Annotated in this window: 474 protein-coding genes, 2 tRNA genes and 3 pseudogenes (1 of these 479 only partly in view); 173 read left to right on the top strand and 306 right to left on the bottom strand. The window is 49.2% G+C overall.

Annotated elements, in window-relative coordinates; translation table 11 throughout:
* From tca_RS02395 to tca_RS02385, 3 genes are all read right to left on the bottom strand, one after another.
* Positions 1-3130: the 5' portion of a cobaltochelatase subunit CobN gene (locus tca_RS02395; RefSeq protein WP_286709093.1), read on the bottom strand. It extends 1301 nt beyond the left edge of the window; the window shows 3130 of its 4431 coding nt (coding positions 1-3130); it begins with the start codon at positions 3128-3130; its stop codon lies off the left edge, out of view.
* A 174-nt stretch (positions 3131-3304) separates the two neighbouring features.
* Complete coding sequence (locus tca_RS02390) at positions 3305-3718, bottom strand: ARPP-1 family domain-containing protein (RefSeq protein ID WP_353681341.1); 414 nt, start codon at positions 3716-3718, stop codon at positions 3305-3307.
* Positions 3675-3989 carry a cobaltochelatase subunit CobN gene (locus tag tca_RS02385; protein WP_286709091.1) on the bottom strand — a complete coding sequence of 105 codons (315 nt, stop codon included), beginning with the start codon at positions 3987-3989 and terminating at the stop codon, positions 3675-3677. The genes tca_RS02390 and tca_RS02385 overlap by 44 nt, the downstream gene beginning before the upstream one ends.
* A gap of 319 nt (positions 3990-4308) precedes the next feature.
* Here tca_RS02385 and tca_RS02380 point away from each other — a divergent pair, with 319 nt between their 5' ends.
* The 3 genes from tca_RS02380 (at position 4309) to tca_RS02370 (ending at position 8636) form a co-directional block, all read left to right on the top strand.
* Positions 4309-4986 (top strand): NosD domain-containing protein, encoded by a 678-nt coding sequence (locus tca_RS02380; RefSeq protein WP_286709090.1) that lies wholly within the window; start codon positions 4309-4311, stop codon positions 4984-4986.
* An 11-nt stretch (positions 4987-4997) separates the two neighbouring features.
* On the top strand, positions 4998-7658 hold the full coding sequence (locus tca_RS02375; protein WP_286709089.1) for a NosD domain-containing protein: 2661 nt from the start codon (positions 4998-5000) through the stop codon (positions 7656-7658).
* 219 nt (positions 7659-7877) lie between these two features.
* The gene (locus tca_RS02370; protein WP_286709088.1) at positions 7878-8636 is read left to right on the top strand and encodes a hypothetical protein; all 759 of its coding nucleotides are present in this window, start codon (positions 7878-7880) and stop codon (positions 8634-8636) included.
* Between the two features lie 465 nt (positions 8637-9101).
* On the opposite strand, the gene tca_RS02365 is transcribed toward tca_RS02370, so the two are convergent.
* On the bottom strand, positions 9102-10094 hold the full coding sequence (locus tca_RS02365; protein ID WP_286709087.1) for an ARPP-1 family domain-containing protein: 993 nt from the start codon (positions 10092-10094) through the stop codon (positions 9102-9104).
* Between the two features lie 247 nt (positions 10095-10341).
* Between tca_RS02365 and tca_RS02360 the strand changes: the two genes are divergently transcribed.
* Positions 10342-13824, top strand: coding sequence for a UvrD-helicase domain-containing protein (locus tca_RS02360; RefSeq protein ID WP_173402626.1), 3483 nt, complete (start codon positions 10342-10344; stop codon positions 13822-13824).
* A gap of 26 nt (positions 13825-13850) precedes the next feature.
* Here the strand turns inward: tca_RS02360 and tca_RS02355 are convergent, their stop codons facing one another.
* Both tca_RS02355 and tca_RS02350 read right to left on the bottom strand, forming a co-directional pair.
* A complete protein-coding gene (locus tca_RS02355) occupies positions 13851-14318 on the bottom strand; it encodes a hypothetical protein (protein ID WP_286709086.1) in 468 nt (155 codons plus the stop codon).
* Positions 14319-14395: 77 nt separating this feature from the next.
* Positions 14396-14950, bottom strand: a complete 555-nt coding sequence (locus tca_RS02350) for a PsbP-related protein (protein WP_286709085.1) — start codon at positions 14948-14950, stop codon at positions 14396-14398.
* A gap of 189 nt (positions 14951-15139) precedes the next feature.
* Here tca_RS02350 and tca_RS02345 point away from each other — a divergent pair, with 189 nt between their 5' ends.
* Complete coding sequence (locus tca_RS02345) at positions 15140-15415, top strand: YbjQ family protein (RefSeq protein ID WP_286709261.1); 276 nt, start codon at positions 15140-15142, stop codon at positions 15413-15415.
* Between the two features lie 12 nt (positions 15416-15427).
* Positions 15428-16063 (top strand): heavy metal-binding domain-containing protein, encoded by a 636-nt coding sequence (locus tca_RS02340; protein WP_286709084.1) that lies wholly within the window; start codon positions 15428-15430, stop codon positions 16061-16063.
* 2 nt (positions 16064-16065) lie between these two features.
* Here tca_RS02340 and tca_RS02335 read toward each other — a convergent pair whose 3' ends face one another.
* Positions 16066-16836 carry an ion channel gene (locus tag tca_RS02335; RefSeq protein WP_286709083.1) on the bottom strand — a complete coding sequence of 257 codons (771 nt, stop codon included), beginning with the start codon at positions 16834-16836 and terminating at the stop codon, positions 16066-16068.
* Positions 16837-17066: 230 nt separating this feature from the next.
* Here tca_RS02335 and tca_RS02330 point away from each other — a divergent pair, with 230 nt between their 5' ends.
* Positions 17067-18092: a H(2)-dependent methylenetetrahydromethanopterin dehydrogenase-related protein gene (locus tca_RS02330; RefSeq protein ID WP_286709082.1), complete on the top strand. Its 1026-nt coding sequence runs from the start codon at positions 17067-17069 to the stop codon at positions 18090-18092.
* Positions 18093-18104: 12 nt separating this feature from the next.
* Positions 18105-18452: a roadblock/LC7 domain-containing protein gene (locus tca_RS02325; protein WP_286709081.1), complete on the top strand. Its 348-nt coding sequence runs from the start codon at positions 18105-18107 to the stop codon at positions 18450-18452.
* 49 nt (positions 18453-18501) lie between these two features.
* On the opposite strand, the gene tca_RS02320 is transcribed toward tca_RS02325, so the two are convergent.
* From tca_RS02320 to tca_RS02235, 18 genes are all read right to left on the bottom strand, one after another.
* Positions 18502-20208, bottom strand: coding sequence for a DUF2357 domain-containing protein (locus tca_RS02320; protein WP_286709080.1), 1707 nt, complete (start codon positions 20206-20208; stop codon positions 18502-18504).
* 9 nt (positions 20209-20217) lie between these two features.
* Complete coding sequence (locus tag tca_RS02315; protein ID WP_286709079.1) at positions 20218-21705, bottom strand: McrB family protein; 1488 nt, start codon at positions 21703-21705, stop codon at positions 20218-20220.
* Positions 21706-21848: 143 nt separating this feature from the next.
* Positions 21849-23429, bottom strand: a complete 1581-nt coding sequence (locus tag tca_RS02310) for an ATP-binding protein (RefSeq protein WP_286709078.1) — start codon at positions 23427-23429, stop codon at positions 21849-21851.
* Positions 23430-23438: 9 nt separating this feature from the next.
* Entirely contained in the window at positions 23439-24551 is a 1113-nt protein-coding gene (locus tca_RS02305) for a DNA double-strand break repair nuclease NurA (RefSeq protein ID WP_286709077.1), read from the bottom strand.
* A gap of 19 nt (positions 24552-24570) precedes the next feature.
* A complete protein-coding gene (locus tag tca_RS02300; protein WP_286709076.1) occupies positions 24571-25107 on the bottom strand; it encodes a hypothetical protein in 537 nt (178 codons plus the stop codon).
* The gene (locus tca_RS02295; RefSeq protein ID WP_286709075.1) at positions 25104-28454 is read right to left on the bottom strand and encodes an ATP-binding protein; all 3351 of its coding nucleotides are present in this window, start codon (positions 28452-28454) and stop codon (positions 25104-25106) included. Before tca_RS02295 ends, tca_RS02300 begins: the two co-directional genes overlap by 4 nt.
* A gap of 3 nt (positions 28455-28457) precedes the next feature.
* Positions 28458-29246, bottom strand: coding sequence for a hypothetical protein (locus tca_RS02290; protein WP_286709074.1), 789 nt, complete (start codon positions 29244-29246; stop codon positions 28458-28460).
* An 11-nt stretch (positions 29247-29257) separates the two neighbouring features.
* The gene (locus tag tca_RS02285) at positions 29258-30304 is read right to left on the bottom strand and encodes a hypothetical protein (protein WP_286709073.1); all 1047 of its coding nucleotides are present in this window, start codon (positions 30302-30304) and stop codon (positions 29258-29260) included.
* On the bottom strand, positions 30301-30840 hold the full coding sequence (locus tag tca_RS02280) for a DUF5591 domain-containing protein (RefSeq protein ID WP_286709072.1): 540 nt from the start codon (positions 30838-30840) through the stop codon (positions 30301-30303). The genes tca_RS02285 and tca_RS02280 overlap by 4 nt, the downstream gene beginning before the upstream one ends.
* A gap of 50 nt (positions 30841-30890) precedes the next feature.
* The gene (locus tag tca_RS02275) at positions 30891-31616 is read right to left on the bottom strand and encodes a hypothetical protein (protein ID WP_286709071.1); all 726 of its coding nucleotides are present in this window, start codon (positions 31614-31616) and stop codon (positions 30891-30893) included.
* A 565-nt stretch (positions 31617-32181) separates the two neighbouring features.
* Positions 32182-35097, bottom strand: a complete 2916-nt coding sequence (locus tag tca_RS02270; protein WP_286709070.1) for a hypothetical protein — start codon at positions 35095-35097, stop codon at positions 32182-32184.
* A 33-nt stretch (positions 35098-35130) separates the two neighbouring features.
* Complete coding sequence (gene drmB / locus tca_RS02265; protein WP_238374275.1) at positions 35131-36864, bottom strand: DUF1998 domain-containing protein; 1734 nt, start codon at positions 36862-36864, stop codon at positions 35131-35133.
* A 5-nt stretch (positions 36865-36869) separates the two neighbouring features.
* Entirely contained in the window at positions 36870-40577 is a 3708-nt protein-coding gene (gene drmA / locus tca_RS02260; protein ID WP_010876136.1) for a DISARM system helicase DrmA, read from the bottom strand.
* A gap of 1 nt (position 40578) precedes the next feature.
* Positions 40579-41106, bottom strand: coding sequence for an endonuclease III-like protein (locus tca_RS02255; protein ID WP_010876135.1), 528 nt, complete (start codon positions 41104-41106; stop codon positions 40579-40581).
* Positions 41107-41228: 122 nt separating this feature from the next.
* Positions 41229-42470: a DNA cytosine methyltransferase gene (locus tca_RS02250; RefSeq protein ID WP_010876134.1), complete on the bottom strand. Its 1242-nt coding sequence runs from the start codon at positions 42468-42470 to the stop codon at positions 41229-41231.
* 65 nt (positions 42471-42535) lie between these two features.
* A complete protein-coding gene (locus tag tca_RS02245; RefSeq protein WP_143485739.1) occupies positions 42536-43042 on the bottom strand; it encodes a thermonuclease family protein in 507 nt (168 codons plus the stop codon).
* A gap of 145 nt (positions 43043-43187) precedes the next feature.
* Entirely contained in the window at positions 43188-43502 is a 315-nt protein-coding gene (locus tca_RS02240; protein ID WP_143485738.1) for a hypothetical protein, read from the bottom strand.
* A 7-nt stretch (positions 43503-43509) separates the two neighbouring features.
* Positions 43510-43635, bottom strand: coding sequence for a hypothetical protein (locus tca_RS02235; RefSeq protein ID WP_269889770.1), 126 nt, complete (start codon positions 43633-43635; stop codon positions 43510-43512).
* A gap of 147 nt (positions 43636-43782) precedes the next feature.
* Between tca_RS02235 and tca_RS02230 the strand changes: the two genes are divergently transcribed.
* From tca_RS02230 to tca_RS02200, 7 genes are all read left to right on the top strand, one after another.
* Positions 43783-46251 (top strand): DEAD/DEAH box helicase, encoded by a 2469-nt coding sequence (locus tca_RS02230; RefSeq protein ID WP_286709069.1) that lies wholly within the window; start codon positions 43783-43785, stop codon positions 46249-46251.
* A 41-nt stretch (positions 46252-46292) separates the two neighbouring features.
* Positions 46293-47204, top strand: a complete 912-nt coding sequence (locus tca_RS02225) for a ribonuclease H-like domain-containing protein (protein ID WP_286709068.1) — start codon at positions 46293-46295, stop codon at positions 47202-47204.
* 196 nt (positions 47205-47400) lie between these two features.
* Positions 47401-47712 (top strand): hypothetical protein, encoded by a 312-nt coding sequence (locus tca_RS02220; protein ID WP_143485737.1) that lies wholly within the window; start codon positions 47401-47403, stop codon positions 47710-47712.
* Positions 47712-48038, top strand: a complete 327-nt coding sequence (locus tag tca_RS02215) for a hypothetical protein (RefSeq protein ID WP_286709067.1) — start codon at positions 47712-47714, stop codon at positions 48036-48038. Before tca_RS02220 ends, tca_RS02215 begins: the two co-directional genes overlap by 1 nt.
* Positions 48039-48101: 63 nt before the next feature.
* Entirely contained in the window at positions 48102-52880 is a 4779-nt protein-coding gene (locus tag tca_RS02210; RefSeq protein WP_286709066.1) for a DUF3320 domain-containing protein, read from the top strand.
* 318 nt (positions 52881-53198) lie between these two features.
* Positions 53199-53351: a hypothetical protein gene (locus tca_RS02205; RefSeq protein ID WP_286709065.1), complete on the top strand. Its 153-nt coding sequence runs from the start codon at positions 53199-53201 to the stop codon at positions 53349-53351.
* Positions 53352-53511: 160 nt separating this feature from the next.
* A complete protein-coding gene (locus tca_RS02200; protein ID WP_010876123.1) occupies positions 53512-53793 on the top strand; it encodes a hypothetical protein in 282 nt (93 codons plus the stop codon).
* A 122-nt stretch (positions 53794-53915) separates the two neighbouring features.
* On the opposite strand, the gene tca_RS02195 is transcribed toward tca_RS02200, so the two are convergent.
* The 3 genes from tca_RS02195 to tca_RS02185 are packed head-to-tail and all read right to left on the bottom strand — an operon-like array spanning position 53916 to position 56087.
* A complete protein-coding gene (locus tca_RS02195; RefSeq protein ID WP_286709064.1) occupies positions 53916-54620 on the bottom strand; it encodes a hypothetical protein in 705 nt (234 codons plus the stop codon).
* Positions 54613-54858 carry a hypothetical protein gene (locus tca_RS02190; RefSeq protein ID WP_286709063.1) on the bottom strand — a complete coding sequence of 82 codons (246 nt, stop codon included), beginning with the start codon at positions 54856-54858 and terminating at the stop codon, positions 54613-54615. Before tca_RS02190 ends, tca_RS02195 begins: the two co-directional genes overlap by 8 nt.
* Positions 54859-54881: 23 nt before the next feature.
* Complete coding sequence (locus tag tca_RS02185) at positions 54882-56087, bottom strand: HAD-IC family P-type ATPase (RefSeq protein ID WP_286709062.1); 1206 nt, start codon at positions 56085-56087, stop codon at positions 54882-54884.
* 101 nt (positions 56088-56188) lie between these two features.
* Between tca_RS02185 and tca_RS02180 the strand changes: the two genes are divergently transcribed.
* The 4 genes from tca_RS02180 (at position 56189) to tca_RS02165 (ending at position 59300) form a co-directional block, all read left to right on the top strand.
* On the top strand, positions 56189-56461 hold the full coding sequence (locus tag tca_RS02180) for an ATP cone domain-containing protein (RefSeq protein WP_286709061.1): 273 nt from the start codon (positions 56189-56191) through the stop codon (positions 56459-56461).
* A 135-nt stretch (positions 56462-56596) separates the two neighbouring features.
* Positions 56597-57478: a substrate-binding domain-containing protein gene (locus tca_RS02175; protein WP_286709060.1), complete on the top strand. Its 882-nt coding sequence runs from the start codon at positions 56597-56599 to the stop codon at positions 57476-57478.
* A gap of 70 nt (positions 57479-57548) precedes the next feature.
* The gene (locus tca_RS02170; protein WP_286709059.1) at positions 57549-58235 is read left to right on the top strand and encodes an ABC transporter permease; all 687 of its coding nucleotides are present in this window, start codon (positions 57549-57551) and stop codon (positions 58233-58235) included.
* 21 nt (positions 58236-58256) lie between these two features.
* A complete protein-coding gene (locus tca_RS02165; protein ID WP_286709058.1) occupies positions 58257-59300 on the top strand; it encodes an ABC transporter ATP-binding protein in 1044 nt (347 codons plus the stop codon).
* Positions 59301-59322: 22 nt separating this feature from the next.
* Here the strand turns inward: tca_RS02165 and tca_RS02160 are convergent, their stop codons facing one another.
* From tca_RS02160 to tca_RS02135, 6 genes and pseudogenes are all read right to left on the bottom strand, one after another.
* Complete coding sequence (locus tag tca_RS02160; RefSeq protein ID WP_286709057.1) at positions 59323-59748, bottom strand: thiamine pyrophosphate-dependent enzyme; 426 nt, start codon at positions 59746-59748, stop codon at positions 59323-59325.
* 144 nt (positions 59749-59892) lie between these two features.
* Positions 59893-60333, bottom strand: a pseudogene (locus tca_RS02155) (hypothetical protein).
* A gap of 1 nt (position 60334) precedes the next feature.
* Positions 60335-61069, bottom strand: coding sequence for a thiamine pyrophosphate-binding protein (locus tag tca_RS02150; protein WP_286709056.1), 735 nt, complete (start codon positions 61067-61069; stop codon positions 60335-60337).
* A complete protein-coding gene (locus tca_RS02145) occupies positions 61062-61310 on the bottom strand; it encodes a cytochrome b5 domain-containing protein (protein WP_010876114.1) in 249 nt (82 codons plus the stop codon). The genes tca_RS02150 and tca_RS02145 overlap by 8 nt, the downstream gene beginning before the upstream one ends.
* 87 nt (positions 61311-61397) lie before the next feature.
* Positions 61398-61817: a ferritin-like domain-containing protein gene (locus tag tca_RS02140; RefSeq protein ID WP_286709055.1), complete on the bottom strand. Its 420-nt coding sequence runs from the start codon at positions 61815-61817 to the stop codon at positions 61398-61400.
* Between the two features lie 195 nt (positions 61818-62012).
* Entirely contained in the window at positions 62013-62792 is a 780-nt protein-coding gene (locus tag tca_RS02135; protein ID WP_286709054.1) for a ZIP family metal transporter, read from the bottom strand.
* Positions 62793-62932: 140 nt separating this feature from the next.
* Between tca_RS02135 and tca_RS02130 the strand changes: the two genes are divergently transcribed.
* On the top strand, positions 62933-65683 hold the full coding sequence (locus tca_RS02130) for an ATP-dependent DNA helicase (RefSeq protein WP_286709053.1): 2751 nt from the start codon (positions 62933-62935) through the stop codon (positions 65681-65683).
* Between the two features lie 4 nt (positions 65684-65687).
* On the top strand, positions 65688-66110 hold the full coding sequence (locus tca_RS02125) for a YkvA family protein (protein ID WP_238374229.1): 423 nt from the start codon (positions 65688-65690) through the stop codon (positions 66108-66110).
* Positions 66111-66402: 292 nt separating this feature from the next.
* Here tca_RS02125 and tca_RS02120 read toward each other — a convergent pair whose 3' ends face one another.
* Positions 66403-66717, bottom strand: a complete 315-nt coding sequence (locus tag tca_RS02120; protein ID WP_286709052.1) for a zinc-ribbon domain-containing protein — start codon at positions 66715-66717, stop codon at positions 66403-66405.
* A 63-nt stretch (positions 66718-66780) separates the two neighbouring features.
* Between tca_RS02120 and tca_RS02115 the strand changes: the two genes are divergently transcribed.
* Positions 66781-67467, top strand: a complete 687-nt coding sequence (locus tag tca_RS02115; RefSeq protein WP_010876108.1) for a DUF169 domain-containing protein — start codon at positions 66781-66783, stop codon at positions 67465-67467.
* 98 nt (positions 67468-67565) lie between these two features.
* Entirely contained in the window at positions 67566-69230 is a 1665-nt protein-coding gene (locus tca_RS02110) for a sensor histidine kinase (protein WP_286709051.1), read from the top strand.
* A gap of 754 nt (positions 69231-69984) precedes the next feature.
* Here tca_RS02110 and tca_RS02105 read toward each other — a convergent pair.
* Complete coding sequence (locus tca_RS02105) at positions 69985-70146, bottom strand: hypothetical protein (protein WP_010876106.1); 162 nt, start codon at positions 70144-70146, stop codon at positions 69985-69987.
* A gap of 494 nt (positions 70147-70640) precedes the next feature.
* Between tca_RS02105 and tca_RS02100 the strand changes: the two genes are divergently transcribed.
* The 4 genes from tca_RS02100 (at position 70641) to tca_RS02085 (ending at position 73512) form a co-directional block, all read left to right on the top strand.
* Positions 70641-71510 carry a nuclease-related domain-containing protein gene (locus tca_RS02100; protein WP_286709050.1) on the top strand — a complete coding sequence of 290 codons (870 nt, stop codon included), beginning with the start codon at positions 70641-70643 and terminating at the stop codon, positions 71508-71510.
* A 141-nt stretch (positions 71511-71651) separates the two neighbouring features.
* On the top strand, positions 71652-72464 hold the full coding sequence (locus tag tca_RS02095) for a DUF368 domain-containing protein (protein ID WP_286709260.1): 813 nt from the start codon (positions 71652-71654) through the stop codon (positions 72462-72464).
* Between the two features lie 204 nt (positions 72465-72668).
* Complete coding sequence (locus tca_RS02090) at positions 72669-73082, top strand: nucleotidyltransferase domain-containing protein (protein WP_048060824.1); 414 nt, start codon at positions 72669-72671, stop codon at positions 73080-73082.
* Positions 73075-73512 (top strand): DUF86 domain-containing protein, encoded by a 438-nt coding sequence (locus tca_RS02085; protein ID WP_010876102.1) that lies wholly within the window; start codon positions 73075-73077, stop codon positions 73510-73512. Before tca_RS02090 ends, tca_RS02085 begins: the two co-directional genes overlap by 8 nt.
* 112 nt (positions 73513-73624) lie before the next feature.
* On the opposite strand, the gene tca_RS02080 is transcribed toward tca_RS02085, so the two are convergent.
* Both tca_RS02080 and csx16 read right to left on the bottom strand, forming a co-directional pair.
* Positions 73625-74422, bottom strand: coding sequence for a hypothetical protein (locus tag tca_RS02080; protein WP_010876101.1), 798 nt, complete (start codon positions 74420-74422; stop codon positions 73625-73627).
* Between the two features lie 162 nt (positions 74423-74584).
* Positions 74585-74932 carry a CRISPR-associated protein Csx16 gene (gene csx16 / locus tca_RS02075; protein WP_048060823.1) on the bottom strand — a complete coding sequence of 116 codons (348 nt, stop codon included), beginning with the start codon at positions 74930-74932 and terminating at the stop codon, positions 74585-74587.
* Between the two features lie 449 nt (positions 74933-75381).
* Between csx16 and tca_RS02070 the strand changes: the two genes are divergently transcribed.
* Entirely contained in the window at positions 75382-76623 is a 1242-nt protein-coding gene (locus tca_RS02070) for a putative PEP-binding protein (RefSeq protein ID WP_286709049.1), read from the top strand.
* 1 nt (position 76624) lies between these two features.
* Here the strand turns inward: tca_RS02070 and tca_RS02065 are convergent, their stop codons facing one another.
* The 14 genes from tca_RS02065 to uvrB all read right to left on the bottom strand — a co-directional run bounded on the left by tca_RS02065 (position 76625) and on the right by uvrB (position 100663).
* Positions 76625-80221, bottom strand: coding sequence for a PAS domain S-box protein (locus tca_RS02065; RefSeq protein WP_286709048.1), 3597 nt, complete (start codon positions 80219-80221; stop codon positions 76625-76627).
* Positions 80222-80416: 195 nt separating this feature from the next.
* Positions 80417-83971 (bottom strand): cobaltochelatase subunit CobN, encoded by a 3555-nt coding sequence (locus tag tca_RS02060; RefSeq protein WP_052457307.1) that lies wholly within the window; start codon positions 83969-83971, stop codon positions 80417-80419.
* A gap of 50 nt (positions 83972-84021) precedes the next feature.
* Positions 84022-85464 carry an ABC transporter ATP-binding protein gene (locus tca_RS02055; protein WP_010876093.1) on the bottom strand — a complete coding sequence of 481 codons (1443 nt, stop codon included), beginning with the start codon at positions 85462-85464 and terminating at the stop codon, positions 84022-84024.
* Positions 85465-86202: a CbiQ family ECF transporter T component gene (locus tca_RS02050; protein WP_048060821.1), complete on the bottom strand. Its 738-nt coding sequence runs from the start codon at positions 86200-86202 to the stop codon at positions 85465-85467.
* A gap of 20 nt (positions 86203-86222) precedes the next feature.
* Positions 86223-86774, bottom strand: coding sequence for an MptD family putative ECF transporter S component (locus tag tca_RS02045; RefSeq protein WP_052261154.1), 552 nt, complete (start codon positions 86772-86774; stop codon positions 86223-86225).
* Between the two features lie 48 nt (positions 86775-86822).
* Positions 86823-88598: a magnesium chelatase subunit D family protein gene (locus tca_RS02040; protein ID WP_010876090.1), complete on the bottom strand. Its 1776-nt coding sequence runs from the start codon at positions 88596-88598 to the stop codon at positions 86823-86825.
* A 283-nt stretch (positions 88599-88881) separates the two neighbouring features.
* Positions 88882-89973 (bottom strand): glycosyltransferase family 4 protein, encoded by a 1092-nt coding sequence (locus tca_RS02035; protein WP_048175297.1) that lies wholly within the window; start codon positions 89971-89973, stop codon positions 88882-88884.
* Positions 89974-90140: 167 nt separating this feature from the next.
* Positions 90141-91232, bottom strand: coding sequence for a DUF763 domain-containing protein (locus tca_RS02030; protein ID WP_286709047.1), 1092 nt, complete (start codon positions 91230-91232; stop codon positions 90141-90143).
* Positions 91233-91320: 88 nt separating this feature from the next.
* Positions 91321-92154, bottom strand: coding sequence for a methanogen output domain 1-containing protein (locus tca_RS02025; RefSeq protein ID WP_286709046.1), 834 nt, complete (start codon positions 92152-92154; stop codon positions 91321-91323).
* A gap of 109 nt (positions 92155-92263) precedes the next feature.
* Positions 92264-94015, bottom strand: a complete 1752-nt coding sequence (locus tca_RS02020; protein WP_286709045.1) for a response regulator — start codon at positions 94013-94015, stop codon at positions 92264-92266.
* 97 nt (positions 94016-94112) lie between these two features.
* Complete coding sequence (locus tag tca_RS02015; protein ID WP_010876084.1) at positions 94113-94550, bottom strand: response regulator; 438 nt, start codon at positions 94548-94550, stop codon at positions 94113-94115.
* Positions 94547-95575 (bottom strand): ATP-binding protein, encoded by a 1029-nt coding sequence (locus tag tca_RS02010; RefSeq protein ID WP_286709259.1) that lies wholly within the window; start codon positions 95573-95575, stop codon positions 94547-94549. The genes tca_RS02015 and tca_RS02010 overlap by 4 nt, the downstream gene beginning before the upstream one ends.
* 225 nt (positions 95576-95800) lie before the next feature.
* Positions 95801-98665: an excinuclease ABC subunit UvrA gene (gene uvrA / locus tca_RS02005; protein ID WP_048176512.1), complete on the bottom strand. Its 2865-nt coding sequence runs from the start codon at positions 98663-98665 to the stop codon at positions 95801-95803.
* A 60-nt stretch (positions 98666-98725) separates the two neighbouring features.
* Entirely contained in the window at positions 98726-100663 is a 1938-nt protein-coding gene (uvrB, locus tag tca_RS02000) for an excinuclease ABC subunit UvrB (protein WP_048175296.1), read from the bottom strand.
* Positions 100664-100858: 195 nt separating this feature from the next.
* On the opposite strand from uvrB, the gene uvrC reads away from it, so the two are divergent.
* The 5 genes from uvrC to tca_RS01975 all read left to right on the top strand — a co-directional run bounded on the left by uvrC (position 100859) and on the right by tca_RS01975 (position 105103).
* On the top strand, positions 100859-102445 hold the full coding sequence (gene uvrC / locus tca_RS01995; RefSeq protein ID WP_286709044.1) for an excinuclease ABC subunit UvrC: 1587 nt from the start codon (positions 100859-100861) through the stop codon (positions 102443-102445).
* A 156-nt stretch (positions 102446-102601) separates the two neighbouring features.
* On the top strand, positions 102602-102913 hold the full coding sequence (locus tca_RS01990) for a response regulator (protein WP_286709043.1): 312 nt from the start codon (positions 102602-102604) through the stop codon (positions 102911-102913).
* Between the two features lie 59 nt (positions 102914-102972).
* A complete protein-coding gene (locus tca_RS01985) occupies positions 102973-103848 on the top strand; it encodes a methanogen output domain 1-containing protein (RefSeq protein ID WP_286709042.1) in 876 nt (291 codons plus the stop codon).
* Positions 103849-103913: 65 nt separating this feature from the next.
* Positions 103914-104630 (top strand): ATPase domain-containing protein, encoded by a 717-nt coding sequence (locus tag tca_RS01980; protein WP_286709041.1) that lies wholly within the window; start codon positions 103914-103916, stop codon positions 104628-104630.
* Positions 104631-104911: 281 nt separating this feature from the next.
* Positions 104912-105103 (top strand): hypothetical protein, encoded by a 192-nt coding sequence (locus tag tca_RS01975; protein ID WP_231855327.1) that lies wholly within the window; start codon positions 104912-104914, stop codon positions 105101-105103.
* A gap of 18 nt (positions 105104-105121) precedes the next feature.
* On the opposite strand, the gene tca_RS01970 is transcribed toward tca_RS01975, so the two are convergent.
* The gene (locus tca_RS01970) at positions 105122-106144 is read right to left on the bottom strand and encodes a M42 family metallopeptidase (protein ID WP_048175294.1); all 1023 of its coding nucleotides are present in this window, start codon (positions 106142-106144) and stop codon (positions 105122-105124) included.
* Between the two features lie 13 nt (positions 106145-106157).
* Positions 106158-106370, bottom strand: a complete 213-nt coding sequence (locus tca_RS01965; protein ID WP_048175293.1) for a hypothetical protein — start codon at positions 106368-106370, stop codon at positions 106158-106160.
* A 129-nt stretch (positions 106371-106499) separates the two neighbouring features.
* Between tca_RS01965 and tca_RS01960 the strand changes: the two genes are divergently transcribed.
* The 3 genes from tca_RS01960 to tca_RS01950 all read left to right on the top strand — a co-directional run bounded on the left by tca_RS01960 (position 106500) and on the right by tca_RS01950 (position 108348).
* A complete protein-coding gene (locus tca_RS01960; RefSeq protein ID WP_048175292.1) occupies positions 106500-107246 on the top strand; it encodes a 4-phosphopantoate--beta-alanine ligase in 747 nt (248 codons plus the stop codon).
* A 144-nt stretch (positions 107247-107390) separates the two neighbouring features.
* Entirely contained in the window at positions 107391-107957 is a 567-nt protein-coding gene (locus tca_RS01955; RefSeq protein ID WP_048060819.1) for an AAA family ATPase, read from the top strand.
* A complete protein-coding gene (locus tag tca_RS01950; protein WP_048175291.1) occupies positions 107950-108348 on the top strand; it encodes an RNA-binding domain-containing protein in 399 nt (132 codons plus the stop codon). Before tca_RS01955 ends, tca_RS01950 begins: the two co-directional genes overlap by 8 nt.
* Positions 108349-108368: 20 nt before the next feature.
* Here tca_RS01950 and tca_RS01945 read toward each other — a convergent pair whose 3' ends face one another.
* From tca_RS01945 to tca_RS01915, 7 genes are all read right to left on the bottom strand, one after another.
* Positions 108369-109049, bottom strand: a complete 681-nt coding sequence (locus tca_RS01945; RefSeq protein ID WP_010876071.1) for a TIGR00289 family protein — start codon at positions 109047-109049, stop codon at positions 108369-108371.
* Positions 109049-109846, bottom strand: coding sequence for a hypothetical protein (locus tca_RS01940; RefSeq protein WP_048060818.1), 798 nt, complete (start codon positions 109844-109846; stop codon positions 109049-109051). The genes tca_RS01945 and tca_RS01940 overlap by 1 nt, the downstream gene beginning before the upstream one ends.
* An 88-nt stretch (positions 109847-109934) precedes the next feature.
* Positions 109935-110339 (bottom strand): hypothetical protein, encoded by a 405-nt coding sequence (locus tca_RS01935; RefSeq protein ID WP_010876069.1) that lies wholly within the window; start codon positions 110337-110339, stop codon positions 109935-109937.
* A gap of 94 nt (positions 110340-110433) precedes the next feature.
* On the bottom strand, positions 110434-110826 hold the full coding sequence (locus tca_RS01930; protein ID WP_010876068.1) for a hypothetical protein: 393 nt from the start codon (positions 110824-110826) through the stop codon (positions 110434-110436).
* 30 nt (positions 110827-110856) lie between these two features.
* Positions 110857-111906, bottom strand: coding sequence for a hypothetical protein (locus tag tca_RS01925; protein WP_269899566.1), 1050 nt, complete (start codon positions 111904-111906; stop codon positions 110857-110859).
* A gap of 2 nt (positions 111907-111908) precedes the next feature.
* Positions 111909-113981: a hypothetical protein gene (locus tca_RS01920; protein ID WP_048175289.1), complete on the bottom strand. Its 2073-nt coding sequence runs from the start codon at positions 113979-113981 to the stop codon at positions 111909-111911.
* A gap of 15 nt (positions 113982-113996) precedes the next feature.
* The gene (locus tca_RS01915) at positions 113997-114881 is read right to left on the bottom strand and encodes a hypothetical protein (protein WP_269889756.1); all 885 of its coding nucleotides are present in this window, start codon (positions 114879-114881) and stop codon (positions 113997-113999) included.
* A gap of 90 nt (positions 114882-114971) precedes the next feature.
* On the opposite strand from tca_RS01915, the gene tca_RS01910 reads away from it, so the two are divergent.
* Positions 114972-115355, top strand: a complete 384-nt coding sequence (locus tag tca_RS01910; RefSeq protein ID WP_010876063.1) for a hypothetical protein — start codon at positions 114972-114974, stop codon at positions 115353-115355.
* Positions 115356-115431: 76 nt separating this feature from the next.
* Here tca_RS01910 and tca_RS01905 read toward each other — a convergent pair whose 3' ends face one another.
* The 3 genes from tca_RS01905 to tca_RS01895 all read right to left on the bottom strand — a co-directional run bounded on the left by tca_RS01905 (position 115432) and on the right by tca_RS01895 (position 118060).
* The gene (locus tca_RS01905; RefSeq protein WP_048175287.1) at positions 115432-116331 is read right to left on the bottom strand and encodes a DUF2101 family protein; all 900 of its coding nucleotides are present in this window, start codon (positions 116329-116331) and stop codon (positions 115432-115434) included.
* An 8-nt stretch (positions 116332-116339) separates the two neighbouring features.
* On the bottom strand, positions 116340-116771 hold the full coding sequence (locus tca_RS01900; protein ID WP_048175286.1) for a class III signal peptide-containing protein: 432 nt from the start codon (positions 116769-116771) through the stop codon (positions 116340-116342).
* Between the two features lie 140 nt (positions 116772-116911).
* The gene (locus tca_RS01895; protein ID WP_048175285.1) at positions 116912-118060 is read right to left on the bottom strand and encodes an A24 family peptidase C-terminal domain-containing protein; all 1149 of its coding nucleotides are present in this window, start codon (positions 118058-118060) and stop codon (positions 116912-116914) included.
* Positions 118061-118432: 372 nt separating this feature from the next.
* Between tca_RS01895 and tca_RS01890 the strand changes: the two genes are divergently transcribed.
* The gene (locus tca_RS01890) at positions 118433-120466 is read left to right on the top strand and encodes an STT3 domain-containing protein (protein WP_286709040.1); all 2034 of its coding nucleotides are present in this window, start codon (positions 118433-118435) and stop codon (positions 120464-120466) included.
* A gap of 65 nt (positions 120467-120531) precedes the next feature.
* On the opposite strand, the gene pyrG is transcribed toward tca_RS01890, so the two are convergent.
* From pyrG to tca_RS01855, 7 genes are all read right to left on the bottom strand, one after another.
* Positions 120532-122133, bottom strand: a complete 1602-nt coding sequence (gene pyrG, locus tca_RS01885; RefSeq protein ID WP_048175283.1) for a glutamine hydrolyzing CTP synthase — start codon at positions 122131-122133, stop codon at positions 120532-120534.
* Between the two features lie 51 nt (positions 122134-122184).
* Positions 122185-123384 carry a cofactor-independent phosphoglycerate mutase gene (locus tag tca_RS01880; protein WP_048175282.1) on the bottom strand — a complete coding sequence of 400 codons (1200 nt, stop codon included), beginning with the start codon at positions 123382-123384 and terminating at the stop codon, positions 122185-122187.
* A 30-nt stretch (positions 123385-123414) separates the two neighbouring features.
* Complete coding sequence (locus tca_RS01875) at positions 123415-124437, bottom strand: homoserine dehydrogenase (protein WP_048175281.1); 1023 nt, start codon at positions 124435-124437, stop codon at positions 123415-123417.
* On the bottom strand, positions 124438-124917 hold the full coding sequence (locus tag tca_RS01870) for an ACT domain-containing protein (protein ID WP_048175280.1): 480 nt from the start codon (positions 124915-124917) through the stop codon (positions 124438-124440).
* Positions 124918-124926: 9 nt separating this feature from the next.
* Positions 124927-125142 (bottom strand): Asp-tRNA(Asn) amidotransferase subunit GatC, encoded by a 216-nt coding sequence (gatC, locus tag tca_RS01865; RefSeq protein ID WP_010876054.1) that lies wholly within the window; start codon positions 125140-125142, stop codon positions 124927-124929.
* Positions 125143-125373: 231 nt separating this feature from the next.
* On the bottom strand, positions 125374-126816 hold the full coding sequence (gene asnB, locus tca_RS01860) for an asparagine synthase (glutamine-hydrolyzing) (protein WP_269899563.1): 1443 nt from the start codon (positions 126814-126816) through the stop codon (positions 125374-125376).
* Entirely contained in the window at positions 126800-127192 is a 393-nt protein-coding gene (locus tag tca_RS01855; protein WP_010876052.1) for a pyridoxamine 5'-phosphate oxidase family protein, read from the bottom strand. Before tca_RS01855 ends, asnB begins: the two co-directional genes overlap by 17 nt.
* Positions 127193-127839: 647 nt before the next feature.
* Between tca_RS01855 and tca_RS01850 the strand changes: the two genes are divergently transcribed.
* On the top strand, positions 127840-129591 hold the full coding sequence (locus tca_RS01850; protein ID WP_286709039.1) for a pseudomurein-binding repeat-containing protein: 1752 nt from the start codon (positions 127840-127842) through the stop codon (positions 129589-129591).
* A 112-nt stretch (positions 129592-129703) separates the two neighbouring features.
* On the opposite strand, the gene tca_RS01845 is transcribed toward tca_RS01850, so the two are convergent.
* The 26 genes from tca_RS01845 to ehaA form a co-directional block, all read right to left on the bottom strand.
* Positions 129704-131521 carry a cation-translocating P-type ATPase gene (locus tag tca_RS01845; protein WP_286709038.1) on the bottom strand — a complete coding sequence of 606 codons (1818 nt, stop codon included), beginning with the start codon at positions 131519-131521 and terminating at the stop codon, positions 129704-129706.
* Between the two features lie 303 nt (positions 131522-131824).
* On the bottom strand, positions 131825-132004 hold the full coding sequence (locus tca_RS01840; protein ID WP_245942867.1) for a DUF86 domain-containing protein: 180 nt from the start codon (positions 132002-132004) through the stop codon (positions 131825-131827).
* A complete protein-coding gene (locus tca_RS01835; protein ID WP_245942839.1) occupies positions 131973-132242 on the bottom strand; it encodes a DUF86 domain-containing protein in 270 nt (89 codons plus the stop codon). Before tca_RS01835 ends, tca_RS01840 begins: the two co-directional genes overlap by 32 nt.
* On the bottom strand, positions 132239-132658 hold the full coding sequence (locus tag tca_RS01830) for a nucleotidyltransferase domain-containing protein (RefSeq protein ID WP_010876047.1): 420 nt from the start codon (positions 132656-132658) through the stop codon (positions 132239-132241). Before tca_RS01830 ends, tca_RS01835 begins: the two co-directional genes overlap by 4 nt.
* 364 nt (positions 132659-133022) lie before the next feature.
* Positions 133023-133658 carry an HPP family protein gene (locus tca_RS01825; RefSeq protein WP_115892378.1) on the bottom strand — a complete coding sequence of 212 codons (636 nt, stop codon included), beginning with the start codon at positions 133656-133658 and terminating at the stop codon, positions 133023-133025.
* Positions 133648-134409, bottom strand: coding sequence for a 4Fe-4S binding protein (locus tca_RS01820; protein ID WP_048060810.1), 762 nt, complete (start codon positions 134407-134409; stop codon positions 133648-133650). Before tca_RS01820 ends, tca_RS01825 begins: the two co-directional genes overlap by 11 nt.
* A gap of 147 nt (positions 134410-134556) precedes the next feature.
* Complete coding sequence (locus tca_RS01815; RefSeq protein WP_286709037.1) at positions 134557-135462, bottom strand: carbohydrate kinase family protein; 906 nt, start codon at positions 135460-135462, stop codon at positions 134557-134559.
* Positions 135459-136352 (bottom strand): formylmethanofuran--tetrahydromethanopterin N-formyltransferase, encoded by an 894-nt coding sequence (locus tca_RS01810; protein ID WP_269899560.1) that lies wholly within the window; start codon positions 136350-136352, stop codon positions 135459-135461. The genes tca_RS01815 and tca_RS01810 overlap by 4 nt, the downstream gene beginning before the upstream one ends.
* Before the next feature lie 41 nt (positions 136353-136393).
* A complete protein-coding gene (locus tag tca_RS01805) occupies positions 136394-137419 on the bottom strand; it encodes an energy-converting hydrogenase A, subunit R (protein ID WP_286709036.1) in 1026 nt (341 codons plus the stop codon).
* Positions 137403-138728 carry a 4Fe-4S binding protein gene (locus tca_RS01800; RefSeq protein ID WP_286709035.1) on the bottom strand — a complete coding sequence of 442 codons (1326 nt, stop codon included), beginning with the start codon at positions 138726-138728 and terminating at the stop codon, positions 137403-137405. Before tca_RS01800 ends, tca_RS01805 begins: the two co-directional genes overlap by 17 nt.
* A gap of 33 nt (positions 138729-138761) precedes the next feature.
* Positions 138762-139787: a 4Fe-4S binding protein gene (locus tag tca_RS01795; RefSeq protein ID WP_286709034.1), complete on the bottom strand. Its 1026-nt coding sequence runs from the start codon at positions 139785-139787 to the stop codon at positions 138762-138764.
* A 23-nt stretch (positions 139788-139810) separates the two neighbouring features.
* The gene (locus tag tca_RS01790; RefSeq protein ID WP_286709033.1) at positions 139811-140923 is read right to left on the bottom strand and encodes a nickel-dependent hydrogenase large subunit; all 1113 of its coding nucleotides are present in this window, start codon (positions 140921-140923) and stop codon (positions 139811-139813) included.
* Positions 140920-141366, bottom strand: coding sequence for an NADH-quinone oxidoreductase subunit B family protein (locus tca_RS01785; protein WP_269899556.1), 447 nt, complete (start codon positions 141364-141366; stop codon positions 140920-140922). Before tca_RS01785 ends, tca_RS01790 begins: the two co-directional genes overlap by 4 nt.
* Positions 141367-141406: 40 nt before the next feature.
* A complete protein-coding gene (locus tag tca_RS01780) occupies positions 141407-141787 on the bottom strand; it encodes a DUF1959 domain-containing protein (protein WP_010876035.1) in 381 nt (126 codons plus the stop codon).
* Positions 141788-141790: 3 nt separating this feature from the next.
* On the bottom strand, positions 141791-142117 hold the full coding sequence (locus tca_RS01775; RefSeq protein ID WP_010876034.1) for an energy-converting hydrogenase subunit EhaL family protein: 327 nt from the start codon (positions 142115-142117) through the stop codon (positions 141791-141793).
* 13 nt (positions 142118-142130) lie between these two features.
* Positions 142131-142382: a hypothetical protein gene (locus tca_RS01770; RefSeq protein WP_010876033.1), complete on the bottom strand. Its 252-nt coding sequence runs from the start codon at positions 142380-142382 to the stop codon at positions 142131-142133.
* Positions 142383-142437: 55 nt separating this feature from the next.
* Positions 142438-143301, bottom strand: coding sequence for a respiratory chain complex I subunit 1 family protein (locus tca_RS01765; protein ID WP_269899555.1), 864 nt, complete (start codon positions 143299-143301; stop codon positions 142438-142440).
* Positions 143302-143341: 40 nt separating this feature from the next.
* Positions 143342-143557, bottom strand: coding sequence for a hypothetical protein (locus tca_RS01760; RefSeq protein ID WP_048060808.1), 216 nt, complete (start codon positions 143555-143557; stop codon positions 143342-143344).
* Between the two features lie 9 nt (positions 143558-143566).
* Positions 143567-144238, bottom strand: coding sequence for a proton-conducting transporter membrane subunit (locus tag tca_RS01755; RefSeq protein ID WP_048060807.1), 672 nt, complete (start codon positions 144236-144238; stop codon positions 143567-143569).
* Positions 144238-144900 carry an EhaG family protein gene (locus tag tca_RS01750; RefSeq protein ID WP_286709032.1) on the bottom strand — a complete coding sequence of 221 codons (663 nt, stop codon included), beginning with the start codon at positions 144898-144900 and terminating at the stop codon, positions 144238-144240. Before tca_RS01750 ends, tca_RS01755 begins: the two co-directional genes overlap by 1 nt.
* A gap of 73 nt (positions 144901-144973) precedes the next feature.
* Positions 144974-145453, bottom strand: coding sequence for a DUF2106 family protein (locus tca_RS01745; RefSeq protein WP_286709031.1), 480 nt, complete (start codon positions 145451-145453; stop codon positions 144974-144976).
* On the bottom strand, positions 145450-145710 hold the full coding sequence (locus tca_RS01740; protein ID WP_286709030.1) for an EhaE family protein: 261 nt from the start codon (positions 145708-145710) through the stop codon (positions 145450-145452). Before tca_RS01740 ends, tca_RS01745 begins: the two co-directional genes overlap by 4 nt.
* A gap of 44 nt (positions 145711-145754) precedes the next feature.
* Positions 145755-146027 (bottom strand): DUF2108 domain-containing protein, encoded by a 273-nt coding sequence (locus tca_RS01735; RefSeq protein ID WP_170130291.1) that lies wholly within the window; start codon positions 146025-146027, stop codon positions 145755-145757.
* Between the two features lie 30 nt (positions 146028-146057).
* The gene (locus tca_RS01730; protein ID WP_286709029.1) at positions 146058-146309 is read right to left on the bottom strand and encodes a DUF2109 family protein; all 252 of its coding nucleotides are present in this window, start codon (positions 146307-146309) and stop codon (positions 146058-146060) included.
* Between the two features lie 12 nt (positions 146310-146321).
* Positions 146322-146825: a hypothetical protein gene (locus tca_RS01725; RefSeq protein WP_115892533.1), complete on the bottom strand. Its 504-nt coding sequence runs from the start codon at positions 146823-146825 to the stop codon at positions 146322-146324.
* Positions 146825-147118 (bottom strand): energy-converting NiFe hydrogenase A subunit EhaA, encoded by a 294-nt coding sequence (ehaA, locus tag tca_RS01720; RefSeq protein WP_245942842.1) that lies wholly within the window; start codon positions 147116-147118, stop codon positions 146825-146827. Before ehaA ends, tca_RS01725 begins: the two co-directional genes overlap by 1 nt.
* A gap of 271 nt (positions 147119-147389) precedes the next feature.
* Between ehaA and tca_RS01715 the strand changes: the two genes are divergently transcribed.
* The 5 genes from tca_RS01715 (at position 147390) to tca_RS01695 (ending at position 153083) form a co-directional block, all read left to right on the top strand.
* Complete coding sequence (locus tca_RS01715) at positions 147390-147899, top strand: hypothetical protein (RefSeq protein ID WP_010876022.1); 510 nt, start codon at positions 147390-147392, stop codon at positions 147897-147899.
* 155 nt (positions 147900-148054) lie between these two features.
* Positions 148055-148567 carry a hypothetical protein gene (locus tag tca_RS01710; protein WP_286709028.1) on the top strand — a complete coding sequence of 171 codons (513 nt, stop codon included), beginning with the start codon at positions 148055-148057 and terminating at the stop codon, positions 148565-148567.
* Positions 148568-148726: 159 nt separating this feature from the next.
* Complete coding sequence (locus tag tca_RS01705; RefSeq protein ID WP_286709027.1) at positions 148727-150526, top strand: DUF1616 domain-containing protein; 1800 nt, start codon at positions 148727-148729, stop codon at positions 150524-150526.
* A 133-nt stretch (positions 150527-150659) separates the two neighbouring features.
* Positions 150660-151616 (top strand): SDR family oxidoreductase, encoded by a 957-nt coding sequence (locus tca_RS01700; protein ID WP_286709026.1) that lies wholly within the window; start codon positions 150660-150662, stop codon positions 151614-151616.
* Entirely contained in the window at positions 151617-153083 is a 1467-nt protein-coding gene (locus tag tca_RS01695) for a flippase (RefSeq protein WP_286709025.1), read from the top strand. It abuts the gene before it with no gap.
* Positions 153084-153153: 70 nt separating this feature from the next.
* Here tca_RS01695 and tca_RS01690 read toward each other — a convergent pair whose 3' ends face one another.
* From tca_RS01690 to tca_RS01650, 9 genes are all read right to left on the bottom strand, one after another.
* Positions 153154-154197, bottom strand: coding sequence for a UPF0104 family protein (locus tca_RS01690; protein WP_286709024.1), 1044 nt, complete (start codon positions 154195-154197; stop codon positions 153154-153156).
* A gap of 1 nt (position 154198) precedes the next feature.
* Positions 154199-154945, bottom strand: a complete 747-nt coding sequence (locus tag tca_RS01685) for a glycosyltransferase family 2 protein (RefSeq protein ID WP_286709023.1) — start codon at positions 154943-154945, stop codon at positions 154199-154201.
* Positions 154938-156125, bottom strand: coding sequence for a glycosyltransferase (locus tca_RS01680; protein ID WP_286709022.1), 1188 nt, complete (start codon positions 156123-156125; stop codon positions 154938-154940). Before tca_RS01680 ends, tca_RS01685 begins: the two co-directional genes overlap by 8 nt.
* A 27-nt stretch (positions 156126-156152) precedes the next feature.
* A complete protein-coding gene (locus tca_RS01675) occupies positions 156153-157145 on the bottom strand; it encodes an NAD-dependent epimerase/dehydratase family protein (protein ID WP_269899544.1) in 993 nt (330 codons plus the stop codon).
* A 32-nt stretch (positions 157146-157177) separates the two neighbouring features.
* Complete coding sequence (locus tca_RS01670; protein ID WP_286709021.1) at positions 157178-158053, bottom strand: glycosyltransferase family 2 protein; 876 nt, start codon at positions 158051-158053, stop codon at positions 157178-157180.
* A 2-nt stretch (positions 158054-158055) separates the two neighbouring features.
* Positions 158056-158997 carry an NAD(P)-dependent oxidoreductase gene (locus tca_RS01665; RefSeq protein WP_286709020.1) on the bottom strand — a complete coding sequence of 314 codons (942 nt, stop codon included), beginning with the start codon at positions 158995-158997 and terminating at the stop codon, positions 158056-158058.
* Positions 158998-159250: 253 nt separating this feature from the next.
* Positions 159251-160306 (bottom strand): hypothetical protein, encoded by a 1056-nt coding sequence (locus tca_RS01660; protein WP_286709019.1) that lies wholly within the window; start codon positions 160304-160306, stop codon positions 159251-159253.
* Complete coding sequence (locus tca_RS01655) at positions 160303-160845, bottom strand: glycosyltransferase family 39 protein (RefSeq protein WP_286709018.1); 543 nt, start codon at positions 160843-160845, stop codon at positions 160303-160305. Before tca_RS01655 ends, tca_RS01660 begins: the two co-directional genes overlap by 4 nt.
* A gap of 102 nt (positions 160846-160947) precedes the next feature.
* Positions 160948-162099, bottom strand: coding sequence for a glycosyltransferase (locus tca_RS01650; RefSeq protein WP_286709017.1), 1152 nt, complete (start codon positions 162097-162099; stop codon positions 160948-160950).
* A gap of 97 nt (positions 162100-162196) precedes the next feature.
* Between tca_RS01650 and tca_RS01645 the strand changes: the two genes are divergently transcribed.
* Genes tca_RS01645 through tca_RS01635 form a run of 3 tightly spaced genes read left to right on the top strand, consistent with a single transcriptional unit; the run spans position 162197 to position 165128 of the window.
* Positions 162197-162892, top strand: coding sequence for an NTP transferase domain-containing protein (locus tca_RS01645; RefSeq protein ID WP_269899540.1), 696 nt, complete (start codon positions 162197-162199; stop codon positions 162890-162892).
* On the top strand, positions 162889-163854 hold the full coding sequence (locus tca_RS01640; protein WP_286709016.1) for an NAD(P)H-dependent glycerol-3-phosphate dehydrogenase: 966 nt from the start codon (positions 162889-162891) through the stop codon (positions 163852-163854). Before tca_RS01645 ends, tca_RS01640 begins: the two co-directional genes overlap by 4 nt.
* Before the next feature lie 20 nt (positions 163855-163874).
* Entirely contained in the window at positions 163875-165128 is a 1254-nt protein-coding gene (locus tag tca_RS01635; RefSeq protein WP_286709015.1) for an oligosaccharide flippase family protein, read from the top strand.
* An 86-nt stretch (positions 165129-165214) separates the two neighbouring features.
* On the opposite strand, the gene tca_RS01630 is transcribed toward tca_RS01635, so the two are convergent.
* Positions 165215-166366: a CDP-glycerol glycerophosphotransferase family protein gene (locus tag tca_RS01630; RefSeq protein ID WP_286709014.1), complete on the bottom strand. Its 1152-nt coding sequence runs from the start codon at positions 166364-166366 to the stop codon at positions 165215-165217.
* Positions 166367-166601: 235 nt separating this feature from the next.
* On the opposite strand from tca_RS01630, the gene tca_RS01625 reads away from it, so the two are divergent.
* Positions 166602-167621 carry a glycosyltransferase family 4 protein gene (locus tag tca_RS01625; RefSeq protein WP_286709013.1) on the top strand — a complete coding sequence of 340 codons (1020 nt, stop codon included), beginning with the start codon at positions 166602-166604 and terminating at the stop codon, positions 167619-167621.
* A gap of 20 nt (positions 167622-167641) precedes the next feature.
* On the opposite strand, the gene tca_RS01620 is transcribed toward tca_RS01625, so the two are convergent.
* Together tca_RS01620 and tca_RS01615 are read right to left on the bottom strand one after the other, a co-directional pair.
* On the bottom strand, positions 167642-168871 hold the full coding sequence (locus tca_RS01620) for a glycosyltransferase (RefSeq protein WP_286709012.1): 1230 nt from the start codon (positions 168869-168871) through the stop codon (positions 167642-167644).
* The gene (locus tag tca_RS01615) at positions 168872-169981 is read right to left on the bottom strand and encodes a CDP-glycerol glycerophosphotransferase family protein (protein ID WP_286709011.1); all 1110 of its coding nucleotides are present in this window, start codon (positions 169979-169981) and stop codon (positions 168872-168874) included.
* A 136-nt stretch (positions 169982-170117) separates the two neighbouring features.
* On the opposite strand from tca_RS01615, the gene tca_RS01610 reads away from it, so the two are divergent.
* The 4 genes from tca_RS01610 (at position 170118) to tca_RS01595 (ending at position 178391) form a co-directional block, all read left to right on the top strand.
* The gene (locus tca_RS01610) at positions 170118-172220 is read left to right on the top strand and encodes a histidine kinase dimerization/phosphoacceptor domain -containing protein (protein WP_286709010.1); all 2103 of its coding nucleotides are present in this window, start codon (positions 170118-170120) and stop codon (positions 172218-172220) included.
* Positions 172221-172511: 291 nt separating this feature from the next.
* The gene (locus tca_RS01605; protein ID WP_286709009.1) at positions 172512-174086 is read left to right on the top strand and encodes a pseudomurein-binding repeat-containing protein; all 1575 of its coding nucleotides are present in this window, start codon (positions 172512-172514) and stop codon (positions 174084-174086) included.
* Positions 174087-174277: 191 nt separating this feature from the next.
* The gene (locus tag tca_RS01600; RefSeq protein ID WP_115892406.1) at positions 174278-175921 is read left to right on the top strand and encodes a cation:proton antiporter; all 1644 of its coding nucleotides are present in this window, start codon (positions 174278-174280) and stop codon (positions 175919-175921) included.
* A gap of 361 nt (positions 175922-176282) precedes the next feature.
* A complete protein-coding gene (locus tag tca_RS01595) occupies positions 176283-178391 on the top strand; it encodes a pseudomurein-binding repeat-containing protein (protein WP_170130295.1) in 2109 nt (702 codons plus the stop codon).
* Positions 178392-178547: 156 nt separating this feature from the next.
* Here the strand turns inward: tca_RS01595 and tca_RS01590 are convergent, their stop codons facing one another.
* Positions 178548-180242, bottom strand: coding sequence for a sensor histidine kinase (locus tag tca_RS01590; RefSeq protein WP_286709008.1), 1695 nt, complete (start codon positions 180240-180242; stop codon positions 178548-178550).
* Between the two features lie 200 nt (positions 180243-180442).
* Here tca_RS01590 and tca_RS01585 point away from each other — a divergent pair, with 200 nt between their 5' ends.
* The 4 genes from tca_RS01585 to tca_RS01570 all read left to right on the top strand — a co-directional run bounded on the left by tca_RS01585 (position 180443) and on the right by tca_RS01570 (position 182964).
* Complete coding sequence (locus tca_RS01585; protein WP_286709007.1) at positions 180443-180595, top strand: hypothetical protein; 153 nt, start codon at positions 180443-180445, stop codon at positions 180593-180595.
* A 352-nt stretch (positions 180596-180947) separates the two neighbouring features.
* On the top strand, positions 180948-181841 hold the full coding sequence (locus tag tca_RS01580; protein WP_286709006.1) for an alpha/beta fold hydrolase: 894 nt from the start codon (positions 180948-180950) through the stop codon (positions 181839-181841).
* A gap of 67 nt (positions 181842-181908) precedes the next feature.
* Positions 181909-182526, top strand: a complete 618-nt coding sequence (locus tca_RS01575) for a hypothetical protein (protein ID WP_286709005.1) — start codon at positions 181909-181911, stop codon at positions 182524-182526.
* Positions 182527-182595: 69 nt separating this feature from the next.
* The gene (locus tca_RS01570) at positions 182596-182964 is read left to right on the top strand and encodes a cupin domain-containing protein (protein WP_115892411.1); all 369 of its coding nucleotides are present in this window, start codon (positions 182596-182598) and stop codon (positions 182962-182964) included.
* A gap of 142 nt (positions 182965-183106) precedes the next feature.
* On the opposite strand, the gene tca_RS01565 is transcribed toward tca_RS01570, so the two are convergent.
* The 3 genes from tca_RS01565 to tca_RS01555 form a co-directional block, all read right to left on the bottom strand.
* Entirely contained in the window at positions 183107-184279 is a 1173-nt protein-coding gene (locus tca_RS01565; protein ID WP_115892412.1) for a CDP-glycerol glycerophosphotransferase family protein, read from the bottom strand.
* A 647-nt stretch (positions 184280-184926) separates the two neighbouring features.
* On the bottom strand, positions 184927-185517 hold the full coding sequence (locus tca_RS01560) for a metal-dependent hydrolase (protein ID WP_115892413.1): 591 nt from the start codon (positions 185515-185517) through the stop codon (positions 184927-184929).
* Between the two features lie 5 nt (positions 185518-185522).
* Positions 185523-186113 (bottom strand): hypothetical protein, encoded by a 591-nt coding sequence (locus tag tca_RS01555; RefSeq protein ID WP_286709004.1) that lies wholly within the window; start codon positions 186111-186113, stop codon positions 185523-185525.
* 165 nt (positions 186114-186278) lie between these two features.
* Between tca_RS01555 and tca_RS01550 the strand changes: the two genes are divergently transcribed.
* From tca_RS01550 to tca_RS01515, 8 genes are all read left to right on the top strand, one after another.
* On the top strand, positions 186279-186755 hold the full coding sequence (locus tca_RS01550; protein ID WP_245942846.1) for a glycosyltransferase: 477 nt from the start codon (positions 186279-186281) through the stop codon (positions 186753-186755).
* A gap of 516 nt (positions 186756-187271) precedes the next feature.
* Entirely contained in the window at positions 187272-188534 is a 1263-nt protein-coding gene (locus tag tca_RS01545) for an oligosaccharide flippase family protein (protein WP_286709003.1), read from the top strand.
* Positions 188531-190459, top strand: a complete 1929-nt coding sequence (locus tag tca_RS01540; protein ID WP_286709002.1) for a glycyl radical enzyme domain-containing protein — start codon at positions 188531-188533, stop codon at positions 190457-190459. The genes tca_RS01545 and tca_RS01540 overlap by 4 nt, the downstream gene beginning before the upstream one ends.
* Complete coding sequence (locus tca_RS01535; RefSeq protein WP_143485728.1) at positions 190425-191318, top strand: glycyl-radical enzyme activating protein; 894 nt, start codon at positions 190425-190427, stop codon at positions 191316-191318. Before tca_RS01540 ends, tca_RS01535 begins: the two co-directional genes overlap by 35 nt.
* 10 nt (positions 191319-191328) lie before the next feature.
* Positions 191329-192471 carry a UDP-galactopyranose mutase gene (gene glf / locus tca_RS01530; protein ID WP_286709001.1) on the top strand — a complete coding sequence of 381 codons (1143 nt, stop codon included), beginning with the start codon at positions 191329-191331 and terminating at the stop codon, positions 192469-192471.
* A 48-nt stretch (positions 192472-192519) separates the two neighbouring features.
* Positions 192520-193506, top strand: a complete 987-nt coding sequence (locus tag tca_RS01525) for a glycosyltransferase family 2 protein (protein WP_010875982.1) — start codon at positions 192520-192522, stop codon at positions 193504-193506.
* A gap of 226 nt (positions 193507-193732) precedes the next feature.
* Positions 193733-195166, top strand: a complete 1434-nt coding sequence (locus tca_RS01520) for a flippase (protein ID WP_010875981.1) — start codon at positions 193733-193735, stop codon at positions 195164-195166.
* On the top strand, positions 195163-196383 hold the full coding sequence (locus tca_RS01515) for a Coenzyme F420 hydrogenase/dehydrogenase, beta subunit C-terminal domain (RefSeq protein WP_010875980.1): 1221 nt from the start codon (positions 195163-195165) through the stop codon (positions 196381-196383). Before tca_RS01520 ends, tca_RS01515 begins: the two co-directional genes overlap by 4 nt.
* On the opposite strand, the gene tca_RS01510 is transcribed toward tca_RS01515, so the two are convergent.
* The 7 genes from tca_RS01510 to tca_RS01480 form a co-directional block, all read right to left on the bottom strand.
* Positions 196366-197565, bottom strand: a complete 1200-nt coding sequence (locus tca_RS01510; protein WP_158296319.1) for a polysaccharide pyruvyl transferase family protein — start codon at positions 197563-197565, stop codon at positions 196366-196368. The two genes, tca_RS01515 and tca_RS01510, sit on opposite strands and share 18 nt — an antisense overlap.
* Before the next feature lie 239 nt (positions 197566-197804).
* A complete protein-coding gene (locus tca_RS01505; RefSeq protein ID WP_286709000.1) occupies positions 197805-199889 on the bottom strand; it encodes a DUF2206 domain-containing protein in 2085 nt (694 codons plus the stop codon).
* Entirely contained in the window at positions 199886-201019 is a 1134-nt protein-coding gene (locus tca_RS01500) for a glycosyltransferase family 4 protein (RefSeq protein ID WP_286708999.1), read from the bottom strand. The genes tca_RS01505 and tca_RS01500 overlap by 4 nt, the downstream gene beginning before the upstream one ends.
* Before the next feature lie 72 nt (positions 201020-201091).
* Complete coding sequence (locus tca_RS01495; RefSeq protein WP_286708998.1) at positions 201092-202264, bottom strand: glycosyltransferase family 4 protein; 1173 nt, start codon at positions 202262-202264, stop codon at positions 201092-201094.
* A 202-nt stretch (positions 202265-202466) separates the two neighbouring features.
* Complete coding sequence (locus tca_RS01490; protein WP_286708997.1) at positions 202467-203912, bottom strand: B12-binding domain-containing radical SAM protein; 1446 nt, start codon at positions 203910-203912, stop codon at positions 202467-202469.
* Complete coding sequence (locus tag tca_RS01485; protein ID WP_286708996.1) at positions 203909-204874, bottom strand: glycosyltransferase; 966 nt, start codon at positions 204872-204874, stop codon at positions 203909-203911. Before tca_RS01485 ends, tca_RS01490 begins: the two co-directional genes overlap by 4 nt.
* Positions 204875-204896: 22 nt before the next feature.
* Complete coding sequence (locus tca_RS01480) at positions 204897-205586, bottom strand: glycosyltransferase family 2 protein (RefSeq protein ID WP_286708995.1); 690 nt, start codon at positions 205584-205586, stop codon at positions 204897-204899.
* A gap of 198 nt (positions 205587-205784) precedes the next feature.
* Here tca_RS01480 and tca_RS01475 point away from each other — a divergent pair, with 198 nt between their 5' ends.
* Positions 205785-206981, top strand: coding sequence for a D-glucuronyl C5-epimerase family protein (locus tca_RS01475; protein WP_286708994.1), 1197 nt, complete (start codon positions 205785-205787; stop codon positions 206979-206981).
* Between the two features lie 10 nt (positions 206982-206991).
* On the opposite strand, the gene tca_RS01470 is transcribed toward tca_RS01475, so the two are convergent.
* Entirely contained in the window at positions 206992-207609 is a 618-nt protein-coding gene (locus tca_RS01470; RefSeq protein ID WP_286709258.1) for a glycosyltransferase, read from the bottom strand.
* A 228-nt stretch (positions 207610-207837) separates the two neighbouring features.
* Between tca_RS01470 and cmr1 the strand changes: the two genes are divergently transcribed.
* Genes cmr1 through tca_RS01440 form a run of 6 tightly spaced genes read left to right on the top strand, consistent with a single transcriptional unit; the run spans position 207838 to position 214305 of the window.
* Entirely contained in the window at positions 207838-208578 is a 741-nt protein-coding gene (gene cmr1, locus tca_RS01465) for a type III-B CRISPR module RAMP protein Cmr1 (RefSeq protein WP_048060794.1), read from the top strand.
* Positions 208575-209360, top strand: coding sequence for an RAMP superfamily CRISPR-associated protein (locus tag tca_RS01460; RefSeq protein WP_286708993.1), 786 nt, complete (start codon positions 208575-208577; stop codon positions 209358-209360). The genes cmr1 and tca_RS01460 overlap by 4 nt, the downstream gene beginning before the upstream one ends.
* Positions 209314-212193 carry a CRISPR-associated protein Csx11 gene (locus tca_RS01455; RefSeq protein ID WP_286708992.1) on the top strand — a complete coding sequence of 960 codons (2880 nt, stop codon included), beginning with the start codon at positions 209314-209316 and terminating at the stop codon, positions 212191-212193. Before tca_RS01460 ends, tca_RS01455 begins: the two co-directional genes overlap by 47 nt.
* Positions 212186-213037: a type III-B CRISPR module RAMP protein Cmr4 gene (gene cmr4 / locus tca_RS01450; protein WP_286708991.1), complete on the top strand. Its 852-nt coding sequence runs from the start codon at positions 212186-212188 to the stop codon at positions 213035-213037. Before tca_RS01455 ends, cmr4 begins: the two co-directional genes overlap by 8 nt.
* On the top strand, positions 213037-213402 hold the full coding sequence (locus tag tca_RS01445; protein WP_286708990.1) for a hypothetical protein: 366 nt from the start codon (positions 213037-213039) through the stop codon (positions 213400-213402). The genes cmr4 and tca_RS01445 overlap by 1 nt, the downstream gene beginning before the upstream one ends.
* A gap of 3 nt (positions 213403-213405) precedes the next feature.
* Positions 213406-214305, top strand: a complete 900-nt coding sequence (locus tag tca_RS01440) for a hypothetical protein (RefSeq protein ID WP_286708989.1) — start codon at positions 213406-213408, stop codon at positions 214303-214305.
* A gap of 465 nt (positions 214306-214770) precedes the next feature.
* Here the strand turns inward: tca_RS01440 and tca_RS01435 are convergent, their stop codons facing one another.
* Positions 214771-214971: a type II toxin-antitoxin system HicA family toxin gene (locus tca_RS01435; protein ID WP_211305655.1), complete on the bottom strand. Its 201-nt coding sequence runs from the start codon at positions 214969-214971 to the stop codon at positions 214771-214773.
* Complete coding sequence (locus tca_RS01430; RefSeq protein ID WP_245942868.1) at positions 214958-215233, bottom strand: type II toxin-antitoxin system HicB family antitoxin; 276 nt, start codon at positions 215231-215233, stop codon at positions 214958-214960. Before tca_RS01430 ends, tca_RS01435 begins: the two co-directional genes overlap by 14 nt.
* Positions 215234-215697: 464 nt before the next feature.
* Between tca_RS01430 and tca_RS01425 the strand changes: the two genes are divergently transcribed.
* Positions 215698-219783 (top strand): cobaltochelatase subunit CobN, encoded by a 4086-nt coding sequence (locus tca_RS01425; RefSeq protein ID WP_286708988.1) that lies wholly within the window; start codon positions 215698-215700, stop codon positions 219781-219783.
* A 212-nt stretch (positions 219784-219995) separates the two neighbouring features.
* Here the strand turns inward: tca_RS01425 and tca_RS01420 are convergent, their stop codons facing one another.
* The 5 genes from tca_RS01420 to tca_RS01400 all read right to left on the bottom strand — a co-directional run bounded on the left by tca_RS01420 (position 219996) and on the right by tca_RS01400 (position 223740).
* Complete coding sequence (locus tca_RS01420; protein WP_010875955.1) at positions 219996-220340, bottom strand: STAS-like domain-containing protein; 345 nt, start codon at positions 220338-220340, stop codon at positions 219996-219998.
* A gap of 93 nt (positions 220341-220433) precedes the next feature.
* A complete protein-coding gene (locus tca_RS01415) occupies positions 220434-221198 on the bottom strand; it encodes an ATP-binding protein (protein ID WP_286708987.1) in 765 nt (254 codons plus the stop codon).
* A gap of 148 nt (positions 221199-221346) precedes the next feature.
* Entirely contained in the window at positions 221347-222699 is a 1353-nt protein-coding gene (locus tca_RS01410) for an MATE family efflux transporter (protein WP_286708986.1), read from the bottom strand.
* Entirely contained in the window at positions 222696-223136 is a 441-nt protein-coding gene (locus tca_RS01405; RefSeq protein ID WP_286708985.1) for a MarR family transcriptional regulator, read from the bottom strand. Before tca_RS01405 ends, tca_RS01410 begins: the two co-directional genes overlap by 4 nt.
* 79 nt (positions 223137-223215) lie before the next feature.
* Complete coding sequence (locus tag tca_RS01400) at positions 223216-223740, bottom strand: hypothetical protein (protein ID WP_286708984.1); 525 nt, start codon at positions 223738-223740, stop codon at positions 223216-223218.
* Positions 223741-223891: 151 nt separating this feature from the next.
* On the opposite strand from tca_RS01400, the gene tca_RS01395 reads away from it, so the two are divergent.
* From tca_RS01395 to tca_RS01380, 4 genes are all read left to right on the top strand, one after another.
* Positions 223892-224281 carry a nucleotidyltransferase domain-containing protein gene (locus tca_RS01395; RefSeq protein WP_010875944.1) on the top strand — a complete coding sequence of 130 codons (390 nt, stop codon included), beginning with the start codon at positions 223892-223894 and terminating at the stop codon, positions 224279-224281.
* A gap of 11 nt (positions 224282-224292) precedes the next feature.
* Entirely contained in the window at positions 224293-224754 is a 462-nt protein-coding gene (locus tca_RS01390) for a DUF86 domain-containing protein (protein WP_286708983.1), read from the top strand.
* A 274-nt stretch (positions 224755-225028) separates the two neighbouring features.
* Positions 225029-225988: a M28 family metallopeptidase gene (locus tca_RS01385; RefSeq protein WP_286708982.1), complete on the top strand. Its 960-nt coding sequence runs from the start codon at positions 225029-225031 to the stop codon at positions 225986-225988.
* Between the two features lie 68 nt (positions 225989-226056).
* A complete protein-coding gene (locus tag tca_RS01380) occupies positions 226057-226602 on the top strand; it encodes a hypothetical protein (protein WP_286708981.1) in 546 nt (181 codons plus the stop codon).
* An 89-nt stretch (positions 226603-226691) separates the two neighbouring features.
* On the opposite strand, the gene tca_RS01375 is transcribed toward tca_RS01380, so the two are convergent.
* The 4 genes and pseudogenes from tca_RS01375 to tca_RS01360 form a co-directional block, all read right to left on the bottom strand.
* Positions 226692-227105: a pseudomurein-binding repeat-containing protein gene (locus tca_RS01375; protein WP_286708980.1), complete on the bottom strand. Its 414-nt coding sequence runs from the start codon at positions 227103-227105 to the stop codon at positions 226692-226694.
* 379 nt (positions 227106-227484) lie between these two features.
* Positions 227485-230091: pseudogene (locus tca_RS01370) on the bottom strand (DNA-directed RNA polymerase subunit A').
* Between the two features lie 29 nt (positions 230092-230120).
* Complete coding sequence (locus tag tca_RS01365; protein WP_286708979.1) at positions 230121-231440, bottom strand: zinc ribbon domain-containing protein; 1320 nt, start codon at positions 231438-231440, stop codon at positions 230121-230123.
* A gap of 305 nt (positions 231441-231745) precedes the next feature.
* Positions 231746-232114 carry a hypothetical protein gene (locus tca_RS01360; protein WP_269889733.1) on the bottom strand — a complete coding sequence of 123 codons (369 nt, stop codon included), beginning with the start codon at positions 232112-232114 and terminating at the stop codon, positions 231746-231748.
* 255 nt (positions 232115-232369) lie between these two features.
* On the opposite strand from tca_RS01360, the gene tca_RS01355 reads away from it, so the two are divergent.
* Positions 232370-232801: a hypothetical protein gene (locus tca_RS01355; protein ID WP_048060788.1), complete on the top strand. Its 432-nt coding sequence runs from the start codon at positions 232370-232372 to the stop codon at positions 232799-232801.
* A gap of 143 nt (positions 232802-232944) precedes the next feature.
* Here tca_RS01355 and tca_RS01350 read toward each other — a convergent pair whose 3' ends face one another.
* On the bottom strand, positions 232945-233469 hold the full coding sequence (locus tag tca_RS01350; protein WP_333473078.1) for a DUF6653 family protein: 525 nt from the start codon (positions 233467-233469) through the stop codon (positions 232945-232947).
* An 88-nt stretch (positions 233470-233557) separates the two neighbouring features.
* Positions 233558-235243, bottom strand: a complete 1686-nt coding sequence (locus tca_RS01345; protein WP_052261146.1) for a sensor histidine kinase — start codon at positions 235241-235243, stop codon at positions 233558-233560.
* A gap of 539 nt (positions 235244-235782) precedes the next feature.
* On the opposite strand from tca_RS01345, the gene tca_RS01340 reads away from it, so the two are divergent.
* Both tca_RS01340 and tca_RS01335 read left to right on the top strand, forming a co-directional pair.
* Positions 235783-236229: a hypothetical protein gene (locus tca_RS01340; RefSeq protein WP_010875930.1), complete on the top strand. Its 447-nt coding sequence runs from the start codon at positions 235783-235785 to the stop codon at positions 236227-236229.
* A gap of 37 nt (positions 236230-236266) precedes the next feature.
* Positions 236267-236776, top strand: coding sequence for a hypothetical protein (locus tag tca_RS01335; RefSeq protein ID WP_010875929.1), 510 nt, complete (start codon positions 236267-236269; stop codon positions 236774-236776).
* 66 nt (positions 236777-236842) lie between these two features.
* Here the strand turns inward: tca_RS01335 and tca_RS01330 are convergent, their stop codons facing one another.
* The 8 genes from tca_RS01330 to tca_RS01295 form a co-directional block, all read right to left on the bottom strand.
* On the bottom strand, positions 236843-238336 hold the full coding sequence (locus tca_RS01330; RefSeq protein ID WP_143485721.1) for a hypothetical protein: 1494 nt from the start codon (positions 238334-238336) through the stop codon (positions 236843-236845).
* 6 nt (positions 238337-238342) lie between these two features.
* Positions 238343-239356 carry a hypothetical protein gene (locus tca_RS01325; RefSeq protein WP_010875927.1) on the bottom strand — a complete coding sequence of 338 codons (1014 nt, stop codon included), beginning with the start codon at positions 239354-239356 and terminating at the stop codon, positions 238343-238345.
* Entirely contained in the window at positions 239346-239954 is a 609-nt protein-coding gene (locus tca_RS01320) for a 4Fe-4S single cluster domain-containing protein (protein ID WP_048060787.1), read from the bottom strand. The genes tca_RS01325 and tca_RS01320 overlap by 11 nt, the downstream gene beginning before the upstream one ends.
* A 120-nt stretch (positions 239955-240074) precedes the next feature.
* On the bottom strand, positions 240075-240515 hold the full coding sequence (locus tca_RS01315; protein ID WP_010875925.1) for a hypothetical protein: 441 nt from the start codon (positions 240513-240515) through the stop codon (positions 240075-240077).
* Positions 240473-240622, bottom strand: a complete 150-nt coding sequence (locus tca_RS01310) for a hypothetical protein (RefSeq protein ID WP_158296316.1) — start codon at positions 240620-240622, stop codon at positions 240473-240475. The genes tca_RS01315 and tca_RS01310 overlap by 43 nt, the downstream gene beginning before the upstream one ends.
* A gap of 16 nt (positions 240623-240638) precedes the next feature.
* Entirely contained in the window at positions 240639-241694 is a 1056-nt protein-coding gene (locus tca_RS01305; RefSeq protein ID WP_010875924.1) for a hypothetical protein, read from the bottom strand.
* The gene (locus tca_RS01300; RefSeq protein WP_010875923.1) at positions 241691-243541 is read right to left on the bottom strand and encodes an AAA family ATPase; all 1851 of its coding nucleotides are present in this window, start codon (positions 243539-243541) and stop codon (positions 241691-241693) included. The genes tca_RS01305 and tca_RS01300 overlap by 4 nt, the downstream gene beginning before the upstream one ends.
* 15 nt (positions 243542-243556) lie before the next feature.
* On the bottom strand, positions 243557-244483 hold the full coding sequence (locus tca_RS01295) for a hypothetical protein (RefSeq protein ID WP_048060785.1): 927 nt from the start codon (positions 244481-244483) through the stop codon (positions 243557-243559).
* A gap of 368 nt (positions 244484-244851) precedes the next feature.
* Here tca_RS01295 and tca_RS01290 point away from each other — a divergent pair, with 368 nt between their 5' ends.
* The 3 genes from tca_RS01290 to tca_RS01280 all read left to right on the top strand — a co-directional run bounded on the left by tca_RS01290 (position 244852) and on the right by tca_RS01280 (position 248244).
* A complete protein-coding gene (locus tag tca_RS01290) occupies positions 244852-245544 on the top strand; it encodes a HEAT repeat domain-containing protein (RefSeq protein ID WP_158296315.1) in 693 nt (230 codons plus the stop codon).
* Between the two features lie 301 nt (positions 245545-245845).
* Positions 245846-246178, top strand: a complete 333-nt coding sequence (locus tag tca_RS01285) for a PadR family transcriptional regulator (RefSeq protein WP_115892538.1) — start codon at positions 245846-245848, stop codon at positions 246176-246178.
* Positions 246175-248244 carry a Coenzyme F420 hydrogenase/dehydrogenase, beta subunit C-terminal domain gene (locus tag tca_RS01280; protein ID WP_269889732.1) on the top strand — a complete coding sequence of 690 codons (2070 nt, stop codon included), beginning with the start codon at positions 246175-246177 and terminating at the stop codon, positions 248242-248244. The genes tca_RS01285 and tca_RS01280 overlap by 4 nt, the downstream gene beginning before the upstream one ends.
* Before the next feature lie 10 nt (positions 248245-248254).
* Here tca_RS01280 and tca_RS01275 read toward each other — a convergent pair whose 3' ends face one another.
* Positions 248255-248698 carry a hypothetical protein gene (locus tag tca_RS01275; protein ID WP_010875918.1) on the bottom strand — a complete coding sequence of 148 codons (444 nt, stop codon included), beginning with the start codon at positions 248696-248698 and terminating at the stop codon, positions 248255-248257.
* Between the two features lie 388 nt (positions 248699-249086).
* Here tca_RS01275 and tca_RS01270 point away from each other — a divergent pair, with 388 nt between their 5' ends.
* The 3 genes from tca_RS01270 (at position 249087) to tca_RS01260 (ending at position 250915) form a co-directional block, all read left to right on the top strand.
* On the top strand, positions 249087-249248 hold the full coding sequence (locus tca_RS01270) for a 4Fe-4S binding protein (RefSeq protein WP_048061197.1): 162 nt from the start codon (positions 249087-249089) through the stop codon (positions 249246-249248).
* 8 nt (positions 249249-249256) lie between these two features.
* The gene (locus tag tca_RS01265) at positions 249257-250438 is read left to right on the top strand and encodes an NAD(P)/FAD-dependent oxidoreductase (protein WP_115892539.1); all 1182 of its coding nucleotides are present in this window, start codon (positions 249257-249259) and stop codon (positions 250436-250438) included.
* Between the two features lie 270 nt (positions 250439-250708).
* On the top strand, positions 250709-250915 hold the full coding sequence (locus tca_RS01260) for a hypothetical protein (protein WP_286708978.1): 207 nt from the start codon (positions 250709-250711) through the stop codon (positions 250913-250915).
* A gap of 283 nt (positions 250916-251198) precedes the next feature.
* Here tca_RS01260 and tca_RS01255 read toward each other — a convergent pair whose 3' ends face one another.
* Positions 251199-251984, bottom strand: coding sequence for a UbiA family prenyltransferase (locus tca_RS01255; RefSeq protein ID WP_010875914.1), 786 nt, complete (start codon positions 251982-251984; stop codon positions 251199-251201).
* Positions 251978-252718: a hypothetical protein gene (locus tca_RS01250; protein ID WP_048060782.1), complete on the bottom strand. Its 741-nt coding sequence runs from the start codon at positions 252716-252718 to the stop codon at positions 251978-251980. The genes tca_RS01255 and tca_RS01250 overlap by 7 nt, the downstream gene beginning before the upstream one ends.
* 44 nt (positions 252719-252762) lie before the next feature.
* On the opposite strand from tca_RS01250, the gene tca_RS01245 reads away from it, so the two are divergent.
* Positions 252763-253218: a YbhB/YbcL family Raf kinase inhibitor-like protein gene (locus tag tca_RS01245; RefSeq protein WP_010875912.1), complete on the top strand. Its 456-nt coding sequence runs from the start codon at positions 252763-252765 to the stop codon at positions 253216-253218.
* A gap of 180 nt (positions 253219-253398) precedes the next feature.
* Here the strand turns inward: tca_RS01245 and tca_RS01240 are convergent, their stop codons facing one another.
* Complete coding sequence (locus tag tca_RS01240) at positions 253399-254019, bottom strand: acyltransferase (protein WP_115892472.1); 621 nt, start codon at positions 254017-254019, stop codon at positions 253399-253401.
* Between the two features lie 131 nt (positions 254020-254150).
* On the opposite strand from tca_RS01240, the gene tca_RS01235 reads away from it, so the two are divergent.
* Positions 254151-255203 carry an ATPase gene (locus tag tca_RS01235; RefSeq protein WP_269889731.1) on the top strand — a complete coding sequence of 351 codons (1053 nt, stop codon included), beginning with the start codon at positions 254151-254153 and terminating at the stop codon, positions 255201-255203.
* A 12-nt stretch (positions 255204-255215) separates the two neighbouring features.
* On the opposite strand, the gene tca_RS01230 is transcribed toward tca_RS01235, so the two are convergent.
* The 28 genes from tca_RS01230 to tca_RS01095 all read right to left on the bottom strand — a co-directional run bounded on the left by tca_RS01230 (position 255216) and on the right by tca_RS01095 (position 275125).
* Positions 255216-255356 carry a DUF3096 domain-containing protein gene (locus tca_RS01230; RefSeq protein WP_162828722.1) on the bottom strand — a complete coding sequence of 47 codons (141 nt, stop codon included), beginning with the start codon at positions 255354-255356 and terminating at the stop codon, positions 255216-255218.
* A gap of 163 nt (positions 255357-255519) precedes the next feature.
* Positions 255520-256926, bottom strand: a complete 1407-nt coding sequence (argH, locus tag tca_RS01225) for an argininosuccinate lyase (RefSeq protein WP_115892474.1) — start codon at positions 256924-256926, stop codon at positions 255520-255522.
* Between the two features lie 8 nt (positions 256927-256934).
* Entirely contained in the window at positions 256935-257090 is a 156-nt protein-coding gene (locus tag tca_RS01220) for a 30S ribosomal protein S27ae (protein ID WP_010875907.1), read from the bottom strand.
* Positions 257091-257393 (bottom strand): 30S ribosomal protein S24e, encoded by a 303-nt coding sequence (locus tag tca_RS01215; protein WP_010875906.1) that lies wholly within the window; start codon positions 257391-257393, stop codon positions 257091-257093.
* Between the two features lies 1 nt (position 257394).
* Positions 257395-257886 (bottom strand): GTP-dependent dephospho-CoA kinase family protein, encoded by a 492-nt coding sequence (locus tca_RS01210; protein ID WP_010875905.1) that lies wholly within the window; start codon positions 257884-257886, stop codon positions 257395-257397.
* Entirely contained in the window at positions 257886-258068 is a 183-nt protein-coding gene (gene spt4, locus tca_RS01205) for a transcription elongation factor subunit Spt4 (protein WP_010875904.1), read from the bottom strand. The genes tca_RS01210 and spt4 overlap by 1 nt, the downstream gene beginning before the upstream one ends.
* Positions 258065-258619, bottom strand: a complete 555-nt coding sequence (gene rpoE / locus tca_RS01200) for a DNA-directed RNA polymerase (protein ID WP_010875903.1) — start codon at positions 258617-258619, stop codon at positions 258065-258067. Before rpoE ends, spt4 begins: the two co-directional genes overlap by 4 nt.
* A gap of 20 nt (positions 258620-258639) precedes the next feature.
* Positions 258640-259170: an inorganic diphosphatase gene (locus tag tca_RS01195; protein ID WP_010875902.1), complete on the bottom strand. Its 531-nt coding sequence runs from the start codon at positions 259168-259170 to the stop codon at positions 258640-258642.
* An 11-nt stretch (positions 259171-259181) separates the two neighbouring features.
* Positions 259182-259541, bottom strand: coding sequence for a PIN domain-containing protein (locus tca_RS01190; RefSeq protein ID WP_010875901.1), 360 nt, complete (start codon positions 259539-259541; stop codon positions 259182-259184).
* Positions 259542-259565: 24 nt separating this feature from the next.
* Positions 259566-260792, bottom strand: coding sequence for a translation initiation factor IF-2 subunit gamma (gene eif2g, locus tca_RS01185; RefSeq protein WP_010875900.1), 1227 nt, complete (start codon positions 260790-260792; stop codon positions 259566-259568).
* Between the two features lie 24 nt (positions 260793-260816).
* The gene (locus tca_RS01180; protein WP_010875899.1) at positions 260817-261197 is read right to left on the bottom strand and encodes a 30S ribosomal protein S6e; all 381 of its coding nucleotides are present in this window, start codon (positions 261195-261197) and stop codon (positions 260817-260819) included.
* A gap of 19 nt (positions 261198-261216) precedes the next feature.
* Positions 261217-263001, bottom strand: coding sequence for a translation initiation factor IF-2 (gene infB / locus tca_RS01175; protein WP_115892476.1), 1785 nt, complete (start codon positions 262999-263001; stop codon positions 261217-261219).
* Positions 263002-263015: 14 nt separating this feature from the next.
* Complete coding sequence (gene ndk, locus tca_RS01170) at positions 263016-263471, bottom strand: nucleoside-diphosphate kinase (RefSeq protein WP_010875897.1); 456 nt, start codon at positions 263469-263471, stop codon at positions 263016-263018.
* Positions 263468-263629, bottom strand: coding sequence for a 50S ribosomal protein L24e (locus tag tca_RS01165; RefSeq protein WP_010875896.1), 162 nt, complete (start codon positions 263627-263629; stop codon positions 263468-263470). Before tca_RS01165 ends, ndk begins: the two co-directional genes overlap by 4 nt.
* Positions 263630-263647: 18 nt before the next feature.
* Entirely contained in the window at positions 263648-263854 is a 207-nt protein-coding gene (locus tca_RS01160; protein ID WP_010875895.1) for a 30S ribosomal protein S28e, read from the bottom strand.
* 49 nt (positions 263855-263903) lie between these two features.
* Positions 263904-264275 carry a 50S ribosomal protein L7Ae gene (gene rpl7ae / locus tca_RS01155; RefSeq protein WP_048061194.1) on the bottom strand — a complete coding sequence of 124 codons (372 nt, stop codon included), beginning with the start codon at positions 264273-264275 and terminating at the stop codon, positions 263904-263906.
* 290 nt (positions 264276-264565) lie between these two features.
* The gene (gene hmtB / locus tca_RS01150; protein ID WP_115892477.1) at positions 264566-264769 is read right to left on the bottom strand and encodes a histone HmtB; all 204 of its coding nucleotides are present in this window, start codon (positions 264767-264769) and stop codon (positions 264566-264568) included.
* A 221-nt stretch (positions 264770-264990) separates the two neighbouring features.
* The gene (thrC, locus tag tca_RS01145) at positions 264991-266196 is read right to left on the bottom strand and encodes a threonine synthase (protein ID WP_048061193.1); all 1206 of its coding nucleotides are present in this window, start codon (positions 266194-266196) and stop codon (positions 264991-264993) included.
* 88 nt (positions 266197-266284) lie between these two features.
* Positions 266285-266920: a stage II sporulation protein M gene (locus tca_RS01140; protein WP_286708977.1), complete on the bottom strand. Its 636-nt coding sequence runs from the start codon at positions 266918-266920 to the stop codon at positions 266285-266287.
* A 46-nt stretch (positions 266921-266966) separates the two neighbouring features.
* The gene (locus tca_RS01135; protein WP_286708976.1) at positions 266967-268061 is read right to left on the bottom strand and encodes a tryptophan--tRNA ligase; all 1095 of its coding nucleotides are present in this window, start codon (positions 268059-268061) and stop codon (positions 266967-266969) included.
* A gap of 54 nt (positions 268062-268115) precedes the next feature.
* Positions 268116-268622 (bottom strand): tRNA-intron lyase, encoded by a 507-nt coding sequence (gene endA, locus tca_RS01130; RefSeq protein WP_048060780.1) that lies wholly within the window; start codon positions 268620-268622, stop codon positions 268116-268118.
* Between the two features lie 29 nt (positions 268623-268651).
* Positions 268652-269236: a 6-phospho-3-hexuloisomerase gene (hxlB, locus tag tca_RS01125; RefSeq protein WP_048061192.1), complete on the bottom strand. Its 585-nt coding sequence runs from the start codon at positions 269234-269236 to the stop codon at positions 268652-268654.
* Positions 269237-269309: 73 nt separating this feature from the next.
* Positions 269310-269990: an NADPH-dependent F420 reductase gene (npdG, locus tag tca_RS01120; protein ID WP_048060779.1), complete on the bottom strand. Its 681-nt coding sequence runs from the start codon at positions 269988-269990 to the stop codon at positions 269310-269312.
* Between the two features lie 167 nt (positions 269991-270157).
* Positions 270158-270901 (bottom strand): sugar phosphate isomerase/epimerase, encoded by a 744-nt coding sequence (locus tca_RS01115; RefSeq protein WP_170130300.1) that lies wholly within the window; start codon positions 270899-270901, stop codon positions 270158-270160.
* Positions 270902-270911: 10 nt separating this feature from the next.
* Complete coding sequence (locus tag tca_RS01110; protein WP_115892480.1) at positions 270912-272744, bottom strand: PINc/VapC family ATPase; 1833 nt, start codon at positions 272742-272744, stop codon at positions 270912-270914.
* Positions 272745-273134 (bottom strand): phosphoribosyl-AMP cyclohydrolase, encoded by a 390-nt coding sequence (gene hisI, locus tca_RS01105; protein WP_286709257.1) that lies wholly within the window; start codon positions 273132-273134, stop codon positions 272745-272747.
* Between the two features lies 1 nt (position 273135).
* On the bottom strand, positions 273136-274413 hold the full coding sequence (gene hisS, locus tca_RS01100; protein ID WP_048061190.1) for a histidine--tRNA ligase: 1278 nt from the start codon (positions 274411-274413) through the stop codon (positions 273136-273138).
* Between the two features lie 49 nt (positions 274414-274462).
* The gene (locus tag tca_RS01095) at positions 274463-275125 is read right to left on the bottom strand and encodes an RNA ligase partner protein (RefSeq protein WP_010875882.1); all 663 of its coding nucleotides are present in this window, start codon (positions 275123-275125) and stop codon (positions 274463-274465) included.
* A gap of 163 nt (positions 275126-275288) precedes the next feature.
* Here tca_RS01095 and tca_RS01090 point away from each other — a divergent pair, with 163 nt between their 5' ends.
* The 3 genes from tca_RS01090 to tca_RS01080 all read left to right on the top strand — a co-directional run bounded on the left by tca_RS01090 (position 275289) and on the right by tca_RS01080 (position 278671).
* On the top strand, positions 275289-276140 hold the full coding sequence (locus tca_RS01090) for a shikimate dehydrogenase (RefSeq protein WP_115892481.1): 852 nt from the start codon (positions 275289-275291) through the stop codon (positions 276138-276140).
* Positions 276141-276273: 133 nt separating this feature from the next.
* On the top strand, positions 276274-277230 hold the full coding sequence (locus tca_RS01085; protein WP_048060778.1) for a replication factor C small subunit: 957 nt from the start codon (positions 276274-276276) through the stop codon (positions 277228-277230).
* Positions 277231-277243: 13 nt separating this feature from the next.
* On the top strand, positions 277244-278671 hold the full coding sequence (locus tca_RS01080; protein ID WP_286708975.1) for a replication factor C large subunit: 1428 nt from the start codon (positions 277244-277246) through the stop codon (positions 278669-278671).
* A 119-nt stretch (positions 278672-278790) separates the two neighbouring features.
* Here the strand turns inward: tca_RS01080 and tca_RS01075 are convergent, their stop codons facing one another.
* Complete coding sequence (locus tca_RS01075; protein ID WP_286708974.1) at positions 278791-279441, bottom strand: hypothetical protein; 651 nt, start codon at positions 279439-279441, stop codon at positions 278791-278793.
* A gap of 136 nt (positions 279442-279577) precedes the next feature.
* On the opposite strand from tca_RS01075, the gene tca_RS01070 reads away from it, so the two are divergent.
* Positions 279578-280498, top strand: a complete 921-nt coding sequence (locus tca_RS01070) for a hypothetical protein (protein ID WP_286708973.1) — start codon at positions 279578-279580, stop codon at positions 280496-280498.
* Between the two features lie 133 nt (positions 280499-280631).
* Here tca_RS01070 and tca_RS01065 read toward each other — a convergent pair whose 3' ends face one another.
* The 3 genes from tca_RS01065 to tca_RS01055 all read right to left on the bottom strand — a co-directional run bounded on the left by tca_RS01065 (position 280632) and on the right by tca_RS01055 (position 285954).
* Positions 280632-284564: a cobaltochelatase subunit CobN gene (locus tca_RS01065; RefSeq protein ID WP_115892483.1), complete on the bottom strand. Its 3933-nt coding sequence runs from the start codon at positions 284562-284564 to the stop codon at positions 280632-280634.
* Between the two features lie 191 nt (positions 284565-284755).
* Entirely contained in the window at positions 284756-285292 is a 537-nt protein-coding gene (locus tag tca_RS01060) for a DUF483 domain-containing protein (RefSeq protein WP_269889729.1), read from the bottom strand.
* Between the two features lie 11 nt (positions 285293-285303).
* Entirely contained in the window at positions 285304-285954 is a 651-nt protein-coding gene (locus tag tca_RS01055) for a 2,5-diamino-6-(ribosylamino)-4(3H)-pyrimidinone 5'-phosphate reductase (protein ID WP_010875874.1), read from the bottom strand.
* 93 nt (positions 285955-286047) lie between these two features.
* Between tca_RS01055 and tca_RS01050 the strand changes: the two genes are divergently transcribed.
* Positions 286048-286425: a carboxymuconolactone decarboxylase family protein gene (locus tag tca_RS01050; RefSeq protein WP_010875873.1), complete on the top strand. Its 378-nt coding sequence runs from the start codon at positions 286048-286050 to the stop codon at positions 286423-286425.
* A gap of 65 nt (positions 286426-286490) precedes the next feature.
* Here the strand turns inward: tca_RS01050 and tca_RS01045 are convergent, their stop codons facing one another.
* From tca_RS01045 to mtxX, 3 genes are all read right to left on the bottom strand, one after another.
* Complete coding sequence (locus tag tca_RS01045; RefSeq protein ID WP_115892485.1) at positions 286491-287261, bottom strand: TatD family hydrolase; 771 nt, start codon at positions 287259-287261, stop codon at positions 286491-286493.
* 56 nt (positions 287262-287317) lie between these two features.
* Positions 287318-288085 carry a polyprenyl diphosphate synthase gene (gene uppS / locus tca_RS01040; RefSeq protein WP_010875871.1) on the bottom strand — a complete coding sequence of 256 codons (768 nt, stop codon included), beginning with the start codon at positions 288083-288085 and terminating at the stop codon, positions 287318-287320.
* Positions 288086-288161: 76 nt separating this feature from the next.
* Positions 288162-288866: a methanogenesis marker protein Mmp4/MtxX gene (gene mtxX / locus tca_RS01035; RefSeq protein ID WP_048061187.1), complete on the bottom strand. Its 705-nt coding sequence runs from the start codon at positions 288864-288866 to the stop codon at positions 288162-288164.
* Positions 288867-289146: 280 nt separating this feature from the next.
* On the opposite strand from mtxX, the gene tca_RS01030 reads away from it, so the two are divergent.
* Entirely contained in the window at positions 289147-289857 is a 711-nt protein-coding gene (locus tag tca_RS01030) for a DUF4012 domain-containing protein (protein WP_010875869.1), read from the top strand.
* A gap of 110 nt (positions 289858-289967) precedes the next feature.
* The gene (locus tca_RS01025) at positions 289968-290537 is read left to right on the top strand and encodes a hypothetical protein (RefSeq protein WP_010875868.1); all 570 of its coding nucleotides are present in this window, start codon (positions 289968-289970) and stop codon (positions 290535-290537) included.
* A 28-nt stretch (positions 290538-290565) separates the two neighbouring features.
* Here the strand turns inward: tca_RS01025 and hemL are convergent, their stop codons facing one another.
* The 4 genes from hemL to hisD form a co-directional block, all read right to left on the bottom strand.
* Complete coding sequence (gene hemL / locus tca_RS01020) at positions 290566-291828, bottom strand: glutamate-1-semialdehyde 2,1-aminomutase (protein ID WP_010875867.1); 1263 nt, start codon at positions 291826-291828, stop codon at positions 290566-290568.
* Positions 291829-291839: 11 nt separating this feature from the next.
* Positions 291840-292457, bottom strand: a complete 618-nt coding sequence (locus tca_RS01015; protein ID WP_048060776.1) for a cobalt-precorrin-8 methylmutase — start codon at positions 292455-292457, stop codon at positions 291840-291842.
* An 11-nt stretch (positions 292458-292468) separates the two neighbouring features.
* Entirely contained in the window at positions 292469-293782 is a 1314-nt protein-coding gene (gene aspS, locus tca_RS01010) for an aspartate--tRNA(Asn) ligase (RefSeq protein WP_010875865.1), read from the bottom strand.
* Between the two features lie 93 nt (positions 293783-293875).
* Positions 293876-295150 (bottom strand): histidinol dehydrogenase, encoded by a 1275-nt coding sequence (gene hisD, locus tca_RS01005; protein WP_048060775.1) that lies wholly within the window; start codon positions 295148-295150, stop codon positions 293876-293878.
* A 306-nt stretch (positions 295151-295456) separates the two neighbouring features.
* On the opposite strand from hisD, the gene tca_RS01000 reads away from it, so the two are divergent.
* The 12 genes from tca_RS01000 (at position 295457) to xth (ending at position 308851) form a co-directional block, all read left to right on the top strand.
* Positions 295457-295765: a UPF0058 family protein gene (locus tca_RS01000; RefSeq protein WP_010875863.1), complete on the top strand. Its 309-nt coding sequence runs from the start codon at positions 295457-295459 to the stop codon at positions 295763-295765.
* Positions 295766-295934: 169 nt separating this feature from the next.
* Positions 295935-297323, top strand: a complete 1389-nt coding sequence (locus tag tca_RS00995) for a cyclic 2,3-diphosphoglycerate synthase (protein ID WP_048060774.1) — start codon at positions 295935-295937, stop codon at positions 297321-297323.
* 51 nt (positions 297324-297374) lie between these two features.
* Positions 297375-297902 (top strand): RimK/LysX family protein, encoded by a 528-nt coding sequence (locus tag tca_RS00990; RefSeq protein WP_010875861.1) that lies wholly within the window; start codon positions 297375-297377, stop codon positions 297900-297902.
* 97 nt (positions 297903-297999) lie between these two features.
* The gene (locus tca_RS00985) at positions 298000-298812 is read left to right on the top strand and encodes a 4Fe-4S binding protein (protein WP_010875860.1); all 813 of its coding nucleotides are present in this window, start codon (positions 298000-298002) and stop codon (positions 298810-298812) included.
* Positions 298813-299051: 239 nt separating this feature from the next.
* The gene (locus tag tca_RS00980) at positions 299052-300272 is read left to right on the top strand and encodes an FprA family A-type flavoprotein (RefSeq protein WP_048060773.1); all 1221 of its coding nucleotides are present in this window, start codon (positions 299052-299054) and stop codon (positions 300270-300272) included.
* A gap of 51 nt (positions 300273-300323) precedes the next feature.
* A complete protein-coding gene (locus tag tca_RS00975) occupies positions 300324-300737 on the top strand; it encodes a hypothetical protein (protein WP_010875858.1) in 414 nt (137 codons plus the stop codon).
* Between the two features lie 170 nt (positions 300738-300907).
* Positions 300908-302536, top strand: a complete 1629-nt coding sequence (gene thsA / locus tca_RS00970) for a thermosome subunit alpha (RefSeq protein ID WP_048060772.1) — start codon at positions 300908-300910, stop codon at positions 302534-302536.
* A 134-nt stretch (positions 302537-302670) separates the two neighbouring features.
* Positions 302671-304575 (top strand): acetate--CoA ligase, encoded by a 1905-nt coding sequence (acs, locus tag tca_RS00965; RefSeq protein WP_115892487.1) that lies wholly within the window; start codon positions 302671-302673, stop codon positions 304573-304575.
* A gap of 45 nt (positions 304576-304620) precedes the next feature.
* The gene (locus tca_RS00960) at positions 304621-305214 is read left to right on the top strand and encodes an acetate uptake transporter (RefSeq protein WP_269899456.1); all 594 of its coding nucleotides are present in this window, start codon (positions 304621-304623) and stop codon (positions 305212-305214) included.
* Positions 305215-305337: 123 nt separating this feature from the next.
* Complete coding sequence (locus tca_RS00955; RefSeq protein ID WP_010875853.1) at positions 305338-306063, top strand: DtxR family transcriptional regulator; 726 nt, start codon at positions 305338-305340, stop codon at positions 306061-306063.
* Between the two features lie 34 nt (positions 306064-306097).
* Positions 306098-308008, top strand: coding sequence for a ferrous iron transport protein B (feoB, locus tag tca_RS00950; RefSeq protein ID WP_269899455.1), 1911 nt, complete (start codon positions 306098-306100; stop codon positions 308006-308008).
* A 69-nt stretch (positions 308009-308077) separates the two neighbouring features.
* The gene (gene xth, locus tca_RS00945) at positions 308078-308851 is read left to right on the top strand and encodes an exodeoxyribonuclease III (RefSeq protein ID WP_269899454.1); all 774 of its coding nucleotides are present in this window, start codon (positions 308078-308080) and stop codon (positions 308849-308851) included.
* A gap of 51 nt (positions 308852-308902) precedes the next feature.
* Here xth and tca_RS00940 read toward each other — a convergent pair whose 3' ends face one another.
* The 5 genes from tca_RS00940 to tca_RS00920 all read right to left on the bottom strand — a co-directional run bounded on the left by tca_RS00940 (position 308903) and on the right by tca_RS00920 (position 313389).
* Positions 308903-309790, bottom strand: a complete 888-nt coding sequence (locus tca_RS00940) for a hypothetical protein (protein ID WP_269899453.1) — start codon at positions 309788-309790, stop codon at positions 308903-308905.
* An 18-nt stretch (positions 309791-309808) separates the two neighbouring features.
* Positions 309809-311371, bottom strand: coding sequence for a YifB family Mg chelatase-like AAA ATPase (locus tca_RS00935; protein WP_286708972.1), 1563 nt, complete (start codon positions 311369-311371; stop codon positions 309809-309811).
* A 100-nt stretch (positions 311372-311471) separates the two neighbouring features.
* Entirely contained in the window at positions 311472-312152 is a 681-nt protein-coding gene (locus tca_RS00930; RefSeq protein WP_269899451.1) for a TIGR02253 family HAD-type hydrolase, read from the bottom strand.
* A gap of 163 nt (positions 312153-312315) precedes the next feature.
* Positions 312316-312987: a DNA polymerase PolB subunit 2 gene (gene polB2, locus tca_RS00925; RefSeq protein ID WP_010875847.1), complete on the bottom strand. Its 672-nt coding sequence runs from the start codon at positions 312985-312987 to the stop codon at positions 312316-312318.
* Positions 312988-313005: 18 nt separating this feature from the next.
* Entirely contained in the window at positions 313006-313389 is a 384-nt protein-coding gene (locus tag tca_RS00920; protein WP_269899450.1) for a 30S ribosomal protein S8e, read from the bottom strand.
* A gap of 363 nt (positions 313390-313752) precedes the next feature.
* Between tca_RS00920 and hypE the strand changes: the two genes are divergently transcribed.
* The 7 genes from hypE to tca_RS00885 all read left to right on the top strand — a co-directional run bounded on the left by hypE (position 313753) and on the right by tca_RS00885 (position 319274).
* Positions 313753-314763, top strand: coding sequence for a hydrogenase expression/formation protein HypE (gene hypE / locus tca_RS00915; RefSeq protein WP_048060768.1), 1011 nt, complete (start codon positions 313753-313755; stop codon positions 314761-314763).
* Between the two features lie 21 nt (positions 314764-314784).
* The gene (locus tca_RS00910; RefSeq protein ID WP_269899448.1) at positions 314785-315201 is read left to right on the top strand and encodes an RDD family protein; all 417 of its coding nucleotides are present in this window, start codon (positions 314785-314787) and stop codon (positions 315199-315201) included.
* Positions 315182-315802: a 5-formyltetrahydrofolate cyclo-ligase gene (locus tca_RS00905; RefSeq protein WP_286708971.1), complete on the top strand. Its 621-nt coding sequence runs from the start codon at positions 315182-315184 to the stop codon at positions 315800-315802. Before tca_RS00910 ends, tca_RS00905 begins: the two co-directional genes overlap by 20 nt.
* 266 nt (positions 315803-316068) lie before the next feature.
* Positions 316069-317346: a DEAD/DEAH box helicase gene (locus tag tca_RS00900; RefSeq protein ID WP_115892491.1), complete on the top strand. Its 1278-nt coding sequence runs from the start codon at positions 316069-316071 to the stop codon at positions 317344-317346.
* A gap of 360 nt (positions 317347-317706) precedes the next feature.
* Positions 317707-318141, top strand: coding sequence for a hypothetical protein (locus tca_RS00895; protein ID WP_286708970.1), 435 nt, complete (start codon positions 317707-317709; stop codon positions 318139-318141).
* A 32-nt stretch (positions 318142-318173) separates the two neighbouring features.
* Positions 318174-318797, top strand: a complete 624-nt coding sequence (locus tca_RS00890; protein ID WP_286708969.1) for an energy-coupling factor ABC transporter permease — start codon at positions 318174-318176, stop codon at positions 318795-318797.
* On the top strand, positions 318798-319274 hold the full coding sequence (locus tca_RS00885) for a hypothetical protein (RefSeq protein WP_010875838.1): 477 nt from the start codon (positions 318798-318800) through the stop codon (positions 319272-319274). It abuts the gene before it with no gap.
* A 3-nt stretch (positions 319275-319277) separates the two neighbouring features.
* Here tca_RS00885 and tca_RS00880 read toward each other — a convergent pair whose 3' ends face one another.
* Complete coding sequence (locus tag tca_RS00880; protein WP_269899443.1) at positions 319278-319976, bottom strand: CDGSH iron-sulfur domain-containing protein; 699 nt, start codon at positions 319974-319976, stop codon at positions 319278-319280.
* Positions 319977-320362: 386 nt separating this feature from the next.
* Here tca_RS00880 and tca_RS00875 point away from each other — a divergent pair, with 386 nt between their 5' ends.
* Positions 320363-321694: an ATP-binding protein gene (locus tca_RS00875; RefSeq protein ID WP_353681349.1), complete on the top strand. Its 1332-nt coding sequence runs from the start codon at positions 320363-320365 to the stop codon at positions 321692-321694.
* 83 nt (positions 321695-321777) lie between these two features.
* On the opposite strand, the gene tca_RS00870 is transcribed toward tca_RS00875, so the two are convergent.
* The 9 genes from tca_RS00870 to tca_RS00830 form a co-directional block, all read right to left on the bottom strand.
* Entirely contained in the window at positions 321778-323154 is a 1377-nt protein-coding gene (locus tca_RS00870; RefSeq protein WP_286708968.1) for an MFS transporter, read from the bottom strand.
* Positions 323155-323314: 160 nt separating this feature from the next.
* The gene (locus tag tca_RS00865) at positions 323315-324814 is read right to left on the bottom strand and encodes a glutamate synthase-related protein (RefSeq protein WP_286708967.1); all 1500 of its coding nucleotides are present in this window, start codon (positions 324812-324814) and stop codon (positions 323315-323317) included.
* Positions 324815-324826: 12 nt separating this feature from the next.
* Positions 324827-325885, bottom strand: a complete 1059-nt coding sequence (locus tca_RS00860; RefSeq protein WP_286708966.1) for a Coenzyme F420 hydrogenase/dehydrogenase, beta subunit C-terminal domain — start codon at positions 325883-325885, stop codon at positions 324827-324829.
* Positions 325885-326574 carry a GXGXG domain-containing protein gene (locus tca_RS00855; RefSeq protein ID WP_286708965.1) on the bottom strand — a complete coding sequence of 230 codons (690 nt, stop codon included), beginning with the start codon at positions 326572-326574 and terminating at the stop codon, positions 325885-325887. Before tca_RS00855 ends, tca_RS00860 begins: the two co-directional genes overlap by 1 nt.
* Before the next feature lie 10 nt (positions 326575-326584).
* Complete coding sequence (locus tca_RS00850; RefSeq protein ID WP_010875830.1) at positions 326585-327502, bottom strand: glutamine amidotransferase family protein; 918 nt, start codon at positions 327500-327502, stop codon at positions 326585-326587.
* A complete protein-coding gene (gene pdxT / locus tca_RS00845) occupies positions 327490-328068 on the bottom strand; it encodes a pyridoxal 5'-phosphate synthase glutaminase subunit PdxT (protein WP_010875829.1) in 579 nt (192 codons plus the stop codon). The genes tca_RS00850 and pdxT overlap by 13 nt, the downstream gene beginning before the upstream one ends.
* 279 nt (positions 328069-328347) lie before the next feature.
* Positions 328348-329325 (bottom strand): malate dehydrogenase, encoded by a 978-nt coding sequence (locus tag tca_RS00840; protein ID WP_286708964.1) that lies wholly within the window; start codon positions 329323-329325, stop codon positions 328348-328350.
* Positions 329326-329336: 11 nt separating this feature from the next.
* Complete coding sequence (locus tca_RS00835) at positions 329337-329894, bottom strand: HEAT repeat domain-containing protein (RefSeq protein WP_286708963.1); 558 nt, start codon at positions 329892-329894, stop codon at positions 329337-329339.
* 131 nt (positions 329895-330025) lie between these two features.
* Entirely contained in the window at positions 330026-330952 is a 927-nt protein-coding gene (locus tag tca_RS00830) for a lipopolysaccharide assembly protein LapB (RefSeq protein WP_286708962.1), read from the bottom strand.
* Positions 330953-331098: 146 nt separating this feature from the next.
* Between tca_RS00830 and aksF the strand changes: the two genes are divergently transcribed.
* Entirely contained in the window at positions 331099-332094 is a 996-nt protein-coding gene (aksF, locus tag tca_RS00825; RefSeq protein WP_269899435.1) for a homoisocitrate dehydrogenase, read from the top strand.
* A 92-nt stretch (positions 332095-332186) separates the two neighbouring features.
* Here the strand turns inward: aksF and argB are convergent, their stop codons facing one another.
* The 10 genes from argB to tca_RS00775 all read right to left on the bottom strand — a co-directional run bounded on the left by argB (position 332187) and on the right by tca_RS00775 (position 343853).
* A complete protein-coding gene (argB, locus tag tca_RS00820; protein WP_010875822.1) occupies positions 332187-333068 on the bottom strand; it encodes an acetylglutamate kinase in 882 nt (293 codons plus the stop codon).
* 18 nt (positions 333069-333086) lie between these two features.
* Complete coding sequence (gene argJ / locus tca_RS00815) at positions 333087-334286, bottom strand: bifunctional ornithine acetyltransferase/N-acetylglutamate synthase (protein WP_269899434.1); 1200 nt, start codon at positions 334284-334286, stop codon at positions 333087-333089.
* A gap of 43 nt (positions 334287-334329) precedes the next feature.
* Complete coding sequence (locus tag tca_RS00810) at positions 334330-334617, bottom strand: hypothetical protein (protein WP_010875820.1); 288 nt, start codon at positions 334615-334617, stop codon at positions 334330-334332.
* Between the two features lie 49 nt (positions 334618-334666).
* Positions 334667-335872 carry a hypothetical protein gene (locus tca_RS00805; RefSeq protein WP_269899840.1) on the bottom strand — a complete coding sequence of 402 codons (1206 nt, stop codon included), beginning with the start codon at positions 335870-335872 and terminating at the stop codon, positions 334667-334669.
* Positions 335872-336897, bottom strand: a complete 1026-nt coding sequence (locus tca_RS00800; protein ID WP_269899433.1) for a Zc3h12a-like ribonuclease — start codon at positions 336895-336897, stop codon at positions 335872-335874. Before tca_RS00800 ends, tca_RS00805 begins: the two co-directional genes overlap by 1 nt.
* Before the next feature lie 22 nt (positions 336898-336919).
* On the bottom strand, positions 336920-337651 hold the full coding sequence (locus tca_RS00795) for a metallophosphoesterase (RefSeq protein ID WP_286708961.1): 732 nt from the start codon (positions 337649-337651) through the stop codon (positions 336920-336922).
* Positions 337651-338004: a nascent polypeptide-associated complex protein gene (locus tca_RS00790; protein WP_010875816.1), complete on the bottom strand. Its 354-nt coding sequence runs from the start codon at positions 338002-338004 to the stop codon at positions 337651-337653. The genes tca_RS00795 and tca_RS00790 overlap by 1 nt, the downstream gene beginning before the upstream one ends.
* The gene (gene tgtA / locus tca_RS00785) at positions 338005-339945 is read right to left on the bottom strand and encodes a tRNA guanosine(15) transglycosylase TgtA (RefSeq protein ID WP_269899431.1); all 1941 of its coding nucleotides are present in this window, start codon (positions 339943-339945) and stop codon (positions 338005-338007) included.
* Positions 339946-340170: 225 nt separating this feature from the next.
* Positions 340171-341367, bottom strand: a complete 1197-nt coding sequence (locus tca_RS00780; RefSeq protein ID WP_286708960.1) for an MnmC family methyltransferase — start codon at positions 341365-341367, stop codon at positions 340171-340173.
* A gap of 128 nt (positions 341368-341495) precedes the next feature.
* Positions 341496-343853 (bottom strand): PAS domain S-box protein, encoded by a 2358-nt coding sequence (locus tca_RS00775; RefSeq protein ID WP_286708959.1) that lies wholly within the window; start codon positions 343851-343853, stop codon positions 341496-341498.
* A 179-nt stretch (positions 343854-344032) separates the two neighbouring features.
* Here tca_RS00775 and tca_RS00770 point away from each other — a divergent pair, with 179 nt between their 5' ends.
* Both tca_RS00770 and tca_RS00765 read left to right on the top strand, forming a co-directional pair.
* On the top strand, positions 344033-345172 hold the full coding sequence (locus tca_RS00770; RefSeq protein ID WP_286708958.1) for a glycosyltransferase family 4 protein: 1140 nt from the start codon (positions 344033-344035) through the stop codon (positions 345170-345172).
* Between the two features lie 19 nt (positions 345173-345191).
* Positions 345192-346190 (top strand): glycosyltransferase family 2 protein, encoded by a 999-nt coding sequence (locus tca_RS00765; protein ID WP_286708957.1) that lies wholly within the window; start codon positions 345192-345194, stop codon positions 346188-346190.
* 100 nt (positions 346191-346290) lie between these two features.
* Here tca_RS00765 and glmS read toward each other — a convergent pair whose 3' ends face one another.
* Positions 346291-348063: a glutamine--fructose-6-phosphate transaminase (isomerizing) gene (gene glmS / locus tca_RS00760; RefSeq protein WP_286708956.1), complete on the bottom strand. Its 1773-nt coding sequence runs from the start codon at positions 348061-348063 to the stop codon at positions 346291-346293.
* 141 nt (positions 348064-348204) lie between these two features.
* On the opposite strand from glmS, the gene purC reads away from it, so the two are divergent.
* From purC to tca_RS00720, 8 genes are read left to right on the top strand one after another with little or no spacing between them, the layout of a single operon-like run.
* Positions 348205-348951: a phosphoribosylaminoimidazolesuccinocarboxamide synthase gene (gene purC, locus tca_RS00755; protein WP_115892801.1), complete on the top strand. Its 747-nt coding sequence runs from the start codon at positions 348205-348207 to the stop codon at positions 348949-348951.
* A 9-nt stretch (positions 348952-348960) separates the two neighbouring features.
* On the top strand, positions 348961-349215 hold the full coding sequence (gene purS, locus tca_RS00750; protein WP_010875808.1) for a phosphoribosylformylglycinamidine synthase subunit PurS: 255 nt from the start codon (positions 348961-348963) through the stop codon (positions 349213-349215).
* Positions 349216-349218: 3 nt separating this feature from the next.
* Positions 349219-349875 (top strand): phosphoribosylformylglycinamidine synthase subunit PurQ, encoded by a 657-nt coding sequence (gene purQ, locus tca_RS00745; protein WP_010875807.1) that lies wholly within the window; start codon positions 349219-349221, stop codon positions 349873-349875.
* Between the two features lie 5 nt (positions 349876-349880).
* Positions 349881-350597, top strand: coding sequence for a uroporphyrinogen-III C-methyltransferase (gene cobA / locus tca_RS00740; RefSeq protein ID WP_048060761.1), 717 nt, complete (start codon positions 349881-349883; stop codon positions 350595-350597).
* On the top strand, positions 350563-351363 hold the full coding sequence (locus tag tca_RS00735; protein WP_048060760.1) for a uroporphyrinogen-III synthase: 801 nt from the start codon (positions 350563-350565) through the stop codon (positions 351361-351363). The genes cobA and tca_RS00735 overlap by 35 nt, the downstream gene beginning before the upstream one ends.
* Before the next feature lie 23 nt (positions 351364-351386).
* Positions 351387-351662 (top strand): signal recognition particle subunit SRP19/SEC65 family protein, encoded by a 276-nt coding sequence (locus tag tca_RS00730; RefSeq protein ID WP_115892800.1) that lies wholly within the window; start codon positions 351387-351389, stop codon positions 351660-351662.
* Between the two features lie 10 nt (positions 351663-351672).
* A complete protein-coding gene (gene recJ, locus tca_RS00725; protein ID WP_115892812.1) occupies positions 351673-353070 on the top strand; it encodes a single-stranded-DNA-specific exonuclease RecJ in 1398 nt (465 codons plus the stop codon).
* Positions 353067-353864 (top strand): MarR family transcriptional regulator, encoded by a 798-nt coding sequence (locus tca_RS00720; RefSeq protein WP_286708955.1) that lies wholly within the window; start codon positions 353067-353069, stop codon positions 353862-353864. The genes recJ and tca_RS00720 overlap by 4 nt, the downstream gene beginning before the upstream one ends.
* Before the next feature lie 7 nt (positions 353865-353871).
* On the opposite strand, the gene tca_RS00715 is transcribed toward tca_RS00720, so the two are convergent.
* The 12 genes from tca_RS00715 to tca_RS00660 form a co-directional block, all read right to left on the bottom strand.
* Positions 353872-354303: an ACT domain-containing protein gene (locus tca_RS00715; protein WP_286708954.1), complete on the bottom strand. Its 432-nt coding sequence runs from the start codon at positions 354301-354303 to the stop codon at positions 353872-353874.
* Positions 354304-354327: 24 nt separating this feature from the next.
* Complete coding sequence (locus tca_RS00710; RefSeq protein WP_286708953.1) at positions 354328-355623, bottom strand: phenylacetate--CoA ligase family protein; 1296 nt, start codon at positions 355621-355623, stop codon at positions 354328-354330.
* Positions 355624-355856: 233 nt separating this feature from the next.
* A complete protein-coding gene (locus tca_RS00705) occupies positions 355857-356465 on the bottom strand; it encodes a superoxide dismutase (protein ID WP_286708952.1) in 609 nt (202 codons plus the stop codon).
* Position 356466: 1 nt separating this feature from the next.
* Positions 356467-357153, bottom strand: coding sequence for a peroxiredoxin (locus tca_RS00700; RefSeq protein ID WP_115892798.1), 687 nt, complete (start codon positions 357151-357153; stop codon positions 356467-356469).
* 3 nt (positions 357154-357156) lie between these two features.
* The gene (locus tca_RS00695) at positions 357157-357672 is read right to left on the bottom strand and encodes a ferritin (RefSeq protein WP_269899418.1); all 516 of its coding nucleotides are present in this window, start codon (positions 357670-357672) and stop codon (positions 357157-357159) included.
* Positions 357666-358823: an FprA family A-type flavoprotein gene (locus tag tca_RS00690; RefSeq protein WP_286708951.1), complete on the bottom strand. Its 1158-nt coding sequence runs from the start codon at positions 358821-358823 to the stop codon at positions 357666-357668. The genes tca_RS00695 and tca_RS00690 overlap by 7 nt, the downstream gene beginning before the upstream one ends.
* Positions 358824-358985 carry a rubredoxin gene (gene rd / locus tca_RS00685; RefSeq protein WP_010875795.1) on the bottom strand — a complete coding sequence of 54 codons (162 nt, stop codon included), beginning with the start codon at positions 358983-358985 and terminating at the stop codon, positions 358824-358826. It lies immediately after the preceding gene.
* An 11-nt stretch (positions 358986-358996) separates the two neighbouring features.
* Entirely contained in the window at positions 358997-359158 is a 162-nt protein-coding gene (locus tca_RS00680; protein ID WP_013295425.1) for a rubredoxin, read from the bottom strand.
* A gap of 255 nt (positions 359159-359413) precedes the next feature.
* Positions 359414-359593 carry a hypothetical protein gene (locus tag tca_RS00675; protein WP_269899838.1) on the bottom strand — a complete coding sequence of 60 codons (180 nt, stop codon included), beginning with the start codon at positions 359591-359593 and terminating at the stop codon, positions 359414-359416.
* Between the two features lie 99 nt (positions 359594-359692).
* Entirely contained in the window at positions 359693-360088 is a 396-nt protein-coding gene (locus tca_RS00670; protein ID WP_115892796.1) for a universal stress protein, read from the bottom strand.
* A gap of 8 nt (positions 360089-360096) precedes the next feature.
* A complete protein-coding gene (locus tag tca_RS00665; protein ID WP_286708950.1) occupies positions 360097-360648 on the bottom strand; it encodes a flavin reductase family protein in 552 nt (183 codons plus the stop codon).
* A 5-nt stretch (positions 360649-360653) separates the two neighbouring features.
* On the bottom strand, positions 360654-362360 hold the full coding sequence (locus tca_RS00660; RefSeq protein ID WP_286708949.1) for an ABC transporter ATP-binding protein: 1707 nt from the start codon (positions 362358-362360) through the stop codon (positions 360654-360656).
* A gap of 151 nt (positions 362361-362511) precedes the next feature.
* On the opposite strand from tca_RS00660, the gene tca_RS00655 reads away from it, so the two are divergent.
* The 7 genes from tca_RS00655 (at position 362512) to tca_RS00625 (ending at position 367145) form a co-directional block, all read left to right on the top strand.
* The gene (locus tca_RS00655) at positions 362512-363048 is read left to right on the top strand and encodes a nicotinamide-nucleotide adenylyltransferase (RefSeq protein ID WP_048060754.1); all 537 of its coding nucleotides are present in this window, start codon (positions 362512-362514) and stop codon (positions 363046-363048) included.
* Complete coding sequence (locus tca_RS00650) at positions 363045-363476, top strand: molybdenum cofactor biosynthesis protein MoaE (RefSeq protein ID WP_286708948.1); 432 nt, start codon at positions 363045-363047, stop codon at positions 363474-363476. Before tca_RS00655 ends, tca_RS00650 begins: the two co-directional genes overlap by 4 nt.
* Before the next feature lie 48 nt (positions 363477-363524).
* Positions 363525-364745: an HD domain-containing protein gene (locus tca_RS00645; protein WP_010875787.1), complete on the top strand. Its 1221-nt coding sequence runs from the start codon at positions 363525-363527 to the stop codon at positions 364743-364745.
* 41 nt (positions 364746-364786) lie between these two features.
* Complete coding sequence (locus tag tca_RS00640; protein ID WP_048060752.1) at positions 364787-365347, top strand: UbiX family flavin prenyltransferase; 561 nt, start codon at positions 364787-364789, stop codon at positions 365345-365347.
* Positions 365348-365425: 78 nt separating this feature from the next.
* Positions 365426-366004, top strand: a complete 579-nt coding sequence (cbiT, locus tag tca_RS00635; RefSeq protein ID WP_115892792.1) for a precorrin-6Y C5,15-methyltransferase (decarboxylating) subunit CbiT — start codon at positions 365426-365428, stop codon at positions 366002-366004.
* 32 nt (positions 366005-366036) lie between these two features.
* Positions 366037-366795, top strand: coding sequence for a hypothetical protein (locus tag tca_RS00630; RefSeq protein WP_286708947.1), 759 nt, complete (start codon positions 366037-366039; stop codon positions 366793-366795).
* 146 nt (positions 366796-366941) lie between these two features.
* Complete coding sequence (locus tca_RS00625) at positions 366942-367145, top strand: pseudomurein-binding repeat-containing protein (protein ID WP_048060751.1); 204 nt, start codon at positions 366942-366944, stop codon at positions 367143-367145.
* On the opposite strand, the gene tca_RS00620 is transcribed toward tca_RS00625, so the two are convergent.
* From tca_RS00620 to cbiM, 14 genes are all read right to left on the bottom strand, one after another.
* Positions 367135-367734 carry a molybdenum cofactor guanylyltransferase gene (locus tca_RS00620; protein WP_115892791.1) on the bottom strand — a complete coding sequence of 200 codons (600 nt, stop codon included), beginning with the start codon at positions 367732-367734 and terminating at the stop codon, positions 367135-367137. The genes tca_RS00625 and tca_RS00620 overlap by 11 nt on opposite strands.
* 10 nt (positions 367735-367744) lie before the next feature.
* Positions 367745-369226: an IMP dehydrogenase gene (guaB, locus tag tca_RS00615; protein ID WP_115892790.1), complete on the bottom strand. Its 1482-nt coding sequence runs from the start codon at positions 369224-369226 to the stop codon at positions 367745-367747.
* Positions 369227-369244: 18 nt separating this feature from the next.
* Positions 369245-369955 (bottom strand): (5-formylfuran-3-yl)methyl phosphate synthase, encoded by a 711-nt coding sequence (locus tca_RS00610; RefSeq protein WP_010875780.1) that lies wholly within the window; start codon positions 369953-369955, stop codon positions 369245-369247.
* Positions 369956-370057: 102 nt separating this feature from the next.
* On the bottom strand, positions 370058-371248 hold the full coding sequence (locus tca_RS00605; protein ID WP_115892789.1) for an LUD domain-containing protein: 1191 nt from the start codon (positions 371246-371248) through the stop codon (positions 370058-370060).
* Positions 371241-371927, bottom strand: a complete 687-nt coding sequence (locus tag tca_RS00600; RefSeq protein ID WP_115892788.1) for a (Fe-S)-binding protein — start codon at positions 371925-371927, stop codon at positions 371241-371243. The genes tca_RS00605 and tca_RS00600 overlap by 8 nt, the downstream gene beginning before the upstream one ends.
* Positions 371928-372007: 80 nt before the next feature.
* The gene (locus tca_RS00595) at positions 372008-373141 is read right to left on the bottom strand and encodes a glycosyltransferase family 4 protein (protein ID WP_245942901.1); all 1134 of its coding nucleotides are present in this window, start codon (positions 373139-373141) and stop codon (positions 372008-372010) included.
* Positions 373142-373158: 17 nt separating this feature from the next.
* A complete protein-coding gene (locus tca_RS00590) occupies positions 373159-373485 on the bottom strand; it encodes a DUF2304 domain-containing protein (RefSeq protein WP_048061182.1) in 327 nt (108 codons plus the stop codon).
* A 38-nt stretch (positions 373486-373523) separates the two neighbouring features.
* Positions 373524-374222, bottom strand: a complete 699-nt coding sequence (locus tag tca_RS00585; protein ID WP_269889725.1) for a glycosyltransferase family 2 protein — start codon at positions 374220-374222, stop codon at positions 373524-373526.
* A gap of 25 nt (positions 374223-374247) precedes the next feature.
* Positions 374248-374832 (bottom strand): flavodoxin family protein, encoded by a 585-nt coding sequence (locus tag tca_RS00580; protein WP_170130332.1) that lies wholly within the window; start codon positions 374830-374832, stop codon positions 374248-374250.
* A 23-nt stretch (positions 374833-374855) separates the two neighbouring features.
* Positions 374856-375314, bottom strand: a complete 459-nt coding sequence (gene ribC, locus tca_RS00575) for a riboflavin synthase (protein WP_048061180.1) — start codon at positions 375312-375314, stop codon at positions 374856-374858.
* Between the two features lie 11 nt (positions 375315-375325).
* On the bottom strand, positions 375326-376162 hold the full coding sequence (locus tca_RS00570; RefSeq protein WP_115892784.1) for an ATP-binding cassette domain-containing protein: 837 nt from the start codon (positions 376160-376162) through the stop codon (positions 375326-375328).
* Positions 376163-376335: 173 nt separating this feature from the next.
* Complete coding sequence (gene cbiQ, locus tca_RS00565; RefSeq protein WP_048060748.1) at positions 376336-377097, bottom strand: cobalt ECF transporter T component CbiQ; 762 nt, start codon at positions 377095-377097, stop codon at positions 376336-376338.
* Between the two features lie 33 nt (positions 377098-377130).
* Positions 377131-377418 (bottom strand): energy-coupling factor ABC transporter substrate-binding protein, encoded by a 288-nt coding sequence (locus tca_RS00560; protein WP_115892783.1) that lies wholly within the window; start codon positions 377416-377418, stop codon positions 377131-377133.
* 3 nt (positions 377419-377421) lie between these two features.
* A complete protein-coding gene (gene cbiM / locus tca_RS00555) occupies positions 377422-378090 on the bottom strand; it encodes a cobalt ECF transporter S component CbiM (protein ID WP_010875769.1) in 669 nt (222 codons plus the stop codon).
* Positions 378091-378276: 186 nt separating this feature from the next.
* On the opposite strand from cbiM, the gene pyrF reads away from it, so the two are divergent.
* Positions 378277-378939 (top strand): orotidine-5'-phosphate decarboxylase, encoded by a 663-nt coding sequence (gene pyrF, locus tca_RS00550; RefSeq protein ID WP_286709255.1) that lies wholly within the window; start codon positions 378277-378279, stop codon positions 378937-378939.
* A 37-nt stretch (positions 378940-378976) separates the two neighbouring features.
* Here the strand turns inward: pyrF and tca_RS00545 are convergent, their stop codons facing one another.
* The 4 genes from tca_RS00545 to tca_RS00530 all read right to left on the bottom strand — a co-directional run bounded on the left by tca_RS00545 (position 378977) and on the right by tca_RS00530 (position 381852).
* Complete coding sequence (locus tca_RS00545; RefSeq protein WP_286708946.1) at positions 378977-379465, bottom strand: hypothetical protein; 489 nt, start codon at positions 379463-379465, stop codon at positions 378977-378979.
* Between the two features lie 63 nt (positions 379466-379528).
* Positions 379529-380461, bottom strand: coding sequence for a deoxyhypusine synthase (locus tca_RS00540; protein WP_286708945.1), 933 nt, complete (start codon positions 380459-380461; stop codon positions 379529-379531).
* A 208-nt stretch (positions 380462-380669) separates the two neighbouring features.
* On the bottom strand, positions 380670-381551 hold the full coding sequence (locus tca_RS00535) for a CBS domain-containing protein (protein ID WP_048060745.1): 882 nt from the start codon (positions 381549-381551) through the stop codon (positions 380670-380672).
* A gap of 115 nt (positions 381552-381666) precedes the next feature.
* Positions 381667-381852: a hypothetical protein gene (locus tca_RS00530; RefSeq protein ID WP_286708944.1), complete on the bottom strand. Its 186-nt coding sequence runs from the start codon at positions 381850-381852 to the stop codon at positions 381667-381669.
* Positions 381853-381921: 69 nt separating this feature from the next.
* Here tca_RS00530 and tca_RS00525 point away from each other — a divergent pair, with 69 nt between their 5' ends.
* The 3 genes from tca_RS00525 (at position 381922) to tca_RS00515 (ending at position 384680) form a co-directional block, all read left to right on the top strand.
* Positions 381922-382926, top strand: a complete 1005-nt coding sequence (locus tag tca_RS00525) for a B12-binding domain-containing protein (protein ID WP_286708943.1) — start codon at positions 381922-381924, stop codon at positions 382924-382926.
* Positions 382927-383014: 88 nt separating this feature from the next.
* The gene (locus tca_RS00520) at positions 383015-384085 is read left to right on the top strand and encodes a sensor histidine kinase (protein WP_286708942.1); all 1071 of its coding nucleotides are present in this window, start codon (positions 383015-383017) and stop codon (positions 384083-384085) included.
* 133 nt (positions 384086-384218) lie between these two features.
* Complete coding sequence (locus tca_RS00515; protein WP_286708941.1) at positions 384219-384680, top strand: NUDIX domain-containing protein; 462 nt, start codon at positions 384219-384221, stop codon at positions 384678-384680.
* A gap of 3 nt (positions 384681-384683) precedes the next feature.
* Here the strand turns inward: tca_RS00515 and tca_RS00510 are convergent, their stop codons facing one another.
* Positions 384684-384908 carry a TIGR04165 family Cys-rich peptide gene (locus tag tca_RS00510; RefSeq protein ID WP_286708940.1) on the bottom strand — a complete coding sequence of 75 codons (225 nt, stop codon included), beginning with the start codon at positions 384906-384908 and terminating at the stop codon, positions 384684-384686.
* Between the two features lie 87 nt (positions 384909-384995).
* Between tca_RS00510 and tca_RS00505 the strand changes: the two genes are divergently transcribed.
* Complete coding sequence (locus tca_RS00505) at positions 384996-385505, top strand: nitroreductase family protein (protein WP_048060742.1); 510 nt, start codon at positions 384996-384998, stop codon at positions 385503-385505.
* A gap of 52 nt (positions 385506-385557) precedes the next feature.
* Entirely contained in the window at positions 385558-386544 is a 987-nt protein-coding gene (locus tca_RS00500; protein WP_286708939.1) for an ATP phosphoribosyltransferase, read from the top strand.
* Positions 386545-386601: 57 nt separating this feature from the next.
* On the opposite strand, the gene tca_RS00495 is transcribed toward tca_RS00500, so the two are convergent.
* Entirely contained in the window at positions 386602-386778 is a 177-nt protein-coding gene (locus tca_RS00495; protein WP_010875757.1) for a hypothetical protein, read from the bottom strand.
* Between the two features lie 121 nt (positions 386779-386899).
* Between tca_RS00495 and tca_RS00490 the strand changes: the two genes are divergently transcribed.
* Positions 386900-387916 carry a pseudomurein-binding repeat-containing protein gene (locus tca_RS00490; RefSeq protein ID WP_286708938.1) on the top strand — a complete coding sequence of 339 codons (1017 nt, stop codon included), beginning with the start codon at positions 386900-386902 and terminating at the stop codon, positions 387914-387916.
* 28 nt (positions 387917-387944) lie between these two features.
* Here tca_RS00490 and tca_RS00485 read toward each other — a convergent pair whose 3' ends face one another.
* A complete protein-coding gene (locus tag tca_RS00485; protein WP_286708937.1) occupies positions 387945-388688 on the bottom strand; it encodes a SagB/ThcOx family dehydrogenase in 744 nt (247 codons plus the stop codon).
* Between the two features lie 65 nt (positions 388689-388753).
* Entirely contained in the window at positions 388754-389323 is a 570-nt protein-coding gene (locus tca_RS00480) for a heme-binding protein (protein WP_286708936.1), read from the bottom strand.
* 51 nt (positions 389324-389374) lie between these two features.
* On the opposite strand from tca_RS00480, the gene tca_RS00475 reads away from it, so the two are divergent.
* From tca_RS00475 to tca_RS00460, 4 genes are read left to right on the top strand one after another with little or no spacing between them, the layout of a single operon-like run.
* Positions 389375-389527, top strand: a complete 153-nt coding sequence (locus tag tca_RS00475; RefSeq protein ID WP_286708935.1) for a hypothetical protein — start codon at positions 389375-389377, stop codon at positions 389525-389527.
* A gap of 2 nt (positions 389528-389529) precedes the next feature.
* A complete protein-coding gene (locus tag tca_RS00470) occupies positions 389530-389682 on the top strand; it encodes a TIGR04165 family Cys-rich peptide (RefSeq protein WP_083750434.1) in 153 nt (50 codons plus the stop codon).
* Between the two features lie 8 nt (positions 389683-389690).
* The gene (locus tca_RS00465; protein WP_286708934.1) at positions 389691-390818 is read left to right on the top strand and encodes a TIGR04083 family peptide-modifying radical SAM enzyme; all 1128 of its coding nucleotides are present in this window, start codon (positions 389691-389693) and stop codon (positions 390816-390818) included.
* 17 nt (positions 390819-390835) lie between these two features.
* On the top strand, positions 390836-391312 hold the full coding sequence (locus tag tca_RS00460) for a membrane protein (RefSeq protein ID WP_048060740.1): 477 nt from the start codon (positions 390836-390838) through the stop codon (positions 391310-391312).
* A gap of 47 nt (positions 391313-391359) precedes the next feature.
* On the opposite strand, the gene tca_RS00455 is transcribed toward tca_RS00460, so the two are convergent.
* Together tca_RS00455 and tca_RS00450 are read right to left on the bottom strand one after the other, a co-directional pair.
* Positions 391360-391884 carry a zinc dependent phospholipase C family protein gene (locus tca_RS00455; protein WP_286708933.1) on the bottom strand — a complete coding sequence of 175 codons (525 nt, stop codon included), beginning with the start codon at positions 391882-391884 and terminating at the stop codon, positions 391360-391362.
* A 506-nt stretch (positions 391885-392390) separates the two neighbouring features.
* The gene (locus tag tca_RS00450; RefSeq protein ID WP_286708932.1) at positions 392391-392828 is read right to left on the bottom strand and encodes a hypothetical protein; all 438 of its coding nucleotides are present in this window, start codon (positions 392826-392828) and stop codon (positions 392391-392393) included.
* Between the two features lie 104 nt (positions 392829-392932).
* On the opposite strand from tca_RS00450, the gene tca_RS00445 reads away from it, so the two are divergent.
* Positions 392933-393154 carry a hypothetical protein gene (locus tca_RS00445; RefSeq protein ID WP_048060739.1) on the top strand — a complete coding sequence of 74 codons (222 nt, stop codon included), beginning with the start codon at positions 392933-392935 and terminating at the stop codon, positions 393152-393154.
* Positions 393155-393193: 39 nt separating this feature from the next.
* On the opposite strand, the gene tca_RS00440 is transcribed toward tca_RS00445, so the two are convergent.
* Positions 393194-393742 (bottom strand): ArsR family transcriptional regulator, encoded by a 549-nt coding sequence (locus tag tca_RS00440; RefSeq protein ID WP_048061179.1) that lies wholly within the window; start codon positions 393740-393742, stop codon positions 393194-393196.
* 149 nt (positions 393743-393891) lie between these two features.
* Between tca_RS00440 and tca_RS00435 the strand changes: the two genes are divergently transcribed.
* The 3 genes and pseudogenes from tca_RS00435 to tca_RS00425 all read left to right on the top strand — a co-directional run.
* Positions 393892-394560, top strand: coding sequence for a tributyrin esterase (locus tca_RS00435; RefSeq protein WP_286708931.1), 669 nt, complete (start codon positions 393892-393894; stop codon positions 394558-394560).
* 9 nt (positions 394561-394569) lie between these two features.
* Complete coding sequence (locus tca_RS00430) at positions 394570-396429, top strand: glutamate synthase-related protein (protein ID WP_286708930.1); 1860 nt, start codon at positions 394570-394572, stop codon at positions 396427-396429.
* A 162-nt stretch (positions 396430-396591) separates the two neighbouring features.
* Positions 396592-397977 (top strand): annotated as a pseudogene (locus tca_RS00425) (MFS transporter); the annotation flags it as partial.
* A 106-nt stretch (positions 397978-398083) separates the two neighbouring features.
* Here tca_RS00425 and aqpM read toward each other — a convergent pair.
* From aqpM to tca_RS00410, 3 genes are read right to left on the bottom strand one after another with little or no spacing between them, the layout of a single operon-like run.
* Positions 398084-398824 carry an aquaporin AqpM gene (gene aqpM / locus tca_RS00420; RefSeq protein ID WP_286708928.1) on the bottom strand — a complete coding sequence of 247 codons (741 nt, stop codon included), beginning with the start codon at positions 398822-398824 and terminating at the stop codon, positions 398084-398086.
* A 1-nt stretch (position 398825) separates the two neighbouring features.
* Positions 398826-399035 (bottom strand): DUF2180 family protein, encoded by a 210-nt coding sequence (locus tag tca_RS00415; protein WP_286708927.1) that lies wholly within the window; start codon positions 399033-399035, stop codon positions 398826-398828.
* A 32-nt stretch (positions 399036-399067) separates the two neighbouring features.
* Complete coding sequence (locus tca_RS00410) at positions 399068-400567, bottom strand: DUF2193 domain-containing protein (RefSeq protein WP_286708926.1); 1500 nt, start codon at positions 400565-400567, stop codon at positions 399068-399070.
* Between the two features lie 231 nt (positions 400568-400798).
* Between tca_RS00410 and tca_RS00405 the strand changes: the two genes are divergently transcribed.
* The 23 genes from tca_RS00405 to tca_RS00295 all read left to right on the top strand — a co-directional run bounded on the left by tca_RS00405 (position 400799) and on the right by tca_RS00295 (position 421953).
* The gene (locus tca_RS00405) at positions 400799-401110 is read left to right on the top strand and encodes a DUF2769 domain-containing protein (RefSeq protein WP_010875739.1); all 312 of its coding nucleotides are present in this window, start codon (positions 400799-400801) and stop codon (positions 401108-401110) included.
* Between the two features lie 918 nt (positions 401111-402028).
* A complete protein-coding gene (locus tca_RS00400; RefSeq protein ID WP_010875736.1) occupies positions 402029-402307 on the top strand; it encodes a C39 family peptidase in 279 nt (92 codons plus the stop codon).
* A complete protein-coding gene (locus tca_RS00395) occupies positions 402262-402933 on the top strand; it encodes a cysteine peptidase family C39 domain-containing protein (protein WP_143485717.1) in 672 nt (223 codons plus the stop codon). Before tca_RS00400 ends, tca_RS00395 begins: the two co-directional genes overlap by 46 nt.
* Positions 402934-402969: 36 nt before the next feature.
* A complete protein-coding gene (locus tca_RS00390; protein ID WP_010875734.1) occupies positions 402970-403425 on the top strand; it encodes a hypothetical protein in 456 nt (151 codons plus the stop codon).
* Positions 403426-403485: 60 nt separating this feature from the next.
* Positions 403486-403758, top strand: coding sequence for a hypothetical protein (locus tca_RS00385; RefSeq protein ID WP_010875733.1), 273 nt, complete (start codon positions 403486-403488; stop codon positions 403756-403758).
* A gap of 36 nt (positions 403759-403794) precedes the next feature.
* Positions 403795-404163 (top strand): hypothetical protein, encoded by a 369-nt coding sequence (locus tca_RS00380; RefSeq protein WP_010875732.1) that lies wholly within the window; start codon positions 403795-403797, stop codon positions 404161-404163.
* Positions 404164-405894: 1731 nt separating this feature from the next.
* Complete coding sequence (locus tag tca_RS00375) at positions 405895-408402, top strand: pseudomurein-binding repeat-containing protein (protein ID WP_286708925.1); 2508 nt, start codon at positions 405895-405897, stop codon at positions 408400-408402.
* Positions 408403-408545: 143 nt separating this feature from the next.
* On the top strand, positions 408546-408923 hold the full coding sequence (locus tca_RS00370; protein ID WP_238374214.1) for a hypothetical protein: 378 nt from the start codon (positions 408546-408548) through the stop codon (positions 408921-408923).
* Between the two features lie 94 nt (positions 408924-409017).
* Positions 409018-409254, top strand: a complete 237-nt coding sequence (locus tca_RS00365; protein ID WP_048060734.1) for a hypothetical protein — start codon at positions 409018-409020, stop codon at positions 409252-409254.
* 133 nt (positions 409255-409387) lie between these two features.
* On the top strand, positions 409388-409990 hold the full coding sequence (locus tca_RS00360; protein ID WP_010875723.1) for a hypothetical protein: 603 nt from the start codon (positions 409388-409390) through the stop codon (positions 409988-409990).
* The gene (locus tca_RS00355; protein ID WP_261599729.1) at positions 409987-411207 is read left to right on the top strand and encodes a tetratricopeptide repeat protein; all 1221 of its coding nucleotides are present in this window, start codon (positions 409987-409989) and stop codon (positions 411205-411207) included. Before tca_RS00360 ends, tca_RS00355 begins: the two co-directional genes overlap by 4 nt.
* A gap of 160 nt (positions 411208-411367) precedes the next feature.
* On the top strand, positions 411368-412012 hold the full coding sequence (locus tca_RS00350; RefSeq protein WP_010875721.1) for a hypothetical protein: 645 nt from the start codon (positions 411368-411370) through the stop codon (positions 412010-412012).
* Between the two features lie 373 nt (positions 412013-412385).
* Positions 412386-412889 carry a hypothetical protein gene (locus tag tca_RS00345; RefSeq protein ID WP_010875719.1) on the top strand — a complete coding sequence of 168 codons (504 nt, stop codon included), beginning with the start codon at positions 412386-412388 and terminating at the stop codon, positions 412887-412889.
* Positions 412890-413299: 410 nt separating this feature from the next.
* Positions 413300-413683 carry a hypothetical protein gene (locus tca_RS00340; protein ID WP_013295924.1) on the top strand — a complete coding sequence of 128 codons (384 nt, stop codon included), beginning with the start codon at positions 413300-413302 and terminating at the stop codon, positions 413681-413683.
* 632 nt (positions 413684-414315) lie between these two features.
* Complete coding sequence (locus tag tca_RS00335) at positions 414316-414999, top strand: radical SAM protein (RefSeq protein ID WP_286708924.1); 684 nt, start codon at positions 414316-414318, stop codon at positions 414997-414999.
* Between the two features lie 292 nt (positions 415000-415291).
* Positions 415292-415792, top strand: a complete 501-nt coding sequence (locus tca_RS00330; RefSeq protein ID WP_286708923.1) for a hypothetical protein — start codon at positions 415292-415294, stop codon at positions 415790-415792.
* Positions 415793-415930: 138 nt separating this feature from the next.
* Positions 415931-416452, top strand: a complete 522-nt coding sequence (locus tag tca_RS00325) for a hypothetical protein (RefSeq protein ID WP_286708922.1) — start codon at positions 415931-415933, stop codon at positions 416450-416452.
* 102 nt (positions 416453-416554) lie between these two features.
* Positions 416555-417448 carry a hypothetical protein gene (locus tag tca_RS00320; RefSeq protein ID WP_286708921.1) on the top strand — a complete coding sequence of 298 codons (894 nt, stop codon included), beginning with the start codon at positions 416555-416557 and terminating at the stop codon, positions 417446-417448.
* 100 nt (positions 417449-417548) lie between these two features.
* Positions 417549-418187, top strand: coding sequence for an ATPase domain-containing protein (locus tca_RS00315; protein WP_286708920.1), 639 nt, complete (start codon positions 417549-417551; stop codon positions 418185-418187).
* An 85-nt stretch (positions 418188-418272) separates the two neighbouring features.
* Positions 418273-418764 (top strand): hypothetical protein, encoded by a 492-nt coding sequence (locus tca_RS00310; RefSeq protein ID WP_286708919.1) that lies wholly within the window; start codon positions 418273-418275, stop codon positions 418762-418764.
* Positions 418765-418822: 58 nt separating this feature from the next.
* Positions 418823-419431, top strand: coding sequence for an archaeosortase/exosortase family protein (locus tca_RS00305; protein WP_286708918.1), 609 nt, complete (start codon positions 418823-418825; stop codon positions 419429-419431).
* Between the two features lie 10 nt (positions 419432-419441).
* Entirely contained in the window at positions 419442-420947 is a 1506-nt protein-coding gene (locus tca_RS00300) for a glycosyltransferase (RefSeq protein WP_286708917.1), read from the top strand.
* A gap of 19 nt (positions 420948-420966) precedes the next feature.
* Positions 420967-421953: a glycosyltransferase gene (locus tca_RS00295; protein WP_286708916.1), complete on the top strand. Its 987-nt coding sequence runs from the start codon at positions 420967-420969 to the stop codon at positions 421951-421953.
* Here the strand turns inward: tca_RS00295 and tca_RS00290 are convergent.
* On the bottom strand, positions 421891-422757 hold the full coding sequence (locus tca_RS00290; protein WP_286708915.1) for a lysylphosphatidylglycerol synthase transmembrane domain-containing protein: 867 nt from the start codon (positions 422755-422757) through the stop codon (positions 421891-421893). The two genes, tca_RS00295 and tca_RS00290, sit on opposite strands and share 63 nt — an antisense overlap.
* A 23-nt stretch (positions 422758-422780) precedes the next feature.
* Entirely contained in the window at positions 422781-425018 is a 2238-nt protein-coding gene (locus tca_RS00285; protein WP_286708914.1) for a glycosyltransferase family 39 protein, read from the bottom strand.
* A 254-nt stretch (positions 425019-425272) separates the two neighbouring features.
* On the opposite strand from tca_RS00285, the gene tca_RS00280 reads away from it, so the two are divergent.
* The 3 genes from tca_RS00280 to tca_RS00270 all read left to right on the top strand — a co-directional run bounded on the left by tca_RS00280 (position 425273) and on the right by tca_RS00270 (position 428620).
* Positions 425273-427024, top strand: coding sequence for an FmdE family protein (locus tag tca_RS00280; RefSeq protein WP_286708913.1), 1752 nt, complete (start codon positions 425273-425275; stop codon positions 427022-427024).
* Complete coding sequence (locus tca_RS00275) at positions 426964-427941, top strand: FmdE family protein (RefSeq protein WP_286708912.1); 978 nt, start codon at positions 426964-426966, stop codon at positions 427939-427941. Before tca_RS00280 ends, tca_RS00275 begins: the two co-directional genes overlap by 61 nt.
* 94 nt (positions 427942-428035) lie before the next feature.
* Positions 428036-428620 carry a zinc dependent phospholipase C family protein gene (locus tag tca_RS00270; protein WP_010875693.1) on the top strand — a complete coding sequence of 195 codons (585 nt, stop codon included), beginning with the start codon at positions 428036-428038 and terminating at the stop codon, positions 428618-428620.
* 60 nt (positions 428621-428680) lie between these two features.
* On the opposite strand, the gene tca_RS00265 is transcribed toward tca_RS00270, so the two are convergent.
* The 53 genes from tca_RS00265 to tca_RS00005 all read right to left on the bottom strand — a co-directional run bounded on the left by tca_RS00265 (position 428681) and on the right by tca_RS00005 (position 461203).
* Positions 428681-429916, bottom strand: coding sequence for an LL-diaminopimelate aminotransferase (locus tca_RS00265; RefSeq protein WP_202943321.1), 1236 nt, complete (start codon positions 429914-429916; stop codon positions 428681-428683).
* 186 nt (positions 429917-430102) lie between these two features.
* A complete protein-coding gene (gltX, locus tag tca_RS00260) occupies positions 430103-431764 on the bottom strand; it encodes a glutamate--tRNA ligase (RefSeq protein WP_115892770.1) in 1662 nt (553 codons plus the stop codon).
* Positions 431765-432742, bottom strand: a complete 978-nt coding sequence (gene idsA / locus tca_RS00255) for a short chain isoprenyl diphosphate synthase IdsA (protein ID WP_286708911.1) — start codon at positions 432740-432742, stop codon at positions 431765-431767.
* On the bottom strand, positions 432739-434091 hold the full coding sequence (locus tca_RS00250) for an RNase J family beta-CASP ribonuclease (RefSeq protein ID WP_010875689.1): 1353 nt from the start codon (positions 434089-434091) through the stop codon (positions 432739-432741). The genes idsA and tca_RS00250 overlap by 4 nt, the downstream gene beginning before the upstream one ends.
* A 1-nt stretch (position 434092) precedes the next feature.
* The gene (fni, locus tag tca_RS00245; RefSeq protein WP_010875688.1) at positions 434093-435142 is read right to left on the bottom strand and encodes a type 2 isopentenyl-diphosphate Delta-isomerase; all 1050 of its coding nucleotides are present in this window, start codon (positions 435140-435142) and stop codon (positions 434093-434095) included.
* A gap of 73 nt (positions 435143-435215) precedes the next feature.
* A complete protein-coding gene (locus tag tca_RS00240) occupies positions 435216-436016 on the bottom strand; it encodes an isopentenyl phosphate kinase (RefSeq protein ID WP_010875687.1) in 801 nt (266 codons plus the stop codon).
* A 21-nt stretch (positions 436017-436037) separates the two neighbouring features.
* Positions 436038-436949 carry a mevalonate kinase gene (gene mvk, locus tca_RS00235; RefSeq protein WP_115892769.1) on the bottom strand — a complete coding sequence of 304 codons (912 nt, stop codon included), beginning with the start codon at positions 436947-436949 and terminating at the stop codon, positions 436038-436040.
* 10 nt (positions 436950-436959) lie between these two features.
* Complete coding sequence (amrB, locus tag tca_RS00230) at positions 436960-437799, bottom strand: AmmeMemoRadiSam system protein B (RefSeq protein ID WP_115892768.1); 840 nt, start codon at positions 437797-437799, stop codon at positions 436960-436962.
* 10 nt (positions 437800-437809) lie between these two features.
* Positions 437810-438406, bottom strand: a complete 597-nt coding sequence (rpsB, locus tag tca_RS00225; RefSeq protein ID WP_010875684.1) for a 30S ribosomal protein S2 — start codon at positions 438404-438406, stop codon at positions 437810-437812.
* A 27-nt stretch (positions 438407-438433) separates the two neighbouring features.
* On the bottom strand, positions 438434-439684 hold the full coding sequence (eno, locus tag tca_RS00220; RefSeq protein ID WP_010875683.1) for a phosphopyruvate hydratase: 1251 nt from the start codon (positions 439682-439684) through the stop codon (positions 438434-438436).
* 51 nt (positions 439685-439735) lie between these two features.
* Positions 439736-439915: a DNA-directed RNA polymerase subunit K gene (locus tca_RS00215; RefSeq protein WP_162828720.1), complete on the bottom strand. Its 180-nt coding sequence runs from the start codon at positions 439913-439915 to the stop codon at positions 439736-439738.
* 54 nt (positions 439916-439969) lie between these two features.
* Positions 439970-440092: transfer RNA gene (locus tca_RS00210), tRNA-Pro, on the bottom strand.
* Positions 440093-440260: a DNA-directed RNA polymerase subunit N gene (locus tca_RS00205; RefSeq protein WP_010875681.1), complete on the bottom strand. Its 168-nt coding sequence runs from the start codon at positions 440258-440260 to the stop codon at positions 440093-440095.
* Positions 440261-440318: 58 nt separating this feature from the next.
* Positions 440319-440720 (bottom strand): 30S ribosomal protein S9, encoded by a 402-nt coding sequence (locus tca_RS00200; RefSeq protein ID WP_048061175.1) that lies wholly within the window; start codon positions 440718-440720, stop codon positions 440319-440321.
* Positions 440721-440735: 15 nt separating this feature from the next.
* Positions 440736-441158 (bottom strand): 50S ribosomal protein L13, encoded by a 423-nt coding sequence (locus tag tca_RS00195; protein WP_115892767.1) that lies wholly within the window; start codon positions 441156-441158, stop codon positions 440736-440738.
* A 10-nt stretch (positions 441159-441168) separates the two neighbouring features.
* Positions 441169-441534 (bottom strand): 50S ribosomal protein L18e, encoded by a 366-nt coding sequence (locus tca_RS00190; RefSeq protein WP_010875679.1) that lies wholly within the window; start codon positions 441532-441534, stop codon positions 441169-441171.
* A gap of 3 nt (positions 441535-441537) precedes the next feature.
* Entirely contained in the window at positions 441538-442332 is a 795-nt protein-coding gene (locus tca_RS00185) for a DNA-directed RNA polymerase subunit D (protein ID WP_010875678.1), read from the bottom strand.
* Between the two features lies 1 nt (position 442333).
* Positions 442334-442726: a 30S ribosomal protein S11 gene (locus tca_RS00180; RefSeq protein WP_010875677.1), complete on the bottom strand. Its 393-nt coding sequence runs from the start codon at positions 442724-442726 to the stop codon at positions 442334-442336.
* Positions 442727-442743: 17 nt separating this feature from the next.
* Positions 442744-443259, bottom strand: coding sequence for a 30S ribosomal protein S4 (gene rpsD / locus tca_RS00175; RefSeq protein ID WP_010875676.1), 516 nt, complete (start codon positions 443257-443259; stop codon positions 442744-442746).
* A 16-nt stretch (positions 443260-443275) separates the two neighbouring features.
* Positions 443276-443725: a 30S ribosomal protein S13 gene (locus tag tca_RS00170; protein ID WP_010875675.1), complete on the bottom strand. Its 450-nt coding sequence runs from the start codon at positions 443723-443725 to the stop codon at positions 443276-443278.
* 90 nt (positions 443726-443815) lie between these two features.
* Positions 443816-443900, bottom strand: a tRNA-Ser gene (locus tca_RS00165).
* A gap of 61 nt (positions 443901-443961) precedes the next feature.
* Positions 443962-444921: an RNA-guided pseudouridylation complex pseudouridine synthase subunit Cbf5 gene (locus tca_RS00160; protein ID WP_048060731.1), complete on the bottom strand. Its 960-nt coding sequence runs from the start codon at positions 444919-444921 to the stop codon at positions 443962-443964.
* Between the two features lie 29 nt (positions 444922-444950).
* The gene (locus tca_RS00155; RefSeq protein ID WP_115892765.1) at positions 444951-445178 is read right to left on the bottom strand and encodes a 50S ribosomal protein L14e; all 228 of its coding nucleotides are present in this window, start codon (positions 445176-445178) and stop codon (positions 444951-444953) included.
* On the bottom strand, positions 445178-445696 hold the full coding sequence (gene cmk / locus tca_RS00150; protein ID WP_115892764.1) for a (d)CMP kinase: 519 nt from the start codon (positions 445694-445696) through the stop codon (positions 445178-445180). The genes tca_RS00155 and cmk overlap by 1 nt, the downstream gene beginning before the upstream one ends.
* Positions 445696-445962: a 50S ribosomal protein L34e gene (locus tag tca_RS00145; RefSeq protein ID WP_010875671.1), complete on the bottom strand. Its 267-nt coding sequence runs from the start codon at positions 445960-445962 to the stop codon at positions 445696-445698. The genes cmk and tca_RS00145 overlap by 1 nt, the downstream gene beginning before the upstream one ends.
* A gap of 18 nt (positions 445963-445980) precedes the next feature.
* A complete protein-coding gene (locus tca_RS00140) occupies positions 445981-446547 on the bottom strand; it encodes an EMC3/TMCO1 family protein (RefSeq protein WP_010875670.1) in 567 nt (188 codons plus the stop codon).
* 18 nt (positions 446548-446565) lie between these two features.
* Positions 446566-447123, bottom strand: a complete 558-nt coding sequence (locus tca_RS00135; RefSeq protein ID WP_048060730.1) for an adenylate kinase — start codon at positions 447121-447123, stop codon at positions 446566-446568.
* A 21-nt stretch (positions 447124-447144) separates the two neighbouring features.
* A complete protein-coding gene (secY, locus tag tca_RS00130) occupies positions 447145-448515 on the bottom strand; it encodes a preprotein translocase subunit SecY (RefSeq protein ID WP_269899391.1) in 1371 nt (456 codons plus the stop codon).
* Between the two features lie 16 nt (positions 448516-448531).
* Positions 448532-448972 (bottom strand): uL15m family ribosomal protein, encoded by a 441-nt coding sequence (locus tag tca_RS00125; RefSeq protein ID WP_010875667.1) that lies wholly within the window; start codon positions 448970-448972, stop codon positions 448532-448534.
* 12 nt (positions 448973-448984) lie between these two features.
* On the bottom strand, positions 448985-449443 hold the full coding sequence (gene rpmD, locus tca_RS00120) for a 50S ribosomal protein L30 (protein ID WP_010875666.1): 459 nt from the start codon (positions 449441-449443) through the stop codon (positions 448985-448987).
* A gap of 12 nt (positions 449444-449455) precedes the next feature.
* Positions 449456-450100, bottom strand: coding sequence for a 30S ribosomal protein S5 (rpsE, locus tag tca_RS00115; RefSeq protein ID WP_192961070.1), 645 nt, complete (start codon positions 450098-450100; stop codon positions 449456-449458).
* A 2-nt stretch (positions 450101-450102) separates the two neighbouring features.
* Positions 450103-450681, bottom strand: coding sequence for a 50S ribosomal protein L18 (locus tca_RS00110; protein ID WP_010875664.1), 579 nt, complete (start codon positions 450679-450681; stop codon positions 450103-450105).
* An 11-nt stretch (positions 450682-450692) separates the two neighbouring features.
* Positions 450693-451139: a 50S ribosomal protein L19e gene (locus tag tca_RS00105; protein WP_010875663.1), complete on the bottom strand. Its 447-nt coding sequence runs from the start codon at positions 451137-451139 to the stop codon at positions 450693-450695.
* A 109-nt stretch (positions 451140-451248) separates the two neighbouring features.
* On the bottom strand, positions 451249-451575 hold the full coding sequence (locus tca_RS00100; RefSeq protein ID WP_010875662.1) for a 50S ribosomal protein L32e: 327 nt from the start codon (positions 451573-451575) through the stop codon (positions 451249-451251).
* Between the two features lie 13 nt (positions 451576-451588).
* The gene (locus tca_RS00095; protein WP_269899390.1) at positions 451589-452122 is read right to left on the bottom strand and encodes a 50S ribosomal protein L6; all 534 of its coding nucleotides are present in this window, start codon (positions 452120-452122) and stop codon (positions 451589-451591) included.
* An 8-nt stretch (positions 452123-452130) separates the two neighbouring features.
* Positions 452131-452523 (bottom strand): 30S ribosomal protein S8, encoded by a 393-nt coding sequence (locus tca_RS00090; protein ID WP_048060728.1) that lies wholly within the window; start codon positions 452521-452523, stop codon positions 452131-452133.
* A 14-nt stretch (positions 452524-452537) separates the two neighbouring features.
* Entirely contained in the window at positions 452538-452690 is a 153-nt protein-coding gene (locus tag tca_RS00085; RefSeq protein ID WP_010875659.1) for a 30S ribosomal protein S14, read from the bottom strand.
* A gap of 2 nt (positions 452691-452692) precedes the next feature.
* Entirely contained in the window at positions 452693-453199 is a 507-nt protein-coding gene (locus tag tca_RS00080) for a 50S ribosomal protein L5 (protein ID WP_010875658.1), read from the bottom strand.
* Positions 453200-453928: a 30S ribosomal protein S4e gene (locus tag tca_RS00075; RefSeq protein ID WP_010875657.1), complete on the bottom strand. Its 729-nt coding sequence runs from the start codon at positions 453926-453928 to the stop codon at positions 453200-453202. It abuts the gene before it with no gap.
* Between the two features lie 2 nt (positions 453929-453930).
* Entirely contained in the window at positions 453931-454284 is a 354-nt protein-coding gene (gene rplX, locus tca_RS00070) for a 50S ribosomal protein L24 (protein WP_010875656.1), read from the bottom strand.
* Between the two features lie 10 nt (positions 454285-454294).
* Positions 454295-454693 (bottom strand): 50S ribosomal protein L14, encoded by a 399-nt coding sequence (locus tag tca_RS00065; protein WP_010875655.1) that lies wholly within the window; start codon positions 454691-454693, stop codon positions 454295-454297.
* Between the two features lies 1 nt (position 454694).
* Positions 454695-455015: a 30S ribosomal protein S17 gene (locus tca_RS00060; RefSeq protein ID WP_010875654.1), complete on the bottom strand. Its 321-nt coding sequence runs from the start codon at positions 455013-455015 to the stop codon at positions 454695-454697.
* A 10-nt stretch (positions 455016-455025) separates the two neighbouring features.
* On the bottom strand, positions 455026-455307 hold the full coding sequence (rnp1, locus tag tca_RS00055) for a ribonuclease P protein component 1 (protein WP_010875653.1): 282 nt from the start codon (positions 455305-455307) through the stop codon (positions 455026-455028).
* Between the two features lie 8 nt (positions 455308-455315).
* Positions 455316-455621: a stress response translation initiation inhibitor YciH gene (gene yciH / locus tca_RS00050; protein ID WP_010875652.1), complete on the bottom strand. Its 306-nt coding sequence runs from the start codon at positions 455619-455621 to the stop codon at positions 455316-455318.
* A gap of 12 nt (positions 455622-455633) precedes the next feature.
* Complete coding sequence (gene rpmC, locus tca_RS00045; RefSeq protein WP_010875651.1) at positions 455634-455828, bottom strand: 50S ribosomal protein L29; 195 nt, start codon at positions 455826-455828, stop codon at positions 455634-455636.
* 46 nt (positions 455829-455874) lie between these two features.
* Positions 455875-456651 carry a 30S ribosomal protein S3 gene (locus tca_RS00040; protein ID WP_286708910.1) on the bottom strand — a complete coding sequence of 259 codons (777 nt, stop codon included), beginning with the start codon at positions 456649-456651 and terminating at the stop codon, positions 455875-455877.
* 3 nt (positions 456652-456654) lie between these two features.
* On the bottom strand, positions 456655-457116 hold the full coding sequence (rplV, locus tag tca_RS00035; RefSeq protein WP_286708909.1) for a 50S ribosomal protein L22: 462 nt from the start codon (positions 457114-457116) through the stop codon (positions 456655-456657).
* 12 nt (positions 457117-457128) lie between these two features.
* Positions 457129-457539 carry a 30S ribosomal protein S19 gene (gene rpsS, locus tca_RS00030; RefSeq protein WP_115892756.1) on the bottom strand — a complete coding sequence of 137 codons (411 nt, stop codon included), beginning with the start codon at positions 457537-457539 and terminating at the stop codon, positions 457129-457131.
* A 16-nt stretch (positions 457540-457555) separates the two neighbouring features.
* On the bottom strand, positions 457556-458281 hold the full coding sequence (locus tag tca_RS00025) for a 50S ribosomal protein L2 (protein WP_010875647.1): 726 nt from the start codon (positions 458279-458281) through the stop codon (positions 457556-457558).
* 22 nt (positions 458282-458303) lie between these two features.
* Positions 458304-458564 (bottom strand): 50S ribosomal protein L23, encoded by a 261-nt coding sequence (locus tca_RS00020; protein WP_048060727.1) that lies wholly within the window; start codon positions 458562-458564, stop codon positions 458304-458306.
* 22 nt (positions 458565-458586) lie between these two features.
* Positions 458587-459351 carry a 50S ribosomal protein L4 gene (gene rpl4p, locus tca_RS00015; RefSeq protein WP_115892755.1) on the bottom strand — a complete coding sequence of 255 codons (765 nt, stop codon included), beginning with the start codon at positions 459349-459351 and terminating at the stop codon, positions 458587-458589.
* A 12-nt stretch (positions 459352-459363) separates the two neighbouring features.
* A complete protein-coding gene (gene rpl3p / locus tca_RS00010) occupies positions 459364-460377 on the bottom strand; it encodes a 50S ribosomal protein L3 (RefSeq protein ID WP_010875644.1) in 1014 nt (337 codons plus the stop codon).
* A 19-nt stretch (positions 460378-460396) separates the two neighbouring features.
* Positions 460397-461203, bottom strand: a complete 807-nt coding sequence (locus tca_RS00005) for a putative RNA uridine N3 methyltransferase (protein ID WP_286708908.1) — start codon at positions 461201-461203, stop codon at positions 460397-460399.
* Positions 461204-461373: the final 170 nt, after the last annotated feature.

The raw sequence follows: 461373 nt of genomic DNA, 5'->3' as shown, positions 1-461373 counted from the left end.
TCATGAGTTCTGATGCGTTCATTAGGACCGGTGTCGGGTTGACATCACCGTTGCTGTTCCACTGGGGTTTAACTCCAAGGAGGTATAGGAACTCTGCGATGGCTATTCCGTCGGTCCTCAGGAGTTCAGTGCCCCACATAACCATACCTATGAGTTCAGGGAAGCTGCCGTGCTTCTGGTAGTACTCTGCAAGCAGTGAATCAACTATCTTCACTGCGGTATCCCATGCAGCCTTTGTCGGCATCTTCCGGGGGTTTGTTGAGTAGAAGTTGGCACCTGTGGGGAGGACGTCACACCATGCAGGGTCCCCTGCAAGTCCCGGTCTTATGAATCCACCTGAGAGAGCTGCAAGGATGCTCTGCCATTCGGTGTTTCCACGTATCTTCATGATGGTGTCACTGATGAACTCAAGGTCCGTGGCATTTATCCCGTAGGGCACCGTTCCGTTTATGATGCTGCCTATCCATAGACGTGCAAGGTTCTTCACTGAGGTTATCTCGTCACTGTAGCGCAGCGGATCCTTCAACATTTCACTGTAGGCTGGCAGATCCGGATAAAGGTGTTTTCTGATATTTTCAAGGAGATCTGACCGGGATGAGGCTATCGTGAGAACCTCCTCCAGGAGCTCATCACCGTCAAGGACCCTGCCGAGGCTGTGGAGCCCGATGGGTATTATGTCTGACTCTATCTCATGTAGACTGAGGTGGAGCCTCTCAAGGGCCTCTGTGAAGTTACCGGTCATGTTGAAGCCCATCTTTGAGGCCTCCGTCTTTATCCGGGATTCCAGGGCAGGGAGTATCTGGCTGTTACCTACCTTAAGGGCGTTCTCGTACTGGTGTATGAGGTCGTGGATCTCAATGAGTTCACCGTAGAGGCCGCTCTGGACCATTGCCGGTGTCATGTGGTCGATGATAAGTGCACCGCTACGGTCCTTTGCAACCATACCCTCACCAGGGTTTGAGACTATGTATGGGTATATGTTGGGCAGACTGGTGAGCTGGAAGGGCCAGTCATCCTCCATGAGCCCTATCATTCTTCCAGGGAGGAATTCGAGGGTTCCATGGGTTCCGAGGTGGACCATGGCATCCGCGCCGAGGACCTCATCGATCCAGCGGTAGAAGGCTATGTACTGGTGGTGGGGTGGCAGATATGGGTTATGGTAGTCTGTCACCTCATCCCAGCCACGGGCCGGCTGGACAGTTATGAAGATGTTCCCCAGCATCAGGCCTGGTATGACGATGGACCCGTTCACTGTCATTATGCTGCCCGGTGCCTGGCCCCAACTTGATATGACCTCTGAGCGCAGTTTCTCCGGGAGGGCGTTGAACCATTCAAGGTACCTCTGGATGTCAAGCAGCTGACCGCTGGCTTCCAGCTCCCTTCTGTGCTCTGAAACATACCTTTCAAGGAGTGGCTGGGCCCATGTTCCCTTATTACCGAACTCTGAGACGATGGTGTAGAGCTCCTCAGTTGATGGTATCCTGTCAACCATGTAGCCGCTTTCATTGAGCTTCACAAGGAGTTCGTGGAGGCTCCTGAAGACGTCAAGGTATGATGCTGTGAATCCATCCTTACCAGGGGGATAGCTGTAGAGTATCACCGCAATTTTCTTCTCTGAGTTTTCAAGTTCCCTGAGCCTGGCCCATGCATTCGCCAGTTTGACTATCTTCTTGATCCCTGACTGAACCACGACCTCATTCTGTGATGAATCGGTGTATGATACAACTATGGGTGAGAATACGCCCTCAAATCCGGGTATTGTGACCTGCCAGGTCCACTCGTACTGTGCACCCATGGGGTTTGTGAGGCTTGAGTTGCTGTAGAGCTGCACAGCCTTCAGGACAGGCAGGTTGATCCTCTCAAGTTCGCTTAGGGCCCCGCCGGATGGCATGTTTGCGTAGTTCAGGGACCATGAGTAGAGGGATATGATGGCGCTTATGTTACGGTTCAGGGGGCCCTTACCGTTAACACCCAGTGTGAGCTCCTCCAGGAGTGAACTCACCGCAGGGCTGGTGGCGCCCTGGTAGAGGTTGAAGGCTGCCCTTCCCTGACTCTCGGCCTCCCTGATTAGGGCATCCACTGTGCTTGATGGGCTGTAGCTTACAATAACGATGAAGGGTCCTGTGATGTTTTTGTTTGCAGTGTACCAGTTCTCGAAGTCTCTGTAGACATCGGCCCTCTGGTTTTCTGCCCATGATGAGAAGTTCTGATCTATCCACCTTAGGCTGTCATAGGGTGGGATGAGTCCAGGGTTGCCCTCTATCCAGGCCCTTATCTGCTCCCTGGTTGCCGCGACGCTCATAACACCACGGTCAGGGTGGTAGAGTCCCCAGTCCGGGGCTGCCATAACAGGGCCCTGGCCGTTCTCCACGGGGTTGAATGTGGTCTCACCCATGAGGTACTGGATGTACTTCACCATGTTCTCAAGGTTCTCCCTGGCAGCTGTCCCTGATGCGAGGGCATAGTAGCTTGCAATGTAGGTGTTCTCGATGGTATCGGGGGTGTCATTGCCGGGTGTCCCTCCAAGGAGGTTCAGCCCCCTGCCTCCCCAGGGGTCGCTGTCTGTATCTGTGGGGTAACCGAAGGCCGCTGCTATCATGTTCCTCTGGTTTGCAGGGCTCCTCAGAAGGTAGGGGTACCATGAGTCGCCCCATCCTGTGCCGGGCATGGCCATGTCCAGGTAGGCGAAGTTCACGTACTCCATTATCCAGTCGTTTGCTGCTGAGGATGGGTCCCACATGTCATGGTAGATTATCCTGCGGTTCTCCATTGACCTGAGGACGCGGCCCTTCTCTGGAACTGAACTTATTATGGCTATATCTGGCATGAAGGTGTGGTTGATGGTGCATGAGCCGTTGATGGTGTAGCTGGCCGTCCTGTAGCTGGAATACTTTATCTGGACAACCGCAGGGAATGTGTCGTTGAAGTTGATTCTGTATGAGCCATCCGGCGCTGTCCGTGTTTCATTGAGGACCGATCCGTTATGTATTATGGTTACAGTGGCGTTTCTGACTGGTAGCGCACCTTCCAGGGTTGTGTAGGTCCCTGATGTTTCATTGTAGATCTCCGTGACATGTCCTGTCACCTCAGCTGCACTGACAGCTCCTGTGAGTGAGACTGTTAATATCACTGCAACCAGTGCAATTAATCTCCTGATAATTTCACCTCCCTTTAATTTTATTCAAATTTACTTTAAGGAAGGCAGTATTTAAAATTAACTTTAATTCTTATAAGGTAAAATTTATATGATGGGTTTGAAGGGTAATGGGTGGACCTGCTTGTGGTTGTTTCTTATCACAGCACGCTAACCGGTCTTGCTACAATCATTCCCCAGGCTGAAGAAAACAGAGTGCACCACCTCACTCCTGTATGTGAGGGCTGAACCGGTAATGTGATCTGAGGTGTACCTGTGGTCTGTACCGTAACCTGGGGATGGATAGCTCTTCTCATCTGCACCCATTATCTCCTCAATGAAGCTACCCGGCTCTATGGCCCCATATCCGACCCTCTCATGCAGCATGGCCTCAATGGCATAACTTCCTATGATCCTGTCATGGAGCCTCCTGTAGGCCTCAGTTCTTGAGACAAATTCGAGTCCAGCTATCGTCCCGTTTATAGCTACAAGAACACCGTTCTGGTCTTTCAAGGGTTTGAATGGGTTATAATGTTTTACATTAAAAAAGGAACTTGTGTTTATTTTTTCTGAAGTGAAGGACAAGTGTCACAACCCCGAGAAGTGCATAGATCGGGACCTGACTCTCTGCTGAACCGCTGCTTTTTGAGGCTGAAACCTCATAGGCCTTCCCGGTTTCGCCCTCCTCACCTGCACTGGATGATGACCCTGCAGCTGCATCAAATGCTATGTACTGGTGGTGGGGTGGCAGATATGGGTTATGGTAGTCTGTGACCTCATCCCAGCCACGGGTCGGCTGGACAGTTATGAAGATGTTCCCCAACATCAGGCTGGGTATGGTGATGGAGCCGTTCACCCATTATGCTGCCAGCCGTCGAGGGCCCCCGCTGGTGGGAAGGTTTGTGTAGTCCAGGGACCAGGAGTGGTGGTGCAACATTTTAAATATGACGGTTAATGAAGTATGAGGTTAAACTCATCACATAAGATGGAGAGTTCATGCAACATTTCCTATACCTGGGATAAAGCTTGGTTTTTTGTTATTACATTTTTTGAATTTTTTTGAATTAATTAATAATATTAAATAAATAGAAAGTATTATATATGCTTTATAATAATAAATTTAATAATAAATTTTGAGATGTTATTATGAATAAAATTCAAGGACTCTTATATTTATGGGATTGTTTGTGACCATCTTTGCAGTAGCAGGGATAGCTGTAGCAGCTGACGCAACAAGTCAGGATCGAACGGTTTCCATGCAGCAATCAAAAAATGACTCTGTTTACACAGCTTCCCAAGGTACACGGGAGCAATATGATGTAAATGGTACTGACAATCCAGAGGTGATGGAGCAGGATAATACCTCAAGAATTTCGGATCCAAAAAATATTAACACAGGAATAAGTTATACGACCATCCAGGCAGCTATAGATGATCCTCTAACTTTGGATGGTCATACCATAGAGGTTGAAGCTGGGACCTACACAGAAAATGTTGTCGTTAATAAAAAGCTTACAATAAGGCCCTTTTCAGGTGAAGTAGTAACTGTTCAGGCTTTGGATCCATCAAAACCTGTTTTTACCATAACAGCAGCTGGAAGTGGTTCAACCATTGAGGGTTTCACAATTAACGGGGCAACAGGTTCATATGGGATTTATTTGGACTGTGCAAACAACTGTACAATCAATAATAACATCATAACTGGAAATTGTTATGGGATCTACCTGTATAACTCTTCGAACAACAAGATCGCCGGAAATATGATAAAGAACAATGAACGGGTATCTACATTCCAGCAGACTGTACGGACTGGGAAGAGTATGCAGATTATTATAATCTCTACCAATATCTAGGTGATCCTGAATTGGAACCAATATGGTGGGATGAATACTGGTTCTACCAAACTCATTACTCAGGAATATCCTCCACATCCTTAAACAACAGGATATCAGGAAACAACATAAATGACAATAACTATGGAATTTATTTGCAGAGTGATGGTTATTCAGGGCATGATGGCGATGATAATCATATAATTGAAAATAACATCGTGTCCAATGATTACGGGATTTACGTCTATAACTCTGCAGGAAATGTTCATTTTAACAGAATAACTGAAAACTATTTTGGACTTTACATTGATAAGGGTAGGATTAATGCGACTAATAACTGGTGGAGCTCAAATAACCCAGCATTTGTAGTAGAACCGTGGTGGAGTCGAAACGATCCAAATTATGTAGCCGAACCATCTGATATTTACATAACAAGAGAATATTATGATGGGTCATGGCGTGATAGCTGGCCATCAGGGGAAGTTGAATATGATCCATGGCTGATACTTCAGATGAACGCTTCACCAGATCAGATATACAACTTAGGTAATTCCACCATCACAGCAGATTTGACCCATAACAACATAGGAGAAGATACCTTATCTAAAGGCCATGTCCCGGATGGTATTCCAGTCAAATTCTCCACCAACATGGGAACTATCACAACCCCAGTGTATACAATGAATGGTAAGGCAACAGGCACTCTTTTGCTGGAAAACATCTTATCAGGCACAGCTAATATCACGGCCACGGTTGACAAACAAAGCGTCTCTGCCACTGTTACAAGGATACCGGCTAAAGGCATCCTGACTATTAGGAGCACAGCGCTGGATCATAATTCAGGGCATTGGGAATTTAATTGGGATGCGTTTTGTGAACTTGAGGAGAAAGCGTGGGCGGAGCTTGGAATGGGTATAGATGAGTATTGCTATATGATGTATGGGGATCCACTTGCCTATGATGAACCCGGGTTGATGCCAGAATTGTGGGACTACTGTTATGATCCGTTGACTTTGAGTTATGAGATTCCCTTGAATGATCCTACCATTTGGGTTAGTGTGCTCTGGAAGGAAACTGGAATGTTTAGGGAAGAAGTAGATCTTATTGTTAATGGAAATGTAGTGGCCAGTAAGACCGTATTTAATGTGGCTTACCTATATTACCGGCATTCCTATTCTGAGAATGTCTTTAAACAGATTCGCTACATTAATCAATTGTTTTTAAAGCCTATAGAATCTAATCTTCCATTACAGTTGATTATCGCAAGCAACCCCCAACTTTGGAATTTTACGGATAATCAGCTGGAAGATGGCATTCTTGCTTTGGTTAAAGAGCAAAATAATTTCACAGATAGTGAGATTGCTTTTATTAAGAACTATCGTAGATACTTTATAGATCCTTTGATAATATCCATATTCTATCCTGGAAAAAGTGCCCAGACGATAACCATCACTGATCCTGACGATGGTGAGACTTTAAACCTTAACTTTCCAGGTAATCCTATTTTAAGGGTAAGTCCAATGGTATACATGAATGGAGATGGATATGAGGGTGTTAGAAGCTTCGCAATTGCCACCACCAAAGTAACTGATAGTGTGGTGCAGTACTGGTTGGATAAAAAATCACTTTACCAACCAGGGGCAATGAAAGCAGCCTATGGAACATTCCTGACTTCCCTCTTAATGATTAAATGCCACGATATGGTAGCAGATCAAGCTGCGGCTAAATTCAATGTTACCTGGACTAGAACCAGTATGGCGGTGTTTTCAGTGTGTGATGATGCTCGGGACACTTACCTTACGGGGGAGAGTGATCATGGTATGGGTATGACCGTAATTGGTGCACCAGAGAATGTTTGGGCCTTCCGTTTTGCTTGTTCATTGGCTTATTCTCCACTTGAGCATTGGGTTATGTCATCTATTATGCCTGTTAACATGACAAGTCCTTTCACTTTACAGGTTAGTTCAGTGACCATTGGTTTATGCTATAGGATTCTTAATGGTGAGATACCAGAGATGTTCATGAGCAACGGTTACATTGTCTTTAAAATGAAGGGTAAAGATGATCTTATCCTTTTGCTTGACCCTGAGACTGGAATTGTTCGGGATATTATGACTAGCTTGTGTGGTGTTTACTGTTTCCATGATCAGATTACCGACCGGAGCATTCAGTTGGCGGAGAGTTTGAAGAGTAATCTGAATGTGAGGCCGGATGATTATGATTCAATTAGTGACGTGTCTATTTCTCTGGGTAGTATCGTTGCCATGTTTGGAACAGCTGTTTCTGAAGGAAAAACTATTGTAACAGCGGAACTATTATCACCACTGCTATTCCTATTAATACCCCTAAAAATACTCGACACTCTTAAACCAGGATCTATAGCAGAATCCGAGAGAAATGGGCTGTTTAACAGCACCAATTACATCCTACCACTTATGTCGCAGTATTGGGGAGAATCAGGACCATCACAATGGTTTTGGGATACATTAAAAGAATCATTAGAAAAATATTATCACGATATAACTCCATCACAATCGGATCTAGAAAAAGAGCAGCCAGCAAATTTTATGGGAAGTTCAATGACACCCGATGGTAATTTCATGATTTTTGTATATGGTGGTGATGAGGAGATGATAGTTGGTTCCATTATAAAGTCGTTAGAACTCCTCCTAATAATGAGTGCTGGGTTATAGAATGTTCTGTAGTTTATTACATTGGGGATAAATCATATAGAGAAACTCAATATGCTGTTCTGCTACCTGGAAGATCTATTTCAGTATTATATGAGGGTGATCAGCATACATTTAAATTTAAAATACCTAAAAATCAAGGAGTAATAATTGAATCTTCTACAATAACTTATTACTGTTTTCAAAAAATGACAAATAGTAATATTTAATGGAGGTAACTTAATGGACATTACAGTAACAACTCGTGCTTATTATCTTTCACCAGCTTATTTGCTGATCATTGTGGTATCAGTGGGCTTTATTTATCAATTGATTCGCAACCAAGAATATAAAAACACACTTCTATCAAGCACCATTATCGGAATCATTATTACATTGTTATTAGTTCCTTTAGATAATCTGATGTATTTTTTCTTTCACATGGGTAAGTTTGTAGCTCTGGTAATTCTAGGAGGATTTCTTGCTGTTGGATTTAAAAAGTTAAGAATTATGAAGGAAACGGAAAATTTCTATGCATTTCTTGAAAATGAATCAGAGGGTCATAGGAAATGGTGGTCTAGTGAAAGCCCCAGAAGTCAAGCCATCGCCATTTGTAGCGCTTCCTTATTGGGTATTGTTCTGATAATTAGTACAGTTTGCCTTTTAAATCCCGCTGAGAGTTCGGTTCTACTTGGTCTTAATTTTGATCCTTCAAATGGATTTGTAAATGCGGGTTATACTGATAATGGAGAAATGATTGTTTTTGTAGCTAATAACACTACACAGTGCATTTTAAATGGTTCTTCAGAAGTAAATGCAACTGTTAGAATCAGTTCAAGTGATCTAGGGATATATAACCAGGAGATACCTCTAGATACAAGAAATAGATTTATATATAAACTGGAAATCCCAAAAAATGTTTCCATTATCAAAATCACATTAAACGCCACTAAATCCGGGAAAAAAAATAGATCGATAAAATTCTTCATTAAAAAGCAATAATAACAGAAGTTCCATATAATTTCAAATGGTTACAGCGCAGACTATGGGGCCATGTATGCCATTGTTTATGAAGGTGTGAGAGGCTTCGCCATAGCCACAACCAGAGTAACAGATGGAACTTTAAGGTACTGGCCGGATAAGAAACCTTTATACAAACCAGGTCCCCATGAAAGATGCTCCTTCATGGCAGCCCCTGCAACGTTGTGGTCGCATGATAAGTTGGCGGATGAGATGGTCCCTCAACTAGATTTATCTTCTTTGATGCTTTCCTGAAGTAGAGCATGTAGCTATTGGATCAACAGGATTATCGGTTAATTCAACGCTTGCAGCTATCATATCTGGGATTTCTGAGGGTAAATTTTTTGAGATGATTAGAGATGGTAGCATGGTGACTATAATGCTAGAAGACAATCCCCATTCTAAAATTGTCATTGATACATCTACTGGTTGGTTTCTTTAACGGAATCAATGATTTCTGGTATTGCTGCAATCATTCCTCAGTCTGAAGAAAACAGAGTGCACCACCTCACCCCTGTATGTGAGGGCTGAACCGGTAATGTGATCTGAGGTGTACCTGTGGTCTCTACCGTAACCGGGGGATGGGTAGCTCTTCTCATCTGCACCCATTATCTCCTCAATGAAGCTACCCGGCTCTATGGCCCCATATCCGACCCTCTCATGCAGCATGGCCTCAATGGCATAACTTCCTATGATCCTGTCATGGAGCCTCCTGTAGGCCTCAGTTCTTGAAACAAATTCGAGTCCAGCTATCGTCCCGTTTATAGCTACGAGAACACCTTTCTGGTCTTTCACAGGTTTGAATGGTCTTTTGAATTTGTTGAGTTTATCTGCCTCCTTCATGTAGGCGTCCCCCAGTGCCCAGGTCCCTGATTCAGTACCTGTCCTCCTGTGGAGCCTGTTCACCTCATCCCATACTATCCCCTGGTTTGAACGGTAAAATTCCACGGCTCTGTCCTCAGGTGCCTGCTCTGATCCCGAATCCAGGATGGGTCCGGCCATCCCTTCCAGGTTCTCTGTAACTGTCCGCGTCTTTGTAAGGCGGACATTCAGGGCAGCAACCCTCCCCGGGTCCCTGAACTCCTTTGAGGTGTAGGACCACCTTGCCTGTTCAACACAGCTCACAGGTATGATGGTCCCGGATTCCTCAGGTAATAGAACTGTTGCATTGACCACACGGTTCTGCTTGCCACCCTCGAGTTCCTCACCATCGATTATGAGCACGGGTTCTGAGGAGCGGTTCACTGCACGCACCTGCGGTACCGAGCCCGACTCATCAACCTCCCCTATCCAGAGCACCTCCCTTTCCATGGCCTCTGATAATGTAAGATAGCTCAGACTTCCCCCGGGAGCCCGGACAGGTATGACCTCCATGGGCCCTGAAACCTGGGGCTTCAGGAACTCAAGTCCATTCAGGTACTCCCCGACGGTCTCATTCATAACATCACCTCTAAAATTATCGATACCCACCCCTCATAGTCTGAGTATGACATGATAATGTACATTAAAATTATTGAATATAAAGTTTTTTGTTGGAGCCATCAGCCATTCACTTATTCACAATAATTTTGAGCTTAATGTTAAGTTATTCTCAATAATTTCAGTGGAGGACACCTCATGGAGAATTCAATGGAAAAACTATAAAAGTGGATGGAAACGATAGAATAACATTTATGGGGTGCCATTCATGACAGGGGAGATTCAGCTCACAGATGAACAGCGCAGAGCAGTTGAACACTTCACAGGACCCCTCCTGGTGGTCGCAGGACCCGGGGCAGGGAAGACCAGGATCATAGTGGAGAGGGTCGCCCACCTCATGGATGAGAGGGGTGCTGAACCATCATCCATCGTCGTGATAACCTTCACCAGGAAGGCCGCGGATGAACTCAAGGAGAGAATAATCAGACGTGTGGGTGGAAGGGCAGAGGAGATGCAGATATCCACAATACACTCCTTCTGCAACCGCATACTCCGGATGTACCCTGACCATCACCCCCTCGGTTCAAACTTTCATGTCCTGGATGAGGAAAACCAGCTCATGTTCATATACGAGCACAGGGAACAGCTGGGACTCGGCAATGTACAGAGGGAGAGGTTCCCCCGCATCCAGGCCTTCTTCAGCGAGTGCCAGGAGAACATGGTCGACCTCGAGACCCTGATAGAACACCACAGGAGGACAGGGGCCAGGAAGTTCGAGATGACCGTTGCAGAGGCCTACCAGAGGTACCTCAACCTCATGGACGAGGCCGGGCTGCTTGACTTCGCAGGGATGCAGTGGAGGGTCGTCAGACTCCTTGAAAACGACAGGAAGGTCCTGGATGACCTCAGGTCAAGGTACAGGTTCCTCATGGTGGACGAGTACCAGGACACCAACCCCATACAGGAGAGGTTCCTTGAACTCCTTGCGGGAGAGGAATGTAACCTGTTCGCTGTTGGAGACGAGGACCAGAGCATCTACGGTTTCAGGGGATCCACCCCTGAGAACTTCCTGGGCTTCGAGAAGAAGTACGGTGCCGAGGTCGTCATGCTTGAGAAGAACTTCAGATCGGTCCCCAGCATAGTTGACGTCACCCAGCGGTTCATGGATGGTTACAGGAAGTACCCCAAGGACATAAGGCCCGTGAGGGACTCAGAGAACAGGGTATTCATCCTGGACAACCCCACACACCAGGATGAACCCTCCAACGTGGTCGAGATAATAAGGGCCCTCGTTGACCATGGTGTCATCCCCCACCAGGGTTACGTGACCCTCCTCTTCAGGAGCGTGAAGCACGATGCAGTGGAGATAATGAATGAACTACGCAGGGAGGGCATACCCTTCAATGTATACGGTGAGGGAGGCTTCTTTGACCGGGAGGAAATACTCTACATCATGCACCTCCTCCACCACACCCGGAGGGAGAGGAGGAAGATAATCAGAAAACTGAAATACGAACACCTTGAGGGCGAGTTCATGGACCTGACCCCCGGCAGCGTCAACCTCATCCTGGACATGGATGAGGAGGAATTAAGGGGTCTCAGGGAGTACAGAGAATTCAGGGAGGCGGGATTCACAGACCCCGATGACATCAGGAAACTCGTGGCCCTCAACAGCCTCATAGACAGCGACCTCGGAGTTCTTGAGAGGTACTACGAGATCCTTGAACTGACAGAGTACCCCCACAGGCTCCTTGAGAGGGGTGATGATGAGTCAAGGGAGAAACTCTACAACCTGGCAAGGTTCAGCTCACTCATAAAGGACTACGAGCGCGTCTCCTCAGAGCCCTGCGTGGAGGGCCTAATGGAGTTCATAAGGATGGCCATGTCCCGCGGGGTCAAGAAGTACGACCAGATACTCCTGGAGAACCCCTACTCTGTCAACATGATGACAATGCACAGGGCCAAGGGCCTTGAGTTCCCGGTGGTCATAATCTGCTCGGTGTTCAATGGGAAATTACCCAGGAAGGTCCAGGGGAGGAGTGAACTCGAATTACCTGAAGAACTCCGGAGGAGCACAATAAGGAGTGATGTGATGGAGGAAGAGGAGGAAGAGGAGGAAGAGACGGAAAAGGAGGAGAGGCGCCTCTTCTATGTGGGGATGACCCGGGCCCAGGACATGCTCATAATCTCAGCAACCGGGAACCACAGGGGCCGGCTGGGTTACTCAGAGTTCATAGAGGATCTCATTGAAAGTTCAAGGATAACCAGTGACAGGCTCGGGAGGATAGACCCCGAGGATGCCAGGATAGAGATCATAAAGAACAGCTGCCAGGTGGAGGACATTGAGACCAGGGAGATCTTCAGGATCAGCTTCACAGAGCTGAACACCTACCTCACATGCCCCTTCAGGTACATGCTGCTCTATGAGTACGGCTTCGACGTTCCATCAACCAGGGACCAGCTCTACGGTATGGCGGTCCACGAGTGCCTCCGGAGGATAAACAGGCGCCTGATGCGTGGAGAGACGGTGACAGATGATTACCTTCAGGAACTGGCATCACATGCCCTCAGAGACATCGAAATGTCCCCTGATGGATTCAGAGCCTTCATATCAAAACTAAAACGCTACCTTGATGAGATAAGGTCCCGTGCATCAGAGATAGTCTCTGCAGAGAAGCCCTTCAGCATACTGAGGGACTGCTTCATGATAACCGGTCAGACAGACCTCATCATAAGGAACCTTGAAGGCGGCCTGGAGCTGGTGGACTTCAAGTCAATGTCAGGGTCGGGTATACATGCAAGGGACATCGAACTCCAGCTGGGAGTCTACAGGCACGCACTGAACCTGGACTTCGACGGCTTCCTCGCCTACACCTTTGAGGATTCAGAATGGCATGAAATAGAACCGACAGAGGACATGGAGGGGCTCCTTGAGGATGTGGCTGAGAGGATAAGACGTGAGGAATTCCCTCCAAGGGAGAACGAGCTCTGCAGTCTCTGCATATTCCACTCCATCTGCACCTCCCTCCATGGAAAACTGGAGGCAGGATCCGGTGAGGAAGATGACCTCAGAAGGGCATTCAGGGCTCTTGACCCTGAGGACATGGATGGCTATGTGGAGGCCATTGAGGGGATCACAGGATACCTCAGGGACTCATCTGATCCGGAGGTGAGGGCCAGGGCCGCAGATTACATTGGAGAGGCAGGGGATGCTGTGGCCCTTGATGCGCTGAGGGAGGCCCTCAGTGACCCTGAGGAAGGGGTCAGGATAGCTGCCAGGAGGGCCATTGAGAGGATAAAAAAGGCCCAGAGGGCCCTGAAGGAGAATTACAGGACACTCATATGTGGGAGGGACTTCTTCAGGCCAAAGAAGATCCACACCCGGGAGGGCCAGTTCGTGGTCTGCCGCGTCTGCGGCCACTCAAAGTTCCTTGAGGATGGAGTGGAGGAGGTTGTGGGTATAATAGGTGATGAGGAATACTCATGGAGACAGGAAGACAGGTTATTCATCAGTATGTGGGATGAGGAATCGAAAAGGGCGAGAAACGCAGACATCGACACCCTGTGGGTCACAGATTCCGATAACATGGACTATGGGTGGGCCATAAACGCTGTATATCAGAGACTCAAAAATGATGTGACAAGGGCAAAACCCCTCAGCGAGATACCGGTAACAATCAGGGGAGACCCTCAGATATCTGAAGAAGAAATAGATATCCTCAGAAGGTTTGGGGAAATAAGAATTGGATAGAGGGGATCAACATCCGGTAAACCTGATCAGGACTTCACCCTGAAGGAGTACTTTATGAGGTCAAAGCTCTTCAGATCACCCTCAAAGTCATCCCTCCCTGCACGGCACACTATGGCGTAGCGTCCGCGTGGCGTGCTTATAATGGTAACCCTCACCATGCTCTCATTTTCAGGGTAACTGAACTCAACTCCAGGGTAACCCCTCAGGCTGATGTTCCTTTTATCAAGCACACCCTCAGGAGCGGGATAACTGCAGTTCAGTTTCAGCTTCTCGACTGTGGCCACCGTCTCAAGGCCTCTTTCGGGGTCTGTAACCGTCACAGCATATTCGTAGTAGGTATCCACATCTACTGGCGGGTGTATGAAGGAGACCTGACGCCAGGATGCAGGGTAGTGGAAGATGATTTCATGGTTCTCAAAGACCCTGTAGCCGTCGCCGAGGCATCCTGAAACGGCGACTGAAAAAATTAAGATGAGGAGTACCCTGTGTTTCATTTCTCCTGTGACTCATCTGGGTTGCAGTTCTGTGCTGAGTTTTCAGGGATCATTTTATGAATCCTTCAATCTGTGTCTCATTTCACCTGGAATGAGTATGTTATGAGGTCGAAGTTCCTGTTTTCTGCATCAAACTTCTCAGGTGATGTTCCACAGAGGATGACGTAGATCTTGCCGTTCTTCTCGAGCCATGTTGCACGTTCCTGTTTCGTAACACCATCAACGTTTATCCTGTGTACGTTTTCATAGGCTGTCACACCATTGATGGTGAGTGTCCTCTCAGATATCAGCTGATATCCTGATTGCTGTTCAAAGGACCTGTAGGTCTCATCATAGACGTCCTTCAGGGTCTTACCTGATGGCAGCGGAATGCTCTGTACAATCACAAGGGTTACGATGTTCCCTGATGATTCCACAGATGCTGGATCCGCGACAGCGGCAATTGCATTTGGACTCTGAATGGTCAGGTTCTCAGAGGTCCAGGATTCAGGATACCTGAAGGAAATTTCACTGTCAGAATAGGTCCTGTATGGTATATCCGGCACGGTCGTGTTACCTGTCTCGGTGGTTGTTGTGCAGCCTGAAACCAGAACGGCCAGAAGCAGAACCCCCACAACTATAAATTCTCTCACATATATTCCCCCTTAGGTTATTCTCTGTAACCTTTAACATTTATTTTTTTCTTCATCCAGAAAAGCGGGGTCATGACCTCCACCAGCATTATATGAATCCGGTGAAACATAGTAAAATGGGAGGACTTCAGGATGCTGATGCTGACTTCACAGATGATTGAGGGTAAGAGGATATAGAGGTACCATGGTATAGTCACAGGCGATGCCCTAATAGGCGCCAACATATACAAGGACATCTTCTCGGGTGTCAGGGATGTTGTGGGTGGCAGGACATCAGCCTATGAGAGGGAGCTTGCAAGGGCAAGGGAACTTGCACTGTCCTCAATGGCAGATGCTGCAGAGAGACTTGGTGCTGACGCCATCATAGGGGTGCGCCTGGACTACCACAACCTGGGAGGGACCATGGGGAACACCATACTCGTATCAGCCACAGGTACAGCGGTATCCCTTGAAGATGATGACTGAGGGGGGTCTGAGTTGAGAAGGTACAGGTGGGCTGTCCTGGCTGTGGCAGCCGGCCTCGCAGCGGGCCTGGCCTCTGCGGTGGTCTCTGTTAAGTTCCAGCTTGTCGTATTCGGCTTCAACATTATGTACATAATATCACCCCTCCTGGCGGGCTTCGTGGAGTCCTACATCGCAGGAAGAAAATATGGGGCCAGCACCGGTGCTGTGAGCGCCATACTGGTATTCCTCTCTGTGAACATATATGGCTGGTTATTCCCTGCAGAACCCATCCAGTGGAATGTCTTCACGGTCGGGGGCCTCCTCCTGGCATTCCAGGCAGCATTCCCCACCACAGTGAACTTCATCCTTGCAGCTGCCATCATGTACGCCCTGGGACTCCTGGGTAAGGGTATGGGAGACAGATTAACAGGAGGAGATGGTACCGTACCCCTGGGATATGAGACCAGCGGTGCCGGTATAGGTATAGCTGTGGGGGAGGCTGTTGGGGATCCAGAGGACCTTGATGAACTCAGGAAACTTGCAGTTGAGAGGATGCTCTCCGATGCAGAGGCTATGGGTGGCAGGGGTGCTGTGGATATCCAGCTGAAGGTAACGGCCATCGGCAGCGACATCATCGCTGTGACCGCAACCGGCACAGCCACAGAATAGTATCAGGGCCCTCTCCTGAGCTCCCCCAGCATCTCCTCAATCCGGTCAAGCCTCTCCTCCAGTCCACTGATTCTGGCTTTAATCTCCCTGAACTCATCCCTCCTCCTTGACTCTATCCTCTCCTGCTCTCCACGGAGGGTCTCAAGGAGCGTGGACGTGGCTGAGGCCGTTATGAGGCTCGTGGATGCGATGGCACTGAACATTATGACCATACCCGTGAACCTGCCCAGGGAGGTTACAGGTACTATGTCCCCGTAGCCCACGGTGGTTATGGTCTGCAGCACATACCAGAGTGAGTCCTCATAGGTCACCACCAGGGGGTTGACAGGGCTTTCGACGATGTAGAAGAGTATGGTGAACACGAATATCACGGATACGAAGAGCCCAACTCCATAACCCAGCCGGCTCCTCCTCATGAACTCTCCGACGGAACCTGCAAGGTCCCTGACGGCCATCAGGAGACCGGCAACCTTTATGAGGTTGAGGACTGCAAGAAGAGGAGAGTGCTGGGGCGCTCCAAGGATTTTAACGCCGATGAAGTAGAAGGGTATGGCAACCAAGGGGATCCTCCAGCTCTCACGTAAACCCGGCTGTATCAGGTATGCAGCGGAGACCATGAGACTCACCGCAAGGTCAAGGAGGACCACGGCCTGGAAGGTCCCGGGCTGCAGTGGCAGGAATACGCTGATGAAGAGTGCAAAACCATCAAGGCCCATCAGAACAAGTAACAGGACCTCAAGTAATATTCTGATCCGTGACTGAAGATCTTTCACAGCAAACCCCCACCTCTGGAACATCAACCAGTTTTCTATCTGTTCAAATGATTATTTATAACTACATCATCTGTGGGCTGAAATCCTTTCAGGTAATAAAAGCATTCACAGGGTCCTGAAATTAATAACAGGGTCCTCAGGGTCCCGGATCAGGAAAAAACTTTAATAGGGTGAGCTTCCAGAACTAAACTTTTCTTCTGTAGATTTCCAATCCAAAAAGAGTGATAACAATGAAGGTGACAGTCTACGGTGCTGGTAATCAGAAGTTATATACCGATGAACTGAACCTCCCCGGGAAGTACGGAGGGGAGGCACCCTACGGTGGAAGCAGGATGGCCATGGAGTTTGCTATGGCCGGACATGACGTTGTACTGGCGGAGCCTTCAAGGGAGGTCCTCGACGATGAACACTGGAGCATGGTCGAGGAAGCCGGTGTAACGGTAACAGATAATGATAAGGAGGCCGCCAGTGAAGCTGAAATAGCGGTACTCTTCACACCCTTCGGTAAGGGGACCTTCAGTATAGCCAGGGATATACTGCCTGAACTCCCTGAGGGCTCAGTCATAGCCAACACATGCACAGTATCCCCTGTGGTCCTCTACTACGTCCTCGAGAAGGAACTCAAACTGGAGAGGACTGACATAGGGATATCATCCATGCACCCGGCAGCCGTGCCAGGGACACCCCAGCATGGACACTACGTCATCGGAGGGAGACCCACAGCAGAACTGGACATTGCAACCGATGAACAGATAGCGAGGTGCGCTGAACTCGCAGAGAGCACAGGAAAGAAGGCCTACATCGTACCCGCAGACGTTACCTCAGCGGTGGCCGATATGGGCTCACTCGTCACAGCCGTGGCACTCTCAGGTGTCCTGGATTACTACTACGTGGGTACACAGATCATAAAGGCCCCTGAGGAGATGGTTGAGAAGCAGATACTCATGACACTCCAGACAATGGCATCCCTCGTTGAGACATCAGGCGTTGACGGGATGGCAGCAGCCATCAACCCTGAGCTCCTCGTAAAGAGTGCAGGGTCAATGCACCTCCTGGATGAACAGGAGGAACTCGACGCAGCCCTTCAGAAGCTCTCAGACCTCAACGATGACGTCATGAAGTGGATTGAGGGTGCGGAGGTTAAACACACAGACCTTGTGGCTGCACAGGCCCTCACAGGTGAACTGAAGACCGTCATGGGGGACCGTGCAGCTGAGGGTACCATAAGGAGATGCATGAGGAAGATGTTTGAATAGGGGGTTTTCAGGTTGATAGGGAGGATACTGAAGGACCTTGGAAGGATCAACGGTGTTAACGGATCCCTGGTTGTGGGTAAGGATGGTCTAATAATAGAGAGTGAAGTCCCCGGTGACATCGACGCCGAACTCGTGGCTGCAATGGCATCAGCAGTCTTCGGTACAGCCGAGAGGTCAGCCGAGGAGATAAAACATGAACCCCTGGAACAGGTCATGATTGAGGGTAAACGTGGTAAGACCCTCATGATCGACGCCGGTGAGGGGATCCTCGTTGTCATAACGGATGTTGATGTGAACCTGGGTATGATAAGGATAGAGATGAAGAGAAGTTCTGAGAGGGTCAGTGACCTTCTCGCGTAAATTCTTTTTTGAGATGTAAAAAAGGTTTTAGGGGTAATCTCAGTACCAGCTATTTTTCTTCGATTATATTCAGGATAGCCCTTTTAATGAAATCACGCAGCTTCCTCTCGTCCCCGGCGGACTCACCGGGCCTCAGTGGAAAGGCGCCCACAGATGGCACGTCACCGGCTCCCTCTGCAAATACAATATCTCTATCGCCGGGGTAGAGTATGTAGGCACCCACACTGTGGAGTATCGCATCCTTGTAGGTGTGCATCTTGTAAACGTCACCATCCCTGAACTTCCTGTCAAGTTCCTCCTCAGCGTCCCTCACCTCGATGTTCTCATGGAAGTCATCGGGCCTTACCATGGACCGGTACTTTGCATCCAGGTGTATGAAGTAGGTGCACTCACCCACATCCACCAGTATGGAGTAGTCGGGCCTGAATGGGAGTGAATAGGACCTGCAGCGGGTGTTCCTTCTGAACCTTCCATTGTAGGAGAGGGCTATCCCGGTGTCATCCATCCTGAACCTGAATATGGAGTTGCCGGTCCTCAGCCTCACCTTCCAGCCCTCCCTGACGAATATGTCCCCGGGGTCAACCCTCTGCCCGGTTATGTCCTCAAGGATCCTGAGTATCCTGAAGTAGCACCAGTACTCGTAGAGTTCACTGAGTCTCCTCTCAAAGCCCCTTATACTGTCCTGCAGCTCATCCCAGGTGAACCTGAGTGCAAGGTCAAGCATGAAGAAGTACCTGAGAACGTCCCTGTAGCCCTCCCTCTTCTGGAGGACCTGTGAGTTCATGGGGAGGGCCTGGATGTCACCCACATCCTTCAGCCACCCTGCAGACAGGAGGAGGTTCACCTCATCAAGGAAACCCTCCAGGGAGTCCCTGATGTAACCCTCAGGGGCTGATTCATGGAGCGAGAGTATCTTTTCCTCCACTGATTCCAGGAAGTACCTGTAGAAGCGGTTCTCGGGAGTGTCAGGCGTCTCCCGCAGGTTCAGCTGTGGGAGGACCCTGAGGGTTCCATCACCATCAAAGCTGGCCGGTTCAGAGAGGACCCCCACCATCCCATCGGGGTCCACCACTGAGGCCAGGCCTGCGGGTATCACCGTGATTTCACGTTCGAGGCCAGAATAGAAACTGTGGTTTATGTGTTCAGCTGCAGCAGGGAGGTTCTCGGGTCTGAAGAGGTACTCGAGTAAAAGGAAATCCTCGTAGAGTGTCTTATCATCCTCACCTGATGGGGTGAATGTCTGGAATATGGATGAGCTGGCCTCGAGTATGAGGGAGGATATCTCATCTGATAGATCTGCCAGCATTGCAGGGTACTGTTCATGGTAGTTTATCTTCTTTGACCTCACCTCGACGGGTATCTCTTCACGTCCATAGGGTGTTTCAATACCGATGAAGGATTTACCTGCGTAGCTTCTGAAGTTGAGTATCCCGGCCAGGCTATCCCCGAGTTTGAACCGGATCCTCGTGAAGAGTTCATCTGTATGGGGGATGACCTCCACATCCTTCAGGGATTCCCTGGCTTCAAAGAGTACCTGGTATTCGGTTTCCTCGAGGAGCATTATCTCACTGAGGTTATCATAGTATGGGCAGTGTTCAATGGGATTCAGGCCGGGCCTGTCAACGAGGGGGACATTTATGAGCCTCACAGGGTATCCGCTGACCTCAACTTTCCTCGGGGGCACCTCCCTGCTGGCTGGACCACCATTTATCCTGAGGGTGCCGGCCTGGAACTCTATGATTATCTCCTGGTCCATCGGTGATCACTACCTGATGAATGAAGCGTAGCGCTGGGTTTTCAGTGTGTTCTGCATCTCCTCGAGCTTCTTCTCTGATTCAGGGAACCTGTCCCTGCAGTGTTTCCTGAGTTCCTCCAGGGTATCCCTGAGGAGCCTTTCAGGGCCATGGATCTTGGGGAGGATCTTCTGTTTGATCTGGGCGTCCATGTAACGCTCCCAGTTTTCCCACCTTGCGGGTTTCTTCTCGTAGATCCAGGCTGCATGCATGAATCTGAGGATCTCCAGTGTCACCCTGAATCCGAAGTCGAATCCCGGACCCCTGAGGGTTTCATGGAAGAAGTCAAGTTCCTCCACAAGTTCATCCCATATCATGTGGAGGTCATCCCTAAGCACCTTCAGCTGTTCCGGGTTATATTCCATGATGTTTTCAAGGAATTCCGTGTTCCCTGCGGGTCCCTGGTCATGGGGGTCTCCTTCAAGATATTTCCTGGGCTTCAGTGTCTCGAATTCTATGGTGTTTGCCCGGTCAAGTACCTTTGGTGAGAACATGTAGGTGGTCTCATCCACATTGACTGTGCCAACAACCATGAGGTTCTCAGGTATCTTTATTTTGGATGGAAAATCGCATTCAGGGTCATCATGGAGTGGGACGGGTTCACCGCTCTCGATGGCTGAGAGGAAATCCGAGAAGTAGCGTTCTACGTGTGACAGGTTCATTTCATCGAGTATAAGGATGTGGGGGTTATCAGGATCTTTATCGGCGCTCATGATGAAGTCGAGGGCTGGGGTGCTCTGGTATTTCCCTGTCATGATGTTGAGGTAGCCGAAGATGTGTCTCGTCTCGGTCCAGTTGGCACCCACGGGGACAACGAGGTATCGGGTTTTATCTGTGGAGATGTACTGGCCGTAGAGCTGTGCGAGTTTTGTTTTACCGGTACCTGAGTTACCGGTCAGTATCACAAAGGGTTTGACCTTGAGTGATAGGAGGAAGTTCTCAACGATTTCAGGGCTGAAGTAATAACCACGGAGCTGCAGATACTGGTAAAAGCCTGTCCCCTTTCCTCTGCCAGGATGCTGGTAGAGACCTGTTTCTTTCTTAAAATTTTCTTCAAGATTAAAATCGGCTTTCATGGCCTTTATCCTCGAGATCTCATATACAAAGTCCCTTATTTTCTCCGGGAGGGTTTCATCAATTTTTCCTATGACCACAACCTTTTCTTCCCGATCACCGTCAATGACTGTTGTCCATTCACCTTGGTAGTTCTCCTCAAATGTTCTTTTACTGTAGTTTCCCCCCAGTTTACCTCTGTGTATGAGGTAACCGTTTCCATGGGGATCACGAGCAAAGGCACCTGCAATCCTCCGGTCAATACCATCTGGTGGTGAATTTATTTCACATATGATCGTATTACTTTTCTCAGTTGATGGCTTGTCTGTTCCAAAAGCATTCCAGTGGCGACTTTCTTTAACAAATCTATACATGTACCATATCCCAAGATCTGAGATCCAGTACATGGTGCCTTCAACGGGACGACCAGCAAAAACCTTTCCAGATATTTCTTCAGTGGCCCTCCCAACCAGTATATCAAATAGATTTTTCTGACATGAAAGGATTTCATCCTTGTTTTCTATTATTTGGAGGTTATGGAATTTCATCGTTAGAAGTTCTCAAGTTCGTCCACTATATCTGGAGTGTAGCCGCCATGTTCAGTTAATCTTTTAGTTTTTATTCTCATTGGAAGGGAGAGTGGAACGGCACTTCCAAATATAAATGCTTCACCAGGCGCCATGCTCCTTATTTCATCCACATCTGCTTCAGAAATCCACTCAGAAACCTTTTTGACGTAGTTCTGATCGTTTGGATTTGTTAATCTCATTATTATCTGGTTATTGCATTGTGAAAGCACATCATCATCCAGTCTGCTTGGTCTTTGGCTTACAATTCCCATACCCATTAAAAACTTACGGCCCTCCTGCGCAACCCTCTTAATTGTAGGCTTTGAAGCGGTGTTGACTGCTCCGGAGGGTATATACCTGTGTGCCTCCTCTAGTATGAGAAGAAGTGGAGGAATCTTCCCTTTCATTCTTTCTTTGAGTATCCTTGAGGATAGTATTGCAACAAGAGCTTGCTGCTGTATTTCTTCTATTCCCGAAATATCTATAACTGAAATTTGACCCTTTTTCACAATTTCATCTTCTTCTATGATTTTCTGGTCAGTGGATTTCTTAATGTAGGGTAATGAGTCATATAGCATTTTCAGTTTGGTGCTAAGTATCTTCATGGCAGAAGGACCTTGGGTTGTTGACTCACCAACAACCTTTAATTTGTCAATTATGGCATCAATATCAGTTGTGTCCTTTAGTTCAGGCTCATTGGTTATTTCAGCCCAACCAGCCTGTAAAATCCTGCTCTGTGCTTCAGATAATTCATAAAGACTCCTTAAAAGGTGAATGATCTGGTATGTCTCAAAATCGGTCATGTTGAAATAGAGGGATTCACTGTTTCTGTTAACATTGAATTTATTTTCAAAAAGTTCATCCGAACGTTTCTTTGTGTATTCATCTGCGGCAACAAAAATTCTGGTCTTTCTGGCTATTTTTTCACCCTCTCCACTCTTTGCAACCTTGAGGGAACTATATTCGCCATGGGGATCAAATATCAGTATGGGTATGTCATATTTTTTTGCGATGGACTCTATTATAACACTTATAGTCCATGATTTGCCGCTTCCAGTCATTGCAAGTACAGAGAAATGCTTTGAGATGAGTTCGTTCAAATCAATGTGGATTGGTACGTCTTCATTGTCCCTGAAATAGCCTATTTCTATGGAATTTGTTTTTGGTTCTAACTGTTTATTCAGGAATTCAGGACTTGCCTTGTATACCTTTGTCCCAATTTTAAAGGGTTCTTTTGGTCTTATAAAAAAGTTGCTGTGTTCTCTGTTACCTATTATTTCAACTTCACATATTATGAAGTCATCAAATTCGCCACGTATACCTATGTCATCAGGGTCTAAATTTTCGTTTTCAGAAAAAAGAGATGAAAGCTGAACTGCACCATCCTGGTCAATCAGATAATTTTTTCTCTGAATACCTATAACTCTTCCCAGATATTTTTTTCCATCAGAGTCCTTTATCTCAACTAGAGACCCAGTACTGACAGTTTCACCGGGTTTAGTTGAAAATTTAATCCTTATTGAAGATACCGTTTCAAATACTGTTCCTTTAAATTCATTCATTCTGGACACCTATAGTCTGTCATGGAACTTTTCCTCAAAGATTAAGGTATAATCTCCTTTAAATTCCTTTGATGCAATGTTCCTGAGTATGGTGGCTATGTTACGACAGTACTTCTTTTTAAGCTCGACTTTCTTATGGGCAGCATAGAGCGGGAATGGGTACCCTTGTCTAAGGGAATAGTAACTAAATGCAGATAAAATTCTTGTTATTTCGTCAATTCTACCAATAAATTTAGAGGGGATTTCGACAAAGAAGGGCCTTTGTTCCCTGACCGTTTTCATATAAAACCCGCAGATTTCTCCCCTTAACATTTCTGCCGGGATTTCGTTCCTTAAGGCCCTTGTAATCTCAAGGTATTTTGTCCTTTTGAAGGAATCATCACGCATCAATTTTTTTATGAAGGAATTTTCAGATATAAAATTGTACATTCCCTCCTTCCCAATGTTTTTCATGAGATTTGAACCAATGGATCTTGAAGAATCTATTTCGTCATTGGGGGATGGTGACCTTGTTGATTTATAAAGAGAACCAAAGTATTTGTTAGCGGTGGGGTCTTTACTGATGGCAACTGTTGGTATATCCTTCCTTAATATGAACTCATAAAATTCATTTACAGTGGATTTATGTTCTTCATAACTCTTTCTCATGAAAGGAACATTTTCGATGTGATATGAAAGTGCTTCATCAGGAAAACAGATGGAGCCATCGAGGAGGATTAGGTCGGGTCTTTCAATTATCCCATCCTTTAGAAGGTCCAGGACAATCTTGTATTCAAGGGTTTTCATATCAACAGAGTTAATTAAACTAGCATAGTATGGAGGCACAATTTTAATATTGGGCAAATATTTTTCCTTCCCCTCATTATTGGAATAGATATAAGCTGTGGCGATATTTATTGAAATGGAGTCATGTTGTTCCTGGTAGCTGCTCCCATCCACGGCCACGACATTACTTTTTAGGGACTCTTTATCTGGTCTATCTATGTCACAGGTTAAATCCTCTTTATTAGTTTCAATGTCCTTTTTCATTTCTTTAAAGATTTTTCTAAGGTTTTCTATTTCAACAAACCTTTCTCTTTGGATGGCCGTTATAAAACCCTCTATTTCTGTTTCAAAGACCATTTAATTCACTTATAATATTTTAATCCGTATTTAGAAGGTTGATGATAAATCTCAGAGGCGGATACTCTTTTGTGAGTTTATCTCTGTTTTTCTTTGATTGTTTAAGGAGATCATCTATATTATTTTCAAAGCCGGTACCCTTTAACCTGCTTTTATCTTTTTCAAAAATGTATCTCACTACATTATTGCTGAAGTCACCATCATCTTTGAGTTTATTCACGAATTGCTCTAAACCGGCTTCCACTTCTTCTGTTAAACACTTTTTTATTGATTTATAGGGTTCTTTATTTATGTTTGATTCATGCAGGAGTACCTGTGTTACCGTGTTGTTGTTCTGATCCTTGAAACCAACTGGCAAATCTTTTAAGTAGATTATTGATGAATTTGCAACTTTATCTGAGATTTCACCAATTGTCGGGATGTCAGTGTACTTGCCATCATCAAGGGTGATAGAGATTTTGCTCCACTCGTAGTTTATAAGGGGGTGCTTGAGGGGACATATCAGGATTTCATTGTTTACATCTTCTTTATAAATGGGAAAAAGGTTGAGTGTCATGTTGATGCACCTCCTATATTTCTTTTATATTTAACCATTTCTTCTATGCGTTGATCCCCTTTGTCATAATATTCTGTTTTGATTGTAATTTTCTTGAGAAGTTCTGCTCTAAGAAATTTTTGAGTTATCTCATCAGTGGAGAGGTGCTTAAATTCATCGAAATCCTCTTTTTTTTCTTCAATTTTAACCTTTAATTCATCTTCAGTAACATTTTCATGGAGACCCAGACCTTCGAAGAATTCGTGAAGTTTTGTATATTTAATCCTCAGATCTATTCTCTCTTTCAGATCTTCATATTCTTTTAAAATGTGACGAAGATATGGTTCACACAGATTAAACTCATTTTTAGCAAGCCTTTTTATCCTGACTTCCTCTTCGTCAGGATCAATTTTGAGGTCTTCCATATAATCCGAATGACCTTCTATATAATCAAATACATCTCTCAGTTCTGGATAAAGTTCATTTAAGCTTTCAAGGGATTTGAAATAAGGTTCAAGGAATTGATTGAAACTTTCTAATATCTCTTCAGCCTTTTTAATCTGGCTTGAAGAGTAGCTAGGGCCATATTCATAATCCATCAATTTCTCTATTCGCGGAGCTTCAAGATCCATTTTCAGATTTTCCAACCTTTTAAAGAGTGGAGTGACGATTGATTCGTATGAGCTGTCTATTTCGTGTATTGAAGTCAGAATAGACTTTATATCATTCATGACCCTTTGGTTAAAACTTATTGGTTCCTTTATTTCTTCATTTATAAAACTAACCAAACTATCAAAGTCAATTTTAGATTTTCCTGTTTCAGCAAAGTATTTCTCAATAACAGGATTTTTGGGGGGCTCTGAAAATTCTATATCACTTATGTCTAAGTCTAAAAATCTTTTGTCGAGGCATTTTTTCAATAGATTCAGCTTTTCTTTAATATGCTGAATATCAAGTTGTTCTGTTTTCTCCTCTAAAAATCTTGCTATTGAATCTAATTTTGTATTATAGGTTGCGATGTCTGTCCAGGTGATGTCAGTGGAGGGTTTTTCTTTCAATTCCTCAACTATAATTTTTAAACTGGAAATTTTTTCCTGTGTTAGAATATCATTTCTTGAAACGAGGGTTATAAGAGACCAGTCCAGTATATCAACAATTCTCTGTAAGTAATCATCAGGTTTTTTTATTTTGTATAAATCACCATGGATTTCTAGTATATTTTTCTTTTCAAGTATTCTTCCTATGAAATCTGGAATTGAAAATCTTGAATAACTTGAAAAATACTTTTTCATTGAGGATTCAATTTCATTTTTACTAATTGCATCTTTTTCAATATCGAAGAGCTCTAAAAATCTTTTTTCATACCGTGAAAATTCACAGCCCCTGATAATGTCATCTTCATCAAGCTTTATGAATTCCTTGAGGGAGTTTCTGGCGAGATCTAGTAATTTACCATCACCATCAATGGCCTTAGTCTTGGAATCTAGAATTTCTGATTTAGTTGGATCTGACGCCTGAAGCTCTATACTCCAGGCTCTACCCACCTCATCTACAAATTTATTTCTTAATAAACTGGGTTTGTTCTGTATTTTTTCTTTAAAACCTGTTAAGGGTAGGGTGAATCCCTTTTCAAAGGCTTCCTTAACGTATATTTTCATAGACTCCCTAATTATGTTTTTCAAGCCCTCTATGTCATCCTCCAGAATTTCTCTCAAGGAGTCTGAGCTTAACTCTTCAATGAAAATACGGTTTTCCATTTTTCTTATTTTTAGATTCTCTTTTATTGGAGGAATTTTAGAATATGGACATACAAGAACAACGACAAAATCATGCTCTGAATCTTCGACGTTTTTTATCACGTTCTCCACATATTCTTTGAAATCGTCTCTATTGTAACCTTCAGCATAATAGAAAATCCCCAGATTATAATTTATCCTTCCAAGGACATTATAGGTGCCTTCAGCAAATTTGTAGGAGGGGCCTTGCTTGCACTTACTAATATTAAACTCTAAGTTTTCCGTTATTTTTTCAAGGATTTTATCCACTTTATGGGAAGGTTCTAACTTAAAATATTCCCTTAACGCTCTCGATGACCCGTCTGATCCATCATATTCATATTTAAATCCATAAATCTCTTCAAGATACTCTTCTGACAATCTGTAAACCTTCTCTGGTTCGTGATTTTCTAGCAGCGACTCTTTTTGTTCAGCTGTTAAGAAATCTGTAAATACGAGCCACTTTTCACCATCTAGATAAATCCTTTCTTTTTCAATTTTCTCATATTTTGCTATTTCATCGGGATCAACGACTATGGATTCTCTTTCTGTAATTATGCCCCTTTGTGAGATCATTCGGAGCCAGTGCTTTTTTTCTTCTTTTTCGAAATACCATCTGGGATTAAAGAGCATTTGATCCACTATTTTCTTCAGCTCTTCACTTTCTGCAAAGTTGAGAATATCATGATAAGCTTCACGATTAATCTGCAGAGGATAATCCTTAAATTTTAATGATTTATCGCCCAGGAGTATTGATTTAAGGTCTTCAAACTCTAGTTTAGAGCCTTTTCTGTTGTATTCTTCAAAGAGCACAAAGAAAATCTGTGCGAATGTGCGACCATTCAGTCTTCTAATTCCATTAACCCTAGACTCAACGTCCTGGCTTAATATGTAAAATGCGTTGATAAATGCTTCATCAAAATAGTCTTTGAAGGATGGTTCTACAGACTCATCTATCTTATGCATCTGTTTGAAATATTCATTGACCATCTCATGAGCAGTGAAATAATCAATGTCACGAAGAACTAATTTGAAGGTCCCTCTGCGCTGTTCAACGTCATAATAACCATAGTCCTTAAAGAATTTCTCTGTTTCGGGATGCATAGCCAATACGAGCGTAAATAAACTGTTTCTAACCCCATTAATATTGTCATCAGCAAATTTTCTTAAAGAATTAAGAAAGTCTTTCTGATTCTGGGTTAAAGCTCCCTCAGTGGATATGTGCTGCATTTCATCTAAAATAATTATAATGCCCTCTTTGCCTTTTTCTTCAGCTTCCCTTTGTTTTTCTAACAGGAATTCTTCAAGAGGAGGGAATTTACTGATGTCAAGCCTATCAACAAGAAAATCTGCCCATGAGTCAGGAAGGCTTCCATTAAACTTCTCCTCAAGAAACTTAAGGAAAGTAGTTTTTCCCTGGCCATATTCACCATAAATATTTATCATGAGGGGTTGTTTTCCTATATTTGGCAATAAGAGCTCTTTTATCTCTTTAATTTCCCTGTCATATCCAACAGGCTTTATCCTGATCTTTTCTCCAGGTGTTCCTAACTGTGGAAAGGGATTCGGGAGTGCTTCGCGGGTTTTCTGCATAATTCATCCCCTCCTCAATTCTACAAGAGTATGTTTGGATGGTATGGGTGGTCTTGGAAGTCCGGGTATAAATTTTAGGATATCTCTGCTTTCATTAACTCTTAGTAGATGCTTGTAAATCATTCGAACGGTCGGTTCATCATCTGAATTAATAAACTCACTTTCACGAGAGAGGAGGTAGGAACATAACTCCTTTGTGAACATTTGTGTATCTGAACTTAATTTATCAATTATTAATTCCTCAAAGACCTTATGATTGAACTCGGTTTGATATTCTTTATTTACAGAGTAGCTATTATTCTCCTCGTCGAGGGAGAGGACCCCGATGTCAACCATAATCTTCAGTACGTTTTCTGCAGATTTCCAGTCGAAAATACGTACTCCGAAGTCATATGATGAATTTAAGACCATCTTTTCTATTATTTGAAGCTTTGAGAACTGATAAAATTCATTTTCAAGGATATAGTTGTAAAAATAGGAATAATGTAATACATGTTTGTACAGTAGTCTGTGTAAACATTTAGGTCTGTTTTCTGATTGGAGATAAAGTCTTCCCTCTTCTGTTATACCATAACGTGAGGTTCTTCTGGACGGTGTTATATCTACAAGATTGAGTTCTTTCATCAGCTGAAGAATAGACTCTCGATTTTCTTTTTTTGGCAGTATAGTCTGAAAATCGCTCTTAATGGCCAAACCTTTTTCTGAATTATATTTCATCAGAAAACTAAGCGTCTTCTCAAGATCTTCAATGAAGGAGCTGTAGTACAACCATGTCCATGTGACCGCTGTCATGATTACCCCCCTCAGTATAATAAATCTATTTTGTAATGTGTGAGCCTTCTTTTAGTGTATTCCCATAGATGTCCTAAACCAGATTTTCCAATGGTTTCATCAAGGAATTTCAAGTATGATTCTTTATCATCATTATAAATTCTTGAAAGATCCTCTTCATGTTCCATCACCCATTTATTGTGGTAGGCTCTTTTAACCCAGTCATCCCTAAGGTTTTCCCACCTCAAGGATCCGTCCGCTGGCTGTTCTCTGCAGACTGGACATTTGCACTGGCTCAGTTTTTGAAGTTCATCTTCTGTCAGGTAACTTGAAGCAACACCCCCTTTTTTCCTTAAGTTCCCGAACTTTGCTTCTCCATTTCCACAGTAGCGTTCACCTGTCTGCGGGAGGATGATTTTCCCATAGGCGGCCTTTCTTTTGTATCCTATGGAGTCTGTACTTTTAATTCCGATAAATGCACCTATATGATACATTATTGGAGAAGAACCAAAGCCGAATATGTGTATGTCAAGGTCGTACTGGTCACATATCTGTTTTGTCGTTATGATGGAGTCGATGAGGTTCTTTGATGGCTGTCTGTCCCCAAAGAAACCATTAAATTCGTCTGCGGTGGTCAGAATACTCCCCATCGAGATATAATCCTGGTCCTTCCGGTAGAGTAATCGTATATTATCCTGTAGGCTGGTGCGGTCCCATGCATGGAGTGCGGGTACAAGATTAAGGTCTGTAACATCAATCCAGTACTCAATGTTCTCAGCGGTTTTATTCCATCTTTTCTGCATCACAACCTTGTCCATCCCCGGAGTGAATGGATAATCCAGTGGAACGGTGTATTCTGGTTTTAACTTCTCTTGGACGTTGAGGACCCGCTCTTCCTCTAGAATGCTCTTTTGAGAATTTTTAAGGGCGCTGAAGGCTCCGTTATCAAGGAAAAGTTTATTATACTCATATTCTATTTCGGGGTCTTCTAGATGATAGTAGTTGATAACACTGTCCATCACATAGTTATGTTTCAGTTTAAGTGAGTTATTTGGAGTCTCGCCTGCCCAGTATTTCATAGAAGACCCTCCAGTATCTCTGATAATCTTTCCAGGTTTTCATCGTATGTCAACACCAGATCCGTGTCTTTTCCGTGGGGTATTTCTTCGTTTAGTTCGCTGTAGTAGAGCTGTATTTTTAGATCTTTGCAGGCATCCCTTAGGGCCCTGAATGATAGGGATCTGTTCCGGAGGTATGATACGTGGGCCTTGTAGGAGTGTCTTGAGAGATAGTCCTCAATTCTCTGCCTTGTAACATTGTAGTACTCCTCTTGTATGTGTTCATCTTCTGCCAGTGGGTTCCAGTCATAAGAGTCGAATGGATATTTGTCACAGTGTTCGTAGGGGATGACCCCTGCATTGGAGATCACGACCCTATGAATATCCTCCATGTATTCCTCAAGAACGCTGTTGATCACTTTGTGGATGGGTGAGTTGTAGTAGGGTTTTATGGCTGCACATGGCAGGAATACACATACTCTATCCGTTGGGGCTTCATATTTGTCCAGGAACCATTCTTGCCATTCTTGGAAGTGGGGATGAATTAACTGTTCCATGGAGACCCCATTGAGACCTATATAATCCTTCTCTGCGAATCTCGGATAGTTCACTGTAGATTCCCCTTTGGAGTAAATAGATACTTAATCGTGTTTTCGGAGTTTTTAGAGTGAAATGTGACGACAAGGACATTATCGTTAATCTTATCATTCCATGACAGGTTTAAATCAACTTTCTTTGAAATTTTAGATGGATTGAGGAGATGTTTAATTATCTCATAGTCATATATGGATCCCTTGACTGGCTTATCCTTTAATTCCATATCTGAGGGTATTTTAACCTCCATGTTTCCATTTGGGTTTTGGGTTGTTATTATCAGTTCATCGTTTTTTGTCTGTAGTCTCAGATCACTCTTGAATTTAGCAAGGAGGTTGAGTCCATGGTATAGTCTGCTTCCTGAAATTTTGAATGTGTTATCTTTAGTGTATGGTGGGAAATCCAGAGATTCGCCTTTTTGAGAATTTAGAGCACTTTTGAATTCTATATTTTCATACAGAATATTGCATATCACTTTATCTTTATTGAAATCAAGATAGGCCTCACTTCCCTTTTCAATTCTGGAGAAGATGTCATAAAATAGGGGTCCAAGCTTAAATGAGAATTCCTCCTCATTTTTCACTTCATTAATGGAAAAATCAGCTATAATTGTCCTTTCTTTATTTGTATTTAAAAAGTGGACATTCCCCTCCTTAACCTTAACGTAAAGCTGCTCTCGAGAGAGCTGACTTAAAAAGTATAAATTTTTTTTAATGACTTCCAAGTTTTTTATTTTCAAGGCAATACCTCTTTTAGCCGGTCATGGTTTTTGCAATCTACATTGAACTAAATTATTTTATATACAATATAAAGTTTTATATTTCGATCTTTACGTAAAGTTATAACTCAGCGAGCTGATAAACAGCAGGCTGTCAAGGGGGATCTTTTCCTCTGGCCCTGAGAACCTGCCTGAGATACGTGGAAACAGGAACCCTTGGAACCCGGGGAAAGATTACCTGAAGGTTTTTGAAATATTCTTCTTCTCTGAGAATCTTGAAGAGTTCAAAAGGAAAACAGGGAGTGGATTATACCGTTTCATCGCCTACATCCTGAGGGATCCCAGGGGTGACTGGATAGTTGATGAGAACCTTAACCTGCTTCCAGAGGTTTACCACCCCCTTAAGACCATTGTCGATGTAACAGTTGAAAAAATTTTCAAAGGGTGACTTTGACCCCCCTGGCTGAGATGAAGTTCCTCTCCAGACCCCCTATGGTCTTAAGGGAGATATGATAGGTCATGCTGTGGTAACATTCATTCTGAGGACCCTCAGGGGGGCACATGGTAAAGACTCCGGGTCCCAATATCATATGATGTACCTCTCATAATCTTGAAGTATTTTCATCGACGGTGAATCTATTTTGACCTTAACAATTCTGGCCTGTTTTATTTTAAATTTATCGGAACGTTTGAGGACATAATTTATTTCTTTCCAGAGCTCTTCATGGAATCTGCGGTACCGGGGAGCCAGAGATTGTTTTTTATCGGTTAAAAATTTTCTTCTCAGCTTCTGAAGAGTCCGTGACGCAATGTATGATCTTCTTGCTTTTTCATCATCAAGACGCATTTCAGGAGATAGTTCATCCAGAGCCCTGTATATTTTTTCAACATCTGAAATTGCCCTGGGGTGCTCGACCTCAAAAACCGGAACATGACCCTGTGATGTCACTATGATCTCGGGATCCGACAGCCAGTGATCCCTTATATAATCGGGGTTTCTGGCGTTGAGATCATATTCAACAAGATACTCTGATAGATAATCCTTTGCCCTGTTTTCATTCCAGCCACGGGTATCCCTAATTTTATTCATGGCATTTCGGATGTTCCTGAGCCATTCATATGAGTCATCCACAAGTTCCCCGAAGCCATTCCATGTGTAGTAGGAACTTTTTATTTTAAGGGTCGGCGCAATTTCTATCATGAATCTTGTGAACAGGACTTTGAATGATGTATAGAACCCGTGTTCATCCAGTAAAAGAGTCCTTTCCTGAAGATTTTCAGGTTTATCACCGGCTCTGATGTGTTCGATCCTGTCGGCAGTCTCATCCTTAAAGAAAAGAATCCTGTGGGAAGGTATGAACATTCCACTATTCATTTCATTGATCACAAGTACACATTCAGTGCCTGCTCTTATTGTTCTCGCACGCTTTTTAGAGGTTCTCCCATACGAATTCAATATTTGCGAATGTGATCCCGATTCAATGGATCTTTCAAATTCCAGGATATCCTCTTTAACGGTTTCAGGGACATGAATTTTTTCTGTAATCTCAAAGAGAAGTTCGGGCGCTCTTTCGTTTCTTGATGGAATGTGAAGAGGTTTTGTAATCTGTTCTGTGATTCTGTTATTAACTATTGATTTTATTTTTTCAATGGCCGTTGATCCTCCTATGAAGTAAAATTTCTCTATAGCCGTATCATTCATAGAGTATCCGATGGGTGGATATGAGGTTGCTATTACCACTGAAGGACCTTCATCATGGTGGGTGGGGAGATCATTCCATGTGCATATATCAACAGCATCAAGCACATCGGGATTCTCTTCATTCATTTCAAAAGTTTTTTTCAGACTTTTTGTTTCCCGCGATGATTTTAAAGCTATGAATATGGATTTTCTGTCATCCCCTGAAAGTTCCGCTTCAATGATTTCTTTCATGGATTTCAGTAGGGGGTTTCTCTGTGGGTCCGATGAAATGGAATAAACCTCTTCGAATGTGCTTTTCACCTCGTCAAAGATTGGTGTGTCCAGAATTTGATTCAGAATGTTATCAATTACCCAGCCACCATTTGAATAATGGTGTGGTCCGCGGAGGTTGAGAGGTGTCTGAGGAAGGTATTTTAGATAAAGGCGCACATTTTTACTGTTATCTATTTTCAGGATCTTTTCGGAGATTTCTTCTATTCTATCAATCTCCTTGAGATGGATGTACTCTACCTCAGCATTAATCTCAGGGACAGATATTTCACTGAATGATGATGAAAATGGGGATGGTCTTGAATGATCTTCATCTCCAGTCAGTATGTCAAGAATGGGTATGCAATCCCAGGTGTGCCATGTGAAGCTGTCCTTAAGGTCTCTGTACAGATGTCTGCTGTCAGGTCTGAGTGAAAACATCAGAACAGCATGTTCTGTTGAACGAATAAATTCTCTGAATTTCTGCCACCGCCTCCCGTTGAAAAGACTTTCATTGACGAAATAATCCGAATCTGTGAAAAATACGACATCAGGGTTGAATTCTTCAACGATGCTAAAGAGGTTTTCTGGTTCCATGGTCTGTGAGATAAAAACCACGGAACTGTCTGAAGTATATGTATCCCTGACATCTGTTATGCAATCATACTTAAAGTGATCTTTGAATCGTGTTAAGTCATCATAATTCAGCATTACCTGAAACAGGTCAGATACTGGAAAACTGAGTTTTTTTCCTGTCCATTCTTCCCTTTCTTCAATGATTATAGCGATTATTCCTTCATCGTTCACGGTTTTAATTTTTTTGCCACCCTTCCCATCCTTCTGGGTTATACTCCTTACAGCATTCATTCCATATAAATTCTTATAGTACTTTAAAATGCGGTTTATGCATTTTCTAATGGTCATTTCTGGTCTGTATACTGATATTTCTGTCGTATGTCTGTTCTTTGAATCCTTTATTCTGTAATGGATCTTTTTTTTCTTTTTGAATACATTTTTTCTGTCTATTTTTAATAATCTTCTAAGATTTCTGAGATCACCTGAATCCATCTTAGACATATCTTCAATGTATTGGAGGCTTCCGAGCGCTGAAAAGGGGTCAGGAAAACCCAGCTCATTTTTACTTTCACCGGTATTGATCTCACCGATCACAACGATCTTGGCATCTCCTTTAACCCTGAGGCACTCGCAGATTAGAACTGGGAGGAACCTGATATTCCTCCATGGCCATGTTATCAGGTACTTTCCTTCACTGATATTGGGAAGCCAGCTGAGATATGATTTTTCAATCACGTTATTTTTTATGGGCCAGATAAGGGGCAGTTCCTCACTGGGAGGTTCTTTCAGATTTTTCGTCAGGAATTCATGTACCCCTTCATTTTCCGGAAGATGCACCGCAGGACTGAAAAAGGCGTCGCAGGAGGAACACCTAAATGTTCCATCATCCTCAATCAGCAGGGGAGCTCCTGTGATCACAGGTTCTTTGCAGTTTGGACACACGGGATAATCATGATAGTAATATGCAGGCTCCATCTATTCACCACCATTTCTGATCAGTTCAGATCCTCAATCTCCAAGAACAGCATGCCTATCCAGCCACCTGTTCCTGTGTTCACATGATGTCTCTGATAGCATCAGGCAGCGGTGGCATGCGGATCCGTTGTAATTTCCATCTGAAATCCGATTCTGATGACATATCGGATCGTTGGAGCAGAATTCAATATTATTCATTGCTATTTTCCATATCTCCTTAAATTTTGATTCTGAAGCACATCCAGAGAGACCTCCCATACTGCAATCATCTCCAATCGATGATGAATAAAGGAGAATGCCACCGGCGCCTCCGGAGTCTGTGTAAATTCTTTCTCTTATTGAGGGTGATGAATAGCCTGCATATAACGAGAGGGCCTGTATAATGGAATGTGAAAGTGTATGCCACCACACAAATTCTGGACTCACAGGTGTGTTCTGTCTCAGAATTTCGTCATGAATCAATTTTCTTTCATCCCACTCCTGCAGCGCATTTAAGGATGAAGATTCCGGGGCTATTCTATCCGCTGTTATGAACAGACCCTCTCCCATACTCTCAAACGCAGGATACCACCATGACTCGGAAATTGCTTCCCTTTCACCTGTACTCACAATATTTGACGGAATTATCTCTGAATTTTCGTCCTTTTTAAGATAAGGGCTCCTGTAGTATCCAATCTGAGCAGTTGTAAGCTTCAATTTTTCAACAGGAACAATTTTGAGGGTAATCTGAGAATCAACAGAAAATTTCACAGGCTCTCCCACTGATAGTGTTTCAGATGTTCGCATTTCTCTGAGGGCCCGGAATTCATCTCCAAGGGGATCTGCTATCATCCTGCTATTGAATCCCATTACATGTTCACAGAATCTTCTGTAACCCATGTCCTCAATACTCCCTTTAACGGTGTCATAATATTTTCTTTTGTTCTGCTTAACGTCTGAAAGCAGATTTTCTTTATTTGCATGGTTTATAATACCGCGCAGGTTACCCCTGAATTCTGGATCGTTCTCCAGTATTTCATCCAGTTTGGTTTTATAGGGAATTTTCAGAAGGGTCAGTGTTACGGGTATTCTGAGGGAGGTTGACTGTCTCTGAAGAATCTTCATTTCAAGTTCACATGATTCCTTTGAACGGAGCCCTGATCTTTCAGGAAGTCTGCCTGTGCAGCGGAATTTTTTTCTGTAAATATATCTCATGGAAGATGATTGTCCACATTCCGGACATTTAATTATTATATCCGCAATTGATGGTCCCTCAATTTTCCAGTGAAAGTATTCTGGATTGCACCCGGTTTCTTTACTGTGAACGAGATATTTCCATGGCAGATCATCAAGATGTCCGTCAGGACACGCAGCCACAAATCGGGTGGCTGAGGCATTCCTTGACCCGCATATGGGGCAGCCTTTCCCTTCACGTTCATAATAAAGGACGGGATTCTGGTGTCCCCCTTCTGTTCTTCCATAGCATATTTTCCAGCGGGGAAACCGCCATGTATTGTAGATGTGACGGTTTTCATCAAGGGAGAGGGCGGCATTGGTGGGCAGTGAAAATAGCCGTATGGTTCCATCAATCTCTTTATTTTTCCGGAGAAACTCTGAAAGCCTGCTATCCTTAATCTCAAACTTCTCAAGATATTCTATTCCAAAATAGTTTCCCAGGCCGTCGTTGAGTGAAGGGATCATCACGGGCCCGTTCTTTCCCTCCAGTATGGCTCCAGGTCCATAGGTGAATATGAACTGGGATCTTCTAAGATGCTGCACGTTATTCATCATATTTACACCCTGAAACCTGTTGTTTCCTCAATATCCCTCAGTGAATTTGGAGCATTTCTGAAAACTGTCTTGAGGTTTTTATATTCATGCGATGGAGTGCCAAGGACCACGTTGTGTTGTCTGGTTATGTACTCTGAAAATCGGAGTTCATTGACTTCTTCCGCAACAGATCTCCATTTTTTGATGCACTCTTCAAGGAAATTTTCAATTATTTCCACATCCTCTTTTCTGTTAAATATTTTATCAAGCCGGTTTGTGAGGGATTCCTGCAGATAATGAATATCTTCAGAGGATTCTCCGGATAATATGACCTTACCATCTTCTTCTGTCCAGTTAACACGGGCCAGTGGCATGTTTCTGAGAAATGCGACGGTCGCTGGTCCAAGGGCTCTATTTAATGCCCCATCGGAATAGGGTGAAACTGAAACAGATTCAACGCTTTCATGAATTCTCGCATGATACCTCATGAACATTTCATAGTGGTTCATGTCCCGGGGTCTTGAAGCATTCAGAAATGTCAGGACAAGACCTCCCCGTCTTCGCCCGATCCTCCCTGTGGCCTGAATGTAGGATCCTGTTGTCTTTGGCTGACCGCTGACAATCATGAGTGAAAGGTGAGGCACATCCACACCGGTACCGAACATTGATGTTGTGAAAATGGCATCATATGCCGGGACTCCCGGCTGTTCTCCGTCGCGTTCTATTCTGTCAAGTACAAGGGGCAGGGCAGTTGAATCAATCCTGCTTGAAAGTTCCAGCGGGTCGGGATCTATATCACGAGGATCATCCACGGAAATCTCCTTTAACCTCTCAACAACGTCCTCCCTGTAAAATGCAATCCCACCTCCAAGTTCCCTCAGGGAATTATAGTATCCGACAACGGTCCAGTAATATCTGATGGCTTCGTTGCCTGTGTTTTCCGCAGATGTTTTGAGAACACGGGACCATAGCCTTATCTGGGGAGTTATCGGACCTCTTCCGGGTGCGGCGATTCCCATGTAAATTCTTCCGCTAATCCGTTCATCCCATGCATCACCGGGATCCTCTTCCTTAACAAAAAATGAGTCTGCTATTTCAAGGCCGTGTGGCGGGAACTGGAACAGATCCCTTCCAAAGAGAAGTCTGACCTGATCATGTGCGTTGTTTATCGTTGCCGTGGATGCAAGATATTTTGGTCTCAGCCCTCCACGCCATATGAGAGATTCCACGGATGCCTCATAGATTCCAAAGATGCTTCCGAGGGGACCGTCAAGGAGGTGGAGTTCGTCCTGTATTATCAGTTCAGGGGGCAGAAACCCTTCCACGTCAGTGTCATGGGCTTCACTACTCTTTGTCGTGTTTATGGGATATAGCCCATCCCTGTGATAACCATAAAATATGTTGAATTTATCAACATTTCCGAAGATGGCTGCTGCCTTTGGCTCAAAGGAGAGTCTCGCAATCTTATCAGCAGTGCTTATTATAACTGTGGGGCACCTTGAGTATACCTGTTCATCAACAGTGTAGGCAGGAACAGGAATTCTTCTGTTTTCTATAAAAGGACTCTCAAACTTTCTTCTGGCATTTCCATCGGGAAACTCCGATTCCTCATCTGAGGGAACACCCTCCGCCCAGTCAACATCCTTATTCAGAGGACAGTCCGGATTGGGACACCATATTTCAAAGTCTGAATATTTCTTTTTCCTCCTCCCTTTATCAAAGGAGCTTCCAAAGTAGCCGGGTCTTCTCCAGCTCAGTGATGAGAACTCAAAGTGATTCTCAAGTTCTTTCATGATCTCTGATATCCGGGGGATGTCCATATCTCTTTCATCAAATTTTATGATGAGTGTTTCATGGTTCTCCCTGAGGTTGTCCCTGCAAGTTCTGATTTCTCTGATTTCAGGAAACATTTTTTTGAGTTCTGAAGGCTCAAAGCTGAGGTCTGTCTTCTTTTTCTGGACCACGGTGATTATTGTGTTATCATGGGCAGGCAGGGAGCTCTCTGAAGAATCCGGCAGACTCAACCATGAATTGCATGCGGGGCACCTGATGACCTGGGCCGGCTCACTTTCATTCCCACCATCCCCGGAGGAGGTCATGATGTCAATGGCCCCTTTATTTATTCTCAGATGAAGTGGAGACACGGCGCCACCTACCCATAGGCCAGCGGAGAACCTCACAGAACCATATAACCAGTCCTCTTTTATATCACAGTTGGAGGGTCTCCATCCCCTGAGACCGCTGTCGCATATGAAAACTCTCAGATACTCCGCCGCTGTTATCATTCTCAGGGTCCTTCTGAACTGCTGCACGGTGAGGAGGCGCAGGGTGTATCTTGATATAACTGCTGTTCCATAGCATCTCTGGATATTTTCTGAGCCGATGGAACCTTTAAGACGGCGAAGAGACATCGTAAATGCTATTATGGCAAGATAGGCCTCTGTTTTCCCACCCCCGGTTGGTATCCAGAGGAGATCCAGAACATCACGATATTCTGATTCAGGATTGAATATGGGTTCGATGTTCATGAGAAAAAATGCGAGCTGGAATGGTCTCCAGAGGAAATCATCACCCTGCCGGCTCCACTGATGCTGAAGTGATATGACCCTGTTTGCAAAACAGAATGCGAGCCTTGCTTTCTCATTATCCATGAGGATTTCCAATCCATTTTTAAGTCTTTTCAGCGCTTCTTCCTGTTTTTTGATTATACCGGATGCAAATTTTTTATTTTTGCCATCCATTGACTTCTGGATTCCTTTATTGCATTCTATCCACCTTTCATATGCATCTATGAGGGGGTTCACTATCTCTGAAATTGAACTGGAATTCCATGCCTCTGAAAGTTTCTCTGCAGAAAGTTCATCAACCCCTTCCACATCAAAGGATGGCATCGGACTGGGATAGAGAGGTACAAATTCTGTTCTGAAGTCAGGAGTTCTGAAATTTTCAATTTCAGGGAATTTTTCAGCCAGATTAAGACCATCAGGCCATAAAATAGACTCATTGAGGTTATGTGAGTATTCACATGATTTTGATACTGCAGAGCATTGAATTCCCATCACATCAATCTTTCTGTTTCTGTAAATGAAATTCATCTCATCTCTGTAGTCATCAGGGGCATCTGAAGTTTCCGGACGGTCTTCAACGTTAATGCGAATGGATGGCTGAAAAATGCAGGAGGCTGTTTCAGGTCTGTAAGCACTTCGAGCGACCTTAAGTTCATTTACAAGAATCACCCTAACGTTTTTACGGTTTCCGTCCTCCCTGATCATAACATTGATCGTTATGCTGCCATCATCTTCCCGGTAGATGCATTCACGGGTGTTATCCTCCTCAAGTGAAAATTTTTTGATGCAGAAATGGCCTTTTCTCTTCCACATTTTCTCATCATCGGATCTGGTGTATCGACCCCACGTGACACAGATATCCATTTCCTTTGCACCGGCGGGTGCCATGAATGAAATACCAAATGATCTGGGCCGTGTGAATGGTCCTGATAATACAGAGCTTTCATAATCAGAATCATCATCCTCTCCTGATGAAACAATGTCTGTATTCACATTTTCAGAATCGGGGTCAGCAGCACCCATTTCTATGGCGGGACTCCATCCGGCGGGGATGATAACACCGGTTATATACTCATCGTAGGGGTCCCCTTTAATGGATTCCTCAGGGCCACTTCGTGGTCCCAGCACCTCCTTTATTACCTCTTCAATCATTGTTTTTCTCATTCTAACATCTCCTGTAAAAGTTGCATGATAGTTTCAGGGGACATTCATGGCAGAGGGGATCGCTAGCTCTGCACACAGCCTCTCCGAAATCGATCATCGATAGTGAAAGGTGTCTGCAGTCACCAAATTCAAGAATTTTCCTCATTACTGTTTCAAAATCCTTTTTTCTGCGGGATGAATCACTGATCTCAAGATCAAACAATCTACCAATGATTCTGACGGTGTTCGTGTCCAGAAGGGGTTCTGGAATATTTTTGGAAAAACATAAAAACGCCGAGGAAATGTAGTTCCCAATGCCTGGAAGTTCAAGGAGATCATTTTTGTTTTTTGGAACAGCCCCCCCGTGTCTGCTTTCAATCTCACATGCGAGTTTATGGAGATTTCTGGCTCTCCATCTGAGACCAAGGGACTCCATTTCTTTTTCTATTGTTTCCTGTCCCGCTTCACACACCGATTTAAAATCAGGAAATTTTTCAACAAAGTTTTCATAAATTTCAAGCACCTGTTCTGCGCGTGTTCTGTGAAGCATTATTTCAGCCAGCAGAATTCCATAGTCATCTCTTCTTTCGCGCCAGGGAAATTTCCTTAAATTCTTTTTTCCCCATTCGCAGATTCTGGTATGAATATCAAGCAGCAGATCCTTTTCAGAAATCAGAGGTCCCCCCTGTAGATTTCATAAAGTTTGCGGGCAATCTTCTCAGACATTAGTGGAGGCACGGCGTTTCCTATCTGCCGGTACTTTGAGGTCATGGATCCTTCAAATATGTAGTTATCCGGGAAGGACTGGATCCTTGCAGCTTCCCTTACGGTCAGAGAACGGGCCTGTTCTCTGTCGGGGTGGATGTAGTAGTGTCCATCCTTTGATATATGCGCGACAATGGTATGGGAATAGGGGAGGTCCCCTGCAACCACCTTGTAACGGTCAAGGAAGCTCCTGGTGTTCCTGTGTGTCCTGAGTTCCGGTGGAAGTTCTGTATATTTTAATCTTCTCCTCTCTGAGTTCCATGCGTCAATTGTTCTCCTGTAAATTTCGCGGTCCCGCGGGTTGTGTCTTCGCGCCTGGTGATGTCGGAGAATATCATTCTCTGTCCTTATACCCATCTCATTCAGGAGGCGTGATGGTCTGGATCTATATTCCTGGGGCCCGTCTGTGCCCTGGCCGGGTTCAAGGGCGGGCAGATCACATAGGATGTCATTCACTGTACCGGCATACCTCTCCTCATCAAACTGTATCCTTTTATCTTCCATGCGGTGGCCGATGACTATGATCCTCCTTCTCCTCTGAGGGACCCCGAAGTTATATGCATCACGCACTTCAAAGTCAAGTTTATATTCCAGGTCTGTTACCTTCCTCTGGAAATCAGATAGTATGTGGCCCCTTTGCGCTGACTTCATCCCGGGGACGTTCTCGAATACAAAGAATTCCGGCTGGAATTCTTTCAGGAATTTAATGTACAGGAGGTAGAGGTAGTTTCTCCTGTCCTTTTCCATGTTCTTCCGGGATCTGCCAGCATATGAGTACGCCTGACATGGAGGCCCACCTATTATGCCATCAACAGAAACTGTCCCCATATCATTCATCTTTGACCTGATGGTCTCTATGACCCTGTCCACGTTTTCCTCTGTGAGTTCAAGGTTCATGTACAGTTCACTGTCAAAGTCAGGATATCTTCTGAATAGTTCTTCACGTCCTATCTCACCATTAACGTATTCGGTGTAATCCTCGGGGTCACCATCGCTCTGCAGGTGATGATAGAGTCCCCTTGTCTCCAGTGTCTGAATCGCATCCCTGTCCATCTCAATATGTGAAACGAATGTATAATCACTCCGAAGGAAACCTTCAGTAAGCCCCCCCGCACCTGCAAATATGTCAATCAACACAACATCTGACATCGCCGAACCTGCCTCTGGTTACCTGTCATTGATGATTTATCTTAACCACATTAAATTATTTTTTGTTATGTCCACCCATATGGGTTAAACTCAGAGGGTGGTATGTACATTACCTCGGCATAGCCGCGCCTGAGAAGCTCCCTGTTGAGGTTGACACCGTCGACGTAGACAACTGCAAGGACCCTCCCATACCTGTCGTGTCTTTTAGCATCATCGATGTCCAGCTGGACTGTTCTTCCAAGGCACATGGACTTCACGAAGTCCTTCGCCTCCCTGTAGCCTGGCTGTCCACGTTCAGGGGTGTTAACCCCTACCAGGCGTATCCTCCCGACGCCCTCAACGTCTATGGTGTCACCGTCAACCACATGGTAACAGCTGCCTGATGCCTCATAACTGGATTTTTTCTCAGCAGTATCGTTAACCTTATCCTGGGAGTCGCTGGTCCATGAATCATTAACAGGATTGTCCACATTGCTGTCCTGGACACCCTCATTGTATGTGTAGTTACCATCCTCAGAGACGCAGCCCGCAACCATCAGGGCAAGCATCACAATTAAAATATACTTCTTCATGAATGCACACCTCATCTCTTCCTGATCATCTCCCTGAGGGTATCCCTCAGTTTAGGCGGATTCAGGGGCGGGTACCGTTACAATCCTCCCTGAAACCACGACGTCACCCTTCACGTATCTGGCGCCGTTCTCTGAGAGGACACCCTCAAGGCCGGGGTATATGGTAGCATTCTGACCCCCTCATGATTCCGGCCATGGCTGGTATGGCCGGGGCAGCGCATATGGCGCCTATGATCCTATCACTCCTGCTGGCTGATTCTGCTGTATCGGCCGCCATCTCCAGGTCCCGGTCCACCCGGCCGGACTTCGCCCTCCTGTAGAGGCCGCTTCCACCTGTGAAGATAACTGCATCGTGGCCCCTGATATAGGATGGCTTCACATCCTCAATGCGGATATCGTAGCCAGATGGGAGGTCTCCCGCCCCTATCACGGTGACCTCAGCGCTGAGTTTCAAATTCATGCGGGTCCTAGTCCGCGAAGACCACCAGGGCCACACGACCCTCCACAGGGGCTCCACCCCCTGAGAGATAGGCCGCTGCCAGGACCAGGCCGGCCATGATGATGGCCACAGCCACATATCTCCTTAAAGTCACACACCCTAATACACACTGTATCATATTATGTTCATCAGAAGGAAAAGTGTAACGCCCGGAATCTGTTTCGCCAGTCTGGAGATTAAATAAACGGATATTCTGCACCCTGGACAACAATTAAATAAGATTAAACCATAATTCATTTTCATGGTTAAAAGGGTTCTTGAGAGGTTCAGGAGGGACTGGCGGTTCAGGGATGCCATAGAACACGTGGAGACAATCCCTGGCCGTGAAGCAAGGTACTCTGACTCCACAGACATCCCTGATAACATCCGGGACTACCTGGATGCAGGGGGTATAAGGCTTTACCGCCACCAGAGGGAGGCCCTCGACGCCATAAGGGAGGGGATGAACATCCTCATAACAACCCCCACGGCCTCCGGGAAGACACTGGCCTTCAATCTCCCCATCATGGAGACCCTCACCCTCAACCCTGATGCAACGGCCCTCTACATATACCCTGTCAAGGCCCTCTCAAGGGACCAGCTCGGGGTCCTGGAGGAGCTGGAGTCAGAGCTCGGACTCAAACTCAACCCGTCAACCTATGATGGTGACACACCCAGGGAGCGGAGGCCCTGGATAAGAGAGAACTCCAGGGTGATACTCACCAACCCCCACCAGCTCCACCGCATACTCCCCTGGCATCACCAGTGGAGGCGGTTCTACAGTAACCTGCGCTACGTGGTGATCGATGAGGCCCACCAGTACAGGGGGGTCTTCGGCTCCAACGTGGCCCTCCTCCTGAGGAGGCTGCGGAGGATCTGCAGGTACTACGGCTCAGAGCCCCAGTTCGTCCTTGCAAGCGCAACCCTGGCAAACCCTGCCGAGTTTTCACGTAAACTCACAGGCCTTGACTTCAGGGTGATCTCGGATGACACTTCACCCTCAGGTCCGAAGCACTTCATACTCTACAACCCCTACAGGAAGAGGGGTGACCCCTCAGCGCACCTTGAAACCTCAGCCATACTCTCATACCTTGTTCTGAGGGGCGTGCAGACCCTCTGCTTCACCATCTCAAGGAAGATGGCTGAACTTGTAACCCGCTGGACGAGGGAGCAGCTTGATAGGGAGAACCGCAAACTCGTTGACAGGGTGACGTCCTACAGGGCAGGTTACCTTGCAGAGCAGAGGCGGAGGATAGAGGCCGACCTCAAGGAGGGGAGGCTCCTGGGTGTCACTGCAACCAATGCCCTGGAGCTTGGCATAGACATAGGTTCACTGGACGCCGTCATAATATCTGGTTACCCCGGGACCATGATATCGACCTGGCAGCAGGCCGGGAGGGCCGGGAGGAACCTGAAGGACTCCATGGTGATCCTGGTGGCCTTCGAGAACCCCCTGGACCAGTACATCATGAAGAACCCCTCATTCATCTTTGAGAGGCCCCATGAGAATGCAATAATAGACCTCCAGAACAGGCTGATACTGAGGAACCAGACTGCATGCGCGGCCTCCGAGCTGCCCTTAACCCTGGATGACTTCCTGGAATACGACTTCAGCGTGGGTGTTGCAGGGGAGATGCTTGCTGATGGGGAGCTTGAACTGGCACCAGATGGTCTCACCTGCAGCGGCGACCCCCAGTTCAGGTACGGCCTCGATGACGTCTCCCAGGACACCTTCACGGTCATCTGTGAGGGCCGCGTCCTTGAGACCATGAGTCGCTCCCAGGCCTACAGGGAGGCCCATGAGGGTGCGGTGCTCATGAACCACGGCAACACCTACACCGTACGGGACTTTGACCTTGAAGGCAGGAGGATAATCGTTGACAGGAGGGACGTTGAGTACCATACCAGTGTCCTCAGGGACACCGAGCTCAGGATTATAAGGAAGCTCCGGCGGCGGAGACTGGGGGACCTTGAGGTTAACTTCGGCGAGGTTGAGGTGACCGAGCACTACACAGGCTACAGGGTAATGAGCTACAGCAGGGTCCTGGGTAAAAGGGAACTTGACCTCCCACCACTCAGGTTCAGGACCAGGGCCCTCTGGTTCACCATCTCAGACTCCCTCAGGGATGAGGTTGAGGAGATGTACGGTGGGGATGCCTTCCACGGGGGAATACATGGGGCTGAACACGCCCTCATATCCCTCTTCCCCCTCCACGTCCTCTGCGACAGGAGTGATATCGGGGGCATATCCACACCCATGCACCCGGACACACAGGAGGCCACCATATTCATATATGACGGCTTCGAGGGCGGAATAGGACTTGCAGAGAAGGGTGTTGAGGTCTTCGGGGACCTCCTGGCATCGACCCTTGAACTTGTATCATCCTGCAGCTGCACCGAGGGCTGCCCATCATGCATCTACTCACCAAAGTGCGGCAACGAGAACTCGCCGCTCCACAGGGATGCGACGGTGAAGATACTGGAGTACCTCATGGAGCAGACCTCGGGTGAGGTCAGGGAGGCCAGTGAGGTTGATGGGGATGTCCTCGCAGGGGTGGAGGAGCTCTGCAGTGAGGATAACCTCCTGGATGCCAAGTTAATGCTACATGAGGTCCTTGAGAGGGACCCTGGAAATCCAGGGGCATGCTACCTGATGGGGGAAATACTCAGAAGGCAGGGGGAGGTTGAGATGGCGGCCTACTTCCATGAGAGGGCCATGAACGGCTCATAGTCCGGGGCTGAAAAATTGAAGGATGATGCTGGAGGTATAGTGTGCTTGAAAAACTCAAATGGGATCTCGTAACAGAATATGATGGCGCATCACTCGAGGAGACCTTTGATGCGTCCAGGGTGACCGCTGCAGGCTCTGAGGCCCTGGAGATATCCCATGAGAGGAGGGTGAAGCTGAGGAGGTCTGATGTCAGACCCCACATCCTCTCTGATCTGAAACTGCTGAGGGGTGTTGGTTCCATAACCGAAAGGATGCTGAAATCTGAGGGCTACCATACCATCGAGGACCTCCTGGAACATGAGATCTACCGGGAGGAGGCAGCACGCATCCTTGGTCTCATTGATTCAGGGGACTTCCCTGGGATCAGGGGCTACCTGAACTGTTCATCCTCTGATTACAGGGTTCTGGGTGTGCTTGGTCTTGTGGATGAGGAGAGATTCACCTTCCTGGACATCGAGACCCTGGGCCTTGGAGGGGCGCCGGTCATACTCACAGGCATGGCATGGATTGAGGATGGGGTGATGAATGTGAGGCAGCGCCTGGCACCGGCACCTGAAATGGAGGGGGCTGTCCTTGAGATCTACCACCACATACCACCAGACTCCATCATCGTAACCTTCAACGGTGCAAGCTTCGACATCCCCTACATAAGGAGGAGGTCAGCCGTCCATGGCCTTGAAAACAGTCTTGAAAACTGTCACGTGGACCTATACCATATTTCAAGGCGACTCTGGGGGCACACACTCCCTGACTGTAAACTGTCAACGGTGGAGAGGCATATCCTGGGTGCTGAGAGGGACCTTGACATACCCGGCTCACACGTCCCGGACTACTACAGGACCTACATCTCAACCGGCAGCCCAGGGCCCCTGGTCCCCCTGGTTGAGCACAACCGTGAGGACATCATCAACATGGCGCTCCTCATCCCCCATGTGACCTCTGCTATCTGCTGAGGAGGATGGCATGTTGGAGTGTGGCCAGGGGTAATGTCATGGCTGAGGAGGATGGCATGTTGGAGTGTGGCCAGGGGTAATGTCATGGCTGAGGAGGATGGCATGTTGGAGTGTGGCCCATGTATCCAGATGGATGGCATGGTGGGGGACTGGAATAGATAAATATCCCCCTGAACATAATACCTATGGTGTTTATATGGATCAGCTGGTTCTGATAAACAGGGTGATAGGCCTTTTCATGGGTCTTTTCATAATAGGGTTCTGTGTCAGGATACTCAGGCAGATAGGAGCCAGGGAACTTGCAGTCTCGATGCTTTTCCTCCACAGACGCACCGCAAGGCTCATATGTGTATCAGTGTTCCTTGCATCAATCTTCACGGTACTGGTCGGCTTCACCTTTGTCACGGGGCAGGATGAGGCTGTCGTTGAGTGTTTCCTGAACCTCAACGCATTCTTCCTCCTGGTTTCAGTGTTCCTCTTATCCTCAGTGATGGGTGGTGATGTTTGATGTATGTGAAATGGATTGTAATGATACCTCCAATTCTGACGCTCTACTTCTCAGCGAGGATACTCCTGAACAATCTGCGATATGATGAGGCGGCCCTGGGGATGCTGTTCTCTAACATGGATGAAACAGCCATCCTGATAAGCGTATTCGCAGTTTCAATGATAATATTCTCAGCGACGAGGGTGATGGACCTCATAGACCTCTTCTGGCCAATCCCGGGAAATGATGAGATCATCGCCGCCATGATATGGCTGATTGACATTGTGCTCGTCTACATATTCTACAGGGTGGCCACAGTAACGGTGCCGGCGGAGAGGAATATCTAGGATAGAATCCTTAATGTGAACATCCTGAAGACTTCTATGGAACAGAAATGAGGGAGAATCTGAATGGATCAATCTGCAAGGGAAATCATTGAAAGGGAATTTGAGAATCTGAGGGAGAAACTCCTTGACCTCACAATGAGGAACCAGCTCCTCAACTTCAGACCAAGGTCCAGGACGGTTGAGGTGGTGAACCATGACCCTGAGTACATATACAGCTACCTTGTCCTCAACCGGAAAAAGATGAAGCTCGCACCCCGCATTGAGGAGGAAGAAACCCTGGATCCAGATGGTCCCATCCTCTGTGAGAACAGCCCCAGCGATGAACCGGAAGTCCCCCCCGAGGGTATCTCTCCTGAAGAGAACCTGATGGAGGTGGAGGATGAGAACATACTCCAGACAGCCCTGACAGAGGCCGAACTCCAGAGGAGGCTATTCTACATCAACCAGAGGGCCAGGACCATGATACAGGAGCAGGGCTACAACATACTCTACCTCGCCCTTGGCTTCCTGGAGTGGAGGACAGAGGGGGAACCGGACATCAGAAGAGCACCCCTGGTCCTGGTACCCGTGTCACTTGAGAGGAGGAGGGCGGGTTCATCCTTCTCGCTCCGCTGGGATGGCAGTGAGATCATAACCAACATGTCCCTCCAGGCAAGGCTCAGGGAGGAGGGTGTTGAGCTGCCAGAGTTCACCATGCCCTCCTCTCCGGGGGGTGTCTCAGCTTACCTTAAACGCGTCGAGGGGGCTGTCTCATCAATGGAGGGGTGGGGTGTCACCGATGAGGTCCAGCTCGGATTCTTCTCCTTCACCAAGTTCCTCATGTACATGGACCTGGACCCCTCCTCCTATCCCAACTGGGATGAGATAGTGGACAGACCCCTCCTCAGGGCCCTCTTCTCCATTGAGATAGACGATGACAGCGAGGAGGTGGATATAGACAGCATACCCTACAGGGACCTCTACCATGTCGTGGATGCCGACTCATCCCAGATCGCGGTCATAGAGGATGTGAAGGCAGGTAAGAACCTTGTGGTTGAGGGCCCACCAGGCACCGGGAAGTCCCAGACCATAGTGAACCTCATAGCGGAGCTGATGGCCTCAGGCAAGACGGTCCTCTTTGTGAGTGAGAAGATGGCGGCCCTTGAGGTTGTCAAGAGCAGGCTGGACTCCATAGGACTGGGGAGGTTCTGCCTTGAACTCCACTCCCACAAGGCCCGTAAGAAGGACGTCCTCAATGAACTGGAAGCCACCCTCATGGAGGCAGAGGCAGATAGGCCCGAGGCAGAGAGGGAGTTCAGGAGGATGGAGAGGCTCCGTGATGAACTCAACGAGTATCGTCGCGCCCTTCACGAACCACTGTACAGCATACAGCTTTCACCCTTCCAGCTATTCGGGATGAAGGAGCGTGCAGAGAAGTACTTCAACGGTGAGCTCCCCTTTGTCAGGATACCATCCCCCGAGACCATAACACCCGATGAATGGGATGAGGCCCTGGTTGAACTCAGAAACCTGGCGAAACTGGCTGAACTCCTCCCGCCACTCCAGGAAAACCCCTGGTCCGGCACCGATCCAGGTATGATGCTACCCTCAGATGTCAGGGAACTTGAAATACTCCTTGAATCAATAATGAAGACCGCTGACAGGTTAACAGCATCCCTGAGGGAGTTCCAGGAAAGATACGGGTTCATGAGGGTTAAGACCCCGGGCGAACTCCGGGGACTCGCGGAGGTTGTCTCTGTGGTTGCGGAGTCAAGGCCCTTCGACCTGGGGGTTCTGGAATCCAGTATATGGGACCGCTACAGGGCTGATGCATTCACCCTGCTTGATAAACTGGAGTCCTACACCAGGAAGCGTGAGATACTGGACAGGTTCCATGAATCTGTACATGGAGTGGACCTGGAGGCCCTCCTGAGGGACTACCTGAAGGAGTCATCCAGCCGCATAAAGTTCCTGAGCGGAAGGTACAGGAAGATAAGGAATGAGATAGACGCCCTGTATGTTGGCAGGGCCCCTGAGAACGACTACGAGGTTGTTGAGGATCTTGAGAACCTCATGGACGTCATGAGCCTGAGAGAGGAACTTGAGAGGTACAGCGGGGTTGCTGAGAGGTTCTTCGGTTCAATGTGGAACCCTGAGAACCCACCCCTCGAGGACCTCAGGGCCACCGCAGAGTGGATAGTGAGGTTCAGGGACCTCCACAGTGATGGAATGATATCAGAGAGGACCCTTGAGTGCATCTCCCGGGGCCTTGATGGTGAGAAACTGCTCTCTGAGTTTGAGGAGATTATGGAAATCTACAATGAACTTGAGGACAAACTCTCAAGGCTCCAGAAGGGTATAAACACCCATGCCCATGTCCTCTTCAACTCCATGCCAGAGGACGTCCCCTTCAGGGCCTGGAGGTCAAGGGTGAAGGCCTGGAGTGAGGCCCTCAACCTCCTTCCCCTCTGGTCACAGTACCTCGAGAAGAAGAGGCTCTGCATGAAGACCCGGGGGGCTGCATTCATACCCATAATAGAGTCGGGTATAATCCGCATGGATGATATAAGGCCTGCCATGGAGGGCAACCTTGCAGATGCACTCCTTGAGAGGGCTTTCAGGGAGATACCCACACTTTACACCTTCATAGGTGACCTCCACGAGGCCAAGATAAGGGAGTTCAGGGAGCTGGACTCCAGGATAATCGAGCTCAACAGGAAGAGGCTCATACACCAGCTCAACAGTAACATGCCCACGGTATTTGGGGGTGCGGCCCCCAACTCAGAGGAGAGCATCCTCAGCGGGGAGTTCACACGTAAAAGGGGTCATATGCCTCTAAGGAAGCTCCTGAAACTTGCAGGCGGCACTGTAAAGAGGATAAAGCCCTGCTTCATGATGAGCCCCCTCTCGATAGCCCAGTACCTTGACCCCAGAAGCAGCCAGCTTCAGTTCGATGTAGTGATCTTTGACGAGGCATCACAGGTTAAACCCGAGGACGCCCTGGGGGCATTCCTCAGGGCCAGGACGGCCGTGGTGATGGGTGACACCAACCAGCTCCCACCTACAAGCTTCTTTGACCAGATGATATCAGCGGAGGAAGACTCAGAGGATGTGGCTACCGCTGCGGACATTGAGAGCATACTGCACCTCTGCAAGAGGAGCTTCCCTGTGAGGATGCTCAGGTGGCACTACAGGAGCCGGCATGAATCCCTCATAGCGGTCTCCAACCAGGAGTTCTATGATAACAGGCTCCTGGTCTACCCGTCCCCTGCAAGGGAGGACGAAGAACTTGGACTGCACCTGGTCTACCTCCCGGACACGGTCTATGAGCGTGGGAGGACGTCATCCAATCCCCTGGAGGCCGCGGCGGTGGTTGACGCCATAGAGGAACACTTCATGAGGTACGGTTCCTCAAGGAGTCTCGGGGTCGGTACATTCTCTGTGGCCCAGATGAACGCCATACTGGAGGCCCTGGAGGCCCGCCTCAGGGAGAACCCTGAACTTGAACGGATAATAAACCAGGAGACCGATGAGCCCTTCTTCATAAAGAACCTGGAGACCATACAGGGGGATGAGAGGGATGTGATATTCATAAGTGTGGGCTACGGCTTCGACGAGAGGGGCCGCATGTCCCTCAACTTCGGGCCCCTCAACCAGGAGGGTGGTGAGAGGAGGCTGAACGTCCTCATCACCAGGGCCCGTGAGAAGTGTGTGGTCTTCACGAACTTCAGGTCCTCGGACCTCAGAACCGGGCCTGGGACACCCTTCGGTGTCAGGGCCCTCAAGAGGTTCCTCAGGTACGCTGAGACAGGGGTCCTGGAATCAGACTCCACTGACACCTCACAGGGACTGTTTGAGGACTCTGTATATGACTTCCTGGTTGATGCGGGATTCGAGGTTGACAGGGGAGTTGGATGTGCCGGGTTCCGTGTTGACTTCGCGGTGAAGGATCCTGATGAGCCGGGCAGGTACATTGCAGGGATACTCACCGATGGTGAGATGTACAGCCGGGCCGAGGTTGCAAGGGACCGGGACCGGCTGAGGGAGGAGATCCTCCGGAACCTCGGATGGAAGATCATACACCTCTGGTCCTCTGACTGGTACAGGAACCGTGAGGAGACACAGAGGAAGGTCTCCGATAGACTCGAGGAGATTGTTGAGGAGGCCCGTATGGCCAGGGAGTCACCTGAGACTCCTGAAACTGAACAGGAGGCTGCTGAACCGGATGATATGGAAGAGGCTGTTGATGAGGTGGATGAACCTGTGGTTGATGATTCCGGGGGTCTTGAGGTAACGGGAGAGTCAGGGGGTCCTGACCAGGAACCCCCCATGGATGGAGCGGCAGAGTATGTTGAGTATGAAACCGACAAGCTCAGGGAACCGGATGACCTCTACCGGAGCCCCACACCCGTAATATCCTCTGTTGTCAGTGAGATAGTATCCATGGAGGGTCCTATCCACGTGGAGGAGGTTATAAGGCGTATAAGGGAGTCATGCGGGTTGAGGAGGGCCGGGAGGAGGGTCAGGAGCATAATCAACTCTGCCATTGAGATGGCAGAGAACAATGGCAACATCAAGAGAAACGGTGAATTCCTCCTCCTCTCAGACTCAATGCCTGTTACGGTTCGAAGGAGAAGTGGAAGGATCGACATCTCCCTCATATCCCCCATGGAGATCGAGGAGGCGGTGAGGATTGCCCTCAGGTCAACCTCTGATATGGATGAGGTTATAACACGTGTATCGAGGATCTTCGGCTTTAAGAATACCAGCAGGAAGACGGCCTCTGGGATAAGGAGGGTCATGGAGGACATGGCAAGGCGGGGCGAAATTGTGGTTGATGATGAAGGTGTCAGGCTCGTCTGATCTAGGGGAATAGACAGCTGGGGGCTGAAATGAATCCCCCATTCAATCATATCATCTTGGGGGTTACTGGACCACAGTTCTCATCTACCAGAGACATGAAGGCGTCAACCGCATAAACAGTCCCTCACAGACCTTATCCTGGATAGGATGCATGGATTGAATTCCGGTCAGGAGATGCGGTGTAACTCATGCAGTAGATGGAAACAGGCCCTTAACATGTATTCGGCTCCGGAACACATAGCTCACTGGACCTGAGCATGAGGACCATTAGGCGTCAGCTGGTGTGGGCCTAAAAACCTCCAGTGATGTGGTTCTGTATTGGGCAAAAAAATTAGCTTGATTGCAGATATAATCCATGGTGGTAGTGTGATACCCTTTGGACGTGAATTTCAGGTTGCCCAGTTCATATCAGCGGTTATAACAGGCCTCGAGTTTCATCTACATGCTGAGGGTCTCCATGCAGGAGAGTAGATGGATCTACATGACCCTTGCTGTTCATAGCGAGCATCTGTGGTTTTCTGAGGGAGATATCAGAGTTTGATGTCTTCAGGATGGTTGAATGGTTTTCATAATGTTAGCATAATTTTTTCTATGCCGCCCTCGTTTCAAACAGAAAACTGGGGGCTGAGAAATGATAATCTTAATCATGAAGACCGTGGCCTTCATCTTCATGTTGCTTGCAGCTGTACTCTCGGTGAAGAATTATTTCATGACAAGGTTCGCCTCCGGTCTCTGGGCTCTTGTATCAATGGCCCTCCTGACTGGCAGCATACTCCTCTTTGTGAGGCTCATAAAGGAATTTCTGCCATTCCCAGAACTTGAGGTTGTTAAGATATGCCTCCTCCCTGTTATGATGGCATTCATCTTCGCAGCTTCCTTTGAACTTAAAAGGGACATTCTAAAGCCCCTCTAATTCTTCTTCTGATGAGATCTGTGAAGAGAAGGCAATGATTCATGTATCTGGCGATGTTGGATGGTCCCATTACACCTCAACGTCCATGTAGCAGCCATACTAGAGGTATTCACAGGACAACCTTAATTCTGATTATTCTCGTCGTCGATGCCCTCAAACCTTGCCACCCCATCAACCCATTCAAGGCAGTAGTTTTTCCTTTCAGCTCTTCTGACAAGTATCACACCGGTAAAGGCCCCGAATACCCCGCCCAGGAGGTCTGTGAGGAGGTCGAACATGGTATCAGCGAGGGGATCCATTACAGGGGACCCCTGTGTGGGACCGGTCGGCAGGACATGCTCTATGTGCTGATAGAGGTAGTGGTCGTAGCCGTACTCAACAAGCTCCAGGAGGGCGCCGAGTCCCAGGGTCACGAAGATTATGAGGAAGGCCATTATCAGGAGGCTGGTCCTTATCTTTCCATAGACGTAGGCCGTGTAGATGAGCATCATGCCTATCAGTGCGACTATGAATGGGACGGTGAAGTGCATGAACTTGTCATAGTAGGCTATCCTCCCGTAGAGGCCTAATGTGTTGCCGAGGATGTACTCCAGTGCAACCACCGTGAGGAAGAGTATCTCAATCTCCACCGGGATGACCCGTAAACCATGGGGGTGCCTGAGGGGAGGGAGGTAGACAACTGCAACCGCGATGAGGGTTATGAGTCCGAAGACCCTGGTACCCCCCGCTCCAAAGACCACGATGATAACACCCATCACCACCAGAAGGATCCTGATCGATGTTAGAAGTTTCAGCTTCCATGAACTGTTCTCCGGGCATTCATTCATGTTTCCACCTTCTCATAAGGTACTTCTCAATTTCTATTGCCATGAGCCTTTCTCTGTCAATCTCCACGTTTTTCTCATCACCAGCCTCATGGCTGCACATCTCAGTTATCCTTTCAGGAGCCCCCTTGGTGTAGATGGTCCCATCCTCTGTGAGGACAGCCATGTACTTCCTTGATGAGTCAAAGGGTATTTCATCGGCTCTCTCCTTCAGTGTCCTTATTCCCCTTATGGGCTGCAACCACCAGGGCTCCCTCGGTGGGGTTACCGTGAAGCACCCCCCTCAACTGATGCATTGTTAAAGTTCAGTGCACAGGTGAGAATATCTTCAAGGGGTCCTGGATTCTCTGTGATCTCCACTCCTTTCCGTTTTATTTTGCCCTCCTGGTCATATCCTGTCCCTTCAACTTCATAGAAGACACCCCCGGCGTATATGCATTTTACAGTCATCTCATTCCTGGTGAGTGTCCCTGTTTTATCTGAGCATATCACTGTAACGCTCCCACGGGTTTCAACGGATGGTAGATTGCGAACTATGGCATTTCTTTCAGCCATGGCCCTCACTGCAAGGGCAAGGGTCACTGTTAGCACGGCAGGCAGACCTTCAGGTATGGCTGCTACGGCCAGGGATGTTGAGGTGAGGAATGAGAAAACGGTCTCATAACCAAATATCAGTGCTGCAGTGAAGTTAAGGGTCGCAAGGATAATTACTGTAATGGTTATGGTGCGTGAAAATTCGTCAATTTTTTTAAGAAGAGGGGTTTTGACTTCAACCTTCTGTACAGTTTCTGCTATCCTTCCAGGCTCTGTTTCCGGGCCTGTTGAGATTACAGCGCCCATGCCCCTCTCCTTCATTATGAGGGTACCGCTGAAGAGGATGTTCCTGAACTCACCCCTCTCAATATCCTCATCGGTGAGGGGATCAGAGTCCTTTTCAACAGGCACTGATTCTTCTGTGAGGGCTGACTCGTCCACAAGGAGGTTCTTTGATTCCAGTATCCTTATATCGGCGGGGGATCGCTCTCCACCACCAGTTATTATTATGTCACCGGGTACGAGGAGCCTTGAGGGGATTCTGATCTTCTCACCATCCCTGATTACAGCGGATTCTGACCCGGTGAACTTCTGGAGGGCCTCTATGGCTTCAGAGGCCTTTCTCTCCTGTATGAATCCTACTGTGGAATTCAGGATCACGACTCTGGCTATTACCACGGTGTCAATCCATTCACCTATAACCGCTGTGAATATCGCCACCATAAGAAGGACGTAGACTAGGAGGCTCTGAAACTGCTTAAGAAATCTTAATAGAGCCATCGGCCTTTTAAAGAGGATCTCATTGGGACCGTGAATATTCAGCCTCTTTCTGATCTCAGCCTCTTTCAGGCCGTTAACGGATGTTTCGAGTTCATCAGGAACCTCCTCCGTTCTTATCTCTGATATATTCTTCCATCGGGTCATCAACATTATCATATGTTGCATCTTCCGGATATCTTTATCAGTTTGTCCATGAATCTGATGTTCAGTGGAAAAAATACATTATTGGGGAGAGAGATATATGGAATGGTGATAACATGAATGTTATAAAGAGGAGGGGTTTCAGGGAGCCCTATGAACCATCCAAGATAAGGGCATCACTGGAGAAGGCAGCCATTGATGCCGGTTACAGTCCTGAGGAGAAGAGGGAGATCATCGAGAGGGTCTACGAGACCGTTAAAAAGAAGATAGAGGTTGAAGAGGAGATAAAGAGCGATACAATACGGGCGTGTCTCCTGACCGAGCTTGACAGGTGTGAACCATACATTGCAAGGTCCTGGAGAAGGTTTGAGAAGAAGTACAAGAAGTAGGTTCTGGGAATAACTCCCTCAGAGTAGTCCTTCTTTATCTTTCAGGATGATCCCATGTTCTCATTCCTTCACAGAACCGATATGTATATATGTCCATGTCGATATAGGTGTTCTGAGTTAATGGAGGTTAAGACCATGGACAGGAAATACGTTGCACTGGCAGCCATTGCAGCTGTCATCATCATAGCAATAGCATTTTACGCAATCTCAGGTAATGGAGATAGAGAAATACTCAGAATATCCACCACAACAAGCCTGGAGGACACCGGCCTCCTTGAGGATGTTGAGGCAGCCTTCGAGCGGAAATACCCCAACATAGATGTGCAGATAGTTTCAGGTGGAACCGGGATAGCCCTTGAACGCGGAAAGAGGGGTGATGCAGACCTCCTGATAGTCCACGATAAGAAGAGGGAAGAGGAATTCATAAAGGATGGATACGGTGTGAAGAGATACCCCTTCGCCTACAACTACTTCTACATCGTGGGACCTGCTGATGACCCCGCAGGTATTAAAGATGCGAAAACAGGGAAGGATGCCTTCAGAAAGATACTTGAAGGAGCAGAGAAGAACCCTGAGAAGGTCAAGTTCGTATCAAGGGGCGATAACTCAGGCACAAACTCAAGGGAGATAAAGATATGGAAGAACGTAACAGACTACAACAGCACCGTCAACGGATCAGCATGGTACATTGAGACCGGAAGCGGAATGGCGGACACCCTGAGGGTTGCAAACGAGAAGAAGGCCTACGCACTCACAGATTCAGGGACATACCTCGCCTACAGGAACAGAACAACCCTCGTGGCCTACCTGACAGAGGATAAATCACTGCTCAATGTATACTCAGCAGTAACCATCAACCCTGCAAGGGTGAAGGGCGTGAACACCGACGCCGCAGAGAAGTTCGTTGAGTTCCTCATGAGCGAAGAATGCCAGAACCTCATAGCCGGGTACGGGAAGGCTGAATACGGGCAGCCACTCTTCACAGCCCTCTTCGGAGGGGAGGAACCAAAAAGCTAAAAACAGTTAACATACTACTTTATTTTTAAGACCCCGACTTTTTCTGAAGATGCTGCATGGAGACTGGAACTTGAACGAGATACTCACCGGATTCATAAGGGCCCTTGAACTCATGGCATCACTTGACCCTGAACTCATGGATATAACCGCACGCACGCTGATGATCTCACTATCATCCACCGGCATCGCAGCAGTGGTAGCAGTGCCTCTAGCCTCAGTAATTGACTCCCGGGAATTCAGGGGCAGGAGGTTCATCATAAACATCATACAGACACTCTACAGCATGCCAACGGTACTTGTGGGGCTCTTCGTCTTCCTTCTCATATCGCGCTCAGGACCCCTTGGGTCATTCAACCTCCTGTTCACACCCGCCGGCATGATACTGGGCCAGAGCATACTGATACTGCCCCTGGTAACAGGATTCAGCCTCACGGCCCTGAGGAGCGTTAAACCTGAACTCCGGGATCTTGCAAGGTCCCTGGGGGCCACGGAGTACCAGGTTATGATGAAGGTCATCACCGAGGCGAGGTACGCGGTCATGGCTGCCATCATCCTGGGCTTCGGCAGGGCCATATCAGAGGTGGGTGTGGCCATAATGCTCGGTGGGAACATAAGGGGATTCACAAGGGTCATAACAACAGCCATATCCCTTGAGACATCTAAGGGTAACATTGAACTCTCAATAGCCCTTGGAATAGTACTCCTCCTGATCTCCCTGATGGTTAACACGGCCCTCAACCACTTCCAGGAGAAATGAATACCTCTGACAGGTGATATGATGCATGTAATTGAACTTTCAGGGATAACAAAAAGCTACGGGGACATTAAGGTCCTGGAGGACGTTAACCTTAAGGTGCGGGAGGGGGAGACCCTGGGCATCATAGGACCAACAGGGGCCGGGAAATCCACCCTCCTGCGGATAATGGACCTCCTTGAAAGACCGGATGATGGTGAGATACTGTTCATGGGGGAAAACGTTGATGACCTGAAACCACTGGAGGTCAGGAGGAGGATGGGTATGGTGTTCCAGAACACCCCGGTATTCAGGGGCACCGTGGCTGAGAGCATCCTCTACGGTCCCCGCATCAGGGGTGAGAGGCCTCATGAGTCAGAGGTGAAGGATGTCCTTGAAACCATGGGACTTGGGGGCTATGGGTCCAGAAGAACCACTGAACTCTCCGGTGGGGAACGGCAGTGCCTGGCTCTGGCCCAGGTCCTCATAAACCGGCCCGAAGTTGTGCTCCTTGATGAGGCGACATCCAGCCTTGACCCGATCTCAAGGTCAAGGATGGAGGATGTGATAGCTGAACTGGATGTTACAGTGATATTCACGACCCATGACCTCCTCCAGGGACAGAAGCTTGCAGACAGGATTGCAATCCTCAACCGGTCAATCCTCCAGACTGGTGAGCCCCGGGAGATATTCAAAAAACCGGCAAGCAGGTTCGTGGCAGAATTTGTTGGTGTCAGGAACATGCTGAGGGGGAGGGCCCATATCACCGCTGAAGGGATATCCCTCATCGAATGTGATGGTATAAGCATCTACTCATCAGAGAGGGCCACAGGAGATGTTTCAGCCACCATAAGGCCTGAGGACATAACTGTATCCTGGCAGAGGACGGATTCAAGTGCCCTGAACCAGCTGGAGGGCAGGGTGCTGGCTGTACGTGACGCCGGTTCGGTGCAGCAGCTTGAGGTGCGCTGTGGTGGTGAAACCCTCACCGTCCACATGACAGGGAAGTCCCTCAATGATATGGGGATCACCACCGGGTCCAGGGTCTGGATAGAATTCAAGGCCTCTGCGGTTCATGTAATCAGATGAGACCTTCCTGCTCCTGTGAAGGTCAGATGAAGCGCCGTGGATCTGTTTCAATGTCCACGAGGACCGGACCATCAGTTCCCAGGGCCTCCCTCACGGAGTCCTCCAGTTCACCGGGATCATCCACCCTCATGCCCCGGCCCCCGCAGTTCTCTGCAAAACCTGCGAAGTCACAGTCCTGGAGCTCGGTCTGCCATACAGGGAATCCTTCAACACGCTGCTCCTGCATTATCATTGCAAGGTTCCTGTTGTTCATTATGAAGACCCTCACAGGGAGCCCGTACTTCACGGCTGTGAGGAACTCGGCCATCACCATCGAAAAGCCCCCATCACCACTGATGCAAACGACCTGTCTATCCGGGAATTCAAGCTGTGCTGCGATGGCCGCCGGAAGACCGAAGCCCATGGATCCCAGGTAACCTGAGAAGAGAAGCCTCTGGGTGCTCTTCATCTGGAAGTTCCGGCCGAACCACCATCCGTTCTCACCAACATCAAGGGTTATGATGGCATCATCATCCAGTTCCCTGTTCAGGACTGATATGATGTACTGGGGCCTGATGGGCCTCAGTGAAGGATCAGCCTCTGATTCAAGGAGTCACAGCCATTCATCCCTGAGTTCCCCCAGTTCTGCCAGGTAGGGCCCCCTTTCCTTCTCCTCCACCATGGATATAAGTTCCGGAACTATGAGGGAGGACCTTCCTGTGAGGCCCTGCTCAACCGGGTGGCGCCTCGCTACCATCATGGGGTCGATGTCGACCTGGAGGGTCCTCCGAGGCGGGATCCGGGTGAGGTCAGAGAAGGATGACCCGATAACCAGGAGGAGATCTGATTTCCTAACAGCCTCGGCCGCAGCAGCCGAGCCCAGGCTACCATGACAGCCCAGGTAGAGGGGGTGGTCATTATCAAGATGCCCTTACCCCCTGAAGGTGGATACGATGGCTGCCCCTATCCTCTCCGCAAGTTCAACAACACTGTCAGCTGCTTCCAGGGCACCGAAGCCTGCTATTATCACGGGCCGCTCTGCCCTGTTTATCATATCAGCTGCAGCCTTCAGACGGTTCCTGGGGGGGTGTGACTGCAGCCTCCGCCATCATGCCCCTGAGGGGCTTCACAGGGGCTGTGCACTCCATGGTCTGGACATCCCGGGGGACGTCAACATGTGAAACACCCCGCTCAAGGATGGCGTGCTTCACAGCCTCCCTGGCAATCTCAGCTGCCTCCTCAGGACTCACAAGGGTCATGTTGTAGACCGAGGAAGACTCAAAGAGGCTGTGCTGATCTATCTCCTGGCTTGCACCTGTACCTATCCTGTAGGTTTCGACCTGTCCTGTGACTGCAAGAACCGGGGCCCGGTCAAGGGCCGCGTCAAGGAGCCCTGTTATGAGGTTCGATTCCCCGGGGCCGGCCACAGCCATGCAGACCGCGGGCTGACCAGTAAGTTTACCGTAGCTGGAGGCCATGAAGGCCGCTGCAGCCTCATGACGCACCTGTATGTACCTTATCTCATCGTTCCTTCTGAGGGCATCAACGAGTCCCAGGGTGGATGTGCCCGGGATGCCGAAAACGTATTTAACACCCCAAGCTGCAAGCTGGGAGATGAAGACCTCAGAAACCGTCCTGCCGCCCTCCTCAAGAGTGGATGGAACCATCACAAAGGCTGTGCGTGGCGCATTGCAGACAGGGCACCGCCAGTCATCAGGGAGTGAATCGAATTCCCCATCAGCCTCCTCATGGAATATGTAGTTGCATACAGTGCACCTGAAGTCAGCCATCAGCACTTCCCCCCTCAGCGAGTACACCAACAACCGGGAACCTTTCAAGGAGTTCAGCCCCGTGTGGGGCTTTCTTTATATCCTCTGTGAGGTCTGATCCTGCACTGTGGCCTGCCTGGTGTCTCCCGTCCCTCCAGAGGAAGCTCCCTGAAACATCATAGACCCTTCCCTCAAATGCAATGTATGCCGGCCCTGACCTCCCATCAAATGCCAGGAGTTCTTCCAGGGTGAATATTCTCATGGAACCACTGAATTCATGGATTATTCCAGGAACTTCCTCACGAAGGATGATGTCTCACCGCGCCTCATGAAGTGACCGGATGGTCCCTCACCCAGGAACTCTGAGAACCATGATTCGTGCTGCTATCTCCTCATGGAGTATTGAGAGTGCAAGGTCATAGGTCCTGTGGTCCTTCCCGGCGGTGATGTTACATATATGGGTGCACTGTCTGACAGCACACCTCTCTGCTGCCACCAGGACCTCAAGGATCTCCATCGTGTCATTGGTCTTAGCCGGGAGGTATGCCGGTGGGCATCCTGAGATGTCATGGAATTCCTTCATGTCCCCTGGAAGTTCACCGCCGAGTTCATATATCCTGGGTACAAGGGCCTCGAAGTGGTTCCTGTCCTCTATCCTTGCAGCCTCGGCGATCTCCTTGAGCCCCTCACCCTCGAGTCCAATCAGATTGGCCCCGAGTAGGGTGTAATTAATAGAAGGTTGTGAGTTCAGCAGCCGCGTTCTTAACAAGCAGTTCCACAAGTTCATCCAGATCTATACCTGAATTTTCAACCATCTCACGGGTAACCCTGGCCATGATATCACCTGTAGAATATTATGTGAATCATGTCAATAAAATGGGACATTCAAACAAGCTCTGCGGGTATTCATGAAAAAATTTTCAGTGGCAAGGGCCACCGGTTGAACTATGATGTGTCATGAGGATCAGGCAAGTGCGAGGTCAAGTACCATCATGAGAACAAAGCCCATGAGCGCTGAGACCGTGGCAAGATCCGTGTTACCTCCGCTCTGGCACTCCGGTATCAGGTCCTCTATCACAACGAATATCATGGCCCCCGCTGCAAAGCCAAGGGCATAGGGAATTGTCCCTGAAAAGGAGTAGACCATGAGGGCACCTCCAATCCCTCCAAGTACCTCAATAACACCTGATAACTGTCCATAGATGAAGCTCCTCCACCTGGAGAGTCCCTCACCAAGGAGGGGCAGTGATACCGCTGCACCCTCCGGGAGGTTCTGTATACCTATACCCAGTGCCAGTGCAAGGGGAGCTGCAAGTCCACCGGTACTGGCAGCTGCACCGAAGGCAACACCGATAGCCAGCCCCTCAGGAAGGTTGTGTATCACAACTGCAAGGAGAAGGAGTCTGTTCCTCCGCCAGGTCGTTGGCAGACCTTCAGGGTCACAGCCAGGGTGAAGGTGTGGTATGATCCTGTCCATGGCTGAGAGGAAGAGACCACCGGCAAGGAACCCGGCAGCCGGAGGAACCCAGGCATACACCCCGGTGGGTGAAAGTTCAATGGCAGGGACCAGGAGTGACCAGAAGCTCGCAGCGATCATTATACCTGCTGCAAATCCAAGGGATGAGTCAAGGAGTTTTCTATCACCCTGCAGCGGTAGAAAAACCAGGGCCGCCCCTGCAAGGGCCATGAGCCAGGTGAAGATGGTTGCAAGGAATGCATTGAAGACAGGGTTTCCAGGATCCATTGAAGATTCTATGTACAGATTCTTTAATAATTCCTTGTGTTCAGGCCCTTTAATCCGGTACAGATTTAATAACCAGACAAAACATTAATATTCCCATCAATCAAATCTATTCGCACTGATATATCATTCAGGGGTTCATCATGACGGGTTCACTCTGCAGGAAGGGCGAGGCATGTACAGAGAAGCAGAAGATGGCTGTTAAGAAGACGGAGGGGCCGCTGGTAGTTGTGGCGGGACCAGGTGCCGGGAAGACCCGCGTACTCGTTGAAAGGGTCGCATACCTCGTCAAGAGAAAGGGTGTCAGCCCGGAGAACATACTCGTCATAACCTTCACAGAGAAGGCAGCCGGTGAACTGAAGGCGAGGCTCATAAACTGTGTGGGACTGGACGCCGAGCTCATGCAGATATCCACCATACACTCATTCTGCAGCAAGGTGCTGAGTGACCACCCCGAGGAACACGAATTCGGGGCTGGATTCGAGATCCTGGACGAGGAATCCCAGCTCATTTTCCTCAGGACGGTCTTCTACAAAATAGGATTGGACCGCTACATGAAGATGGGGGAGGTGCACAGGGCCATCGAATTCTTCAACAGATGCACCGAAAACTGCATTGAACCTGAAGAGCTCATAGACGCCCTCGGAAGGAAATATCCTGACAGGGAAGAATACCAGGGCATCGCCGGGTGCTATACCCGCTACCTTGAACTCCTCAGGGAGCAGAAGAAGATAGACTTCCCTGGCCTTGAAAAGGAGGTCTACCTCCTCCTGAACTCCAGCGAGAGGGTACTCGAATCCGTAAGGAAGAGGTACAGGCGCATAATGATAGACGAGTACCAGGATACAAGCCCCATACAGGAGTTGATATTAAGGGAGATAGCAGGGAAGAACTCCAGCATCTGCGTGGTGGGGGATGAGGACCAGAGCATCTACGGCTTCAGGGGAGCCACACCAGAGAACTTCATAAGGTTCCGTGAAGAGTACGACGCAGAGGTGGTCACCCTTGAGGACAACTTCAGGTCAAGGGCAGGGATAGTTCTGACTGCAGACAGCTTCATGAGGGGCGAGAGACACTACGAGAAGACCATCAAACCGGTAAGGGATGGCGGGACCGACGTTGTTATACTGAAGAACAGGGACGTTAACTCAGAGGCCAGGAACATAGTATCACTAATAAAGAAACTGAAGTCCTCCGGCAAGATACCTGAATACGGATACGTCGCACTCCTATTCAGGAGCGTCCGCAACCACGCAGATAAGGTCCTTGCAGAGCTCAGGAGGGAGGGCATACCCTACATAGTGCGAGGAGACGGCTCCTTCCTCAAAAGGTATGAGGTGAGGAGCATGCTCTACTTCCTCGCCTACGTGGATCCACCGGACTATGGGGGAAGATTCAGGAAGTGGGATGGCTGGTGGAACATATCCAGATTCAGGGGCGAATTCCTGGACCTCACCGGTGAAACCCTCCGGGCCCTCGAATCCCTTGACAGGAACTGCAGGCTCTCGGACTTCACATCAAGGAGGGAACTTGAGAAAATCGGTGTACACGGGGAGGATGCAGAGAAGATCCTTGGTCTCAACAGGATACGCCATGAAGTTGGGAAGGGATCACTGACAGTTCTCAGGACATTCTACAGTATACTTGAGGTTACAGGGTACCTCAGGAGGCTCATAGAGGACGGGAGCGACAGTAGCAGGGCTAAAATATTCAACCTCGCAAAGTTAAGTTCACTGATAGACAGATACGAGGCCATAAAGCCCGGAGCAAGGATACAGGACCTTTTATGGTACCTCTACCTCCTACCCACCCACCTCCACCACGACGAGGCAGCCCTGGAGGACCCGGCGTCGGTGAAGATCATGACGGTTCACCAGGCAAAGGGCCTCGAGTTCCCTGTTGTCTTCATCTGTTCGGTCATAAACGGCAGGTTCCCTGTTAAAAGGCGTAAGGAGAGGGACACCATACCCATACCCGGGGAACTCCTGCTATCACCCGGGGAGGTACCTGATGAGGACCGGCGCCTCTTCTACGTTGCAATGACCAGGGCCCAGGACGCCCTCATCATATCAACAGCCCCCCGTATCAACACCAGGAAGGTGGGTGTGTCACCGTTCATCACAGACCTCAGGGATAAGTGCGGCATCTATGAGTGTGACTGCACATCCGTCAGCAGATGCCTTGAAAGGGAGTGGAGTGAGGAGCCCCTCAGGATCAACTTCTCGGCCCTCTTCACCTACGAGGAGTGTCCCTTCAGGTACATGCTCATATACCACTACGGCTTCGTCTACCCTGAGACCTTCATGCAGCGCTATGGGATCATACTGCACAGGTGCCTTGAGGAGCTCCACCTGGCCATGAAGAACTCAGAGGAGATAAACGGGGCCCTCATAAGGAGAATCGTTGAAAGGTGCTGGATACCCATGGGGAGAGACGATAAGGTTAAAAAGAGGCGCCTTGAGAGGGAACTCCTCAACTACTACCATGATACAAGGGACCATACAGGGGAGGTGGTATCTGTTGAGGAGCCCTTCTCCATACCCGACACTGATATAATAATAGAGGGGAGGACAGACCTGATAATCAGAACCAGGGACGGTGAACTTGAACTTGTCGACTTCAAGGCCCGTGAGCATGGCGGTGTTGAGAGGATGGCCCTTGAGTACCAGCTCCGGACCTATGAATACGCACTAAGGGAGAGGTACAGGTTCGACAGTCTATCCGCCTACGCTATAAAGGACTCCATGAGGATATCCTTTGACTCCGACCCTGAATTCAGGGTTAAGGAGAGGATCGCTGAAACCGTCGCGAGGATAAGGGAGGAATGCTTCGAACCCAGGAAGAACCCCTTCTGCAGCAGGTGCGTGTTCAGGACCTTCTGTGGCGCAGGGTGATAATATGAATATGGAATTCACAGACTTCTATGATATACTCCGCGAGAACCTCAACAGTTACCGGGGAGACTATGATAGGATTGTTGACTACGCCCCTGACCTCTTCAGGCTACTAGCAGACCTCCTGCAGAGCAGGGATATAGAGAGAGAGGACCGGCTGATGATCTGCGCAGCCATGGGCTACCTTGTGGCCCCCAATGATATAATACCCGAGGAGATATTCGGCCCCCATGGCTACATAGATGACGTCTACCTCTGCTCCGTGGTGGTTGATAGGCTTGCAGGGAGGATGGGTTACCGGTTCCTTGAGGAGTACTGGAGCGGCGACGAGGACCTTGAATCGGTTGTGGGGGAATGCATCTCCAGGGCCTCTGAGATACTGGGTGATAAGAGGACCAGTGTCCTTGAGTACACGGGTCTCAGATGAGCTTCAGCGGCTATTAATGTTCTGTAGAAATCATGGGAGGTCACCGCGGTGTTAATCAAAGATCCATACTGAGTTGACGCTGCTGTCTCACTGCGGTATTAATTATGCATGTGGCTCTCAGTGATCTGCAAACAGATGTACCTCAAAGGTAACACCTAAAGTTCGTAACAGATCACACTTAACTGCTGGAGCTGTTCCATCAGGCGGCACTGACTGGAACGCTGCCAGAAGACTGCTGTTAGTTTTATTGCAGATTTATGCTCTGCAATCAGAAAGATGAATAAATGATGGTTCATCGGCACCATAACTTCGATCCGCACATTCCACAGAAGTTCTCATCGCCACTGAGGGTTGTTCCACATTCAGGACATTTAAAAGCTGTTTCCAGCTTTTCGCTGGTGCGTCTCTCTATGACCTCACTGTATGTTCCTGATTCAACCCATTCAAGAATCTCGGATGCCCTCCTAAAAGTCATTGGATGGTTGCTCCCCATACAAAGGAGTGCCTTTCCTATTCTATCAAGGCTGTCATGGTCATAATCACTGAATTCCCTAGCCTTTTCAAGGAATTCATCCCTTTCAATCCTATCAAAAAATTTTTTGAGCACCCGCTATTTTCATAAAATATATCAAAAAACCAGATAATTATTATATCATTCGGAGGTGCTAAAATGGATTACAGAGCGATGGGTGAAAGGTTCAGGGAACTTCTGAAGCTCGAGAATGAACCTGTGGCCATAAAGTGGTCAGTGAGGGAGCCACAGGACATCAGAAGGGAGGAGGGTAAATCAAGGTTCTGCAAGAAGCTTGAGAAGGCCATGAAGGGGGAGGTTTTCTATGCAACTGCAGATGAGGAGGAATGTATGGGGGGTGCAAGGTACACAGGGTTAAGGGACGCGAAAGAGTTTCCAGCCAGTATGAGAAGCGGGGCATTCCTCACAGCCATGGGAGTCTACCGGGACATACCTGCAGTCCAGCGCTCCTGGAGAAACAATCTTAACATTGAACCGGGTATATTCAGGGCCCTGATATTCGCACCACTCGGAAGGGCTGAATTTGAACCGGACGTCATATTCATAATCTGCAATGCCCGGCAGGCCATGGAGATACTCCACGCCAATGCCTACGATTCCGGTTCACACGGACTGGGGGCTGATTCAGGACCCATATGCAGTTCAATGGCTGCACTCCCCTACCTCACAGGCAAGGTGACCTATGGCTTCGGTGACACCGGGTCAAGGAGGCACATGGAGATCAGGGACGAGGACGTCATGGTGAGCATACCCGCAGGCGACCTTCCAAGGATAGTCTCAAACCTCGAGGAGATGAGAACCAGGAGGTCCTTCAGGGAGGATTGATGGAAACAGGGAACCTACCGGTCATTCCTGAACACAGAATCACAATTAACTTAATAGGTATGTGAATCCCATTGAAGACCATGGAGGGCGTGTGAGAAATGCTCAGGATCCTTCTCGTAAGGGACACTGAAGCCGATGTGTCTGATCTCCTGGAGAAGCTCAGCTCCGCCGGAGTTGAGGTGACCGTCGCCGACAAAATTGAAAGAGCCGCCGAGGCCGACACGGTACTGATATACACAACCCCTGCTAGGGTCAGCCGATGGGCTTCATGCGACATCAGGGTACCATTCATGTACCTCCTGGACTTTGATGAGAACGTTGTTGTAACCTGCCCCCATGGATGCCTTGAAAAGCCACCTGGAACAGAGGAAATTAAGGCGTGTATGGATTTTATCATCAGGAGACTTGTTCTGGAGGAGGAACGCTACAGAGAACTCTTTGAGAATATCAATACCTGTGTCGCAGTCTATGAGGCCGTGGATGATGGTGAGGATTTCCTATTCACTGACTTCAACAGGGCCGCTGAGGAGACTGAGAGGATTAAGAGGGAGGATGTCCTTGGAAAAAGGGTGACTGAGGTGTTTCTCGGTGTGGAGGAGTTCGGACTCCTTGATGTCCTCAGGAGAGTATACATGACGGGAAATCCTGAGCACTACCCCCTCACAGAGTACCGGGACGAGAGAATAAGTGGCTGGAGGGAAAACTTCGTGTACAGATTACCCTCAGGTGAGGTGGTGGCGGTTTATGAGGACCGCTCAAAGGAAAAACAGCTTCAAGAGGAACTCAAGGAGAAGGAAAAACTCTACAGGACCATATTCGAGAACACCGGAGCTGCGACCACCATAGTGGATGAGGACACCACCATAATCCTTGCCAACAGAGAATTTGAGAGACTGAGCGGCTACTCAGGGGATGAGATAGAGGGGAAAAAGAGCTGGACCGAGTTCGTGGTGGACGAGGACCTTGAAAGAATGACGGAGTATCATAAAATCCGAAGGAGGGATCCGCGCCTCGCACCTAGAAGGTACACCTTCAGATTTCAAAACCGGCACGGTGAAGTCAGGCACATGCAGATGATAGTGGGCATGATCCCGGGCACCACGAAAAGCGTGACCTCCATGGTGGATATCACGGAAATCAAGGAGGCTGAGGAGAATCTCCGGAGATCCCTCAGTGAGAAGGAACTCCTCTTAAGGGAGGTGCACCACCGGGTCAAGAACAACCTCCAGATAATATCAAGTCTCCTGAACCTCCAGAGCCTCGGAACAGAGGGTAAAGAGGTCCGCGATGTGCTGATGGAAAGCCAGGGACGCATAAAGGTGATGGCAATGATACATGAGCACCTTTATCGTTCAGAATCCCTTGCCAGCATCAACTTCAGGGACTATGTAGAGAGGCTGGTGGAGGATATAATCATCTCCCATGGGAGCAGCATAAGGAAGGTTATTGAAGTTGATGACATAAAACCAGATATTGACACTGCGATACCCCTTGGCCTCATAATAAATGAGCTTGTGACAAACAGTGTCAAGTACGCCTTCCCTGATGGGACCGGCAGTGTGACGGTGAGGATCAGATCCCATGATGATGATGTTTCGCTGGTGGTTGCTGATGATGGTGTTGGTTTACCTGAGGATATTGAGCCTGAGAACACTGATACCTTGGGTCTCAGCCTGGTGGGTATACTCACCGAGCAGCTGGATGGAACCCTCACCATCAGACGGGATCATGGCACTGAGTTCAGGATAAGCTTCCCTGTGTAACATTCTGGTACAGCGATAAAGTAGAAATGGAATACTGCTGGAACTGATACGCCATGGCGGATAACCAGATAAAGCAAGAACTGAAAGAAATTTCATGCCTTCATGTTAAAGTCTCATGATTTTTCGCTAACCGATGAATGAGTTTTGCAGGATCCTGAGAGTCCTTATGTAACTGTGACATAGATTCCGGTTACATAAGAATCAGAAAAACTCCCTGCCACCTGAACCCTAAAGGAAACAGAAAAACATCATTCCGATTCTCTGATAAATACATACTCCTCTCTCGAGGGGGTGAACATGGTATGTCAGCCTCCGGATTTAATGAGTTCTGATAAACATATACTCTCTACCCCATGACACGAAAATTGGAGGAACAGGAAATATTCAAACAGGAAATATTCAACTTCGCTATATTATCGTTTAACGAAGGTTATTCTGAGTTTAGCATGAAAAATGAAAATGGTCTCAAATGGGTGTAAATCACCAGCACCATATATACTGAACGGTTTAATTACCCAATTCCCGCACAACTTTACCCTGCAAAAATTAAAAGGTCGAACTGAAGGTGTGACACAAATCCATGAAGGACTTTCACTTTAAGTTCACACCTATCAGGAATGGTGTGATGGAGTCCCGGTCAGGACCATCAGAGGATATACATCACCACCTTACAGCACCTTCACCGATTGCAATGCCTCCAGATAAAAATTAAATGATGGATAAAATTATGATATTACTAATTAAAAAATAGTTGTTAATCATCTTCCAGGTGATTGAGAATTATCCTGCGGATGTAGGCACTCATGCTTGTATTTGCCGGGACTCTGCTTTTAAGGGCCTCTATTTCATCAGGGTAGAGTCTGACAACAACGGGTTTCGTGTCTTTAAGTCCTCCTCCGGGTCTCCTTCCAACCATAAGATTACACCCCTTACATAAACTTGGTCTCCGGCACTTATAAAACTTTAGAATCTGGGGCCGTTTTCCCTTCTGCTCTTCAGTTCTGATGCAAAACCAGGTTTAAAGGATGACTGCAGGATTGCTAAAGAGAAACAAAATCATGGGATGGCAATAGTCGCAGGAAAAAATAAAGGCCAGATTCTACATGGAGCCAATATACGGTTGGGTACCCTCATAGGATTACATAAAGATCAGTATATCGGAATGTTCTAAGTAATGTTCTCACTCTGAAGATTACATAAAGATCTATCCAGGTACACTACCACTGCATGAACCAGAGGATTAAACAGAAACCCTCTTCACCCAGATTTCATGACCAGTATCACCCTTAGAACCTGCGCCTTTATCATGCATCAAGCATATTGTTATGTAATCACAAAACCGCCCTCAAGGAAAAAGATATAATGAACTCCTCCGATAACTAAGAATGGAAATCGTCTTTAAGTGATATCATGGCCTACCTCATATGTGAGAACTGTAACCACTACTGGCAGATCAACTCTGAAGAGGAATTCTGGGTATTCTACATGTGCGACGAGTGCGGGTCACTTCTACTCTACGTTAACAGCCTCAACGAGTACCGTAACCTGACAAAGAGTGTTCCAGAATCCTTTAAGAGGACCCACACCCAGAAGAAGGCTGAGAGGTACTGGAGGCTCTCGGGTATGGGGCACTGGGCCCTCCCTCTGGCTGCCATCACCTTCGCCTCAGGCATACTATTTCTAATCACGGGCCTTAAATGGGCCGTAATTCTGGTCCTGGCCGGACCTACCATCATGTTACTGTCCCTTGCAATCATGAGGATGGGTGAAATGAGGGGTATGGGCTGGACAAAAGGTTATGTGGGTGAACTCATAGTGGCCAGCTGTCTCAGAAGGCTCCCCCAGGGATATCACATCTTCAACGACGTTCACCTTCCAGGTGCCCAGGGAAACATCGATCACGTTGTTGTGGGGCCCACAGGGGTCTATGTGATCGAGACAAAATCCTACTCAGGAAACTATATAGTGAGGGGTGACCGCTGGTTCCTGGATGATGACCTCAGGAAGGAGGAGATAAGATCACCATCCATCCAGGCAAAGAGAAATGCCGCCACACTCAAGGAGTTCCTTGAATCAGAGGACATCTACGTCTCATGGGTAAATGCAATTGTGGCATTCATCAACAGCTCCTGCACCATCATCGAGGATGACGAATACTGCCGGATAATGAAGCCCTGCCAGATCCCCGACCACGTATCAAGAAGCCGTCTCATGCTGGGTGATGGTAAGGTGAACCGTATAGTCGAGGTTCTGAGGAAGCACTCCTCAGAGGTCTGGTGACTAGGTCTGACTACTGAAATACCACATCTTTATATGCTTTAAGGTCATAAATATCTTCTTCAATTCCAGGGATGGAGGATTCTGATGGATTACTATGAAAAATTCAGGAGTTTTCTGGCAATATTCCTTCGCGGACTTTTCATGGGAAGCGCGGATGTGATGCCCGGGGTCTCAGGAGGGACCATAGCACTCATAACAGGTATATATGAGAGGCTGGTGCATGCGATAAGCAGCATAAAATTTGGATTCATAAAGCCACTCCTCAGGGGTGACCTTGCAGGTGCCCGGGAATCCATGAGGGATGAGGTTGACTTTGAACTCTTCATACCACTCCTTATAGGTATAGCATTCGCCATGCTGACGCTGTCCAAGGTCATACTCTTCTTCATAACAAACTACGTCGCATACACCTACGCCTTCTTCTCAGGTCTCATACTTGCATCGGCATACATAGTCTACCAGAAGATCAATGGCCTTTCAGTTAAGAATCTTGCAGCCGGTGGAGCAGGCTTGATATTTGCTTACCTCTTTGTGGGCCTTAACCCTATACAGGCAAACCATACCCTGCCAGTGATCTTCATATCAGGTTTTGTGGCGATATGCGCCATGATACTGCCAGGTATATCAGGAGCCTTCCTTCTCCTTCTCCTGAACCAGTACGAGTACATGCTCGGGGTTCTTAACAGGCTGGCCATAGTTGAAATTGTGACCTTCATTGCAGGTGCGGCCATAGGTATAATGAGCTTCTCGAGGGTCCTCGACTACCTCCTCAGGAACCATGAGGCCATCACCATGTCATTCCTTGTGGGGCTCATGATAGGTACCCTCAGGCTGCCCTACAACAAGATATCAATGGTTGATACCTCCTCAATCATAATATCGGCTGTAATAGCCATCACTGGCTTTGCAATCGTTATGATACTTGAGAGCCGCTTTGACTACATTGACTACTGAATCCTCCAGTTCTACTTTTTCAGTAAATGAATGCAGATACAGAGATTTGCATTTCTCCACGAACAACCTTTTAAATAGAGAATAAAGAGCTATATCATTTATTCTAATTAACAGCCATATCAACATCCGATTACTGCAGGTGCAGAGTCTATCTAGGTGCTCACGACGAAAATTGTATATGGCATCGACCTTATATGGAATCACATGAAAGATGTCATGGAGATGCTGAGGCGCTACTTTAAAGATAAGGCTCAGGTTAAGATGGCTTACCTCTTCGGTTCGATGGCATCTGAAAGGGGAGGACCTCTAAGTGACATTGACATCGGAGTACTCCTTGATGATGATCTGGATAGGGTTGAAAGGTCCAAGGTGAAACTTGAATTAATATCAGAACTTACATCTCTGCTCAAATCTGACAGGATTGACCTTGTAATAATGAATGATGCTCCTGTAAATCTTAATTATGAAATAATAAAGTCTAGAAAGCCTTTAATTGAAAATAAGTCCGTGAAGGTTGACTTTGAACACTACATACTCTCAAGGTACCTGGATAGAAGATACTATGACAGGAGATGGGTATCCAGGTACATTGAAAGGAGAGATGACAGCCATGAATGATATTGAGAGGGTCGCTAATAGAATAAAGATCATGAACTCCTATGTTGAGTTCCTTAAAGAACACAGGGCATCAGAAAGAGAACTTTCAGAGGACTACCTCCTGAGATCTGCAATTGAGAGAAACCTCCAGCTTGCCATTGAATCTGCTCTGGATACTGGGGAGATTATTATCTCAATGGAGGATCTTGAAAAGCCCGAGACCTACAGAGACATCATTGAGATCCTTGAAAAGCACAGAATACTTCCACATGAATTTGCAGAGCGATTCTCTGAAGCTGCTGGTCTGAGAAACATTCTTGTCCACATGTATACGGATGTTGACCCTGCCATAATTGCAGAGGTCCTTGCAAACCGCCTTGAAGACTTCGACCTCTATTCAGAGTATATTTTAAGTTTCATTGAAGCCAGATCCTCCAGAAAATCTGAATGAGAGGCTTTTCACCGGGATCATGATGATCTAATTTAGAGATCCTGAATATGCTGGCAACCACTTCTTATTCTGTAATAAATCCATCTATCTGCGTTTTTTCCGCGTCAGAGAATCATTCTATCTGGTAAATCTCAAACATGTGATCTCTTGCCTTTGATATGTAATATGAGGCTGTCTCATCGGGTGCCAGCCGGCAGAGGAAATCAAAGGTGTACTTCAGGATATCCACTTTGACCTCACAATCAACACAATCAAAGAAATAAGACATTCTGAGTGCCTCTTCCCGCCCCACATCTGTGCTGCAGATCTTTCTCATTCTCCTGTTCATGTCGAAGGGGTTCTTTATTTCATCCAGTTTCTCCAAGAGGCTGTGCTCTGATAGGTCCATCATACCTTCACCATCAATAAACCGTTCATTGAACTCCACATCAACAATCTCACCGTCCTCAACCGTAAAGGTGTAGACGCTACAATACGACTCCAGATCATAAGAAAAATCAACCATGACCTCAGTGATATACAGTGCAACAGGTAGCAACATATCAATAAACCATGACCTGACCATTAGAGGATCAAAATCCCCTAAATCCACGTTACTCAGATCAAGATCCATATAATCTGCATCAAAATATGCAATAAAGTCTTCATCATACCTGAAGGATGAAATAATGTACTCCCTGTTATCCAGGTAGGTCCTACTAAAAACCTCTCTAATCCCATCATCGGGCATACCATCTATAACATAATTAAATGCCGTATCACACAGCATCTCCTTATTATCATCATAGAATGCCTCAGTGAAACGTTTCCATCCATCATTAACTGATTCCTTATCAAGCAGGTGTTCATATTCATACTCATTAACTAGCTCCACCAGTACATCAGCCGTTTCATCATCAATATCTGACATGACATAAACCCGTCCGGTAACTTATTCTGTCTTTCTAAATCTACCATCTTTAACAGCTCCACCTACTCAAAAAACATCAACAAAAGCTTCATCAACCATAAATAATCCCATAACACCGATGACTCCAAAAAGAGGTAATCCATTAATTCGAACCATTATTCATCAAACCTTAAAACATTTAATATCATCAATCTTCCAGATCTGACCACCAAACTCCTTAACCTGTTTCAGAGTCAGCTCCTTACCACGAAGCTCATACGGGACATGAGGGAGAACCACATGGAAGTACTCAACACCCTTACGGAGTAACCTCCGGATCAGGTGGATAGGGAGAATACCGTAAACAATATCACCTTTTCTCATCCTCAGCATCATCTCATTACTAAGATGACCAGTCACGAAGACGTCCCGGTCAAGGCCCTTACCATTCAGTTTAGCCAGTATCCAGTGCACAGTACTCTGGTGCCTCGTAATAATATATATTCTACCATTATCCATTTCATTACACATAAAATCACCTCGGATAGAATTGTTTCTCCTCACTATATACGACAAGTTCAAGCACCACCAACAAACCCAGAAACACAAACAAAATCACCACAAAGACACACAGACTCAGAAAAGACTCGAGGTACTCAAACAAACACAAAAAAGAACAAAAAAACAAAACACAGACCCAAAAAGACCAGAAAAACAACACAAACACACCAAAAAACCGAAACACTTAAATACTGAAAGGGATTTCTGCAGCAGAAGGGAGACAACATACATGTCAACAGAGCACACGTGGTCATACCTCATTCCTCATCAGGCAGTAATCAATCCAGGAATCCACTCTGAAAAAATCAGAGGAAACCCTTTGCCATGCAAAGATGTCAGCGCTCACGTGAACAAAAAAGTAGAAGAAACCTCACCATACTGAAAAGATTATTTTACTGTGATAAAACAGATATATATTCATGCAGATTCTGAGGGGTATTGGTGCGGGTGCAGGCAGGAGCAGTGGAAGGGTCCGCATAATAAGGAACCTCGAGGACGCGAGGAACCTTGAATGGGGAGAGGTGGCTGTTTTCAGGAAGATATCCCGGGACATGCTACCGGAGATCCGGAGGGCAGGCGCTGTCATAGCAAACTACGGCGGCCTCACAAGTCACGCCGCGATAACCCTCCGGGAGCTTGGCATACCCTGTGTCCTTGGAACAGAGGTTGCCACTGAGGTCCTCCGTGAAGGTATGATAGTAACTGTTGATGGAAAAACAGGGGGGATCTACCGCGGGGTGATGGACTGGGTGAAGGCTGAGGATACCCCCGGTTTCCATGAGACAGCCACCGATGTCATGGTAAACCTCAACTTTCCCTGGCTGGCACCAAAGGTGGCTGAATTTGCAGACGGTGTCGGCTCAGTAAGGATAGAAAATATGGTGATAGAGACAGGGAAACACCCCCACTTCCTCCTGAGAGAGGGAAAACTGGCAGGGGTTCTTGAGAAGGGGCTCAGGGAGATACTTGAGGCCTTTCACCCGAAACCCGTCATATTCAGGACCTTTGATATCCCCGCTGATGAGCTCACAAATCTAAGGGGCTCATTCGAAGCCTGTGAGAGGAACCCGTTCCTTGGAATGAGGGCTATAACAAGGGACCTGATGGAACCTGAAATCCTGATGGCTGAATTCGAGGCCCTGGGGAACCTCCTGGATTCTGGTTACAGGAACCTCCAGCTTAAGTTCCCATTTCTCAGGGACGTGAAGGAGTACGTGACTGCAGTTGAACTCCTGGAGGAGTCAGGAATCACGCCCCACAGGGATATAATGGTCGGGGCATCAGTGGAGACACCATCGGTGGCCCTCCAGATTGATGAACTCCTTGATGCTGGCGCAGATTTCATATCCATTGGCATGAGTGACCTCACAATGTGCAGCCTTGCAGTTGACCGCAGAAGCACCCGCGTGGCCGGCCTCTTTAACCTCTCACACCCTGCAGTGCTTGGACTGGTGGAAGATGTTATAGGCGCCTGTCATGAGGGTGGTGTGAATGTCTACGCCGCTGGATACGCTGCAACCAGTTACATGCTAGTCAGGAGACTTGTTGAGATGGGTGTTGACGGTATATCCACAAGCCCGGATAAGATCATCAGGATGAAGTACTTCATAGCCAGGATAGAAAGGTCCCTCATGCTCAGGGGCGCTGGAAGGGTGGAATAGTTCATTCAAGTGGGAACGTGATCCTGAAGAATGCGCCATCCCTGTTTCCATATTCCAGTTCACCCCCAATCTGCATCACAAGGTTTGATACAAGCTGCATTCCGAGTGATTCCAGTTCATCAATGTTGAAGTCCTCAGGAAGCCCCCTGCCGTTATCTGATATTTCAAGGATACCAAGATCATCCTCCCTCTTGAGCGAGATCACTATCCTGCCTCTGTCCCCTGTGAAGGCGTGTTTGATTGAATTGGAGATTATCTCATTGGTTATCAGGCCCAGGGGGATGCACCTGTCCATCCCGGACATTATATCATCGTAGTGGACATCGAGATCCACAAGGAGCCCACCGGTGGACTGCAGGGTGGTCATCTCCTCTGCAATTGCCCTGAGGTATTCTCCAACGTTTATCATGGAGAGGCTGCTTGATCTGTATATCTTCTCATGGGCAACTGCCATGGCCCTGCCCCTCATCTGACTATCCCTGAGGACATTGAGGGTCTCCTGGTTGTCTGTGTATGCTGTCTGGAGGGACAGCAGGCTTGCCACTATCTGGAGGTTGTTCTTGACCCGGTGGTGTATCTCCCTCAGGAGAACCTCCTTCTCACGGAGGGATTCCCTGAGCTGATTTCGCATGGTTATCCTCTGCAGACCATCGGATATTTCCCCTCCAAGTACCTCCAGGAACTCAGTTTTTTCTTTAACGTCACTGTATGCTGCTTGGAGCCTTAAGACACCCCTTACAGCCCCATCCACACTCAGAGGTATCTCAATGATTTCTCCATCCACCCTGACACCTTCTGTATCTGGAATGCTGTCTGGAGGCTTCAATCCCCTCTCAACCTTTAAATCTGGGTCAAGGTATGCTGATCCCCCATTGAATTCAGGGCATCTGATTATGAAATCAAGGACTCCCTTGAGGAATAATTCAGGGTCTTCTGTATCGGCCAGTTTGAGTATGATATTTATGAGCCTGAGGTGGTTCCAGTGCTCATTCATCCTCCTCCTGTAGCTGATCTGCTTTACAGCCAGCATATAGTACTGTGAGATGTGCCTGACAGCCCTGAGATCCGCTTTGCTGAAGCTGGTGCCCCTGAGTATGAACTCTGAGCTCATATCTGCAGAGGAGGAGGTTATGCGGATCATTTTACCATCCTCTGAGAGTCCCTCAAGGTCTGGAACCTCTTCAGTGGGTTCCAGCTTTTCTGTGATGGTGATTGTCTCCCCATTTCTCAGTCTTATGATTCCTCCATCTGCGCCTGTAAGTTTGCATGTAGCATCGAGTATGTACTCTGTGAATTCCCCCAGATTATCAGTTGAGACCGCTTGTGGGTAGATTTCACTGAGGACCCTTCTAACACGGACTTCATCCCTCAGTTTCCTCTGGGACTCCCTGAGTTTTGTTATGTCATTGAAGCTCAGAATCATCTGACCTGAATCTGGAAGATCACCCCTGTGGACCATGACATGGAGGTTCCCCCTGACCCCCTTCATCCTTATCAGCGCCCTCTGGGAGTCCCGGAGTTCCTCAAGTTTCTGAAGTTCATCCTGGTCCACCAGGTCCCTTAAATTGAAGCCCTCATCAACACCGAAGAGTTCCCTGAAGACCCTGTTTGTCCCTGTGATGTTCCACTCCCTGTCTGTGATGGCTGTGGGGGTGGCCCTGTTCTCAAATATTGCCCTGTAACGGTTCTTTGATCTTCTGAGTTTCTTCTTGGTTTCAATGTAATCTGTGACGTCCCTCAGTATCTCTATGGCCCCCACGGTTCTATCCTCCGCATCACAGATCGGGGATGCCTTGAGCTGGAAGTGCCTGCCCATGTGCTCAACATGGACCTCTGCATAGATTGCATTACCCTCCCTGCTGATGTTGCGGTACCTTGAAGGGGCCTTTCCAGGGTTCAGCAGGAATTCAAGGAGCCCCGGGGTCCTCCTGCCATAGAATGGAACTGCGTAGACCCTGTTACCCCTCCCAAGGATCTCCTTCTTTTTCACGCCTGTGAGTCTCTCAATCTCACGGTTCCAGGCTATCACCCTTCCACGGGTATCCAGGGCGAAGGTAGGGTCGGGTATGGACTCCAGGAGGTCCTTGAACTTTCTGTGCTCCTCCTTTAACTTCCTGTGGGCCCTGTAGAGTTCAGTCATGTCCCTGACAATGCCCATCACAATGTCACCTGATCTGCTGAGGACCACCCTTGTCGGGAATGTCTCACCGCTGATCTTTCTGTGGATCCATGTGAACTCGCATTTTTCGCCATTCATTGCCCTCTCAATAAGTTTCCGGGCAATTTCTGAGGACTTACCATGTTGCTGGTACTCAGGTGATAGCTCCCATGGTTTTCTGCCCAGTATGTCTTCCTCATCTCCCCCGAAGAGTTCAAGGGCCCTGCTGTTGCATTCTATTATCCTGAAGTCCCTAATCAGGAATATTGCATCCCCTGCATTCTCAAAGAGTTCCCGGTACCTTGAGGAAATATCATTCATCCTCCGCTCTGATTCCATCCTCCTGAGGGCACCGGCTGTGCTGGATGCTATCTCCCTGAGGAAGCCCAGCTCCTCATCGTCAATCATCCTAGGGGCTGAGACCACAAGGTAAAGGGGTTTGCTGCAATCTTCAAGTTCAATGACGGCAGTTGAGGTATCCTTCCCTGCGATGATGCCTGGTTGGAGTGGTGATACTCTTTTTTCACCCTCCCCTGCAATCACGGTTCCATCAGATTCCCTGAAGGATGCACCGGAGTATCCGGCCTCCATCAGGATCCTGGAAACCCCTTCCATCAATTCCTGAGGGGTGGCTGAGATGGCTGCCTGGCGGTTGATTCTGCTTAGAAGTCTGAGGCAGCTGTTGTTCCTCCTCAGCATCCTCTCAAGCATCTTCTGGGGCGTTATATCCCTGAACATGCAGAATCCTCCCCTGAAGCCGGAGGATTCAATGAGGGGGTGACCTGAGAGTATGACCCACCTTGTCCCGTCATCCGTCCTGAAGCGGAGTTCATGTTCACCCGATGATCCCCTTCTGCATGAATCAAGGATTCGCTCCATGGTCTCCCTGTCAGTGGGATGTATAAAATCAAATATCTTCCTCCCGATAACATCCTCCCTTCTCATGGAGAGGAGGTCAGCCATCCTCTCATTGCAGTACTGGATGCTTCCATCGGCATTGAATACACAGACACCCTCACCTGTGGTTTCCAGTATCTGCTGGTACCTCCTGCTGGTATGTGAGAGCAGGTTCTGGATCCGGTTCTTGTAGATTGCAAGTTCCATTGCGTATCCAAGTTCCCGGGAGTTGAAGGGCTTGAGGAGGTATGCCTCAGGTTCGACCCCGGCTGCCCTCTCAAATACCTCCCTGCTGGAGTAGGCTGTTATGAAAATCAGGGGGATGTCCATCTCCTTCTTTATGGCCCTTGCTGCTGTGACTCCATCCACATCTGAGGGGAGTACTATGTCCATGAGGATGACGTCGGGTTTCATCCTCAGCGCGGTTTCAATGGCATCCTCCCCGGTCCTTACAGTGACAGTCTCATACCCCCAGGATTCCAGGAGCCTTGAAAGTTCAAGGGAGGTTACAGCCTCGTCCTCAACGACAAGGGCAGATGGCATGGATATTATATTATTTTTTCTATTATATTAATTTTTTTATTGAAAGAAAAAAGTTGAATGTATATCTGTAAACCATTGTGGTTGATTATGTGTGCAGTGGGGCCGGTTTCTGTGCAGGATATCCTTTCCGGGTCCATATTCTGCTACAACCGTATAATTTCAATCCAGGCTAACAATGCGGAGCTACCAAACTTCCTATTCAAGCTCATATTCAAGGCCAAGAAGAACCTCCCTGATCCTGTTAAGGGTCTCATCGGGGGCATCCCAGTAACCCCTCTCAGCTGTTTCAAGGAGTATCTCACCCATCCTCACAGCCGCATAGGGGTTGTTCTCTGAGATCCTCCTCCTCATCTCATCATCAAGGATCAGGGTTTCTGCAACATCATCATAGACCCAGTTATCCACTGCACCGGTCGTTGCAGAGAATCCCAGGAGGTGTTCCACCCGGTCCTTGATGTTCTTGGCACCATGGTGGTCATGGGCGAGCATCCCATCCAGCCAGACCGGATTGAGGATTCTGCACCTTGCAGCCCTCCCTATAACCTCATCAAGGCCCTCAACGTAGATTTCATCCTCAGTTGAATCCACGACCCTGACGCTGCAGGAACCCCCCAGGCTCCGCACCGAGGAGGTGAGGCCGCCCATGAATTCATAGTAATGGTCAAGGTCTGTCACCTCATACTCCACGTTATCCCTCTCCTGGGCCACGAGCTCAACCCTCTGGAGGTTCCTCCTGAATTCATCCGGTGCCTCTCTCACAGAATCCGGGAGATAGGCGTAACACATCTCCCCCAGGTAGGCTGCTGCCAGTTCATCCTCCTGATCCCAGGCACCACCTCCTATGATATCAGGGATGCTGCTGGCATACTCCGCTGGTCCAGGTCCGAATATCCTCGGGGGGACCTTCACCTCTCCATCCTCAAGGTTGTGTTTCAGGATGTAATTATCCTCAGGGTCCTCGTCAAGACCTGCAACAGTTTTGAAGGCCCTGTTAAGTATCTCAATCTGGGATCCGAGTGTGTCCCTGAATATGCCGCAGATGTTCACCAGGACATCAACCCTGGGTCTTCCAAGCTCATTGAGGGGTATGACATCTATGTTCTTTGCCCATGGACCATACTTCCTGTTTATGCGCACCCCCAGGAGTTCCAGGATCATTGAAATGGTATCTCCACCTGTTTTAAGGGTTTCGAATCCCCATAGAACCACTGCAACGGTCTCGGGGTACCTCCCATTTTCCTCCAGGTAGTCCTCAAGGAGTTTTCTGGCTGCAAGCCTGCCCCTTGATTCGGCCAGGGGTGCCGGTATCTTCATGGGGTCAAAGGCGTGCATGGAGTAGCCTGTCGGGTATACCTCAGGGTCCCTGATTGGGTCTCCGCCCCTGGAGGGGTTCACATACCTTCCCTCAAGTGCCTCAAGGAGGCCCCTGCTTTCACCCCTGAAGTCACAACGCTCAGATAAGCTACGCACCCATTCAACGTATTCAGGGGGAAGATCCACTGACTTCCCTGTTAGTATCCTCTTCAAAGCCTCAGCCGCGTGCCTCTCAATCTCCCATCCTGTGGCTGTATCCATTGAACCCCTGTAATCCAGTCCAAGCTTCTCTGCCACCATTGAATGGATGGAGGGGTATTCCCTGTCAAATCTGAGTACACCGAGGAGGTAGCTGACCATGTCATTGGGGTCCCACTCTGAGTCCATTATGTGAAGGCCCCTTGGTATCAGTCGCCTTTTCATCCTGAAGAGTTCAGACTCAATCTCAGGGATATCCCCCCTCAGGTTAAGCTGTGAGGCCCTCTCAATTATTTCATCCCTCAACCCATCATCAGGGTCCCCATGCCACTGGTCGATGAGTTCTTCCAGTACCAGGTAGTCACCGTAGAGGTCAGACTGCCTCACAGGTGGTGACGCATGTGCCACCGGGAGGGCGTAGGTTCTTCTTCTTGCTATGGTCGACTCTGAGGTGTTACCTGCCCAGTAAAGGTATATGTTGGGGAGCTCCCCCAGGAGCAGGTCAGGGTAGCATTCAGCCCCCAGGGCGGTCTCCCTTCCGGGCAGAAACTCAAGGGTCCCGTGCATCCCGAAGTGGATGATGGCGTCAAGTCCCAGTGAATTGAGGTAGGCGTAGAAGGCCAGGTACTGGTGGTGGGGTGGATTATCCCTGCTATGGTAGCTGTCGGTCTCCATGATCCCGCGGGAGGGCTGTATGCACAGGTAGACCGAGCCCAGTTCAGTCACCGGGATGATGATGTCATCACCATCAACCATCAGCTCCCCCGGTGGTTCGCCCCACCTTGCCCTCACATCATCCTGGATCCTCTCTGGCAGACGACTGAAAAATTCCAGGTAATCACTGAGGGGGATCCTCTGGCCGCCATATTCATGGTAGGATGGACTGTTGATGAGTCCCTCCCTCATGAGAATATCCTTGATGGGTTCATCAGGTATCCTCACACTGTATCCCCTCTCCCTCAGCCTCCTGAGGAAAACCTCCAGGCTTTCAAATACGTCAAGGTAGCCCGCGTTTCCAAGGTTGGCCTCCCCCGGAGGGTAGTCATAGAGGATTATCCCTATCCTCTTCTCATGGTTCTCCATTGTCCTCAGCTTCAGCCAGTTGAGTATCCTTGCAGCGAATCTGTCCATGCGCTCTGGCACCACGTCAACAACCCTCACCTCCCCCAGGTCGGGGTCATTGAGAGTCCTCATACCCGCCGTGAATACCGGTTCAAAGCCTCCGTCAAGTTCAGGGAGTGTTATGCCAAGAACTATCTCCATCGGGTTGAGGCCATCACCACCTGCCTCCCATTCGTCGAGGTCTGTCTCATAGCCCCTCAGGCAGATGAGGTATGGGGCGCCTATCCTCCTCAGGAGCCTCCTTGTGGCCTCAGGGTCGCCGCCCAGGGGGCCCCGGTTCAGCTGGAAGTACTGCATGTTGACAAAGAGGTCCACGTCCCCCATGTACTCCTCGATGGCCCTCAGGTTGTTCTCGACGTCCGAGAAGACCACGGTGCAGTTCACATTTCCATGGAGGCGACTGTAGAGTTCCTCAACCAGGGGTCTCGTGTCATCGAAGTGCATCCCTGAATAGAAGAGCATGCCAACTGTTGGGAGCTCCGGGTTGAAGTTTGAAGCCCGCCTGTAGGACTCCAGGTCCCTGTAGAATCCCCTGAAGGGGAGGTAGAGCCCGTAGGGCGGCATCTCCACCGGGTCCTCGAAGGGAACCTCCAGGTCTGTGTAGCTGTCCAGGAGGAAGAGTATCAGGTTCATGAGGTTGTCGGGGTCGCCGGCCCCATAGTAGTCCATGGCCTGGAACCATCTCTTGAGGTCATCCCTGATCTCATCTGACCCATGCAGTTCGAGTATGGCTTCAAGGTCCCTCTCCCTTACAAGTGAATCTATCCTTCCAGGTGCCGCTGCAACGAGTTCACCAAGATCAAGTTTGCCCATGGATGTCAGGGAAAGTATGTGGTTGCTCCCCCACACCAGGGATATGACTGTCTTATCCCTGTCCCTGAGGATGCCCGGGAGTTCCCTCCCTATCCTCTCGTTACCCCTTATATCCACGAGTATTATGTCGGATTCATCGATGTATTCAGCCACGTCGTCCATGGGGACGCGGGGGTCCTCATATTTCTCAAGGTAGACCTTAGTTATGCTTACAATGTCCCCATGTTCCTCCCTTATCCTGGTCAGCGCCTCCTTCAGTGAGGCCGTGTTGTTCATGGTGGTAACAGCAAGTATCCTCTTCATAAGTAACCACCACCCATCACCACAGTGAATACCACTTTCTTCATTATCAGTCACCTCAAACATGTTGATACTGAATCAGCGCCCGCTACTTCATGATCCGGGAGGACCAGGGCACCGTTATCCATCATGATCGTCCGGTCTGCAACCATCTGAAGGAACTCCAGGTCATGGGAGATCAGAATCATGGCCACCCCCATTCCCTTCAGTTTACCTATCCACCCTGCAAGTCTTTTCATGTTATCAAGGTCCATGCCCGTCGTTGGCTCATCCATTATTATGAGATCTGGTTTTCTGAAGAGATAAACGGATATGAGTGTTCTCTGCTTTTCACCGCCGCTGAGTGAATGGGGGTGTCTCTCCATCAGCTGATGGAGCTTCATGGTCTCAAGGAGGTCCTCAACATCCCCATCAGAATAATCATCCAGACCGAAGGTTATCTCCCTCTTCACAGTATCCATGAACAGCTGATGGTCCGGGTCCTGCATCACAAGACCGGCGGTGCCCTCAACCCTGATCTCACCCATCTCCGGCTCTATGAGTCCCACAATCAGCCTTGCAAGGGTCGTCTTTCCAGAGCCATTCGGGCCAGTCAATCCCAGGACCTCGCCCCTCCAGAGATCCAGGTTAACACCATCGAGCCTGAAGTCTCCCTGGGTGTGGGAGATGTTCATTACCCTCAGTACAGGGTCCTGTTTCGTTTCAGGATGGGTGGAAACCTGAAAGAAAGGCCTCAGACCGCGCCCTCCACAGGACCTCTGATTGAAACCTGGAGATGGAGACCTCAGACCGTACCTTTCCCTGAATTCAGGGTCCAGGAGGTTATCAGTGTCTGTCTCCTCAACGATCATGCCCTCATCCATCACCACGACCCTGTCAAAGACCTCAGGGACCCTGTAAGTTCTGTGGTCAATCAGGATCAGTGTTTTATCCCTAAGGTTTTTGAGGATGCTGAAAAGGTCATCGGTGGATCCCTGATCCAGGTTGGATGTTGGCTCATCCATGAGGAGGATTTCAGGGGACATGGAGAGCTGTGATGCTATTGCAACCCTCTGCTTCTCACCCTCTGAGAGGTTGAAAACGCTTTCATGCCTCTTATGCTCCATACCAACCCTCCGGAGCGCATCCTCCACGCGTTCCTCACGTTTATCCAGCTGGAGGGTATCTGGCCCCAGGGATACCTCCGAATTAACATTCAATGTGAAGAACTGGGACTCAGGATTCTGGAAGACGTATCCAACATCCGCTGCAAGGTCCCCGGGGGTGAGGGAGTCTGTGTCCCTGCCCATCACCCTGACTGTTCCATCCATCTCCCCTCCCATCATGGAGGGTATCACCGCAGTTACTGCCCTTGCAAGGGTTGATTTTCCACTCCCACTTCTTCCTGTGATGAAGACCGATTCACCCCTTTTAACCCTTAAGCTGACGTCCCTGAGGGCCAGCCGCTCCTGATTGGGGTACCGGTAGCTCACACCATCAAGGAGGATTGCGTCCAATCAGACCACCGCCCCATCCATTATCACGAGGGATGCGAAGATAACAGTGAAGAATGCTAAAAAGGTGATATCCCTCCCGCTTAACATGAGACTCCCTACGGGACCTTCACGAGGGTTAAAGCCCCTGGTCTCTGCAGCGATGGCCACCTCATCTGAAATCTTCACAGTCCTTATTATCATGGGTATTATGAGTCCCCTGTAGAGGAGGGAAGGCCTCCTGATGATGGAAGATCCTGAAAGACTGGTCCTGAGTTTGAGGGAGTCCCATATGGAGGAGGCCTCCACTGCAAGGGCCGGTATGTATCTGAGGGCGACTGTGAGTGTGAAAACTATCTCCCCGGGGATTCTGACGGATCTGAGGGACTCTGCAAGCTTCTGAGGCTCGGTAGTGAATGCAAAGGATAGTCCTGCCGCTGATATTATGAAGAAACGGGCGAAGAAGAGGCTCAGAAATCCCATGGTGTGTGGGTTACCTGAGAGCACCATGATAATGGCAAGGGAAACCAGCCAGAAAAGGATGATGAATGAGAGGAAGGGTGCTGCAAACCTCAGGGACCCTGAATGGGCTATCAGTGCCGTGAAAATGACTCCCATGATTATCAGGAGAGTCAGGTCTGATATGAATGTAGACAGTAGCGTGGCGGATACCACCACAGTGAGCTTTGAGAGGGGGTTTACCTCCACAAGGAACCCCTCAGGGGTTGATGTGAATGGTGAGAACACGGCCTTAAGGTCCAATGAAAGACCTCCATGAGACATTAATCCAGGGCGCCGGCCCTTCTGAGCTCATTTATGATACCGTAACCCACAAGGGCACCCAGCATTCCAAGGACAGATACTGTTATGGCAGATATGATTATCAGTGCCGGTGCCAGCATGAAGCTGGAGAACCCGAAGAGGAAGGGAACCGTGAGGATGACGAGGGTCTCGATGAACTTATCAACACCACAGCCCACTAGAAGGGAATTCCTTGAAGAGTAGACGCCGTATTTCAACCCGACGGCGGCATCCGCTGCAAGGCCTCCCAGGAAGGTCGCGGGTAGTAGGGGAAGGAATGCGGGCATTATGAGTCCACAGATTATCCCGTTAACAAGGCCTATCAGGGTGAAGGTGCCTATCTTTCCCACCTTTGCAAGTCCAACGCTTATGACGATGCAGACAAAGAAGGCGGATGCAATCGACTTGAATGCATCCACAGGTGTTATGGCTGCAACACCAAGGATGGTCACCGTCTGAACGATGTACATCAGGGCTATTATGAGGCCCGTGAAGGCCAGATCAGCTGTTGTGAAATCTCTGAATCTAAACAACAATCACACCTCCATGCGTGTCATGTTTTTTCATAAACTCCCAAAGTCCTAGATCAGTATATCATCAAGGTAGAAGATTTCAGAGCCAAAGCGTGACGCCATGTCCTCAAGTATACCCAGGCTCCTCTTCTCGGGTTCTGCATTAACGAATAAAAGGTTCAGGTTCCTCAGTTCAGTTTCAAGCATATTCATGTCCTCCTCGAGGTTGGAGTTGATGAATACGTTGCAGCGGCCGTCTGATATTACAACGGCTGTGCATGCCTCATCGCTGGATGATGATGCAACCTCAGCTGCCAGTCTGAGTGCCGGTGTGAGGGGTGTCCTCCCGCCTGACCTGAGACCCTCAAGGGCCTCCTCAACGGTCTCAAGATTCGATGTGGGCTCAACCACCAGGTTTGCCTCATATCCCCTGAAGGCTATGAGGGCTATCCTGTTCCTCTTTTCATAGGAGTCCCTCAGGAGCAGCCATGAGACCGTCTTTGCAAATTTTATCTTCCTCTCAAGTCTCATTGATGACGAGGTGTCAAGGACGATTATGTAGAGTGCCCTGGATTTCCCGATCCGAACCTTCTCCATGAGGTGTTCGGGTTCTATGGTTCCGGTTCCAGCTGAAGCAGCCTTCCTCAGGGTTGCATCAACGGCCACGCTGGATGGTTCAGGGTTCTCCCGGGCGCGGACATACTTACCCCTCCTCCCGGTTACCGTTGAACTGCTCTGACCCTGGAGGGATCCCTTCAGGTCAGGGATCTTCAGGTCACGCCTCAGCCTCCGTTCCCTGTCAATCTCTGAGTCATCCTCGAATTCGCCATTCATGATGTCCTCTATAATCTCCTGGCTGAGTTCCTGTTGCCTCTGGAATGGTAGCTGTCTAAGTCTGTGCTTCATGGCAAGGAGCGCAGCCTCCATCACATCATCCCCTGTGACCCTCCTCCTGCCGTTGAATGCCGCCAGTGCCCTCGCGGTCCTTGCAGTTATGATATCGGCCCTGTGGGTCCTGATGCCAAGGGCTGCTGCTATCTCAACTATGAGGCCCAGGGTCTCATCATCCAACTCGACCATCTCAAGTAAACTCCGTGCCCTGATGATTTTCTCCCTGAGCTCCTCCTGTTTCCTCCGGAACCTTGAGTGGAAGGACTCTGGATCCTCCTGGAACTTCATTGCACGCTTTATGACTTCAATTCTTTCATCAGGGTCCTTTATTGCCTCCACATCAACACTGAGGCCGAATCTGTCAAGTATCTGGGGTCTGAGATCACCCTCCTCAGGGTTCATTGTACCTGCAAGTATGAACCTTGATGGATGCTGGATGGATATGCCCTCCCTTTCAATGATATTCACGCCCATGGCTGCTGCATCGAGGAGGACGTTCACTATGTAGTCATCAAGGAGGTTGACCTCATCGATGTAGAGGATGTTGCCGTTGGCACGTGCAAGTATGCCTGGCTCAAGGGCCTTTATTCCATCCCTGAGGGCCCTCTTTATGTCCAGTGAACCCACAACCATATCCTCGGTTGCGGATACAGGGAGGTCGACCACCTCCATCCTGACCTGTCTTGATGGCAGGCTACCCTGTTCCTCAAGTTTTCTGCGGCACTCCATGCATATTTCTGCTCCATCAGGGTCGCATCCGAACCTGCAGCCCTCCACCATTTTCCTATCAGGGAGTACATCCCTCAGTGATCTCACTGCAGTTGATTTACCTGTCCCCTTATCGCCCCTGATCAGGACGCCGCCTATTGATGGGTTTATGGCGTTGAGGATGAGGGCCTTCTTGAGGAGTTCCTGTCCAACGATGGCTGTGAATGGGAAGTAATGATTATCCAAGCTATCACCGGTTCAGTGGTTGTCGCCTAGATTATTTAATAATTTCTAAAAAAAGATTAGTATTACTTATTTAAGTAATAAGGGCAAAATGTAATACTATATCGGGGTTGCGGATACTGTTAAGGGTAACCGCCACTGTGGCTCCCATTCTAAAAGGTGATGAAATGAAGCCACCGCTAAAAAGAAATGATTGAACCCTGACCAGATCTCCAAAGTTTAAGAAAATAAAGGATGAGCCATTATAGAGTCCGGATCCAGCTGGATATGAAAACAGATGGACGGCTCATGCAACATCCCGGTAAACCCTGAGTATTCTCTTCACCTGTTTTACGGTACTGAATGAATCAGCCACCTGAAGCCCCTTCTCCCTTATAGATTCGACTTCAGCCCTGTTTTCAGGATCCAGCACATGGTTTATCTTATCGGCAATGGCAAGTGCATCTCCTATCGGTACACTGTAACCTGTCTCAGAGTCCCTTATAAATTCTTTCAGACCACCAACAGCAGTTGCAATGGTTGGAGTCCCGCATGCAAGGGCTTCCAGTGCAACAAGCCCAAAGGCCTCCTCATTGGAGGGTAATACAAAGACATCTGCAGCGTTCATCCATACTGCCACTTCACTGTAGGGCACCGCATCAAAGAATCTCACATCAGCATCGATTTCATTAAGTCTGTTCTTTACGGTGTCAAAGTATTCCCTATCGACGGGGGCTCCGAGTATTATGCACTGGACATCATCGAATTTAACATGTTCAAGGGATTCGATGAGGTAGAGGACCCCCTTACGAGGTATTATGTTACCCACGAAGAGGACTATCCTCTTATCTAGGGGTAGGCCAAGCCTCCTGCGACATTCTTCCTTATCCATCGGTCTGAATATGCTGGTATCAACCCCCATGTTAATGATATGTATCTTCTCTTCATCAACACCGAATTCGTCTACAAGTTCGTCCCTTATATCCCTGCTGACAGCAATAACTGCAGAGGCCCTCCTGAGGACAAACCTTGAAACTCGAAAGACCCGCTTATTTTTGCTTGCAAGGTTATACACGTCACTGCCATGGGCCGTTATCACAAGTGGTCTGCCCGTTAACCAGTGACATATGAGACCTATGAAGCCCGTTGGAAAGACGTAGTGGGCGTGGATGACATCAAATTTTCTCCGAAGTGAACACCAGATTGATCTTAGCAGAAGGGATCCATACTTGTATATGAGCCGTGGCAATCCCTTCCTCTGGTCCGTGTTTACAACAACAAACTGCTCAAGATCGGTATAACGCCTGAAAGTATCTACGTGAACCTTAATGAAACTGCCGAATGATCTGTTCTCCTCACCGGGATACATATTTGAAATCATTAGAACTCTCTTAACCAAGATAACACCTCTCCGATGGTGTGCTTCATCCATGTGTGAATAACAGTAAGTCAAAAAATGCAATAATCCTATAATCCCTGGAACTTATAAACCTTCGTATTAATAGAAATTACACTTACTCCTTTACTTAAATATACACATCCCCATGCCCTAATTAAAGATTAGAGTTAATCTATGCTTAAAAACCTCTCAAGGGATTCTAGAGCCTTTAGACGTTCCTTTTTCTCGATTTTAGCATCCTCAACGGCGGACCTGAGGTATTCAACTGTACAGTCATAGGTCTCCCTGTCCACAGGGTATGGATAGCCATCCTTCCCGCCATGGGCGTAGCTGTACTTGACAGGGTCCCTCCAGCTTGCCCTCTCCCCATGGACGAGGTCAGCGACAAGGGCAAGGGCCCTCACCTTTTTGGCCCCGAACCCTGAGAGCATTACGAGTTCCTCATAGTCCCCTGGCTGGATCTCATAGGCCATCTCCAGTACAGCCATGTCCCTCTCTGTGAGGTCCACCGGGAGAACCTCATGGTGGGCTGGCATGTCCAGGACATTGAAGTCAAAGAGCGTCCTCTGGCCAGTTAAATAGCTGCGGATGTGAGACGGGCCATCACAGACCAGGTCAACGCTGGCCTCACGGGCCCCCCTGCTGATGGGTGAAGTCATGTCAAGGACCTCACTGAGGGTCCTGTCAGAGGATATGCCGCTGTGGGGTGACTCGACGTACTCCCCGACCCCTGAGCCGAGCCAGTGGTACCGCCGGGCGTAGCCACCATGTGGGTCAAGGCCCTGCTGGACGACGGCCCATTCACCATCGGAGTCAACCAGGAATGTGTGCTGGTAGAGGTTGAAGCCGTCCTGGATGCAGTTACCATCAACCCTGGCGGATATCCTGCTTGCGTATACCAGCCCTTCACCGTCCAGGTCGAAGATTTCAGCTGCAGCCTGGAGCTCGGAGGGTGTCCTGCGGGATTTCCTTCCCTTTCCACCTGCAACCATTATCCCGTGAACCTCAGGGTCAAGGGCGGACTTCAGCGCCCCGCAGGTCGTGGTGGTTGTCCCTGATGAGTGCCAGTCAAAGCCTATTACACATGAAAAGGCCTGGAACCAGAAGGGATCAGATATCCTTGATATGAACTCTGAGGTCCCGTACTCCTCAATTATAACCTCTGCAATGGCCCCTGAGAGTTCAATCATCCTCCTCATGAGCCAGGCAGGGGGATGGCCACCGTGAAGCGGCAGGTTTGCAATACCTGTTCTCCTCATTGTATCATCCCTGCATGTACCATCATAACTTCAACCCTGACGTCCCTTTATACTTGCTCTGATACGCTCAACACTGAATCACGGTAAATTACTTAACACCAAACCGGAAGAGGCACCTGTCATCTCCCCTTGCAATCTGCCCCATGGCCCTGAAGTCACCGGGGAGTTCGCTCCATTCAAAACTTAACTTCAGGATGGCCTCACAGTTCAGACAGAAGCCGGGGTTCTTCCTGGCATCTTCAAGCCAGGGACAGTTCTCAAATTCAACATAAACGTTCTCTTCGTCCTCAAGGAAACCCACCCTCACAGTGAAGCCCTCAAATACGTCTGCGACCCAGGCGAGGTAGGCCTCGAGGAGGTCATCGTCCGGGTACTCCTCCATGTGGGCCTTGAATCTGGGGGCGAGTTCCTGTGTGATCCTGTCCCTGAATATACCTGATAGCAGTTCCCTGATGGCATCCTCATCGGCCTCGGTTGAGGGCATCGCGTTGAGGATGAAGTTATAGAAGTCTGAGATTATCTGCTTCTTCATGAGCTCCCTCTCCCTCATTGCGGATCTGTGCCGGTAGATGGCCATCTCAATGTTGGCGTTGAGTTCAGATGACTTGAAGGGCTTCACTATGTACCCGTAGGGCTCTGTGACCTTTGCACGTGTCAGCATCTCCTCATCGGCATAGGCTGTCAGGTATATTATCGGGATGTTGAACTGGTCCCGGATCCTTCTTGCAGCCTCTATACCATCCATTTCGCCCTTCAGGACGATGTCCATGAGGACGAGGTCCGGTTCATGGACCCTGCACGCCATTATGGCGTCCTTACCTGTTGAAACTGTCTCCACAACACTGTGACCCATTGATTCAAGTTTGTGGGTTATACCCATGGCCACTATGGCCTCGTCCTCAACAACAAGAATTCTTGCCATGATAAACCTCCTTTATGGAACCGCTATCACTGAGGACTAATGTCTGGACATTGCCCTAGATACTTTGATGTCACTGCAGAATAAGGTTTAATGTGACGCCGTGACCAGACTAGAACCTCCTCCTGTACTCAACCTCAGTGAATTTTATTGTGAACCTTGCGGGCCTTTCTATTTCAAGTTCCCCGTCTATCTGCTCCACGAGGTTCCTGACGATCCTGAGGCCCAGTGTGCCTGATCCCTCAAGGTCAAGGTCCTCTGGGAGACCAACCCCATTATCTGAAACCGTCATTTCGTATCCCTCGCCGGTACTGTGGACCTCAACGGTGATTTCACCCTTACCATCAGGGAATGCATACTTGAGGGAATTTGATACCAGTTCATTGATTATGAGGCCACAGGGGATGGCTGTTTCAATGTTAAGCCTCACATCATCCACCTTCACCCTCACATCGATGCCGTTACTGTCTGCTCCATAGGAATCCAGGAGGTCGCTGAGGAGTGTCTTGATGTAGTCCCTGAGGTTAACCCTTGAGAGGTCCTTCGACTCGTAGAGCTTCTCGTGTATGAGGGATATGGCATCTATCCTGTGCTGGCTGTCCCTGTAGAGGTCCCTCAGTCTCTTGTCGCCGGTGGTGGATGCCTGGAGCATGAGGAGTGTTGATATTATCTGGAGGTTGTTCTTGACCCGGTGGTGCACCTCCCTTAAGAGGAGTTCCTTCTCCCTGAGGGACCGCCTGAGGCGTTTCTCAACGGATTTCCTGTGGGTTATGTCCATGAGGGATATGAGGCACCTCTCACTCCCAGGGATCACAACGGAGGTTGCGAAGAAGTTTCTCTCCTCACCCTGCCGGTTCCTGAGGACCACCTCGAAGTTGTGGGGGATGGCATCCGGGTTGATAGCTTTAAGGCGGTAGTATGCCTCGATGCGAGCCGCGTCAGAGGCGTCAACAAAGTCTGTGAACTTCATGTAGCCCTGGATCTCGCCCTTGCTGTAACCTGAGAACTCCTCAAAGGCTGAGTTCGCAAGTTCAATCACCATGTCGCTGCCGCAGATTACGGTGAGTGTGCCTGTGTTTTCAAAGATTACCCTGTACTCCTCCTTGCTGGATTTGAGTTCCTTCTCAATACGTTTCTGGGCGGTCACATCCTTACCCATGATGTATATGAGCTTCTCATGGTCCAGTTCAACTGCTGTTACCGATGTGTCCAGGGTGCGTCCCCTGAGGCCCACCCTGAACTTCAGATGGCCACCCTCTCCATCCCTGAATATCCTGTCAGCGTCCTCCTCATGGATCCACTCCCTGATGTTTCTCCCGATTATATCCTCCCTGAAGGACTTGAGGAAGCCTGCTGCTGCAGGGTTAACGTCCAGTATGATGCCATCGGTTGAACAGATGAATATCGGGTTTCCTGATTTCTCAAAGAGTGCCCTGTATTTCCTTTCACTCTCTTCAAGGGCTTTCCTGGCCTTTTTAATCTTTCTCTCTTCTTCAGCCTCCTGCAGCGCCCTCCTGAAGGCGAGTGGAAGTTTTGACAGGTTATTCTTAAGTACGTAATCGGTAGCCCCTGCCTTGAGCATGTCAACAGCGAATTCCTCCCCGATCTTTCCACTGACAAATATGAAGGGGATATCATAGTTCTCCCTCACAATCCTCAGGGCAGATACTCCGTCGAAGCTGGGAAGGGCGTGGTCTGCAAGTATTATATCCGGGCTGAATTCCTCAAGGGCCCTCCTGAATGAGTCCTCGCTGTCAACTGTGAGGTGCTCGAATTCTATACCATCCCTCTGCAGTTCCCTTATGACAAGTTCAGCGTCAAGTGGGACGTCCTCAAGTATCAGTACCTTCAATTTCTCTGACATTCCGGTTCCTCTTCATTACGGTTAATGAGCTCAAGACACCTTAAGCCTGGAAATTTTATTTTGGGCTCTTCACTGGTCTTTGGTCTTCAAGACATGCCTATTCCGGGGGCTGGTTTATGATCATCCAGTAGAAGCCAAGGGTTGAAACTGCGCTTATGAATTCATCGAACTCCACCGGTTTGCTCACGTAGCTGTTCACCCCAAGTTTATAGCTTTCCACTATGTCACGGTCCTCCTTGGAGGATGTTAGAACCACGACCGGGATCTTGCTGGTTGAATCATTCCTCTTGATCTCCTGGAGTACCTCGAGGCCGTCAACCTTGGGCATCCTCAGGTCCAGGAGGATCAATTTTGGGAGGTTCTCCGGATCCCTATCAGAGTAGGAACCCGATGCAAATATGTAGTCAAGGGCCTCTGCCCCGTCCTTCACCCAGTGGAGCTTGTTGGCAAGGTTGTTCTTCTTCAGGGCCCTTATGGTCAGTTCTGCGTCTGTGGGGTTATCCTCAACCAGGAGTATATCTGCATCTGTCATCATTTCACCACCTTTGGAAGTGTGAAGTATATTGTTGCACCACCATCAACCTCTCCTTCACCCCAGACCCTTCCACCATGCCTCTTTATGATTCTCTGAACTATTGAGAGTCCGACTCCTGTCCCCTCGAATTCTTCCTGGCTGTGCAGTCTCTGGAAGAGTCCGAAGAGTTTACTGGCATACTTCATGTCAAAGCCGGCGCCGTTATCCTTAACATAGTATGTGTGTTCATCACCACCATCCATGTAGCCGACCTCTATCACCGCGGGGTCCCGGTCCCTTGTAAATTTTATGGCGTTTGACAGGAGGTTGCCCATGACCTGCCCCATGAGGGCGCGGTCAGCCATTGCAGGTGGGAGATCAGCCACCGAAAACTCTATTGAACGCCCCTCCTCCTGGGATGCGAGTTCCCTGTAGGTTGACTCTGCCAGTTCCCTCATGTCAAGCATTGCAAGGTTCATCTCCTGCCTGCCTGCCCTTGAGAGGAGGAGTATGTCGTCTATGAGCTGACCCATCTTCCTTGTGTTATCCCTTATTATCCCGAGGATCCTTACCCCCTCATCATCGAGTTTATCCTCATAGTCCTCCACTAGTATCCTTGAAAAGCCGTCTATAGCCCTCAGAGGGACCCTGAGGTCATGGGAGACAGAGTATGCGAATGCCTCAAGTTCCTTGTTTGCATCCTCAAGTTTTTCAGCCTGTTTCTTCAGTTCAAGGTTCAGTTCCCTCAGAGAGCGGACCTTTTCAATCCTCTCGATGAGGAGGGCCACCATGAACGTGAAAAGTAACAGGAGAACCAGCCTGAAGAGCTCATCTGATATGTTAAGGCCAACTGCCCTGGTCATCGGCTGGAGTATCAGTAGGGCCACGAAAACTGCCAGAACGAGGACCCCCCATTTAAGGGTCCTTGAGGACAGCTGAGGGATTGCAAGCAGTGGTAGAACCAGTAACATGCCATGCACCCAGCTAAAGGAGAACATCAGAGCGGCTGCTGCAAGAATCATTAGAACATCGTCATGCTTCATCATAACCACATAAAATTTCTGGTTATGATTATATAAAAAAATTTCCTTGATATGGCCAAAAACATGAGAGTCCAGAGAAACAGCAAAAAATTCCATGACCAGAAGAGGAGAGTCAGAAAAATCAGCCGGACCTCTGGAAGAGCAGAGATCCGTGAAGAGCCATGCGTTTCATGGACCTCTTATCCATGAAATGATAAGAGTGGATCAGATACCTCATTGATGCAGGGATCATCCTGTATCCTGACCCACAGGGACCTTCTGGCTGCGTTCATCCGCCAGGACCTCCCTGAGGAAGCGGCCGGTGTGTGTACCTGATGCAGCAACCTCCTCCGGTGTTCCCTCTGCAACGACGAGGCCACCCCTCTCACCACCCTCGGGTCCGAGGTCTATGATGTGATCCGCAGACTTTATAACATCAAGGTTGTGTTCTATGACAACGGCGGTGTTCCCGGCATCCACAAGCCGTCCCAGGACATTGAGGAGCTTCTTGATGTCATCGAAGTGGAGACCCGTGGTCGGCTCATCAAGGATGTACAGTGTACTGCCGGTACTCCTCCTGCTGAGCTCCTTCGCAAGTTTCACCCTCTGGGCCTCACCACCCGAGAGGGTCGTTGCGGGCTGCCCGAGTTTTATGTAGCCGAGGCCCACGTCATAGAGTGTCTGGAGCTTCCTCCTCACCTGGGGTATGTTCTCAAAGAATTCGAGGGCCTCCTCCACGGTCATGTCAAGGACCTCCGCGATGTTCCTGCCCCTGTAGCGTATCTCAAGGGTCTCCTCATTGTATCTCCTGCCCCTGCACACCTCACAGGGGACATAGACGTCTGCCAGGAAGTGCATCTCTATCTTGATTATACCGTCCCCGCCACAGGCCTCGCAGCGCCCGCCCTTGACGTTGAAGCTGAACCTGCCCGGCCTGTATCCACGCTTCCTGGCCTCAGGTGTCTGGGCAAAGAGCTCCCTGATGTGGGTGAACACCCCTGTGTAGGTTGCCGGGTTTGAGCGTGGTGTTCTACCTATGGGTGACTGGTCTATCATCACGACCTTATCGATGTGCTGGAGGCCCTCAATGTCGGTGTGCCTCCCGGCGTTCATGTGCTTGTTGTTGAGCCTCTCATAGACACCCCTGTAGAGTATGTCATTGACGAGTGTGCTCTTCCCTGACCCTGAGACCCCTGTGACACAGGTGAACAGTCCCAGGGGTATCCTGACGTCGATTTCTCTGAGGTTGTTCTCGGCAGCGCCCCTCACAGTCAGGTACCTTCCTGATGGCCTCCTCCTGACCTCGGGTAGGGGTATTGTTTCCCTACCTGAGAGGTAGGCCCCTGTGAGTGAATCCGGGTCCTCCATTATCTCCTCAGGTGTGCCCTCTGCAACCACACATCCCCCGTGTTCACCCGCGCCCGGTCCGATGTCTACAACGTGGTCTGCCGAGAGTATTGTTTCCTCATCGTGTTCCACCACTATGAGGGTGTTCCCAAGGTCCCTGAGTCTCTTTAGTGTCTCTATGAGCCTCCTGTTGTCCCGCTGGTGGAGTCCTATGCTGGGCTCATCCAGGATGTAGAGGACCCCCACAAGGCCGGAGCCTATCTGGGTGGCGAGCCTTATCCTCTGGGCCTCCCCCCCTGAGAGGGTTCCTGATGACCTTGAAAGTGTGAGGTAATCCAGGCCCACGTCGATCAGAAAGCGCAGCCTCTCCCTTATCTCCTTGAGGACCTCCCTGGCTATGTACTCCTCGCGTTCGGTGAGCTTGAGGGAGTCGAAGAATTCATGGGCCTCCCTGATTGACATCTCAACAACGTCATGTATTGATCTTCCGTTGATGGTGACTGAGAGGCTCTCCGGCCGGAGCCTGCTTCCCCCGCATACCGGACAGGCGTGGTTGCTCATGAACCTGCCTATGTAGGTCCTCATGTAGTTGGACTTGGTCTCCATGTATATCCTCTCCATGCGGGGTATGACACCCTCGAAGCGCCTGTTCACCCGGTAGGTCCTGTTTTTTCTCTGAAATACGAACTGTATCTTCTCATCGGTCCCGTAGAGGATGGCCCTCCGGTGTTCCTCGTCCAGGTCCCTGAAGGGTGTGTCGAGGCTGAAGCCGTAGTGTTCGGCCACCGCCCTCAGCATCTGGTGGTAGTAGTTGTCCTTCTTCCCTGATTTGCTCCAGGGCACAATGGCGCCCTCGTTTATCGAGCGTTCAGGGTAGGGCACCACCAGTTCAGGGTCGATCTCAAGTTTGCTTCCGAGGCCGTTACACTCAGGGCAGGCCCCATGGGGACTGTTAAATGAGAACATCCTGGGGCTGATCTCCTCGAAGTTTATGCCGCAGTCAGGGCAGGCAAAGTGTTCACTGTAGATCCTCTCCTCGCCTGTGTCATGGTTGAGGACCCTGACGGTCCCCTCCCCCAGCTGGAGGGCTGTTTCAACGGAGTCCGCAAGCCTCTTTCTGAACTCCGTGTCCATCCTCACAACCAGCCTGTCCACAACAACCTCTATTGAGTGCTTCCTGTTCCTGTCAAGGTCGAATTCGTCTTCAAGGTCGTGTATCTCACCGTCGACCCTGACCCTCACGAAGCCCTGCTCCCTGAGCCTCTCGAATACACGCTGGTGTTCCCCCTTGCGGTCCCTGACCACAGGGGCGAGTATTATTATCCGTTCACCCTCACCGTCATCCATTATCCTGTCGACTATCTGGGTCGAGGTCTGCTGCTCTATCTCCCTGCCGCAGAGGTAGCAGTGGGGTTTACCTATCCTTGCAAATAGCAGCCTCAGGTAGTCATAGATCTCTGTTATTGTCCCCACCGTTGATCTGGGGTTGACCCGGGTCGTCTTCTGGTCGATGGATATGGCCGGTGACAGCCCCTCTATGTAGTCCATCTCTGGCTTCTTCATCTGTCCCAGGAACTGCCTTGCATAGGCTGAGAGGGACTCCACGTACCTGCGCTGCCCCTCAGCGTATATCGTGTCGAAGGCCAGTGAAGACTTTCCTGACCCGCTTATGCCGGTTATGACAATGAATTTATCCCGTGGAAGTTCAAGGTCCACGTTCTGGAGGTTGTGCTCCCTGGCACCCTTAATGACTATTTTACCACTCATGATCCTCAGTGTCTCCAAAACTCTTTAATCCTGCATTAATTCTCATTACCCGGAAAATGTTTAATTGCTCTTAAGGGACATTATCCTGTCCCTGATCCTGGCGGCCCTCTCGAATTCAAGGTTCCTTGCAGCGTCCCTCATCTCTGCCTCCAGGTCCTTTATTATGAGTTCAAGTTCATGGTCCGGTATCTCATCCACCTTCAGCTCCTCAACGTCCTTCTTCTCCCTGAGGGTCCTCCTTGTACTCCTTGGTTTTATGCCATGCCTGCGGTTGTACTCCATCTGCAGCTTCCTTCTCCTGTTGGTTGTCTCAACCGCCGCCATCACTGAGTCTGTGAGCCTGTCGGCGTATATGAGCACCTCACCGTTAACGTTCCTGGCGGCCCTCCCGATTGTCTGTATAAGTGACGTCTCTGACCTCAGGAAACCCTCCTTGTCTGCATCGAGTATTGCGACCAGTGACACCTCCGGAAGGTCGAGGCCCTCCCTGAGGAGGTTAACACCCACCAGGCAGTCGAATTCTCCCCTCCTGAGGTCGTCTATGATCTCAACACGCTCGAGGGTGTCTATCTCTGAGTGGAGGTACCTGACCTTCACGCCGACCCTCGAGTAGTAGTCTGTGAGGTCCTCGGCCATCCTCTTTGTGAGGGTGGTTACAAGGACCCTCTCACCCCGCTCAACCCGCTTCCTTATCTCGGAGAGGAGGTCATCCACCTGGCCCTTCACCGGCCTTATCCTGACCTCAGGGTCCACCAGACCTGTGGGCCTTATGATCTGTTCAACGATGTTCTGGCTCCTTGAGAGTTCATACCTTCCAGGAGTTGCAGAGACATAGATCACCTGGTTCACGCTCTCCTGGAACTCGTCGAAACGGAGGGGCCTGTTCTCCCGGGCACTGGGTAATCTGAAGCCGTACTCCACCAGGGTGTCCTTCCTTGCCCTGTCACCGTTGTACATGCCCCTTATCTGGGGTACCGTCACATGGGATTCGTCGATGACTGTGAGGAAGTCCTCAGGGAAGTAGTCCAGGAGTGTGTTTGGTTTCTCACCCCACTTCCTCCCGCTGAGGTGCATTGAGTAGTTCTCTATGCCCTGGCAGTAGCCCATCTCCCTAAGCATCTCCATGTCGAACCTTGTCCTCTGTTCGAGCCTCTGGGCCTCCAGAAGTTTGTTCTGGGATCTAAGTTCAGTTAATCTCTCCTCAAGTTCAGCCTCTATTGACTCTATCGCCCTCTGGAGCCGGTCCTCGGGTATCACGAAGTGCTTGGCCGGGAATATGGTTACACGGTCCAGTTTCTGTATCCTCCTGCCGGTGACCCTGTGAACCGTTGATATGGAGTCTATCTCGTCGCCGAAGAATTCTATCCTTATGGGGGGTGTTCCATGGATGGGGTTGATCTCCACCGTGTCGCCCCGGACCCTGAACTGTCCCCTGTCGAATTCGACATCGTTTCGCTCATACTGCATGTTTATGAGGCCCTCCAGCACCTCCTCCCTGCCGGGGCCGGATCCGACCTCGAGGTGGAGGGTGAATTCACCGTAGTCTGCCGGTGCACCTATACCGTAGATGCAGGAGACACTGGATACCACGATGACGTCGTCCCTGGAGAGGAGGGACTGGGTTGCCGAGTGCCTCATCCTGTCTATCTCGTCGTTTATGGATGCCTCCTTGTCTATGTAGGTGTCTGTCTGGGGTATGTATGCCTCTGGCTGGTAGAAGTCATAGTAACTCACGAAGTACTCCACGGCGTTCTCAGGGAAGAACTCCCTGAACTCCTCGTAGAGCTGTGCAGCCAGGGTCTTGTTGTGTGATATTACCAGCGTCGGCTTCTGGACCTCTGCGATCACATTGGCCACTGTGAAGGTCTTACCTGAACCCGTGACCCCCAGGAGTGTCTGCTCCCTCATCCCGGCCTTTATACCGTTAACAAGGGACCTTATCGCCTTTGGCTGATCCCCGAGGGGTCTGTAATCTGATACCAGTTTAAACTTCATCACAAATCACTTAAAATAAGAACCTCATTCTATTGTGGGACTATATTTCAGGGTCAACTTATATATACCTTTGCCAGGATACATAAAGTTGAGTCTGGAGTCTCATATCTGACAGGGTATCCCACGTGTTCCATAATCCTGTGATGATACCCCCACTGAACTTGTTTTAAACATAAATCAGAGGATGGTAATGATAAATTGACGAGGGTTAAGGATCCAGAGAAGCTTCCTGATGCTACCGGTGTCTACATATTCCGCGACAGGGACGACAGGGTCCTCTATGTTGGCAAGTCCATCTCCATAAGGAAGAGGGTCTCGTCCTACTTCAGGGAACAGGAGAACCCGCGTCTGAGGATCATGATGAGGCACCTTGAGAGCATAGAGTACATTCTGACCCAGAACGAGAAGGAGGCCCTCATCCTTGAGTCCAACCTCATAAAGAGGTACAGACCCCCATACAATGTCCGTCTGAAGGACGATAAGAGGTACCCCTTCATCAAGATAACGGATGAGGAGTACCCCCGGGTCCTCATAGTGAGGACCATAGGGAGGGACAGTGCAAGGTATTACGGACCCTTCACAGACACCGGGGCTGTGCGCAGGACACTGAAACTCATAAAGTCACTCTTCAGGATAAGGAGCTGCAGGCGGATGGACGGGCCATGCCTCAACAGCCAGATAGACCTCTGTTACGCCCCATGTGATGGGAGAATCAGCAGGGAGGATTACCGGGAGATCATAGAGAAGGTTGACCTCTTCTTCCAGGGACGCTACCAGGAAGTCATTGAGGTGCTTGAGGAGGAGATGAAGGAGGCTTCGGAAAGACTTGAATTTGAGAGGGCTGCCAGGATAAGGGATCAGATTGAATCCATACGGGAGGTTATGGAGAGACAGCACGCATCCTTCACGGACTCCATTGACCAGGATATAGTGGCCCTCGAGAGGGGAGGGGATACATCTGCGGTTGTGGTCCTCCAGATACGTGACGGCAAGATCACCGGGAAGGACGACTTCATTCTCAGGGGCTCAGCCCCCCGGACAGAGATCCTTGAGGCCTTCCTCAAGCAGTACTACGCCATACCCCGGAGGGTGCCATCGGAGATACTGACCCAGTACCCTGTGGAGGACGGGGTCATAGCAGAGTGGCTCTCTGAGCTCAGGGGCGAAGAGGTGAAGATACACTCACCTGAGGGGGGCGCCGGACGCAGGCTCCTCAACATCGCCTGGAAGAATGCTTCTGTGATACTGAAACAGAAGGGAAGGGTCAGGGACGCCCTCCTTCAGCTCAAGGATGACCTCAAGCTCCCCGAAATACCCCGAAGAATGGAGGGCCTTGACATCTCAAACATTGCAGGTGAATCTGCAACCGGCTCGGTTGCCGTTTTCATCGATGGTAAACCATCCTCTGGATCCTACCGGAGGTACCGGATTTCAGCCCAGGGGCCCGACGACTATGCAATGATGAGGGAACTGGTTGAGAGGAGGTACTCCAGCCCTGAACTCAGGAAGCCCGACCTCGTGCTCATCGACGGAGGGAAGGGTCAGCTGGGAGTGGCCCTCGAGGCCCTCAAAAACTGCGGGGTTCATGTGCCGGTTGTTGGCATAGCCAAGAAGAGGGAGGAGGTTTACCTTCCAGGCCTATCCGAGCCCGTGGATGTGGATGATGGTGCACTGCAGATCCTCAGGCACCTCCGCGACGAGGCCCACAGGTTTGCTGTTAAGTATCACAGGACGATCAGGGACAGGGATTCCCTTGAATCGGAACTTGACGGTAAATTTTCCTAAAGACTGAATGGGGGTTTTAGAAAATTATTTATAACAACTGGCCACATATTAATATCTGGATAATGTGTGGGTCTTAATATCCCGATGTGGAGGATTAACGTCCTAACGCCTCTTTGATCCCATGGGATCTGTGAAAATGATGGTTTGGAGGATTAAATGTCGCCTACAAGTTTGCTTGTTGTTGAGGATGAGAGCATAGTGGCCATGGACATCAAGCACAGGGCTGAGGGCCTTGGCTACCGGGTTGTGGGGATCGCTGCTTCAGGTGAAGACGCTATAAAGCTTGCGCGTGAGGAGAAACCGGACCTTGTCCTCATGGACATCGTCCTGAAGGGCGAAATGGATGGTATAGAGGCTGCAGAGGTTATAAGGGAGGAGATGGACATCCCTGTGGTCTACCTCACAGCCTACTCAGATGAAAAACCCTCAGCCGTGCCAAGCTCACCGGGCCCTTCGGTTACATCATAAAGCCCTTCGAGGACCGTGAACTCCACAGCGCCATTGAGGTCGCCCTTTACAAACACAAGATGGACAGCAAACTCCGTGAAAGTGAGGAAAGATACAGGGCCCTCCTTGAATCATCCCCGGATCCCATAATCCTCATGGACTCCAGTTCAAGAATAGTTTTTGTGAACAGGGCCGTCGAGGAACTCACAGGACTCAAAAGGGAGCGTTTGAAGGGTAAAAAACTTTCAGTCCTCGAGAAGAGGGGTTTAATATCTGAGAGTGCGCTTAAAAGCATCCTCGACCTTTTCAATTCAGAGCATGAGGTCTTTGAAATTGAATTCACCGACCACAGGGGAGACAGGCACTTCCTTGAGATACATTCGACCAGGATTGAAACAACCTCAGAGAAGAACCTCCTCCAGATAATAGGCCACGACATCACAGGCCGTGTGGAGGCTGAGAGGCGCAGGGAGGAACTGATCAGGGAAAGGTCAAAGGCCGAACTCTACGGCTTTGTTGTCTCGGCTGTGCCTGTATTCGCATCATCAATTCCACCTCAGCTCAGAAATGCCATAATAAAGAACTTCGCTGACAGATTCGAGAAGAACCTCAAACCAAACTTCCAGAGGACCATGAAAAAACTGGGTGTTCTGGATGATATCATGGCCAGGAGGGAATCCCTGAGGGTCTTTGATGCCTATATAAAGTGGCTTTCAGGCTTCCTCAGGAACCTTGGTATTGAAACCGAGCTCAGGGGAGAAAAGCCGAGGTACATTCTCGAATTCAAGACATTTCCATGGATCAATGAGGCAAGGCAGAATCCAATCTTCTCCCTCATATTCAGGGCCATGCTGATGAGGAGCTTCACCTGGACAGGTATAAAGGGTAGCGTCATACAGACCTCAAGCCTCAGAAGCAGGGACGAAAACCTCACCTTCGAATTTCACCTGGTATAAAACCCGGAAGCAGGGGGACGAAGAACTCACCGGTAAGATCATTTCCCATAAATGGGGGGTTAACCATGGAAAGGAGAATATCGCGTACAGGTACGGGGATTAAGGGGCTTGATGATATAATAGGGGGCTACCCGCAGGGTAGGAGCATTCTTGTGACCGGTGACCCTGGATCCGGTAAGACCATAATGGGACTCCAGTTCGCCATTCAGAGCGCCAGAAGCGGCCTTAAGACAATATACATAACGACAGAGGAGGATGAAACTGACCTCAGGATCCAGTGCGCATCCCTTGGGTGGGACATCACTGATCTCCTTGAATCTGGTAAGCTGAGTATTATCGGCTTATCCGCAATGAGGGCCCGGCTTACAGAGGCGGAAATATCTATTGGGATAGAATCCGTCAAGGGAAACCTGAGGAAGATACTCGCCGAGATTCCAGATGACACCGAGGTCCTCATAATCAACAGTATAGGCAGCCACACAGAGAAGCTCACAACGGATGAGTTCAGGGATCAGTTCGACCTCCTGATCTATGAACTCAAAAAGAGGGACATCACTGCGATGATAATCCTTGACAGTGCAACCTCAGAGGAGTTCAATGATATAGCCCTCTACTCGGTTTACGGGGCCATAAGGCTGATAAAGAGGGAGAACCCCTACACGGGAAGGAGAGAGAGGGTCATGGACATCATCAAGATGAGGAGTACAAGAACACCGATTGAGTTCATACCCTACATTATATCAGACAGCGGCCTTGAAGTTATTGAAAACCCTGAGGAATAATCTTCTACAGGTTTCAGCCGGTGCCCTCATGGAGAGAGGGGTCCACGGGAATAAATAACTGATCTAAGTTCCACCGAATGCATAGAAATAACAGAATTGATTCCTTTTACTAATTCACCCCCAGATACATAAAAATAACAGAATTAATTACCTTATCTTAAAGGAGATTCATAATAATCAGATAAATTTATATATTATATTATTACATTAATTTTTATGGTTATTATTAGATGGAGGTTTTAACCTTGAATAAAAGGAAAGTCGTAATAAGGGTGTTCGAAATGAAAAGAGAGTGCGAATTTCCTTGGAAAACACGGGTCTCCGATGAGAACATCAATGAACTGCTCAGGGATATTATATACCCTGAAAACTTCGGGAATGGGGCTAAATATGTTGTTGAGGTCTATGACCGCTGGAGTGACAGCCCCTACATATTCTACTTCGACGGAAAAACGAAGCTGATGTCCAGCTAAAAAAATTATTGAGGGGAGTTACAATCTTTCAATTGCCTTAACAAGGAGATCAACGGTCATCTCGATGTCCTTCATGCTTGCCATGCTCACCGTTGTATGGATGTACCTTGTAGGCACAGAGACCACGCCTGCGGGTATCCCCTCCCTTGTGAGATGAATGGCGGTTGCATCGGTTGTACCCCCCTCACTCACCTCTATCTGGACAGGTATGTCCTCCTCACTTGCAGTCTCAAGTAGCCAGTCCTTCACACGTGGATGGGTTATTATACCCCTGCCACTGGCATCGGTGAGGATTATGGCGGGTCCGCCGTCGAGCTTCGCAGGGGCCTCCTCCTCCTTCATCCCTGGATGATCCCCGGCTATTGTAACATCCAGGGCCAGGGCCATGTCCGGGTTGAGCCTGAATGCTGAGGTCTTGGCACCCTTGAGACCAACCTCCTCCTGGACCGTTCCAACACCATAAACGGTTACACCGGTTTCAACCCTCTTTAGGACCTCAACCATTACAAGGCAGCCTATACGGTTGTCAAGGGCCTTCCCTGTGAAGCGGGAGTTGGCGAGTTCACTGTAGGGCGCATGGAAGGTTATGGGGTCCCCCACAGCCACCAGTTCCTCTGCATCCTCCCTTGAAGAGGCGCCTATGTCTATGAACATGTTATCATGGGTGGTGACCTTCTTCCTCTCAGAGGCCTTCATCCTGTGGGGTGGCTTTGAGCCGATGACACCCATCACGGGTCCGTTTTCCCCGTGGATCCAGACCGCCTGGTTGAGTATCATCTGGTCACTGATTCCGCCTATCTTTGAAAACCTTATGAAGCCCTTCTTATCGATGTGCCTCACCATGAGGCCTATCTCATCCATGTGGGCTGCCAGCATGATTGAGGGACCGGACCCCCTCTTCACGGCGATGATGTTACCGAGGCTGTCCTCCTCAATCTCATCGACATGTCCCTCGAGTTCAGATCTTATGATATCCCTTACCTCACCTTCAAATCCAGAGATTCCACTTGCAACTGAAAGACGCTTCATGAGTTCCTTCATGATTACCACCGGATCATCTAGCTGACTTTATGATTATCAGAATTCCGAGAATAACCAGGAGGGCCTGGGGCCAGAACCTTGAATACTGTGGGGGTATGATCCCTGCAGCGAAGGCAAACCACAGCATCCCTATTATCACCATTATAGCTCCAAGATAGACCCCCCAGAGCCTCCCTCCATCTGAAGGCCTTCTGGGTTTTCGCTTGATTTCCACTTCATCTTCCATGATTTATTCCTCCGGCTCTATTTATCTTCAAGGTGGATATAAAACCTTACTTGAAGAGATCACATCAGTAGGAGGCCCACATCCTGGACTTAAATAAACTTATTAAAGTATCCGGTACAATACATTAACATGATTTCAAGGGACCATCCACGTTACCATTCACTGATACAGAGAGAGATGATAACAGAGGCCTGGCGTAAGGGTATACTCGCAGATTCAGGCATGATCGCCCATGGCAGGGGTGAGGCCTTCGACTACCTGCTGGGTGAAAGGACCACAGAACCCGCTGCGAGGGCCATAAGAGCTGCTGCTGCAGCACTCCTCCTTGCAAAAAACCCTGTTATATCGGTTAACGGCAACACCGCCGCCCTTGTCCCGGGAGCTGTGGTTGAACTTGCAGATGCAATCGGGGGAAAGATCGAGATAAACCTCTTCCACCGGACAGAGAAGAGGGTCAGACTAATAGAGGAGGTCCTCCTGGAAAATGGTGCCAGGGAGGTCCTCGGAACAGACGAACTGCTCTACATCGATGATATAAAGAGTCCGAGGGCAACAGCAAGCCCTGATGGGATCTACAGTGCCGACGTGGTCCTGGTTCCCCTCGAGGACGGGGACAGGACAGAGATACTACGTAAGTCAGGTAAGACTGTTATAACCATTGACCTGAACCCGCTGTCAAGGACATCCCGGAAGGCAAGTATAAGCATAACAGATAACATTGTAAGGGCCATACCAGCCCTCATAGAAGCGGTAAGGGAACTTGAGGACCTATCCCGGGATGAACTTGAGCTTATCGTCGAGGAATTCGATAACCCTGAGAACATCAGGGAGACCCTAAAACTTATAGACCTCCGGAGATACAATCCAGAACTGTGAACCTGTGCAGTTGTAGAGTATTCGCAGTATCCATATATGGTATGGCACAATAGAATAACTGCAGAGAAAAAAAGAATCTGATTTCTGGAAGGATTTCACCAGAGGGGAATCCTCAAGCAGATCAAGAATCCTGAGCGTGTGAATATGGTGGTTATTGGAGTTACAGGGATGCCCGGCGCAGGGAAGGGCGTTGTATCAAGGATAGCTGAGTCGATGGGTTTCAGGGTTATAAGGATGGGTGACGTAATAAGGGATGAAGCCCGGAAGCGAGGTGAGGACCCCGGTGTGACGGCCGTTCGCCTCAGGGAGGAATACGGTAAGTACGTGGTTGCCGAAAAGTGCGTTGAAAGGATTCAGGAGTCAGAATCAGAAATGTTCCTGATAGAGGGAATAAGGAGCCCCCATGAGGTCGAGATATTCAGAAAAAGGTTCCCTGGCTTCAGGGTCATATCAGTATTCTCAACAAGAAAGACCCGCTTCAGGAGGCTCCGGAAGAGGCAGAGGGAGGACGACTCTCAGAGGTATGCAGAATTCGTTGAAAGAGACGAAAGAGAACTTGGATTCGGCATAGGCGACGTCATAGCGACCTCAGATTATATGATAGTCAATGAGGGCCCGATATGGAAGATAAAAAAACAGGCAAAGCAGATACTCAGGAAACTTGCAGAGAAGGGTGAGGAGAGCAGCAGAGGAGGACAAGAGGATGGATAAAGTTAAAGTTGAAGCCCCGGTCAGGGCGACAGAGGATCCAGAGAAGGTTGGGGAGGCTGTTCTCAACGTCTTCCCTGAACTTGAAATTGAGGTTGAAGATGACGCCGTGAGGGGCACCGGTGATAGCGGGAGCCTCAGGAACCTCCAGGAGGCCCTTGAAAAGAGGAGGATAAGGCTCACGGCAAGGAATATACTCAAAAAACACCTCAGGGGCAATTCAACATGGTTTTACATTAACAAACAGGCCGCCCTTATGAACCGGGTGAACGTCCTTGAGGAGTCCATCTCCGCACTGGGTGACATACTTGTGGAGATTGAATCAGACGATATAATGGGTTTAATAGACTGGCTGGCACCCGATGTCTCAGTCCCTGAAGACGTTGCTGATTGAGCTCACAGTCAGACCTTAACCTAATCCTTATCAACCAGCACAGCCCTCTTTATGTCCAGGAAGCCATTATCAAAGAACCACTTCTTTTCGTATTCAAGTATCTCGAGTCGCTTCTTAAATATTGGACCGTCAAGGACCAGTGATTCGGCTTCACCACCCTCAAATGCAGGGTTTATACCGTACCTCTCACTCAGATCCGCCAGTTCATCTATCATCTTTCTGTCAACTATCCTCCCAAGCCATGACTCATCAAGACCCTCAGCTGCAACAGCCGTCACCATGACCCTGAATCCAAGGTCAACTATCTCCTCCATGTAATCCAGGGGGTCCCTGTGCCAGAGGGGTGCCACTGACCTTAAACCCAGCCTCCTGCAGATGGAGTCTATCCTTGACTTCTGATACTCGGAGTAGAGAGCCCCGGAGTAGACAGCCTCCACACCCCTCTCCCTCAGGGTCTTAAGTGTGCCGGCGAGGTCCTCAACCTCCTCCTCCTCAACCCCTGCGGTCCTGGATTCTATGAGGGGTATTCCAACGGCCTCTGCAAGGAGGGCTGTCAGGTGTATGTTGGGCACATGGTACATATGGGATTCAGGGTTATCTGAGATCACAGATACCAGAAATTCGACCTCAGATTCCTGCAGTGCATGGTAAAGGGCCATCGTGCTGTCCTTACCACCTGAATATAGAACTGCAGACCTCATCAGACACCCCTGTATCTCTGGTATATACCCCTCACAAAGCCGAAGATGGAGTCAATGAAAACACCTGCAAGTCCTGTTAGCATTCCGAGGACACCGCAGAAGAGTACTATGTTGGATTTATCCGGGAGTGATCTCTTCAATGCAGCCACCTTCTCCTCGGCTGGACCCTTCACCCCGGTAACAACTATCTCCCTTGCCTGGAGGTAGGATACCACCTGGTCAACATTCTGGGGCTTCACCTCCACCACCAGGTGGACGGTGCTGTACCTTGTTTTTATGCCTCCAGTGTACATTAACCACTCTGCAAGGTTTTCAAGGGCTTTTACAGGATTGTAGCCCTTTTTAACCTGTAAAATTATTGTGCCGTTTGTGTAAACCTTCCCTGATGTTATGTTGGAGTCTATTATCGATACCTTCTCCTCTATTATCCTTTTACGGTTCTCTGAAAATCTGTCAGTCCTTATCACTATCCCCTCTGAATGGACATCCACAACCCCCTCCTGGGCTGCGAGTTCCTCTGTGAGCTTCATTATATCCGTGGCTGTTGAAACATCAGCCGTTACATTCTCTGTGCCACCTTCAGTGGAGATGTATACCCCCCTCGCGATCTCGGGGATCTCATCATAGACAGGGGATATTAAGAAGGCCCCGCCGACCGTCCCTGCAATGAAGCCTATGAAAACCACAAATAGCAGGTTCTTCTTCCCGATTATTGGTGTCATGAGACCTGTAGAGAATATGAATGCAAGCAGTAGAATAAAGAGGGCCAGCATTACAGTTACACCTAGAACGTCCATTGTATTCACCGCAGATCCTTATAGAAGGCTTTTTAACAGTTTATCAATAGTATTTCATGGGAACTTAAATATCTTGTGATCAGATGGCTCACTGGAATTCCCTCTTGCCAACTATCTGGCCGCCCTCAATACTGACATAGACCTCCCTGACGGTCCTGCCACCCCTCTGAAGCGGAACAACCCAGACAGGAACATCGGTACCGTTTATAGTGATTGAACCCCTCGATGGCTGGCCCGCAGTGTAACCCGATTCACCGGCTATCTGCCTTGCCTCCTCGGCTGTTACATTCTCTGTGCTGCTGCTGGTGTTCTCTGATGTCATGTTGGGGATGTTGATGGGCACCGGCTGGGGCTGAGGCTCAACAGGGCTGGAATCTGAAATCCGCTCCCTTTCACCTGAATTGAAGGAGCTGTATGAGTAGATTACTATTGAAATTGTGACTATGCCGATAAGTATGAGGGCCTTATATTCCCATCTAAGATCATCAAGCAAGGTATTTCCTCCTTAAATCTCATAATGTCAGCTCATTGGCGTATCAGGATCTCAGTATCTTCATTACCGTTATTGTACCGGTTCCTCACAGTGCTCAGGTTATCTTCGTTACGGTTATTGTACCGTTCTGGTTCCTCACAGTGTATTTTCCAGGGGTCATGTTGGTTGTGGTCACATTCACCTTCGGTATGATACTCAGTTTGATCCTCTGGGATTTGTAGAACACGGTGACCTGCCCGTTCCTCACCTCAACTGTGTAGGGAAAATCAGAGGGTAGTGTAAGGTTAACGGCAAACCCTGGACCATTGGTGTATGCTGCATTGACGGCACCTGCAACACGTTCACCCATCATCCTTGCCTGGCCCAGTTCACCGGCCTGTGTCCTTGAGAGTTCACTGTCCACCATGCTGACCATACCCGCAATTATTATGAGGGCTATCAGTGTTGCAAAGAGGAAATCTATACTTAAAACTCCACCTTCATCCATTGGATCACCTTTAACTGCTGACTCAAAACATTAATTGTAGTTGTTTGCAGCAAGACCTAGGAGGTTCTTGTAGGTTGCTGAGAGACAGAAGGGTGCCCCCAGCGGGTCGTACATGTCATTTTTCCTGACCTTTATGGTTGTACCTGCGATTCCAAGGAAGTACTCCCTGTCGACCTTTGATATGTACTGGTTGCCGTTGTGGTCCTCCAGGAGCGGATCCCCTATTATGAAGGTGCTCATCCTTGCGTAGGCAGGATCAGCGGAGCTTGAACGGTTCTCAAGCCGGTCAAAGAAGGAGAGTCCATTGGGATCCACAAAGTAGTAGGGCCTCGGGGTGATGTTACTGGGGTTATCTGTCCCGTTAAGACAGTACCACAGGTTCTGAAGGTGGCCCTCATTATCAACACTCTCATTCAGGCGGTAATCGGCGTAGGTACCGTTAGTTGCATAGTATGGGTACTTGTATATGACGTTACTTGTACGGAACTTCGTGTTTATCCATATGTAGGGGTCCTCTATACCCTCAAGGCTCACATATGATGAGACCGGCGGGAGTGTGAACTCATAGACCTGGTCCTGCTGGACAATCTTCAGGGGTATGCCCCTCCTTATCTCAACCCTGAACCCGAAGGGGTCGTCCTGTGTAAGGGTCACGTCGGAGGTTGTGAATGTGGCGCTGGTGTAATTGTTTATGGGTACATTGTTGATGTAGATCTGGCGACCGGTCTGCCTTTCAAGTTCCAGGGACGTGTTTATGATGTTGTCATTCAGGGCATTCACAACGTTCTCTGTTATATTCGCCTTGCTTGTCCCCTGCGGGAAGAACTCTGCATTGTCTATGACATTCCTTGATGCATTGTAGGCCGCGTTACGTCCGGCGTCAGCCGCAGCCTTCTCCACAGTTGAATATATTGAACCCACAACGGTTATGGTGACATCACCACCCGTTGAGAGTGCTGCCAGCATGTTGGCCTCGTTGACGATGTCCCCGTATGATATGGCTATTATGATGACCGGTATGAAGAGGAGCACTGCGAGGGGTGTGAATGCGTATCCATCCTCATCGCCAATTATCCCCATAATCAATCCCTCCATAGTGTTAATCTAACCGGCAGGGAGTTCGGTATATCCCCGGTGTAGAGTGCCTCTGTCCTTATCAGTGAGGGGTCAATGCTGTAACCTGATGCCTGGAGCATGGCTATGAGCTCCTGCCTGGCAAGGGCCTGGGCCGTGTATGCATCATTGGCGTATTCTGTGGCCCACATGTTGGCCAGGAATTTCGGGTAGATCACGGCCACCCGTGTACCGGAGTATATCTCGGCGTTGGAGTCCCCTGACTCCCATCCAGCACCTGAGTTTATGGTTACACGGATATTGTATGTGCCGGGCCTTGTGCTGTAGTTGCCGGGGTTTCCGCCTGTCGTGAATATCCTGCTCCCGGCCACATCGATGGCCCCGATATCCAGGGAGAATGGCACCGGCCCGCTGTAGAGCTGGGTCCAGGCACTGGTTGAGTTTTTAACCTCAACCTTAATCGACTTAGTATCCAGGCCTGCCCCAACAAAGAGGAGGACCTTCTTGGCGTCTGATCCTATGGTGAACTGTCTAACAGGTGCTGATACATTTGTTGAGTTCTGGTAACTGTTGAAGGGATAGTTGTGCCACTGGATCGGGAGTGATGTGTATGATACCGTGGAGTAGGAGTCAACAAGACCCACGAGGTCGTAGTCCTGTCCCGGAACGTTGTCCCATATTGTGACGCGGACCCTGTTTGTCTGGCCAGCCCGGAGGTAGTCCCTGATGTAGACTATCCCCGGCACGTTACCGTATCCGTCACTGACTGTACTGTAATCCACGCCTCCGTAATCAAATGAACAGAAGGCCACATTCCATGCTGTGCCGTTCCAGACCTCCACCAGGGCATCGTCAACACCACCGTATGGGTTCACGACGGTGTAGGCGTCAAGTATCCTTGAACCGGGAGGTATCGGTATGTCCTGGGTGACGCTCACCGCGGAACCATCAGCAGTCCAACCATTAACGCTATCAATTACAAAGGGGAGACCGTCTGAGTAGGCATGATTCTGTCTGACCATGCTGTTCCAGGTTATTACCCTCCTGGTGTTGAGGCTGGTGACTGTGCCCGTGTTCAGGTCATATATACGTCCGTAACCTAGGGTCCCATTCGTATCTAACCTTGTGAGGCTTGGCACCGCCAGTCCCGCAGCATCATTGAACTGGAAGGTCCGGGTGATGATACCCTTCGGGACCTTTATGGTGGTTGTGTAGTTGGCTATTATTGAGAACCAGGGAAGGTCATAGTCGCTGCTCCCTGTTGTGGTCATGTTTGTGAACTGGACATAGAAGTTGTTGCTTCCGCCGGTGAGGGATGTGATGTTACCCTGATAGTTGTACATGAGCTCCCTCGTGGTCCCGGGACGGAGGTTGAGGAAGGTGAAACTGTCGTTTCTCACGATATGCGGCACATTGTTTATAACAACATTCGCCCCGTAGGATGACCGGTTCCGCCGGTTGCAGGACCCCAGGAGAAACCTTCCCCAGTTGATACTGGTTGATGGGACAGAGAAGCTGATGTTTCTGGGGGCTGTCTGGTAACCCCAGTATGGTCTATAATAGAGACTGCTCCAGTAGTTACTAAGCCAGTTATGGAAGTTCCAGACCGTTGTTGTTGAGTTTATCTCCTGGTCCTCGAGGGTGACCTCCTCCATCTTGTACCATGCGCGTCCGAGCCAGCCCTCCTCAGGTCCTGAAATAACGATGGCCCTTGATGCAGTGTCCCTTGAGACGAGTATGCCGCTATCGTTCCTCAGGGTCGGATATGGCCCCATCTTGAACTCATAACCAACCCCTGGAGGTAGCAGGGACTGTAACTCGGACTCTATGAGGTTCTCTGCCCCCGCGGTGTTGTTGCGTGAGTACATGGCGGCTGCAGAGTAGAGGGTCCCGTCCTGCCTCATAATATCCAGTGCATCCGCTGCGAGGGCCTCAAGGTGCTGGTGGTCAGCCCCCATGTAACTGGGCAGGGCGAAGTAGGTTACGATTGACGCTGTGAATATGAATACAACTATGAGTGCCAGTACTGCGTCCGTTGTGAATATGAATCCACCCTCATCATCATTGAAACCACGGATCATTTCATCACCTTTCAATCACTTTAACCAGAGATACAGGACGAACCTTGCGGGTCTTACCCTCACATTGTCCAGTGTTATCTGCCCTGGGGGTGTCCCCTTCGGCGCTGCAAGGATGTATACATCCATGGAAGCCCCGGGGTTACTCTGGGTCCTGACACTCAGTATGTTGTCCCTGAACTCTGTGTAATTGTAGAGGTAGGTCTCATTTATCTGCTTCTTTATCTCGGTTATATGCCTGTTTATCTCATTTGGTGGCACGACACGGTTGTTGTTAACATCCACGAAGGCAGAATCGTACCCCCTGTTTATAACAAGGACCCAGTAGTCATATATCCTCAGATAGGCATCATTGGTGGGGAAGTTGGTTGTGTATGTCCTTGGCTGCCCGGCGTCCCTTATGAGGCCCTCCAGTGAACCAACACGCTCCACCTTTGTTGTGAGGACGTAGCGTTCAACCCTTGCAATGTCAGGGGCGCTGGTGTTGAGTGTCCCCAGGGTCCTCACTGTGAGACCCTCGGTGGTGCTTATGTTGATGTAGTATCCATACTCGGGACCCACCAGTTCCCCCATATTCGTTGTGTTAATCCCCGCGATCTTGGCAGGGGAGAGATAGTTCTTCTGGGGAATTTTTCTGACCGGGTCGTACCTTGCAAGTCCTATGCTATCCGGGTTTCCCTTCTGTTCCCAGTCAGGTGGAATACCGGATGACTCCACCAGGGCGTCGGCTACATCAGATGCCTGACGGTCAAGGGAGCTCTGATAGACGGTGCTCTGGGTGAGATACATGATGTTGTCCATGTCAGCTGCCAGCATACCGAGCAGTATTGTTAATGGTATGATGGCCAGGAGTACGTCCAGTGAAAATGCAAATCCCCTTCTATCAGACAGTAAATCCCTCAAGCTTATCCCCTTTCCATTTTATAACATAATCTATGACAGTGACTATTATTATATATTTCCTCATCCATATATCAACGTGAGGGATGTATTATGGACTTCAGGGGACAGATATCAGCCGAGTTTCTTTTGATCGTTTCATTCATAGTGGTAATTGTACTTGTTTTCTCATCAATCGCAGGCCCCCAGTCACAGGAAAACAGCATCGCAACCGCTGCCAGGGAGGGCGCGACCGGCGCCATATCTGAGATGTCCTATACGAATGTATCGATGAAACCCATGAGGGTCACCGGCATAAAGATCACCGGCGGGAGCAACAGGGTGATAAGCATCTCCTTTGAAAGGCCGGTTCCCCCTGAGTACCGTGCCCTGGTCATCAACAGGACTGTGGAGTCACTCCTCACCGTCAGCGGTGTGAAACCGGTTAACAGCACCACCGTCAGACTTGGGGACAGGACATACACGGTCCAGATATAGGCGATATCCCTGATATTTGATTTTTCAGTGCAACATTAAGGTTCCGCATAGAATCTGAAAAATTAAGGGTTATTAATCAGCGGAGGCCTTCCACTCCTATTATCCTCACCGGCCTGTTACCCCTCATGCTCATGACCGAGCCCTCAACTGCAAGCTTCACAGTATCATGGACATCAACATGGAAGCCATTATTCTCAACTATGTAAACATCGGGTTTGACGTTGCTCCTTATATCATAGTCAACACGTACATAGGAGGTGTTCTCACCCACCTCTATAACCTCACCGAAGGTGTAGTCACGCACATACCTCACCCTGAATATCAGGAAGACCGCTGCAACCGCGATCACCGCGAAGAGGAGCGTTGTGAGGGCAGGGAAGAATACGAATGGAAACGCCATTGTCAGGGCCGAGTTGCCTGAGACAAGGATTATAACCACACCCACAGCCACGTACATGAGGAAGAAGTCCCTGTAGGCCTCAAAGTCCCCGGGGTACATTACCCTTATCTGTCTGTAGAGTATGTAAAGGAGGAGAGCTAGGAGCAGAAGGGCAGCCGGAAGGAACACAAGGATGGATATGAAGTTGAAGACATAGACTATGGATATTATGATGAAGAGTGAGGCTGCAATCTGGAGTTTGAGGACAGCATTCTCCTTCTCTGCCGGGTCAAATTGCGGGGTCCTGATTATTATGGGTGCATCGTCCTCAGGTATCCTGATGTCATGGTTCCGTGCCTCCTCAAGGATCTCCCTGACCTCCTCATCACGCTGCACCGGTATTCGCTCCCCTATCGTCCTTGTTTTGTCATGAATTTTATCCCGTATTTCATCCACCTCGACCCTGGAGAGTCCCTCCCGCAGACCTGAGGCAGCCCTCCTCATCCTCCCGGGGAGCCTTACCAGTTCAAATATGACGGTTCCCATGATGTTAAATAGAGCTATCACTGCACTGCCGAGTCTTGAGAAGAAATCCATTCAATCACCTACTTCCTTGTCACATTCGTTACAACAACGTTGTTTGAATCCAGTGGCCAGTATATCACAGCTGTGTACCATCCCCTCTGCACCTCCACGGACTGTGATGTCACGTTGTACTGTGTCGGTGCAGTTATATTTGATACCGTGCCGTTGGTGTAGGTGACTGTGAATATGACGCTGTTATTGCCGGTGATGAGGACTCCATCAACCGGTATGTAGAAGCTCACCGTCCTCTTTGCACCCGGCCCGTTGGCGTATACTATGTCAGCCGCATTTGCAATGGTCTGAACAGCCACCTTGGCATCTGATGCCCTTGAAACATCAGTGCTTGCCTCAATTGAACTTCCTATGAGGGGTATCGTTACTCCTCCAAGGATGAGGAGGACCACGAGTATCAGCAGAAGGTACTCCAGGGAGACCTGTCCCCTGCTATCCATATAGATCACCTTTAAACATCTCTGTATTAGATTCTGTAGGGCTACACTTATATATTTGGTGAAGATCCGGGGAGATCATGGCAGTGCCCACCCCGTTACCATTATCTGGCTCACCAGACCGGTAACCCTCACCAACTGAACTAGAATATGATGTCAAATAACCTGAAGAGTATCATTGCAAGGTCCCCTATGAGGAGTGAAACCAGAAGCCCTATGAAGATTGCAGGGGCAAAGGGCATGCCGCGTCTTATCCGGAACTCATCCTTTATCCTGCCCCTGGATACAAGGTCCCTGAGGGTCTCAATCTCCTCCTCCCGGAGACCGGCCGCCATGGCAGATACCACAGGTTCACCCCTGTAGGTCAGTGCGGATACATCACCGGTCCTCGCAGCTGTCCGGAACCTGTCCAGGAGTGAACTGTCATCGAAGTAGTATTCATCACCCTTCCTGTAGAGGGTGCTTGCAAGTATCATGCCCTCCTTCAGTTCATCCACCCCCATGGTGTCCTGGAGGGCCTCCCTCGTGATGGATGTGAGGAGCTTCCTTATGAGCTGTATAACCGTTATGGAGACCCAGAGAATTACAACTCCACTCACGGTCAGCTCAAAGTTCGTGTAGAGCGAGTAGACTATGATCACCGATACTATAACCGCCTTAACCCTTGGCGGTAGGCGTGATATGACCATGGTGAGGAGGTAGACAAGGATCAGGGAAAGTACTATGATCTGGAAGGGGAGGAAGTCTGTTATGATGAATGTCAGGGTAACGGCGGATGTTATAACCAGGGCCAAGACCATGCTGGTCCTGTACTGACGCAGGGGCTCCATGAACTCATCCATGAGGTGCCTCCGGGATGTGTAGATGATGAAGAACACATAGACCAGGAGGAAGGGGAGGAGCGCCAGTATACTGTTTATTATGACCGTGAGTGGAAAGGGGTAGGATGCTGTGACAGGGAAGGCTGTTCCTAGGAAGCTGTAGCTTACCAGTGACGGCTGGAATGGTAGCAGGGAGGTTACCGCTGTGAAGAGCTTCACATCACCACCTGCCCAGGCCCCCATCCTCCAGAGGATGTATCCCAGGGCGAATATCCCGGCTGTGAAGATGGCTGTGTAAATGAATATCCAGGGATCCGATTCCATGAGGGCCCTCGCACCATTCAGGAGAAGACCGAGCCCGATAACAGGAAATGTCAGACGGTTGGGTATTATACCCCTTTTTATATCACTGTATGAAGCATAGAAACAGGCCAGAAGTGCTATGAATACCGAGAGTAACTCTATGACCATTAATATCACTCCTTGAAGCTTAGAGATGGATATTACAGAAAATCATGATTTATTAATTAATTCTCAGTGATCTCTATTTAAGTTTTTGTGGTTGATTTCTCCGGGTGCAGCACCGGCAATCCCCGTATCAGAGGGGACACACTCCGGGCTGCAGACTGACAGATAAATCCATGATACAGGGACACCGAAATATGCAGCATTTAACCAAAAATCTATGCTCACAGAACACTGCAGCACTGATATGAGTAAAGGCAATAAAGCATATTAACCCGGGACCAGAGATCTATGGTAAAGGGAAGGTAAGGATGTGATTATCTGTCCTTCAGTATCAGGGAATGGATTGCTGGCGCAGACAGGAGGGCTGTTTTACTGATGCTCATAATATTCGCTTCAGGTTTCGCCCTGAGAGCAGGCACGGTGACTGTGGCTGGAATATACAGCGAGGCCCACTCCCAGCCCCTCATGTATGATATGGACTCCTACTACAACCTCAGGCTCGCCAGCAACCTCTTAAATGAGGGTGAACTCTCAGAGGGCGGGTGGGACAGGTACTCCTATTACCCTCCCGGGGTCCCCCTCGATTACCCCCCTCTGCTCCCCCACCTCACCGTCACCCTTTACCTGCTATTCACCTGGTTACTTCCAGGTCTCACCGACACCGCATTCTGGCTTCCAGCCATCATTGCACCCCTCGCAGGGGTCGCTGTCTTTGCAGTTGCAAGGTCCCTTGACTGTGATGACGTATCAGCCACCACAGCAGGCCTCCTTGCCACTGCAGCCCCCTTCTACTTCATGAGGACCGTCCCTGGTTTCTATGACACCGACATGTTCAACCTCGTCCTCCCCCTTGCCATCCTCTTAACACTCCACCTTTCTCTCAGGGATGGTGACTGGAGGATGGCCGTACTCTCGGGGGCCCTCATGGCTGTCTTCGCCGCAGCCTGGAATGGGTGGCAGCTCATCTACTCGATTATGACCCTGTCGGTGATAGTCCACTCGCTCCTGTATCGTAGAAGAGAACCCCTCATATTCCTCATCACCTCCACGCTTCTCATTGTGCTGATGGATCCGCGGGCCATTCCATCCATCCCGGTGGGGCTGATGAAGATACCCCTTGCCAGAGCAGATCCATTCCCTGACCCCTATGCAAACATAACAGAGCTCCAGCGGCCAGGTTTTGATGACGTGCTGATGGCCCTTGGACCCGGCCTCCTCCTGGCGGGTCTGGCTGGTTTCAGGCCTCTCTTCCGTGACTGGAGGGATAGCATGGTGCTCCCGGTAATCATCCTCTGGACCCTCACAGGTGCCGCCTCACTACTCTGGGGTATAAGGTTCTCTGAGCTCCTCACTGCACCCCTTCTCATAACCTCCGCGCTATTCCTTGCAGATCTGGGGACCGCCTCCAGGGTATCCCCCGGTTTCAGGAGGAAGCTTCAGGTTGCAGTCGCCATCATGGTGGTCCTTCCATCCATCATCATCTGTACGGGTCAGTACAGCGCCCTCCACCCCCGGGTGGATGACAGCCTTCTGGATGCTGCAGACTACATAAGAGCCAAAACCCCGCCTGATACTGTGGTGATCTCTAACTGGGTCCACGGACACTTCTTTGCATTCATGGCCAACAGGCCGGTGAACTTCGATGGCAGACTGGCCTACATTGAAACTGCGGCGAAGAGGGGGCCTGGATACCCCCTTGACCCCCGTATCCCTGGAGTTTACAGGGAGTACTGGCAGGACCGGGCCCTTGCAACGACGGACCCCCACCTGGCAGATGAGATACTATCCATGCTGGCATCCTCAGGTGATGAAGCCTACCTTGAGGTACTGAACGCCACCGGGGACCCGGCTGGCTCTGCAGTCATTCTGGGGGATGTGCTGGCTGTTGATGGGTCCTCAAGGGCAGAGTACCTGCAGGATAGGGGACTTGACCCTGTTGCTTCAGGGAGAGTTGCCTCAACCCTCAGCAGGAGATCCGGCTACGTCCTTGTGACCTGTGACCGGCTCATTGATAAGGGGTACTGGATACTCTATTATGGTAACTGGAACTTCACAGGAAAAACCAGGAAGCCGGTGTACTCCACAGGGAGTATAGTTCAGGGCTGGCCCCTGAGAACCAGTGACGGTCTGCTCTGGGATGGTGAGAGGATCTCATTCAATGGTTTGAGGGTCTCAGAACTGTACCTCGTGGATGCTGGTGTCAGGAAGGTGGAGGGCGACCCCCAGGGGGGTCTCGTTGCATTTGTACTCTATGACAGGAACCGGACCGTGGTCCTGGAGCGTGGATATGAGGATTCCATGTTCGCCAGGCTGGTGCTCCTTGGTGATGGTGGAGGCGTCTTCAGGGTAGCCATGAGGAGCAGGGATGTCACGGTATGGGAGCCCATCAGGGATTGGAATACTGGATAAAAAGGAGTTGGGCTGTTTTTCCTGCTAAAGATGTAGCGGTAGATAAAAAAGATTTTGCCGCTTTATTAACGGCTTTTTTCAAGGGCGGCCCTGAGGAAGGATACAAAGAGTGGATGGGCCCTGTTTGGTCTTGACCTGAACTCTGGGTGGAACTGGCATCCGAGGAACCATGGGTGATCCTCTATCTCAACCATCTCCACGAGGAAGTCGTCCGGAGATGTTCCTGAGATTATAAGACCCTTACTCTCCAGTTCCTCCCTGAACTCGTTGTTGAGTTCAAACCTGTGCCTGTGCCTCTCACCCACGAGTTCGGTGCCGTAGGCCTCATGTGCCAGTGTACCCTCCCTTATCCTGCACTGGTAGGAGCCAAGGCGCATGGTACCCCCCATGTTCTTTATCCTCTTCTGCTCCTCCATCATGTCTATGACAGGGTAGGGGGTTTCCGGGTCGAACTCTGTACTGTTGGCACCCTCCATGCCGTTGAGCCTTGCGAATTCTATGACCATGCACTGCATGCCCAGGCATATGCCGAAGATGGGAACCCTGTTTTCAAGGGCGAACCTGACCGCCTCAAGTTTTCCTGCGATTCCCCTCTCACCAAATCCACCAGGGATGAGTATGGAGTCGAGACGTGAAAGGTCCTCCTCATTTACTGCATCATCGGCACTTATCCACTCAATATCAACCCTTATCCGTAGGTGTGCCGCTGCATGTTTGAGGGCTTCCCTTATACTTATGTATGAGTCCTCAAGCTCCACGTACTTGCCGACTATTCCAACGGTAACCACGGGCTCATCTATCATGAGTGACTCAACTATCCCTGCCCATTCACTGAGGTCTGCTTCGCCATCAACATCCAGTTCTATCCGGCGGACTATGTAGTCCCCCACCCTCTCACTGTCAAGTACCAGGGGGACCTCATAGATTGATGATGCGTCGGGGGCATTCACAACAGCCTCCTCCTCAACGTCACAGAAGTGGGCTATCTTCCTCTTGAGTGAGGAGTCTATGGGCATCTCACTCCGGCAGATGATCATATCAGGGTTTATACCAGTACTCCTGAGCTCCTTTGTACTATGCTGTGTCGGTTTGGTCTTAAATTCCCCTGCAGCCCTCAGATATGGGACGTAGGTCACATGGACGAACATGACGTTCTCATGACCCTCCTCGTTCCTCAGCTGCCTGAGGGCCTCCAAGAAGGGCTGACCCTCTATGTCACCCACCGTACCCCCGACCTCCACCAGTACCACCTCAGCACCGCTTTTATCAGCGATTTTCCTTATCATTGACTTGATCTCGTCGGTTATGTGTGGTATTATCTGTACACAGGAGCCCAGGTAATCCCCTGACCGCTCCTTATTTATGACGGACATGTAGACCTTCCCGGTTGTTATGTTGGCCTCACCAGGGAGATCAGAGTCCAGGAACCTCTCATAGTGGCCCAGGTCAAGGTCTGTCTCCATTCCATCATCGGTTACAAAGACCTCACCGTGCTGGTAGGGGTTGAGGGTCCCTGAGTCCCAGTTCAGGTAGGGGTCTATCTTTATGGCTGTCACAGATAATCCATATGATCTGAGTATCCTGCCTATTGATGCTGCTGTTATTCCCTTTCCAATAGAGCTTACAACTCCTCCCGTTACAACGATGTACTTGGCCAGATGAACCAACTCCTCAGATTAGTTTGATGGGTCAATATATGTGATTAGGATGTTAAAAACTCATTGCCTTAACCGGGCAGCCGGGTCCATCATGATTTCCATGAGCCTGTGGGCCTCCCATGTGCCCAGGGACCCCTCCCTGACTGTGAACTCGTCATAGGATTTCACCTGATCAGCATCCACTCCGTCACCTGCAAGGATGCATGGTACGGGGTCGGGTACATGGGTCCTGATCTCAATGGGTGTGGGGTGATCCGGGAGGACCGCTATCCTGTGCTCATGGTCTGAGAGCGCATCAAGTAACCTTCCGAGGACGAAGCGGTCTATATTCTCTATGGCCCTTATCTTCTCTTCAGCGTCACCGGCATGCCCTGCCTCATCGGGTGCCTCAACATGGACGTAGAGGAAGTCGTATTCCTCGAGGGCCCCGGCAGCGTATCTGCCCTTGGCCCTGTAGTCTGTGTCCAGGTAACCTGTGGCGCCCGGGACATGGATGTTTTCAAGACCCGCATATACGCCCAGGCCCTTTATCAGGTCCACCGCAGTTATTGTGGCACCTCTAATACCGTACCTTTCACTGAAGGGCTCCATCGATGGTCTTAAACCCTGTCCCCAGAGCCAGATCATGGTGGCCGGTCTCTTACCCATGGATTCCCTTTTGAGGTTCACCTCATGGGATCTGAGGACGCCTGCTGATTCCAGCATTAGCTCCCTTATATGGTCTGCCTCCTCTGAGCCTGAGGGGAGGTGTGCGGCCACAGACTCTCCCACTATGTCGTGGGGTGGCTCAACCCTCACCGAGGTGTAGCCCCTCCCCTCTATAACAAAGAGGTTTCTGTAGCTCACACCGGCATAGAACCTCCCGCTGGTTTCAAGTTCATGATTGAGGGCATCTATGAGCCTTGACGCCTCGGCTGTTTCTATGTGCCCGGCGTTGAAGTCCACGATCATCTCATCAGCGTTTATGAGGTTGCATCTGAATGCCACATCATCATCGCCCAGCTCAACACCTATGCTTGCAGCCTCAAGGGGGCCCCTCCCGGTGTAGTACCTGCGGGGGTCGTAGCCCATTATACTGAGGTTTGCAACATCTGAACCCGCCTCCATCCCCTCCGGGACTGTCCTTAGAAGACCGCACGCACCCATCCCTGCAAGCTGGTCCATGTTGGGCTTATCTGCCACCTGCAGTGGTGTTTTACCGTCGAGTTCATCAAGGGGGTAATCCGCCATTCCATCTCCAACAAGAATAACATGTTTCATGGTTATCACTGAAAAGAACCGTAAAGGCGTTTAACGCCCTCCAGACTTCCTCCATATGGTGATGGTGTCTGTGAGCATGGCCGAGGCCGTCTCAAGGGATCCTGCGCCACGTCCAACAGCTGTCACCTCACCTGCAAGGTCTGTCCTGAGGGTGGCCATGTTCAGTGTCCCGTCCACGGCGTAGGGTGACCCCATTCTCACCAGCCTGGGTCCGACCTCCAGCCTGTCCCCTGAGATCTCTGCAATGAGTTTTATGAGGTACCCCTCCTGGGCTGCCAGTTCAATGGCCCCCTGGGTTATACCGGTGATCCCCTCGACCCTGACATCCCTGAGGGTGCATGGCCTTCCGAGGATTGAATTGGCGATTATCACAGCCTTGCAGGCCGCATCAGTACCTTCAACGTCCTGGGCAGGATTTGTCTCTGCAATGCCCAGCTCCTGGGCCTCAATGAGGGCCTGCCTGTAGGATGATCCCTCAGAGGCCATCCTGGAGAGTATGAAGTTGGTGGTACCGTTCAGGATACCTATCACAGATTCTATGGTGCATGATGCGAGGGTCTCCCTTGCAAGGTTTATTATGGGCATGGCACCCCCCACAGATGCCTCGAACATGAACTCAACACCTGCCTCAGAGGCCGCCTCCATGAGTTCAGAGTAGAAAAGGGCCAGGTGCCCCTTGTTTGATGTTACAACGTGCTTCCCGTCACCCATGGCCTTCAGGACCAGTGACCTGCCGGGTTCGCCGTCCTCTATATTTGTTGGTGTTGCCTCCACCATGCAGTCATATTCGGCCTCATCAAGGAGTTCATCTCCGGTCATCCCCTCGTATCCTGAGGGATGTGACCCCAGGCCGGCCCGCTTCTTGTGCTCGAGTATCCCCCTGATGTCAAGGCCATCCGGGTCGTGGAGGGCTCCTGATGAATCCGCGACTCCTGTGAACCTTATGTCGAGGCCATACCTTTCCCTCAGATACTCGCCCTTCATCTGAACGGCCCTGAGGAATCCCTGACCAACAGCTCCCAGTCCAACAAGACATATCCTCATAACCCTCACCTAGACCTCGCTTACAAGCAGGAGGTTCCTCTCCATGGCGGCTTCATTGATCCTCCTCAGGACCTCATCCCTGCTGCCGTGTTCTGCTTCAACGGTTATCCTGGCTGCTGATCTACCCTCTGACATTCTGAGGGAGAGGTCCAGTACACTGGCTCCCTGGACGCTGTTCACGGCCTCCACCGTCTCCTGAAGGTCGCCCTCTGCAATGTCACCTATGAGTATGGTGGTGAATTTCTCCCTCAGGGGGGCGCCGTCCATCTCAATGATGTTAACACCCTGCTCCTGGAGCCTGCCTATGGCTGCGTCAAGTGTTTCCCTGTCACCCTCCACCGTGAGCTGCACGGGCACCACCGGGCCGTATTCACGGTCTCTCTCATGTATAACCGTCACTATATTCACGCCGGTACTTCCCAGGGGTTCAAGCACTGACACCAGCTGCCCCGGGGCGTCTCTGAGTTCAATAACCAGGTTTAACCGCATCTGAAACACCTACTGGGTCCATTCACCCCTCTCAACGACTATGTTACCGTCATCATCGACCGGGGCGTTTCTGAGGATCTTCCCGGGTTCTGTTTTTTCTTCCTCATCCTCCCTGGTCCTGTTAAGATTATCCACTATGTAGTATGTTTCCTCGAGTTCAGGGACCTCCTCAAGGGCCCTTGAGAATTCCTCAAGGATCTTCTCAGCCTCTTTCTCTATCTTCATATCAGACTCCTCTCAACTTGATGGATAAAATGTGAAACACATAAAGTCTATGGTGCTGCAGGGATATAAGGCTTAGTCTATCGTGCTACAATGATATAAACCTTGCCACAGAGACCGGTCACAGAGAGAAAAAACATGGCCTCAGATTCAGCAGAGGGAACATGGATCCTGTGTGACAGGATGACCACTGCAGACCTGGGTTAAAACACCTTCAGCTCATGATGGGATCATTCAGGGGGGTTCCATCAGCCTCCTCAGGAAGGCCTCATGGTCAAAGCCCGGGAGAACCTTTCTCCGCAGGACCTTATCTATTCCTGAACCGTACTGCGCCGCCTTCTTGGGCCTCATCGCAATGTACTCGGGGACCCCCATCTCAATGGCCGCCTCCCTGAGTATGCGTTTCCTCAGCTCATCCTCAGGGCCCCGTATCTTGAGGTCTGCTGGTATTGTCAGTGCCACCCCTATCAGTTGAAGGTCGAGGAAGGGGACCCTCAGCTCCACCGAGTTTGCCATTGTGACCACGTCATCCCTTTCAAGGTTAACATGGTGGATGTTTTCAAGGTCATGCCGGAGGGCGTCCTCGAGTCTTCCCTCAGCCAGGAGGCGCCTGTACCTGTGGTATCCTGCGAAAAGTTCGTCTGCACCCTGACCAGAGAACATGACCCTGTATCCGTCTGCAGAGGCAGCCTCAGATGCCAGGTAGAGGGGCATTGCAACGCCGATCTTCATGAGATTGTACTCCTCTATCGCCCCCAGGACATGGGGAAGGGCCTCCCTGATGGTATCCTCTGTAACCTCCAGGACCTCAAGTTCCATTCCAAGGTCTGCCGCAGCCCTGGATGCGAACTGAGGGTCGCTGGAACCAGGGAGCCCCACGGTGTAGAGCCTCACATCGATGTGTTCATCAAGGAGGACCGCCAGCAGTGTGCTGTCAACGCCGCCCGAGAATACCAGGGCAGCCTCATCCAAACCTCTAACTCTCCTCTCCACCGATTCCCTCAGAGCTGATTTGAGATTCTCCCTCAGCTCTTCTGGTTCTGCATCTGAGGGTTCCGCCCTGGGGAGTCCCCTCAGCTTCACCTTCACACCGTTTATCATGGCATGGCCAGGTGGCAGGGTCTCCACATCCCTCAGACCTATCCTCCAGAGGGCCTTCCTTTCGGATGCGAAGGCCTCCCCTGAATGGTAGAGGGGTTTGACACCAACAGGGTCCCTGACGACTGCAAGGTTCTCGCCGTCTGTGTAGGCGAAGGCGTAGTCACCGTCTATCTTGTTAACCGTGAAACGCAGCGCATCCTCCAGGTCCCCGCCGTGGCCCTCTATGAGGTCCAGGATGAGTTCAGAGTCGCTGCCGGTCCAGTTAAGTTCCTCCTGATTGTATATCTCGCCGTTAAATACCAGTACGCCGTCCCCTGATACTGGCTGAGGACCTCCCACGATTGAGAGGAGGTTATGGCCCACTGCAATCTCAGCTGATTGCGGGGCCTCCTTTACATCCTCCCCCGTCGCTGTCCTTATCACTATCCTGCTGTCATGGTAGATCCCTGTGGCATCAGGGCCCCGGTGTCTGAGGACATCTAACATCTCCTGTACCTTTACCGGGGCGTCATCACCCCTGAACCCTGCAATGGCGCACATCGCGGTCACTTCTGTGAGCTCAGGCCACCTTTTCACCGGCCTCTGGCCCCGGTTTTACTGAGTATATCTCCTCCACGGTCATGAGTATGGCTGATTTTGGTTCAAGTTCTGTCATTACGTTCTGTGCCCACTCAACGACCATGTCAAAGTATTTTCCGGATTTAAATATTTCAACTGTTCCCTTGAACTGGTAGGGGCATTCCCTTGCGTTCTGTGGTATCAGTGCTATTCTGGGGTTTTCGTGGAGGTTCCTTATGGTTTTTTTCATGTAGTTGTCTGCGATGAGGATGGTCCTCTCATCCAGGGGTCTGGCGAAGCCTATTGGAACAACATTGGGGGTTCCTTCCTCATCTGCAGTTGCAACAAAAACCAGCTCCTTTTCAATTGCATCCATCATCTCGGGTGTCATCATATTATATCACCGTTTATCTATTACCGGGGAGGGGTAATAAATTTAACCCGGAATCCAGGGGGGTGATCCCTGCATGAACCTGAGGAGAAAGACAGCGAATTCAAACCCTCTGCATACAGATATGCGCCTGTAAAAACCTGGGCCGGGATCCTGTCGAAAACTGGCCTTCAATCCATGATTCTGTGATGAGGCCCCTGTGGGTTCTGGAGGTCTTTATATCCCCTGAGAACCCTTAAATTTGTGTTCAGAGGGCTGTGGTTCCTTGATGGATACTCTGAATTATTCATGTAACTCCACCATGGTCTGGCCCCACCCCGGCCCATCCTTAAATCCCCTTAAAGAGACCTTTATATTTAAAATGGGATTCGATGGAAATCCTATCGCCATTTAAAATTTTTTGTGTGTCCAGAAAGTGGATCTGGGATCTTAGATTGTCTATCAGTCCAGTAGGGGCATTGATCAAGCATATCCATTTATCTCAAAAATAAAAAGCTCTCTGACGGTCTATTTTAATTTAAAAAGCTCATATATGTCTTTTTTTGGGCTGAAAAATCGCAATATTTATATATGATTTGAGATTCAAGTTTTTAATGTCACAGTGACCCTACCGGGCACTGTGGATTGGAGGCGGTAAAATTTCGGTTGGCATGAGATATGTGTGCATGCTACTTGCATGCATACTACTCATTAATACAGCAGGTTATGCAGTGGCAGCTGATAACACAGCATCCGTGGCTGGATGCATGGTGGAGGAACAGTGTTCAGAGTACAATCAATGTGAACTCATGAATGAAAGTGAAACAGGATCTGTAGATACAGGGAAACAGAGCAGCCCCGGTGATCCCGGGAAGAATGAATCCCCCTCTACCCCAGAGGCAGATGAAACGGTCACAGAATCGGGAGGTCTGCTGGAGGTTAATGGCACCAGCGGTTCACCCGGTTCAGTGGCTGTGAACCCGGAGAACTCCACCGGCACAGTGAGGGCTGCAGGTGACAGTGCAGGCATAACGTCTGTGACCATCAGGGAATCTGCAGCAGAACTTGTAAAATACATTGAAACCTACGGTAAACTGCCGGCGACGGTTTCAGTGGGTGGTCAGAAGCTGGGTACCGCCCAGTTCCTTGACCTCATGCTGAAGGACCTTCTGAAACTTGCAGGGTCCACAGTCTCACTGACGCTGCGCACAGTTGGCAACGCACCGAACCCTTCAGGTTCAGCCACAGGACAGCTCTCAAAGTCAGCTTATCTCAAACTGGCATCCAGTGTACTTAAATTCATAAACAGCAACAGAAGAGCACCCAATTACGTGAGTTCGACCATAGGGAAGATATCCAGTGACAACCTTGTCTACGCGGTTGCAAGGATCCTCAAATTCCAGAAGGACAACAGCAGACTACCAAACTACGTCACCATCAAAAAGATCAGTGCATCAACAGCACCCACAGCATCACTCAGGAACACGTCTGTGACCATCAGGGAATCTGCAGCAGAACTTGTAAAATACATTGAAACCTACGGTAAACTGCCGGCGACGGTTTCAGTGGGTGGTCAGAAGCTGGGTACCGCCCAGTTCCTTGACCTCATGCTGAAGGACCTTCTGAAACTTGCAGGGTCCACAGTCTCACTGACGCTGCGCACAGTTGGCAACGCACCGAACCCTTCAGGTTCAGCCACAGGACAGCTCTCAAAGTCAGCTTATCTCAAACTGGCATCCAGTGTACTTAAATTCATAAACAGCAACAGAAGAGCACCCAATTACGTGAGTTCGACCATAGGGAAGATATCCAGTGACAACCTTGTCTACGCGGTTGCAAGGATCCTCAAATTCCAGAAGGACAACAGCAGACTACCAAACTACGTCACCATCAAAAAGATCAGTGCATCAACAGCACCCACAGCATCACTCAGGAACAGAGCCGAGAACGATCCCTTCACCGGTGAGAGCACCTCCCAGTACCTTGCTGCAACAGCAAACTGTCAGGTTAATGATCCGGCAATTAAATCACTGGCAGCAAACCTGACTGCAGGATTAACCGGTGCATGGGATAAGGCGACAGCGATATTCAACTGGGTGCGTGACAGGATAAGCTACAGTTTCTACTACAACACAAGGTACGGTGCCACGGGTACACTCAAATACAGGACAGGTAACTGTGTGGATCACTCGCACCTCCTGGTGGCCCTCTTCAGGACCGCTGGTCTTGCCGCCAGGTACGTGCATGGAACCTGCACCTTCACATCAGGTAACACCTACGGCCATGTGTGGGCACAGGTGCTTGTGGGTGACACATGGTACGCTGCAGATGCCACGAGCTCAAAAAATAGCCTCGGTGCTGTGAACAGCTGGAACACTGCAACAGCAAAGATCAAGGGAATATACGCCAGCCTTCCCTTTTAATGGTGGTCCAGCACCACCATTTTATTTTTTTTTAGGATTTAAAATTAATTTAAGGGGTTCTTACTGACACCGGAACCTCGCAAGGAGCAGACTGTTTGTTATAACACCGTTACTAGAACCTCGCAAGGAGCAGACTGTTTGTTATAACAAAAAGGGAAAGGCCCATATCACCCACTGCAACAGCAACCCATAGTGGTACGAGGCCAGCGACAGAGAGAACAGCCAGGGAAAGCTTCACTGCAACGGTTAACCCTGTGTTAACCCTGATGATATCCATGGTTCTCCTGCTGATGTCAATGAGCTCATCTATCCTTTCAAGGTCATCCTCCACCAGGGTTATATCTGCGGTTTCAATGGCCACGTCCGATCCCCTGACACCCATGGCTATACCCACATCCGCCGCTGCAAGTGCCGGTGCATCGTTAACACCATCCCCCACCATCACCGTGATCTTCCTGGAGCTCAGTTCACGTATTATCCTCATCTTATCCTCTGGCAGCAGGCCCCCACGGTATCTTTCAGCACCGATCTCAGCAGCCACCGCCGCTGCAGAGTCCTCAGTGTCACCGGTGAGCATCAGAGTACCGATACCCCGCTCCCTGAGCCTCCCTGTGATCCTCCCTGCGGATTTCCTGATGCTGTCCCTGAGTCTTATGACGCCTATAACACCCTCCGGTCCTGTTAGCTGAACCTCCGTACCTCTATCTGGATTCCCACCTCCAGTTTCCGGGCTTCCAAGGGTGTACCTCACACCCTCTATGTAACCTGAGACACCCCTCCCCGGGATGGACCTGAAGTCTGTCACGTCCACTGTTCTGCCACTGTATGAGTTCACTATGGCCTCTGCGATGGGGTGTCCGGATTTCCTCTCAAGGGATGCTGCTATTCTGAGTATCTCATCCCTCCTCTCCTCCGGTTCAACAGCAATCACCTCTGGTCTTCCCTCGGTGAGGGTCCCTGTCTTATCGAATATGATGCATCCGGTGGAGGCCATCTTCTCCAGGAACTCTGAACCTTTGATGAGGATTCCCCTCCCGGCCGCAGCTGTCATTCCCGAGACCATGGCGACCGGTGTTGATATGAGGAGTGCGCATGGGCATGAGATGACCAGCAGCACCAGGGCCCTGTATATCCATGTGAGGGGGTCGCCTCCGGTGAGTACCGGTATGAGTGCTGTGAGGGCTGCAAGACCAGTTACCGTGGGTGTGTAGATTGATGCGAAGCGTTCAATGAATCTCTCCCTCCTGGACCTCCTGAGAGCAGATCTCCTGACCGTTTCAATGACACCTGCGAGTACGGTCGCCTCGGAGGTCCTTGTGACCTTAACCTCCAGGTACCCGTCAAGGTTCTGTGTACCTGCAAATACCTGGTCACCCTCCCCCACGGTAACAGGGAGGGACTCACCTGTTATGCTGGACTGGTCAACCTGTGAGGTCCCCGATTTAACGGTTCCATCGAGGGGTACCGTCTCCCCTGGTTTTATCCCTATTGTGCTTCCTTCCTCAACATCCTCGACCCCCATGATCCTCTCCCCTCCATCAAGGACCCTCGCGGTTCTGGGCCTGAGTTTTATGAGGGATTCCACGGATCTGTGTGATCTTCTGTGGGCATACTCCTCGAGGTACTCTGCCATGTGGTAGAGGACGGTCACGAGGGCCGCTTCAGTGTAGTCACCCAGTGCGATGGCACCGATGACTGCGATGAGTATGAGCACGTGCACCGTGAAGTGGCCCCTGAGTACTGACCTGACTGCTGCCGGGAATATCCTGTATCCTGCAGCTACAACCGCTGCAATGAGGAGGGGAACTGATATCATGCTTCCCTGGAGGTCAAGGAGGATCCCTGCTGCAAGGAGTGCTGCCGATGCTGCCATAACCAGTATTTCATTACCATTCCCTGATGGGGAACATGAGCTGCATTCACATCCCATAGGATTCACCTGAACATATGAATACACATTCATGTGTGTTCATATCATATAAATGTTTCTTAATATTGTGCTGAGATATGACCCAGGTGAGACTCTGAACCCACAGACCAGTTTTTTCAGTGAGCAGGAAAACTGGTGAATCATGGACCTCCAGGTTATAAAGGGTGCCGGTTTCTGGCAGAAGGTAGAGTGAGAAGGAGATAATAAAAAGGTATGGCATCAGATGGCTAGGCCCCATCATGATATTGAATCATCATTACAGGGGAATACTGTGAGAAAAGGAAAGCAGCCATGGCCCCTGTTTCATGATTTTTTAAGGTATTCTGCGATGAACCTTGCAAAATTGTTTATATCATCCAGGTTGTTTTGCAGGTATCCATAGACCTTTTCAATATCTATTTCTGCGTACATATGAAGCAGTAGGTTCCTGAAACCTGCAGCTGGGGCGAATTTATCCACAAAATCCTCTGGTAAAACTCCTATTTCCCCGAGTATCTCTATTACCTCTCTGTAGGTTTCTGGTTTTTCTGGCCCTTTCCTGTGATATGATCATTTCTCCAATGTCCAGGCAGGATTCTATGGAAACCTCCAGGTATCTTTCAACAGCTCCCCTTAAAGTGACGTCATTTTTCAAATCTTCCAGGGTATGGGATTGATAACCCCTCAATATTTTCAGGTATTCCCCTAATCTCTCTAATTTTGATGAGATCTCATTTTTCATATTAATCCCTGCTGGGCTATCCCTTTGATGGCTATTCTCGCATGCCTGTCCATATAATACCTCCTATCCAGATACTCTGACATGATATTTTTCTCAAACTTTATCCTTTTTTCCTCATCATCTTTCAGGAGTATGCCGTCTTTTATGATATTATAATTTAAGGAGAGTGGCGCATCATTCATGATAATCAAATCAACCTTATCTGCTTTAAGCAGGGATACAAGATCATCAAGCAATTTCAGTTGAAACTGTAACATCCCCTGTTCTTCCAGGGGCTCCCGTAGTAGAACTCCAATGTCAAAATCACCCAGTTTCCCCTTATCCCCTCTGGAAGTGGAGCCGAAAAGATAGGCTAAATCCACTTCATCCTTCTCTTCAAAAAATTCCGCAAGTTTCTCTAGCACTTTAATCTCCATTGCCCCTGAAACACAAACTTTTTGATTATCAGACTCTAATACCTGCAGGAGAGTGGTTCCTCAAGAGTATTATGGTGAAAGAGGGTAATAAATCTTACAGGGTCATGGTGGTTAAGAAGGCTTCAAAATCCATTCAACCACCAGATCCGGGATTAAATAGAACTCAGCACCACAAGATGATCCTGAAGACGCGATTAGAGACTCGAGTTCATGGATCAATATGGGTACCAAGAATAAAGAGAGAGGAACTATTCCGCAAGGGCAGGCTAAAAGAATAGTGGAGGCACCTAAACAGACAGACAGAACATGGCCACTGGGTATCATAAGAGAAACATGATCTCCAAAAAGTTATAGGGGTGGGTGATTATTTCCTTGCCCTTGCAATCTTCCTTGCAATGACAAGTTCACCTATGGCTATCAGGCCCACAAAGAATTTTTCAAGGCCACCTGTTGCCCATATGGCCTCACCGAAGGTCGAATTCCGGATCCTCTCCTCATACTCCTTCGGTTTTATCCTCTTACCGGTGCGCCTCCTCGTTATTATGGCAGCTGCCTCCATGAGTTCATCCCAGCTCACACCCTTGAGCTCCCCGTTCATGGCCTCGAATATCTTGGAGACCTTGATCTCATAGAGCTGGGAGAGGGTCTCAACGATGTCGAATGACCTCACAACCCCCACAACCCTTCCACTGTCATCCAGGACCGGGATGCTCACCAGTTTGTGATGGGCTGTTTCCAGGACGGCGAGCCTGGCCGGGTCGTTTTCATTTACATGAACTATCCTCTCCGGTGGCTGCATGATGTCAGAGACGAGTTCAAGTCCATCCCGGAGTCCCCGCATCACGTCAAAGCTTGTAACCCATCCAACGAGCTTCCCATCCCCATCAACAACGGGTGTTGTGAACTTACGTGTCTCCTCCATCTTCAGTGAGACATCAACAACCCGATCCTCAGGGGAGACTGCTATAAACTCCTTATCCATAATCTCCTTAACTTTCATCTGCCAACCTCTCCAGTTTCAGTGCTGCCACAGGACACCTTGTGGAACAAACCTCACATAGAATGCATTTATCCTTATCAACCACAACCTCTCCATCCTCAATCCTTATGGCCCCGGTGGGACAGTTCTCCTCACAGACAAGGCACTCGACGCAGGCATCCTGGTCAACCAGGAGCCGACGGGTCTCAATCACAGGGCCCAGTTCCCTCTCAAGTTCCACCGCATCTGAGGGGCAGACGTTGACGCAGGCCCCGCAGCCAATGCAGATGGATTCATCGACCACCGCGATCTCCTTATCTAACTGAATTGCACCTGTGGGGCAGAACCTGGTGCAGGTCCCGCATGCAGTGCATCTATCTGTGACCTCTATGTTCTTCATCCGGAGCAGACGGTGGGGGATCCTGACGTATTCCAGGTTGTAGGTGACGTCCTCGTCACCGATGGTGGCGGTGCTCTCAACAACGTTTATGCACCTCACAGGGCAGGTCTGGGCGCATATCTCACATTTAACACAGTTATCAAGTATCCTTGCAGGTTTTGATGCTGATGATTCTGATATGGCGTCCACAGGGCACTCCTCAAAACAGAGATTGCACCTTACACACTTCGGTGTTATGTCTATGAATTTGTCCAGAACCCTGCAGCTTGCAAGTTCCACATCAACGTCCTCAGGTCTCTCCTCAAGGTCCATCGACTTTAGTGCAACATCCCTCCGGAGGTCCTCCAGTTTCTTCTTAAAGATGATATCCATGATACAACCCCTGCATCCTTTCAAGCTTCAAGAGTTAACACAACCCTTTATTACCTTTTAAACGTATTTACTTAAATTTTTTTCCGGTTCACGGGATCAAGATCAGGCCTCAGCACACCCAGATTCCCGGATCCAGCACATTAAAGATCAACCCTCAGCGTACCTCCTGAGAACATCCAGGGCCCCGGTCCCGGGGAGGGATTCTGTGGCACCGTATCCTCCGATACACCGTGATGCTATGTAGTTCCCAAAGCGGCATGAAACCTCAAGGTCAAAGCCTTCGAGCCAGGCATATATGAAGCCAGCATTGAAGGCGTCACCGGCCCCCGTCGTATCAACACATTCGGTGCTCAGTGCATCCACCATCACAGACTCACCGTCCCATGCCCTGACGCCTCGGGCGCCCATCTTAACCACAACCACCCCGATTCCCAGGAGTGATGCTGCCTCCTCAGGGTCAGCGGACCCTGTCATCAGCTCAAGTTCCCTCTGGTTTGTGAGGAGGATGTCGGTGCGCTCGAGGATATCTGACAGCTCAGATACTCCCCTTGAGGCGTAGATGTGTCCTAGATCAAGGCTGACGGTCACGGATTCATCCAGTGCCTCAATCACGTCCACCTGGACATTTATACCATCACCTGCGAAGGATGTGAGGTGCAGCAGTTCTGTGTTAAGGGCCTCATCAGCCACCTCATCCACCCTGAGTGTGTCGTTGACACCGGGGTCAACATAGAGGGCCCTGTTACCGTCAGGGTCAACGAAGCCCATCACACGGCCGCTTCTACCTGTATTCGCTACGACGGTGAAATCCGTGACCCCCTCAGATGAGAGGTTCCTCCTGAGGAGTCCCCCCTCCCTGTCATCGGCGACCTTACCTATGTGGGCTGTCCTGAGACCGAGCCTTGAGAGGCCTATCATGGTGTTGGCTGCTGAGCCCCCACAGGATTCAACGAGCCCCCTCACGAAGGTCTCCTCATCCGGGCCTGCTATCCTCTCAACCATGTGGAGCTGGTCCATGTTGAGGGCTCCAAGGCCCACCGCATCGAACCTCATCCCAGAACACCGTGTAGGTCTATCCTGTGGTCCCCCAGTTTACCGTCATAGTTACCTGCAGATACCCTCAGGACCCCATCGTACCTGCAGACAGCCTCTATCCCGGCCCTCATGGCCTCCTCAAGGGCCTCCATTGTCAGGCCGTTTATGACTATCTCTGGTATGTACCCGACGCCCTCCGGGACCCTTGACTCGTCACCGAGCACCTCCTTCAGGCTCGGGCAGTAGGGGTGGTTCGTGGTGGGGCCTATCCAGGGGTAATTTGTCTCTGGCTTTGATGCTGCGGAGCAGATATCGAAGGGCGTCACAACACCCTCAACCTCCTCTATGGCTCTTATGGCGGCCCTGCCTGCCTCCAGTACCGTGTCGGGATCCCTGCACATGTACCAGAAGTTGGCCCCCATGATGGCCTCCCTGTAGCCCATTCTTGATTCTATTTTGAAGTCAGGGACGGCTACCGGTACGTTGATCATTTCACGGCCATTGAACTCCTCCACCCACTCATAGCCATCACCGCAGTGTCCCACATGCTTCATCATATCCAGGTATCCATCCGGGTCGGGGGTGGAGCTGTAGAGGGCTGTGAAGGGCTTCACCAGTATGTCCTGCCTTATACGGTAGGATAATTCAACCTGGAATTTCTCCATGTCATCCAGGGCATAGTAGAACTGGACCACGGCCCCGGGTCTGCCGTCGGGGGTGTCCTCGCCTCCCAGAAAGGATTCAACACCACCCTCAACCCTCCCTATGACTGCACCTGGGGTTGCGGTTGCATCAAGGGCCGCCCTCCTGACGGTCTCCATGTCACGGGCCGTTATGGTGGCCCTCACACATCTCCCTGTGAAGGCCTCAGAGAATGTATCCTCAATCAGTGTTCCGTTAATCTCCATTGAGCATCACAACCATGCTGAGTGTAAGCACATCCAGGGCTTCAGCCGAGGGATCCGACGTCCTCTCCCCGGATGTTCTTTCTGACCTCCATGCTTGCGTCCAGGAGGTCCTCTGCCTCCTCAATAACCGTTATGATCGGGTAGTCACCTCTGAACACTCTCCTGAACTCATCCACCACTCTGAAGTCTATCCTGAAGGATTCAAGGGCCCTTTCAGGGTTTTCAGAGTAGGCCCTGATGAATTCCAGGATGTAGTCCCTCCCGAACCTTGAGTGAAGGTCTATCAGGGGGGTGAGGGCCCTTGAGTCGGTGGAGATGACCGCCACCTCCGCCTCCCTGAGGGCGTAGCGGTTACCGTTGAAGGACACCGCAAGGCCCCTCCCATTGAGTTCCCTGAGTGGTTCAACATCGGTTATGCTGTCACCCACGTACATGGCGGATTCAGGGGGAAGTTCGAGTTCAGAGAGGATCTCCAGGAGGGCAACCCTTTTACCGTCCCCGCCAACGGTCTTCACCCCATCGAGTATCTTCCCGGCCTCCATACCCGGTATGAGGTGGAAGAATATCTCATCCAGGTCCTCAAAGTCACCCTCAATGACATCCTCGCGTAGCCTCACCAGCGCCTCCCTCTCCTCATTTGGGATCTCCACGTCAAGGCTGAGGGTGGTGTGCCTGGTGTTCTCCAGGGGAAAGTCAAGGTGCCTGCAGAGGGCCTCGATGTAGTGTCTGTAGCTTGTGCTTACGATGTAGGATGGCATGAGCCTCCCTGCAAGTTTCAGGGTTTCATCAGCCCCGGGAACGAGTCTCAGGGTCCTCTCTGAGAACTCCCTCAGCTTCTCATCGGTGACTCCGTGGGCTATGAGGAACGGGACTATCAGTTTGAGGGTGTCCCCTGCATTGTAGCCCGGCCTCCTGATCTCATCGGCCAGTATGTCATCAAATTCGCTCACCTTCCTGAAGAACCTGTCACCATCGGGTATGAAGTGGGCTGCAGCTTCAAAGGCGTTATCGTTGAGTGAGATGGGACCCTCGCAGTCTGTTACAAAAACCCTATTCAACCTTATCATCCTCCAGGTTCAGCCTGACAGCTGTTACAGGGCATATGTCCTGGCATTCACCGCAGAGTATGCATCTATCAGCGTCAACCCCAACCTCAGCATTGAGGGTCATGGCATCAACGGGACAGTGGTTAACGCATACACCGCACCTCTGGCAGACCAGGTGGTCTACCTCAACCGAACCCCTCCTCGGACCTGTCAGGACCCTCCTCTCAAGGTATATCCTGCCATCCCTGGCCCTGAATCCCTCCTCTGTGATCTCGATGGCATCGACCGGGCATACGCCCCTGCATCTTCCGCAGAAAACACAGCCATCAAGTATCTTCACGGGGGCCGGGACCTCCGGTTCTATGACACCCACCGGGCACTCATCCACACAGAGCCCGCACCCTATACACCTGTCCTCAAGTACCCTTATTCTCCTCGCGGGTTTGGTGAAGTCTATTATGTGGTTGAGTTCATGTATCTGGAGGTTGGAGTCGACCAGTTCCTCTATGCCATCCCTTATTTCATCGGTGACATCCACACTGTATTCCGGGCTTTCAGCCGAGAACCTTCTCTTCACGGCCCTCAGGACTGAGTCTATCCTTCCAAGGTTTTTCACGAGTTTCTCTGATTCCCTCTCAAGTATCTCCCCTGCTATCTCCATGTTGTTGAGTTTTGAGAAGTTCTCGTAGGCCCTCTTCCTTGAGGAGTACTTGATGGCTGCTGAGGGGCATACGTCCATGCATTCCTCGCACCTTGCACAGTAGGAGGGGTCTATGTAGGGTAACCTGTTGATCTTACCAACCTTTATGGCCCCCCTTGAGGGGCAGACCCTGGTGCAGGTCATGCAGCCTATGCAGTCCCTCTGGTTAATCACCACGGCCTTACCCCCCACCACTGACCTGGGGAGTATCTCACCGTACTTTATGGCCTCTGTGGGGCATGCCCTTGCACAGTAACCGCAACGGACACATTTATCCTCGTCTATCTCACTGTGGACCCCTGTTTCACCCGATGACACCAGGTGTATGGCCCCTGTCCTGCAGGCTGAGACACAGGCACCGCAGCCCCTGCAGATCCTGGGGTTTATCACGGGCACGTTCTCCCTGACAGGCTCTGCCATGGTTGTTCTCATCTTTATGGCGTTGTAGGGGCAGGCCTCCCTGCAGAGGACGCACCCAAAGCATTTGTCGTCTATCTCAACCTCGCCGGTGTCAGGGTCCAGGTGTATCGCGTCCACCGGGCATGAGCTGAGGCACGGCTTATCAGGGCATTCCCTGCACTTCCCACTGTCAATATCATAGTCAACGTCAACTTCCCTCAGGGGCTTCACGGGTTTTGCTGCAGCTGGAATTTTATCATCTCCTCATCGCTTTACAGGAAGAGCCGCCGGTTTTATGGTTATCCTTATCATCTCTTCTCCATTGGATTCATCTATGAGGAACCTTGCAACGTAGTACCCTGCAACACCGAAGGGGCATGTCTGGTAGCATGTGCTGCACCTGAGACACTTATCAGGGTCCCTCACGATTCCTTCATCCTCTGAGTAGGTTATGGCTCCTGATGGGCATTCATCCACACATAAACGGCACTGCACACATTTTTCGGGGCTCCATGTTATGATGCGCATCTTGAGGCGGTCGGTTATCTTCTCGAGGAGGTCCCTGACTATCTCCTCATCCGGGAGGACCTCAAGGGCCCTCTCGAGGAGGGGTTTCAGGGGGTAATTCATCCTGTAGACACCTTCGGCTTCGAGTTTCTTTATATCCTCGCTCTTCTCCTCTATGGCTGATTCCAGTTCATTGACCGCCAGGTTTATGACCATCTTCTGTTCCTCGACGTAGGCGACGTGTATCACCTTGAGGGCGCCCTTGACAGGACACTTCTCGAGGCATTCACCGCAGGCTATGCACCTGCCCTGGTCAACCTCGACCCTGCCGTCCTTCTCGGTTATTGCATCCACCGGGCAGGCCTTCATGCACTTCTTGCAGCGTATGCAGAGGTAGTCGTCTATGACATAGAGCTTCTCTGAGGGTACTATGGTGAACTCTTCCCTTATGAGGTGGTTCTCTCCGCATTCAATTGTCTTGGGGTCTGTGGGGCAGACCTCGGCGCAGAAGCCGCACCTGATGCACGCACCCCTGACTATGACAGGGTAGGTCTGACCCTCCTCCTCGGCCGTGTCGGTGTCACGGACCAGTTTTATTGCGCCAGGGGCAGGACAGGCCGTTGTGCAGGCCCCACAGCCTATGCAGTACTCCCTCTTAACTGTGGGGAAATCCCTGAATCTCTCTGGTTTTTCAAGGATCTCGTGTTCTGTGTGTGCATTGGCGAATTTCTCTGCCCAGGACTTACGGGCAAACTCGTAAAGGTACCATATTACAGAGGACATAGGACATCAACATCACGCATTTATTAGAGGAGTATCTCCCTCTCCCCACTCTCTTCATCAACAACCATGACCCTCTCTGCGCATGCTATGCATGGATCAGCGCTTGCATATGTTGCAACGGCGTCTGCAACTGTTGCCACGTCCCTCAGCATGTACTTTGCGCAGGCGTCAATGTTCATTATGCTCGGGGTCCTTATGGATATGTTCTTTATGAGGTTGCCGTTGGTTTCAATCATGTAGGCCACCTCTCCCCGGGGGGCCTCGTTTCTCCACTCACCGTAACCCGCCTTCACGTCAACCTTCGTCCTGACGGGTCCCCCTGGCATGTCATCTATGACCTGCTTTATGAGGTCAATTGAGACCCTGATCTCATCGAAACGGTTCATGACCCGTGCAAAGTTGTCGCCATCATCCCTCCAGATGGTCCTGAAGTCCAGGTGGTCCCTGTAGGTGGGGTGGTCCTCCCTGAAGTCATACCTTATACCCGAGGCCCTCCCTATGGGCCCAACGGCCCTGGCCTTCTCTGCCTCCTCCTGGCTCATGTAACCGACCTCCCTTGACCTGAGGCCTATGAGTGGGCCGTGCTCGAACATCTCAACGTAGCGGTCGAACTCTCTTTCAAGGTCAACTATGATCTCCCTTATCCTTGACAGGTGGCTCTCTGAGGCGTCCATCCTCACGCCACCCACCACGTTCCAGCCCATGTTGACCCTGTTACCTGTAAGGAGCTCGATGGCGTCCATTACAGGCTCCCTGAGGGCCAGCATGTACATGAACATGGTCTCATGGTCCAGGGCCTTGAAGTAGGTTGAATTTGCGATGAGGTGACTCTGTATCCTGTCAAGCTCGTTTGTTAATGCACGGAGGAACTGTGCCCGTGGGGGTGCCTCGACCTCTGATATGGCCTCAAAGGCCTCTGCAAAGGTCTGTGTGTGTATGTATGAACATATCCCGCAGACGCGTTCAGAGAGGTAGATGGCCTTCTGCCAGGTCTTGTTCCTCATAACCCTCTCTATTCCCCTGTGAACGTATCCGTATTCTATTTCGGCTTTGAGAACCTTTTCACCCCGGGTCTTCACCTTAAGCCTTATGGGCTCCTTGTATCCAGGGTGCATGGGTCCAAGTGGCAGTATCATCTCTTCTTCCCCCTCTCTGCTATGGCCCCGGGCGCCACCGACAGTATCGCTTCAAGTATCTCTGATGGCCTGGGCGGGCAGCCGGGCACCTCTGCATCCACCGGTATGAAGTCGGAGACCGGTGCATAGACGCTTCCACCCTCCTGGTTGAATACGTCACCGGATATTGGACAGTTGCCCAGGGCCACCACTATCTTTGGCTCCGGTGCCTTGCGGTAGATCCTCTGGAGTTTCTCCCTCCACTGCTCTGTAACTGCACCGGTTACAAGTATGACATCGGCCTCCCTGGGGTTCTGGTGGACGTATATACCGTACTGTTCAAGGTCATATCTTGGTGAGAGGAGTGCGAGGACCTCTATATCACAGCCGTTGCACCCCCCTGTATTTACAAGGCATACATGGATTGATGTTTTCCTCAGAATACTTTTAAGGGCATCCAACATTTCTTTACCTCAGCATTTGCTCTTTATTGATTGAAGTTCATCATGATCTCAGTATCTCATGGAGCCTCCTCCTGCCCTCACTGAGGGCCTCGGAGTACTCCCTCCCTGCCAGGACCAGCTCTGTGATCTCATCCTTGAGGGCCTCGGCATCATCCACACTTATGATCTCCATGACATCAACGAGCCAGCAGAGCTGGAGGTCACTGTGGAGCTTCTCCCTGATACACCTCGGCCTTGCCGACTCGAACCTGGGGTGCAGGGCCTCCAGGCTCGACATGTCGAGTTTGTCCATGAGTATGTCCTGGAATTCCTCAACGTCAATTTCAAGTTCCCTGGATAGTGGCTTTACAACATCCTCCTGCCAGCGGTAACTCTCAAGTATCCTCCTCTTCATCAGCCGCATTAGTTCTCCTTCATCCATTGATTACCACCCCAGAGTCCCTGAAATCAGCCAGATCAGGAGGGCCAGGATAGCCCCTGTGAGGGTCTCGTATCTACCGTAGCCCGGCCTCATCCCTGCAACCAGGGCCACCATGAAGAGCCCGGCCGTCCTCATGAGATCAGTGAGGGGCAGATGCCCTGCATTCACAAGGACAGTCCACCCTGCCACTGCAACCACAAGGGCCAGTGGATCGATCTTTTCATCCACGAAGGGCTCCCTGTACTTCCTGTAACTGAGCAGCAGGCCCAGCACCGAGCCCGCGATAAAGGAAACCGTGTATACCAGGTATATTTCATACAAGATTATCACCAGTGAACTCCACTTATAATGGTCTGTAAAGTATTATGAATGATACTATAAACATGGCAAGCACCGCAAAGAATGCTGCCCTCTCGAGGTCCTCTGAGAACCTGGAGAACCCTTCACGGCCCGCCAGGAGCAGAAGAACCGTGAACAGCACTCCAAGGATTGTTATAAGAGCCACAGACATTCTCTGCATGATGGCTGCAAGGAGACTCACAGCTATAACGCCCCCTGCAACCAGTGCGGTGAGTAAGGTAAGATCCCTTTCCATTAAATCCCCTCTTTTCTGATTAAATCCCTTCCATTTTCATTCCACATCATGTCTTCTACATTACAAGCATGAGGACGATTGAACCCGCTATACCCACGAAGGCCAGGATGACCTGTATGGCCACCGAGTGGTTCGGGTTCAGCATGGGTGTTGTCGCATTTATGAAGGCCGTTATGGTTGTGATTATCACCATCCCGAGTATGTAGAGCGGCAGGCTCAGACCACCGATGAAGACTGTGAGGAATATCCAGAGCAGCATGTACCATGCTATGGACTCCGAGATCATCAGGTAACCCCTGAGGACCCCGAAGTGCTCTGTCTCATATCCTGATATTATGTCCTTCCCCTTGGTGATGGAGAAGGGTGAGTAGGGTGCCTTTGAGAGGATGAGGACGAAGAACATCATGGCTGCCAGGGGCAGCTTCAGCAGCAGGGGCCCGTGGATGCTCTGGTACCCTATGATATCTGATATTATCATTGTCCTGGTCTGGAGGTATATGATTGCAAGGACAGCGAAGAGCGGCATTTCGGCTGCAGCTGAGAACACTGCACGGACGCAGCTGAGCTTACCGTAGGGTGACCCTGATGACGACCCTGCATTGTGTTCAACTATCTTGTGGAGGGCGTAGATCCCGAAGAACAATAGGAGGGAACCCTCAAGCACCGGCCCGATTATAACCGCGCTTATCCATATACCGCAGAGTGTCGCTGCTATTGCAACGTAGAATGGCATGGCAGCGGTCCTCGGGAAGGACGACTCCTTTACGTAGAACTTCAGGGTGTGGAGGAGGTGCTGTATAACAGGGGGCCCCGGCCTTCTCTGTATCCTTGCCATGACCTTCCTCTGGAAGCCCAGAAGGAGGCTTCCTATGAGAAATGCTATAAGAACATTCACTATGATGTTTCCCATCAGATTCATCTCATCACCATTAACACCGGAATGATTCCATTATCATGATTCAGTACCCTATGAATGGTTCATCAACCCTGTCCTCTGCCTCATCCTCCTCTGGCCTGGCCATGGAGAGTATACCAATGGAGAGTATGAAGACAGGTATCAGGAATATGGCCACACCGTATACAACCCATGATGGGGGGTTGAATATCAGGGCGTAGATTATCCCTGCAGCTGAAAGTATGAGTGCAGTTAAACTTCCTGTTCTGAGCCTGTTCATTGATCTCACCTACAGTGAAACTATCAGCAAAACCTCTATGGCCCTCACAATCACCAGGAGGGAGCTGAGGTGTATTATAAGTATGAAGGGTGAACCCGGTGTGCGGAACATCTCGGCCTTGGTTGCATAGAAGGGTGCGACACCGGTCTCACCAACAACACCCATGAGGAGCAGGAGGGCGGCGAAGACGATCATGGGGTTACCGGCCATCCCTGATAGTTCAAGGAGGCTCAGGGTACCTGATGATCCCAGCACCAGGGCTGCGCCCCCGAACAGTGGGAGTGAGGCCATCATGGCTATCAGTCCATACTGGAAGGCCGCGTCAAGGACCTCAACCTGCCTCACCGCCGAAACTATACCTATGTTCACGATACCTATGAGTGCCACGAAGAGGGTGAAGTTGAAGAGGTCACCTGTCACCATTGCACCGGCAGTTGCAAGTCCGCAGACAATGGCCAGGAACCGCCTGATCCTGAACTCGGCGGTGTCGACCTCCACGCGCCTGTTGCCCAGTGTCCCGAACTCGGTTTCAACCTGGGTCTCGGTCCTGCTTATGGCTATGAGGAAGGTGAATATGAGCACGGCTGCAAACATGAAGAGGTTGAAGGGTGTCAGGTAGAGTACGATATCACCGAAGGGTATCTGGCCGAGGAGTTCACCTCCCAGGGACGCTATATCCATCACTCATCACCCCCTGCTTCCCTGATCTCCTCCCTTGCAAGGACCCCGATGAGGCCAATCTTGCTGGCGACCTTTATGAGTATGCCGCATCCTGACATGAAGAGGGCCGGCAGCCAGAGCTGTGGGGCGGTGAAGAATATCAGGAAACCTGCAAGCCAGAGGCACCATGTTACACCGGATATACCTGCAATCCCATCCCACTCCACTGTGGGAAGGCCCCTGGCCCTCCTGGTAGCGACGTAGAAGAGTATCCCTGCCCCGGCAACAGCACCACCGGTGAACCCTGTGAGGAAAACACCGTAGGCGATCAGTATCAGAGCAAGGAAATTGGGGGCTGTCCTGAACACCTCAAGTTCCATGGGTCTGTGTTCGACCACCGGCACCTCCCCCAGTATCCTCATCTCCCTTGATATGAGTATCTCTGATATGGCCATTATCTCAGCCAGTTCGACCACGAGACCCGGGAGTATGAGGGCCTCTGCGAGGTCGGTTCCAACGGCTGCAACGATTACGAGCATTGCTATTCCAACTATGTCCGTGATTATCAGCGCGCTCAGGTCATTCTTCTGGAATGATATCCCGAGTAGCGCTATGAATCCTGCTATGAGGCCCGTGTAAATGGCGGGCTGGAACAGTGAAAGGGTGAATTCCGGGACCATCATAAATGTGCCTCCACACTTCTCTGGAACAGTGAAAGGGTGATCATCACAAACCTCTCCAGACATCTCTCTGAGATCATGACCTGCGCCTCCTCATAGTGAAGTTAAGGGCGACCCATGAGGCTATGGTGAAGGCCATCATCAGTATGCTTGACTCCAGGACCGTGTCAAGGCCCCTGGTGTAGTAGAGTATCTCATCTATGAGCCCACCAGGGGAGGAGTATATGGATGTACCGAAGTACACCGTCAGGCCCTTAACAGCTATTGCAATGGGTGAGAGGTAGGCTGTTATCTTACCCAGGTTAACCTCAAGGTGGGGGTACTGGGACTTCACATTGCCTGGCTTCTCCAGGGGTACTCCCCCACGGTCATAGGGTGCCAGTGGGTCCTTGCTGTTTATCTGTTCCTGGGGCACTGGCCTCGGGTAGAGCTGATCAGGGTTCAGGGTGATGGGTACAAGGAATCCCACAAGGAGTATCAGGCCCAGGGAGAAGGCGAAGAGTCTGGGTATCCTCTTGGGGTTCGCAAGTTCATTCAGGATTCTTCCAAGACTCATAATTCCACCCCCATCTCCTCAAGCCTTATAACCGCCCTGAGGAGTACCAGTGTCATTATGGTTGTTGCCGCGATGAAGGTCAGGAGGGCGAGGGTGTGGTTGTAGGTGAGGAATATGAGTGAAACACCAACCGCAGGTATCTCGGTGTTGAGGATCCTCACAATGGGGTCCCTGACACCCGGACCTGCCACGGTTGCGATTGAACCTATCACCACAAGGGCTGCCCCTGTATAGAACCAGATCTGGGTCTCAAGCAAGTTCCTCACCCCTGTAAATCATCCTGAATGAGAACATGGAAGCCTCAGGCAAGTTCCTCACCCCTCGAAGTCCTTATATCATTTATCCTCATAACGGCCATCAGCAGTATTATGGTTGATATGGGGTCAAAGAGGGCTGCTGCCATGGCAACATCAAGGTACCTTGCAGCTGCAAGGACCATCACAAAGCCCCCCTGGAGGAGCGAAAACATTATTATCTTATCAAGGGGCCTTGAGAGGAGTATGATGCCTGCAGCTCCCGTGAATATGACAAAGACACCAACGTTTGTAATGTTAAGGAGGTCCAGCGGATTCATAAACATTCACCAGTAATCATCTATATATTCCTAATCCTCGATAACCATTTCCTCTCCAACACGGTCAAGGGTGTGGGCGATTGCATTGGATGTTATGGTTGATGCCACAAAGTATACCGCTGCAAGGACAGCGCCAAAGGCGGTTCCAACGTAGAGGGCTATCATTGCAGATATTCCGAAGGACATGGCATTGAGGTAGAGGAGCCTCTCAGCCCTGTCCTGGGCCAGGAGTGTCCTCAAGGCCATGAACACCACTATTATCCCTGTTATCTGGATCAACATGATTAACACCTTCTATTTCAGGTCAGTGTACCTGTTCATCCTCCTGGCTATGGCCCCAAGGAGCCTTGATGATCTGGAGTGGCTCACACCCTGTATGGTGGTTATTGCAATGACCATCCCGGCGACGAAGAGACCGGGGCTCATCCCGGCGAGGGATGCCAGCGCTATTATGACTGTTATGGAGAGGGCTCCAAGTGTCCCGGCATACCCCGGGTCGGCGCAGAGACGGTTCCCTATGAACACCAGGAGGGCTGCCACGAGGCCTCCCTCAGGCACGCCCATGAGGTAGCATCCGATGGCGCCGAGGAGGGTGCCTGCTGATGCGTCCGGTGAGCATACAATGTTTCCCTGGAAGAAGCCACCCGCAAGGTCGCCTCCCCTCTTCTCTATGTCCCTTCCAATGTAGTCGGCCCCCCTCACACCTGGCTTCTCAGGGAGACCCATCCATGTGTCTATCACAACGAAGTTCAGCCAGGATATGGCTGCTGCGGCTGCAACTCCAACCAGTTCATTCATCATGAGTCCTCCGGTCTGGGGAATATATCCTCAAGGAAGTATGCAGTCATTATTGCTGATAGGACCCCTGCCACGGCTCCGAGGTCGGCTCCATAGATACCTGTGACACCCAGTTTTATGGATATTGCTGTGAGTCCCAGTGCAATTACCGGTGTCGGGAAGATGGCCGATGGTGTCCAGGAGTGCCTGGCCGGCCTTTCAGGTGTCAGGGGAAGCCCCAGTATCGCTGAAATGATTATCGATGAAATAATGGCTGCTAGGTAACCTGAAAGATATGTAACATGAATAATCATGATAAAAGAATGATAATCCAACATATATAAATCTTTTTAAAAAGGTGAGTTAGACCTAAAAAAGACCTCTTAATAAAATTATGGCCTTTTTTACTAATATCTGGAGGTTTCTCTACAGAAACTTTTTTTTACTGATATCTGAAGGTCCCTCTACAGAAGATTTAGTAATAAATTTTAAGGATTTTCATAGTCGTTTTTGTGATAATATTCACAGAAACCGGTAAGTGGATGTGACTCCATAGGAACCTCCAGGACATGATGGGGTGGAAATATGCTTAAAACTGCTGGAATGGTCACTGCAGTCATCCTCCTTCTGCTTTTAAAACCTGCAGCAGGAGCCACCGCGGTGCAGGAGGTTACCGTTACGGTGCCCGAGAGTGTTGAGATAATGGTCCTCTGGCAGGGAAGGGAAACCGGAAACTCCTTCACACTCACAGCCACAGTGGAACCCGGAAAAGAATACTACTGGCCAGGAGGACCCCAGGGACTCCAGATAAAGGACCTATCCAACGTACCCATCGACCTCTACATAAGGGCAGAAGGAGACCTCCAGGGCCCAGAAACCATACCCATACAGAACCTCAAATACGCCAACTACGGCATCGGACTCCCCGAAACACCCCTAACAACAACCTACACACCGGTAAGAAAGAACTGGATGGTTAAATCAGAGGATGAATCCCTGATACCGGTTGACCTCCACCTCACAGTACCACCAGCAACCGCTGCCGGTGTCTACTCAGTTAACATATACCACATAGCGGTACCCCATGGAGAATAACCAGGGATACACCAGAATCATGATTTAACAGCAGCCACTCCCTTCAAAAAAACTATTTTTTCATGAGCCACGTGGTTCATCAGGACATTGGTAATAATTTTATAGGAAATGATTTAATAAATAATAGGTAACTGCAACAGGTTAAAGGTTATATCATGTACAGCCACGAATGGATGGGTGTACTCTTCATCCTGCTCCTTCTTCCGGTGCCATTTGCAACCATGAATACGGTGCAGGAGGTTACCGTTACGGTGCCCGAGAGTGTTGAGATAATGGTCCTCTGGCAGGGAAGGGAAACCAGAGACTCCTTCACACTCACAGCCACAGTGGAACCCGGAAAAGAATACTACTGGCCAGGAGGACCCCAGGGACTCCAGATAAAGGACCTATCCAACGTACCCATCGACCTCTACATAAGGGCAGAAGGAGACCTCCAGGGCCCAGAAACCATACCCATACAGAACCTCAAATACGCCAACTACGGCATCGGACTCCCCGAAACACCCCTAACAACAACCTACACACCGGTAAGAAAGAACTGGGCAGCGAAACGGGAGATTGATGCTGTGGTGCCTGTTGATCTCAGTCTCACGGTGCCACCATTCACAGAACCCGGCGAATACAGGGTGAGGGTCTACCATATAGCAATAAGGTCACCGGGTACCTGATTCTGTCTGAATTCCATGCCAGAAGTGTCCAGAGATAACCACGAGAAACCTTATCTATTCTAATTTTATTATGTTCCGCCGGGCACTGATGGTAAATATTTATCAGTCCAGAATTGATAATAATCTACTTAATCAATTGCGGTGACAGGAGAATCTCATGTGAAGTTCAAAGCGAAAATCCTACTCCTCATAACAGGTATAATCTCAGCTCTTCTGATAGCAGCGCCCCAGTTTCACCTCAGGGTGGCAGGGCTCATCCTCTGTGTGCTGGTAACAGGTTACAGCTTCCTCAGACTGACCGGTCTTGGGGATACCCTGATCACCCCCATACCGGGGCTTCTAATACTGACCCTCAACGCATTCATTCTGAACTATACATACCTGAGGAATGTAAGGGCCCTCTACGCCCTCCCCGCCATACTCATACCAATCATCCTGCTCCTGAAACGCTCCAGAAAGGATGTTGAGGTGGAAAGCACCCAGATAAAAACCGCCAGAGAACTCGCAAAAAGAGACCAACCAGTGGAAAGCGGGGATGACTCTTCTGAAAGGAAAAACAGTTTAAAGGAAACCCGTAGGAGAGAACATGCACCATTAAGGGACATCCTGATTTCAGCTGTCCTTTCTGGTGTCACGCCTCTCCTCATAGCATTCATCCACCTGAACCCGGTCAGGTTTTTGCTCATCATTATACTTATAGTCTCCTCGTCCTATGGCCTTGCAGCCGCCCTTCTACTGAGATTCCAGGGCTATGGAAGGCTCAGAAGAGCCGCATTAACCATACCATTCGCCCTCCTACTCACGCTGGTAGCTGGAACCACAGGAAGCAGATACGGGGTGGTGGTCCTTGGTGCAGCCGGTATACTATCAGCCCTTGTGGCCTACATAAGGAGGACCAGGCAGAGGATAGGGGAGATAGAGTCACTGCAGATGTCAGAGATGGACATCCTCGAAAGGTACGGGCTCGTCGAGGATGATGTAATACTGCATGTCCCGGAGATACCTGAAAGGGATCTCAGGGCAGTTGACCCTTCAGGGATAAAGAAGAAGGCCCTGAGGATGGGTAAAGAGAGGGATCTGGAGGGGGAGCTCAGAAGGGCATTCCCCGGGGATGAGTTCTGGATAGAAAAGGAAGCCAGAAGGAACCTGGCAGGTTTCAGTGACCTTCTGGTTATGGTGCTCCTGAGCATCTTTACCATCGCTGCAATCAATTCATCTCCGCGGGGCGTTGTGGAAGCCCTCTTCTACCTCCAGGTGCTCCTGATACCTGGATACATTCTAACAGCTGCCGTGGCACCCCTCAGAGACCAGTTAAGCGTCCCTGAGAGGCTCTTCCTTGGATTTTCAGTAAGCATAATCATATCATCGGCGATAGCGCTCCTTATGGGTGGTCATGTTACCTTCAAGCCGCTTCTTGCAAGGAGCATATCTGCAATAAGCCTGATAATGACACCTGCAGCCTTTATAAGGCGTTACAGGGCCGGGGGACTTGCATACTCAGTTGATTTGAGGCGTATCCCATCACCCCGCAGTCTCTCAAGGGATGGTAAGGTATCCCTCATACTCTCGGCTGTACTCGTGGCCCTCGTTGCAGTCACGGTCTACCTGACCCTCAACCCGGTGCCCTCTGAGAGGTTCACCGAGTTCTACATCCTGGGGTCTGGTGGTAAAGCCTACGGTTACCCTGAGAATGTTACTGCCGGCGAGCGCGTTGAGGTAATGGTAGGAGTGGTGAACAGGGAGTACCGTAACGAAACCTACCGCATGGTGGTGAGAATAGGCGGAGATGTTTTAAGGAATGAAACCCTAAAACTGGGTAATGGTGAGAGGTGGGAAAAGAGGGTGAATTTCACAGTAACAGAGGCTGGAAAGAACCAGAAACTCGAATTCCTTCTCTACAGGTTACCTGACACAGAAAAGCCCTACAGGTCCCTCCATCTCTTCATAAACGTCACATAGTTAATGCTTCAGATGGTGATCTGTAAGTATGAAAAACCGCTCAACAGATAAAACTGTGAAAAACCGCTCAAATCAACGGATAAGACTGATCAAATACTGACCGATCAAACTTCATCAGCCGGACAGGGATAATATGAGAGATATGGATGTAGCTGTAACAGGAGGACTTGGATTTATAGGTTCACACCTCACAGATGAACTCCTTGAGAGTGGAAACCGTGTCACCGTAATCGATGACCTATCAACCGGGAGCCCGGATAACCTCAGGGACCCCCACCATGAGGACCTTGAGATAATTGAGGGGAGCATAAATGATCTGGACCTTGAGAAGGTATTTCAGGGCAAGGACTACGTCTTCCACCAGGCAGCCCTGGCCAGTGTCCCTGAGAGTGTGAGGGACCCCCTCAGGTGTCACCGTGTCAATGCCACAGGGACCCTCAGGGTGCTGATGGCCTCCTCCAGGGCAGGTGTCCGGAAGGTTGTGAACGCATCAACCTCTGCTGTCTATGGGAACAACCCGGAGATTCCCCTGAGGGAGGACGCCAGGCCAATGCCCCTATCACCCTACGCAGTGTCCAAGGTGACGGGGGAGTACTACTGCCAGGTATTTGAGGATCATGGGCTTGAAACCGTCTCCCTGAGGTACTTCAATGTCTACGGACCCCGTCAGAGGCCTGATTCACAGTACGCTGCAGTCATCCCCAGGTTCATCGACGCCCTCCTCACTGGCAGGTCCCCTGAGATCTACGGGGATGGAGAGCAGAGCCGTGACTTCATATACGTCGGTGACGTTGTAAGGGCCAACATCTTCCTGGCAGAGTCCCGTGGATCAGGGGTTTACAATGTGGCCGGTGGAAGTTCCGTTACAGTCAACAGGCTCTTCGATATAATTTCAGAGATCCTTGACTCAGATGCAGAACCAGAATACCTTGATGAGAGACCCGGAGACGTGAGGCACTCCCTTGCAGACACGTCCCGTCTCGCTGCAACAGGTTTCAGGCCAGAGGTTGGACTTGAGGAGGGGCTTATGAGGACCGTTGAGTGGTTCAGGAAAAAGGACTGTAAATCCCTGACTCGTGAGGACCGTTGAGTGGTTCCTGGAAAGACTGAAGATAGGATCCTCCTATCAGTGATTGAAATGAGTCATGCAAGGACCCTTGCAAGGAACACGGCATTCCTCCTGGTGGCCACACTCTTCACAAACCTTGCGGCCTTTGTATGGAACGTCTACCTCGCAAGGTACCTTGGAACCGCTGGTTTTGGTATACTCTCGACTGCGCTGGCCCTGACCGGTATATTCAGCATACTCGCAGATCTGGGTATAGGGACCTACATCACCCGGGAGATTGCAAGGAACCCTGCAGGGGCCGGCGATCTTGTGGCGGCGGGTCTTGGTAACCGTATCATCCTCTCATGCATCGTATTTGTGCTGATACTCCTCTTCCCCCTCATAGGACTGTACAGCGGGACTGCCGCTGCAGTCATAGTTTTTATAGCCGGTTACATGCTTCTGGGCTCCTTCAGCTCATTCTTCAACAGCATATTCCAGGGTTTCCAGAGGATGGAGTACCAGACAGTATGGAACATCCTCAACAGCCTCTTCATACTTGTGGGTGTCCTTGCCGTTGTCTGGCTGGGTGGGAGTGTTGTGCAGGTTGCAGTGGCCTACCTCATTGCAGCCGCCCTCTCACTTGTATACTCCGCTGCAACATTCACCCGTCGTTTCTTCACTCCAGGTTTAAGTTTCAGCCGCGACATGATCAGGGAGGCCATCCCCTTCGGGATAACGAGTGTATTCTCTCTGATATACTTCTGGATAGACTCCGTGATGCTCTCCCTCATGAAGGGTGATGTCTCGGTGGGTCTTTACAATGCACCCTACAGGCTCCTCACGGTCATCTCATCACTTTACGGTGTTTACCTCACCGCTGTATTTCCTGTGATGTCCCGGTTCCACGTTGAAAGTCAAGATTCACTGCGGTTCACCTACATGAGGTCCCTGAAGTATCTAATAATCATAGCTGTCCCCCTGATCTTCACGGTATTCACACTTGCAGGGCCCCTGATAGAGCTCATCTTCTCTGCGAAGTACCTTGAATCGGTCCCCGCCCTCAGGGTGCTCATAATCGCAACCGCCTTCATGTTCATAAATGGTGTGAGCTCCAGCCTCCTGGGGTCAGCCAACAGGCAGATCACGGTCACCAGGATCACTGGGGTTGCAGCCCTCTTCAATGTGACCCTCAACCTCGCACTGATCCCACGCTTTGACTTTATGGGTGCGAGTGCTGCCACAGTAATGACGGAGGCCCTCATGACCCTACTTTTCCTCAGGACGGTGCGCGATCTCGGTTTTGGTCCTGCATGGAGGGACCTGCATGTTGCCTGGAGGATCCTCCTCCCTGCAGCAGCTTCAATCATCTTACTCCTGCTCCCCCTCAGTATACTCATAAGGATCCCCCTGGCCCTGGTTGCCTATATCGCCGGGATCCTCCTGACAGGTGCCCTGGACTCTGTGGACAGGGCTGTGGTGAGGTCAATCATCAGGGGCCAGAGATAAAAATCAGTTCATCAGGATATATGACCTCCAAAAAAACAGGACTATCAGAAATACATCACAAAGCCCCTCATCACGCCCTTATATCAAGGATATAGGACCTGACCTCATCAAATATCTCCCCGGCATAGCAGGATGAGAAGATGGCTCCCAGTGCTGTGACCATCCAGAAGGATATTATACGGTCCACCAGGGCTATGCTTCCAGCCAGAAAACCGGGGACACCGAATACTACAAACAGTCCTGCCATCGAGACCTCCATTGAGCCCATACCCCCTGGAAGGGCAGATAGTATGCCCACAAGGTTTGCCAGAAGGAATATTATTATAACTGCAGAGAAGGTAATCTCCACTCCGAAGGCCATGAATACCAGGTAGAGTCTCAGGCACTCCATGAGCCATGAGAGGAGTGAGAGGATGAATATGATCCCCATGGCTCTGAAATTTGAGTAGGATCTGGTGTAACCTATCATGCCCTTTATACCGGAGGTTAAACGTTCATAGAGGTTTTCAAGTGTCTCCTCAGATACTGGAAGTCTCTCAATGATGCTGTGTATCCTCTGGTAGATCCTCAAACCCTTCTCCTCCCTCCAGTTAACAAGGTAGATGAGGTAGGTTATGAGGACAGATAGAATCGCCCCGAAGAGGGCTATTATCCTTATCGTGGGTACCATCACGGCCGCCATGAGAAGCAGAACCCCTCCTATCCCCAGATCAAAGAACCTCTCGGTTAAACCCGCTGAGAGGCCCTCTGAGAGTTCGATTCCGTTCAGCTTTTTACCGGCGAGTGCATTCATGACCTCGCCAGCACTCCTCATGGGGCTGAGGTTACCTGCAAAGAGGCCGATGGTCTTCACCATGAAGTTGACCCGCATCCTCCAGGGCTGGCCTATAATGAAACCCCAGCGGAGACCCCTAACAGCCAGAACCCCAATGTGGATGAGGAGTGCGATGGCTATGATCATCCAGTCCGCCATGTAGACGGCCCTGATGATCCTGGAGGGCCCCATCCATATTATGAGGGCCAGGATGAGAAGGATGCTCAGTGCAAAGAAGTAAAACCTTTTCATGGGGTCCATCTCCTCTGATGCGTGAAGGTGATGGGAAGCAGCTCCCACATCAGCCCCTGACACCGGATATCCTTCTGACGAAGAGCCTCACTATGAACCTGATGTAATGGAGGACGTCCCCGACCCCGATGTAGGACTTCTCATCACCATAGGTGCAGGTGATGGGGACCTCGGCTATCCTCAGCCGGTGCCTTGAGGTCTCACATATTGCCTCTGATTCATACACATAGTCGTCGTAGGGTATTTCAAGTATCAGGTGGGCGTACCTGGCTGATATTGCCCTGAAGCCGCTCTGACTATCTGTTATGCGGTACCCTGTGGCCAGTCTGAGTATCCATGTGGTTATCCGGTTTGATAGCTGCCTGTGGATGGGCATGCTGTCATGGTTATTCCTTATGAACCTTGACCCTATGATGAAGTCGCCACCGTTAACCGCAGATGCAAGTTCTGGTATCAGGGAGGGGTCGTGCTGGCCATCGGCGTCCATGAATACTATGACATCGTAGTCTCCTCCAAGGGCCTCCCTTATACCTGTCTTGAGGGCTGCCCCCTTCCCGAGATTTTTGGAGTGGCTGATGACCCTTGCCCCTGCTTCCTCACCAAGGGCTGCAGTCCTGTCTGTGCTGCCATCGTCCACCAGGATCACGTCACCATGTTCAAGGGCGCCCCTCACAACAGATTCAACGGTCCTCTCCTCATTGAATGCCGGTATCACTGTGACCACCCTCATCGCGACACCTCCAGCGGTACAGTCATTGAGGTAATCACCACCCCTCGTTGGAACATGCTCATTCATCCTTCTCCACAAGTTCCCTGAGGGTCTCCTCAAATCTTTCGGTGATGCTTTCCCAGTCATTTGACTCCACAAAGCGCCTGCCCCGCTGGCCCTCCTCCCTGAGTCTGCCTGCAAGTTCCACTGCTACATCAAGGGTTTCCTCTGGTCTCTCTATGTAGTGGATGCCGTTGCCCTCACCGAACTCCATGTATATGCCTGGCAGCCTTGTGGCTATGACCGGCTTTGCCATTGCAAGGTACTCGTAGAGCTTTATGGGGACTATGTCCTGCATTATCTCCTCGTCTATGTGGGCAGGGAGTATGCAGATGTCAGAGGCCGCTACAAATTCAGGTATCTCACTGTAGGGCTGTCTCCCTGTCAGTATGAGGCTGTCCAGGTTGTTATCATCCCTTATCCCTTTAAGGTCCTCGTATGCGTCTCCATCCCCTACCACCATAAGCTTGATGTTCGGGTATTCCCCACGCCTCTCTGCCATTGCTGCTGCAAGTTCCCTGAGACCGGAGAAGTTGTAGAGGAATCCCATGAAGAAGAGGAGGATGTCATCATCCCCGACACCGTACCTCTCCCTTATGCGTGAACCGTCAAGGTCCGGGTCGAATTCTGCAAGGTCTATGCCCGCGTCTATGACCTCCGTCCTCCTGGCCCCCAGTTCAGCTGCCAGCTGGTCGAGCTTCCTGTTGATGGTGAGGACAAGGTCGGACCTCTCGATGGTCTTCCTCATGAGCAGCTTCCCCAGACCCTGAAAGGCCCTCTCAGGTATCAGGGTGTAGAGTACGTCGATGAGGTAATATACGAAGGGTATGCCCTGCCTCCCTGCTTCGATTGATGCTATGAAGGAGTTTATGAGACCGAATCCGACCACAAGGTCTGGTCTGAACTCTCTTATCTGCCTCCTTATCTCCCTCCCATGGGTGAAGGGTATTGAGAGGTAATCCAGTACCGGGACCCTGAGGTGGGCGGGCCTTATCACATCCACACCGGCGTCCTCCCGGACCTTCTGGACCCCCAGGTAGACCCGGCGGGGGTTCAGGATGCCTCCCCCTTCCTCCTTCCTCCAGTCTATGGGGTAATCTATGACCCTCACCTCATGGCCCCTCGCAGATAACCTGTCAAAGAGGTGGTGCTGCTGGTGGGGGTTCCTTTCTATCCAGTCTGATTCCTGTACAACCAGTATCCTCATATGCGATCAGAAAAAGAAGGTTTTTGATTAGAACTCTGCGCTCTTCCTTATGAGCTCCCAGTTCTCGGTGAACCACCTGTGGGTCCTCTCAAGTCCCTCCCTGAAGGATACCTGTGGTTCGTAGTCTAGGAGTCTTCTGGCCTTATCGATTGATGACAGGAGCCTTGTCTTGGCGTCCCAGTCCCTCCTCGGCCTGTAGACCACGCCTGCAGGGTTTTCTGTGAGCTCGTTTATGATACCCGCCATCTCTATGACCTGGTGCTCGGTCCCTGAGCCAAGGTTGATGGCCTCGCCTATGGCCTCCTTTCTGACACCCATGGCCATGAGGCCCCTGACTATGTCCTCCACGAAGGTCCAGTCCCTGGTCTCTGAGCCGTCCCCTGTTATGGGTAATGGCTGCTGGTTCATGGCCCAGTAGAAGAAGTTGGGGATGACGTTACGGTACTTCCCTGGGACCTCACCCGGCCCGAAGACGTTGAAGAACCTTGCATTGACTATGGGCATCTCGTAGAGGTTGTGGAAGTAGTTGGTGTAAAGTTCACCCAGGAGCTTGGTGACCTGGTAGGGGGTGTGCAGTGATATTGAGATGTCGTGTTCCTCAAAGGGTATCTTTGAGTCCAGACCGTAGACACCGCACCCTGATGATGAGTAAACGAAGCGCTCAACACCCACAAGCTGTGCATACTCAAGGACCTTCAGTATGCCCAGCCCGTTGACCAGGAGATCCTTCTCCGGGTTGTCAACACTGTTCTGGTTTGCAAAGTGGGCTGCGAGGTGGAAGACGTAGTCAGGCCTCTCCTTGAATACCCGTTTGAGGACCTCATCATCGAGTATGTCACCCTTAACGAATTCTATGTTCTCATATTCCGGGATGTTCCACTCATAGCTTGATGAGAGGTTGTCCAGTATGATCACATTGGCCCCTGCCTCTGCAAGGCTCCCTGTGAGATTGCTTCCAACGCATCCAGCTCCACCTGTTACAAGAACACATTTACCATCATAAGCCCTGAATTCATCCATAATCAATCACCTTCAATCAATAGATTCTGCAGTCACCTTCCATAGTGGATGATCATCCTCCTCATGGAGTCGAGGATGATGCCTGTGAATATGAAGAAGGTCCCGAAGAGTGTGAGCATCACCGCCACGATGGTGGGACCCATGTTCACACTGACACCGGTTATGTAGTCCCTTATGAACATTAAACTTAGGATTGCCCCTGTAACCCCTATTATGAGGCCCGGGAGTGTGAAGTAGTAGAGGGGGCGCTTGAGTTCAAGGTCCCCTATGATCTTGAGGAGCACCGATACACCGTGGCTTATGGGGTTCCTGGTGGACCCATCCACATCATACCTCACTCCGACCTCAACCTCCACTATCCTGAGGCCGGCCTCGGCGGCGTCTGCAAGCATCTCGCTTTCAACCACGAAGCCAGGGTCCCTGAACCTGAAGTGGGGTATGCTCGCTGATGAGAAGGCCCTGAAGCCGCTCTGGGTATCGGTTATTTCCAGGCCCGTTGATATGTTGGTGGCCCTGTCAAGTATCTTCTGGCCCACCCTGCGGTAGCGGGGGGTGTTCTCGTCCCTTCCATGGAGGTAGCGGCTCCCGTTCACAACGTCGGCCTCCCCCCTCAGTATGGGCTCCACGAGTTTAGGTATCTCTGCAGGGTTGTGCTGTGCATCAGCGTCAAGGGTGACTATTACATCTGCATCTGCAGCCTCAAACCCTGTTTTGAGGGCTGCGCCCTTTCCCAGGTTCCTGTGGTGCCTTATAACCCTTGCGCCTGCCATCTCAGCCACGTGGGCTGTCCTGTCAGCCGACCCATCATCAACAACGATAACCTCATCAACGTGTTCCCCTGTGAGCAGCACAACTGAGCCTATGGCAACCTCCTCGTTGAAGGCAGGGATGACCGCGACTATCCTCATTTTCAGTCCTCTATCCTGTAGTACCACTTCATCCACTCGACTGTACGCCTGATACCCTCCTCGGGGGGCACCTGTGGGTCATGTTTGAGGTCCCTTATGGCCTTTGAGAAGTCCATGGTCTTCACCTTTGTGGTGAAGGGCTCTGACTCCTTGTAGGTGACTATGGAGTCATCTATCCCCACAGCCTCAAGGACCATGTCGGAGTACTCCTTGATGTCATGCTCCCACTCGGTTCGCCCGCCGACATTGTAGACCTCCCCAGGGATGAAGTTATCCACGATATTGGCGAAGGTCCTCACGGAGTCCTCCACGTAGTCGATTATCCTCTTATGGCCCTTATAGACGGTGTAGGGCTTCCTGTGTAGTGCATGGTAGATGAATATGGGTATGAAGCCCTTGTAGGGTGAGTACTTCTCATGGGGGCCGTAACAGTTCACCGGCCTCACACGGACGGTCTCTGTGCCGAACATCTCTGCAGAGTTCATGCACATGAGTTCACCGGCCCACTTGGTTATGGCGTAGTCATTCATCTGGTAGGTGTCGCTTATGGGGTTTTTGACCATGACATCCTCACTCATCAAACCACTGTAGTCCCCGTAGACCTCTGCTGAGGAGAAGAATATCATCCTGAAGCCAAGCTTCTCCTGCATCCTCAGCATGTGCTTTGTACCTATGACGTTGGTCTTCCAGAGGTTCTCATAGTAGTCCTCACCGTTCCATCTCCCGTACTCTGCGGCCAGGTGGTATACGTAGTCGAATTTGTCTTCCTCAAAGATCCTCTCAACCTGCCTGTACTCCCTGACATCGGCCCTCATGTAGTCCTCGCGTTCTGTGTGCATGAGGTCAACCGCAAGGACATCATGGCCCCTGCTCCTCAGTTCATTGACAAGGTTTGTACCTATGAATCCGGCGCCACCGGTTACGAGTATTCTCTGAGTTTCCATATTAGCATCACTCCCTATTTTGGATGATTTCCTGTAAGAATAAGGGTTTTCCTGGTAACATTATTCATGATATGAATGAATAAAGATTTCCTTCCCACAATATACGATTCAGAGTATCCTAGTTTAACTCAAACTAGTTATTGAACTCGCCATATAAATAGTTTCAATCTGTTAAGCGAATCCATCCCTCACCAGAGAGAATCACCTCAACATCCACTGAATCCTGTACCGGAGGGGAAGGATCCCGGCATATCTACTGAATCTTCCTGGCAATGGAAACCCCATCCCTTGAATATATGACCCTGTAACCTTCAGGCAACTCTGTTTTACCCGTCCAGAATATATAGTAGTCAGGGTTCACTTCATAGAAGTACTTGAGGCTTAACTCCCTACGCTGTGGGTGGATTATCCTTGTGAAGACGTAGTCTCCAAGGTACCATGTGAAGGCAGGGCCCCTGTCAGCAGCTATGACTCTGTCCCTGTAGGAGGGGTCATGGTTCATGAGCCAGGCGGCCGCCTCCCTCTCACCCTTAACTATCCCATATTCCTGGGGCATCCCTGCAGTGTAATGGATTGCCGAAGAGACCATCAGAAGGGTGACTGCAATGGACAGAACCGTCGATGCCCTCCTGGATCTCATCAAAGCAGATATATTGTTCAGTGAAAGGGATATGGTATAGGCAAGGGCTGGCAGGACTGTTATGATGTACCTGTCAACCTTTACAGGGTGAAAGCTGTGCATGTAGAGGTAGGCCAGGAACCAGACAGCCATCGCAAGGTTCATCTCAATGTTATCAGTGTTCCCCCTTATCCAGAGGATTGAAAGTGCCCAGAGGAATATGAGGACCTCGCTAAGTGCAAAGGATATCCTTCCAAAGGTGAATATGAGTGCTGCAGATATTACAATGAATATAATCTTTCCCCTGAGGTTATCGGTTGATATGAGGTCCCTGTTCCTCCATATAATAATCAGCAAACCTGCTGATATGAGGGTCAGTACTATGAGGGCGATTGGTGTCGGTCCTGAAAGTGAGGGGTTCAGTACCCTGAGGTAATCCTGTGAAGGCATTGCTGAGATGTACTCTGGAAGGTGCTTGAGGTAGTAGAGGCTGTCTGTGCTGTAGCCAGGATTTATGGATGTGGCTGAACCGGTGACTGTGGATGAAACCTGTTTTGTGAAGGGTAGGGGTGTTCCGATGTTTCTGTAGAAGAAGTACCCGAATGGGATGTAGAGGAGGACCCCCAGGCCAATTCCCCTGCCTATGTCTGGCAGCTTTAACCTGAGGGATGGGTCAGTGAGTATTATCACTGCAAGTGGGAGCAGCATAGACCCGATGTATATCTTGTGAGAAATGCTGCCATTGCAACCGGAAATGCAAGGTAGTAGAATCTGCTGTCACACCTCCTTGCAATGAGTGCAAGATAAACGGCCCATATAGAGAGGGAGATGGCCGGGACATCCAGGGACCCTGTGGCTGCCCATGATAGGATAAGGCTGAAGGATGCGAATGAGATGGCCCCTGCAAGGCTCTCCATTTCACTGAATCTCAGTTGGAGAAGGAGGTACATCCCGATGATGCCTGCAACATAGAATGCCGCTGCCGCCGCAAATACCGTTATTTCACCTGTGAACCCGAGTCTGAAAAGTAAGGCCAGCACCGCCGGGAAGAATGGTGGTAGGTAGAGGGCGTCGCCGGGTCCAAGGTGGGCCATTTTCATGGCATTGTTAACATACAGGAAAATGTCCCAGTAATAGATCCCTATACTGCTCTGGATAAGGACAAGGATAACGGCTATGAAGACCGAGAAGATGGCAACAACTGAAATGAACCTTCTATCATATAACATGATCGATACCCCTTGCACCAAATAACTTCAATCAACTTCCATCAATGCATATCATTATTGGCTGGACCCATATAAACCTCTGCATAGGTGCTCCAACCGGTTTCAGTGTCTGGAAGCCTTATGGGTGACCTCCAGGTAAATGTCCTCAAATGTCTCTGATATTGATTCAGGGTCAAACTTCTCTGCCGATGGATTGAAGGAGTCGCGTTCCTTCAGGACCCTGATTATGGCATCCCTCAGGTCCCTGGCTGAGGGCCTCGCTATGATGCCATCACCGGGATCCATCCACTCAGATATCCCGCAACTTGAAGTTACGACAACCGGGGTGCCGCAGGCAATGGCCTCTGCAGCGGAGTTCCCGAAGGATTCATACTTTGATGCCGATGGCAGCACAAACACATCGGCGTCCACATAGGCCTCAAGTTTATCCATTTCATAGAGGGGACCTGTCAGGAGAACCCTTTCACCGATTCCCAGTTCATCTATGAGGCCCATGAGCCTTTCCAGGTAGTGGTCATCAGGTCCCGTTATGACCAGAACTGTGTCTTCATCGATGTCCCTGAAGGCCCTGAGGAGTATGTCGAGACCCTTTCTTTCATGGATCCTGCCCAGGTAGAGTATGATCCGCGCATCTTCAAGACCCCATTTCTTCCTGAAGAGCCCCCTGGATGGTCTGTGAGGGATATCGACCGGGTTAGGTACCTTCACTATGGCCTCAGCGTCGAGTTTAGGGTAAACCTTCCGGTAGAAACCTGACTCCACAGTGGATGTTGCTACTATCCGGGACGCCCCGTACATTATCCGGTTACCTGCAATGAAATCGAATACTTCCTTGAGGGTAGCCCTCGACATGGTCGGGACGGAGCCGTGGGGCTGTACAATGTAGGGTACACCTGCACGTGATGCCAGTGTGGCTACAACGGCTGCAAGGAAGGTTCTGTGCTCATGGATATGAACAACATCAAATTCCCGGATCTCCCTCCAGGCAACATAGGGGAGTTTAAGTGGTACCGGGAGGTTCATATTCCCTGCCAGGTACATTGAAAGGTTCCTGAAATAGTAGGTCCTTATGCCATCAACATCGAGGGGCCTGTTAACCTCGACGTCAAGTCGCCTCTTGAACCCATCTGTTGTGTAGACCGTGACCTCATGTCCAGCAGACACCTGCCTCGATGCCAGGTCATAGACTGAACGGGGAGGACCACCTGCCTCCCATGAGGGTTTGAAGTATGGTGTTACATGAAGTATCCTCAATCTTATAAACCTCCTTTTCCGGGGCCCGGTTACCAATTACAATTAAATAGTATGCAACATAAATCTGGTCTAGAATTGTTCTTATCTACATTTAAAGGTGATTCTTATTAGGGTTATTATTCTTGCTGCAGGAACCGGAAGCAGACTTGGGCATGGAATACCCAAGGCACTCGTGGAACTCGGAGATGGAAAAACGATAATGGATCAACAGCTCGAAAATATAGCACAGATAACGTCAACAGAAAACGTGAGGGTCGTGCTGGGCTACAGGGGCCATCTCATAGAGGAGAGGTACCCCGACCTTGAATTCGTCTACAACCATCGCTACAGCGAAACAAACACCTCCAAAAGCCTTCTAATAGGGCTGGAGGACATGGATGAGGATGTGATCTGGATGAACGGGGACGTGGTCTTCGACCCGTCCATCCTCAAGATGATAGGTGAGAACCCGGGCGAAAACCTCATCTGCGTTGACAACAAGAAGGTGGGGGAGGAAGAGGTTAAATACAGCCTCGACAGTCAGGGATTCATAAGGGAACTGTCCAAGAATGTCACGGACCCCCTGGGGGAGGCTGTGGGAATAAATCAGGTCTCCAGAGAAACCATTCCCATGTTGAGGAATGCCCTCAGGGAATGCCAGGATCAGGACTACTTTGAGAGGGGAGTCGAAATTCTCATAGAGAAAGGGGAAACCTTCAGACCACTCAACATAGGCGAAAGGTTCTGCATAGAGGTGGACTTCCCTGAGGACCTCGTGGAAGCCAGAAAATATTTCATGGAGAACCATAAATGATGGTCACGGTCATTGGAGCAGGGAGCTTCGGAACAGCGATAGCACAGGTCCTATCATGGAATGCTGAGATGGTCCGCCTCATGGCCCGGAGATCCGAAGTTGTGGAGAACATCAACAGGACGCGCGAAAACAGCGCTTATCATCCTGGAGTGAAACTGAGGGATAACATAGAGGCGACACTCATGGACGGTTCCGTGCTGGAGGAATCCGAGTACGTATTCATGGCCGTGCCATCAGGGAACCTCAGGAGCATCGTAAGGTCAATGAACAGTAGCCTTGAGGATAAGAAGATAGTATCCTGTATAAAGGGGATAGAGCACCCAGGCCTCAAAACCATGAGCTCTGTTATAAGGGAGGAAACAGGGTCCAGGACAGTATTCAGCATATCCGGTCCCAACTTCGCCGACGAACTCATAAGGGGCATGACGTCCGGGATAACAGTGGGTGCCAGCACCAGATATGTGAGGGAAATTGCAGGGCTTCTGAAGTCTCCCCGCATAATCCTCGACCACTCAGAGAACGTTGAGGGTGTTGAATTCTGCGGGATACTCAAGAACGTCTACGCCGTGGCCATGGGTATACTCGACGGACAGATAACAGGCGAGAATCACCGCCACTCCCTCCTGACCCTATGCTTCAGGGAGATGAACCTGATACTCAATGAGATGGGGTACGGTGAACTCCATGACAGGTTCTGTGGATTTGGAGACTTTCTCCTCACATCAACAACCGATAAGAGCCGTAACCGCACCCTGGGGCTCATGCTGGGTAAGAAGATGAGACTCAGCGAGGACTCCACCATAACCATAGAGAGCCTCAGGTCCATAAGGGCCATAAGGGAGCTGACAGAGGGTCTTGAGCTGCCGGTCCTTGAAATGGTATACCGGACCATGCAGGAACCTGAAAACGTCAACCTCTACATAAGGGAATTCCAGGACAGGATATCCAGACCCGAATTTTAGGTAATCAGGAGTTTATTTCGATGAGTATCCGGGATCTCATGGGACTTATCAGGTCAGAGGAGTACAGGGTTCTCGCCGAGAACTTCCTCTCACTTTCAACCCTCCAGGTGCTTGTCTACATAATACCCTTCATCACCCTCCCGTACCTCACCAGGGTTCTGGGTGTCTACAACTATGGCCTTGTGAACTTTGCCATCGCATTCAACACCTACTTCATCATCATCACCGATTACGGTTTCAACCTTTCTGCTGTGAGGGAGATATCGGTGAACAGGGAGGACCCGCAACGTGTATCCGAGATATTCAGTTCCGTCATGTTAATCAAGGGGATCCTTGCAACCCTGAGTTTCTGCATACTCCTGCTCGTCATCCTTAACATCCCCCGTTTCTCGGTTAACTGGCAGGTCTATATCTTTGCATTTGGACTTGTTATCGGGAATGTGATCTTCCCGACCTGGTTCTATCAGGGCATGGAGCGGATGAAGTACATAACCGTCCTTAATGTCCTCACGAACCTCATATTCCTTGCAGCCATATTCATATTCATAAGACGTCCGTCCGATTACCTCTACGTACCCCTTCTCCAGTCCATGGGGACCCTGACCGCCGGTGTGATTTCTCAGTGGATTATAAGGACCCGCTTCAATGTAAGGTTCCATCTACCACCCCTGAGGACGGTTTACGAGACCTTCAGGGACAGCACCCAGTTCTTCCTGTCAAGGGTCTCTGTTTCGATCTACACCAGCAGTAACTCGTTCTTCCTGGGTTTATTCGCGGGTAACACCGCAGTGGGGTACTACTCTGCTGCTGAGAAACTCTACACTGCTGCTCAGGGCCTCTACAGCCCCCTGATGCAGGTAACCTATCCCTATATGGCCAAGACACGTAACAGGGCATTCCACAGGAAGGTCCTGCGCTACTCCCTCATCCTCAACACCATCCTCTGTGGCGGGATAATCCTCTTCGCCCCCACCATAATAGGAATACTCTTTGGCCCGCAGTACATGCCAAGTGTCAACGTCCTCAGGTTACTTGCCGTGGCCCTCATGGTGGTAATCCCCTCGATACTCCTGGGCTACCCCTTCCTCGCCGTTCTTGGACAGCAGAGGTACGCCAACGGCAGCGTGATAATAGGTTCAATTGTGCACCTGATAATGCTCCTTGCAGTATCGGCATTCATGAACATATACATCGTTGCATGTCTCGTGATAATAACCGAAACCATAGTCCTGGCAATAAGGGTCTACGGGATCAAAAAACATGACCTCTGGTAGATGACTCCCGCAGAGAACTGTCAGAGAAAAGGAGGGGTGCCAGCAAGACTCTATAAAAAAATAAAATTACATGCATTTCCTATTTTTCATCCCCAGACCAGTTCATAGACTCTCCTGGATGACTCCCCATCCTGGTGCTGGTTCACGAGGCTGTTCACGATCCTCCTCTCCCTCCTGTAATAGTCATCATCCTCAAGACACCTTTCAAGTTCCTCCAGGAAATCACTGAAGGTTTCAACACGGGGACCCGGGGCCCAGAACTCGAAGGGCTCCAGGACAAAACCCCTGACCCTCCGGTACTCCTCCAGGTCAGGGACAGCAAAGATCACAGGCCTGTCAAGGAGCAGAAAGTCAAAGTAGACCGATGAGTAATCGGTTACAAGGACATCAACCCCCGGGAGGACGTCATAGAGGTCCATGTATCTCTCTGCAAGGTCATCGCTACCTATCAGCACCACGTTGTCCATTTCACTGAAGAATCTTCTTGCCTCCTCCTCTTCGAGTGGATGGAACTTCACAAGGAAAAGTATGTTCTTTTCCTTCAGGAACCCTGAGAAGGCCTCGGCATCAAAGTCAGGGAGATTGAGGTGGTGGGATATGAGTCTCCCATCACTTATGTAATCTGATGCCCTGAATGTTGGTGCGAAGAGCACCACCTTGCTGTAGGAACCGGTATCAATACCTGTAATCTCAGGGATCCTTCCATCTGATCTGAAGAGTTTATCGTTCCTTGGCTGACCTGTTATGTGTATCCTGCGGGCGTCCTGGTTGAAGCATGCCGCCATGGCATTCCTCATTATGGTGGAAGTTGCGATGAGGTAGTAGTTCTCATCATCGAACCTTACGGGTTCCTTAAACTCCCTTCCGCCGGTTTCAGCGTAGCCCATGGCCTTCAGGGGCATTCCATGCCAGAGGTTAACATACTTCTGTCGCCTTACACGGATCTCACTCATCCTCCCGTGTGTGGAGACCAGGGAACCAGCACGTAAAATGGTGAGAAGGGCCCTCAGCGAGTGTCTCCTCTCCTGTCTCACACCCTCAATGTCGATGGGCTCTTCAACGATCCATACCGCTTCAGGTTCACCCATTTCCCTCATGAATTCAAACAGAGCCTGGCTGTTTCCTGAAAAATCAGGTACACTGTCAAATACAGCCAGCCCATCGTCCTTTGGTAAAATCCAGTTGATAAACTTGAGTAAACGTGTTAACATGAAACAGGCCTCCAGTTTCGCATTCATGGATTGCTCAATCACATTATGGCAAAGGCCCATATATAGATCCATCCATCTGCCAGACAAAAAAACGCAAGAACATCATGAACAGAGGATAAGATCATGAGAGGATCATGGATGCAGGAAAGAACTTGCATCACAAATTAGATTAACCGGCAGAAACAATAGGATCCCCCAGTGGAACACCTGGAAAATCATGTGATCAGACACTTTGTTCAGGAAACTGAAAGCGAGGGAGTTTATGAAGATAATGATGATAATACCCTTCGACCCATCCACCGGGGGTGGTGTCATGAGGGCTGTTAAATCTCAGGAAACCGTTTACAGGATGCTTGGAGCCAGCACCGAAACAGTCCATGCATCAGAACTTGACAGGGTCAACCTCAGGGACTATGACCTCATACACGTCCATGGCCCCCTCATCATCGGGGGCCTTATGATGATCCGCAGAAGCGGGGTGCCCGCAATCCTCACGGTACATGGCTGGGTTATGGATGAGGCAATAACCGCCCTCAGGATGAACCCCAGGGGGAACTTCCACTACATCTTCAGGATAATAAACTGGATACTGCACAGGCTGATATTCATAGGCCTTATTTACAGTGCAGTTACCACTGTATCAGAGATAACCCGGGCCAGAAACCGGCTGAAGGGTGTGGTTATACACAACGCACTTATCACAGGTGAAGTGGATGAAGCTGTTGCAGAATGCCCTTCTGCGGGTAGTGCAGAATATCTGAAGGCTGTGACATATGTCAGTATAGGTGGATCAAAGGTTCTGAGTGTCCCCCGCCTTGTAAGGATGGTGGAAAAGGTTAACAGGACCTCATCCCGGAATCTAAAACTCTTCGTGTTTGGAGATGTGGATGGCCACGAGACAGAGAACATCAAATTCATGGGTTACCGTGATGACTTCCTCTGCCACCTGAGGTCTGCGGACATCATGATACTCGGATATGAGATGAGTGAACTGGGATACGCCGTCCTGGAGGCGGGTTACCTTGGAGTCCCCGTTGCAAAGTTCCGGGGGGAGTACGAGGAACTCGAGGATGGAGTGCACGGGATAATAGCAGAGGACGATGAGGAGATGATGGAAAAACTCACTGAATTTACTGAGAACCCATCCCTGGCCCGGGAATGGGGTGAGAACCTGAGGGCCCATGTACTGAAAACCAGGTCCCCCCAGGTTATCGGGGAGAAGTGGAGGCGTCTGATCCGGGAGGTCACCGGGATGAGCCCCGAAGCCACCGGCAAAGGCTGATATCCATCCCATCAAACATTTTATCCCTGATCTACCACGGCATCAATGAAATCCAGCCACCTCCTCCTGATGGCATCAGGGCTGAACTGGAGGGCCCTCTCCCTGGCCCGCTCAGAGTATGAGTCAAGGACCTTCCTGTCTGTGATGATCTCGTGGAGTGTATCGACCCATAACCTTTCCTCCCTGCACAGTTCATCATCTGCAGCCCTCATTTCACCATCAAAGGGAGGTAGAAGGACCCCGTAATCTGCGAATTCCGTCTTTTCGGTTTTGAATGATGGATCTGAACTGGGGGCAAGTATCTCCCTTGGACCCCCACAGTCTGCGGCTGCAACAGGCGTCCCCAGGGCCATGGCCTCCATCAGGGCAAGTGGGAGTGCCTCCCTCAGTGATGGCAGGACAAAGAGGTCTGAATGTGCCATGAAACCATAGGGGTTCCTCTGGAATCCAGCAAAGTAAACGTCATATTCACCTGGCTCGCCACCGGTGAAGGTTTTAAGACCAAGGTCCTCTGATAGTCCCCGCAGGTACTCCCTCAGGTCCCCATCACCCAGTATGACCAGTTTGAGGTCGGGTATGAGTTCTCTTAGCCTGGCGAACACCCTGATAAGGTGCCACTGGCCCTTGGCATGTGTCAACCTTCCAGCGGTCAGGATCACAGGTGATGTGAACACATCCTTCCACCTTGCCGGTAGAACAGCAGCCCCCTCAATGGCATCGACGTCTATGTGGTTTGGTATCACCGCCACCTGCCTGGGGTCGATACCGTAGGCATCAGTGAGGTCAGTGGCCGACTCCATGGATACACAGATTATTCCAGCCGCCCTGGGATAGGTGAGCCTCACGAGGGCCTTCACACCCCTCCCATAGATATCGTCAAGGTTCTCATTCCTTGAGAGTACAGTGTGATGACTTACAACCGGTCTGTCAGAGCCGGCTGTGAGTATGTTCTGTATGCTGAGGGCCTCTGAGAAGGACACCGAGACATCAAGTTCAAGTTCAGCCTTGATGCGTCGCAGTGCAAGTATCCTCCTTATGAAAAGTCCAAGCCTCCGGGGCAGTCCATCCCCTGGAGAGGCAGGGGGGACGTCAAGGACATGGAAACTGCCACTCCACTCCTGCAGGGGTTCATGTCTGTAAACTGTGATCACGTGCACCTCGTGGTGCTCTGATAGAAGAGATGATAGACTGGCGGCAGCCCTGGCGACTCCACTATCATCAAGGGATGGTAATATGAGTCCAATCCTCATTCAATCACCCCAGACCAGTTCATAGACTCTCCTGGATGACTCCCCATCCTGGTGCTGGTTCACGAGGCTGTTCACGATCCTCCTCTCCCTCCTGTAATAGTCATCATCCTCAAGACACCTTTCAAGTTCCTCCAGGAAATCACTGAAGGTTTCAACACGGGGACCCGGGGCCCAGAACTCGAAGGGCTCCAGGACAAAACCCCTGACCCTCCGGTACTCCTCCAGGTCAGGGACAGCAAAGATCACAGGCCTGTCAAGGAGCAGAAAGTCAAAGTAGACCGATGAGTAATCGGTTACAAGGACATCAACCCCCTGGAGGATGTCGTAGAGATCCTCTGACGGGTCAAGGGCCCTGATATTACCCCCGGACCTCTGCCTGATCCCTGAATCGAGTGGGTGGAGCTTCATGAGGAAGACTGCGTCATGTTCCCTGAGAAAGTCCTGAAATTTCTCCTCACTGTAGTCCGGCATGCTGAATATGGACTCGTCCCTGCCAGTATCCCGGTAGGTTGGTGTGTACAGGATTATGGTCCTGGAATCATCCATGGTTCTGCCCTCTGTGAGGAGTTTATCGTTCCTTGGCTGACCTGTTATGTGTATCCTGCGGGCGTCCTGGTTGAAGCAGGCCGCCAGGGCATTCCTCATTATGGTGGAAGTTGCGATGAGGTAGTAGTTCTCATCACATACCCCCGGGAGCAGTATGGATGGCTCCCTTTCTGTGTAGCCCATTGCCTTCAGGGGCATCCCATGCCAGAGGTTGAGGTAGACCTGATTACCCGCCCTTATCATGAGGTGATAGCCGTGGGAGCTGACTATGTACCTTGACCTCAGGAACTGCCAGAATTCTGATGGAGTGTTCCTCAGATACTGTGGAGCGTCGAGGTCATCCCTGATACTGTCAACCACCCATATCATCCTGTAATCTGTTCCAAGGGATTTAATGTAACTGTAAAGCTGGGAAGGGTTATCTGAAAAATCTGGTATGCTTTCAAAGAGTATCTGATTGTCCCTCTTGGGTACAAGACGATTTATGGCAACCATGATAAGGTTAAGGGCTCTTCCAATCCATGAATTCAGCAGGAACCTGACGAATAAATCATGCAATGACATTATGATCCTCCATGAATTAATACCTGGTGGGCCTCCGGTAGATACACACCCTCATGACCGTAAAGGTATTTAATGGTAACCAGGATATAACCAGTATACCACCTCATTTTATGTATACTTTAAGAGATGTGGGAGGATGGACATCTACATAACCCTATCGGTACTGGCATCGGTATTCTATCTGGGGGCCGGAATGTACCCCCTCAAGCTGAGGAGGTGTAATCTGGAGTGGAGCTTCCTTCTCATAGCCATCGCACTGGCCCTGTGGGCACTGACATCCACACTCCTCCACACCACCTCAGGCGTGTACGGTCTGATACTCTACATGCTCTCGGGCCTCTCCATCATCCTGCTGCCAGCCCTGTTCCTGAACTTTGCCCTGGTACTCTCTGCAGATGATGAAAGGCTCACTAAGTTCACCGTTATACCCATAATACCCTCCTTCATCTTCATCTACCTGCTGCTTGTGGACTCCCTCCTTAAACCGGGGGACATCCATGACCTCCTCTCATGGACCGGCGACTTCCGGGAATTATTTGAGGCCTACATGGTGGGTTATCTTGCCGTCGCAGTCTCACTCATATGGAACCATGCCAGGGTGGCACCATCCCACCGTGAGAGGAATATGACCACCCTGATATTCATCGCATCATCCTTCAGCCTCATTGCAGCCATGATCCTGACCACCTTCATCCCGTCAAGCCCCCAGAACATGAACACACTGGGACAGATCGTGGGGATGATCGGAGCCGCAGGTATCGTCCATGCGATGGTCAATTACCATCCACCATCCATGAGCCCATCCCTTGCAGGTGAGAGCATAATAGATAAGGTCACCGACCTCGTCGTCCTACTGGATGCAGAGGGAGGGGTGATAAAGCTCAACCACAGGGCAGAAAGTGAACTGGGTGTGGACTCTGCAGGTAACTGGAGGGACATCGTTGCACCCGAACACCACGGCAAACTGGAGAGGGAATTTGAGGACATCAGGGAGAGGGCTTCATCCTCCAGGGGTGACTATCATCACAGGCCGCTATCCATTGAGTACCTGAGGTCAGATGGTGAGCGGCTCCCTGTGAAGCTCTTCATATCACTCATAAGGGAGGGTGCCGATGTGGTGGGATACTCCATGGTGGCCCAGGACCTCCGCCACACACTCAGGCTGAGGGACAGGATAGAGGAAACAGAGAAGTCAGAGAAACTTACCAGGATGCGCCTCCATGAATTCAGGACACTCAATGAAGCCATAGTCAGGATAAATCATAGCAACAGCCCTGATGAGCTCTTCAGGAACATCATGGGGCTCCTGAATGAGCATCTGGACCTGTCTGATGGTGCTCTTTATCTCATGAGGGATGGTGTCCTGAGCCCCCTGGGAGACGGCTTCAGCATTGATGACCCTGAGGAGATCCTTGGAGAACTGGATGATGCCGTGCTGGTGAGGGGTGGGCTGATAGCGGTGGCACTGAGGCATGACGATAAGACCCTCGGCTTCATGGTCTTCAGGAACGGGCATGAACCGGATGAATATGAGCTTAAACTGCTTGAAACTATGGGTGGGGAGGCTGCCTCGACACTGAAGAGGATATTCTATGAGAAGAGGCTGGTGGAATCCCTTGAGGAGACGGAGCTGCTATTGAGGGAGATCCACCACCGTGTCAAGAACAACCTGCAGGTGATCTCAAGCCTCCTTAACCTTCAGAGCAGCTACATAGATGACCCTGGAATCACCGGTGTGCTCAGGGACAGCCAGGGGCGCATCATGAGCATGTCAATGATACATGAGAAGCTCTACCGTTCAGGAAACCTTGCGGATGTGGATGTGCGGGGCTACATTGAGGGCCTTGCAAGGAGCATAATGTTCTCCTACCTGAGGCCTGATCAGCAGGTTGAGCTCAGATTTGAAATAGAGGACATCAAGCTCAACGTTGACACCATAATGCCCCTGGGACTCATAGTGAATGAACTTGTGACAAACGCCTTCAAGTATGCGTTCCCTGATGGTGGCGGTGAGGTGCGTGTTTCACTGGGCCGTGACGGTGATGGGTTTCTGCTTACCGTTGCAGATGATGGTGTGGGACTCCCTGATGACTTCAACCTGGACAGCCTCAGGAGCCTTGGGATGCTCCTTGTGAGGAACCTGACCGATCAGCTGAACGGTGAACTGGAGTACACCTCCAATGGGGGCACAGAGTTCAGGGTGAGGTTCTCGGAGGTACAGTACAAAAAGAGATTCTAAGAACCTGAAAAAACAGGATACACAACAAAATAGGGGCGTGTTTCTTCTAATTTTACTGCAACCCCCAGAAACCAGAAAAAGATCACAATCCATAACCTTTTCACAGCAACCCCCAGAACCAGAAAAAGATCACAATCCATAACCTTTTCACAGCAACCCCCAGAACCAGAAAAAGATCACAATTTATAAATAAAATCAGGGGCAGAAATATAGTTGCAGGATTCCGTCCTGCATTCTGGAGGCGATAGTATATCCCGTGGTATGCAACTGCTGTGCGTGCTGTTTGCATGCATGGTGTTACTTAATACCGGAGAGATCTATGCCCAGAACACACAAGGTGAAGAAGCACTGCTTCCTGATAACATGACAGCAAAAACCTGCAGTACAGTGATGGAGTCAAACTCCACAGTTGCAGTGGTTAATGCGAGTGCAGAGGCTAACAGGACTCTGGACTCTGCAGCGGGCCCATCCGTTTCACGGGCCGATGTTGAGGACGCCGCAGTCCGTGTCAACACCTTCATAGCAAAGAACAAACGCCTCCCCCTCACAGTTGAGGTTGGAAGCGTTAAGGTGAACATGGCACAGTTCCTGCAGCTTGAATCATACTACGTCCTCAACAGGACACCCACAGTGAATCAGGTTCAGTTGCCGGCTAAAACATCAGGGACCATGCTCAAAGGCTCAATTTACCTGAAGGATTACCTTGAAGTTGCAGGCAGGGTCCTCTCGTCAGGAGGGGCGCCCGGATACATAGGCTTCAGGGACCAGAACATAAGATTCGAATCACTTGTGTGGCTATTTGCAAGGGCAATTAATTTTAAAGTTACAAATCAGCGACTTCCAAACTACATCAAACTCAACGAACTCAACTCTGTGAAATCCTCCACCCCCACCAGTAATAATTCCGGCAGCAGCGATGCTGCCAGTGGCAATTCAGGTTTCACCAGGGAACAGATACTTGCAGCGGCCAAATCACTGAAGAACTACATTGACAGGAGTCAGAGCCTACCCGGGTATGTGCAGGTGGCAAACCAGCGGCTTGGTATAGCCCAGTTCCTGCATCTAATGGTTAAATGCCTCAACCAGATAAATCTGGGGAAGAACACCCCGATAGCACCGGTAACTGCCGGTGAGGCAACGAAGCCTGCAGGCGATGCCAGGGGTACCCTCAAAAGGTCAGAGTACCTCAAGGTGGCATCCGGCGTTCAGGGGTTCATGGAGAAGAACCATAGGGCCCCAAATTATGCAGGATCAAGTAAAGGTAGAATCTCGTATGAGAGCCTTGTATACTCCATTTCAAGGGTCCTGAGCTTCTACAGCACCAACAAGAGACTTCCGAACACCGTGACCGTAACGAGGCTGGCGTCCTCCCTGAAGAACAGGCCAGAGAATGACCCCTACAATGGTGAGAGCACCGCAAGGTACCTCGCCTCATCAGCCAGCTGTCCCGTGGACAGTCCTGATATCAGATCCCTTGCATCTGAGATAACAAGGGGGCTGACCTCGACGTTTTCCAGGGCGGAGGCCGTCTTCAACTGGGTGCGTGACAACATAAACTACAGCTTCTACTACAACACGAAGTACGGCGCAGTGGGCACACTCAAAAAAAGGACAGGAAACTGTGTGGATCACACACACCTCCTTGTTGCCCTGGCCAGGGCTTCAGGGATACCTGCCAGGTATGTGCACGGGACCTGTAACTTCACATCAGGTAAGGTCTATGGACATGTCTGGGCCCAGCTCCTCGTTGGCGATACATGGTACGCTGCAGATGCAACAAGCTCAAGGAACAGCCTTGGAGTTGTGAACAACTGGAACACTTCCAGCGCAGTGATAAAGGGCATATACGCGAGTTTACCGTTTTAGAGGTTAATAAACCTCATTTTTTCTTTTTCATGGTTCTCCCTGTGAGATATAAAAGCCAGAATAACAGGGACCACTGCCAGCAGATCAGAGCACCGGAATAAACACCATATACAATACTCAGAATAAGGATAATGAACACCGGATACAAAAGCTAATTAGAGGCCGGCCAGAGACAGTTAAATGGTGTTAACATGGACGTTCCACTCATGAGGGAGATTGTCATAATATTCAGCCTGGCACTCATGGTCCTCCTTCTGCTCAACCGGGCCAGGATCCCCGCCATTCTGGGCTTCTTTGTGACCGGGGTGATAGCCGGTCCATCTGTCCTCGGGGCTGTGTCATCAGGGAGTATTGAGAGCCTCGCTGAAATTGGTGTCATACTGCTCCTCTTCACAATTGGACTTGAAATGTCAGCTGAAAGGTTCGGGGAGTTCAGGAGAACAGCCCTGATAGGTGGAACCCTCCAGATATGTCTGACGGTCTCGGTGGTGGCCATCCTCACCCTGGTGCTGGGTCTGGACCCTGCTAAGGCCGTCTTCATGGGTTTCCTCATATCCCTCAGCAGTACAGCGGTGGTCCTCAAGGTCCTGCAGGACTTCCACGAGACCGAGGCACCCCATGGACAGGCCTCCCTGGCCATCCTCATATTCCAGGACGTTGCAGCCGTGCCCATGATCCTCACAGTGCCCTTCCTGGCAGGGGTGGTGAGTGACCCCTCATCGGCGCTGGGAACCCTCCTCACAGCTGGAGCTGTGCTCCTGGGGACCCTGGTATCGGCAAGGTGGCTTGTACCCGGACTCTTTGATGTGGTTGCAGCAACCGGGAGCCGTGAGATATTCCTCCTGACCGTCATACTTGTATGTGCATCCGTCACCTGGCTCACAGGGGAGGTGGGGCTCTCACCAGCCCTGGGGGCCTTCCTGGCGGGCCTCATCGTTGCAAACACAGACTACGCCCACAGGGCCCAGGGGACGGTGCTCCCCTTCCAGGAGGTCTTCCTTAGCTTCTTCTTCGTCTCCCTGGGAATGCTGCTGGATCTGAGGTTCTTCCTGAGCCATCTCTACCTCATAGTCCTGGCGGTGCTCGGGGTTCTCCTCATAAAGGTGGTCCTTAACAGCCTCGTTGGATTCGTCCTGGGCTACTCTGCCAGGGTTGTGGTCCTTCTGGGCCTTGTCCTTGCACAGATCGGTGAGTTCTCCTTCATACTCTCTGAGACCGGGCTGCATTACGGTCTCATGGACCGTTTAACATTCCAGGCCTTCCTCTCGGTTTCACTGATAACCATGGCCATCACCCCCTTCCTCATATCGCTCTCACCCAGGATCTCAGATAGGATAGTCCGCGCAGACCTCCACCCCCGGATAAAGAATGGAAGGGTCTACAGGAGGCCCTCGGTGGACCTGAGGGACCACCTGATAATCATAGGTATGGGTATAACCGGGAGGAGGCTTGCGGATACCTGTGAGGACCATGTTATACCCTACATAGGCCTGGATGTCAACCCTGAAGCCGTGAAAAGGGCCCGTGAGGAGGGTCTCAATGTATACTATGGAGATGGGACGCACCTGGCCGTGCTGAGGCACTTCAATGTCCCGGAGGCTGCGGTGATGGTGGTTGCCATTGCAGACTACCGGTCCACGGTCCATGCCATCCATGAGGCCAGGGCGCTGAATGAGGGTATGAAGATAATAGCGAGGATAAGGGGATTTGAGAATACTGAGATGCTCTACACAGCAGGGGCCGATGTGGTGGTTTCAGAGAAGCGTGAGGCTACCAGGAGGATCTCAGATGAGATATTCAGCTGTTACAGTGGTGTCTGTGAGCTTGAGGAGTGAGGGAGTTATGTGGAGAGTTGATCAAACATTGTATTACCCCCTTAATCTGACATGCACAGACCTCCTTCTCTGAAAATCGGTTATATGGTGGCTCTGAATTCAGATCCGGAGCGCGAATGCTCTTATCTTTGTAGGGACGGTTATCCAGACTCACGTAGCATAATGAAAACCATGAAAGACTCTAATATTGTCTTATTTGATTTAAAAAGTTCTAATAACGTCTTTTTTCAATTTTTAAACCGCAATGTTTATATATAAAGGCCTTTTTAAGAGTCTATATGGGGTTTTTAGCCCCAGTGGAGGCGGTAAAATTTCGAGAAAGCTGAACATTCTAATAGCCCTTGTTCTGGTGCTTTCCTTCATGGGCTCAAATGTGGCGTCTGCCGTTGAAATGGCAGACAATAGCACAGAGGATATGGAAGCCCAGAACACAACACAAACACAGGAAAACACAACAACAGAACAGAACACGACAGACACAGCAGAACAGAACACAACACAAACACAGGAAGACACAACAACAGAACAGGCACACGGCGCCATCTGGGTCAAGGCCTATGACATGGGAAAGGTCAACCTCAGTGAACTCAAAGGTAAGGGTATATCTGATGTTTTCCTTGAGCAGCTGGCCTTCAATGATGAACGCTTCAGAGCAAACCTCACCTCATTCCTTGGTAACGCTTCAGCCCAGGGTATAAGGGTGAGTGCCTGGGTCATCTGCCTCAGGGATGCTAACGGCAAATGGGTTGACCCAACCGGCAGGTACGCCTACAATGTTACAACCACCAGCAAGGTTACGGTCCAGGAACCCTACAGGTACTATTACACTGTAACGGTGAAGAAGGCCTACAGAACCTATGTGAAGAAGTGGTACAAGTCATGGTACAAGTACAGGGGCAAATGGAGATACAAGTGGAAGTACCGCTACGTTAAGAAAACCTACTACAGGTATGTTAAGGTGACGCGTTACACCATAAAGTACAGGACAGTCACAAAGACGGTTACCAGTACAGAGACAAGATACGGCTACAACACAACCTATGCAGAGCAGTTCATTAATAACCTCACCCGGAGGGTGCTATCATACACCAGCATTCCAGGGGTTGGTGGGATCCACCTCGACTATATCCGGTACCCTGGAAACGCATACCAGGTGCCCAACTCAACAGCAACCATAACAGGGATAGTCAGGAGAATCAGTGAAGCCGTTAGATCTGTTAACCCCGGGCTTCTACTGTCGGCTGCCCTGATGCCAGAGAAGGGAGCAAATGCCTACTACTATGGTCAGAACTACACCCAGCTTGCAGAGTACCTGGACGTCCTTGTGCCGATGGTCTACAAGGGTAACTACCGGGAGGATTCCTCCTGGATACAGAATGTAACTGCCTACATCAAGGCCAAGAGCCCAGGTGCAGAGGTGTGGACCGGACTTCAGACCTACAGATCCGACAGTGATGTGACGCCCATCCCTGCAGATGAGCTCATTGGAGATATAGATTCAGCCCTCCGTGGAGGAGCCGACGGATACGCCCTCTTCAGGTACGGGTTGATCGATAAAGACTTTCTAGGTGGGATACCATCCGCAAAAACAAAGCCGTCTGCTGAAAATTCACTGACCGCATCGATGATCATGGATGCCGCCAGCAGGGTTAAGGCATTCGTTGAGTCAAATTACAGGCTCCCCAACTATGTTAGCCTCGGCGAGAGTCAGGTTACACCCGCCGGATTCCTCTACCTGCTGGCAGAGTTCCTCACCGGTAAGGATCCTGTACCCGGATCCTTCAGTGAACCATCAGCCACAACCCTTAAGGCTTCAGGGACAATCCAGAAGGATGAGTACCTGCAGATCGCGTCACAGGTCCTGAGCTACATGTCATCAACAGGCACTGCGCCATCACAGATATCATCCAGTGCAGGGACCCTGAGCTTCAACGTCCTCCTTTACAGCCTGTCAAAGGTTGTGGCATTCCAGGAGGATAATGGAAGGCTCCCCAACTATGTCACTGTTGACAGTTCCATCTTCTCAGGCAGCTACCTGGCCTCAACAGCGAACTGCCAGGTTACAAGTACAGAGATAAGATCCCTTGCAGCAAGCATCACCAGGGGTCTGACCTCAGTGACTGCCAAGGCGACAGCGATATTCAACTGGGTGCGTGACAATATAAGCTACAGCTTTTACTACAACACCAGGTACGGTGCAGTGGGCACACTCAAAAACAGGACAGGAAACTGTGTTGACATAACACACCTCCTGGTTGCCCTTTCAAGGGCTTCAGGCATAGCAGCCAGGTATGTGCACGCCACATGCACATTCGTCTCAGGGAACACCTATGGCCATGTCTGGGCACAGCTCTACATCAATGGTTCATGGGTTAACGGCGACGCATCAAGCAACATGAACTCCCTTGGAGTCATAAAGAACTGGAATAGCGCCAGTATAAAGGGCTACTACGCGGAACTGCCATTTTAAAATTTTTTTTATTTTATTTTTTTGATATAGAAGATCCAATTTAACAGCTACTTTTGAAAAACTGGATCCTTGACGGGAAGATCCCATTCAACAGGCTAATCCCTTAAAATCCACAACAAACCTGATCTCTATATTGAAAACCCGCACAGGTACCCACTAGGTTCTCTTCATGTATTCGAGTTCCCTGAACCTGAGGGACACCGCCGTACCATGATCTGATTCTATCTCAAGTTCACCCTCAAGCTGATCTGCAAGGGCCCTCATGAGCGACAGGCCAACGGTACCATCAGATACACCCTCCATGCCGGTACCATCATCCTCAACCCGCAGGTAGAGGAGCCCATCTGATTCCATCGTCACGGTGATGCTGCCCTCCCCTGAGGGGAAGGCATGCCTGATTGAATTGGTAACCGCCTCATTTATGAGGAGCCCCAGGGGTATTGCGGTTTCAAGGTTCACCCGGACATCTGCATCCACCTGGAAGTGGATACCGTAGACCCCATAGGCGCTTACAAGTCTCTCAATGAGCCTTGTTATGAAGGACCCCATATCAACGCCAGTGAAGTTTCCGCTATCATAGATTGTCTCATGGAGGATAGCCATTGCCCTCACACGGCTCTGGGCATCCCTCAGGACCTCACGGGCCTCCTCACTGGCATTCATGGCCTGGATATTGAGGAGACTCATGATTATCTGGAGGTTATTCTTGACCCTGTGGTGGACCTCTGCAAGAAGAGCGTCCCTCTCACCTACTGTGGACTCGAGGGACCTCTGTATCCCAATAAGGTCCGTGATATCTGTGAGTGACACGATGTATCCAGTGAATTTTCCGTCAGAGAACCTTGGAACCATCCATCCCGTGTAGTGGCCATCACCCACCTTCATCCGTTCAATCATGACAGGTTCGCCACTGGATGATGGTCGTGGAAGATCCATGATCCCCAGTTTTTTCATGGCAGAGTTCCTGTAGATAATGCTCCCCTCATGGTCAAAGACCGCCACAGCCTCTGCAAGGTTTTCAACAACATCCTTGAAGAACTTCTGGGCCTCGAGGAGGTCCCTCTGGTATTCTGATCTCTTCTCATCTATCCTGTTGAGTTCATCCGATGCCAGGATAACAACTATTATGGTCAGGGAGGACGTCATCCCCATGAGGAACACCTCCCCGAATCCCGGGAAGAGCCTCTGACTTATCTTCATGGTGAAGAGGCCCAGGAGGGTTATGCTGGCTATCATGATGGGGATGAGCAGCCTGGCCAGATGGCCGCCGGTGAAGGACCTGTGTATTGGTGCAACTATACCCTCCTCAGGGTAGAGGCTAAGGAATGATGCAGATGTGAGGAGGTGGAGGATGGCGGTGTAGAATGCCATCTGGAAGTACTGACTGTAGACCCCGACACCTCCAAGGTATCCTGTGACCACGCAGTAGGCCACTGTCCCGGCTGAAAAGGCGAGTACCTGGGGTGCCGTGTACCTTGAGGACGAGAAGAGGATCAGTATGATGGCGTAGATGATGAAGAGGATTGATGATATGAAGCGGGAGTTTGAACCGTACCCTGTGATGGATGTCTGAAGGTACCCGGTGACGGTGAGGGTGTAGAAGACAAGTAGAAAGGTTGCAATGTAGAGTGCTGGGGTTCTGATCCGCTTTGAGAGGAGAATTATGGTTGACCCCAGCGTCAGGAATACTGCTGCTGTCATCGGCTGTGTGGGTGGTGATCCCAGGATCTCTCCCCTGAGCTGGGGGATTCCCATAAGATGGCCCGTGATTGTGAGGGATGATAGGATTATGACTGCAATGGCAAATGAAAGTGAGAGTCTCCTTGCAAGGATTGCAGAATCAGGTTCCAAGTTTAACACCCATAGAATTTCTGTGGGATCATGTAATAAAATCTTTCGAATACTTGCAGCACAGCTGATCCATGATTTTCAGTAAGGTGGGACCTGGACGCTCTTAAGATCTGTGCATCTGAAAGGAAAATTATCACTGTACAGATGAAATAGGCAAAAAAAGGTATATATTAATAAAAGTTTTAATTAATTTATAACTATTGTGTCTGGTTGGGGGTGCCATGAAACGCCTTTTCTGCCCGCTTTGCAGGGCCAATGTTGTGGCCGAGGTTTATGGCAGCCAGAGGGCGCACTTCTACTACATTGTATGTCCATCATGCGGGGCCCGCATATGCCTTGAAGGAGGGCAGTGAGACGCCTGACGTCATATCTCACATGTTATGACTCATCTCAGCAGAGTCCACAGTCTCCTTTATAATGGAGTGGGTGGGTTATTCCCGGTTTTGTCTCAAGATCAGGGAACCCGTCAGAGGATGGCTTTCCAGGAGCTCCGCCCTTAACCCATCCTTCACCCTGCCGGCCCCGGTATACCGTCAGCAACCGTTTAAGGATTTTCCTCCAGTAGTGTTGAGGAGGGGAGCCGTCATGGCACTTAAGCAGATATCTGAATTTTTCACACAGATGAAAGATTAATTAATCAGCGGTCAATATTTCTGAGTTTCCACACAGATGAAAGATTAATTAATCAGCGGTCAATATTATCATATGGAACCCTTTATTAAAGCGGGACTGGTTCTCATCACCCTGATCCTCGGTTCAGTCCCGGTCCATGCAGAACCTGTTGCCATTCCCCGGGTGAACATGGATGGTCCGCCCTATGAGGGGATGGTGAGGGAGGTCCATGGTGAGGGGAGTCAGAGGTACTGGATATTCAAACCTGCAGCACCCGGAAGATACCCTGTGGTGGTCCTCATCCATGGCTGGGCAGCCACTGAACCCATCTTCTATATGGCCTGGATAAGGCACCTTGTAGGGGATGGTATAATCGTGGTCTACCCCCGCTATCAGAACCTCCTTGATACCAGCTCAGAGAACTTCACAGAGAACAGCGCCTACGCTGTAAGAAAAGCCCTCGGTGACCTGGAAGGTGAATTCAATGGAAGACTGTACATTGCAGGGCACTCAGCAGGCGGGATCATAGCGGTCAACCTCGCAGCGAGAGGTGACATCCCCAAACCCGTGGCGGTGCTCTCAATCCAGCCAGGGGACTCAGAGGGTGGAAGGAAACTCCAGAACCTCTCAAAAATCCCTGGGGACGTCATCCTGGTTGTGATGGCCGGTGACGCGGACACCATCACAGGTACCGCTGACTCCCACCGTATAATGAGGATGACCCCCCAGATACCACCCGGCAGGAAGATCTTCCTCCTTGTACAGTCAGACAGGACACTGGTGGCTGATCATCTCTCACCACTTGCGGTCTCAGACGAATACGGTCTACTCGTGGATAACCTTGATTACAGTGGCTACTGGAAGGTCCTTGACATCCTCATCGACCTGGAAGGTGACAGCCTCACCTCTGCAGATATGGATGAACTGACAGGGATGGGGACCTGGGATGATGGGAGACCGGTGAAGAGGATGAAGATAATCACTTAACATTGAAGGCAGATAATTGATAGTGTTCAGGGGGATCCTTGAAGAGATGACAGAATGGAGGAATTTAATGGACAGGAGAGTACTTATAATCATGGCCGTGGCTGTGGTGGCTGTCGCGGCACCTGTACTTGCAGTTGAGGTCTTTGATGAGGCCATATTCTCACAGATACCCTACAGTTACACATCCTACACATCCATACCCTCAAATAAGGCAGGGGAGGCCTCACTTGGAGGATACTACTCCATAAACGGTACCGGGAGGGACTTCAATTTCAGCATAGTCCTCCCGGGGGCAGAGAACTTCGACACCCATGAGGTCAACGGTACACGCATATGTTACAATGAGAGCGGTCTGAGCGGCACCGGACACATAGATCACATCGACGTCACCTGGGAAACCATCTACCTCCTCCTCAGGGGTGACCTGAAGTCTGCGATGTTCAGCACACCGCTGAGGGGCCACTACAGGATGACCTGCGCTGCCTGGGATGGTGGCGGGAACTTCAGCAATGACGGCAGGACCTTTAAGGGGGACTTCAGGATAAACGGGGTCGAGACATTCTTCGGCGGGAACTTCACCCTGAGGTCAGAGAATGGCCGTATAGTTCTGAGTGCAGACTACATCCACCACCCCCAGGGAAAGCCATGGGAGGCCCGGAGGGTTAAAAAGGACTTTTACATGTGAACTCCAGGAGGATCTGCAATGACCCGGGTTAAAAAGGACTCTTACATGTAAACTCCAGGAGGATCTGCAATGACCCGAAGGAATATCAGGGACTGCGAATATTTCAGGGCCGCTGATGGGAGCCTCCTCTGTGAGCTCCTGCACCCAGACAATGAGGGCCTGGATATGGGCTTCAGCCTGGCCCACGCCATCCTCAGGAGAGGTGAGGCCTCGGAGCCCCACCGTCTGAGGGAGTCGGTGGAGGTCTACTACATCATGGAGGGTGAGGCCACCATGCACATCGATGATGAGTCATTCACAGTGAGGGAGGGCGACGCCATCCATATACCCGCCGGTGCTATCCAGTACATTGAGAACACCGGGGAGTCGGAGCTCTCATTCCTCTGCATCGTCTCCCCTCCCTGGCATAGGGACGATGAGGAACTGATAAAGAAATAGTAAAAGAAATTGAATTAAAATGCAGAGGATATCAAATAAAAAATGAGTTCATGACCATTCTTTCTATAATGTTGTGTGCAGCATCTACTTGATATCCTACATTCTGCTTTTCTAGAAACCTCCCCTTTACAAAATGAAATGGTTATAACTTATCTTCGAAGACGAGCTTGTATAGTCTTTCAGAGGATTTATCATCCTTGTAGTAATTTACGAGGTCGTTTATAACGTTTCTTTCTTCTTGATAATATTCCGGGTTTTCTATGCTTTTTTCCAGTTCTCCCAGGAATTCTTTGAAGTTTTTGACCTTGGGCCCCGGCGTCCAGAATTCGAATGGTTCCAGTACGAAGCCCCTTTTCTCCCGATATTCTTCAAGATCAGAGACTATAAAGATAATGGGCCGATCCAGTAACAGGAAATCAAAATAAACTGATGAGTAGTCTGTTATTAGGATGTCGACGCATCCCATTATATCATAGATATCTATGAGATTTTCTTGTAAGGTTCCTGTATTTATGAGTTTAATGTTCTCAGCGTCCTTAAAGTATGCTGTAGCCTTCTCTTCCTCCAGTCGATGGAACTTCACAAGGCAGAGAACCCCATGATCCTTTAAGAATTCCTGAAAATCATTTATATCAAAATCAGGGAGATTAAAGTTATATGATATAAGCTGCCCATCCTCCCTATAATCAGCTGACCTGAATGTGGGTGCAAACAAAATAATCTTGTTATACCTGGCTGGATCAATCTTTAAAATTTCCAGAATTCTCTCTTGACAGCCCTTAAAAAGTTTATCATTCCTTGGCTGACCAGTTACAAATATGCGTCTCGCGTCTTGATTGAAACAGGCTGCAAGAGCATTCCTCATGATGGTGGAAGTCGCTATAAGATAATAATTCTCATCATCGAAGTTAAATGGCAAAGCAACATCTCTATTCTCAGCATAGCCCATAGCCTTTAAAGGCATGCCATGCCAAACATTAACAAAAACCTGGTTTTTTGTTCTCGCTGGATGGCTGCCATGTGATGTTACAATATACCTTGATCTTAAAAACTGCCATAACCTTCCAAGGGTGGATCTTTTATACTGTGGGACATCAACCTCTTCCTGTATTTCGTCTACAGCCCACACCAATCTATACTCAGTTTTTTTGGAACTTATATAATCATATAATGCCTTGGGATTATCTGAAAACTCAGGGCTACTGTCAAATATTATCTGATTACGTTTAGGTATTAAATAATTTATTAATTTAATAATGAGCGTGAAGAATGAGAGGAATTTCTCCTTTGTCAATTTTAGGATTGCTTTTAGCATTGTCACTCCTCCACAGTCGATTAGTCGTCCTGGTTATCTTATTTAATTTATGAGATAACTATAAAGTTTTTAGCCGATCTAAATTAAAAGCCTTAATGCCATAGATAGCCTCTCTTACCAATCAAAATTATCGTCTTAAGAGCCCATAATCAGGAAAGATGATGCGGAGGTATCTAAGATGCTGCTTAAACTGACGTGTTCCTGATATGTAACCGCCAGTTCCCTTATATGTCCAATTGAAGAATTTTCATCTCCCTCGGATAAGTACTGAAACCATATCATCTAAATCACTGCGTCCATTTATACTGAATTCATTGAATGGTTTCTAAGCCATGGAGCAGCGGTGAGTTCACTGTCATAGATGAATGTCTCATACTGTCTTCACAACCATAATAAGCACGGGAGTAGTATATCTTCCTGAGAAATGATAGGTGGACGACCACTACATTAAGAAGACATGGGACCCGGCTCTCATTCCTCTGCATCGTCTCCCCTCCCTGGCATAGGGATGATGAGGAACTGATAGAGAAAAAGTAAAAGAAATTGAATTAAAATGCAGAGGATATCAAATAAAAAAATCAGGTTCCTGTTCCAGAGCATGGAACCTTTAATTTTTCACATCGTTGAATCATATTCATCTGGAGACATCAATCATCCTTGAAGTCCACGAAGATGCTCTCTGAGCCATTGGTGTGATAGGATGTCACATTGACGTCCCTGTCCGCATCAACCTGGATGTCCACGGTCATGGTCCTGCACTGACCCTCCCTGGTGCTGTTGCGGACCTGGGGTTGGAGTGCATCATCGGGTGCACCCACCGAGACCAGTGATGTGACCACCGTGACGGCTATGAGGAATGATAGGAGGGCCCACTCACCGGCTGTCCCCGTCTTTATCCTCTTCTTCCTCTGGAGGCAGTGGTAGGGTGTGTCCTTGAGGGGGTAGAGCAGGGGGCATCCATGGACCGTGAAGAGGTCCAGGAGGATGTGGGATGTGATTCCAGCAAGGAGCGGGATCCCATTCTCCGGACTCTTCAGTGAATAGAGTAGAAGGGGTGGTAAAATAAGGAGTGTGTGTCCGATGCCCCTGTGCCTCCCTGTGAGGTAATCCAGGAGGTCAGGGACTGTACCCGCAGCCCCGGCGAGGAGGGCCCCTCTGATGATTGACGTTACAGGGTACAGGAAGTTGATCAGGAGGAAGAGAACGACTGCAGCTGTTACATGAGTCCTTAACTTCACCTATTTCACCTTACAATGTAGTTGATTGTCCTGAAGACTATGAGGGCGAACCAGATTGTGCTCGTTGCAAGGAGACCGTACTCCAGACCCACCCTCAGGTAGCAGAGTGAGGCGAATACTGATATGAGGGCCATCACCGTGACAGAGACGTCGATGGAGTCCCCATCCAGGCACCCTGATGGGTTGAGCTTCTTGAAGGTTGAGTAGAAGGACTGGACCTCACCCCTGAAGGTCCCGGTGAGGCCTGCCATGTACTTCACCCTCCCGTGGGTGTGTAGCCAGAGGTACTTGCCTGCCGCCTTCCCTGTGAGGTCCTCGAAGTGGTCCATGAAGACCCAGGTCTCCCTCTCAATGGATGCTATGGCCGTCATTATCTCTGTGATGGTAAGCTTCTCCTGTGCACCGGGTTCATGGGCCCTCATTATCTCCAGGAGGCCTGCCTTGAGGGGCATGGGTGATACCAGGTAGACCAGGGCGGCCTGGAGGTTGAGTTCCTCTGCCCTTTCACTGAGTTCATGGTAGGTGTCCCTGATGTTCCCGCCGCAGTGGATGACGTTACCATCCTCAAGACAGGACACGATTTTTATTAAGTCCATGGAATAAAGTAATAAGTAATATTATTTAAATTTTTCGTATGAGGTATGGGTGCGACAGATTTTTACTGCTGGAGGTTTAAGGTGGAATAGGATAGATGGTCTGGACTGATAAAAGATCCAGGAGTGGACAGTGAATGCAGATCCTCGAGGATGGAGAGATGAAAAATGAAGATATGTGCTGTTGTCGTCACATACAACCGTAAGGATTTACTCGTGGAGTGCCTTGAAGCCCTGAGGAGGCAGACAGGACCGTTAGATGCAATCTACATCATAGACAATGCCTCAACAGATGGAACACCCCATCTACTCATGGAGGGGGGCTACATAGATAACCCGGATGGCTCCGTGAAAAATCTGCCGGACCATCATGGGGGGTCACTGAAAATTGTCTATGTGCGGCTCAATGAAAATACTGGAGGTGCCGGAGGATTCTATGAGGGCGTGAAGAGAGCCTTCCATGATGGATACGACTGGATATGGCTCATGGATGATGACGTTGAACCAGAAGAATATACCCTTGAAAAACTTCTCAGAGCCTCTGAAAGAATCCCTGAAGATATTTCCGCAGTTGCTCCTGTGAGGTTCTTCCAGGGTTCGCTCTTCAATCGTGAGACAAGACCTTCAACTTCAGAAATCCCCTAAAATACTTCACATATGATGTTATAAGTGATGATGATCTTAAAGAGGAATACTTTAAGATATCAGCCATATCCTTTGAGGGACCCCTTATAAAGAGAGAAGCCATTGAAAGGATAGGATTCCCTGATGAAAGTCTTTTCATAATTGCAGACGATACAGACTACGCCATCAGGCTGCGGGATTATGGACCAATTTATATGGTATCAGGGGCCAGACTCATCAAAAAGGTGGCTGCAGAGCCAGATTTCAACTGGAAGACCTTCTATCATCTGAGGAATGTGATCTATCTGGATAGGAAGTATGGAGAGAACATCCTTGTGAGGTATTTAAGACCCATGAGGACCCTCATTATCCTCACCTATCAATGCCTTAAATATAAACCATCCGGTTTCAGATACCTCTTAAAGGCTTTTTGGGAGGGATATACTCTCAAAAGGGGAAAAACCGTGAAACCGGGAGAATTCTAACCCTCTTGGAGGTCCCTGACTATCCCCATGATCAGAAAAAAAGGATGATTGAATGAAGATACCATCACCCTTATCAAACAGCGAGCATCGACGTGTCCTGGATAACATAATCTCACTCACAGGTATACAGCTTGTGCAGTACCTCCTCCCCCTCATCACATTTCCCTACCTTACCAGGGTCCTGGGTCCTGCCAACTTCGGTAAGGTCGCCTTCGCGGTTGCCTTCATAACCTACTTCCAGATACTGACAGACTATGGCTTCAACTTCTCAGCCACCAGGGAGATCTCAATACACCGTGATGAGACTGAAAGGGTGTCCCGGATCTACAGCTCGGTTATGGTAACAAAGACCATCCTCCTGGCAGTGACATTCATGGCCATGCTCGTCACGGTCTTCCTGATTGACAGGTTCAGATCAGACTACCTCCTCTACATCTTCACCTACGGCCTCGTTGTGGGCAACCTCCTCTTCCCGGTCTGGTTCTTCCAGGGAGTTGAGAGGATGAGGTACATAAGCATCCTGAGGATAGTGAGCTCCCTCATCTACACCGCACTCATATTCCTTGCTGTGCGGGGACCCGGGGATTACCTCTACGTGCCCCTCATAAACTCGGCGGGATTCATAGCCGTCGGTTTATACAGTCAGAGGATAGTCATGAGGGAATTCGGTGTTAAGTTCATGATTCCATCCCCCTCTGATATAAGGGAGCAGCTCCTTGAGGGGTGGCACCTCTTCATTTCAACCCTGGCCATAAGCCTCTACACCACATCCAACCGTTTCATACTGGGACTCCTTGTGAGCAGCGCAACCCTTGGATACTATGCCGTGGCAGAGGATATAACCAGGGCCCTCCAGGGGATCGTATCACCCATAAGTCAGGCCATCTACCCCTACTTCTCAAGGATCCAGAAGGATGACCGTGAGAGGGCGAAGTATGAGCTCAGGAAGATGCTGATCTTCATGGGGGTCCTGACCTTCGGGCTGTCTGTTGCCCTCGTCTTCCTTGCACCCCTCATCGTGGGGATACTTGCGGGTCCCTCCTATGGTGAGAGCATCCCCCTCCTCCAGATACTGGTCTTCATAATCTTTGCAATTGGTGTCAACAACATCCTGGGTGTCCAGGGGCTGGTATCCTTCGGCTACAAGGAGAAGTTCACGAGGATCGTCATATTTGCAGGTGTGGTGCACATCGGTCTCCTTCTGGGACTCGTCATGCTCCTGGGCTCAGGGGGTGCCGCGGTTGCCGTTGTCACCACCGAAATCATTATCGGAATCATTGAGTATATCATACTCAGAAGGATGGGAGTGCTATGAAGAATGCCGTGCTGAAGATCGCAAGGAGAACACCGTTCTTCCCCTATTTAAGGGCCTATCACACCCTATACCGGAAGCAGGGCCTGGGTTGCATTAAAACGAGGATAATCAGCTCCAGCAAAAAGGACATCCTTGAAAGAAGGCTCCATCAACTTGAGAAGGTCTGCAGGGACTCCCGCATACATTTCAATCCCGGTGACAGGTTCTTCTACAGTATAGACACCGGGATCCATGTCCTGGAGACAGAGGGTTACAGGCGCCTTGGAAACCTCACACCTGACTACGGACTCCTGGTTGAGAGGGGCCTTGAGGGTATTGAGGAGATGATAGAAGATGAGCCTGGGGGTTACCCGGATATCCTCAGAAGGGCCCTGGGGGCTGTTAAGCTCTACCTTGAGAGGTGCGCTGAGCACTCACCTGAAATCGCAGATAAACTCAGAAGGGTGCCCCTGAAGCCGGCAGAAACCCTGGGGGAGGCACTGCAGTCAATACTGTTCATGAATTCCCTCATCTGGATGTACGGGCACCCCCTCATCGGCCTTGGGAGGCTCGACAGCATCCTTAAGGAGTACCATGAGGACCCTGAGGAGTCCCGTGAACTCATAAGGGACTTCATCCTGAGCGTCTCCTCCTGCTATGAGTTCAAGAGCAACGTCCTCCCCGGGGACACAGGACAGGTGATTGTCCTCGGAGGGGAATACAACGACCTCACACGGATATTCCTGGAGGTCATGCTGGAACTCAGAATACCCGACCCCAAGGTTGTGCTCAGGGTTAACAGCAGAACACCTGATGATGTATGGGAGCTCAGCTACCGGTGCCTCAGGGAGGGCCTCGGTTATCCCCTCTTCTCCAATGACGATGTCATCGTGGACGCCCTCAGTCAGTACTACAGCAGATCAGACGCCCTGGAGTACGCGACATCTGCCTGCTGGGAGCCACTCATCCCTGGGAGGTCCTCTGACCAGAACAACCTGGCAAATCTGAACCTCCTGGAGCCCCTGGAGGATGCCCTCCACGGGTTCAGGGGTGAATTCAGTGAACTGCTTGAGAGGTACCGGCAGGAGCTGCACAGGTACATCGATGAAGTTATGGAGAATGTGGAGTCGGTCAGGAATGAACCATCACCCCTCCTTTCACTCCTCTTCCCTGACTGTATCAGGAACTCCCGGGATATCTGTGATGGTGCAGGCTACTCCATCAACGGGGTGCTGACCGTGGGGATGGGGAACCTGGTAAACTCCCTCCTCAACATCAGGAGGCTCTGCTATGATGAGAAGACGATGGATATCACCGAGGTTGAAGAGGTGATCAGGGATGATTTCAGGTCCGCCGAGGCACTCAGGGTGGGCCTCGAGTTGATTTCTCCCGGGTATGGTATGGACGAGGATGAGGTGGTGGAACTGACAAACACCATCATCCAGATGCTGCATGATAAACTCGGGGGGAGATACAAGTTCGGTTTAAGTTCCCCGGGCTACATAACACTGGGGGAATCCACCGGGGCATCCTTTGATGGGAGACACGCAGGTGAACCCCTCGGCGTCCACATCTCCCCCCTTAAATTCACTGACGGCATGTCCTACACCGAGGTCCTAAACTTTGCAGCAGCCCTGGACTACCTGAAGGCCTTCAATGGGGGTGTTGTTGATATAATGGTCGACAGGCCATTCCTTGACCGTGCAGGGAATGAATTCATGGCACTCATAAGGACAGGTCTCCGTAGGGGTGTTATGCAGCTCCAGGTCAATGTCCTGGACCCTGAAGTACTCCTGCGGGCAAGGGACAACCCTGAACTCTACCCTGACCTCATAGTGAGGGTCTGGGGATTCAGCGCCTACTTCAGGGACCTTCCAGAGGAGTACAGGGAGTTAATAGTCAGGAGGGCCCTTGAATACTCAGAGCATGGTGGTTACAGTGGATGAACTCCTGATAACCGGCATCCAGAGGTTCAGCGTCCATGATGGTCCGGGTATAAGGACCACAGTTTTCCTCAAGGGCTGCACCCTCCGGTGCCCCTGGTGCTGCAACCCCGAAAATATAAGGGGAGAACCCGAGGTCTACTTCAAAGAGGAGAAATGCATCGGCTGCCTTGAATGTGTGAAGAGATGCAGCTTCCTTGATAAGCCCCGGGACATATTCAGGTTCCCTGAACACCATGAGTGCGCCGGAAGCTGCCCCTCAGCTGCGATGGGTGTCTACGGTGAGTTCACAGGAGCAGATGACGTTGCAGAGGTCATCCTCAGGGACCTTGACTACTACAGCTCCACCGGTGGCGGTGTCACCTTCTCGGGGGGTGAGCCCCTCCTCCAGGCCGATGGCATACTCAGTGTCACCCGCAGGATAGGTGAAGTCCCCGCAGCAGTTGAAACATCACTCTTCGCCCCAGGCGAAGCGGTTGAGAAGTTAAAGGGTGAGGTGGACCTCTTCCTGGTTGATGTGAAGATACTGGATGATGCAGGGTGCCGGGAGGTCACCGGCGGCGACCCTGAGGTTTTCAGGAGGAACTTTGAAAGGATCTCTGATGGCAGCTTCACAGTGAGGTTCCCGGCGGTGAAGCCCTACACATTCAACAGGGAGAACATACGGGCCCTCATCAGATTCCTCAGGGAGAACATGGTGGATCACATTGAGGTCCTCGGGATACACAGGCTGGGACTTGAGAAGTACCGGAGTCTGAACCTCCAGATGCCTGATTTCTCAGCCCCCGATGATGCTGAGATAAAAAAATTGAAGTGGCTACTTGAGAAGGAATCAATAGGAATGAATTACCTGAAAATTTAGGTGCATTGTCATGTTCAAGTACATCATTGTCGGCGCCGGCCTTGCAGGTTCCGTCATGGCAGAGAGGATAGCCAGCCAGCTCGGAGAGAGGGTGCTGGTTGTTGAGAGAAGAAGACATGTTGGTGGTAACTGCTACGATGAGGTTGACGATAACGGGATACTGGTGCACCGGTACGGACCGCACATCCTCCACACCGACAGTGAGGAGGTCTTCCATTACCTCTCAGGGTTCAGCGAATGGAGGGAGTACCAGCACCGTGTCCTGGGATTCATAGACGGGGCAAAGGTCCCCCTGCCATTCAACCTCAACTCGCTGAGGATGCTCCTCCCCCAGTCACTGGCTGAGAGGCTCGAGGAGAAACTGGTAGGGAGGTACGGCTTCGGTGCCAGGGTCCCCATACTGGAACTCAGGGAGTCAGGGGACCCTGACATAGAGTTCCTTGCAGACTACGTCTACAGGAAGGTCTTCCTCAACTACACCAGGAAGCAGTGGGGCCTGAAACCAGAGGAGATGGACCCCGAGGTCACAGGGAGGGTGCCAGTGGTCCTCTCACGGGATGACCGCTACTTCACTGACAGGTACCAGGCCGTGCCACGGGACGGCTACACAGCCATGGTTGAGAGGATGCCGGACCACCCCTGCATCAAGCTTATGCTCAACACCAGCCACCATGAGGTCCTCGAGCTGAGGGATGGGCAGATCCACTTCATGGGCTCCGAGTTCAGGGGGAAGGTCATATTCACGGGTAAGATCGATGAGCTCTTCGGCTACAGGTATGGTGAGCTCCCCTACAGGTCCCTGGACCTCCAGTTCGAATCCGCTGACACGGAGTGGTTCCAGGAGGTTGCCACCGTCAACTACCCAAACGACTATGACTTCACCAGGATCACCGAGTTCAAACACCTCCACCCCACAGATTCCAGGAGGACGACGCTGCTGAGGGAGTACCCCTGCACACACATAGACGGGGAGAATGAGGCCTGCTACCCTGTATTCACAGATGAGACCCGGGCGAAGTATGAAAGATACCTTGAACTTGCCAGAGAATTTGAGGACCTTATACTGGTCGGGAGGCTTGCAGAGTACCGCTACTATGACATGGATGATATCGTCCTGCGGGCCCTCCAGGTCTTTGAGGAGAGGATACTTTGAGTGGTCTGTCTTCACATGCAAGGGAGTTAAGCGTGAGGAGATGATGCCTTGAGGGTCTGTGCCGTTGTCGTAACATACAACCGTAAGGATTTACTCGTGGAGTGTCTTGAAGCCCTGCGGAGGCAGACAGGACCCTTAGATGCAATTTACATCATAGACAATGCCTCAACAGATGGGACACCTGAACTCCTCAGGAGCAGGGGTTACAGGGACGGTGCAGTGATTGAGAACCCCCTTGATGGGAGTGAAATCGTTATCAGGTATGTCAGACTGCCCGTTAACACGGGTGGGGCCGGTGGATTCCATGAGGGCGTGAAGAGAGCCTTCCATGATGGATACGACTGGATATGGCTCATGGATGATGATGCTGAACCACTCCCTGATAGTCTTCAGGGCCTGCTCAGATATGCGGATGATGATACTGCGGCCCTTGCCAACCTCAAGGTCTCCCCGGATGGCAGGCCCCAGTACATACACAGGGGCTTCTTTGACTTCGACAGCTTCGGAACCTTTGTGAGGCCTGTGACAGAGGATGATTTAAGGGAGGAGACCCTTGAAATTGATCATGCATCCTTTGTGGGGATCCTGATAAACTCTGATTCGGTCCGGGAGATAGGATTTCCAAGGAAGGAATTCTTCCTGCATTACGATGATGTGGAGTACTGTCTGAGGTTGAGGAGTACCGGTAAGATCATCCTGGTACCCGGGAGTCTGATTCTGCACAAGGAAGCCGCGGAGAGGGGTAACCTCACGAAGGGTCTTTTCGGCAGGGAGATCCCGGTGGTACCCTACGATAAACTGTGGCTCCGGTATTACGGTGTCAGAAATTCCATATGGCTCCGGAGGAAGGAAATGGGCAGGGCACGTTTATTCATTTTCATGGTCAGAGCAATCCTCCTATCGGTCGCAGCTCAGATAATTACAGGTATCCGTGAGAAACCCTTCAGGAGGGTCAGATTTATATTGAGCGCTTATTCTGATGGCCTCAGGGGGAGATTTGATAATGAGAAACCCCGCAGGATACTCTATGGGTGATATAATCTTAGAGGTTAGGGTCTGCCGCTGAGAGGGTCATTGAGGCCCAGGGATGAAGGATCCCCAAAAGGCCATGAACAGTTATATTAATGAAAAGCCAGAGATATGATGCGACAGCTTTTATACTTCAGATACTGAATGGCGACTGTGATCCGCACCGTTCCCAGTTTATCTTCAGGATAGCCAGAGTCTGTATCTGCTTTAATCATGTTTCAGGTGCTAAAATATGAACCAGGTCCAGAGGATAGTCAAGAACATCGGTGTTACCGGGAGTGCCCAGATATTAACAGCCCTAATGTCATTTGTATTCATGATATACCTTGCAAGGTTCCTGGGAGAGGCCGGTTTCGGTAAATATAATTTCGCATTCTCCCTCACAACACTACTTGTAACCTTCACCGATCTCGGGGTTAACCAGCTCCTCGTAAGGGAGATTGCACGTGAAAGGGATCTTTCATCATACTATGTTAACAATGCCGTGTTCCTGAAGATACCCCTCTCAATCCTCACATTCGTCCTCATCGCCGTCCTGGCGTGGACCTTTAACCTGTCTAGTGATGCATCGATCCTCCTGTATCTCTTTGGAATCTACAATATTCTTTTAACGGTTTCAGGCACATACCTGTCACTCTTCCAGGCCTGGGAGAGGATGGAGTACGTTGCACTCTTCCAGATCATAGAGAGGCTGTTCATAGTAACCCTGGGACTGGGTGTGCTCATCATGGGGTACGGTTTGATGGTCGTTGCCTGGGTCTATGTATTTGCAGGGATACTGGATATTGCTGTTGCAGCATCCCTGAGCTTCAGAAGGTTCATAAGACCTTCCAGATCCATTGATACTGGGCTCCAGAAGAAACTACTCCTGATGGGTCTGCCCTTCGGTCTCAATTCACTCTTCGCAGTCTTCTTTTTTAAGATTGACACTGTTCTTCTCGGCCTTCTCAGGGATGACGTTGCGGTGGGTATCTACAATGCTGCCTACAACCCTCTTCTGGCCCTCAGCATGATCGTGGCTGGTATGGTGTCTGCAGCGGTCTACCCGGTCATGTCAAGGTACTTCCGGGAGGATGCCGGGTCGCTGAGTGGCTTCACAAGGATATCCTCGAGGTACCTTGCAATCGCCGGTTTCCCTGTTGCTGCAGGATGCCTAGTCCTTGCAGATAGATTCATAGGCCTTTTCTATGCCGGCGGATACTCTGGAGCGGTGCCTGCATTCCAGATACTCGCACTCTTCATCCCGATACGGCTTGTGAGTACCATAACAGGGACCCTTCTGAGTTCCATTGACCGGCAAGGGTACCGGATGCTTAGTGTTGGTATAAGTGCAGCTTTCAACATAGTCCTTAATATGATACTCATACCATACTACAGTTATATCGGCGCTGCTGCTGCAACGGTGCTTTCTGAGCTCCTCCTCTACATCCTCTTCCTCTACTATATAGGTAAAGCCCATGGGGATGTGAAGCTGAACCGGGAGTTCATCAAACCTGCTGCAGCATCAGCCCTCATGGCCCTGATGATCTACCCCCTCAGGGAGATCAACCTGCTGCTGGTGATAGGCGCAGCAGCTTTAATCTACCTCATATCCCTCATCCTTCTGCGTGAGTTCAGAGAGGAGGACAGGGCCCTTTTAATGAACCTTCTGGGGAGGAATACATGAAGAATGTCGGCGACGTTGGGGACCTCTGCACTGGCTGCGGAACCTGTGCGGCGATGTGCCCCCTTGAGAGTGTTGTGATGAGAATAGATCATGATAGGGGTGTCTATGAACCCCTTGTTGATGGTGAGTGTGATGGATGTGGTGTCTGCCTGAGGGTCTGCCCCGGAGTGGGGGTTGACTTCACTGACCTCAACATGAGGGTTTTTGGAAGGGAACCTGATGATATGCTGATGGGTAATTATGAGGAGTGCTACATTGCCCACAGCCGTGATGATGAACTCAGGTATGGTGCGTCCTCCGGTGGTATGATAAGCCAGATCCTGATTTATCTACTGGAGGAGGGCCTCATCGATGGCGCCCTTGTGACCCGTATGAATCCCGAGAGGCCCCTTGAACCTGAACCCTTCATTGCAAGGACGCCTTCGGAGATCATCGAGAGCAGGGGATCCAAGTACTGTCCCGTACCCGCCAACGTTGCCCTCAAAGAAATACTTGAGGTGCCGGGGAGGTACGCTGTTGTGGGTCTGCCCTGCCACATCCATGGGGTGCGGAAGGCTGAGGTGATCAGCAGAAAACTGAGGGAGAGGATAGTTTATCATCTGGGGATTGTCTGCAATCATGCACCAAGTTTCAGGGCGACGGAGTTTCTCCTTGAAAGGCTTGGTGTTGATCCAGGGGACGTTAAGTCCATAAGGTACCGTGGTGAGGGCTGGCCCGGGAGTCTGAGGGTTGAAACAGAATCAGGTGACCTACTACTACTACCTGAGTACTGGGGATCCGGGTTCGGGCAGTTATTCATGCCTGAGAGATGCAGGCTATGCGCTGATCATATGGCAGAACTCTCAGACATCTCCTTTGCAGATCCCTGGCTCAAGGAACTCAAAGACGAAAAGAAAGGGAGGACACTTGTAATCATTAGAAAATGGCCTGAGAAGTTCGCCGGAATCCTGAAAGGTGGTATATGTGAGATGGATAAGATTAAACCTGAAAAGGCACTCCTCTCACAGATATATAATATTTACATGAAGAAAAAGTTGTGCAGAAGGTCCATGTATAATGGGAGTTTTCCTGAGATAGATTTCATTGACAGAATCATCCTATCATTTGAACCATCACGGTTGAAGATCCCATGGACCATTAAAAGGAGGTATATCTTTTTCTATTCTATGATTGTAGCTCTAAAGGCAAGAATGGATTTTTTAGGAGATTCCAAGTGAGTCGCATAGTTCCTTAACAAGCTCTCCATTCTTCCATGCTTTCATTTTAACCTCAGGGATGACCTTTCTGAGGTGGTCCTGTATTTCCTCCCGGTTCTCCCATGCCTTTAATGTCTTCTCTATTAAGATTTCAGAGTTGAGATCCTCGATATCTATAATATAATCTTCCAGGCCTAGCATCTCGCCTATGATACCATGCATCTTGTGGCTGTATGCTATCCCAACGGTGGGTACGAACATTGAGGTTGCTGCAATGGTTGCATGCATCCTGGCGCCTATGAAGAGATCACACTGACCTATAATTGATTTAAGTTCCTCGGCATCATATTCTTTATCTATAAGTAAAAGCCTCTCTGAATCAAAATGTTCATAAATTTTAGAGAGGATCTTAAGGTCAGAGTCCTCACCGTATACATGGGGAACCAGTAAAACATTCACATTCTTGTTTTTAAGGAGGAAATCGATTGTATCTATGGATAGTTTAAGAATATCAAGAGATTTAGCAAAATTTGTTATTAAGGGGCTCACATTAAAACCTATGACATGGTTATCATTTTCGTTTTTTTGGTTCCTTGAAGAAGGATTCAATAAAAATGCCGAATCGGCTGTTAGGTAATAATTTTTTGATTTTAAACTATTCTGAAGATATTCATAGGATTTGGGTTCTCTTACTAATATTAAAGAAGACCTTTCGAGAACATAATTTAGCAGGAATCCAAGACATCTATTTTTAGGATAGCCCAAACTCTCAGAGTACAATACAACAGGTTTATCTAAGAGAATGGCGTACAGAAGATTAACAAGTGTTATTATAATCGACCTTCCATATTCCCCCGAGAGATGGTCGCCGCCAGTGTTAATTAAAACATCGGCTTCCTGAATATTTTTTAAAATAATATTATTTTCAAATTTCATCTCCATTTTTAACCTTTTAAATAGAAAAATTTTTAGAAGTAGGAATAATGATCCCAAAACCATTAAAGGTTTCTTTAAACTCATTTCATAAGTGGGGTTTTCTAAAACAGAATAATAGGAATTATCAACTTTAATCTTTTCATTTCTAACACCCACAAACACAAAATTGCAATTTTCAATCAAGGACTTTATTGTTGCAACGGTTGACTTCACAAGGGCTTCATTGCCTTTGTTATCTTTATTGACACCCAAAACCAAGAATTTCACCAAATTCGCCTCCTCCTTAAGATCCCATAAACGATTGTATCATCGATACATTACTTTTTGAAGTTTATATAATCTCCTTTCGAATCCTAATCTAAATGTAGAATGGAAGTTCACATGAGGAATCCTCAGTATTTGTTCCTAAAGAATTCTACTGCTCCCTAACCTTAGCCAAGCCAAAAATAAAACAAAAGAAAATCACTTATATTTTTACAAAGCCCGATTTTACCAGATACAAAAAATCATGCGACTATTAAAACCCTTGATCCTCCGTTATCATAAATTGTGCTCATATTAACAATCAGATCCTTGTAATTATTAATCGATTCAACATTATCCAACTTAAGAGCCCCATTAACAACGCGGGGAGGTGCTAAGGGATAATCCAGAAATACGAGACGTTGATATAAATTGAAGTGTGTCAGATATACGTAACCGCCAGTTTCTGTATCTGTCCCATTGAAGAATTCCCTATCTACCCTAGGATAAGTACTGAAACCGTATATTATCCTTGAGTATATCATTTTGTCGCCGTGTATCACTGAAGTTTCATTGTAATGGTTGCTAAGCCATAGAGCACCGGTAACTTCACTATCATAGATGAACGTCTCATAACGTCTCTCACCAGCATCATCATAGGCATAGGAGTAAGGTATCCCTGAGAAATGATAGTTAAGATAGGTTGTGCATGAGAAGAGCAGGATAAGGAGTACAATGATTGATGGGATCCTCCAACTCTCCCTTCCTATGAAACCCGTCAACGCATCAATACCAGTAATAAACAGAGGGGCTAGTATCACAAGTAACTGGGTGAAGAGCCGGGTCCCCCCATAACCCTTTGAGACAAAGGGAAGAGCAATGAATGCTACAAGGATCCCCATACAGATAATGACAGCTGCAAGGTATTCCCTCCCCTGACGGTACTCCTCCTTAAAAATAACTGCAAGCACACCTGCACCGATCAGTGCAAAGACTGTGTCATGGACAAGGGTGCTCAGAAGGTTTGGGAAATTTGAGATTCCTATCCCCAAAATTGCAAGTTCAGAGTTGTTCCTCATATCAGCGCTGAAGAATTCAGACATGCTCCTCAGGGTCTCTGTAAAGAATGAGACTGCTGATTTAAATGGGGCTCCTGTGGCCTGGGCGTACCATGCGAATACAACCACAAAGAACAGAACTGCAAGGGATGCTGCGAAGAACCCCCTGGAGTCATCAGGGACCTTAAGTCTTTTCATGACCCTAACCAGGAGGGGTGTGAGTGCCACGAGGAAAAAGAAGACATAGGCCGTCGTGTAGTGTGATAGAACAGTCCCGACCATGAAAACCACGAACAGGAGTTTCTTATGGGGTCGCCTCATATCCCTTGTGAGGACCATGACGGCTGCAGCGAAGAAAAGGAGGGCTACAAGCTGTCTGCACCATCCAAGTATGTAGATGAACGAGAACTGGAAGATGAATAGAAGAGTGGTATAGAATCCATAATCACTCCTTTTGAGTATCCTCTCTGATATCAGGTAAACTGAGAGTGCCATGAGGGCGCCTATAAATCCATAATAGAACTTGAAGATGTAAACCGCTGGGACGTTAAGGAGCACCTTGTAGATTACCGGTAGAACCGTGACAGAGAGACAGGCATTGTATGCACTATATGGTTCAACGTGCATGTCCCAGTGATGGGCCATAAGAGCCTTTCTGAATAAATAGAACTCCCAGTGTATGTCCCTACCAATGAGATAATTTGATGGCAGACCATTCATGATAAGAAGGGATAGGGAGATGCTGAATATAGCTACTGGATATGTTGCTGGCCCGATCTTTTTCTTGAAAACTTCCAAAAGAATTATGTAAACTGGTATAAACAGCAAAACAAGTAATAGAACTGTGTTAACAGAATATTTATTCATGAGGTATGATCCAATAACCGTTAAGACAGGAAAAATGAGGGATGAAAGTGCCGCGGAGAGGTTACCTGAAGCTTTAAGGTTTAACGGTTCTTCACCCCTCAAATGATAAATCAACATCAATGCAATGATGAGCAGATTAATGGATGAAAGTAGGGGTAGGAGTGAAAGTGGCTTCATTATGATAGGATAAAAGCTGTTTATTATGACTCCGGTTATCATCATAAGAAATATGCTGAGAGCTGCTGCAATGATGGAGCCCTCGATCAGTTCAAACTTGAACTTCAGAATACCAACCAGTAAATACCCTGGAATAATTGTGAAGAATATGAAGGGTAAGGACTGCCTTAAAACAGGAATATCTGCAATGATTGATAGATCCGTGATCAAAAGTAAAAGTAGTATGTAGAGTATGTCCTTTCTCATAACAATCCCCTGTAGATCTCCTCAAGTTTCTTCACGTGATTTTCGATGCTGTACCCCCTGGAAGACTCATATGCATTCTTTTCAAGTTCTTTAAGTATGGATGGATCATCTGAGATTTTTCCAAGAATACTCTTGAGTCCATTAACACTTCCTGGTTCAAAGAGGAAGCCATTATATCCATCCTTGACGAGTTCAGGGATACCACCTATCCTGCTTGCAACTACTGGCGTTGAATTAATGAAACTTTCCAATATAATCATGCCAAAGACCTCATACCATATGGAAGGCACAACTGTGACATTGGCCATTCTGTACATATTCATAAGTTCATCACCGCTCAGAAAACCGTGAAATGTTATCCTCTCATCACCCTCAGCGAGTTTTCTAAGTCCACCCTCATCCGGACCCTTCCCAATGATATGGAGTCTGAGGTTATCTTCTTTAAGTTCTTTAAATGCTCTGATAAGTATGTGCAACCCCTTATGCTTTGACAATGAACCAACGAATAGAATATCAAGGTTGTCATAATATTTCGCTAATGGTTTTTTTCTCGTTTCAATTGGGTTTGGAAGAACAATCTTTTTAACATCATTGAATAATCCTTTTGATTCTAATTTTTTTAAAGTAAATTCTGAAGGCGCTGTAACCACGTCTGGATTAATAAATTTGTGAATATTAATATATTTTTCGCATGCTAACCTTGGTTTTTCACATACTCTGCCTTTTCCATTCAAAAGATTGCTCCTTACACATATTGGTGTGTAGTCATGTGCAGTAAAAACCAAAGGCAAATTAAGATCTTTCACAGCTTTAAAAGAAAGGAGAGATAAGCCTTTATAATCATGTATATGGACCAAATCAGGTGCTTCATTTTTTAAAATTTCTTTGACCTTTAAATAAGCATTTACATTAGATAATTCTATAATGTGCCATAATGCTCTCTTTAGGATATTTTGTTTATGGAATTCTGTAATAGGATAAATATTTAGTGGCAATCTGTGTATATGGACATTATCAACAATTTCATTTTGGAGTTCTCCGCTTTTGCTAGTTGTTACTACGCTAACTTCATGGTTTTTTTTCAATAAAATCTCTGCAGTTTTTTGAACTACAATTTCTGCCCCTCCCATCACGTTTGGAGGGTAAAGAGTTGAAATAAAACATAATTTCATTCTTTAACAACCTCTTAAAATTTAATTCGGCTAAAGCAAATCAGTATAGACTTCTTCAGTCATTCTAGCAACTTTGTTCCAACTATATTCTTCTTCAATGATCCTTTCACCCTTTGAACTCATTCGTTCTCTGAGCTTTTTATCATTTAGTAAATATACTATGGTCTCTGCTAATGCATGTGGGTTTCTGGGGGGTACTAATAAACCGGTTTCCTCATTTTTGATGATATCTGGAATTCCACCAATTTTGGAAGCTACAACTGGTAAACCACAAGCCATTGCCTCTAGATTCACAATACCAAATGATTCAGTGCTCATAGTTGAGGGCAAACAGAAAATATCGGAAGCTTTATAATATAACGCTTTTCTAAAAGTATTACCAATGAATCCAGCAAATCTTATATTTTTTTCAATGTTTAACGCTTTTGATAACTTTTTAAGTTCCCTTTTCATTGGCCCATCCCCTACTATTATTAATTCAGTATCGGGAACTCTCTCCAATACTAATTTCATAGCATTTATTAGAATATCGGGCCCCTTATATTGAATTAAGTTCCCTAAAAATAAAATGATATTTTTATCGTGAGGTAAATCAAGTTTCTGTCTGCATTCTTCTTTTTTCAAAGGAATTTTGAAATCTTCTATATTTATGGCATTTGGTATTACTACTATTTTACCCTTGTACCCTTTGAGAAATCTCGATTCGTTAATGTAATATTTAGAGGGTGCAATAATTACATCCGCAGAATTTAAAACTCTTTGGATTAAGAATTTATTATAAAAATATAACGGTATTCTCCGAGTGATGCTCCCAAAACCTTCCTGCCAATCCCCATGATAGGTTAATACAAATGGTATCTTTTTCTTCTTTGCATATAAGATAGCAGCAATTTCAGCGGGAGGGGTGCTGAAATGTGCATGAACAATATCTGCATCATAATTCAAGGGCTCCATGAATAATTTCAACGAAATATTATTAGTAATTGTAGCATAACGATGTATTTGAAGGCCTCTATACTCCTCCAATGAATCTTTGGATTTGATAGAAGTTGTAAATACCTTGATATTATTATATTTTGCCATATTTAAAGCTAAATAGTAAGCTGCTACCTCAGCGCCTCCATGCTTGTATTGAGTGAAATAACTTTTATTAAGAAAATTAGTCTTATACGGGAAATGAGTTATAAAATAATTTATCTCCACTGAACTGAACCCCCTTTGCTTATTTCCTCGCTCATGAAGATAGGCATAATTGTTACAAGTTATTAGTTGCGTGCTAACCTGCACTTGCTATTTTCCTTAAGGAATTGGATAATTTTTCATGTTCTTCTGAAGGTTTAGCTATGAGCATGTAAAATTCTGCACCTCCTCCGTAGGATAGAAGTATGCCAAAACCATGAGTAGTTCATAGACCTCCAATGTATCTTAAAAACATTCTAGCGGAATATAATAATCTTCGAAGTTCATACAATCCATTCTTCCTTAACACTTGATTTAATGCTATCTTAACGTAGGAAAATGAGAGATAGTAATCTTTCAATATTCTGTTGACCTCTTCTGTTATCTCATCTTCTTTAACTTCGGAGTATCTGATTATTGACTTTTGGTGTCCGTTCTTGTCAAGATACTCATTGGGGTTGCTTGTCACAAGATAATCATTTCTAAGGCACCATTCGTAAAATTCTGTACCTGGAAATGGTGATGCGACTGAGACTTGTAGTATGTCAGGTTTTATCTCACTTATAAGTTTCTCTGTGTTTCGTATTGTTTCGCGCGTTTCGCCTGGAAGTCCAATGATAAAATCTCCATGAACAAGCAACCCCGCCCTTTTTGCATCTTCTGAAAAACGCTTTATATCTTTAACTGTAATGCCCTTTTTTATATTTATTAATATTTCATCATTTCCCGATTCAAATCCAGTAATCAAAAGGCGGCAGTTCGCCTCCCTCATTTTCTTCATGGTTTCATAGTCTAGTCCAACCCTTGCATTACAAGCCCATGTCACCCTGAGATCCCTTTCAATGTAAGCATCACAGAAATCTCTAACTCTCTGTCTATCAACGGTGAAGGTATCATCTTCAAAGAACACTTCTTTTACTTGTGGCAGGTTCTTTTCTATCCATTCAAGCTCATCAAGAACGTTTTCTATGCTTCTTACCCTGTATTTTCTCCCCATGAGCGTTTGAGGCCATGAGCAGAATGTGCATTGAAATGGACATCCTCGACCAGTAAAGATTTGAACTTCCGGGTAAAGTGAGCTTCCCAGGAAATAATCTTCAATGTTGAGATACTTCTTATAAATTTTTGAGACGAATGGTATTTTTTCAAGGTCTTCTGATGTGGAAAACTCCCTCTCGGGATTATGAATGATTTTACCATTTTCCTTATATGATATCCCCCTTACTGATGATATGTCTTGTGATGAATCTAATCTCTCCGCCAATTCCTTGAGGGTGAAATCATATTCATATCTTGTAACGATATCCACACCATGACTTTGAAGTATCTTATCTGGGAACTGAGATCCTGGGGGCCCTACAAGGACAATCTTGCTATTATAGTTTCTTTTTATGTACTCTGCGATTTTGACGTCATTATTGAGACTGGGAAAGCTACTGTCTATTATTATTAGCTCCGGTTTGAATTTTTCTATATCTTTTAGTACGTCCTTTTTATCCCAATTCCATGCAGGCGCATCCACAAGTTTGATTTGATAGTATTTATCTAGTAAAGCGGCGGCATATGATAACCATATGGGGTAATAGAGTGTCCCGCCTCGTCCAGTATCCTGCCACCTCATTCCACGTCCAAAATGTGGCATATAAGGAGGATTCAAAAGATAAATTTTCACCTGAAAACACCTCTCATCATTCCAACTCCATATAATAAGATCCAGACATTCACAAGCATGAAAAACGTTAATAAAGCGCACTCTGACTTCCTTGTATATACCATTGAAACCATAAAGACACCGGCAATGTAAAGCAGTGCTAATGATGCCAGTATCACCATGAAAATCTCATTGAAAAATGAGAGTACCGCAAGGGATATGATCGCCAGTATAAATAAGACCGGTGCAAAGTGGAACCAGCGGGCCATATCAGGATGTAACTTTGTTGACTGCATCCTGCCAAGGCCATAATAGTATGCCATCCTCATGAACTTCTTCCAGTTGGGCCTCCTGTAGTGTTTAACCCTTGCAAATGGAGTATACAGAATTCTGTATCCTCTCTGCCTTATTCTGTAGTCCAGTTCCTCATCATCAGTTGTGACGAGGTCATGGTTAAATCCATTAACCTCCTCAAGCACATCCTTACGGTACATGACATTGCAGGTTGGGTTGTGATGTATTTCCCTTATTTTTGAACCCTCATAGGCATATCTAGCTCCTGGTTTGCTGAGGAACGAAAGCGCAAGGCCAACACATCTTGCGAAGGGCTCGTCATCCTCTGGAGTCAGGTTTGGTCCTCCAACTGCAGCCACATCGTCTTCAAAGGGCTCCAGTAACTTCAATATCCAGTCTTCATCAACAACGCAATCTGCGTCGGTGAATGCTATAAAATCCCCACTAGCACTTCTGAACCCTATATCACGAGCCCGTGATACACCAACACCACTCGTCTCAATGTACTGGTAATTGAATGACCAGTCCCCATTCCTGATGAGCTCGGATGTGTTATCTGTCGACCCATCATTCACTATCACAATTTCAAGGAGATCCTCTGGATAGTTAAGATTCTCCATTGCCTCAAGACAGCGCTCGAGAATCTCGGCCTCATTCCTCATTGGTATAACAACTGATACTGTCTTCAAGGTAACACCTTTAGAGAGGATCCTAATATGCTCCAAAGAACTTCCTCTTCAGCATGTAATCTATGTGCCTCCAGCCGTCCTTGAAGGAGTGGAGTTTGGCCTCGCCTCCACGCTTCCTGTAGGGGATGGGTATCTCCCTGATCTTGAGGTTCTTTTCAGAGGCCTCTATAACCATCTCAATGGCAAACTCCATCCCTGGAGCCCGGAGGTCCATCCTCTCAAGGGCCTCCCTCGTGAAGGCCCTCATACCACAGTGGGTATCCCTGATGGGGTTCCTGAACAGGACGTTGAGCATCCTTGAGAGCATGGGGTTGCCTATGTATCTGTGGAGGGCCGGCATTGCACCATCCTCCATCATACCGTTCAGGCGGTCACCTATCACAAAGTCGTATCCCCTCATTATCTCATCAACAAATTCTGGTATCATCTCAAAGGGATAGGTGAGGTCAGCGTCACCCATAACCAGGATGTCACCGCGGGCCTCCCTGAAACCCTTCTTATAGGCGTTACCATAACCTCTATTATCTTCCCTCACAACCCTTGCACCGGCCTCCCTGGCCTCATTGGCGGTGTTATCCTCGGATGCGTTGTCCACAACAAGTATCTCCACATCAAATCCTCTTGCCCTGAGTTCATCCACAGGGACAGACCTGACTGTTTTACCAACAACACCCTCCTCGTTGAGGGCTGGTATTACGACAGATATGATCATGATAATCACTTCAAATCTCTGAGCACACGATATTCTACTTTTAACATTGTTAAATGAACCTCTCTTAAATATTTATCTACATAAAGACCTCGTTGATATGTAATAAATGTTCAAGCTTCAGGTACTGTTAATTGACGCAGGGATCTCATTAACAGGGGATTTGAAGTTACTTATGCATTCCTGAATATATATTGTCCTATGAGGAATATATTTCTATTAGCTGTCCTTGCAGCCGTACTCATATCACCGGCATATGCGGATGACCCCCAGGAGGTAACCAGCACCCAGCTCCTGGAGAACAGCAGCAACCAGAATGCATCGGTAACCCTTGAGAACCACCTCAACAGGTCATACTACCTCGACAATTACAGCAAACTCCTAGAAGATGCCCTCAAGAAGAACCGGGAGATCCGCAGCAGCCTCTACTCCAGGTACAGGCGTACCGGTGACAGGCGCCACTATGTCGCCTACATCGATGCCGGCTACGCTGTGGGTGTATTCCAGAGGATCAAGGCAAAGAGGCCCCTCAGGAGTGATGAGAAGATCATCGAGATAAAGACCATACAGGCCAACAACGCCTACTTCTCACGCAGCCTGTCACCATCAAATAGTTACGTCGCCATCGTATTCGGGAACAGGTCATCATACTACAGGAAATTCCCATCAGAGTACAGGAGCAGCCTCCCCTTCATTTACTACAAATACAGGGGATGGAACATCTACCCTGTACTCACATCAAACCTTGCAGGTGCAAGCAATGATAGCATGTTCCTGGAGATCCTTGATGAGCAGAAACTGATGGTGAGCTTCAGGACCTACAGGGGTATGAAGTACGCTGTCTTCCCCATGTACTTTGACTACTGTGGTTCCGGGGCAGGGTGGCTTGACAGCTTCGCCCAGGGAAACCTGGCCGGCCACTACGCCAGGGCATACAGGCTCACAGGTGACCCTGAATACCTTAAAATCTCAGATGCCCTCATAAACAGTTTCAGGGCACCAGCAGGCCCTGTTAAATCAACCAAGTACGGAAACTTCTACCTCCACTACAACCTCATGAGGCAGCACTACATACTGAACGCCCACCCCATATGTACCCTGGGACTCCACAGGGCATACACCTATACCGGGAACACCAGGGCCCTCATGCTCTTCAGGGAGGGTGTTTCAACCTTCAGGGCAATGCACCGGAGGTTCGACAGTGGCCGCTGGACCTACTATGCCGTGGATGGGGGGTCCTACAGGCCGGCCTGGCTGGCAAGTGAGGGCTACCACAGGCTCCATGTGCAGCTTGCAAACAGTCTGTGGAAGGCAACCGGTGACAGCTACTATCGGAGTATTGCACTGAGATGGAATCGTTACCTTAAGAGGAAGGGACTCAAACCTGAAAGGATATAATCCCAAAATTTTACCTTTTTATGGATCTTCTTATAAGGAACTCCCTGAAACCCCTTTGAATTGCCATTGGTATATATGGAGTGTAGAATCCAAGGGATGTGCAGATGATGGGGGTACGGTGTTTCCTGATTATGAGTTCCATGGTGCTATAGTAATCTTCCGAGATGGAATAACCAGGTGATCCATGGTACGCACTTACAGGTATGGCACAGACATCATACCCTTTCGCAAGCACCGTGAGGCAGTAATCAACAGCGTAAAGGTGCCATCCGGTGCATGTCTCCTCATCAAATCTGTATCTCCTGAAAACATCAGCAGGGACCATGAAGAGGCACTCATCCACGGTCTGGACTTTAACGGGTCCATTTATCCTCCTCCCCACATTCACCGGCGGATCCCCATGTTTCATGTTTGAGAACACCCTGAATGGGGCGGAAACACCGGCAGCGCCGGCCACCCCCAGCTCCTCATTAGATTCTGAATAGGACTCCATCTGGCGGAGTTCCTCCGGTGAAACCTCAACGTCCTGGTGGGTGAATATAAAAACATCACCCGATGCCATCACCGCACCATGATTGAGAGCCTCAGCCGCTGATCTGAACCTGCCCCCCGTGTTATCCAGGAGAATGAGCTCATATTCATCAGATGATTTCCTGAGATTCCTCAGAGAAATCTATTAAGAATATCCCGGTCATTGTAGACACATATCACTGATATCATGATGTGGCTCCACTTTCTGGTGACTACTTCTTTCATTCCACCGGGTAATAAATGCTCTGGAATTGATAGCCCTCTCATACCTTCCACAGGAAAAATCTTAAATACATGTGAATAAATAATAATGAGGGGGTGTTCCATGGGAGGACCCAGAACATTCAATATTGAACTCCAGATTTTAAATGAGATATTCACAGGGGGCCCTGAAAGAAGATCAGAAGTTATAAGAGATACTGGACTCATAGGAAGTCTCAGATGGTGGTATGAAGCACTTATCAGGGGCGTCGGAGGGACTGCCTGCGATCCTTCACAGGGTCCACCATGTGAAGAAAGGTTACACTGCGATGCCTGTGAACTATTCGGATGCAGTGGCTGGTCCAGAAAGTTCATATTCCGATCCCGTGAAGAATCAGATAAGACCCTCAAAGTACAGATCACTGAACTTAGAAGAATGGAAGATGTGGAGTTAGCCCTCCTCAATAAAACATTAAGTATAATAGAAAATTACGGTGCCATCGGAGGCAAACTTGCCCATAGGAAGTACGGTATCATAAAGATAAAAGAAAATGACCTTCGTGATTTCACACTTGAGAAATCAATGCTGCAGGGTTACCTCCGAAGGGAGGGTCCCCACGTTGATAACCCCAATTTAAAAAGATTCATTTTTATTAAAAACCCAAACTTCCAGCTCGTAAAGAGGCTCAAAAATGATTGCCGCTTCCTGAAGGGGTCCAGTAATAGGGGTAAGCGTTACTTCAACAAAGATCCACCAGGAAGTCGACTTTTTGCCTATGCAAATGAAGATGAATATCCCAGACTCTGTGAATGTGCAGGTGAAGAAGCAAAGACTGGAGAAGAAGTTTTAGGGGGGCTTATTTGAATTTAGATGGGGTATATGACTTCTATCTTCATGAAAAAGAGGGTAGAATCGAAGAACCAAAAAGAAAGATTATGGATGCTGTGGCTGGTGATCATAAAGATGACTTCAAAACATTTTATCCCTCCCCCGATGATCTGAATTATCTTCCCATGAACTCAGTTCTCATCGGATTCCAGTTCACTCTTAAGAAACCCTACACGAGTAGAGGTGAATCAAAATTTTCAGAAAACCTCATTGTGAGGGACCAGTTCACAGGTCTCCCCATGGTGAGACCATCCACATGGAAGGGGAACCTTAGATTCGCAGCCACAAAATTAATGGGCCCCAAAAATCCCATTATCATAAGACTTTTTGGTTCAAATCCTGATAGCGAGGACATGATAAAAGGCAGACTTTATTTTTTCCCTACTTTTTTCAAAGACGGGGCAGAAAATGATGTGATAACACCATTAAAAAGAGAGACCCGGACTCCGGCGAGGGGGCCAATACCTCTTGAAGTTATGAAACCAGGCGCCCAAGGAGATTTCTACCTTCTCTACGTCCCTTATCCGGGAAACGAAAATTTTGGAGATGAGATTAAAGAGGATCTGAAACTTATCGCGGAAGCTTTAAAATTAATGTTCTATACCTGCGGGTTTTCGGCAAAAAGAACATCTGGATTCGGGATAATAGAAAAGCAACTGAAAGGAAAGTTGTGGATGAGAGGAGGTGTCTCTAAGAATTTCTCAAACCTGCATGAGCTATCAGAGATTTTGGATGGTTATGGGTATGAGCAACATTAAAAATATCAGAAAAAGAAGAAAAGAAGTATTGCTAGGAGAAATAGGAGCCCTGCTCCATGACATCGGCAAACTCCATCCAGATTTTATCGGGACCAACTCTATAGAGAAGACGCCCCCTAGATTCTTTCATGCAAATATTGATGATTTTTTGAAAACAGAACTGATATCAGCTCTAAAAGCGATTAATGGTGAGTCAATAAGAATATACAACATTATCAGCGAACATCATAGAAAAAATAACGTTTTACAAGGATGTGACCGTAAAGATTCCGCGGATGACAAGGGTATTGTAAGGAGAAAACAGTCCATAACGGATACTGTTATATCATCACCATTTGGTTACCCTAAAGAAAAAATCCATCTGAATTGTCTCCAGAAAGAGTTTGATGATCTGCAGACCCTCCTGGTAAGACTTTTTAAAGATTACATCTCCGGAGTTGTGAATTTAAGCCTTTTTAGAAGGATGCTAATGAAAGAAGCCCAGGTGTTTTTTTCTCATGGCCTTGGAGAGACAAGAATTCCATCCAATGATGTCACTCTATGGGATCATTCATACTCAACTGCATCCCGGTTTAAGTCTCTTCTGGTAGCAAAGCTTTGCGGAGCAGATATAAAAGATCCAGAATTGAGGATATTCGGAATATTCTGGAATGGAATAGAATTCATAAACAAAGGGAGGAAAATTGCAGAAATTAAAGCAAGAAAGGAAATCATTGAGAGGATAAAAGAAAAACTAAAAGGAAAGTTTGAGGATGAGATTCCAGTTGGAAATTCAATCTATGAAGACATAAACGGGATCTGTTTCACCTTCCCGGAGTTTGAGCGGGCGGAAGAACTCGCAAATCAATGCGCGAAAGAAGCTTGTGAGATTGTTTTAGAAGAGAGTGAAAATGAATTGTGGCCTTTTTTCACTTTGAGCAAACCCTCAAAGACGCTTACAGTACTTGCCAGTGAACTTAAATTCGCATCCTCCAGAGGTGCTTACCCGAAAATAACCCCCGCCCTTTTTATCGATAAAAAACAAAAAAAGATAATAGCTGATAATCCAGAGATGCCAACCCCCCAGGAAGGAGAAGATATTTGCCCCCTTTGCAGGTTAAGGGCAAAACCCATTGAGAAAGAGAGATGTGAGATTTGCAGTGAAAGAATACAGGGAAGATTGGCAAACTGGAGTAACAAAAAAGAAAACACTATCTGGATAGATGAGGTGGCAGATAAAAACAACAGGATTGCCTTAATTGCCTTAAACTTTGACCTTGATAAATGGTTTGACGGGACAATGGCCGGAACCATCTATTCACAGACCTACAAGGACTGGAAACACAGCAAGAAGTGGGAAAAGAAAAATGTAAAGAAAAATGCAAATAGTGTTCTAAATGGTCCAATTGAAGCCACCAAGGATCATGTTTATAAGATACTAAATTATATATTGGAAAATGAAGATTCAAATGAGGAGAAAGCAGCTAAATTATTAGATACTTTCTTCGAAGAAGAGATAGGTCTAAATAAAAGTTCCCTTCAATCGCATTTTCAGAATATAAGAGAGAATATAGGAGCCGATCTGGATAAAGAGAACCTTGCCACTTATCTCTTCACCCAGAACCCGTCCCCTGCTCGATTATACAGGATCTGGAAAGAAACAGAGGAATTCTTTGACCTGCTAATTAACAAGATAACTGACATTTACGCTTACCGCTGGAAAAGGATAGGATTTTCCATAGATACCCATGAATTAAAAGGCCGATTAAAGGAAGAGTACAAGAATATCAAGGAGCTGGAAAAAGGTTCCCTGATCATTAAGATAAGCGGGTTAGATCCGGAAACACTTCTTGTTTTTCACGACAGAAACGGAGAATTTTACACCATAGAATCCCTTGGAAAGTTCAAGTTCAAGAATAAAGTCGGAGAAGAAGCAGTTAAAGAAGCACTAAAACAGGGTATTAAACATCTGGCCCCAGAGGATGAACCAGAAAAAAACCTGATAGAGGTCGGAAAAACAATAAAAACTGAGGACAATCTTTATTTCGAAAAATATTACCCGTTAATTGAAATAAACAGATCCCCCCTATCTCTTCGATTCATAGTCCCCGCTCTGGATTCAGTGAAAATCATAGAAATGATAGCAGAGTTATACAATAAAAGATTCGAAAAGGTGCTGGGAAAACTGCCATTGAATCTTAAACTTCTCGTGGCGAAAAGAAAGTTCCCACTTTACATTCTCCTCGAAGCAGAGAAAAGAATGCTCAAAGATGAAGAATTCAAAAAACAGACACCTATGGATCCTTGGTGGAGTGTAGAGAGGCTGGATGAACATTACAATTTTTATCCAATAAAACCAGCGAATGGAGAAAAATACACCCTCGATGATCTATCACGACTATCCAGAGGTAAAATTTTCTACCTCTACCCTGGCTATTTTGACTTTGAACTGCTCTCAGCAACGACCGACAGGTACAACATATGCTATGAGGGTAAAAAGAGAGGTCATGAGGATCACAGATTGTTTTCAGGAAGACCCCTTTACTTCCATCAGATCCCACAAATACTTGAATTATGGGATTTATTATCCAGCAACCTTTCTAATTCTCAAATAAATTTCATTGAAAAGGCGCTCACCTCAAAATTAAGGGAATGGAAAAACGTTAAAGATGCGAATAAGGAAAATACATTCAGAATATTCGCAGAAACAACATTAAAGGATGCATTTGGACATAAATGGGATGGATTAAGAGAAGAAAACAGATTCTTCCTCATATCCTCCTCAATTAACATGCTTTTACTTGATACCATCAATCTCTTCACTCATGTTACGGGGTGCCTGAAAGATGAATAGATCTTTAGAGCCTGAGAAAGTATATGCAAGAGCCCTTGACCCCGTCCATATAGGGGCAGGTGGTTACAGACTGGGAAGAGCAGATAACACAATTGTAAGGGAACCATCGACGGATATTCCAAAAATACCTGGAACCTCAATTGCAGGAGTTACAAGAGAGTTCTACACAGCATACCTGGCGGATAAAAAGTTCAAAAATAAAAGCGCTGAAGAAAAGAGAAGATGTGCAGAAGAAAAGGCTAAATCTATCTTTGGCGATGAAAACAGTAGAGGTCTTCTACGATTCTATGATGGACAGATATTATTCTTCCCTGTCTCCTCAGTCAGGGGCACAGTATGGATCACAACAGAACAACTTTTTAACTACTGGTGTGTAAAAGACGAAAAAATAAGCTATGAAGATGAAAATAAGGTTTATGCGATCAGAGGGGATCTGAAAGAAAGATTGAATCTTGGCTGGTTACTTTTCGAAGTGGACTCAGAAAAAAAGGAAGATGTTGATTTACCAGATGAGATAAATGGATGGATAAAAAGGGCTGTCATAGTACCTGAAAATTTATTCTCTCCGATTGTAAATGACAATCTTGAGGTGAGAACATCCGTACGGATAGATCCCGAAACCGGAACGGCAGTGGAAGGGGCATTGTTCACTTATGAGGCGATACCCAGGGGGACCATCTTTGGATTTGAGATTGCCGCTGAGAAAGATGAAAAGAGAAAGGAAGTATTAAAGGCTGTCTCACCATACCTTAAATATCTCGGGATAGGTGGAATGGTTACAAGGGGATTCGGCAGGCTTGAATTAGCTGCAGAACATTCTGAAGATGAACAGGTGGGGGACTGATGTTAAACCTTGACTATATATGCATGCAGTGCGCGCAGAAAATAGATGTAAAAAGCGACAGAAATCTTGCAAACCATCTTAGAAAAGCCCTTGGAGTTTTGCAGGAAGATGGAGTTTATGCAATGTTTCTCTGGTTAGAGGACAAGAAAAAGAAGAGGATAAGGAAAGAACTCACTGATATGTTAAACAGGCCAGAAATAAGAGAGTGCCTCCTGGAGAATTCATCCAGTTTTCCCGACAGTTTCAAAGAGTTCTGTGAAAGACTAAGAGATGTTGCCCGGGATATCTACAAATTACTGTTCATGAAGAGGCTCATTGAACGCACATTGATTTATTCTCTGTATCATGCAAAGGCAGGGGAATGAGGGATGTGGAGAACGATCAATGTCGTGTTTAAGTTAAAAACCCCACTCCATATTGGCTATCTACCATCTAAGAGCTCGGTGGTTTCACCCACAAGATATTACATTCCTGGAAGGAACCTGTGGGGTGCTGTGACAAAAAGGACAGCAGAAAATCTCTTCAAAAAACCTGCCGCCCATCATTATAAGAATACCGGTAAAGACATCATGAATAATTTTGTATTCTCATATTTCTATATCTATGATGGAGAGACGATCTATTCTCCCTCCTACACAGATGAAGGGATTAAATACGGTCATGATATTAAGATAGCCAGAGCAGAATTTGAACATAAATTTATAGGCAGCCAGATATCCACAGCCATTGAGCCCGGTTCTTCAACCGCAAAGGATCAGAGCCTTCACGAGATTGAATTCATAAATAACAAATCGTGCGACAAAACCGGGACCCCAGAAGACGTTAAAGTTACAGGATGGATCTGGATCAAAGAAGATGCAAAAATAAATAACAGGGAAGTGGATGTCGACGCCGGAATCTTTATCGATAACTTCAATATCATCCAGGAGCTCATTCTGGGGGGAGAGTCAAAATACGGCTTCGGGCACGTACTCCTTGATGGAGTTAACAAAATAGCTCCCCCATTTGAAGTGAAAGTCCAAGACAGCGTTACAGTATCCAGTGAGTTCTTAATCAGCCACTTAAAATATGATAAAAACCTGAATTTCAGGGGGGACCTTGAACTATTAGCAGGGAGAGGCTACTTTGACCCTGAAACTCAGAGGGGAGGTTCAGGGCCAGGAGCAACCATATCAAAACCACAATATTATTTCACACCCGGAACAAAATTAGAGGATAAGACCTATTTCCGGATGACATGGGACGGTAAATTGAGATTATCAGCCTAATTTTCACATATCATGTCAAATCTAGGAGCAGACTGAACATAGATCTGTTATGCTTGAAGAGCCATCTGAGGCATGAGTTACCGTGAATTAGTTTAATGTCTTCAGTGATCTGGCTTTATGATTCTCATACTACCAGGAAATTCTCAGATGCATCGAATATGGGTGAACTGCTGGGACGGTGCATTTACTGCATGGAGGTCCAGTGGATCACCATATGGAAAAGGACCAGTAAGTCTGCGCTTATAAAGCCATAGTGGGAAAAGTTACACAACTGCTCGTGGACACCTGGATAATATACTTGCTCAGTCTTCAATGAAGCCCCAAACACGATTTAAGGGATGTGATACCCAATAAACCGGAAAATATAAACAGTGGAGTATGTAGGGGACATTCAACGGCAAGAAAAATAAACACAAACATCATCTCAGGCAGGTGAAAACCGCAACTATGATTTCTACAGAGCCGTTATTTTAGAAGCTCCAGAAATCTTTCACGTGTTATCTTTGCCTGTTTGAGAATAGAATTCAGAGTCTTTGGTGCAATTTCGTCATGAAGTGGGACAATAACAACCCGGACCTCGTTATCTACTTTTTTAAGTTTCCTGTGACTTCCTTTTCCACCTGCATTCTTGAAACCATCCCTCTGGAGAGCTTTACAGACTTCCACTCCTGATAGGGGCGGTATCCTCCCAGTCATGTATTTCAACACTCACATACTGCTCCTTTTTTGGCACCACGAATTTTTTGATCTCGGTAGAATATTGTCTCAGAACATCCTCATCATTTAAAAATAACTCGAGGGCCTCTTTAAGATTTTCTACTGCACTTTCCTCACTTTTACCTTGACTGACCACATTAAATGGCTCGCAGATTGCAATGAACCAGTTTCCTTCTCTTTCAATTGATATGGGGAGTTCTAATTTGTACATAGCCACAAAAAATCACCTGCTCCTGCGGTCTTTTCTGCTACAACAGATTATATAATTTATAATATTTATTTATATGCTCTGTGTTGTGGAATCTCTACGGAGTATCCCTTATTAAGCTGATAGGAGCTCACTTCCACCAAAAATCAAGGAAGAGCCTGTTTAATTTTTTATTTTTTGAATTAAATTGGATATATATAATAAAGAGAAAAGTCTGGACCTCTCCAGTCTCCTCACTGAATGATTCAGATTAATCTCCTCAGAGCAGTTATTCAGTGCGCAAAAAAAGGAAGATACAGCTCCACATGTTTCAGCACGGGGGATCATTCCACAAGGAAGAGATGCACCTACCTGCAAGGCCACAGCTTGTAATAATATGAAATAAAAAATTGTTAACAAGTTTTATATACCTCCTTTTTTAAGCTTTACTTGAAATATTTTAAAATAAACCTGAAAAAGGTGAGCTTGTGAAGAAGCATATATTATACACTGCACTTGTGATCTGTCTATTTGCAGCAAGCGGGACATCATTCGCAGAGAACGGCACAGCGCAGAACCAGAGCATGCCAGAGATACTCATAGTAAGCTCAAGTCCCAATGAAATTGCACTGATAAACCGGGTGGCCAATGACAGCGACATCAGAAATATCATAAAGGTACGGGCAGAGAGCGGTAGAACAGAGACCAACCTCACTTACAATATAAGCGGCGACGTGATAATCTTCGGCACAAGGAGTGGTCTTTCCTCACCTGTATGGGAGGCCCTCAGCGATAAACTGAGAGCTGCCCGGAACAGGGGCTCAACGATAATGATATGCGTTGAACCCTCGGCAAGAAACAGTTACGCGCCGATCCTGGACCTCCAGACAGTGAGCACATCAGACCCCCGGTTCAATGAAAGCCTCAGATACCTCAACTATACCAGCGAGAGGAACCTGAAGAACCTCATCCTCTACCTGGCGGCGTCATTCTGCAACCTCAATGTGACCCCTGGAGAACCTGAACAGCGCCCACTCTGGGGCATATACCATCCAGATGCACCAAAGATATTCAGTAATCTCCCAGAATACCTGGACTGGTACATGGAGACAGGAAGATACCATGAAGGCTCCCCAACCGTCGGGATACTGAGCACAGAGTACACGGACATGGCAAGGGACGGTCCACTACTGGATGCACTTGTAAGGAGCTTCGAGTCAAAGAATGTCAACGTCATAGTCTCAACCTACACCTACAGGGACGCCAATTCAATGGAATATATCATGTTAAATGGAAAGGCCATCATAGATGCCGCGGTGTTAATCTCAAGGGGTGCCACTCTGAATTCACAGAACTGGACAGGAGGTGTTGAGGATCTTCAGAAACTCAACGTCACGGTTCTCAACGGTATCAGAATATTCTCAACCAGCATGAACCTCACATCCTGGGAGAACAGCGCCCAGGGCGTGCCCTGCTCTGAAGTCTACCAGTTATCCCTTGCAGAGATGGATGGGATAATAGAGCCCATAGTCATAAGCGTCAAGGAAACCGACCCTCTTACGGGTGTCATATACAACAGGCCCATAGAGTACCAGATAGAGTGGCTAGTGAAGAGGACCATCTCTTGGATGAACCTCAAAAAACTCAGCAACCATGACAAGAAGATTGTGATAACCTACTACAGTGAAGGTGGGGGGAAGGCGAATGTTGGTGCAGACATCGACTACTATCTCAATGCCCAGGCAAGCATAGCAGCGATACTGAAAGCAATGCAGGAGAGGGGATACAACGTCGGCAACAGAACACTGCCCGGAGAGGCAGAACTCGCACACCTCATGGCAGAAGTTGGAAGCAATGTGGGCACATGGGCGCCCGGTGAACTTGAAAACAGGGTGAAATCTGGAAGTGTCATACTGATACCGGAGGATGAATACCTCAACTGGTTCAGCGAACTGCCTCTGGATATGCAGAGGGAGGTCACAGATGCATGGGGCCCCGCCCCTGGAAACCTGATGGTCTATACGAACAGCACCGGAAAGTACATTGTCATACCAAAACTGGAATTCGGAAACATCCTACTCGCCCCTGAACCGGTGTGGGGCTGGCTGCAGGATAACACCACACTCTACAATACAGGGAAACTTCCACCGACCCACAACCTGCTCGCATTCTACTGGTGGATGAGGAAGGTCTACCATGCAGACGCCATACTATCAGTGTTCAGTCTCGTGCCCCTGATGCCGGGAAAACAGGAGGGCCTATCAAGCAGGGACTGGGGCGCTGTTTTACTCCAGGACATGCCCATAATCCACGTGCTCCCCATGGACGCCCCCGCAATCTTTGACAAGCGAAGGGCAAACATGCTGATCATAAACTTCATGACACCCGTACTTATACCCTCCGGACTCTACGGAAACCTCTCCGAACTCTATGATAACATCAGACTATACATGGAAACCGTTGATGACACCCTGAAGAATGCTTACCGTGATAAAATCATAAACCAGAGCCGGACAGTGGGATTCAACTACACAGGCGACAGTTTCGATGAATTCCTCGCAGATGTCACAGCATACCTTGATGATATCAGAAAAAGCTACATACCCTATGGACCACATGTCCTTGGAAGAGCACCCGAAGGCGAAGAACTCATACAGCTATTAATTGCGATGCTGCCCCAAATCAATGGGACAGCTACAGAGAGTCTGCTGAGGGAGGTCGTGCTGAACAACCTCACACCCGAAGAGGCTCAGATCAGAACCACTGGTAGCTTAAATGCTACCATAACAGGCTACCTCCAGCTTGCCATTGAGTATACACAGAGAATCCGTAACTGCACCAGCGAGATAACAGCCATACTCACAGCCCTTGAAGGTGGATACATAACACCCGGTCCCAGAGGTGACCCTATAAGGAACCCTGATGCTCTCCCAACAGGAAGAAACCCATATCCACTGGATTCAAGGACAATTCCAACCAGAACTGCATGGGAAACTGCAGTGAAACTCGTTGACAGCTTCCTTGAGGATTACCTGAGTAAACATGGAACCTATCCCACAAAGGTTGCATTCGTCCTGTGGGCCTCAGAGACCATGAGGCACCAGGGAGTAATGGAGGCAGAGATACTCTACCTCATGGGTGTTAAACCTGTATGGGACTCAAAGGGCAGGGTCAAGGACGTTGAACTCATAACAAACCTTACAAGGCCTCGCATCGACATTACAGTGGTTACCTCAGGACTCTACAGGGACCTTCACATGGATATAATAACCCTCATTGACAGGGCAGTTAAACTCGCTGCTGGAGCCAGCGACACCCCCAACCATATCAGGAACAACTCAGAGACCATCTACCTGAAACTACTGGGAGAAGGTTTCAGTGAGACCGATGCAAGGAGATTATCCCTTCTCAGGATATTCTCTGAGGAACCGGGCGCCTATTCACCGGGCCTCCAGGAGGCAATACCTGCAAGTGAAACCTGGAATAACAGTGATCAGCTGGCCAGTTTCTACCTTGAGAGGGTCTCATCGGCCTACGGTGAAAATATCACTGGATTGAAGGTTCCCTCCATCTTCAGGGATAACCTTATGGATGTGACTGTGGCCATGTTCAGCAGGAGCTCAAACCTCTACGGTGCCCTTGAGCACCCAATGGTAGCAGCCTACTTCGGAGGCCTCAGCCTTGCAGTGGAGATAGTTTCAGGTTCAAAACCAGAGATGTACATAAATAACCTCCGCAGTGATGCAAAGATAGAAACGATGAGCCAGTTCCTCACAAGGGACCTCCTGACAAGATACCTCAACCCCAGATGGATTGAGGGTATGATGAAAGGCGGCTATGACGGTGCAAGGTATATGGATTCCTTTGTGGAGAACCTCTGGATGTGGCAGGTTACAAATCCAGAACTGGTATCTGAATCGACATGGGATATGGTGAACAGCATCTACGTGAGGGACAGTTATGGTATGGGTCTGAATGAATTCTTCAGCAAATCAAATCCCTATGCAAGGGCTTCAATTATTGCAAGGCTCATCGAAACAGTGCGTAAGGGCTACTGGAGCCCATCAGACCAGGTTAAGGCTTCCCTTGCCAATGAGTATATCAACATGGTGAACCAGTATGGTGTTGTCTGCTGCCATCATACATGCGCCAACATAGTGCTGAATCAGTGGATAGTCAGCATCTCAACATTGAACCGTGCCGCGATCGAGAAGTTCAAACATACAATGGCTGCTGCATGGGGAGAGAATCTGCCAGCTGCTGATACAGATAAACCATCAAACGAGGGCAATGGAGAGCATTCAGTGTCAGATGGTGCATCACGAGGTGAATCCGATGCCATGAGTGCAGTGACATCTTCAGGAACCTCAGGTTCGGCAGGAGTTTCACAATCTACCTCAGCATCCTCATCACCCACTGAAAATGGTGATGTAAAGGCTTATGAGGTAGCAGCATCAACACAGGGTACTTCAGAGACAACACAGATGCCAGTTTACGCTCTAATTGGCATCATTGCAATAGTGGGTCTCATGGGTGCAGGTTACCTCCTCAGTGGACGTAGCAAGATAAAATAATCCCATTTATTCTTTTTTTGATTATAAGAGCATTTTAACGTCAAATTTTGCTTTTTGACCGAATTGCAGCTAATCTGTTTCAGACAGCATAACGCTGAATAATATAATGGACAATTAAATGTATTGCAGAAGACAACCTTAAAGGGGTCCGTGAAAACACAGTTTCAAGAGTATCGTTAGCCCACACAAGGAAAATGATTTCTTTACTAAATTTAAGCTATTTTAATAGGATGCGGTGTAGGCGTCACCCTAATTTTTCGAGGATTCTTAAAGGACCTTTCAACAACACTTAACATCTTCTGAATTGAAGGACACTTATTTTTTTCATAAATATCCTTTTCTGACTTTGATTTTCGCATCAAGTACTCGTGAGCGAAGGATCGACTCATAAATTCCACGCCTTCGAAATCTAATTCTATTACATTCGCATCCAGTCTGTTTATCTCCTCAAAAAGATCATCCACATAATCCCTGAAAGCCAGCAGTGCACCGATGTGCTTTTCCAGCCTTATCTTTTCAATTTTATTTTTCATATCTACATCCCGTCCTTTTCCCACGGTAAGATGATTACCACCACATTAACATACATATATACTTTTCTAGAGAGCCACAAATGGTATTCAGCTAACAGTGCCTATGTTTATATTTTGTTAAATGTATTTATATATGTTAAGCTTCCCTTTATGTATGCGCAGGCTGACTAATGTCCCTTGAAACTCATTACCTAACTCATACATCTTAGCATCCTGAGATTTATAAAAAGCCCCCCTTCTAGACACCACTAATAGTTCGCCTTTCCCACCCTCAACAAATATTTTAAGTATGTTATTAAGACCATAACCTCTTTCAGGATCTCCAGGGTACGGAACTTTAGTGGATTTTCCATTTATAGCTTGTATTATTGCTTCAGAGTCATATTCAAAGTAATAATCATGATTCTCAAAATTCTGAGGTATGCTTACACCATCATCAAGAAAACATATCTCAATGAAACCTTTCTTAGGATATTTTTGCGCCAGAATATAAGCTGAGGTGAACTTTGAATGCTGATAAATATTATCGGACAACTCGGAGAGCAAAAAGCATAAAGCATCCTTCCCACCATAACTTTTATCTAACAAATCATATACGTATTTGAGAGGATCCCTTTCGGATCTGTCATGTAATAGTTCAACGAATGGAATGTATGTTTTTCCTTTGCCAGGATTTCCCTGTTCCATAACCTCAAAATAATGCTTCACACCCGGATGTAACTCACACCTCAAAGATTTTGTTTTCTTCAAATGGAAAAGGGGAAGAAGAGTAGTCGGATAGAACCAGGAATACTGTCTTAGATCCAGCATTCTATTATCATTCACCCGAGAACGTATTTCAGAGTAGGTAACATAATTCTCAATCAATGGGGGATCATTCATAAATATATTTTTTATAAACTCATTGATAAGTATTCACCATAAGCTGATAAAAACCTCACACGCTGCCGTTGAAGAAAAAAGGCTTCTGAGACTAATTTATAATCCGCTTAGGAGAGTGGCTGAGATCTTCATATGAACTTTAAGATGATCAGACAGCGTACCTCCTGAGCCTCCCGATGAAGAGTCTGGCCCACAGGTAGGCCACCAGGCTACCCCCGATGTCACCTGCAACGACACCCCACCAGACACCAGCCTCACCGAGGCCCAGGGTCACGGCAAGGAGGTAGGCGAAGACAGCCACCAGGAGGACCTGCCTTATCACCGAGAGCATGAGGGACGTCATCCCCCTCCCCGCACCCTGGAATATGGACCCTGACATTATACCCGGGGGCAGGAAGATGTAGAAGAGGCATATAACCCTCAGGAACCCGGTTATCCTCGGCGCCAGATGGGAGGAAGCCTGGGAGTAGGAGAATATCCAGGCTATCCATGGCGCCAGGACGAATGTGAGGGCCGCCGTGGCCCCAGCTATCAGGAGGCCCAGCCTTATCGAGTAGCCGTGGGCCACCTCCAGGTTTTCAAAGTTCCTTGACCCGTATGCAACACCTGATACGCTCACAAGGGCTGTTGCCACCGATATCACAGGGACTATGGCGAGCATCACTATCCTCCACCCTGCAGAGTAGACAGCCACCGCCGAGGTCCCGGCCACAGATGTGAGTATCCAGTTGAGGAGGGCTGTTACCATGGACATGACCAGGAACTCGGCACTTGCGGGTATGGTGACCGAGAGGATGGACCAGGCGACCCCCCGGTCGGCCCTGAAGTGGCTCCAGCCTATGGAGGTGAAGGTCCTCCCTGCGAGGAACCAGTAGATTATGAGGAGCGACACCAGGAACTGTGATATCACTGTGGCCCAGGCCGCCCCTGCTATGCCCCAGCCTGCCGTGTAGATGAGGATGGGGTCCAGGACCATGTTGAGGACGGCGGATAAACCCATGGCATACATGGGCCTCCTGGCATCACCCTCTGACCTCAGTATTCCGTAGGCGGCCCCCGGGAAGAGGGTGAAGAGGGTACCTGCAAAGACCACGCTACCGTACTCAATTGCAGGTTTCAGGGCCCCTGCGGCGCCCAGGGAGAGGAGGATGTCCCTCAGGAGGATCTCGATTATCACCGTCAGGATTATGGAGACCGTCAGTGTGATGAGGATGGTGTGTGATGCGCTGTTGTTCATGCCCTCCTCGTCACCGGCCCCCAGGCACCTTGATACCGATGACGCTGCACCGGCGCCGAGACCGTTGGACAGCCCCACCAGGATCATGTAGATGGGTGTTACGAACCCTATGGCTGCGAGGGCCTCACCTCCGAGTCCGGCCACCCAGACTGCATCCACCAGGTTGTAGATGGATGTGAGGAGCATCGCCACTATGAGTGGCCCTGAGAGTTTGATGAGGGCCCTCCTGGGATCGCCCCTGATGATCCTGACTCCTTCACTCATGGTTCATCACCCCTTATCCTCAGTCCCTCCTCTGCCAGTCTCCTGCACATCTCCCTGAAGATCCTCCTCTCCTCGTCTGTGAAGTTCCTGAAGAGGAGGTCCTCCCAGCGCTCCTCAACCTTCAGTATGAGGGGGATAATTTCCTCACCCCTCCCGGTTACCTCCAGGATGTACCTGCGCCTGTTCTCCGGGTCCTGCTCTCTCTCAATGAATCCGCTCTCCTCCAGGCGCCTCAGGGTCCTTGCTATGGTTCCCTTGTCCACGTGGAAGAAGGTGGCGAGTTCATCCTGTTTTATCCCTGGTTCCCTGTGGATCCTCAGGAGGCATGCCACCTGGGCGTCTGTGAGGTTCAGGTGTCCCAGCTCCCTCCCGATGAAGACCCTGTGACTCCTGAGGATTATTGAGAGGAGTCCCTTGAGTGGTATGTCCCTGTCCATGCTGATCTATCTGGTGGGAAAACATATATAAATGTTGTCATTGCAACTGTTGCATCTGCAACATAGTCCAGAAAAAAGACTAGAGTTTGAAGTCATGGACCTCCACGGGTCCATTATCCCGGAGGAGCCTGAGCAGTTCATCGGGCCTGTAGAGGAGGCTGTACCTCATATGTGCGGCCACGTCCCCGGGGAGGTGCTCTATGAACTTGTTCTTAACAAACCTGTCAAGGTTATCCTGCAATCTGAGGGGGAAGTCCTCCATGGCGATTATGCTGTTCTTGAATTCACATATGGCTGTGAGGTTCCTCACCCGCTCCCTTATGCCTGACTGGGGTCCCAGGATGTCCAGGAAGCTCCCCTCAACAATCTCACCCGAGTCTGAGAGCACGGCGGTGTTGATGGCTGCGAGTATGAGGCCTGAAAATTCCTTAAAACCCGAGCCCCCCTCAGCCGCTGCAGTTGAGAGTGAGTCATCCATGGACTCATGCCGGATCCAGTATTCACTGACATCAGGAAGTTCCTGGCGCCTGGATTCAGCTGAGGATTTCAGCATCCTCCCCCTGAGGGCCGCTTCTTCATAGAGGGATCCCAGCACATGAAACACCGGTAGATATCTTGACTGTATTCATTATTATCATTTACTATTATATTCAGAAGCCCCCAGAGAAGCATGATCGTATATCCAATGGATGACTCTACTGTGATATCTGCTGCAAAGCAAAGGGATACTAAAAATGAAAGACAGAACATAAGGTATGGATGAAGTTATCAGAAAACACGTCGACAGGTTCCTGAGGGTAATCAGGAAAATTGAGGGCTCAGAGAGGATCCGTTTCATAATACTATACGGTTCCGCCCTCAGGGGCGGTGAATGGTCTGATATAGACCTTGCAATTTACTATGATGCTGAAGAGGATGAGGCATCATACTACAGGTTCCGGGTCCTGAGTGAGGTTGATGAGATTTTCGACGTCCAGATCTTCCAGCAATTACCACTCTACGTCCAGGTTGAGGTACTCAGGGGTGAGGTCATCTACTGTGATGATCAAAGATTCCTCTATGATACCGCCTGGAAGACCATCAGGGACTTCGATGACTTCAGACATAGATTCTATGATTACATTGGCCTTGAAAGGATGGGTTAAGGGGGTGTGAGATGGTCAGAAAGGTCGTTGTACTCACCAAGATACGCGAAATTGAGGAGAGTGTGGGACTCATAGAGGAGAACCTTCCTGAAAGTTTCGGTGAATTCTCAGAACTTGGGCTCATAAGGGACGGGATGTATAAGAGACTTGAATTTGCAGTTGAAAACGTCTATGACATATGTTCAATCCTCAACTCTGACCTCAACCTTGGCGTGCCAGGTTCCGATGGCGAGGTCCTGGAGAACCTCCTCAGATCAGGCATAATCGATGAGGACACATTCAAAAAGATAAAGGCCATGAGGGGCTTCAGGAATATCGTGGTGCACCGGTACGGGAAGATAGACGACCGTATAACATTCAGAATACTCCAGGAACACCTGAGTGACTTCCGTGAGTTTACAGAGAAAATTAAAGCCATCCTTGACTCATTGAATGATGAGGAACAGGATCAGGGCATGCAGCCGCCCAGTTAAGCTCCAACCTTTATTCAGCCCAGTTACTGCAAGATAACAGGTTAAGCTCCAACCTTTATCAGCCAGGTTCAAGGACAGGAAATCCTTCAGCCCTCTGGTTTCTGCAGAAAGATCACAGCTTTACCAGTATGGCGGGCAGAAGATCTGATCATGCCATGATTTAATTACCCGGGCGACATAATATCAGTGTGGTTGTATGAAGTTAAAGGCCCTGATCATTATCATTCTGATTTTTTCAATCCAGCCGGTTCACCCCGTGGATATGGTGGGGGAAGTGAAGCACCTTTCAGAGGATGTGGGTCCAAGACCCGCCGGTTCAGCCAGTGAAAGGATGGCCGCCGAGTACATTGCCTCACGGTTCAAGGATCTGGGGATAAAGACGGAGCTGGAGGAATTCAGGTACTACTCATTAACCTCTCCGGGGGTGAGGAGGTCATGCAATGTTATAGCCACCATTGAGGGTGATTCAGAGCGTGAAATCATAATCTGCGCCGATCTGGACACTCCTGTGGATCCCGTGAGCGGGAACTACTCACCCGGGGCCAACGATGATGCAACCGGACTTGCACTGCTCCTTGAAATTGCAGAGAGGTACCATGACCGGAGGCCGCCATACACAATCAAACTCATCGCCTTCGGTGCCGGGGAGGATGGCTTCACCTTCCCCCTGGTAACCCCGAAAAGGACAGCCCTCTCCCCTGATGCATACCACCAGATAGTCTATCTGCCCTACCTGGTAGGTGCAAGGTACCACGTCCTTAACAGGCAGGAGGAGGTGAACAGAACCATTGCGGTTATCAGCCTGGAGGCCATGGGCATGGGGAGCCCCTGCATTGTGAGGAGGGACTACTACGCTGACAGCAGCCCAGCCCTTGTCGGCCTCATTGCCCTCAACGCCCGCCTTCACGGTATCAGGGCCAATGTGGTTGATTTCATGGCGGCCTCAACACCGGCGGGCGAGCAAGCCATAAGCCACGTTTACCTCCCATTCTCAGTTGCAGGTGTCCCCTCAACCTTCCTGGTCTCCATGAGGGACCCCTCCAGTGGGGGTGTCCACAGCACCATCACCGAGATACCGGGATACCTCTCAGACCGTGACACCTTCAGCAACCTCATTGAGGAGTCAGGTGGAAGGGAAGCCCTTGAAGGGCACATGGATGCCATGGCTGACATGGTCGAGTACAGTATTGAAGCCATTTTCCTTGTCAGAGGGATGTGGGACCTCCTCCAGTGACCTCCTTCAACCAAAAAAAGCAAAGAACTATATGCTTTTCATAACATAAATTATGAGGGAGGTGTTTTATGTACCTTAAGAATTTTGCAAAACTTCTATCCATATTAACCGTTCTGGTTTTTCTTGGAACGGTTTCTGCCGACTCCGGACCCATTATTGAGAGGGCCCAGGCAACGGCACTGGCACAGGACTACCTGGACTCAAAGGGTCTGCCCTACACGGCCATGACCCCTGCCTACAGTGACTGGAAGGCGAAGGTGAGGGTTAATAAGACCGGGGAGGTTAAATGGATACCCTTCGGGGAATATAAAGAGGATGCATTTGAGGGAACCGGTAAATACGAGTACATAGCTGATGCATGGGTTGTGAGGGTCCGCGACAGCTCAGGGAACATCGTCGGGACCATCTATGTTGATGCAGAAAGCGGAAAAATAATAAGTGCAAAAATAGATGGGAGGACTGAAACAGGATCCTCAGGCGGCAAACCCCTCACATATACCGGTAACGGGACCGGGACAGAGGAGGCCCAGGGAGGGATCCTTGAAGCAATCCAGAGCTTCATAAACAGCATAATACAGTTCTTCCAGAATTTATTCGGGTCTGTCACTGGTTAGAGGAACCCCTTAAAGGCACAGAAGGTGGGCATATCACTGGTATTCTCTTCTATCATGGTGTCAGGGAGTTTACCCGATATTCTCTTCTATCATGATACAGTAACCCTGTCAGGGAGTTTACCCGTGGACCTGTACTCTGTGAGGACCCTGACAAATACCCTGAGCAGGATATCCGGTGAGAGGTCCCCTGCCCCCTCCTGCCTTATTCCAACATGATTCGGGACCCTTCCATTCTGATCCATCCACCTGTAGGTCCTGCCGGCCATGTCAACATACTCGGCCCTTGTTAATGTTGCGGAGCTTAACCGGCCATCAGGACTCTCAGGGTTGCCATATTCCCTTACCGATATGTTACCCTTATCGTTACTGTCCAGCATGACTATGGCCCGGGCGAATATGTAGAGGCACTGGTTCATTGAAAGGTTGAGGCCCTTATATTCTATTGAATCTATGGTTCCACTGGCAACTGAAACCCTGTAGGCTATTTCAGGCACTTCGGCCACCGGCACACCTGTACTCTCAGATAAGGTGTTGTTACCTGTTTGTGTACAGCCAGAGATAGCTAAAGTGGAGCATATCATGGCCATCAAAATTAAAGCACGTCTCATATAGATTCCCAGCTATGTATCTGTATCTCAGGGTATATCTAGTTTATGTCAGCTGATGAAATCCCATCGAAGCCTCTTGTTGCGTTGCCTGGATGGTAGCCACTGAATAAATGGAAGCACTGCAAGGGCAGTGGTGGCAGTGGTTTCATAATTAACGATGGCTGGTCCCGTTTAAACAATTCAAAAAAATAAAGTCTTTAGATGCTGGTATGTATTTTTTAAGGAATTTCCTCTGATGGCTCTTAAATGGTCTGCTTCAGAATCGGAGATCAGTTCATAGGCTTTTTCTCCTGATCTCATAGACCAGCTGTTCCAGATCCACTATTTCGCCATTTTTCCCCATCCAGGGGCTTACCCCGTCCTCGCCGTAGAGTATCTGAATCACGTTACCGCAGCTATCCCTTACCCTGCCATCCTCATCGACTATGAGGTCCTGGAGGGCGTTTATGAGACGCCTCTGCATGTAACTGCTGGGGGCTTTACGGACGGCTGTATCCACGAGGGCATCCCTTCCACCCATGGCGTGGAAGAAGAATTCAATGGGATCCAGACCTTCCCTGTAACTTGATTGTACGAATCCACGGGACTTTGGGTCGAGATCTCCCCTCCTGAAGTGGGGGAGTGTCCTTTTATCGTATCCCTTGCTGATACGTTCACCCCTGACGGACTGCTGCCCCACACAGGCTGTTATCTGGGTGAGGTTGAGCATTGAACCCCCTGCACCGGTCCGTGCCATTATTATGGCATGGTTCTCGCCCATTTCAAGGCACCTCCCGGCGATTTCACATGCCCTGTCCATTGCCCCGGAGAGGAGCTCCACTATATTCCTCTCAAGAACCTCTTCGGCGCTCATTCCATGCATGGATCTGATTCTTCCATCCTCATGGTCATCAATGAGCCCCTCAACGGCATCAATGGCCCTATCAACCTGGAATCCATCAGTTCCCTGATTTCTGGGGGCACATCAAACTCCCTGATACCCGCAGTGAATCCTTTCCTCATCAGCACAGCAATGGCCAGTCTGGTGGCTGATTCGAGGAATTCACGGGCCTCATCAGCACCATATTCCCTGATTATATGGTCAAGTAATTTACCTGAAAATGTCCCGCATGCCTTTTTATCAATTACGCCTGATTTGAGTACTCCGTCCTCTATTATTATGCAGGCATCGTATTCACATCTCTCTTCAAGGCATTCAGGGCATCCCCTGCATATATCTGCTCTGAAGGTCATGTTGAGGCCATCTGGGAGTATAAGGTTAAATATTTCTTTTCCGGTCCATTTACTGCCCTTACCATGTTTTAACTGGACTCCGGCTCTTCTCATTAGCTGGAATACCTCTTCATCTTCAAATTCTGCATCCCTTTCTGTGAGGAGGTACAGGCCGGATATGTGGTCATCCATACAGCCTATGATTGGACCACCGAAGCGGGGGGATCTCATCTGTTCATGGACGAGCATTAAGGTCATGGCCTCTGCGCGGGACTCCTCTGTTTGCAGTACATGGAGGTTCATCTCGTCACCGTCAAAGTCGGCGTTGTAGGGTGGGCAGACACACAGGTTGAGGCGGAAAGTCTTGTAGGGCAGTACACGGACCCTGTGGGCCATGATTGACATCCTGTGGTGGGATGGCTGACGGTTGAAGAGTACGATGTCCCCGTCCCCGAGGTGCCTCTCGACTATGTACCCTGGCTTCAGGTTCTCAGATATGAATCTTCCATTCTCATTGGAGACCCTCATCTTGCGTCCGTCGGGTCTTATGACGTCGTTGGCTCCCGGGTGGACGTCTGGCCCGTTTTCTATGTACTCCCTCATACGGTCCAGGTTCCATTCTGTGACGTAGACAGGTACTGTGACCTCCCGGGCTATGATTTCAGGGACACCCACCTCGTTTATGCTGATGTTGGGGTCCGGGGAGATGACGGTACGGGCAGAGAAGTTAACCCTCTTACCTGAAAGGCTGCTCCTGAACCGTCCCTCCTTACCCTTGAGCCTCCGGGCCAGGGTCTTAAGGGGTCTTCCGGATCGATGCCTTGCAGGGGGGACACCTGAGGCCTCGTTATCGAAGTAGGTGGTCACATGGTACTGCAGGAGTTCCCAGAGGTCCTCCACGATCAGCTGGGGAGCCCCTGCCTCCATGTTCTCCTTGAGGCGCTGGTTTATCCTGAGTATATCGACCAGTTTATGGGTCAGGTCGTCCTCTGACCTTTCACCGTTTTTGAGGGTGATTGAGGGCCTCATCGTTACGGGGGGACCGGGAGGACTGTCAGGACCATCCATTCTGGCCTTGCAACCTGGGGGTTGACACCGAGGATGAGGGCGTCGTCATCGCTTATCCTCTCAAGACGCTCCTTCACCTCACTGGGTGTGAGCTTGTAGTCTCCCTCGACGATTGAGACGGGCTTGTCGAGTTTGATCTCCTGCTGTTCCTCCTCACAGTGGGGGCACCTGTCCCTCCTTGCAAGGGAGTATACCCTGTTTACCAGTGGCGTGAAGTTTTCCTCTTTCTCCATGGCTTCAAGTATCCTCTGATATATTCCTCGATTTCAGTCCCGGTGAGGAGGACCCTCCCACATTTTCTGCAGGTTGACCGCAGGATCTTGTGTATGGTGTCTGCGAATCCCACGTGTATGACCGGCCTTGCAAGGTTTATGCTCCCGAAGTGTCCCGGGCACTCCCCTCCCCTTGCGCCGCAGGTCCAGCAGCGGAACCGGGGGTCTATCACACCGAGCCTGGGATCCATGAGTCCGTTCTCTATGGGGTACCCGTCCTCGTTGTAGGTGTCCGGGGTGACGATCTGGGCGACGGATATCTTCCTGATATCCTCTGGGGACATGAGACCAAATTCTATCCCCCCAATCTTCTTTAGAGTTCCTCTCAAGTTATTCTCTCCTCTGAGTTATTTTTTGGTCAGAGCTTCCTTATAAGTCCCTCAATCACCGCCTTCATCACCGCACCATCTGCGGGGACTGTGTGGGTCCTCCCGGAGTGGGTGATGTTCAGCAGTGTTTTTTCCGTGTTGAGGAAGTGTTCAGTTCTCTTCTTGTTCTCCCTCTGGACCGCTATGCCATTGGTGTAGGGCTGGATGGCTAGGACCTTCCTGAGGTCTATGTTCGTTGTCCTCTTTGTCCCTGTGAATATCATCCTCCGTGTCGTCAGGGTCAGTGTACCGGTGTCTATCCTCCGGAGTTCGTCACGGGATTCGCTTATGGCATTGAGGGCCCCCATCCTGAATGAGAGATTCTTTGACACCCTTATGGTGGGGCCCCCGTATCCGCCGGCAGTCCTTCTAACGGCCCTCGGTTCGTAGAGGTCAATGTTGTGGAGTACGAGGACCGCCCTCTCGTTCTTCCTGAGTATTATGGGAGTTTGGGGCTCTCTGAATGTGACATTCCCCTCTGCTGCACTTTTAAGCCATCCTTCAATGTCCCTCCTTCTCTCTTCAATATCCCTCTTTCTCTGGATCTCCCTCTGGAGTTCATTGGATACTCCGCCATTTGCTATCCTGGTCCATTCCTCCTCTGTGAGTGTCTTCCCACCGTACAGGCGCCAGGCCCTGGTGTTCTTGTCTGAGACCCTGCTGAGAAGGTACCCATTTCCCTTGTAAATGAAGACTGCGCCGCAGTTACTGCAGCGCATATTCCTCTTAGACCTTCCAGGGACCCTCCTTTTTGGGAATGGTGTTAATGGTGCTTCCCTGCAGACAGGGCAGAGGTCCCTCCATGATGGGGTTGTCAGGGATTGGTCTGAGAGCTGCCTGCTCTTAATCTTCTCAAGGTAGCCTTCCATGCGGTCCTTATCCAGGGATGTTGTGATCTTCACATCAGGTTTACTCCTGTCGATCTCCACCGTGACCCTTAGAAGCTGCGGACTCAGTGCCCTGAGCTCCCCACTCAGTGCCTCGAGTCTTGATCTTATCTCAGCCATGAGTTCCTCCATGGACCCCTCAAAGTCGCCTCTTCTGATCCTCCTTTTCTTCACGAGCTCCTTTATCTCATCGTTGCATTTCATGAGTGTTTCATTGTCCATCCTGAGGATCTCAGGGGTCAGTCTGCCCAGGTTTTCAGTGTCGTCACTGGCCGTGAGTGTTATGGTCCTTGGACCCGCCTTCATCCGGGCCGGTTGAGGCCTGGTATCCTCCCCTTCACTCCCCCTGAGGGGGCTGCCACATTTAAGACAGTAGTTTGCCCCATCACGATTAAGCTCCCCGCATTCACGACAGTAAACCATAATATAACCCCCCTGGCTCAGGGATCAGATCCCCGAAGTGAACCATTATATGATCCCATGCAGTCATTCTGCACACTGTACAATATAAATGTATACCCTCATCTGGAAAAGGTTTAACGGTGGGTCCTCCGGCTTAAGCCTCAGGGAAGCCTAAAGGTGGAGGCCTAATGAGGGATGGTGAACTTCGTAATAGTTCTCTATTACGAACGTGTGGTCCGGTACACCATTTAATAAAAATATTGAAATGAAGCTTTCTCCAGGATTATCCCTGTAACTAATAATTCACCTGGCGGCAGATGCTCTGGTTAATTAATCATGGTAGCACCTGCATTGGGGTCCCATGAGTCATATTCCGAGAAGTACTGTCCTGCATCCACATCATAGTACCAGGCCACCCATCCATGGGTGATTTCATCATCATATAAATAGTAGACTGGGCCCCGTATGCGATGGCCTGGTGCAGCCCCCGGTGGACGGGCTGAGTCTGTCCCGGAATCCTCCCCCATATCCACCGAATAATCTACAGCAGGTTTCCTATTGAGGGTATCACTATCTGATGATATGGGTGAATCCCCTTTGTGTTGAACCTCTTCGAAAAGTATCCCTGCCATAAAGGCCACTGCCCCCACCATGATGAAACATAACACAAGAAGAACCCTTGCTCCCCTATCCAAAAAAATCACCCCGTATAACATAAACTGGGTTCATGGAGCAGTGCTGTTTGAGCAATTTATCCACGCATTCCTACCAGCAGATTCCCTGTCTTCACAGGACGTCCCCTGATCCATTCACGGTCCTGATACCGGGTTTATGTATGTAGAATCCTCATTCAGCGCCTTCGATATAGATTATGGACTATTACTATATATTAAAGTTTTTTTATATTATCATCAGAGGTGCTTCAATATTTTGATTCAGGGGGAATATCAGTGGATAAACTGACAAAAATATTGATTGTAGTTTGTCTTGTTCTCTTTGGGGCGCTTTCATTTATGGCGGGTATGATGCTCAACGTTGAGGTGGATTCACAGAATAATTCCTTCAGTTATGATGTTAACACAATAAAGAACCCGACCTCATCCAATAACGAAAGCATTGACAGAATCAAGCCAATGCCAGAGAACTGGGTGGACCAATCAAGGTGCCCCTACTGTGGGGCTCCCTTCTCGTACAGTTATGATGTTCCATGGTACGAGAAGGACGGAATAATGTACGAAAAAAGATACAGGGAATATGAGTGCGGGCATATTATTTTCATGGGAACTGATTATGTACGGATATATCTATGGGACGAAGAGGCCCGGCAGGAAATCCGGAAAGAGGCCATGAAGTATCGGGGAAGACCTCCTAAAGCCATCTAATCCAATATCAGATTTTTAAACTCCAGATCTCAAAGTTCCGGTTAGTTTTTATGTCCCGGATTCATGGAGAACTATTAAATTGGCCGCTCAGTATTCATGAAATATAAGAAAAAGCCAGAAAGTTGTGGAGAACAGGAAAACCATCAATAGAGCCAGTCCCTGTATTCAGGGTTTTCCTTCATGTCCTGGTACAGCCAGACCATCCTGTCAAGGTACCACAGCTTGCCAAGGTAGACCATTGCAAATCCAGGTAAGAGCGGCCACACCTCCAGGCGGTAGACACCCCAAACAATGGGGACCGTCCCGGTGGCTGCTATGAGGTTCAGTATGACCGGGACCCTCCTGTGATGCTCGGGTACAGGGATCCTATCACGGTTCAACCAGACCCTCTCACCGAGAACCGACCTGGATGCCCAGCTGTCCGTAGATTCCGGTCTTTTAAATATCCTGGGATTCAGATAGGTCCAGAGGACCGCGAGGGTTACCGGTATGATAGCCCACCAGCCCAGCCACTCCCTGCTCCAGAACGCTGCAACAAGAAGGGGCAGTGCCGTGAGTCTTGTCCAGACACTCCATGGATTTGCATGCCTCAACCATGTTTCCTCATCCATCCGGAAGGCCGAGGATATTCTCTCCTCAAGGGTCATATAAATATCTATGGAGTTCATTCCTATCAAATGTTTCCCCCCTCAGATACAGTGACAGTACATGTCAGATGCCAGCCACCGTATTCCATTCACCTCCATGGTTTAACTGCTAGGTCCTCTCCCTGTACTGGAGTTCCCTGAAGGGCACCAGTATCTCTGTCCCCCCTTTCTCCTCATCTACAAGTATCTTCAGGTCACCCTCAAGCTGCTCCACAAGGATCCTTACAAGTTTCAGGCCGGTGCCTTCCCCCTCCCCACTGAACCCAATGCCATCATCTGCAAAGCGCATGTGGTACCCCGATTCCCCCTCATCTATCTCAATGTGGACCTCTCCCTTCCCCTCAGGGAATGCATGTTTTATGGCATTTGTCACAAGCTCATTCACCATGAGGCAGAGGGGCATTGCTGTTTCAAGGTTGAGTCTGAGGTCAGCCCTGATATTGAATCCCACACCATGTGCACCCAGCAGGGATTTGAGGTGCTCTGTCATCCGGGAGATGCATGATTCGATGTGTACACTGCTGTAGCCATCAGTGCTGTAGAGTGACTCCTGTATTATGGTCATGGCCCTCACCCTGGTCTGGGTAGCCAGGAGCGCCTCCTTTACCGGGCCATCTGCATCCTGAAGCTGGATGTTTATGAGGCTTGTGATTATCTGAAGGTTGTTCCTGACCCTGTGCTGAAGTTCCCTCAGCAGCGCCTCCTTCTCCCTGAGGGATGACCGCAGGTCCTCCTGTACCTCCACAAGCCCGCTTATATCCATCAGGGATATGATCCCACCATCATCCAGGGGTATGGCCCATCCCGTGAAGTACCTCCCACCTGACCTGATGGTTCCTATGGGCTGTGGAAGATCCTTACCCTCCAGGTTTTCCCTCCACAGTCTCCTGAGGTCCAGTTCCAGGTTCTTCATCGCGGTGTTGCTGTGCAGGACTTCCCCGTTACGGTCCAGGACCGCCACCGCCTCCTCAAGGTTATCCACAACATTCCTGAAGAACCTCCACATCCTCTGGCTTTTCCTCTGATTTTTTATTCTCTCATAATCCACCACGTTGAGTTTGTAGGCTGTGAATGTTATTATTACAATTAAAAGTGCCAGGTTCAGGGTGGCCAGGAAGACATCGGCAGAGAATGGTATGTGGCTGCTGCCGCTGATTACTATGAATGACGTGAGGGTCAGGGACCCTATCACGATGGGTATCAGCATCCTCCCGGTGTAGCCCCCGATCCTCCCTGAATAGAGTGGCTCCACAACACCATGGGATGGGTGGGTGCTGAGGAGACCTATGGCCAGGAACACCATCATTGCAGCAGAGGTTATGCATGCCCTGAAATGCGGCTCTGTTTCCGTAATCCCTGTAATCTCTGATAGGAACAGTGCATATGCCACTGTACCCGCAGTGTAACTGATTATCTGGGCAGCCGAGTATCTTTCAATTGAAAAAAGGATCACTGCAGTGGAGTATGATATGATTATCATGGATGTTACTGTCCATGCCTGAGGGTGGAGGGGCTGGCTACCTCCAGAGAACTGGATGGCCAGGACCATCAGTGATAGAACGAGGGATGTTACTTTCCTAGAAGCCTTCAGGGCGAGTATGGCGGCGGCCAGGAGAATGAAGCTCATGAATATGGTCGGGTCCTTATCAAGGAAGGGTCCAACCTTGGGTGTCTGGAGTGCCCCGGTTAACCATAGAATCAGTGCCATGACGGATATTGTGAGTACAGAAATGCTCATTGAAAGTGTTATCTTTTCATCGAGGGATTCTGGTCTTAATAAAGCTGCAGAGCCCATTTCAATCACCTTTCTGATCTATAAACATGATATAATAAATATTTTTTCGAAAAAATCTTTAAATGGAATATCTGGGGGAACTGACAGGATAATAACCATTTTAAGGCCTGCCGGGCGGAGATTCGGTGTTTCACGTCCGGCGAGTACCGGCTTCTTATGTAACTCAAAGGTCACGGTTACATAAGAAACACCTTCAGCAGCAAAAACACTGAGTTTATGGTCATTTAATTGTGATCTGACTGCAAACAGAAGTTACTGCAGATGGACGGGCGGGAAAATAACGGATAAAGAATCTGAAGTCTCAAAGATAGAAACAGAAGAGAGAATGATTCCAGATAATGTCAGTTATTTTTTAAATTTCAATTTATAAGTTAAAAACATTTTTTGAAGTAGTCAGATTCAATAATTAATTATGAGTTAATTAAATTGACATCTAAATTTCAAATAGAAACTTTTAATTATATAAACATTCAATTATGCTGTAATTATTGAACAAGTTAATAATAAAACAGAACAGTTAATGAATAAGGTGATATAATATGTCTTCAGATGATGACGGAAAAACTGGCAGATTACGTGGATGGTGGAGTAAAAGGAGCAGTTACAGCAGAAAGGGTATCATAATCCTCGGCATAATACTCTGGGTATGCATCACCTACTCACTGGGTTACAGCGAGGGGGTGGACTCTGCCACAGAAATGGACGATGAAAGATTTCATGTGAATATCGTAAATTACACCATAACTCATGATCATGACGGTATTTACAATATCACCTTTGAGATTCAGAACAACTATGAAGAAACCGTGTTTGTTGATGATATCAGCATAACAGGTTTTAACTCAAGTGAAGATCGTTTGCATGGGTGGGCTTTTGGGTATTATGTACTCCCCCCTGGTAAGAAGACCAGAATCGAAGGGATCATCTGGGAGGAACATCCCAACATTCTTACTGTTGGACTTCAAACACAAGCACACGTTTTTTAGAGGACTTAAGCTTTGATTGACTTAATAAGGTGATTTAATGTCTTCAGATGTTGATGATGGAAAAACTGGCAGATCAGGTGGATGGTGGAGTAGAAGGAGTACCTTTACAAAGGCAACCCTGATCATAATATCCTTACTAATAGTGGGATTCCTCAGTTTTGTGTTGGGTCATATTAATGGGTCGTCAGCTGTCGATGAGGTCATCGAGAGTAAAGCCCAGGTAGAGGTCCTCAACTACACTGTCTTCTCAGATTACACTGGAGACTATGTTGTGAAAGGGGAGATCCAGAACAGATACAGCTCAGCCATGCATATCGATTATGTCTGGGTCAAGGGATTTAACAGTGATGGAGATCTCATAGCCATTGGAATGGCTCCGGTATTCAGAGGGTCATCCCTCATAAACACCCTGGGACCAGGTGAAAGGGCCTATTTTGAAACAACAGACTGGAGCTTCGATGAGGGCTACGGACCTGAGGATGTGGTATTCTTTGGTATCACGGCCCGTGGTAACCTGTTAACTCCATCAGGAAAGTTCTGCACTTGAAATGGATGGTGAGCTGATATCCCTTTTTTATTTTTCTTATATTGTCCATTCAGACTATGAAGACACTCAGTGCCTCCTGAATAACCCTGATATTACCATCTTCACTTTATTCAGATTTATGATGTCAGATCCATCTTCAGGATCATCTGCGGACTCACTTCCAGATACAGAGAATCCAGAGTTATTTAAAATATCAAAAAGATCCTCCCTCTCCTCCAGTAAAGCGTTAAAATCCTCATTATCCCTCAATAAGTCTTTAAGTGATTCATTTTTCATCAAAAGTCCGGTTCCGATTAGATATGCGAATATATGGCGGCGTTCTTCAGAATCAGATTCCATGATTTCGTCAGTGATATCAGCACCATCCCATAACCTCTGAATGGTCATCAGAATCCTGCTCCTCTCTGTGACCTCCCCTGGAAGTTTTATGTCCTCCTCAGTGAGATAACCATCAAGAACCAGTGACTCAATGAAACCCGCCATGGAATCACATGATGCGCCCTCAATGAGGAACTTCAGCATGGTCGCCGGAGGTAAATCAGGATCAGTGAGGGTCATGCCAAAGACTTCATGGAATTTTCTCCTGAACTGCCCCTCAATGGGGTCCCTGTTGATGTAAGAAAAGTTTTCCAGCTGGGGCATTACCTCCTCAACTGAGGAGGGTGGCTCCATGGAATCAACCAGGAGCGACAGCCGGTAGGCTGCATTGATATCCTCCCTTGAAACTCTTTCATCACAGTTCTCCAGCCATCTCTCATAGGTTGAAACGGGATGTAAAAGCCCTGCTGATTCGCCCGGGCAATCAACTGTTCGGTTATACAGGTCAACAGAAACAGGGTTCCCTCCATAGGGCATTTCCTCCTGGAATCCGAGTATTTTAAGGGGATAATGGTAGAGGCTGCCTCCATCAAAGGCTGAATCCCATCCAAGGTTGACCTTCAGTTCATCCGGGATGTAGAAGAGAACCTCATCCAGCAGTTCTGATACATCAGAGGGTTCACCGGCTAAAAGCAGAGGTGGGCAGTCCCTGATCCCTGAAGCCATCTTAAAAAGGTATGATGTTATCTTCAGTTTAAGGTCATCGGACAGTGGGGGGCGCATATCCCCGGGGGGAGAATAACCTGAAATCTCTATAGCCTCAATGTTACCGCTATTCCTGTCAACGATTCCTGAGTTTAAAAGGTCTTCGATCCCATTAAATACATGGCCTTTCACGATATCAAAGAGTTCAAGGGGTGTTTGAGCCATCATCCAGATTTCAGGCGGGAATAAAAATCCATGGCACAGGAAGAGGCCTCCCCTCCCAAAGACATCCCTCTCCTCAGGAAGGTCAGTGAGGTAAAGGATTGCAAGATAATCCATATCATCTATCTTCCTGTAAAAAACCGTTAATTTATCTCTAAAGCCATCTATCTGTGGCTTGTGTATCATTCTCTCCATTTCATAAAGGTCTTCCCTTGAAATAAGATCCACAGGATAGAAGACTGTGTGAAAATCCCTTATATTCCATGGAGATTCTTCAGGTGGCACCTTGGTGTATACAAACTGGTATATTTCCATGAACACCTACCTCCTCCTGATTTTGCCAATAAAACTCCTGACACCCTGTGCTGATTCACGGGAGCATGCGCTCCTCATTGCAAAGACGAGTGGATTGATGACCCCCTTTGGGTGCTCCGGTTCAAGTTTCGTGACCAGGGTATCCCCCACTGGACTGGCACCTGTTGATGAGATCAGTGTATACTTAACACCTTTAAAATTGTTTTCAGCCAGATTAACAAATCCTCCACAGCCCTCACTTCTCAGCCATTCCCTTATCCTCTCAGAATAGTTATCAAGGGCACTGAATCTGGCCTCCAGGTCATCATTCATCCACCAGTTACATGAAGATTCGTTTAAAAATTTATGGAGGTCCTCAGGGAGGATGTCAATCTCATCGGCCTTTGTCAGAAGCACAACCATTTCCTGCTTATCTGAAAGGTCAACATGCATCTTCTCATAGACCCCCCTTATGTATATATCAAGGAGACGCTCCATTTCAAAACTCACATCACCCATATCACACTCACCAAGGCCGCTCTCACTGAGGCTTATGAGAAAGAACACCGTGTCGGCATGGGCAACGAATCTTCCCATATCGGTTATCTTTTCGGCGCTTTCATAAACCCTTCCCGCCGTATCATAGAAGCTGAGGAAGATGTCACCCATGGATGGAACATTCTGCAGATGTATGAGGGCGGGTCTGGGAAAATTTTCAGGTGTGCTCGCTGGAAGCCTTGAGTTTTCAAATTTCCTGACATCTGAATATTTTATTTTATGGGTGTGGTCATCACAGGTGCGCCATGAGAAGTTCCTCCATATATCCCTGTTTGAAAGGACCCTCAGGGTATAAAAGAGGCTTGTAAGATAAACCGTCTTTCCGTGACCCGTGAATCCGACAAGACCTATCCTGGCCCTTGAGTTAAGGGGGTCAACATAATCCTTTGGGAGTGCCTCCTGACATTCCCTGCAGCAGTAGCCGATCCCCGGTTTGAGTTCAGGTCTGGTCTCATTCAGGCAGTAGGGACATCTAAGATCCATCACCCAGCCTCCTTCTGAGTTCCTCCCAGAATTCAACATCAAAGATTCCGGTCATGTAAACACCATCTGCACCTACTTTGAGTTCAGCTTCCATTTCAGAACAGGCCATCACCCTGTCCCTGAATTCAGCATAGCGTTCTGTAAGAAAATAAACATCCTGATTTGTGCTTCCACGCCAGAGCAACGGCGCACTCTTTTCCTCAATGTAAGGGCCGTCTATGAGCACATCTACAAATTCAAGGAGCTCGAGCCCGCCCTCTATGTTCCCTTTAAGGATTTCATCCATTTCATATCCTGTGAAGCATACCACTGTGAGGCCCATCGACTTAACAGCCCCGGCAAGCTTCACCAGCTCCATGGCCTGGGCGAGGGGTTCGCCACCGGTGAAGGTCACCCCCTCTATTTCATCCCTGAGATCCCTGATCATATCAACCAGCCGGGCAGTTTCAATGAGATGGCCGCCATCCTCATCATGGAACTCCGGATTCAGACACCCCCTGCAGCGGATGGGACACCCCTGAAACCATATGACAAACCTTCTTCCAGGACCATTAACCCTTGAGGATATAAGAAACCTGCCAACCCTCAGTTTACCCATAATATACCTCCATGATTCCAGTACAGATTCAGTACCTCCTAAACCAGGACGTAGAGATACACCATCATCCCCCCTAAATAATTCAGCACCCACTGCAGAATTCACACGGACACACCACCATCATCCCCTTACAACCCTGAATCCAATCATGCCCTGAACCATGTCCATTTTAACCTCCTTGAGTTCTTCTGGGGCCCATGTATTTGGGAGAAGACTGTGAAAGGGTTTTCCAGCGACCCTATTCTCAATTCCATGGATCCTCTCAAAAATTCCCTCCCTCATAAGGGGACAGAGACCGGCTTCCAGCCAGTGAAGAACCGGCTCCGGGGATCTACCATTGCAGATCATTTTAAGAGCAGGGGATACTTCAGCTATACCCTCAGATAGTTCAAGAAGGGCCTTCCATTCATCCAGGGTGGGCAGTCTGTATTCAGGTCCGAGGTAGCCGAGGAAGTCCTCAATAACATCAAGATCCAGACCCGTGATGAATAACTCCCATACCCTATCACCCGGGTTCCTCAGCTCCTGCGGGGATTCAATTCCAGGACCCCCCTGTACCACTCATCGGTGTAGTCAGAGCCCTCATCATCCACAAGGAAACGTTCAAACTGGTACTTGCTGACAGGGAACAGGCCGATGGAATGATCCCAGCTGTCCAGCTGGATCAATGGAAATCCTGTTCGATCAAATACTATAGAATAATGCGAATAGATCATCATCAACCCTCTCGTATGGTTCCACGTCCTTCAGGTACTCCCATCCACCATCATCCTTCAGACGGTAAATCTTACCCTCCGCGGTTATTATCTTCCCATCCTCCAGGGGATATGCATGGGCATCTGCCAGTGAAATGTATTCATCTCCCCTGAAGAGGATGCATCTGCCTGCGGGCAGTCCCCTTAAAATCAGGTCCCCGGAGGGGCATGTCATGGTATCAAAGGCGTGTTTTTCACCGCAGCTGGGGCATTTGAAGTCCCTTTTCTCTGTGGCGGATCTGATGATGTCCCTCAGATCATCAGGGATCTTATTCCATTTCTGATCAAACCAGGGCCTTTCCTCCTTAAAACCTACCCTCTCTGTCAGTGACCCCCTCTGACGTCTTATATTGAGTTCTGGAACTCTGTCCTTACAGATTGCTGCAAGGTGGATTTTTAAAGGCTCAGATGATGGTTCAATATTCAGGAGGAAGTCCCCATCCCTGAACACTATCTCTGATGATCTGAATGGCTCAACACTGTAACGCAACGGGACAAAGCCATCACCGGAAACAAAAACCTCGGTAGGCTCATTGTTTAGGAGGGGAGCTATCTGGAGGTTGATGTTTGATCTGCCGATAACCCTGTAGGGGCCTTCAATGTCCCCATCACCCATGTTGATGAAGACCAGCCTCTCAGGGACATCCGTACCCTCCCAGTCCTCAATATCAATGGGGACCCGTGATGAAACAAGGATTATGATACCTGTGAATTTTTCCTCATTGAGTTTCTCAAGGACCGGGTTTATTAGAAGGGGTCTGTTCCTGCCCCTGCTGAGACATCGCGGACCATCTCTCCGGAGGTCCCCGGAGGTTCTGATGGCTTCGTGTTCCCTCTGGCCAGGGAAGTAGACCCTGTTAACCCTCCCCGGGAAGGAATCGATAACTTCAGCTGAAACCTTCATTATATCCTCCCAGAGGACCGGTGATGGCTCAAGCACAAGGACCAGGGGCGTTGTCAGGTTCACCTCACAGTAAAGGTTCATGATCTCCGGCATCTGATTACATCCCCATCAACATATACTTCGAAATTTATATCTGACATTCCCCTCTCCTCTGCAAGGAGCAGCTGGTCAGCCACTATGTTCCCTATTTCATCTTCAAGGGCATTTACAAGACCTCTGCCCCCGAACTCTGATATTGAATCTCCATACTTCTCAAGGAAATATCCAGTTAATTCCCCGGAGAGGTGGAGCCGGTGCCCCCTGCCTGCGAATTTGTCGCGGAAGTTCTCTGAAATGTCCTTGAGTTTGTTTTCAATTATGTTCACCTGGTAATCTGATTTTTTCAGGTAGTTGAAGGCTATTATATGTGAGCCTATCCTGTTAAGAAGTTCTCTTCTTGATATCTCATGCATGAAGAACTCTCTAACACTGCGCGTGAAGTGTTCCCTCACCCTTCTCTCCCTTTCAGAGTCAGAGAGATCGCTGTCATTTATTATTTCATCAAGTTTCCTCTGTTCAGATGTGGTGTTTCCCCTGCTGTCCACGGTTCTGGTCCCGATGTTGGATGTGAATATTATCACGCTCTCTGTGAAGAAGACCGTCTGTCCCCTGCTGTCTGTGAGGCGTCCATCATCAAGGATCTGAAGGAATATATCCATTATCTTGGGGTGAGCCTTTTCGATCTCATCAAAGAGGATGACCGAGAATGGTCTGTTCTTTATGGCGTTGGTGAGCTGTCCTCCCTGTTCATATCCAACATAACCTGGAGGAGAACCTATGAGCTTTGATACTGTGTGCTCTTCCTTGAATTCACTCATGTCAAACCTTAAAAATGCTTCCTCCGTATCAAACAGGTACTCTGCCAGTTTTTTGGCCAGGAATGTTTTACCAACACCTGTAGGCCCTGCGAAGAAGAACGTTGCCTTTGGTTTTGACTGTCCCCCCGATGAAAGGCCCACGACACCTGAACGTGCCTTCTTTATTGCATTCACTATCTCCCTGACCGCATGATCCTGTCCGACAACCCTCTCCAGAAACCAGTTCTCTGCCGAGTCCAGAAGCCCCTTTGGAGGCCCTGTGAGTGGTATCCTGCTCCATGGATCCTCTTCGGTACCTATACGGTACCTGTTAACTATTTTTCTCAGCATTGAAGAGGAGACTTCCTGGTTCTCATCAATTTCTTCCAGGACGTCGCTGAGGATGTTTTCGAGGTCCTTCATGTAGAGGCCCTCTGTGATGTTGGAGAGTAAGTCTATCTGATCGGATGGGATGCTTGCTGAGGCCAGTGTTGTGGAATAGTAAAGGTGTCTCTCTGCTCTGTCAGGGAGGGGTATCTCCATCACTGCTACACGGGGCGAGTTCGTATAGTACTCAACCGGGATCATCGTGTCCCTGAGGGCGATCATTATGAGGCGGTTGTTTTCAGATATGTTCTCTATTATCTTCTGTATGAGCGTCACAAGTTCTGCTGTGGGTTCAGAGTACATTCCATCTGGAGCGTAGCCTGTGATCTTGTCGATGTAATTTATAATAAAGATCTTTTTCTCATCAATGGAGGTTATTTCGTCCTCCAGCCATCTGTGGAGTACGTCACTGACTCTGTCCTGGCTTTCGGTTTCCCTTATCTCTGGCTGGTCCCCATTGAGTGGTGTGATCCTTTCAAGTGACCACATGGGGGAGTGGCCCCTCCCTTCATGGTCAAAGAATGAACCCCAGCTCACTGTCTTATCGTATCCAAGTTCCCTGCCGGTCCTGTTGATAAGGTCTGTGAGGCCCCTGACGAGGTTTCCTTCCTCGGTGAGGTATGCGGTGTCCCTTATGTTTCCGTGGATTATGAGTACCTCTTTCTGATTCAGCAGTCTTTTAAGGTTATCCTGCCATACTGCCATGGATCAACATCTCCATCATATCCTTCTCATGCGACTTTCTGGAAGCCTCTTTGCTTTCTTCTCCTTTAAGACTGGTTTATTCCTGGGTCCTCCCTGGTTCCCTTCGAATTTTGTCCGGATACCATATTCCTGGAGTTTCTCTGAGAATCTGTCGAACTGTTCATAACAGGCTCCATCTTCAGCTGAAAATGGTGATTCAACATCTATTCTGTCCATGGTAAGTGAAAAGCGCATCTTTCCCGCGGAATATGATTTCAGCTCATATATGAGGGGGCTGGATGGGTCCTTATCATCCTCAAGGTATGGTTCTGAAACTTCCTTCCAGCCCATCCTTTCAGCGACCTCTTTAACGGAAGAGAGAACATGCCTGCGCATCCTGTCGTTTGATTCGAGTTTCTCGGCTTCCTCGATGAGGTCTCTCAGTTCATCTTCAAGACCTGGAATCCTGGTTTCGGCCCCGCTGAAGTCCCCCCTTTTCACGGCCTCCATGGCCCTCTCAATCTTCTCCCTGAACCTCTCTGAATCCGAAGACTTCCACTTCTCAAGAAGGTCCTTTTTCCAATTAAATCCTGCATTGATACTCTCAAGTTTTAACATGACCCTCCTTTCCCTTCTGGCCTTAACCTTTATATCGACCACGGTCCCCAGCAGTTCCCTGGCCATCTTCTCAGTACGTTTGAGGTCACTCTCAATTTTCTGGAGTTCGTTGCTGTTCATCGTGCTGTCGATATATACATCCGTGGCCCCATTAATCCAGGATTTCACCCCCGCAATTTCAGGAGACCTCTTCCATGCCCCATCAGGAATTTCATCCAGGTTTCTCAGTATCTCCGACTTCAGACCCTCAATCCTGGTCCTTGAACTGGCTATACCCGATAATGCCATCTCCCTTGCCTGAATCTCCCTTTCAAACTCAACCGGCGAGAATTTAAGTCCACTCATAGAATCACCATAAATTAACTGAACCACATTATGGTATGATTATACTTTAATTGTTTTTAACTTTATTTATAAAATGATGATTAGTTAACTTTATTAGATGAATGAAATTTAATCTAATCATCACACTGTAAAAGTTGAGGGTGGTGTCTATGGAAGGAGAGGATACCTGCGCTGGCTGTCTATTTCTGATTGTAATCCTTTTTGTATCCTATCTAATAATATCATGGATAGGTGTGTGGGGTTATCTGGCCCTGATAGCCATCATTGTTCTCTTATTGTTCTTGGTAGGTATTTCAGGCTCCCCTGATCAGCAGGAGCATCCCGGAACCCATGCTTCCGCCAAAACAGTGCCGCCCATAAATGGTGATATGATCGCCCTGAATGGCTTGAGGGACGGACTTGACCCTGAGAGCCCTGAATACGGGGATGTAATTAAAAAGATCACTGGATACCTCAGGGACTCCTCTGATCCAGAGGTGAGGGCCAGGGCCGCAGATTACCTTGGAGAGACAGGGGACGCCGTGGTCCTTGATGCACTGAGGGAAGCCCTCAACGACCCCCATGAAACTGTCAGGGTAGCTACCAGGAAGGCCATTGAGAAACTGAAGAAGGCTCAGAGGCCCCTGAAGGATAATTACGGGACACTGATATGCGGGAGGGACCTCTTCAGACCAAAGAAAATCCACACCCGGGAGGGCCAGTTCGTGGTCTGCCGCGTCTGCGGTCACTCAAAGTTCCTTGAGGATGGTGTAAAGGAGGTTGTGGGTATAATCGGTGATGCTGAATACTCATGGAGACAGGAAGACAGGTTATTCATCAGCATGTGGGATGAGAAAACAAAAAATGCGAGAAACGCAGACATCGACACCCTCTGGATCACCGAAGCAGATGACCTTAACTATGGCTGGGCCATAGATGCTGTATATCAGAAACTCCAAAATGATGTGACAAGGGCAAAGCCAATCAGCGAAATACCTGTGATCATAAAGGGTGTCCCTGAACTATCTGAAGAAGAAATTGAAATCCTCCAGAACTTTGGAGGAATAAAAAATGGGATCTGATGAGATTCAGGATCCCTACACGGGTGTCCTATCAGCTGTTTCTGATACACTCTGGATTGGCTAGCATCTGCAGATGTAACGCCCTCCTTCCTGGCCATCTGATTCTTTAGGGTCTCAAAGTCCCTGCGGTAATAAGCTGATGGTGCGGTGATCTCTGCAGAAGCTTCATATTACTTTAAGCATCCTTTGAGATCCCTGTTTCTGGTGAAGGCACTCCCTGCGTGACAAGGTTTATATACTGTGTGGTACAAGGTACTGTGTGCAGCACATATATGTGCCATATCATGTGAGGGATCATCCAATGAGCAGTGTCTGTGAAAGATTTGAAAGGGAGCTGAGGCGCGGCGCAATACAGCTTGCAGTGATCTGTCTACTTGAAAATGAGAGATACGGATACGAAATTGTTAAAAAACTCAAAGAATCCGGATTTCGCGTCGAGGAAGGAACCCTATACCCCCTCCTTAGAAGACTTGAAGGGGAGGGAATCCTCAGCAGCAGGTGGAGCACGGACGACACACGACCAAGGAAATACTATACTGTGACAGATTACGGGAAGAGAGTCAGAAAAAAGTGGCTTGAACTCTTCAGATCAATAAACAGGTCCCTTGAAGACCTTACGGAGGTTGATCAATGAATAAAGTTGATGAATTCATAGCAGCTGTGACCAGAAGGATGCCCCCTGAGGAGAGGGAGGAGGTTGCACGTGAACTGGAAACACATATACTTGACAGCGCAGAGGCGATAGCAGCCAGCAGAAAAACCAGCGTGAATGAGGATGTGATCCTGGAGGCCATTTCACGTATGGGATCCCCCGAAAAACTTGCGAGAATGTACCCATCAATCAGAAAATGGAAACTGGAGGGAATCGTCGATGGTGGGATCTGTGCAAGGTGCGGGACCTGTGCAGTGATATGTCCCAACAACATCCTGACATTCAATGGCAGACCCGAACTAACAGAGGAATGCCTGAGAAATGGTCACGGGATGTGCTTCGAGGTATGCCCCCGGGTGTCATCAGGCAAATACCAGATAGGGATACGTGAAAACTTCAGGGAGGAGATCCTCTACGGAAGGGGCACTGCCAGGGGGCAGGACGGTGGAGTGGTAACATCCTTCCTGAGGTACCTCATGGAGAATGACCGGATAGACGGCGCCATAGTTGTGGGTCATGAAAAATGGAAACCAGTATCGCTGGTTGTCCAGAGCACAGATGACCTCGAAGCAACGAGCGGTTCAAAGTACAGCATATCAACCCTTGAAGCACTTAAAACAGCATCAGAACTTGGCCTTGAGAGTGTGGCGGTTGTTGCGCTGCCATGCCAGATCAATGGACTGCGTAAGCTTCAGTACTTCCCATACCTTGCAAAGCATGACCCTGAACTTGGAAGGAGCGGCAGACCCGTGAAGCTCCCCGAGATAAGGTACCTCATAGGCCTCTTCTGCACAGAGAAATTCGAATACACTGACCTCAGGGAGGCACTCATGGATGAGGGCATTGATATCAGCGAAGTCAAAAAGTTCGACATCCGAAGAGGTAAAATGGTTGTCCATCTCGATGGAGGTGAACGCACCATTGAACTCAGCAGGATAGGGCTCTGTGATGGCTGCAGGCTCTGCAGGGACTTCGATGCTGAACTTGCAGACGTCTCCATAGGCTCTGCCGGAAGCCCTGATGGGTACTCAACCGTCATAATAAGGACAGATAGGGGTGCTGAAATCAGGGAGGCCCTGGATCTGCTGGAGGGCGCAGACAGGGAGGCCATCGAAAGGCTGAGGAAACTGAAGCTAAAAAGATTCAGAAGGGAAATTGAGAAAAGAAGAGAAAACGGTGATTACATATCCTTCTACTGGACCTCAGATCACCCGGGGGTCTCAGAGAGGGCTGATGGAACATACTTCATAAGGATAAGGGCACATCCAGCAGGATGGTACAGCCCCGACAGAATCAGGGACATCGTTCAGGTGGCAGAGAAATACGGTGCAAGGATCAAAATCACCAACAGGGGATCCTATGAACTCCACGGAATAAATGGCTTTGATGTTGAAGACGCCGTCAATGAACTGAACTCCGCCGGTCTCCTCACAGGTTCAGAGGGCCCCCTTGTAAGGGCAACCCTCGCATGTCCGGGTAAGGAGAACTGCGGAAGCGGGATCATAGACACAGAGGAGATCTGCACCGCAATCGAGGAACGGTTCAGGGAGAGACCAGCCCCCTACAAATTCAAGATAGCTGTAAGCGGATGTCCTAACAAGTGCATGAGGCCCCAGATACATGACATTGGAGTGGTGGGTGTCGAATTTCCCGTAACCTCTGAGGATCTCTGCAATGGCTGCGGAAGATGTGAAGAGGTCTGCAAGGTTGAGGCAGTCAGCGTAAGGGGGGAGACATCCTACACCAGCTATGACCTCTGTGTGGGCTGCGGGAAGTGCATAAAATCATGTCCGCACAGCGCAAGGGAGGTTAAGGATAAGGGTTATGTGCTCTACATTGGCGGTAAAGCTGGAAGAGAACTCAGGGAGGGTCTGAGCATGCGCATTGATGATCCCGGTGAAATACTTGACTGCATAGACGCCGTCCTGGATGTGTACGGGAGTTGCGCAGATAAGCCCCAGAGGGAGAGGCTTGCAGCCACAATGAAACGTCTGGGGGAGAATGAATTCATGTCAGAGGTCATGATGGTACTGAACCAGAAAAAATAAAAGAGAGGGTTTATGTTATCCTGACACTGCTGAGTATGGCCTCAAGGGTTGCAGTATCAGATAGTGGGCCCTCATACATGAAGGCATAGCCACTGGTCCTGCTGAGCTTCAGGTAAACGAAGGTGGTGCGCGTTGTTGAGTCCGTGGCTGTTACCACTGCAGCGTTACGCCCCGCTATACTGCGTATCTCTGCAGATGTAACACCCTCATTTTTAGCCATCTGATTTTTTACTGTCTCGACGTCCTTGAGGTAGTAACCTGATCGTGCCGTGACCTTTGCAGCGGCAAAATCATGACTGCTGTTACCCACATAGACTATAACATCCTTTGAAATTCCGGGTTCCTTTGTGAAGGCACTCTGGGCATTCTCAGGGTTAAATGTCTCCCATGCCGCAGGATAGGTGAAGTTCAGTGTTCCCTCAGAGAAACTCTTATACTGGGGTTCCTCACTCACACAACCCTATACAAGCACCGTTGCGGCCACAAGAACCAGAAATAAAATCTTCTTCATAATTAACCTCCCTAATAATTATTGTCAGTGACTGGATTTATAATTTTCGCGAGGTTGACCTGAGTGCTCCCATCTCCTATCAAGGCAGTAGCTGATGCCGGTCCCGAATCAGAGCCATAACATATAAACATAGGATGAGGCAGTTCCCGCAAACAGAGCCATAACATATAAACATAGGATGAGGCAGTTCCCGCAAACAGAGCCATAACATATAAACATATAAATACTCCTCCAGTGAAAGATTAGGAACTATAAAGGGTTAACCCCAAAGTATAAGCAACCCCATGATAAAAGATTCATGATCTGAAGAATTGATTTTAGGTTGATAACCATGAAGGTTAAGGAATGGTGTATGTTCTGTGGGGAATGTGCAGGTGTATGCCCACGGAACCTCATAGAGGTTAGGGAGACATCCCTCAAATTCAGAGAGGATGAGTGCAGGGAATGCAACATATGCATACAGGTGTGCCCGGTCAGGGCCCTTGAGAGGTGATCATCATGGTGACTGAAGTGGATGTACTTGTAATCGGAGCCGGACCAGCCGGTTCAACCGCAGCAAAACATGCAGCCCTTGGAGGAGCCGATGTACTCCTTATAGACAAGAAATCAGAGATAGGAGCCCCGAAGAGGTGTGCTGAGGGCGTGTCCATAGGGGGCCTTGAATCCCTGGGTATAGAGCCAAACCCCCGCTGGATCACAAAGAAACTCGACGGTGTCCGCATGGTTTCACCAAACGGCACCGATGTATGGTTAACATCCGATAAGGTCGAGCTCCCTGAGGCAGGTTACATCCTTGAGAGGAAGGTCTTCGACAAATTCATGGCCATGGACGCTGCAAGGGCCGGCTCCAGGATAATGGTGAAGACCATTGCAACCGGAATGGAGAGGACCGATGACGGCTACCTTGTAAGTGCAGAGTGCATGGGAGAGAAATTTGAGATAAAGGCCAGGATAGTCATCGCTGCAGATGGACCCGAATCAAGGGTTGCAAGGTGGGCCGGCCTCAACACAGCCACAAGGCCGAAGGATATGGAGTCAGCGGCCCAGTTTGAGATGGTCGGTGTTGAGATGGAGGACAACAACTGTATAGAGTTCTACTTTGGAAGCGTTGCTCCTGGCGGTTATGCCTGGATATTCCCGAAGGGCGATGACATCGCCAATGTTGGCCTTGGGGTTCTTTCAACAGAGACCGATAAGAGCGCCTATGAGCACCTCCTTGAGTTCGTTGAATCATGCCCTGCCACCAGGAACGCGCAGCCGGTTGAACTCAACATTGGAGGTGACCCGGTTGGTGGCATGCCAAAGAAACTGGTGGCCGACAGCCTCATGGTTGTGGGTGACGCCGCAGGTCAGGTCAACCCCCTCACAGGTGGAGGTATAATAAGCGGTATGAAGGGGGGTATGCTCGCAGGCCAGGTTGCAGCTGCAGCTGTCTCTGAGGGTGATGTAACTGCCAGGCGGCTCGGTGAGTATGAGAGGCTCTGCCGTGAAGAGATCGGGGATGAGATATCAAAGTATCTCAAGGTCAAGGAGTACCTGCTTACACTCAGTGACAGTGAGCTCGACTCAATTGCAGAGGCCTTCCAGGACGTTGAATTTGAGAAGGTGAGCACCACCGAGCTTGTGAAGAAGCTCATAAAGGTTTCGCCAAAGGCTCTGCTCAAACTCGGAAAACTCTTCTAATAAAATTCTAATTTTCTTCATTTAATGAGAGGAACATGAGCTGCTGGTATCATCTTCGCTGGCTGATAAACTGATCAGTTCCATACCCCCATACCCATGAGGACCAGTTTTCATGAATCCTACTTTTTAAGATCCTGAGATCTCCTGTGAGACGAAAACTGCAGATATTAAATAATAGGAAATAGAGAATGTTACTATTAATTATAAAGGGGGTGATTGAAGATGGCATTTATCATGGAACCTGTGCTTACCATTAATTTTATATTCTGCATGATAATCCTTGTAATGGGATACCTGGGCTTCAGGAAACTTGAAAGTCCGCTGCTCCTTTACATCGGAATAGCCTTCGGCTTATTTGGAGTATCACATCTAGCCCAGCTGGCAGGATACCCAAGTGGTGCGGTGGCACTTATAATAATCCGGATCATAGCTTACCTGCTGGTCATCTTCGGCATTTTTCAGACAATAAAAAGGTGATTGAGCCAGAATCTCAAAGGTTTAATAAGAGTGATTTTAGAGTTGCAGGGTTCCTCCAGACACCCGCATGCAAATTCTGCTGGGGGATCCTCAAGGAAATTTTCAGAGCGCATTTCACTGAATGAAGGGTTCTGAACTCTTCCAAATATTAGTTTTTTTGCATATCTGACTGCAGATGAAGTTCCTCACCTCTCCAGAAAAATCAGGACTCTCCTGAAATAGAGGGCAGGAGAGACAACCTTTAACACCCCCAACCCTAAAAAATCCTGAATGATAATCTGCATCACCTCAGGAAGAGGAGCACAAGTATGCATATCATGTATATGGTCACAAGAACCCTGTGATAGATCACATCGGCCACCTCAACCATGCGCTCCCTGTCCCGGAAGTTTGAGAGATAGAGGGGTACCGTTGCAAGGAAGGGTGGTACTATGACCAGGAGAATCTGGAGGATGCTGATATACCCCCAGAGGTAAGAGAAGGCAAGTAAAATGCAGAATGCCGTGGACACCAGAGTTGTGAGGCCGCGCATCTCCTTGTACATGAGGTATGTCCCCATACCCGCCAGGTACATGAGCACATATACGGGTACAGGTACCACCAGGAGACCCCCCAGGAGTACAGCGGCAGATGCAAGTCTCAGGACTGTGTTTGTTGCGGTGCTTGCAAGGGGGGCGATGACAGTATCCTTAAGCCTCACAGGCGGCAGTGTGTACAGGAACTGGTTCAGGACCATCAGAAGGAGTATCAGACAGAATACCCTGTCCAGGAGACAGGCCCCAGCAAGGGACACCAGAAGGAGGAGACCCACAAAGAGCAGCACCTTCCGGGGATCCACATGGTTCTCTATGAAGGGCCTCTTCCTCTTCATCCTGTCCTTTCTATCATTATCAATGTCTGTGAGGTCATTCAGTGAGTAAAGGGCACCCCAGAGTAATGTGACAAGGAGTAGCCCGGCAAGGAATCTGAAGGGGTCTGCAGCCGATGCATAGGTGAGTGCAAGGAGGTACATGTGGATGTTCTTGGCGCCCCAGCTCATCCTTGTTGAACGAAGGAGTGTCCTCAGCATGATCCCAGCTTCTCCATTATGATCCTTGGTCTGCAGCCGTAGAGGTCAATCAGTCTCTGGATCTCAGATTCATCAGCATCAAGGTGGGCCCTTATAATATTTAAGGTTTCCTTTCTACTGTAATCTATTTTCACCGCCCTGAAGGGGATTGAAAGTGTATGAAACAGGAGAGAAGAAATAACCGGGATATCAGTGAAGAGGTCATACTTTTTACCCCTGAAGTAAAACCTCCATGCTGTCTGAAAGATGATGTTGACCTCCGCAAGGACCCTCCTGTTTTTGAGGTACTCCCCTGCACATTTAAGGTAAAACCTGAGTGGCTCCAGGCCCCCATTTCTGGTCCACTGGCTGAAACCGGAGAAGCTGGAGAATTCATGGCTGTCATGGAACCTGTCAGCAAAGAGCACGGCATCAAATTCCTTTAACCTCCCGTAGAGATCAGCCCCGGTATCTGCACCCAGCTCCTCCTTCATCCCCTCCATCACATGATGGAAAACATCATCTGCACTCAGATCCGGGGATTCAAGTTTGCATGGAACCTCATATACGTGCAGCTCTGCCTCCCCTATGGCCCTGTAAATGTTGGCCGACTTACCTGTCCCCGGCGCCCCCACAACGTGGAGTATCTCACCCCGCACATCCTTCATTTGCCTGATGATCTCCAGGAGGCGCCGGTATGGTTCCGTCTCTATGAATATATTATTATCATCTGCCGAGTTAACCTTGTAATCCATAATAATAATTAACCCCCTCAAACATATAACTGTACGGTGATGGTATGAACCTCAAGACCCATGCATTCAATGACCGTGGAAGGATACCCTCAAGGTACACCTGCGATGGCGAAAACATTTCCCCGCCCCTATCCTGGGATGGGGTTCCAGGGGAGGCCAAATCCCTTGCACTGATATGTGACGACCCGGATGCACCCTCAAAGGTCTGGACCCACTGGGTCATATTCAACATTCCCCCGGACTCCACCGGCCTGGAGGAGAATGTCCCGGATGCTGGAAGGCTCCCTGATGGTTCAGTCCAGGGCTACAATGATTCAGGGACCCTCGGATACAGGGGGCCGTGCCCGCCTTCAGGTGTTCACAGGTACTTCTTCAGGTTATACGCCCTTGACACCGTCCTTGACCTGGAGCCCGGGGCCAGTAAGGAGGATGTCCTGGAGGCCATGGAGGGCCATGTGCTGGGTGAGGCGAAGCTCATAGGGCTCTACCGGCGTGGTTAAATGGAGTTTCAGGTTAATCTGCAGAGAGACGATGACTGCAGATACAAGGAGTCCAAGCCCTGTTTCAGTACTGCAGATGAACCTTAAAATAGAATCCAGAGTAAACATTTCTTTTTAATGAAAAGCCCATCCAGATCTGAAGAGTTCCTTTAATGGGCTGATGGTATCGAATCACAGGCCTCAAATGTTATTGGGGACCCTCAGCTTCGCCGGGAGGGCCTTTATACGTGCAGGTGCACCTATTGCAAGGGACCATGGTGGGACGTTTCTTGTTACCACCGCTCCAGCAGCCACCATGGCGCCCTCACCGACCTCAATCCTTGACAGGAAGGTGGAGTTCGCACCTATGGATGCGCCCTGCCTTATTATTGGGCCCCTCAACTTGTACTTGACCCTTATGGGGTAGCGGTCGTTGGTGAAGCATGCGCAGGGACCTATGAACACATTGTCCTCTATGTAACTGTTCTTGGGCAGGTAAACATTCGACTGTATACTCACATTGCTACCTATCTTTGAATGACCCTCGATGACCGTGTTTGTACCTATGAGAACATCATCGCCAATGGTCGTTTTCTCCCTTATGAGGACATTGTGCCCCGTCCTGAGGTTATCGCCTATGGTGACATCATTGTATATGACGGTGTTTGAGCGGAGCAGGGGGTTCTTGCCTATAACAGGGGGTTTGCTGAACTTCTTATAGCCATAACCCACAATTATATTCTCACTTTCCCTTTTATATCCCCATTCCTCTTCCTGGTCACCAAAAAGAAGACTTCTTATGTTTGGCATCTCAGCATTCATCCCCCGACGAGATTTTTCAGGTCAATCCGCTGCCTCAGTGGCAGTTTTTTCTTTACCAGCTGACATCCGGGTTTCCAGTCACTGACTGCACAATCCCTATATTAATATTGACAGCGCCCATAATATATTTTATGTTGAACTGGAACCCTCCAGCTGATACTGTTAATGCGGGAAGTATGCTCATGGATGCAGATGAACTTGCAGGGATGATAAGGGATATCAGGAAGGATATAGGGCATGGAGATGCAGATATACGCATAGTGGATGTTGTCCTCGATGAGAAGAGAGACAGCCTCCTGATCGTTGCACCTGACCGCTCTGACAAGTCGGCCATAATAGGTAAGGGCGGCTGGGTGGCCGGTAGGCTGAGGGAGAAACTGGGAGTAGGGAGGGTCCATGTTGAAGCAGAGACCGACATCATCATAAGGAGACACAGGGTCGGCCTTGCCCTTGAGAGGATCAGTGAACTTGAAGGATCCTTCAGGGTCCTGAAAATACTTGAGGAAGCCCTTAAAATGCGCATGGAGTATCCATCAGGCCTTGAATTTCTCCTTGAGCTTTCCAGATCAGGTGCCGATGGTCCCGAGGTGGCTGTGGCACTATCGGGTGGGGTGGACAGTTCATTCTCCCTCATAGCCGCGGTTAAACTTGGACTGAGACCCTTCGCCCTCACAGTTGACCCCGGCACCATAATACTGCCAGGTCACATCAGGAGGTCTCTTGAGGAACTCTGCAGCCTCCTCGGTGTGAGACACGAGTACATAGGTGCAGAGCTGGGCGATATCCAGAGCGGGGCCCTCGATGGGAGGTTCCACCCATGTGGGCGCTGTTCAGGACTGATTGAGAGTACTGTTATGGATAAAATAAGAAATATGGAAATTGACACCGTAATATTCGGTGACCTTCTCTCCACTGGCTATCAGTCGGTCAATGTGGACGATGGCATTCTTAGGGTCAATCTGCCGGCCCTCTTCGCGGCTTCAAAGCAGGAGGTTAGATCAGTGGCATCTCTTCATGGTGTGAGATCCTCAATGAACTTCGGCTGTCCACTACTGGGGGAGGTTCACCGCAGGCACCCCCATCTCAGGCGCTACTCCATACAGAGGGTCCTGCGGGAGACAAGGGCAGGTGTCCTTGAACCGGGCGAGGCCCTTGACCTCATCTGGAGCATCTGCAGTCCCTGAATATACTCACCCTCAGCCAAATATCTTGAGTACCCCGTAGATTATGAGGAAGATGCCAACGAGGTAGCCAACCAGCTGGGGGTAGATTATCATCAGTATACCTATCAGCACTGCAAGAAGTCCCACTATTCTGTTTTCGTTTTCAGATTCCATGTAATAATTATTTATCAAAAAGGATATATAAAAATTTCTGGGAAACTGTCAGGAAATTTCAATTAACTTCAAATTTACGGGAACCTCCAGGAAAGGTCAATAACCTGCCTGAAAGTGCGGGGAGCATGAAAAAGAGTTATTTAATCCCGTCAGGGAAACTTCCTCATTTCCTCTCAGATTCAATGAAGGACTTCATCTCCTCAACCGCAACCCTGACCATCTCAGGGGCGGGTCCTCCAGGTATCCTCCTCATCCTGACGTTCTCAAGGGGATCAAGGGCCTTCTCAACAAGTTCAGGGTCAAGTTCAAGTTTCCGTCCGGTGACCTCCAGGCTGACCTCGTCAAGGTAAACTGAATCCACGTCACCGGGTGCGAGGCCGTCCTCAATGGCCCTTGTAACAAGCCTTCCCACTATCCTGTGGGCCACCCTGAAGGGTATCCCCCGCTCACGTACTATGATGTCTGCAAGGTCTGTGGCTGTTGCGAAGTTGGCACCTGCAAGTTCAAGGGCCCGGTCCCTGTTAACCCTGATGCCGAGGAGCATTCCCCTGACAACCCTGATCATTGAGAGTACCGTGTCGACGGCCCTCCAGAGGTGGGGTGTTACCTCCTGCAGGTCCCTGTTGTAGGTGTAGGGGAGTGCCTTCATGATTCCAAGGATGGTTACAAGTTCTCCCTGGACGGTGGATGTCTTTGCACGGGCTATCTCAGCCACATCAGGGTTCTTCTTCTGGGGCATGATGGATGATGTTGATGAGAATTCATCAGGTATCTCCACGATACCAAACTCGTGGGTGCTCCAGAGTATCATCTCCTCTGAGATCCTGCTGAGGTTCACTGCCAGCATTGAGAGGTCGAATACCGTCTCTGCTATGAAGTCCCTTGCACTGACGGCGTCCATGGAATTTTTCATGTAATCTGAGAACCCGAGGAGCCGGGTCGTGAGTTCCCTGTTTATGGGGAAGCTGGTTGTTGTCATGGCAGCGGATCCCAGGGGGTTCTGGTCAACCCTCTTAAGGGTATCCTGGAGCCTCTCATAGTCCCTCCTGAGGGAGCTGGCGTAGGCCATGAGGTGGTGGCCTAGGGTTGTTGGCTGGGCATGCTGAAGGTGGGTGTAGCCCACCATGACGGTTTCGGTGTGATCGAGGGCAAGGTCTGAGATACTGTCAATAAAATCAAGGAGTTCACGGCTTATTGTCCTTATCCTCTCCCTGAGGGCCAGTCTGAGATCGGTTGCGACCTGATCGTTCCTGGATTTGCCTGTGTGCATGAACCCTGCTTCCTCTCCGATCCTGGCCGTTACATAGTTCTCAACGGCCATATGGATATCCTCCACCGATGGGTCCATGTCAAGGGCCTCTATACCCTCCTCCCTGAGGCTTTCAAGGGCATCTATGATTTTAGCGGCCACTTCCTCAGGGATTATGCCCTCATGGGCCAGCATGCGTGTATGTGCCATGTTACACTCAATGTCGGCCTCAAATATGTGGTGATCAAATGTGAGGGATGATGTGAACTCCGCGGCCTCATCCTCCATCCCGCTATTCAATCTGCCAGCCCTCAGGTTCAAGTTTCCACCTATTCCCTGTTTTTCCATTCGGTGTATCCGCATTTACCGCAGGCGTACCTGTCCCCATGGTCTGCCATGAAGACACCGTTTGAGCACCTGACACAGAAGGGGTTCTTCCTGACGAGTTTACCGTCCTTGACCTCGTAGAGCTCAAATTTCTTCATCTATTCCTCCTCCTCTTCCTCTGATGCCTCAGTGTTCTTCTTTATCACGTGTTCGGGTTCTATCTCGGTGAGTTTCTCAGCTGACTCATAAATCTTGGCATAGCCGGTCGCCCTTGGCTCACCGAAACCCTGGTCAATTTTGTCAACCACGAGAAGATCCTTATCAGCGTCAAGCATTGCAACGAGTTTGTTCTTAACTTCAAGGACCTTTGGGGTTGATTCGCCCTCGTATAAGCATTCAAACCTTATCTCCTTCCTGTTTAAGAGTGGGTTTTCCTTTTCCTCGATTATGTTAATCTCCATTTTATGCCTCCTCAAATTTTTTCATGAGTTCTTCAGCCTTACTGGATGTTTCACTGGCCCTCACCAGCACAACGCCCTCATCTGGCTGTCCGTAGAGGATCACTGTGTCAGGTGGGGCGAGAAGTATTGATGGTAAAACGGCAAGGTCCTCCTCACCGTCAACAACTATCATGAAGCGCTCTCCTCTCTCTGTGGCGCCCTCTATGGCCTCTTCGATGGATTTCCAGAGGCTCTCTGTTACTGTGCCTGGCGGGTTCCTGGATCTGAGAATGGTTGCTGTGTCCCTGAATTCATGGTCAGAGTCCCTTCTCTGGATCCTGTTATCTATTATGCTGACATCGGGTTTAAGGCCATGCTCCAGTGCATTGCGGGTTGTGACGTCACCAACCGTTATGAGGAATGAGTTCCCCACATCAACGTCACTGAATGACCTGTGGAGCTCTCCAAGTGGCCTTTTGAGCTCCGCCCTCAGTTCCTCCGGCAGTATGTACACTATCTGACCCTCAGCGCGTATTCACCAGGCAGTGTTATGTTGAGCTCCCTGGCTATATCTGATTTATCCGGATCTATTATTATGAGGAGTCCGCTCCAGTTGGTGGATGCCGGGACATTGCAGACCGGGCATCTTTCGTCACTGGTGATTCTCTTACACCTTGTGCATGCCTTCTCAGTCATTTTTTACTCTTCCTCTTCTCTTCTTCAATCCATTCGAATTTTCCAAGGCCGGGCTGCCTCATGGTGAGGCCCACCTTTACGCCCTCTCTTCGGCCCTTGAGGCTGAGTGCGACTATCCTTGCCCTTACAAGGTCGCCCTCGTCGAGGCGTCTGCCTGACTCCTTACCTGTGAGGGAGCCCTTCTTGGGGTCGTAGGTTATGTAGTCGTCGGTTACCTGTGAAACGTGCACCAGGCCATCCACCGGACCTATGCGCACGAAGGCTCCGAACTCTGCTATCTCTATAACCTCACCCTCAACGATTTCATGTAGTTCAGGTTTGAAGAAGAGGGCTGTGAAGGTCACCTCATGGTAGGCGGCACCGTCACCCATTATAACCTTTCCTATCCCTATATCCTCTATCTCTTTGACGGTTATCAGCTGCCCGAGGTTCTTATCCATCCTTCCAACGTAGGTCTCGTTTAGAACCTCGACGGCGACCTCCTCCAGTGGCTCTTCAAAGCGGTCTGGAGGTATTCTGACGGTATCAACAATCTTTGTTACATAATACAATGGGATCCCCCATTAAAGAATTACTCCATATATTTTTTCCTGTAGAGTTCTATGGAGTGGTTGACTGCTTCAAATGCCTTTTCAGCACCCTCCCATCCGAGTGTCTCTGTTTTTTTACCTTCAAGTTTCTTGTAGGTTTCAAAGAAGTTTGCTATCTCCTTAAGGTTGTGCTCTGGTATGTCTGAGATGTCCTTTACATCGGCGAAGTGCGGGTCTGCCACAGGCACCGCCAGGATCTTGTCGTCCTGGTCACCACCATCGATCATCCTTAAAAGGCCTATGGGTCTTGATTCTATGATGCAGCCCGGGAATGTTGGTTCATCCATGAGTACGAGGATGTCCATGGGGTCTCCGTCATCGTAGAGTGTCCTTGGTATTATACCGTACTCTGCAGGGTAGAATACTGCTGAGTAGAGTACCCTGTCAAGGGCGAATGCCTGAAGGTCCTTGTGGTATTCGTACTTGTTCCTTGAACCCTTTGGTATTTCAACAACCGCATAGACAACCTCGGGTACTGATGGTCCCGGTTCAATATCCTTCCACAGATTCATGAGTAAACCTCCTACTCCAATATATGCCCATCCACTCCAAGATATCTTTTCTGTCTCAGGTAGACAACAGGTATTCCCTTCGACCTTGCCCTTCTTCTGAGTTCCCGGTCGCTGGTGCAGAGGACATCTGAGATCCGGAGAAGCGCGTCGTCAACGGTTTCACCTTCAAGGAGTTTCTCCTCAAAAATCCTGAAGGGGGGTTTCTTTGCGAGTGCGAGTCCAACGGACGCGGCTATCCTCGCATCACCGCCTGAATGTCTCTTTATGCCTTCAAGTTCCCCTATGACGAAGGATGGGACAAGAAGGTCGTTTTTTGGGAAGAGTCTCCGGAGCTCGGATACGATGTCGACCCGGAACTGGTAGGGTATCATAAAAAATTGGTGTCTATGACCACCCTATTTGATGATACCATATCCTATCAGCCTCCATCTTGCACCGACACGCCTGGAGAGGGCTATCCTCTGACCCTCCTCTGCGCATGCAGGGAGTTTGAGGACCACGTCGGCATCATCTGCCCTGGCAGATTTGACAACACCCACCGTGGTTGTGGTACCGACGTTTATCATCAGGGGTTCCCCTGTCTTTATGGGTTCGACCTTGGTCTCCTCCTTGGTACCGACAACCCTCTCCAGGAGGTGTGTCTCCATGGTGAATGAGTGCCTTACAGGTGGCAGTGTGCCTGGTTCCCCGGCAACTGACCCTGAAAGTGAGTCCGCCTTGGTGAGGGCTGGATCCAGGAGTGTCCCGACACCCACGAGTCCGCCGGGTCCAACCTCTTCCATCTCCTCTCCACCGGCCACCAGGCCCGTGATTGTGGAGTGCAGACTCATCCAGGTCTGCTTACCGTCCTTTTTGACCTGTATGCCCGGTCTTATCTCTATCTCGTCTCCAACCCTGAGCCTGCCCTGGACCAGTGAGCCCCCTATAACTCCTCCTGCGAGGTGTTCGGGGTCTGCGCCAGGTTTGTTTATGTCAAAGGACCTGGCCACGTACATCCTGGCAGGTTTATCAACGTCCCTCTTGGGGGTTTTGATTCTCTCCTCAATGGTTTCAATGAGGATATCAATGTTGGCGCCCTGTTGAGCAGATACCGGTATTATAGGTGCATCCTCAGCGCAGGTACCCTTCACGAACTCCTTGATCTCCCTGTAGCTTTCAAGCGCCCTCTCCTTCGAAACGATATCTATCTTGTTCTGGACGACGATGACATCCTTCACCCCTATAACATCAAGGGCCATGAGGTGCTCCTTTGTCTGGGGCTGGGGGCATGGTTCGTTTGCAGCTATCACGAGTATGGCGCCGTCCATGAGGGCTGCTCCAGAGAGCATGGTAGCCATGAGGGTTTCATGGCCCGGGGCATCCACAAAGGAAACCTTCCTGAGGAGCTCTGTCTCTGTGCCGCACCTCTCACATATCTCTGCCGTTGTATAGCACATTGGGGCTTCGCACTGCGGGCACTTCCTGAAGGTTATGTCGGCATAGCCCAGACGTATGGAGATGCCCCTCTTGGTTTCCTCACTGTGTGTGTCGGTCCAGACACCTGAAAGTGCCTTTGTAAGGGTTGTTTTACCATGGTCCACGTGCCCCACAAGACCAATGTTTATTTCGGATTGATTTTTCACAGATTACACCTATAAACGCTTTTATTATTCCTCATCGGCGCCAAGGAGTTCTTCGAGTGGTTTCTCACCCTTCTCAATGACAACGGTGTTTATCTGGACTATGTCATCAGATATTGTGTTTCCCCTGAAGGTTTTTCTTCTTCTCTCGCCATCGCGTCTGGGTTTATAGCCCACACCGCCTGATACAAGGCTCCTTATCCTCCTTGCACCTGGCACTGTCTTCTTCATCGGGAAACCGTTCTTATCGCTTCCACCTGTGATCTTCAGTTTGTATCCGCTGAGGCCTATTATTGATCCATCGAATTCGTCGCCTATGGTGAGGCCAATGAGGCCCCTGGACTCTGATGGGTCGACCTCCATCTGGACGCTCTTCTCCTTGTCTGAAATCACAACCTTAAATGCCAATATATCTCCTCCTTATATTTTAAAATGGTGCCTTCATTCCCCAGTCAGGATTCTTCTTCCTCTTGATTTCAGCTATCTTATCCATGAGATCAAGTTCCTCGTCTGTCAGATCCCCTGAGAGCTGTTCTTTAAGGATGTGGTAGTGGTTTTCGGGTATGTCAACGTAGAGTGTATCTCCCTCATGGATCGTCTTACCATAAACAGCATCCTTTATGGCCATTGCAACCTTCTGGCCGCGTGATGCTGATTTGAGGTTTTCACCCTTGTCCTGCATGCTCTCCACGGTACCCACCGTCTCCCCATCATCATTCATGAGGGGGTAGCCCTGCCTGATGACGCCTGTGAGGACCTCAACTCCTCCAATGGCTGGCTTGCTCTGTCTGAAGACCAGTTTGGGTATGAGTCTTATGCTTGCAGGTTTTATGATGGCTTCCATCCATTTCTTTTTCTTCTCTTCCTCAATGCCCCTGACCCATTCCTCATATTCCTCCATGAGCCTGTAGATGACGTTGCCCTGGAAGAGCTTTATGTCTGAGTTTTTGAGTTCCTGGGCTGCTGAGGGTATCACCTTAACATTGAAGGCTATTATGGCCCCATAGACCCTGTCCTCCTGGAGGGCTATACCTGCATTCACCACGTCCCTCCTTGAGACGTCACCTATGTCTGCCACCTTTATGGGGACATCCATGTCCCTGAGGATCTTGACCACCGCCTCCAGTGATCCGAGGGTGTCTGCCTTCACAACAACGCCTGCCTCATCGGTGTCTATCTTGATGTCCTCGATTTCGCTGAGTATCTCCTCCCTCACCTTCTCGGGGTCTGTTACAACCCTGAGGGGTGAGCCGGCCATGACGTCATCGATGCCCGGTGCCACGATCTTTATACCGGCTGCTGCAACGACCTCATCGACCTTCTGGAACTTCTTCCTGGATTCCCTCATCTCCTCGAGGGGCCTTGGTTTGAGGAGTGATCTTATCCTGGTGGATATGACATCCTTTGATGTCATCATGGCTATGGTGTCGTCCTTTCTGAGTATTCCATCATATATTACAGCGTCTATGGTCATGCCGAGGCCTGTCTCCTCCTTGACCTCCAGGATGGTGCCCCTGGCAGGGGAATCCTCCTCGATTTTGAGCTGCTCCCTGAGGTACTGCTGTGCCAGTCCCATGAGCATTGTGAGGAGTTCAGGTATACCCTCGCCTGTTATGGCACTTATGGGTATTATGCTGACCTGTGAGGCGAAGTCTGTGACCCTGTCGAATCTCTCTGATTCAAAGCCCTCCTCATGGAGTTTGCCCACAAGTTCATAGACCTTTGTGTCCAGTTTCTGCTGGACCTGGATGTCCTGTTTGCTGAAGGTCTCCATGAAGGGGCGTCCCTCGTGGACCCTCCATCCATGGATCCTGTCTATCTTGTTTGCAGCCACCACGAAGGGTGTCCTGTACATCCTGAGGATGTTGAGGGCCTCCTGTGTCTGGGGCTTGAATCCCTCATTTATATCGACTATGAGTATTGCAAGATCCGCAAGGGCCCCTCCACGTTTTCTGAGGGTTGTGAACGCCTCATGTCCTGGTGTATCAATGAAGAAGAGTCCTGGTAGTGTTTCCCTGATCGAGAATTTTTTGAGGAAGTCTCCGCAGATCCCCTCAATGACATCCATGGGTATCTCTGTGGCCCCTATGTGCTGGGTTATACCACCTGCCTCCCTTGAGGCAACTGCGCTGCCCCTTATATGGTCAAGAAGTGTGGTTTTCCCGTGATCCACGTGTCCGAGTACTGAGACGATGGGTGATCTGATCTTCATTGGAATCTCCGCGTTTATTCCTCGTATATCATTTCTCTATCAGGCATCTCGTAACTGCAAATTTCCGATTCATCAAAGAAAAGTTTAATCTCCCTTTCGGCTGATTCTGGAGAATCTGAAGCGTGTATTATGTTTCTACCTGTTTCAAGGGCGAAGTCTCCCCTGATTGTCCCGAGGTCTGCCTCTGCAGGGTTGGTTGCGCCAACCATCTTCCTTATGAGGGATATGCAGTCCTTACCCTCAATGACCATTGCAATGACAGGTGCTGATGTTATGTAGTCCACCAGGTCCCTGAAGAAGGGCTTTTCCCTGTGTTCCTGGTAGTGCTCCATTGCAAGATCCTCCGGGATCTGCAGCATCTTAAAGGCGACTATCTTGAGTCCCCTGTCCTCGAACCTGGCTATTATCCTTCCTGCGAGGCGCCTTTTTACTGCGTCAGGTTTTAACATTACAAAGCTTTTTTCCATCATTTTTTGACCCATTTAACTTTTCTTGGAACCCTTCCCAGTTTTATCATGTTTTTCTCGCATTTGCTGCTGCAGAAGAAATAGATTGTACCGTCCCTTTTGACGTACATCTTGCCGGTGCCTGGCTCTATTTCTTCATGGCAGAATGAACAGACTCTCATTGGTAAACACCTTCCTGATTATGGGGTCCTTATCTCCTTTGCCTCTCGGATGGTGTCGAGGAGCATCAGGATGTCGCCTTCCCTTATGGGACCCATAACGTTCCTTGTCAGTATCCTTCCCTTATCTCTTCCATCAAGGATCCTGCATTTAACCTGCATTACCTCTCCAGTCATCCCGGTTCTCTTGAGAACCTCAATAACCTCTGCTGGAGTTGCGTCATCCATTAAATCACCTTTATTAAATTGAAATTGAAAGGCTTTTAGTGCCTTTCATCTATTTCTTAAGTTCTTCGACCTTTTCTATTATCTCTTTTATGAGGTCCTCGGCGTCGCCTGCCTCAACGATGGCTGATGATGCTGTTCCAACGTTCAGACCTGCGGCTGCACCCAGTTCATCCTTTGTTGGGATGTATATGTATGGTATTTCCTTTTCCTCTGCGAGGAGTGGAAGGTGAGCAACGATCTCTGCAGGTTCAACGTCCTCAGCTATTAATACGAGCTGAGCAACTCCCCTCTCGACAGCCTTGGTAACCTCATTTGTACCCTTGGATACCTTACCTGTCTCCCTGGCTATTTCAAGTGCCTCTGCGGCCTTGTCAGCCAGTTCCTTTGGTACATCAAATTTCACGTATATTGCTTTTGCCATGCTGTTTACCTCCTTTTTCATCTGGTTTTTCTACCATCCATCGGTAATTACACCAATCTGGATCAATAATCCAAGTTATGGATTAACATGAAGTGGGTGAGTACCTTTATATGTTCTCGGTATATAAAACTTGCTGGATACAGATTTTCATGAGAAATCGTATTCTGAATTATCCCGGATCATCCAGTAAGACGCCCAGGAAAACAAGGATTAATAGAAATTAAAGCTTCATCACATATAAAGTTTTGCTGCCAATTAAAAAGGGAAGGAATAATGGATGCAGATGAGAGTTACATCCTTTTAACTGCCAGTTCAATGTCTGAGGCTTTAACCGTCTTCCTTCCAGCGTGTTTTGCAAGTTTAACAGCGTTTTCAGCTATTTCTTCACCTTTTGCTTCAAGGACCTTTGCAAGGGCTTCCCTTGCATCATCACTTACTCTTTCTGCACCGGCATTCTTTATTATTCTTCCAATTGGAGCTATTGGCAATTCCATAATTAACCACCTCATTTTATGTGATATTATCTATTCATATAATCCTATATAAATATATCGCTAATTTTAAGGTTTTTCTGAGCCATCGGTTGGTTCATGGGGCACCTTCAACCCAGCAGTATATCCACGAGTGCTTGGAGGGTGAGAAATTAACTTCAAGTTGTCCGATGAAAAATAGAAAAGCTTAAAAAAGAGAAAGGTATCTTCAAGAATTCAGGGGGCTAGGAGGACCCCGTACCCCTTATAATGGATCTTAACTGGTTTATATCAGGTTCTACCTCAACTGGTTCCGTTGATGCCTTTATGGCGGTGTCAGGGTCCTTGAGTACATGACCAGTGACAACACAGACCACACGTTCACCCCTGTCAACAACACCCTCATCAACGAGTTTGATGAGACCCGCTATGGACGCCGCTGATGCGGGCTCAACACCTATACCCTCCCTCCTTGCAAGGAGTTTCTGGGCAGAGAGTATCTCCTCATCGGTCACGGATTCAGCATAACCATCTGACTCATATATGGCCCGGAGGGCCTTGAGATAGCTAACAGGGGCCCCTATCCTTATGGCCGTTGCAACCGTTTCAGGATCCCTGACCGGTTCAATCTCGGTTCTGCCCTTCCTGAAGGCTTCTACCACCGGTGAAGCGCCCTCGGCCTGTATACCGGTCATCATCGGCCTCTCATCTATGAATCCAGCCCTGTAAAACTCTGATATACCCTTCCATATGGCTGAGATATTACCTGCATTCCCCACAGGCAGTATGATGCGGTCAGGGGACTCCCAGCCGAGGTCGTCCACTATCTCAAAGCCTATTGACTTCTGACCCTCAAGCCTGAAGGGGTTCACGGAGTTGAGGAGGTAGAGTTCACCCATCAGTGCAAGTTCCGTGACAGCCTCAAGGGCCTCATCAAAGTTTCCCCTCACCGAGAGGACCCTGGCGCCATGGAACATAGCCTGGGCAAGTTTACCGAGGGCGACCTTACCTGATGGGAGGAGAACGACGCAGCCCAGCCCAGCCCTGGCTGCGTAGGCTGCAAGGGATGCTGAGGTGTTACCGGTTGAGGCGCACCCCACAGTATCAACGCCAAGTTCAAGGGCCTTTGTGATCCCCACGCTCATCCCCCTGTCCTTGAAACTCCCCGTGGGGTTGGATCCCTCCACCTTCACGTAGAGCTCAATACCAAGTTCAGATCCTATGGTGTCACACCTGACAAAGGGTGTTCCCCCCTCATCGAGGCTGACTATCCTTGAGGGGTCAACAGGCATGAACTCCCGGTACCTCCACATGTTCTGCCTTCTGCCCCTGAAGACGTCCCTTGAGACCTCCACGTCACATTCAACTTCAAGTACCGACCCGCACTCCCTGCAGGTGTATATGATCTCCTCCAGATCATACTCTCGACCACATGATATGCACCTTATCACAGATTCACCATCCATTTTACCGGTAAGAATAAAGTTTCTGATTCACCTTATCAATATGTGCCTGAATTAACCAGGGAAATAAATGGGTCTAGATGGACCCCTTTATGTAGCTGTATATTCCCAGTGTGAGGTTCGCCTCCACAAATGCTGCCACCACCAGGAAGACCACGGCCACCCCCAGGAGGAGCAGGGACTCCACAAGCTCATCCTGGTTCCTGCCAAGGAAGTGGATAACCCTGTCAGGGAAGGAACCGTACCATGTCTCTGTCAGGAGATCACTGAAGAAGTGATAGATGAAGCTTGCAAGCCTGAAACCAGCAGCTCCAGCGATTATGAGGCCAGGGATCTCAAATATTCCGTGGGGCAGTGTAAGAAAGACGAAATCGTCCAGTGGAACCTGGGATGCAAAGAATCCTATGAAGAGGCCGTTCACAATAAGGAAGAGGGCCGTGAAAACACCCAGAAGCAAACCCCCACCATATATCAGAAGAGCTGCCTGAAGGTTGTGAATGAATATGGATGCCGTTGAGAGCTTGATCTCACCTTCAGCCACGCTCCTCCGAAACTCATCCATGAGAGGCCTTATAAGGTCTCCGATGGATCCTGAGAACAGATACCCTCCAAAGAGGGATATGAGGAAGAGGAAGGTTGATGCCAGGAGGAAGGTTTCATTGTTCCTTATGATGTAACTCAGTGTGCCCTCATATTTCTCCTTCCTTCTCATCTTCGAACCCCCATCAGAATCCATCTGACCTTCTTATTTCTCATTTTTATCCCTCAAGAATCCTTCTGGCAGCAGGAAGGGCCTTCTCCCTTTTCACCGAAAGTTCCTCGAAGAACTTCCTGATAAACTCTGCAGTATTATTTTTGCACTCACCGCACATAAGTGTACCGTTTCTGCATGATTCATATATCTCCTCAAGCCTGGAGTCTGAACCTGACATGTGGTAGAGGAGTGTCTCATATATTATGCACTCCTCCGGCACTCCTCCAAGTTCCCTCTGCTCCTTCAGGGTCTCCCTCCCCCCGGTCTTGGCGTTCCTTATCTTCGCCTCTGCCTCCTCAGGTGTGTCGCTCAGGAATATGGCGGATTTGGGCCTGCTGCTTGACATCTTACCCCCGGTGAGGCCGCCCATGAATCTGTGGTATGTTGATGAGGGGAGGATGAAGCCATACCTGTCCCTGAACCTGGCTGCTATATCCCGTGTCAGCCTTATATGGGGGTCCTGGTCCGGGCCCACAGGGACAATTACGGGTCTGGGGCCCCCCAGTTCATCCAGCTGGGGGTGCAGGATGTCTGAGACCTGTATTATGGGGGCGTACATGTGGGCCATGCTCGTGGATCCTGTGAAACCATAGATCGCCCTGAGCTCATTGAAGTTGACCTTCCCTGCAAGGACATAGGCGAGGTCCTCCACCATGAGGTTCTCTGACTGGAGGTAGACGTGTATGTTATCCTTCTCAAGGTCAAGTCCGAGGGCAATGTACCCTGCGATGTACTCCTCAATGGCTATCCTCCTTGAGTCCTCGAAGTCCACCCCCCTGGCTGAGTAGGCCTCCATGTCTGCTATGGGTATGAATATCTCGGCCCCCATCTTGTCGTACCATCTGAGCTGATCCACGATCATCTTGTGGCCTATATGCATCCTTCCACTTGGCATCATCCCTGTTACAACCGCGAAGTCCTCACCCTTCTTCATGGCACTGATTATCCTCTCATAGTCCCTGTGCCCGAAGATTATGCCCCGCCTCATGAGCCAGCTGGGTTCGGGTACTTCGTCAAGGACCTCACTGAAGGGTCTGACGCCGAAGTTCTCAATAAGATCCTGGTATTCAAGCTTTGCTGATCCCCAAGGGTCTATCAATCATATCACCGTTATTAAGTCATTTCTGTTGCTTAAGCCGTCAGAGTAGCCAGATCATGGTCTTATCCAGTCAACAAGGTAGTAGGTTATGTCCTCCTCATCGTCGAGGAAGGCCATGAGGAGCTTCTTGTTAACCCCATGGGCCACCCTCACATAACTTGAAAAGTCAAGGGCGTGGATGGTGTCATTCTCTGAGATCACCCTCACAAGGTAGGCCGAGTGGGTCCTGCCGGGAGCCCCTCCCCTCTCATATAGTCTGAACTCTGCACCATACTTGAAACCTGTTTTAACTATGTATCCCCTGTTCCTGAGATCCCTGTAGACAAGATACTTGCTGTAGAGTCCCCGTTCACCGAGGAGGGATATGAATTCCTCAGGGGACACCTCATCATCGTCCTTCATGAGTTTGAGCTTACCCCTCTCCATGAGGTAGGCCGCCTCAATAAGTGAAAGCTGAAGTCTGTCCTCATACATCTTACCGTAGTGGCTCTTTCCATGAAGCCTCCTTGCGATGGATGTGGCCTTTATGGTGACCACCTCATCTCCGAGCTGTCCCTCCACTCTCAAACCTCCCGTGAGTGCTGGTTGAGCTACTCGATTATGGCGTGCCTCTCCTTGAGGTCCTTCTCCCTCTTTCCAAGGATCGACATGAACTCTGCTATGAGGCCGTCCAGGAAGAGGTGGGTGCTGTCCTCAAAGAGGGTCCCCATGGGTGTGAGGTCATCATATTCTCCCCTGAGGACACCTGAGGTGTAGTACTTCCAGGGCTCCTTTGTCTTGCTCGGGATGCATATAACCACGTCACTGTAACCCGTGAGGGTCGATTCAGGGGTTGCTGTTACAGCCACCACCGTTGCACCCACAGACCTTGATGTCTCAGCTGCCAGTGTGACGGTCTTGGTTTCACCGGACCCTGAGATTGCTATCAGGCAGTCCTCGTCCCTTATGGCCGGAGTTGTAACGTCACCAACCACGTGGACCTTGAATCCAAGGTGCATAAGCCTCATTGCAAAGGCCTTTCCTATCAGCTCGGACCTGCCGGTTCCAACTATGAAAACTGAGCTTGCATCCATTATCTTTGAGATCATCATCTCAAGTTCAGCTTCATCGACCTTATCTATTGCCTCAATGGCGTGCTTAGCTATCTTCTGAACAGTATTCCTCAGTATCTCCATTTCAATCAACTTTAATCAGTACTTGTGTATGGCTGCATCTGTTAAAGGGGTCTTCCATGGATGACTGCAGCGATTACTCTTGCTCTGGAAGGTTCGTGATCCTTATGCCCGCATTCCTCACCCTGTTCCTTATGTTGAGGTTTATGAGTAGCGGGGTTATCTTCTCAATGATCCTTGCATTCTCAAGGCCGCCGCATTCAATGGCCCGGACACCATCTATCTTCTCTGCAAGTTCAGCTGCAACTTCAAGGGCGTCCCTGTGGTCTGATGCCACCAGACAGTCACAGTCCACTGGCTCAGATACTTCAAGGAGGGCGGAGGCGCTTATGTTGTTGAAGGCTGCTGCAACCCTTGTGCCCTGCTCCCTGAGGAACCTTGCAGCCCTCTCAGCCGCTGAACCCTCCCAGAGGTCAATGTATCTGACTGCTGAGCCGCCGATGCAGCTGTCGATGGGTACCGTGGCATCTATGAGGACCTTGTCCCTCACCTGATCCCTTATTGAGGCCAGTGTGACCATCTGGGCCTGGAGGGGAACCGTCAGCACCACCACATCGGCAGAGGCTGCCGCATCAGGGTTGGTGGCACCCTCAACACTGATGTCATCCCTTCCAGCTATCTCAAGGACCTTTGAGGCTGCTTTAGATGCCTTCTCAGCGTCTCTTGAACCTATAATTACTTCCTCACCTGCTACTGCAAATCTCAGGGCCAGTCCAAGGCCCTGGTCTCCTGTTCCACCAATAACTGCTATCTTCATAACCATCACCTTAATCAATAAAATTATCTCAAACCCTGACCCTCCAGGGGAAATCCTTCAGGGCGCTGACACCCCAGATAGAGTTCCCTGGAAAACCAGCACCCCTCCAGCGGAATATTCCCCAGGAACACGGAAGGCCTCCCGGGCATCACGGGACCCGGGGCCCCTCAAGGTATAATATTCCTCAGGAACTCAACACTCTGTCTGACCTCATCAGGTGTCTTGACCTCCACTGTGAGGACTCCAGTGTAGCCTGCGCCCCTCAAACCATCCAGGAGCGCCTGGAAGTCCAGTGAACCCTCGCCCAGGGCGTCGTGACTGTCAACCTCACCCGTGTTGTCAGAGAGGTGGACGTGCCCCACATGGGCTGATACCATCTCCTCCGTGGAGTAACCCATGGTGGCTGCGTGGGCCGCGTCAAGGGTCACCATGACACCGAGCTCCTCTGCAACACCCCAGAGCTCCTCAAGTTCCCGGAGAAGTGGCCCCTCCAGGCGGGGCATGTTCTCAGGGTATACGCCGACACCCCTGTCAGATGCGTATTCTGATATTGCTGCAAGGGATTCCAGGTTCCTCTCGGCTATAAGGTCCCTGTAGGGTCTCCCCAGGAAGGGTACTGTGCCGGGGTGGACCACCACCACGTCGGAGTCAAGTTCAACTGCAAGGTCCACTGCAGATTCAACCTCCCTGATGGAGGCCTCCCTCACAGTGTCATTGAGGGACGCTATGTTGATATCTGATATTGGGGCGTGTACCGTGAATTCCAGGCTGTGGGAGTCTGTGACCTCCACCTCAGAGAGGGGGTGCTCATATATGATTTCACAGCACTCGGCCCCAAGGGCCTCGATGTACTCCAGCATCTCCCCCAGTGGGGACGGTGTGAGTGCAAGGGTTGAGACACCTATCCTCATCACACCACCCTCAAGCCTCTGGCCTGACCCTGGCCCTCACAGGTATGCTGTTCTTCACGGCCTCCATTATGATGTCAGCCAGCTCTATGTCCCTTCTGAGCTTTATGGTCCCCTTCTTTCCTACAGTGGCTGTGAAGAGGTACTCATCATCCACAAGTATGTCAAAGGACACCCCCACAGCGTCCTTGCCAAAGTTTAGAACCACATAATTCCCTGCAAGTTCAACGGGGACCTCAAGGGTCTCCTCGATTTCCCTCTCCTCCAGGGGCTCCACACCTATGCTTATGCCTATGCTGTTCTCGATCTCCTCAATGGTCTTACCCTTCTTACCTATAACCTGGGGTATGTACTTCTCATCTATCCAGACCCTGGCACGTTCATCAGATTCAAGTTCAACCCTGACCCGGGCACCCGGGATCCTCCTGCGGAACTCCCTCTCGATCTCCCTCTCAGCTATCCTGTGGGCTGACGGTTTGCGCCCTGAAGGGGCTGCCTTTGAGACGTCCATGACTATTGTCTGCTCACCGTAGGTGTATATCTCATGCATGAGTTCCCCTGATTCAAGGTCCCTGATCTCGATGACCGGCCTTGCAAGGTCAGCCTCCTGCATGCCCGTGGGCACCTTCACGGTGAGGGAGACATCGTAGACAGCCTTAACCTCCCCATCCTCGATGAATATTGTTGTATCAACAACTGAGGGTATGACGCCGAGCTCAACCCTTCCAAGGATCCTCTGTATGGCGTCTATGGGCCTTGTGGCGTGGACCACACCAACCATACCCACACCCGCGAGCCTCATATCCGCAAATATCCTGAAGTCACGGGTCTTTCTGAGTTCATCGTAGATGGTGTAGTCGGGCCTCACGAGGAGGAGTATGTCTGCCGTCTTCTGCATGTCCCTCTCAATGGGTGCATACTGTGTTATCTCATCACCAACCTGGAGGTCCCTGGGTGACTCCATGGTCTTGACAACCGCCTTCATATCCCTGCTGTAGAACTCTGCCACTGCCTGGGCAAAGGTACTCTTACCTGCCCCGGGGGAACCTGCAATGAGCACCCCCTTGGCAGTATCCCTCAGCCTCTCCACGAGCCTGTCTGAGAGCCTGTAGTCCTCCAGTGAAACCCTCGCCACCGGCCTGACCGCGGTTATCTCAAAGGCCTCTGAGAATGGTGGTCTTGCAATGGATATCCTGTACTCCCGGAACTGTACGACCGTGGCGCCCTCCATTTCGATCTCTATAAAGCTCTTGAAGTCACTCTTGGCCCTCTCCACGATCTCACGGGCCATCCTGCTTATATCTGAATGTTTAAGCGGTCTTTTACCTATCTCAACCAGCTGGATTTCCCCTGGCCGGCCCTTCTTGGCCATCGGAACGACATTCTCCTTGAGGTGGACCGACATGGTGTTCTCATCGAAGTACTTGCTTATCTCCAGCTCCTCGTACTCCAGGACCTCTGGTTTGATGTAGAAGACATCGAGGCCCTGGGCCTTCCCGACCTCGGCCTGGACCCGGTCACTTGTTATAAGGAGGGCATCATATTCCCTTGCCGTGGACCTTATCATGGCATCTATCTCACCACCCCTTGAGAGGGATATCTCATCCACTGTGGGGCGGCGCCCGACGAATATCATGGATATTATATTCTCCTTGTGGAGCTTCTGGAGGTTCTTCAGTTCCTCGAGGCCATTGAAACCTGTCTCCCTTCCACGGTTGGCCTGGTATTCGAGTTCAGATACAACTGCCTCGGGCACGATCACCTCGCTGCCCCTGAACTCGTCCTCCTGGACTATCCCGGTGATCCTGCCGTCAACAATAACACTTGTATCTGGAACAATCTTCATCTAACCATCTCCGTATATCTCTTCAGGGTCAAAGACCTTCACGGCGTCCTTCCTGACTCTGAGTTCATCTCCATCAATACTGCGGTAGAAGCAGGACCTGTAACCTGTATGGCAGGCCCCACCCTCCTGTTCAACCTTCAGCACAACCGCATCACCGTCACAGTCCACGAGAACGTCCTTCACACGCTGAACATGGCCTGAGCTTTCACCCTTCAGCCACAGCTTACCCCGGGATGTGCTCCAGTAGTGGGCAGTGCCTGTTTCAAGGGTCCTCCTGAGGGCCTCACGGTTCATGTAGGCCACCATGAGGACCTCACCTGTCTCGTGGTCCTGTGCAACTGCAATTATGAGGTCTTCGCCATTAATATTATGTCTGAAATTAAGTAAAATGTTAACATCTCCCTTTGATTTTATCAACCATCTCATCCCTTGGCAGGGTCTCCTGGGAGTTCCTCTCCATATCCTTTACCGTCACCTTACCATCCTGGATTTCCCTCTCACCTGTCAGAACTGCGAACCTGGCTCCAAGGTTGTCAGCGTGTGAGAGGGCCTTCCTGAGCTTCCTGCCAGAGACTTCGAGGTCAGCGGATACCCCTGCAGCCCTGAGCTCCTGGGTGATCCTTATGGCCTCAGGGACAGTGGAGTCCTGTATGGGTATCACGAAGACATCAACCATCCTCATGTTCTCCTCATCCATCCCCAGGGCGTTCATGAGCCTGTCAAAGCCGAAGGCGAATCCCGTTGATTCGACCCGCTCCCCACCGAATGTTTCAACCAGGTTGTAGGTCCCTCCGCCACATATCTGTTTCTGGGCCCCCAGTTCCGGCACGTAGATCTCGAATACTATCCCTGTGTAGTAGTCAAGGCCCCTTGCTATCCCCAGGTTCACATGGTAGTCATCCACGCCAAAGTAGTGGAGGGTCTCAACGAGTTCCCTGAACTCTTCAAGGGCCTCCAGGGATTCACTGTAGCCCCCCAGGTATTCTTCAACATCGTCCAGAACCTCCGGGCCCCCCTGTGTACCTATGAGCTTCATGAGGAGTTCCCGGCTTTCTCCAGATACCTCAACCTCCCCTAGGAGTGCTTCAAGTTCTTCCACGTCGCCCTTGTCTATGACACCCATTATCCTGTCCTGGAGTTCAGATGGGATTTCCTCCCTGCCGAGGATCCCGCGGAGTATGCCCAGGTGGCCTATGTGGACCTCGAATCCGTCAAGGCCGAGTTCATGGAGGGATTCAGATGCTAGGGATATCACCTCAGCCTCTGCCAGGGGCGATCTTCCACCTATGAGTTCGCATCCGAACTGCCAGAACTGTCTGAAGCGCCCGGCCTGCGGCCTCTCATACCTGAAGCAGCTCCCGAAGTAGTACATCTTTATTGGCTTCGGTTTTTTCTGCATCTCATTCATGTAGAGCCTTGCCACGGGTGCTGTGAGTTCAGGTCTCAGGGCCAGTTCCCGGCCGCCCTTATCGGTGAAGTGGTAGATCTGGTTCACCACCTCCTCACCGGATTTGACTGTGAAGAGTTTGAGTTCCTCAAATATTGGTGTCTTGATCTCATGGTAGCCATAGGTCTCGAATGTCCTTCTGAGTACACCTTCAACCTCTTTCCTGTTCCTCATTTCAGCGAAAAGGAAGTCCCTTGTTCCTCTCGGTCTTGATATATCCATGACAGCAATTCCTCCAGTAAAAATGATAAAGGGGATGATGAGAGGTTCATCATTCATAATATTTAAGGTATTCCTTGAGCATCTTGGGGAAGGATGTGGCATTGAGGAACCTCAGACCCAGTCGCTCAGCCCAGACCCTTATACCATCATCGGCCGCCACGACCCCTGCCCCCAGTTCCTTGGCAAGGAGCAGCACATCAAGGTCGGGGGCACTGTCAAGGGTTCCCTTGCGGAGGGCTGATCTGTATTTCTTCCTGAGGTCCTTTATGGCCTTTCCAAGCACCTCGCTCTCGATCTCTGTCTTCTTGACGTCACGGGAGGCCATTATGATGGACTGTATGCCTGCCTCCCAGAGCAGGGTCTCTGAGATCCTGAGGCCCTTGTTCATCCTCTCCCGTATATCATGGACGTATTCATAGAATATCTGGGAGGGTATCTGTGTGTCGTAGCGGTTGGGTGTCTTCTTAACTATCCATGTCTCGGCCTTTATAAGGGTCTCCTCCGGGCAGTCGTAGCGTGTCATGTAATCTGTGAACTCCTTGTAGGTGATGGGAGGCATGTGACAGCTTATGTTGAGTTTTATCCTGCTTCTCGCTATGAGGTCAAGCATCCTGTCAACCGAGAGGTTGAGGTCGCCATCACCCAGCAGTTCTCGCAGCTGGTTATCTGTAAATGCCGTTGTATCAAGTACGAATCTCTGCTTTGCAAGCATGTCACACTCTCCCCTGGATTATAGGTAACCTATGGCAACAATATTTATCGCTGATGGTAAATAAATATTGTAAGTACCATGAGAAAAAAAATCAGATTCTATACTGACCGGTGCAGCATCTAAACCCGAAGAGATTCTTTGCCTGTAATGCCGGGGTGATAAACTGATAACTGGAAAAACACATGTAACCGGAATCATGGGCCATCCCCTGGGGCACAGCCTCTCGCCCATAATGCACAACGCGGCGTTCAGGAGCCTTGGTATGGACTGGATATACGTACCATTCCCTGTGAAGCCAGAGAACCTGAAAGCAGCGGTTGAGGGCCTGAGGGCCCTTGGGGTTGAGGGTGTGAATGTGACAATACCCCACAAGGAGGCCGTCCTGGAGTACATTGATGATATCCATGGGACAGCGGCCCTGATAGGTGCCGTTAACACTCTGAAATTCGATGACGGGACCGTCAGGGGATACAATACCGATGCCTCAGGGTGCTTAAGGGCCCTTGAAGAGGTGACATCCGTTGAGGGTTCATCCGTCCTTATACTGGGGGCGGGTGGGGCTGCAAGGGCCTGTGCATTCCAGCTTGCAGAGAAGGGGGCCTCGGATATAACCATACTGAACAGGACCCCTGAAAAGGCCCGCCTCCTTGCAGAGGATATGGCTGATAAACTGGGCTTTGAGGCATCATACGGGGGCTATGAACTTATCCAGGGGTCTGTGAAATCGGCTGATATCCTCATAGACACCACGCCGGTGGGCATGCATCCCCACACAGATGACAGGCCACTGGTGGGGGCTGAACTCATGCATGAGGGTCTGGTGGTCCATGACCTCGTGTACAACCCTCAAAGGACGGTCCTCCTGAGAGAGGCTGAGAGGGCGTCAGCCATCCCGGTTTCAGGGATCCGTATGCTCCTCTATCAGGGCGTTGAGGCCTTCAGGATCTGGACCGGGAGGGACCCGCCCCTGGATGTCATGGAAGACGCCCTGAAAAGGGTCCTTAACAGGGATTAAGGTCCCCATGATAATTAACTATATTGATGGATGACAGAACTATACCGGTCCAGTCCATGAAAAATAAACACCGTTGATGGATCCGCCGGTCCATGGACAGTGAAAACTCCATTAAACCTTATCGGTGATCATTATGAACGGACCTTGGGTAGAGAAGTACAGACCACAGAAACTTGATGATATAGTAGGCCAGGAACACATAATACCACGTCTAAAGCGGTACGTCGAAGAGAAAAGCATGCCAAACCTCATGTTCACGGGTCCAGCTGGTGTCGGTAAAACAACAGCAGCCCTTGCCCTTGCAAGGGAGATCCTCGGTGAGTACTGGAGGCAGAACTTCCTTGAACTCAACGCATCAGACGCCAGGGGTATAGACACCGTGAGGACCAGCATAAAGAACTTCTGCCGCCTAAAACCCGTGGGCGCCCCCTTCAGGATAATATTCCTCGACGAAGTGGACAACATGACAAAGGACGCCCAGCACGCCCTCAGGAGGGAGATGGAGATGTACACAAAGACATCCTCCTTCATACTCTCCTGTAACTACTCCTCAAAGATAATAGATCCGATCCAGTCAAGGTGCGCCATATTCAGGTTCCTCCCCCTCAAGGGCCACCAGATAATCAAACGCCTGGAGTACATTGCAGAGAAGGAGAACCTTGAATACGAGGCCCATGCCCTTGAGACAATAGTCTACTTCGCTGAGGGGGATCTCAGGAAGGCCATAAACCTCCTCCAGTCAGCCGCATCCCTCGGTGAGAAGATAACAGAGTCAAGCATCTACGATGTCGTGTCAAGGGCCCGGCCAAAGGATGTGAGGAAGATGATAAAGACCATCCTTGATGGTAAGTTCATGGAGGCCAGGGACATGCTGAGGGAGATCATGGTTCTCCAGGGTATAAGCGGGGAGGACATGGTCACCCAGATCTATCAGGAGCTCTCAAGGCTGGCAATGGAGGGCGAGGTTGATGGTGATAGGTACGTGGGCCTCATCGATGCCATCGGCGAATACGACTTCAGGATAAGGGAGGGCGCCAATCCCAGGATACAGCTTGAGGCCCTCCTTGCAAGGTTCCTTGAACACGCCTAAAGAGGTACAGTAAATGTCATGGACAGAGAAATACCGGCCAGGGAGCTTCGATGAGGTGGTCGGGAACCAGAAGGTCATAGCTGAGATAAAGGAGTGGATCAAAGCCTGGAAGGCAGGGAAGCCCCAGAAGCCGCTCCTCCTGGTTGGACCCCCCGGGACCGGGAAGACAACCCTCGCCCACATCATAGGAAAGGAGTTCTCTGATACCCTTGAACTCAACGCCAGTGACAGGCGCTCCCAGGACGCCCTTATGAGGAGCGCCGGTGAGGCATCAGCGACCCGCTCCCTCTTCAACCATGACCTGAAGCTCATCATCCTTGATGAGGTTGATGGGATCCACGGGAATGAGGACCGTGGAGGTGTCCAGGCAATAAACAGGATCATAAAGGAGAGCAGACATCCCATGGTCCTCACAGCAAACGACCCCTACAGCAAGAGGCTGCAGAGCATAAAGCCCAGATGCAGGGTCTTAAACCTCAGAAAGGTCCACACATCATCCATAGCAGCAGCCCTCAGGAGGATATGCCGTGCTGAGGGTATAGAGTGCCCCGATGATGTGCTCAGGGAACTGGCAAAAAGGTCCCGTGGTGACCTGCGTTCAGCCATCAACGACCTTGAGGCCATGGCAGAGGGTGAGGAGCGCATCGGTGAGGAGCTCCTGAAGATGGGAGAAAAGGATGCCACCTCAAACCTCTTTGATGCCGTCAGGGCCGTCCTCAAGAGCCGTGACGTCTCAAAGGTCAGGGAGGCCATGAGGGTGGATGATGACCCCACCCTTGTACTTGAATTCATCGCAGAGAACGTTCCCAGGGAATATGAGAAGCCAAATGAGATCAGCAGGGCCTATGATATGCTCTCACGTGCAGACATATTCTTCGGGCGAGCCGTGAGAACCAGGAACTACACCTACTGGCGCTACGCCTCCGAACTCATGGGGCCAGGGGTTGCCCTTGCAAAGGATAAGACCTACCGGAAGTTCGTCCGCTACACAGGTTCATCATCCTTCAGGATACTCGGGAAAACCCGGAAACAGAGGAGCCTCAGGGACAGTGTCGCGGCCAAGATGGCTGGAAAGATGCACATCTCACCGAAGGTCGCAATCTCAATGTTCCCATACATGGAGATCCTATTTGAGAATGATGAAATGGCCTATGATATAAGTGAATTCCTGGAGCTTAGAGACGAGGAGATCAAACTGTTCCGGAAGAGAAAGATAAAGGCGCCTAAAAGGAAGAAAACCCCCAGGAAAGCTGAAATTAAAGTGGGGCCCCTTTACAGTCAGGAGAAAGATAAGGGGGCAGATAAATCCAGAAAGGATAAAGCCGCAAAGACACCCAGTAAATCCTCTAAAAGGGATGATGGATCCCCGGATGAATCATCCGGCAGTTCAGATGATAAGAAGCCCAAAGAAAAACAGACGTCACTCTTCCAGTTCTCATAGTCCCATAAAGATAACCCTTTTTTTATTCACAGTCTCTGAAGGGTAAATTAGGTATCAGCCATCAACTAGATGACACTGCCAGCAGTCAGTGAGCTCCATAGGACTCCGGATGTGGGGATCTAGTAAGGGGACTGTGGTCCACCCCAGGCCTCAGGAAGCTCCCCGAGATATTCGAGGGATCTCTTCATCTTATCCCTGAACTGGGGGATGTTCCCATCAAAGAATTCAAGAAACTCCTTAACCAGTGGATTTCCTGTTACCTCGATCCTGGTGCCCCTCCAGGCTTCAATCCACTCTGCAGGGACCCCTGATAGAGGGTATATCCGGAGGGGTGTTGACCTAAGGTGATACCCTATCCTTTCACCTGAGAGCATATCCTCGACTGCAGCTGCAATGGAGTGGTCAAGGGTCCCCGGGAGCACCCTCACATCACCTTCACCGATCCCTATACCGTACTTCCTCGTGTAGGGCTCAAGTATGATGTGGAGTACGGTGGCCATCTCACCCTCTGCATCGATCCTCACCTCTGAGCGTGGTCTGAGGTTCGAGGAGAGTACCCTGGAGGCCCTTGAACATATCTTCTGGAACACCTTGGACCTCACAACATCCACATCAGGGAACCTCTCCCTGAATAGCTCCTCCCTCCTCCTGGAGAACCTGGAGAACCTCAGGTTGTTTATGAGGACCTCGCCCGGCGTTACACTCACAAACCTTGTATCAACGCCAAGTTCTGAGAGGAAACTGAGTAATTCACTCCTTTCAGGCAACATATCATCTCCCGAGATCCACAAAGAGAACATCCACCGGAAAATTATCCCAGCGCCTCTTCCTGGAATACCACACAGAAATATTTATGGGAGATGTATTTATCAGTTGGGGTGGAAATCTGATAATGGAGGTGCATATATGTTCGGATTCCTTGGCAGAAGGAGGGATGAAAGGGAAGTTATTGAGATCGAACCCGACGGTCCGGTTGACTGCATAGCTGATTTTACCTACAACTTCTACTGGCAGCACCGTGGTGAAAAGCTGGACCCTGATGAGAGGATTCCAGGAACCAGCCACACCTTCCGGGAGGTTGTTGAACACCTCAAGGATGGAGGAGAGGTCATTGTGAGGGGTGACACCGGACACAGGCTGGCCTCCAGCATGGGCGCCGACCTCGCCTACTTCGGGGGCGGCGGAGGTGTGATGGATGCAGGGGTTGTTACCGTGGAGGGGGACGTTGACACCAGGATGGGCATAAGCATGGTCTCAGGCACCATATACGTGAAGGGTGAAGTCAGGGACCCCATAGGAAACATCATTGAGGTCAGATCCGACAGGAGGGGCTACAAAAAGTTCATGTCAGTCACGGACATCCTCATGAATGGTCTCAGAGCTGAACCCGTGAATGTGACCCTTGAACCTGGACGCATGGTCATAGATGACGGTCATGTGCGGGACACCCTGGGGGCCCGGCTGGATGCTGATGTGGAGATAATCCACCACGGTAACGTTGATCTCTCAACCGGGATACTCATGAGGCGCGGAACCGTCCGTGTTATGGGTGATGCAGGTAAGAATACCGGGGCGCTCCTGAGTGGAGGTACCGTCATCATCCAGGGGGACTGTGACGATTTCTCGGGTATAGACATGAGGGATGGTTATCTCATAGTGGACGGCGATGCCGGGAAGTTCCTGGGGGCCCAGAGGCGTGGTGGTGTCATCCTTGCAAGGAGGGGTAAACCAGTACCACCTACCAGTGAATCAGACTTAACAGAGGACGACAGACGGGTGCTGATGGAGGCAGGTCTCAGGCCGCATCTTTTCAGAAGGTTCTCCTAATTCAGTGTAATTTAGGTAAACCACCAAAAGTCTTTACCTAGAAGATTCAGAGCTAGTACACTTATTAGGTAAGTCACATAATGCGTAAGAATTAGTTCGGTTCTTAGAGCCAAAAAATAAAAAGGAATAGAATTTATTTTCTCATGGGACCGAAGTAGTAGCCCACTCCGAGGAGACAGAATAGCCCGATTATGCCTGCAATGGCGTATAGCTGGGTGCCTGATGATTTCGCAGCCGTGGGTGTTGATATCTCATAGGAGCGTCCTGCCCTCTCCTGTCCCTCACCCGGAGAAGCTGATGCTGCTCCGCTGGACTGTGAATCCATGGATATGGCACCTGATACACCTGGAGATAGCCCTGGGGACCCAGTGCCTGTTCTTCCGCCTGATGTGGCTGAACCGCCGGTTGTACCGCCATGTGGTGTTGTGGTGGTTCCCTGGTCATTTCCATCAGAGCCGGATTTCTCACCGAGCATCTCTGAGATGGCTACAAGTTCCTCCTGTGAAAGGGATACAAGACCCCTGGTATGGGCCTGCCTCACATACCTTGCAATCATCTGGAGGGCTGATGGATCAAACTGTGACCTTACAGAGCTGTCAAAGAGGAAAGTGTCTGCTATTCTCCTCCAGACATCAGGGGATGCCACATCCACCAGGGCGTCGCTGGTGAACAGGTCCCTCACCTGCAGTGCTATTGAAGCACTTCCAGATGGCCCCTCACGGAGTTTGCCCTGTACCCAGACCGGGTTGAGCAGTGTCACCGCAAGGTCATCGTAGGTTGACTCCTGCAGTGTCCTTATCAGGGGTGTACCGTAGGCTGTCCTTGCAATGTAGCTGTTTATGTTCCTCCCTGTGAGGTAGTTCACCATGAAGTTCACGGTGACTGAGACCCTGTAGAGGCAGGTGCCCTCACCGGGTGCCCTGTAGGGCATTATGACCATGGTGGTGTCAACTGTGCGCAGGAGTGACTCCAGGAGTTTCGGGCTCTGGACTCCATTTAAATCTCTTCCATAGGCATAGGAGTAGTAGCTGAGGTATGTCTCAGCAAGCTGCTCTGGAGTCCAGTCGTCCCTTGACCAGAGTATCCTGTCAACACCTGCTCCATGGGGGTCGGCACCGGGTGGAAGTCCGAAGATCCTTGTCCTTGCAAGTCTATCCGCATTTGCATCCGCTTCGGAAGTGTTCATCCCTGCTGCGACAAGTTCAGCGTAGATGCCTGCTTTCATTGCGAGGTAGTGCTTCCTCACATAGTTCATCTCAGATGACTCGTTGAGGTTCACTATCCTCTTTATTGTATTGTCGATTACGTCCATGGTGGCAGGGATTGCTCCACGGAAGTTGTGGAAGTCACTTATCACAACGTCTATCCTCGGTCTTCCAAGTTCACTGAGGGGTATGATCTCTGTACCTATGAGGGCTCCGCTCTCATAGATGGGTCTGACTCCCAGGAAGTAGAATATCGCTGCTATGCTCTGACCGCCAGTTGATATCACATCACCTATATCCACGGCCACTGTCTCAGGGTACCTTCCACCGCTGGAATTCCTGTAGCGCTTCAGCATCTCCTCGGCAGCCCTTGATCCTATGACCACTGCTGCGGGGTCAGGGATTGATGAGGGGTCAAAGGTGTACATGTTGCGGCCCGTTGGAAGGGTCTCCAGGTTGATGACCGGGCTTCTTGCTGATACTGGCTGTATGAATTCACCGTTAAGTGCCCTCAGGAGTGAGTTCATCTCATTACTGGCGCTCATAATCAGAAGGTTCCTTATCTCATCCCTTCTGGCTGTCCTGTTTGCAGGGTCGAAGGATATTATTGCGTCTATGAATTTCTCAAGGGTTTCACTGTCTGGCAGTTCTCCGAAGGTGTGAAGGCCGTAGGGTGTCAGTATCCCTGAAAGTTCCTCGAGGTACTCATGGAGCCTGTCTCTGAGGACACTGAAGGCTGTGGAGCTGTTCACACCGAGCCTTACCTCAAGTCCGGCCCTCGTCACACCATCCCTGATGAGGGACTCCAGGCTGTTCATTCTGTCAGTGTCTCCTGATGCCTCTGCTGTGCTGTAGGATCCCATGAGATCTGAGAGTTCCTGGTAGACACCGTAAAGCTCTGTCCTCATGACCGGTGGGATGAGGTAGGAGATCGTGACAGCATATGCCCTTCTCTTGGTGGGGTTTATGACCGCCTCCAGAGGGTCCTCCATTTTGAGCAGGTGTATGTTTGGAATCGAACCGATCAGGGTGTTTGGCCAGTCGTCCTCTGTCATTGCATTCACGTGTCCCGGAAGGAGTTCCAGTGTCCCGTGCTGTCCTATGTGGACGACGGCGTCAGCCCCGAATCCCTTCTGCAGGTAGAGGTAGAAGGCTATGAACTGGTGTGTCGGTGGCAGTGTGCCGTTGTTGAGTGTACCGTTCCACTTCCAGACCGGCTGGGGCGCCAAGAGTATGTTGCCCATCATGATGCCGGGGATGACTATGCTGTTATTGTATATCATGATGTTTCCTGGTGCGGGTCCCCAGAGTGCTTCCACCTGTCCTCTGAGTGATGCTGGCAGTCCAGAATACCATTTGAGGTACTCTGATACCGGTATGGTTATGCAGCCTGCATCCACGAGTTTTCTGAGTTCTGTCTGTGTCATGTTCCTGGGGTTCCTGCCTGCCCTGTTTATGAGTTCATAGATGTATTCCTCGGTCAGGTTTCCGTTGCCGGTGCTGTAGCCTGCGGCCCTCATGGCGAGGAGTATGTTGCTGAGACTCCTGTAGAGGTTGAGGCCGTTGGTTGCAGGCATTCCCTCATCATGGGTGCTGTCAAAGTAGACCATAGCCAGCTTCTTGTCACTGTTCGCCTTCTTCCTGAGGTTCACCCAGGCGAGTGTGCGGTTAACGAGCTGGTCTATACCCGGTTCATAGGCCACGTACTCCTTGATGGTGACACCTGTCAGTGGATCAGGACCTGATATGCGGCTTCCGCCTATGAGGATGGGCTCTATACGTCCCTGCATCTCAAACATTGAAAGCCAGTAGTATTCAAGGCCCCTGAGTCCCTGCTGTCGTGTGCTGTTTATGTAATCGTCGAGGGATGTCTGGAGGAAGACAGGGAGTGGTCCCTGTACCGGTACGTTGAGGTCCGTGAAGAAGGTTATGGTCTGGTTGTCTGGCCAGTACCCGAACTGGACACATGCAACAAGCGCATCGATGACTGAAGTGTTGTTGACCATGAAGAAGCGCCTTGATGCCCCGATGGGGTCTGAGCAGTAGAAGTAGGGTATCACGTTGAGTCCACGGGATTCAAGCTTCTGGATGAGGGTCTCATAGACGTCCATGTTGCCAGACAGGTAGTACCGGTTCAGTATTGCCACACCCACCCATGGGGCCCCTGGCCTGTAGAGGGTGGTGTTCATGTACCAGTCCATGTAGGGTGCCCTGTCTGTGTAGACCTGCGGTGCCAGCGGATGGTAGAGGAAGTCCTGCATCCCGGGCACAAGTTTTGTATCATTAGCCGTCAGGTTCACGGCTCCGCTGAGCCTGAGAACCTCAAGGAGCGTCCTCTTTATGTTCTCACGGGAGAGTGCAGGCGCAGCCACCGGCCCGTAGGCTGGAAGGTTCGTCACGTTAACACCCGTGATATTGGGTTTCACAGGTCCCAGGACGAATATCCGCGCTCCTGGTTTTAGGCTGGCTGCGATGGCCTGCAGGTCAACCAGAGCATCGAATTCTGTCCCGTAACTCATACCGGTCGTTGGATACCCGGGTCTTGTGAAGATAAAGAATATGTCCACAGTTTTAAGGTCGTTTTTGAACTGGGTGGATGCCGTTGAGTTGATGTTGAAGGTGTCCATGGTGTAGATCTTCAGTGTGAAGTTGTAGCCAGCGGGCAGGAGGTCATTACGGTAGGCTTCATTCATTATGGGGTCGACCGTGCCCACAACGCAGCCTGTCAGTAGCACAACCATCTCAGTATCCTTCAGCATCTTTGATTCTGTGGTGTTGGATGTTGTGTTGTTGTCTGCTGCAGATACCGATGGGACTGAAATCAGTAGCAGGATCAATGCAATTAACAGAAACCTCTTCATGTTTTCACCTCCTTGACTTTTATCATAATTCACTGATGTAAAATCGTAAAGAATTTAGAGTGCCCGATATTTAAATCTTAATTAAAAGATTAAAAGTATGAACAACTTTAAAAATTAGCTGTTAGAATGTAATACCTGGGTGTTCTGGAAAGCTCGGATGGATCAGGGCCACCCATAAAATAATAGTTTTTTTACTCGAGGACTATCTTCTCAAAGTATTCATCATATGCCAGGTGGAAATGGGGGAGTCTCATCATGAGTTCATCCTCAAGTTCAAGTATCCTCCTGAATTCATCCCTGTCTGCAAAGCCTATGAGTTTCCTCTCCCAGGCCTCCTGGCACCTGAGGCTGCATGGTATGAAACCCGATGGCATTATGATGGCACATTTACCCTCAGGGATATCAAGTTCACTGACCTCTGCAAGATGTTCCCCATCGATTGCGTACCGGGTATTCTCTGAGAAACTCCTGATGCAGCATTCAGGGTATCCCAGGAGTCTACCTATGTTCTCATCATCGCCACGATAGACACCGAGCTCCGTTGATATCATTGGGTCCAGGGCGGGCCTCACCGGTGGACTGTACCTTGATGTTATCTCGATCTGAAGCTCAAGCCTTGACATGAGCTGGTTGAACTGAAAATCATCCATCCTGCAGACAACCTTCAGGCATTCCCTGCAGCCCTCTTCCCTGATCCTTACTATCCTCTCATATATGTCCTCGAGCATGAAAACCACGTCTAACCTTTTACAGTGTATTCCACTATGAGGTCCTCACCCAGGGTGTAGGACCGTTTAAGTTCAAGTCTTATGGCATCTGCCATCTCATCTATACCCTCACCATCCACAAGGGTCCTGGCATCCCTGCCCCCAACTATCATCGGTGCTATGCAGACCCGGACCTCATCCACCAGGCCACCGGTCAGCATGGAGTAGTTGAGTGTCGATCCGCCCTCCAGCATAAGTCTCTCTATCCCCATACCATGCAGCCGTTCAAGTAAAAGATGGAGATCGACCCGCCGGGTCCCTGCAACAACCACTTCAGCCCTTTTTCTGAGCTCAGCAACCCTCTCAGGCGGGGCGCTCTCTGAAACACCTATCACCGTCGGGGCCTCATCGTTAAGTACCCTGAAATGGGGGGGTGTCCTGGCCATGCTGTCAACCACAACCCTGACCGGATTATCCCCGGGGGCTGCATCTACCCTGTGGACTGTGAGGCGCGGGTCATCCGCCAGCACCGTGTTTATGCCCACCATTATGGCGTCACACTCCCTTCTGAGTTCATGGACCCTCCTGAGATCCTCCTCACCAGATATCTCAGAGCTCCCTGTTGCCGTTGCAATCTTACCATCAAGTGTCATGGCTGCGTTGAGTATAACGTAGGGTCTCATGGCCTTCCTCCTCCGACCTATTTATAGATGTCATCCTATAAATTAATGTGGAATTTTAAGTCGAAGAATGATGAAACCAGTGGAGGTTGAACCATGGAGAGGTACAGGAGGGGAATGGAGATACTCAACAGAATGAACAGGAAATCCTACACCGCCATCAGGGATGAACTTGAGGATGTTGCACCGGACCTTGCACGCTTTGTTGCTGAATTTGCATACGGAGATGTCTACTCCAGGGGCGTGCTTGACCTTAAAACAAGGGAACTTTTGACCCTTGCCGCCCTCACAGTACTGAGGGCCGATGATCAGCTGAAGAGCCATGTGCGGGGAGCCCTAAATGCTGGCTGCAGTAAGGATGAGATCATAGAGGTCATGATACAGATGGCCGTATACGCGGGTTTCCCTGCAGCCATAAATGCTGTGCTTGCAGCGAAGGAGGTTTTCACGGAGAATGACCCTGCTGAAGTTTGAAAATAGACTCAAAGCTGATGAACTCTAAAAGAGAAAAAATAATGGGACTCTCAGCCCCGGGAGTCCTATAAACCAAACACTCTTTCTGCATTTGCTGTTGTGATACTGTCAACATCCTCAAGGTCCATGTCCTTGATTCTGGCTATCGCCCTGACAGCTTCCTCCACGAAGGCTGGCTCGTTACGTTTTCCCCTGAAGGGTGAAAGGTAGGGGCTGTCTGTCTCCGTTAACATGCCCTCAAGGGGGATTGCCCTCACAAGTTCCATGTGGTGCTCTGAAAATGCCACAAGTGTCGAGATGGATATGTAATATCCCTCATCCAGTATCCTGCGGGCTGTTTCAATGCTTCCACCATAGCAGTGAAAGATTACCTCGGGTACCCTGTATTCAAGGACAGTTTCAAGGGCCCTCTCCTCAGCGTCCCTTGCATGGACCACCAGGGGCATTTCATGTTCAGCTGCGAGTTCCACAAATACCCTGAAGGTCTCCTCCTGCCTTCTTCTACCCTCCTCATCACGGGTGTGGTGGAAGTCCATGCCTGTCTCCCCAACTGCAACTATAAGGTCAATATTTGATTCTATCTGCGAGACAACCTCCCCTATAAGGTCCTGTCTTGCCTTTGATGCATCAACCGGGTGGAACCCCATTGTAGGGTATATGAAACCTGGGTTGAGGGATGCAAGTTCAAGGGCCCTCCTGTTACCCCCGAGACCAACCCCTGAATCTATAACAGCCCTCAATTTACTCCTGGCCCTTTCGATGACCTCTTCACGGTTCCTGTTGAAGTCCTTGAAGTCAAGGTGACAGTGAACGTCTATAATGATGATACCTCCCATAATCAGTGATTGATATGGATAACGTCTACATACCTCCCATGAATCAAGGGGCTGTGCTAGACGCCGAACCTTCTCTCACGCTGCTGATATGACCTTATGGCCCTTAAAAAGTCTACCTTCCTGAGTTCAGGCCACAGGCTGTCGCAGAAGTAGAGTTCAGAGTAGGATGACTGCCAGAGCAGGAAGCCACTGAGTCTTTCCTCGCCACTGGTCCTTATTATCAGGTGCGGGTCCTCCAGACCTGCAGTGTAGAGGTTTCTGTTTATCATGTCCTCGTCTATGTCCTCCGGGTCTATCAAACCCGCCTTAACATCCTCTGCAATCTTTCTTGTGGCGTCAACTATCTCCTGCCTTCCATCATATCCTATGGCTATGTTCACAAGGCGGTCTGAGTACTGCTCTGTTGACTTCTCAGCGATCTCTATGGCCCTTCTGACGTCCTCCGGGAGGAGTTCAAGTTTTCCGACTGCTCTGACCCTGACCCTGTTCTTATGTATCTTCTCATTGCTTGCTATGGCCTCGAAGTTTTCCCTGAAGAGCTTCATGAGACCCTTAACCTCCTTTTCTGGTCTCTTGAAGTTCTCTGTTGAGAAGGCGTACGCCGTTACTATTTCTATCCCGAGGTCCACGCACCAGTCCAGGACCTTCTCGAGGGTTTCTATGCCCTTCTTATGGCCTTCTATGGGGTTCATACTGCCCTGCAGCTTTGAGTATCTCCTGTTACCATCCATGATGATGGCAACATGTCTTGGCATTCTGTCCCTTCTGAGGTTGCGCGATATGTACCATTCGTACAGCTTGTAAAGGGGCTTTAATGGTGACATTTCAAATCTACCTGATCATAATTTTTGTTCATCCGGTCAGTTAATATTAATTTAATTAATACGATTAACGGTCCTATTATTCATTATCTTCATTCCATCCTCTGGCAAGCCAGTGGGCGAATTTCAGCGCCCTGAGATAGCCTTCGGCTGTCTGTGACCTTGATGTGTCAACAAAAATTCCGTCAAATCCCAGAGCAACTGCACCGTAACTCCTGGCGGTGCCAACCAGAACCAGTGATCTGAATATGAGGTTGCCTGTTATACCATCGGGTGCTATGATGACGTTACAGCCATCAGCCACGGCTTCCTCTATCAGTATATGGTAGTGCCTCACCCTATATTTATCCTTTATCATTGATGTGAGGAATTCGCCTTCATGGATTGACCTGTCAACCTCTGGTGACCTTCCAAGGTCCCCCCTCCTTCCCCCTGATATCACGCCGACTCTGGGCTCTTCTCCGGTTTTCCGGAGAAATTCAGAGGCTGAAACAGCGATTTTGAATCTATCATCCACTGTCCTTCCCTCATCTATACCCACGGGGGCGAGCAGAAATCCATTAGCACCCACCTCTATCCATGAAGCCCTGTTCAGTGGCCCGCCTTTTTTGAGTTCTGCCATTATATTTGCGGCTGGCAGTGACCCCCTCACGTAGGCAGCAGCACCCCTTCTGAGTTCCTCTATGAATTCCTCCTCTGAGTGGACCAGGTCAACCTCAAAGTCCGCGAGGGATGCAGCCCTCTCCATGTTCCTGTTCTCACCGACACCAGCCACTATCCTCATGGCTCCACCCTCACTTCCATACATTTCACAGGCTTATCTCCATATTCCATGATCAGGTCTTAGAGAGTTACGGCGCAGGCAGCAAGATTAATATATGGTCATGAGTATTATAAGATTCAGCTTTTTAATAGATGACGGCGAATAAATATATAAATGTCTTCTGCATAAGAAAATTTAGGTTAACGGAAAAATAATATAAACATGAAATTTTTTAATTAGTGATCCTGCTGACACACATTAAAGACACACATTAAAAAAATCACTGAAGGAAGGTAGAACCATGGATACCAAGAATAAGATAATAATCGGCCTTTTCATCGTAATCCTCGGACTTTCCGTTGTGACGTATGAGAATTACATCACAAACTCCCAGAACGTTTTTGTGGGAGAGAAGCATGTGCTGCTGCTCTGTGCGGATCCCGGTGAACCAAGGCCCGGCATAGGTGCCGTTGACATGGCCTTCATAATAACCATGAATGAGGGTAACATAACCAATGTGACGGCTGTGTACCCACACAACATGGCCCACCCCACGGCACAGTCCCCTGCATCCCTAAGGGCCCAGGGCGTCAGCAGGTGGCTCCTGCATGATGCCCTCTGGGAGAATGACACCGAAAGGGGTGCCAGACTCGCACAGGAAATAGTGGAATACAATACAGGCATAAAAACGGATATAGTGGTCATAGTAACTCCCCAGGCTGTTGACGGCATACTGCAGTCCATAGGACCCGTCTACGTTGAGGGTCAGGGTTATGTTTCAGGAAACAGCATACAGTTCCTCAGGGAGGAACAGCAGCAGGGCTCATCCAGGGGTGTGGCAATTCAGTCACTCATGAGGGCCATATTCAACGCAACAAAGGACCGCTCAAAGTACCTTGCAATGGTGAATGCCGGTCTACAGCAGTACCAGCAGGGAAACATCGTCGTTGTGCCTGAGGGCGCTGTTGTGCAGTTCCTAATATCAACGGGTCTTGAAAGGGTGGGCAACTGATTAACCCCCCTCTTTTTTTCCATTTAATATTAATGGTCCTCAATGAATTTCATTGAATGATACACAAAACTTAATTATTATAATGTAAATAGTAGTGTTGGGGGATACAGTTGTCCAATGAGAACACTGCAAAAACCAGGGGCTACCTCATATGTACAGAATGCGGGGGTTACTATCATCTCCAGGAGGGAGAGAGTCCAGCTGATTTTTCGTCCTGTGAATGTGGGGGTTCACTTGAATACTATGATACACTCGAGAAGTTCTATGAGGAACCGGAAGCTACCGAAAGTGAAATCAAGGATGAAGATAAAAGGATTAGACTCCTTGAGGATCTTTCAAGGAGCATAGAAAATGAGGAGAGAACCCCCAAAGAGATAAAAACCGGGAAATGGTCCCTCATGGAATTCGTTGCTGAGAAGAGAATAATCGATGATGTGAGGGAACAGAAGGAGATAGTTAACGAGCTCCTTGATGAGGAGATCATTGACAGCAACCTGGTGACCGGTGGAGGTGTGGAGGCAGAGAGCTTCATATCGCAGGTGCGTGAGCAGAGGGAGTTCCTGGCTGAACGTGAGGGGAACGCCCTTAACAGCAGATTCCTGAAGACAGCTGTCATGGCACTCCTGATATTTGTTGTGATATGCTTCCTCTACTTCTTCATAGCAGTAAAATTCACCTGATTCTGAAAATTTCAGTCAAAAAAATTAATTAATTTTTAAGGCCGCTGAGAACCTCCTCGGCAGCTTCAAGGGTCGCCTCTATGTGCTCTGATTCATGGGCAGCCGATATGAAGCAGCACTCAAACTGGGACGGTGGTATGAATACCCCCCTCTCAAGCAGGCCATGGAAGTACTCCATGAAGAGCACTGTATCGGATTTTTTAGCATCCCCATAGTTCCTGACCTCCTCCCCTGTGAAGTATAACTGGAACATTGATGCTGGCCCGGTGACCTGGTATTCAAGGTCCAGGTCAGAGAGGAGGTCCCTGAGACCAGCCCTCAGCGTCGACCCCTTCCTCTCAAGGTCAGAATACATCCTCCCATCAAGGAGTCTGAGGGTCTCACGACCTGCAGTTACAGATACAGGGTTCCCGTTGAAGGTACCTGCCTGGTAGACGTTACCTGCAGGTGATATATTTTCCATTATCTCCCTTCTGCCTGCCAGTGCCCCCATTGGGAAGCCGCCTCCAACTATCTTTCCAAGGGTTACAAGGTCGGGTTCAACCCTGTAGTACTCCTGGGCACCCCCTGGTGCAAGCCTGAATCCGGTTATCACCTCATCAAATATGAGGATGATATCATTTTCACGTGTTATGTCCCTCAGGAACTGCAGGTAACCATTTTCAGGTTCTATGCACCCTATGTTTCCCATGACAGGTTCCACCAGTATGCACGCTATATCCTCACCCGCCCCCTCGATGAGTTCAGCCATTGCCTCCTCATGGTTGAATGGTACCGTCAGGGTGTTTCTGACAGTATCCACTGGTATTCCAGGTGAATCAGGTGCTGTGGCCGCCCCTGAACCCGGCCTCACAAGGACGTAGTCGTGGGCACCGTGATAGGATCCCTCAAATTTAACTATCCTGTCCCTCCCTGTGAAGGCCCTGGCAAGCCTCACAGCGGCCATGGTGGCCTCAGTCCCTGAATTTGTGAACCTCACCATCTCAGCGCATGGCACCCTCTCGATGATGGCCTCTGCAAGTTCTATCTCCCCCTCTGTGGGAACACCGTAGGTTGTCCCCCTTTTTATCTGCTCATTCACAGCCTCAACTACACGTGGGTGGGCGTGTCCCAGTATGAGGGGGCCATAGGCCAGACAGTAGTCAATGTAGCTTTCACCATCCACGCTTTCAAGCAGGCATCCGCTGCCCCCCGCTGCAAAGAATGGGTGGGGGTCGAACCTCCTCACAGGTGAACTCACACCCCCCGGGAGGACGTTACTGGCCCTTCTGAAGAGTTCCTCTGACTTCATTTTTAAAACCTCTAAACCTCTTTATCCTTGGATAATGCTATGAGTGCGTTTGCAGCCGCCACTGCGACTGGTGTGCCCCCCTTGGGACCCCTGGTTATCATATGAGGTATTTCTGTACCTCTGAGGGCCTCTTTAGACTCTGCAGCACCTACAAAGCCCACAGGCACACCTATAACGGCCCTGGCATCCATCAGGCCTTCAAGGGTTAGTTCAATCACCTTCATGAGGGCTGTCGGTGCGTTGCCTATGACAACGATCCCCCGGAATCCCTGGCTGGCGGCGTACTCCATTGAAGCAGCGGCCCTTGTGATGTCCCTTTTCTCTGCAAGCTCCCTCACAGCGGGTTCCCTTATGTAGCACCGGGAGGGATGTGATATGCCTGCGCGGACCATTTCAATGTCTGTGAGTATCCCGCCTGAACTCCTGAGGGATCTGAGTGCCTCATCAACAAAGCCCTGGCTGAATTCTGTTATACGTGCATATTCCGGGTCGGCGGTGGAGTGGACTATCCTTTCAACTATGGCCACCTCAGCGGGACCCAGCGAGGATATATCCTCGGAGATGAGTTCCCTCACTATCTCCCTGCTCTTCCTTGCTATTTCATAGCCCTGGCCTGTGGATGCTCCCATCAAATTATCACCTACGGCGTGAGCCTCCTCCTGTCCCTCGGGAAGAGGACCGTCTCCCTTATGTTTTTAAGTCCTGTGAGGGTCATGTTGAACCTCTCAGCACCGAGTCCCCATCCTGCGTGGGGTGGCATGCCGTACTCAAAGGCTGAAAGGTAGCTCTCAAATGAATCAGGGTTAAGACCCTGTCTTTTTATCTTCTCAACAAGGAGGTCATGCTGGTGTACCCTCATGGCCCCTGAGGATATCTCAAGGTCCCTGTACATGAGGTCAAATGCATGACTCCTCTCAGGGTCATCCTCGTCTGGCATGACATAGAATGGTTTTATGGCGGTTGGCCAGGATGTTATGAAGTAGTAGCCATCCATGATCTCACCCAGGGCCTTCTCAGCGGCTCTTGGGAGGTCTTCTCCATGTTTCATCGGAACTCCCTTTGAGTTAACCATTTCAACGGCCTCATCATACTCCAGGCGCTCGAATGGTGTTTCAGGCACCTCCAGTGTCCTTCCAAGGGTTTCCAGGGCATCAGTGCAGTGCTCATTCACGTCTTCAATGACCCTCACCACGAGGTTTTCAAGTATCTTCATCACGTCCTCGTGGTCAACAAAGGATGCCTCGATGTCGATTGATATGACCTCGTTGAGGTGCCTGAGGGTGTCGTGTTCCTCTGCCCTGAATATTGGGGCGATTTCGTACACACGGTCCAGGCCCGTTGACATCATGATCTGCTTGTACAGCTGTGGGCTCTGGCCGAGGAAGGCCTCCCTCTCAAAGTAGGTTATGGGGAAAAGCTCTGTACCTCCCTCTGTTGCAGATGCAACTAACTTTGGGGTGTTTATCTCGAGGAATCCCTGTTCTTCAAGGAATACCCTGACTGAATGCAGCATTCTGCTTTTTATCTTGAATATTGCGCTTACGGATGGTTTTCTGAGGTCAAGGAATCTTGCGTCGAGTCTTGTGTCTATCTCAGCCTTAACCTTCTCTGTTGGGTCCAGTGGGAGGGGCTGCTTTGATATGTTAAGTACCTTGAGGAAGGAGGGTATTATCTCAAATCCGCCCGGTGCCTTGCCTGACTCCTGCACAGTACCACCAAAGGCGACCACGGATTCCTTTTTGAGCTTCCTTATGGATTTGAAGAGGTCCTTTTCAATCTTTTTACTGGGGGCTGTTATCTGTATGAGCCCGTCACGGTCCCTTAGGAGTACGAATATTATCCCTCCAAGGTCCCTTATTTCATGGACCCAGCCCATAACCGTGACTTCATCTCCATCCATCTCCGGTTCTATGTCCTTTGAGTAATGAGTCCTTCTAAGATCTCCAAGTAACAATCAAATCACCTCTAACAGTTTAAAGTGAATATTTAAGGTCTCTGATGAAACCATGCATTATCAGAGTTCAGCAGATTAATCTGCCTTCATCAATCAGTCCCTCAGCCTCCTCCTGAAGGATTCAGCATGGGCATGGAGGCCCTCGTACTCTGCAAGTTTCAGGACGGTGCCCTGGAGGTTTCTGAGGCCCTCCTTGGTTATCCTCTGGACTGTTGGTTTTTTGATGAAGGATTCTGTGGAGAGACCCGAGTACATCCTTGCGCATCCCGAGGTTGGCAGCACATGGTTTGTGCCTGAACCGTAATCCCCTGCAGCCACAGGGGACAGTTCCCCCAGGAATATGGATCCCGCGTTACGGATGCCCTCCAATGTTTCTTCTGGAGAATCCGTCATTATAACAAGGTGCTCGGGGGCGTATGCATTGCTGAAGTCCACAGCCTCATCAATATCAGCTGTTAAAACTATCATCCCGTACCTTTCAAGGGACTCCCTTATGATATTGGCCCTTTCCATGTATTTAATGTTTTCATGGACCATCTCCTTCACCTCAAGGGCAAGGTCCCTGGAGTCTGTGACAAGGACGCTTGCAGCCTGGGGGTCGTGTTCTGCCTGTGCAAGTATTTCGAGGGCGATGTACTCTGGACTGGCAGTTTCATCGGCGATTATAAGGACCTCTGAGGGTCCTGCAGGGAAGTCTATGTCCACTTCACCGTAGACCAGTTTCTTTGCAGCGGTTACAAATATGTTGCCAGGTCCAACGATTTTATCAACGGGCCTGATGGTCTCTGTGCCGTAGGCCATCGCTGCAACGGCCTGTGCTCCCCCAACACGGTATATTTCACTGGCCCCTGCCATGTCGGCTGCCACAAGAACCGCGTCGGGTACCGAGCCGTCCTGTGCCGGCGGGGTGCAGCATACTATCCTCTCAACACCTGCTATCCTTGCAGGTATCACGGTCATGAGTATCGTTGAGGGGTACACAGCCCTTCCACCCGGTATGTAGCAGCCCACACTGTCAATGGGGCGCACCAGCTGGCCGGCCATGACCCCGGGTCTAACCTCAGACATCCAGCCTGAGGGCATCTGCATCCTGTGGAATTCCTCAATGTTGCTGGCGGCTTCCCTGAGTGCCTCCTTCACCCCGGGTTCAAGGTTTTTGTGGGCCTCCTCTATCTCCTCCCTGCTGACCCTGAAGTTCTCAACGGTCACTCCATCGAATCTCCCTGTGAGTTCCCTGAGGGCATCGTCACCTCCATCCCTCACCATGGATATGATGTCTGCCACGGGTCCAAGGACATCATCGACGTCAAGCCTTGCTCTTTCAACGAGTTCAGAAATCCGTCTGTAATCAAATTCTGTTATCTTCATCAGCATCCTCCAGTGAAAAAGTTAGGGCGAATGGTTAGTTTTATGGAGCCATTCCCTTTTAAGAATTTAGGGGGCACACCGGATCATTTAATAATTTGAAGAATTCCAGTTATAAACATTTATTTATATGCTTTCACTTAAACATTGGTTGATGGTTGGAATTCATCCCATGGATATGACTACCATTTGCAATTTTTATATTAATCTGTGGTCATTCCTTAATTTGGATTAGGGGGCATCTAATGGACCAAAATTTTTAAATAATAAGTTTAATACACACTTATAAGGAGACTGAGGCTGGTAACCATGTATAAGGATGAAATGATACAACTGCACCAATTTCTGGTATATGTTCTGAAGTACCTTGAGAATGGATATGATATAAAGGATGAATGCGAGGAGTACTTCTCCCTGAACATCAGCCCCCACCACATCCACCGTACCAAGGCCGAACATAAGTACGCTATTTTTGTGCTCTCAAGCGCCATCTCAGAGATCCTCGCCAGGAAAGAAGGTAACAATCTTCCACCAAATGTTGTGAATGGCCTCTCAGAACTTGCAAGGAGATCAAGGAAAGAAGTCGTCAAGATGGAGGCCAGGCTCGAGGCAAAGTAAAATAACCTCCTACATGCCAGCAAGAACCGCCAGTTCCAGTTAGTCAGCAGTGGTGCCAGCCACATATTTATTACTTATACCCGTATTATTCTTATCAGTACTTGCCGCCTATTTTTAATAGCACCAATCCCATATCTATAACAGAGTTATTTATAACAGGTGTTTGTTTATGAAGGCCACAGAAACCATGATCTGTCTTGTTGATGGAGAGCACTACCTGCCTGTGACAAGAGCAGCAGTTGAAACCCTTGACTCAATGGAGCACATTGATGTGAAGGCCCTGATCTTTATTGGTGGGACAGAGAAGCTCAGGACATCCTCCCCTGAGGAATACACTGAAATAATGGGCAGACCGGTCCACTTCGGGGATGACCCCCACAGGATCCCCTACAAACTCATAGGAGAACTCATAAGAAAGTATGGTGCAGATACCGTCATGGACCTCAGTGATGAACCTGTCCTTGACTACTCCAAGAGGTTCAGGATAGCCTCAGTTGTCCTGGGTGAGGGTGCAGTCTACAGGGGCCCGGACTTCGAATTCCAGCCCCTGACAGAGTATGACATACTTGAGAAACCCTCACTCAAGATACTGGGCACGGGTAAGAGGATAGGTAAAACTGCAGTATCCGCCTATGCCGCCCGACTGATCCACGAACGCCAGTACAACCCCTGTGTCGTTGCTATGGGCCGTGGGGGTCCCGAGGAACCCGAGATCGTCCATGGCGACCGGATCGAAATAACCCCCGAGTTTCTCATGGAGCAGTCAGATAAGGGTGTGCATGCAGCCTCTGACCACTGGGAGGATGCACTCATGAGCAGGATACTCACCGTTGGCTGCAGAAGATGCGGGGGAGGTATGGTGGGAGATGTCTTCATAACAAACATGAAGCGTGGCGCTGAAACCGCCAACAGACTGGACGCAGACTTTGTTATCCTTGAGGGCAGCGGTGCAGCCATCCCTCCGGTGAAATCAAACCGCCACATAGTACTTGTCGGTGCAAACCAGCCACTTATAAACATAAAGAACTTCTTCGGACCCTTCAGGATTGGACTTGCGGACCTTGTGATAGTCACCATGTGCGAGGAGCCCATGGCAGGGGATGAAAAGGTCAGGGAGATAGTCGATTTCATTGAATCCATAAACCCCGAAGCTGAGGTTATAACAACTGTCTTCAGACCAAAGCCCTTGGGTGAGATTGAGGGTAAGAATGTGCTCTTTGCAACAACAGCCCCTGACTCAGTGAAGGACCTCCTGGTTGAATATCTTGAATCAGAGTACAGCTGCAGGGTTGTGGGCACCACACCACACCTCTCAAACAGGCCACTGCTTCAGAGGGACATTGAAAGGTACATAGAGGACGCTGATGTGATGCTAACTGAACTCAAGGCCGCTGCAGTTGACGTTGCAACGAAGGACGCCCTTGAGGCTGGACTCGAGGTCATATACTGCGACAACATCCCGGTTGTGAGGGATGGTGCCCAGGATGAACTTGATGATGCAATAATCTCCGTGGTGGAAAGGGCGATAGCCGACTTCAACCTCAGAAAGACGCCCTGAATTCAGTGAACCCCCAGAGTAGAGGCAGAGAACGCCCGGAATGGTGATAACTTGGACGATGCTGACCTGAAGAAACTCCTCAGGTTCACCATTACTGAGAAGAGGGTTATCGAGAAACTCCAGATACCCCCCGACGCCTTCCTCCCCCTTCTTTTCTCCATAAGATTCGGTGGGGACTGGAGTCTGAGGAAGAACTCCAGCCGGTTCATGGCCATCAAGGAGAAGGTCACCCGCTTTGATGAGGATGAGATGATCGGCCGTACCCTTGAGATAGTGTACCTTTTTCTGAATCCCAGGATAATCAGTGAGGAGGGAACCGTTTACCGCTTTGAGAAGTGCGGTTCCAGGAACGAGCGAGAGCTTGTGAGCAGGCCCTACCGTGTTGTTGTGGATGGTGACTACATTTTGAGGGCCGTGCTTGACCCCCTTGACCTTAAGATCCGGCTAAAGAGACTGGAAAAACCCCTCCGGTTCACGGGTTCAGGTGCCTATGGAGTTGCCCATGAGATGGAACACCTCGAGGGTGAGGAATCAGAGGGCACCCCCTTCTGGGAATTTGAGTACGAGATAGAGGAGTGAACCGGGCAAACATTCATACGGATAGTGAAAACACATGGACACTATATCCATAAATATAAATATGAACATCCATTCATATGTAAACTGAGGTGATTAAATGGAGGAAAATAACTGCTGTGGAGATGCACAGAACACCATCAGTGGCTGCAGCTGCAGCTGTGGATTTCTTGAGTACCCTGACCAGTCAGAGGTCCCTGAACCTGAAACACCATCCACCACAGCCAGCAGAGAATTCCTTAGCAGACTTGAGGATTACGCACGTTCACTTGGCATAGCCAGCATGGGTTATGCGTCCATAACCCCAGAGGTTATCCTTGCAGGTGATTTTAAGTATAAGAACGCCGTGGTACTCACATTGAAGATGGATGATGAACTTATAGGCACTCCTCCAAGGGAGGAGGCCCAGGCCATGAATGACAGACTCTACGATGAACTTGCCGATTTAACCTTCAGGGTTTCAGATTACCTCAGAGAGAATGGGTACGGTGCCGTGGCCATCCACCCCATGAGTGGACTCCTGGATCTCACATCCCTGGCCCAGAATGCAGGTATTGGTTTTAAGGGGACTAACGGCCTTCTCATAGGTCCGGAGACAGGGCCGGCCCAGAAAGTATCTGCAGTGCTCACGAGCATATCCAACCTTCCTCAGAAGGCCAGTGAGCATTCATGGATCCCTGAGTACTGTGCAAGGTGCGGTAAATGCATAAAGGCCTGTCCTGAGGATGCCCTGGTGGAGGTGGATACCTGCTGTGGATCCACAGTCTTGCTCCTTGAGGATAGATGCCTTGGGTGCAGTGAGGGATGCACCTACTGCATAGAGAGCTGTCCATTCTACAGTAAGGGCTATGAAACGGTCCGATCAAAATTCATGAAGTTAAGGCAGAAGCTGGAAGAAAGGGGGAAGCTCTAAACTATTTTTTTTAATTAATAAACATCTGAATGCACATCACATCATATTTACTGGCAGACTAGTTGTCTGCTACAAAAATTCGTTCTTCTGGCATAAAGAAAGAGAACATGACCCATTCCAGCCTGAAAAATCAGCACCACAAATTGTATAATCACCCCCCCCAAAATCAGCACCACCTCACCCCATAAAATTGTATAATTTAATAATGAAGTTCAACATACAGTAAGTTGGTGTTTAATATGAAGGCTGATGCAGTAAAAATTGCGGATGGTGTCTACTGGGTTGGTGTGATGGACTGGGACATAAGGAGCTACCATGGTTACACCCTTGGAGGCACAACCTACAATACCTACCTCATATTTGGGGATGAACGGGTGGCCCTTGTTGACAACACTTACCCCGGAACCTCTTCACAGATGTTTGGAAGGATAACCGACGCCTTTGAAAGGGAAGGAAGGGATGAAAAGATTGACCTCATAATACAGAACCACATTGAAAGGGATCACAGCGGTTCCATCACCGAGGTCCTCAAAAGGTACGGTTCAGAGATAATCTGCACCGCAAAGGCAGCTGAGGGCCTCAGGCAGCACTATTCCATACCCCAGGATACCCCGATGCAGACCGTTAAAACAGGGGACAGCACTGACCTCGGGGGAAAGACCCTCACATTCCTTGAGGCCCCAATGCTCCACTGGCCAGACAGCATGTTCACCCTCCTCGAGGAGGAAGGTATTCTCTTCTCAAATGATGCCTTCGGACAGCACCTCTGCATCAGCAAACGCTTTGATAAGGACGTCCCTGAAGCTGTACTGATGGATGCTGCCATGAAATTCTATGCAAACCTTTTAACACCACTCTCCCCCCTTGTACTCAGGAAGTTCAGTGAGGTTAAGGAACTGGGCCTCCTTGAGAAGATAGGGATGATAGCGCCCTCCCACGGCCAGATATGGACCGAGCCCCTGAAGATAATAGCTGCATACACTGACTGGGCCACCGGGAAGTGCAGGGACAAGGCCACCATAATCTATGACACCATGCACTACTCCACCAGGATGCTGGCACATGCCATGGCCGAGGGTCTCATGGCAGCGGACGTGGATGTGTCGATGCACTTCCTTCATGAGGATGAGAGGAGTGAGATTGTGAAGAATATCCTTGAGAGCAAGGCAGTATTCATAGGAAGCCCAACAATGTTCAACGGACCATTCCCAAGCCTCGGTGACCTTATATATTATCTCAAAGGACTTACGTTCGATCGCACAGGCTTTAAAAGGCTTGCAGTTGTATTCGGATCAAAGGGATGGGGTGGCGGTGCAGTGAGAACCCTTCAGGAGGAGCTCTCAGGTGCAGGATTCGAGGTTGCTGAAACCTTTGAGGTTAACTATGTCCCCACCTCCGGAGACCTGGATGAATGCTACAGCATCGGGAAGAGCGTCGGTGAAAGGATAAAGAAAATGTAGCTTTCAAAATGAGTAATGCAGGAAACATAGTTTAAAGGATGCAGTGATTTAATGAAATCAATCAAATTTAAGGGCAGTCATGACCCTGAGAAGAAAATTGTTGTGAGCCTCTTCTGGACCGTAAGGAAGACAATAAGGGAAGAGGGGTGCGCACCGGTGCGCATAACCCGTATCAGGACCTCGAAGAGAACCTATGAACCGGAGGGCAGGAAGCTCCTGAAACTATCAGATGATATCCTGGATGATATAATAAGCGATATTGAAAGGGGTAACACCGTTGAATTCAGTATGACCATGGGTCAGGAGTCACTCAGGCTCTGGATCGACGGCGAGACCTTCACTGTTGAGGCATCAAAGACACCTGAACTCGAAGAGGAGATAGTGGAAAAACTTGAGCATGAAACCTCAAAGATTACACCAGACTTCTGTCAGACCTTCCTGCCGAAGATATTCCCCAACCGTTAACCACACGCCACCATCTCCAGTCAATTATTTATTTCCAGGAAGAGGAATCCATCTGCAACTCTTCCAGTAAGTCTGCAGAAACCAGAAACCCACAGGATCTTCTACACAAATTATTTATAGAACCTTAAACCCATGGATAATTGCATGCTATTTATTTAAGAGGTGATTTAATGGCACAGGGACAGCAGCCCATATTCATATTACCACAGGATACAAGCCGTTACGTTGGAAGGGAAGCACAGAGAATCAACATCCTTGCGGGTAAGGTTCTTGCAGAGACTGTGAGGACAACCCTTGGACCCAAGGGTATGGACAAGATGCTTGTTGACTCCCTTGGAGACATCGTGATTACAAATGATGGAGTTACGATCCTCAGGGAAATGGACATCTCACACCCCGCAGCAAAAATGCTGGTGGAGGTTGCAAAGACCCAGGAAGACGAGGTGGGGGACGGTACAACCACTGCAGTCATAATAGCAGGTGAACTGCTCAAGGAAGCTGAAAAACTCATTGAAATGGGTGTGCACCCAACAATCATAGCACTTGGTTACAGGAATGCAGCACTGAAGGCCCAGGAGATACTTGAAGAGATATCAATGGAAGCAAGCGACAGGGACACCCTCATGAAGGTCGCAATAACTGCAATGACAGGAAAGGGTTCAGAGAGGGCCAAGGAAAAACTTGCTGAACTCGTTGTTGACGCAGTAATGCAGGTCGAAGAGGACGGTGAAATCGACAAGGACAACATTAACATACAGAGGATACAGGGCGCATCAGTGAACGAGTCAAGAATCGTGAACGGCATAGTAATTGACAAGTCAAGGGCAGACACCTCAATGCCAAAGAGAATCGAAAAAGCCAGGATAGCCCTCCTCAAGTATCCGATAGAGGTTAAGGACCTTGAAACCGATGCCAAGATAAGGCTAACAGACCCATCACAGATGCAGGCCTTCATAGAACAGGAAGAGCAGATGATCCGCGACATGGTTGAGAAGATAAAGAGCTCAGGCGCCAACGTCGTGTTCTGCCAGAAGGGTATCGATGACCTTGCACTCCACTACCTCTCACGTGAGGGAATAATGGCCCTCAAGAGGGTCAAGAAGTCAGACATCAAACGTATTGAGAAGGCCACAGGCGCAAGACTCGTCACCAACATAGATGACCTCACAGCAGAAGATCTGGGAGAGGCCGGTGTTATCTACGAGAAGAAGATCTTTGATGAGGTCCTCACATTCATTGAGGAATGCAGGGACCCCAAGGCAATCTCCATAATACTGAGGGGAAGCACGAAGCATGTTGCAGAGGAAATGGAGCGTGCCCTTGAGGATGCAATAGGAGTCGTTGCATCAACACTTGAGGACAGGGAGGTTGTTGCAGGCGGAGGAGCGCCTGAGGTTGAAATCGCCAGGAAACTGCGTGAGTATGCTGACACCATAAGCGGCAGGGAGCAGCTGGCAGTATCCGCCTTTGCAGACGCCCTCGAAATCGTGCCAAAGACCCTTGCAGAGAACGCAGGTCTTGACAGCATCGACGTCCTCGTTGACCTCAGGGCAGCCCATGAGGAATCACCCTACATGGGAATCGATGTCTTCGATGGTAACATCGTCGACATGAAGGAGGCCGGAGTAATCGAACCCCAGAGGGTCAAGAAACAGGCCATCCAGTCTGCAGCTGAGGCAGCTGAGATGATCCTCCGTATAGATGACATGATAGCCGCCAGGGGCTTTGATGTCTCATCCAAGGACGAGGAGGATATGGAAGGAATGGGTGGAATGGGTGGAATGCCCCCCATGATGTAACCCACCTCATTTTTTTCGAGGTTATTAATAAAAAATTTATAATAAATATTATCTATCATGATTAATAATAGTAAAATATATAAGTTGAGAGAAACTTACTACTACCAACCAAGAAAAAGATGGCGGTATGAAAAATGTCAAAGGATACCTCAGTTCTCCTGGAAGAGAAAAGGGTCTTCAAACCCCACTACACCGTTGTGGAGGAGGCCCACATAAAAAACTGGGAGGCCGAGCTCGAAAAGGGAAAGGACCATGAGAACTACTGGGCCGAAAAGGCTGAAAGATTCGAATGGTTCAGAAAATGGGACAGGGTCCTTGATGAGAGCAACAGACCATTCTACAGGTGGTTCGTCAACGGTAAGATCAACATGACCTACAACGCCGTTGACAGGTGGCTTGACACAGACAAGAGAAACCAGGTCGCCATTCTATACGTGAACGAGAGGGGGGATGAAAGGAAGTTAACCTACTATGAACTGTACCGTGAGGTTAACAGGACCGCTAATGCCCTCAAAAGTCTTGGGATCAAAAAGGGCGATGCAGTTGCCCTCTACCTTCCAATGTGCCCCGAACTTGTAATCTCAATGCTTGCCTGTGCAAAGATAGGTGCTGTCCACAGTGTCATATACTCCGGTCTCAGTGTGGGGGCCCTTGTGGAACGCCTGAACGATGCAAGGGCAAAGATCATAATAACAGCCGACGGTACCTACAGAAGGGGCGGGGTTATAAAGCTCAAACCCATAGTGGACGAGGCCATACTCCAGTGCCCCACCATAGAAACAACAGTGGTTGTAAAGCACACAGATATCGACATTGAGATGTCGGATATAAGTGGACGTGAAATGCTCTTCGATAAGCTCATAGAGGGTGAAGGGGACCGGTGCGATGCAGAGGAGATGGATGCAGAGGACCCCCTCTTCATACTCTACACTTCGGGGAGCACCGGAAAACCAAAGGGTGTTCTACACACAACAGGAGGATACATGGTGGGGGTTGCATCAACCCTCGAGATGACCTTTGACATCCACAACGGAGACCTCTGGTGGTGCACAGCTGACATCGGGTGGATAACAGGTCACAGCTATGTTGTCTATGGCCCGCTGCTACTTGGAACCACAACACTCCTCTATGAGGGGGCGCCTGATTACCCTGACCCCGGTGTGTGGTGGAGTATCGTTGAGAAATACGGTGTCACCAAGTTCTACACGGCACCAACCGCAATAAGGCACCTCATGAGGTTCGGTGACAAGCACCCAAAACGTTACAACCTTGAATCCCTCAAGATACTTGGTACGGTCGGTGAACCCATAAACCCTGAGGCATGGATGTGGTACTACAGGAACATTGGAAGGGAGAAGTGCCCGATAATTGACACCTGGTGGCAGACCGAGACAGGGATGCACCTCATAGCACCCCTACCTGTGACACCCCTTAAACCGGGTTCAGTGACAAAGCCCCTCCCGGGCATAGAGGCCGACGTGGTTGACGAGAATGGCGACCCCGTGCCCCTTGGTAAGGGTGGTTTTCTTGTGATCAGAAAGCCATGGCCAGCCATGTTCAGGACCCTCTTCAACGACGAGCAGAGGTACATCGATGTTTACTGGAAGCAGATCCCCGGCGGAGTGTACACCGCAGGTGACATGGCCAGGAAGGACGAGGACGGATACTTCTGGATCCAGGGAAGATCCGATGACGTCCTGAACATAGCAGGGCACAGGATAGGTACTGCAGAGGTTGAATCAGTCTTTGTCGCACACCCTGCAGTTGCAGAGGCCGCGGTTATAGGCAAGGCCGACCCCATCAAGGGGGAGGTCATAAAGGCTTTCCTCATACTCAAGAAGGGTCATAAACTGAACGCCGCCCTCATTGAGGAACTGAAAAGACACCTTCGCCATGAACTCGGACCCGTGGCCGTCGTCGGAGAGATGGTCCAGGTTGACAGCCTCCCCAAAACCAGGTCAGGTAAGATAATGAGGAGAATACTGAGGGCCAGGGAGGAAGGAGAGGACCTCGGTGATACCTCAACCCTTGAGGAATAGCTGAGCCCCCACCTCCCCTCATATTTGATGTATAAGGTGAGAAATATGCGTGAAACAGAAGTGGTTATATCAGATAAAACCGCCAACCCGGCACCCCTGGGACTTCTGGGATTTGGTATAACCACCATACTGCTGAACCTGCACAATGCAGGTCTTTTTCCCATAAACAGTATGATACTTGCAATGGGGTTCGCCTATGGTGGTATAGCCCAGATACTTGCAAGTGTGATGGAATACAGAAAGGGCAACACCTTCGGTACGGTTGCATTCGGATCCTATGGTCTGTTCTGGTGGTCACTGGTACTCCTCCTGGTGATCCCGAACCTCAAGTTTCTTGAAACATCAGGGACTGCAGCAGCCAGTGCCGACCCGGTTGCAATGGCATCCTACCTCTTCATGTGGGGACTGTTCACCCTGGTGATGTTCATAGCAACCCTGAAACTCAAAAGGGGCATCCAGGTGATATTCATAAGTCTTGCGGTACTCTTCTTCCTGCTCACTGCAGGTGAAATCACGGGTTCAGCCCTTATAACAGCTGTGGCGGGTTATGAGGGTATATTCACAGGGGCAGCCGCCATGTACGTGGGTCTTGCAGAGGTTATAAATGAGACCCATGGAAGGGACATCCTCCCCACCTGAACCTGAAGGGTAGGGATCATCCCCCTCAAAATCCTGAGGGGAAACCATTCACTATTTTTTTCAGCCTGTTTTAGAAAACCTTATATTGAATTAGGTTTAACTAAACTAACAGTAAGGCTTTAGGTGAACCTAATGAAGCATCTCAGTGAAAATATAGAGGAATACCTTGAAACCATCTACAGGCTCTCGGATTCAAGGAAGCCCGTTACCACCACAGATATCTCCCGGGAAATGAAAATCGCCCCTGCAAGTGTAACCCAGATGCTTAAAAAACTTGATTCAAATGGATATGTTAAATATTCACCATACAGGGGAGCCGTGCTCACAGATAGAGGATACAGGATCGCCCGTAGAATAACAAGGAAGCACAGGCTCCTTGAGAGGTTCCTCCATGACGTTCTGGGAATAAAGAGGGAGAGGATACACCGGCAGGCCTGTGAAATGGAACATTCACTCTCAGACGATGCTGAAAGGGCCCTGTGCCATCTCCTTAACATGCCCGGAGAGTGCCCCGATGAGAAGCCCATACCCGCATGTGAATTCAAATTCCAGACATGCGAGGAATGCATTGAGATGAAGGACGCCGATATCGAGGAAATAGGCTGCCGTGATGAAAACCTGAAATCCCTCACAGAGATGGATGAAAACCAGAGCGGAAGGGTATCCTTCATAAGGGGTGACTACAGGGTTGTGAGGCGGCTCATGGATATGGGAATAACCATTGGAGCACCCCTTACCATGATAAAAAGGGCACCCCTCAGCGGCCCAATCGAAGTGGAGATCCGCGGGTCCAGGGTGGCCCTGGGAAGGGACATAGCAGATAACGTCTTCATAGAAACAGAAGGCTAGCCCCCTAGAATAGAGCAGAGAGAAGGTCTTGGCAATGAAAAAATCTGAGATAACCGTTGCACTTGCAGGAAACGCCAATGTGGGTAAGAGTGTTATCTTCAACCAGCTGACAGGATCGAACCAGATAGTCGGCAACTGGCCTGGAAAAACCGTTGAAAGGGCGGAGGGGTACCTTAAATTCCAGGGAAGAGACATCCACATAATCGATCTTCCAGGGATATACTCATTTTCAACCTACTCCATGGAGGAGATAGTGTCACGGGACTTCATAATCAATGAAGGACCCGACGTTGTCATAAATGTACTTGATGCATCTGTCCTCGAGAGAAACCTTTTCTTCACGCTCCAGCTCATGGAGATGGAGGTCCCCATGGTGATCTGCATCAACCAGGTGGACATGGCCAGACAGAAGGGGATAACGATAGACGATGAGAAGCTGGAGAAGGTTCTTGGCGTGCCGGTGGTATCCACGGTTGCGGTTAAGGGAAGGGGACTCCAGGAACTGCTCCGTAAGACGGTTGAAGTGGCTGATAAAAAGACACTGCCACGGATAATCGAATACGGTGAGGAGATCGAGACCCGTATAGGGAAACTGATGGATGTCCTCCCTGAAATCCCCGAAGGTTATTCAGGCCGATGGGTTGCAATAAAGCTACTGGAAAACGACCCCCAGATAACAGCCATGATGCCGGAGGACGTTAGGAAGCTTGCATCAGAACTGGCAGCTGAAATAGAGTCCATACACGGTGAACCTGCATTCTCAGTTATAACTTCAGAACGTTATGCCCTCTCCAGCATGATAGCTGCAGGTGCACAGAGGCAGGAGGAGATCAAAACCTCACTATCAGAGAGACTTGACGGCTTCCTCACACATCCTGTCTACGGCTACATCTCATCTGTGCTGGTTGTTGGAGGACTCCTCCTCTGGACCTTTGTTGTGGGGGAGTTCCTCTCAGACACACTCACAGGGATCTTTGGATTCTTCCAGCCCGTTGACCCCCAGTTCTCAGGTTCCATTGAATCAATAATATGGAACGGGGCCTTCGGGGGTATCGTGGCCGGTCTGACCCTGGTGATACCTTTCGTTATACCCTTCTACCTGATGCTATCCTACATTGAAAATTCGGGTCTTCTCACCAGGGTGGCATTCATGATGGACGCCTTCATGAGGAAGATAGGGCTCCATGGGAAGGCCCTCATACCCCTCATACTGGGTTACGGGTGCAGCGTCCCTGCAATTGACAGTACAAGGATACTTGAGACCCACAGGGAGAGACTCCTTGCAGCCTTCGCAATATCCTTCGCACCCTGCGCTGCAAGGACCATCCTTATCCTTGGACTCGTAGCCCTCTTCGTGAATGTATGGTGGGCCATAGGCCTCTACGCCCTGGACCTCCTTATAATCTTCATAATGGGAAAGGTGGCCCTCAAGGCACTTCCCGGGGAAACAACCGGACTTATAATGGAGATGCACTCCCTTAAGATGCCCTCATTCCGTGTCATAGCAAGGCAGACCTGGACAAGGACGAGGTCCCTCATCTACCTTGTATTCCCCATATACATCATTGGAAGCGCCCTGATACAGTTACTATACGCCCTTGGATGGCTCAATCCCATCAGCGCCTTCATGGCACCCCTTACAGTCGGATGGCTTAAACTGCCAGTATTTGCGGGTATACTCCTGATACTGGGCGCCGTCAGGAAGGAATTCATACTCCTCGGACTTGTGTCACTGGTTGGGACAAACATAGGGGCTGCCCTCACAGCACCCCAGATCCTCGTCCTGACCCTGGTCGGTATGCTCTACTTCCCCTGCCTCTCAACCATCGCAATACTTGCAAGGGAATTCAGCTGGAGGTCCACCTCCATCATAACCCTTGCAAACCTTGGAACAGCATTATTCCTCGGTGGACTGTTTGCAAGGATACTGCCACTGATATTTTAGCTGAAAAAGGTATCATGAGTATAGGGAGAGTTAATTTAACCTCCATGACAGAAATAATTACGTGGTATCATGACCGTGCTAAAAATAATATGCTGGAACGTCAACGGCCTCAGGGCGGTCCACAGGAAGGGGTTCCTTAAATGGTTCATGGAAGAGAAGCCAGACATCCTGTGCCTTCAGGAGATAAAAGCAGCGCCTGAACAGCTTCCCAGGAAGCTCAGGCACGTTGAGGGTTACAGAAGCTTCTTCACCCCTGCGGAGAGAAAGGGGTACAGCGGGGTTGCCATGTACACAAAAGTACCCCTATCTTCACTGAGGGAGGGTTTCGGTGTGGAGAGATTCGACACCGAGGGTCGGATACAGATCGCAGACTTTGACGACTTCCTCCTCTACAACATATACTTCCCCAACGGTAAGATGTCAGAGGAGAGGCTGAAGTATAAACTGGAATTCTATGACGCATTCCTTGAGGACGTCAACCGGGAGAGGGATTCGGGAAGGAACGTGATTATATGCGGGGACTTCAACACAGCCCACAGGGAGATAGACCTTGCAAGGCCAAAGGAAAACAGCAACGTATCAGGTTTCCTTCCTGTTGAGAGGGCCTGGATCGACAAATTTATTGAAAATGGGTACGTGGACACCTTCAGGATGTTCAACAGTGACCCCGGACAGTACACATGGTGGAGCTACAGGACAAGGGCCCGTGAGAGGAATGTCGGCTGGAGACTCGACTACTTCTTTGTAAACGAGGAGTTCAAAGGGAAGGTTAAAAGGTCCTGGATACTCTCAGATGTCATGGGCTCAGACCACTGCCCCATAGGACTGAAAATAGAACTATAATCAACCTCAATAAAATCAGAAATGTGATCAGGAACTCCATCAGGCGAAAAACTACTGGCGTGACTGGGGAAATACAGGATCTTCCCCGGTCTTCCATGCTGAAACGGTACGTATAACCTCATCGAGGTACCTCAGGGAGTCGTCGTTACCGCTAAGGGCACGGGCCAGTTTGATGGCAGTTGAATCATCACCCATCAGCTCCAGGTAGAGCAGTAAATCCTCAAGGAGTTCTTCCTCAGGGTAACTCACCGGAGGCTCCATGCCCCAGATGTTCAGGAGGGCCCATTCCCTGCTGTGATCCCTGAGACCCTCAAGGTCAAACTCCTCCCTTCTGAATACCTTATCCTGTATGTACCTCAGGATATCCCTGTTCCTGGGGGCCCATATCCTGAAATCAGAGTACCTGTCCCTCAGATCATCTAAGAGCTCCTTTTTATGATTTCTGATCCTTATGAACTCTTCCTCCCCTGCTGTGGGATAAACAGCCCCCTCTGGCCTCTGCATTTCCCCTTCTGAATTTACCATCATCTCCTTCCCTGCCTCGATGTGGAGCATTTCCCCTTCTGAATTTACCATCATCTCCTTCCCTGCCTCGATGTGGAGGATCTCATCGTCGCTTAGCTCACGCCTTTCCATCAGTTCCTTCTGGGATTCAAGTTCACTCCTCCACTCCTCATACTTCAGGGCCTCAAGTTCCTGTAACCTGGTTTTGAAGAGTTCAGCTATAACTTCACGGGCCATGAAGCGCTGCCATGGCCTCCCTCTCCTCAGAAGGTTGATGTGGTGGGTTACCTCAATCAAACCGGAGGGTAATGGTCTGAGGCGTGCTGCCAGCCTCCCGGCCTCCCCTGGAAACAGGAGGGGAATGAATTCAAGGAGGGACCATACAGCCACCGAGACCAGTACGGTCACCGCCACGTTCACAGGTACTGGATCCATCAAAAACACAACCGCTTATCAGTCACCGTGTTCAAGTATTGCCTTCTTGATTTCCCTTTTGGTTTCAGAGATGACATCAATCCTTCCTGTGGCTACACCCTGGTTCTGAAGGTGTTCAAGGAGCTGGGAAGGACTTATCGAGTCCTCCAAGTCTGCCAGGACGGCTCCATCCTCCCTTGCAACTGTAAGTGCTCCGTAGAGTCTTAGAACCCTCTCGGCATTATCGGGGTCGTCTGTAATAATACGGAATGTCCTGATGCTGTGGTGTACCTGGCTTATATCAATATCCATCCTCTGGAGGGCTATCAGAACGTGCTTATCAAGGGCCCTCTCAATCACCTCAAGGTCCACCCTCTCCCTTCCCATGTTGATCCTGACTGCCTGAGCTATCTGGGCAAGGTCCCTTGCATGGGCATAGCTGGGCTGGAGGCCCTCACCCCCATCGGCAACAGGGGTGTAGACCATTTTAATCCTTTCAACAACCTCATCATCGTACTCCTCCCCTATTTCATCAAGGTTGCGCCTGAAGACCTCTGCGACGTTTTCAACCGGAGGGTTCCTCAGGAATATGTGGAGGGGGGCCCTCCTGAGGTGGGCCTCGTCCATTATACTGACATCGAGGTTTGTTGAGAAGGCGGGTATGAAGTGTGTGTGGAATATGACTGGAACACCCCTTATATAGATTACATCCTTACTGTTCTCCAGCGGGACGATGAGGCGGTTGAGGATCACCTCATGGTCATCCCGCTGCCTTCCAAGGTCATCGATGAAAAGGACTCCCCCATTGGCCTTTATGATGGGTGACGTCTCATAGACCCCCTTGTTCATGTTGTAGGTTGTCTCCAGTTCATTTAAACTTAATTCTGAGCCAGTGAAAACGAATGGGGCGTGTATCTTTATCCATCTGGGGTCTTCGGGTTCTTCAGGGCATGGCCTGTGGAAGTCAGGGTCATAGATCTGTATAACCCTTCCGCTGAACTCTATGAAGCGGGGGATCACGATGGGAGGCAGGAGGTCGGAGGCCTTGCTTATTATGAATGTCTTACCTGTACCGGGAGCTCCATAGACAAAGAGCCCCTTCCCTATTGTGCAGGACTCCACGAGACACTCCTTTGCATAGGATAGTCCCACCACATCCCTGAAGGTCTTTTCAATAACCTCATCAGGTATCCTGATGGGGAAACGGTTACTCAGCTGCTTATCCATCAACTCAAAGTATCTCTCATAGGGCACCGGAGCTATCCCTATGTAGGGGTTTTCCTCCATTACAAGGCGGGCCTTCTCAACACCCCTCTTTGTGAGGGTGTATTCGACACTGGAAAACAGGAAACTGCCCCCAACCTGGGCGCAGAATCCGTCCTTCTCCATCTGACCCAGGATCTCTTCAAGTATATCAAGGTGTATGCCCGTTATATCCGTCATTCTCTGGGTTTTAACGGTCCCGTAGGTTAACATTATCTTCAGTATAAGGTCCCTTACGAAGAAATAGGATAATCCCAGCTCTTCCAGCGTCTTTGGCTGTTTCAGTTCCTCAAAGATTTCAACCATGTTCTCATCGTGGTAGTAGGCTTCGCAGTTCATAATTCATCCCCCTTATCGATGTCCATCATGTTCATCCCCCGTGGATGAGAGATTTCATGGGAACGGGGAGGACCCACTGAAATCCCTCCTTATATGAAAACTAAAGGATCTCCTTAAGCTGACTGATATCATCTATGACCGTAACATCAAGACCGTTCTTCTCAACGTAATCCCTTTCTGCCTCCGTTAACTCTGAGTTGACCAGTATGGCTGACATACCCGCATTTGTGGCTCCCAGTATGTCCTCATTGAACTTGTTACCAACCATCACTGATCTTTCGGGTTTGCAGCCCATCCTCCTGAGGGCCTCCTCAAAGATCCTTATGTTGGGTTTTTCGAAGCCGACCTCGTCTGAGGTGACGACCTCATCGAAGAAGTGGTGGATGCCGAGTCTTATGAGCTTCTCCCACTGCTTTATCGTTATGCCGTTTGAGATGACCCCAAGCCTGTACCCCTTACTCTTGAGGTCAATGAGTGTGGATGTGGTGTTGGGGAATGGTCTCAGGAGGGCGAACTTGACGTTGTGGTATGTTATCATTCCAAGGGCAATGAGCAGTGGTTTCTCCTCACCGAAAACCGTCTTTGTCAGGACATTGAAATGCCTGTCATAGTTTGATCCTTTCTCGGATATTATCTCCCTGAGAAGCTTGTAGGCCTCCTCCTGTGTTAATGGGAGACCTGCGTCTATCATGACGTTCAGAGCAGCCTTTCTTGCAAGTTTAGCAAATCCTGAGGTGTCATAGAGAGTATCATCAATATCAAAGAAAACCGCCTTCAGCATCGTCCCACCTATTTCTCTGTAATGAAACTCTATAACTAATCAATTATAACATTGTTGGTTTAACGGTGGGATGCGGAAATCATGGAGAGGGTGTCTTAAAACAAAGGATAACTTCCAGCTGATTAGAAATAACGAAAAGTGTTAAAAGAAAGCCTTCAGCCAATTAAAAGAACGCGTCGAGGCTGCTCTGCCTTTCACCCGAGGATAACGAATTCATATCCTCTGTGGAGTAACCCAGGGATGACATTATGCGTGATACCGCAGCCATCACCTGGTTTTCAATGTAATAGTCGGGGTCGTATCCCATGCCCTCTGCGTCCTCAACCGGGAAGGCCCTCTGACTTATGGGGCCCCTTCCCTTCACGATGATGTATCTAACTATGGAGCCCCTCTCAACACGCCTTCCCTTCTCCAGGGATCTCTTTGCAGCGATGACATGGGGACCTATCTGTTTGTACTCAGAGAGGTCCCTTGTGATCTGGGTGTGTATCACCAGGTCATCGAGTTCCACGTCACCCCGTCTTATGCGCCCCACGACTTCCCTTATTATCTCCCTTGCCTTCTCAGGAGATCCATCGCGGAGGATGGCCATAAGAACTTTTCGCTGGGTTTTTTTAGCTATTGGTGCCCAGTCACGCCTTACAAGTTCAAGACCCTTTGCAACTATTGTGTCATCCTCTATGAGGGCGTATCGCTTCTTTGTTACGAAAAAGCCCCTGCGGTAGAAGCCCTCAAATTCCAGTTCCATACCCTCAGGGAGGTTACTGTTTATGTGTTTCAGGAACCTTTTCACCTGGGAGAGTATCTCATCCTCCACCTTAGACAACTGGGACACCGCTGGGGTTCAATCCTTTTATTCCCTGATCAGGACTCCGTTTATGACACCGTCCTGACCTGGCCTTGATGTGACCCTGACGTTCCCGAGGTTTGTCTCAACAACAGCACCCCTGGTTATGATGTTCCTCCTTACGAAGTGGGGGTTCGCTGTGTTCTCAACAACGTTCCTTATCTCTGCAATTTCAACCTTACCGGTTTCAGGGTTAACAACGTTTATCCTTGTATCTGAAGCGAGCCTGACCTTGGTGTTACCTCCGCGTGTCCTTATCAGCCTTACACGCCTGTCACCGATCTTTGTCTCAGCAGGCTCCCTTCCAAGTTCGTACTTCCTTTTACCACGATTCATCTTGGCTCTTCCGCCACTGGGTTTTTTCATTGATTTACCTTGCCAGATTGCCATTATTTCACCTCAATCATTCATACAAGAATCAGTAAAACTGAGTTTAAGAAACTTAGTGACTCAGTACAGATAAATTTATCTATAGTATGGGGCGCACCATTTAAAAAGATTGTGCTTCAGGATCATGCTGGAAGATAAACCTGGCCGCGCCCGGAAGGCAGTACCACTCCCACCTTTTTAACCGGATTGAAGCCACAGTAATTTTTTCCCACTCACAGATAAATGTATTCCCACAGATCATGGTTTTCATTCCACACATATCCTGGCTTCTCAGTCACAGATCAAATCCATACAAAGGTCCGTGAAAGGTTTTATACAATCAGCAAGATACCCTATAGGCAAGAGATTATGCAAGGTGAATCTATGAAAATCGGCATGTCCCATGGTGCAGGCGGAGAAGTGATGCAGGACCTTATATCAGATATAATACTATCAAACATCCATAACACGAGGGTTAACGGCGGAGTTGGCCTCGAGGACCTCGACGACGGTGCAAGCATACCCCTTGGGGACTATGAGATCGTTATCAGTACAGATGGTCACACCATTGACCCCCTCTTCTTCCCGGGAGGGGACATAGGCAGGATAGCCGTTGCAGGTACCGTCAATGATATATCTGTCATGGGGGCAAGGCCCCTTGCAATTGCAAATGCAATGATAATAAGTGAGGGATTCCCTGGGGAGGACCTTGAGAGGATCATAAAGTCCATGGACGCAGTTTCAAGGGAGACCGGCGTGTCCATTGTCACAGGCGACACCAAGGTCATGGAACAGGGAAAACTTGACAGGATGGTCATAACAACCACCGGTATAGGTGTCGTTGGGCGTGGTGAAACAGTCAGGGACTCCGGACTGAGGCCCGGTGATAAGATCATACTGACCGGGAGTGTCGGGGACCATGGGATGGCCCTCATGGCATTCCGTGAGGGATTCGGATTCGACACAGACCTCGAATCAGATGTGGCCCCTGTCTGGGGTATAGTGGAGGCAGCCCTGAACGTGGGGGGTGTTACAGCAATGAAGGACCCCACCAGGGGCGGTATAGCCAATGCCCTCAATGAGATGGCTGATAAATCAGGTGTGGGTATGGTCCTGGATGAGGACAGCATACCCGTACGGGAGGAGGTGAAGGCCGTCTCCGAGATGCTTGGAATAGACCCCTATGAGGTTGCAAATGAGGGCAAGGTTATCATCGGCGTGGACCCGGAATACGCCGAGGACGTCCTGGCTGCTGTTAGGAGTGCCCCCTACGGTGAGGAGGCCCGGATAATAGGTGAGGTAACAGATGATAAACATGTGATCCTTGAGACCAGCCTTGGGGGAAGAAGGATACTTGAGGCCCCTGTGGCTGATCCTGTCCCGAGGGTGTGTTGAAGGCCCTGAAGGAGGGGTGATATGGTTGAGTTATGGAAAGAGAGGTTATATGCATTCATCGTGGACTTTCTGATTGTCACCGCAATAATGTACATCCTCACGGTGGCTGTCTACCCTGCCGTGCTGCTCCTTAACCTGTTCAGCATCTACAGCTACTGGCTGCCCCTCCTTGCATTAATAACACTTATATACTTCAGCTACCTGGAATATCATGGCGGCACACCAGGTAAGAGGATGCAGGGCCTTATGGTTGTCTCAGTAGAGGGTGATCTGCAGCCCTGGCAGGTGATTCTGAGGAACCTTTCAAAGGTGCTCTGGCTTCCCCTGGCAGTGGACCTCCTGGTGGGTTACCCGCTGGGGCATTTAAGGATCCTTGATGCCATTGCCAGGACACGTGTCATCAGAACCAGGAAGGTCGATGATGGAGGAGAAGGATAGGATAAGAAACCAGATCTGGGATCTCCTCGTGGAGAATGGTGTTAGCAGGAGCCCCCATGGACGTATACCAGACTTTAAGGGTTCTTTTGATGCTGCGAAGCGGCTTTCGAGGACAGTTGAATGGGAGAGGGCTGGTGTCGTGTTCTGCTCCCCTGACTCGGCCCAGAGACCTGTTAGAAGACTTGTGCTTGAGGCCGGGAAGGACCTCATAATGCCCACCCCAAAGATAAAGGATGGCTACCTCCTCATAGGGGGTGATGTACCTGATGCTGGAGCCGCGTCAACGATAGGGGGTGCCTACAGGTACGGTTCACCCATCAGGGAGTTCCCTCAGGTTGACCTTGTTGTGGAGGGATCCGTGGCTGTTGACCTTCATGGAAACCGTCTCGGTAAGGGTGGAGGCTACGGTGACAGGGAGATATCTGAACTCAGGGGTCAGGGTGCAATAGATGAGGATACACCCCTTGCAACAACCGTTGATGAGCTCCAGATAATAAGCAGGGTACCGGTTGAGGAGCATGATGAGAGGATAAACATGATAGTAACACCCCTACGGGTGATCAGGCCCCTCCTGGATGACCGGATACCCCGGGTGGTCTAAAGAGAAACAGAAAAATACGGCACCGCTCCAGAAAGCAGCCAGAAACACCACAAACAAAAAGAATACACCACCCCAGACAACTTCAAGAAAACTTCAGGGATAAAAAAAACCAACAGTTTAAATACTCCCGGGTACAATAGAGTAGCTGTGTACTGATTTTTAATTATCTGTGCCTGGCAGAATCCTGAACTTCCAGTTTGAGAATGGTCTGCCAGATGGCAGCTGATAATTGATAAATCGATTTTTAAGAATCTAAGGAAGATAAAATGAAAGGATTAGAATTTAGTGAGTTTGATATCTCAGGGGATATAAACAGGGCCCTTGATGATATGGGATTTGAGAGCACAACTCCAATCCAGGCACTTACACTACCTGTTACACTTGACGGTATGGACGTTGTTGGTGAGGCCCAGACAGGGACCGGAAAAACAGCTGCATTCGCCATACCAGTACTTGAGAACCTTGAAGCCGAGAGGGTGCCCCAGGCCCTCATAATCTGTCCGACACGCGAGCTCTGTCTCCAGGTCTCAGAGGAGATCAAGAGGATAGGTAAATACATGAAGGTGAAGGTCCTCGCGGTCTATGGTGGCCAGAGTATCGGTAACCAGATAGCACAGCTAAGGAGGGGGGTTCATGTCATCGTTGCAACCCCTGGTAGACTGATAGACCACATCGAGAGGGGGACAGTTGATCTGGGAGGTATATCCACAGTTGTCCTTGATGAGGCAGATGAAATGCTGAACATGGGATTCATAGATGACATAGAGCGTATACTATCCCATGTACCTGAGAGAAGGCAGACCATGCTCTTCTCTGCAACGGTTTCAAAGCCCATACTCAGAATTGCAAGGAAGTACATGAGGAACCCCCAGGTTATGCGTGTGGAGAAGAAGCACAGCCCCAAGATAGATGAGTTCTACTTCAAAACCAGGGAGGAGGATAAGGTTGAGCTCCTCGACTGGATACTCTCATCAAACAATATCAGGATGGGACTCATATTCTGTAACACCAAGAGAAGGGTCCAGAGGTTGAGAAGGCAGCTGAACCGTATGGGTTACTCTGCAGATGAGATCCACGGTGATCTTTCACAGTCAAAGCGTGAGCGTGTCATGGAGAGATTCAGAAGGGGAGATTTCAGTCTCCTTGTTGCAACGGATGTTGCTGCCCGTGGTATTCACGTACCCGATGTCGAGGCCGTTGTGAACTATGACCTGCCCTTTGAGAACGAGTACTACGTTCACCGTATAGGCCGTACAGGGCGAGCCGGTTCAAGCGGGAAGTCCTTCACCCTCGTCGTTGGAAGGGAGGTTCACCGCCTGAGAAGGATCCAGTCATTCACAGGTAAGAGGATAAAGCAGAGCAACATGCCCTCCCCTGAGGAGATAAGGAGGGGATATGAGATGGACCTCAGGGAGATCCTCAGGAGGAACCTGGAATCAAAGACTTACAGTGACTCTGAAATCCTTGAGAGCCTTGCTGGTGAGGGTTACAGTTTCAGGGACATCTCACACGCCCTTCTGGATGTACTGGAATCATCCAAATAATCAATTTTTTAGCAATAACCTTTTTTGACTGAGGAGTTCATCATACCTCGAAAGTGGCAAATAACGCTTTAAATTATCATAACAGCTGATGGGTGAAAAAGATCCATCAGCCGCTAGTTTTAAGATGCTGATCGCCTGCACGTTAAATGTGTTTCCAGATCATCCATGAGACGGTTACCACAGATGACCAGTTAACTGACTTCAAGACTCCTTTTGGGAGGGGAAATACCGGGCCGCCAGATTTTAACATGCACCACCGCCCTGAAGACCATTCTGTATTACTTTTATTCTGTAAAGCCTGGAATGAGTAATAAAAGATTTTATATATTGAAGATAACCAAGTAGTTAGCGGTGATCATCATGAAAAGGATCCTTATACTGCTGGTTGCGGTGTCACTGGTGATCGGTTTATCACACCATGCATGCGCCCATCCAGGTCACGGTTACTACCTTGAGGAACCCTCAGATTCAGGTGACAGCGACTCTGATTCATCAACAACCAAATCCCCTGCTCCCACCAAAAAGACTTCAGACAGGAGCAGCACAAGTTCAGGGACAAAGACCAGTAAATCCCCGAGTGGAGGTGTGGAAACAGGTTCAGCTCAGGGAGAAGCAGCTGACGTTTCAGCACAGAATAAAACCGATATTCAGGGACAGGGCGGGAATGAAAGTAGCCCATCAGGGAACATAACCGGAAAAGAGAAACAAGGAACCTCAGGGTACGGGTTCATCCCGGCAGTTGCAGGGCTCTCCCTGGTTTTCGGTTTAACAGCCTTAAGATTTCCAAGGCAGTGATTTCTCTTAATTAACCTATGGAGGCTGGATAAGTGCATATACCCGACGGAATCATACCATTATGGCAGTGCGCAGTCTACTGGGCTGTGGCGCTCATAAACATCGGAATATTCTTCTACATATTCTCAAAGAAACCCCAGAAGGAAAGGAGAATCGTTGGAACGGGCCTTTTTGCTGCGGCTGCAGCGGCTGTATCCTCCATATCCGTACCATCACCCTTCGGTGTCCCGGTACACTTCTTCCTCATACCCCTCGCAGCCATACTGCTGGGACCCCTCACAGCCGTCATCGTTGCAACCCTCTGCCTGGTAATCCAGTTCTTCATACTGGGTATGGGTGGCTTGACAAGTATGGGTGCCAACATACTCACAATGGGTATAGGCCTCGGTGTCGGTACATACGCGGTCTACAGTGTGGTGAGTGAACTTGACAGGAGCCTCGCAGTCTTCACCGCCACCTTCCTCAGTATAATGGTTGCCACGGTGTTCCACATCATGATACTCCTTGCAGCGGGTGTTGCTGGTCCTGAGATGCTGATGGCGACACTTATACCGTTCTACATCTTCGTGGGGGTCATAGAGGGTGTTGCGAACATATTCATTGTATCCTTCCTTGAGAGGATGAAACCAGAATTAACCATGATGGAGAGGGTGTAAATGAGAATTGAACTGGCAGTTCTCCTGGTATTCCTACTCATGGGTGGAGTGGCTGCCCACGGGATGGAGATAACCCCTGAGTCCTTCATTGTAATAGCTGATAATTCAACGGGAAAACTTGCAAGATCAGTTGCGGATGATCTCGGGGTCAACGTCACGGTATACCGTTTCCAGAGTGCAGCTGATGTTGAGCATGAACTGGAGCATGCCCTCGGAAACCCGAATAAGAAGATACTTGCAGTTGCCTACCAGGACACCGTGAGTTCCTTCCTTAAGGCTCACCCTGAGGTAGCATACAGGGTGATGTACTGCAGCGCCGATGAGGCATCAGTAAGGGATAAGCTCCTTGAGCTGAACTCTGTTAACCCCGAGGAGGGGGGCACAGACTTTCTGACACCATTCTCATCGGGTGCCCTCATAGGGGTTACCCTGGGCATGGTGATCGGGGCCCTGTGGATGAAAAGAAAAGTGGAGTAACTGCTATTCAATCCCCCATTTTCTTTTAAACTCAAGTTTTTCCTCTGCAGTCATCCAGTGGCTTCCATCACAGAAGGGTTTGTTCTCAGATAATCCGCAGCGGCAGAGGGTAACCCTGTTTCTAACCTCATACTCCCTTCCATCGGCAGACTCTATGGGTATGCCACCCCTCACCCAGAGGGGGCCCTCACACCTCTTCTGTTTATCATGGATGACCACTATGGATTTCTCATAGTCCCTCTCATAGGGTTTACCTGTTTTTCTGTCCCAGAGGACCAGCCTGCCGGACGGGCAGATCATTGCCTCCTCTATGGCTATCTGTATGCTCTCCCTATCTCCCTTCCTCAGGAGTTCCCTTATACCGCCGGCCCTGAGGCAGAACCTTGAATGGTCGCAGAGTTCGGGTACGTCTGTGAGTTCAAGGTCTCCCGCCCTGAAGACCCTTGCCCTTTCAATGTAGGGTTCCAGTGATGCTGTCTCGGTCCCGTCAAATCCTGTTTTGATGTGTGTACCGTCACAGTAGGGTTTATTCCCCGATTTACCGCAGCGGCAGAGCACGTACCTCTCCTTAAGGGGGAACTGTCTCCTCTCAACAAATTCTCTTGTATGGCCCTCCTCATCGGTTACTATGACCTCTTCATAGAGGGGTACTGAGCCCTCAACAAGGTAGGGGCCGTTCCTGAGCACCTTTATCTTCTTCATTCTTACCACGCCGTGAGAGCATGATTATGCTCACTCCTCATATTCCAGTATAATTATGTTGACCCATCTAAATATGTGATTCCATGAACTGAGGGATCATTCAGCAGGTCATGAGTGAACAGCGTGCAGGCCTCTGCCGCCAATGTGGGAGAGTTACACAAAGAGCTGCAGATACATGGTAAAGGCTCATAAAATACAGTGGTGGGATCCCGGACACGACAGAAAGGGTGCAGAACCCTAAAGCATGAAGGGTATATCTTTGGATCTATCCACAAGGCCCTTTTGAGTGTCCCAAAATTTTTATAATAGTTTACTCTTAAGTAAATTACTGGTGAGTAAATAATGTTTCTGGATCGTGAAAGGGAATTGCAATTCCTTGAAAGAAGATATGGAATGGGCGGACCAGAGTTTATAGTTATCTACGGGAGAAGGAGAGGGGAAAGACAGCTCTTTTACTGGAATTTATAAGTAGACATGGTGGGATATACTTACTGGCCAGGGAGACAAGCAATCTCGAAAATCTAAAACGTTTTTCTGATAGATTATCCGAATATTTTGGGGATGATTTTCTTAAAAGGAACCCATTCCAAAATTGGGACGCCTTCTTAGAATACTTAAATCAAAAAGCCACTGAAAGATTGGTAGTGGTAATAGACGAGTTTCCTTACCTGGTTAAGGGTGATCGGTCACTCCCATCAATTCTTCAGGAATATTGGGACTTAAAACTTTCAAATGGCAGGATCTTCCTCATAATTTGTGGTTCTTCCATCAGCATGATGGAGAAACTGCTCGGCTACAAAAGCCCGATCTATGGGAGGAGAACTGGCCAGATAAACCTTAAACCCGTGGATTTTTTGCATGCAAGAGAATTTTTGCCAGGATATTCACTTGAAGATTTCATAAAAGCCTACGGTATTCTTGGAGGAAGCCCAGCCCATCTACTGGAATTTGATGATAGTAAAACCATCAAAGAAAATCTCTTAGAATATCTGAGGAGTGATTCATTACTTTATCAGGACGCCTTTTTCGTTCTCCGAGAAGAACTTGAAGAACCAAGAAATTATTTCGCCATAATGGAAGCAGTAGCAGCTGGAAAAACTTCTCTAGGAGAAATAATGAACGAAACGGGTCTTAGCAGAGCAACTGTAGCCAAATACCTGTCCGTTCTCATTGAGCTGGATTTTGTAAAGCGCGAAATCCCGATAACCGCAAGCCGAAAAAGTAGAAGGGGACGCTATTACATAAAGGACAACTATTTTGCCTTCTGGTTCCGTTACATCCACCCAAACATTGACTTCATAGAAAGCGAAAGAAGAAAAGAACTGCTAGAATTAATCATTGACGATCTTCCAAATTACCTGGGCGGAATCTTTGAAAATGTTGCAATAGAATTCCTCCCCCTAATATCCAATAAACTACCATTCAAACCCCTGAAAATTGGCCGCTGGTGGCACAAGAACGAAGAAATAGACCTTGTAGCTTTCAATGAAAAGGAAGAGAAAGCAATTCTCATCGAGGTTAAATGGAAAACTCTGAACAAAATAGAGGCAAACAAGATCCTGAAAGACCTCAATAGAAAATCCAAGATCCTTAAAATGAAAGAATGGGAACAATACCATGGAATAATAGCAAAAAGAGTGAAAGATAAAGAGAAAATTAAAGGGGGCCTAATCTGGGATCTTGAGGATATAGAAAACCTAAAGTTTAGCCCTGAGTGAATGTTCTTTAGAGGACCAGACCCGGCATCCCTATTACAGCACCTAACTGCAAAAGAAAATGATTTAAGTAGATAAGGATCCATTTAACCATCGTTTCTGCGGGCAGTTGCAGCGAAGACCCCCACAAAGCATAGCACGCCGAATATCAGGAAGCATATCCTTGTGCTCTCTATGAGGAGGTCATAGTTTGCAGGAGAGATTGGAACCCTCCCTATGAGGAATGCGAAGATAAGCGTCACTATCCCTATGCTGAAGGCCTGGCCTATGAGCCTCATGGAGCTGACGGTTGCCGATGCAATACCATAGTCCTTCCTCTCAACGGAACCCATTATGGCATTGGTGTTGGGTGATGAGAAGAAACCGAAGCCCAGTCCCAGCACGAAGAGTGATACGATTATCATGGGCACAGGGGTTGTTCTATCGAGTATGCTGAGGCTGAGGAGCGCCAGGGAGGTCACAGCCATGCCGATACCTGCAAGTGTCTGGGGGTTGAACCTGTCAGATGCCCTGCCCGCCACCGGCGCCACCAGGGCCATGACGATGGGCTGTGTCACCAGTATGAGGCCACTTGAGCCCGGGTCAAGGCCCTTGATATACTGGAGGTGGTAGCTGAGGAGGAGTGATACTGCAAAGGTTGCACTGTAATTTATGAGGGCTGCAAGGCTTGAGAAGCTGAACCTGAGGTTCCTGAAGAGCCTCACATTGAAGACCGGACTGGTTGATGACAGCTCCATTCTGAGGAAAACAGCGAAGGCTCCTATACTCAGGAGGATCATGAGGGCCCCCATGGTATCAGGGAGAGCTGAGAATCCATACATGAGTAGAAACAGGAAGATACAGTAGGAGATGGATCCAGGGATATCAAAGGTTTCGCCGGCAGCATCTGCCCATTCACCGTCAATTCTAAGGAGACTAACCGCGAGGACGATGACTGTCAGGGGCACCGTGGCGAGGAATATGCTCTGCCATCCCAGGAACCTTGTGAGGAATCCCCCGAGGACCGGTCCCATTGAAAGGCCAATGTAGACTGCGGCCGTGTTTATCCCTATGGCCTTACCCCGCTCATATGGCGGGAAGACCCTTGTGAGTATGGCAAGGCCCGTCACGAATATCATGGCCGACCCGACCCCCTGGATGGCCCTGAACACTATCAGTGCCATGGCTGAGGGTGAGAAGGCCGAGAGAATCGCTGAAACAGTGAAGATTATGTTACCATAGACGAAGACCCTCTTCATCCCGTATATCTCAGACAGCCTCCCGAAGGGGACCGCAAATATGGCGGCTGCCAGGAGAAAGGCCGTGGGTATCCATGTCTGGAGTATTGCATCGATTTTAAACTGCAGCGCTATAACAGGAAGCGCCACATTGATTGATGAACCCATGAAGGGTGTGAGGAATGATGAAAGTGTTGCCGCTATAAGCACATACAAACGCAGTGACCTGTCATTGTACTCATTCAAATTTTTTCCCTCCAGAAAAAACTGGTTATTACTATAGGGTGGGCCATTTAAATAATTTTCAGAGCGAATGAAATGAAAAAATTTAAAAACAGAAAAATGAAAAATGGTCTGAATTCAAGTTTATCTGAAGTAAAAAGGATCAAAAAAGGTTTTTAGGGGATTAGAACCTGGCCGGTGTCTCCATACCTGCCAGTTTAACCCCTGTGAGTGCGGAGGCTTCAACTGTAAGGGCCCTGAGGTCGTCCTTTTCAAGTTTGCTCACATCGGTGTTACCTGCCTGCTGTGTGAGCATGCAGACCTCCTCTGTCATTGCCTCTATGTACCTTGCAACGTTCTTACCTGCCTCCACATAGTCAAGGCGCTTCCTGAGGCGGGGGTCCTGGGTTGCGATACCCTTCCTGCAGGTGCCTGTGTAACACATCTGGCAGACACGGCAGCCGATTGACACCAGGGCTGCTGTACCTATGTAGACTGCATCTGCACCGAGGGCTATGGCCTTTGCAACATCAGCCCCGCTCCTTATACCCCCTGCAGCGATAAGGCTCACCTCATCACGGAGGTTGACCTCCTTGAGTGCCTCATCTGCCTCCACTATGGCTGCGATTGTGGGTATACCTGAGTGCTCGGTTACAACATCGGGACCGGCCCCTGTACCGCCCTGCATACCATCCACAACAACGGCGTCTGCACCCGCCTTTGCAGCTATCTTAACGTCATCTGCAACCCTGCCTGAGGTGAACTTGACCATTATGGGGACCTTCCAGTCTGTTATCTCACGCAGCTGTGATATCTTCATGCTCAGATCCTCAGGACCCACTATGTCCATGTGCCTGGCAGGGCTCAGTGCATCGGTCCCCTCCGGTATCATCCTTATCCTTGAGACCTCGGCTGTGACCTTCTCTGCAAGGAGGTGACCGCCCATGCCTGACTTGGCGCCCTGACCTATCTTTATCTCGATGGCCTCTGAGTTGTTGAGGTACTCTGCTGATACACCGAAGCGGCCTGATGCGTACTGTGCAATGAGCTTGGAGGCGTATCTACGCTCCTCAGGGAGCATTCCGCCCTCACCTGTGTTAGTGGCTGTTCCTGCGAGGCTGGCACCCATTGCAAGGGCTATCTTGGCCTCCTTGCTGAGGGCGCCGAAGGACATGGCGGCTATCATGATGGGTGTGTCAAGTTCAAGGGGGTTCTCGGCGTACCTGTCACCTATCACGACCCTGGTGTTGCAGGGCTCCCTGTACTTGTCTATGGGTGGCCTGGATACCTGGGCCGGGATGATGACAAGGTCATCAAAGGTTGGTATCCTCCTGACGGCACCGCAGCCACGGACCTTGTATGAGCCTTCCCTTGACTTCCTCTCTATTTCAATGAGGTCAGCAAATGACCACACGTTCCTGCGATCTTCAGGTACCGCGTTAACCTCTATCGCATTGTTAGGACACATTTCTTCACATATGCGGCACCCTACACAGTTTTCATGCCTTACTGGTACAGGTTCCCCGTTTATTATCTCGTATACGTCATGTGGACAGTTGTTGTAGCATGAGTAACAGTTTGCACAGAGTGACTCGTCCCTGTTATCGCACATGTACCAGCAGCAGCCGGGACGATCAAAGTTCCTCTTACATACCTCTTCCTTTCTTTCAACCTTAAAAGGCATTTTTAACCCCTCTTATTCCTTTAAAACCTTCAGTAATGGACATGCCGAGTATTTGGTTCCTGCAGCCTTCACAATGTCCTGGGGCTCCTCTGCCAGTACAGGTAAAGGTTTCCATGGCCTTTCCTGGTCCCTGTCAACCACCAGGGCCCCGTCAATGATTCCCTCCCTGAGGGCGTAGGTGAGGAGGGCTGTTACAACACCACCATCCTGGCCCCTGAACATGGGTGCCCTCGCAGACAGGATCTCAATGTATTCACCAAGGGGAGTAATTGCTGAGTCATGACCTATTATGCTGTCGGGTACATAGGTTCTGGGACATGCCACATAGCAGGCATTGCAGCCCTCAGGGCATGCACCCTCCACCTCCGGCTTTCTGTCCTTTATGCTGACTATGTCCTCCGGGCATGAGGCCACGCAGGCCCCGCAGAGGACGCAGGCCCCCACATCTATCACATCAGACCTCAGGTCATCGAACTGGTAGTCAGTGACCTCCTCAAGGTATTCCTCATCTGGCATCACCCTCCAGTAGAGGACCGGCCTTGCAACAGACTCCCTCCTTTTTATCTCCTGGAGGTTATCCTCCTTCTTACCTGATGCAAGTTTTTCAAGTATCCTGATTCCCCTCTCTGTTAAGGGTTTTGTTTCAATGTATCCTGCCTTCCTGGCCTTTTCTATGAGTTCATGGCCTCTCTCTGTCCTTATTATGATCGTTGACCATCCCTCAGGTGATCCCACGGATCCTATGGATATGTCGGACTGTTCTGATGTGAAGTCCATGCACACTGAGCAGTTCTTCCTCATGGCGGCTCTCGCCCTTTCCAGGGAAATTGAAACTTTGCTTCCATCGTTAAGGTGGAACCAGAGCCTGCCCTTCTCTATCCTGAGCTCTGATACATCTGCAAGGTCAATGCCCTCCTCCTCGGCGAGTTTTTTGAGGTATGTGTAGGAGAAGTTTTCCATGCAGAAGAGTCCGAGTTTGAGTTCAACCGGAAAGTCCTCTGTGTATCTGTCCATGAGTGTGGCTGCTGTTATCTGGCAGGGTGTTCCAACCATTGCATAGGTTCTGGTCATTATCCTTCCTCCGATTCTTCACCATAAAATGGTCTTTTACTCCTTGGCACGATCTTCCTGAAGGCCTGATAGTCTTCATCGTCAAGGTTAAATCCGTAACCGGTGAGTGTTTCCCTCAGTTCCTTCTCATCCTCGGGGGTTATATCCTCAACCTTGGCGTTCTTCCCGAGGCTCTTTATTTCGCCCCTGACATAGATGGTTCCCCTTATGATGGATTCACCTGCATCCTCTGCGAGGTCGCCGAGTACTATTATGCGGCCGCCCATCATGAAGAGGCCTGTCATGAAACCTGAATTCCCGCCTATGATTATGGTCCCATTTTTCATTATCTCGCCTGTTCTTGAACCGGCGCTTTTTTTAACAACCACTGTTCCCCCGTAGATTCCCTGACCCACGCCGTCACCTGCTGAGCCATCCACCACCACTTCACCCTCTGTCATGTTGTCTGCAGGGAACCACCCTGCGTTACCATTTATCCTGACCCTTGGGCCGTGGATCATGGTGGCTGCGAAGTATCCTGCTGAGCCATCTATTATGAGTTCAACGTCCCCTGTAAGACCTGCGCCTATATAGTGCATGGCGTTGGGGTTTTTAACGACTATCCTGTCGTGGTCGGCTGCAAGGGATTTTATTGCCCTGTTAACCTCCCTCGGGGTTTTTGATCCTGCATCAATTACCGCTTCCCTCATGGTATCACCCTCATATCTCGTAGACCCTTACCTCTCCGGGGGATATCTGTTCAACCTCACTTGTGTCCATGACCTCCCTGAGGGAGACCTCCTCTGATGCGACTGCGAAGACCTCATCATTCTCTGCCATGACCCCTGGCCTCAGTCCAAGCTGGTCCTTGGCTATTCCAACACCCTGGGGTGTTCCCACTATGTATGAGAAGGGGCCATCCATGTCCTTTACTGACTGTTCAAGGGCTTCCTCGAGGCTGTAACCTGATGCCAGTTTATCTGCCACGTAGTGGACTATGCACTCTGTGTCATTGTTTGTTTCGAATATGTGGCCCTTGCGCTCCAGTGGCTCCCTTATCTTCCAGTAGTTTGTTATCTGGCCGTTGTGGACGACGGTTATGTCGGGGATGATGTAGCTCTGGAATGGGTGGGCATGGTACCTGTCAACTATACTCTCTGTTGAGAACCTTGTGTGGCCTATGGCATGGGTGCCCTTCTTTGACCAGGTGTCGTAGCGGTCTGCTATCTCAAGAACCGAACCCACATCCTTTATCATCTCAAATGAGTGGCTACCGTTCAGTACTATAACGTCATCTATGCTGTCTATATCCATTATGAGTGGTTTAAGCTGTGAGAATGATTCCAGGGTTATCCTGCACCGGTAGATTATGTGGTTCTCAACTGATGGTATGACCTCATCTGATCCTATGGGACTTACAAGTTCAACTGTTTCCTTAACCATGTCAAGAAGTCCTGGTTTATCCTTAACCTCTATGTTAAGGAGGTAATCGTTTTCTTCAAGCCCGAGACCTCCATATATCGCGAATCCTGCTGAGTCGGGTCCCCTGTGCTGCAGTGCATGGAGCATCCTTGTCATGTCTGCCCCGACTGAGTGCAGTTTACCATCCTTGTAGACCACTCCCGCTATTCCACACAATTCAATACCTCCTTTATAAAGTATTCATGGAGTCCTGTGTCCTCTCCGAGTTCAGGGTGAAAGGCCAGTGCGAGGTTGCAGCCGTCCTTTACTGCGATTATCATATCATCGAGTTCTGAGAGAACCTCAACTCCCTCTCCCACTTCAAGGACAGCCGGCGCCCTTATGAATATTCCATGAAATTTCCTTCCAAGTATATCGATCTCATCTTCAAAGGAGTCTCTCTGTCTTCCAAAGGCGTTTCTCTTAACCTTCATATCTATGAGTCCCAGAAGGGGCTGTTCATAATCTGTTTCATCTGCGAGGAGCACCATGCCGGCACATGTGCCCATCACAGGTTTCTTTTCGCGGATTATGACGTCCTTTATCCCCGTCTCCTCCATCAGCCTACCTATTACCGTACTCTCGCCGCCGGATATTATTATTGCATCGACTGTGGAGGCTTCCTCTGCTGTCCTGACCCTCACAACTTCTGCATCTATGCCCATCTCTTCGACTGTCCTTCTGGTCATCTCGAGGTGTTCGGATACATCTCCCTGAAGAGCAAGAATGCCTATCCTTATCATGGTGTCTCCTTTGAGAATTTTTTCTGGTTACCTTTTTCATGATGTGACCATATAAATATACCGGAAGATGTCTGCCGGTTGTTTCTGAACCCTGAACCCTGCAGAAAATCAGGTGCACAATGTTCAGAAATAAGGTCTTGAACTAACTTATAATTGAACAAGTATATAAAAGTTTCCATGGGGTTACTGAAAGATGGAATGAAATGACCTCAGGGAGGTTGAATGCACACCGAATGTCCGGCCATGATAAACCCTTCACCCCCATAACACTGGCCCGGGCTATAGTGGAAGTTCCTCATCAAGGAACTCCATAACCCTCCTGGTGGAGTCTCTAACATGGTTGGCGGCTTCCCTGAATGCCTCCCTTTCATCACGATCCATCAGCACAGGTACAACCCCCTCAATGCCGTTCTTACCCAGTTTAACAGGTACTCCGAGGCAAACATCCCTTATACCATCGATTTCACCCTCCATGAGGGTTGAAACCGTGAGTATCCTGCGTTCATCATTCAGGATGGTGGTGACTATGTTGGATATTGCAAAGGCCGGTCCATACTCGGTGGCCCCCTTCCTGCTTATGATGTTGCTCCCTGCATTGATGACCTTGTCTATGGTCTTTTTGAGGTCAAACTTCTTGTAACCTGAGAAGTAGTCCCTCCTGGCATAGTGCTCTATGGGTATGCCCCCTATGGAGGTTGAACTTATGAGCGGGACCATGTAGGGACCATGCTGACCTATAACCCTGGTGTGAACCTCACTCACGTGGACATTGAAGTGCCTTGCCATGTAGTTCTTGAGCCTCAGGGAGTCCAGGTGGTTTCCAAGGCCGAAGACCCTGCTGGGGTGAAAACCCGAATACCTGAGGGCAACATAGGTCATCACATCCACAGGGTTTGTAACAACCAGTATAATTGAATCCGGGGCGAATCTTGCGATCTGCCTTGCATAATCTGCAACGATCCTGCCGTTCTTAAATGCAAGATCATCCCTGTCCATATCAGCCGTTCTGGGGACGCCCGCAGTTATCACAACTATCCTTGAACCGTGGACGTTTTCAATGTCTGCAGAGTTTTCCAGCTTGACTGAAACACCCTTGGCTGCGAGGGCGTCGCTCATATCAAGGACCTCGCCGAAGTTCTGTTCAAGACTCTCCTTCCTTGAGATGAGGTGTAGGGTCTTCACAGCCTCCTCCTCTGCAAGACAGAGGGCTGTTGCCCTTCCGACACGTCCCGTTGACCCAATTATACTTACCTTCAAGGGGGTTCCTCCTAGTGGGTTTCAAGGTAGTTAACTGCCACCTTCCTTGCAAAACCGGTACCCGTCTCTGCAAGTTTCTCCATTGCGGCCCTGACCCTTTCACCGCCGATCTGCTCCAGTGAGCGGGCGGCACCACTCCTCACAAATCCACTGTCATCTTCAAGGAGCTTTATGAGGGGTTCAACAGCCCTTTCATCCTGGAAGTTACCTATGATCCAGGCAGCGGCGCCCCTTATCCTCCAGTCATCATTTGAGAGACTCTCAAGGAGGGGCTCAAAGGCCTCATCACCCATCCGGGATAGGGCTGTTGAAACATCCCTCCTCACCCACTTGTTCTCATCGGCCATCGCCCTTATGAGGGGTTCAACTGCTCTGGGATCTCCAATGTTACCCAGGGCTGCTGCGGCCCCCCTCCTAACAGATTTGTCACTGTCATCAAGGGCCTCAATGAGCTGTTCAACAGCGGGTTCCCCTATTTCAGATAGTAGCTCAACGATCTGAACCCTCATATGTTCATCGCCTTCCCTTAACTGCTCAATGAGCCTCTCAATGTTTTCTCTTCTCTGCATAATACCACCTCTATATATTATGTTCAGAAAGATAGATATGTTTATCGTGGATCTGGAGGAAACATGGGCATAGATAGCCATTTTATTCAGAAAGGACTGCACCACTCAGATATCAGGGACATCTATATGAATTACATCTTGCTGAGGGTGTTTATGATCTTCATGGTCACAGATTCAGCTTCCCCCATTTCAAGAGACCTGAATATTTCAAGGGCCTCCTTGAATACAGTGTAAAGGTTTTCCCGCTCGTCCATGATGAATAGAATAACCCCCATTATCACCAGGGACACGGCAGCACCCCTGGAGTCCCCGGCGTCCCTGAAGATTCTTGTGGCTCTCTTAATGAACTTTAGTGCCTCGTAGATCTCACCCTCCTCCAGATGATACCTGCCGATGAGGAGGTTGAGGAGGCCCTCTGTGGGCCTATCACGTATGACCCTCGCTGATTCGAGGTTGTCCTCCAGGACTTCAATGTCACGATTCTCCCAGCAAACCGCATAATCCTCAAAGCCTTCAAGTAGCTCCACCAGTCTGTCCGAAAACCTGAAGACGGCCACTGTCTCTGAGCCCAGTCCAGGGTTCTCTGACGGTTCCTCACATGATTCCTCACATGATTCCTCACATGATTCCTCACATGATTCCTCTTCAGGTGGTTCCCTGGTGGTCAGTGCCTCCCTTATCTTGCCTGCCTCATATATCTTCTCCCTGAGTTCCTCTGCAAGGGGCGGATTCAGATCAGAATATATGGAGAGAGCCTCTGAGTAGTGTTCCATTGCCCTGTCAAATTCCCTCAGAGCCATGAGTGAATCACCCAGAAGTTCAGAGGCATAGGCAACTCCCTCAGGAAATTTGAGTTTTCTGTAGGTCTCAAGGGCCTCCTCAAAGTTCCTGACGGCCCTTTCAAGTTCGCCCCGGTCCAGGTATATGACTCCGATGTCTATGAGGACCTCTGCCTCGTGCTCCTGGTACTCATGGAGTTTCTTCTTGTAGTGCCTGAGGGCACTGCGATCATTCCTCAGAGAGTCAAATATGCTCAGAAGATTAAGATGAAACATCATAAAATCCCAGCCCCATGACACATAAAAGGGAATATGAAAACATCATAAAACCCCCCAGCTTCCAAACTATTTTTATCATTACAGCCTTAAAATATTATCCCATGCAGATCATTCAGCTTCATGAGAACACTTCAAGAGGAATTTAAATGTACAGGATAACGGTCATACCAGGTGATGGGATCGGAGTGGAGGTGATGGAGGCAGCCCTTCACGTCCTCCAGGCCCTTGAAATTGAATTTGAATTCACACACGCAGAGGCAGGTAATGAGTGCTTCAGGCGCTGCGGCGACACACTACCAGAGGAAACCCTGAAGCTTGTCAGGAAAACCGATGCAACACTCTTCGGTGCTGTGACGACTGTGCCCGGACAGAAGAGTGCCATAATCACATTGAGGCGTGAACTGGATCTTTTTGCGAATTTGAGGCCTGTTAAGTCTCTCCCGGGTGTCCCCTGCCTCTACCCGGACCTTGATTTTGTTATTGTGCGGGAGAACACCGAGGACCTCTATGTCGGTGACGAGGAGTACACCCCTGAGGGCGCCGTTGCAAAAAGAATCATAACAAGAACCGCCTCCAGGAGAATCAGCCAATTCGCCTTCCAGTACGCCCAGAAAGAGGGCATGCAAAAGGTAACAGCAGTCCACAAGGCCAACGTACTCAAAAAAACCGACGGAATCTTCAGAGACGAATTCTATAAAGTGGCATCAGAATACCCCCAGATGGAGGCCACCGACTACTACGTGGACGCCACAGCAATGTACCTCATAACCCAGCCCCAGGAATTCCAGACCATCGTCACAACCAACCTATTCGGAGACATACTATCAGACGAAGCCGCAGGACTCATCGGAGGACTCGGACTCGCACCATCAGCAAACATAGGAGAAAAAAACGCACTATTCGAACCAGTACACGGATCAGCACCCCAAATCGCAGGAAAAAACATAGCCAACCCCACAGCCATGATACTAACAACCACACTAATGCTAAAACACCTCAACAAAAAACAAGAAGCCCAAAAAATAGAAAAAGCACTCCAAAAAACCCTCATGAGGGGCATCATGACACCGGACCTTGGGGGTACTGCCAGTACCATGGAGATGGCAGAGGCCATAAAAGAGGAAATCCTCAAAGGGGAGTAGTTTCAGGTCAAGAGCCAGCTTCTATCACACCCGCGACATAAAACAATTAACTCTGCTAACTACACCATTCACTGAAACAGTATAACAGGCATTCACTCTGTTATCATGGTCCCTATTCCCTTCTTTGTGAAGATTTCAAGGAGCAGTGAGTGCTCAACCCTTCCATCGATTATGTGGGCAGAGGACACCCCATCATTGATTGCCTGTATGCAGGTGAGGGTCTTGGGGAGCATGCCACCCTCCACTATGCCGCTCTTTACAAGGTCACTGAGCTCGTCAACACTTATCCTCCTTATGAGGGTATCGGGGTCTGAAGGGTCCTCGAGTATCCCAGGGACGTCTGTCAGTACTATGAGTTTTTCAGCCCCTATACCCGCTGCAACCTCACCAGCAACGGTATCTGCGTTGAGGTTGAGCGTATTTGCATCCCTGTCGACCCCTATGGGTGATATAACGGGTATGTAATTGTTATCTGTTAGCATGTTGATTATGCCAGGGTCAACGGACTCTATTTCACCCACAAGGCCCAGGTCTATCTCCCTCCTCTCACCGGTCTCATCGTCCCTCACAACGTGGGGCGCCCTCTTCCTTGCAAGGAGGAGGTTGCTGTCCTTACCTGATAATCCTATGGCCCTCCCGCCATGGTAGCATATCTTTGAGACTATGCTGGTGTTTATCTTACCAACGAGGACCATCTTCACTATCTCCATGGTCTCCTCATCAGTCACCCTGAGGCCCTCAATGAACTTCGGCTCCTTACCCATCTTGTTCATTGCACGGGAAATTTCGGGTCCTCCTCCATGGACCACGACGGGTTCCATACCCACATACTTGAGCAGGACCGTATCCCGGGCGGTCGAGTCCATGGCGGCCTCATCTATCATGGCATGGCCACCATACTTGATCATGATCTTCTTCCTGTGAAACTTCTTTATGTAGGGCAGTGCCTCAACGAGGATGTTAACTGTTTTCATAAAAACACCTTCAGCCAGTCATGTGGTATACTCTGCATTTATCCTTACATAATCATAGGTGAGGTCGCAGCCATAGGCAGTGGCTGATTCATCTCCAGCAGCCAGGTCAACGATTATCCTTATCTCCTTGCTGGCCATGACCCTCTCCGCGGTTTCAAGTTCCTCTGTACCCTCAAATGCCAGGACATCACCATGGTCAACTATCACCACGGATTCTGAATCAGACTCAAGGGTGACGCTTATCTCCTCAGGGTCAAACTCTGCTCCAGAGTATCCTGCAGCTGCAACTATACGCCCCCAGTTGGGGTCGGCTCCAAATATGGCTGTTTTAACAAGTGATGAACCTGCTATGGCCCTTGCAGCCATCTTTGCATCCTCATGTGTCCCTGCATTTACAACATCCACCTGGAAGGACTTGGTGGCCCCCTCCCCGTCCCGGGCCATCATACGGGCGAGTTCCCTGCACACAGCAACGAGGGCCTCCCTGAAGTTTGAATCTATCCTTCCAGAGGTCCTGGTTGAGGATATTATGACCATGTCATTGGTGCTCTCATCACCATCCACTATGAGCATGTTAAAGCTCTCATCAACTGCCCCCCTGAGGGCCTCCGTCAGTTCAGAGGACGATGCATCAACATCGGTTGTTATGAATGAGAGCATTGTGGCCATGTTGGGGGCTATCATCCCGGAGCCCTTGGCAACAGCACCTATACGCGCCTTTTCGCCTGTTTCAAGTTCAAACTCAACTGCCACCTCCTTGGGGAAGGTGTCGGTGGTCATTATCGCCTCTGCAAGAGCCCCCGATGCCGCCTCTGAGTTTTCCAGTTGAGCTGCAGCACTCTGGATGAGGGACTCTATTTTATCAATGGGCATCCTTCTTCCTATAACACCGGTTGAAGCCACTGCAACCTCACTCTCATCAATGGAGAGGGACTCTGCCACTTTTCTGGCCATCCTCCTGGCGTCATCCATTCCTTCCCTGCCTGTGAAGCAGTTGGCGTTCCCGCTGTTTGCCACGATGGCTGATATACTTCCATCTGCAATTACGCGCTCTGTGAGTTTAACTGGTTCTGCTCGAACCCTGTTTGAGGTGAAGACAGCTGCTGCGGTTGAACCCCTGTTGATGATCAGTCCAACACCATATTTGCCCTCACGGCAGCCGGCAGCGAGGACTCCGTCAACAGCGCAGACACCACCCCTTATAAATCTCAGTTCCATTGTATACACTCTCCCGTAAAAAAAGTTCGCTGGGGGTCTTCCATCAGTAGGTGGTGTTGTTGGAGGACCCCTGGTTGTTAACAACGTTGACTTCCCCATTGCCGTTCTCAGCTACCTCCCTTCCCTGCTCCTTTATACCGTTAAGGGGAAGGTGGTTGGTGCTGCTGGGGGTCAGCTGGACATTATCAGTGGACGATGTATTATTAATGTCAACAGATGTGATGTCCCCACCTGAAAGACCGATTGCAATGCCCAGGCCTGAACCGCACCCAAAGGCTATAAGGGAAATCAGGAAGCTAACAATGATTTTAGCCTCGGTTTCAGGTCTCATTTCAATTCCCCTTAATATTATCTTGAAGTATCCTTAAATAGATTTCTTTTCATGCCGTGGCGCCATAGATAACAGCAAGCAGGATTGCAACGAGGCCAAACTCCCAGTGCCCCATGTTCCACCCGAGGAAGGTTGCAACGAAGACAAAGATAAACACGAGGAAGGCCACAGACTTCCTGTTCATGAAGAAATCTATGACTGACCTTGTGAAGGGTGAGGGTATGAAGTACCCGTAGAGGCCATCTGCAACATCGAATACCATGATGGATGTGGGGTTCCAGAGCATTATCTTATCTGCCAGCTGGGCCCTCTCACCGGCCTCCCTCCTTGTGCGGCCTATCCCGACCCTTATATTTGCGCCGTTATCCATTGCATGCCATGCAGAATCTATACCTGCCCTGAGGGCCATGTCCTTGGTTGGGAAATTGGCTATGAGGTCGTCTCCACCCTCACGGTAACCCTCAATCTTCCCCTTGCAGTCGTTCTCCATGTAGGCCTTTATTTCATTCATTATCTCAACGAGGCTGTCACGGCCATACCTCTCTATGAATGCTGTGGAGTCGATCATGTCGGTGAAGAGGTAGTTGTCACGGTAGGACGGCACTCCTGTGGGGGTTTCAAATTCACCTGTGAATATTATGGCAAATTCCCCTCCAAGCTTTGTGAACCCGACACCCGGGACCTCCCCTATCTCCCTGTTGAGGTTTATGGCCCTTTCGATGGCTGCAGCGCCTGTCATGCCCGCCGCGGCCCTCACATTTATCCCTCTCCTGCTTCCAGCACCTATGATTTTTATAGCAACCCTTATGGCGTCATTCTTGGATAGGAACCTGGCAAGCACCTCACTTGAGCTCTTCTCGATTATCTTTCCATTTTCATTCTCGATGATATCCACGAATTCATCAACTATCCGGCCGCCGTTGAATATCTCAATGTAGAGGTAGCGGTCACTTCCCATTATTATGTTACTCAGGAGGGCGTATTCGTCGACCTCCTCATCAGCGGGTTTGATTTCAATGAACTTTCTGTTTCCTGGTATGTTCTCTGTCCCCAGCTCCCTTGTGAGGTTATCGAATATGTTGCTGGTGTTTATATGGGCCCTTTCAATCTCTATGAGCATTGTTCTGGTGTAGTTTAGCATTTCCACGTATTCGCGCTCTGTACTGTTGGTGGGCATGTACCTGGTCCCTATGCTGAGGACCCTGTATCCCAGGAAGAAACCCAGTATCTTCCGCAGCAGATAATCCATGACCATCAATCATTGCCTCCCTTCTCCAGGACTACCTCAAAGTCCCCTGGCTTCTCAAGGAGCATGCTTGGTTTAACAGAAACTATGGGGAATCTCCATGAACCTATCCTTGCCGCGAGGGTGCTCGCTATGTTCCTTGAGTTCTTCTTAACGAAGCTGTAATCATGATCATTTATTGTTATGTTAACATTGTAGGGGGCCTCCTCCATGACATCCTCCGAGTACATTATGTTGAGCTCAAAGGTGCCTGGCTTGAGGAAGAGGTCATTCCTGACAGCCACAAGGGGGGCGTGTTCCAGTTTCAGCCTGTCGCCGACGGTGACTGCGATGTTGCCGGCGTACTTCACAGCATCACGGTAATCCTTTGGATGAACAAGGACGAATATTATGTAGTTGCTGGTCCTCTCAACCTCCTCAACCATGCTCATGAACCTTTCGAAGAGGGGTAGCTTCATGAATATGCCCTCAAGTCTGGGTTCGAGACCCTCCTCCTGGCTCCTGCTTATTCTGTCTATTGCCTCCTTTGCTATGGCTATACCGCTGAGTTTCTTGCCCCTTTTAACCTTATATGCGTCGATCCTCTTCCTCTCAAATTCCCTGAGGGCCTCATTGCATATCTTCTGAAGTATATTCTTGACCTTCTTTGGTTTCCCGGAGGTCCCTATCAGAATCTTATCCTCCCTGAAGGTGTAGGGTATTCTCCTGCTGTTTATATCCTGGAATTCGTCCTTGTAGTCCCTGAAAACATCATTTGAGAGTATCTTGGCATCCTCCTCCTCAGCCATCTTCAGTATGAAGTGGTCGGCACTGGTACCTGAGGGGACCTGCTGGAATTTACCCTCTTCCAGGAGCTTCCTGAACTGCTCCTTATCATCTATCTCATGTCGCAGGGATGCATCGGCGATTATAACAGGTTCGTAGCCAAGTTTCTCAAGTTCCTCTGCCGCTGACAGTATGTTCTCTATGCATGGCTTCTCCTCATCGTTCTTCCTTGAATGGGCCACGTTCGATGCATCTATAATTACCCTCAAGTAACCACCTTTAGCTGATATTTTACAGGCTGCAGGCTGCCAGTTCAATGCTCTCTCCCTGCACCTGATTGAGAACTATTCTCATGGAATCCTCATCAATGTAATATGTATTATATGAGTTAATATCTTTACCCCTCAGTTTGAGGGATGAGACCGTCCCGGCAGTTACAAAGAAGGTGTTCTCCAGCCTCCAGACGTGGGGGACATGCTTGTGGCCCGATATGACCAGGTCGGCGCCCTTACTGATTATTGACTGAAGTATGTCACCTGCATCTGCAAGGACGTTCCTCTCACGTCCCGTCTTGGGCACGGGGATTATGTGGTGATGAAGAGCTATGACCCTGATGTGCCCCCTCGAGGATGCCCTGTCAAGTTCCTCCTCCATCCAGACCTGCTGGGACCTCCCTATCTTCCCGTAATCGAGGTCGGGTTCACTGCTGTCCAGTCCTATGATGGTGAGACCGTCCATCACAAAGGTGCCCCTGCGGTATCTGAAGACATCCTCGAAGGTCTCATTGCCCACGTGCCTGGCATCATGGTTTCCTGGTACAAATATGTGGGGTCCCTTAAGGTCGCTGAGGTACTCTGCTGCCTGAAGGAATTCAAGGTAGTAGCCGTTATCTGTGAGGTCCCCAGTTATGACAGTTGCATCGGGTTTGAGTTTGTTGATCTGTCTTATGGCCTCAAGGAGTATGTCCTCCTTGAAGTTTGGTGCGCCCACATGGAGGTCCGAGATATGGGCTATCAGTACCATCAGCTCAGCCTCATAATTGCCTCTGCAAGGTCCCCCCCTGTCTCCTGGAGGGCCCTTGTGGCGTCCTCCCTGCTTGCACCGGTCTGGTTCATGACCAGTTCGATGTCATCCTCGGGTATCTCCATTTCAGCCTCAAGTGACCTCTCACGGGCCTTACCAGTCACCTGGTATGTCTTCTGTCCCATGAACTCCATTACATTGACCTTAGGGTTTTTTATTATGATCTCCTTCCTCTTGAGTTTGATAACAACCTCTTCAACGCCACGAAGATCCTTCATATCCATTCCCATCTGCTTCATGGCCCTCTGCATCTGTTTCAGCTGCTTGGGGTTCATTCCCATACCCGGTATCAATTAAAATCCTCCTTTCCTGGTTTTAACTGCCTGGCCATGGTTGAGGTCCATCATCTCCTCGGCACAGAGGAGTGCCTTGCCTGTGGCCAGAAGTTCATCATCAGCGTTAACAATTAAAACTTCATCGTTGGCCCTTATATTATTGTCGCAGTCTATTATAAACTTTGCAAAAACACTTTTACCCTTCCTTGCAAAGGGTTCAGACTCCTCATTTACCGCCACCCTGCAGGCAGGGTAGTCTGTTCCCTGGTGGAGCCTGACCGCCCCCTCTGCCCCGAGGACCAGGAGGCCATCTGATGCCCTCATGGTGCAGATGAGCTCATCACCTGCGTATATGTGCCTTATCTTACCCGTGTTACGGCTCCTCTCAATCCTCACATCATCGGTGAATAGGAGTTCACCAGCACCCCTGCCGAACTGGTAGTCTGCCACCATCCTCACACGGTCCAGATCATCAACGGTGGTTTCAACTTCACCCCTGTACTTGTAGGGGAGTTCAATTCCAAGTTCTCTGCAGAGGGCCTCGTCCACTATTGCATCTCCAGCCATGAGGTCCCTGACAAGGCCCCTAAGGAACTCCTCCCCGTCAAGGTCCATTATACCCGGGGCATCGCTCTGGGCCAGGGGGTATACCTGGTCGAGTTCCAGGGGGATTATACCGAAGGGGAGGTCCACCACCACTACCCTCCATGGTCCCCCACTCTGGGGTCTCAGTGAACTGAAACCCCCGATCCTGGCGGGGAGGCTGGATGAGTAGGGCCTCCTTGATGGGGCCACGAGGGCTAATCTTTCCCCGAGATGCTCCTTCACCCTTTTAAGGTGTCTGTGGACCTCCACTCGCCCCAGTGACTCTGGGCCTGTGTAGAAGAAGGCCGACCTCTTGGACCTGGGCTCAAATTTTTCAATGAGATCAAAGTACTCTGACATGCGCCTGTATCCCTCAAGGAGGCGGGGGTGTGCCCTGCAGCGCTCTTCGACCAGTTCCATGAGGTTTCCGTCGTGGATTGCCTGGCGGACCTTCCTTATCTCTGCGAAACTCACATGCAGGTTGTGTTCCGCTATCAGGTTCCTCCGCTCCTCCCTGTCCATCCCCATGAGCTCTGATGGTGTGTAATCCGTGCAGACACTGCAGGAACATGGCATCTCCTGGAGGTTCTCGAGTTTGTATGTTCCCTCAGTGCTGAGGAGGCGGTCATCCTCTGCGTAGAGTATGTAGGCCGCTGAATCAAAGAGATCGCACCCCATTGAAACTGCCAGGGCGAATAGCATTGGGTGGCCGGCCCCCATGAGGTGCCTTGGCCTTGATGGTGGGAGCTCAGATACCGATGAAAGTACGGCGTCGACGAGTTCCCTGTAGCGGTAGGACTCCATGAGCGGCACCACAGCACCGATGGGGTGGAGCTCCACCGGTAACTCGGCCAGGCGTGATGCGCAGTACCTCCTCAGGTCAGGGTGTGTTGAACCCTGTACAACGGCATTGAGCATCATTCTCTCCCTGTACTCAATGGACTCCCTGGCCCTCTCAAGGGTGACCTCAACCTCCTCGAGGGCCCTCCTGTGGCTGACACCCGGTGGTGTTGGTATGTCCAGTGATGTGCCTATATCTGTGCCTATCTCATCCTGGAAACGTATTATCTCAGGGTTCTCGACCTCAATGTCCCCGTACTCTGATAGCTGGAATGAACCTGAATCCGTCATTATGGGTCCGTCGAAGTCTATCAGTCTGTGAACGCCATCACTGAGAGCCCTCTCCCTCAGTTCAGGGTTTCTGTAGATTATGTATGCATTCGTTATCACAATCTCGGCTCCGGGGCCCTTAACATCGATGGTCTGTTTACCTGGATGTATTACAGGCATGAGCGCTGGTGTCCTTACGGTCCCATGCTCTGTTTTAAGGATCCCTGTCCTTCCGAGGCCGTCCTTTGATTTTATTTCAAACATGAAATCCTCCCATAAAGTCATTAGCAGGGTGTTCCCCTGCTGATCAGTGAATCAAGCAGAATGATACTGATTAACATGTACTCTGCAGTGGCTACCACCAGATACTACATGCTCAGATCAGTGTATATCCACGATGATACTGATTAATATGTAATCAGCACCCTAAAAAATCCTCCCACATAATCCATGCCTCAGAAACACTGGAGGCAGGGGCTGGATCACATACTAACCTGCTTTATCAGCAAGGTGTCGCAGGTTAACCAGGTCCATCAGCCTCCTCCTCATGGATATGACCCTATCCCTTGAGCTGGCTGGTCTATCCTCCCCACAGCCACATATGCATTCATCCATCTGGGGGCAGATTATGTATAGCGCCTCCGGACCTGAAGGGTCATCTATACCTATTCTGCTGAGGTTTCTCCGGACGCGCCTCCCGGTTCTCCCCTCTACCTGCTCTGAACCAAGGTAGAGTGGGGTTTTAACCGCTGATGATATCCTTGTAACGCCCCGCGCAGACATCCTCTCGACCCTCCGTCTCCCCATTATTTCCAGGGCATCTGCAGATAATTCAGGGTCCCTGTAGGGTATCCCTGCATCACTGAGGGCTATCATGCGTTCATCCCTCCAGTCGAGGGGTTTTCTGATCATCCGGGGGTCCAGGGAGGCCAGTGTTCCCCCTGATTTTCTCCCGAAGACAGGTCCCTGGCCCACATGGAATCCTGCTTCGATGAGGGCTGCCCTCATGGGGGCTGCGGAGGTGTAGGTCGCAAGTACGCCCCTCTTCTTCAGGACCCCTGCGAGGAGTGAGATGAATTCGACGGTGTAGAGTTCAGGGGACACCCCTGGACTGAATGCGTCCAGAAATATGGCGTCATAGTATTCCCTCTCAAGAAGGGGTACCACTGCCCTTGCATCCTCACAGTGGACCCTCAGCTCGATGCCTGAGGGTGCTGGAGGTGAGGTCCTGAGGGACAGTAATCCCTCAGATAACAGGAAGTCCTCATAAGCCCCCTTAACGATTTTATGGGCTGGATTCGGGGATGGTACAATGAGGGCAGTGGCCATGGTCCCTGCTGAGATCTCCACCATATCAACCGTTACACTGGATGCGTCTGTGAACTCCAGGAGGGCTGCCGTATTGTATCCCAGACCTGAGCAGAGGTCCAGGACTCTTAAATCGTCTTTGATCCCTGAAACCGTGGGTTTTACAAATTTCTCAATGGCCTCTGTTAGGGCCCCCACCCGGGTGTGCATCGCCTCTCCGGCCTCAGATTTCAGGGTGTAGGATCCATCAGCTGTCCTTATGAATTTATCCGAGATTGACCTCCAAAGGTCCCTCCTTCTGTCCACAGCATCCCGGGATTCCCGCTCAAGGTAATCCATGACTGTCCTGAGGACGTCCCCTCTTGGTGTGAGCGCCATGGTTAAATGATACAGTAATTACAACTTAAATTTTGCCATTACCCCTGAATCAGAGTCGGTGCCTGCTCATCAGGTTATGATTTTCAGACCCTCCAAGACCAACAGGAATACCCTCAAATCACAGATCATCAGACCCTCTGACGGTAAGGAACAACACCAAAGGTTAACCTGAACCTGGTCCCATCCTCCGCTGAAACCTCGAGGGTCCCGTCAATCTGATCCACAAGGCCCGCCACCAGCCTGAGGCCCAGGGAATCCGAATCTTCAATTATAAAATCAGGGGGAAGACCCGCACCATTATCTGCGATGGTGAGTGTGAATTCACCGCCATGTTCCTCCAGCTCTACGCTTATCATTCCCTTGGAGGTGAAGGCATGCTTGAAGGAGTTGGTGACGAGTTCATTGATGATGAGACCCAGGGGGATGGCTGTTTCAAGGGGAAGTGTTATGTCACCCACCGCCACCTCAAGTTCTATTTCCCCGTCATGGTAGCTGTTAACTATGGAGGAGGTGAGCCTCTCTATGTAGCGTCCCATGTCAATGCTTGTGAGATCCTCTGACTCATAGAGCAGTTCATGGACCAGGGCCATGGACTGGATCCTGCTTTGAAGGTCCCTGAGGGGCGCTGGATCCTCAGCATCCCCGAGCTGAAGATTTATGAGACTGGATATTACCTGGAAGTTGTTCTTGACCCTGTGGTGCACCTCCCTGAGGAGGGCCTCCTTCTCCCTGAGCGATGATCTGAGTTCATCCTCATACTGCTTCCTGAGGGTTATGTCGGTGCATATGATGACCACCTCCCCGGTTGATAGCTGGTGGAGGTGCACATCAAACCATCCCTCCCCACATTCCACCTCCGGGTAGTGGATGGCCTCACCGGTCTTCCTGATCTCCTGGAGGGCCCTCCTGATGGGGGAGTTCCAGATCTCAGGGAGTGCTTCCTGAAGATCCATGCCCTGGATGGCGGCGCAGGAGACGCCCTCCATCCTCTCGGCTGCCGGGTTCATGGATTTAACCCGGAATCCCTTTCCATCAGATTCAACAGCAATTATGCCGCTCCTCATGTTCCTGAAAAGTTCCCTGAATTTCTCCTTGCTGACGATCAGGGCCTCCTCTGCCAGTTTATGTTCATGTATATCCCTCAAACCGAACACGTAGCCCTCTATATCACCATCAGTCCTGATTGGTCTGTCAACGTATTCCACCCACCTGTAGTTTCCATCGGGCCTCCTTATTCTGAAGGTTGCCCTGTGGCCTTCCCCCCGGGTCAGTATGAGTTTCTTAACCTCCCCCATGTCATCGGGGTGCAGGTAGTCCAGGAAGTCAAGGGCTGACATGCCAGTGAGCATTTCATGATCGTAGCCTGTTATCTTCTTCACCGATGGGCTGAGGTATCTGAAGTTGAAGTCCCTGTCAAATTCTCCAAGACCATCAGCCATGTGTTCTGTCAGGAGCACCAGACGATCCTCCCTCCTCCTCAGCTTTTCCTCCATCTCCAGGATGGGCCGCATATCTGAACCCGTGAAGAGCATGCCCAGATGTTTACCCCCTGATCCATGCACATGACCCGCCGATACGATGACCGGGATCCATTCATCCTTACCTCTGAGCCTGGACTCCATGATGGAACCTGTGCTGAGTTCATCGAATTTAAGGACCTCAGTCACCTTCCTGCCTGAGAATTCCACTGCCCGACGACCTGTTAGCCTCTCAGTTGCCGGGTTGACGTAGTGTATATTCAGCCCAAGATCTGTGATTATAAGAAAGGTGTTCATGTTCCTCACAATATCCATGGCCGCGTTTAAGGGGCTCAGGATTGGTAAACGGAACCTCATAACACCATAGGCTATGATGGAAACCCCGACTGCGGCTGAGGGATCTGTGAGTGAAGGTACAGCCATGCCAGCTGCCGGGAGGATGAGATCCGTCAGGACGCCCGCCAGGACAGGCAAGATGAGGCCTGTGAGGAGGTAGTGGGCCTGCGTCCGATCTGAAGCCGGGGATGACCTCCAGTGCAGGGCCACAAGTATGATGGCGACTGATGCAATAATGAATCCCCAGATATTTGAGATCTGGTAGGGAATCGAATTCTCCGCGGCACTGAAGGTCCAGCCCCATGACGTCATGGTGGGCCCCGCGGTTATAAGATCCGTTGTGAGTTCAAGGGCCGCTATGACCACTGCAGGTGCGTAGATAACTGCAAGGAGTGGCATGGTTGGTCTTCTACCAGTGAAGAGCAGGACCATGTGCAGTATGACCGGGACCACAATGGGCCAGACGAATCCCATCCTCACCCAGAAGTCGGCCATCATGTAGGACTCTGAAATGTAAAGGCCGAAATCTGTGAGTGAGAGGTAGGCTATCAGTGCTGAGAAAATGAGGAGTGCCCTGTTAAAGCGGCTTTCAGGGTTCTTGACGAATATGTACACACCCGATACAAGGGCCACCACGAAGGCTGTGATGGATATGATGGCCATTGGATTCATGGGAAAACCCCCACCATATATATTCCCTCCCGATTTCATCATGCCCCTCTGTGGAGAACCTGACGCAGCATGTCTGCCCCACTATCTTATTAATTATATCATGCATCAGATATAAATTGATGGAATTGATGAAATTCTGGATGGAAACTGATTGAACAGAATACTGGAAAGTGGGTCCTATGAGAATACTGATAGTCTCAGATTTCTTTGTACCGCATTACAATGGAGGAGGGGAGAGGAGATACTTTGAAATTGCCAGGAGACTCGTTGAGAGGGGTCATGAGGTTGATGTGATATCAATGGGGATCCATGGAGTCAGTGATTATGAAGAGGTCAGGGGTGTAATGGTGCACCACCTGGGCCCCAGAATAAGGAAACCCCCTCTCAGGGGGCCCCTGGATTTCATCAGGTTCATGGCGGCGGCCTTCAGGTGGGTGATGACCCATGACTATGACATCATTGACGCCCAGACGTACGCTCCACTCCTGCCATCATTCCTTGCCTCCCGGATTCATGGAACACCCATGGTTGCAACCATCCATGATGTGAGTTCCGCCCATGGTGACCAGTGGCTGCAGTCCTCAAAAACAGCCACAATCCTTGAGAGGGTCCTCATGAGGCTCCCCTATGATGGTGTGATCACCGTTAGCCGCAGCACGGCCTCGGCACTCACAGAACTGCATGGGAGGAATCCCGATGGCATCCACATCATCCCCAACGGCGTTGACCCTGAACTCATCGATTCTGTCACCCCGGCGACCGGGAACTACATAATATTCGTTGGACGCCTCGCCCCCCATAAACATGTGGATCACCTCATAGAGGTCTTCAGTAAACTCGCCATAGACTTTCCTGACCTCAGACTCGAAATAATAGGTGATGGTGTGGAGAGGGCCAGACTGAAAGCCATGGTCGATGATTGCGGCATCAGGGACTCGGTCACATTCCACCATAACCTGAGCTACCCTGAGGTCATATCCCGGATCATGGGGGCCAGGGTGCTTGTCCTTCCATCCACGAGGGAGGGTTTCGGGATGGTCCTTGCTGAAGCAGGTGCCTGTGGTGTGCCTGCTGTGGCCTACAGGTCCGGTGGAGTTGTTGAGGTCATAGATGACGGTGAAAACGGTTTCCTGGTTGAACCCTGTGACAAGGAGGCCCTCCATGATAAAATAAAACTTTTAATCTCTGATGATGAACTGAGGGACAGGATGGGATCTCAGGGCCGTAAGAAGGTTGAAGAAGAATTCATATGGGACAGGGTTGTTGATGAAATCGAAAGGACCTACAGTTTCATAATAGCCCGGAAAAATACACCATAAGAGTCTCAGAAGTGATCATATGCCAGAAACCTACATCATAACACCCAACCTCAATGGAGTATCCTTCCTCGAGGTGTATTTCAGGTCTCTTCTCAGACAGACCTATGAAGACTTCAGGGTGGTCTTCATTGACAACGGCTCATCGGATGGTTCAGTGGAGTTTATAAAGAGTAACTTCAGTGAATACCTCGGTGACAGGATAATATTGATCGAAAACCATGAAAATCTGGGGTTCGCTGCATCAAACAATCAGGGAATCAGGATAGCCCTTGATGACCCCCACTGCAGGTATGTGGTATGCCTCAATAATGACACCGAGGTTCTTCCAGATTTTATAGAGAATCTTATACTGGCGGCCGGGGACGATGAAAGGGTGGGGAGTGTGCAGGCCAGGATGATATGGGGACAGAACAGAAAACTCATAGACTCTGCCGGCCTTGAATACTCACTGAATGGTCTTGGATTCAACAGGGGCGCATATGAACCAGTTGAAAATTTCAATGAAAGGGCCAGGATCCTGGGTTGCTGTGCCGGTGCCTGTCTCTACAGAAGAGAAGCCCTTGAAGACGTTGAGGTCGACGGTGAATACTTTGATGAGGATTTCTTTGCATACTATGAGGACTTTGATCTGGCACTCAGACTCAGAAGCGCAGGATGGGATTCCCTTTATGCACCCGATGCCACTGTATACCACTACAAGGGGGGTACCAATCCCTTTGTAAGTGACTTCACGGTTTACCACAACTGGAGAAATTATACTTGGACCTTCATTAAGAACATGCCAGTTGATCTGCTTTTAATGTGTCTCCCCCTCTTTGTTCTCACAGAAATTATTCAGGTACTTCTGAACATAAAGAGGGGGAAACTCATAATCCTGAGGGCAAAATATGATGCCTACAGGGGGCTGGGAAGGGTTATGTGTAAAAGGAGGGCTTTGAAGAGGGTACCTGAATCAGAAATTAAAGAGTACCTTACAATGAGATGGTCAGTTAAGGTACCCTCCCTTCAGGAAGATTGAAGATTCAGGGATTGCCTGTAATATAAGCGTTAAAGCCCCGGTATTTGCTTTATCATGGATTGCAACGTCAGAGCCCGTTAGTTGCTTTTCCTGATCATCTTCACTCAACGGTCACACACTTTGCAAGGTTCTTTGGTTTGTCAGGGTCCAGTCCACGTTCCACACTCACATGGTAGGAGAGGAGCTGGAGGGGAACGATGTAGATCAGGGGTGATATGACATCATCCACCTCAGGGTCAAGGCCTATGAAGTCATCAGCCTCCTTCCTGAGGGATTCGTCTGAAATACTGCCAACCCCTATGACCCTTGCACCCCTTGCCCTGACCTCCTCAACGTTGCTCAGGGTCTTATCATGGCACGGACCTGGCGGTGAAATCGCAACGACCGGGACCCCTTTATCTATCAGAGCCAGGGGTCCGTGCTTGAGTTCCCCTGCTGCGTATCCCTCACCGTGTATGTAGGTTATCTCCTTGAGCTTCAGGGCACCCTCAAGGGCCGTTGGATAAGCAAATCCTCGGCCTATGAAGAAGAAGTCACTCACGTCACTGCAGGTGGCTGCAAGTTCCCTGATGCTATCCTCATCCTTAAGGGCCCTCTCCATGAACTCAGGAACCCTTCCAAGTCTATCCATGAGCTCGGGTGCGCCCATTGCAGCCACGAGCATGTATATAACTGTTAGCTGACTCACATAGGTCTTGGTTGCAGCCACACCTATCTCAGGTCCCGCCCTTGTGTATAGAACATGCTGGGCCTCTCTTGTCGCCGAGCTCCCAAGTACATTGACTATTGCCAGAGTCTTCGCCCTTGAATTGGCTGCGCGGAGGGCGTTCAGGGTATCCGCTGTTTCTCCTGACTGGCTTATGAATATCGCCAGTGTCCTGTCATTCAGGGCCCCTGCTGAGTATCTGAACTCGCTTGCAAGGATCACATCGGTTGGTATGCCCAGGAGGCTCTCAAAGAGGTACTTTCCAACCAGTGATGCGTGGTAGGATGTTCCACAGGCAACGAAGCAGATCCTTTCAACCTCGCCTATCTCCTCAACCACTCCAAGCACCTCATCCCACTCTGTGAGGGTGTCCCTCACCGCGGAGGGTTCCTCATGTATCTCCTTAAGCATGAAGTGGTCGTAGCCGCCCTTCTCTGCCATGTCAGCGGACCAGTCGATTGAATGGATCTCCTTCTCCACAGTGTTGCCCTCCATGTCGGTGACCCTCAGATCCCCATCAAGTATGACCATCTCACCGTCATCAAGGTATATCACCCTGCTGGTGTGGTTGAGGATGGCTGGCACATCTGAGGCCAGGAAGTATTCACCTTCACCGACACCGACTATGAGGGGGCTCTCCTTCCTGGCCCCCACGATCCTTCCCGGCTCCCTGGATGATACCACTGCAATCGCATATGCCCCCCTGAGCTTCCTGAGTGCTGTGGCTGTTGCGGCTTCAAGGTCCATCCCCTCATCCATGTACTTCTCTATGAGGTGTGGTATGACCTCGGTGTCTGTCTCGGACCTGAATATGTGGCCCTCAGATTCAAGTTCCTCCTTAACCTCAAGGTAGTTCTCTATTATCCCGTTGTGTACAACTGCTATCTCGCCACTGCAGTCGGTGTGTGGGTGGGCATTCTCAGCTGTGGGGAGACCATGGGTTGCCCACCTAACATGGGCTATCCCCATACTGCCCGGTAGATCTGCAAGGTCAAGTTCTGCGTCCACCTCGTCGATTTTGCCGCTGTCCTTCTTTATCCTTATCATGGGGTCCGATGTCGCAATACCAACGGAGTCATAGCCCCTGTACTCCAGTCTCCTGACGCATTCCAGGAGAACCGGGGCTGCACTCCCATCCTTAAGTATACAAGCCACAATGCCACACATTATTTCACCCTAAGAAGCATGAATCTGATTTCGCAAGATTATATAACTGAATCGCAATATAACTCATAATAGAATTTACACCTATATAAGTATTGGAGAGTTGATCAGGATTTCATACTCAAATTCTTTAAAAGTGATAGTATGGATGTGAAGATAGACGGTCCACTGTACAGTGGTAAGGCAAAGGATGTTCTCCTTACAGATGACCCTGAAATCGTTGCCGTTAGGTTCAGGGACGATATAACCGCAGGTGACGGTGAAAAGAAGGACACCCTCGAGATGAAGGGCTACTACAACTCTGTGATCTCAGCAAAGATATTCGAGGTTCTCGAGGAGGCGGGGGTACCGACCCAGTACCTTGAACTTAGGGAACCAGGATGCATCCTTGCAAGGAAACTTGAGATGATACCCATAGAGGTCATAACCCGGAATATAGCAGCGGGGAGCATCGTGAGGAGGTTTCCCTTCACTGAGGGCCAGGAATTCATACCACCCCTCATACAGATGGACTACAAGAGTGATGAGCACGGGGACCCCATGCTGAACGATGACATAATCCTCGCCCTGGGGATCGCCACCAGGGATGAACTGGAGGAGATAAGGAGGATCACCCTCCAGATAAACAGTGTCCTCAGGGACTTCCTGAAGTCAAGGGGACTTATCCTGCCCGACTTCAAACTAGAATTCGGAAGGGACTCCGGTGGCAGGATAAGACTCGGCGACGAGGTTAGCCCTGACACCTGCCGCCTCTGGGACATGGAGACCGGAGAGCCCCTGGACAAGGACATATTCCGCCGTGGAGAGGAGGGTGTTGTTGGCGCCTACAGAAGGGTGGCCAGGATGATACTTGATGATGAGGACATCGAAAGGTGGAATGTTGAACTCTGAGGTGATGGAATGAAGTTTATGGTCGAGGTCAGAATAAGGCTAAAGAAGGGCATGCTGAACCCTGAGGCAGCCACAATTGAGAGGGCACTGGCTCTCCTTGGATATGAGGTTGAGGACACCGATACAACTGATGTTATAACCTTCACCATGGATGAGGACAGTCTTGAGGCCGTTGAGAGGGAGGTTGAGGACATGTGTCAGCGCCTCCTCTGCAACCCGGTCATCCATGACTATGATGTCAGTATAAACGAGATGGAAGGCTGAACCATGAGGGTGGGAGTTATAAGGTTTCCGGGATCCAACTGTGACCGTGACGTCCACCATGTCCTTGAACTGGCAGGGGCGGAACCTGAGTATGTCTGGTGGAACCAGCGCAACCTTGATCACCTCGACGCCGTCGTGATCCCGGGGGGTTTCTCCTACGGGGACTACCTCCGTGCAGGTGCAATCGCAGCCATAACCCCTGTCATGGACGCTGTCAGGGAACTTGTGAGGGAGGAAAAACCTGTACTTGGCATATGCAATGGCGCCCAGATACTGGCAGAGGTTGGGCTTGTGCCAGGGGTCTTCACCGTAAACGAGCACCCAAAATTCAACTGCCAGTGGACCGAACTCAGGGTTAAAACAACCAGGACGCCATTCACAGGTCTCTTCAAGAAGGACGAGGTTATAAGGATGCCTGTGGCACATGCCGAGGGCAGGTACTACCACGACAATATCAGTGAGGTATGGGAAAACGATCAGGTCGTCCTCCAGTTCCATGGGGAAAACCCCAACGGTTCACTGGACGGTATAACCGGGGTCTGCGATGAATCAGGCCTTGTATGCGCAGTGATGCCCCACCCTGAGAGGGCATCCGAGGAGATACTGGGATCCGTGGATGGCTTCAAATTCTTCAGGGGCATCCTGAAGTTTAGAGGGTGATGCTCATGGTGGTCTATCTTGTTGGGGCAGGACCCGGGGACCCTGAACTCATAACACTCAAGGCGATAAGGGTCCTTGAAGGGGCAGACGTGGTGATCTATGACCGGCTTGCAGGTGAAGAGATACTCAGATACGCACCTGATGACGCCAGGCTCATATACGTCGGTAAGAGGGCAGGTGAACACCACAGGACCCAGGACGAGATAAACAGAATACTCGTTGAGGAAGGAAAAAAACATGAGACCGTTGTGAGGCTCAAGGGCGGCGACCCCTTCGTATTTGGAAGGGGTGGTGAGGAGATCCTGGCCCTGAAGGAAGCCGGCATCCCCTACAGGGTCATCCCCGGAGTGACATCGGCTGTTGGTGTCCCCACATCAGTCGGGCTTCCTGTAACCCACAGGGGCGTTGCAACATCCTTCACGGTGGTTACAGGCCACGAGGACCCATCAAAGCCCGCTAAGCAGGTCCACTGGGACTACAATGCAGATACGCTCATAATACTCATGGGTGTTGGCAACATAAGGGAGAACATGGAGGAGATCATGAAGCACCGCCCCGCCGACACCCCGGTATGTGTGATTGAGAGCGGTACGCTGGATGATGAGAGGATAATCCTCGGGACACTTGGAGACATCGCAGATAAGGACCTGAGGCCTCCCGGCATCATAGTGGTGGGTGATGTTGTCAATGTCTACCGTGAAATTAGAGGGACTGAGAAATAGGACCGTGGCCGTGACACGGCCCCCTGAAAGATCTGCAGAGGCTGTTGAACTGATAGAGGGGGCAGGTGGAAGGGCCCTCGTGGCCCCGACCCTTGAATTAAAGGAGGCGCACACAGAATCCCTCAGGGAAGTCTGCCGGAGGGCTGATGAATGGGATCTTGTAATATTCACGTCACAGGCCGCCGTTGAATCCCTCTTCCAGCTCTGCAGAGAATTTGCAGGGAAAATCAGGAAGGACTGCCTGGTGGCAGTTATAGGTCCCAGGACCGCCAGAGTGGCCGGTGAGCATGGACTCCGGGTCGATATCGTCCCGGAGGATTATACTGCCGAGGGCCTCCTGGATGCCCTCACCGGTCTCAACATTGAGGGCTGGAAGGTGGCTCTCCCAAGGACACTCTCTGCAAGGAAGGTCCTTCCCCGAGGACTTGAGATGATGGGTGCAGAGGTCCTCGTGGCCGAGGCCTACAGATCCGGTTTACCTGAAGACACCGGCCCCGCAGAGGAGCTTATAGATGGTCTCCTGGATGGAAAGGTGGATGCAGTCACCTTCACAAGCCCCCTCACTGTTGAGAACCTCTTCAAAATCGCCGGTAACCGGCGTAAAGAGCTCATAGAGGTTCTGAAGAGGGTTAAGGTGGCTGCAATAGGCCCCATAACCCTCAGGAAGCTGGAGGAGCATGGAATCACCGCCGTGACACCCGAAAGGTACACCGTGAAGGATATGATAGCTGCGCTCGCAGTTAGCATGGGTGAAGATGTGGACTGACAGAATGAACGAAACCAGGAGGAGTGAACTTGATCATATGGCCAGCTTATCTTGATTCAAGAAAATCACGGAGTGAGGGTCGCAGGGTGCCCCTCGAGTATGCTGTTGAATCCCCGACCGCCAGTGAGATACTCAGGGCTGCCAGGAAGCTCCAGCTGGAGGCCAGTATGGAATCAGACAGGGCATACCCACCGTCCTGGTGGGAGTCCTCAGGAAGGGTTGTTGTGGAATACAATGGTAAAAAGAGCGAACTCCTTCCAAAAATTGCAAGACTTGTGAGGTCCTCAAGGAAGAGATGATGCCATGGCTATGGGTATGGATGAACTGAGATTGGCCCTCAGAAGGGCCAGGGAGATGGTTGAATCCTCTGAAACAGTCACGGTCTACAGTCACACTGACTGTGATGGTATAACAGCCGCGACGGTGCTCAGCAAGGTCCTTGAAAGGCTCGATATGGACCATGAGGTGAGGATCATAAACATCAACGAGGTCCCTGAAGTTGAACTTTCCTCTGACCTCACCATCTTCAGCGACCTTGGATCCGGTCAGAGAGTCCATGAGAACCTTAAATCAAACTCAAGGGTTCTCATACTGGACCACCACCCCCCTGTGAGGAAGATGAACTTCACAGCCCCCAGCGGGGATTTCCTGGAGATAAACCCCATATTCTATGGGATGGACGGCTCAACACATGTCTCAGGCGGGGGACTCACCTACCTCCTTGCAAGGGAATTCGGCTACAGGGACCTCAGCTGGATGGGTCTCCTTGCAGCGGTGGGTGACATGCAGAACATCACCCTCGGTAAAATGGAAGGCCTGAACAGGGATATCCTCCAGGACAGCGTCAGTGAGGGTCAGATCGAGTGCCAGAGTGACCTGACAATCTATGGTAGACATACAAGGCCTCTGGTTAATGCGCTCTCCTATTTTGGGGATGTAACTCTCCCGACAACAAACAACACCAATGAGTGCATTGCAAGGCTCAAAAACCTTGGAATACCCCTCAAAAATGGGGAATCACAGCGAAAACTCTGTGACCTTACGGATGATGAGAAGAGGAAACTCTTCAACGAGATATACCGCATGATGGTCAGTGAAGTCCCTGAAAGATATCACAGATACCTTCCAAGGCTTATCCTCGGCGAGGTCTATGAGCTCAGCTCCGAGGAGAGGTACACTGTTTTCAGGGATCTGTCTGAGTTCTCAACGGCGGTGAACGCCTGTAACCGCAACTCAAGGTGGAAGCTTGCAATGGAGATAATCGGAGGGGACCGGAAAGGGAAAAGGGATGAACTGGAGGATGTGCTCAGGGATCACAGGACCTACCTTGCAGTTACACTCGACGAGATAATGGATGAGGAACTGATAAGGGACATGGAGAACCTCCAGTACTTCCATGCTCCGGGAGTGAACACAGCCGTTGTGGGCACGGTCGCAGGCATGCTCCTTGGCTACGGTGACTGGAGGAGGCCCATGATTGGACTGGGAGAAACCGCTGATGGACTCAAGGTTTCGCTGCGATGCTCACGGCTCCTGGCCTTCGACGGCATACACTTCGGCTCCATAATGAGGAGGGTCGCTGAGAAGGTGGGTGGAAGCGGAGGGGGCCATGCAACTGCCTGCGGCGCCTACATACCCTCAGAGCGTGAGAGAGAATTCCTCGAACTCCTTGATAGGGCCATAAAGAATGTGAAGGTGAATGGATGAAGGCATTGAGAAAAAAGGGTGAACTTACACGCTTTCAGATACTTAGTGAGATAGCCATGCGTCAGCCCTATGTGAGGCAGAAGGACATAGCAGATAAGCTCGGAGTAACTGTCCAGGCAGTCTCTGAGAACATCAAGAGCCTCATAGCCGAGGGCCTGGTTGAGTCCGGAAGCGGTAGGTCCCACTACAAGATAACAAGGAGGGGTGCTGAGAAGATCAAGGAGGCCGCCATGGACCTTCGAAGGTACGCAGATGAGGTGCTTGAATCCATGAGCTTCTACAGGTCTGTGTGGCCGGCCATAGCCTGGGAGGACCTCCAGGAGGGGGATAAGGTTGAACTTTTCATGGAGGATGGTATACTATATGCAAGGAGGAGGAGAAACGGGGAGGCCTATGCAGAGGTACTCCACCCTGCACGGAGGGGTGAGGATGTTGCCCTATCAGAACTCGGGGGGACCATACCACTCCAGCGGGGTAAGGTGACCATAGCCGTGCTGCCAGGAATATCTGAGGGTGGATCAAGGAACGCCGACCTTGAAAGGTTGAGGGAGCTCAGCAGAGGCCATGATAGAACCGGGATAATGGGGACCGTTTCAAGGGCGGCTGCAAATAAACTGAACCTGCAGGTGGATTTTGAGTTCGCAACACCCCACGCAGCACTTGCAGCTGCAAAGAGGGGCCTCAACGTCCTTGTACTTGCAGTTGGTAAAATGAGCAGGAGTATAACAGAAAAACTTGAGAAGGAGGGTGTTGAGTACTCTGTGGAGGACCTCAGGCTCACCCCGAAGGAATAAAAATCAATCAGAGGGAATAGACCTCCTCAGGCGGGACCATGCGCACCCCTGCATCCCTCAGTGCACCCTCAAGGGCGTCCAGGTCCTCTGTACTCATGAACAGTATGGCCTTGTCCTTCTTCTCATGTACAAAGGCATATATGTAGTCAAGGTTCAGATCGTAGTCCTTCAGCACCTCAAGGATGGATGCAAGGCCCCCTGGCCGGTCATCCATTTCAACCGCAACCACGTCCTTAATTTTAACGACAAAACCCTTATCCTCAAGCACGGCCGCCGCCTCTTGAGGTTCGGGTACTATGAGTCTCAGTATGCCGAATTCGGATGTGTCTGCAAGTGAAAGTGCCCTGAGGTTTATACCTGCCTCTGCAAGTGTGCTGAGGGCCTTCCAGAGCCGGCCCTTCTTATTTTCAAGGAATATAGATATCTGCTTAACCCTCATATTATCACCGCCTCGTCCTTTAAACTAGAGGTTCCTCCTGTCTATCACCCTCACAGCCTTGCCCTCACTCCGGGGTATGGTTCCGGGTTCCACAAGGGTCACCTTGACCCTGAGGCCTATCTCATTTTCTATGAACTCCTCGATGCGGTCCCGGGTCTCCACCATCTTCCGGATATCATCTGAGAAGAGTTCCGGTGATGTTTCAACCCTGACCTCAAGTTCATCCATGAGGTGGGGTCTTGTCACTATTATCTGGTAGTGGGGTTCTATTCCGTCTATGCGGAGTAGCGCCTTCTCTATCTGGGATGGGAACACTGATACCCCGCGGACCTTGAGCATATCGTCAACCCTGCCTGTGATCCTTGAGATCCTTGCAAGGGTCCTGCCGCAGTTGCAGGTTTCATAGTCTATGGAGGTTATGTCCTTGGTCCTGAACCTTATAACGGGCATCCCCACCCTCGTCAGTGTTGTGATCACAAGCTCCCCCCTTTCCCCTGGGCCGAGCCTCTCACCGTTCTTATCTATTATCTCAGGGTAGAAGTGGTCCTCTGCAATGTGGAGTCCCTTCTTCTCACTGCACTCCATTGCAACACCTGGCCCCATGATCTCTGTCAGGCCGTATATGTTGAAGGCCGGTGCATTGAATCTTCTCTCAATCTCAGCCCTCATCTCCTCGGTCCACATCTCGGCTCCGAAGCCTATTGCCTTTATCCTGGACTCTTCGGGGTCAAATCCTTCTTCACGTGCTATTTCGGAAAGGTAGAGACCGTAGGACGGTGTGAATATCATGACTGTTGTTCCAAAGTCCTTCATTATCTCTATCTGCCTTCTTGTCTGCCCCGTTGATATGGGTATGACCGTGGCCCCGATCTTCTGGGCCCCGTAGTGGACGCCGAAACCCCCTGTGAAAAGTCCGTAGCCGTGGGTGTTATGGATTACATCATCCTCGGTGAGGCCCATCATGGTAAGGCCCCTTGCCATGACCTCACTCCATATTTCAATGTCCTCCCTGGTGTAGCCTGAGACCACCGGCTTGCCTGTTGTCCCTGATGATGTGTGAACCTCAACTATCTCCCTGCGTGGCACTGCGAACATCCCGAAGGGGTAGACCCTCCTCAGGTCGTCCTTTGTTGTGTAGGGGAGTTTTTCTATATCGTCAAGGGTCTCTATATCCTCGGGGTAGACCTCCACCCTTTCAAAGGCCTCCCTGTAGTAGGGTACATTCTCATAGGCCCTCTTCACGGTATCCTGTAGTCTCCTGAGCTGCAGTTCCTCCAGTTCATCCCTTGATATGCATTCCATTTCCCTATTCCAGATCATCAGAATCATTCCCGGATCAGTGTAACTCTTAATGATTTATGATGATTTAAAAATAAATGTTACCCCGGTATCTGGACCAGGAGAAACTCCATGGAAGATTGTGATTTAAAAGATTAATGGTTTCTGATCTGACTCAAGGTGATGATTTAAAAAAAATAAGGGCCACCTCTGATCTGACTCAAGGAAATCGTGTGAAAAAAGATAAGAGAGGATGATCCCCTCTAATTAACCAGTTAGAGGATATCCTCGAAGCGTTTTTCAACTTCCTTCCAGTTAACTATGTTCCAGAATGCCTCAACGTAGTCTGGTCTCACGTTCCTGTAGTCAACGTAGTAGGCGTGTTCCCATACATCGAGGACCAGGAGTATCCTGAAGTGTGGTATGACGTTGACGTTGTGTTTCTCGACCTGCATTATGAAGAGCCTGTCTGTCCTCTGGCAGTAGGTGAGTACCGCCCATCCTGAACCCTCTGCACTTATTGCTGCCTGTGAGAACTCCTTCCTGAATCTTTCAAAGCTTCCAAAGTCCTTCTCTATGTACTCTGCGAGTTTTCCTGAGGGTTCTCCTCCGCATTCATCTGAGGGTCCCATGTTACCCCAGAAGAAGAGGTGAAGCACGTAGCCCCCGACATGGAAGGAGAGCTCCTTGAGGGCTGCCTTGATGTCAACGTCTGTGTCTGATTCCCTTGCCTCATCCAGTTTCCTGAGGAGTGCGTTGGCACCATCCACGTATGCCTGGTGGTGTTTCTGGTGGTGTATGGTGAGCTGCTCCCGGGATATGTGTGGTTCAAGGGCGTCGTATGGGTACGGGAGCTCAGGTAGCTCATAGAATTTTTTCTCCAAATCATTCACCCCCTACTTTGCGGTGGCATAGCCACCAGTCATAGCATTCATATTCATCCTTCCTCTTTCTCGCGGTTTCAATATCAGATGCGGGAGGCACTATCACATGGTCACCGATGAGCTGGTTATCGGGCCAGTTGGCTGGTGCTGCAACCCCCTCAGCATCTATGACCCTGAAGGCACGTATCATCCTCACGATTTCCGGGATGTTCCTTCCAAGTTCCTGTGGATAGTATAGGATGGCCCTTATTATCCCCTCCGGGTCCACCACAAAGACTGCCCTGACGGTGTTTGTGGGTCTTGCCGGGTGGATGAGTCCCAGGGTGTCCGCCACCCGTCCAGTATCTGCTATCACCGGGAACTCTATCTCTGTGTCAAGGTTCTCGGCTATCCACTCGATCCACTTGATGTGGGAGAATACCTGGTCAACACTGAGGCCCACGAGTTCACAGTCAAGTTCCCGGAGTTCCGGGTATACCTCCTGAAAGGCCACGAACTCCGTTGTGCAGACCGGTGTGAAGTCTGCAGGGTGGCTGAAGAGGATGAACCATTTGCCCTCAAATTCATCCGGGAGTTCCATCGGTCCATGGGTCGTCTGGACCTCCATCTCCGGGAATTTATCCCCTATGAGGGGCATTCCCCTTCCTTTTTTCTTTATCTTTCTGAGTTCGTATACCTTCTCCCCCATAGCTCATTCCCCCTTATCTGCGGGTGGATTGTAGACCCTCTTTGCCAGTTCCGCATCCAGCATGAGGAGTCCGCTGGGTGAGTCTGATGCGAGGCGCACCCTCTGGAGAAGGCCCCCTGCTGATTCCTCCTCCTCAACCTGCTCTGCAACGAACCACTGGAGGAAATTGTTGGTTGCATGATCCCTCTCTGAGATGGCGAGGTCCACAAGGTCATTTATGAGTCCTGTGACCTTCTTCTCATGTTCAAGGACATGCTTGGCCACCTCAAGTGGTGATTCCCACTCAAATGGTGGTTTCTCTATCTCATCCAGTACGACCCTTGCACCCCTCTGGACAAGGTAGTCGTAGAATTTCATTGCGTGTGAAAGCTCTTCCTGGGCCTGTACACGCATCCAGTTTGCAAATCCAGGAAGATCGGAGGCCTCGTAGTAGGCTGCCATTGAAAGGTAGAGATATGCTGAGTAGAGCTCAGCATTTAGCTGCCTGTTTAGCGCCTCCTGCATCCTTTCACTTACCATCCATTCACCCCCTTTATCTTCATGGCAAGTTCATCCACCCTCTGAAGGTCCTCCTCCACCGGGAGACCCTTCACAAGGACGGATTCAAGGTATTCGACATTCAGGTTTGACAGGAGCTTCCTGACCTCGGATTCTATCAGGCTGCCCCATCCATAGGATCCCATGACCGCAACATGCCTTAAGGGTGGTCTCAGGGCGTTTACGAGGTAGAGGACTGATGCTATGGCTGGATGTGGTCTTGTGAGTACCGTCGGGGATGCCACGACAAGCACGGATGCGTCGACGAGTTCCGTCAGGAATTCCCCTGTGTCATGTTCTGCAACGTTCACCGGTCTCACGCTCACATCAAGTTCCATGAGTTTCTCTGTGAGTCTCTCAACCATGACCCTGGTGCTTCCATGCATGGTGGTGTAGGCGATGACCACTCCATCCCCGCCTGAGGTCCAGGTATCATAGGCGTCCATTATGAGCCCGGGTTCAGATATGACCGGGCCATGTGATGGTGCTATCATTGATACTTCAAGCTCCGAGATCTTCCTGAGGTTTGATGCCACCATCTGGCTGAAGGGCATCATTATGTGGGCGTAGTACCTCTTTGCCTCCCTCAGGAAGTCGTCCGGTGTCTCCATGATGTCTGATGTTGCAATGTGTGATCCGAAGAAGTCGCATGTAAAGAGTATGCCATCCTCCTCAAGGTAGGTTACCATGGTATCTGGCCAGTGAACCCATGGTGTTACGATGAATCTCAGTGTCCTGTCACCCAGGGAGAGGCTTTCACCATCCTTAACCTCCCTGAAGTTCCCGTTGATCCTCAGAAGCTCCTGCAGAAGTTCTATGCATGCAGGTGTCCCGATGACCTCTGCCTCAGGGTAGATTTCAAGGAGTTCGGGTATGGTGCCTGAGTGATCCTGTTCTGCATGCTGTGATATTATATATTTTATATCTGCGTCCATCTCCTCAAGGGTCCTGAGGAGTTCGGCTGCCCTTGATGGCTCCGTGGTGTCAATGAGGGCTGTGGCGCTGGTTCCAGAGATCAGGTAGGAGTTGTAACTTGTACCCCTCGGGAGGGTTACCAGTTCATCGAAGGTCCTTCTGTCCCAGTCGATGGTGCCGGTGTAGTAAACCCCATCAGCAATCCTTTTTGCTGTCATCTAATCCATCTTCTTGAACTGGTCCTTTCCAACCCCGCAGACCGGGCATACCCAGTCGTCCGGGAGGTCCTCGAAGGGTGTTCCTGCCTCTATGCCTGAAACAGGGTCTCCCTCCTCAGGGTCGTAGATGTATCCACACATCTGACAAACATATTTGTCCATTCATTCACCTCTCAATCCAGTGGTTTGAACATCTTCTTCTTTGCACCGCATGAGGGGCACCTCCAGGTCTCCGGGAGGTCCTCAAATGGTGTTCCTGGTGGTGTGTCCGTCCGGGGCTCGCCCTTCTCGGGGTCGTAGATGTATCCGCATACACGGCACTTGTATCTCTTCATGGCTGATACCTCTGATTTTATAGCTGCTACGCTATATCTTTATTACTCTCCTAAAATTTAAAATTATCTATAAAATTCACTGCGAAATCTTTATAGTGTTAAGAGGCCCGGCATCCCTCTGATAACTTGTTTAATGGGCTGCGGATAGGAAGCAGGGTACTGCTGATAAAAAGAAGATCTGAAGCAAAGATTATACGTCCGGATTAATCCAAAAAATAATATCTGCAGGACCCGGAGGTCCTTAAAAAAAGAGTTTTACTGGTCGAGGTACTTCATTCTGAATACATTGAATCCAACAACGCATCCCACAAAGCCCATCCTCAGGTATGGGCTTACAGGTGCATAGAGGGCGATTAAGAGTATCAGAACACCCACGAGGCTGTGGGTTAGAAGGTTCTTCCAGTCTGTAAGGTAGGACTTTATACCGCTGAACACCCTTTTCAACCTAACACCTCTCTTGATATATCAAATTTTGATATATCATATTATTATATACTTCCATATATACCTTTCTAACCAGGGGTGAAAAAATTATCATTTCACCAGGAGGACCGGAACATCCACAGTCTTGAGGGTTGTCTCAGCAACACTCCCCATCAGCAGTTTCTCAAGGCCTGACCTCCCATGGGATGCGATAACCACAAGATCAGCCCCTGTCTTCTCTGTGATCTTCTTCATGTCATGGGCCGGGCTCCCGAAGACAAGTACCTCATCAACCCGGACACCGGCCTCACGCCCCTTCCTCTGAACAGACGCGAGTATCTCCTTACCCTCATCCTCAAGGACATCAAAGGGGTATATCAGCTTCTCATCGATGACATGGACTGCAATCACCACGGAACCCAGACGCCCTGCGAGTTCTATGGCCATATCCTCTGCCCTTGCAGCGTACTCTGAGCCATCCGTTGGAACCATTATCTTTTCAAACATGAAACCACCTACTCAACATGCCTCACATGATCACCTATGACAAACTTGTTTCCGCCCACATGGAGGACAGGCTTCACAGACTCAACATCAAGGAGGCCTTCCTTCACAGCTCCAGACCGCACCGATGCGCTCACCACAGACCCTGTTATAAGGTTATGGTCCCCCACCTCAAACATCCGGAGGAGTTCACATTCAAGGTGCCCCGGGGCCTCAACGATTCTTGGAGGCTTCACCTTCCTGGAAGAGGTCCAGGCAAGACCCGCAGCCTCGAGTTCATTCTCCCCTGCTGGAATGTCCCTGGCGGTGACCCACATCCGTTCAATTATATCTGCAGGTGTTATGTTTATAACAAATTCATGTGTGCTCTCAATGTTTCTGGCTGTGTGGTGGTCTGGCGCCGATGCAAAGGCAACAACCGGCGGGTCAATTGAGACCGGCATTGTGAATGAGAAGGGGGCTGCGTTGATGTTACCATCCTCATCCACGGTTGTTACCATAACCGTCGGTCTGGGTGTCAGTATCCTGTGGGCGTTTTCAACCGGAAAATCCTCAAAATCCATGGACATCACCCCTTAACCCTCTGAAGGTATCTTGCATGGCTCCTCTCAACAAATTCATCACAGAGTTCACCGGGTTCACCATCCATCACAATCCTTCCATCCTCAACCATCACGGCCCTTGTGCTGAGCTCCCTTATGAAGTCAACATGGTGGCTAACCATTATGATGGTTGTCCCGAACTCCATGTTGATCCTCTTGAGGGAGTTGGAGACCATGCGCAGTGTGATTGGGTCCAGGTCCCCGAAGGGCTCATCCAGTATCAGTACATCGGGCCTCGATGCGAGTACAAGGGCAAGGGTCGCCCTCACCCTCTCGCCGCCTGATAGCTCATAGGACCTCCTGTCAAGTATACTCAGGGGAAGGTCAAGGGCCCTGAATATGGGCTCAGCATACCTCTTAACCTCACTGTCAGGGAAGCTTGGGAAGAGCTCCTCAAGTATCTCAGGTGAGAGGCCCAGCTTCTCCAGACGGTACCGTGCCTCGGTCTCAGGAAGATCAGTGAGCTGGTAAAGGACATCGAGGACCATGTCACTTATTCCAAGTTCATCGGCCCTCTTCTTTGCCTCCGCAACAACATGTTCTCCCTTAACACCCAGCCTTGAGGCGATCTGACTCCTTATGGTTGCATGGTGCACAAGGGCAAACTCCTGGTGCATGAACCCCATCTTTCGCCTTATTCCCATCCTCTTAACACCAGGCTCATGCATGTTGACCCATTCATTGTTGAGGCGGAACTCCACTGTACCCTCATCAGGTAGATCCAGACCCCCTATCATCCTGAGAAGGACTGTCTTACCTGCTCCACTGGGGCCTATTATGGACACCATCTCCCCCTCAGCTATATCTAGGTTAACATCACTCATCTCCAGGACAGCTCCACCCTTGAGGAGTACGAACCTCTTCCCGAGACCACGGACCCTGAGTATCTCCTTCCCCCTGGACCCCGGAGTGTATTCAACAGGGGGTTCGATGTCCTCAAGGAACCTTCCTATAATGGCTGAGGGTTCGCCCTCATCAACTATGCGGCCCCCATCCATGAGCACCACCCTGTCGGCCAGGTACTCGTGGACCTCCGGGAGGTGGGATACAAGGACCACGGTGACACCGAGTTCCCTGTTTATGTTCTTTATGGCGTCCAGTATCTCCTGCTTGGTCCTCGGGCAGGACATGGTTGCCGGTTCATCAAGTAGAAGGACCCTGGGTTTCTTTGCAAGCTGCCTTGCCATTATGAGCCTCTGTTTTTCACCCCCGCTCAGTACCGGGGCGAAGTGGTCAGCCTTGTGTTCAAGTCCAACAACCCTCAGGAGCTCCATGGCCTCCTCACCGAATTCATCAGAGGCATAGTCAAAGTCTGTCATGGACTCATCACCATACCTTGTAGCGTAGAGCTTCCTTATAACGTTCTCAAGGGCTGTCTCTGCCCAGAGACCAAAGGACCTCTGCAGGTGAATGGCTGTCTTCTTCTTCAGCTTAGAGAAATAGTACTGGCTGGAATCAGCTTCAACTGTTACATCATCAAGGGTGATCCTCCCTGAATCAAAGGGTTCCACACCCCTCAGTATCCTCAGGAGGGTCGTCTTACCTGATCCGCTCATGCCCAGAATCCCGAGTATTTCACCCTCGGCCACCTCAAGGTTAACATCAGAAAGTGCCCTGAATTCGTCTCCATTCTCCAGTTTATAGGTCTTTGTCAGGTTCTCTACCCTTATCATTGTATCACCTGCCTATCTCCTCTGGCAGTGTCCATGAACTGCAGACTGCCATTGAATGATCCACAATCGCCACCGGCTCCATGAATATATACTAGAAGCACCATAGTTCTAATAGTTTTACTGACATAATAACCTTTATGCGGTGATGACAATGAGGGGATTGCTGGTTGGAAGGATGCAGCCATTTCACAGGGGCCACCTGCAGGTCATAAAGAGCATACTCGAGGAGGTCGATGAACTCATAATATGTATTGGCAGTGCACAGCTGAGCCACAGCATCCGCGATCCATTCACAGCAGGTGAGAGGGTCATGATGCTCACCAAGGCCCTGAGTGAAAACGGGATCCCTGCATCACGCTACTACATCATCCCTGTCCAGGACATAGAGTGCAACGCCCTCTGGGTGGGCCACATAAAGATGCTCACACCACCCTTTGACAGGGTCTACAGCGGGAACCCACTCGTGCAGAGGCTATTCAGTGAGGATGGCTACGAGGTTACAGCCCCGCCGCTCTTCTACCGTGACAGGTACTCCGGGACAGAGGTTAGGCGAAGGATGCTGGATGATGGGGACTGGCGTTCCCTCCTCCCTGAATCTGTGGTGGAGGTTATAGATGAGATCAATGGTGTTGAAAGGATAAAACACCTTGCAAAAAAGGAGGTCAGTGAACTTGGAGGGATATCATGATTGTACGGGTAACCGATGAGAAGGAGGCCTACCGGATGGAGGACCTCATAGAAAACCTCAAGAAAAGCCCATACCTCGATGAATGCGGGGCCATATTCACCTTCGAGGGTATTGTTCGTGGTGTGGATGATAAGAGGATAGATAAGCTGGTACTCACAACACCCGACATGGAGAGGGCCCAGATTGAGCTTGAGGGTATAGTGGAGGATGTCAGGAGGAAGTACCCGGTAAGGGACGTTGCCGTGGTCCACTATCTCGGCGAGTTCTACACCTCAGAGACACTCTTCATGGTGGCTGTGGCCGGTCCGCATCGTGAGGAGACACTGAAGGCCCTCAGTGAGATAATTGAGAGGACAAAGCATGAAATTGAATTTAGGAAGGAGGAGTACACCGACAGCGGTAAGAATATCATAATGTCAGGCGGCTGAAAAAAAATCAGGGCAGAAACCTCCTGGAACAGATTAACGGGGCAGGACATGAAATTCATAAGGGACAGCGTCCATGGAAACCTGAAACTGAGTGAGTTCGAGGTCAGGATAGTTGACACGCCACAGTTCCAGCGCCTCAGGCGCATAAAGCAGCTCGGATTCACCAGCCTCATATACCCCGGTGCAAACCATTCAAGGTTCGAACACTCCATAGGTGCCATGTACCTTGCATCACGACTTGCAGAGCACCTCGGTCTTGGCCATGAAAAGAAGAGGGTGCTGAGGCTGTGCGCCCTCCTCCACGACGTTGGGCACGGCCCATTCTCCCATGTATCCGAGGGTGTCCTTGAGATGTCCCATGAGAGCCTCACAAGGGAGCTGATAAGAAAATCCATCCTTGGGGACATAATATCCGAGGAGTTCGACCTCAGGCAGGTTATGAGGATACTCAGGGGTGAGGGAGTCCTTGGCCAGGCCATCAGCGGGGAGCTGGATGTTGACAGGATGGACTACCTCCTCAGGGACTCCCACTACACAGGTGTGGCCTACGGTATAATCGACGTTGAAAGGCTGATATACAACATGAAGATGGAGAACGACCTTGTACTCGACAGGAAGGGCGTCCAGGCAGCCGAATCCGCCCTCCTTGCAAGGTACTTCATGTACCCCAGCGTATACCAGCACCACACCACCAGGATCGTGAACTCCATGTTCAGGAGGTGCCTCAGGAGCCTCATATCAGGTGGCGTCCTGGACGCGTCCAGGATCTACAGGTACGACGACATGGACCTCATCGTCATGTGCAGGAACCAGGAGGGCCTTGCAGGTGATATGATGAGGAGGCTTGATAACAGGGACCTCCTCAAGACCGTTGACTCGGTGAAGCTCAATGAACTTGAGGACCCTGATAGGGTCTTCAGGATAACGGAGGCAGAGATACAGAGGGCTGAGGAGGAGATAGCAGAGGACATGGGCCTCGACCCCGACTACGTGGTGGTGAATCTACCCGAGTACCCTGCCTTTGATGAGATGAGGACCCAGGTCTCTGTTGGTGACTCAATTGTAAACCTGAGCCACATTTCAAGCCTCGTCGGGGCCCTGAAGGAGGCCAGGTTCAATCATGCAGATATCTGTGTCTATGTTCCCGGGGAGTTTGCAGGGTCCTTCAGGGACTTCAGCCTCCATGACTACATGGACCTCCCTGAGAGAAGGCCCTCCCATCCAAGGCAGCTGCGCCTAACAGTCCCGGACTACCTCCGGTTCAGATGATCTTCTGAAAGATGTTTCCTCCATGAATGAAGGTGATTAAAATGATAATACTTGCCATGACAGGTGCGAGTGGTGTTATCTATGGTGAGAGGATCCTGAAGGCCCTCAGAGGGGCTGGAGTGAGGATTGGACTCATGATAACCGACACCGCACGTGAGATAATAAGATATGAACTTGGGATTGAACCAGGGGCCCTTGAGGAACTGGCAGATGAGTGCTTCGATGCCAGTGACTTCACAACATCCATAAACAGCGGATCATCCCCCTTCAGGGCAATGGTCATCGCTCCCTGCACAATGAAGACCCTCTCTGCCATAGCCAACGGATATGCTGAGAATTCCCTTACAAGGGCTGCAGATGTCTGCCTGAAGGAGAGAAGGGATCTTGTCCTCGTCCCAAGGGAAACCCCGTTGAGGAGTGTCCATCTTGAAAACATGCTCAGGGTCTCAAGGGAGGGTGGGATAATACTCCCTGCCATGCCAGGTTTCTACCATAAACCCGCCAGCATAGAGGATATGGCGGACTTCATAGCTGGAAAGGTCCTTGATGTACTTGGAATAGAGAACGACCTCTTCAGAAGGTGGACAGGTAAGGATATCTAACCGCATTAAGATTTGATGACCTGATACCCGACGATGAGTTCAACGATGATGGAATAACCCCCCAGTAAAGGTGATGACTTGATACCCGACGATGAGTTCATAAAGAACCCCTCAGTCCCGGGCCCAACCGCCATGGAAGTGAGATGCCTCATCATGTGCCTTGCAGAGCCCGGTAAAAATGATGTTGCCGTTGATGTGGGCTGTGGAACCGGTGGAGTGACCCTAGAACTTGCAGGGAGGGTCAGAAGGGTCTATGCAATCGACAGGAACCCTGAAGCCATCTTAACAACTGAGATGAACCTCCAGAGGCATGGCCTTGGAGATAATGTAACACTGATGGAGGGTGATGCCCCTGAGGCCCTCTGTAAGATCCCTGACATCGACATTGCAGTTGTGGGTGGTAGCGGGGGTGAACTGCAGGAGATCCTCAGGATTATAAAGGATAAGTTGAAGCCCGGTGGCAGGATAATCGTGACGGCGATACTCCTTGAGACGAAGTTTGAGGCAATGGAGTGCCTCAGGGACCTTGGATTTGATGTGAACATCACTGAACTCAACATAGCAAGGGGCCGTGCACTTGATAGAGGCACCATGATGGTCTCAAGGAACCCTGTTGCACTGATATACACTGGGGTATCCCATGAAAACAAAGATTAACTGGAAAGCAACCCAGATACAGGGGGTATCCAATGAAGACAAAAATTAACTGGAGAGTAAAACTGGCGCTTCTTCTGGTACTTGTATCAGCATCCATATACTTCATTTTATATCTGATATTCCATAAACCTGAAACAGAGCTCTTCTACATTGGTATAGACCTTGCATTCGTGCCCCTGGAGATACTTATAGTGGTGATAGTTGTTGAGGCCGCTATATCCCGAAGGGAACTCTCTGAGAGGCTTGAAAAGCTCAACATGGTCATAGGTGCATTCTTCAGTGAAACCGGTACAGAGTTCCTGAGGGAGGTGTCCCCCTTTGAATCAAACACACCGTTCATTGCATCCAGACTGATCATGGATACCTCCTGGAGCAGTGATGATTTCAGAAAAATAATTGATGAGTTCAATGGTCTGGACTTCAGTTTTGAGCTTGGATCAGAGGAGAGCATTGAACTCCTGCATTACCTTAGGGAGTTTCTCGTATCAAGGAGGAAGTTCCTCCTTGGGCTCCTGGAAAATCCTAATCTACTTGAACATGAGAGTTTCACAGATATGCTCTGGGCCGTGTTCCATCTGATGGAGGAGCTCGAGGCCAGGGAGGATATCACCTCCCTCCCGCCTTCAGACTATGAACACCTTGCAGGTGACCTTACGAGGGCCTACAGTGCAGTTATCGGGGAGTGGCTTGGCTACATGGAGCACCTGAGTGAGAACTACCCCTACCTATTTTCCCTCGCAGTGAGGAAGAACCCCTTCAACAGGGAGGCGCGGGTGGAGGTCCTCAGTTGAGTTCATGGGAAGAATTCAGTAAAGGGGGCCAGAAAGATTTCATATTTTAATTTAAATTTTTAATATTGGCTTGATGTGAAAATAAAATCGTATAACTTATATATTATGATAAAGAGAGTATAGAAAAACTCCTGTGGTTGGTATCCATGGAAAGGTTGACCCTAGAGCAGTATAGGGAAATGGTTAGCGAGATAATTGAGTTTAAGAATCTGTACGGGTCTCTACCGAAATATGCTCTTGTCGATGGGAAGAAAATCCATAAAGAACACTACATCGACATGATTGAGCGTGTAAACAAGTTTGTTCTTGAGATGGGAAGGAATCCACGCACAGTTGATATCAGATCCTGAGATCCTCCGGACGGTTGAAGTTCCTGAAGCTTTGAAGTGTCGGATCCAGTCTGATTGCGGCTATGCGGCAGGAGTTAATGGATTCAATCAGAGTCCCCACTCTCCTTTTATTTTTGGATAGAAGCGCCTCCACAGTCCCCCTCACCCTGGCAGAGTACACAGCATGGAGGGGTTCCGGTCCATCATCCCCCCATGGTACTATGGCGTCACAGGAATCCCCAAGCCTCCGGAAGCACTCCTTCATATTCACCAGGAACTCGTCCGTAACAAGGGGCGCGTCACAGGGGAGGAAAAGCGCAGCATCCCCTGATATATTCCCCAGTGCAGTGTATATTCCTCCAAGGGGTCCTGCACCAGGCAGCTCATCCGTCAGGATCCTCACACGGTCATCGAGGATGCCCCTGTAGGTCCCGGCCTGGTCAGTGTCACGCAGAACCACAAGGACATCACTGAAATGTCCAAGTAATTTTGCTGTTATGATCTCTATGAAGGGCCGGTCATCCATGAGAAGAAGTCCCTTATCTGAGCCCATCCGCCTTCCCCTGCCACCGCAGAGGACAGCAACAGAGTCAAGTTCACTCATTTCCATAAAAAAATAATTATTTGAGGGTCGGGTAGTTTGGACTCTCATTGGTTATGAGGAGGTCGTGGGGGTGGCTCTCCTTGATACCGCTTGAAGTTATCCGGACCAGCTTCGCCCTTTCCTTCATCTCACTTAGGTTAGCGGCACCGCAGTAGCCCATGGATGCTCTCAGACCGCCTATGAGCTGGAAGAGAACTTCACTTACCGTGCCCCTGTACGGGACAACACCCTCCACTCCCTCAGGCACCACCTTGGTGTGCTTCATGTGCCCGCGGGGTTCCTGGAAGTAACGGTCCGTGCCTGCACCTATACCCCCTGTCATTGCACCGAGGGACCCCATTCCACGGTACTGTTTGTATTTACGTCCGTTCATAACCACAACATCACCGGGGGCCTCATAGGTACCTGCAAGGAGATTGCCCAGCATCACACAGTCGGCGCCCACTGCTATTGCCTTTGCAATGTCCCCTGAGTACCTTATACCTCCATCGGCGATAACAGGCACTCCATATTCTGCGGCCACGTCAGCCACCTCTGCTATGGCTGTGAGCTGGGGGACACCGACACCTGCTATGATCCTTGTTGTGCACATTGAACCGGGCCCTATTCCCACCTTTAGACCGTCCACGTCCTGTGCAATGAGGTCCTCTGCAGCCTCCCTGGTTGCTATGTTGCCGACTATGAGGTCAGCCTCTATCTCCTTCTTCATTGCCCCGGCACTCTTCACAAGGTTCATGTTGTGTCCATGGGCACTGTCGATTGCCAGCACATCTGCGCCAGCCTCATCCAGTGCCCTGGCCCTTTCAAGATCAAAGGGGCCTGTGGCGGCTGCGACCCTGAGGTAACCTTCACTGTCCCTGGACGCGTTGGGGTACCTCTTGCGCTCCAGTATATCCTTCATTGTGAGCATGCCGACGATCCTTCCATCCTTCACAACAGGGAGCCTTTCGACCTTGTTCTCGTAGGCTATGTCAAGGGCCTCGTTGGGGGTTATGGATTCGTCCACGGTGACAACGTCCCTTGTCATGACCTGGTCAACCTTCTTGTCCGCATCTGAGTTGAAGATGGGTTCAATGTCCCTGCGGCTTATTATACCTATGAGCACACCGTCCTCAACAACCGGCAGACCACTTATCTCCTCCTGGTCCATGATTTCATGGGCCTCCCTGAGGGTTGAATCAGGTGATATTGTTATAACGTCCCTTATTGTGATGTCTCCGGATCTTTTAACCTTCTTCACCTGTTCGACCTGGTCCCTGATGCTCATGTTCCTGTGGATAACCCCCATTCCACCCTCCTGTGCCATTGCAATGGCCATATCATACTCTGTTACCGTGTCCATGGCGGAGCTGATTACGGGTATCTTGAGCTCTATATTCCTTGATACCCTGCCAGCGGTCTCCACATCCCTGGGTTCCACATATGATGCCTGGGGAAGAAGAAGAAAATCATCAAATGTGTAACCTGTTTCTGCTTCAGTTAATTTTTTCCTGTACATTCAAATCCCTCAGCTAATTTAGAAGCTGTCCAGGAGTTCCTTGAGTTCCCTCACAGCGTCCCTGTGGATTCTGCCTGTGTTGCGGTCTCCGCCAACACATGCAGCCCCCCTTATGCCTACAACGTCGCAGCCAATCTCATGGAGGGGTTTCAGGTGTTCCCTGCCAACTGATCCTGCGAGGGCTGACTTCAGTCCATGATCACGGGCAGCTGATACAAAGGATTCCAGTTTTTCCATGTCCATGAAGTCAAAGAGTGTTTTACCGTCCTTAACGGCGGTGTCAAGCATTGCAAGGTCTGCACCGGAATCAGCCGCAACGCGGGGTATCTCCATGGGTTCAACAGCGCCAACACGGTGAGCGTCAGCGTAGCCGGCTGCAACCACGATGGCGTCTGACTGGTCCTTAACAGCCCTCACAACGTTCTTCATGACGTCAACTGCCTCATCATAGTTTCTGGTCCCGTATAGACCCACCTTTATGTAGTCAGCTCCTGACACCAGCGCCCCCATGGCTGCAAGGGATACTGTGCCCGGCTTGTAGGGCACATCACCCAGTGTCGCGCTTACAAGCATGTCCTCCGGTGTCATCTCCCTGACCCTGCGGATCACCCACGGGAAATTTGCTCCCAGGGATCCCTCTGCAGGGTTCTTAACATCGACTATGTCTGCACCGCCTTCTATGGCTTCTAGTGCCTCCTCAGTGTTAATTGGACTTATCAATAGAAGCAATCTATAACCTCCTGGTAAAAATCATGGAATGAATATCCCAAGAAACATGATATGATAATTTTTTTAATTTATCTAGCACAGCACCTTTTTATACCTTTCTTTTCAGAGGGGTGAACCCCTCCTGAGTATCCGCGCCGCTATCCTCATGTGGCTTGGGTGCCTTATACCCGCGGCAACGCAGTCCCGCCGGAGCCTCTCCATCATCTCAGCCGTGGGTGTTCCAACCGGGCACTTCTCGGTGCAGAGACCACACAGGGTGCACATGTAGAGGCCTGATTCAGCTGCAGCTTCCCTGCCATCAATGAAGCTGCTCATAACAACACCACGGCCCCCCAGGTATCCACGGTAACCGAACCTGTTCCCGACTGTGTTGTAGACGGGACAGCTGACTATGCAGCTGCCGCACCCTATGCAGAGGAGGGCCTCCGGGTATGCTTCGGACCTCCCGTTGTCAACTGCAACTGCTATGACCCTTGATGCACCGTACATCCCGGTTAGGAGCATCTTCTCTATATCCGCGGTCTTTGAGGGTCCTGAGATCACGTTGATGTAGGATGGCACCCTGGTACCTGTGGCATAGGCGGTCTCCAGTTTAACCACCGATACAGCATCCTCGATCTGAGGGACCAGTTTATCCACACCAAAGACCATGATGTGTGTGTCCATGAGTGAGAGCCTGGCCACGTTTCCCTCGTTATGGACTATAACAGCTGATCCATCAGAGGCTGCCACAGAATTGGCACCGGTTATCCCTGCACTGCATTCAGCTATGGACTGCAGTATATCGGATCTCACCGCCTCCATTATCTCATGGGGATCATCCCTGATGTCAGCTTCGAGTTTATCCCTTACTATGGCCGCTATTTCAGATACACCCAGGTGGAGAGCCGGTCCAACAGGGTGCGCAGGTTTTCCTATACCTGCAAGCTGGAGTATACGGTCCCCCAGGTCCGTCTCAATTACCTCCACCCCCCTCCTCCTGAGGTAATCTGCGAGCCCTATCTCGGAGAGGGTGTTGGACTTTGACTTTGCAATGGTGTCACCTTCGAGGCTCTCATATATTATCCTGCAGGCATCATCAGCGTCAGCTGCAAGATGGAACTCGACGCCGTTTTCCGTGAAGCGTTCAGATGCCCCTGCTATGAGTTCGTTGAGGTTCTCAATGGATGATTCACGTATCGTCCTGACCCTGTCTGCCAGTTCAGCCACCTCTGGCCTATCCAGAAGTTCAAGGCGTCTTTCATTGAGTTTGCTGAAGGAAATCCTCATCTGGCGGATTTCACTCTCATTCAACGTTTCTCCTCCTGATAAGTTCCGATAGGAGCTCTGTTATGTCCATGACCCTCATGGATCTTGCTCCGAGGTTGAGGCTGCAGAATGGACAGGAGGTGCACAGGACGTCTGCCCCGGTCCCTTCAGCCTCCTCTATCCGTGAAGATGCCACAGCAGACGATACATCAGGTTGGGCTGAACGCAGCCCCCCTCCGGCACCGCAGCATCTGGAGTCCCTGCCATGATGTTCCATTTCCCTGAAATCTGTTAATTCCATCAGAATAGCCCTGGATGTGTCCCTTTCATCGCTGTGGCGTGAGAGGTGACAGGGGTCATGGTAGGTCACCTTCAGGTCTGTTTTCTCAAATTCAATCCTACCCTCTGCCATCAGTTCCTCTATGAGCTGAGATATGTGCTTAACGGCTATATTATAACCTCTCTCCCTGTAATCCCTGCTGAGAGTCCTGTAGCAGCCAGCACATGATACAACAACCTCCTCCCCATCAAGCATGCTTCCTGTCCTGCTTATCTGAATCTCTGCCTCTTCAAGGAACCCTGTCCTCAGAAGGACCGAACCACAGCATGACTCTTCATCAAGGACTCTGTATTCCAGTCCTGCGGCTCTGAGTATCTTCTCTGTGGCCCTGGATATCCCGTGCAGTCTCTCCCTTGCAAGACATCCTCTGAAGTAGATAACCATAATATCAGTTATGTTCCCTGACTATTAATAGTTGTCAGCAGCCCTGAGAAAAAGAACCACGAATACACCCATGGGGGGAATCATTCATCCCTGCCTGTGACCTCCGTCAGCACTCTCTCCAGCTTTCTACCTATGGAATCTGCACTGTAGTCCCTGAAAACATCTGCAGCCTCAGAGCTTAACCTTTCATGGAGCTCTCCGCTGGAGAGCAAAAGTTCAAGCTTCTCTGCAAGGTCACGCCAGTTTCCGGGTTCAAAGAAAAGTCCTCCCTTCTCCTGGCTTGCCTCCATTACAGGGGGTATCCTGGCAGCCACGAAGGGTGTCCCGCAGCCCATGGCCTCCACAACAACTATTCCAAAGCCTTCAACCACGCTTGGAAGGCAGAAGACCCAGGACTCTGCTATAACCTCCAGTACATCTGCGTGTTTCTCAACGAAGCCCATGAACTCAACGTTATCCTCAACAGCAAGTTCACGTGCAAGACCCCTTAAACGCTCCTCAAGGGGACCTGTGCCGATTATCCGGCACCTTATATCAGGGAACTTCTCCCTTATCACCGAAACCGCCCTTATGAGGTCCTGGATCCTCTTGTATTCAACAAGGCGTGATACACATGCAATTGATGGTGTGCTGGTTTTCCGGACAGGAGGTGTCCTGAAGTCGACCATGTTATGAACAACAGAGACCTGCTGCCAGGGATACCTCTCAAGGATCTTGCCTGCTGTGTACTCAGATACCGCCACTATCCTGTCGAATCTCCGTGAGAGTGTGTACCTCTCAAGCAGCTCACCGAGGATGCCTGAAACCCCTATGTTCCTCACCCACTCCCCGATCCAGACGTCATGGTAGCGGGCCAGTGCCGCAGCATTCCTTTTTCCTGCGATCATCCAGGCAACGGGGTGTGTTATGAAGTTGTAGCCAATCACCGCGTCAGGGTCAAGTTTTAATCCCTCACGGTATGCTGATAACATGAAGGAGAGTCTCCCTGTGATTGAACCCGCCTGGACATAGGACCTCACAGGGCCACAGCAGATAACCTCCATGTTCCCGCATCTGTAGTTCTCAGGGTTTTCAGGGGTCCTTGATGTCAGTACCGTGACCTCATGTTTCTCTGACAGTTTAAGGGCCTCGTTGAAGGCACAGGCCTCTGCACCGCCCCGGATGTTCAGCTCCTCGCCTCCAGGGAAGTACTCCGTAACGATGCATATCCTCATATGAACCCCCTGTTTCCTCAATCATCATGTTCCCTGAGGGCGATTTCATGGACAAGCTCGGTTATGTCCTGCTGGATCCTGTCGACCATGAGGTATATCCTGAAAAGGAGGTAATAGGCTCCGAGTATGCCTATTATGAGTAGAAAGTCAAGTCCCCTGCCGATGCCAAGAAGGTTGGCGATCCTGGTTGAGAACGGGGGGTTAAGTGAGAAGAGTATGACCGAAACCCAGAGTATCAGCCAGAGAAGAAGACCCCCCGGCGACGTCCTTGACTCCCTGAACCTCGCAAAGGATACAATTATACCTGCAATTCCAATAACAGTTCCAATAACCTGATATATCATAAACTCACCAACACTGGATCTCACAGCTGATCTCCTGTTTAAACCCTTCTAAGCATGTTCAGGATCAGCCTCAGAAGTATCCTTATACCCACTGAGGTGCTGGTCCCCTTGGATATTGTCTCGGGAGTGTATATCGTCTTTATTGTAACCTCCCTCATCCTGAGACCATTTCTGTGTATCTCACCTATTATCTCGGATGAAACACCGTAACCTCTGCTCTTTATATCAATGACTGATGCTGCCCTGGCTGTGAATGCCCTCAGACCAGACTGGGAATCTGAAACCCTGCAACCATAGAACAGGAGGGTCAGCAGGTTCATTAGGGTGTTCCCGAGGCTCCTTGAAAGGGGCATCTCAGAGAAGTCCCGGCTACCTATCACCACATCGGCCTCCCCCTTCAGGAGGGGCTCGATGACCCCCTCAATATCATCAGGGTCATGCTGCCCATCCGCATCAAAGGTGACGATGCAGGAGGCCCCCTCATCCACAGCCGCCCTCAGACCAGTCCTCAGGGCCGTTCCGAGACCCCTGTTTATGACGTGGGTGTAAACAGATAATCCATCCCTTTCAGATGCTATTCCTGCAAGTATCTCAGGGGTTGAATCCCTTGAGCCGTCATCAACGGCTATGACCCTGTAGCCCCTATCAAGGAGGGATTCTATGACACCCGCCACGGTCTTCTCCTCATTGTATACAGGTACAACAACCGCAACGTCCTCTTGCCTGTGTTCAGCCATGAATTCCACTCAGATAGTTCTGGATTCAGCCATGGATCCTTGCTGCAAGGAGGGCGACCCTCCTTCCAAGGTTCCTTGCTGTTTCGATACCTGTCATGTCATCGGCTGATTCGCCCTTTGCACCGCCGACACCGGTTCCTCCGTAGTGTGCAGTGGGTGAGGCGTCGCCCACAACAGCTGCCTCATGTATAAGGAAGAAGCTGTGAATGTCCCTGCAGGCTGTTTCCTGGCCACCGTTTCGTGACCCCCCCACGGTCACAGCACCGCCGACCCTGTCTGCCAGCCTGAATTCACTACGGAGAGGCCTTGTCCTGTCCATGAACATCTTGGTCTGGGCTGTCACGGAACCAAAGTAGACCGGACTCCCTATTATTATTCCATGGGCGGATGCTGCCAGTTCAACCACCCTGTTGAGGTCATCTTCGATGGCGCATTCACCTGTCTTCTTGCATGAGTCACACGCCCTGCATGGATTTATATCAAGACCTGCGAGTCTCACGAGTTCAGTCTCTGCACCGGCCTCCTCAGCGGCATCAAGAGCCTCCCTGAGGAGTATCTCGGTGTTACCATTCTTTCTTGGACTTCCACAGATTCCAATAACCTTAACCATGAAATCAACCTCCTTCTGTTTCATTAAAGTGGCCCGGCATCGGGTTTGCCCTCACGCAGACCCATACCGGCCTCACGTGTAAGCCTGTCTGGTTTAAATAGCATCATGATGAGGTTCTGGGCATGTTCCCTTGCCCTGTTATCTGCAAGGACCTTGAGTTCTTCAGGGTCATCCTCCTCATCCTCATGTACAAATACCTCAAGTATGTGGGTGTTCGTCATGAGCTGGGCCTGTATGAGACCCGTGGATGCCTCGTGGGCGCATACTTTATCCTTCTCCTCTGGACCTGGCATCCCGAGGGCCATGACCATCTCACAGCCCTCCTCCTCTATGAGTTTCTTGCAGGCCACCGGAAGGTCCTTTATCCCGGGGACGGTCCTCCTTATGATCTTTATACCTGCAGTGTGCTTCTTCAGCTCATCGATTGCAGCTCCGCCCATATCATACCTTGCAAAGGTTGTATCGCAGATCCCGACCTTTATCATGAAATCACCTATCTGAGCTGGTTACGGAGTTTCCTCCGGGCCTCCCCTATTGTCAGGGGGTAGGGCTCCTCAAAGGGAAGGTCATCCTCCTTCTGGAGTATCTCAACGAGGTGGGCTATCCTTGGAAGCCTCAGGTTGGCACCACGGATAGTATCGATATCAGAGAAGACCTCGGAAGGCGCCCCTGTACTTATTATCTCTCCATCACTTATTATGTATATCCTGTCGGAGTAGAGGGGGGCGAGGTCAACGTCATGTGTTGATATGATTATGGTCATTCCCTCCTCGTTGAGGTTGTGGAGGAGCCTGAGGATCTGTGAGGCACCCCTGGGGTCAAGGCCAGAGGTTGGCTCATCCAGAACCATTATATCCGGCTTCATTGCAAGTATACCTGCTATTGCAACCCTCTTCTTTTCACCGCCACTGAGGTGGTGGGGTGGTTTGCTCTCGTATCCCAGCATCCCCACCTTCTGGAGGGCGTCCCGTACCCTCTCCTCAACCTCATCCTCAGAAAGACCCATGTTGAGGGGTCCGAAGGCCACGTCCTCATCCACCCTCGGTGCGAATAGCTGGTCATCAGGGTTCTGGAAAACTATTCCAACCTTCTGACGCGCTTTAATCAGCCCTGATTTGCTGTAGTCGAGTTCCTCCCCATCTATCATTATCTTCCCGCTGGTGGGCTGAAGTATCCCGTTGAAGTGGAGGAACAGCGTGGATTTACCAGCCCCGTTTGGTCCCAGGAGGGCCACGACCTCCCCCCTCTCTGCATGGAAGTTGATCCCCCTGAGGGCCTCTGTGCCATCAGGGTATGTGTATCTGATATCTACTGCCTCGATAATCCTCATGTTCACACCGTGATCCCTTAAACGTTATGATAATAATGTGTATTCTATATTTAAGTCTGCTTAATCCTATCGGATCGATGAAACAGATCATGAATGGATAAATTCATAGCCCACCATCTGGAGGTATCAGAAATCAAAAAACCGATGTGAGGATATCAGCAGATCTCAGAGGATCATAACCAGACCCCTGACGTGAAAAGAAGACCTGTCACAAGGAGACCGTCAAAGAGGATGATCATGGCCATGCCCCTGAACCCCATGGACTGCTTCCTCAGTGATGGCATGGATCCTGTGTAGCACCGTGACTCCATGGAACGGTAGACGGTCTCGCCCCTGAGCCATGATCTTATAAATAGGTTGCCTGCAAGGAGGCCCAGGGACCTGTAGGAGTTTCTGAGGCCGCTGTATCCGAGCCTTGTATCCTGGGCATGGTACATGACCGAGGCCTCCTCAATGAAGACAAAGATTGACCTGTACATGAGGAGGGCTATCTCGGTTAGGGCTGGCGGCACTCCGAGCCTTCCAAGTTCATGGAATATCTCATTCACCGGCGTTGTGAGGGCAAGGAATGCCAGGCAGGAGAATCCTCCCATGATCCTTGAGAACACAAGCAGGCCTGTCTGAAGACCATCACTGTACACCCTGAGCCCCATTATGGTTGCTGCAGGGTTCACACCGAAGAAGAGGGTCATGAGGACAAGGGTTAAAAGCCCGAAACCTGCAGGGACCGCTGCAAACCTCAGGTAGTATGATGCAGGTATATCCGCCACGAAGAGGATGGTGAGGGTCATTAAAACCGCCACGATGGCAGGGATTAGCGGTGTGGGTGATATCACTGATATTATCATTGTAATTATGCAGAGGGACATCTTGAAGCCCGTGCTGCTTTCCCTCAGGCTGTTGTTATGTGCATAGTAGTCAACTGAGATGTTCATTATCCTCACCTGATGCCATCGTACCTCAAAGGATTATTCTGATGATTCACCCCTGCCCCTGTAGTAGCCGAAGACGTAGCCTATTATGAGGGCTCCTATTGCTGCCTGCAGGGCGAAAAGGAGGCTCTCTATCTCACCGCTTGGAGGCTCCCATAGTGGCTGGAACCATGGTTTGTAGCCGGTCTCAGTTATCGCATCACCTGCACTGTCATCAGCACCACCAAAATAGCCATCATCCTCTCCATGGCCACTGTAGATTATCAGGGGTGCCACGCTGATTATTATAACAGCAAGGAGCATTAAAATATGTCTTTTATCCATTTTTCAGGCCTCCGTAGCCTTTTTACTGATTATCTGAAGCTTTTCCATTATGTCAGGTTTGAGTTTGAGTATGTTCTCAAATATCACCACCGTCAGGAGGCCCTCTGCCACTGCAAGGGGTAGCTGGGTGTAGGCGAATATGATCATGAACTTCATCAGGGCCTCTGAAAATCCGGGAATCGGGAACGCCAGGGCCAGCTGCACCGAGGTTGTCACGTAGGTCATCAGGTCCCCGAGGAAGGCTGCAAGGAAAACTGAAACTGATGTGGAAAGTGAGGACCTGGTGAGCCTGTAGATTCCCCAGGCACAGAAGGGTCCCACTATACCCATTGAGAAAACGTTGGCTCCAAGGGTTGTGAGTCCTCCATGGGCCAGAAGTATCGCCTGGAAGATCAGAACAATCAGTGCCATCACCGAGGTAACTGCCGGTCCGAAGAGTACAGCGCCAAGACCATTACCCGTGGGGTGTGAGCAGCTGCCGGTTACAGATGGCAGTTTAAGGGATGAGAGAACGAACATGAATGCACCGCTAACTGCAAGGAGTGGTTTTGCCTCGGGTTTCTCATCTGCAATCCTTATTATCCTGATGAGGCCATAGACTATGACCGGGGCTGAGAGCAGATACCAGAGGAGGCACCACTGCCAGGGGAGAAATCCTTCCATGATATGCAATTTATCACCTTCTTGAATCCTTCTAAAGTAAACTTTAAAATTGAGGTATATAATGTTTTCTATAAATTCTGATCTAAATTAAAGTTTCCTTGATGGTTGAGGGGGCCTCTGAAAGGATAATATATGTAAGGACATAAAGTTCAGTAGAGTCGATTTCAATGTTTGAGATCCCGGAGAGTTGATGTTATGGACGTTATGAACAGACTTATACTTGCAATGGACCTCATGAACCGGGATGATGCCCTCAGGGTCACCGGAGAGGTCAGTGAATACATAGACACGGTCAAGATAGGGTACCCCCTTGTACTCTCAGAGGGTATGGATATCATTGCTGAGTTCAGAAAGAGATTTGGCTGCAGAATCATAGCCGACTTCAAGGTTGCAGATATACCCGAGACCAATGAAAAGATATGCCGTGCCACCTTCAAGGCGGGGGCTGATGCCATAATAGTCCATGGATTCCCAGGAGCAGACAGTGTCAGGGCCTGCCTCAATGTCGCAGAGGAAATGGGACGTGAGGTCTTCCTCCTGACAGAGATGTCACACCCAGGGGCAGAGATGTTCATACAGGGCGCTGCAGATGAAATAGCCCGGATGGGGGTCGATCTTGGTGTCACAAATTATGTTGGCCCATCCACAAGACCTGAAAGGCTTTCAAGGTTGAGGAAAATCATAGGTCCGGATTCATTTCTCATATCCCCCGGTGTGGGGGCCCAGGGAGGAGACCCAGGGGAGACCCTCAGGTTCGCAGATGCCATAATAGTTGGAAGGTCCATCTACCTTGCAGATAACCCTGCAGCTGCAGCAGCAGGGATAATAGAATCCATTAAAGACCTTCTGAATCCCTGAAACCCTGTTTCTTCTGAATGAATATCCATTCAGCCCATTAATGCCCTATTCTGCCTCCAACCTCATAGGCGGCCTCAAAAAGCAGGAACAGCAGGACGGTCAGGGGTCCGAATCCCGTCATGAAGCCTGCGAATGACAGGACGGCGAGGAGCACTACCACCATCTTAAGTGAGAACCTGTAATCAAAGAAAATCCTTAAAATCCTGCTTCTTCTATAGACCACGGGGTTATCGTTCCCGTACTCATCTATGTAGGCCCCCAGGGTGCACAGTAACGTGGCGGGAATGCTTATAACAGGTAATCCCCCGGAGAGGATGATCAGGATGAATACGAGGGCTGCGACAGCATGGCTCAGGCAGTCCACCTTCAGTGAGAGGATTGTGCCGGCGAATATGCCAATGAATATGCATGCTGCTGCAGGATCACTAACCGATAGAAAACCTGCTGATGCCCCGCAGAGGGCACCTGCCACCATACCTGTGCGGGGCCTCCCCCACTCATCCTCACACTCATCGGCAATCTTCATGAGAAAACCTGAAACAGGGTATAGAAACTCAATCATACAGACCCTCAGTAATGATAATCCCGTCTAATCTCCAACCTCGCCCTGAAGCTCAGATAATGCCCCCGCCAGTATGACCGGGAAGAGTGCTGTTGCATCACCCACCACAGTTACAAGGTTTGAACCTGCCTGGGCCTTCGCCCATGACTTTGCCTCCTCCAGGGGTGCCCCGCTGAGGCTCCCTGTCTCACTGCGGTCCATGGTTATCTGGACCGCGGCATCCACCCCTCCCCTGAGGAGGGTTGATGCGAGGGTGTAGTGTTTGGGGAGTCCTCCTCCAAGTATTATGGCGCCTATGCGCTCATGGCTGAAAACAAGGTCCGAGAGACTGTGCATATCCTTCACAGCATCCAGGCATATCCTGTTATCCTGGGTGTACATCCATAGCTGGAGGCCCAGCATGCTGTCAATGATTCCAGGGGCGTATATGGGGACTCCGCGAAGATGTGCTGTTCTTATTATTGACATATCATCATCCAGATGGCCTCCTATCTCATGTATGAGTTCCTGGATGGATATGTGGGGTTTTGCTGAGAATATACATGAGAATATTTCCTGGATCTCTGATTCAAATACCTCAAAGTCCTCTGACCTTGTATAGACATCACCAATACGGCCTATACCCTCCTGGTGCAGTTTCTCATCGTCAAAGCCATAGTCCCTGTAATGGGCGCCCCCGAAGGCCTCCAGGAGGTCATGGGTAAGGTTTGCGCCACTTGTTATCAGGGCGCTTATGGTTCCATCATCTATGAGGTCCCTTATTATCCTCCTCATGCCACCTGGAACCAGGGGCCCGGCCACGCTCATGAAGATGGCCATTTCCGGGTCATCAATCATCCCACGCAGGAGCTTCGTTGCCCTGTGGACCCTGCCAGCTCCCAGGACCCCTGAACGTCCCATCTCCTCTATGAGCTCTGCCACACCCATACCCTGGGTTATATTCATGTGATTCACATTCAAAATTAACACTTCCCTGGATTGATAACTGTAAAGATTTAATGAAATAACAGATCTCGAGTGCATGCCTTGGCCGGTATGTACTGGATCCTGTTAAGCTGGTGCAATTATATATCCTTGTCCCGGACTCCTAAAATCTTTTCGTGGAGGGGTGATATGAAAGCTGGTGCAATTAATATCCCTCAGGTGTTTGATGTTAAAAATAAAGAGTTCATTCAAGTCCGGCGATGCTGTCAAGAATGTCTGTCCTGGTTATTATGCCCGTGGGCCTCCCCTCACTGTCTGTGACTATCAGCCGGCCAATATTGTGTTTATTCATAACCTCAATGGCATCGGCTATCATCGTATCCTGTTTAACCGTTATTATATTCTTTGACATGATATCTGAAACCTGCATGAACTCTGTGCCTGCGGCTATGGATGCCGTTATATCACTGAGCGTCACTATACCCTTAACCTCATCGTCCTCCACTATGGGGGCGCCCTCGATTCCAAGGGATGATAGGCGGGCTGCAGCCTCCTTCACAGTTATATCAGGTGCGAGTGTTACAAGATCACGGGTTGCGACCTCAGCAACGGTCTTCTTGGGTATGCTTCTTATAGCGGTTGTATCGAGGAGGATGATGTTATCCATATCGTCTCTTCCGACAACCACACCATCAACCACAAGCTTGTTAACAGGGGTTGGACCTATCCGCACCCTGTCACCGAGGTCAAGTTTCCTTATACTCCCAACAAGTTTTATGGCGGCCTCGCACTCACCGGGATCGGGTATGCTGGTGAATTCAATCTTAGCCACTGAGAGGTCCTCAATCTGCTCCCCGTCCCTGTAAATCGGTACAGCGGTCTCCCTGCCTGTTGAGGATATGTTCAGCTGGTGGTAGGCCTTTATTGTTGGCTTGTAGCCCCCCCGGGGTCCGGGCACCCCCTTAACAAGACCCAGACTTCTGAGGGACTGCATCTGGTTCCTTATTGTGCCGGGGTTCCGGTTCATTATGGCTGCTATCTCCTCCCCCTTGATTGACTTGCCATTTGAGTTCCGGTAAAGGTTAATGAGTGTCTGAAGTATCTCCTTCTGAACAGAGGTAAGCATCTTAACACCTGCAGATCCATTATGCAAATCTATTAGGAATAATAATTATAATTATTTTTAATTAATATGTCTTTTTATTCAAAGCAAGATATAAATGTTATCCACAGAGCATCTCTTAATACCCATCCAGTTTCCTGTCCCTCCGGAAGTATATGCAGTGTGACGGGTTACCCGGACCCCTGGGGTGTCTGCAGTACACCTTAACCTCCTTCAAATCCTCAACCACCACCTCACACCGGTAGACACATAATGGACATTCCCCTGTTGCAGATACTACTCTGAAACCTTCTGCCGACTTCATCAAGATCTCCTGTGAAAATGATAAATCTCTTATCTTGGTTTCATCTTAAATACTATTTGGAGGGGTTTGATGCGAACTGTAATGGACAGGAATGCAGTTGTAGGGGAGGTTTACAGAGATCTTGATGAGATGGGCCTTGTGTCAGATGAGGAGCTCTGCCTGCAGGATATAAACTACCACCTGGATTACCTTGAGGAGGCAATCCTCAACTCCAGTCCGGAGCTCTTCAGTGACTATGTGCTATGGGCAGATGTTCTCCTTAAGAATCTGGGTCTGCCTGAAGAATGTCTCAGAGGTTCCCTTAAAAGTATAGAAAGGGCCATTATGAAATTAGCCAATGATGAAGTTGCTGATAAGGCATCAGAGTACATTTCAGGCGCACTCAAAATCCTTGAAACTTCACATCCATCATCAGGCTACCTGGGGGACCACCCCCTCCGTGAACTTGCAGAGGAGTACCTCAGACTCGTTCTGAATACAGAGGCCCGGGAAGCCCGGGAACTCATAATATCATCCCTTGAATCCGGTATCCGGGTGGAGGATATATACCTCCAGGTCTTCGAGCCTGTTCAGCACGAGATAGGGAGGCTGTGGCAGACCAACCAGATATCGGTGGCCCATGAACACTATGCAACATCCGTCACCCAGAGCATAATGTCAGAGCTCTACCCCTACATCTACAGCGCCTCAGAGAGGCGAAACCTCAAGCTGGTGGCGGCATGCGTTAACAATGAGCTCCATGAGATAGGGATAAGGATGGTGAGTGACTTCTTTGAGATGAATGGCTGGGAATCAATTTACCTTGGAGCGAACACTCCCCCTGAGGACTTCAGTGGCATAGTTTCTGACCTCAAACCGGATCTTGTGGCCCTATCAGCCACCATGACCTTCAACGTCAGTCATGTAAGGCATATCATAGAGCTCCTGGATGAACTGGAGGACAGACCACCGGTTATGGTCGGAGGGTACCCCTTCAACGTTGACATAAAACTCTGGAAGAAGGTTGGTGCGGACCTCCATGCTGCAGATGCATCCGGTGCTGTGAAGGTCGCAGAAGAATTCCTTGACATTTAAAGAGTTGAACCAATGGTAACACCTTGTAGGAGGGTCCCTCTTGCCCCAATAAATGAGGTCCAGTACCTCCTTACTGGAGTGAACAATCATGGCCGATGAAATTGAAGGCGTGTTCCTGATCCTGAAAATGGATGGAACCATAGAGAAGATAACAGGCTACGGTGCTGACATTCCCCATGGGATGGGCTCCTTTGCCTGTCTCATGGACCATGGCAGCCAGGAGAAGGCTTCAAATTTTCTTGATAAGATCCGGAAAAATGGGGCTGCATATAACTGGGAGATGAACCTGCGTAATCTTAAAACCTACCACTTCTCAGGATTTCTCGATTCTGACAGGATTTACGTTGTGGGTTCACCATCAAGGGAGGATATGATAAAGATCTATCACCTTGCAGAACAATACATACCCCCAGCACCCGAAATAGAGCTCCCTGAGCATGCTGAAGTCGAAAAAGAACTCTTCAATGAACTCACACGGCTAAACAATGAGCTATCCGCAGCCCAGAGAGAACTTCTGAAGAAGAACCTTGAACTCCAGCGCGCCCTTGAGGAGAAAGAGATGCTGCTGCGGGAGATAAACCACAGGGTCAAGAACAACCTCATGATAATCTCAAGCATTCTAAACATCCAGTCACGGTACGTTAAGGACCGGGACGACCTGATGCTCTTCAGGGAGGCCCAGTCAAAGGCCAGAGCAATGGCCATGCTTCATGAGAGGCTATACACCTCCGGCAAAGAGAGGAGGGTTGATTTTGGAGAGTATCTCAGGGGCCTTGTGAGGGACCTTTACCATTCATTCATCCAGGACTCCGGGCGTATAGTCCTTGAAACAGATATAGATGACGCTGAACTGGACATAAACACCGTTGTGCCGCTGGCACTCATAGTGAATGAGGTGTTCACCAACGCCATCAAACACGGATTCCCTGAGGGAAGAGGGGGGATTATAAGGGTTTCATTTAAAAGGAGTGATGATGGCTATCTTCTTGAGATATCTGACAATGGTGTGGGCCTTCCAGAAGATTTTGACCCCATGAGTACTTCAACAATGGGGATGCAGCTTATCAGGAGTCTCTCAGAGCAGATGAACGGGGATCTGAAAATCGAATCTCATGGTGGAACTAGGGTCTCCATTGAATTCAGAGACTGGAACCGGTAAGCGGTCCGTTCACATGAACTGCTGGTCCATTATATGTCCGGGACTCTCTGGCTGTGGAAATAGACCACGGCCCAGAATTGAACCACTGATCCATTTATATGTCCTGAACCCCAATCATGGATGAGGAATGCCTATGGTCGGAAGTGTTTATATCCTTGCTGTGAGGGCCTTCATTGAAGACGATGATGGAAGGGTCCTCCTGATCAAGAGGGCCTCTGATTCAAAGACCAACGCCTCCAGGTGGGAGCTTCCCGGTGGAAAGATCGGTACAGGCGAATCACTGGAAGAAGCCCTTAAAAGGGAAGTTAAGGAAGAAACAAACCTTGAAATTATCCCTGGAGAGGTCATGGGTGTTGTTGAACAGAAATTTCCGGTGATCAACGCGGCCCATATCATAATCAAGTGCAGAGCAGAGGGCAGTGTGAAACTCAGCCATGAACATGAGGGCTTTGCCTGGGTTGAGCCCCCAGACCTCAGAAGATACAGACTTGCAGACTGGCTCTCAGACTTTGTCATGAAACTGAAGATAGAGGAGGATAAGGAGGATTCTACCTTGGGGGGGATACTCAGATTCATGAGGGGAGTGTACCTTTAACCCTCAATCAATTGAAATCTTTTTGACCTCTATTTTGCAGCTTCCCCCCTCACAGTATTCAAAGACATATCCACATCTGCTGCATTTTATTGCCCCCACAATCTCCTGGTCCTCAGGGATGCATGCCTCCCTGAGTTTATCCCTGTCCTGGGGATTTCTCACTGTTGAAACGTCCTTATCGACCTCTCCACATTCCGGGCATGGCTTTTTCAGATCCTCAACCTTCATACGATCACTCGTTCGTAGTCTATGAAACTATTATGGACCTCCCAACATATAAAGGTCACGGTCCATATAGATGGTAAGGTGAGTAAAATGGATGTCCTCGAAGCAATCAAAACAAGGCGGAGCATAAGAAAGTACCAGGACAGAGAGGTGCCAGAAGAGCTCATAGATAAGATACTCGATGCAGCCATGTGTGGCCCCTCAGCCGTCGACGAGAGACCATGGCACTTCATAGTCGTGAGGAACAGGGAGATGCTTGAGAAGATACCTGAGGTCCACCCCTACGGGGCAATGGTGAAGGACGCCCCCGTAGCAATCATAGTATGCTGCGATAGCAGCCTGGAAAAGATCCCTGGATTCTGGGTACAGGACTGCTCCATCGCATCACAGAACATACTCCTTGCAGCCCACTCCCTTGGTCTGGGTGCTGTATGGACAGGGGTTTACCCCCTCGAAGATCGTGTTGAGGGTATAAGGAGGCTCTTCAGTATCCCGGAACACGTGATCCCCTTCTCAGTGATACCTCTGGGCTACCCTGCTGAAAACCCCGGCACAAGGGACCTCTTTGACCCGGACAGGATACACCTGGAAAAATGGTAGGCTCCGGAAGGGATTTAAGACTCAATCAACCATCATACTGGAGGTGAAAGCTATGAAGATAATTCTTGGATTACCCAAGGGTAGTTTAAATAATGTTAACCGTGGAAACACATACAGACTATTCAGGGATGCAGGTTATGAGGTTAAGGGATACGAACCAGGACGCGAAGAGAATGAAATAGAGATAACAAATGACCCTGAAATAAAGGCATACCTCACAAGGCCCCAGAGTGCCCCCGTCGAACTGAACCGTGAGATGCTTGATATAGCCATAATAGGAGAGGACTGGGTCCGTGAGGAATCCATAAACAGTGGCAATGGATCCATAAAGAAGATAGGCGACCTCGATTACGGTCAGACGAGGCTGATAGTCGCAGTACCCCAGGAGGAACCATACCGGTCCCTTGAGGACTTTTTCCTCAAAAATTCCGGCAGGGAAAGACCATTGCTGTGCTTCACAGAGTACCCGAACCTCACAAGGGACTTTTTCATGAAGAATCCTGGCTACAGGGAACTCTTCGGGGACAGCAAACCCGTGGTCCAGATAAGGGGGCTGCGTGACGGTGACAATGAGATGGTTCAGATAATAAACTCTGATGGGGCCACAGAGGTGTACATCGCCAAGGGCGCCGACCTCATAGTGGACAACACCCAGACCGGCAGCAGCCTCAGGAAGGCCGGCCTTAAAATAATTGACACCATCATGGAATCAAGTGCAGGGCTCTACGCTGGTCCATCCTGCACAGGTGAAAAACTTGAGAAGGCTGAAATGATATTCAAGCAGCTTTACGGCGCCACCAAGGCAAGGAACTACTTTGATGTCAAGTTCAACATAGCCAACCACCGTGCAGATGATGTGGTTGAGTTTCTGGTGAGGATGAAGTACTGTTCAGATGAACCAACCGTGGTGCGTGGAAGGGAATTTTCACAGGTGAACGTCCTCATAGATAAGAGCAGATTCCCTGAAATGCTCGAGGAAATAAAGGGCTTTGGTGCTTCAGCCATAGTGAGGGAAAACGTCAAACAGTACATAGAATAGTTCCAGGAATCTAATTCCCTTTCTTTGCTAAAAGAAAAGATAAAAATGTATTCGGATTTATTCCGAAACCCTTTCTTTTTTGAGAATGCTGTTAAGAGACCTCAGTAGTTCAAGATCATCTGCTGGATCTATGCTTGCGGTTTTATTTTTGCTACCACAGTGGGGACAGGTATCATTTCCATCCATCCATGGCTTTCCGCATATCAAACACTTCTGTTTTATCTCAGGAACCAAATTATCACCTTAAAGATCACATGAAGAAAAAATCGGGAGTAGAATGTAGAATTTCATTTTATATAAATCTTCCGAGAAAAATACTTAAAAGCTCCGGATAAAACCTTATACAGGTGGTAACTTGCAATTCAATAGAATTATGCTGCTGGGTGCGGTGATACTTTTTATTTCAGTGAGTGTCGATGATGCCACTGCAGCGGATATATTCCTGACCTCAGACTGCATATCCGGAAACCGTTCCGCTGACATTGAGAGTCTCAACCTTATCAAGACCTGCATCGAGAATGAGAGTGAACACAATGTTACAGTGGACCCCCTGGCTCCAAAACCAGGGGAGGGTTATCGTGCTGTTAAGTGCGCCCCTGAGGGTGGCGTTGCAGTCTATCTTGCAGCATCCTGCCCCGGCGCCATGACGGATGTTGCCAGGATGGCTGCATCAACAGGTAAGGGTGTAATATTCGTTAACACAGGCAGCCTTGACCTCAAAAAGACCACATTCCTCAGAAGAGCATGGGATGATAACTTCTCAAGCAGATACTTCGCAGGCATAGTGTCCCCCTACAGATTTCTGACATTAGCTGGTGTGAGGATCATACAGCCAAACGTTGACTGTGCGGGCTGTTCCTGGGAGGATAAGTGTCGCTTCGTTGCATCAGAGATCCTTCGAATGCTCAATGAAACCCCTGACATGCTCCAGAGGAAGGGTAGATTCTATAACAGCAAACTCATAGCCTACCACAGCATTGACCCTGCAAGGATGGCATATACTGCAGATGAAATCTACAGGGACATCCTGCGGGGCAGGAAGCTCAAAAGTAGTTACTCAGGTTACACTCCAGCCAGATTCCTTCTCATGGTAACAGACTACATGAACGGCCCCATAAGGTCCATCAAGGTCAGGGGGCCATCAAACGCTGGTGTGAAGAGCACATTCCATGGCTACATCTCAAGGAAGGAATACAGGGCCCTGGCAGCAGATGTTAACAGGTACATGAGAAAATACCTCAAAGCACCAAATTACATCAGGTTCAGGGGTGAAATAATAGGATACAGGGATCTGCTAAGGATATACTCAAATATTACAAGGACACATACCTCAAAGAAAAAAATGCAGCTACCATCATCAGTCAAGGTCTAGAAGTCAGCTGCACATCCCCCCTATTTTTTTAAATCTTACCCACCGGGGCAAGGTAAATGGCAAATTCATCCACCCCGTCAACTCCAAGGACCTCATCAAGGTATTCCTGGTCATAGGCTCCAACTGCACAGGTACCTGCTCCTATGGCCTCACAGGCAAGGTAGAGGTTCTGGCAGACATGACCCGCGTCCATGAGGATCACCCTGTGGGCTGCAAGACCATACCTCCACTCCATCCTGTAGGGTACTGTTGTCCAGATGAAGGTCACAGCAGAATTTCCTGTGAATCTCTGGTTAAAGGTGGCCTCTATGATCCTCTGGGGGAGGCTCTCATCACGGTACTCTACCATCAGCTGGTGGGTTGAAGGTATGTACCTGTAGAGTCCTGTGTCAAGGCCCTCAACATTGAAGACCGCGAGGTATGTCTCAAAGGTGTGCCTGCATCCCGCAGATGGCACATTCCTGAATGCTGTGTCGCCTGCGATGATCCTTATGCCCTGGGTGGCCCATAGAAGGAATGAAAGTTCATCAAGGTCCAGGGGTGTGTCAAGGTAGCTCCTGCGGCTCCTGCGGTTTCTTATGCAGGTTACAATGTTTGCATCGATTAACTCTGCCCAGTCCCTCACTGGAAGGTCGAACCTCTCTGAATCAGGCTCCCAGGGCTTCTCAAAGGGCGGGGCTTCAACCCCCATACTCTGGGGTGTTCTTGAAAAATCCACCCTTTTCCTTATGCTGTCCTTGAGGAAGTAACGATTCCTCTCAATTTCATTCATGAGATCACCATGGAATTCAATCTATCACCAGAAAATCGTTCCCGGTTTTTCCAGCGAATAGAAATTCAATCTATCTTCACAAGAACCTCATTTTTCCTCAAAAAGCCAGGGACGGCCGGGTGATTGTACTGTGCTATTATGAAGTTTGATCTTGGTTCAATTGAATTCCTTTCAAGCCATTCTTTAAGTTCAGCTATCCTTTGAGCTGCCATCTCACTGTTAACCCTCCCCGAGAACCTGTAGGCTGCAAAACGTTGATCCTTCTCTTCGCGAAATTTAATTCTGTCATCAAGTGGCTCCGGGAGAGTTTCAAGGGTGTATGATGATGGCATCGTGAATGATATTCTGTATTTCCCTGAATCAGCATCATCCGGGACCTCCTCTGTCACCGGGACCGTCATGGGTATCCTCTCAGAGGAGCCCAGGTTAACACCAGTTACAGGTGATGTCATGGGAAGTTCCTCCTTCCGCCGGTTACCACCAAATATGTAGTTTGCAAGAATAGAAAAGCCTATGACCATGGCGTCCCTGAAACTGGCTTCAACGTCAACCTGTGCAAGTATATAGCCAGGGTACCTTCTTATCTCAAATTTACCATCCTTCAGTTCAACGGTGTATTCAGGACTCTCAACCAAAGTATGACCCCCCTGATATCTTATATATCGGAGCTTCTATATCTAATTTACATGATGTGGATAGTCACTGCATACTGTGACCTCTGCAGGGCAAAGAGAACCCTTGAGGTTGAGGGTAAAACCCCTCCATACCACATGGGTGACAGGATAGAGGAGTGCCCCTGCGGCGGTAAGTATGTTGTTGAGGAGATAATAGAGGTCTAGACATGAAAATGGAGGAGTTTTTAAGTAAGTGCCCTGTCTGTGGCTGCAGGGACAAGGTAGTTAAGAGGAGATTCATGGATGAGCACAAGTCAAGGACATCCATGAAGGAGATAGTCTGTGAGAAATGCGGCCACATCTTTGAGACCGCAGATTAGGTGGTTTTATGGCATTCCATGTCATGATAATACCATCCATGAACTGTCCCTCAGACTGCAGCTACTGCTGGGGCGTTGACAGGGACTCCAGGGTTATGGACATGGAAACCGTGAGGGAGATGGTCTCCTGGCTTATGGAATTCAGAAATGAACCTGCAACCTTCACATTCCATGGAGGGGAACCACTCCTTGCGGGATACGAATTCTACCGCGACACCCTCAAGCTAATATCTGAGAGGCTTTCATTCCTCAAGCCTGCCTTCGCCATCCAGACGAACCTCTGGTTGATGACCGATGAAATGGCGGAACTCTTCGCAGAATACAGCATACCCATCGGTTCAAGCCTCGACGGTCCAAGGGAGATAAATGATTACCAGAGGGGCGATGGGTACTTTGATAGGACCATGCAGGGCTATGAGATAGCAAGGAAGCATGGGCTTCGGGTGAGCTTCATAAGCACCTTCACATCCTATTCGATAAGGAGGAGGGAGGAGATATTCAACTTCTTCCTGGAGAACGGTATGAACCTGAAGCTGCACCCTGCCCTGCCATCCCTGAAGAGTTCAGACCCGGAGGAGTGGGCCATAACCGCCGAGGAGTACGGTGACCTGCTCCTGTATCTCCTTGACAGCTACCTTGAGCACTTCGGTGAGATCGAGATACAGAACATAGACCACTTTGCAAAGAGCGCATTCCTCAGAAGGGGGGTTGTATGCACACATGCTGATTGTGTGGGCAACACCTTCGCAGTTGACCCCTACGGTGATATATACCCATGCTATCGCTTCGTTGGTATGAAGGACTACATAATGGGTAATGTGGCTGAAAGGCCCTCAATGGAGGATCTTGAGGAGAGTGAAGCCCTCAGGAGGCTCTATGAATGGAGGGAACTTGTTGATGAGGAATGTGGTGACTGTGACTTCTACAGGTTCTGTCTCGGTGGGTGCCCCTACAATGCAATCACCATCAGGGATGGTGAAATGGAGATAGACGGTGTTGACCACCAGTGCGAGGCCTACAAGATGATCTTCGCCGAAATAAACAGGAGGGCCAACAGGGAATTCCTTGAATCCGGAATCCTTGGAGGTAATAAGAAGATTAAAAGGCCAGGTGTCCTTGATATAATGATGAAGTAGTGAATTACCGGAAGATTATGAAACATTCTCTGAAAACAGGGCTGAGCTTTGGTCTCACCTCAGCCATAATAACAACCCTTGGCCTCATGGTTGGACTGCATTCAGGTACCCATTCAAGACTTGCTGTTATTGGCGGAGTCCTTACAATAGCAATAGCTGATGCCTTCTCAGATGCAATGGGTATACACATCTCTGAGGAGGCAGAGAATGTTCACACAGAGGGGGAGATCTGGGAATCCACCCTTGCAACCTTCATCAGTAAATTTTTATTCGCCCTCACCTTTCTTGTTCCAGTTCTTACTCTCGATTTAACACTGGCTATTATCGTATCAATTATATGGGGTCTTCTTCTTCTGACGGTTCTGAGTTTTCATATCGCAAGGTCCCGGAATGTTCCTCCAGGAAGGGTTCTGCTGGAGCACATTGCAACAGCCATCATGATCATAGTAATAACACACTATGCAGGGGACTGGATATCCTCAACCTTTGGTTAGGGGGTGTGCTGTTCTGAAGGGGTCCTGATGATTCCATCAATCAAGGTTCAGGACTCGATGGAAATCATAATCTGCTGGTAGGATACACTGCAGGCCAGGTCGATGGCCTCTGAGATGTGGGAGTCGTCACCATCAATGACCCATGCCCTCCAGAGGCTCTCTGCCTCCAGTGACTGGTCACCGTCCACAGCAATCATGTGGGGTTCAAGGAGTATAGCCCTTATCTCGTAGAGCGTGTGGAGGTATCTGCTGGATCCCGAGGATGTGTGGGGACCGCAGATGCCATCGGAGATGTAGTGACTTGCAACCCCATAACAGTAACTTGCATAGCGGTAGTTCCCTGCATCGTAACTTATTTTTCCCTGATTCAACCAGAAATTAGCCTTTTCAAGATTGTATGGATACACATGGTACTTAAAGTCAAGGAATACCGTGTCAGGATCATCAGCGCCATTCTTCATTTCATCAAGGCTCATCCTGTTCCTCACGTCCTCTGGCATTTCACTGTATACCTTCTCTGCAATGTCATGATGGTTCTTGACTGACCATGCAGATGCACCCTGAACCTGCATTGCTGAAAGAACCAGAATCAGAATTATAAGGATGGTCCTCATTTTAACCTCAAATAAAAAGTTCTGTAAATTGATTGGATGACCCGGTATAAAACCTTTGCGTCTATCTATGAGACAAAAAAATCCAGTGAAAAAGGAGGATGCATCTATAAACGTGTCTTATTTAGATTAAATGCCGACTATACCAGCCCATATTTATTTAATTCAGCCATTACAGCGAATACCTTTATTCTGCAAAGGATGCATCAACCGACATCAAATAAAGAACTTCCTGGAAAGGTTGTGCATATAGAGAGAAAGATTTAAAAAATAAAAACGAATTCATGAAAGGATGCAAAATGTCTTAATCCTTCCTCATCGCCGCAATCCTCGAAAAATGGGGGCACAATGGGGATCCGCCACAGCCGAAGGGAGCACAGACCCATATATGAGTTTCAGTGGCCTCGCAGATAATGAAGTTATTGATGTCCTGTGATGACAACCATTGCCAGTCCACTGCAAAAAAACTATAAAACACGCTTCAGCTTCAATGTGCCGTTACATGAGTAGACCTCCGCGGGTATGGAGAATGTCTCAACACAGGTTTTCACAGAATCCACTGAACTCCGGGGCGCTATGATCCATAATCTCACACCATCGGTGTACGCAAATCTTCTCCATTTCCTGATATCAGGTGCATCGGAGGCTATATCGACCAGAATTTCGTCTGAGTCATTTAATGCACGGATATCCGGGACAAAACCCTTTAAAGTTCTTGGCCTTAACTTTCTTTTACCGTTATTTATCTTTAAATTATATCCCGCAGTTCTAAGGTGTTCAACAGCTGTTCTTAACATTAAAGAGTATTCTTCATCGATTCTGGAGTAATTTAAGGATTTCCTAATCATTTCAGGCCCCTTGAATCTTTTTCCATTTTGACCGTATGAAAATGGTTTTCTGAACATTGTATATAGTATAGTTGAAAGTAGTATAAATACTTATACCTCAATCAGGTATTGCTACAAAAAATATATATTATGGGGCATCATAGTAGATATTGGTGATTATGATGAGCGTACTTGATGATGAAACACTGAAGATGAGGTACATTGAACTTGTGAGGAAGGGTGTTCTGGAAAGGGACGAATGCGCTTCCTATGCAAACAAGGACGAGTTGAAGCCGTGCATGAAGAAGAAGGTTGAAGAGTTTGATGATTTCTTTGTACCAGGAACTGTCCTTATAAGTGAAAGGGCATCCTACAGGTTGAGGGTCGGCTACCCCATGGAATAACCCCTTTTTTAGGTTTTTTATATTGTAAGTCCAGCATGACTAGATTATCACAAGTTTACCTGCCCCTGTTATGGAGTACCTCTCAAACATCTGGGACTGCTTCACGAGACCCATATCCATCAGGGCTGAGAGGTGCTTGTAGACCATTGCCCTTGAAATCCCCACCTTCCTTGAGAGGAGAACCGCGTTGAGACTCTCCTCCTCAAGTGCCTCGAGTATCCTCAGCTTGGTATCAGAGATATCCATTTTAAGGGGTGGTAACCTCACTGCGGATTCTCCGAAACATGTGTAGATGGCATCCACACCCTCCCTGTGGGCAACAAATGAAAGTATGCCCCCAAGTCCGTCACCATCAGAGGCCACATAAACCTCTCCATGCTTTCTGGCCCCCCTTATAACTTCAGATATCCTCCTGGCCGCCTCAATGGGGTCCTGGGTATCAATTCTAACTATTCCTCCCTTAACGAATTTTTCAAGGCAGGAGTCATTGACCTCCCCTGTCTGAATGGATATCAGTCCATCGATCTGGGTCTTCATGGCCACATCAAAGAGGCACCTTCCCCGCAGGTTGCTCACAAGGGTCTTCATAACATCACCCATTTACAATTCTCATTTAATGATAAAATATTCTCCTTAAAATATATAATTATCTACCTGGTCTTTCCAGAAATGGGAAACCTTAAATTACAGCATGGAAAATTGTTCATTAAAAAACATGTTAAAACAGGGGATGTTAGATGACTGTTCAGGAAATGAAAATTGCGGGTGATGACCTCACAACAAGGGACATCAACAGAAAGATAAAGGACGGGCTGAACAATGAAATCAGGCGCTTCGAAATAGAAAGCAACGCCGAACTTGACTCCATTGTTGTTGGAATCAGGGAGGAAGCTGAATTTATCCTGAATGGTAAATTCGGTGACTTCATAGGTGCCCTCAATCACGGCCCCAGAATAGAGATAAATGGCAAAACCGGAAGATACGTTGGAAACAACATGACAGCCGGCGAGATAGTGGTCCATGGGGATGCAGATGATGGTGTGGGTTTTGGAACCTACAACGGTACCATCGTTGTCCATGGGGATGCAGGTAATGGTATCGGCCAGCTTAACAAGGGAGGCATCATAATCATAGATGGAGACATCGGAGACCTTGCAGGACTCTACATGTTGAGCGGTGACCTCATAATAACCGGGGACAGCGGAGAGGACACCGGTGACTGGATAATAGGGGGCAACATATACGTCGGAGGTGACTTCGATGGCGGTACCAACACCAGAATCGTTGAAATGGAGGACTCCGATATAAGGAAGCTAGCGGCCCTCTTTGAGCGTTACTCAATAGAAGCATCTCCAGATGAGTTTAAGAAAATACAGAGAAAGGAGATACGTCCATTCTACGGTTAGGTGATCCATATGGTGCAGATACTCTTAACAGAACCTGAAAAATGTGATGGCTGTAACAAGTGCCTTGAGGCATGTGAATCTGTCCTTGGAAGGAGTGCGATTTTCCTCAACAAGATGGACACCGGTTACCATGCCATAGTCTGTCAGCAGTGCGTGGACCCATCCTGTGCAAGGGGCTGCTTCAGGGACGCCATTAGAAGGGAAAACGGTGCAGTTAAAATAGATCAGGAATCCTGTGTCGGCTGCAAGCTCTGCATGCTCATGTGCCCCATCGGTGCCATAACCTACACCGATGAGGGTATGGTAAAGTGTGACCAGCAGTGCATTGAAAAGCCCGGAGACACACCCGCGTGTGTGGCTGCCTGTGAACAGGGCTGTCTTGAGGCCCTGGACGTTATGGAATACGTTAATGACATCCAGAGGGGCTTTGAGATCAAAACTCCCAGTACAGGATCAATAACACCATCATCCCCCTCATCAGACCTTGCAGCAGCAACCCAGGGGCTCTGCGTATTCTGCGGCACCTGTGAAATCGTCTGCCCAACAGATGCCATAAAGATAGTGGAGGACCACGCCGAGATAGATAAGACAAAGTGCATAATGTGCGGTTCATGCCTTGCAGCATGCCCGGTCCTCATACCAACCGGTGCAGGCAGCATATGGGACCCCAGGACAATCGCAGATATACGATACACATCAAAGGCTGGTAAGTACGTCCTCAGGGGATTCGGTACGGAGAGGAGGCTGCCAAACTTTGATGATATAATCATACTCCCTGCCCAGGCATCAATTCCACCAGTTGACAAGTACAGGGAGCCCTGCAACACCAGCGTAGTCCTTGGTGACAGATTTGCAGAGGAACCACTGGTACTCCAGACCCCCGTACTCATTGCAGGTATGTCCTTCGGTGCCCTCAGCAAGGAGAGCAAACTCGCAATGGCCAAGGGGTCATCCATGGTAGGATCCTGCGCCAACACCGGTGAGGGAGGAATGCTCCCTGAGGAGAGGGAACTCGCAGATAACCTCATGGTACAGTACTCAAGTGGAAGATTCGGTGTATCCTCAGATTACCTCAACGTGGCCGATGCAATCGAGGTCAAGATAGGTCAGGGGGCAAAGCCAGGTATGGGTGGACACCTGCTGGCAGAGAAGGTGAGCCCGGAGGTTGCGAAGATCCGTGGGATACCCGAAGGTACTGACGCCCTCAGCCCTGCCCGTTTCCTAGACGCCACAAGGGAGGGTGACCTTGCAAAGCACATAGAACTGCTCAGGGAGGTCACCGACTGGAGGGTGCCCATAGTCGTAAAACTTGGACCCGGACGTGTCTATGAGGATGTGCAGATCGCAGCGGAAGCCGGTGCCGACGTTATCTCCGTGGATGGAATGGAGGGCGGAACCGGGGCAGCCCCAGAGGTTGTGATAGAACATACCGGTGTGCCAACCCTCGCAGCCCTCGTGCAGGCAGTTAACGGTCTCAATGATATAGGGCTGAAGGACGAGGTTGACCTCATAATAACAGGGGGTATCCGCAGCGGTGCCGATGTTGCCAAGGCCATGGCCATGGGAGCCGACGCGGTTTACATAGGTACCGGTGCAATGATTGCAATGGGATGCCGTGCCTGTCGCATGTGCTACACAGGTAAGTGCCCTGTTGGTGTCGCCACGCAGGACCCTGTCCTGAGGGAGAGGATGGACGTGGACCTTGCAGCAAGAAGGGTTGCCAATTACATAAAATCCATGACCGAGGAGGCCAAGATGCTGGCCCAGCTTGCAGGACACGACGATATACGTAAATTCAGTCCAGAGGACCTCAGGGCCCTGGACACCAACACCGCAGATATAACCGGGCTGAAACTCATAAACCAGTGACCAAATAAACCCTCATCCATTTTTTTAATTTTTAAGAATTATCCTAACATCAAAATAAAAGCCCTCCATTTTTTCTTCACTTTTTGAAAAAAACTCCATATTCTTCAATCAGCAGCTCTTTAAAGTCAGAACATACCTTTATAACAGGATGCCTTCAGACTTAATCATATGATTGAGACAGAAAACAGGAACAGGATACTGCTTCTGCTCTTTGTTGGAGTATTCATGGGGGCCCTCGACATAGGAATCATTGGCCCCGCACTTCCAGCCATAGAGGGCTACTTCAAGGTGGATCCCCGGCTTGCATCCTGGACATTCATATCCTATATACTCTTCTTCATGGTCGGGACTCCCCTCATGGCGAAGCTCTCCGACAGGTACGGGCGCAGGGACATCTACATACTTGACATCATCCTCTTTGCTTTGGGGTCGGTCATAACTGCCATCTCACCATCATATCCCCTCCTAATCCTCGGAAGATCCATACAGGGCTTCGGTGCAGGGGGGATATTCCCTGTTGCAAGTGCATTCATAGGGGACACATTTCCCCCCGAAAGCCGTGGGAAAGCCCTCGGTATCATAGGATCCGTATTTGGTTTCTCATCAATAGCCGGACCTATCCTGGCGGGTTTCATACTCCCCTATGGCTGGCAGTGGCTCTTCCTCATCAACATCCCAATTGCGGCCACGATAGTTGTCGGGGGATTCCTTATACTGCCAGTTACAGGCAAAACGGACGATGGTGAATTTGATGCCAGAGGGACCCTTCTTCTTGCCATCATTGTGGCCTCCCTTGCAGTCGGGATAAACCAGATCGATACCACTGACCTCACAGGGAGTTTGATGAGGCCCATCGTAGTGGTACCTCTCATCCTGGCAGCGGCACTCACACCCATACTCTGGAGGGTTGAAAGGGCTGCACCCGATCCCGTGGTGCAGGTTGACCTGCTGGCCAGCCGTGAGGTCCGCATTGCAACCGCAATCTCTGCTGGTAATGGCCTATCCCAGGCTGCAATCGTATTCATACCCAGCTACGCCCTCCTCGCCCTTTCACTGTCAGAGTCCATGGCCAGTTTCAGCCTCCTCCCCTTCGTCACCACCATGGCCCTCTCGGCCCCCATTGTGGGTGTTCTGCTGGACAGGGTTGGTTCAAGGGTAGTGATGATCTCAGGGAGCCTTATCCTGATGGTTGGGTGTACCATCATGGCCCTCCTCTCATCAACCACCCCTCTCTTCATACTTGCTGAGGTGCTCATGGCCCTCGGACTCATAACCGTCATAGGGGCACCCCTCAGGTACATAATGCTATCTGAAACTCCCCCCGAACACAGGGCATCTGGACAGGCCCTGATAAACATATTATCAAGTGCAGGGCAGCTTGTTGGAGGTGCACTCATCGGTGGCATTGTAGCGTCCATGGGTAGTGGAGTAATGGGTTACAGGTTCTCATTCCTCTTCCTTGTTGCAGTTGCATTCACACTCTTCCTGCTATCAACCGGTCTCAAGGGAAGAAAGGAACAGCTTGAGACAATGAAGAGGAACATTTAAAAGAAAGGACTATCCTGTGTACATTACTGACGACAATGAAGAGGAACATTTAAAAGAAAGGACTATCCTGTGTACATTACTGACCCAAAAAATAAATTAATGGGGATTATTCTGATGTGAGGTACTGGTAGGTGAGGGCTGCAAGGACAGCTCCCACAACCGGTCCTATGACGTAGATGGGGAAGTAGTTCCAGAGGTTGGTGCCAGCGAAGACCATGTCATTGAGGTATGGGCCAAAGGTACGTGCCGGGTTAAGTGAGCTTCCACTTATGTTACCTATGGTTGTGATTATACCTGCAACTGTGAGGCCGATTATGATCCCTGCAAAGCCCTTCGGGGCCCTCTCGTCCACGGCTATGCCCATGATTGTGATCATGAGGAGGAATGTTCCCACGATCTCTGCAAGCATGGCCTGCCAGTAGCCGATTCCCGGGAAGGGTGCTGTGGCCCCCAGTCCACCTATGGTGGCTGCAGTTATACCCGCACACTGGAGGAATATGAAGCTTGCGAAGGCGGCTCCCAGGAGCTGTGCAATGATATAGGGTACAACGTCGCGCCCCGGGAACTTCTTAACAGACCAGAGCCCTATGGTCACAGCAGGGTTTATATGGCACCCCGAAATGTTTCCCAGTGCGTATATGCTTGCAGCTATTGCAAAACCGAATGCAAGACCTATGGCAACCCAGTCGCCAAGGCCACCCAGGAGACCTATGCCAATGTTAAATGGATTTGGAGCTGTGCCCCCAGATGCTATCATCAGGGTTATGGCGGCTGATCCGGCACCGAAGAACACCAGAAAAAATGTGCCTATAAACTCAGCGATACACCTCTTTGTAAGGGATACCATCTCAATCCTCCTTCATGACGTTGGAGCAGTAGGGACAGAGGATCCTGGGCAGTGTACCCCTCACCTTCTCTGCCGGGAAGGGGTAGCCTCCGCTCCAGATCTCGGTTTCCTCCCTTATGGCGTGCTCGGTGCAGAGCCCCATTCCGCAGACTATGCATATTGCAACCGCATCGGTGTCCTTGCCCTGTTCGGCGCAGACATAACATTTCATACAATCACCAAAAAATGGATGGGTGGGTGAAGCTATACAGCTTCTCTCCACTGGCAGTGGTTGTGCCTGAAGTCAATTAGGGCTGCTGCTGCGCAGTTCTTACATGTCCTTGCAGGTGATGCAGCGCTCTCCTTGTGGAGTGCGATTATGTTGGTCATGAGTGTTGCGGTGACCGGTTCACTTGTAAGGAGGCATGGGTAGTCAGCAAGTCTCATGAGGGCTGAGAACCTCACTGTTATTGCACATGCCGGGTATGTGTAGCGCTGTGGGTTCATTATGACTTCATTTTCGTGTATAGGTGAGAGATCAACCTTGTAGTCGCCGACCATGGGTTCAAGTGGCCCCTCTTTTCCGTTCAGCATCCTCCTTGCCTTATCTATGTGTGTCCATCCACGGTATATCATGTCCATGAAGTCGCTGTTGTGCAGTTCAGCTGCAGCTCCCCTTGTGGGGTATAGCTGGACATAGTTGTGGAACCTCTTTGTGAGGAGGTCGACAACACCTATTGCATTGAAGCCGTCAAGTTCTAGTATGTACTCAACAGCACATGCAGATGACCCTGTTGCAAGGCTAAGGACATCGTATTCACTCTTGAATGATGATACTGCGCTGTTGAGTGTGCTGTCCATGACCTCGGTGGTTGCCTCTATTATGGCCATGACAACGTCGTCCTTGCACATGTTGTAGGTGGACTGGGCTATGTGGTGTGATATGTCACCAACACAGTATGCTGGTACAGTGAGTATGTTACCGTAGTGTACCCCGTCATCCATGGCTGCCCTGACGGTTGCCTCCATCTCCTTCCTGTAGCGGGACATGTACTCCCTTACATCGAATGATTCATGACCATGGTCGTCCATGAGTTTTGCCTGGGCCTCCACTGGCTCCTCATAGATGTATTTCACCATTTCGATTTCCTTCCGGGCTGCCTCTGCGGCGGTCGCCCCCCTCTCAAGTTCGTTTGCAAATACCTCCCCTATACCGTAGGAAGTGTTCATACCCCATGATTTTGCTGATAGTATTGCCTGTTTGTGCATTTCGGGGATGTCTGTCTTGCTGAGAATCCTGTTCACCACGTTGCTCGTGCTGCCCGGCATGAGGGCGAAGTCAACCACACATGTTGGGCCGTAGAATCCGCCGTACCTTCTTATTGCCTCTCTTCCTATAAGTGCCTCAGCCTTTCCTATGGCATCTATGAATGCCTGGAGGCTCTTTTCAAATTCGCTGTCCTCATCTCTGAGTATTTCAAGGACCACAGGGGTCTGGTAGTGCTCCACAAATGGGTCGTCTTCTGGTCTTATGGTGTCTGTCAGGCTGTCAAGTATCTCATAGTGGGCCTTCACTGAGTCCTTGTGCAGGTTTATCACAGCTTCGCTCTGATCTCCAGCAGCCTCCATTTCCTGCACTACATCCAGGTAGGCCTTTGTATCCTTTATTTTAAACTCTTTTCCCCTATTCTTTTTTATGGTTTCCACATCGGCTTTCTGGGCCATCATGGCCTCTTTTACCATTTTTTCGTACAACTCAGCCATTAGATCACCTTCGGTAGAACTGCCCTGCCCTTAGAAGGGTACACAGATTCCACCAATATTAAATAGGTCATCTACATTAATATCAGTTTCTAAATGTTACAAGACAAAAGCTTTAAATAGCAGCTATTTTCTAAAAAAACTTCAATTTATAATGATTATTAATTAAAATTTTTCTGTTCATGTGGCAAATGTGAAGTACCTGCAGGTACATATATCCACTGTGGTGATGACATGCAGGTTGACTTCAGCATGGAGAACATCAGAAGGTGCCTCTGTCTTGAGTGTCCCGTCCAGAGGGAAAGTCGGTGCGTGAGGGATAAGAAGAAGATAATGCTACTCATAACCCAGCAGGACCTTGACAGCGCCATGCGCATGGACACAGACAGGGTTCCAGGGGTCTACTGTTCCACAGGAAGGGCCATTTGCAGGGATATAGATCCACATGAAGAGTGCCTCTGCAGTGGGTGTGAGGTATGGAAGGAGCACATATTATCTGAAAGTGATGTGTCTGACTATTTCTGTATCAAAAAGATATCGAGGTAAAGGCTACAAGATAATCAAAAAACGCCTTATCAGAAAATAGAGCGAACGACATGGAAATAGAGTAATAACATTCTACAAGTATGAAGTCACATATAAATTGGACGGGAAAGGATACCCCATATACGTGCATGGATGGAAGCACATATAAAGTAGACAGAAATCCCAAACCAGACTGTGGCAAAATCAGAGAGGGTTGCATGGAGATTATCAGTGGCATCGGAACCTTGTATAACACTCTTAAAGGCAGGAATGACATTTAAACACTGCAGGAGGCCTGCTCACAGGTTCTTACCTCATAAAAAAGGTATCAGAGATATATGATGGATACTGGGGAAAATAATCCTCAACTCTACTAAAGATGATGACAATGAAAAATAAGAAGCCCCAATCATTCACCATATTTATGGCTACTCTTGCATAATTGCTGCAGTATATGTAATTCTATGAATCATCCCATAAACTTGAAATATCCCCAGGCATTATAGCCGTCATCTTCATAATGATGAGAACAATACTGGATGGTGTCCTGGAGGTGAGATCCTGGTTACTCGACATTTCGGTGTGTGTACTGACTATCATATCCATTTTTCATGGCAACCTCCATCAATATCGTGAAGAACGCTAAAGCAGCCAATCGTCACCACACTTGTAATGGGCATATCTGATTTTGGAGGTCATACCAACTTAAATACAGCATCATGCAAATGGATTCTTTAATAGTGTTAAGCATCCAATAATTCATTGAAATCTCCTGTTTCCCCCTCCATCTTTCCTTATTTGCTACTATTACCTCGGAGGCGAGCTGAGTGATGTTTAAAGGCCTCCTTTTATGTGATTAATACATTAACATAGCACCGTAATATATATATGAGTTTTTCTTATAGATTTATTATCAACCTGATATGTGGTGAATAGTGGATGAGAAAGTCGTGTCTTTTGGGTTTGCTGATCCTCTTAACACTCGCAGTATCTTTTAACGCTGCTGCGGCCGCACAAACCCCACGGGATAACAGCAGTAACTCCACGAATCCCATGGACTTATCCACAGCAGATAACTTGGAAGAGAACTTCACGGATCCAGCAGAGTTCACTATAGACGATAACATCACAGCAGATAACACCGGCGTGGTCCTGCAGACCAGGAACTACACCTGCGGACCGGCAGCACTCGCCACACTACTCCAAACCTTGGAATAAACACAACCGAGGATGAACTCGCAGACCTCGCCGGCACCACAGAAGAGGGTACAACAATGCAGGGCCTCCTGGAGGCGGCAAAGGCCAAGGGCGTTAACATGACAGGCATGAAACTGAACATCACAGAACTCCACGAGAACATGATCGCATATACAATGAGTGATGGTGTGGGACACTACACCCTCATCAGGGAAGTCAACAATGAAACCGTTAAACTAGCAGACCCCACCATGGGAAACATAGAAATGTCACTGGAAGAATTCCAAGAAATCTACACAGGATACGCCCTCATAATCAAGAGCAGTGATAACACAGAAGCAATGGAAAACAGAACGGCATCAGACAACCAGACAGAACATGAAATGAATCCAATGAATATCTCAACAGATCAGCCAATACAAGGCACAGACTCAGCTAAAATCCTCAGCACAGAGGAAATGCAGAACATTAGAGGCAAGTTGTGGTGGCTTCCTATTACATTATATGGTTTGGGTAATATAATAGTCACTGTCAGGGATAAGTATGTGCCGCGAAAGTACTGGAAATACTGTGCATATCACCCGCCAAATAAAAGAGTGAAAGCATACTTGGGGCGTGATCACTGTATACATTATGTAGAATACTAACCATCCAACCAATTATTTTAAAAGAGGAGAAAAATTATGAAAGATAAAATGTTTATATTAACGTTGCTGGCGGTTTTTGCCATAAGCGCGGCTGTAGTTTTATCAGGGTGGATGCAGGGGGATGAGCTGGCCCCATTCTTCTATATTGTCTCAGGAAACGCTATTAATTCAGCAGCTTATATCCTCATTTTAGATGTCATGGTTATACTGTACATGACCGGTTTGAATAGGGTTATCAAAGGTCTTGGTGGATGCTATGATCATTGCCTTACCAGGACACTACTGATCAGCGCGCTGTTCACACTGGGATTCAACCTCATAGGTTTAACAAATGCCATCCTCACAAAAACACCCATCAACAAAAATGTTGTGGGGGCCACATGCGTCGCGCTTACAGTAACCGCCGCCGCATATATCGTCTTTACAGTGCTAATCATCAAAAGACCAGTAACTGATCCAAAGACTGAGAAAAGCCATCAAAAGCATTATTAAAATACAGCGAACAAAAAACAAAATGGAAGCCCAGATCTTAAACATCTAAGATGAATAAACATGGATGTTACAACAAAACCGCGGAGAACACAGCGAATAGAACCCCTCAGCACAGAGGAAATGCAAAAGATCATTGGTAAAAACTGGAAGTACCGGTTGAAGAAGAAGGGTAAATGGCATGGTAAGGAGTTTAACTGGTGGAAAGTTTATTACTGGGCTGCTGTTGCGGGGACAGTGTACGGTGGCCCATGGGGCAAAGCTGGCGCCCTTTATCTCATGTTTGAACCCTCAGAAGGGCGTTATTATCGTACACATTGTGGGTGGTGGTATTAAAGTACCACCATTTTTCTTATTCAGGAGGTTTTTATAATGTCTGATGAAAGGAGGAATAGAGATTTGAGATATTTTTTAGGCATATTCACGGTTTTTATGGTAATTTCATTCCTTTATGTGTTTGATGTCCATGGAGCCTCGGAGTTAATGGTTTTTCTGATGATGCTTGCCATGCTCTCCCTCTATGGTTATAGAACTTCAAATCGACACAATAAATGGCAGCTTAAAGTTTTTGTTGAGACGGTCCTCACAGCACTCTTCCTCTACATCATACTGGTACTTCAACCAGCATTAAACACCTTAAACTGGTATGTAGCCATCGGATTACTGACAACACTCTTCCTAATCAACGCGCCTCAACTGAAAACTTTCCTAAGAACCGCCACTAAAAACAAAGAGACTTAGGACCCCCCATTGAGGATTGGGAATCTACTGGGATAACTGTACATTATTCCCACAGTTTGAGTGGAGATATGGTTGGCATATTTTATAGTCCACATTATGAGAGGAGAATACTTTGCTATTCAAAGGTGAATTAGGATGACATTTTGTCCTGACCGGATATTTTATAGCGCATTTCAGCATGAAAGGGGAAGAAAATGTTAATATGATAGTGGTGGCCCTAACATTATGTATTATGAATCTGGTGGAGTTTGTGGTCAAAGGCCCCGCGGGGACATTATTAGGTGGCCTCAGCCCCTTCTGGCTAATATGCCTTTGCCTCGGATCCTTCTTCATAACACTAATATTGATGACACTGGGATTATTCGCGAAGATTAAACCAAAAGCATCTTGACCCTCCAACCAGCATTTCCTATCGGACCTTTACATTGACAAGCACAAAAGAGGGGGATCCAAAAGCTAATAGAATCAACGACCAGTAAAATTAGGGGAGATGCAAGAACGTCAAAGGCAAAAGACCATATAAGCACGGATAGAGATCAAATCGCGAACATAGCAGATAAAAAGTCCTAAGCAGAGAGGAAATGCAAAAGATCATTGGTAAAAACTGGAAGTACCGGTTGAAGAAGAAGGGTAAATGGCATGGTAAGGAGTTTAACTGGTGGAGAGTCTACTATGGGTGTGCCTGGGTTTGTGTGACGCTAGGTTACACAGATCATCCAGTGGGTAAGTTTTTTGGTTTATTAGGGACAGCTTACTTAGGTACTATAGGAACAGCGCATGTTAATGAGGGATGGTGGACATATACCTAATTATTATTTTAATTTTAGGGAGTGGAAGAAGTATGTTTGAGATAAGTGAAAAAAATGAAAAAAGAATAACATTACTTTTGTGCGTGGTATTTTTTGGCATTTTTTTATACATAGAATTTAATTTTTTCCAATATTTAGAGTTAAGATTGTTAATGTTCATGTTAATGATACTAACTTTCTATGGATACATCAGACTTCAAAGTATTTATAATAGTCCTGGAAGAAGATTAAAACTCTTGTTTTACACAATATTTTTGGCTTTATTTTTTTATATAGTAGTATTAACCCAACAGCCATTATCACTAAGAACTATTATGACTGTAGTGGCTATAGCGGCGTTAATTTTACTTACATTTGATCAACAAAGAAGGAAATAAACTTTTGACATATATAAACTTAATTTGGCATAAAGTTGGAAAATATGTAATTGGCGGCACTTTAGTTGGGGTTGTATAATAGGTTTGTTTCTGATGCTTGCATGGTTGCCTGGTGGTTGGGCTACACACTTGAAGAGGCATATTAGCAATTTGGAGTGGTTGTGCCTATTTATAGGAATGATACCTCATAACATCAAAACTTTGATTTTTTTAGATATGAAAAATTATTTCACTTTTTCAACCTGCTGGGCTTTGGTGTTATAGCTTTAGGAGTATTTAATGATCTGGAAGCTATTTAGGTTGGAATCCTTGGGGTGAGCTGTTTCTGGAGTCGGTATTACAGTTACAGGGGCTGCAGGTAAAAAAATGGAACAACAACGTACAGATTAGCAGAGGCAATTATGTTAAGGAACACCAGAAAAAAATGAAGGGAGAACATGATCATGCAACATTACAAATAAAACAACCCCCAAAATCCTCATATTTATATTTTTCGTCCCTAAAAGAGATAGTAATCTTTTTATACTATAATGTGTTATCATATTATGGTGGTGGCTGTGAGGAGGTTATTGTTTCTTCTGGCAATCCTCTCTTGTTTCTGTCTTTTGGGCAGTTCTTCAGCTGTGAGTTTATCCTATAATGAGATTTGTGACGCTTCAAAGCTGATCGGAAATTACACCGCACAACATGAAAAAATACCATCACAGGTTGTGATTAACGGTAAGAATGTGTCGGCAGACGACTACCTCTACGCCTCATCCACAACCATCATAAACCTCGATCAGGCTAGGAGAGTTGGCTTGTCATTCAATAGTATGGCCTCCCCGCCCAGTCCAAGTGGAACAGGAACAGGAACACTCCAAAAAGCAGGATACCTGCAGGTGGCAAAGAATGTTAAGGCTTTCATGGAATCCTATGGGAGGTCGCCGAATTATGCCAGCACAGCCATTGGGCAAGTGCGCTACGAAAGCCTGATCTACGCCTATGCAAGGATAATAAACTTCTACAACAGCACAGGAAGACTACCAAACTATGTAACAGTATATAGTGTTATAGGTAAGGGTGGAATTATAGTAAGGCCAAGGGCAGACTACACCTACACAATACAAGGCTATAATGTCCAGTTCCAGGATAAAAGTACAGGGACAATACAATACTACAAATGGGACTTCGGAGACCAAAGCACAAGCACCCAGAAGAATCCAGTACACGCCTACAAACCAGGAACCTACAAAGTAACCCTAACAGTCCAAGCCTATGGCATAACAGACACGAAGACTATTACATTGGAGGTTATGCTTGCAACGGTCCATGTTAATTCCACGGCAACATCCTCTGGGAAGCCCCTAAATTTAACATTTAAAATTCCGCTCAATGACACGGTTAAATGGATTAGTATAGGGGCTATATCTTCGGGCCTATTCAATGAAACAATATTCCTTGTGGAGGATGGCATAGCATACAAACTAGCCGAGGTCACTAACCCATTCTACCAGGCTAACAGCCAGAGTCAAAGAGAAATAGTCTGGCAAGTCATAGCTGGCCTGAACAGACTCATAGAAATTTACACAAAACTCGGAGCAGAACCTCAAGTGAATGAATATCTCAACAACTTCAATTTAACCCAGGCAGAAAAGATATTCATACTCACAAACTATAACAAGTGCATAGACCCTTTACAGGTCAGTGTGGAGTATCCCGGCGAGGAAAAGGTGACAATAGCCAATATAACATTCCCAGGGAACAAATCAACAAGAACACTCCTCCTACTCTACACAAACGGCCAATACATACACCCACCAGGAGAAACAGGACCCAATATCATAATAAACGACACTCTCATCTGGGAGGCTAGCAACTACGACGCCATCATAACCTACACCCTCGCCACAGGGAAGATAACAAACCAGACATTACAAAAGTGGCTAAACAGGACATACGAGCCCGGACCATTAAAGGCAGCCTACGGAACATTCCTAACAGGCCTTGAAGTAATATACCTCCACGATCTCATCGCAGAAGAAGCAGCCACGCGCTATAATGTAACATGGACCAGGACCATGCCAGTGATGGTCTCAGCAGGAGACCACGCCCCCGGAACATGGATAAGCCTCGAATGCAACCACAACATGGCCGTGAAAGCAGAAGGCACACCTGAAAACATTAAAGCATTCAATTATGCGAGAACATCAGCTATAAATCCAATAGAATACTATGTGATGGAGGCCCTCTTCCCAGGATCAGACCCCACAAGCGCGCCCACAACAGGAATAGGCCTAACACTCCTCAACGGCGGGTCACTAAACATCCTCGAAAGCGAGAATTACACGCTTATCAGTGACGGGCAGGGAAGATACCTCATCATAGACCATGCAACAGGGATAGTAAGGGACATGATCTATGCTTTCATGGGAGCATACTGCTACTACCACCAACAAACAGAATGGGCCCAAGAACTTGGCCGAACCATAATGTCCTCTGAAAGGTTAAAGTCACTCTTGGATGGTAATGGCACAGTAAATCTTGAAGGTTTAAGGGATAGTGTGGGAAAAGCCTTCATGGGTCTTATAGTTTCAATGCGACTCGCCCTACATAACCCCATGACCTTTGTTGAAATCATCAGTTATGGCTTGGTGGGTCAGGGCCTCATAGGAGTTAACATAGCAGCATACGCAACAACAATAGCCTACATAAACTCCAAACTCAACAACATTACAGGCAGCATCAAAGAATTTATCGTGGAACATCAAACATACATTTCAAATGATTTTGTTGAATATATGCTTCCAGCAGTAATATATGTATTATCGAAATCTGGTGGTGGGGTAATACTTCAGCCAGTTGGTTTGTGTATGGCTATAGGCAATGGGATACTCGATTTTAGGGATCATTATCTCCCAGAGGAATATTGGAAATATATTGCATATCATCGTACATGGGCTCATGGTTATGAGCTTAGGGCTTATGTTGGTGAGGATCATTGTATACACTATATTGAAATACCGAAGGACCCTGATGGTACTCTACGGTGGGATGAAGCAGTATATATTTAAGGTGGTGGTTTGTTTGGATTGATAAGCTTTATGTGCTGATTATCTAGGTGTTGGTTTCAGTGGCAGATCTACTAAGTTGTGTTTGGTTTTGGCTTTGAGGTGATTTGTGGTGGGGTGATTGGAGAAAAAGGATGGGTGGTTCTATGTTAGGTTTAAGAATAATCATAGGCTGTATACTTTTTATGTTAGTATTTATAGGTTGTATATTACTGATATTAGGAGGTTTAGGAGAACGGGAAAAGAGGTTGGATTTTCTCTTATATGGGGTTATAGGTGGTGTGTTGCTTGCCATTGGATCTTTTTTCCTTGGGGGGGATGTGGGGGCTTTCACATTCCTCATAATCTCTTTCATCTTCTTAAATAAGATAGGGAAACTTAAGATGGAATGGTTAGCCAAATCCTCCATAATACTAGCATACATCTTTGCTTTAACAATGATAATCTTAGACAGAATATTAATAGGTATTTTTGCTCTGATAGTCGCAACCCTTTTAATCAAAGAATCCAATACTTCAGTATGAAGGATCCCATTGCATACAACATGGAATGCCGAAGAACCCTGATGGTACTCTACGGTGGGATGAAGCAGTATATTGTTAGTGAGAAGGGTCTTTTTTGGATTATGAATCTTTGTTTGGGAAGGTTTATTTTCTTATTTGTGTTGATATTATTTTATATTTTGTTGGGATTAGGCATTTTAATGGTTTGGTTCCAATAGCGGCCCTTTTAACCGTGTTTATTTATTTCCTTTTATTCTGGTTGCACTTCTTCGTGGATGAGTTGAAGGGAAAAAAAGAAGAAATAAGATGGATGATTGCCATAATCCTTGCATTAATTATATTCGGAACATAAAGAGGAGTTATCATGTTGCCAAGATGAAGGGGGATGTTAAGGTTTTTTTCATTTAATAGACATAAAACAGGAATATTATGGGAGCATACTACACCAACAAACAGAACTAGCCAAAAAACTTGGGAATGAAATTTTGAATTGGAGTGGTTGGTGGAAATTTATTGGTGTTGCTGGTGTTTCAACAGCCGAAGCAGCTGCACTTGAATTGGGTGTGCTTTCAGCCCCAGAAACACTAGGTTTAGGCTTGGTTATTACCCTGGCTCTAATTATTATCATGGAGCATCCTGAATGGCTACCATACATCGAAGATGCTATGATGATGAGCATGCTACTTTCACCTGGTGGTTTGCCAACATTCATCACCTACACACTACTAACAGGAGACACACAACCAATACAAGAATTAGCAAAAATAATACCTGACAAGGAATGGAAGAAAAGAATTACAAATTGGGGGGAGCTTCCTCAAGTGAATGTCCCATCATCCCCAGACCCTGATGATATAGGAAGGGCTATAAATAATTTAGGTAAACTCATGATGGATGAATGGGATCTGTTCAAGGAGGCTTTAAAGGATGGGGATGTTGTGGGCGCCATAAAACATGGAGGCACTATAATAGGCACTGGGATGGCTATTGGAAGCCTATTGGCCTATGAGAATCGTGAAGCAATAGAAGCCTGCATACTAGGATTCAAAAACTACCTAGAAAAGAAGTTGAGAGAGGCTGGAGGATGAACCCCCTTAAGAAAATAAAGGATTGGATAGCCGAGGGAAAGGCTGGATGGCACCTTGCTGGGGGCCGATCAAGCCTAAAACAGGGAAAATACAAAGAAGCCCTCAAAGAATTCAGGAAAGCCCTCAAAGCAAGACCAAACAACCCAGAAATCCTCCACTACAATGCAATAACACTACTAAAACTCAAAAGACCAGAGAAAGCCTTAGAATGCTATGAAAAAATCCTCAAAAACAATCCAAAACTTGCAGAAGCATGGAACAACAAAGGACTAGTCCTCAAAGAACTTGGGAGATATGATGAGGCACTAGAATGCTATGAAAAAGCACTAAAAATAAATCCAAAGTATGCAGGAGCATGGAACAATAAAGCACTAGTCCTCAAAGAACTTGGGAGATATGATGAGGCACTAGAATGCTATGAAAAAGCATTACAGATAAACCCCAAACTTGCAGATGCATGGTACAATAAAGGCTCCGTTCTAATTTACCTTAAAAAATACAAAAAGGCACTAAAATGTTTCGAAAAAGCCATAGAGCTAAATCCAAAAAATTATAGAGCTTGGGGAACTAAAGGAATAACATTACATAACCTTAAGATATATGAAGAAGCATTAAAATGTTATGACAAAGTTCTCCAATTAAATCCACAAGATGATAAAGCTTGGAACAACAAAGGACTAGTTTTCAATGAACTTGGGAGATATGATGAGTCACTAGAATGCTATGAAAAAGCATTACAGATAAACCCCAAACTTGCAGAAGCATGGAACAATAAAGGAGTAGTCCTCAGTGAACTTGGGAGATATGAGGAGGCACTGGAATGCTATGAAAAAGCCCTGGAAATAGATCCAGAAGACGACAAAACATGGAACAACAAAGGACTAGTCCTCGAAGAACTTGGAAAATATAAGGATGCGCTGGAATGCTTTCAAAAAGCCCTTGAAATAAACCCCGAATTCGCCGATGCATGGAAATGGAAAGGCATAATCCTAGAAGACCTCAAAAAACCAGAGGAAGCCCTGAAATGCTACAAGAAAGCCCTCAAACTAAACCCCAAAAACAAAACACTATGGTACATGCAAGGAAAAACACTACAAAAACTCGGCAAACACAAAGAAGCACTAAAATGCTATGAAAAAGCCCTGGAAATAGATCCAGAATACAAAAAAGCCAAAAAAGCCCTGAAAGAACTCACCATCCAAAAAAATCAACCATAAACCCAAATCCCAGGATCAAAACCTCCGCACAACAGGAATAGGCCTAACACTCCTCAATGGCGGGTCACTAAACATCCTCGAAAGCGAGAATTACACGCTTATCAGTGACGGGCAGGGAAGATACCTCATCATAGACCATGCAACAGGGATAGTAAGGGACATGATCTATGCTTTCATGGGAGCATACTGCTACTACCACCAACAGACAGAATGGGCTCGGGAACTTGGCCAAGCCATAATATCTGAAAAGTTAGATTCGCTCTTGGATGGTAATGGCACAGTAAACCTTGAAGGTTTAGATGATAGTATCAAGAAGGCTTATATTGGCCTTGTAATCTCCATGTACATTGCCCTGGAAGGTCCAATGGCTTTCGTTGATATCCTCAATTATGCTCTTGTGGAGGGATTTATAGGACTCAACATGGCAGCATATGCAACAATAATAGCCTACACAAGCCTCCTAAACATCACAGACGATATCAAAAAATTCATCATAGAACACCAAACATACATCTCAGAAGATACTGCTCACTGTTTGATCCAGGTTTTGGCATATGTGTTAGTAAGGTATGGTGGTGAAATATTTCAACCAATTGGATGGTGTATGCGGATAGGTGATGGCATACTTACATTTAGAGATCATTATCTTCCCCAAGAATATTGGAAGTATATTTCGATTCATCGTACCTGGATTTATGGTTATGAGTTGAGAAGTTATGTTGGTGAGGATCATTGTATACACTATATTGAAATACCGAAGAATCCTGATGGTAGTTTGAGGTGGGAGGATGCAGTATACATCTAAGCTTTTTCAGTTTTTGGCGTATTTTACGATCCGCGGCAACTATATGGGGCTAAAATTCTCAAACGAACCCTAATGGGGTAGTCTAAGTGGATGATATAGGAGGTGTCTTTTCTTGGATTATGAATCTTTGCTCGATATACTTTATTCCCTTCTTTGTCTCGATATTATTTTATTTTCCATTGGAATTAAACATTTTAATGGTTTGATTCCAATAGCAGACCTTTTAGGCTTGTTCATTTTTTCTCTTCTATTCTGGCTCCAATTCAAATTGAAGGAAAGAGAGGATGAAATACGATGGTTAATGGCCATAACCTTTGTAGTAGGCTCGTCCTTTTCCTGGATGGCAACAGCACTGTAAACCTTGAAGGTTTAGATGATAGTACTAAGAAGGCTTATATTGGGCTTTGTAACCTCCATGTACCTTTCCATCCTAAACCCTCTTTTTCGATTATGTAGGGCCAGCCTCATAGGACTCAACATGGCAGCATATGCAACAATAATAGCCTACACAGGCCTCCTAAACATCACAGACGATATCAAAAAATTCATCATAGAACACCAAACATGCATTGGAGGGGACATTATAGATGGGATTCTTTTTATATGGAGTTTAAAAGAGCTTAGTAGTGAAGGTGTCACCTTGGCAAGTGGTATTTTTTCGATTGCTTCTCTACTATTAGCAGAAGGTGATTTAATTGTGAATGTAAGAACGAATTATCTTCCAACTGAATATTGGAAATATGTTTCTTACCATAGAACTTGGCGGCATGGTTATGAACTTAAAATTTATGTTGGCGAAGACCATTGCATACACTACATTGAAATCCCAAAGAACCCAGATGGTACTTTAAGATGGGATGAAGCAGTGTATATCTGATTAGGAGGATGATATGATGGTAAAGTACATTTTTTATTTTAGTTATTTCCTTTCTTATTTTACTGCTGCATTGGTTGTGGTTAGTCTCCGTTTCCCCTATATTATCAGCAAATTAATTGTCTATTCCATTTACATAGTGAACATGTTTCTCTTAATTTACCTATTAGGCAAGGATGAGTTGGGAAAAACTGAAAATGAAACTGTCAGAGCACTTGGAGGCTTGCTTGTAATTATAGGCTTCTTTGGCCTTGCATAAAAGAAAAGCAGCCCCCCACGCCCAAAAAAACTGGAAAATCTTAGAAAAAACCTATAAAAAATATCACAACTCATGATAATGTTGAAGTCTATGTGGATTTACATTCCAGGATATCCTCAATTATGCTCTTGTGGAGGGATTTATAGGACTCAACATGGCAGCATATGCAACAATAATAGCCTACACAGGCCTCCTAAACATCACAGACGATATCAAAAAATTCATCATAGAACACCAAACATGCATTCTAGAGGATGTTTTCCATGGTATATTAGATATTGCAACTGTTGCCGGTGTCACTGCTGTTATGGGTCCTTTGGGTTTTATAAGTGTGATAGTGGCTGAAGGTGATTTGATTTTAAGGATACGGACTCATTATCTTCCCCAAGAATATTGGAAGTATATTTCGATTCATCGTACCTGGATTTATGGTTATGAGTTGAGAAGTTATGTTGGTGAGGATCATTGTATACACTATATTGAAATACCGAAGAATCCTGATGGTAGTTTGAGGTGGGAGGATGCAGCATACATCTAAGCTTTTTTATTTTTTTGGGGTCGTTATCGTGTTTTACAATTTTGTTGGTTTTACTGTTACGTGTAGTAGGTTGGCTTTACTGCATACTAGGCCTGAACTACCTATTATATTGTTAACGTGTCTTTTACTGGGAAATATGTTTTTGCTAATCTATTTTCTGTCGAAGAAGGTGTTTAGAGGCGAGGAAAAAGGTGTGCTCGAAACACTTTTTGTTATAATGTCCCTAATAGGTGTACTTCTCCTTTCTATGCCATATATTTGAGGAGCGTTAAACCCAACAACAAACCAACAAATCAACACCAAAATAAAGAGGTTCAGGGCATTTTTAGCCTCAGATAGCAGCCCCTTTTAAGTTTTTATTCAGCTTCTACTTCTTTGCGGGATGACCTGAAAGAAATGGATCAACCCCTACACTAGGCATACTCGAAAGGGGAACATAGAAGGATATTAGGTTGCCAAGAAGGAACTGAATATCAAAATTTTCTTCTTGCTTGCCTTCACATGTTTTATTCGTTATATAGAGATATTGCGAAGTTAGTTGTCCCACCACTCCACCGCAGAAAAAACGGTCAAATGTGCCGGATCTGAACAGCTACATATATATGATGACATACATATAGTGCACCTTTGAGGTGAATTACATTCAGCTATCACACATATCCATAAGCGACATCATAACCATACTGACACCATCATGCAACTTTCGATGCAGGTACTGTTTCTTCACTCCAAGAAACTGCAGGGAGTATGATGTGCAGAGTATAGGAGACAGGATCCTGGAAATCAGCGACAGAACCGGTATGGACAGGGTGCTCATAGCCGGAGGTGAGCCCACACTCCAGGAGGACCTGCCCGAATTAACAAAGATCCTTGGAAGGGACCTCCATGTGACCATATCAACCAATGGCAGCCGCAGGGATGTCCTAAGGAGGAGCACCTTCCATGAGGTCCATGTTGACCTCAAGGCCCTCGACAGGAAAAAGCACCGCCGCCTGACAGGGAGAACCAACCGTGATGTCCTTGAATGCATAGAGGAGTTCTCAGATTCCGATAAAATTGAGGTTTCAACTGTCCTTGTGCCTGGGATTGTTGATACACCTGAGATTGAACGCATCGCCAGGTTCCTATCATGGTGGGATATACCCTACAGGATAACAGGGTACGTCCCCCACGGCAACAGCATGGCTGCCCGGCGCCCCACTGATGACGAGATCAGAAATGCTGCCAGGATAAGCAGGATGTACCTCAGCAGCGTATCAACATCCCTTGACTTCAGGAGGCATAAAAAAAGGAAAATGATCATCGATACACCATAGTCAGAAAAACTAAGACGACAAAGGCATAAAAAAAGGAAAATGATCATCGATACACCATAGTCAGAAAAACTAAGACGACAAAGGCATAAAAAAAGGAAAATGATCATCGATACACCATAGTCAGAAAAACTAAGACGACAAAGGCATAAAAAAAGGAAAATGATCATCGATACACCATAGTCAGAAAAACTAAGATGGCGAGCTTCCGCTATCGAAAAGTATATAAAAACCATCCCTTCCACCTATTAATGAAGGTTGGGATTTCATGAGGACTGCACTTATTCCTTTGATCATGTTGATTTTAATCGTGGGGGGAGTGTTCACAGCTGCCGCTGCAAATGAAAGCGGTAACAACTCCTCTGCAGATAACGGCACTGCCCCCAGAGGGGGTGGGGTTCAGCCACTTTCACTTGTTTCATCCATAGATGTTGAACCATCAACCATCAGCCTGGGAACAGTTTACCCTGACGGTATTGAGAGGAGCTACCCTGATGCTGTAACGGTGACGGTAACATACTTCCTGGCCTTTCGTGACACACTCTCTGTGAGGGCCACAGGAAACCTAATAAACACGGCCGACAGCTCACTTATGATACCCCTGACAAACCTGAAATTCAGCACACCAGGTATCAGCAAGAGGCCCTTCACAACCAGCAATCAGAACATAATGACCTACAGCGGCGGCTTCATTAGATTTGGCTCATCAAGTGTATCCCTGAGCCTTTACATCACGGTACCCCCCTACACTGACGCCGGCACCTACCAGACCACACTAATCTACACATCAACCTAGCCCCATAAACACAAAGATCTTTTTGTGAAAATAGTCACAAAAATTTCAAGTAGATGTTTCCATGGTCACTAAAAATGAAAAATTTTATATAACCCGCTGTGACAATTAGTTCTATCTGAAAAAAATCAGGTGATCAATATGAGGGAAAAATTAATGGGAATAATCCCGCTTATAGTTACCCTTGTATTTGTTGTGGCAATAGGTGCATACACCTCCCCCTCATATGGTGCGACAGCGACCCAGACAGTGACCGTAACTGTGCCAGAGGCAATCGCAATAGAGGTACCGGACGTTAACTTCGGATCAATCGATCAGGGAACAACAGGAACAAGTCCAGACTTCACAATAAGCAACAAAGGTAACGTCAAAATAGACCTCTATGTCAAGGCAGATGACAGTGCATTTACAAGTACAGCAGCAACAGATACAATACCAATAACAGGATTCCAGATATTCAGTAATGCTACAGGAGATTACATTACATTCCTCACGACATCACAGAAGATCTACGACAACATGAACAAGGCCGCACAGGGATCAGGTACCCCCACAACATGGACAACAAGGATGAAACTCTCTGTACCTTCATACACAGAGGATGGTGTATACACAATAACAAACACCTACACAGCCGTGAAACACAACTCACCAGCACCATAATCCATGAACAGCACAAAAACTACCATCATCCTCAAAACCAAACTTTTTTTAAAATTTTTATACTCAAAAATTCTTACTCTTTTTAGGAGAAGGTGAATAACCATGAAAACCCGACATTTAACTGTCCTCTTAATGATCATATTCCTTCTTGGCTACATAGCGCCCGCAGTTGCAACCGGGCTCTGGGCATCACCGGCAGACTTCAGGTACAGCCTCAAACCCGGTGAATCTGTGAGCGGTGAGGTGACGGTGAGGAACATCGGGAAGGAGGAGGTCAGCGTCAACGTAACCAAGAAGAGGCTCCTCATGGACAGTGTGAACCTGGTGTACTCAGATAGGGGTATAGCCCAGTGGATCACCATCGAGGGCAACACAACCTTCAAAATCAGGCCAGGAGAATCAAAGAAGATCAGGTTCACCGTCAGAGCCCCCGAAAAGATAAACTACCTTGACGCCGCCGGAGCCATAGTAATAAGGGGCGTGCCAGTTCAGAACAGAACAGCCGGACAGATACAGATAGTTCAGGGAGTTGAACTTGTGGTGCCCATATATGTAGGTCTCCCGGGTCCGATAGTGGAGTCCCTGAAGCTGGAAGACCACAAAGCACCCTCCGTACTCCTGAGCTTCATGCCCGGTAGGTTCACCTACAAACTCAGAAATACCGGCACAGTCCAGGCAAACATGAGCGGGACCATTGAACTCACAGGAATCACAGGTAAACAGAGGGTGCCCATTGATGGTGTTGTCTACCCCGAAGACAGCTATACACTGCTCGAGACCTGGAAGCCTGGGTGGCTCGAATTCGGGCCCTACACTGCCAGAACACAGATAAAGTATGGACGTTTCCATCAGACAAAGACAATTGAGACCACAGACACCATCATCGTAATACCGGCATGGCTCATAATCCTCCTTGTCCTTGGAGCCACACTGTGGGTGATCCGTAAGAAGGGAATTGAGCCTCCAGTCTCAATCAAAATCGAGAGGAAAAGGTAAACCCCCTCACTCTTTATTTATACATGAGAAAATACCCCTCACTCTTTATTTATACATGAGAAAAATATATTACACAGACATATAACTGGATGGTGTTTATATGGAGTACTCATTGGGGATAAAAGGTGCTGACCTGGATGTGCCTCCAGGTTCAAACATACTGGTCATGGGGGATATATTTTCTGGGAAGGATGTGCTGGCACGATCATTCCTGCGTGAAGGCCTTAAACAGAAAGAAACATGCATCATGGTCACACTGAACGACACTGCAGACAAGATACTGGAAGATATGGATGTATCAGAGGGGGAGAGCCTCTACATTGTGGACTGCATATCCAGCAGATTCGGACCGACGTCCCTCCCCTCTGAAAATGTTTTTTTCATTGATAATCCCATGAACCTCGCCCATATAATGGTCATGGTAGAAGATCTCATTGAAAGGGGGGGTGAAGGTGGGGTGAGGCTTGTCATAGATTCTGTTTCAACACTCATCATGTATTCCCAGATCAGGGTGGTCTTCAAGTTCCTCCATATGCTTACAGCCAAGGTCAGATCAACGGGAGCTGTGGGTCTGATGCTCCTTGAGGACAACGTCCATGATGAGATGGAAGTCAGGACAATACAGCCACTCTTCAATGGAACAATTCATTTAGGGAATAATAGGCTTAAAATAGCTGGTTTAACCAGACTTGAGGGCTCCTACAGGGTCAGTGACGACCATTTAATTTTGAATCCATGAAAATCTTCCAGCACCTGAAAGTCCATGAAAAATTTTGATGAAAAGGTTATTAAATAAAAAAATTATAATTAGTTCTGGTGTTTTCATGCGAAAAATTATGGCCCTGATACTAATAACTGGACTCATGGGGACGGTTTGGGGGGCTGATGATCTCACTTCAACTGGCCAGGGATCCATAACTGAACTGGAACCCATAGGTGCACCTTACACCCAGGCCGGCACCATACAGTTCAGGTGCACAACAACAAATCTGGGGCCGCGCAACAATATTCCCCCCTCAACCTGCACCCTCACAATAACCTATGGTGACGAGGTGGTCCAAACCATAACCTACAATGTACCCAATCTAAGAAGATATGAATCATACACATATGTCTGGACAACCACCAATGTGAATTTTCCATACGACTCATTCCAAACCGGTGGTTCCTACACCATAACAGCCAACTGGCTTTACAGTGGGGGATCCGATTCAAAAAGCACGATTTTTCAGTCCATTCCAACAGGATGGCCTGCCGTTATTGTGGCTGCGATAATTTTCCTGACATTCATATACCTGAAGAAACCCGGAAAATAAGTAAATACTTGCTGATGACCATGAGACCTCAGATTCTGCAGCAGAATAGGTGATACCATTGGATTCCACGAGCGGCACCATGATGACACTGATATTCTCAGGCGCACTATTTTTCATATCCGTTATCGCTCACAGGAAGAGGTGGTGGCTCACATTCTACCTGACAGCTTCGGTTGCATTCATGGCCGCCATGATAGCCTTTTCCATCTTAACCGGGCTTGACACTGTTATCATGAGTACAGAGGCTCAGACCATAGCAGGCACCGCAACATTCCTGGGTATGAAATCTGTTTACCTGCCCCCCAATGCATTCATTTTCAGGGACCCCACAGGCTGGAGTATCTTTGGCATAGGCTTTGAATGCTCATCCCTGATTGAGATAAGTGTCCTCATAGCCCTCCTCATATTCTATCCAGGCTACAGCCGTGAATCAAAGATAAGATATGCTTTCATAGGAGCTACAATGACCTACATGGCAAACTTAATTAGGATGCTCCTCATAATATACATCGTCAGTGTGTTTGGCAAGTCAACCATCTACCTTGCACATGCGATCATAGGCAAACTGGTATTCTTCCTCTTTGTGATACTTCTATACTGGTACCTCCTGACAAGACCCACCGTGGATATGGTGAGGGACATGATAAAGGCTGGAAAATTCGAATAAGGTGTTAAATGTGGAAGACCCACTATGGGTTTCAATGATGGTCTGGGGAACATGGCTACTTGTTGCGATTGTAATAGATGGCGTGCTGCTTCCATTGAAACTTCTGCTGGCAAGGAAGTCCCTGAAAAACCTCAACAATGATATCACCGTTGAAGATGATGAACTACCCCAGATAAGTATAGTTATACCCGCCCATAATGAGGAGGAAAGAATTCATGAATGCCTCCTCTCCATTATAAACAGCGAATACCCTCCTGAGAAGATGCAGGTCATCGCTGTTGACGATGGATCAGAGGATGGTACCCGAAGCCAGATAAAGAAGGCCAGCGTGGATGCCATAATGAAGGGTGTTAGGATCCAGCTCATTGAGAAGATACACACCGGTAAGGTTCACAGCCTCAACACAGGGCTCCGTAAGGCCACCGGTGAGATCATATTCACTGTTGATGCTGACGTCATCCTTGAGAAGACTGCCCTGAAAAATATGGTGAAGGTCTTCCTTGCCGATCCGGATGTCGGTGCAGCCAGCGGCTATATAGAGGTGCGCTGGGACCCCCTGAAGGTTCGTTTCAGGGAGAAATTCTTCTCCAGATGCGAGTTCCTCGAATACCTCAACTCATTCAACTTTGAAAGAAACTACCAGTCATGGATTGACTCCCTGTACACCATGTCAGGGGCATTCTCAGCCTTCAGAAGGGAGGTTATGGGTTCAGTTGGAGGTTACTGGCCAGTTACAGTCGCAGAGGATATGCATGTTACAATGATGCTGCACAAAAAGAAGATAAACGTCATCAATGTCCCTGATGCAATCGGATACGTCAGCGCCATAACAGATTACGACACCCTCTACTCCCAGAGAAGCAGGTGGGCCCGGGGGCAGCTGGAGGTTGCAGCTATATCCGGAAAAAGCTATTACGAAGAGAACAGAACATCCTTCAGGGATATCCTCAGCATTATAAGGGATTCCAGAGACCCCAAACTCATTAAACTGATATTCTCATATCTATGGAATCTCCTGAGGGATTCATTTAAAGAACTGAAGGGTAAAACCTGGCGTTACTTTGACTTAATGGGCCTCATGCGAATACTCTTCGTTGACCATACAATCGCCTTTCCAAGGCTCCTTTGGGTCTTTGTACTCATACTGCTCCCGTTCATGGGCCTTTACATAGAAGTCATCCCGGTAGTGATGCTCCTTATGTATGTATTCTACATCCTCGTGGACCTCATCGTAACAGTATTTACCTACAACTATTCCTCCGGAAAGACCAGACAGAAGATAGAGGAGGCCATACCTTTCATTGTCCTGATGCCAATATACAGAATCATGATATTCTGCTTTAGAGTATCCGCATTTCTGCAGTCACTAAATGAACCTGCAGACTGGAAGGTGGAGGGACCCATCAATGGCATAAAAAACGGTGCGAATAATATGAAGGAGAACGTCGCAAAAAGCGTTGAAGCCATGATACTGGGTCTTTCAGGGACCTATTTCTCAAGAAAAAGAGGAAAATAATCCTATATCGGTGTTTACAATGATATCTGTGATAATACCAATGTACAACGAAGAAGAAAATGTTAATTACACTATTGACAGGGTCCGTGAAATTTTAAGGAAAAATTATTCAGATTATGAGATAATCGCTGTTGATGATGGCAGCCAGGATGAAACAGGGAGATTGCTGGATAATAAAGCAGCTGAAGACGAGCATGTGAAGATTTTAAGACACCAAAAAAATAAGGGGATGGGGCGGGCTCTTAAAACAGGCTTCAATGCAGCCAGGGGAGATATAATAGTGACACTTGATGCCGACCTGAGTTATGACCCAATCCATATACCTGAACTTGTTAAGGAAACAGGAAACGCCGATATAGTTATCGGGTCACAGTACATGCCAGAGGGCTCAACAGAGAACGTGCCACTCCACAGACTGGTCCTCAGCAGACTTGCAAACAGGATAATTGGCCTTTCAATGAAAGAGAATCTGAACACCGTTACAGGAGTGTTCAGGGCCTACAGAAAGGATGTGATAAACTCCATGGAACTTGAATCAGACGGTACGGAAATAAATCCAGAAATCCTTGTGAAGGCAAATGCACTTGGTTACAGAATCAGGGAGGTCCCCGTTAAGCTGAAGGGGAGAGAAAGGGGAGAGTCAAAGATACGCATAAAATCAGCCATATTATCCCATCTTCTTTTCGCCTTCAATGAAAAGCCAATGCTACTTTTTGGGATCGCCGGGGCTCTTCTATGCATTACTGGGATTTTAAGCGGTCTCTATCTCTTTATTTTATATTTGAATCATTCACTGGATCCCACAAGACCCCTCATGACATTCATGCTCCTCACACTACTTTCAGGTATCCAGATACTCTTCTTTGGTTTTATAGCAACCCAGGTGAGCATGCTCAGGAAGGAGATTTACCTGATTCAGAGGGATCTTAAATTAATGAGGGCTTCATCTTCTGAGGATCAGAATAAGGCCAAAGATGCCAGGTATCAGGGTTGTGAGGATCTGTGAATAGAAGAGCGAAATGATGAGGGCCGTTGACAGGGCAACGCCCTTCAAGCCCAGAAAATAAACCACAACTGCATCCGATGACCCCAGGCCATTCATGGTCAGTGGGAATACTAATGCAAGGTTCACCAGGGGCGATATTGCAAGAATGTAGGCTATATCGACGTTAACACCAAATGAAAGACAGACTATGTAAAACTGAAGATAACTGACCAGCCACCCTATAAAGGATAGGATCATGGCCCTTAACTTTAAGTTTCCCGAGGATGTATAGAATGTAAAAAGCTTATCTGGATCCAGCCTCCTCTTTGATATTAAACCCATCAGGTTCATTATCCTCCTCCAGGGAAAAACATCTGGACAAAAAACCATGAAAACAGATATCAGTGACAGCAAAAGAGATACACTCCCCCAAAACAGCATACCACTCCAGAAGGCTGCTGCGGTTCCAAGGATGAATATTGAGAGAAGGGCTATCACCTTATCAAGGACAGATGTTGAAAGCATCTCCTCCCTGAGACCATGCCATCGATAACCATAATATGATTTCGCGATATCACCCATGCCCCCCGGAAGAAGCATGTTAAGTGCGACACCAACAAGTGTCAGACCATATGCATCCCCACACGAAACAGGACAACCACCGTGCTCCATCAGCATTTTCCACCTCCATGCCCTGATCAGTATACTCAAAGGGAGGAGTAAAAGCGCCAGGAAGAATACAGGTCTTATTTTAAGGATACTTTCCATAAAATCCCTGGTATTCACAACACTGAAAAGTAAAGCGAGTATAATTACTGATATCATTAACTTAATCAGAGTGTCTCTTCTCATATTAATCCCAGTAAATCCCTGATTAGTTCCTTCTCATCACTGTTTTTATAGTAGAATGCATGGAACACGAGGTTATATCCAATCCAGATTATTTTACCCCTTCCTATTCTCTGAATACCGATTATGGTCCTCCCACCGGACTCTGAAACAGTATTCATTTCACCGCCAAAGGCCGAATATGTGGCGCCATACCACACCCCCCCATCCTCAGATACAAAGTTTGAGAGGGTGTAGGTCCTGTTACCGTACTTAACATTAAATTTAATGGGAGCGGGGCTCCTCTGGATGGTGGTATTGAGGAAAATCGTGTTATCGAGGTTGTAGAGGACCCCGTCAAGGTTACCTGACGCATCAATGATCAATGTACCGCCATTCTCAACGTAATCCCTCAGTATTGACTCAGCCCTGTTCCTGTCATGCCATCTGAAATTAAAGAGGAATATTCTCGGATATGCTTTAAGTTCTCTAGGTGAGTAACTGTCAATGTAGAGTGATCTTCCTGCATTGAGCCTGCCTGCTCCCAGAATATCATAATCAAGCTTCACCTTAAAATCAAGTACATCCTCAAGATAGTGGTGCCACCCTGTACCTATGTACAGTGCCCTGCTTCTATCAGGAGGGGTGCCATTCCTTGCGTATATCCTTGTGGATCCAGAATCAAAGACTGTCGTATAGTAAGCAGAATCCAGGGATCTGAATGTGAAATAGTAATCATATCTTTTGGTCTCAAGTTCATGAACCACATACTCTGTGTCATTGTAGGTGGGCATGATATTCACATTTCTTCTAAGATACCAGCTATATGCTGGCCAGTAATCAGAGACAAGTCGCTTATCACTGCAATCAAGGTTATGTTCAAAAAAGCTTGAAGCCATCACAACATCCCTGTTTGCATTTCTGGCATCTGCAAGGTCCCTATCATCCGAGAGGTGTGTTAGATAGGATAAAGATGATGATAATATGAATAAAATTATAAGGGGATAAACCAGCTGGGTATACCTGTTCTCCAATCTTGCAGTAAGACCCCTGATTCCAAGTATGAATAGATAAGCCAGTGGGGGCATCAGTGTGAGGAAGTACCGATCAACCTTAACTGTATAGTTACTGTGGAAGTTCAGGAATACCAGCAGCCAGCATAGTATCATGAGATCAATATCAAGTGACTTTCCATCGTTGAATTCCATGTAAAAGAGGATAATGCCAGTGAACATGATCAGATCACTGATGATGTAGGAAATCCTTCCAAAGGTAATGAAAAAGCTGATTGTTAGAACTAACATGATAACATACCGAACCCTCAGGGATGGGTGAAATATCCCCAAGGCATTCTTAACCCTTTTTCTTATCTTCTCATGCCTAATCCTAATTCTTATGATCTCAAAGGCATATAAAACCAGTCCAATCAGGGGTAGAAGTATAATGTATCCTGAAGCTCCGGACCTGTTGAGATAGAACCCCATGGAGGGTATGTTCCTGATATAGTAAAGTGCGTCAGGAATATACTGAACCTTCTCTGATTGCAGGGTCTCGGTTAGTCCCAGTGTGGTGGTGAATGGTAAAAAAGGGTCAGAGTAAGTGATATAATACAATACCAGGAATGGTAAGAGCACCAGGAATCCTAAAAAAATGCCTGAAAGTATTTCTTTAATGTTCCGAAGAAATGACCTGTGAATGATTATCATGAATGTCATTGGGATAACTATGAAGGCTATATTGAACCGTGTAAGAAAAGCCACTGCGGCCATTGGAAAGGCAAAATAGAAGTACTTTCCATTCTTCTTTACAGCCAGTACTGTAAAGTAAAGGGCCCATATTGAGAATGATATCGCAGCCATATCTGTATAGCCCACCGAGACCCATTTAAGAACCATCGGTGAAATCCCGTAGGTTATGGATCCAGCGAGGCTTTCGTATTCATTGAAGCGAAGTCTCATGAGAAGGAAGATGCCCAAAACGCCTGCTATGTGAATTAAAAGGTCAAGGTAGTATATGGCTGACTCATGGACGTAACCTGCCATGAATATAATTGAGAGTAAGAGGGATAGCATTGGGGGTCTTTCAAGTTCCATGTACCCTATGCCCTTGCCTGCGAAGTAGAGGGCGTTGGCAAGGAAAGCATATGTGTCCCAGAACGGTCCCGTGGAGAGCTGCAGCTGAACCCTCTGAAGGCCCACAATGCCCACAATCGCCACGATGGTTGCAATGCACAGAATGTTCAGAAAGTTTCTTTTCAAGAAATCACCCGCTGTAATGTATCCTCCCAGTTACAATATTATCAGCCCTACTTATACTAATATAGATTGCTTCTATCTGATTGGGGAGATCATCCTGCTGACCTCTTTGAGGTGATAACCCTGCAGATATCCTCTTAAAAATACATTCAGTATTACATAAACTCAATTTGATCCAGAAATAGTAATAATTAACCATTATATATTGGTAAAAAATTAATTTTAATGATGAACAATTTAAAGGAGGTGAAAGGGTTATGGGAAGACAGTACTTCATGGTTTTCATGGTTCTTCTCGTTGCTGTAGCACTGACAGGTTCGGTGAGTGCAGCTGACACAGACTGTGAGGTGGGGGTTGACGTCAAATATGAATACGCCGACGATAATGGCAATATAAACCCCGACATCCAGGAACTGACAGACGAAAACGGGACAAAGATAAACTTCACCAGAACATTTGACCCGGCAGCCAACATGACCAAAATCAAATTCAACTACCAGAACATCACAAACACCACAAAATTCACAGTAAAAATCCGCGCCCCAGGATACAGGGAACTCTCACACACCTTCCAGCTAACAGACTACGGCACAGTATACGCAGCCCATCTCTCACTCACCATGAACGCCACAGACGCCTACAAACTGGGAAGGGAAATAACAAAGAAGGCAGACCAGATCCTCAACTTCACCAGAACCGGTGAAGTCCTGGTCATAACAACAGCAGGAACAGCATACTACAAAAACCAGACAACAGAGGACGCCCTGGAGGGTATACTCAACCAGGCCCGCGGTATAGTGAGCTATGGTAAAGGAAACCTCCTGATGCTCCGAAAAACCAGACTCGATCCACTGGACTTCGCATTCATAGTAAGGAAAGGTAACGACCTCATACTCGCCTACTTCAAAAACGCCAGCATGACACCCATCTACATTGGAACGGTCTCACAGAACATGACCCTCACACAGTACCAGGCACTGCAGAAAAAACTTGGAAACGACACATTCCCCATAGCAAGCCTGGCCAACGCCTGGGCCATAGGACTCTCAGCAGACATCCTCAGGGAAGCAGCATTCCACGGCCACGTCTGCATGGGAACAATCAGCGGCTACGCAATGATAGAAACACTACTCAAATACTACCCTGCTACAAATGAATTCGGCCTACCACTGGAGGGTGTGAGCTACCAGGTCATAGGTGTGCCCGGCGGTTCAGACGATGACGTCTTCATATATGCCATGGATGCGACACCCGGTAAAAGGGCATATGTGGGGTTCAACACAACTGAAGACACCAACATTGTGGGTTTCATTCGATGGAACTCAAAGACAAAAATAGGGACACTTATCATAATGGCCTACAACCTTCAGGACCTCATCAGCAAATACAAACAGGAAACCGGTGCAACAGCAGTATCAGAACTTAAATTCAACGCATGGGCAGTTAAAAAACTAACAACAAGTCCAGAAGCCCTTGTGAAGATCCTCTACGCATTCGACAACCTCACACAGGACCAGGTAAACTACCTCATGGGATATGAGCCCACAAAGGGTAACACGACCATCGCCGCAGCTGGACTTGACCTCAACTACATCCTCAACCAGACAAACCTTATCAATGCAACCCCATCTAACAGCAGCTACAGTACCGGTAATCTAACATACGGGGACCTCAAGAACATCGGCCGCCTTGCGGCAGAGAAGGCTGTAGAGCTCTTCCAGGCCATGGGTATAAATCTTGAAAGGGATGACTATCAGCTATTTGTCCTCACATCAGCAGGCTACGTCAGGTTAAACAACCAGGAGACCAGTCCAATCTGGGATGGAATCTATGACATCCTCGGATCAAGACTCAGCAGGAAAACACTTCTACCAGTACATGCACCGCTCTGGGGTCAGCTGAAATTCGACTTCTGTCTGATCAACGGGACACAGAAGATAATCAATCAATGTACTACAACATCACAAGCGGAACACTTGTTGTTCAGAATTCATCCAATTACAGAATAGAAGAGGTCCTACCATACGATCCACCCTTTGACGTGCTGATGGGTTGGCTCTTCCACAACCACGTCTGTGGTGGAAGCTCACCAGGTTACCTCATAGCCGACTACATCTTCAACACTTACCCCAAGGGGGAAAACGAGAAGTACATCTATGTCACAACACTCGATAACTGTAAGGACGACATACTCTTCATGCTCCTCGGTGTTTCAGCGGGACAGGGAACCTACGCCAACCAGAGGCTGACAAGTGATGAGACAACACTGGAAACAACAGGCGGCGGTATGAATGGAATGGTGGGCTACATCATAATATGGGATGAAAAGACAAACACTGGAAGGGTTGCAGTTATCACATGGCAGAGCCCAAGGTTTGCATCAGGATCCAACTCCTACGAAGAGTACATCCGACTCTACAAGCATGATTACTCCTCACCAAACCTGGTATCAGCACCGGTTGTCAGTACAGCCGCGGAACGTCTTATAAACAAGGAGGAACTTGGCATACTCCTTGCAGGTGGAACTGGCTCCATGAATGCCCTTCAGTATATTTTCAGTATCCCATCCAACAGGACCCTCGAGGACCTTATACCTGTGAACAACGGTGGAACACCAGTTAACAACGGAGGAACCCAGGGAGGTTCAACCGGTGGTGTTCCTTCAGGTTCAGCTGGTGGTATCAGCGGCGGACACTCAGGTTATTCACCGGGTGTGGATACTGCGGCTTCACCCGCAGAGGTGGGCGCTGCATCCTCAGTGTCAGAGGAGCCTGCATCAACCCCTTCAAAGGCCTATGAGGTTAAGAATGCTACATCAGGCGCCAGTGGCGGTGACTCCTCATGGTATGTCTACGGTATCGTGGGTGTCCTTGTTGCCGCTGGTCTTGTGGCCTTCGGATTCCTCAGGGGCGGAGCAGGAAAATAAACCCCCACTCTTTTTCTTTTTTATATCAGTAACACCATTCTCAACAATAAATTTATACATGTAAAGGTACCACCCACTAAATGGAGGTTTCACCATGAAGATAAGGGGTGTGTCCTTAATCCTTGTTCTTATGATGCTCCTTACACCCGCCTCATTTGCCTGGAAGACTGTGACCCACTACGACACAGCAGAGGCCATATACGAGAAGCTACCCTCCCACAAGAAACCCAGGTTAAACCTCAACGCCATGGTCGACGGGTCCAACGACCCTGATGAGAAGTTCCATGATACAGTGAGACACAGCTTCCCCAGGAGCTTCACCGAGGCGAAGAAATGGCTCGACCGTGGAAGGAGTGCCTACAGGAACAGGAACTACAGGTATGCGAGTTACTGTTTCGGGGTTGCAAGCCACTACATAACAGACACCTTCAGCGCCCCCCACTGTGTGAGCGGGGAGTCATCATCACTCCATACAGGCTATGAGAGGCAGGCGCTGTACCTTGCACCCAGAATAAAGTATGTGTCAGGGGACCTCTACACACTGATGAAGCAGGGCTACCTCAACGGTAGGAGTGACTGGTCAAGGTGGACGAGGACAAAGAGCCCATCAACAGTCCAGAGGGACCTCGACATGGGTACCAGTGTCGCATATATGGCAATAAACTCAGCCATGAATTAAAAAATTAATTATTTATTTTTCCGTGATGGTGACTGCTCTACCATCAACAATCAGTATCATCTAGAAGCTCAGCTCTGATATCCTCTCCATGGCCTTCACAGTGTTCCTGAAGGAGTTGAAGGCTGTGAGACGGAAGTAACCCTCACCACTTGGTCCGAAACCTGAGCCCGGTGTCCCAACGACCTCAGCATCATTGAGGAGGGTGTCAAAGAACTGCCAGGAGTCCATTCCCTCGGGCGTCCTTATCCAGATGTATGGTGCGTTTACACCACCATAGTACCTTAAACCTGCCCTTTCAAGGCTTTCCCTTATTATCCTGGCGTTTTCCATGTAGTAATCAATGGATTCCCTTATCTCCCGCTGCCCCTCAGGTGTGTAGACAGCCTCGGCCGCCCTCTGGACCGGGTAGGAGACTCCGTTGAACTTTGTTGTCTGGCGCCTGTTCCAGAGTTCCCTCACAGAGTGCATCCTTCCGCTGCTGTCAGGGACCTCAAGTTCTTCAGGTACAACCGTGAAGGCACACCTTGTACCTGTGAAGCCCGCGTTCTTTGAGAAGCTCCTGAACTCAATCGCGACTTCCCTTGCACCTTCGACTTCGTAGATGCTGTGGGGTATCCCATCCTCCTGGATGTAGGCCTCGTAGGCTGCATCGAAGAGTATCAAGCTGCCACTGTCCCTTGCATAGTCCACCCACTCAGCAAGCTGTTTCTCTGTCAGTGTTGTTCCTGTGGGGTTGTTGGGGTAGCAGAGGTAGATGAGGTCCACCCTCTCCTCTGGGAGGGAGGGTATGAAGCTGTTCTCCTCTGTACATGGGAGGTAGACAAGTCCACTGTATCTTCCATCGTCGTCTGCCGGGCCGGCACGTCCTGCCATGACGTTGCTCTCAACGTAAACAGGGTAGACAGGGTCTGTGACAGCGACAACGTTGTCGAGTCCAAAGATCTCCTGGATGTTTCCTGTGTCGCACTTGGCACCGTCGCTTATGAAGATCTCATCTGCTGTGATATCAACTCCCCTTGAAGCGTAGTCGTTCTCTGCTATGGCCTCCCTGAGGAAGGGGTATCCCTGTTCCGGTCCGTAGCCCCTGAATGTCTCCTCCTCTGCCATCTCATCAACGGCCCTGTGGAAGGCCTCAACAACTGCCTCCGGGAGGGGCCTTGTCACATCACCTATACCCATCCTGATTATGTCAGCGTCAGGATTTTTTCTCTGGAATTCCTCAACTCTCCTGTTTATCTCGGAGAATATGTAGCTGCTTTTAAGTAGCAGGTAGTTCTCGTTTACAGTCACCATGATTTATCCTCCAGAAGTTAATTCAACACGAGAAGAATGATATTATCATGTAGTCCACTGGAGTTAATAAAAATTGCTGTGCTGAATCCCCAGCCTGTGAAGAAGCCGGATCACTGCTGGAAAACAAAAAATTCTTTCTCAGGGATACCCTGTTAAAAAAGGAATTATAAACCCCAGAAAACAGAAAAATCATTTGTGGGCATAGTAGAAGACCATTCCTGGGCCTGCAGAATCCAGGCGGGCGAAGCCGAACCTCTCAAGCTGCACAACATCATCAACCTCCAGTTCTGATGCGTCAGCCTCGATGACTCCCCTCACCCTGGAGGCGTCCGGCATGATGACCTCGGCCTCAAGGGCGGACTCTGCAGGGACCCAGTGTATCATTGAAGCGCCGAGTTCACGGGCCTCCTCGATGCCCTCACTGTGGTACCTCAGTTCACCCCCAGAGTAGATCACGTTAACCGCGTCTATGAGGCGCAGCGGTCCTTCCCCAAGGTCATCGCCCGGCAGGTACACCTCACCCCTCAGTTCAAGTACCCTGTTCCCGATTTCAGGGTGGTCCGGGTGTAGGGGCCTTTCAACCCTGACAGGTCCGGGTAAACCCACCACTTCAAGTTTAACAGGATCTGCAGCAAAGAAGTACCTCCTGGCCTCCTCTTCGAGGATGCTCCTGTTGAGGCCGTAGATCTTCTTCCAGCTCATTGTGGAATCTGCTATCTTTACGCCGATTTCAACCATTAACTTTCTTATGGCCTCCGGTCGTATACCCCTCCTTGCAATGGCCCTCAGGGTTCCGAGGCGTGGGTCGTCCCATCCAGAATACTCACCCCTGAGGATGCCCTCACGGGCCCCCGAGGTGCTGAGTGCAACGTCGTCCATCTTCAGGCGCCCGTAGTGTATGAATTCGGGGGGCTCCCAGCCAAGGTGCCTGTAGAGGTACTCCTGCTTCTCGCTGTTTGCCAGGTGGTCCTTACCCCTCAGGACGTGTGTCACGCCAAGGAGGTGGTCATCAACCGCCACTGAGAAGTTCATCATGGGGTAGACCCTGTAGCGTGTACCGGTGCGTGGGTGCTCTGCCTCAACGATCCTCATTGAGACCCAGTCTCTTATGGCAGGGTTTGGGTGGTTCAGGTCCGTTTTAACCCTCACAACGGCTGAGCCCTCCTTCATCTCGAACATTTCCCTCCATCGCTGGAGGTTCTCCCTGAAACCAAGGGACCTGCAGTGACAGGCCTCTCCCCTGTTCTTGAGTTCCCTGAACTCCTCCGGCCTGCATGTGCATACATACGCACCACCCCTCTCTATGAGTTTCTCTGTGTACTCATAGTAGGTTTCCATGCGGTCGCTCTGGATAACTGTCTCATCCCATTCAACGCCCAGCCACTCAAGGTCGGCTGGAATCATATCGTAGGCCTCCGGGTCAACCCTGCGGGGGTCCGTGTCCTCTATCCTGAGGATGAGCCTGCCGTCATATTTCCTTGCATATTCATGGTTGAGGATCGCGGCCCTTGCATGGCCTATGTGGAGGGGTCCGCTGGGGTTGGGGGCGAACCTGAGGACCACCTCACCCTTCACCCCGGCCAGTTCCCTTAGACCCTTCCGCTTCTTCTGTTTCCTCTCGGTGATCTCAAGGCCCAGCCTCTCCATCTCCTGCTGCTGCTCCTCGGGGCTTAAACTGTTAACCCTCTCAACAGCGGCCTCAACTGCTTCCTTAACCTGGGGCGCCATCTTCCTGAGTTCAGGTTCGTTGCTCATGACGGCCCCCATGACGGCCCCCGGGTTTGCCCTTCCCCTGTGTTTCACAGCGTTCAGGAGTGCGTACCTGTAGACAAGGTCCTCCACTGGCACCACCTAGTGTTCCCTTTCAAGGACGAAGTCGGCTATCATGGCGAGGGCTTCCCTTGCATCCGATTCCTCAAGTACCTCGAGGCGTTCCTTTGCCATCCTCACATGGTCCAGGGCCACAGCATGGGCATATTCTGTTGCCCCGTATCGTTCAAATATCTCTATGGCCTCTGCCACAAGTTTCTCGTCCCCGGAGCCCAGGATGGATATCAGCCTCTCCCTGTCCTTCTCTGATGCCCTCTCAAGTGCCTTCACAACCATGAGGGTCATCTTTCCCTCTGCTATGTCACTGCCCACTGGTTTGCCAAGGGATTCCTCGTCACTGACCACGTCGAGGTAGTCGTCGTGTATCTGGAATGCGAGACCAATGCATCTGCCATAGTCCTCGAGGGCGGCGATCTCCTGGGGTGAACCACCACCCATTATCGCCCCGGCCTTTGTTGCTGCTGCGATGAGGGTTGCTGTCTTCTTGTAGATCATCTCCATGTATTCCTCCTCTGTGACGTCCAGCCTCTCCTCGAATCCCATGTCAAGGGCCTGGCCCTCACATATCTTGACGCAGGAGTCAACGACAACTGCAAGAGCTTCCTTCACCATTTCAGAGTCACCGTTCCTGATAACCGCCTCGAAGGCCTTTGAGAAGAGAACATCACCGGCGAGTATGGCCATGGGTTCCCCCCAGAGGACATGGACGGCAGGTTCGCCTCTCCTGATCTCATCGTCATCCATTATATCATCGTGGATGAGTGAGAATGTGTGGATCAGTTCTATTGCCGCTGCAACACCCGCAGCATCCCCGGGGTCTCCGCCAACAGCCTCAGAGCTTAAGAGGGCCAGTGATGGCCTTATCTTCTTACCGCCTGCTGTGATGAGGTGTTCTGATGCTCTGAGTAGCGTCTCGGGTGTTATGTCACTGATGGACTCCCTTATCCTCTCATCAGCCATTTCAGAGTACTTCCTTAGAATATCCATTACTTCCATCATCGGATACCTCCATTAAAGACCTGTGCCTGTCCATTCCTTAGGATATGTATATCGTTACCCAGCTTGTAGCCCTCCTCCTCTGCTATCTCTGCGTAGGCCGAGAGCATGCTCAGGTCACCGTGGGCAGGTATTATGTGCATGGGGTTCAGCATTCTTATGAAGTCCCTGTGGTCCTCCCTTCCAGCATGCCCTGACACATGGGCGTTGGTGTAGATCCTGGCACCGCTTGATGCCAGACGCCTCTCCATCAGGTTCCTGTTGGCAACGTTCATGGGGTTCGGGATGACCGGGGCTGATATCACAACATTATCACCCCTCTGTATCCTGAACTGGGTCTTTGCATTGGCTATCCTTGGGAGCAGTGCGTCGGGTTCCCCCTGATGTCCCGTGGTTATGAGGAGGTAGTCCTCGCGCTTTGCCTCTGCACGTGCAAGGGCCCTGTTAACTGCCTTGGGACTTCCATATATGCTCGCATTCTCAGGGAGTTTCAGGATCCCCATTGCCTCTGCGAGTCCACAGTAGCGCTCCATTGACCTTCCCAGGAGAAGCATCTGCCTGTCGCTCTTTGATGCTATGTCACTTATGGCCTGTATACGTTCCATGTGGGATGAGAAGGTTGTCACGATCATCCCGGTCTTCTCCTCCAGGGGGTTCTTCATTATGTCCTCCAGGACTATCCTTGCAACCTTCTCTGAGTGGGTCTTGACCTCCTGCTTCTCATTGGCCCTTGTTGTCTCGACTATCATGGCGAGGACGCCCTTCCTTCCAAGTTCCCTGAGACGGTGGTAGTCTGGTGGTGGGGATATCTTCTGGTGGTCGTCGAATTTGAAGTCCAGTGCATAGACTATTATGCCCTCCGGTGTGTGCAGGGCTGCTATCACTGACTGGGGTATGCTGTGGGTTGACTGGATGAACTCCAGGGTTATACCCGGTGATATCTGACACTTCTCCCCGGCGTTCAGTACCTGGAGTGTGTTGAGGACGTTGAACTTCCTCTCAGCCTTTATTGTTCTCTCTATGAGTGCTATGGTGTAGGGTGTTGCTATTATGGGCGCCTGGTACCTGTGGGCGAGTTTTGCAACTGCCCCTATATGGTCAAGGTGCCCATGGGTGAATACTATGGCCCTGACCTTCCCGTCAACGTCCTTCATGAGGGTATCGTCGGGGATGACCCCCCTCTCAATGAGGTCGAGGCTGTGCATCCTTGCTATATCTGTGTCCTCATGTATGTGAACCCTGTCAAGGTGAATCCCCATATCAAATATTACAACGTCATCTCCTACCTTAACGGCGGACATGTTCTTACCAACTTCCTCGTATCCGCCGATCGCAATTACTTCTACGCTCAAATTATGACCTCCTGGCGTATTTTTTAGTTTCAAAGCCCCTTTGGTTCAGCCATTCTCCTGTATGGCCTGTTATTATGACTGGTGATTTTTTAAGATCGTCAAGTGTCTCTGCACCTGCCAGGTACATTGCAGTCCTGAGGGCCTCATTGAATCCCTCAATTACCTTAATAACTTCCCTGTAGCCATGCCCCGCTGCTTCAAGGACCGGGAGTGCAATCCCCACCATTTCTGCACCGAGGGATATTGCCTTGGCGGCGTCGATCCCGCTCCTGATACCCCCTGATGCTATTACCGGGATGCTGACAGATTCCACGACCTCCACGGTGCTTGCAGCGGTTGGTATGCCCCAGTCCCAGAAGAGTTCTCCGAGGTACCTGTCATCCGCCCGGTATGTTTCCACGGCAGCCCAGCTGGTGCCGCCTGCACCTGCAACATCTATGGCTGATACACCACAGGATTCAAGTTCAATGGCATCCTCTGAGCATATACCTGCCCCTGTCTCCTTCACCATTACCGGGACGTCCACTGACTCAACTATTGCTGATATGGACTCGAGGGCCCCTGATGAGTCAACGTCTCCTCCGGGCTGTATGGACTCCTGGAGTGGGTTGAGGTGCACTGCCAGGGCGTCTGCATCTATCATCTCCACGGCCCTTTCAGCGTATTCGATATGTGAACTTCCAATGTTACCTATGAGCATTGCTGAGGGTGCCTCCTCCCTTGCGATGGTGTAGGTCCCCTCAAGTTCAGGGTGCTCCACCCCGGCCCTCTGACTTCCAAGTCCAAGTGCTATTCCAAGTTTCTCTGCCGCCCTGGCAAGTTCCCTGTTTATCTTCATGGAGGCCGGGTGGCCGCCTGTGATTGCACTTATCATTACAGGAGATGATAATTCCCTGCCGAGAAAATCAAGGCTTATATCTATCTTTTCCTTGTTTATTTCAGGTATGGCTCTGTGAACTATCTCAATATCCTCGAAGCCTGTCTTCTTCCTGTACTCAACATCACAGCTGGCGCACAGGATCAGATGCTCCAGTTTCCTATCCGAAATCATATTTTAACGCCCTTAAAAATTTTCCATCACCCTATAAATTCCTTTGAATGTTGATTGATAATCGTGAATGTCCTCAATGTTTCCCTGTGATTCTTGTGCCCCGTACCTCCTCTCCCAGGAGGGCCCTCTCAATATTTCCGGGCACTGCAGCATTAATTATTTCAGATTCCACACCCTTCTCTGCAAGCAGAAGGAGTTCCCTTATCTTACCGACCATTCCACCCGTCACATCAGTGTTAAGTGTCCCGTCAAGGGATTCAAGGTCATCGAGTGATCCTATAACATCAAGGAGCCTTGCATCGGGGTGCTTCTTAGGGTTCCTGGTGTATACCCCGTCCACATCTGTCCCGAGTATGACCCTCTCCGGCATCAGCCTCAGGGAGAAGTGGTTTATCAGCTGGTCTCCTGATATGACAGAAAATTTCAACCTCCTGTCTGAGTCAAGTACAACGTCACCGTAGACCACCGGTACCATACCCTCCTCAAGGTAGGATCTGATCAGTGAGATATCCGCGTGGCTTATGCGGCCAGCATGGGCCCTTATGAAAGCTGATGGCTGCATTGAAACTGCTGGAATTCCCTCAGCAAGGAGTGCGTCGCATACATGGCTGTTAAGCTTTTTAACCCAGTTCTGGGTCAGTGCAAATCCAAACCTCCGGCGCCTGAGGTCCTCCTCATTCTCTATCTCCGAGCCTATCCTGTACTCACCTGCAAATGGGTGGCCAAAGGACCCTGCGCCGTGCACTATCATCAATGATGATGGCGAAGCGTTCCCTATCTCTGAGGCTATCCTTTCAAGGTTATCCCTGTCTATTGCAGGTTCCTCAGAGTCCTTCCTGGTAATTACACTTCCACCAAGCTTGAGAATGATCATTACATATGCACCCTGTGAATATTAGATGAGTCCCTTAACCGAAAACTCTGCCCTCATGGCTTTCCAGTTCCTGTTAAGGGCCGTGACAACATCATCCACACATCCCGGGCAGTGGGCTATTATGCTCCCGCCGCCGCCGGCTCCTGTGATCTTTGAACCTGCTGCCCCGGCGTTCCTTGCCTCATAGACCATCATTGAAAGTTCACGTGTGGAAACGCCCATGGAGTCCAGCAGCCCCTGGTTGAGGTTCATGAGCTCCCCCAGGGGTTCTGTGTTGTTCCTTAGAAGTTCCCTGTATGCTGTATTGGTTATGGACTCAACTGTGTCCATTATCCTCCCCATGATATCCGGGAATCTCCTGAACCTTTCAGCTACGCCGGCAACCATCCTGGCTGTTTCCCCTGAATAGTCAAGGTGTGCTATTACAAGGTCCCCCAGGTCGGCCTCAAACTGCCTCACCCTCCTCTGGCTGTCAAGGTATACAAGGCCCCCATAGGTGCTGATGGCTGTGTCAAGGGGGCTGGCGGCTCCCTGTACATCAACCTCCACCCTGTGGGCCCTGGCTGCTGTCTCCCCGGGTCCATGATCCCTTCCATGGTACCTGTCGAGGGCACCTATCAGTGCAACGGTGAGTGCAGCCGATGAACCTAGGCCTGAACCGGCGGGTATCTCCATCTCCACCCTGATGTCAAGGGGTGATGCGTCATGGTAAAGCTCGAGGCACCTCCCGATGTAGTCCAGGATGCCACCGGATGGTCTCTCTGAACTGTGGCGTATACCCAGGGAGGGGATGGTTACATGGGTGCTGCTGGATTCACTTACGGTTACAGTCACCCTGCGGTCTATGGCGGCTGCTATTGCCGGCTTGCTGTAGACCACTGCGTGTTCACCAAAAAGAATGGCCTTGGCAGGTGCGGATGCCGACGACTTCAATGTTTCACCCTTATCTCAGGACAAGTGAGGCGTAGCCCACCACCGAGCTGCGGTCACCGGTAACATCTCCACTTGTTGCATATCTCAGTAGGTCGCATTCTGTGGCTCCAAGAATCCTTGAGGCTATGATGGTAGCCGCTACCGGCCCATAACCGCACATGGTTGCGTTGAGTTCACTGATAACACCGTACATGCCGGTATCATCCATTGCTGTTATCCTGTCAATGATCCTTCTGTCGGTGGCTTCAGCAATGTCCTGTGGACTGTAGTGTGTGAAGTCTGTGCTTGCGATGACAGCCGCATCCCTTCCGGTTTCCCTGATGGCTGATGCGACCGCATGTCCAACATCGGCGGCTGTCTCATGGCCCTGCATCCACATGGTAACTGGAACTATCCTGAAGTTATCTGTGAAGTACTGGATGAAGGGTACATGCACCTCACAGCTGTGCTCGGCGAGGTGTGCTGTCTCATCCAGGTCTATGATCCCTGATTCTCTCACAATGGCTTCTGCAAGCTCTGAGTCTATCTCCACTGTACCGAGGGGTGTCTCCCATGCACCCTGCTGCATAAGCGATACACCTGACCCCATCCCTGTGTGGTTGGGGCAGATTATCACCAGGGTCCCGGGGATTCCATCGGATACCAGCTCATGGTAGGCGTGTGCTGCCACGGGTCCTGAATACATGTAACCTGCGTGGGGGGCGATCACCCCCTTTATCCTCCTCATGGACCCCACTGCCGGAAGGGTGCCGGGTCCGAGCTCATGCTCGAAACACCATTCAATGCGCCTTCTGAGGGCCGCGGGGTCCCGTTCATAGAAAGCTCCCGCCACTGCAGGTCTCCTTATCATATGACCACTTCTAGATCTTCAGTTCGAACTCTGTTGGAGGTATGTCCAGGTCCTCATCCTCCTTGAGGATGCCCTTCTCCCGGAGGAACTGCCTTGCCAGTAACCAGTAGACAAGGGCTATGGCCTTACGTCCCTTGTTGTTGACGGGTATTGCTATATCAACATTTCCAAGGAGGTTTTCAGTGTCACAGAGGGCAACCACAGGTATGCCTATCTGTTTGGCCTCGATGATTGCCTGTGAATCTGATCTTGGATCTGTGGCCACCAGGACCTCCGGTTCAATGAACTTCGCATAGTTAGGATTTGTGAGTGTACCGGGTATGAACCTTCCAGGTATGGTCCTTGCACCTGTAACTTCACCGAATTTCCTCACAGGTTCCTGTCCATACTGTCTTGTTGAAACAGCGAGGATGTCATCGGGTTCATACTTTGAGAGGAACTTTGAAGCCGCGATTACCCTGTCATTTGTCTTCCTTATATCGAGGACGTAGAGTCCGTCTGATCTCACACGGTAAATGTACTTCTCCATATCAGCTGTTTTCTGCTGTGTTCCAATGTGCAGTCCTGCTGCAAGGTATTTGTCCAGTGGTATTAGTAGTTCTGACAATCTATCACCTCAAATAAGTTTCAATATTTAAAATGGCAGATCAGCCATCCTTGAATATGGAATCTCTTCCTGTATGCGTATGAGTTCGTTGAGTTTGGCTATCCTCTCACCGCCTATTGCACCTGTCTTTATGAGGGGTGCTCCGAAGGCCACCGCAAGGTGGGCTATGGTATCATCTGTTGTCTCACCTGACCTGTGTGAAACCACAGGGGTGTACCTGTTCTCGAGGGCCAGTTTGACGGTGAGGTAGGTGTCTGTGAGGGTGCCTATCTGGTTGGGCTTGATGATTATGGCGTTGGCTGCACCCATCTCTATACCCTCCCTGAGTATCTCCCTGTTGGTCACGAAGATATCGTCACCACAGATCATGCAGCGGTCACCAACCAGGGATGTCAGCTCGGCGAAACCCTCAAGGTCTCCCTCATGGAGGGGGTCCTCGACATAGTACATGTCATAGGTTTCAATTATCTCCTTAACAAATTCTATCTGTTCGCCTGTGTCCTTCTGGACGTTCTCCTGCCTGTAGACGTACTTCTCAATCTCAGGGTCCCAGAATTCGCTCGCTGCAAGGTCCAGCGATGGTCTCACCTCAACACCGAGTTCATCTGTTACCTCCTCACAGGCAGTGGCCTGTATCTCCAGGGCGTCCCCGTTTGAGAGGCTGGGCACCCATCCGCCCTCATCACCCTTACCTCCTGCAAAGGACGGGTCCTTCTTCTGGATGAGCTCCCTTATCCTCTTATGGACGGCTGCATTTGCGAAAACCGCCTCGGTTATGTCCTCAGCACCCACAGGCACAACCAGGAACTCCTGTATGTCAGGGGCGTTTTTTCCTGCGTGGGCCCCCCCATTTATCATGTTACCCAGGGGGTAGGGTATGGATGTTGCAAGGTTTCCGCCGAGGAACCTGTAGAGGGGCATGTTGTAGGATGATGCTGCTGCCTTTGCGGTTGCCATTGAAACAGCCACCACGGTGTTACCTCCCAGAGATGAGAGATTTTCGGTCCCGTCGATCTCCTTTAGGACGAGGTCTATGTCCTGGAGGTCCACTGCATCCATTCCTATGAGTTCTGAGGAGATTATATCCTCGACCTCTGTTATTATCTCATCAACCCCCCCTGATGGGAAGGCTGCAACCTCCCTGGAACCTGTGCTTGCACCGCTGGGGGCTGCAGCCCTTCCAAAGCCGTTCCAGGTTATAACATCAACCTCAACCGTCGGGTTTCCCCTGCTGTCAAGAATTTTCCTTACTCTAACATCTTCAATAATACTTTCCATTAAAACACCTCATAATAAACTCTAGACTGAAAAATAGTGGTTTATTAGAGTTTATTTGTCTCTTCTAACGTCCAGTGGCATGACCTTCTTTTCAAGTTCCTTTCTGGCTATATCAACAGGGTCCAGTGACTCCTTGATCTCAACGAGTGGTCTTGCACCCATTGATATCTGGAGTGCCCTGGCACCTATCAGCCTAGCCCTTTCAAAACGTGTGAGTTTTTTTGACGCCATATGCATATGCCTCCAAGAAAAACATTAAAATAGAGGTTCTTGGATTCGATTTGATGGGACCGCCGAGATTTGAACTCGGGTCTCCAGCGTTCCGGTGCTGACCATCCCCGTTCCAGTTGAAAAGTCCGGAAACTTCTTCAATGGCTGGGAGGATGGACCAAGCTACCCTACGGTCCCCTACCATGTCTCAACATGTGAAATTAACATTCGTCTGCAGCAGTACCTCTTGAGACCCAGGTCATCAAGCACGTCCTTGGGGTCCTCTCCATCAGCCACTCTCCTCTGATACTCATTGAAATAGGCTGATACAGGTTTTCCGCAGCTTAAACATCTTACTGGAATCATACTGAATCATTCTACTCTTTAGTTTATAAAATAAAAATATATAAAGTTATCGATTGATCTACCTGTAACTCTTCTGTCTCCTTGCACGGGCGCCTCGGCCCCCGTACTTCTTGGGCTCTGAACGTCTGGGGTCTCCCACCAGCATTGTCCTGTCGTACTGTACGAACTTCTCCTTGAGGTCCATGTCACTGGTCCAGTCCACGAGTCCCCTGGCGATGACCATCCTTGCAGCCTCGGCCTGTCCAACTATACCCCCACCAACGACCCTGACGTTTATGTCAACGTCATTTATAACGTCGCCGGCAAGTTTCAGTGGTTCCATGATCTTGAGCCTTGCAAGTTCAGGTGTGTAGAGTTCAACCGGGACCTTGTTGATCCTCACTCTACCCTTACCTTCCCTGATGGTCCCCCTTGCAATGGCGGTTTTCCTTTTGCCGCTTGTGTGAATAACCTTCTTCATGATTACACTCCCTATCTAGAATTTAGCACCCAGAAGTTCTGAGATCTCTCCGAGTTCCATTCCCTTTTTTATGCTGCCTGCCTTTGCATCGGGTATTTCAACCATTTCTTCATCCTTGAATTCACGTGGAATACCCACATATGCCTTGAGGCCCTTGAAGGCTTCTCTTCCCTTTGATTTCTTGTAGGGTAGCATGCCCCTCACGGTCCTTCTGAATATGTCGTCGGGCCTTCTGGGGTACTTGGGACCCATCCTTCTGGGGTTGGATATGCTGGCCCTGTCAATCCTCTGCTTGTACTTGCCGTATGCCCATTCCTTAGAACCTGTGATCAGGATCTTCTCGGCATTTAAGACGATCACTTCCTCCCCCTCAAGGAGCTTCTTGCTGACGACACTTGCCAGTCTTCCAAGGATATGTCCTTCTCCGTTGATGATCATGAGCAACACCTTATTCTATTATCTTTATGTTCTTAATGGCCGGGTTCTCTTCAACAATTTTTCCGAGTGTCAGGCACTCTCCCCCGGCCCTCTCGATCTTATCCCTTGCTGTCTGTGAAAATGACAGGGCAACAACCTGGACCCTGTGGTCAAGGTTTCCGCTTCCAAGGACCTTTCCAGGCACGAGAACTGTTTCATCCTCATCGGAGTGCCTGTTTATCTTGGATATATTGACTGCAGCCCTGTTCCTTGTGGGCCTTTCGAGTCTCCTTGCAACGTCCTTCCAGATTGCTGCGCCTTCCTGGGATGATTTTTTCCTGAGATTACGTATGAGTTTTATAAGATTGGGATTCGTCTTGGTAATCTTCCTTACCATTGGTTAGCCTCCTTCACAAAATGTTATTACCTGCTCTGCCTTGTCCCTGAGGATGTCACAGGCCTTAAGGAGAACATCCTTTGGGTCAACTGATCCGTCGGTCTCTATCCTGAATATGAACTTGCCTTCCTCGTATCCCACATCTATGGCCCTCTTATCACATGCCCTGACACAGCTCTTGCACATTGAACAGTTTTCAAGGTCAACAACCACGGGTTTACCTGATTCCTCTCCAAGAACATCCCTCGGGCATGCCTCGATGCATTCAAGGCACTCGTCACAGTCTTCACTGAACTCTATCCTGGGGTAGTATTTGTATGCGCATGCTGTGGTGGGTTCCCATTTCGCATGTTCCCTTCCCACACCCAGCTGTGCGACGGCCTCCAGTTCAAGCTCATCATCATCTCCAAGCTTCACAAGGGGAATGTCAGGGTAAACCGGTTTAACTGCGGGTGTTTCTGAAACAAGATCCCCTGAGTAAACAACACCCGGGCCCTTCTTCCTGAGGGTGAGGGATACACTGCACTCTGAGCAGTACTCCTCACAGTCGCACTCCTCAGGCATTTTAAGGGATTCAGCAAATTCAGGGTCAGCTGCAAGGGGTACAAGCCCCAGCCTGTGGGCCAGTACCTCATCGAACATCTTGGCGTCGTTCCTGTACATGTTGACGTACTCAATTGCCAGTTTGGGGACCTCCATCATGCAGATCCTCCTTATGGCGTTTATGAATGGAACCGTGACGCCGCTGACCACAAAGACCATTTCGGTATCAGTTTTTTCCTTAAGAGCAATATCCATTTTAGACCCTTCTTCCCCTCTTACCTCCAGGTCTACCTGTTCCATCGTGAGGTATGGGAGTTACATCCTCAATTTTACCTATCCTCATTCCAGCCCTTGCCAGTGCCCTTATGGCTGCCTGTGCACCTGGTCCGGGTGTCCTTGGACCGTTTCCACCAGGAGCCCTGACCTTTATGTGCAGGCCGACGATGCCCTTCTCCTTTGCATCATCAGCTGCCCTTGTTGCGGCCTCCATTGCAGCGAAGGGTGAGGACTCCTGACGGTCCGCCCTCACAACCTTACCACCGGACCACTGTGTTATGGTCTCTGCACCGGTTATGTCTGTGATGGTGATTATTGTGTTGTTGAATGATGAGTAAATATTTGCAATTCCCCATTTTTCCTTCTCAGCCATTTTATCTCTCCCTGAAATTATTCAGCGTCCTGGGCTGCTTCTATCTGTTTTTTCATTGGGGATGATGGGTAGAACCCTATCTTATCCTCTTCTCCCCTTTTAACTATGTATCCCGGGGCGTCGATCTTCCTTCCGTCAAGGGCTATGTGGCCGTGGATGACCATCTGCCTGGCCTCCTTCACGGTCCTTGCAAGTCCCCTCTTGTGGACCAGTGTCTGGAGTCTTCTCCTGAGCACGTCCTCCACTGTGAGGTCCAGGACGTCCTCGAGTTTGGCGCCCTCGTTGAGTATTCCTGTCCTGACGAGGTGGCCCAGGAGCTGTTCCCTCTCCTTCCCTGTGTGTTCACTGGCCATACCAAGGAGGTACCTTGCGTCCCTCCTGTATCTCCTCACCATTGTCTCTGCTTTCCAGACTTCCTTCTTGTTCTTGAGGCCGTATTTTGCCACGAGCCTGTTTTCTTCCTTTATTCTTTCAGCGTTCCATGGGTGAGGTGGAGTATCATACTTTTTCCTTGCCTTACGTGGGTGTCCCATTTTAACATCTCCTTAACTATCTCTTCTTCCTTCTCACACCAACTGAGGAGCCTTTCCTAAATGTTGACTTTGTCCTCTGTCCCCTGACAGGTAGTCCAAGTTCGTGTCTCCTTCCCTTGTAGCTCCTTGTTTTCCTCATCCTGTTGAGGTCCTCTCTGAGGCACATTTCGAGGTCAGATTCTATGAGGTGCTTGTCCTCGCCTGTCTCGTAATCGTTACGCCTGTTGATCATCCATGATGGGATGTTATACTTGGCAGGGTTCTTTATGGCCTCTTCAAGTCTCTCTATTTCCTCATCGGAAAGGTAGCCTATTCTCTGATTGAGATCGTATCCTGCTGACATGATTATTGCCCTTGAAAGAGCCTTACCAACGCCCTTTATACTTGTAAGGGCATTTTCCATGGTCTTATTACCATCAATGTCCTTTCTGGCAATACGAACCATATGTTTGAATTCTTCTTCCATTCATTAACCTCCAGTAAGAGTGAATTCGCGGGACGGGGGTTTGCGAATTCTTCATAAGAGTCGTAGGTGCAACAGGGTTGCTTTAACCGACGCCGGGACTGGGATTTGAACCCAGGAGGAGCAAAGCTCCACAAGATTTCCAGTCTTGCGCCTTACCTGGCTAGGCTATCCCGGCACAGGATGTATCATATAACTGTATATTATGACATCTATTTAAGTATTGCTGCCGTCGGTTTCTAGCGCCACATCCTCGGGTAGGTTCCCGGTTCCATGAAGACCTTGCGGGTTTCAATAACAAGACCACCATCTGCCGCTGCAATATCCAGTGCAGACATGGATGCCTCGCCAACACCCACCAGTTCGCCCTTGAGGGTCATTATGGCGACGGTGTCCCCCCAGGCTATGTTATCATCCAGTCCGGCTATACCGCCACGTGCAAGATCAGCGCCATGGCATATTGCATCAACCGCCGAGTCCAGGATAACCACACGGGGGAGGTGACCCACTGCAAACTCCATGGGGAGGATGCACTCCCTCAGGAAGGTCTCATCTCCATCCTCAACCCAGAACTGGTATGCGTCCTTGAGATCATGGAGTGTCACAAGGCCCTCCTCTGTGAAGGGTCCCACGGCTGTGCGTCTGAGTTCAGCCATGTGGGCACCTGCACCAAGGGCCTCGCCAACATCGTGGCAGTACTTTCTCACATAGGTCCCCGCCTCACAGGCTATCCTGAAGAGAACATCCTGACCATCCACCTCCAGTATATCCACACGGTAGATTGTTCTGACGCGGAGATCCCTTTTAACTGCGGATTTGAGTGGGGGTATCTGGAATATCTTCCCCTGAAATTCCCCCAGGACCTCCCTTATTCTTTCCTCATCCACCTCCCTGTGGACCCTCATGAGGCAAACGTACTCCTTAGGAGCCTCCAGGAGGAGCTGCATGACCCTGGTGGCCCTGTCTATTCCCAGGGGGAGCACACCAGTAACCTTCGGGTCGAGTGTGCCGCCGTGTCCCACCTTCTCCACGTGGAGCATGTCCCTGACCCATGAATCCACCTGATGGGATGTTGGACCTGAGGGTTTATCAAGGTTCACAACACCCATGGATATATGGGCCTCAATGTCCCGTTCAGCCGGTGGGCACCCGTAGTCAGGGTTTGTGGTGGCCTCCTTTAGTTCAATGAAGTTTGCCATGAGGGATACCTGCAAAAAAAGAGGTGGGTTTATTCCAGGGATTCAAGTTCCTTCTTTATCTCCTCAATATCATCTGACTTGAGTTCTATCTTATTCTCAGTGGGTTCGAGGTGGCTCACGTTGCACCTTCTATTTTTAACGTTAACACCCACAACTTCAACGAAGTTTTTGTCGATGATATCGAGTATCACGCATTTTTCACCGGCTTCTCTTCCTGCGGTTTTTACACATACTCTTCCAACTTCTATTGCTGCCATTAAATCACCTCAGTAACTTTTAGTATGATGTCAGCCACGCCCTCGGCGTCAAAACGGCTGGTGTTTATCACAATGTCATATACCTCAAGGTCATCCACATCTATTCCATGAATCTCCCTGTACCTCTGGGCCTCGCTCCTCTCACGTATCCGGATCTCCTCTCTGACCGTCTCTATGTCCTTTGATTCCCGGACACTTATGCGCTGGGCCCTGACATCGAAGGGCGCTATGAGGAGCACCTTAAGGTCGGCCCTTGCGAAGTGGGCAGAGAGTCTGCCCTCAAGTATGAGGTCCTCGTGTTCATCTGCAAGTCTGGCCTGTCTCCTGTCAATTTCAATGTCAATTTCAGGGTTTTCCTCTGCAATCCTGCTGAATTCAAGGATGTCAAGTTCCCTCTCAGCAGCCATCTGCCTGAAGACATCTCCAGCAGATACACAGGGGATACCCATCCTCTCAGAGAGTATCCTGGCGACTGTCGTTGTGCCGGTTCCTGCCAGACCACCGATGGTTATGATCATTATGACCTTGCCTCTTTTTTAAAGACTTTGCGTGCGCAGCTTGAGCAGTAGTAACCACCGTATGGTCGGTTGGGCCTCTTCTTGGATTTTGAGAGTTTTCTTATCTCGTAGGGTCTTCCTCTTGGAACACCGTGGAGTGGCTTTCCGCAGCCAGCACATACATGCTTTGAAGGTTTCTTTCTGCGGTAATGGGTAACTGTCCTTCCTCCAGGTGTTTTCTTGAAGATTCTCTTATATGATCTGGATCTGTATCTTAACTCTGGCATTTTTATCTCTCCATAACCTTACATTCCACCTTTAAGTCCCATGAATTTCCTGAATATCTGGGACATGGCAAAGGAGCATAATATGTACCATCCGAGCCATCCTATGGCATAGGATGGGGCGTTTGGTGGCATGCCATAGAACATGTGCCACAGGGGGACAAGGAGGACGTAGTATGCAATCTGGGGTAATATGACCAGTGTATTGACTATGTGTGGCTCCTGTCCCATCCAGTAGAAGACAAGGATTATTGGTATGAATGTGACTATCATCGGCTTGAATGACATGGTCATCATTTCGCGCTGCTTATCCATGAACTCCATCTGTTTCTTCTGGATCTCCTCCAGTGCAGCCATGTCATTCTTCTTCCTTGCCTCCATCATTTCCTGCTGGAATTCCTGCATCTCAACCTTGAGTTCCTCCAGCCTCTCCTGGTCCACAAGGAGCTTGTTGGCCAGGGTTATTACGAAGGCCACGATGGCCGATATCAGGAAAACCGTTAAGATGGGGTTCTGTGGATTCGGGTCCATTGCAATGAATGGGCCGAAAACAGCATTCAGCGCCCCGTAAACAATTTCAAGCACCATTTTATTTTCCTCTTTACCTTACTCCAGAACGCTTTTCATCTCACTGACTGCAGACTCAAGCTGGTTGTTATGGTTCTTAACTATTTTAACCGTTGCGCCTGTGAGTGTTGCATAGGCCATCGCAGCGGCCCTGTTCATCTGCTGATGCAGGTCAATCTCCTGCAGGGACTCCACATCCCTGTCCCTTGTTTTGTCACTTATTCTCCTTGTGAAGATCTCCTCTGCATCGGCTTCAACAAGCACAAACATGTCAGGTTCCAGTTCCTCAAGTACCCATACTGGAAGACCTGGCAGAAAACCAGCGGGCGTCTTTATGGTGCAGTGTGTGTCGACGATTATATTATTCTCCAGTGACCTTTCTCTTATACTTTTCGCAGCAGCCCTCTGTATATCCTTCTGAACCTCAGGTGGGAGTGTCCTCATCTGATCCCTGTTTTCAACGAGGCCCTTCTCAACCGCTATTTCAAGCATGACGTCCCCGTAGTTCACATTGAGATAGTCAAGCTCCTTAAGGGTGTTCTCAAGGACCGTTGTGCTTCCTGAACCAGGTATTCCCGCAACTACAACAACCTTCATGGTACCACTTCCGATTTAGTTCTAATCACCCAGGAAGCTTCGAAGTATCGGGTGCATGTCCATGAGCTGTTCCTGGGCTATCTCCTCATAGAGTCTGTAAACTATACCCACGGTGAGAAGTACACCTGTTCCTCCACCGAGTGAACCTGTGAGGTCAGCCACGAATGCAAGGAGCCCCACAAATGCTCCACCAAGTATGGTTATGGTGGGTATGTAGCGTTTAAGTATCTTCTCAAACTGGCCCCTGCTGCTCCTGAAGCCAGGTATCTGCATACCCATCTGGTACAGCTGCCTCGCAACATGCCTCGGGCCGATGTTACTTATCTCAACCCAGAGCCAGGCAAAGAGGACACAGAGTCCGATGAATACAACCGCATAGAAGACGACCCTGAAGGGGTCGAGTATGAGGGCGTCGATGGACCTGGGGGCTGTCAGGAGATATGCCAGCCCATCAACTGCCTGTCCATTGCTGACGGTACCCAGTATGGGGTATCCCAGTTTCTGGAAGACATTGGCAAGGAGCTGGACGTTGAGGAGGAGGGCGCTTGTGAGTATAACCGGCATGTTACTTGCGTATATGAACCTGAGGGGATACTTTCCAACAGCACCCCTTGAGAGCCTCTTACCCCCACCCATGGATATGGGTATCTCAACACGCATACTCTCCGCGTATACAACCACAAGGAACACAGCTATGAGGGCCAGTACAGGGAGCACATAGTACTGGAAGTCCGGTGACTGCCCTGTGAATAGGAGGTAGAGGAAACCTGTTATTCTACCTGCAGGCACCCCTGGCTGGGTGGGTGCTGAGAGCGGGTTGAATGCACCCACGATTATCTCCTGGGATACTCCCGCTGCGATGAATAGTCCGACACCGCTACCGAATCCCCACTTGGAAACCACCTCATCAAGGAATATTATCAGTATCCCTCCGATGGTGAGCTGGAGTATGAGGACCCAGACAAACTGTGGAGCTGATGGTGCCAGTGACCCTGTGAGTACGAATATCAGGGCCTCGAAGAATGTGAATACAATGGCAAGGAGCTTCTGCAGTCCCTGGAAAAACGCCTTATCCTCATGCCTCGAAAGGTCAAGTTTAAGGATCTTACCCCCTACCAGGAGCTGGAGTATGATTGATGCTGATACTATTGGACCTATACCCAGGGTGAGTATTGAACCAAAGTTTCCTGCGAGCACAGCCCTGAGCTGGGCAAACTGGTCCACTGCATTTGCACTCAAACCATAAAGGGGTATCTGGGCCAGGAAGAAATAAAGGACAAGGATTATGCCCGTCCATTTGAGTTTCTCCCTGAAGGGAACCCTGTAACCAGGTGACTTTACCTGGGGCAGGACTGAGAATAGGGGTTCAAATTTTTCCTTCAACTGCTCCACTCCTTGTCAGCTGGTTTCACTCTATGACTTCAGCCTTTCCTCCGGCCTCTTCGATCTTCTCGGTGGCGCTCCTGGAGAACTCGTATGCCTTGAGATGGACGGGCCTTGTGATCCTTCCGCTTCCGAGGACCTTTTCAAATCCAAGGTCGCGGACATCCAGCACCACCATTCCGTCCTCCTCGGATGCAACTCCCCTCTCAAGGAGTTCTGGTATCATTTCATCCAGGTAGGCCAGGTTAACTGTTTCCAGCCTCTTTATGAGTTTCTGGGGCCTCTTGAAGCCGTATTTCCCGAAGTGTTTTGGGTCGTACTTGACTATCCATGTCCAGTGGTGTTTGTGCCCACCGGCCTGTCCTCTACCACCGCGGTGACCTGCTCCCCTCCTCTTCTTGGAGCATCCTCCACCGACGGTGCGTGAGCCCCTCATCCTTGTGATCTTTCGTCTTTTTCTGATCATGAGTGATTCCTCCTAGATCATCCTTTTCAAAAGGTCATTTATCTTTTCGCCGCGATATCCAAGGCTTCCGCCCTCATTGAAGGCCTTTTTTATGCCTTCGTATCCCTTTCTTGGGGGGTGCAGTCTGAATACAGGTTTTATTCCTGCTTCCTCAAGTTTAACCTCGCCGCTGAAGACGGCTGCAGCAAACTCATCGACGGAACCGTAAGCGGTTTTCTCATTTATGTACTCATCGGTTATCCTGTCTCCCCCGATGAGTCTTCCCCTCTTCCTTATCATGGCTGTCAGGGTTTCCTGGTCGACTTCACCCCAGGTTATGTAGTCCTTGGCCTTCTGGAGCATGCCAAGGTAGCTGGGTGTGTCCTCAACCAGGACGGCGTGGTTTATCCTGTTGAGCCTTAACATTTCCATGGTGTCAGCTATGTCCCTTCGAACACCTGCTGATCCCCTTACCCTTACTACTGCGAACATCTAGAATCACCTTCAGGTACTGCAAACACCGAGGTTCTTAAGGTCCTTCTCGCTTGCCTTTACTTTGCTCAGCTGTTTGAGGGCGTCGAAGGTTGCCCTGGCGAAGTTAACTGTGGTCTGTGTCTGTCCACGTGTATGTGACCATACATCGTCTATACCTGCAAGTCTCATTATGGTCTTGCCCACGTCACCTATTGCGAGTCCAACACCACCAGGTGCGGGTATGAGGGTCACGCGGACACTGCCGCTCTTACCGGAGACCTTGAAGGGTACGGTGTGTTCCCTTCCACAGACACATCCCCAGTCACCGCATCCTCTTCTGACCTTTATTATGTTGAACTTTGCATCGTCAACTGCCTTCCTGATGGCGGGACCGACCTCCCTTGCCTTACCCTGCCCGAGTCCGACGTAACCGTCCTTGTTACCAACTGCAACAATGACCCTGAAGTTAACCTTTCTCCCTGACTTGTGCATCCTCTGGACAAGGTTGACGTCGATAACTTCCTCCTCAAGGTCAGGAAGCAGTGCATCGATTATCTCAAGTTCCATTATGGGGTGTCCCTCTTCAAAGATCTCATCGATGCTTGTTATGACACCCTCCTTTACAAGGCGTCCCAGCTGGGTCCTTGGCTCCCATTCCTCCATGTTGAAGTTCATAATCATACCTCTTCATCTATTCTCTTTTTGATTTCATCAAAGTGTTCCGGCAGATCCACAGGGGAAAGACCCCTTTCAAGGTACTTTGAAAACCTCTTCCGGAGTTCTTCCTCATCAAGGGATTCTGCGTACTCCATTATGTGTTCTCCCCTGATTCTTGATTCATCGGGCAGCACTGATTCACCGTGGGGTACATTGAGTCCTGCGTCAACAGCCCCCTTGAGTGCAGCGAATACCTTTGAGCCCCTGATGGCTGGTCTCAGTCCTATGTCAAGGACAGCCTCCTCTATACCCTCCTTCAGAGCCCTTTTACCGCACAGGTAACCTGTGAGGTAGGCTGCTGCTGTGTTGCTTGTACCTCCAAGCCATCCCATTTTCTGGAGCTGTTTTGAGTGGGCTGAGACAAGTGTTTCGTCTCCGTTCATGCCCACGTTGATTATCTGTGCAATAACGTGATATGTCGTTATCCTGACGACGAGCCTTGATTTACCTGTTTCTACCATTTTGTAGCGGGCCCGGTAATCAGTTTTACCTTCCCTTCTTCTTCTAAATGCCAGCTTGTATCTTGGTCCATGTGCCAATCAAATCCCTCCTACCTGAGCATGTCGTGGTCCCGGGCATAGGTCTTCATGTAAGATTTGCTCTTAAAGGCTCCGCCCTTGGCCATCTTGTACAGTTTACGGTAGGTGCTCTTGTTTATTTCGCGGTTGTCCCTCATCTCCTTGAGGTCCTTTCTCAGTGCCCTTATGGTGGTCATCCACTCATCCTTTTTGGGCCTTCTGGCACCCTTTGCACCCTTTATACTTCCAGGTCCCCTTCTTCGTCCCTTCTTCTTCTGCTGGGCTATCTTCTTTGACCTGTAGCTGCTTATACCCTTCTTGGGTTTGGCCTTTATTGCGCCATCCTTTATTAGCTGCTTCACACCGTCCCTTGTTATTGCCCTTGAAACCTCATCGATCCTTTCAGGGTCTATCCATATCCTGTTAACCCCTACCTTGAGTATGTCTGCAGCTAATCTCTTCTGAGTAGTAAGATTCATTCAAGAAACCTCCTTGTATTCAGCATTTGCTGATAAACCCGAAAAATTTCAGGTATCCCCTTAAAAAGTTTTTTCGCTGGACTGGAAAATATGCCCCTTCCAGTCCTCCCTACGGGTTGAGAACCTTGATGCCGAGTTCCCTTGCCTTCTCAAGCATCAGGGTTTTTTTCCTGGCCCCCACAGCTGAAGCTATTCTTGCAGCCTGTTTTTCAGGGTCCAGTGCCTCAAGTTCCCTCATGTTGGAAACCAGGACATCCTCGTATCCTGATGGGTGGAGACCCCTAACTTCACTGGGTTTCCTGTAGCCTATTGCAGGCATAGCGGGTTTACCCTTTTCATACCTCCTCATTTTGCTTGTTCTGCCCCTTGGTCTCCTCCATTTTTCCCCTAATTTCTTGTATCGGGCGTATTCCTGTCTTTTAAATTTTTTCCTCATCGAATCACCGTCCCTATTCCTTGCTCACAAGGTATATGCCGTCCTGGAAAACCCTTGGGTCCCTTCCCTTGATTTTGGTGGCCTGTTCGATGTTGGCCATGGTCTGTCCCACGTGCTCCTTGTTGATACCTGTTATCTCAACCTCATCGCCCTTGACCTGGACCTTTGTGTCACCAACGATCCTTGCGGTCCTGGGGTGGCGTTCACCGAGGAAGTTCTCAATGACAACCTTATCCCCTGCCACCTTCACACTCATTGGAAAGTGAGCATAAACTATCTTCATGCGGTATCTGAAGCCCTCGGTAACACCTGTTATCATGTTGCTTATGTGGGCCCTGACGGTCCCTATCATGGCCTTATCCTTCTTTTTAGGGAATTTAACCTCGAGAACCACCTTGTCATCTTCAACAGCCATCGATATCTCTGAATGGTTGAATTTTCGGGAAAGTTCCCCCTTGGGGCCCTTAACGGTGACGCCACCATCGATGGTGACATCCACACCATCAGGGATGGGTATCTCTTCCCGGATTAGAGCTGCTAGAACCATGTTATCACCTAGTAGACATATGCCAGCAGTCTACCACCAATACCCCTGTCCTTGGCCTCTTTATGGGTCATTATTCCCTCAGGGGTTGATACGATTATTATCCCGAAGTTCTTAGCTGGCAAGTATCTCTTCTCAAATTTCTCGAATTCGTCCTTCTTAACTGCGTGCCTGGGTTTTATAACTCCACAGTGGTTTATGTTTCCCTCAAGTTCAACTATGAATTTCCCGGCCCTGCCGTCGTCAACGTATTCGAATTCACCGATATAGCCTTCCTTCTGCATTGTCCTTAACACTCGCCCTATAAGTTTTGAGGCGGGGGTTATCCTGCACTTGACATTACCCCTTATCTCATTGTTTCTTATGTTGGTCAGGGCGTTTGCAAGAGGATCCATAAGAGTCACAGTAAACACCTCTTTTAGTTGTACTTTTTAAACCCTATTTTAGGTGCGAGTTCCCTGAAGCACTGCCTGCAGAGCATTAACCCGTATCTCCTGACAAGGGCAGAGTGATCCCCGCATCTTGAGCATTTCCTTGATGCCTTTCCATATTTCCTTGGCAATACAATCACCTTCAGACTATTTTAACCTGGAATTTTTCCTTCATGAATTCGATTGCCTCTTCGCGGCTGACCCTGTGCTTCTGAGGAACCTTCCTGCGCTGTATCCTTCGCCTGTTTATCCTGTGACCTGGCTTCTCAAAGGTGACAGAAAGGTTCATACCAAAGATCCCTATCTCAGGGTCGTATTTCATTCCAGGTATGTCTATGTGTTCATCTATACCCATCGAAACGTTACCATACTCATCAAACTGGCTGGCCTTTAACCTGTTACCTATTCCCTCAAGGAACATTTTGAGTACCTTCTCGGCCCTTTCACCGCGGAGGGTGACCTTGCATGCGATGGGCTGTTTCTTCCTTATACCGAATTCAGGGTTGGTGACCTTTGAGTGTGTCCTCACTGGTTTCTGGCCGCTCATCTCCTCAAGAAGCCTCTCGGCCCTTGCAAGCTTTTCACCGCCTTCACCAACACCTATGTTAAGGGTGACCTTGAATATCCTTACTTCCTCCATCGGGTTCATCTATTTCCCTCCTGGAAGTGAGATCACTGACTCGTCCTTTCCTATGACGAAAACGTAGTCCTTGAGTGTCAGGAATGTCTTGCCTGCACCGGTCTCGATGACGGCTGTGTTTGGCATTGAAGACCTTGTTATGTTTATCTTCTTGATCTTGCCTATTTCACCGGTGTGCCGTCCGCCTGTCACAAGGCCGAGGCTGTCCTTCTCAAATGGTATCCTCTCAAGGATTTCCTGTTCGGGTATTGAGAGCTTTACAACGTCTCCCACCCTGAATTCATCATCTGAGAGGTAGTTACGGCCGTCATGGAGGTTGAGCTGGGTCCTGCCTCCCTTAATGGTTGTCTTGTTCACTATCTTGCAGAGTTTGAAGCCTGCGTTTTCCTCATCTATGGGGTGGAGAACCAGCCTTCCCCTTTCATCAGGGAGCACCCTGTAGACGTCTCCTGTCCTGGGTATGCTGACAACGTCCATGAATCCGACCGGGAACTTGTAGTTCTTCCTTGGTCTTCCATCCACCAGGACCTCTCCACTGTTTATTATCTTCCTGGCTTCCCTTGCATTGTCTGCAACCTTCAGGATGTCCCTCACAATGATCATGAGAGGCAGTGAGTTCTCAATAGCGTGGGGACCTGGAGATGGTTTAACTGTCCATTTGTATTCCTTGGGATGAATTGGCCAGTGAACCGGTGATTTGAATCGTTTAAGATGTTTTCTTGATGCCATTATTGCCATTTTTATCCCTTCCGTTCTAAGATTTTAATTCTTTTCTCATCGTCAAGGTTGAGGTCAACTATTCTCAGGTTTGATGGGTGTAGCGGGAAGTAGACTGTTGTCCCATCAACTTTCTGTATTGTGGCCCCCTCAACGTAAACCCTGTACCTCTTGAGGTCCACCTTCTCAACCTTACCTTCATGTCCCCTGAAGTCACCCCTGAGAATCTCAACCTTGTCTCCCTTCCTTAGGGGCAGGGACCTTCTCCCATACTCTTCCCTGAGTTCCCTGCTGAGATTTGCGCTCATCATCTTTCGACGAGCGTGTAATGGTGCTTCATAAATGTACTTCCTCTGCTTTCTGGGCTGTTTTGACATTCTATCACCCTTACACTATTATGCTTGCTGCGCTTCCCACACTGGGCCACCTGTCAGCAGCTTCCTTTGCAACAGGACCCCTTATCTCTGAACCCTTGAGGACTCCCTCAGGACTCACTATAACTGCAGCGTTATCCTCGAATTTCACCCTCAATCCATCGGGCCTTCTGTATTCCTTTTTCTGCCTTACAATAACGGCGTTGAGGACCTCTCTCCTCATGTCAACTGTTCCCTTCTTTACGGAGACAACAACCATGTCGCCAACACCTGCTGCTGCAAGTCTTCTTCGAACACCCTTGTATCCCCTGACTGAGATTATCTCGACTTCCCTTGCACCTGTGTTGTCGACGCACTGGAGTCTGGCCCCTACAGGTAATGCCCTGGTAACCTTGGATGCTATTGCCTTCATTTTACTCTTCCCCCTTCACCTCGACAACAACGAAGTTCTTGGTCTTGCTGAGGGGTCTGCATTCAGCAATTTTCACTGTGTCCCCTACCCTGACATCTATGCAGTCAGGTTTGTGGGCCTTTATCTTGGATTTCCTCTTTTCGTATCGTTCATATTTGCGTATAAATTTGTAGAAACTCCTTTCAACAGTCACTGTCCTTTCTGCCTTGTCACTGACTACGGTTCCTTCCAGTATCTGACCCCTGAGGGGGAGGTCACCGTGGAAAGGACAGTTAGGATCACTACATTTAGATTTAGGTTCTGGAACATCAATGCCGACCATTCTATCACCACTATGGTTTTCTAAATTTCTTCTTTATTCTCTCCTCAGGACGAGCCACCAGAGCTCTACCATCAATCTCAACAAGTTCACCCTGCGGTGTTCTGAAATGGAAGACGGCTATTCCCTTTGGAACCGTTATTTCCCGGCCGTCATCCATTTCGATTCTAAGGGTATTCCTGGTTTCATCCACGACTCTTCCCGATATTCCCTGAATGTCCCTGTGAACACTCCTGGCTATTCTCACAGAAAGGCCAATAAGCTCATGCCTGAAAATATTCCTGGGGGTTATCAAGGTAACCCCTACCTTATCTCAATCGTATCTGATGAAAAGCCCATATCTGCCAGAACTTCCTTGACCTTCTTCTTATGATCCCCCTGAAGTTCTATCTGGCCTTTCTTGGCTGTGCCTCCACAAGCACATCTTGCCTTCAGTATCTTAGTGAGCTCCTTTATGTCTATATCGTGTTCATCGATGCCCTCAATGATGGTCATCACTTTACCGAATCTTCGCCTCACTGTGTAGACCTTTAGTGTCTGAACTTCGCGTGCTATTTCCTCGCAGACGCAAAGTTCTTCCGGAAGACCACATACATCGCAGATTTTCATTTATTTCTCCTTCTATTTTTCATTCATGATGGTGAGAACACGGGCTATTGTTCTTCGGATTTCCCTCATCTTACCGGGGTTCTCATGGATCCCGGCAGCAGCGCTCTTGGAAATGTACCGGGCGTATTCTGCCTTGAGTTCATCCAGTTTCTTCTGGAGTTCCTCCCCATCCATTTCCCTTATCTCTTCGCTCCTAAGTATCGCCATTTCAATCCCTTTCTATTATTCACTGATATGAATCTGTCCATATATATTATTTTTCAGATTCTTCACCATCTGCGTCCTTCTTCTCTGCCTCAGTGTCTTCCAGGTCCTCAACCTCCTCGAGATCCTCAACCTCCTCAAGGTCCTCGATCTCTTCCAGGTCCTCAACCTCCTCAAGATCTTCAACAACCTCTGAGGCCTCTGAGGTTTCCTCTGCAGGAGTTTCAGTGACCCTTGGAGCCTCTATTTCAACCTTGTCAGGTAGAACAACATCAGGAGGCATTATACGTACGTATACCCCAAGAACACCTGGTTTGAGCTGTACAGTGGCAAATCCTTCCCTTACATGCTTGACTGATGGTTCACCGCATTTCTTTATGTAACCATCGGTGAACTTTGCTGTGGCTGAACGGGCACCCCTTATCTTACCTGAAATGGTGACCTCAACACCCTGGGCACCTGCAGCCATGATTCTCCTCATTGTGGTGTATGCGACTCTCCTAAAGTGCATACCCCTCTGGAGCATTGCAGCTATCTTGTGGGCCATTATCTTGGGGTTGAGTTCGGGGACATCAACCTCCTTGACCTCAACCTGGGGGTTCTCAAGGTCGAACTTGTTTTTGAGTTTCTGTGTTATGGCCCTCACTGTCTTACCGCCACGTCCGATGACCATACCCGGCCTCTCAGCGTAGACCACAACCATTGTACCCATTGGTGTGACCTGGACATCCATGCCACCGTATCCTGCCCTTTCAAGTTCCTTTTCAAGGTATTCGTCTATCCTTGTCCTTCTGAGACCTTCAACGACAAAATCTTTTTCTATCAAAATTTATGCCTCCCCCAGAACTATCTGAACGTGTGTTGTTGGTGTGTTGAATGGTGTGGCCCTTCCAAAGGCCCTTGGAATCCAGCCCCTTATAACTGGCCCCCGGTGACTGGATATGTGGATTATCCTGAGTTTCTCTGTGTCGAGTCCCTTGTACTCTGCGTTGGCCTCTGCGTTCTCAAGGACCTTGAGTATCTGACCTGCTGCCTTCACAGGGTAACGACCGCTGGCCCAGCCATTGAGACCCCTCCTGTGGCCGACCTTCTTGTTGTATCTCTTGAAGGCGACTGGCCTCTCCATCCTGATGACCTCTTCAAGGTACTTCTTGGCCTTTTCGAGTTCCATTCCCCTGATCTCCCTGCAGATCTCCACTGCGTGCTTTGGTGATATCTTGAGGTGAGTCGCTGATGCCCTGGCTGTTCCTGACCTGTCTTCCTCTTTATAAGCGTATTTAACCTTAGCCATTGTCTAGTCTCCTTATTTAAGAGGCACGAACATTGAGGATCTTGTAGCTCCCATACCGGGATCTCCGTGCTCAACCTTCTTCCTTGTGGGTGCAAATTCACCGAAGTAACAGCCGATCATTTCTGGCTGGATCTTGACCTCCACAAATTCCTTACCATTGTGGATACCGAAGGTCATTCCAACCATCTCAGGAAGCACTATCATGTCCCTGCAGTGTGTCCTGATGACCGGTGGCCTTCCCTCAGTCTTTCCCTCTTTCTTTATCTTCCTTATCTTTTCGAGTACCTTCTTCTGCCTTGGTAGGAATCCCCTTTTGAGGGATCTTCTCTGCCTTGATGGGAACAACTTGATTACATCGTCAAGTGGCATCTCCTGCAGTTCTTCCAAGGTGTAGCCGCGATACCTAAACTCTTTACGTGCCAATAGGTCACCTCCTTATTTATCTCCTTTTCCCTGTTCTTCTGGCAGCTATTGAACCAACCTTTCGTCCTGGAGGAGCATGCCTTGAGACGGTTGTTGGTCTTCCAGGATGCTGTCTGTTTCCACCACCGTGAGGGTGATCAACTGCGTTCATTGCAACACCCCTGACTGTGACGGACTTCTTACCCTTTGCCCTGAGGGCATGGTACTTCTTACCGGCCTTGAGGAATGGTTTCTCCCTTCGACCTCCTCCAGCAACAACGCCAACGGTGGCCCTGCACTGGGGGTTGAGTGCCTTCAGTTCACCTGATGGGAGTTCAATAACTGCCTTGTCAGCGTCATGGGTGATTAGAGAAGCGTATGTTCCAGAGGACCTTACGAGTTTTCCTCCGTCCCCTGGTCTGTTTTCGATGTTGTATATGGGTGTCCCCTCTGGAATCTCACTAAGTGGAAGTGAGTTTCCTGGTTTAACCCTTGCCTTCACTCCGCATTCAACCTCTTCGTTGAGCATTAAAGCTTCAGGTGCGAGTATCAGGCGTTCCTCACCGTTTTCAAATTTAACACGGGCAACGGGGGCTGTCCTTCCAGGGTCGTGCATTATATCAACGACCTTCCCCTTGAGGGAGCCCTCACTCTCAATGGAGTCATAGGCGCGGTATTTTATTTTGCCCTTGAAACGGTGAGATGCACTTCTGTAGGTGGGAGTTCCCCTTCCTCTCCTCTGTGATATTAACCTTTTTCCCATCCGAATATCCTCCTGGTTATTTTTAGAATACTCCCAGTTTAACCGCTATGTCCTCTGCACTGTGTTCCTTGGCCAGTTTTATGTAGGCTATCTTCTGGCCCCTGGGAGTTACCTGTGTGTTGACCCTCTCAACCTTAACTGCGAAGAGCTCCTCAAAGGCCCTCCTCACATCCTTCTTTGTGCTTTTCCTCATAACCACAAATGCCAGTTCATTGTTCTGATCTATAAGGTTCATGCTCTTCTCTGTGACATGTGGCTTCATAATAACAGCATATGGATCCATAATATACACCGTCACTCCTTCTTTACTGGAATAGTTCATCAAGTTTTTCTATTGCTGATCTTGTAAAGACGGTCAGTCTTCCAGGATGTGTTCCAGGGGCCAGTAGCTCTGCGTTGAGGTTTTCCACCCTTACCACGTCAACGCCCGGGTGGTTCCTCGCACCCCTTGTTATCCCCTTATCGTCTCCAACGACTATGAGGGGACCCCTGGGTGTCCTGTACTTTCTACCCCTCATCTTTCCCTTTCCTGCTCGTATCTTTTTGCCTTCCTTCGCCCTTACAATGTCGTCCATGATTCCAAGTTTCCTGAAGACTTCCCTTGTATCGGCGGTCCTTTTAATCATGGAGAGTTCGTCGTCGACCACCAGTGGCAGCTGGGGTACGTTCTCTATCCTGTGACCCCTTGCCTCCACAAGGTCCTTCCTGGCTGTCGCTGCAACTGCGGACCTTATTGCAAGTCGCCTCTCCTTCCTGTTTATCCTTTCATGGTAGTTCTTCTGGGGCCTTGGGGGGTGAGCCCTTCTACCGCCCACTGCCTGTGGAACAAAGGCGGCCCTTGAACCATTCTTTATACGTGGAACCATTGCAACGCCGCGTCCGGCACCATAGGACTGTGCAGATGTCCTCTTACCTGCCATTGGATCTGGACCCCATGGCTGTACCCTTGCTGTCTGTGCTGAGAGGACAGCCCTCTTTATGACGTCGGGTCTGAATTCTTCGTTGAAAATTTCAGGAAGTTCCATCTCATCTATGGCTTCACCTTCTAGGGAATAAACCTTAATCTTCATTTTGAACCACTCTTATACTCCTTGTTTTGATGCTGTGCTGATGTAGTTTATCTGGGGTGCTTCTTCCTGTTTACCTGCAGCCCTTATGGCCTTCCTGAGAACCACGAGCCTCTTTGTTGGGCCTGGAACTGACCCCTTAATCATGACGTAATCGTTCCTGACTAACCCGTATCTTACAAAGCCACCATCAGGGTTTACAAGGTCGGCCTCGCTGGCGTCACCGATCTTGAGTATCTGTTTGTTGTACTCGGTCCTCCTGTGGTAGCCCATCTGACCTGCCTGTGGGACGGTCCACATGGTCCTTGATGGTGTCCATGGACCCAGTGAACCTATGTGTCTTCCCTTACTGCTCCTTGCAGCCTTACCGTACTGTATCCTTATACCCCATCTCTTGACAGGACCCTGGAATCCCTTACCCTTGGTCACGGCTATCGCATCAACAAAGGCGCCCTCAGAGAATATCTCTGACGCCCTGACATCCTTTCCAAGGATCTCAAGTGCATATTCAAATTTCTCCTCGGGGGTCTTGCCGCCCAGTCCGCACTCGAATACCTCGGGTTTCTTTTTGGGAACACTTGCAAGTCGTGGGTTTGTGTGGACTATGACCCTCACATCTGCAACGTACTCCATGTTTGATCTTATCTTCTCAATGGCGGCTTCCTGGTCGTAGTCATCTGCAGGTGGGGTGAGTTTCCTCCTGAGGTCATCCTTTGTCTCTGTTGCGAGGACCTCGCCTAGGGTCTTGAGACCCCTGCTGGTCTTTTCGTAGGTCCTCACAGCCATCACTGTCAGGGGTGGAACCTCAAGGATTGTGACGGGAGTTGAGACCTCCATCCCCTCTGTGGGGGAATTCTTCTGGTTATCAACCATCATGACATGTGTCATCCCTGCCTTGTAACCTGCGAGGGCGAGGAGTCCTGGCTCATCCACCTGGGGCCAGGACTTGACCCTCGGGGTTTCCCTTGCCGCCCTTTTCCTTGGACTGAATGCAACTGATCCTTTTCTTGGTTGATGATGTCTAGCCATTTAACTTTACCTCCTTACATCATTCATCTTTTTCATCAATCTGAGTTAGCATGTTAAATACTGAAAGAGTAGCTAAAACAGCCTCTTCAGTCCTTACAGTTTCAGTACACTGACCTGGAAGGGTGTTAACCCATATATCCGCGTCGATCTCTGGTAATCCCTTGTAAGGACCGCCAAAGAGGATGGCCGCCTCGCGGGCCCCCCTCATCCTCGTTTTTACTTCATCCAGAATAGAAGTAATGGGCGAAGCTTTCCTGGATGTTGCCACGACAACATCGGCACCTAATGTTTTAAGGCTCTCTGCGAGGTTCCTCCGGGTATCCAGTACCTCGTATCCCCAGTATCTATCGTCTGGTTCATCGGGCTCTATCAGTATTTCCTTACCCAACCTGACAACCCTGAAACTCATTATCCTATTCACTGTCAGTTTTTCCCTGCACAGTGCAAGTTTATCTGCGCCAATATCCACAAGAGTTCCTTTCTTTACCCTTTTAACTGTCAGTCCCTGTCTGTATTCACCAGTAACGGGTTTTCCGGTTGGGTGATGGGGAGTTCTCAGAGGTGGGAGTATCCCCACATGTTTCAACTCCCTCATTATCGGGAAAACCTTCCTGCGAAGGTATTGAGGTGTATCCATATAAGTCAGGATATCCCTAATAAACCTTGCCTCTCCATCTGCATCATCGTGATAGATCACTATACGCTTAACCCCGAATATCGAAGCGGCCCGTGCAATGAGACCCACCTTGTAGGTCTTTATTTTGAGATCCCCTGTCTCAGCCGTCAGTGAATCCGGGATAAATATGGACAAATCTACTCTATTCATCTATTAATATCTGTCCGGATCTATTTATAAATATTTCCACAATGCAGACTGGGCAAGTAAAACCACAGACCACATCGTATCAGGGCATACAATGTGAGCGGATCCACCGCAGATTGCAATAGGTACTAAAAATTGTATGGTATCCATATTTAAACTTTCCGCTGGTGAGG

This window comes from Methanothermobacter sp. EMTCatA1, from assembly GCF_002356395.1.
GTDB lineage: Archaea > Methanobacteriota > Methanobacteria > Methanobacteriales > Methanothermobacteraceae > Methanothermobacter > Methanothermobacter thermautotrophicus.
The sequence above is the reverse complement of the archived record's forward strand: the minus strand, read 5'-3'. Positions and strand labels throughout refer to the sequence as shown.

Excerpts from the sequence above, each read along its gene's own strand:
- tca_RS02380 (WP_286709090.1), top strand. The coding sequence starts at position 4,309 with ATGGGATTGTTTGTGACCATCTTTGCAGTAGCAGGGATAGCTGTAGCA.
- tca_RS02370 (WP_286709088.1), top strand. The coding sequence starts at position 7,878 with ATGGACATTACAGTAACAACTCGTGCTTATTATCTTTCACCAGCTTAT.
- tca_RS02365 (WP_286709087.1), bottom strand. The coding sequence starts at position 10,094 with ATGAATGAGACCGTCGGGGAGTACCTGAATGGACTTGAGTTCCTGAAG.
- tca_RS02360 (WP_173402626.1), top strand. The coding sequence starts at position 10,342 with ATGACAGGGGAGATTCAGCTCACAGATGAACAGCGCAGAGCAGTTGAA.
- tca_RS02355 (WP_286709086.1), bottom strand. The coding sequence starts at position 14,318 with ATGAAACACAGGGTACTCCTCATCTTAATTTTTTCAGTCGCCGTTTCA.
- tca_RS02330 (WP_286709082.1), top strand. The coding sequence starts at position 17,067 with ATGAAGGTGACAGTCTACGGTGCTGGTAATCAGAAGTTATATACCGAT.
- tca_RS02320 (WP_286709080.1), bottom strand. The coding sequence starts at position 20,208 with ATGGACCAGGAGATAATCATAGAGTTCCAGGCCGGCACCCTCAGGATA.
- tca_RS02315 (WP_286709079.1), bottom strand. The coding sequence starts at position 21,705 with ATGTACTGGATCTCAGATCTTGGGATATGGTACATGTATAGATTTGTT.
- tca_RS02310 (WP_286709078.1), bottom strand. The coding sequence starts at position 23,429 with ATGAATGAATTTAAAGGAACAGTATTTGAAACGGTATCTTCAATAAGG.
- tca_RS02305 (WP_286709077.1), bottom strand. The coding sequence starts at position 24,551 with ATGGTCTTTGAAACAGAAATAGAGGGTTTTATAACGGCCATCCAAAGA.
- tca_RS02300 (WP_286709076.1), bottom strand. The coding sequence starts at position 25,107 with ATGACACTCAACCTTTTTCCCATTTATAAAGAAGATGTAAACAATGAA.
- tca_RS02295 (WP_286709075.1), bottom strand. The coding sequence starts at position 28,454 with ATGCAGAAAACCCGCGAAGCACTCCCGAATCCCTTTCCACAGTTAGGA.
- tca_RS02290 (WP_286709074.1), bottom strand. The coding sequence starts at position 29,246 with ATGACAGCGGTCACATGGACATGGTTGTACTACAGCTCCTTCATTGAA.
- tca_RS02285 (WP_286709073.1), bottom strand. The coding sequence starts at position 30,304 with ATGAAATACTGGGCAGGCGAGACTCCAAATAACTCACTTAAACTGAAA.
- tca_RS02280 (WP_286709072.1), bottom strand. The coding sequence starts at position 30,840 with ATGGAACAGTTAATTCATCCCCACTTCCAAGAATGGCAAGAATGGTTC.
- tca_RS02270 (WP_286709070.1), bottom strand. The coding sequence starts at position 35,097 with ATGGAGCCTGCATATTACTATCATGATTATCCCGTGTGTCCAAACTGC.
- drmB (WP_238374275.1), bottom strand. The coding sequence starts at position 36,864 with ATGAATAACGTGCAGCATCTTAGAAGATCCCAGTTCATATTCACCTAT.
- drmA (WP_010876136.1), bottom strand. The coding sequence starts at position 40,577 with ATGAGAAAAACAATGATTGAAGAGGTAATAAAGGAGGTGCTGGGACCA.
- tca_RS02255 (WP_010876135.1), bottom strand. The coding sequence starts at position 41,106 with ATGCTTCACAGAACACGCGCAGAACAGGTGCTTGAAATTTATGAAAAC.
- tca_RS02250 (WP_010876134.1), bottom strand. The coding sequence starts at position 42,470 with ATGTCAGATGTTGTGTTGATTGACATATTTGCAGGTGCGGGGGGGCTT.
- tca_RS02245 (WP_143485739.1), bottom strand. The coding sequence starts at position 43,042 with ATGAAGAAGTATATTTTAATTGTGATGCTTGCCCTGATGGTTGCGGGC.
- tca_RS02240 (WP_143485738.1), bottom strand. The coding sequence starts at position 43,502 with ATGAATTTGAAACTCAGCGCTGAGGTCACCGTGATAGGGGCGGGAGAC.
- tca_RS02230 (WP_286709069.1), top strand. The coding sequence starts at position 43,783 with ATGGTTAAAAGGGTTCTTGAGAGGTTCAGGAGGGACTGGCGGTTCAGG.
- tca_RS02220 (WP_143485737.1), top strand. The coding sequence starts at position 47,401 with ATGGATCAGCTGGTTCTGATAAACAGGGTGATAGGCCTTTTCATGGGT.
- tca_RS02215 (WP_286709067.1), top strand. The coding sequence starts at position 47,712 with ATGTATGTGAAATGGATTGTAATGATACCTCCAATTCTGACGCTCTAC.
- tca_RS02210 (WP_286709066.1), top strand. The coding sequence starts at position 48,102 with ATGGATCAATCTGCAAGGGAAATCATTGAAAGGGAATTTGAGAATCTG.
- tca_RS02200 (WP_010876123.1), top strand. The coding sequence starts at position 53,512 with ATGATAATCTTAATCATGAAGACCGTGGCCTTCATCTTCATGTTGCTT.
- tca_RS02195 (WP_286709064.1), bottom strand. The coding sequence starts at position 54,620 with ATGAATGAATGCCCGGAGAACAGTTCATGGAAGCTGAAACTTCTAACA.
- tca_RS02185 (WP_286709062.1), bottom strand. The coding sequence starts at position 56,087 with ATGATAATGTTGATGACCCGATGGAAGAATATATCAGAGATAAGAACG.
- tca_RS02180 (WP_286709061.1), top strand. The coding sequence starts at position 56,189 with ATGAATGTTATAAAGAGGAGGGGTTTCAGGGAGCCCTATGAACCATCC.
- tca_RS02175 (WP_286709060.1), top strand. The coding sequence starts at position 56,597 with ATGGACAGGAAATACGTTGCACTGGCAGCCATTGCAGCTGTCATCATC.
- tca_RS02165 (WP_286709058.1), top strand. The coding sequence starts at position 58,257 with ATGCATGTAATTGAACTTTCAGGGATAACAAAAAGCTACGGGGACATT.
- tca_RS02160 (WP_286709057.1), bottom strand. The coding sequence starts at position 59,748 with ATGAAGAGCACCCAGAGGCTTCTCTTCTCAGGTTACCTGGGATCCATG.
- tca_RS02150 (WP_286709056.1), bottom strand. The coding sequence starts at position 61,069 with ATGGCTGACTTCAGGTGCACTGTATGCAACTACATATTCCATGAGGAG.
- tca_RS02145 (WP_010876114.1), bottom strand. The coding sequence starts at position 61,310 with ATGAGAATATTCACCCTGGAAGAACTCCTGGCATTTGATGGGAGGTCA.
- tca_RS02135 (WP_286709054.1), bottom strand. The coding sequence starts at position 62,792 with ATGGATCCTGGAAACCCTGTCTTCAATGCATTCCTTGCAACCATCTTC.
- tca_RS02130 (WP_286709053.1), top strand. The coding sequence starts at position 62,933 with ATGACGGGTTCACTCTGCAGGAAGGGCGAGGCATGTACAGAGAAGCAG.
- tca_RS02125 (WP_238374229.1), top strand. The coding sequence starts at position 65,688 with ATGAATATGGAATTCACAGACTTCTATGATATACTCCGCGAGAACCTC.
- tca_RS02115 (WP_010876108.1), top strand. The coding sequence starts at position 66,781 with ATGGATTACAGAGCGATGGGTGAAAGGTTCAGGGAACTTCTGAAGCTC.
- tca_RS02110 (WP_286709051.1), top strand. The coding sequence starts at position 67,566 with ATGCTCAGGATCCTTCTCGTAAGGGACACTGAAGCCGATGTGTCTGAT.
- tca_RS02105 (WP_010876106.1), bottom strand. The coding sequence starts at position 70,146 with ATGGTTGGAAGGAGACCCGGAGGAGGACTTAAAGACACGAAACCCGTT.
- tca_RS02100 (WP_286709050.1), top strand. The coding sequence starts at position 70,641 with ATGGCCTACCTCATATGTGAGAACTGTAACCACTACTGGCAGATCAAC.
- tca_RS02095 (WP_286709260.1), top strand. The coding sequence starts at position 71,652 with ATGGGAAGCGCGGATGTGATGCCCGGGGTCTCAGGAGGGACCATAGCA.
- tca_RS02090 (WP_048060824.1), top strand. The coding sequence starts at position 72,669 with ATGAAAGATGTCATGGAGATGCTGAGGCGCTACTTTAAAGATAAGGCT.
- tca_RS02085 (WP_010876102.1), top strand. The coding sequence starts at position 73,075 with ATGAATGATATTGAGAGGGTCGCTAATAGAATAAAGATCATGAACTCC.
- tca_RS02080 (WP_010876101.1), bottom strand. The coding sequence starts at position 74,422 with ATGTCAGATATTGATGATGAAACGGCTGATGTACTGGTGGAGCTAGTT.
- csx16 (WP_048060823.1), bottom strand. The coding sequence starts at position 74,932 with ATGTGTAATGAAATGGATAATGGTAGAATATATATTATTACGAGGCAC.
- tca_RS02070 (WP_286709049.1), top strand. The coding sequence starts at position 75,382 with ATGCAGATTCTGAGGGGTATTGGTGCGGGTGCAGGCAGGAGCAGTGGA.
- tca_RS02065 (WP_286709048.1), bottom strand. The coding sequence starts at position 80,221 with ATGCCATCTGCCCTTGTCGTTGAGGACGAGGCTGTAACCTCCCTTGAA.
- tca_RS02060 (WP_052457307.1), bottom strand. The coding sequence starts at position 83,971 with ATGAAGAGGATACTTGCTGTTACCACCATGAACAACACGGCCTCACTG.
- tca_RS02030 (WP_286709047.1), bottom strand. The coding sequence starts at position 91,232 with ATGAGGAGAACAGGTATTGCAAACCTGCCGCTTCACGGTGGCCATCCC.
- tca_RS02025 (WP_286709046.1), bottom strand. The coding sequence starts at position 92,154 with ATGGCAAGAATTCTTGTTGTTGAGGACGAGGCCATAGTGGCCATGGGT.
- tca_RS02020 (WP_286709045.1), bottom strand. The coding sequence starts at position 94,015 with ATGTCAGAGAAATTGAAGGTACTGATACTTGAGGACGTCCCACTTGAC.
- tca_RS02015 (WP_010876084.1), bottom strand. The coding sequence starts at position 94,550 with ATGATGACAGATGCAGATATACTCCTGGTTGAGGATAACCCCACAGAC.
- tca_RS02010 (WP_286709259.1), bottom strand. The coding sequence starts at position 95,575 with ATGATGAAGCATGACGATGTTCTAATGATTCTTGCAGCAGCCGCTCTG.
- uvrA (WP_048176512.1), bottom strand. The coding sequence starts at position 98,665 with ATGAGTGGTAAAATAGTCATTAAGGGTGCCAGGGAGCACAACCTCCAG.
- tca_RS01990 (WP_286709043.1), top strand. The coding sequence starts at position 102,602 with ATGTCGCCTACAAGTTTGCTTGTTGTTGAGGATGAGAGCATAGTGGCC.
- tca_RS01985 (WP_286709042.1), top strand. The coding sequence starts at position 102,973 with ATGGACAGCAAACTCCGTGAAAGTGAGGAAAGATACAGGGCCCTCCTT.
- tca_RS01980 (WP_286709041.1), top strand. The coding sequence starts at position 103,914 with ATGGAAAGGAGAATATCGCGTACAGGTACGGGGATTAAGGGGCTTGAT.
- tca_RS01975 (WP_231855327.1), top strand. The coding sequence starts at position 104,912 with ATGAAAAGAGAGTGCGAATTTCCTTGGAAAACACGGGTCTCCGATGAG.
- tca_RS01970 (WP_048175294.1), bottom strand. The coding sequence starts at position 106,144 with ATGAAGGAACTCATGAAGCGTCTTTCAGTTGCAAGTGGAATCTCTGGA.
- tca_RS01965 (WP_048175293.1), bottom strand. The coding sequence starts at position 106,370 with ATGGAAGATGAAGTGGAAATCAAGCGAAAACCCAGAAGGCCTTCAGAT.
- tca_RS01960 (WP_048175292.1), top strand. The coding sequence starts at position 106,500 with ATGATTTCAAGGGACCATCCACGTTACCATTCACTGATACAGAGAGAG.
- tca_RS01955 (WP_048060819.1), top strand. The coding sequence starts at position 107,391 with ATGGTGGTTATTGGAGTTACAGGGATGCCCGGCGCAGGGAAGGGCGTT.
- tca_RS01950 (WP_048175291.1), top strand. The coding sequence starts at position 107,950 with ATGGATAAAGTTAAAGTTGAAGCCCCGGTCAGGGCGACAGAGGATCCA.
- tca_RS01945 (WP_010876071.1), bottom strand. The coding sequence starts at position 109,049 with ATGAGGTCTGCAGTTCTATATTCAGGTGGTAAGGACAGCACGATGGCC.
- tca_RS01940 (WP_048060818.1), bottom strand. The coding sequence starts at position 109,846 with ATGGACGTTCTAGGTGTAACTGTAATGCTGGCCCTCTTTATTCTACTG.
- tca_RS01930 (WP_010876068.1), bottom strand. The coding sequence starts at position 110,826 with ATGGATGAAGGTGGAGTTTTAAGTATAGATTTCCTCTTTGCAACACTG.
- tca_RS01925 (WP_269899566.1), bottom strand. The coding sequence starts at position 111,906 with ATGGGGATAATTGGCGATGAGGATGGATACGCATTCACACCCCTCGCA.
- tca_RS01920 (WP_048175289.1), bottom strand. The coding sequence starts at position 113,981 with ATGATCCGTGGTTTCAATGATGATGAGGGTGGATTCATATTCACAACG.
- tca_RS01910 (WP_010876063.1), top strand. The coding sequence starts at position 114,972 with ATGGACTTCAGGGGACAGATATCAGCCGAGTTTCTTTTGATCGTTTCA.
- tca_RS01905 (WP_048175287.1), bottom strand. The coding sequence starts at position 116,331 with ATGGATTTCTTCTCAAGACTCGGCAGTGCAGTGATAGCTCTATTTAAC.
- tca_RS01900 (WP_048175286.1), bottom strand. The coding sequence starts at position 116,771 with ATGGATAGCAGGGGACAGGTCTCCCTGGAGTACCTTCTGCTGATACTC.
- tca_RS01895 (WP_048175285.1), bottom strand. The coding sequence starts at position 118,060 with ATGGTCATAGAGTTACTCTCGGTATTCATAGCACTTCTGGCCTGTTTC.
- tca_RS01890 (WP_286709040.1), top strand. The coding sequence starts at position 118,433 with ATGCTCATAATATTCGCTTCAGGTTTCGCCCTGAGAGCAGGCACGGTG.
- tca_RS01880 (WP_048175282.1), bottom strand. The coding sequence starts at position 123,384 with ATGAAACATGTTATTCTTGTTGGAGATGGAATGGCGGATTACCCCCTT.
- tca_RS01870 (WP_048175280.1), bottom strand. The coding sequence starts at position 124,917 with ATGCGGTTAAACCTGGTTATTGAACTCAGAGACGCCCCGGGGCAGCTG.
- gatC (WP_010876054.1), bottom strand. The coding sequence starts at position 125,142 with ATGAAGATAGAGAAAGAGGCTGAGAAGATCCTTGAGGAATTCTCAAGG.
- tca_RS01855 (WP_010876052.1), bottom strand. The coding sequence starts at position 127,192 with ATGATGACACCCGAGATGATGGATGCAATTGAAAAGGAGCTGGTTTTT.
- tca_RS01850 (WP_286709039.1), top strand. The coding sequence starts at position 127,840 with ATGAGATATGTGTGCATGCTACTTGCATGCATACTACTCATTAATACA.
- tca_RS01845 (WP_286709038.1), bottom strand. The coding sequence starts at position 131,521 with ATGGGATGTGAATGCAGCTCATGTTCCCCATCAGGGAATGGTAATGAA.
- tca_RS01835 (WP_245942839.1), bottom strand. The coding sequence starts at position 132,242 with ATGAAAAATGAGATCTCATCAAAATTAGAGAGATTAGGGGAATACCTG.
- tca_RS01830 (WP_010876047.1), bottom strand. The coding sequence starts at position 132,658 with ATGGAGATTAAAGTGCTAGAGAAACTTGCGGAATTTTTTGAAGAGAAG.
- tca_RS01825 (WP_115892378.1), bottom strand. The coding sequence starts at position 133,658 with ATGAAAGTTAAGGAGATTATGGATAAGGAGTTTATAGCAGTCTCCCCT.
- tca_RS01820 (WP_048060810.1), bottom strand. The coding sequence starts at position 134,409 with ATGGATATCATCTTTAAGAAGAAACTGGAGGACCTCCGGAGGGATGTT.
- tca_RS01815 (WP_286709037.1), bottom strand. The coding sequence starts at position 135,462 with ATGAGGTTCGATGCGGTGGGCCTTGGAGCCCTCAACATGGACCAGCTC.
- tca_RS01810 (WP_269899560.1), bottom strand. The coding sequence starts at position 136,352 with ATGGAGATTAACGGAACACTGATTGAGGATACATTCTCTGAGGCCTTC.
- tca_RS01805 (WP_286709036.1), bottom strand. The coding sequence starts at position 137,419 with ATGATAAGGTTGAATAGGGTTTTTGTAACAGACTGCGAGGGTCCCATC.
- tca_RS01795 (WP_286709034.1), bottom strand. The coding sequence starts at position 139,787 with ATGTCCTCTGTAATATGGTACCTTTACGAGTTTGCCCGTAAGTCCTGG.
- tca_RS01790 (WP_286709033.1), bottom strand. The coding sequence starts at position 140,923 with ATGATACTGCCACTTGGACCCATGCACCCTGGATACAAGGAGCCCATA.
- tca_RS01785 (WP_269899556.1), bottom strand. The coding sequence starts at position 141,366 with ATGTTGGATGCCCTTAAAAGTATTCTGAGGAAAACATCAATCCATGTA.
- tca_RS01780 (WP_010876035.1), bottom strand. The coding sequence starts at position 141,787 with ATGGATGAAGGAGAACTAATGCGGCTGATGAAGAGGAGGATACTTGAG.
- tca_RS01770 (WP_010876033.1), bottom strand. The coding sequence starts at position 142,382 with ATGGAAAGGGATCTTACCTTACTCACCGCACTGGTTGCAGGGGGCGTT.
- tca_RS01765 (WP_269899555.1), bottom strand. The coding sequence starts at position 143,301 with ATGAATCTGATGGGAAACATCATAGTGAATGTTCTTATAGCATTTCTC.
- tca_RS01760 (WP_048060808.1), bottom strand. The coding sequence starts at position 143,557 with ATGAACAGGCTCAGAACAGGAAGTTTAACTGCACTCATACTTTCAGCT.
- tca_RS01755 (WP_048060807.1), bottom strand. The coding sequence starts at position 144,238 with ATGGATATAGCGTCCCTGGGAGGTGAACTCCTCGGCCAGATACCCTTC.
- tca_RS01750 (WP_286709032.1), bottom strand. The coding sequence starts at position 144,900 with ATGATGGTCCCGGAATTCACCCTTTCACTGTTCCAGCCCGCCATTTAC.
- tca_RS01745 (WP_286709031.1), bottom strand. The coding sequence starts at position 145,453 with ATGAGTCTTGGAAGAATCCTGAATGAACTTGCGAACCCCAAGAGGATA.
- tca_RS01735 (WP_170130291.1), bottom strand. The coding sequence starts at position 146,027 with ATGAATCCGCTGGACCTCCTTAACATTACAAACGTTGGTGTCTTTGTC.
- tca_RS01730 (WP_286709029.1), bottom strand. The coding sequence starts at position 146,309 with ATGTTGATCCAGATAACAGGGATAATAGTGGTGTTCATGGCCTTGAGG.
- tca_RS01725 (WP_115892533.1), bottom strand. The coding sequence starts at position 146,825 with ATGAATGAACTGGTTGGAGTTGCAGCCGCAGCAGCCATATCCTGGCTG.
- ehaA (WP_245942842.1), bottom strand. The coding sequence starts at position 147,118 with ATGATTATTCATGTTACATATCTTTCAGGTTACCTAGCAGCCATTATT.
- tca_RS01715 (WP_010876022.1), top strand. The coding sequence starts at position 147,390 with ATGCTTAAAACTGCTGGAATGGTCACTGCAGTCATCCTCCTTCTGCTT.
- tca_RS01710 (WP_286709028.1), top strand. The coding sequence starts at position 148,055 with ATGTACAGCCACGAATGGATGGGTGTACTCTTCATCCTGCTCCTTCTT.
- tca_RS01700 (WP_286709026.1), top strand. The coding sequence starts at position 150,660 with ATGAGAGATATGGATGTAGCTGTAACAGGAGGACTTGGATTTATAGGT.
- tca_RS01685 (WP_286709023.1), bottom strand. The coding sequence starts at position 154,945 with ATGAATGAGCATGTTCCAACGAGGGGTGGTGATTACCTCAATGACTGT.
- tca_RS01680 (WP_286709022.1), bottom strand. The coding sequence starts at position 156,125 with ATGAGGATACTGGTTGTACAGGAATCAGACTGGATAGAAAGGAACCCC.
- tca_RS01675 (WP_269899544.1), bottom strand. The coding sequence starts at position 157,145 with ATGGATGAATTCAGGGCTTATGATGGTAAATGTGTTCTTGTAACAGGT.
- tca_RS01670 (WP_286709021.1), bottom strand. The coding sequence starts at position 158,053 with ATGAGGATAGTCGCGGTCATCCCTGCCTTCAACGAGGAGGTTGCCATA.
- tca_RS01665 (WP_286709020.1), bottom strand. The coding sequence starts at position 158,997 with ATGGAAACTCAGAGAATACTCGTAACCGGTGGCGCCGGATTCATAGGT.
- tca_RS01655 (WP_286709018.1), bottom strand. The coding sequence starts at position 160,845 with ATGTTATATGATAGAAGGTTCATTTCAGTTGTTGCCATCTTCTCGGTC.
- tca_RS01640 (WP_286709016.1), top strand. The coding sequence starts at position 162,889 with ATGATGGTCACGGTCATTGGAGCAGGGAGCTTCGGAACAGCGATAGCA.
- tca_RS01635 (WP_286709015.1), top strand. The coding sequence starts at position 163,875 with ATGAGTATCCGGGATCTCATGGGACTTATCAGGTCAGAGGAGTACAGG.
- tca_RS01630 (WP_286709014.1), bottom strand. The coding sequence starts at position 166,366 with ATGAATGCGAAACTGGAGGCCTGTTTCATGTTAACACGTTTACTCAAG.
- tca_RS01625 (WP_286709013.1), top strand. The coding sequence starts at position 166,602 with ATGAAGATAATGATGATAATACCCTTCGACCCATCCACCGGGGGTGGT.
- tca_RS01620 (WP_286709012.1), bottom strand. The coding sequence starts at position 168,871 with ATGAGGATTGGACTCATATTACCATCCCTTGATGATAGTGGAGTCGCC.
- tca_RS01615 (WP_286709011.1), bottom strand. The coding sequence starts at position 169,981 with ATGTCATTGCATGATTTATTCGTCAGGTTCCTGCTGAATTCATGGATT.
- tca_RS01610 (WP_286709010.1), top strand. The coding sequence starts at position 170,118 with ATGGACATCTACATAACCCTATCGGTACTGGCATCGGTATTCTATCTG.
- tca_RS01605 (WP_286709009.1), top strand. The coding sequence starts at position 172,512 with ATGGTGTTACTTAATACCGGAGAGATCTATGCCCAGAACACACAAGGT.
- tca_RS01600 (WP_115892406.1), top strand. The coding sequence starts at position 174,278 with ATGGACGTTCCACTCATGAGGGAGATTGTCATAATATTCAGCCTGGCA.
- tca_RS01595 (WP_170130295.1), top strand. The coding sequence starts at position 176,283 with ATGGGCTCAAATGTGGCGTCTGCCGTTGAAATGGCAGACAATAGCACA.
- tca_RS01580 (WP_286709006.1), top strand. The coding sequence starts at position 180,948 with ATGGAACCCTTTATTAAAGCGGGACTGGTTCTCATCACCCTGATCCTC.
- tca_RS01575 (WP_286709005.1), top strand. The coding sequence starts at position 181,909 with ATGGACAGGAGAGTACTTATAATCATGGCCGTGGCTGTGGTGGCTGTC.
- tca_RS01570 (WP_115892411.1), top strand. The coding sequence starts at position 182,596 with ATGACCCGAAGGAATATCAGGGACTGCGAATATTTCAGGGCCGCTGAT.
- tca_RS01565 (WP_115892412.1), bottom strand. The coding sequence starts at position 184,279 with ATGCTAAAAGCAATCCTAAAATTGACAAAGGAGAAATTCCTCTCATTC.
- tca_RS01555 (WP_286709004.1), bottom strand. The coding sequence starts at position 186,113 with ATGGACTTAATAAAAATCGTGTCCTGTCTTGAGGATGGTAACGTCATC.
- tca_RS01550 (WP_245942846.1), top strand. The coding sequence starts at position 186,279 with ATGAAGATATGTGCTGTTGTCGTCACATACAACCGTAAGGATTTACTC.
- tca_RS01545 (WP_286709003.1), top strand. The coding sequence starts at position 187,272 with ATGAAGATACCATCACCCTTATCAAACAGCGAGCATCGACGTGTCCTG.
- tca_RS01540 (WP_286709002.1), top strand. The coding sequence starts at position 188,531 with ATGAAGAATGCCGTGCTGAAGATCGCAAGGAGAACACCGTTCTTCCCC.
- glf (WP_286709001.1), top strand. The coding sequence starts at position 191,329 with ATGTTCAAGTACATCATTGTCGGCGCCGGCCTTGCAGGTTCCGTCATG.
- tca_RS01520 (WP_010875981.1), top strand. The coding sequence starts at position 193,733 with ATGAACCAGGTCCAGAGGATAGTCAAGAACATCGGTGTTACCGGGAGT.
- tca_RS01515 (WP_010875980.1), top strand. The coding sequence starts at position 195,163 with ATGAAGAATGTCGGCGACGTTGGGGACCTCTGCACTGGCTGCGGAACC.
- tca_RS01505 (WP_286709000.1), bottom strand. The coding sequence starts at position 199,889 with ATGAGAAAGGACATACTCTACATACTACTTTTACTTTTGATCACGGAT.
- tca_RS01500 (WP_286708999.1), bottom strand. The coding sequence starts at position 201,019 with ATGGGAGGGGCAGAAATTGTAGTTCAAAAAACTGCAGAGATTTTATTG.
- tca_RS01480 (WP_286708995.1), bottom strand. The coding sequence starts at position 205,586 with ATGATCATATCTGTCGTAATACCAGCCCTCAACGAGGAGGGTGTTGTT.
- tca_RS01475 (WP_286708994.1), top strand. The coding sequence starts at position 205,785 with ATGAGGAATATATTTCTATTAGCTGTCCTTGCAGCCGTACTCATATCA.
- cmr1 (WP_048060794.1), top strand. The coding sequence starts at position 207,838 with ATGGGAGGACCCAGAACATTCAATATTGAACTCCAGATTTTAAATGAG.
- tca_RS01455 (WP_286708992.1), top strand. The coding sequence starts at position 209,314 with ATGAGCTATCAGAGATTTTGGATGGTTATGGGTATGAGCAACATTAAA.
- cmr4 (WP_286708991.1), top strand. The coding sequence starts at position 212,186 with ATGAATAGATCTTTAGAGCCTGAGAAAGTATATGCAAGAGCCCTTGAC.
- tca_RS01445 (WP_286708990.1), top strand. The coding sequence starts at position 213,037 with ATGTTAAACCTTGACTATATATGCATGCAGTGCGCGCAGAAAATAGAT.
- tca_RS01440 (WP_286708989.1), top strand. The coding sequence starts at position 213,406 with ATGTGGAGAACGATCAATGTCGTGTTTAAGTTAAAAACCCCACTCCAT.
- tca_RS01430 (WP_245942868.1), bottom strand. The coding sequence starts at position 215,233 with ATGTACAAATTAGAACTCCCCATATCAATTGAAAGAGAAGGAAACTGG.
- tca_RS01415 (WP_286708987.1), bottom strand. The coding sequence starts at position 221,198 with ATGAATGATCCCCCATTGATTGAGAATTATGTTACCTACTCTGAAATA.
- tca_RS01410 (WP_286708986.1), bottom strand. The coding sequence starts at position 222,699 with ATGAGTGAAGGAGTCAGGATCATCAGGGGCGATCCCAGGAGGGCCCTC.
- tca_RS01405 (WP_286708985.1), bottom strand. The coding sequence starts at position 223,136 with ATGGACAGGGACATACCACTCAAGGGACTCCTCTCAATAATCCTCAGG.
- tca_RS01395 (WP_010875944.1), top strand. The coding sequence starts at position 223,892 with ATGGATGAAGTTATCAGAAAACACGTCGACAGGTTCCTGAGGGTAATC.
- tca_RS01390 (WP_286708983.1), top strand. The coding sequence starts at position 224,293 with ATGGTCAGAAAGGTCGTTGTACTCACCAAGATACGCGAAATTGAGGAG.
- tca_RS01380 (WP_286708981.1), top strand. The coding sequence starts at position 226,057 with ATGTACCTTAAGAATTTTGCAAAACTTCTATCCATATTAACCGTTCTG.
- tca_RS01365 (WP_286708979.1), bottom strand. The coding sequence starts at position 231,440 with ATGGTTTACTGTCGTGAATGCGGGGAGCTTAATCGTGATGGGGCAAAC.
- tca_RS01350 (WP_333473078.1), bottom strand. The coding sequence starts at position 233,469 with ATGAACTCCATAGATATTTATATGACCCTTGAGGAGAGAATATCCTCG.
- tca_RS01345 (WP_052261146.1), bottom strand. The coding sequence starts at position 235,243 with ATGGGCTCTGCAGCTTTATTAAGACCAGAATCCCTCGATGAAAAGATA.
- tca_RS01340 (WP_010875930.1), top strand. The coding sequence starts at position 235,783 with ATGTCTTCAGATGATGACGGAAAAACTGGCAGATTACGTGGATGGTGG.
- tca_RS01335 (WP_010875929.1), top strand. The coding sequence starts at position 236,267 with ATGTCTTCAGATGTTGATGATGGAAAAACTGGCAGATCAGGTGGATGG.
- tca_RS01330 (WP_143485721.1), bottom strand. The coding sequence starts at position 238,336 with ATGGAAATATACCAGTTTGTATACACCAAGGTGCCACCTGAAGAATCT.
- tca_RS01325 (WP_010875927.1), bottom strand. The coding sequence starts at position 239,356 with ATGGATCTTAGATGTCCCTACTGCCTGAATGAGACCAGACCTGAACTC.
- tca_RS01320 (WP_048060787.1), bottom strand. The coding sequence starts at position 239,954 with ATGGGTAAACTGAGGGTTGGCAGGTTTCTTATATCCTCAAGGGTTAAT.
- tca_RS01305 (WP_010875924.1), bottom strand. The coding sequence starts at position 241,694 with ATGAACCTTTACTGTGAGGTGAACCTGACAACGCCCCTGGTCCTTGTG.
- tca_RS01300 (WP_010875923.1), bottom strand. The coding sequence starts at position 243,541 with ATGGCAGTATGGCAGGATAACCTTAAAAGACTGCTGAATCAGAAAGAG.
- tca_RS01295 (WP_048060785.1), bottom strand. The coding sequence starts at position 244,483 with ATGAGTGGACTTAAATTCTCGCCGGTTGAGTTTGAAAGGGAGATTCAG.
- tca_RS01290 (WP_158296315.1), top strand. The coding sequence starts at position 244,852 with ATGATCGCCCTGAATGGCTTGAGGGACGGACTTGACCCTGAGAGCCCT.
- tca_RS01285 (WP_115892538.1), top strand. The coding sequence starts at position 245,846 with ATGAGCAGTGTCTGTGAAAGATTTGAAAGGGAGCTGAGGCGCGGCGCA.
- tca_RS01280 (WP_269889732.1), top strand. The coding sequence starts at position 246,175 with ATGAATAAAGTTGATGAATTCATAGCAGCTGTGACCAGAAGGATGCCC.
- tca_RS01270 (WP_048061197.1), top strand. The coding sequence starts at position 249,087 with ATGAAGGTTAAGGAATGGTGTATGTTCTGTGGGGAATGTGCAGGTGTA.
- tca_RS01260 (WP_286708978.1), top strand. The coding sequence starts at position 250,709 with ATGATAATCCTTGTAATGGGATACCTGGGCTTCAGGAAACTTGAAAGT.
- tca_RS01255 (WP_010875914.1), bottom strand. The coding sequence starts at position 251,984 with ATGCTGAGGACACTCCTTCGTTCAACAAGGATGAGCTGGGGCGCCAAG.
- tca_RS01250 (WP_048060782.1), bottom strand. The coding sequence starts at position 252,718 with ATGGATTACAAGGTTAACTCGGCAGATGATAATAATATATTCATAGAG.
- tca_RS01245 (WP_010875912.1), top strand. The coding sequence starts at position 252,763 with ATGAACCTCAAGACCCATGCATTCAATGACCGTGGAAGGATACCCTCA.
- tca_RS01240 (WP_115892472.1), bottom strand. The coding sequence starts at position 254,019 with ATGAATGCTGAGATGCCAAACATAAGAAGTCTTCTTTTTGGTGACCAG.
- tca_RS01235 (WP_269889731.1), top strand. The coding sequence starts at position 254,151 with ATGTTGAACTGGAACCCTCCAGCTGATACTGTTAATGCGGGAAGTATG.
- tca_RS01230 (WP_162828722.1), bottom strand. The coding sequence starts at position 255,356 with ATGGAATCTGAAAACGAAAACAGAATAGTGGGACTTCTTGCAGTGCTG.
- tca_RS01220 (WP_010875907.1), bottom strand. The coding sequence starts at position 257,090 with ATGAAGAAATTTGAGCTCTACGAGGTCAAGGACGGTAAACTCGTCAGG.
- tca_RS01215 (WP_010875906.1), bottom strand. The coding sequence starts at position 257,393 with ATGGAGATTAACATAATCGAGGAAAAGGAAAACCCACTCTTAAACAGG.
- spt4 (WP_010875904.1), bottom strand. The coding sequence starts at position 258,068 with ATGACTGAGAAGGCATGCACAAGGTGTAAGAGAATCACCAGTGACGAA.
- tca_RS01195 (WP_010875902.1), bottom strand. The coding sequence starts at position 259,170 with ATGAATCTGTGGAAGGATATTGAACCGGGACCATCAGTACCCGAGGTT.
- tca_RS01190 (WP_010875901.1), bottom strand. The coding sequence starts at position 259,541 with ATGATACCCTACCAGTTCCGGGTCGACATCGTATCCGAGCTCCGGAGA.
- infB (WP_115892476.1), bottom strand. The coding sequence starts at position 263,001 with ATGAAGATCAGATCACCCATCGTCTCAGTACTCGGACACGTGGATCAC.
- ndk (WP_010875897.1), bottom strand. The coding sequence starts at position 263,471 with ATGATGGAAAAAAGCTTTGTAATGTTAAAACCTGACGCAGTAAAAAGG.
- tca_RS01165 (WP_010875896.1), bottom strand. The coding sequence starts at position 263,629 with ATGAGAGTCTGTTCATTCTGCCATGAAGAAATAGAGCCAGGCACCGGC.
- tca_RS01160 (WP_010875895.1), bottom strand. The coding sequence starts at position 263,854 with ATGGATGACGCAACTCCAGCAGAGGTTATTGAGGTTCTCAAGAGAACC.
- rpl7ae (WP_048061194.1), bottom strand. The coding sequence starts at position 264,275 with ATGGCAAAAGCAATATACGTGAAATTTGATGTACCAAAGGAACTGGCT.
- hmtB (WP_115892477.1), bottom strand. The coding sequence starts at position 264,769 with ATGGAATTGCCAATAGCTCCAATTGGAAGAATAATAAAGAATGCCGGT.
- tca_RS01140 (WP_286708977.1), bottom strand. The coding sequence starts at position 266,920 with ATGAGAAGGAAGGAGAAATATGAGGGCACACTGAGTTACATCATAAGG.
- hxlB (WP_048061192.1), bottom strand. The coding sequence starts at position 269,236 with ATGGAGATACTGAGGAATACTGTTCAGAAGATAGCTAAGCACGCCATT.
- npdG (WP_048060779.1), bottom strand. The coding sequence starts at position 269,990 with ATGAAGATAGCAGTTATTGGTGGAACAGGAGACCAGGGCCTTGGACTG.
- tca_RS01115 (WP_170130300.1), bottom strand. The coding sequence starts at position 270,901 with ATGAGGATAGGTGTCTCAACCCTTGCACTCACACCGTCCCCACTGGGG.
- tca_RS01110 (WP_115892480.1), bottom strand. The coding sequence starts at position 272,744 with ATGAAGATTGTTCCAGATACAAGTGTTATTGTTGACGGCAGGATCACC.
- hisS (WP_048061190.1), bottom strand. The coding sequence starts at position 274,413 with ATGGATATATCAAGACCGAGAGGAACAAGGGACTTCCTTTTCGCTGAA.
- tca_RS01095 (WP_010875882.1), bottom strand. The coding sequence starts at position 275,125 with ATGCTTGCAAAGCAGAGATTCGTACTTGATACAACGGCATTTACAGAT.
- tca_RS01085 (WP_048060778.1), top strand. The coding sequence starts at position 276,274 with ATGAACGGACCTTGGGTAGAGAAGTACAGACCACAGAAACTTGATGAT.
- tca_RS01080 (WP_286708975.1), top strand. The coding sequence starts at position 277,244 with ATGTCATGGACAGAGAAATACCGGCCAGGGAGCTTCGATGAGGTGGTC.
- tca_RS01075 (WP_286708974.1), bottom strand. The coding sequence starts at position 279,441 with ATGTTGCCTGAAAGGAGTGAATTACTCAGTTTCCTCTCAGAACTTGGC.
- tca_RS01070 (WP_286708973.1), top strand. The coding sequence starts at position 279,578 with ATGTTCGGATTCCTTGGCAGAAGGAGGGATGAAAGGGAAGTTATTGAG.
- tca_RS01065 (WP_115892483.1), bottom strand. The coding sequence starts at position 284,564 with ATGAAGAGGTTTCTGTTAATTGCATTGATCCTGCTACTGATTTCAGTC.
- tca_RS01060 (WP_269889729.1), bottom strand. The coding sequence starts at position 285,292 with ATGCTCGAGGACATATATGAGAGGATAGTAAGGATCAGGGAAGAGGGC.
- tca_RS01055 (WP_010875874.1), bottom strand. The coding sequence starts at position 285,954 with ATGAGACCCTACGTTATACTCAACGCAGCCATGACACTTGATGGTAAG.
- tca_RS01050 (WP_010875873.1), top strand. The coding sequence starts at position 286,048 with ATGGAGAGGTACAGGAGGGGAATGGAGATACTCAACAGAATGAACAGG.
- tca_RS01045 (WP_115892485.1), bottom strand. The coding sequence starts at position 287,261 with ATGGGAGGTATCATCATTATAGACGTTCACTGTCACCTTGACTTCAAG.
- uppS (WP_010875871.1), bottom strand. The coding sequence starts at position 288,085 with ATGTCACCATTAAAGCCCCTTTACAAGCTGTACGAATGGTACATATCG.
- mtxX (WP_048061187.1), bottom strand. The coding sequence starts at position 288,866 with ATGAGGATAGTGGCTGGTGTCGGTGAGAACAGGAACATGGAGAGGGCT.
- tca_RS01030 (WP_010875869.1), top strand. The coding sequence starts at position 289,147 with ATGGATACCAAGAATAAGATAATAATCGGCCTTTTCATCGTAATCCTC.
- hemL (WP_010875867.1), bottom strand. The coding sequence starts at position 291,828 with ATGAAGTCAGAGGAACTCTTCAGAAGGGCCAGTAACGTCCTCCCGGGG.
- tca_RS01015 (WP_048060776.1), bottom strand. The coding sequence starts at position 292,457 with ATGGGAGCATCCACAGGCCAGGGCTATGAAATAGCAAGGAAGAGCAGG.
- hisD (WP_048060775.1), bottom strand. The coding sequence starts at position 295,150 with ATGAAGATAACAGAATTTGATTACAGACGGATTTCTGAACTCGTTGAA.
- tca_RS01000 (WP_010875863.1), top strand. The coding sequence starts at position 295,457 with ATGTATAAGGATGAAATGATACAACTGCACCAATTTCTGGTATATGTT.
- tca_RS00995 (WP_048060774.1), top strand. The coding sequence starts at position 295,935 with ATGAAGGCCACAGAAACCATGATCTGTCTTGTTGATGGAGAGCACTAC.
- tca_RS00985 (WP_010875860.1), top strand. The coding sequence starts at position 298,000 with ATGGAGGAAAATAACTGCTGTGGAGATGCACAGAACACCATCAGTGGC.
- tca_RS00980 (WP_048060773.1), top strand. The coding sequence starts at position 299,052 with ATGAAGGCTGATGCAGTAAAAATTGCGGATGGTGTCTACTGGGTTGGT.
- tca_RS00975 (WP_010875858.1), top strand. The coding sequence starts at position 300,324 with ATGAAATCAATCAAATTTAAGGGCAGTCATGACCCTGAGAAGAAAATT.
- thsA (WP_048060772.1), top strand. The coding sequence starts at position 300,908 with ATGGCACAGGGACAGCAGCCCATATTCATATTACCACAGGATACAAGC.
- acs (WP_115892487.1), top strand. The coding sequence starts at position 302,671 with ATGTCAAAGGATACCTCAGTTCTCCTGGAAGAGAAAAGGGTCTTCAAA.
- tca_RS00960 (WP_269899456.1), top strand. The coding sequence starts at position 304,621 with ATGCGTGAAACAGAAGTGGTTATATCAGATAAAACCGCCAACCCGGCA.
- feoB (WP_269899455.1), top strand. The coding sequence starts at position 306,098 with ATGAAAAAATCTGAGATAACCGTTGCACTTGCAGGAAACGCCAATGTG.
- xth (WP_269899454.1), top strand. The coding sequence starts at position 308,078 with ATGACCGTGCTAAAAATAATATGCTGGAACGTCAACGGCCTCAGGGCG.
- tca_RS00940 (WP_269899453.1), bottom strand. The coding sequence starts at position 309,790 with ATGGATCCAGTACCTGTGAACGTGGCGGTGACCGTACTGGTCTCGGTG.
- tca_RS00935 (WP_286708972.1), bottom strand. The coding sequence starts at position 311,371 with ATGAACTGCGAAGCCTACTACCACGATGAGAACATGGTTGAAATCTTT.
- tca_RS00930 (WP_269899451.1), bottom strand. The coding sequence starts at position 312,152 with ATGCTGAAGGCGGTTTTCTTTGATATTGATGATACTCTCTATGACACC.
- tca_RS00920 (WP_269899450.1), bottom strand. The coding sequence starts at position 313,389 with ATGGCAATCTGGCAAGGTAAATCAATGAAAAAACCCAGTGGCGGAAGA.
- hypE (WP_048060768.1), top strand. The coding sequence starts at position 313,753 with ATGAAAATCGGCATGTCCCATGGTGCAGGCGGAGAAGTGATGCAGGAC.
- tca_RS00910 (WP_269899448.1), top strand. The coding sequence starts at position 314,785 with ATGGTTGAGTTATGGAAAGAGAGGTTATATGCATTCATCGTGGACTTT.
- tca_RS00905 (WP_286708971.1), top strand. The coding sequence starts at position 315,182 with ATGATGGAGGAGAAGGATAGGATAAGAAACCAGATCTGGGATCTCCTC.
- tca_RS00900 (WP_115892491.1), top strand. The coding sequence starts at position 316,069 with ATGAAAGGATTAGAATTTAGTGAGTTTGATATCTCAGGGGATATAAAC.
- tca_RS00895 (WP_286708970.1), top strand. The coding sequence starts at position 317,707 with ATGAAAAGGATCCTTATACTGCTGGTTGCGGTGTCACTGGTGATCGGT.
- tca_RS00885 (WP_010875838.1), top strand. The coding sequence starts at position 318,798 with ATGAGAATTGAACTGGCAGTTCTCCTGGTATTCCTACTCATGGGTGGA.
- tca_RS00880 (WP_269899443.1), bottom strand. The coding sequence starts at position 319,976 with ATGAAGAAGATAAAGGTGCTCAGGAACGGCCCCTACCTTGTTGAGGGC.
- tca_RS00865 (WP_286708967.1), bottom strand. The coding sequence starts at position 324,814 with ATGCCTTTTAAGGTTGAAAGAAAGGAAGAGGTATGTAAGAGGAACTTT.
- tca_RS00860 (WP_286708966.1), bottom strand. The coding sequence starts at position 325,885 with ATGACCAGAACCTATGCAATGGTTGGAACACCCTGCCAGATAACAGCA.
- tca_RS00855 (WP_286708965.1), bottom strand. The coding sequence starts at position 326,574 with ATGAGGGAAGCGGTAATTGATGCAGGATCAAAAACCCCGAGGGAGGTT.
- pdxT (WP_010875829.1), bottom strand. The coding sequence starts at position 328,068 with ATGATAAGGATAGGCATTCTTGCTCTTCAGGGAGATGTATCCGAACAC.
- tca_RS00835 (WP_286708963.1), bottom strand. The coding sequence starts at position 329,894 with ATGCAGAGAAGAGAAAACATTGAGAGGCTCATTGAGCAGTTAAGGGAA.
- tca_RS00830 (WP_286708962.1), bottom strand. The coding sequence starts at position 330,952 with ATGATGTTTCATCTTAATCTTCTGAGCATATTTGACTCTCTGAGGAAT.
- aksF (WP_269899435.1), top strand. The coding sequence starts at position 331,099 with ATGTACAGGATAACGGTCATACCAGGTGATGGGATCGGAGTGGAGGTG.
- argB (WP_010875822.1), bottom strand. The coding sequence starts at position 333,068 with ATGAAAACAGTTAACATCCTCGTTGAGGCACTGCCCTACATAAAGAAG.
- argJ (WP_269899434.1), bottom strand. The coding sequence starts at position 334,286 with ATGGAACTGAGATTTATAAGGGGTGGTGTCTGCGCTGTTGACGGAGTC.
- tca_RS00810 (WP_010875820.1), bottom strand. The coding sequence starts at position 334,617 with ATGAGACCTGAAACCGAGGCTAAAATCATTGTTAGCTTCCTGATTTCC.
- tca_RS00805 (WP_269899840.1), bottom strand. The coding sequence starts at position 335,872 with ATGGTCATGGATTATCTGCTGCGGAAGATACTGGGTTTCTTCCTGGGA.
- tca_RS00795 (WP_286708961.1), bottom strand. The coding sequence starts at position 337,651 with ATGGTACTGATAGCCCATATCTCGGACCTCCATGTGGGCGCACCAAAC.
- tgtA (WP_269899431.1), bottom strand. The coding sequence starts at position 339,945 with ATGTTTGAAATAAAATCAAAGGACGGCCTCGGAAGGACAGGGATCCTT.
- tca_RS00780 (WP_286708960.1), bottom strand. The coding sequence starts at position 341,367 with ATGGCGCTCACACCAAGAGGGGACGTCCTCAGGACAGTCATGGATTAC.
- tca_RS00775 (WP_286708959.1), bottom strand. The coding sequence starts at position 343,853 with ATGAATCCAATGGCCATCATATCCATCACAGCCTTCGTGGTGGCCCTT.
- tca_RS00770 (WP_286708958.1), top strand. The coding sequence starts at position 344,033 with ATGAGAATACTGATAGTCTCAGATTTCTTTGTACCGCATTACAATGGA.
- tca_RS00765 (WP_286708957.1), top strand. The coding sequence starts at position 345,192 with ATGCCAGAAACCTACATCATAACACCCAACCTCAATGGAGTATCCTTC.
- glmS (WP_286708956.1), bottom strand. The coding sequence starts at position 348,063 with ATGTGTGGCATTGTGGCTTGTATACTTAAGGATGGGAGTGCAGCCCCG.
- purC (WP_115892801.1), top strand. The coding sequence starts at position 348,205 with ATGGATGTGAAGATAGACGGTCCACTGTACAGTGGTAAGGCAAAGGAT.
- purS (WP_010875808.1), top strand. The coding sequence starts at position 348,961 with ATGAAGTTTATGGTCGAGGTCAGAATAAGGCTAAAGAAGGGCATGCTG.
- purQ (WP_010875807.1), top strand. The coding sequence starts at position 349,219 with ATGAGGGTGGGAGTTATAAGGTTTCCGGGATCCAACTGTGACCGTGAC.
- cobA (WP_048060761.1), top strand. The coding sequence starts at position 349,881 with ATGGTGGTCTATCTTGTTGGGGCAGGACCCGGGGACCCTGAACTCATA.
- tca_RS00735 (WP_048060760.1), top strand. The coding sequence starts at position 350,563 with ATGTCTACCGTGAAATTAGAGGGACTGAGAAATAGGACCGTGGCCGTG.
- recJ (WP_115892812.1), top strand. The coding sequence starts at position 351,673 with ATGGGTATGGATGAACTGAGATTGGCCCTCAGAAGGGCCAGGGAGATG.
- tca_RS00720 (WP_286708955.1), top strand. The coding sequence starts at position 353,067 with ATGAAGGCATTGAGAAAAAAGGGTGAACTTACACGCTTTCAGATACTT.
- tca_RS00715 (WP_286708954.1), bottom strand. The coding sequence starts at position 354,303 with ATGAGGGTTAAGCAGATATCTATATTCCTTGAAAATAAGAAGGGCCGG.
- tca_RS00710 (WP_286708953.1), bottom strand. The coding sequence starts at position 355,623 with ATGATCTGGAATAGGGAAATGGAATGCATATCAAGGGATGAACTGGAG.
- tca_RS00700 (WP_115892798.1), bottom strand. The coding sequence starts at position 357,153 with ATGGGGGAGAAGGTATACGAACTCAGAAAGATAAAGAAAAAAGGAAGG.
- tca_RS00695 (WP_269899418.1), bottom strand. The coding sequence starts at position 357,672 with ATGGTAAGTGAAAGGATGCAGGAGGCGCTAAACAGGCAGCTAAATGCT.
- tca_RS00690 (WP_286708951.1), bottom strand. The coding sequence starts at position 358,823 with ATGACAGCAAAAAGGATTGCTGATGGGGTTTACTACACCGGCACCATC.
- rd (WP_010875795.1), bottom strand. The coding sequence starts at position 358,985 with ATGGACAAATATGTTTGTCAGATGTGTGGATACATCTACGACCCTGAG.
- tca_RS00680 (WP_013295425.1), bottom strand. The coding sequence starts at position 359,158 with ATGAAGAGATACAAGTGCCGTGTATGCGGATACATCTACGACCCCGAG.
- tca_RS00670 (WP_115892796.1), bottom strand. The coding sequence starts at position 360,088 with ATGTTTGAAAAGATAATGGTTCCAACGGATGGCTCAGAGTACGCTGCA.
- tca_RS00665 (WP_286708950.1), bottom strand. The coding sequence starts at position 360,648 with ATGGATTTTGAGGATTTTCCGGTTGAAAACGCCCACAGGATACTGACA.
- tca_RS00660 (WP_286708949.1), bottom strand. The coding sequence starts at position 362,360 with ATGATAAGGGTAGAGAACCTGACAAAGACCTATAAACTGGAGAATGGA.
- tca_RS00655 (WP_048060754.1), top strand. The coding sequence starts at position 362,512 with ATGAGGGGATTGCTGGTTGGAAGGATGCAGCCATTTCACAGGGGCCAC.
- tca_RS00650 (WP_286708948.1), top strand. The coding sequence starts at position 363,045 with ATGATTGTACGGGTAACCGATGAGAAGGAGGCCTACCGGATGGAGGAC.
- tca_RS00645 (WP_010875787.1), top strand. The coding sequence starts at position 363,525 with ATGAAATTCATAAGGGACAGCGTCCATGGAAACCTGAAACTGAGTGAG.
- tca_RS00640 (WP_048060752.1), top strand. The coding sequence starts at position 364,787 with ATGATAATACTTGCCATGACAGGTGCGAGTGGTGTTATCTATGGTGAG.
- tca_RS00630 (WP_286708947.1), top strand. The coding sequence starts at position 366,037 with ATGAAGACAAAAATTAACTGGAGAGTAAAACTGGCGCTTCTTCTGGTA.
- tca_RS00625 (WP_048060751.1), top strand. The coding sequence starts at position 366,942 with ATGGAAAGGTTGACCCTAGAGCAGTATAGGGAAATGGTTAGCGAGATA.
- tca_RS00620 (WP_115892791.1), bottom strand. The coding sequence starts at position 367,734 with ATGGAAATGAGTGAACTTGACTCTGTTGCTGTCCTCTGCGGTGGCAGG.
- guaB (WP_115892790.1), bottom strand. The coding sequence starts at position 369,226 with ATGTACAGGAAAAAATTAACTGAAGCAGAAACAGGTTACACATTTGAT.
- tca_RS00600 (WP_115892788.1), bottom strand. The coding sequence starts at position 371,927 with ATGGTTATCTACTTCAGAGGATGTCTTGCAAGGGAGAGACTGCACGGG.
- tca_RS00595 (WP_245942901.1), bottom strand. The coding sequence starts at position 373,141 with ATGAGGATATGCATCGTTACGGAGTACTTCCCTGGAGGCGAGGAGCTG.
- tca_RS00590 (WP_048061182.1), bottom strand. The coding sequence starts at position 373,485 with ATGATATATCAGGTTATTGGAACTGTTATTGGAATTGCAGGTATAATT.
- tca_RS00585 (WP_269889725.1), bottom strand. The coding sequence starts at position 374,222 with ATGGCTGAACACAGGCAAGAGGACGTTGCGGTTGTTGTACCTGTATAC.
- tca_RS00580 (WP_170130332.1), bottom strand. The coding sequence starts at position 374,832 with ATGGTTAAGGTTATTGGAATCTGTGGAAGTCCAAGAAAGAATGGTAAC.
- tca_RS00570 (WP_115892784.1), bottom strand. The coding sequence starts at position 376,162 with ATGAGGATTATCGAGGCAGTAGATATCAGATACACATACCCTGATGGC.
- cbiQ (WP_048060748.1), bottom strand. The coding sequence starts at position 377,097 with ATGAACATCTCAGTTGACTACTATGCACATAACAACAGCCTGAGGGAA.
- tca_RS00560 (WP_115892783.1), bottom strand. The coding sequence starts at position 377,418 with ATGGATAAAAGACATATTTTAATGCTCCTTGCTGTTATAATAATCAGC.
- pyrF (WP_286709255.1), top strand. The coding sequence starts at position 378,277 with ATGGACGTTATGAACAGACTTATACTTGCAATGGACCTCATGAACCGG.
- tca_RS00545 (WP_286708946.1), bottom strand. The coding sequence starts at position 379,465 with ATGAAGATTGCCGATGAGTGTGAGGATGAGTGGGGGAGGCCCCGCACA.
- tca_RS00535 (WP_048060745.1), bottom strand. The coding sequence starts at position 381,551 with ATGCTTACCTCTGTTCAGAAGGAGATACTTCAGACACTCATTAACCTT.
- tca_RS00530 (WP_286708944.1), bottom strand. The coding sequence starts at position 381,852 with ATGAAGTCGGCAGAAGGTTTCAGAGTAGTATCTGCAACAGGGGAATGT.
- tca_RS00525 (WP_286708943.1), top strand. The coding sequence starts at position 381,922 with ATGCGAACTGTAATGGACAGGAATGCAGTTGTAGGGGAGGTTTACAGA.
- tca_RS00520 (WP_286708942.1), top strand. The coding sequence starts at position 383,015 with ATGGCCGATGAAATTGAAGGCGTGTTCCTGATCCTGAAAATGGATGGA.
- tca_RS00515 (WP_286708941.1), top strand. The coding sequence starts at position 384,219 with ATGGTCGGAAGTGTTTATATCCTTGCTGTGAGGGCCTTCATTGAAGAC.
- tca_RS00510 (WP_286708940.1), bottom strand. The coding sequence starts at position 384,908 with ATGAAGGTTGAGGATCTGAAAAAGCCATGCCCGGAATGTGGAGAGGTC.
- tca_RS00505 (WP_048060742.1), top strand. The coding sequence starts at position 384,996 with ATGGATGTCCTCGAAGCAATCAAAACAAGGCGGAGCATAAGAAAGTAC.
- tca_RS00500 (WP_286708939.1), top strand. The coding sequence starts at position 385,558 with ATGAAGATAATTCTTGGATTACCCAAGGGTAGTTTAAATAATGTTAAC.
- tca_RS00485 (WP_286708937.1), bottom strand. The coding sequence starts at position 388,688 with ATGAATGAAATTGAGAGGAATCGTTACTTCCTCAAGGACAGCATAAGG.
- tca_RS00475 (WP_286708935.1), top strand. The coding sequence starts at position 389,375 with ATGATGTGGATAGTCACTGCATACTGTGACCTCTGCAGGGCAAAGAGA.
- tca_RS00470 (WP_083750434.1), top strand. The coding sequence starts at position 389,530 with ATGAAAATGGAGGAGTTTTTAAGTAAGTGCCCTGTCTGTGGCTGCAGG.
- tca_RS00465 (WP_286708934.1), top strand. The coding sequence starts at position 389,691 with ATGGCATTCCATGTCATGATAATACCATCCATGAACTGTCCCTCAGAC.
- tca_RS00460 (WP_048060740.1), top strand. The coding sequence starts at position 390,836 with ATGAAACATTCTCTGAAAACAGGGCTGAGCTTTGGTCTCACCTCAGCC.
- tca_RS00455 (WP_286708933.1), bottom strand. The coding sequence starts at position 391,884 with ATGCAGGTTCAGGGTGCATCTGCATGGTCAGTCAAGAACCATCATGAC.
- tca_RS00450 (WP_286708932.1), bottom strand. The coding sequence starts at position 392,828 with ATGTTCAGAAAACCATTTTCATACGGTCAAAATGGAAAAAGATTCAAG.
- tca_RS00445 (WP_048060739.1), top strand. The coding sequence starts at position 392,933 with ATGAGCGTACTTGATGATGAAACACTGAAGATGAGGTACATTGAACTT.
- tca_RS00440 (WP_048061179.1), bottom strand. The coding sequence starts at position 393,742 with ATGAAGACCCTTGTGAGCAACCTGCGGGGAAGGTGCCTCTTTGATGTG.
- tca_RS00435 (WP_286708931.1), top strand. The coding sequence starts at position 393,892 with ATGACTGTTCAGGAAATGAAAATTGCGGGTGATGACCTCACAACAAGG.
- tca_RS00430 (WP_286708930.1), top strand. The coding sequence starts at position 394,570 with ATGGTGCAGATACTCTTAACAGAACCTGAAAAATGTGATGGCTGTAAC.
- aqpM (WP_286708928.1), bottom strand. The coding sequence starts at position 398,824 with ATGGTATCCCTTACAAAGAGGTGTATCGCTGAGTTTATAGGCACATTT.
- tca_RS00415 (WP_286708927.1), bottom strand. The coding sequence starts at position 399,035 with ATGAAATGTTATGTCTGCGCCGAACAGGGCAAGGACACCGATGCGGTT.
- tca_RS00410 (WP_286708926.1), bottom strand. The coding sequence starts at position 400,567 with ATGGCTGAGTTGTACGAAAAAATGGTAAAAGAGGCCATGATGGCCCAG.
- tca_RS00405 (WP_010875739.1), top strand. The coding sequence starts at position 400,799 with ATGCAGGTTGACTTCAGCATGGAGAACATCAGAAGGTGCCTCTGTCTT.
- tca_RS00400 (WP_010875736.1), top strand. The coding sequence starts at position 402,029 with ATGAGAAAGTCGTGTCTTTTGGGTTTGCTGATCCTCTTAACACTCGCA.
- tca_RS00390 (WP_010875734.1), top strand. The coding sequence starts at position 402,970 with ATGAAAGATAAAATGTTTATATTAACGTTGCTGGCGGTTTTTGCCATA.
- tca_RS00385 (WP_010875733.1), top strand. The coding sequence starts at position 403,486 with ATGGATGTTACAACAAAACCGCGGAGAACACAGCGAATAGAACCCCTC.
- tca_RS00380 (WP_010875732.1), top strand. The coding sequence starts at position 403,795 with ATGTCTGATGAAAGGAGGAATAGAGATTTGAGATATTTTTTAGGCATA.
- tca_RS00375 (WP_286708925.1), top strand. The coding sequence starts at position 405,895 with ATGGTGGTGGCTGTGAGGAGGTTATTGTTTCTTCTGGCAATCCTCTCT.
- tca_RS00370 (WP_238374214.1), top strand. The coding sequence starts at position 408,546 with ATGTTAGGTTTAAGAATAATCATAGGCTGTATACTTTTTATGTTAGTA.
- tca_RS00355 (WP_261599729.1), top strand. The coding sequence starts at position 409,987 with ATGAACCCCCTTAAGAAAATAAAGGATTGGATAGCCGAGGGAAAGGCT.
- tca_RS00350 (WP_010875721.1), top strand. The coding sequence starts at position 411,368 with ATGATCTATGCTTTCATGGGAGCATACTGCTACTACCACCAACAGACA.
- tca_RS00345 (WP_010875719.1), top strand. The coding sequence starts at position 412,386 with ATGATAGTACTAAGAAGGCTTATATTGGGCTTTGTAACCTCCATGTAC.
- tca_RS00340 (WP_013295924.1), top strand. The coding sequence starts at position 413,300 with ATGGCAGCATATGCAACAATAATAGCCTACACAGGCCTCCTAAACATC.
- tca_RS00330 (WP_286708923.1), top strand. The coding sequence starts at position 415,292 with ATGTTGATTTTAATCGTGGGGGGAGTGTTCACAGCTGCCGCTGCAAAT.
- tca_RS00325 (WP_286708922.1), top strand. The coding sequence starts at position 415,931 with ATGAGGGAAAAATTAATGGGAATAATCCCGCTTATAGTTACCCTTGTA.
- tca_RS00320 (WP_286708921.1), top strand. The coding sequence starts at position 416,555 with ATGAAAACCCGACATTTAACTGTCCTCTTAATGATCATATTCCTTCTT.
- tca_RS00315 (WP_286708920.1), top strand. The coding sequence starts at position 417,549 with ATGGAGTACTCATTGGGGATAAAAGGTGCTGACCTGGATGTGCCTCCA.
- tca_RS00310 (WP_286708919.1), top strand. The coding sequence starts at position 418,273 with ATGCGAAAAATTATGGCCCTGATACTAATAACTGGACTCATGGGGACG.
- tca_RS00295 (WP_286708916.1), top strand. The coding sequence starts at position 420,967 with ATGATATCTGTGATAATACCAATGTACAACGAAGAAGAAAATGTTAAT.
- tca_RS00290 (WP_286708915.1), bottom strand. The coding sequence starts at position 422,757 with ATGATATCAGTAATTATACTCGCTTTACTTTTCAGTGTTGTGAATACC.
- tca_RS00280 (WP_286708913.1), top strand. The coding sequence starts at position 425,273 with ATGGGAAGACAGTACTTCATGGTTTTCATGGTTCTTCTCGTTGCTGTA.
- tca_RS00275 (WP_286708912.1), top strand. The coding sequence starts at position 426,964 with ATGTACTACAACATCACAAGCGGAACACTTGTTGTTCAGAATTCATCC.
- tca_RS00270 (WP_010875693.1), top strand. The coding sequence starts at position 428,036 with ATGAAGATAAGGGGTGTGTCCTTAATCCTTGTTCTTATGATGCTCCTT.
- idsA (WP_286708911.1), bottom strand. The coding sequence starts at position 432,742 with ATGATGGAAGTAATGGATATTCTAAGGAAGTACTCTGAAATGGCTGAT.
- fni (WP_010875688.1), bottom strand. The coding sequence starts at position 435,142 with ATGATTTCGGATAGGAAACTGGAGCATCTGATCCTGTGCGCCAGCTGT.
- tca_RS00240 (WP_010875687.1), bottom strand. The coding sequence starts at position 436,016 with ATGATCATTCTCAAGCTTGGTGGAAGTGTAATTACCAGGAAGGACTCT.
- amrB (WP_115892768.1), bottom strand. The coding sequence starts at position 437,799 with ATGATAAGGAGACCTGCAGTGGCGGGAGCTTTCTATGAACGGGACCCC.
- eno (WP_010875683.1), bottom strand. The coding sequence starts at position 439,684 with ATGGAAAGTATTATTGAAGATGTTAGAGTAAGGAAAATTCTTGACAGC.
- tca_RS00215 (WP_162828720.1), bottom strand. The coding sequence starts at position 439,915 with ATGGCGTCAAAAAAACTCACACGTTTTGAAAGGGCTAGGCTGATAGGT.
- tca_RS00205 (WP_010875681.1), bottom strand. The coding sequence starts at position 440,260 with ATGATTCCAGTAAGATGTTTAAGCTGCGGAAAACCTGTATCAGCCTAT.
- tca_RS00200 (WP_048061175.1), bottom strand. The coding sequence starts at position 440,720 with ATGAAGAAGGTTATTCACACAAGCGGCAAAAGGAAAACCGCCATTGCA.
- tca_RS00195 (WP_115892767.1), bottom strand. The coding sequence starts at position 441,158 with ATGATCATCAACGGAGAAGGACATATCCTTGGAAGACTGGCAAGTGTC.
- tca_RS00190 (WP_010875679.1), bottom strand. The coding sequence starts at position 441,534 with ATGGTAAGGAAGATTACCAAGACGAATCCCAATCTTATAAAACTCATA.
- tca_RS00185 (WP_010875678.1), bottom strand. The coding sequence starts at position 442,332 with ATGGATATTGCTCTTAAGGAAAAAACTGATACCGAAATGGTCTTTGTG.
- tca_RS00180 (WP_010875677.1), bottom strand. The coding sequence starts at position 442,726 with ATGGCTGAGAAGGAAAAATGGGGAATTGCAAATATTTACTCATCATTC.
- rpsD (WP_010875676.1), bottom strand. The coding sequence starts at position 443,259 with ATGGGACACCCACGTAAGGCAAGGAAAAAGTATGATACTCCACCTCAC.
- tca_RS00170 (WP_010875675.1), bottom strand. The coding sequence starts at position 443,725 with ATGGAAGAAGAATTCAAACATATGGTTCGTATTGCCAGAAAGGACATT.
- tca_RS00160 (WP_048060731.1), bottom strand. The coding sequence starts at position 444,921 with ATGGCAAACTTCATTGAACTAAAGGAGGCCACCACAAACCCTGACTAC.
- tca_RS00155 (WP_115892765.1), bottom strand. The coding sequence starts at position 445,178 with ATGGCAGCAATAGAAGTTGGAAGAGTATGTGTAAAAACCGCAGGAAGA.
- cmk (WP_115892764.1), bottom strand. The coding sequence starts at position 445,696 with ATGATCATAACCATCGGTGGTCTGGCAGGAACCGGCACAACGACAGTC.
- tca_RS00145 (WP_010875671.1), bottom strand. The coding sequence starts at position 445,962 with ATGCCAGAGTTAAGATACAGATCCAGATCATATAAGAGAATCTTCAAG.
- tca_RS00140 (WP_010875670.1), bottom strand. The coding sequence starts at position 446,547 with ATGGTGCTTGAAATTGTTTACGGGGCGCTGAATGCTGTTTTCGGCCCA.
- tca_RS00135 (WP_048060730.1), bottom strand. The coding sequence starts at position 447,123 with ATGAAGGTTGTTGTAGTTGCGGGAATACCTGGTTCAGGAAGCACAACG.
- tca_RS00125 (WP_010875667.1), bottom strand. The coding sequence starts at position 448,972 with ATGATCAGAAAAAGACGAAAGATCACAAGGATGAGGGGCTCACGCACC.
- rpmD (WP_010875666.1), bottom strand. The coding sequence starts at position 449,443 with ATGTTCGCAGTAGTAAGGGTAAGGGGATCAGCAGGTGTTCGAAGGGAC.
- rpsE (WP_192961070.1), bottom strand. The coding sequence starts at position 450,100 with ATGAACTTCAACATGGAGGAATGGGAGCCAAGGACCCAGCTGGGACGC.
- tca_RS00105 (WP_010875663.1), bottom strand. The coding sequence starts at position 451,139 with ATGAATCTTACTACTCAGAAGAGATTAGCTGCAGACATACTCAAGGTA.
- tca_RS00100 (WP_010875662.1), bottom strand. The coding sequence starts at position 451,575 with ATGAGGAAAAAATTTAAAAGACAGGAATACGCCCGATACAAGAAATTA.
- tca_RS00095 (WP_269899390.1), bottom strand. The coding sequence starts at position 452,122 with ATGGTTCTAGCAGCTCTAATCCGGGAAGAGATACCCATCCCTGATGGT.
- tca_RS00080 (WP_010875658.1), bottom strand. The coding sequence starts at position 453,199 with ATGAACCCGATGGAGGAAGTAAGGATATTCAAGGTCACCCTTAACATA.
- tca_RS00075 (WP_010875657.1), bottom strand. The coding sequence starts at position 453,928 with ATGGCAATAATGGCATCAAGAAAACATCTTAAACGATTCAAATCACCG.
- rplX (WP_010875656.1), bottom strand. The coding sequence starts at position 454,284 with ATGTCAAAACAGCCCAGAAAGCAGAGGAAGTACATTTATGAAGCACCA.
- tca_RS00065 (WP_010875655.1), bottom strand. The coding sequence starts at position 454,693 with ATGAAGGCAATAGCATCCAAGGTTACCAGGGCATTACCTGTAGGGGCC.
- tca_RS00060 (WP_010875654.1), bottom strand. The coding sequence starts at position 455,015 with ATGGTCGGCATTGATGTTCCAGAACCTAAATCTAAATGTAGTGATCCT.
- yciH (WP_010875652.1), bottom strand. The coding sequence starts at position 455,621 with ATGAAAATCTGCGATGTATGTGGTCTTCCGGAAGAACTTTGCGTCTGC.
- rpmC (WP_010875651.1), bottom strand. The coding sequence starts at position 455,828 with ATGGCGATACTTAGGAGCGAAGAGATAAGGGAAATGGATGGGGAGGAA.
- rplV (WP_286708909.1), bottom strand. The coding sequence starts at position 457,116 with ATGGCTAAGGTTAAATACGCTTATAAAGAGGAAGACAGGTCAGGAACA.
- tca_RS00025 (WP_010875647.1), bottom strand. The coding sequence starts at position 458,281 with ATGGGAAAAAGGTTAATATCACAGAGGAGAGGAAGGGGAACTCCCACC.
- tca_RS00020 (WP_048060727.1), bottom strand. The coding sequence starts at position 458,564 with ATGGATCCATATGCTGTTATTATGAAGCCACATGTCACAGAGAAGAGC.
- rpl4p (WP_115892755.1), bottom strand. The coding sequence starts at position 459,351 with ATGAAGATTAAGGTTTATTCCCTAGAAGGTGAAGCCATAGATGAGATG.
- rpl3p (WP_010875644.1), bottom strand. The coding sequence starts at position 460,377 with ATGGCTAGACATCATCAACCAAGAAAAGGATCAGTTGCATTCAGTCCA.
- tca_RS00005 (WP_286708908.1), bottom strand. The coding sequence starts at position 461,203 with ATGAATAGAGTAGATTTGTCCATATTTATCCCGGATTCACTGACGGCT.